Annotated in this window: 394 protein-coding genes, 4 tRNA genes and 8 pseudogenes (1 of these 406 cut by a window edge); 278 read left to right on the top strand and 128 right to left on the bottom strand. The window is 59.3% G+C overall.

The annotated features are described in order from the left end of the window. Nucleotides 1–106 precede the first annotated feature (106 nt). Nucleotides 107–919 (bottom strand): KAP family NTPase, encoded by an 813-nt coding sequence (locus HJB83_RS03825; protein WP_259671268.1) that lies wholly within the window; start codon nucleotides 917–919, stop codon nucleotides 107–109. A 206-nt stretch (nucleotides 920–1,125) separates the two neighbouring features. Here HJB83_RS03825 and HJB83_RS03820 point away from each other — a divergent pair, with 206 nt between their 5' ends. The 3 genes from HJB83_RS03820 to HJB83_RS33950 all read left to right on the top strand — a co-directional run bounded on the left by HJB83_RS03820 (nucleotide 1,126) and on the right by HJB83_RS33950 (nucleotide 4,669). Beyond that, nucleotides 1,126–2,430 carry a DUF6602 domain-containing protein gene (locus HJB83_RS03820; RefSeq protein ID WP_221159519.1) on the top strand — a complete coding sequence of 435 codons (1,305 nt, stop codon included), beginning with the start codon at nucleotides 1,126–1,128 and terminating at the stop codon, nucleotides 2,428–2,430. 453 nt (nucleotides 2,431–2,883) lie between these two features. Next, nucleotides 2,884–4,035 (top strand): hypothetical protein, encoded by a 1,152-nt coding sequence (locus HJB83_RS03815; protein WP_221159518.1) that lies wholly within the window; start codon nucleotides 2,884–2,886, stop codon nucleotides 4,033–4,035. Between the two features lie 451 nt (nucleotides 4,036–4,486). Next, complete coding sequence (locus tag HJB83_RS33950) at nucleotides 4,487–4,669, top strand: hypothetical protein (protein ID WP_259671267.1); 183 nt, start codon at nucleotides 4,487–4,489, stop codon at nucleotides 4,667–4,669. A gap of 266 nt (nucleotides 4,670–4,935) precedes the next feature. Here the strand turns inward: HJB83_RS33950 and HJB83_RS03810 are convergent, their stop codons facing one another. Continuing rightward, the gene (locus tag HJB83_RS03810) at nucleotides 4,936–5,508 is read right to left on the bottom strand and encodes a TetR/AcrR family transcriptional regulator (protein WP_221159517.1); all 573 of its coding nucleotides are present in this window, start codon (nucleotides 5,506–5,508) and stop codon (nucleotides 4,936–4,938) included. 106 nt (nucleotides 5,509–5,614) lie between these two features. Here HJB83_RS03810 and HJB83_RS03805 point away from each other — a divergent pair, with 106 nt between their 5' ends. Further along, nucleotides 5,615–6,301 (top strand): glutathione S-transferase family protein, encoded by a 687-nt coding sequence (locus tag HJB83_RS03805; RefSeq protein ID WP_221159516.1) that lies wholly within the window; start codon nucleotides 5,615–5,617, stop codon nucleotides 6,299–6,301. Nucleotides 6,302–6,397: 96 nt separating this feature from the next. Beyond that, complete coding sequence (locus tag HJB83_RS03800) at nucleotides 6,398–7,369, top strand: alpha/beta fold hydrolase (protein WP_221159515.1); 972 nt, start codon at nucleotides 6,398–6,400, stop codon at nucleotides 7,367–7,369. A 74-nt stretch (nucleotides 7,370–7,443) separates the two neighbouring features. On the opposite strand, the gene HJB83_RS03795 is transcribed toward HJB83_RS03800, so the two are convergent. Beyond that, nucleotides 7,444–7,848, bottom strand: coding sequence for a hypothetical protein (locus HJB83_RS03795; RefSeq protein ID WP_221159514.1), 405 nt, complete (start codon nucleotides 7,846–7,848; stop codon nucleotides 7,444–7,446). Nucleotides 7,849–8,046: 198 nt separating this feature from the next. Between HJB83_RS03795 and HJB83_RS03790 the strand changes: the two genes are divergently transcribed. The 4 genes from HJB83_RS03790 to HJB83_RS03775 all read left to right on the top strand — a co-directional run bounded on the left by HJB83_RS03790 (nucleotide 8,047) and on the right by HJB83_RS03775 (nucleotide 10,955). Then, nucleotides 8,047–8,472 (top strand): MarR family winged helix-turn-helix transcriptional regulator, encoded by a 426-nt coding sequence (locus HJB83_RS03790; RefSeq protein ID WP_221159513.1) that lies wholly within the window; start codon nucleotides 8,047–8,049, stop codon nucleotides 8,470–8,472. Nucleotides 8,473–8,536: 64 nt separating this feature from the next. Next, nucleotides 8,537–9,430 carry an NmrA family NAD(P)-binding protein gene (locus tag HJB83_RS03785; protein ID WP_221159512.1) on the top strand — a complete coding sequence of 298 codons (894 nt, stop codon included), beginning with the start codon at nucleotides 8,537–8,539 and terminating at the stop codon, nucleotides 9,428–9,430. 119 nt (nucleotides 9,431–9,549) lie between these two features. Then, a complete protein-coding gene (locus tag HJB83_RS03780) occupies nucleotides 9,550–10,326 on the top strand; it encodes an SDR family NAD(P)-dependent oxidoreductase (RefSeq protein ID WP_221159511.1) in 777 nt (258 codons plus the stop codon). A gap of 119 nt (nucleotides 10,327–10,445) precedes the next feature. Then, entirely contained in the window at nucleotides 10,446–10,955 is a 510-nt protein-coding gene (locus tag HJB83_RS03775) for a nuclear transport factor 2 family protein (protein ID WP_221159510.1), read from the top strand. A 1,231-nt stretch (nucleotides 10,956–12,186) separates the two neighbouring features. Here the strand turns inward: HJB83_RS03775 and HJB83_RS03770 are convergent. The 5 genes from HJB83_RS03770 to HJB83_RS03750 form a co-directional block, all read right to left on the bottom strand. Further along, nucleotides 12,187–13,689: a mechanosensitive ion channel family protein gene (locus HJB83_RS03770; RefSeq protein WP_221159509.1), complete on the bottom strand. Its 1,503-nt coding sequence runs from the start codon at nucleotides 13,687–13,689 to the stop codon at nucleotides 12,187–12,189. A gap of 461 nt (nucleotides 13,690–14,150) precedes the next feature. Then, nucleotides 14,151–17,414 carry an error-prone DNA polymerase gene (locus HJB83_RS03765; protein ID WP_221159536.1) on the bottom strand — a complete coding sequence of 1,088 codons (3,264 nt, stop codon included), beginning with the start codon at nucleotides 17,412–17,414 and terminating at the stop codon, nucleotides 14,151–14,153. Then, the gene (locus HJB83_RS03760; protein WP_221159508.1) at nucleotides 17,414–18,925 is read right to left on the bottom strand and encodes a DNA polymerase Y family protein; all 1,512 of its coding nucleotides are present in this window, start codon (nucleotides 18,923–18,925) and stop codon (nucleotides 17,414–17,416) included. Before HJB83_RS03760 ends, HJB83_RS03765 begins: the two co-directional genes overlap by 1 nt. Beyond that, on the bottom strand, nucleotides 18,846–19,601 hold the full coding sequence (locus tag HJB83_RS03755) for an ImuA family protein (RefSeq protein ID WP_221159507.1): 756 nt from the start codon (nucleotides 19,599–19,601) through the stop codon (nucleotides 18,846–18,848). Before HJB83_RS03755 ends, HJB83_RS03760 begins: the two co-directional genes overlap by 80 nt. 12 nt (nucleotides 19,602–19,613) lie before the next feature. Beyond that, nucleotides 19,614–20,042: a hypothetical protein gene (locus HJB83_RS03750; RefSeq protein WP_221159506.1), complete on the bottom strand. Its 429-nt coding sequence runs from the start codon at nucleotides 20,040–20,042 to the stop codon at nucleotides 19,614–19,616. Nucleotides 20,043–20,151: 109 nt separating this feature from the next. On the opposite strand from HJB83_RS03750, the gene HJB83_RS03745 reads away from it, so the two are divergent. Further along, complete coding sequence (locus HJB83_RS03745; RefSeq protein WP_221159505.1) at nucleotides 20,152–20,829, top strand: SOS response-associated peptidase; 678 nt, start codon at nucleotides 20,152–20,154, stop codon at nucleotides 20,827–20,829. 77 nt (nucleotides 20,830–20,906) lie between these two features. Further along, entirely contained in the window at nucleotides 20,907–21,989 is a 1,083-nt protein-coding gene (gene dinB, locus HJB83_RS03740; protein WP_221159504.1) for a DNA polymerase IV, read from the top strand. 362 nt (nucleotides 21,990–22,351) lie between these two features. Here dinB and HJB83_RS03735 read toward each other — a convergent pair whose 3' ends face one another. The 3 genes and pseudogenes from HJB83_RS03735 to HJB83_RS03725 all read right to left on the bottom strand — a co-directional run bounded on the left by HJB83_RS03735 (nucleotide 22,352) and on the right by HJB83_RS03725 (nucleotide 23,657). Then, complete coding sequence (locus HJB83_RS03735) at nucleotides 22,352–22,498, bottom strand: DUF1127 domain-containing protein (protein WP_221159503.1); 147 nt, start codon at nucleotides 22,496–22,498, stop codon at nucleotides 22,352–22,354. Between the two features lie 169 nt (nucleotides 22,499–22,667). Further along, a pseudogene (locus tag HJB83_RS33945) lies at nucleotides 22,668–23,048 on the bottom strand (3'-5' exonuclease); the annotation flags it as partial. A gap of 87 nt (nucleotides 23,049–23,135) precedes the next feature. Further along, nucleotides 23,136–23,657 (bottom strand): DUF309 domain-containing protein, encoded by a 522-nt coding sequence (locus HJB83_RS03725; RefSeq protein ID WP_221159535.1) that lies wholly within the window; start codon nucleotides 23,655–23,657, stop codon nucleotides 23,136–23,138. A gap of 304 nt (nucleotides 23,658–23,961) precedes the next feature. On the opposite strand from HJB83_RS03725, the gene HJB83_RS03720 reads away from it, so the two are divergent. The 3 genes from HJB83_RS03720 to HJB83_RS03710 all read left to right on the top strand — a co-directional run bounded on the left by HJB83_RS03720 (nucleotide 23,962) and on the right by HJB83_RS03710 (nucleotide 27,032). Beyond that, nucleotides 23,962–25,476: a gamma-glutamylcyclotransferase gene (locus tag HJB83_RS03720; protein WP_221159501.1), complete on the top strand. Its 1,515-nt coding sequence runs from the start codon at nucleotides 23,962–23,964 to the stop codon at nucleotides 25,474–25,476. A gap of 102 nt (nucleotides 25,477–25,578) precedes the next feature. After that, nucleotides 25,579–26,763: a DUF4263 domain-containing protein gene (locus HJB83_RS03715; protein WP_221159500.1), complete on the top strand. Its 1,185-nt coding sequence runs from the start codon at nucleotides 25,579–25,581 to the stop codon at nucleotides 26,761–26,763. Then, entirely contained in the window at nucleotides 26,760–27,032 is a 273-nt protein-coding gene (locus tag HJB83_RS03710) for a Shedu anti-phage system protein SduA domain-containing protein (protein ID WP_221159499.1), read from the top strand. Before HJB83_RS03715 ends, HJB83_RS03710 begins: the two co-directional genes overlap by 4 nt. Before the next feature lie 135 nt (nucleotides 27,033–27,167). On the opposite strand, the gene HJB83_RS03705 is transcribed toward HJB83_RS03710, so the two are convergent. Both HJB83_RS03705 and HJB83_RS03700 read right to left on the bottom strand, forming a co-directional pair. Continuing rightward, entirely contained in the window at nucleotides 27,168–27,863 is a 696-nt protein-coding gene (locus HJB83_RS03705) for a hypothetical protein (RefSeq protein ID WP_221159498.1), read from the bottom strand. A gap of 88 nt (nucleotides 27,864–27,951) precedes the next feature. Next, nucleotides 27,952–30,888 (bottom strand): hypothetical protein, encoded by a 2,937-nt coding sequence (locus tag HJB83_RS03700; protein ID WP_221159497.1) that lies wholly within the window; start codon nucleotides 30,886–30,888, stop codon nucleotides 27,952–27,954. 439 nt (nucleotides 30,889–31,327) lie between these two features. On the opposite strand from HJB83_RS03700, the gene HJB83_RS03695 reads away from it, so the two are divergent. The 7 genes and pseudogenes from HJB83_RS03695 (at nucleotide 31,328) to HJB83_RS03665 (ending at nucleotide 37,658) form a co-directional block, all read left to right on the top strand. Continuing rightward, nucleotides 31,328–32,992 (top strand): N-6 DNA methylase, encoded by a 1,665-nt coding sequence (locus HJB83_RS03695; protein ID WP_221159496.1) that lies wholly within the window; start codon nucleotides 31,328–31,330, stop codon nucleotides 32,990–32,992. Further along, nucleotides 32,982–34,013 carry a hypothetical protein gene (locus HJB83_RS03690; RefSeq protein ID WP_221159495.1) on the top strand — a complete coding sequence of 344 codons (1,032 nt, stop codon included), beginning with the start codon at nucleotides 32,982–32,984 and terminating at the stop codon, nucleotides 34,011–34,013. Before HJB83_RS03695 ends, HJB83_RS03690 begins: the two co-directional genes overlap by 11 nt. Nucleotides 34,014–34,364: 351 nt before the next feature. Next, entirely contained in the window at nucleotides 34,365–35,096 is a 732-nt protein-coding gene (locus HJB83_RS03685; RefSeq protein ID WP_221159494.1) for a hypothetical protein, read from the top strand. Nucleotides 35,097–35,142: 46 nt separating this feature from the next. Further along, nucleotides 35,143–35,229 (top strand): annotated as a pseudogene (locus tag HJB83_RS03680). A gap of 143 nt (nucleotides 35,230–35,372) precedes the next feature. Then, complete coding sequence (locus HJB83_RS33940) at nucleotides 35,373–35,639, top strand: hypothetical protein (RefSeq protein WP_259671265.1); 267 nt, start codon at nucleotides 35,373–35,375, stop codon at nucleotides 35,637–35,639. Between the two features lie 365 nt (nucleotides 35,640–36,004). Beyond that, nucleotides 36,005–37,126 carry a DUF3800 domain-containing protein gene (locus HJB83_RS03670; RefSeq protein ID WP_221159493.1) on the top strand — a complete coding sequence of 374 codons (1,122 nt, stop codon included), beginning with the start codon at nucleotides 36,005–36,007 and terminating at the stop codon, nucleotides 37,124–37,126. A gap of 163 nt (nucleotides 37,127–37,289) precedes the next feature. Beyond that, complete coding sequence (locus tag HJB83_RS03665) at nucleotides 37,290–37,658, top strand: hypothetical protein (RefSeq protein ID WP_221159492.1); 369 nt, start codon at nucleotides 37,290–37,292, stop codon at nucleotides 37,656–37,658. Nucleotides 37,659–37,711: 53 nt separating this feature from the next. Here HJB83_RS03665 and HJB83_RS03660 read toward each other — a convergent pair whose 3' ends face one another. Beyond that, nucleotides 37,712–38,314, bottom strand: a complete 603-nt coding sequence (locus tag HJB83_RS03660; RefSeq protein ID WP_259671264.1) for a hypothetical protein — start codon at nucleotides 38,312–38,314, stop codon at nucleotides 37,712–37,714. 26 nt (nucleotides 38,315–38,340) lie between these two features. Next, nucleotides 38,341–38,541, bottom strand: a complete 201-nt coding sequence (locus HJB83_RS33935; protein WP_259671263.1) for a hypothetical protein — start codon at nucleotides 38,539–38,541, stop codon at nucleotides 38,341–38,343. A gap of 415 nt (nucleotides 38,542–38,956) precedes the next feature. On the opposite strand from HJB83_RS33935, the gene HJB83_RS33930 reads away from it, so the two are divergent. Continuing rightward, nucleotides 38,957–39,397 carry a hypothetical protein gene (locus tag HJB83_RS33930; RefSeq protein ID WP_259671262.1) on the top strand — a complete coding sequence of 147 codons (441 nt, stop codon included), beginning with the start codon at nucleotides 38,957–38,959 and terminating at the stop codon, nucleotides 39,395–39,397. Nucleotides 39,398–39,458: 61 nt separating this feature from the next. On the opposite strand, the gene HJB83_RS03650 is transcribed toward HJB83_RS33930, so the two are convergent. Continuing rightward, nucleotides 39,459–39,935, bottom strand: a complete 477-nt coding sequence (locus tag HJB83_RS03650; RefSeq protein WP_221159491.1) for a hypothetical protein — start codon at nucleotides 39,933–39,935, stop codon at nucleotides 39,459–39,461. 131 nt (nucleotides 39,936–40,066) lie between these two features. Here HJB83_RS03650 and HJB83_RS03645 point away from each other — a divergent pair, with 131 nt between their 5' ends. The 4 genes from HJB83_RS03645 to HJB83_RS03630 all read left to right on the top strand — a co-directional run bounded on the left by HJB83_RS03645 (nucleotide 40,067) and on the right by HJB83_RS03630 (nucleotide 47,290). Continuing rightward, nucleotides 40,067–40,906 (top strand): HEPN domain-containing protein, encoded by an 840-nt coding sequence (locus tag HJB83_RS03645; RefSeq protein WP_221159490.1) that lies wholly within the window; start codon nucleotides 40,067–40,069, stop codon nucleotides 40,904–40,906. A gap of 251 nt (nucleotides 40,907–41,157) precedes the next feature. Beyond that, the gene (locus HJB83_RS03640; protein WP_221159489.1) at nucleotides 41,158–43,527 is read left to right on the top strand and encodes an ABC-three component system protein; all 2,370 of its coding nucleotides are present in this window, start codon (nucleotides 41,158–41,160) and stop codon (nucleotides 43,525–43,527) included. Continuing rightward, a complete protein-coding gene (locus HJB83_RS03635) occupies nucleotides 43,524–44,171 on the top strand; it encodes an ABC-three component system middle component 1 (protein ID WP_221159488.1) in 648 nt (215 codons plus the stop codon). Before HJB83_RS03640 ends, HJB83_RS03635 begins: the two co-directional genes overlap by 4 nt. Further along, nucleotides 44,168–47,290 carry an AAA family ATPase gene (locus tag HJB83_RS03630; RefSeq protein ID WP_221159487.1) on the top strand — a complete coding sequence of 1,041 codons (3,123 nt, stop codon included), beginning with the start codon at nucleotides 44,168–44,170 and terminating at the stop codon, nucleotides 47,288–47,290. Before HJB83_RS03635 ends, HJB83_RS03630 begins: the two co-directional genes overlap by 4 nt. Nucleotides 47,291–47,301: 11 nt before the next feature. Here the strand turns inward: HJB83_RS03630 and HJB83_RS03625 are convergent. The 3 genes and pseudogenes from HJB83_RS03625 to HJB83_RS03615 form a co-directional block, all read right to left on the bottom strand. After that, nucleotides 47,302–47,559: pseudogene (locus HJB83_RS03625) on the bottom strand (DUF5131 family protein); the annotation flags it as partial. A 514-nt stretch (nucleotides 47,560–48,073) separates the two neighbouring features. Continuing rightward, nucleotides 48,074–56,407 (bottom strand): RHS repeat domain-containing protein, encoded by an 8,334-nt coding sequence (locus HJB83_RS03620; protein ID WP_221159485.1) that lies wholly within the window; start codon nucleotides 56,405–56,407, stop codon nucleotides 48,074–48,076. A 427-nt stretch (nucleotides 56,408–56,834) separates the two neighbouring features. Continuing rightward, nucleotides 56,835–57,068, bottom strand: a pseudogene (locus HJB83_RS03615) (DUF1612 domain-containing protein); the annotation flags it as partial. Between the two features lie 420 nt (nucleotides 57,069–57,488). On the opposite strand from HJB83_RS03615, the gene HJB83_RS34555 reads away from it, so the two are divergent. Both HJB83_RS34555 and HJB83_RS03605 read left to right on the top strand, forming a co-directional pair. Further along, complete coding sequence (locus HJB83_RS34555) at nucleotides 57,489–58,226, top strand: potassium channel family protein (protein ID WP_221159484.1); 738 nt, start codon at nucleotides 57,489–57,491, stop codon at nucleotides 58,224–58,226. A 298-nt stretch (nucleotides 58,227–58,524) separates the two neighbouring features. After that, nucleotides 58,525–59,673 (top strand): site-specific integrase, encoded by a 1,149-nt coding sequence (locus HJB83_RS03605; protein ID WP_221159483.1) that lies wholly within the window; start codon nucleotides 58,525–58,527, stop codon nucleotides 59,671–59,673. Between the two features lie 176 nt (nucleotides 59,674–59,849). Here HJB83_RS03605 and HJB83_RS03600 read toward each other — a convergent pair whose 3' ends face one another. Next, the gene (locus tag HJB83_RS03600; protein WP_221159482.1) at nucleotides 59,850–60,584 is read right to left on the bottom strand and encodes an NYN domain-containing protein; all 735 of its coding nucleotides are present in this window, start codon (nucleotides 60,582–60,584) and stop codon (nucleotides 59,850–59,852) included. Between the two features lie 491 nt (nucleotides 60,585–61,075). On the opposite strand from HJB83_RS03600, the gene repA reads away from it, so the two are divergent. The 3 genes from repA (at nucleotide 61,076) to repC (ending at nucleotide 64,696) form a co-directional block, all read left to right on the top strand. After that, nucleotides 61,076–62,287 (top strand): plasmid partitioning protein RepA, encoded by a 1,212-nt coding sequence (gene repA, locus HJB83_RS03595; protein ID WP_207586079.1) that lies wholly within the window; start codon nucleotides 61,076–61,078, stop codon nucleotides 62,285–62,287. Next, nucleotides 62,284–63,327: a plasmid partitioning protein RepB gene (repB, locus tag HJB83_RS03590; protein ID WP_221159481.1), complete on the top strand. Its 1,044-nt coding sequence runs from the start codon at nucleotides 62,284–62,286 to the stop codon at nucleotides 63,325–63,327. Before repA ends, repB begins: the two co-directional genes overlap by 4 nt. A gap of 154 nt (nucleotides 63,328–63,481) precedes the next feature. Then, nucleotides 63,482–64,696: a plasmid replication protein RepC gene (repC, locus tag HJB83_RS03585; protein WP_221159480.1), complete on the top strand. Its 1,215-nt coding sequence runs from the start codon at nucleotides 63,482–63,484 to the stop codon at nucleotides 64,694–64,696. A 632-nt stretch (nucleotides 64,697–65,328) separates the two neighbouring features. On the opposite strand, the gene HJB83_RS03580 is transcribed toward repC, so the two are convergent. Beyond that, nucleotides 65,329–65,631 (bottom strand): hypothetical protein, encoded by a 303-nt coding sequence (locus HJB83_RS03580; RefSeq protein WP_221159479.1) that lies wholly within the window; start codon nucleotides 65,629–65,631, stop codon nucleotides 65,329–65,331. Between the two features lie 369 nt (nucleotides 65,632–66,000). Between HJB83_RS03580 and HJB83_RS03575 the strand changes: the two genes are divergently transcribed. Together HJB83_RS03575 and HJB83_RS03570 are read left to right on the top strand one after the other, a co-directional pair. After that, nucleotides 66,001–66,477, top strand: a complete 477-nt coding sequence (locus tag HJB83_RS03575) for a hypothetical protein (protein ID WP_221159478.1) — start codon at nucleotides 66,001–66,003, stop codon at nucleotides 66,475–66,477. A 55-nt stretch (nucleotides 66,478–66,532) separates the two neighbouring features. Beyond that, a complete protein-coding gene (locus tag HJB83_RS03570) occupies nucleotides 66,533–67,261 on the top strand; it encodes an SOS response-associated peptidase family protein (RefSeq protein ID WP_221159477.1) in 729 nt (242 codons plus the stop codon). A 327-nt stretch (nucleotides 67,262–67,588) separates the two neighbouring features. Here HJB83_RS03570 and HJB83_RS03565 read toward each other — a convergent pair whose 3' ends face one another. From HJB83_RS03565 to HJB83_RS03555, 3 genes are all read right to left on the bottom strand, one after another. Then, on the bottom strand, nucleotides 67,589–68,047 hold the full coding sequence (locus tag HJB83_RS03565; protein WP_221159476.1) for a hypothetical protein: 459 nt from the start codon (nucleotides 68,045–68,047) through the stop codon (nucleotides 67,589–67,591). Nucleotides 68,048–68,177: 130 nt separating this feature from the next. Continuing rightward, nucleotides 68,178–68,555 carry a VOC family protein gene (locus HJB83_RS03560; protein WP_221159475.1) on the bottom strand — a complete coding sequence of 126 codons (378 nt, stop codon included), beginning with the start codon at nucleotides 68,553–68,555 and terminating at the stop codon, nucleotides 68,178–68,180. 32 nt (nucleotides 68,556–68,587) lie between these two features. Beyond that, nucleotides 68,588–68,854 carry a DUF982 domain-containing protein gene (locus HJB83_RS03555; protein ID WP_207586070.1) on the bottom strand — a complete coding sequence of 89 codons (267 nt, stop codon included), beginning with the start codon at nucleotides 68,852–68,854 and terminating at the stop codon, nucleotides 68,588–68,590. Nucleotides 68,855–69,363: 509 nt separating this feature from the next. Here HJB83_RS03555 and HJB83_RS03550 point away from each other — a divergent pair. Next, nucleotides 69,364–69,614, top strand: a pseudogene (locus HJB83_RS03550) (DUF982 domain-containing protein); the annotation flags it as partial. 24 nt (nucleotides 69,615–69,638) lie between these two features. Here HJB83_RS03550 and HJB83_RS03545 read toward each other — a convergent pair. Next, the gene (locus HJB83_RS03545; RefSeq protein WP_221159539.1) at nucleotides 69,639–69,989 is read right to left on the bottom strand and encodes a hypothetical protein; all 351 of its coding nucleotides are present in this window, start codon (nucleotides 69,987–69,989) and stop codon (nucleotides 69,639–69,641) included. Nucleotides 69,990–70,312: 323 nt separating this feature from the next. On the opposite strand from HJB83_RS03545, the gene HJB83_RS03540 reads away from it, so the two are divergent. From HJB83_RS03540 to HJB83_RS03500, 9 genes are all read left to right on the top strand, one after another. After that, nucleotides 70,313–70,465, top strand: coding sequence for a hypothetical protein (locus HJB83_RS03540; protein ID WP_221159474.1), 153 nt, complete (start codon nucleotides 70,313–70,315; stop codon nucleotides 70,463–70,465). 176 nt (nucleotides 70,466–70,641) lie between these two features. Beyond that, nucleotides 70,642–70,791 carry a hypothetical protein gene (locus HJB83_RS03535; protein WP_221159538.1) on the top strand — a complete coding sequence of 50 codons (150 nt, stop codon included), beginning with the start codon at nucleotides 70,642–70,644 and terminating at the stop codon, nucleotides 70,789–70,791. 17 nt (nucleotides 70,792–70,808) lie between these two features. Further along, nucleotides 70,809–71,378 carry an alpha-ketoglutarate-dependent dioxygenase AlkB gene (locus HJB83_RS03530; protein ID WP_221159473.1) on the top strand — a complete coding sequence of 190 codons (570 nt, stop codon included), beginning with the start codon at nucleotides 70,809–70,811 and terminating at the stop codon, nucleotides 71,376–71,378. 557 nt (nucleotides 71,379–71,935) lie between these two features. After that, the gene (locus HJB83_RS03525) at nucleotides 71,936–72,394 is read left to right on the top strand and encodes a transposase (RefSeq protein ID WP_221159472.1); all 459 of its coding nucleotides are present in this window, start codon (nucleotides 71,936–71,938) and stop codon (nucleotides 72,392–72,394) included. A 74-nt stretch (nucleotides 72,395–72,468) separates the two neighbouring features. Further along, on the top strand, nucleotides 72,469–73,056 hold the full coding sequence (locus HJB83_RS03520) for a hypothetical protein (RefSeq protein WP_207586067.1): 588 nt from the start codon (nucleotides 72,469–72,471) through the stop codon (nucleotides 73,054–73,056). Nucleotides 73,057–73,281: 225 nt separating this feature from the next. Beyond that, nucleotides 73,282–74,031: a sulfite exporter TauE/SafE family protein gene (locus tag HJB83_RS03515; RefSeq protein ID WP_221159471.1), complete on the top strand. Its 750-nt coding sequence runs from the start codon at nucleotides 73,282–73,284 to the stop codon at nucleotides 74,029–74,031. A 451-nt stretch (nucleotides 74,032–74,482) separates the two neighbouring features. Further along, complete coding sequence (locus tag HJB83_RS03510; protein ID WP_221159470.1) at nucleotides 74,483–75,472, top strand: DUF3991 and toprim domain-containing protein; 990 nt, start codon at nucleotides 74,483–74,485, stop codon at nucleotides 75,470–75,472. A 64-nt stretch (nucleotides 75,473–75,536) separates the two neighbouring features. Continuing rightward, the gene (locus HJB83_RS03505; RefSeq protein WP_221159469.1) at nucleotides 75,537–76,154 is read left to right on the top strand and encodes a DUF1419 domain-containing protein; all 618 of its coding nucleotides are present in this window, start codon (nucleotides 75,537–75,539) and stop codon (nucleotides 76,152–76,154) included. Between the two features lie 91 nt (nucleotides 76,155–76,245). Next, nucleotides 76,246–81,324, top strand: coding sequence for a helicase-related protein (locus tag HJB83_RS03500; protein ID WP_221159468.1), 5,079 nt, complete (start codon nucleotides 76,246–76,248; stop codon nucleotides 81,322–81,324). Between the two features lie 177 nt (nucleotides 81,325–81,501). Here HJB83_RS03500 and ligD read toward each other — a convergent pair whose 3' ends face one another. Beyond that, complete coding sequence (ligD, locus tag HJB83_RS03495; RefSeq protein ID WP_221159467.1) at nucleotides 81,502–82,548, bottom strand: non-homologous end-joining DNA ligase; 1,047 nt, start codon at nucleotides 82,546–82,548, stop codon at nucleotides 81,502–81,504. 330 nt (nucleotides 82,549–82,878) lie between these two features. Here ligD and HJB83_RS03490 point away from each other — a divergent pair, with 330 nt between their 5' ends. The 7 genes from HJB83_RS03490 (at nucleotide 82,879) to HJB83_RS03460 (ending at nucleotide 89,480) form a co-directional block, all read left to right on the top strand. Then, nucleotides 82,879–84,579, top strand: a complete 1,701-nt coding sequence (locus HJB83_RS03490; protein WP_221159466.1) for a ParB/RepB/Spo0J family partition protein — start codon at nucleotides 82,879–82,881, stop codon at nucleotides 84,577–84,579. A gap of 79 nt (nucleotides 84,580–84,658) precedes the next feature. Continuing rightward, nucleotides 84,659–85,510, top strand: coding sequence for a DUF7007 domain-containing protein (locus HJB83_RS03485; RefSeq protein ID WP_221159465.1), 852 nt, complete (start codon nucleotides 84,659–84,661; stop codon nucleotides 85,508–85,510). Nucleotides 85,511–86,139: 629 nt separating this feature from the next. Beyond that, a complete protein-coding gene (locus HJB83_RS03480; RefSeq protein ID WP_221159464.1) occupies nucleotides 86,140–86,721 on the top strand; it encodes a hypothetical protein in 582 nt (193 codons plus the stop codon). A gap of 295 nt (nucleotides 86,722–87,016) precedes the next feature. Further along, nucleotides 87,017–87,949 carry an ArdC family protein gene (locus tag HJB83_RS03475; RefSeq protein WP_221159463.1) on the top strand — a complete coding sequence of 311 codons (933 nt, stop codon included), beginning with the start codon at nucleotides 87,017–87,019 and terminating at the stop codon, nucleotides 87,947–87,949. A 215-nt stretch (nucleotides 87,950–88,164) separates the two neighbouring features. Then, on the top strand, nucleotides 88,165–88,410 hold the full coding sequence (locus tag HJB83_RS03470; protein WP_221159462.1) for a type II toxin-antitoxin system Phd/YefM family antitoxin: 246 nt from the start codon (nucleotides 88,165–88,167) through the stop codon (nucleotides 88,408–88,410). Continuing rightward, a complete protein-coding gene (locus HJB83_RS03465; RefSeq protein ID WP_221159461.1) occupies nucleotides 88,403–88,798 on the top strand; it encodes a hypothetical protein in 396 nt (131 codons plus the stop codon). Before HJB83_RS03470 ends, HJB83_RS03465 begins: the two co-directional genes overlap by 8 nt. A 370-nt stretch (nucleotides 88,799–89,168) precedes the next feature. Further along, nucleotides 89,169–89,480, top strand: a complete 312-nt coding sequence (locus HJB83_RS03460; protein WP_077991631.1) for a DUF736 domain-containing protein — start codon at nucleotides 89,169–89,171, stop codon at nucleotides 89,478–89,480. Between the two features lie 47 nt (nucleotides 89,481–89,527). Here HJB83_RS03460 and HJB83_RS03455 read toward each other — a convergent pair whose 3' ends face one another. Beyond that, nucleotides 89,528–89,821 carry an HU family DNA-binding protein gene (locus HJB83_RS03455; RefSeq protein ID WP_259671260.1) on the bottom strand — a complete coding sequence of 98 codons (294 nt, stop codon included), beginning with the start codon at nucleotides 89,819–89,821 and terminating at the stop codon, nucleotides 89,528–89,530. Nucleotides 89,822–90,202: 381 nt separating this feature from the next. Here HJB83_RS03455 and HJB83_RS03450 point away from each other — a divergent pair, with 381 nt between their 5' ends. Then, nucleotides 90,203–90,367, top strand: a complete 165-nt coding sequence (locus HJB83_RS03450; protein WP_207586058.1) for a hypothetical protein — start codon at nucleotides 90,203–90,205, stop codon at nucleotides 90,365–90,367. A gap of 95 nt (nucleotides 90,368–90,462) precedes the next feature. Here HJB83_RS03450 and HJB83_RS03445 read toward each other — a convergent pair whose 3' ends face one another. Then, a complete protein-coding gene (locus HJB83_RS03445; protein WP_221159460.1) occupies nucleotides 90,463–90,732 on the bottom strand; it encodes a WGR domain-containing protein in 270 nt (89 codons plus the stop codon). Nucleotides 90,733–91,233: 501 nt separating this feature from the next. Here HJB83_RS03445 and HJB83_RS03440 point away from each other — a divergent pair. From HJB83_RS03440 to HJB83_RS03365, 16 genes are all read left to right on the top strand, one after another. Continuing rightward, entirely contained in the window at nucleotides 91,234–91,716 is a 483-nt protein-coding gene (locus tag HJB83_RS03440; protein WP_221159459.1) for a hypothetical protein, read from the top strand. Nucleotides 91,717–93,175: 1,459 nt separating this feature from the next. Then, complete coding sequence (locus HJB83_RS03435) at nucleotides 93,176–93,859, top strand: hypothetical protein (protein ID WP_259671259.1); 684 nt, start codon at nucleotides 93,176–93,178, stop codon at nucleotides 93,857–93,859. Between the two features lie 813 nt (nucleotides 93,860–94,672). Then, nucleotides 94,673–95,593: a transglycosylase SLT domain-containing protein gene (locus tag HJB83_RS34550; protein ID WP_311044485.1), complete on the top strand. Its 921-nt coding sequence runs from the start codon at nucleotides 94,673–94,675 to the stop codon at nucleotides 95,591–95,593. Beyond that, nucleotides 95,590–95,961, top strand: a complete 372-nt coding sequence (locus tag HJB83_RS03425) for a TrbC/VirB2 family protein (protein WP_221159456.1) — start codon at nucleotides 95,590–95,592, stop codon at nucleotides 95,959–95,961. The genes HJB83_RS34550 and HJB83_RS03425 overlap by 4 nt, the downstream gene beginning before the upstream one ends. 2 nt (nucleotides 95,962–95,963) lie before the next feature. After that, nucleotides 95,964–96,290, top strand: coding sequence for a VirB3 family type IV secretion system protein (locus tag HJB83_RS03420; protein ID WP_221159455.1), 327 nt, complete (start codon nucleotides 95,964–95,966; stop codon nucleotides 96,288–96,290). 3 nt (nucleotides 96,291–96,293) lie between these two features. Continuing rightward, nucleotides 96,294–98,813, top strand: coding sequence for a VirB4 family type IV secretion/conjugal transfer ATPase (locus tag HJB83_RS03415; protein ID WP_221159454.1), 2,520 nt, complete (start codon nucleotides 96,294–96,296; stop codon nucleotides 98,811–98,813). Beyond that, complete coding sequence (locus tag HJB83_RS03410; protein WP_207586050.1) at nucleotides 98,791–99,963, top strand: lytic transglycosylase domain-containing protein; 1,173 nt, start codon at nucleotides 98,791–98,793, stop codon at nucleotides 99,961–99,963. The genes HJB83_RS03415 and HJB83_RS03410 overlap by 23 nt, the downstream gene beginning before the upstream one ends. A 22-nt stretch (nucleotides 99,964–99,985) precedes the next feature. Further along, the gene (locus tag HJB83_RS03405) at nucleotides 99,986–100,777 is read left to right on the top strand and encodes a conjugal transfer protein (protein WP_221159453.1); all 792 of its coding nucleotides are present in this window, start codon (nucleotides 99,986–99,988) and stop codon (nucleotides 100,775–100,777) included. Beyond that, nucleotides 100,774–100,983: a hypothetical protein gene (locus tag HJB83_RS03400; RefSeq protein ID WP_207586048.1), complete on the top strand. Its 210-nt coding sequence runs from the start codon at nucleotides 100,774–100,776 to the stop codon at nucleotides 100,981–100,983. Before HJB83_RS03405 ends, HJB83_RS03400 begins: the two co-directional genes overlap by 4 nt. A gap of 21 nt (nucleotides 100,984–101,004) precedes the next feature. Further along, entirely contained in the window at nucleotides 101,005–102,078 is a 1,074-nt protein-coding gene (locus HJB83_RS03395; protein WP_207586047.1) for a type IV secretion system protein, read from the top strand. A gap of 59 nt (nucleotides 102,079–102,137) precedes the next feature. After that, nucleotides 102,138–102,872, top strand: a complete 735-nt coding sequence (locus tag HJB83_RS03390; protein ID WP_221159452.1) for a virB8 family protein — start codon at nucleotides 102,138–102,140, stop codon at nucleotides 102,870–102,872. Further along, nucleotides 102,869–103,702: a TrbG/VirB9 family P-type conjugative transfer protein gene (locus HJB83_RS03385; protein ID WP_221159451.1), complete on the top strand. Its 834-nt coding sequence runs from the start codon at nucleotides 102,869–102,871 to the stop codon at nucleotides 103,700–103,702. Before HJB83_RS03390 ends, HJB83_RS03385 begins: the two co-directional genes overlap by 4 nt. A 10-nt stretch (nucleotides 103,703–103,712) precedes the next feature. Then, nucleotides 103,713–105,047: a type IV secretion system protein VirB10 gene (gene virB10, locus HJB83_RS03380; RefSeq protein WP_221159450.1), complete on the top strand. Its 1,335-nt coding sequence runs from the start codon at nucleotides 103,713–103,715 to the stop codon at nucleotides 105,045–105,047. Continuing rightward, nucleotides 105,044–106,093 (top strand): P-type DNA transfer ATPase VirB11, encoded by a 1,050-nt coding sequence (gene virB11, locus HJB83_RS03375; RefSeq protein ID WP_221159449.1) that lies wholly within the window; start codon nucleotides 105,044–105,046, stop codon nucleotides 106,091–106,093. Before virB10 ends, virB11 begins: the two co-directional genes overlap by 4 nt. Further along, the gene (locus HJB83_RS03370) at nucleotides 106,062–108,767 is read left to right on the top strand and encodes a type IV secretory system conjugative DNA transfer family protein (protein WP_221159448.1); all 2,706 of its coding nucleotides are present in this window, start codon (nucleotides 106,062–106,064) and stop codon (nucleotides 108,765–108,767) included. Before virB11 ends, HJB83_RS03370 begins: the two co-directional genes overlap by 32 nt. Before the next feature lie 77 nt (nucleotides 108,768–108,844). Beyond that, a complete protein-coding gene (locus HJB83_RS03365; protein WP_221159447.1) occupies nucleotides 108,845–109,213 on the top strand; it encodes a hypothetical protein in 369 nt (122 codons plus the stop codon). On the opposite strand, the gene HJB83_RS03360 is transcribed toward HJB83_RS03365, so the two are convergent. The 3 genes from HJB83_RS03360 to HJB83_RS03350 form a co-directional block, all read right to left on the bottom strand. Then, nucleotides 109,214–110,599, bottom strand: coding sequence for a hypothetical protein (locus HJB83_RS03360; RefSeq protein WP_221159446.1), 1,386 nt, complete (start codon nucleotides 110,597–110,599; stop codon nucleotides 109,214–109,216). Nucleotides 110,600–110,608: 9 nt separating this feature from the next. Next, on the bottom strand, nucleotides 110,609–110,896 hold the full coding sequence (locus HJB83_RS03355; protein WP_221159445.1) for a hypothetical protein: 288 nt from the start codon (nucleotides 110,894–110,896) through the stop codon (nucleotides 110,609–110,611). A gap of 126 nt (nucleotides 110,897–111,022) precedes the next feature. Further along, nucleotides 111,023–111,259, bottom strand: coding sequence for a hypothetical protein (locus HJB83_RS03350; protein WP_221159444.1), 237 nt, complete (start codon nucleotides 111,257–111,259; stop codon nucleotides 111,023–111,025). Between the two features lie 60 nt (nucleotides 111,260–111,319). Between HJB83_RS03350 and HJB83_RS03345 the strand changes: the two genes are divergently transcribed. Then, nucleotides 111,320–111,634, top strand: coding sequence for a helix-turn-helix domain-containing protein (locus HJB83_RS03345; RefSeq protein ID WP_311044484.1), 315 nt, complete (start codon nucleotides 111,320–111,322; stop codon nucleotides 111,632–111,634). 33 nt (nucleotides 111,635–111,667) lie between these two features. Here HJB83_RS03345 and HJB83_RS03340 read toward each other — a convergent pair whose 3' ends face one another. The 5 genes from HJB83_RS03340 to HJB83_RS03320 all read right to left on the bottom strand — a co-directional run bounded on the left by HJB83_RS03340 (nucleotide 111,668) and on the right by HJB83_RS03320 (nucleotide 114,610). Next, the gene (locus tag HJB83_RS03340) at nucleotides 111,668–112,213 is read right to left on the bottom strand and encodes a hypothetical protein (RefSeq protein ID WP_221159442.1); all 546 of its coding nucleotides are present in this window, start codon (nucleotides 112,211–112,213) and stop codon (nucleotides 111,668–111,670) included. A 133-nt stretch (nucleotides 112,214–112,346) separates the two neighbouring features. Beyond that, nucleotides 112,347–112,661: a hypothetical protein gene (locus tag HJB83_RS03335; RefSeq protein ID WP_221159441.1), complete on the bottom strand. Its 315-nt coding sequence runs from the start codon at nucleotides 112,659–112,661 to the stop codon at nucleotides 112,347–112,349. Nucleotides 112,662–112,686: 25 nt separating this feature from the next. After that, nucleotides 112,687–113,283 carry a thermonuclease family protein gene (locus tag HJB83_RS03330; RefSeq protein WP_221159440.1) on the bottom strand — a complete coding sequence of 199 codons (597 nt, stop codon included), beginning with the start codon at nucleotides 113,281–113,283 and terminating at the stop codon, nucleotides 112,687–112,689. Continuing rightward, on the bottom strand, nucleotides 113,280–113,906 hold the full coding sequence (locus HJB83_RS03325) for a thermonuclease family protein (RefSeq protein WP_221159439.1): 627 nt from the start codon (nucleotides 113,904–113,906) through the stop codon (nucleotides 113,280–113,282). Before HJB83_RS03325 ends, HJB83_RS03330 begins: the two co-directional genes overlap by 4 nt. A 17-nt stretch (nucleotides 113,907–113,923) precedes the next feature. Beyond that, complete coding sequence (locus HJB83_RS03320; RefSeq protein WP_221159438.1) at nucleotides 113,924–114,610, bottom strand: thermonuclease family protein; 687 nt, start codon at nucleotides 114,608–114,610, stop codon at nucleotides 113,924–113,926. Between the two features lie 129 nt (nucleotides 114,611–114,739). Between HJB83_RS03320 and HJB83_RS03315 the strand changes: the two genes are divergently transcribed. The 5 genes from HJB83_RS03315 to HJB83_RS03295 all read left to right on the top strand — a co-directional run bounded on the left by HJB83_RS03315 (nucleotide 114,740) and on the right by HJB83_RS03295 (nucleotide 118,767). Beyond that, nucleotides 114,740–115,138, top strand: a complete 399-nt coding sequence (locus HJB83_RS03315) for a hypothetical protein (RefSeq protein ID WP_221159437.1) — start codon at nucleotides 114,740–114,742, stop codon at nucleotides 115,136–115,138. A gap of 111 nt (nucleotides 115,139–115,249) precedes the next feature. Next, the gene (locus HJB83_RS03310; RefSeq protein ID WP_246704667.1) at nucleotides 115,250–115,999 is read left to right on the top strand and encodes a ParA family protein; all 750 of its coding nucleotides are present in this window, start codon (nucleotides 115,250–115,252) and stop codon (nucleotides 115,997–115,999) included. Nucleotides 116,000–116,002: 3 nt separating this feature from the next. Beyond that, on the top strand, nucleotides 116,003–116,389 hold the full coding sequence (locus HJB83_RS03305; protein ID WP_221159435.1) for a hypothetical protein: 387 nt from the start codon (nucleotides 116,003–116,005) through the stop codon (nucleotides 116,387–116,389). A 4-nt stretch (nucleotides 116,390–116,393) separates the two neighbouring features. Further along, complete coding sequence (locus HJB83_RS03300) at nucleotides 116,394–116,786, top strand: hypothetical protein (protein WP_221159434.1); 393 nt, start codon at nucleotides 116,394–116,396, stop codon at nucleotides 116,784–116,786. Beyond that, the gene (locus HJB83_RS03295) at nucleotides 116,752–118,767 is read left to right on the top strand and encodes a relaxase/mobilization nuclease domain-containing protein (protein ID WP_221159433.1); all 2,016 of its coding nucleotides are present in this window, start codon (nucleotides 116,752–116,754) and stop codon (nucleotides 118,765–118,767) included. The genes HJB83_RS03300 and HJB83_RS03295 overlap by 35 nt, the downstream gene beginning before the upstream one ends. Before the next feature lie 59 nt (nucleotides 118,768–118,826). On the opposite strand, the gene HJB83_RS03290 is transcribed toward HJB83_RS03295, so the two are convergent. The 4 genes from HJB83_RS03290 to HJB83_RS03275 all read right to left on the bottom strand — a co-directional run bounded on the left by HJB83_RS03290 (nucleotide 118,827) and on the right by HJB83_RS03275 (nucleotide 123,386). Continuing rightward, a complete protein-coding gene (locus tag HJB83_RS03290; protein WP_221159432.1) occupies nucleotides 118,827–119,411 on the bottom strand; it encodes a hypothetical protein in 585 nt (194 codons plus the stop codon). Between the two features lie 301 nt (nucleotides 119,412–119,712). Continuing rightward, on the bottom strand, nucleotides 119,713–120,720 hold the full coding sequence (locus HJB83_RS03285; RefSeq protein ID WP_221159431.1) for an alpha/beta fold hydrolase: 1,008 nt from the start codon (nucleotides 120,718–120,720) through the stop codon (nucleotides 119,713–119,715). Then, nucleotides 120,710–122,323: an RcgA family putative transporter gene (locus HJB83_RS03280; protein ID WP_221159430.1), complete on the bottom strand. Its 1,614-nt coding sequence runs from the start codon at nucleotides 122,321–122,323 to the stop codon at nucleotides 120,710–120,712. The genes HJB83_RS03285 and HJB83_RS03280 overlap by 11 nt, the downstream gene beginning before the upstream one ends. Before the next feature lie 634 nt (nucleotides 122,324–122,957). Beyond that, nucleotides 122,958–123,386 carry a MaoC/PaaZ C-terminal domain-containing protein gene (locus tag HJB83_RS03275; RefSeq protein WP_221159429.1) on the bottom strand — a complete coding sequence of 143 codons (429 nt, stop codon included), beginning with the start codon at nucleotides 123,384–123,386 and terminating at the stop codon, nucleotides 122,958–122,960. Nucleotides 123,387–123,623: 237 nt separating this feature from the next. Here HJB83_RS03275 and HJB83_RS03270 point away from each other — a divergent pair, with 237 nt between their 5' ends. From HJB83_RS03270 to HJB83_RS03260, 3 genes are all read left to right on the top strand, one after another. Continuing rightward, nucleotides 123,624–125,150 (top strand): class I adenylate-forming enzyme family protein, encoded by a 1,527-nt coding sequence (locus HJB83_RS03270; RefSeq protein WP_221159428.1) that lies wholly within the window; start codon nucleotides 123,624–123,626, stop codon nucleotides 125,148–125,150. Between the two features lie 260 nt (nucleotides 125,151–125,410). Next, the gene (locus HJB83_RS03265) at nucleotides 125,411–127,045 is read left to right on the top strand and encodes a carboxylesterase/lipase family protein (protein ID WP_259671257.1); all 1,635 of its coding nucleotides are present in this window, start codon (nucleotides 125,411–125,413) and stop codon (nucleotides 127,043–127,045) included. A gap of 303 nt (nucleotides 127,046–127,348) precedes the next feature. Further along, complete coding sequence (locus tag HJB83_RS03260; protein WP_221159427.1) at nucleotides 127,349–128,890, top strand: ABC transporter substrate-binding protein; 1,542 nt, start codon at nucleotides 127,349–127,351, stop codon at nucleotides 128,888–128,890. 703 nt (nucleotides 128,891–129,593) lie between these two features. On the opposite strand, the gene HJB83_RS03255 is transcribed toward HJB83_RS03260, so the two are convergent. The 4 genes from HJB83_RS03255 to HJB83_RS03240 all read right to left on the bottom strand — a co-directional run bounded on the left by HJB83_RS03255 (nucleotide 129,594) and on the right by HJB83_RS03240 (nucleotide 134,251). Continuing rightward, on the bottom strand, nucleotides 129,594–131,024 hold the full coding sequence (locus HJB83_RS03255; protein ID WP_221159426.1) for an amidase: 1,431 nt from the start codon (nucleotides 131,022–131,024) through the stop codon (nucleotides 129,594–129,596). Between the two features lie 24 nt (nucleotides 131,025–131,048). Next, a complete protein-coding gene (locus HJB83_RS03250) occupies nucleotides 131,049–132,638 on the bottom strand; it encodes a class I adenylate-forming enzyme family protein (RefSeq protein WP_259671256.1) in 1,590 nt (529 codons plus the stop codon). After that, nucleotides 132,620–133,453 carry a polysaccharide deacetylase gene (locus HJB83_RS03245; protein ID WP_221159425.1) on the bottom strand — a complete coding sequence of 278 codons (834 nt, stop codon included), beginning with the start codon at nucleotides 133,451–133,453 and terminating at the stop codon, nucleotides 132,620–132,622. Before HJB83_RS03245 ends, HJB83_RS03250 begins: the two co-directional genes overlap by 19 nt. Before the next feature lie 411 nt (nucleotides 133,454–133,864). Further along, nucleotides 133,865–134,251 carry a RidA family protein gene (locus HJB83_RS03240; RefSeq protein WP_221159424.1) on the bottom strand — a complete coding sequence of 129 codons (387 nt, stop codon included), beginning with the start codon at nucleotides 134,249–134,251 and terminating at the stop codon, nucleotides 133,865–133,867. 217 nt (nucleotides 134,252–134,468) lie between these two features. Between HJB83_RS03240 and HJB83_RS03235 the strand changes: the two genes are divergently transcribed. From HJB83_RS03235 to HJB83_RS03205, 7 genes are all read left to right on the top strand, one after another. After that, entirely contained in the window at nucleotides 134,469–135,350 is an 882-nt protein-coding gene (locus HJB83_RS03235; protein WP_259671255.1) for a citryl-CoA lyase, read from the top strand. Nucleotides 135,351–135,506: 156 nt separating this feature from the next. Then, nucleotides 135,507–135,995: a MaoC/PaaZ C-terminal domain-containing protein gene (locus tag HJB83_RS03230; protein ID WP_221159423.1), complete on the top strand. Its 489-nt coding sequence runs from the start codon at nucleotides 135,507–135,509 to the stop codon at nucleotides 135,993–135,995. A 102-nt stretch (nucleotides 135,996–136,097) separates the two neighbouring features. After that, nucleotides 136,098–136,865, top strand: a complete 768-nt coding sequence (locus HJB83_RS03225; protein ID WP_221159422.1) for an electron transfer flavoprotein subunit beta/FixA family protein — start codon at nucleotides 136,098–136,100, stop codon at nucleotides 136,863–136,865. A gap of 10 nt (nucleotides 136,866–136,875) precedes the next feature. Then, on the top strand, nucleotides 136,876–137,829 hold the full coding sequence (locus tag HJB83_RS03220; protein ID WP_221159421.1) for an electron transfer flavoprotein subunit alpha/FixB family protein: 954 nt from the start codon (nucleotides 136,876–136,878) through the stop codon (nucleotides 137,827–137,829). A 78-nt stretch (nucleotides 137,830–137,907) separates the two neighbouring features. Further along, a complete protein-coding gene (locus HJB83_RS03215; protein ID WP_259671254.1) occupies nucleotides 137,908–139,383 on the top strand; it encodes an FAD-dependent oxidoreductase in 1,476 nt (491 codons plus the stop codon). 5 nt (nucleotides 139,384–139,388) lie between these two features. Beyond that, entirely contained in the window at nucleotides 139,389–140,552 is a 1,164-nt protein-coding gene (locus HJB83_RS03210) for an FAD-binding oxidoreductase (RefSeq protein WP_221159420.1), read from the top strand. 148 nt (nucleotides 140,553–140,700) lie between these two features. After that, nucleotides 140,701–141,348: a TetR/AcrR family transcriptional regulator gene (locus HJB83_RS03205; protein ID WP_221159419.1), complete on the top strand. Its 648-nt coding sequence runs from the start codon at nucleotides 140,701–140,703 to the stop codon at nucleotides 141,346–141,348. A 194-nt stretch (nucleotides 141,349–141,542) separates the two neighbouring features. Here HJB83_RS03205 and HJB83_RS03200 read toward each other — a convergent pair whose 3' ends face one another. After that, the gene (locus HJB83_RS03200; protein WP_259671253.1) at nucleotides 141,543–142,244 is read right to left on the bottom strand and encodes a nitroreductase; all 702 of its coding nucleotides are present in this window, start codon (nucleotides 142,242–142,244) and stop codon (nucleotides 141,543–141,545) included. 148 nt (nucleotides 142,245–142,392) lie between these two features. Next, entirely contained in the window at nucleotides 142,393–143,181 is a 789-nt protein-coding gene (locus tag HJB83_RS03195) for an SDR family NAD(P)-dependent oxidoreductase (protein WP_221159418.1), read from the bottom strand. Nucleotides 143,182–143,497: 316 nt separating this feature from the next. Between HJB83_RS03195 and HJB83_RS03190 the strand changes: the two genes are divergently transcribed. The 4 genes from HJB83_RS03190 to HJB83_RS03175 all read left to right on the top strand — a co-directional run bounded on the left by HJB83_RS03190 (nucleotide 143,498) and on the right by HJB83_RS03175 (nucleotide 149,172). Next, the gene (locus HJB83_RS03190; protein WP_311044483.1) at nucleotides 143,498–144,652 is read left to right on the top strand and encodes a nitronate monooxygenase; all 1,155 of its coding nucleotides are present in this window, start codon (nucleotides 143,498–143,500) and stop codon (nucleotides 144,650–144,652) included. Nucleotides 144,653–144,733: 81 nt separating this feature from the next. Next, on the top strand, nucleotides 144,734–146,383 hold the full coding sequence (locus HJB83_RS03185) for an electron transfer flavoprotein-ubiquinone oxidoreductase (protein ID WP_221159417.1): 1,650 nt from the start codon (nucleotides 144,734–144,736) through the stop codon (nucleotides 146,381–146,383). 26 nt (nucleotides 146,384–146,409) lie between these two features. Continuing rightward, nucleotides 146,410–147,690: a 4-aminobutyrate--2-oxoglutarate transaminase gene (locus tag HJB83_RS03180; RefSeq protein ID WP_221159416.1), complete on the top strand. Its 1,281-nt coding sequence runs from the start codon at nucleotides 146,410–146,412 to the stop codon at nucleotides 147,688–147,690. 3 nt (nucleotides 147,691–147,693) lie between these two features. After that, on the top strand, nucleotides 147,694–149,172 hold the full coding sequence (locus HJB83_RS03175) for an NAD-dependent succinate-semialdehyde dehydrogenase (protein WP_221159415.1): 1,479 nt from the start codon (nucleotides 147,694–147,696) through the stop codon (nucleotides 149,170–149,172). A 344-nt stretch (nucleotides 149,173–149,516) separates the two neighbouring features. On the opposite strand, the gene HJB83_RS03170 is transcribed toward HJB83_RS03175, so the two are convergent. Further along, nucleotides 149,517–150,326 carry an alpha/beta fold hydrolase gene (locus HJB83_RS03170; RefSeq protein WP_221159414.1) on the bottom strand — a complete coding sequence of 270 codons (810 nt, stop codon included), beginning with the start codon at nucleotides 150,324–150,326 and terminating at the stop codon, nucleotides 149,517–149,519. Between the two features lie 335 nt (nucleotides 150,327–150,661). Beyond that, a protein-coding gene (locus HJB83_RS03165) for an IS3 family transposase (RefSeq protein WP_207582029.1) occupies nucleotides 150,662–151,851 on the bottom strand; the annotation gives its coding sequence in 2 pieces (ribosomal slippage) (nucleotides 150,662–151,599 and nucleotides 151,599–151,851; 1,191 coding nt in all). Between the two features lie 52 nt (nucleotides 151,852–151,903). On the opposite strand from HJB83_RS03165, the gene HJB83_RS03160 reads away from it, so the two are divergent. After that, nucleotides 151,904–152,254: a hypothetical protein gene (locus HJB83_RS03160; RefSeq protein ID WP_221131289.1), complete on the top strand. Its 351-nt coding sequence runs from the start codon at nucleotides 151,904–151,906 to the stop codon at nucleotides 152,252–152,254. Between the two features lie 111 nt (nucleotides 152,255–152,365). On the opposite strand, the gene HJB83_RS03155 is transcribed toward HJB83_RS03160, so the two are convergent. The 15 genes from HJB83_RS03155 to HJB83_RS03085 form a co-directional block, all read right to left on the bottom strand. After that, entirely contained in the window at nucleotides 152,366–153,406 is a 1,041-nt protein-coding gene (locus HJB83_RS03155) for a tyrosine-type recombinase/integrase (protein WP_221159413.1), read from the bottom strand. A 168-nt stretch (nucleotides 153,407–153,574) separates the two neighbouring features. Then, nucleotides 153,575–154,009 carry a GIY-YIG nuclease family protein gene (locus tag HJB83_RS03150; protein WP_221159412.1) on the bottom strand — a complete coding sequence of 145 codons (435 nt, stop codon included), beginning with the start codon at nucleotides 154,007–154,009 and terminating at the stop codon, nucleotides 153,575–153,577. After that, nucleotides 154,006–154,545 carry a hypothetical protein gene (locus HJB83_RS03145; protein WP_221159411.1) on the bottom strand — a complete coding sequence of 180 codons (540 nt, stop codon included), beginning with the start codon at nucleotides 154,543–154,545 and terminating at the stop codon, nucleotides 154,006–154,008. Before HJB83_RS03145 ends, HJB83_RS03150 begins: the two co-directional genes overlap by 4 nt. 196 nt (nucleotides 154,546–154,741) lie before the next feature. Beyond that, the gene (locus HJB83_RS03140) at nucleotides 154,742–155,152 is read right to left on the bottom strand and encodes a hypothetical protein (RefSeq protein WP_221159410.1); all 411 of its coding nucleotides are present in this window, start codon (nucleotides 155,150–155,152) and stop codon (nucleotides 154,742–154,744) included. Next, nucleotides 155,139–155,354, bottom strand: a complete 216-nt coding sequence (locus HJB83_RS03135) for a hypothetical protein (RefSeq protein ID WP_221159409.1) — start codon at nucleotides 155,352–155,354, stop codon at nucleotides 155,139–155,141. Before HJB83_RS03135 ends, HJB83_RS03140 begins: the two co-directional genes overlap by 14 nt. Further along, a complete protein-coding gene (locus HJB83_RS03130; RefSeq protein ID WP_221159408.1) occupies nucleotides 155,351–155,767 on the bottom strand; it encodes a hypothetical protein in 417 nt (138 codons plus the stop codon). Before HJB83_RS03130 ends, HJB83_RS03135 begins: the two co-directional genes overlap by 4 nt. Nucleotides 155,768–155,769: 2 nt before the next feature. Beyond that, the gene (locus tag HJB83_RS03125; RefSeq protein WP_221159407.1) at nucleotides 155,770–156,507 is read right to left on the bottom strand and encodes a Rad52/Rad22 family DNA repair protein; all 738 of its coding nucleotides are present in this window, start codon (nucleotides 156,505–156,507) and stop codon (nucleotides 155,770–155,772) included. Further along, nucleotides 156,507–157,268: a hypothetical protein gene (locus tag HJB83_RS03120; RefSeq protein WP_221159406.1), complete on the bottom strand. Its 762-nt coding sequence runs from the start codon at nucleotides 157,266–157,268 to the stop codon at nucleotides 156,507–156,509. Before HJB83_RS03120 ends, HJB83_RS03125 begins: the two co-directional genes overlap by 1 nt. A gap of 1 nt (nucleotide 157,269) precedes the next feature. After that, the gene (locus HJB83_RS03115) at nucleotides 157,270–157,482 is read right to left on the bottom strand and encodes a hypothetical protein (protein ID WP_221159405.1); all 213 of its coding nucleotides are present in this window, start codon (nucleotides 157,480–157,482) and stop codon (nucleotides 157,270–157,272) included. Then, nucleotides 157,469–157,687, bottom strand: a complete 219-nt coding sequence (locus HJB83_RS03110) for a hypothetical protein (RefSeq protein ID WP_221159404.1) — start codon at nucleotides 157,685–157,687, stop codon at nucleotides 157,469–157,471. Before HJB83_RS03110 ends, HJB83_RS03115 begins: the two co-directional genes overlap by 14 nt. 244 nt (nucleotides 157,688–157,931) lie before the next feature. Beyond that, nucleotides 157,932–158,147 carry a hypothetical protein gene (locus HJB83_RS03105; RefSeq protein ID WP_221159403.1) on the bottom strand — a complete coding sequence of 72 codons (216 nt, stop codon included), beginning with the start codon at nucleotides 158,145–158,147 and terminating at the stop codon, nucleotides 157,932–157,934. Beyond that, nucleotides 158,144–158,344 (bottom strand): hypothetical protein, encoded by a 201-nt coding sequence (locus tag HJB83_RS03100; protein ID WP_221159402.1) that lies wholly within the window; start codon nucleotides 158,342–158,344, stop codon nucleotides 158,144–158,146. The genes HJB83_RS03105 and HJB83_RS03100 overlap by 4 nt, the downstream gene beginning before the upstream one ends. 5 nt (nucleotides 158,345–158,349) lie before the next feature. After that, on the bottom strand, nucleotides 158,350–158,586 hold the full coding sequence (locus tag HJB83_RS03095; protein WP_221159401.1) for a hypothetical protein: 237 nt from the start codon (nucleotides 158,584–158,586) through the stop codon (nucleotides 158,350–158,352). A gap of 40 nt (nucleotides 158,587–158,626) precedes the next feature. Further along, entirely contained in the window at nucleotides 158,627–158,914 is a 288-nt protein-coding gene (locus HJB83_RS03090) for a hypothetical protein (protein ID WP_221159400.1), read from the bottom strand. 126 nt (nucleotides 158,915–159,040) lie between these two features. After that, on the bottom strand, nucleotides 159,041–159,247 hold the full coding sequence (locus HJB83_RS03085) for a hypothetical protein (protein WP_221159399.1): 207 nt from the start codon (nucleotides 159,245–159,247) through the stop codon (nucleotides 159,041–159,043). 768 nt (nucleotides 159,248–160,015) lie between these two features. Here HJB83_RS03085 and HJB83_RS03080 point away from each other — a divergent pair. Continuing rightward, nucleotides 160,016–160,225: a hypothetical protein gene (locus tag HJB83_RS03080; protein WP_221159398.1), complete on the top strand. Its 210-nt coding sequence runs from the start codon at nucleotides 160,016–160,018 to the stop codon at nucleotides 160,223–160,225. Here HJB83_RS03080 and HJB83_RS03075 read toward each other — a convergent pair whose 3' ends face one another. Beyond that, a complete protein-coding gene (locus tag HJB83_RS03075) occupies nucleotides 160,226–160,549 on the bottom strand; it encodes a helix-turn-helix transcriptional regulator (RefSeq protein WP_221159397.1) in 324 nt (107 codons plus the stop codon). It lies immediately after the preceding gene. 51 nt (nucleotides 160,550–160,600) lie between these two features. Here HJB83_RS03075 and HJB83_RS03070 point away from each other — a divergent pair, with 51 nt between their 5' ends. From HJB83_RS03070 to HJB83_RS02885, 38 genes are all read left to right on the top strand, one after another. Next, entirely contained in the window at nucleotides 160,601–160,885 is a 285-nt protein-coding gene (locus HJB83_RS03070; RefSeq protein WP_259671252.1) for a helix-turn-helix transcriptional regulator, read from the top strand. Further along, a complete protein-coding gene (locus tag HJB83_RS03065; protein ID WP_221159396.1) occupies nucleotides 160,882–161,385 on the top strand; it encodes a GIY-YIG nuclease family protein in 504 nt (167 codons plus the stop codon). The genes HJB83_RS03070 and HJB83_RS03065 overlap by 4 nt, the downstream gene beginning before the upstream one ends. Then, complete coding sequence (locus HJB83_RS03060; protein WP_221159395.1) at nucleotides 161,382–161,549, top strand: hypothetical protein; 168 nt, start codon at nucleotides 161,382–161,384, stop codon at nucleotides 161,547–161,549. Before HJB83_RS03065 ends, HJB83_RS03060 begins: the two co-directional genes overlap by 4 nt. 306 nt (nucleotides 161,550–161,855) lie before the next feature. Next, entirely contained in the window at nucleotides 161,856–162,002 is a 147-nt protein-coding gene (locus HJB83_RS03055) for a hypothetical protein (protein ID WP_221159394.1), read from the top strand. Further along, nucleotides 161,999–162,157: a hypothetical protein gene (locus tag HJB83_RS03050; RefSeq protein WP_221159393.1), complete on the top strand. Its 159-nt coding sequence runs from the start codon at nucleotides 161,999–162,001 to the stop codon at nucleotides 162,155–162,157. The genes HJB83_RS03055 and HJB83_RS03050 overlap by 4 nt, the downstream gene beginning before the upstream one ends. Continuing rightward, the gene (locus tag HJB83_RS03045; protein ID WP_221159392.1) at nucleotides 162,150–162,479 is read left to right on the top strand and encodes a hypothetical protein; all 330 of its coding nucleotides are present in this window, start codon (nucleotides 162,150–162,152) and stop codon (nucleotides 162,477–162,479) included. The genes HJB83_RS03050 and HJB83_RS03045 overlap by 8 nt, the downstream gene beginning before the upstream one ends. A 322-nt stretch (nucleotides 162,480–162,801) precedes the next feature. Further along, entirely contained in the window at nucleotides 162,802–163,209 is a 408-nt protein-coding gene (locus HJB83_RS03040) for a hypothetical protein (RefSeq protein WP_259671251.1), read from the top strand. Between the two features lie 30 nt (nucleotides 163,210–163,239). Beyond that, a complete protein-coding gene (locus HJB83_RS03035; protein ID WP_221159391.1) occupies nucleotides 163,240–163,878 on the top strand; it encodes a hypothetical protein in 639 nt (212 codons plus the stop codon). Beyond that, the gene (locus tag HJB83_RS03030; protein WP_221159390.1) at nucleotides 163,875–164,072 is read left to right on the top strand and encodes a hypothetical protein; all 198 of its coding nucleotides are present in this window, start codon (nucleotides 163,875–163,877) and stop codon (nucleotides 164,070–164,072) included. Before HJB83_RS03035 ends, HJB83_RS03030 begins: the two co-directional genes overlap by 4 nt. 138 nt (nucleotides 164,073–164,210) lie before the next feature. After that, the gene (locus HJB83_RS03025; protein WP_221159389.1) at nucleotides 164,211–164,978 is read left to right on the top strand and encodes a DNA cytosine methyltransferase; all 768 of its coding nucleotides are present in this window, start codon (nucleotides 164,211–164,213) and stop codon (nucleotides 164,976–164,978) included. After that, nucleotides 164,975–165,352, top strand: a complete 378-nt coding sequence (locus HJB83_RS03020; protein ID WP_221159388.1) for a RusA family crossover junction endodeoxyribonuclease — start codon at nucleotides 164,975–164,977, stop codon at nucleotides 165,350–165,352. The genes HJB83_RS03025 and HJB83_RS03020 overlap by 4 nt, the downstream gene beginning before the upstream one ends. Beyond that, entirely contained in the window at nucleotides 165,349–165,681 is a 333-nt protein-coding gene (locus HJB83_RS03015; protein WP_221159387.1) for a hypothetical protein, read from the top strand. Before HJB83_RS03020 ends, HJB83_RS03015 begins: the two co-directional genes overlap by 4 nt. Continuing rightward, nucleotides 165,605–166,060: a hypothetical protein gene (locus HJB83_RS03010; RefSeq protein WP_259671250.1), complete on the top strand. Its 456-nt coding sequence runs from the start codon at nucleotides 165,605–165,607 to the stop codon at nucleotides 166,058–166,060. Before HJB83_RS03015 ends, HJB83_RS03010 begins: the two co-directional genes overlap by 77 nt. Then, a complete protein-coding gene (locus HJB83_RS03005) occupies nucleotides 166,057–166,656 on the top strand; it encodes a helix-turn-helix domain-containing protein (RefSeq protein WP_259671249.1) in 600 nt (199 codons plus the stop codon). The genes HJB83_RS03010 and HJB83_RS03005 overlap by 4 nt, the downstream gene beginning before the upstream one ends. 1 nt (nucleotide 166,657) lies before the next feature. Further along, nucleotides 166,658–166,861, top strand: coding sequence for a response regulator transcription factor (locus HJB83_RS03000; RefSeq protein ID WP_221159386.1), 204 nt, complete (start codon nucleotides 166,658–166,660; stop codon nucleotides 166,859–166,861). A gap of 10 nt (nucleotides 166,862–166,871) precedes the next feature. After that, nucleotides 166,872–167,504 (top strand): hypothetical protein, encoded by a 633-nt coding sequence (locus HJB83_RS02995; protein ID WP_221159385.1) that lies wholly within the window; start codon nucleotides 166,872–166,874, stop codon nucleotides 167,502–167,504. Then, nucleotides 167,486–167,557, top strand: a tRNA-Gly gene (locus HJB83_RS02990). The genes HJB83_RS02995 and HJB83_RS02990 overlap by 19 nt, the downstream gene beginning before the upstream one ends. Before the next feature lie 482 nt (nucleotides 167,558–168,039). Next, on the top strand, nucleotides 168,040–168,579 hold the full coding sequence (locus HJB83_RS02985) for a hypothetical protein (RefSeq protein ID WP_221159384.1): 540 nt from the start codon (nucleotides 168,040–168,042) through the stop codon (nucleotides 168,577–168,579). 51 nt (nucleotides 168,580–168,630) lie between these two features. Next, complete coding sequence (locus tag HJB83_RS02980; protein WP_221159383.1) at nucleotides 168,631–168,846, top strand: hypothetical protein; 216 nt, start codon at nucleotides 168,631–168,633, stop codon at nucleotides 168,844–168,846. Between the two features lie 168 nt (nucleotides 168,847–169,014). Beyond that, nucleotides 169,015–169,227, top strand: a complete 213-nt coding sequence (locus tag HJB83_RS02975) for a hypothetical protein (protein ID WP_221159382.1) — start codon at nucleotides 169,015–169,017, stop codon at nucleotides 169,225–169,227. Nucleotides 169,228–169,301: 74 nt separating this feature from the next. Then, on the top strand, nucleotides 169,302–169,448 hold the full coding sequence (locus HJB83_RS02970; protein WP_221159381.1) for a DUF3309 family protein: 147 nt from the start codon (nucleotides 169,302–169,304) through the stop codon (nucleotides 169,446–169,448). A 12-nt stretch (nucleotides 169,449–169,460) separates the two neighbouring features. Beyond that, the gene (locus HJB83_RS02965) at nucleotides 169,461–169,727 is read left to right on the top strand and encodes a hypothetical protein (RefSeq protein WP_221159380.1); all 267 of its coding nucleotides are present in this window, start codon (nucleotides 169,461–169,463) and stop codon (nucleotides 169,725–169,727) included. A 33-nt stretch (nucleotides 169,728–169,760) separates the two neighbouring features. Further along, a complete protein-coding gene (locus HJB83_RS02960) occupies nucleotides 169,761–170,189 on the top strand; it encodes a terminase small subunit protein (protein WP_259671248.1) in 429 nt (142 codons plus the stop codon). Then, nucleotides 170,167–171,672: a terminase gene (locus tag HJB83_RS02955; RefSeq protein WP_221159378.1), complete on the top strand. Its 1,506-nt coding sequence runs from the start codon at nucleotides 170,167–170,169 to the stop codon at nucleotides 171,670–171,672. Before HJB83_RS02960 ends, HJB83_RS02955 begins: the two co-directional genes overlap by 23 nt. Further along, nucleotides 171,673–173,775 carry a phage portal protein gene (locus HJB83_RS02950; RefSeq protein ID WP_221159377.1) on the top strand — a complete coding sequence of 701 codons (2,103 nt, stop codon included), beginning with the start codon at nucleotides 171,673–171,675 and terminating at the stop codon, nucleotides 173,773–173,775. Next, entirely contained in the window at nucleotides 173,772–174,008 is a 237-nt protein-coding gene (locus HJB83_RS02945) for a hypothetical protein (RefSeq protein ID WP_221159376.1), read from the top strand. The genes HJB83_RS02950 and HJB83_RS02945 overlap by 4 nt, the downstream gene beginning before the upstream one ends. Before the next feature lie 35 nt (nucleotides 174,009–174,043). Beyond that, a complete protein-coding gene (locus HJB83_RS02940) occupies nucleotides 174,044–175,021 on the top strand; it encodes a hypothetical protein (protein ID WP_221159375.1) in 978 nt (325 codons plus the stop codon). A 24-nt stretch (nucleotides 175,022–175,045) separates the two neighbouring features. Next, nucleotides 175,046–176,038 (top strand): DUF5309 domain-containing protein, encoded by a 993-nt coding sequence (locus tag HJB83_RS02935; protein ID WP_221159374.1) that lies wholly within the window; start codon nucleotides 175,046–175,048, stop codon nucleotides 176,036–176,038. Between the two features lie 12 nt (nucleotides 176,039–176,050). Then, the gene (locus HJB83_RS02930; protein WP_221159373.1) at nucleotides 176,051–176,479 is read left to right on the top strand and encodes a hypothetical protein; all 429 of its coding nucleotides are present in this window, start codon (nucleotides 176,051–176,053) and stop codon (nucleotides 176,477–176,479) included. A 60-nt stretch (nucleotides 176,480–176,539) separates the two neighbouring features. After that, nucleotides 176,540–176,902, top strand: coding sequence for a hypothetical protein (locus HJB83_RS02925; RefSeq protein WP_221159537.1), 363 nt, complete (start codon nucleotides 176,540–176,542; stop codon nucleotides 176,900–176,902). Nucleotides 176,903–176,904: 2 nt separating this feature from the next. Continuing rightward, on the top strand, nucleotides 176,905–177,225 hold the full coding sequence (locus tag HJB83_RS02920) for a hypothetical protein (protein ID WP_221159372.1): 321 nt from the start codon (nucleotides 176,905–176,907) through the stop codon (nucleotides 177,223–177,225). Further along, nucleotides 177,225–177,815 carry a hypothetical protein gene (locus tag HJB83_RS02915; RefSeq protein WP_221159371.1) on the top strand — a complete coding sequence of 197 codons (591 nt, stop codon included), beginning with the start codon at nucleotides 177,225–177,227 and terminating at the stop codon, nucleotides 177,813–177,815. The genes HJB83_RS02920 and HJB83_RS02915 overlap by 1 nt, the downstream gene beginning before the upstream one ends. Then, nucleotides 177,812–178,429 (top strand): hypothetical protein, encoded by a 618-nt coding sequence (locus tag HJB83_RS02910; protein WP_221159370.1) that lies wholly within the window; start codon nucleotides 177,812–177,814, stop codon nucleotides 178,427–178,429. The genes HJB83_RS02915 and HJB83_RS02910 overlap by 4 nt, the downstream gene beginning before the upstream one ends. Then, on the top strand, nucleotides 178,420–180,036 hold the full coding sequence (locus HJB83_RS02905) for a hypothetical protein (RefSeq protein ID WP_221159369.1): 1,617 nt from the start codon (nucleotides 178,420–178,422) through the stop codon (nucleotides 180,034–180,036). The genes HJB83_RS02910 and HJB83_RS02905 overlap by 10 nt, the downstream gene beginning before the upstream one ends. Further along, entirely contained in the window at nucleotides 180,036–180,494 is a 459-nt protein-coding gene (locus tag HJB83_RS02900) for a GNAT family N-acetyltransferase (RefSeq protein WP_221159523.1), read from the top strand. Before HJB83_RS02905 ends, HJB83_RS02900 begins: the two co-directional genes overlap by 1 nt. Further along, a complete protein-coding gene (locus HJB83_RS02895) occupies nucleotides 180,494–181,507 on the top strand; it encodes a tail fiber domain-containing protein (RefSeq protein ID WP_221159368.1) in 1,014 nt (337 codons plus the stop codon). The genes HJB83_RS02900 and HJB83_RS02895 overlap by 1 nt, the downstream gene beginning before the upstream one ends. A 3-nt stretch (nucleotides 181,508–181,510) precedes the next feature. Beyond that, on the top strand, nucleotides 181,511–183,751 hold the full coding sequence (locus tag HJB83_RS02890; RefSeq protein ID WP_221159367.1) for a hypothetical protein: 2,241 nt from the start codon (nucleotides 181,511–181,513) through the stop codon (nucleotides 183,749–183,751). Beyond that, complete coding sequence (locus HJB83_RS02885) at nucleotides 183,736–185,772, top strand: hypothetical protein (RefSeq protein WP_221159366.1); 2,037 nt, start codon at nucleotides 183,736–183,738, stop codon at nucleotides 185,770–185,772. The genes HJB83_RS02890 and HJB83_RS02885 overlap by 16 nt, the downstream gene beginning before the upstream one ends. Here HJB83_RS02885 and HJB83_RS02880 read toward each other — a convergent pair. Together HJB83_RS02880 and HJB83_RS02875 are read right to left on the bottom strand one after the other, a co-directional pair. Continuing rightward, a complete protein-coding gene (locus HJB83_RS02880) occupies nucleotides 185,769–185,939 on the bottom strand; it encodes a hypothetical protein (RefSeq protein WP_221159365.1) in 171 nt (56 codons plus the stop codon). The two genes, HJB83_RS02885 and HJB83_RS02880, sit on opposite strands and share 4 nt — an antisense overlap. Nucleotides 185,940–185,991: 52 nt before the next feature. Further along, a complete protein-coding gene (locus HJB83_RS02875) occupies nucleotides 185,992–186,576 on the bottom strand; it encodes a hypothetical protein (protein WP_221159364.1) in 585 nt (194 codons plus the stop codon). 171 nt (nucleotides 186,577–186,747) lie between these two features. On the opposite strand from HJB83_RS02875, the gene HJB83_RS02870 reads away from it, so the two are divergent. Beyond that, the gene (locus HJB83_RS02870) at nucleotides 186,748–187,875 is read left to right on the top strand and encodes a hypothetical protein (protein WP_221159363.1); all 1,128 of its coding nucleotides are present in this window, start codon (nucleotides 186,748–186,750) and stop codon (nucleotides 187,873–187,875) included. Nucleotides 187,876–187,936: 61 nt separating this feature from the next. After that, the gene (locus HJB83_RS02865; RefSeq protein WP_221159522.1) at nucleotides 187,937–188,206 is read left to right on the top strand and encodes a hypothetical protein; all 270 of its coding nucleotides are present in this window, start codon (nucleotides 187,937–187,939) and stop codon (nucleotides 188,204–188,206) included. On the opposite strand, the gene HJB83_RS02860 is transcribed toward HJB83_RS02865, so the two are convergent. Then, the gene (locus HJB83_RS02860; protein WP_221159362.1) at nucleotides 188,207–188,419 is read right to left on the bottom strand and encodes a hypothetical protein; all 213 of its coding nucleotides are present in this window, start codon (nucleotides 188,417–188,419) and stop codon (nucleotides 188,207–188,209) included. Nucleotides 188,420–188,480: 61 nt separating this feature from the next. Between HJB83_RS02860 and HJB83_RS02855 the strand changes: the two genes are divergently transcribed. The 4 genes from HJB83_RS02855 to HJB83_RS02840 all read left to right on the top strand — a co-directional run bounded on the left by HJB83_RS02855 (nucleotide 188,481) and on the right by HJB83_RS02840 (nucleotide 192,687). Beyond that, nucleotides 188,481–188,909 carry a hypothetical protein gene (locus HJB83_RS02855; RefSeq protein ID WP_221159361.1) on the top strand — a complete coding sequence of 143 codons (429 nt, stop codon included), beginning with the start codon at nucleotides 188,481–188,483 and terminating at the stop codon, nucleotides 188,907–188,909. A 26-nt stretch (nucleotides 188,910–188,935) separates the two neighbouring features. Further along, nucleotides 188,936–189,793 carry a glycoside hydrolase family 108 protein gene (locus HJB83_RS02850; protein ID WP_221159360.1) on the top strand — a complete coding sequence of 286 codons (858 nt, stop codon included), beginning with the start codon at nucleotides 188,936–188,938 and terminating at the stop codon, nucleotides 189,791–189,793. Continuing rightward, entirely contained in the window at nucleotides 189,774–190,055 is a 282-nt protein-coding gene (locus HJB83_RS02845) for a hypothetical protein (RefSeq protein ID WP_221159359.1), read from the top strand. The genes HJB83_RS02850 and HJB83_RS02845 overlap by 20 nt, the downstream gene beginning before the upstream one ends. Before the next feature lie 106 nt (nucleotides 190,056–190,161). After that, complete coding sequence (locus tag HJB83_RS02840) at nucleotides 190,162–192,687, top strand: FAD-dependent oxidoreductase (RefSeq protein ID WP_221159358.1); 2,526 nt, start codon at nucleotides 190,162–190,164, stop codon at nucleotides 192,685–192,687. On the opposite strand, the gene HJB83_RS02835 is transcribed toward HJB83_RS02840, so the two are convergent. Then, nucleotides 192,675–193,301 carry a hypothetical protein gene (locus HJB83_RS02835; RefSeq protein ID WP_221159357.1) on the bottom strand — a complete coding sequence of 209 codons (627 nt, stop codon included), beginning with the start codon at nucleotides 193,299–193,301 and terminating at the stop codon, nucleotides 192,675–192,677. The two genes, HJB83_RS02840 and HJB83_RS02835, sit on opposite strands and share 13 nt — an antisense overlap. A gap of 167 nt (nucleotides 193,302–193,468) precedes the next feature. On the opposite strand from HJB83_RS02835, the pseudogene HJB83_RS02830 reads away from it, so the two are divergent. The 3 genes and pseudogenes from HJB83_RS02830 to HJB83_RS02820 all read left to right on the top strand — a co-directional run bounded on the left by HJB83_RS02830 (nucleotide 193,469) and on the right by HJB83_RS02820 (nucleotide 194,818). Then, nucleotides 193,469–193,599, top strand: a pseudogene (locus tag HJB83_RS02830). 27 nt (nucleotides 193,600–193,626) lie between these two features. Then, nucleotides 193,627–193,959, top strand: coding sequence for a hypothetical protein (locus tag HJB83_RS02825; RefSeq protein ID WP_221159356.1), 333 nt, complete (start codon nucleotides 193,627–193,629; stop codon nucleotides 193,957–193,959). A 211-nt stretch (nucleotides 193,960–194,170) separates the two neighbouring features. Then, nucleotides 194,171–194,818 carry a hypothetical protein gene (locus HJB83_RS02820; RefSeq protein WP_221159355.1) on the top strand — a complete coding sequence of 216 codons (648 nt, stop codon included), beginning with the start codon at nucleotides 194,171–194,173 and terminating at the stop codon, nucleotides 194,816–194,818. A 226-nt stretch (nucleotides 194,819–195,044) separates the two neighbouring features. On the opposite strand, the gene HJB83_RS02815 is transcribed toward HJB83_RS02820, so the two are convergent. Continuing rightward, on the bottom strand, nucleotides 195,045–195,347 hold the full coding sequence (locus tag HJB83_RS02815) for a hypothetical protein (RefSeq protein WP_221159354.1): 303 nt from the start codon (nucleotides 195,345–195,347) through the stop codon (nucleotides 195,045–195,047). A gap of 235 nt (nucleotides 195,348–195,582) precedes the next feature. Continuing rightward, a tRNA-Thr gene (locus HJB83_RS02810) sits at nucleotides 195,583–195,657 on the bottom strand. Between the two features lie 156 nt (nucleotides 195,658–195,813). On the opposite strand from HJB83_RS02810, the gene HJB83_RS02805 reads away from it, so the two are divergent. From HJB83_RS02805 to HJB83_RS02760, 10 genes are all read left to right on the top strand, one after another. Next, nucleotides 195,814–196,008, top strand: coding sequence for a hypothetical protein (locus tag HJB83_RS02805; protein ID WP_221131282.1), 195 nt, complete (start codon nucleotides 195,814–195,816; stop codon nucleotides 196,006–196,008). Between the two features lie 106 nt (nucleotides 196,009–196,114). Then, nucleotides 196,115–197,407 (top strand): UDP-N-acetylglucosamine 1-carboxyvinyltransferase, encoded by a 1,293-nt coding sequence (murA, locus tag HJB83_RS02800; RefSeq protein WP_207582866.1) that lies wholly within the window; start codon nucleotides 196,115–196,117, stop codon nucleotides 197,405–197,407. A 94-nt stretch (nucleotides 197,408–197,501) separates the two neighbouring features. Beyond that, nucleotides 197,502–197,933, top strand: coding sequence for a DUF2948 family protein (locus HJB83_RS02795; RefSeq protein WP_221131281.1), 432 nt, complete (start codon nucleotides 197,502–197,504; stop codon nucleotides 197,931–197,933). 58 nt (nucleotides 197,934–197,991) lie between these two features. Then, nucleotides 197,992–199,290: a histidinol dehydrogenase gene (hisD, locus tag HJB83_RS02790; RefSeq protein WP_207582868.1), complete on the top strand. Its 1,299-nt coding sequence runs from the start codon at nucleotides 197,992–197,994 to the stop codon at nucleotides 199,288–199,290. Nucleotides 199,291–199,294: 4 nt separating this feature from the next. Beyond that, nucleotides 199,295–199,768: a UPF0262 family protein gene (locus tag HJB83_RS02785; protein WP_221116117.1), complete on the top strand. Its 474-nt coding sequence runs from the start codon at nucleotides 199,295–199,297 to the stop codon at nucleotides 199,766–199,768. Then, the gene (locus tag HJB83_RS02780; RefSeq protein WP_221116116.1) at nucleotides 199,765–200,250 is read left to right on the top strand and encodes a low molecular weight phosphatase family protein; all 486 of its coding nucleotides are present in this window, start codon (nucleotides 199,765–199,767) and stop codon (nucleotides 200,248–200,250) included. The genes HJB83_RS02785 and HJB83_RS02780 overlap by 4 nt, the downstream gene beginning before the upstream one ends. A 123-nt stretch (nucleotides 200,251–200,373) precedes the next feature. Continuing rightward, complete coding sequence (gene infA / locus HJB83_RS02775) at nucleotides 200,374–200,592, top strand: translation initiation factor IF-1 (protein ID WP_003545338.1); 219 nt, start codon at nucleotides 200,374–200,376, stop codon at nucleotides 200,590–200,592. A gap of 55 nt (nucleotides 200,593–200,647) precedes the next feature. Beyond that, the gene (locus HJB83_RS02770; protein ID WP_007633452.1) at nucleotides 200,648–201,268 is read left to right on the top strand and encodes a Maf-like protein; all 621 of its coding nucleotides are present in this window, start codon (nucleotides 200,648–200,650) and stop codon (nucleotides 201,266–201,268) included. A 37-nt stretch (nucleotides 201,269–201,305) separates the two neighbouring features. Next, a complete protein-coding gene (gene yacG / locus HJB83_RS02765) occupies nucleotides 201,306–201,518 on the top strand; it encodes a DNA gyrase inhibitor YacG (RefSeq protein ID WP_049732883.1) in 213 nt (70 codons plus the stop codon). Nucleotides 201,519–201,757: 239 nt separating this feature from the next. Beyond that, nucleotides 201,758–201,833 (top strand) — tRNA-Phe (locus tag HJB83_RS02760). A gap of 82 nt (nucleotides 201,834–201,915) precedes the next feature. Here HJB83_RS02760 and HJB83_RS02755 read toward each other — a convergent pair. The 4 genes from HJB83_RS02755 to HJB83_RS02740 form a co-directional block, all read right to left on the bottom strand. Further along, nucleotides 201,916–202,194 carry a transposase gene (locus HJB83_RS02755; protein WP_207582871.1) on the bottom strand — a complete coding sequence of 93 codons (279 nt, stop codon included), beginning with the start codon at nucleotides 202,192–202,194 and terminating at the stop codon, nucleotides 201,916–201,918. 7 nt (nucleotides 202,195–202,201) lie between these two features. Beyond that, on the bottom strand, nucleotides 202,202–203,647 hold the full coding sequence (locus HJB83_RS02750) for an HlyD family type I secretion periplasmic adaptor subunit (protein WP_221131280.1): 1,446 nt from the start codon (nucleotides 203,645–203,647) through the stop codon (nucleotides 202,202–202,204). A gap of 14 nt (nucleotides 203,648–203,661) precedes the next feature. Further along, entirely contained in the window at nucleotides 203,662–205,389 is a 1,728-nt protein-coding gene (locus HJB83_RS02745) for a type I secretion system permease/ATPase (protein ID WP_207584250.1), read from the bottom strand. 104 nt (nucleotides 205,390–205,493) lie between these two features. After that, complete coding sequence (locus HJB83_RS02740) at nucleotides 205,494–206,069, bottom strand: PE-PGRS family protein (RefSeq protein ID WP_207582873.1); 576 nt, start codon at nucleotides 206,067–206,069, stop codon at nucleotides 205,494–205,496. 605 nt (nucleotides 206,070–206,674) lie between these two features. On the opposite strand from HJB83_RS02740, the gene HJB83_RS02735 reads away from it, so the two are divergent. The 3 genes from HJB83_RS02735 (at nucleotide 206,675) to HJB83_RS02725 (ending at nucleotide 209,643) form a co-directional block, all read left to right on the top strand. Then, nucleotides 206,675–207,763, top strand: a complete 1,089-nt coding sequence (locus HJB83_RS02735) for a hypothetical protein (protein WP_221116114.1) — start codon at nucleotides 206,675–206,677, stop codon at nucleotides 207,761–207,763. Nucleotides 207,764–208,559: 796 nt separating this feature from the next. Further along, nucleotides 208,560–209,267 (top strand): response regulator transcription factor, encoded by a 708-nt coding sequence (locus HJB83_RS02730; RefSeq protein WP_221116146.1) that lies wholly within the window; start codon nucleotides 208,560–208,562, stop codon nucleotides 209,265–209,267. A 175-nt stretch (nucleotides 209,268–209,442) separates the two neighbouring features. Next, nucleotides 209,443–209,643: a hypothetical protein gene (locus HJB83_RS02725; protein WP_207582875.1), complete on the top strand. Its 201-nt coding sequence runs from the start codon at nucleotides 209,443–209,445 to the stop codon at nucleotides 209,641–209,643. A gap of 31 nt (nucleotides 209,644–209,674) precedes the next feature. On the opposite strand, the gene HJB83_RS02720 is transcribed toward HJB83_RS02725, so the two are convergent. From HJB83_RS02720 to HJB83_RS02695, 6 genes are all read right to left on the bottom strand, one after another. Next, on the bottom strand, nucleotides 209,675–210,400 hold the full coding sequence (locus HJB83_RS02720) for an SDR family oxidoreductase (RefSeq protein ID WP_221116113.1): 726 nt from the start codon (nucleotides 210,398–210,400) through the stop codon (nucleotides 209,675–209,677). An 11-nt stretch (nucleotides 210,401–210,411) separates the two neighbouring features. Continuing rightward, on the bottom strand, nucleotides 210,412–211,473 hold the full coding sequence (locus tag HJB83_RS02715; RefSeq protein ID WP_207582877.1) for an ABC transporter ATP-binding protein: 1,062 nt from the start codon (nucleotides 211,471–211,473) through the stop codon (nucleotides 210,412–210,414). Between the two features lie 55 nt (nucleotides 211,474–211,528). Beyond that, the gene (locus tag HJB83_RS02710) at nucleotides 211,529–211,735 is read right to left on the bottom strand and encodes a DUF2160 family membrane protein (protein ID WP_221116112.1); all 207 of its coding nucleotides are present in this window, start codon (nucleotides 211,733–211,735) and stop codon (nucleotides 211,529–211,531) included. 4 nt (nucleotides 211,736–211,739) lie between these two features. Next, nucleotides 211,740–212,576, bottom strand: a complete 837-nt coding sequence (locus HJB83_RS02705; protein WP_207582879.1) for a carbohydrate ABC transporter permease — start codon at nucleotides 212,574–212,576, stop codon at nucleotides 211,740–211,742. Nucleotides 212,577–212,580: 4 nt separating this feature from the next. Beyond that, entirely contained in the window at nucleotides 212,581–213,456 is an 876-nt protein-coding gene (locus tag HJB83_RS02700; RefSeq protein WP_007633420.1) for a carbohydrate ABC transporter permease, read from the bottom strand. A gap of 95 nt (nucleotides 213,457–213,551) precedes the next feature. Further along, a complete protein-coding gene (locus HJB83_RS02695; RefSeq protein WP_207582880.1) occupies nucleotides 213,552–214,985 on the bottom strand; it encodes an extracellular solute-binding protein in 1,434 nt (477 codons plus the stop codon). Between the two features lie 296 nt (nucleotides 214,986–215,281). Here HJB83_RS02695 and HJB83_RS02690 point away from each other — a divergent pair, with 296 nt between their 5' ends. The 12 genes from HJB83_RS02690 (at nucleotide 215,282) to HJB83_RS02635 (ending at nucleotide 227,154) form a co-directional block, all read left to right on the top strand. Beyond that, entirely contained in the window at nucleotides 215,282–216,166 is an 885-nt protein-coding gene (locus HJB83_RS02690) for a sugar phosphate isomerase/epimerase (protein ID WP_221116111.1), read from the top strand. Nucleotides 216,167–216,228: 62 nt separating this feature from the next. Then, a complete protein-coding gene (locus HJB83_RS02685) occupies nucleotides 216,229–217,443 on the top strand; it encodes an ROK family transcriptional regulator (RefSeq protein WP_207582882.1) in 1,215 nt (404 codons plus the stop codon). Between the two features lie 30 nt (nucleotides 217,444–217,473). Then, a complete protein-coding gene (locus HJB83_RS02680) occupies nucleotides 217,474–218,451 on the top strand; it encodes a sugar kinase (RefSeq protein WP_207582883.1) in 978 nt (325 codons plus the stop codon). After that, entirely contained in the window at nucleotides 218,451–219,728 is a 1,278-nt protein-coding gene (locus HJB83_RS02675) for a D-tagatose-bisphosphate aldolase, class II, non-catalytic subunit (protein ID WP_207582884.1), read from the top strand. The genes HJB83_RS02680 and HJB83_RS02675 overlap by 1 nt, the downstream gene beginning before the upstream one ends. 29 nt (nucleotides 219,729–219,757) lie before the next feature. Beyond that, nucleotides 219,758–220,483, top strand: a complete 726-nt coding sequence (locus HJB83_RS02670) for an SDR family oxidoreductase (protein ID WP_207582885.1) — start codon at nucleotides 219,758–219,760, stop codon at nucleotides 220,481–220,483. Between the two features lie 11 nt (nucleotides 220,484–220,494). Further along, entirely contained in the window at nucleotides 220,495–221,268 is a 774-nt protein-coding gene (locus tag HJB83_RS02665; protein ID WP_221159353.1) for an SDR family NAD(P)-dependent oxidoreductase, read from the top strand. Between the two features lie 157 nt (nucleotides 221,269–221,425). Beyond that, nucleotides 221,426–222,250, top strand: a complete 825-nt coding sequence (locus HJB83_RS02660; RefSeq protein WP_221131279.1) for a class I fructose-bisphosphate aldolase — start codon at nucleotides 221,426–221,428, stop codon at nucleotides 222,248–222,250. A 20-nt stretch (nucleotides 222,251–222,270) separates the two neighbouring features. Then, nucleotides 222,271–223,425 carry a Gfo/Idh/MocA family protein gene (locus tag HJB83_RS02655; protein ID WP_221131278.1) on the top strand — a complete coding sequence of 385 codons (1,155 nt, stop codon included), beginning with the start codon at nucleotides 222,271–222,273 and terminating at the stop codon, nucleotides 223,423–223,425. After that, a complete protein-coding gene (locus HJB83_RS02650) occupies nucleotides 223,425–224,096 on the top strand; it encodes a D-lyxose/D-mannose family sugar isomerase (protein WP_221131277.1) in 672 nt (223 codons plus the stop codon). Before HJB83_RS02655 ends, HJB83_RS02650 begins: the two co-directional genes overlap by 1 nt. Continuing rightward, the gene (locus tag HJB83_RS02645; RefSeq protein ID WP_221131276.1) at nucleotides 224,096–225,148 is read left to right on the top strand and encodes a carbohydrate kinase family protein; all 1,053 of its coding nucleotides are present in this window, start codon (nucleotides 224,096–224,098) and stop codon (nucleotides 225,146–225,148) included. Before HJB83_RS02650 ends, HJB83_RS02645 begins: the two co-directional genes overlap by 1 nt. Nucleotides 225,149–225,285: 137 nt before the next feature. Further along, nucleotides 225,286–226,074, top strand: a complete 789-nt coding sequence (locus HJB83_RS02640; RefSeq protein WP_221131275.1) for an L-iditol 2-dehydrogenase — start codon at nucleotides 225,286–225,288, stop codon at nucleotides 226,072–226,074. 69 nt (nucleotides 226,075–226,143) lie between these two features. Further along, nucleotides 226,144–227,154, top strand: a complete 1,011-nt coding sequence (locus HJB83_RS02635) for a zinc-dependent alcohol dehydrogenase family protein (protein ID WP_207582891.1) — start codon at nucleotides 226,144–226,146, stop codon at nucleotides 227,152–227,154. Here HJB83_RS02635 and HJB83_RS02630 read toward each other — a convergent pair. After that, entirely contained in the window at nucleotides 227,151–228,185 is a 1,035-nt protein-coding gene (locus tag HJB83_RS02630) for a LacI family DNA-binding transcriptional regulator (RefSeq protein ID WP_207582892.1), read from the bottom strand. The two genes, HJB83_RS02635 and HJB83_RS02630, sit on opposite strands and share 4 nt — an antisense overlap. 180 nt (nucleotides 228,186–228,365) lie before the next feature. Here HJB83_RS02630 and HJB83_RS33910 point away from each other — a divergent pair. Together HJB83_RS33910 and HJB83_RS02625 are read left to right on the top strand one after the other, a co-directional pair. Continuing rightward, nucleotides 228,366–228,479, top strand: a pseudogene (locus HJB83_RS33910) (lipase); the annotation flags it as partial. Between the two features lie 115 nt (nucleotides 228,480–228,594). Then, the gene (locus HJB83_RS02625) at nucleotides 228,595–229,740 is read left to right on the top strand and encodes a right-handed parallel beta-helix repeat-containing protein (protein ID WP_207582893.1); all 1,146 of its coding nucleotides are present in this window, start codon (nucleotides 228,595–228,597) and stop codon (nucleotides 229,738–229,740) included. Between the two features lie 96 nt (nucleotides 229,741–229,836). Here HJB83_RS02625 and HJB83_RS02620 read toward each other — a convergent pair whose 3' ends face one another. From HJB83_RS02620 to HJB83_RS02605, 4 genes and pseudogenes are all read right to left on the bottom strand, one after another. Then, the gene (locus tag HJB83_RS02620) at nucleotides 229,837–231,171 is read right to left on the bottom strand and encodes an O-antigen ligase (protein WP_221131274.1); all 1,335 of its coding nucleotides are present in this window, start codon (nucleotides 231,169–231,171) and stop codon (nucleotides 229,837–229,839) included. A gap of 379 nt (nucleotides 231,172–231,550) precedes the next feature. Continuing rightward, nucleotides 231,551–231,789, bottom strand: a pseudogene (locus HJB83_RS02615) (Ku protein); the annotation flags it as partial. 17 nt (nucleotides 231,790–231,806) lie between these two features. Then, nucleotides 231,807–232,040 carry a DUF2188 domain-containing protein gene (locus HJB83_RS02610; protein WP_207582895.1) on the bottom strand — a complete coding sequence of 78 codons (234 nt, stop codon included), beginning with the start codon at nucleotides 232,038–232,040 and terminating at the stop codon, nucleotides 231,807–231,809. 72 nt (nucleotides 232,041–232,112) lie between these two features. Then, nucleotides 232,113–232,373, bottom strand: a complete 261-nt coding sequence (locus tag HJB83_RS02605) for a hypothetical protein (protein WP_207582896.1) — start codon at nucleotides 232,371–232,373, stop codon at nucleotides 232,113–232,115. Between the two features lie 146 nt (nucleotides 232,374–232,519). On the opposite strand from HJB83_RS02605, the gene HJB83_RS02600 reads away from it, so the two are divergent. From HJB83_RS02600 to HJB83_RS02590, 3 genes are all read left to right on the top strand, one after another. Beyond that, a complete protein-coding gene (locus HJB83_RS02600) occupies nucleotides 232,520–232,948 on the top strand; it encodes an OsmC family protein (protein ID WP_221116102.1) in 429 nt (142 codons plus the stop codon). Between the two features lie 99 nt (nucleotides 232,949–233,047). Continuing rightward, a complete protein-coding gene (locus tag HJB83_RS02595) occupies nucleotides 233,048–234,484 on the top strand; it encodes an FAD/NAD(P)-binding protein (protein WP_221116101.1) in 1,437 nt (478 codons plus the stop codon). 113 nt (nucleotides 234,485–234,597) lie between these two features. Then, nucleotides 234,598–235,503 (top strand): DMT family transporter, encoded by a 906-nt coding sequence (locus HJB83_RS02590; RefSeq protein WP_221131273.1) that lies wholly within the window; start codon nucleotides 234,598–234,600, stop codon nucleotides 235,501–235,503. 19 nt (nucleotides 235,504–235,522) lie between these two features. Here HJB83_RS02590 and HJB83_RS02585 read toward each other — a convergent pair whose 3' ends face one another. The 4 genes from HJB83_RS02585 to HJB83_RS02570 are packed head-to-tail and all read right to left on the bottom strand — an operon-like array spanning nucleotide 235,523 to nucleotide 241,317. Next, the gene (locus HJB83_RS02585) at nucleotides 235,523–237,142 is read right to left on the bottom strand and encodes a VOC family protein (protein WP_221116099.1); all 1,620 of its coding nucleotides are present in this window, start codon (nucleotides 237,140–237,142) and stop codon (nucleotides 235,523–235,525) included. Between the two features lie 21 nt (nucleotides 237,143–237,163). After that, nucleotides 237,164–238,759: a response regulator gene (locus HJB83_RS02580; RefSeq protein ID WP_221131272.1), complete on the bottom strand. Its 1,596-nt coding sequence runs from the start codon at nucleotides 238,757–238,759 to the stop codon at nucleotides 237,164–237,166. 4 nt (nucleotides 238,760–238,763) lie between these two features. Then, nucleotides 238,764–239,189 carry a response regulator gene (locus HJB83_RS02575; RefSeq protein ID WP_007633372.1) on the bottom strand — a complete coding sequence of 142 codons (426 nt, stop codon included), beginning with the start codon at nucleotides 239,187–239,189 and terminating at the stop codon, nucleotides 238,764–238,766. After that, nucleotides 239,176–241,317 (bottom strand): PAS domain-containing sensor histidine kinase, encoded by a 2,142-nt coding sequence (locus tag HJB83_RS02570; protein ID WP_207582902.1) that lies wholly within the window; start codon nucleotides 241,315–241,317, stop codon nucleotides 239,176–239,178. Before HJB83_RS02570 ends, HJB83_RS02575 begins: the two co-directional genes overlap by 14 nt. Nucleotides 241,318–241,511: 194 nt before the next feature. On the opposite strand from HJB83_RS02570, the gene HJB83_RS02565 reads away from it, so the two are divergent. The 3 genes from HJB83_RS02565 (at nucleotide 241,512) to HJB83_RS02555 (ending at nucleotide 243,538) form a co-directional block, all read left to right on the top strand. Continuing rightward, nucleotides 241,512–241,889: a response regulator gene (locus HJB83_RS02565; protein WP_221116097.1), complete on the top strand. Its 378-nt coding sequence runs from the start codon at nucleotides 241,512–241,514 to the stop codon at nucleotides 241,887–241,889. Nucleotides 241,890–242,368: 479 nt separating this feature from the next. Next, entirely contained in the window at nucleotides 242,369–243,073 is a 705-nt protein-coding gene (locus tag HJB83_RS02560) for a LuxR C-terminal-related transcriptional regulator (RefSeq protein ID WP_207582904.1), read from the top strand. A gap of 27 nt (nucleotides 243,074–243,100) precedes the next feature. Further along, nucleotides 243,101–243,538: a response regulator gene (locus HJB83_RS02555; RefSeq protein WP_207582905.1), complete on the top strand. Its 438-nt coding sequence runs from the start codon at nucleotides 243,101–243,103 to the stop codon at nucleotides 243,536–243,538. Nucleotides 243,539–243,541: 3 nt separating this feature from the next. On the opposite strand, the gene HJB83_RS02550 is transcribed toward HJB83_RS02555, so the two are convergent. From HJB83_RS02550 to ybaL, 4 genes are all read right to left on the bottom strand, one after another. After that, nucleotides 243,542–244,258 (bottom strand): ATP-binding protein, encoded by a 717-nt coding sequence (locus tag HJB83_RS02550; protein WP_207582906.1) that lies wholly within the window; start codon nucleotides 244,256–244,258, stop codon nucleotides 243,542–243,544. Nucleotides 244,259–244,438: 180 nt separating this feature from the next. Next, on the bottom strand, nucleotides 244,439–246,985 hold the full coding sequence (gene secD, locus HJB83_RS02545; protein WP_207582907.1) for a protein translocase subunit SecD: 2,547 nt from the start codon (nucleotides 246,983–246,985) through the stop codon (nucleotides 244,439–244,441). An 84-nt stretch (nucleotides 246,986–247,069) separates the two neighbouring features. Then, complete coding sequence (locus HJB83_RS02540) at nucleotides 247,070–247,450, bottom strand: hypothetical protein (protein ID WP_207582908.1); 381 nt, start codon at nucleotides 247,448–247,450, stop codon at nucleotides 247,070–247,072. Between the two features lie 52 nt (nucleotides 247,451–247,502). Further along, nucleotides 247,503–249,320 carry a YbaL family putative K(+) efflux transporter gene (gene ybaL, locus HJB83_RS02535; RefSeq protein ID WP_221131271.1) on the bottom strand — a complete coding sequence of 606 codons (1,818 nt, stop codon included), beginning with the start codon at nucleotides 249,318–249,320 and terminating at the stop codon, nucleotides 247,503–247,505. 79 nt (nucleotides 249,321–249,399) lie between these two features. On the opposite strand from ybaL, the gene HJB83_RS02530 reads away from it, so the two are divergent. Then, a complete protein-coding gene (locus tag HJB83_RS02530; RefSeq protein ID WP_221131270.1) occupies nucleotides 249,400–249,654 on the top strand; it encodes a helix-turn-helix transcriptional regulator in 255 nt (84 codons plus the stop codon). A 24-nt stretch (nucleotides 249,655–249,678) separates the two neighbouring features. On the opposite strand, the gene HJB83_RS02525 is transcribed toward HJB83_RS02530, so the two are convergent. Continuing rightward, nucleotides 249,679–251,100 carry a glycosyltransferase family 39 protein gene (locus HJB83_RS02525; protein WP_221131269.1) on the bottom strand — a complete coding sequence of 474 codons (1,422 nt, stop codon included), beginning with the start codon at nucleotides 251,098–251,100 and terminating at the stop codon, nucleotides 249,679–249,681. 625 nt (nucleotides 251,101–251,725) lie between these two features. On the opposite strand from HJB83_RS02525, the gene HJB83_RS02520 reads away from it, so the two are divergent. The 13 genes from HJB83_RS02520 (at nucleotide 251,726) to visR (ending at nucleotide 264,049) form a co-directional block, all read left to right on the top strand. Then, nucleotides 251,726–253,354 (top strand): globin-coupled sensor protein, encoded by a 1,629-nt coding sequence (locus tag HJB83_RS02520; RefSeq protein ID WP_207582912.1) that lies wholly within the window; start codon nucleotides 251,726–251,728, stop codon nucleotides 253,352–253,354. A gap of 63 nt (nucleotides 253,355–253,417) precedes the next feature. Next, nucleotides 253,418–253,714 (top strand): STAS domain-containing protein, encoded by a 297-nt coding sequence (locus tag HJB83_RS02515; RefSeq protein ID WP_207582913.1) that lies wholly within the window; start codon nucleotides 253,418–253,420, stop codon nucleotides 253,712–253,714. Beyond that, complete coding sequence (cheY1, locus tag HJB83_RS02510; RefSeq protein WP_017958972.1) at nucleotides 253,711–254,076, top strand: chemotaxis response regulator CheY1; 366 nt, start codon at nucleotides 253,711–253,713, stop codon at nucleotides 254,074–254,076. The genes HJB83_RS02515 and cheY1 overlap by 4 nt, the downstream gene beginning before the upstream one ends. Before the next feature lie 17 nt (nucleotides 254,077–254,093). After that, nucleotides 254,094–256,403 (top strand): chemotaxis protein CheA, encoded by a 2,310-nt coding sequence (locus HJB83_RS02505; protein WP_221131268.1) that lies wholly within the window; start codon nucleotides 254,094–254,096, stop codon nucleotides 256,401–256,403. 4 nt (nucleotides 256,404–256,407) lie between these two features. After that, nucleotides 256,408–256,875 carry a chemotaxis protein CheW gene (locus tag HJB83_RS02500; RefSeq protein ID WP_207582915.1) on the top strand — a complete coding sequence of 156 codons (468 nt, stop codon included), beginning with the start codon at nucleotides 256,408–256,410 and terminating at the stop codon, nucleotides 256,873–256,875. Next, a complete protein-coding gene (gene cheR, locus HJB83_RS02495; protein ID WP_207582916.1) occupies nucleotides 256,872–257,780 on the top strand; it encodes a protein-glutamate O-methyltransferase CheR in 909 nt (302 codons plus the stop codon). Before HJB83_RS02500 ends, cheR begins: the two co-directional genes overlap by 4 nt. Beyond that, nucleotides 257,777–258,820 (top strand): protein-glutamate O-methylesterase CheB, encoded by a 1,044-nt coding sequence (gene cheB / locus HJB83_RS02490; RefSeq protein ID WP_164006523.1) that lies wholly within the window; start codon nucleotides 257,777–257,779, stop codon nucleotides 258,818–258,820. The genes cheR and cheB overlap by 4 nt, the downstream gene beginning before the upstream one ends. A gap of 1 nt (nucleotide 258,821) precedes the next feature. Continuing rightward, nucleotides 258,822–259,211 (top strand): response regulator, encoded by a 390-nt coding sequence (locus HJB83_RS02485; protein ID WP_003556488.1) that lies wholly within the window; start codon nucleotides 258,822–258,824, stop codon nucleotides 259,209–259,211. Further along, a complete protein-coding gene (cheD, locus tag HJB83_RS02480; protein ID WP_207582917.1) occupies nucleotides 259,208–259,762 on the top strand; it encodes a chemoreceptor glutamine deamidase CheD in 555 nt (184 codons plus the stop codon). Before HJB83_RS02485 ends, cheD begins: the two co-directional genes overlap by 4 nt. A gap of 16 nt (nucleotides 259,763–259,778) precedes the next feature. Continuing rightward, nucleotides 259,779–260,168 carry a hypothetical protein gene (locus tag HJB83_RS02475; protein ID WP_003584234.1) on the top strand — a complete coding sequence of 130 codons (390 nt, stop codon included), beginning with the start codon at nucleotides 259,779–259,781 and terminating at the stop codon, nucleotides 260,166–260,168. A 211-nt stretch (nucleotides 260,169–260,379) separates the two neighbouring features. Further along, complete coding sequence (fliF, locus tag HJB83_RS02470) at nucleotides 260,380–262,071, top strand: flagellar basal-body MS-ring/collar protein FliF (RefSeq protein WP_207582918.1); 1,692 nt, start codon at nucleotides 260,380–260,382, stop codon at nucleotides 262,069–262,071. 476 nt (nucleotides 262,072–262,547) lie between these two features. Then, nucleotides 262,548–263,294 carry a transcriptional regulator VisN gene (visN, locus tag HJB83_RS02465; RefSeq protein ID WP_207582919.1) on the top strand — a complete coding sequence of 249 codons (747 nt, stop codon included), beginning with the start codon at nucleotides 262,548–262,550 and terminating at the stop codon, nucleotides 263,292–263,294. Nucleotides 263,295–263,302: 8 nt separating this feature from the next. After that, the gene (visR, locus tag HJB83_RS02460) at nucleotides 263,303–264,049 is read left to right on the top strand and encodes a transcriptional regulator VisR (RefSeq protein ID WP_221131267.1); all 747 of its coding nucleotides are present in this window, start codon (nucleotides 263,303–263,305) and stop codon (nucleotides 264,047–264,049) included. Nucleotides 264,050–264,247: 198 nt separating this feature from the next. Here the strand turns inward: visR and HJB83_RS02455 are convergent, their stop codons facing one another. From HJB83_RS02455 to motA, 6 genes are all read right to left on the bottom strand, one after another. Continuing rightward, nucleotides 264,248–264,691 (bottom strand): hypothetical protein, encoded by a 444-nt coding sequence (locus HJB83_RS02455; RefSeq protein WP_207582921.1) that lies wholly within the window; start codon nucleotides 264,689–264,691, stop codon nucleotides 264,248–264,250. Nucleotides 264,692–264,696: 5 nt separating this feature from the next. Next, nucleotides 264,697–265,776 carry a flagellar biosynthesis protein FlhB gene (flhB, locus tag HJB83_RS02450; RefSeq protein ID WP_207582922.1) on the bottom strand — a complete coding sequence of 360 codons (1,080 nt, stop codon included), beginning with the start codon at nucleotides 265,774–265,776 and terminating at the stop codon, nucleotides 264,697–264,699. A 343-nt stretch (nucleotides 265,777–266,119) separates the two neighbouring features. Then, on the bottom strand, nucleotides 266,120–267,160 hold the full coding sequence (gene fliG / locus HJB83_RS02445; protein ID WP_207582923.1) for a flagellar motor switch protein FliG: 1,041 nt from the start codon (nucleotides 267,158–267,160) through the stop codon (nucleotides 266,120–266,122). A gap of 28 nt (nucleotides 267,161–267,188) precedes the next feature. Next, complete coding sequence (fliN, locus tag HJB83_RS02440) at nucleotides 267,189–267,776, bottom strand: flagellar motor switch protein FliN (protein ID WP_207582924.1); 588 nt, start codon at nucleotides 267,774–267,776, stop codon at nucleotides 267,189–267,191. Nucleotides 267,777–267,841: 65 nt separating this feature from the next. Beyond that, nucleotides 267,842–268,792, bottom strand: coding sequence for a FliM/FliN family flagellar motor switch protein (locus HJB83_RS02435; protein ID WP_207582925.1), 951 nt, complete (start codon nucleotides 268,790–268,792; stop codon nucleotides 267,842–267,844). Continuing rightward, on the bottom strand, nucleotides 268,793–269,665 hold the full coding sequence (gene motA, locus HJB83_RS02430) for a flagellar motor stator protein MotA (RefSeq protein ID WP_207582926.1): 873 nt from the start codon (nucleotides 269,663–269,665) through the stop codon (nucleotides 268,793–268,795). It abuts the gene before it with no gap. A gap of 253 nt (nucleotides 269,666–269,918) precedes the next feature. Between motA and flgF the strand changes: the two genes are divergently transcribed. From flgF to fliP, 13 genes are all read left to right on the top strand, one after another. Beyond that, nucleotides 269,919–270,653, top strand: a complete 735-nt coding sequence (flgF, locus tag HJB83_RS02425; RefSeq protein WP_207582927.1) for a flagellar basal-body rod protein FlgF — start codon at nucleotides 269,919–269,921, stop codon at nucleotides 270,651–270,653. Between the two features lie 2 nt (nucleotides 270,654–270,655). Next, nucleotides 270,656–272,053: a flagellar protein export ATPase FliI gene (gene fliI / locus HJB83_RS02420; RefSeq protein WP_207582928.1), complete on the top strand. Its 1,398-nt coding sequence runs from the start codon at nucleotides 270,656–270,658 to the stop codon at nucleotides 272,051–272,053. A 2-nt stretch (nucleotides 272,054–272,055) separates the two neighbouring features. Beyond that, nucleotides 272,056–272,598 (top strand): flagellar protein, encoded by a 543-nt coding sequence (locus tag HJB83_RS02415; RefSeq protein WP_221116093.1) that lies wholly within the window; start codon nucleotides 272,056–272,058, stop codon nucleotides 272,596–272,598. A 166-nt stretch (nucleotides 272,599–272,764) separates the two neighbouring features. Further along, nucleotides 272,765–273,157, top strand: a complete 393-nt coding sequence (gene flgB, locus HJB83_RS02410) for a flagellar basal body rod protein FlgB (protein ID WP_207582930.1) — start codon at nucleotides 272,765–272,767, stop codon at nucleotides 273,155–273,157. A gap of 6 nt (nucleotides 273,158–273,163) precedes the next feature. Then, nucleotides 273,164–273,580: a flagellar basal body rod protein FlgC gene (gene flgC, locus HJB83_RS02405; protein ID WP_007633309.1), complete on the top strand. Its 417-nt coding sequence runs from the start codon at nucleotides 273,164–273,166 to the stop codon at nucleotides 273,578–273,580. Between the two features lie 2 nt (nucleotides 273,581–273,582). After that, the gene (locus HJB83_RS02400) at nucleotides 273,583–273,924 is read left to right on the top strand and encodes a flagellar hook-basal body complex protein FliE (protein ID WP_207582931.1); all 342 of its coding nucleotides are present in this window, start codon (nucleotides 273,583–273,585) and stop codon (nucleotides 273,922–273,924) included. Between the two features lie 19 nt (nucleotides 273,925–273,943). Continuing rightward, nucleotides 273,944–274,732 carry a flagellar basal-body rod protein FlgG gene (flgG, locus tag HJB83_RS02395; protein WP_164006538.1) on the top strand — a complete coding sequence of 263 codons (789 nt, stop codon included), beginning with the start codon at nucleotides 273,944–273,946 and terminating at the stop codon, nucleotides 274,730–274,732. A 16-nt stretch (nucleotides 274,733–274,748) separates the two neighbouring features. Further along, entirely contained in the window at nucleotides 274,749–275,231 is a 483-nt protein-coding gene (gene flgA, locus HJB83_RS02390) for a flagellar basal body P-ring formation chaperone FlgA (protein WP_207582932.1), read from the top strand. Then, nucleotides 275,228–276,349, top strand: coding sequence for a flagellar basal body P-ring protein FlgI (locus HJB83_RS02385; RefSeq protein ID WP_207582933.1), 1,122 nt, complete (start codon nucleotides 275,228–275,230; stop codon nucleotides 276,347–276,349). Before flgA ends, HJB83_RS02385 begins: the two co-directional genes overlap by 4 nt. Continuing rightward, nucleotides 276,346–276,888: a MotE family protein gene (locus tag HJB83_RS02380; protein WP_207582934.1), complete on the top strand. Its 543-nt coding sequence runs from the start codon at nucleotides 276,346–276,348 to the stop codon at nucleotides 276,886–276,888. The genes HJB83_RS02385 and HJB83_RS02380 overlap by 4 nt, the downstream gene beginning before the upstream one ends. Beyond that, complete coding sequence (gene flgH / locus HJB83_RS02375) at nucleotides 276,885–277,601, top strand: flagellar basal body L-ring protein FlgH (protein WP_221131266.1); 717 nt, start codon at nucleotides 276,885–276,887, stop codon at nucleotides 277,599–277,601. Before HJB83_RS02380 ends, flgH begins: the two co-directional genes overlap by 4 nt. 12 nt (nucleotides 277,602–277,613) lie before the next feature. Next, nucleotides 277,614–278,120 carry a flagellar basal body-associated protein FliL gene (gene fliL / locus HJB83_RS02370; protein WP_207582935.1) on the top strand — a complete coding sequence of 169 codons (507 nt, stop codon included), beginning with the start codon at nucleotides 277,614–277,616 and terminating at the stop codon, nucleotides 278,118–278,120. Further along, on the top strand, nucleotides 278,117–278,854 hold the full coding sequence (gene fliP / locus HJB83_RS02365) for a flagellar type III secretion system pore protein FliP (protein WP_207582936.1): 738 nt from the start codon (nucleotides 278,117–278,119) through the stop codon (nucleotides 278,852–278,854). The genes fliL and fliP overlap by 4 nt, the downstream gene beginning before the upstream one ends. 79 nt (nucleotides 278,855–278,933) lie before the next feature. On the opposite strand, the gene HJB83_RS02360 is transcribed toward fliP, so the two are convergent. Beyond that, the gene (locus tag HJB83_RS02360; RefSeq protein WP_221131265.1) at nucleotides 278,934–280,850 is read right to left on the bottom strand and encodes a glycosyl transferase; all 1,917 of its coding nucleotides are present in this window, start codon (nucleotides 280,848–280,850) and stop codon (nucleotides 278,934–278,936) included. Nucleotides 280,851–281,283: 433 nt separating this feature from the next. On the opposite strand from HJB83_RS02360, the gene HJB83_RS02355 reads away from it, so the two are divergent. From HJB83_RS02355 to folD, 26 genes are all read left to right on the top strand, one after another. Further along, nucleotides 281,284–282,189: a flagellin gene (locus HJB83_RS02355; RefSeq protein WP_221116091.1), complete on the top strand. Its 906-nt coding sequence runs from the start codon at nucleotides 281,284–281,286 to the stop codon at nucleotides 282,187–282,189. Nucleotides 282,190–282,472: 283 nt separating this feature from the next. After that, entirely contained in the window at nucleotides 282,473–283,381 is a 909-nt protein-coding gene (locus HJB83_RS02350; protein ID WP_207582939.1) for a flagellin, read from the top strand. Between the two features lie 246 nt (nucleotides 283,382–283,627). Continuing rightward, nucleotides 283,628–284,539, top strand: a complete 912-nt coding sequence (locus HJB83_RS02345) for a flagellin (RefSeq protein ID WP_207582940.1) — start codon at nucleotides 283,628–283,630, stop codon at nucleotides 284,537–284,539. 300 nt (nucleotides 284,540–284,839) lie between these two features. Then, the gene (locus HJB83_RS02340) at nucleotides 284,840–285,802 is read left to right on the top strand and encodes a flagellin (protein ID WP_221116090.1); all 963 of its coding nucleotides are present in this window, start codon (nucleotides 284,840–284,842) and stop codon (nucleotides 285,800–285,802) included. 201 nt (nucleotides 285,803–286,003) lie between these two features. Beyond that, on the top strand, nucleotides 286,004–286,633 hold the full coding sequence (locus HJB83_RS02335) for a hypothetical protein (RefSeq protein ID WP_221116089.1): 630 nt from the start codon (nucleotides 286,004–286,006) through the stop codon (nucleotides 286,631–286,633). Then, nucleotides 286,630–287,967 carry a MotB family protein gene (locus HJB83_RS02330; RefSeq protein ID WP_207582943.1) on the top strand — a complete coding sequence of 446 codons (1,338 nt, stop codon included), beginning with the start codon at nucleotides 286,630–286,632 and terminating at the stop codon, nucleotides 287,965–287,967. Before HJB83_RS02335 ends, HJB83_RS02330 begins: the two co-directional genes overlap by 4 nt. A 4-nt stretch (nucleotides 287,968–287,971) precedes the next feature. Beyond that, nucleotides 287,972–289,267: a chemotaxis protein MotC gene (motC, locus tag HJB83_RS02325; RefSeq protein ID WP_221116088.1), complete on the top strand. Its 1,296-nt coding sequence runs from the start codon at nucleotides 287,972–287,974 to the stop codon at nucleotides 289,265–289,267. Beyond that, the gene (locus HJB83_RS02320) at nucleotides 289,264–290,712 is read left to right on the top strand and encodes a flagellar hook-length control protein FliK (protein WP_221131264.1); all 1,449 of its coding nucleotides are present in this window, start codon (nucleotides 289,264–289,266) and stop codon (nucleotides 290,710–290,712) included. The genes motC and HJB83_RS02320 overlap by 4 nt, the downstream gene beginning before the upstream one ends. Further along, nucleotides 290,660–291,217, top strand: coding sequence for a lytic transglycosylase domain-containing protein (locus HJB83_RS02315; protein WP_207582946.1), 558 nt, complete (start codon nucleotides 290,660–290,662; stop codon nucleotides 291,215–291,217). The genes HJB83_RS02320 and HJB83_RS02315 overlap by 53 nt, the downstream gene beginning before the upstream one ends. Before the next feature lie 280 nt (nucleotides 291,218–291,497). Beyond that, nucleotides 291,498–292,169, top strand: a complete 672-nt coding sequence (gene rem, locus HJB83_RS02310; protein WP_007633267.1) for a transcriptional activator Rem — start codon at nucleotides 291,498–291,500, stop codon at nucleotides 292,167–292,169. Between the two features lie 126 nt (nucleotides 292,170–292,295). Beyond that, nucleotides 292,296–293,597, top strand: a complete 1,302-nt coding sequence (locus HJB83_RS02305) for a flagellar hook protein FlgE (RefSeq protein WP_207582947.1) — start codon at nucleotides 292,296–292,298, stop codon at nucleotides 293,595–293,597. 19 nt (nucleotides 293,598–293,616) lie between these two features. Next, nucleotides 293,617–295,104, top strand: a complete 1,488-nt coding sequence (flgK, locus tag HJB83_RS02300; protein WP_207582948.1) for a flagellar hook-associated protein FlgK — start codon at nucleotides 293,617–293,619, stop codon at nucleotides 295,102–295,104. A 3-nt stretch (nucleotides 295,105–295,107) separates the two neighbouring features. Further along, nucleotides 295,108–296,160 carry a flagellar hook-associated family protein gene (locus HJB83_RS02295; protein WP_207582949.1) on the top strand — a complete coding sequence of 351 codons (1,053 nt, stop codon included), beginning with the start codon at nucleotides 295,108–295,110 and terminating at the stop codon, nucleotides 296,158–296,160. Nucleotides 296,161–296,196: 36 nt separating this feature from the next. Beyond that, a complete protein-coding gene (flaF, locus tag HJB83_RS02290; protein ID WP_164006557.1) occupies nucleotides 296,197–296,544 on the top strand; it encodes a flagellar biosynthesis regulator FlaF in 348 nt (115 codons plus the stop codon). Further along, nucleotides 296,541–296,990 (top strand): flagellar biosynthesis repressor FlbT, encoded by a 450-nt coding sequence (flbT, locus tag HJB83_RS02285; RefSeq protein ID WP_007633262.1) that lies wholly within the window; start codon nucleotides 296,541–296,543, stop codon nucleotides 296,988–296,990. The genes flaF and flbT overlap by 4 nt, the downstream gene beginning before the upstream one ends. Then, nucleotides 296,981–297,433, top strand: a complete 453-nt coding sequence (gene flgD / locus HJB83_RS02280) for a flagellar hook assembly protein FlgD (RefSeq protein WP_221131263.1) — start codon at nucleotides 296,981–296,983, stop codon at nucleotides 297,431–297,433. The genes flbT and flgD overlap by 10 nt, the downstream gene beginning before the upstream one ends. 89 nt (nucleotides 297,434–297,522) lie before the next feature. Continuing rightward, the gene (gene fliQ, locus HJB83_RS02275) at nucleotides 297,523–297,789 is read left to right on the top strand and encodes a flagellar biosynthesis protein FliQ (protein WP_009992823.1); all 267 of its coding nucleotides are present in this window, start codon (nucleotides 297,523–297,525) and stop codon (nucleotides 297,787–297,789) included. Nucleotides 297,790–297,877: 88 nt separating this feature from the next. Beyond that, nucleotides 297,878–299,965 (top strand): flagellar biosynthesis protein FlhA, encoded by a 2,088-nt coding sequence (flhA, locus tag HJB83_RS02270; protein WP_207582951.1) that lies wholly within the window; start codon nucleotides 297,878–297,880, stop codon nucleotides 299,963–299,965. After that, the gene (gene fliR, locus HJB83_RS02265; protein WP_221116086.1) at nucleotides 299,962–300,714 is read left to right on the top strand and encodes a flagellar biosynthetic protein FliR; all 753 of its coding nucleotides are present in this window, start codon (nucleotides 299,962–299,964) and stop codon (nucleotides 300,712–300,714) included. The genes flhA and fliR overlap by 4 nt, the downstream gene beginning before the upstream one ends. A 7-nt stretch (nucleotides 300,715–300,721) precedes the next feature. After that, nucleotides 300,722–301,135, top strand: coding sequence for a hypothetical protein (locus HJB83_RS02260; RefSeq protein ID WP_207582953.1), 414 nt, complete (start codon nucleotides 300,722–300,724; stop codon nucleotides 301,133–301,135). A gap of 31 nt (nucleotides 301,136–301,166) precedes the next feature. Further along, the gene (locus tag HJB83_RS02255; protein ID WP_207582954.1) at nucleotides 301,167–301,730 is read left to right on the top strand and encodes a rod-binding protein; all 564 of its coding nucleotides are present in this window, start codon (nucleotides 301,167–301,169) and stop codon (nucleotides 301,728–301,730) included. Nucleotides 301,731–301,853: 123 nt separating this feature from the next. Then, nucleotides 301,854–302,219 (top strand): hypothetical protein, encoded by a 366-nt coding sequence (locus HJB83_RS02250; RefSeq protein WP_207582955.1) that lies wholly within the window; start codon nucleotides 301,854–301,856, stop codon nucleotides 302,217–302,219. Next, entirely contained in the window at nucleotides 302,219–302,758 is a 540-nt protein-coding gene (locus HJB83_RS02245) for a hypothetical protein (protein ID WP_207582956.1), read from the top strand. The genes HJB83_RS02250 and HJB83_RS02245 overlap by 1 nt, the downstream gene beginning before the upstream one ends. A 290-nt stretch (nucleotides 302,759–303,048) precedes the next feature. Next, nucleotides 303,049–303,888 (top strand): WecB/TagA/CpsF family glycosyltransferase, encoded by an 840-nt coding sequence (locus HJB83_RS02240; RefSeq protein ID WP_221131262.1) that lies wholly within the window; start codon nucleotides 303,049–303,051, stop codon nucleotides 303,886–303,888. Nucleotides 303,889–304,080: 192 nt separating this feature from the next. Then, nucleotides 304,081–305,880 (top strand): succinoglycan biosynthesis protein exop, encoded by a 1,800-nt coding sequence (locus tag HJB83_RS02235; RefSeq protein ID WP_221131261.1) that lies wholly within the window; start codon nucleotides 304,081–304,083, stop codon nucleotides 305,878–305,880. A 120-nt stretch (nucleotides 305,881–306,000) separates the two neighbouring features. Next, the gene (gene folD, locus HJB83_RS02230; RefSeq protein ID WP_221131260.1) at nucleotides 306,001–306,900 is read left to right on the top strand and encodes a bifunctional methylenetetrahydrofolate dehydrogenase/methenyltetrahydrofolate cyclohydrolase FolD; all 900 of its coding nucleotides are present in this window, start codon (nucleotides 306,001–306,003) and stop codon (nucleotides 306,898–306,900) included. Here folD and HJB83_RS02225 read toward each other — a convergent pair whose 3' ends face one another. Next, on the bottom strand, nucleotides 306,901–307,929 hold the full coding sequence (locus HJB83_RS02225) for a LacI family DNA-binding transcriptional regulator (protein ID WP_207582960.1): 1,029 nt from the start codon (nucleotides 307,927–307,929) through the stop codon (nucleotides 306,901–306,903). 298 nt (nucleotides 307,930–308,227) lie between these two features. Here HJB83_RS02225 and HJB83_RS02220 point away from each other — a divergent pair, with 298 nt between their 5' ends. From HJB83_RS02220 to HJB83_RS02195, 6 genes are all read left to right on the top strand, one after another. Then, nucleotides 308,228–309,589, top strand: a complete 1,362-nt coding sequence (locus HJB83_RS02220) for an ABC transporter substrate-binding protein (protein WP_221131259.1) — start codon at nucleotides 308,228–308,230, stop codon at nucleotides 309,587–309,589. A gap of 187 nt (nucleotides 309,590–309,776) precedes the next feature. Next, the gene (locus HJB83_RS02215; protein WP_207582962.1) at nucleotides 309,777–310,790 is read left to right on the top strand and encodes a carbohydrate ABC transporter permease; all 1,014 of its coding nucleotides are present in this window, start codon (nucleotides 309,777–309,779) and stop codon (nucleotides 310,788–310,790) included. A gap of 1 nt (nucleotide 310,791) precedes the next feature. Beyond that, nucleotides 310,792–311,955: a carbohydrate ABC transporter permease gene (locus tag HJB83_RS02210; protein ID WP_221131258.1), complete on the top strand. Its 1,164-nt coding sequence runs from the start codon at nucleotides 310,792–310,794 to the stop codon at nucleotides 311,953–311,955. A 34-nt stretch (nucleotides 311,956–311,989) separates the two neighbouring features. After that, nucleotides 311,990–313,642 carry an alpha-glucosidase gene (locus HJB83_RS02205; protein WP_221131257.1) on the top strand — a complete coding sequence of 551 codons (1,653 nt, stop codon included), beginning with the start codon at nucleotides 311,990–311,992 and terminating at the stop codon, nucleotides 313,640–313,642. Nucleotides 313,643–313,660: 18 nt separating this feature from the next. Further along, a complete protein-coding gene (locus tag HJB83_RS02200; protein ID WP_221131256.1) occupies nucleotides 313,661–314,749 on the top strand; it encodes an ABC transporter ATP-binding protein in 1,089 nt (362 codons plus the stop codon). A 176-nt stretch (nucleotides 314,750–314,925) separates the two neighbouring features. Then, complete coding sequence (locus HJB83_RS02195; protein ID WP_221116081.1) at nucleotides 314,926–315,279, top strand: hypothetical protein; 354 nt, start codon at nucleotides 314,926–314,928, stop codon at nucleotides 315,277–315,279. A gap of 168 nt (nucleotides 315,280–315,447) precedes the next feature. Here the strand turns inward: HJB83_RS02195 and HJB83_RS02190 are convergent, their stop codons facing one another. From HJB83_RS02190 to HJB83_RS02165, 6 genes are all read right to left on the bottom strand, one after another. Continuing rightward, on the bottom strand, nucleotides 315,448–316,443 hold the full coding sequence (locus tag HJB83_RS02190; RefSeq protein ID WP_221116080.1) for an amidohydrolase family protein: 996 nt from the start codon (nucleotides 316,441–316,443) through the stop codon (nucleotides 315,448–315,450). A gap of 2 nt (nucleotides 316,444–316,445) precedes the next feature. Further along, nucleotides 316,446–316,907, bottom strand: coding sequence for a lipocalin-like domain-containing protein (locus HJB83_RS02185; RefSeq protein ID WP_221116079.1), 462 nt, complete (start codon nucleotides 316,905–316,907; stop codon nucleotides 316,446–316,448). A gap of 152 nt (nucleotides 316,908–317,059) precedes the next feature. Then, complete coding sequence (locus HJB83_RS02180; RefSeq protein WP_221116078.1) at nucleotides 317,060–317,749, bottom strand: type 1 glutamine amidotransferase domain-containing protein; 690 nt, start codon at nucleotides 317,747–317,749, stop codon at nucleotides 317,060–317,062. Between the two features lie 11 nt (nucleotides 317,750–317,760). Then, nucleotides 317,761–318,810, bottom strand: coding sequence for an NAD(P)-dependent alcohol dehydrogenase (locus HJB83_RS02175; protein WP_221116077.1), 1,050 nt, complete (start codon nucleotides 318,808–318,810; stop codon nucleotides 317,761–317,763). A gap of 116 nt (nucleotides 318,811–318,926) precedes the next feature. After that, complete coding sequence (locus HJB83_RS02170; RefSeq protein ID WP_221116076.1) at nucleotides 318,927–319,226, bottom strand: superoxide dismutase; 300 nt, start codon at nucleotides 319,224–319,226, stop codon at nucleotides 318,927–318,929. A 36-nt stretch (nucleotides 319,227–319,262) separates the two neighbouring features. Continuing rightward, on the bottom strand, nucleotides 319,263–319,832 hold the full coding sequence (locus HJB83_RS02165; RefSeq protein ID WP_221116075.1) for a flavodoxin family protein: 570 nt from the start codon (nucleotides 319,830–319,832) through the stop codon (nucleotides 319,263–319,265). A gap of 221 nt (nucleotides 319,833–320,053) precedes the next feature. Between HJB83_RS02165 and HJB83_RS02160 the strand changes: the two genes are divergently transcribed. Beyond that, the gene (locus HJB83_RS02160) at nucleotides 320,054–320,989 is read left to right on the top strand and encodes a LysR family transcriptional regulator (RefSeq protein ID WP_207584254.1); all 936 of its coding nucleotides are present in this window, start codon (nucleotides 320,054–320,056) and stop codon (nucleotides 320,987–320,989) included. 492 nt (nucleotides 320,990–321,481) lie between these two features. Further along, a complete protein-coding gene (locus HJB83_RS02155; protein WP_207582972.1) occupies nucleotides 321,482–322,384 on the top strand; it encodes an NADP-dependent oxidoreductase in 903 nt (300 codons plus the stop codon). 102 nt (nucleotides 322,385–322,486) lie between these two features. On the opposite strand, the gene HJB83_RS02150 is transcribed toward HJB83_RS02155, so the two are convergent. The 4 genes from HJB83_RS02150 to HJB83_RS02135 all read right to left on the bottom strand — a co-directional run bounded on the left by HJB83_RS02150 (nucleotide 322,487) and on the right by HJB83_RS02135 (nucleotide 325,273). After that, nucleotides 322,487–322,909 (bottom strand): helix-turn-helix domain-containing protein, encoded by a 423-nt coding sequence (locus HJB83_RS02150; RefSeq protein ID WP_221116072.1) that lies wholly within the window; start codon nucleotides 322,907–322,909, stop codon nucleotides 322,487–322,489. Nucleotides 322,910–322,995: 86 nt separating this feature from the next. After that, nucleotides 322,996–323,979 (bottom strand): aldo/keto reductase, encoded by a 984-nt coding sequence (locus HJB83_RS02145; RefSeq protein ID WP_221131255.1) that lies wholly within the window; start codon nucleotides 323,977–323,979, stop codon nucleotides 322,996–322,998. 91 nt (nucleotides 323,980–324,070) lie between these two features. Beyond that, a complete protein-coding gene (locus tag HJB83_RS02140) occupies nucleotides 324,071–324,790 on the bottom strand; it encodes a carboxymuconolactone decarboxylase family protein (RefSeq protein ID WP_221131254.1) in 720 nt (239 codons plus the stop codon). Nucleotides 324,791–324,892: 102 nt separating this feature from the next. Next, nucleotides 324,893–325,273: a DUF2255 family protein gene (locus HJB83_RS02135; protein ID WP_221131253.1), complete on the bottom strand. Its 381-nt coding sequence runs from the start codon at nucleotides 325,271–325,273 to the stop codon at nucleotides 324,893–324,895. Between the two features lie 130 nt (nucleotides 325,274–325,403). On the opposite strand from HJB83_RS02135, the gene HJB83_RS02130 reads away from it, so the two are divergent. Beyond that, on the top strand, nucleotides 325,404–326,303 hold the full coding sequence (locus HJB83_RS02130; RefSeq protein ID WP_221131252.1) for a LysR family transcriptional regulator: 900 nt from the start codon (nucleotides 325,404–325,406) through the stop codon (nucleotides 326,301–326,303). On the opposite strand, the gene edd is transcribed toward HJB83_RS02130, so the two are convergent. The 5 genes from edd to HJB83_RS02105 all read right to left on the bottom strand — a co-directional run bounded on the left by edd (nucleotide 326,304) and on the right by HJB83_RS02105 (nucleotide 333,268). Next, entirely contained in the window at nucleotides 326,304–328,127 is a 1,824-nt protein-coding gene (gene edd / locus HJB83_RS02125; RefSeq protein WP_221131251.1) for a phosphogluconate dehydratase, read from the bottom strand. It abuts the gene before it with no gap. Nucleotides 328,128–328,204: 77 nt separating this feature from the next. After that, on the bottom strand, nucleotides 328,205–328,903 hold the full coding sequence (pgl, locus tag HJB83_RS02120) for a 6-phosphogluconolactonase (protein WP_207582978.1): 699 nt from the start codon (nucleotides 328,901–328,903) through the stop codon (nucleotides 328,205–328,207). Nucleotides 328,904–328,913: 10 nt separating this feature from the next. Next, nucleotides 328,914–330,389: a glucose-6-phosphate dehydrogenase gene (zwf, locus tag HJB83_RS02115; RefSeq protein ID WP_007633233.1), complete on the bottom strand. Its 1,476-nt coding sequence runs from the start codon at nucleotides 330,387–330,389 to the stop codon at nucleotides 328,914–328,916. 134 nt (nucleotides 330,390–330,523) lie between these two features. Continuing rightward, nucleotides 330,524–331,822, bottom strand: coding sequence for an FAD-binding oxidoreductase (locus HJB83_RS02110; protein ID WP_207582979.1), 1,299 nt, complete (start codon nucleotides 331,820–331,822; stop codon nucleotides 330,524–330,526). A gap of 9 nt (nucleotides 331,823–331,831) precedes the next feature. Next, nucleotides 331,832–333,268, bottom strand: coding sequence for a glutamine synthetase family protein (locus HJB83_RS02105; RefSeq protein ID WP_207582980.1), 1,437 nt, complete (start codon nucleotides 333,266–333,268; stop codon nucleotides 331,832–331,834). A gap of 107 nt (nucleotides 333,269–333,375) precedes the next feature. Here HJB83_RS02105 and HJB83_RS02100 point away from each other — a divergent pair, with 107 nt between their 5' ends. From HJB83_RS02100 to HJB83_RS02085, 4 genes are all read left to right on the top strand, one after another. Continuing rightward, nucleotides 333,376–334,575, top strand: coding sequence for an NAD(P)/FAD-dependent oxidoreductase (locus tag HJB83_RS02100; RefSeq protein ID WP_221131250.1), 1,200 nt, complete (start codon nucleotides 333,376–333,378; stop codon nucleotides 334,573–334,575). A gap of 144 nt (nucleotides 334,576–334,719) precedes the next feature. Beyond that, nucleotides 334,720–334,863 (top strand): hypothetical protein, encoded by a 144-nt coding sequence (locus tag HJB83_RS02095; protein ID WP_209887692.1) that lies wholly within the window; start codon nucleotides 334,720–334,722, stop codon nucleotides 334,861–334,863. A 312-nt stretch (nucleotides 334,864–335,175) separates the two neighbouring features. After that, entirely contained in the window at nucleotides 335,176–337,707 is a 2,532-nt protein-coding gene (locus tag HJB83_RS02090) for a HAMP domain-containing methyl-accepting chemotaxis protein (protein ID WP_221131249.1), read from the top strand. A gap of 146 nt (nucleotides 337,708–337,853) precedes the next feature. Continuing rightward, complete coding sequence (locus HJB83_RS02085; protein WP_207582984.1) at nucleotides 337,854–339,695, top strand: methyl-accepting chemotaxis protein; 1,842 nt, start codon at nucleotides 337,854–337,856, stop codon at nucleotides 339,693–339,695. Here HJB83_RS02085 and HJB83_RS02080 read toward each other — a convergent pair. Continuing rightward, on the bottom strand, nucleotides 339,668–339,925 hold the full coding sequence (locus HJB83_RS02080; protein WP_207582985.1) for a hypothetical protein: 258 nt from the start codon (nucleotides 339,923–339,925) through the stop codon (nucleotides 339,668–339,670). The two genes, HJB83_RS02085 and HJB83_RS02080, sit on opposite strands and share 28 nt — an antisense overlap. A gap of 89 nt (nucleotides 339,926–340,014) precedes the next feature. On the opposite strand from HJB83_RS02080, the gene HJB83_RS02075 reads away from it, so the two are divergent. Further along, entirely contained in the window at nucleotides 340,015–340,884 is an 870-nt protein-coding gene (locus HJB83_RS02075) for a LysR family transcriptional regulator (protein ID WP_207582986.1), read from the top strand. A gap of 48 nt (nucleotides 340,885–340,932) precedes the next feature. On the opposite strand, the gene HJB83_RS02070 is transcribed toward HJB83_RS02075, so the two are convergent. After that, complete coding sequence (locus HJB83_RS02070; protein ID WP_003570242.1) at nucleotides 340,933–341,169, bottom strand: hypothetical protein; 237 nt, start codon at nucleotides 341,167–341,169, stop codon at nucleotides 340,933–340,935. A 21-nt stretch (nucleotides 341,170–341,190) separates the two neighbouring features. After that, complete coding sequence (aceA, locus tag HJB83_RS02065; RefSeq protein ID WP_207582987.1) at nucleotides 341,191–342,480, bottom strand: isocitrate lyase; 1,290 nt, start codon at nucleotides 342,478–342,480, stop codon at nucleotides 341,191–341,193. A gap of 190 nt (nucleotides 342,481–342,670) precedes the next feature. Here aceA and HJB83_RS02060 point away from each other — a divergent pair, with 190 nt between their 5' ends. The 5 genes from HJB83_RS02060 to HJB83_RS02040 all read left to right on the top strand — a co-directional run bounded on the left by HJB83_RS02060 (nucleotide 342,671) and on the right by HJB83_RS02040 (nucleotide 348,297). Then, nucleotides 342,671–344,080, top strand: a complete 1,410-nt coding sequence (locus HJB83_RS02060) for a short-chain fatty acyl-CoA regulator family protein (protein ID WP_221131248.1) — start codon at nucleotides 342,671–342,673, stop codon at nucleotides 344,078–344,080. A 126-nt stretch (nucleotides 344,081–344,206) separates the two neighbouring features. Beyond that, nucleotides 344,207–345,304 carry a polyamine ABC transporter substrate-binding protein gene (locus HJB83_RS02055; RefSeq protein WP_207582989.1) on the top strand — a complete coding sequence of 366 codons (1,098 nt, stop codon included), beginning with the start codon at nucleotides 344,207–344,209 and terminating at the stop codon, nucleotides 345,302–345,304. Between the two features lie 112 nt (nucleotides 345,305–345,416). Further along, the gene (locus tag HJB83_RS02050) at nucleotides 345,417–346,559 is read left to right on the top strand and encodes an ABC transporter ATP-binding protein (protein ID WP_207582990.1); all 1,143 of its coding nucleotides are present in this window, start codon (nucleotides 345,417–345,419) and stop codon (nucleotides 346,557–346,559) included. Between the two features lie 4 nt (nucleotides 346,560–346,563). Further along, entirely contained in the window at nucleotides 346,564–347,475 is a 912-nt protein-coding gene (locus HJB83_RS02045; protein WP_207582991.1) for an ABC transporter permease, read from the top strand. Nucleotides 347,476–347,478: 3 nt separating this feature from the next. Then, nucleotides 347,479–348,297, top strand: a complete 819-nt coding sequence (locus HJB83_RS02040) for an ABC transporter permease (RefSeq protein WP_207582992.1) — start codon at nucleotides 347,479–347,481, stop codon at nucleotides 348,295–348,297. A gap of 18 nt (nucleotides 348,298–348,315) precedes the next feature. Here HJB83_RS02040 and HJB83_RS02035 read toward each other — a convergent pair whose 3' ends face one another. Further along, nucleotides 348,316–350,208: an AsmA-like C-terminal region-containing protein gene (locus HJB83_RS02035; protein WP_221131247.1), complete on the bottom strand. Its 1,893-nt coding sequence runs from the start codon at nucleotides 350,206–350,208 to the stop codon at nucleotides 348,316–348,318. Nucleotides 350,209–350,447: 239 nt separating this feature from the next. On the opposite strand from HJB83_RS02035, the gene HJB83_RS02030 reads away from it, so the two are divergent. After that, on the top strand, nucleotides 350,448–352,400 hold the full coding sequence (locus HJB83_RS02030; RefSeq protein WP_221131246.1) for an acetoacetate--CoA ligase: 1,953 nt from the start codon (nucleotides 350,448–350,450) through the stop codon (nucleotides 352,398–352,400). A gap of 238 nt (nucleotides 352,401–352,638) precedes the next feature. Here HJB83_RS02030 and HJB83_RS02025 read toward each other — a convergent pair whose 3' ends face one another. Next, a complete protein-coding gene (locus HJB83_RS02025; protein ID WP_221131245.1) occupies nucleotides 352,639–356,517 on the bottom strand; it encodes a PAS domain-containing sensor histidine kinase in 3,879 nt (1,292 codons plus the stop codon). A gap of 214 nt (nucleotides 356,518–356,731) precedes the next feature. On the opposite strand from HJB83_RS02025, the gene HJB83_RS02020 reads away from it, so the two are divergent. The 4 genes from HJB83_RS02020 to HJB83_RS02005 all read left to right on the top strand — a co-directional run bounded on the left by HJB83_RS02020 (nucleotide 356,732) and on the right by HJB83_RS02005 (nucleotide 358,139). Further along, nucleotides 356,732–357,181, top strand: coding sequence for a phasin (locus HJB83_RS02020; protein ID WP_221131244.1), 450 nt, complete (start codon nucleotides 356,732–356,734; stop codon nucleotides 357,179–357,181). Between the two features lie 132 nt (nucleotides 357,182–357,313). Beyond that, a tRNA-His gene (locus tag HJB83_RS02015) sits at nucleotides 357,314–357,390 on the top strand. Between the two features lie 95 nt (nucleotides 357,391–357,485). After that, a complete protein-coding gene (locus tag HJB83_RS02010) occupies nucleotides 357,486–357,923 on the top strand; it encodes a DUF4174 domain-containing protein (protein ID WP_207582997.1) in 438 nt (145 codons plus the stop codon). Between the two features lie 48 nt (nucleotides 357,924–357,971). Next, a complete protein-coding gene (locus HJB83_RS02005; protein WP_207582998.1) occupies nucleotides 357,972–358,139 on the top strand; it encodes a hypothetical protein in 168 nt (55 codons plus the stop codon). On the opposite strand, the gene HJB83_RS02000 is transcribed toward HJB83_RS02005, so the two are convergent. Together HJB83_RS02000 and HJB83_RS01995 are read right to left on the bottom strand one after the other, a co-directional pair. After that, nucleotides 358,136–359,017 (bottom strand): LysR family transcriptional regulator, encoded by an 882-nt coding sequence (locus HJB83_RS02000; RefSeq protein ID WP_207582999.1) that lies wholly within the window; start codon nucleotides 359,015–359,017, stop codon nucleotides 358,136–358,138. The genes HJB83_RS02005 and HJB83_RS02000 overlap by 4 nt on opposite strands. Continuing rightward, entirely contained in the window at nucleotides 359,014–359,328 is a 315-nt protein-coding gene (locus HJB83_RS01995; protein WP_221131243.1) for a putative quinol monooxygenase, read from the bottom strand. Before HJB83_RS01995 ends, HJB83_RS02000 begins: the two co-directional genes overlap by 4 nt. 176 nt (nucleotides 359,329–359,504) lie before the next feature. On the opposite strand from HJB83_RS01995, the gene HJB83_RS01990 reads away from it, so the two are divergent. From HJB83_RS01990 to HJB83_RS01955, 8 genes are all read left to right on the top strand, one after another. Continuing rightward, on the top strand, nucleotides 359,505–361,001 hold the full coding sequence (locus tag HJB83_RS01990; protein ID WP_221131242.1) for a CoA-acylating methylmalonate-semialdehyde dehydrogenase: 1,497 nt from the start codon (nucleotides 359,505–359,507) through the stop codon (nucleotides 360,999–361,001). A gap of 213 nt (nucleotides 361,002–361,214) precedes the next feature. Beyond that, on the top strand, nucleotides 361,215–361,697 hold the full coding sequence (rirA, locus tag HJB83_RS01985; protein WP_207583002.1) for an iron-responsive transcriptional regulator RirA: 483 nt from the start codon (nucleotides 361,215–361,217) through the stop codon (nucleotides 361,695–361,697). A 360-nt stretch (nucleotides 361,698–362,057) separates the two neighbouring features. After that, entirely contained in the window at nucleotides 362,058–363,653 is a 1,596-nt protein-coding gene (locus HJB83_RS01980) for an ABC transporter substrate-binding protein (RefSeq protein WP_221131241.1), read from the top strand. 86 nt (nucleotides 363,654–363,739) lie between these two features. Next, a complete protein-coding gene (locus HJB83_RS01975; RefSeq protein ID WP_207583004.1) occupies nucleotides 363,740–364,744 on the top strand; it encodes an ABC transporter permease subunit in 1,005 nt (334 codons plus the stop codon). 9 nt (nucleotides 364,745–364,753) lie between these two features. After that, on the top strand, nucleotides 364,754–365,644 hold the full coding sequence (locus HJB83_RS01970; RefSeq protein WP_207583005.1) for an ABC transporter permease subunit: 891 nt from the start codon (nucleotides 364,754–364,756) through the stop codon (nucleotides 365,642–365,644). After that, nucleotides 365,644–366,660, top strand: coding sequence for an ABC transporter ATP-binding protein (locus tag HJB83_RS01965; protein WP_207583006.1), 1,017 nt, complete (start codon nucleotides 365,644–365,646; stop codon nucleotides 366,658–366,660). Before HJB83_RS01970 ends, HJB83_RS01965 begins: the two co-directional genes overlap by 1 nt. Next, entirely contained in the window at nucleotides 366,657–367,610 is a 954-nt protein-coding gene (locus tag HJB83_RS01960) for a peptide ABC transporter ATP-binding protein (protein ID WP_207583007.1), read from the top strand. The genes HJB83_RS01965 and HJB83_RS01960 overlap by 4 nt, the downstream gene beginning before the upstream one ends. Nucleotides 367,611–367,638: 28 nt before the next feature. After that, nucleotides 367,639–368,178, top strand: a complete 540-nt coding sequence (locus HJB83_RS01955; protein WP_207583008.1) for a gluconokinase — start codon at nucleotides 367,639–367,641, stop codon at nucleotides 368,176–368,178. On the opposite strand, the gene HJB83_RS01950 is transcribed toward HJB83_RS01955, so the two are convergent. The 3 genes from HJB83_RS01950 to HJB83_RS01940 all read right to left on the bottom strand — a co-directional run bounded on the left by HJB83_RS01950 (nucleotide 368,168) and on the right by HJB83_RS01940 (nucleotide 371,042). Beyond that, nucleotides 368,168–369,415 (bottom strand): FAD-binding oxidoreductase, encoded by a 1,248-nt coding sequence (locus tag HJB83_RS01950; protein ID WP_207583009.1) that lies wholly within the window; start codon nucleotides 369,413–369,415, stop codon nucleotides 368,168–368,170. The genes HJB83_RS01955 and HJB83_RS01950 overlap by 11 nt on opposite strands. A 74-nt stretch (nucleotides 369,416–369,489) precedes the next feature. Next, nucleotides 369,490–369,993, bottom strand: coding sequence for an isoprenylcysteine carboxyl methyltransferase family protein (locus tag HJB83_RS01945; RefSeq protein WP_207583010.1), 504 nt, complete (start codon nucleotides 369,991–369,993; stop codon nucleotides 369,490–369,492). Continuing rightward, nucleotides 369,990–371,042 carry a type III polyketide synthase gene (locus HJB83_RS01940; RefSeq protein WP_207583011.1) on the bottom strand — a complete coding sequence of 351 codons (1,053 nt, stop codon included), beginning with the start codon at nucleotides 371,040–371,042 and terminating at the stop codon, nucleotides 369,990–369,992. The genes HJB83_RS01945 and HJB83_RS01940 overlap by 4 nt, the downstream gene beginning before the upstream one ends. Before the next feature lie 169 nt (nucleotides 371,043–371,211). On the opposite strand from HJB83_RS01940, the gene HJB83_RS01935 reads away from it, so the two are divergent. From HJB83_RS01935 to HJB83_RS01925, 3 genes are read left to right on the top strand one after another with little or no spacing between them, the layout of a single operon-like run. Further along, nucleotides 371,212–371,748, top strand: a complete 537-nt coding sequence (locus HJB83_RS01935; RefSeq protein WP_207583012.1) for a tetratricopeptide repeat protein — start codon at nucleotides 371,212–371,214, stop codon at nucleotides 371,746–371,748. A gap of 45 nt (nucleotides 371,749–371,793) precedes the next feature. Next, a complete protein-coding gene (locus HJB83_RS01930; protein ID WP_207583013.1) occupies nucleotides 371,794–372,399 on the top strand; it encodes an RNA polymerase sigma factor in 606 nt (201 codons plus the stop codon). Continuing rightward, nucleotides 372,396–373,199 carry an anti-sigma factor gene (locus HJB83_RS01925; protein WP_221131240.1) on the top strand — a complete coding sequence of 268 codons (804 nt, stop codon included), beginning with the start codon at nucleotides 372,396–372,398 and terminating at the stop codon, nucleotides 373,197–373,199. The genes HJB83_RS01930 and HJB83_RS01925 overlap by 4 nt, the downstream gene beginning before the upstream one ends. A gap of 41 nt (nucleotides 373,200–373,240) precedes the next feature. Here the strand turns inward: HJB83_RS01925 and HJB83_RS01920 are convergent, their stop codons facing one another. After that, nucleotides 373,241–374,029, bottom strand: a complete 789-nt coding sequence (locus HJB83_RS01920) for a glycosyltransferase family 2 protein (RefSeq protein WP_221131239.1) — start codon at nucleotides 374,027–374,029, stop codon at nucleotides 373,241–373,243. A gap of 253 nt (nucleotides 374,030–374,282) precedes the next feature. Between HJB83_RS01920 and rfbA the strand changes: the two genes are divergently transcribed. The 21 genes from rfbA to HJB83_RS01815 form a co-directional block, all read left to right on the top strand. After that, nucleotides 374,283–375,194, top strand: a complete 912-nt coding sequence (gene rfbA / locus HJB83_RS01915) for a glucose-1-phosphate thymidylyltransferase RfbA (protein WP_221131238.1) — start codon at nucleotides 374,283–374,285, stop codon at nucleotides 375,192–375,194. A gap of 24 nt (nucleotides 375,195–375,218) precedes the next feature. After that, nucleotides 375,219–375,593 carry an FdtA/QdtA family cupin domain-containing protein gene (locus HJB83_RS01910; protein ID WP_221131237.1) on the top strand — a complete coding sequence of 125 codons (375 nt, stop codon included), beginning with the start codon at nucleotides 375,219–375,221 and terminating at the stop codon, nucleotides 375,591–375,593. 1 nt (nucleotide 375,594) lies between these two features. Further along, nucleotides 375,595–376,701, top strand: coding sequence for a DegT/DnrJ/EryC1/StrS aminotransferase family protein (locus HJB83_RS01905; protein ID WP_221131287.1), 1,107 nt, complete (start codon nucleotides 375,595–375,597; stop codon nucleotides 376,699–376,701). Next, nucleotides 376,698–377,576 (top strand): ABC transporter permease, encoded by an 879-nt coding sequence (locus tag HJB83_RS01900; protein WP_207583019.1) that lies wholly within the window; start codon nucleotides 376,698–376,700, stop codon nucleotides 377,574–377,576. Before HJB83_RS01905 ends, HJB83_RS01900 begins: the two co-directional genes overlap by 4 nt. Further along, nucleotides 377,576–378,895: an ABC transporter ATP-binding protein gene (locus tag HJB83_RS01895; protein WP_221131236.1), complete on the top strand. Its 1,320-nt coding sequence runs from the start codon at nucleotides 377,576–377,578 to the stop codon at nucleotides 378,893–378,895. Before HJB83_RS01900 ends, HJB83_RS01895 begins: the two co-directional genes overlap by 1 nt. Further along, nucleotides 378,892–379,872 carry an NAD-dependent 4,6-dehydratase LegB gene (locus HJB83_RS01890; protein ID WP_221131235.1) on the top strand — a complete coding sequence of 327 codons (981 nt, stop codon included), beginning with the start codon at nucleotides 378,892–378,894 and terminating at the stop codon, nucleotides 379,870–379,872. Before HJB83_RS01895 ends, HJB83_RS01890 begins: the two co-directional genes overlap by 4 nt. Next, nucleotides 379,865–380,578 (top strand): nucleotidyltransferase family protein, encoded by a 714-nt coding sequence (locus HJB83_RS01885; protein WP_221131234.1) that lies wholly within the window; start codon nucleotides 379,865–379,867, stop codon nucleotides 380,576–380,578. The genes HJB83_RS01890 and HJB83_RS01885 overlap by 8 nt, the downstream gene beginning before the upstream one ends. Beyond that, nucleotides 380,571–381,416 carry an NAD(P)-dependent oxidoreductase gene (locus HJB83_RS01880; RefSeq protein WP_221131233.1) on the top strand — a complete coding sequence of 282 codons (846 nt, stop codon included), beginning with the start codon at nucleotides 380,571–380,573 and terminating at the stop codon, nucleotides 381,414–381,416. Before HJB83_RS01885 ends, HJB83_RS01880 begins: the two co-directional genes overlap by 8 nt. Nucleotide 381,417: 1 nt before the next feature. Next, nucleotides 381,418–382,488 carry a radical SAM/SPASM domain-containing protein gene (locus HJB83_RS01875; protein ID WP_221131232.1) on the top strand — a complete coding sequence of 357 codons (1,071 nt, stop codon included), beginning with the start codon at nucleotides 381,418–381,420 and terminating at the stop codon, nucleotides 382,486–382,488. A gap of 102 nt (nucleotides 382,489–382,590) precedes the next feature. Further along, nucleotides 382,591–383,607, top strand: coding sequence for an N-acetylneuraminate synthase family protein (locus HJB83_RS01870; protein WP_221131231.1), 1,017 nt, complete (start codon nucleotides 382,591–382,593; stop codon nucleotides 383,605–383,607). Further along, nucleotides 383,604–384,281, top strand: a complete 678-nt coding sequence (locus HJB83_RS01865; RefSeq protein WP_221131230.1) for a cytidylyltransferase domain-containing protein — start codon at nucleotides 383,604–383,606, stop codon at nucleotides 384,279–384,281. The genes HJB83_RS01870 and HJB83_RS01865 overlap by 4 nt, the downstream gene beginning before the upstream one ends. Continuing rightward, nucleotides 384,263–385,228: a PseG/SpsG family protein gene (locus HJB83_RS01860; RefSeq protein ID WP_221131229.1), complete on the top strand. Its 966-nt coding sequence runs from the start codon at nucleotides 384,263–384,265 to the stop codon at nucleotides 385,226–385,228. Before HJB83_RS01865 ends, HJB83_RS01860 begins: the two co-directional genes overlap by 19 nt. Beyond that, nucleotides 385,225–385,926: a WbqC family protein gene (locus HJB83_RS01855; protein WP_221131228.1), complete on the top strand. Its 702-nt coding sequence runs from the start codon at nucleotides 385,225–385,227 to the stop codon at nucleotides 385,924–385,926. The genes HJB83_RS01860 and HJB83_RS01855 overlap by 4 nt, the downstream gene beginning before the upstream one ends. Then, nucleotides 385,923–386,555 (top strand): PIG-L deacetylase family protein, encoded by a 633-nt coding sequence (locus tag HJB83_RS01850; protein WP_221131227.1) that lies wholly within the window; start codon nucleotides 385,923–385,925, stop codon nucleotides 386,553–386,555. The genes HJB83_RS01855 and HJB83_RS01850 overlap by 4 nt, the downstream gene beginning before the upstream one ends. A gap of 92 nt (nucleotides 386,556–386,647) precedes the next feature. Then, complete coding sequence (locus HJB83_RS01845; RefSeq protein ID WP_259671245.1) at nucleotides 386,648–387,418, top strand: hypothetical protein; 771 nt, start codon at nucleotides 386,648–386,650, stop codon at nucleotides 387,416–387,418. Nucleotides 387,419–387,420: 2 nt separating this feature from the next. Further along, nucleotides 387,421–388,281, top strand: a complete 861-nt coding sequence (locus HJB83_RS01840) for a methyltransferase, TIGR04325 family (protein ID WP_207583030.1) — start codon at nucleotides 387,421–387,423, stop codon at nucleotides 388,279–388,281. A gap of 2 nt (nucleotides 388,282–388,283) precedes the next feature. After that, a complete protein-coding gene (locus HJB83_RS01835) occupies nucleotides 388,284–389,270 on the top strand; it encodes a bifunctional 2-polyprenyl-6-hydroxyphenol methylase/3-demethylubiquinol 3-O-methyltransferase UbiG (protein ID WP_207583031.1) in 987 nt (328 codons plus the stop codon). A gap of 14 nt (nucleotides 389,271–389,284) precedes the next feature. Then, nucleotides 389,285–390,163, top strand: coding sequence for a glycosyltransferase family 2 protein (locus HJB83_RS01830; protein ID WP_207583032.1), 879 nt, complete (start codon nucleotides 389,285–389,287; stop codon nucleotides 390,161–390,163). Continuing rightward, nucleotides 390,160–391,167, top strand: a complete 1,008-nt coding sequence (locus tag HJB83_RS01825) for a bifunctional 2-polyprenyl-6-hydroxyphenol methylase/3-demethylubiquinol 3-O-methyltransferase UbiG (protein WP_207583033.1) — start codon at nucleotides 390,160–390,162, stop codon at nucleotides 391,165–391,167. The genes HJB83_RS01830 and HJB83_RS01825 overlap by 4 nt, the downstream gene beginning before the upstream one ends. An 11-nt stretch (nucleotides 391,168–391,178) precedes the next feature. Further along, complete coding sequence (locus HJB83_RS01820) at nucleotides 391,179–392,312, top strand: glycosyltransferase (RefSeq protein WP_221131225.1); 1,134 nt, start codon at nucleotides 391,179–391,181, stop codon at nucleotides 392,310–392,312. Further along, on the top strand, nucleotides 392,312–392,473 hold the start of the coding sequence (locus HJB83_RS01815) for a class I SAM-dependent methyltransferase (protein ID WP_221131224.1). Its footprint extends 651 nt past the window's final position; 162 of the gene's 813 nt are visible here — the first part of the coding sequence; its start codon is at nucleotides 392,312–392,314; the stop codon falls past the right edge of the window. Before HJB83_RS01820 ends, HJB83_RS01815 begins: the two co-directional genes overlap by 1 nt.

The following is a 392,473-nucleotide window of genomic DNA, read 5'->3' as shown; positions in this document are numbered from 1 at the left end:
CATGATCCGCAAGGGCCAATTTTCACCCAGTGGCCAATCGCCATTTCAGCAATTCGCTTCACTCGCTGCGTAGGTGTGTCCAGCGTCAGCTGGTTCTGCGACCTTGCTAAAAATTTGCGACAGAACCTTCCGGTCGCGGTACCGCCACCTCGGTCTGGACTATTTTCTCCAGATAGGCTGTCCCGCTGGAAACGCCCGTGCCGCTTTCTATGGCATGCGCAAGCGTGAGCCCATCGTAACAAAGCAGATAGGAGACGTTCGGAAAATCCGCGACGGAGCGGACAAGCCGTAAAAGCTCGGCAACCTCTCCCGGTTCGAGGCGGTCGACATCGTCGATCGCAACCACAATCCGGCAATCGAGATCGAGCAGGGCAGAAGCCAATCTGTCTTTTTGGGCAACAAGCGACGGTCCGTCCGTCTGTTCGGATGCGGCCGCAGCAATCTTCTCCAGCATGTCGCCGGCGGCAGACGCTCCAGGAACGAACAATCCGGCGACACCCGCGAGCTTTCCGATTGGTCCTAGATGCCGCGCAAAGCTCCGCACCTGCTCAACGACGTCGCCAGCCGCTCGCTTGGTCGCCTCGCCTGTCTCGCCGCGGGCGCTCTGTAGCTCGGCGATCGCTTTGGCAAAATCGTCGAATAGCGCTGTCAGCAGTTGATCGCGATCACCAATAAGCCAAGGTCTGAATTCGATGGCTGCGACTTTTGCCGGGTTCATTTCCCGTAGCCGCGCCAAAGTTAGCGCAAGCAGACTGGATTTGCCGGATCCCCATTTGCCTTCGAGGCCAAAAACAAACCCTTTGTTCGCGGCTTGCGAGGTCAAAGATGCGGCAATGCGTTCAGCAAGTGTCGCGAAGCCGAACAGATCCTCATTTTGTGACTGGATCGGCCTATCGCCGTTGAAAGTTTTCGCGTCCATTCAACCACAATGGACGGGCTGCGGGCGAAAGGCGAGTATGCTGCATCAGTACCAACCGATTTCTGTCCGAACTCACCATGAAACAATGCGGTTCTGCCACAGAGTGCGATCAGCCACGGTCATTTTTGAAAGGACTAAGTGACTGGATTCACGGTTAATAATAACTAAATTGACCAAAGCGGCATGGCAGGGCAAGAGGACGTTCAATGATCAGGTCTATCGGTGAAATGCTGGAGGGACTTCGGCAAGCCGAAGCGGAACGGCTCCACAAAAGTGACATCCGCCACGCTCCAACGATCGGCGCAATGTACGAGGGTCTCACGAAGGACATCCTGGCAAGGGCAATTCCGAAAGAGCTCGATCTTAAAATCGTCAGCGGCTTCATAATCGATGGCAATGGCAACTCAAGCGGCCAGATCGACTGTATGCTCGTGCAGGGTGAAGGCATCCCTGTCCCCTACGTCGATGGTCTGTTCCAGTGGCATGTGAGCGACGTCCTCGTCGTGATTGAGGTCAAAAAGAACCTTTTCGCGTCCGACCTCTCCGACGCGCATGACCAACTCCTCGGCGTCTCGGACATATTCAGCTCGTGGATACAAACACCTGGCCTCGCGGGCAGCTTCGATCTGGGCGCGTCTCGGCGAATTTATTCTGAATGCACAGGGCTGGTCGCCCCGGAACGAAATGAATGGCGAGCGGACAACCGCGCGAACCACCTCATCTGGCACACCATTATGGCTGATCAGATCGCGCCCCTGCGTATAGCCCTCGGCTATGGCGGGTATTCTACGGAAAGGGGCTTGCGGAAGGGATTTCTGTCCTTTCTGGAAGGAAACCTGAACAAGAAGGGTTTCGGCCCGCCCTCCTTGCCGAACCTGATCGTTGGCGACGGTGTGTGCCTGCTGAAACTCAGCGGTCATCCGTGGTCCGCTCCGGTCGGCAAAGACGGTTTCTGGCCAATCATGGCGAGTTCCCACGTCAACCCGACGTTCCTGATACTTGAACTTATCTGGACCAGGGTCTCCTATAAGGAGCCTGTCGCTGCAATCTTTGGCGACGATCTCGAACTCGAGAGACTGGCGCCGCTCATCGACGGACGACCACAGCCTCGCGAACCCGGCTCAGATCAATGGGGTTGGAACTACCGCATAGAAAACCTTTCCGCCCGCCAGTTGAAAGGCGAACACTTCGATCAGTGGGAACCGGTCGAGATCGACCTTGATCAGAATGTGGTTATATCCATTCTCTGCAACGAAGATCAAAGTGTAACCGATCCGGAATTCCTGGATTTCCTTCGAGGCAAAGGGCACGATCCGGAAGCATTTATCGACGCACTTTGCCGAACAACGCTTGTCGCCCGCCACGGATATACGCTGCAACTCACGACCTCGCAATGTCAGGTCGTCGCGCTACCCGACGGCCGGTTCGTCGCGGCCGACAACAACACCGGTCGATTAACCCGTTGGCTCGACAAATACATGGCGAACCGCAAAGGCTCTGTAGGCGCCTGATGCGAAGTCCCGGATCTACGTCCCCGCGACGCAGGTTCGGGTCTCAAGCCAACCCTGTTGTGCGATCCGCGCGAGATACCACGGGCCGCGGAAGAGCCATAAGCATCGGTACGAGCGAGAATTCTCATCGCCGCGCCTTTTCGGTGAGGTGCTCTTGAAGGGATGCGAACCCGCGGCCCGCCGGCCACTTGAAACTAACGTATTGAAAATAAGGCGACGATGTCCTCACCGCTCCGCGGTTGCCGGCGTGCTGTGTGAAATCGCTGTGGGCAAATTTGCATCCGCTTGACCGACAACGCCCTGCCTGGCATACAAAGCCTGGCCCTACACGCGGGCCGGTGTGCCCGCCACGCAAAGCTATGTCAGCGTTTCATTTCTGAAGTGTCACTCCGTGCCAATAGGCATGGTCTGGCCATTAGCGGGCACATGGTCGGATCATTTCAGGATATGGATATGACCGAAGCGAACAAACTTAGTAGCCTCAAGCTTCTTGCTAAACGATACGCGCGGGCCAACAGGATTACGCTACACCAAGCTCTTGACTTGGTTGCGGTGAAATTGGGTTTTGCCAATTGGACAAAGCTGATTTCCGTCAGCAAGAATGATTGGATGCCTAATTCCGAACAGATGGCGAGCGTTGAATCCTTCGTGGCACATGCTCTTCCGGTGCCGGATTTTCAGACCGGAGATCCCGAAGCGATGACCCGCCGCTTCGCACTTCTGGAACAGGCCGAGCATGGCGTGATTGGAGGTCATGCATACCGCCTTCAAGTGGCTTTCCACGACGTCATCATGGCCGGAGATGGGTGGAGTATCACGGTGCCGGGGAACCCTGGCGCGTCACCGATCGTCCAGACATCTACCGAAAATGATGGGAAATGCCCTGTTTTTGATCCAAAATTTCTTCAGAAGGCGCTTAGCCTGGTCAGAGATCGGGCGGTCCAGGTTGGTGGTGAGATCTCTACCGATTGGCCCCGACGGTCCACAAAACCTGACATCGACGGGGTGGTTCGCCACCCGCTGTGGGGCCGAGACTCGGGAGTGTGGTTCTGCTTACATTGTAACGGAACGATTACCGGTACTCAGATCGCTCAAAACCTCTGGCATTGCCCCGGGTGTGGCGCATCTCCTCTCGACATCTTCGACACGGCCTTCTGGTGTGAAGATGAGGGCAAATCTCTCCCGCCCGTGAAAACTGACAGCACCGTGGACGGGGACAAGCCCCGTTTCCGGGTTGTAGATGACGGACCCAAACTCGAGCTGAATGAGGAGAAGATCACTCTCCTCATCCGAAGTGCTTTGCTTGATGACGCCACGAACATCAGCGAGAGGCTCGGCGCGCTTCAAGCTCGGATCAGTGTCGATGACGAGAATGACGTCTGGATATCGCTAGAGGACGACTTGTGGCCGCACGACAAAGAGCCGGTTCAGGCTTTGATTGTGGCGGCCCAGCTGGGTATCGAGGTTGAACTTGAATCGATGTGGTCCTCCATACCTTTCGCCTGGCCTGGACTGGGCGAGCTAACCTCCAGCACGAGTGAGTATACGCAGATGATGCTAGATGCGTACGCTCAGTACGATCACTCGCCCGATAAGCAACCATAGTCGATTGCGACCAATCTTCCTGCGCAGAAAGCTATTTTGATGAGCAGGTAGGTTGATCGCGTTCTAGTCTGACTCGTTATCGACGTTCAGTGCGGCTGAGGCGACCGTGAGAATCGCGCGGCGATCATTGAGGCATTGAGGGTCCAAATGAGAGCCGATACGAAGGGCCGCCTATGCGCGCCTTGATAAGATTCGAACCACCGACCCTCATTATTGAAACTTCTGAGCTAACCAAGGCCGTAGCACTTTGACATCGACAAGAATGTCCGCTTGGTAAGAACAATATCGGCCAGCCAGATGGTGCGCGTTCCATATCGGTTTACTTGAGTCTCATCTGCAACACCTGCCCAAGAGCTTTCGATCAAAAGACACAAACTGAGATTGTCTCTCGCCAAACAACGACGAAGCGGCCATCGTTGCTCAACGGATCGATCAGCTACCAGGAGATGCAATGAACCGAGATCATCTCATTGTGCAGGAAACACGTAAAAAGGTTTCAGACCCTTATGACGTAGCCTACTTCGCAAAGAAGCACGGGATAAGCATCGCGGATGCGGCTCGCATAATCAACCTCCATCGTTCCGATAGAGATTCGGCAGATCGGGCAGCATACCATCTGAAAAACACTCAGTGATGCACCTGTCTTCTCCGCCGCCGTCGCGGGGTGCCCGCGCGTCCAAGTGGCTGCATCTGAACAATTGCATCCGACCGAAACATACCCCGCTGGCCAGCAAACTTGATCTGCAGCGTCGCGCTACGGTCGGCTGCCATAGGGCAGTGTAACGGCGGCAGAAGTTGGATGTGTCCGCCAATCCCAGCTGCAAGACGGGTCTTTCTCGGCAGAGAGCCCGATCGTTTCAGCGTGTTAGGAACTCGGACAGAATATTCCATAGTGGCCAATCACGGAATAAGACCTGTTGCTCGGTAAGCTCGGATCGTCCGGTCGTAGATGCCGATGTCCCGGCAGCCGCGCGCGACCAGCTGGGCCCCCTCGATGGCTGCGAAGATCGCCATCGCGTGTTCCTGGAGGCCCTGGTCGCTTGCGGAAGGCCTGGCCCGCGAGAGCACCTTGGCTAGCCAATCGACGTTCATAGCGGCGAATTTATCGACCTCGGTCCGAACCTCCGTGGGAAGGTCGTCAAGTTCCGCGCTCATGATTCCGCACAGACACATGCGATTGTCGTTTGCCAGAGCCGAGCGAAATATCTCGGTATATTTGTCTATGCTGCGGGTCGCGTCCTCGGACGTCGCCACGAGATCAGCGAGATAGGCCGCCCCCTCCTCGGTATAGCGACGCGCCAACGCTGCGCCAAGGTCGCCCTTGGTCGGGAAGTGGTAGTGCACGCTGGCACTTTTGATCCCCACCTCTTTCGCGAGCTCGCGAAAGCTGAGCGCATTGTAGCCATGCGACTGCACCGTCGCTCTTGCGGCGACCATGACCGCCTCGCGCATATCCGTTTTGGTTTTAGCCATCGTCCACTCTCGCCTATCACTCGATAGATAGTTGTTGACGTCGTAAAAGGGAAGAGCTAACTGGAGGCGCAGTCTATCTATCGATAGACAGACAAAAGGAGTCACCATGAAAATCTTTGATCGCCCCGGCTTTCCCAATCCGGCCCGCATCCGCATCGTGCTCGCCGAAAAGGGGCTCGAACCCCAGGTCGAGTTCGTCTCCGTCGATCTCATCGGCGCCGAGCACAAACAGCCGGCTTTCCTCGAAAAGAATCCTTCGGGCGTGCTCCCGGTCCTTGAGCTCGAGGACGGCACCTACATCAGTGAGGCCACCGCCATCACCGAGTATCTCGACAATCTCGATGGCGATCCGCGGCTCACCGGCAAGACGCCGAAGGAAAAGGCCGTCATCCACATGATGCAGAAGCGGGCCGAGACCGAGCTGCTCGATGCGGTCGGCAACTACTTCCATCATGCGACGCCCGGCCTCGGCGCCGAGCTGCAAGTGTTCAAGAGCCCGGAATGGGCCGGCCGTCAGGACTGGGGCAACCGCCAGCGCGATAAGGCGCTAGCCGGAATGAGGTATTTCGACACGGTGCTGCAGGACCGTTCGTTCGTCGCCGGCGATGCATTCTCGATGGCCGACATCACGGTATTTGCCGGGCTGATGTTCGCGGACGCAGCCGGCATTGGCATCCCTGAAGATCATTCCGCGCTGAAGTCCTGGCGCGCAAAAGTCTCCGAACTGCCGAGCGTCAAAAACCGCAGCGGCCAGATGTTCGTCGCGGAGGATCTGCGCAGGCTCGGCTTCTGATCCACCCGCACGAAAGCCGTGCGAACACGGCACCGACGCCCAACCACATTCGCCAATCGCGCCGCACAGGCGGCATAATTCTCACGGAGTTTCCTCATGTCTACGATCTCAACACCCGACAGCACTTCCCGGCGCAACCTGCTGAAAGGGACCGCCATCGCCGGCGTCGGGCTGGCGGCGGCCGGTGTCAGCGCGAACTCGGCTGCGGCAAAAACACCCGCGTCAGTCCATGCCGGGAAGCCCACAGGCGACCGCTTGGTCACGAAAGACGGCACCAGCCTCTACTTCAAGGATTGGGGCACCGGTCCGGCCGTGGTGTTCAGCCACGGCTATCCGCTCTCGTCCGACGCCTGGGAAGACCAGATGTTCTTCCTGTTGCAGAACGGCTATCGCGTCATCGCCCATGACCGTCGGGGTTTTGGCCGGTCGAGCCAGCCGTCCAGCGGTTACGACTACGATATCTTCGCCGACGATCTGGCGCAACTGGTCGAGGCGCTCGATCTGCGCGTGGCAACCTTCGTCGGCCATTCGATGGGCGGTGGCGAGGTCGCACGCTATGTCGCGCGTCATGGTCAGAGCCGCGTCGCCAAGGTCGCCTTCGTCTCTTCTGTGACACCCTTCCTGCTGAAGACCGAGACCAATCCTCACGGTGCTCCCAAGGAGCTGTTCGATACGTTCCGCGCCGCCGTGCAGGCAAACCGGTCGCAGTGGAATCTCGACGTCACCATGCCGTACTACAGCTTCAATCGTCCGGGGGCGCATGTCTCGGAAGGCTTGCGGGAGAGCTACTGGCGCCAGGGACAGGCAACCGGCTTGCCTGCCGCCTACCATGCGCTCGGGGCGTTTTCGGAAACCGATTTCCGCAACGATCTGAAGAAGATCACCGTTCCCGCGCTGGTGGTCCACGGCAGCGACGACCAGATCGTGCCGCTGGAAATCTCCGCGAAGTTGACCGCGGGGCTCGTTCCACATGCCAAGCTCATTGTCTATGAAGGCGGCTCGCATGGGCTGCTGCACGTCGACAAGGACCGCTTGAATGCCGACCTGCTGGCGTTCCTTCGCGGCTGATGGCGTGCAAAGGCCGGGGGCCGGCCGTAGCCCGGCCCCCGGCCTTTGCGTACGATCGAATGTGGGTCTGGCAATCAGGACGCCGCGATCTCGTTCACCGACGCGTCGTAAAAGAGATCGTCACCAAACTCCTCCCCGACGATGCCGCCCAGTTCTGCCGACAGTGACACCGCGGCGTCCAAAGGCGCAAACGTCATCGTCACCCGCTGCACGAGCCCGGTCTCGTCGCGCTCGATGACCCCCACCGCTTCCAGATCGAGGCCGGTGCGAAGTGTTGCCTGATATTGCAGGAAATGGCGCTGATCGATCCCACCGTAGAAGGTGGGCTGCTGCGAGGCGTAAAGCGTGCCGACCGCTTCGACCAGGCGCTTGATATTGTCACGGCCCGAAACCGGACGGCGCAGGACCGTCCCTCTCAGTTCGGCGTCATCGGCAAGATCATCGAGGAATGGGTGTTTTTCTCCGTTGCTGCCCGTCATGTCGTTCTCCGGAAGGCGTGATTTCTGGGGTGGCGGGTGAGCGCGATCCAAACTCAACACCGACCTTGCGGAACATGGTGTGTAATTGCACTTAAAGCAATGAGCCTTGGAATCGGGATGTGGCGAGCCTACTACTTTGTCCGTCGAACGCCGAGGTTCGGACTTGACACTGTGCAATTGCACATTTAGATGTAGCCCATGCCGACACCCACTGGTCCCCATCTCTGTTACGCCCTCGCCGCCCGCCAGAACGCGCGGCATCTGAGCCGTCTCTACGACAATCACCTGGCGCCAGTCGGACTGTCGGTCTCGCAGTTCTCCATCCTGTCACTGCTGGAAGCATACCAGAGCCTCAAGATCACCAGTCTGGCTGAAATGCTGAGCATGGAGCGCACCACTCTGGTCCGCGCGCTGAAGCCGCTGCAGGCGGCCGGATGGGTTGTCGCCGGGAGAGCCGATAGCGGCCGCGCCTTTGATGTCACGCTCTCCCCCTCGGGCGTAGCAAAGGTGGCGGAGGCCGTTCCTCTCTGGGAAAACGCCCAGGCCGCGTTTGAGCGCGAGGTCGGACAGGACCGTGCCGTGCGCATGCGCGATGAAATTCTGGAGCTGAACCTCGGCGGGTAGCTCTCTTTTTTTAGCTTAAAATGTGTAACTGCACACTTTGCTCTCCAACCACAAGGAGATAGAAATGACTGACAAGTTCCTCGTTACCGGCGCGACCGGTGAGACTGGCCGCTACACCGTCCAACGTCTGCTCGAAAAGGGTCATGCCGTCAGGGCCATGGTCCACAGGCAAGACGAGCGGGCCGACGCGCTTCGCAGCGAAGGCGCCGAGGTCGTGGTTGGCGACCTCTTCGAGCATGACGACGTGATCCGCGCCGCTGCAGGCGCCACCGCCGCCTATTTCTGCTATCCCGTCCGTCCCGGCATCATCCAGACGACCGCATATTTCGCCGATGCGGCCAGGCGCGCCGGGCTGAAGGCCGTAATCAACATGTCGCAGATCTCCGCGCGCGAAGATTCCAAGAGCCATGCGGCGCGCGACCACTGGATCGCCGAGCGGATCTTCGATTGGTCGGGCGTTCCCACCATCCACCTGCGGCCAACCTTCTTCTCGCAATGGCTGCTCTACCCGTTTGCGCGCAAGACGATCGTCGAACAGAGCATCATCGATCTGCCCTATGGCGCTGGCCGTCATGCTCCCATCGCGGCCGAGGACCAGGCCCGCCTGATCGCAGCGCTGCTGGCCGATCCGACCGCCCATATCGGCAAGACCTACACGCTCCATGGGCCGACCGAGCTCGACCAGCCGGGCATCGCCGCAGCCATCAGCGAGGTTCTCGGCCGCGAGATCAGCTACCAGCCGCTGACCATCCCCGCCTATCGCGAGCGCCTGGAAAAGTTCGGCCTGCCGGAGTTTCTGATCCAGCATTTCTGCGCGATCGCCCTCGATTACCAGAACGGCATTTTCTCGGGCGCCGACAAGATCATCGCCGAAGTGACGGGCGTGCCGCCGATGACCGTTCAGGACTTCGTCGCGTCGCACCGGGCCGCTTTCAATACGTTGGATGCGGCGGCGTAAGCCGCTCCGGTACGGCCCGGTGGAACATCGCAATCACTGGGTCGGAGCACCGGCCCCGTCCAAGACGCTCGTGGCGGCGCGATGAACGCGCCGCCCGGCCAACTTCCAGGAGAAGCAAGTTGAACATCGACCTTTCAGGTAAAGTCGCCCTCGTCACAGGATCCACCGAAGGCATTGGATTTGCCATTGCCCGTGGGCTCCATGAGGCGGGCGCAGCAGTCATCATCAACGGCCGCACCCAGCAAAAGGTCGATGCAGCGGTGGCGCGCCTCGGCGGCCGTGCGCGCGGTCATGCGCTCGATCTCGCCAGTGCCGAGGGATGTGACGCCATGATCCGGGCCGAACCAGAGCCGGACATCGTCGTCAGCAACCTCGGCATTTTCCAGCCGTTGGATTTCTTCGAGACCGACGATGCAATCTGGGACCGCCACTGGCAGATCAACGTCATGGCAGGCGTGCGGCTGGCTCGCGCCTACCTTCCGAAAATGGCTGCGAAGTCGTGGGGGCGCTTCATCTTCCTCGGTTCGGAATCCGCCTTCAATATTCCCACCGAGATGATCCACTACGGCGTCAGCAAAACCGCCGACGTCGCTGTCGCGCGCGGTCTCGCCAAGCGTATGGCCGGCACGGGCGTGACGGTGAACTCGGTGCTGCCGGGCCCGACCATGTCCGAAGGCGCCGCCGAAATGCTCAAGGGGCATGTCACGGCCAAACGGTCGTTCGAACAAGTCGGCATCGACTTCGTCAAGACGCATCGTCCGACCTCCATCCTTCAGCGGCCGGCAACGGTCGAGGAAGTCGCGAACATGGTGGTGTATGTCGCCTCCCCCCTCGCATCCGCCACGACCGGTGCGGCGCTGAGGGTCGACGGCGGCGTGGTGGACTCGCTCGTCTAGCACTCCATCCAAAGGGAGCCGCCGTTTCTGCGGCCTTCAGAGAACATCATACCAGGTCCCTGATGCTCCGAAGCGGCCTGGCGACGGGCTGCCCCCAACCTCTGCGAAAGGAATGCTCCATGAGCACCAGCGCCATGCCACTCGCCCAACCAAAGCCGCGCATCGACGCCGACACCCGGTTCGAGGCCATTGATTTCGTGAACCGGGTCAATTTCCTGTTCGACCGCTGGCAACCGGAGGAACTGCTTGCCGCATTCTCGGACGATGTGATCGTCGATCATCCGCTGGGCCGAAGTGCCGGCAAGGAGGAATTGGCGTCATTCCTGAAGGCCTACGAGCCCATCACTCATGGCGTTCGACGGCACAACTGCAACCATGTGATCGACGCCGGACCGGGCGACGACATTCTCGTCACTTACTACATCCTGCTCATCCGCATCGCACCGTCGAGCGAGGCCGGCAAGCTCAAGACCGCGCCGATGGAGATCATGGAATATGACGAGCATCTGCCGAAGCTGATCTCCTACGCCATGGTGACGGACCGGCTCACCAGAACGGAAACCGGCGACTGGCGCGTCCGCTACAAGCGGGTCGAGAATGTCTCCGAGGACAAAGCGTTTCATTTCTAGAAACGTCATGATTCTCAAACCCAGTGATCTTCGGGCACGTGGGAGGAGGCTCTCCCATGAACAATCCGGCCGGGCGCGCGAGGCCCGACCGGAATTGACTGTGTTGATGTCCGTTCAGAATGCACCGCAGCAGCAGGTACCAGCGCCGACCTTCTCGATGGCGGCGACGAGTGCGGCTGGATCGGTCACGAAGGATGTATGGCCCGTGGGCATGGACTCGACCTCGCTGATATGGGCGGCGGCGATCGAAAAATCATAGAGGTTCGCGCGGGGTGTGAGGTCACACCTATCTGCTGATCTCTGCTGAAGAGCGCTCGTGCTCCCATTGGCGGCTTCGCTTTTGAAGTAGCTTGTTAATAGTTCTGCATCGGTAGCCGCCGCTCTGCTAACGTTTAGGGCTGTGGATCCGATGCAATCGAGCGCCAAAGCGGATGGAAGCTACGCCGCCTCGTCCCGGCGGAACGTCTCAGTTGAAATCGCTGGGCATCTGCTCCCGAACCATCATGACCCGATTTATCAGGCTGATCTGCTCTAATGAAACCAGCAATACCGGCTACGCTTCGTCAGTGCTCAAGCGTTTGCGCCTCCGTCAACGGTAGGAAGTATCGACCTTTCAGATCGCGTCCCTCGATGGGGTAGTGGATTTCCGTCCCATTTCGATTTATCGGAACTGAGAGGCTGTAGCGCTCCGCTGAGCGCGCGCTCGTCCACTTGCCATCGTAACTCCTTCCATCGGGCGATCCCGCTCGATTCGTTGCAGCGATAAGGCGAACGGTCTGCGCTGAAGCTTGCGACGGCCTGATAGGGTCGAGGACCGCCCCAGAAGGCCGAGAACCACAGGCGGTCAGCGCCATTGCGAATCCAGCGGTCGAAAGTACCGCCCTTGTAACATTGAAAACCGATGACCGCACGGGAGCTACTTTTCAAATGGGGGGATCTCTAGCGAAGGATCGAAGCTACACCGCGAAGCCTTGCAGACGAGGACTCTGCATCGGTCTACCGCATCCTTCAGCAAATGCGCCTTCTTGGCTAGACCAGTTTTTCGCTCAACGTCGTTGCCGAATGCGGAACGCAGGTGACAAATGTGGTCTCGCATGTAGATCGGATCGTCGCGACGAACACTGCTGCCCATACGCCCGGCACCTGTCGTTGAGCTTGTCGGCAAAGAGGCTCTGATCATCACCGGATTCGCTGAACGCAAAGGGCACCGCTTGCCGGTTGTGTAAGGCCGCTAGCGCCGGAAATTTCGCCGATGATCCTCATTTTCGGGGCTCTCCGAAATCTTGCGCAGGAAGCTGCGCAGCTTCGACAGAAACATTCCCGGCTCATCGAAGTGATCGCTTTGCAAGGCAACCACGTCCGTGCGCTGCATCTCTTGCCCCCTACGAGCCAACACTTCTAGGCTGGTAATGAGTTCCGGCCGGGCCTCCATGGCATCGCTGACGCCTTTCCTGTTTAGGCAATATGCGGAAACCGACGTCAACGCCGTCGCAGTAGCGGCATAGGGCGTGCCTGTAATCATGCCGACCGCCCCCAAACTGCTCCCCGGTCCCAATCTGATGATAACGCTGCTCGATGGCGGGGAATCGCTAGAAATATCGACCGTTCCCGAGGCGAGGATGAACAGCATCCGCGGGTCATCCCCCTGCTTCATCAACTTATCACCGGCTGCAAACCAAACCTCGATTAAATGCTCCGCCAAAAGATTTCGATCGGCCTCTGTGAGCACGCCGAACCAGTCCGATTCCTGCAGCAATGTTGCAGCAGTCGGTACTTCAGGGCGCTTCCGGATAGGCACGCCCGGCACGGCGAGGGCAATCCCCGCATGGCGCAAATGATTTTGGACATGCCCGAGCAGCTCAGTTCGGGCAGCAACCAGCACCTCGACGCTTGGGATCGAGAAGCTGATATCATATGCGACGCCATCGCCCTGTAGTTCGGTGCGGGCCACGCTTGGTGCCGGCGTATCGGACATCAGCATGCAGGTCTTGACCGCTGCCGTCAGCACCGCCATGCAACGATCCGGCCGTTCGTTGGCGGCAAGCCGGACGGTGATCGAGACGCCACGAACGGTCGTTGGCATGCTGTGATTGACGAGTCGCGCCTTCGCCATGACGCTGTTCGGCACAATGGCCACGTCGCGGTTCATCGTGGCGATGTGTGTGGAACGCCAGTTGACTTGGATCACCCGGCCCTCGATCCCCCCTTCGACCCAAACCAGGTCACCTGGACTATAGGGCCGCTCTATGCCGACGGCGATCCCCGAAAAGACATCGGAGAGGCTGCTCTGAAGTGCCAGGCCCAGCACGATAGCGATGACGCCGGATGTGGCAAGCAGTCCCCCGATCGGTACCGCGAAAACGAAGTTGATGACCGCGAACAGTGTCAGCAGATGAATGAGCCCGGCCAGCAGATCGGAGACGATCCGGGACTCACGTGGCTTGGTCTCGAAGACCACCAGCAGACGGGCAATACCGATGGCGCATTGGGCTGCCATCAGCCACCAGCCGATTTCAATGAGCTGTTCCCAGACTTGCTCGCCTGGCTGCTGCGTGTCAAACGATGGCGCAAACGGCGAGCCGATCGTTAGGAAAACCAAATATGTTAGGATGGCAAACACGGCCAGACGCCACGTGGCTCGCGCCCAGAGTGGCCACCGCCGGGTGATCCATGGAACGATCACTGCCGCAAGCAATAAAAGTGTCGCACTGATGTGGGCTGCCTCTTCGGTCATGGGATTCCTAGTGCGATACAGAAGTCGAGCGAGTGCATCGACCACGGCGGGCTCTCCCCGCACGAGATCATTACCAAAGCCTCAGCCACATCTCCATCTTGATCTGTTATCGGGTTTCGGGGCGTGTTTGCAGGCTGGCCACATGCAGCGCGCGTCCGACGTGACAAGCACTACATCCATTCGTACCGACAGGACAGGAACCCGAAACTGGTCATACAACGTCTGGTCGCCTTGATGGGATACGAACCGCGGTCCTCCACTCTTTCTGGGCTCGACTCAAACCCCTCGGAATGCTTCATTCCCGCTCGGAGGACTGAGCATGGCATATGAGTGGGACGAGGGCCGCGCACGAAAAATGCGCCTGATTAAGTTGGCATCTGTCTGGGCATTGACCGCGTCAGCGCTCAGTGTCCCTGTCGCCTTGCTTTTAACCGCATCTCCTTTGTAACTGCCCACTGCACTCACTGAAAATTCCGGCTTTTGACCTTCAGCGTATCAATATGCAGGTCGGGAATGTAAATTTCCCGCGCCTTGACGCCCATCGGCGGCCGGTCGCGACTGTCGGGGCTGCCCGGTGAACCATGCGCGAACTCGTCGCCCCGTCCTAACGGCAGCCGGAAACCATCCCGCTCGCCAAGGCTTGCGAGATCGCTGGTAAGATCGAACAGCCGTTGCGCCACCAGATGCACGACACCGCCTTCGCGCTGGATCTTGCCGTTGATCGCCATCATTGAGGATCCGAGCACGACGCGACGCTGCTTTTCGAACAGGCTTGGCCAGACGACGATATTTGCAACGCCTGTCTCATCCTCGATGGTCATGAACATGACCCCTTTGGCACTACCGGGCTTTTGCCGGACAAGGACAAGGCCTGATGTCATCAGCCAGCGACCGTCGCGGGCCGAGGTTGCCTCGGCGCAGGTGACAATATTTCGCCGATTGAGATCCTCGCGCAGGAAGCTGACCGGATGGGCGCGCAGAGTGACTCCCGTATGCCCGTAATCCTCGACCACATTCGCGCCTTCGGTCATCTGCCGAAGCACCACATCCGGCTCCTGCTGTTCGGCAATCACAGCCCGCTCGCGCTCGGCAGCCGCAGCGAACAGCGGAAGCGGTTCGTCGCGCAAGGCCTTGATCGCCCAGAGCGCATCACGTCGTTCAAGCTTGAGAGCCGGCCGGAACGCATCAGCTTCGGCAAGCTTTACGAGAGACGCCGACGACACGCCGGCGCGCCGCCACATGTCGTCGATCGAAACGAAGGGTTCGTCGCCACGCGCCACTGCGATTTTTGCCGCATCCTGTTCGGGCAGCCCCTTTGCCAAGCGCATACCGAGCCGCACGGCATGGTCATCGGTTCCGCTGATCGCTTCCAGCGTGCAATCCCACCGCGAACGATTGATGCAGACCGGCTGGATCACAACACCGTGGGCGCGGGCATCGGTGACGATCTGCGCCGGTGCGTAGAATCCCATCGGTTGCGCGTTGATGAGGGAGGCACAAAAGACATCCGGATAATGGCATTTCACATAGGAGGAGGCGTAGGCGATGAGCGCAAAGGAAGCGGCATGGCTCTCGGGAAAACCATAAGAGCCAAAACCCTCGAGTTGGGAGAAGGTCTTCTCGGCAAACTCCTCGGTGTAGCCGTTCTTCACCATCCCCTTGACGAGCTTGTCCTTGAACTTGCTGACGCCACCGGTGAACTTGAATGTCGCCATCGAACGCCTCAGCGCATCCGCCTCGCCGGCGGTAAAACCGGCACAGACGATCGCCACCTTCATCGCACTCTCCTGAAACAGCGGCACGCCCAACGTCTTGCCGAGCACTGCCTCCAGTTCGGGCTTGGGATAAACAACCGCCTCCTTGCCTTCACGCCGGCGAAGATAAGGATGCACCATGTCGCCCTGGATCGGCCCGGGGCGAACGATCGCCACTTGGATGACCAGGTCGTAATAGGTCTGGGGTTTCAGCCGCGGCAGCATCGACATCTGCGCGCGGGATTCGATCTGGAAGGTGCCGAGCGTGTCGGCCTTGCGGATCATCGCATAGGTCGCCGGATCCTCCGGCTCGATGGTGGCGAGATCGAGCGTTATACCCTTGTGCTCCTGCAAAAGGGCAAAGCCCTTGGCCATGCAGGTGAGCATTCCTAAGGCAAGCACGTCCACCTTCATGAACTTGAGCGCCTCGATGTCGTCCTTGTCCCATTCGATCGTTTGTCGATCCTCCATCCGGGCCTGCTCGATCGGCACCAGTTCGTCGAGGCGGTCATTGGTCAGGACAAAACCGCCCGGATGCTGGCCCAGATGACGCGGAGCCCCCATCAACTGCTGCGCCAGCTCCAATGTCAGCCGCAGGCGGCGGTCGGACATGTTCATGTTCAGTTCGTTGACCTGCTTTTCGCCGACGCCCTCCTTGCTCCAGCCCCAGACACCGGCCGACAGCGCTGTGATCATATCCTCGGGCAGGCCGAGCACCTTGCCGACATCGCGAAGCGCACCCTTGGCGCGGTAGCGGGTGACGGTCGCGCAAAGGGCAGCCTTCTGCCGGCCGTAGGTCTTGTAGATCCACTGGATGACCTCTTCGCGTCTGGCATGTTCGAAATCAACGTCGATGTCGGGCGGCTCGTTGCGCTCGGCTGAGATAAAGCGTTCGAACAGCAGATCGTTTGCGGCCGGATCGATCGCCGTGATCCCCAGCACATAACAGACGGCGGAATTGGCAGCACTTCCGCGACCCTGGCAGAGGATATCTTGAGATCGCGCAAAGCGGACGATGCTGTAGACCGTCAAAAAGTAAGGCGCGTAGTCGAGTTTGCGGATCAAATCGAGTTCGTGATTGATGGTTGTGACGACGTCGTCGGGCACCCCTTCGGGGTATCGATCCCGCACGCCCTCCCAGGTGAATTTTTCCAACGTCTGCTGCGGCGTCAGTCCGGGGATGATCGCTTCCTCGGGATATTGATAGGTCAGTTCGCTCATGTCGAAGCGACAGCGGTCGACAATTTCTCGGGTACGGGCGAGTGCCTCTGGATAGCGGCTGAACAGCCGGTGCATTTCCTCAGGCGGCTTCAAAAAACGATCGGCGTGGCGTTCGCGCAAGAAACCGGCCTGATCGATGGTCGTGCGATGGCGGATGCAGGTGACGACATCCTGCAATTGCCGTCTACCCGGCTCGTGAAACAGCACGTCATTGGTGACGACCGGCTGGACCTTGTGCCGGATCGCCAGGGTGTTGAGTTCGTGCAGGCGCAGTTGGTCGTTCGGCCGCCGGCGCAGCGTCAGTGCCAAATAGGCGCGGTCGCCAAATATCTCTCTCACCTTACGCAGCTTGACGGCGCATGCGTCATCGGCCTCGTCGGGGATTAGAATGGCGAGCAGACCCTCTGCATAAAGGGCCACATCCGTCAGATCGAGGATGCATTTGGCTTTGCCGCCGCGCTCCTTGCCGAGTGACAGCAACCGGCATAGCCTCGAATAGGCGGCCCGGTCCGTCGGATAGACCAGCACCGATATGCCATCTGTCAAATCGAGCCTGCAGCCGACGACCAACCGGACACCGGTTCCCTTGGCCGCTTCCCAGGCGCGCACGATCCCGGCCAGGCTGTTGCGATCGACGATGCCGAGCGCCTCGATGCCGATTGCCTGGGCGGTGGCGAACAGCTCATCGCAGCCGGAAGCGCCGCGCAGGAAGGAAAAATGACTGGTGACCTGGAGCTCGGCGTAGCGCATCAGCCATAGATCCCGTGCAGAAACCATTTGGCCGTTCCGGTCGCGGGATCCACACCGTCGCCGGAGCGATAGACCCAGAAGCGATTGCCGTCCTCGTCCTCGACGGAATAGTAGTCCCTGACAGCCTCCATCTCGGAGGAACGAACCCACCACTCGCCGAATACACGTTCCGGCCCATCACCACGCTTGATGCGCCGGCGCTTGCCGCGCCAGGTCATGGAGGCCGGCGGATGGTCGGGTGTGAGCGCAATCACTTCGATCCGTTCCGGGCGCGCCAACATGCGGCTTGGCCGGGGCCAGCGGGTCGGCCAGGCTTGACCGAGTTTTGCGGCAATGGGGGAGACGCGCCCGACATTGCGCTCGGGAACGTCGCTTTCGACCGGCGCCAGCCTGTACATGCGCTGGCCACGATTTCCAAAACTGTCGAGCAGAGGTGTCACATCAACGATGGTTTCTTCGACCAGCGAGGAGATGGACTGCTTTTCCTCGAACGGCTCGAACATCGTCGCGGCCAGGGACAGTTTCTCGATGCCGAACCCGGGATCGATTTTCTCGATGCTGGAACAGAGAAGTTTTGTCAGATGAGGAATATCGCGCACCGGCTTTGCCGTTCCGGCACGCACGGACTGCAATGTGTTGTCGACGCGGTAAACAATGAGATCCGCGCGGCGAACGCCCTGCCCTTGCGTCTCCAACGCGGCGCAGAGTTCGACCACGAGCTTGCCGATATATTTCGCGATGGTCTCAGAGGCCCCGATCGGTTCGGAAAAGGATCGGGCCACTTCAATCAGGTCCGCCGTGCGAATGGGGTCGATCGGTTCGACGAGGCGCCCGAACATCTGATCCAGCCTGCGGCCGACCTCCGGCCCAAAACGCAGAGCCAAAGGCGCCCGCGGCGTTGCCGAAAGCTCGCCGACGGTCCGGAACCCGAGCACGGCCAAGCCGCTGACGATGTCAGGCGACAGGCGAAGACTGGAAATTGGCAGGTTGACGACAGCTTTGGCTGTCTCGCCAACCGGCACAATAATCACCTCACGCCGCGTGGCGCGTGCAATCGCATGGGCGGCGCCCCAGGTGTCGGCAATGGCGCCGCGGGCTTGAAGACCATGTCCTCGCAGAGCGTTGACAAGACCAGTCAGCATCGGCAACTCGCCGCCGCGCAGATGGTCGGCGCCCTCGGTATCCATTACAATACCATCGCGACTGTCCATCGCTACCACCGGCGTATATTGGCGCAGCATCCACAGCGCCAGACGCTCGACCGCCAAGGCGTCACCGTTGGGGTCGGCATCGACGAGATGCAGGCCGGATATCATCGCCTGGGCTTTTGCGGCAGGCATGCCGATCCGGACGCCGGCCTTGAAGGCTGCGGCGTCGACTGCGGCCACGCTGCGTTTCGATCCACTGCGCGCAACGACCACGACCGGTGTTTCAGCCAAAATTCCGGGATCGGCGCGCCTGATCCTGTCCGTCGCGAGCGTGGGGAGAAAGACTGATACGACCCGTGGCATCGCAGGCACCTATTTCAAATTCTGCGGCTTCTCCCGCTCTTGCTCTGATCAATTCCGCCAGCCATCTCGCCCGCCCGATACCGGGCACGGGCAGCGGCTCGGAAGGCAGCACGCTGATGCGCCAGCGTGTCGTAGCGGCTGTCGGCTGCCCGAAATCAGCTGCCTCCGTCGGGCGACGCCATCGTCGAAGCGCAATGCCAATCGTTCCTGAAGCCTCGGCCGCCAGCTGCAGGCGTCGCGAGGCAGTCATGGGCAGGCGTACAAGCTCGGCAACGACGGCGCCAAGACCACCAAAACGCAGGCCTTCTTCGAAATTCGTGAGCACGTCCTCTTCCCGGTCGGCCTCGACATAAATCACTCGATCCTGATGGAGGCCCGCCTGCGCCAAGGCCGGCGCGAACAGATCCGGCCGCGTCAGGCACCAGAGGACGTCGCCTTTCGTTCGCGCGACGATGCCAGCGACGAACAGCGCGGCCGCTGCCCCGTGCACAGCATCGGCGCCACCTCCGGCCACCTCGTGCAAGGCGCCGCAGGCCAGCCCACCACCGGGTAGCTTGGCGTCGATCTCGGCTATTCCGAACGACAGCACCTCGCCCTTGCGCGCAGCTCCGCCTTCAAGCCGCCGGATGCGGTCTTGAAGCTCAGAAATGACGGGGTTGGCGGCAGTGATTGGCATCGGTTTCCAACGTCAAGAGTGCATTTGCATAGCCAAAAAAAGCTGATATGTTCTGTTTTTGTTCTTTAAACAGCGATGAGTCAACGGGCAAGAATCGGGTGGACTGCAGCCGGTATCACGAGACGGCTGTTGCTCAATCGATTCATCAAGCAGATTCAATTCGATGCGGAATGTGACGAAAAATATCGTAGATGAGAAAATAGAGATATGCCCGGCCTGCTGACGCTTAGAGATTTCAAGGGACCGGTGATTACCGTCCAATGCAAGCCGTGCGGGCAACAGGGCGAGCTTGATCGCAAGGCGCTGGTGAAGCAGTTTGGCGCCAGCATGCGTTTTGTTGATCTGCGCCGTCGCATGGCGATGGGTTGCGACAAGATGCACTGCTCTGACGGGCAGGATAGATGCGGGACGGGATTTCCCTGTTTGCTGGAGGTGGGCCATGGCTGTCGATCTGCAACGGCCCACATGATCGTTGGAGCTCTCAAACCTTGATTGCGATCCGAAAGGGTCGGAAACTTCGCCTTGACCCGCATTGGATGGGAGGACGGCAATGTGTAATCTCTATAACGTGACGACCACGCGCGACGCGGTTCTGCAATTTACAAAGGCGTTCCGGGATCGAGCCGGCTGGAATGAAGCCTCCTTCGATGTATATCCAGGCTATCTGGCGCCGATTGTCCGCGTCGCCGAGGACGGACAGCGCGAGATTGCCCGGGCGACCTGGGGGATGCCGTCGCCGCCAGCCTACGTGAAAAACTACGATCCCGGCGTCACCAATATTCGCAATGTGAGTTCGCCGCACTGGCGCCGGTGGCTCGGCCCAACCAGCCGCTGCGTCGTTCCGTTTACATCCTTTGCCGAGCCTGACCCCGCCAGCAAAGTCGAGGGTGGACGCGTTCCGAATGCCTGGTTCGCCGGCAACGAAGATCGGCCGCTGATGTTTTTCGCGGGCTTCTGGACGCCCTGGAAAGGCGTGCGGAAGGTCAGGGATGGCGAACAGGAATACGAACTCTTCGGATTTCTGACGACCTCCCCCAACGAAATCGTCTCGCCAATTCATCAAAAGGCCATGCCCGCCATCCTGACCACGCCTGAAGAAGTCGAGACCTGGCTGACAGCACCGTGGGATGAAGCCCGCCATCTACAGCGTCCGCTACCGGGCAACATGCTGGTGATCGTGCCGCCACAGGCCAAACCGCAGCCTAACGAGGAAGGTCTGTTGCTTTGATCGCGAGTACTCAGCACGACCTGAGCGGTCAGATGCCTGTCCACCAAATGCCGGCTTACCGTCTCGGACCTGACGGAATGGGTGGCGTGCAACCCGTGCGCAAAATCATCCATTTGGACATGGATGCATTTTTTGCGTCGGTCGAGCAGCGAGACAACCCGGAGCTACGTGGGCTACCATTGGCCGTCGGCGGATCGGCGGCGCGCGGTGTGGTGGCAGCGGCGAGTTATGAGGCCAGAGCCTTTGGCGTGCATTCCGCCATGCCGTCGGTCACCGCCAAGCGAAAATGCCCGGATCTGATCTTTGTACCGCCGCGCTTCGACGTCTATCGGCAGGTCTCGCAGCAGATCCGGGACATCTTTGCCGAGTACACTTCATTGATCGAGCCGTTGTCTTTGGACGAAGCCTATCTCGATGTTACCGAGAACCTGAAAAGAATGGAGATTGCCACCGAGATCGCGCTGGAAATCCGCGCTAAGATCAAGGCGGTTACCGGCCTCAACGCATCCGCCGGCATCTCCTACAACAAGTTTCTGGCCAAGATGGCGAGCGACCTGAACAAGCCGAATGGCCAAGCTGTCATCACGCCGAAGAACGGCCCAGGTTTTGTCGAAGCCCTCCCCGTCAAGAAATTCCATGGGGTGGGGCCGGCCACGGCCGAGCGGATGAAACGACATGGCATCGAAACCGGGCTTGACCTGAAATCGAAGTCGCTTGCCTTCCTTCAACAGCATTTTGGCAAGTCCGGTCCGTATTTCTACGGCATTGCCCGTGGGATCGACGAACGGCAGGTTAGACCTGATCGCATCCGCAAGTCCGTCGGCGCGGAGGACACCTTCGTTGAAGACATCGACAAATTCGATCTCGCCAAAGCCGAGCTGCGGCCATTAGCCGAGAAAGTCCGGCGCTACTGCGACGTGCACGACATCACGGGAAAGACCGTAACAGTCAAAATCAAATATTCGGATTTCACCCAAGCGACACGCAGCCAGACAGGGTCGGGAGCCGTCTCCGACGTCGACCAGATGCTGGAAATTGCGGAGACCCTGCTGGCCTCGGTGTTCCCGTTCAAACGTCCGGTGCGGCTCTTAGGGATCACCCTGTCGTCGCTCAACATCGAAGAGAGCGGGCAAGAACCGCAGCTCGATCTGGGACTTTGATGCAGCCGGGCCTGAAAACGAAAAAGCCTGCCGCGGGAGGAGGTGCGGCAGGCTTTCCGAAAAGAACCGAACAACGGCTGGGAGGAGGAGTGCCGCTGTTCCGACAGACGTCCCTTGGGAGGAGGAGTGGGCCGTCTGAAATCGAAGCTCTGCGGGAGGAGGTGCATCGCTTCGATGAAACCAAGATACCCATTCTCTCCGCACATTAAATAGACTTTGCTGCAGTGCAGCCATGCGGAAAATGCACGGCCTCTCGCTAACGAAAGAAATCTCCAACTCAGGGCTTCGTGGCAGGCCAGATACAGAAACGCCCGCGTCATCAGCGGGCGTAGTGTCAATCAGGTTGGCTTGGAAACAATCGCTTAGCGAGCGAGCGACTGACGAGCAACGCTGTGGATGTCGGCTCGATCGATACCAAGGTCCTGCAGTTCGCGCGAGCTCATGCGGCCGAGTTCGGTGACGGTCTGACGATACTTGCGCCAGTTATTGAAAGAGCGTGCTACGTCCATGATGATCCCCTTTCGTGAGGTCTCTTGACGCCAGCAACCATGCTTCGGTTCCAACGTCGTTTCGATGATTGGAATATAGGCCCTTGGACGCCCGTCGATAAGGCACAAGGTCTCAGGTCGGCCATGCGCTCAAAGCATGGGTTCAGTCAGAGATGGGCTGAAGGGGCTATCAGGCTCGGAACCGGTTGAAGGCGGTCAGCCGTTTGATCGGGGGATCTGCATCGGGATAGCGGTAGATTTCGGCTCGGAGATAGCGGAGCTCATCATCGAACGCTTCTTCGCCAACCTCGATCCACCAGGATTTGGGACGGCCGTCGATTCCGTCGGACCGGTGATAGCCTCGCGTCTTGAGGTGGTCCTTCATGTCGAAGCGGCTGTTCTCGGCAAATATCTGGACACGCGACCGCTGGCTTGCTTCATAGAGTTCGGCGAAAGCGGTGGAAGCCGACCCATCGACTTCCCGAGCGAGAACCGCCAAAAGCGCGAAACAATCATCGACAGCCCGATGACCATCCTGGAAGTAGCCCGCCTGCACGATGAGGTATCCGACGCACAACATGAAGCAGGTCATCACGATCGCAGCGATAAACTGGCTGCCGTTGAGCGCCGAAAATCCCGATGAGTCATTCGCAAATATCTACGCGTCTCCCAGAACGAAGTCGAAGACTGGTTCAGGCTGTCCCTGGGTCGTCATGCACGATGCCGGCATGGCCTCAGCTGTCGCTTCGGCGAGATCAGCAAGTAATCCAGGCGATATGCCTAGGGCGCTCGAGAAATGGTCATGCGGCGCCGTTGTCAGATCTCGCAACAGCGCGCCGGCGCGACTGGCGTGACGCATTGCCGGCGTCCGCTTGCCTTCCCGGATCTTCACCCCGGTTGCGGATAGCAAGATCAATCCCTTCAGAAAGTCGCGCAGCGGGCTTCCTCTGTTTGCAATCTGCCAAAGTCCTTCCCACGCCTCGTGGGCTTCCCAGTAGTACCCGTGATTGAAGAGATCCTGGCCCCACGCGAACTCCTCAGAGCCGAGAGACGCGCTAACCAAAACGGCCTGAACACGGTAGCTGTGACCTCCAGGATCACGGACAGGATGTGGACCCTTGCCCGGCAAGTAGGCGTAGCGGGGGAATGATCTATCCGGAAGTAACCGAGGACGTCCCATCGCCCCAAAGTCCTTATTATGAAGCTTCGAAATCAGGATGCTCTCAACCCGCCCGATGGACAACCCATCCTCTATGTTGACGGGGTTCGGAGCTACGCGCAAGCCACGCGCCTTCGGGATCGATGACATCACCGGAGTGGAGTTCATCGGCTGAAGCGGACATTTCAGCCCGGTGCGACTCACGGTGGCCCAACGCGGACATCCCGCGTTACCGCGCCGGTTTGAAAGCTCAGCGACATCGGTCTATTGATGGGGCTTTCGCAAGCAGCGGCGCGGTGCGACTAGCCCGTCGCGGGAGTAGACGATGTTGAAAGCTAGCCAAGACGAAGTGGAGGAAGTCCGGGAATATTTTGAATGGCAGGCGCCCGACCTTGAAGTGACTTTCATGCAGAAGGTCTACTCGGAGGCTGTTCTCAACACTCGCCATGACGTGTGGGACATCCACACCAACAAGGATCGCTGGTGGGTCATCACCGGCGGCACAAACCTCTACTCTCAGGAGCAATTCCCTAATATGGACCTTGCTCTGACCTTCCATATTGGGCTGATGCTCCGCATCCCGCGCACGGAAAAACAACAGGAAGGCGATCTGCGGGTCCTTCCGTTCGGTCCCGTCTTCGAGAAGATGGAAGCAGCTGGCACCGTCGTGACACAGGCGCAGAACCTCTCGGACTATCAGGCGGTCGGGGTTCGCTGCCGCGAGGCGCTACTTGAGCTGATCTGCGTCGCGCAGGACGCGGCAACGTGGACAGACACACCGCCACAGCGTGCCAACTTCCGCGCGTGGACTGAGATCATCTGCAACGATCTTCTACCGGGCGACACCAACAAGGAGCGTCGCGGGGCCCTCAAGAGTGCGCTCGAGTCCGCATGGACGTTTTCAAATTGGCTGACGCATTCAAAGTCGGCCACCTGGATTGATGCCGAGATGGCGCAATCGTTGATCCAACACGCCATCGGCATGGCGACATCATTGATCATTCGCGAGTTGCGCGGCGTGCCTCTCGAATGCCCGAACTGCGGCTCTCCGCATCTCGAACCCGAACATGGCGAAAATACTGAGGCACCCGATGTACTCTGGGAACGACCGCGCTGCGCCGACTGCGGATGGGCCGGCAGGCCGGTTCCTATCCTCGACCTCGAGGATGGACACCCCATCATTACACTCGAAGGGGAAGAAACCGACGAGTGCAGTATAATGACCGTACCGCTACGCATGATCCTGAAGCCGGGAAATGCCACGATCGAGCCACTGAGGAAGACAGAGACCGGGCCCCCGGAGCACGTCGTCTATTTTGCCTACGGGTCCAACATGTCGACCGCCCGGCTGCGGGAACGCATGCCGAGCTGCAAGCCACTCGGCATCGCTACCTTGCCGGGTCATTCGCTCCGTTTTCATAAGCGAAGTTCCGATAAATCCGGGAAGTGCAACGCATTTGCCAGTGAAAGCGATAGGGGCGTGATCGGGGTCCTGTTCAGCTTCGATCCTGCAGAGCGTGCCAAGCTGGATAAGGCCGAAGGTGTCGGCAACGGCTACGAGCACGCGACGGTCACGGTCATTAACGACAAAGGCCGCAGGCGCAAGGTCCTTACCTATCTCGCCACCCCTGACTACATCGACGACAGCCTCAAACCCTATGGCTGGTACAAGGACTTTGTGCTTGCAGGCGGCAGGGAACACGGTCTGCCGTCAGAGTATATTAGCGAATACATCGAGTCGGTTGAACCGATTGAAGATCCTGACAAGATCCGGGACAGTAAGCGGCGGGCCACGTTCGGAAGTCCCGGGGCCGGCAAGAGTCCGTCCGCTGCGGAATAGCGGCGCAAGAAGCTACCGTTCGAGTGTTAGTGAGGGGATTATTTTGAAATCCTTGTTGCGGTCGGGCATTTTGCTTCCAAGACTTGGGGTAGAGGTGAGCGCGTGCCAGAGATTTGGGAACTACAGGACAAGCCCGCATACGGCGGAACGATAGTGGATGCCGGTGTTCATCCTGAGGACGGGTCGTCCTTGGTGATCGAGCTCACTCCAGACGAGGGAACCCAATACCTGAGCTTTTACCTGAGCGAAAAGGCGTTCAGGCGGGCCAAGGCCTCAGGCGTCAACTTCGCTGACGATCACTGGCCTCTTCTGATTGCCGAGTACGATTTTCCCACGCGCTTGCTTACCACCTACCCGATGTGGCTTCGGTCCAATCACAGCAATTTCGCTAAAACGAAATACGGGGCTATTAAGCGGATATCTTTCGAGGACCAGCCGCCGATGGATTTTCAGGTCGGCTTCGGAATGTTTCTCGACCTGCCTACCGGTTTCCACCGCGGGCCGTTCGAAGGCTTCGGTGTCGATCCCAGGATCCGCTACATCATCAGTGCATTCGATGAAGTGGAAGGCGCGGCTGGGCTTACCATCTGCAGTGACGACAAGATCTCCATCGACGGACAGGAGATCCGGCTGCCGGAGCATATCTATCACGACGTACGGCTGGATATTAATCGCGCACATGACGCAGTTGTGAGGTTCGCCAACGGGGAAAAGGTGAGCTATCTCCGCAACCGCCTCTTGCCATCCGTCGTGCAGGATTTCGAGCCTGATGATTTCGAGCGACCAGCCCTAGACCTGCAAGACACGGTGCGGTCCGCCCTCGTCAAAAAGGGCACACCACGCTCCCGCAACTCCAACACTGCTGCAGCCGTCCGAACGGTGATCCGTGAGGTCGACAAGATCGCCAAGGACGACCCCGTGCAACTGTTTGAGTTGAGCGAGAAGATCGAACTCATCTCGCTGCAAGTCCTTATAGAGAGTATGTCAAAGGAACTTCTAAACCAAAGAAAGGAGAGATTTTGGCAGGATTATTTCGTCAAGAACCCCTTCGTGTTGAAGATGCTCTTCGGCCTGCCTGTGATTATGTACACTGACCAAGCCTCGGTCGGAGGTATGGGCCTGAAGCGTTCCGGCGAGAAATATGCCGACTACCTTGTAGAGGCGGGAATGCTAGGCAATCTGGGTATCGTCGAGATCAAAACGACCGAAACCCCGCTGCTGGCGAAAGACCCCCTTACCGCGCGCCGACACTTTTTGGCCCATCCACGGACTTGTCGGGTGGAGTGAATCAGCTCCTCGACCAGAAGCTTAGGCTGATCAAGGGTATCGCGGCAAAGAAGGAAGACGATGACCAGCCCCACATTCAGGCCTGGTCGGTTCCCTGTATCCTGATCATCGGCAGGTTGCCGGAAACGCGCGACTTGAAGAGGTCGTTCGAGATCTACCGCGGAAGCCAACGCGATGTGCTGATCATCACGTTTGACGAACTCTTGGCCAAGCTAAAAGCGTTGCACGAATTCCTGTCGACTAAACCGGACGAGCTTCTTGCGCCTTGAGAGGATCCGAACCCACGACATGCTGATCGCTGCTGATAAATCTCTGATTTTCTTTAAAAAATTTAGTCGTCACAGCCCAGAAGCACATAGGCGACATTCAGCGGCAATCGAGAGCTAGATTCGATGCACTTGCGATCAATTGAAATATTTCCTCGCGGCATGCCACGCGAGCCCGAAGGAGAGCAGAACAAGGCCAAGCTCGATCCAGCTTTGCAAAGGCGCGTAGACGTAGGGCAACGATGCCATAAGGTTGGAAGCTTGCTCCAGAGCGTGATCTGGAAGGATCGGCCGGATTTCCCAGCTTTTGGTGGTGAAAAACAGCGAGCCGATGCGGTCCCAGAAGCCGCCGTCCTTCGCGCTTTCGGACGGTACGAAATCACAATAGCGCAGCAGCTCTACCAAGGCGGCCGCTGGCGGTATGACAAAATAGTAGAACCCGCGCCACAACCGGTTGACCCACACGGAGACGCGGTCACTGCCTGGGGCCTCATAATTGGCGAGTGCAAGTTTGTCGCCAGGTGAAAGATGCGCGCTGTTGCCGGAGGTTCCTGTGACGGCGTCTTTCAGCGTGCCGCGTCGGTGGAGGAGAGAGATCAAGACAGCCAGCGACACGACAGCGATCAACGGCCCGAAAACGATGGCGTAACCGACGTTGAAACCGGCAATGCCAAGACCCACGGCGGATCCGGGATTGATCTGCAGACCCGATGTCCGCACCCAGATTGCTAGGAACAGGTTGACGAAGCCGAGCAGCAGTGCCGTCTTCTCGAAACTCGCCGTCGCCTCGTCGAACCGCTTGAGATCCCGCTCGACCGCCTTTGCCTTCTCCATTCGTTCCTCTTCAACTGACTCCTGTGGCATAGCGGCTCCAATAACTTGGCTTAAAGACGGGCAGCGCGCAAGTCAGCGTCCTGCCGGATCATTTCGTAGACGCTCCGGTCGAGACAAGCCGGAAATTGTCGTTGGCGATAGAGGGCTTGAAGCGATATTCCGTGCCGAAGATGTCGAGGCTCTCCTGTTTGATTTTAACGGGGATGATCTGTTCCTCCACAGGAATGCTGAAGCTGCCACCAAACAGCACGCCCATCCCGGCTTTGACGTCGTCATTGGCGTTGACAAATAGCGAAACGGCGAGGCTGGGCGTCGGTCCCGCCAGTGCCTTGGCAAGATCGTTTTCCGAGATTGCCCGAAACGATCCACCCATGACCAGTCCTGGCACCAGCAAGGAGCTTGCTACCGGGCAGGTGACTGCGATTTGGGGGTTTTGCGCATAGAGCGCGTTAAGCAGGCCGTGATCGAGCGTGACCGGAATTCTGAACCCAGCGATCTTGACCGCCAAATCCACGGTCAATGGGTCCTCGTCGGCGGGGACTTGGCCCTCACCAAGGATTGACAGCGTCACCGGCCTCGCCGGGTTTTGGAAATGCGCCGTGTCCTCAACGAAGATCTTGCCACGAACAGGGCAGACCAGAAGGTGGCCGGCGATGTCATAGGGTGTCCAGTCGAGCCCGATATTTCCGGTAACGCTGCCTGTGATCGTTGAATTAAGGACACCGCCCGGCTTGGCGGTGTCGAGCTGCAGGCCGGCCGCGTCGATCTGCGCCGTCGCGCGGATTCGGGAGTCGCCGCCGATGGCGCCGACCCCGCTGATCTCCGCTAATCCGTTCGTCAGCAGTTTTTTGGCACCGCACAGCGCCATCTCTGTCTCGGCCCCAGCATTGCAGGCCAGCAGGTCAGCGTTCGACTTGATGTCACAGGCGGCTTTGTCTGCGACCGCCGAGGCGTCGCATCCGGCCTTCTCCGCGTTTGCGCCGGCCTGGCAGCTTCCGTAAGCGATGTCGGCGGCCGTATTGCACGCTTGGCGTCTGATCACACAGCCCGGCTCCTCGACTGACCCGACCCAGAGGTTGACCGAAGGACATGAAGGATTGCATCCATTTCTGCTGCAGCCCGAAAAAGAGCAGCTTCTCTGCTCGCAACGGGCCTGCTCGCAGTGCTTGCGATGGCATTCGAAGCGGGCATAATCCATCAGGTTGATGCGTTGCGTTTCCATCGGTTGCGTGCCGGTGTCGAAGGTCAACCCGGCTTGCGGGTGCAAGCGCGCCCAGTCCGCGTTGAAGATCTCGGCAAAGCGGCCCCAGGACACGAACCCGAAGATAGGTTCAGTGGGGCTGGGGCCATAACGATCCCCGACCAGCTTGACGGCGGCCTTTTCGATATCCTGCGGCGTCGTTTGTTCAGGGATTGGCATTGACACGCGGTTCGGACGTGTGTCGCCGGTTGCGGTGTTCGACACATCGCCCAGCAGCCAAAATCCACGAGGACCGATCGATGCGACCACGCGATCGACGGTGATGGCCGACGGCGAGAATCTTTCCGGCGTGAACCGGACTTGAAGGCCATCGGCATCGCTGGGCTTGAGCTCCACCTCCTGGGGTGCAAGCACCGGCAGGTTTACAGGGATCGCGGGCAGAACCGAGTTGACGGTATTCTTGAGCGTATCGGCGACCTGGTTCACCAGTGGCACGAGTTGCGCCACGTCTAGCGTGTTGTCGCCGATATCGATCGTCAGGAGTTGCACGGCGCCAATGCGTGGCACGATGCGGATTTCCTTCTTGCCGGGCACGGCATTGGGAACCGCGACGACAACGACCCGCCAGCTGGAGACAAGCGTACGGCCATCCCCTATAGGGATGCGGGCGTCGGCAATTGCCTCGACCTGGATAGCGCCGTCAATAAGCTTCGGCTTGACGTCCTTCCAAGTCACCTCGCCAGCCGGTTGTTTCTTTAACGCAGACGCGAGCGCGTCGCCGGCTGTCTTGACGAACTGATCTCCTGAAAGAAAAACGACGACATCCGGACCCCTGACGTCGTTCAGCACCTGTGAGTTTGCTGCGGCCGCGGCATTAACGACCGGCTCGACATCGGCCGGCGCCCTGTAGCCTCCCAGAATCCCGTCCAGCAGGCGGTCGGCAAAATGGAGCCCTGTTGTTTTCGTGACCGGGGCGGGAAACTGCGGTTCAATCCGTTTCAGGAACATTCTCCGGTACGCCTCGAAAGCGAGATCGCCGGTATCACCACTCGGCGCATCAGCCTTTTCCGATGGCAGCAGCTGGGACACAGCAACGATGCCGTCGGTGGCGATCAGCACTGCGGGGGTGGTCGGGACGATTGCTGGGATGACAATGTCGACGTCACCGACCCGAACCGTTTTCGCTTCCGTGGCCGGTGGCAGGAATTTGACCGTCTGCGGCGGCAACGCACCATTGATCCTAGCAAGCATTTGAGCGATCGCCGGATTGGCAATGCCGACGATCTGGCCGGGAAGCCAGTTCCACCCTGGGACTTTGATGGTGTTAAGCGTGATGCGGTCGAAGGCCGGCTGCAACAGCAGGTCGCCGTCCACGAATGACAGGGTGGCGGCGCCGTTGACCGTGCCGGTCAGTTCCGTGCCGTCGTCCAGACGACCATCGACCTTGGCGGCAATGCCGATTACCTGGTTGTCCGGACCCACCGTCAAGCCGGTCAGCTTGACCGGAATAGTCTTGTCCGCAACGGAGATGCTGGCATCGACGAGCCTCTGCAGATCGTCAGCCTGCAGCCGGAGCAGCGTGTCGGGTTGCGGCATCGTCGATAACGACGTGACACCGGCAGCAATCGCGCCACGACGTATGTCTTCGACAGTCCGCTCGATGCCCGCCTTGTTCAGCTCCTTGAGAGCCATATTGAGAATGACAGCCGGCAAGATCAAAAACGCCAGTCCCACGACAACAATTGCCGCGCCGGTGTAACCCCACCAGGGTATGCGCTTAAAAAAAGAAGTTTTGCTGGTCACTCGAACGTTTTCGTCAGACATGGCAGCCCCCCGGCCAGAAAGTCAGCGTCGTATTGGTGAAGACATACTATAACGCGAATATACTCGTATAACGAGCATTTACAATGGCAGCTGTATAATAGTTTTATTTCACGATGGAGTGTCTCCACGCGCCAGAGTTCGAGGCCTTAATATCTTTCACCTCCGCCTTGCCGAGCTCTGAAAATGGTTGGAAATGACAAGGATACGAACCATCAACCCGCGGTGCGCTAAACGCCTGATTCAATGCGATAGGATGCACCGACCATAGGCGCACGATAGTTCTGAATGGAGTAGGCCATTGCTTCACTATGGCTTGCCGCAATTTTCCCCTGGATCGGAAGATTGAAAATAAGAACAAAGAGTAGACAGAAATTCATCTCTATAGGATAGGTAAGCGGCAAGACAGCGAACCCATGCGTGCACGATTCGGGAGATAGCCGTGACCTTCGTTACCCATCGCGACCCTATCGACACTCCCGTCCTCCGCAAGGAGAGAGGCGCGTTCTTCACGCCTTCAGCGATTACCCATTTCATTTCCAAATGGGCCATTCGCGCGCCTGATAATCGTGTGCTCGAGCCTGCTGCTGGCGACGCTGCATTCCTGGTTTCCGCGGTCGAGCGCCTTCGTGACCTCGCTCCACGCACGCGCTCGCGCCCGATGGTTCATGGCGTGGAGATACACGCCCACAGCGCACATATTGCCCGCAAGCGGGTCGCTGACTCTGGGGGCGAGGCCGATATCCAACTGTCCGACTTCTTTGCCGTCACACCTGATCCGGCGTTCGACGCCGTCATCGGAAATCCTCCCTTTATCCGATATCAGGACTTTACGGGGGAAGCCCGTGCCCGTGCCCGGGAGGCGGCCATCAGGGGCGGCATTTCCCTCACGGGGCTCGCATCCAGTTGGGCTGCGTTCACCGTGCACTCGGCGTTGTTCCTTAAGAAAGGCGGCCGGCTGGCCTTCGTCTTGCCCGCCGAACTGCTCTCGGTGAACTATGCCGCTCCCGTCCGCAAGTTCCTGTTCAGTCGATTCCGCGACGTGCAGCTTGTATTATTCGATGAGCAAGTGTTCCCGGAGGCGGAAGCGGATGTCGTACTTCTCCTCGCTGATGGCTACCTTGAGGGGCCGACGGATTTCGCAACGATCCGCCAAACCAAGAACGCTGCAACGCTCGACACTTTAGGCCCGGGACTGAGCTGGACACCGGCCGACCCAGCGGGCAAGTGGACCAGCAGTCTCGTCGATATCGACGCAGTGCATCTTTTGCAGGCTCTCTCGGCAGCAGGCCTCTACACCGACCTGGAAACCTGGGGCGACACAACGCTCGGAATGGTAACTGGAAACAACAAATACTTCACACTCTCCCCCCAACGCGTAGCCGAGCTTGGACTTCGCCCAGACGAGTTGCTCAGCCTTTCGCCACCCGGAAGTTCGCATTTGCGGGGCCTCTCGCTTTCGAGTGCCCAGCTGAAGAAACTCGGTGAAGAGGGCAACGCGATCCACCTGTTTTATCCAAACGAACCGCCTTCCAGGGCTGCTGCGGCATATATTGCCGACGGCCACAGGACAGGCGTCGACACCGCCTATAAATGTCGGGTCCGCAAGACCTGGTACCGGGTGCCGCTCGTTTCACCCGCGGACCTTTTACTGACCTGTATGAATGCGGACACCCCCCGGATTACGGAAAACTCGGCCAAGGCTCGTCACCTTAACTCGGTGCATGGGGTTTACCTGAACGAGGCATATACGGCCTTGGGCAGCGAGCTCCTTCCGGTCGCCAGCTTGAACTCAATCACCTTGTTGCATGCCGAAATGGTCGGACGCGCGTATGGTGGCGGGATCCTGAAGATCGAGCCAAAGGAGGCCGACGTGTGGGCCATGCCTTCGCCGACTCTGGTTGCCGCTCGCGCCGATGAGCTTCGCAAGATCAAGCGTAGCGTTGGAAAGCTTCTGGACAAAGGGCGGCTGCTCGATGCCGTCAAACTGGTTGACGAGGTACTGTTGGTCGACGGCGAGGTTTCGGCAACACAAATGGCAGCCGTCCGGAATGCACGCGCGGAACTGGCGAACCGTCGCAATGTGAGGTCAGCAAGTGGCCGCTAAACCAAGTTCGAAAGCAGAAGCGTGGGAAATATTCGATCATATCGTCGAAGCTGCCGCACTTAGCGGGAAACACAACGATCCATGGATTCTTGGAACTGACGGCCAGCCGTTCATCAATCCCGATTACGACACCCTTGCGCTTCTGCTCGGTGTTCCGCTGCACCTGAAAGTCGGGACGCAAACAGGGGTGCCTGCCCTCGCCCTCGATGTCTGGCTCAGCTATGAACTTCGAAGGGCTGGCTTCGGGACGGACCAGGTTTGGCCAAGGCCTGCTAATCCGCGGGTTCTTCCCGCGCCTGTCTCGGCTTTCGTCAAGTCGCTTCCCACAGCGATACGGGCCAAGGCCCAATCCCATTTGACTTCGAACTCGTCCATTCCCGGCGTGACTTCCTCCTCTGCTTCAATTTTGGGTAAAAACTATCTGAAGCAAGTCGATGTCATCATCACGGATTGGGTAACCGGCCCAGAATTGCTGATATCTACGAAGCGAATGGACTCCTCATATGGAAAAAATGCGCCGAACCGAATCGAGGAGTCCTACGGCGACGCCAAGAATCTTCGCTTGCGCCATCCCCTTGCGGCACTAGGTTTCTTGTTCGGTCTGCGGTCTGATATTTTGGAAAAGGAACCCAAGACGGCAGAATGGTTGTTTGACCTGTTGTCCAAGCTTGGCCGTGAGGACGATGCGTACCACTCCACCTGCCTGGTGTTGATGGAATACTCCACTGATCCGGTACAGCCGGCGGTCGATGAAGAAGAACCCACCGACGGCATATTAGAGCCGGGCCCACAGCCGATAACGGATCCGACCGAGGGTGAAATCGCGCACCTCGCCAAAAGCACAGTCGAGGCCGTCGTCAAGGCCCTGCCAAAGGTATCGATTCTCGCAGAACGAACTCCAGATGACCTCTCACCGGCCCGTTTTCTGACGTCCCTGATTACGCGCGTTCTTGCGGCTACGCCCGTCAACATGCATGAGGAGGCGAGGAGGCGTCGCAGTTCCATCTTACCAAGGAAATAAATGTGCTCCTCAAGCTGTCTGCACATATGACGACGGCTCGCCCTCAGCCTAGGCGGCAGACTGTATATGCGGGACGATCCGCGCTGCGATCAATTCGGCCTCTCGCAGGTCAAAGGGTGGCGGCATCTCGGCGATCGAAAGCTGTTGTAGCTGATGACCGCGAGCAATCCGCACGGTTCTCCGTAGCGGACGATCTATAGGGCGCACTTTTGTTGAAGAGGGCCTAGCTCGAACCTGGTAAGGCAGCAGAATGCCCCTGGTGTCGTTATTGGCACTAATACAAGATTGATTATCCCGTTGAAATCAAGTCGATTCACGCACATTCAAAGCAAAGCAAAGGATGGCGCCTGGATGGACTATGCCAAGTTGTTAACGAACGGAGTAGGTGCGTGGTTGAACTTTGAAGCAGCATGCAGTCGAACGAGCCTGTTTAGCGAAAAGTACATGGCGCATCCTATCGGCCAGATCCTGAATGCCGCGAGCCGTGGGCGGACAGTGGCAGAGTTCAAGCATCGAGTCTTAGCACAGCAAATGACGTCCAGGGGACGTCGTCCTGAAGTGGACTTCGTGGTCCTCGATGCCGATAACCAGGTCACGCTCGCTGTCGAATCGAAATGGATCGGGCGAACGATGCCATCGGTAGAAAAAATCTTTTGGGATCTCATCCGCCTTGAGATGCTAGCCAACCTTGAGATCCGTTGTTTGTTCGTGCTCGGCGGAAAACGAAAGGACCTGGAGAAGCTTTTCAAGCATCCGGCATTTGATGCAAAAGATAATCGCGGATTGCGAAGCCCGCTTTTGCGATGGGATAACAACGTCCACCACAGCACAACGCTGGGGCCGACGGTCGAGGCAAGACGACTGATTCTTCGGAAGATGTTTAAAGATTTTCAGACGTTTCAGTTTCCGCATGCGGTTATCAGTCGAAGGAGCGCGCCCTTTCCTTCCGATCCGAAGTCATCGACGTTTCAAGTTTATTCCTGGGAGATTGAATCCCCGGCAAATCGGATGCCATTCCAACCTCGTAATTCAGCTCAGTATCACCAGATGGTGGAGCCACTCGAGGAGGAGGTCCCGATTTGATCCTGCCTCTTGCTTAGCCGCGCAGCTTGGATAATGGTGAATTGCCGGAGGAAGGTGGTGGGTGCCACCAGTTTGGCGTCAAGCCATACTGAGCCGTAACAGGCTTCCGGTTCGAGTCCGGACTCCTCCACCACCACAATTCAATGCTATTGCGCGACACCCTCCTGCGCTGCGCCGCCGCCGGACTCTTTCAAATCCACTGGTCATCCAAGATTCTCGAGGAGATGCCAAGCAATCTAGCGAGATTACGGCTAGCCGGCTGAGGCAGCCGATGCATTGCGCCACATTATGGATGAAGCGTTTCCCGAGGCAACGGTCGATGGCTGGGAGCAGCTTGAACCAGCGATGCGCAACGACAGCAAAGACCGGCATGTGATGGCGGCCGCCGCTGCGTCGGGCGCGGTTGCGATCATCGCTGCAAATACTCGGGACTTCTATGATCCCCCAGCCGGTATCGACGCGGCGCATACCGATCAATTTCTAAGCGCATTATTCGAACCAACGCCGTCAAAAAGTGAGCGACGTGCCGCACAGGCAAGCTAGCGACCATCGGAGGCCGACTCTGATCACGGCCGAGTTGCTTGCAAGGCTTGCCGTCGCTACGCCCAACTTCGCGCGGACCGTTCTTACTATCTGACGAACAGGGTTGAGGAGCGCTCATACAGACCATGGCCGATTACTGAAGTCCGCCGCTCTTGCGTTGTCGGCAATCTGTCGCAACGAGAGCTGGCGAAGACGCGCTTTCCTTCACGATCAAACGGGATGAATCCGAGAACTCGTTCTCCATCCAATGCGCTCGCCAAGCTCGCGTCGTGCCGTTTTGTGTCAGCGATGTCGGCGCCAACAGTACCGGCCCTTAAACGCCTCTAGACAACCAAACCTTTGGAAGTAGTGTTGCAAAAGAACTGATGCGCAACCGCCGGGTTATTTTGACCAATAATTTCTTCTTAGACGAGAGCGGAAATACAGGCGACCTTGTGAAAGCAGGCGCAAATCTTGGCTTTGGCGATCAATCGATATTCGTCTTGGTCGCCGTCGGAATCGACAATGAAGCGGCGCTTGCCGCCGAGTTCTCACGCCTGCGCACGATTCACCGCATACAAGGCTCAGAGCTGAAATCAAAGCGGCTGGTCGGAAAGCCTGGGGTCGCAGCCGACATTGCGAAGTACCTTCAACATCGAAGATTGCCAGTCTTTGTCGAGGTGGTAGACAAGCGGTTCTTCATCTGCGCGACGATGGTGAATCACTTTGTCATTCCCCCAGTCTCGCAAGAATTCGACGGCCGCCGCGATGTCATGGAAATGAAGAACCATGTCGCGGAATATCTCCATGCTCTGGCCCCATTGCCAGTGCTTCAGTCATACATAAACGCCTGTTCAGCGCCTTCTATCTCCGCGACGCGAACGGCTTTCGTGGAGATGGCCGGCTGGCTTGATGGTCGAGCCGCCACTGACAGCAATGCCGAATTTATCTTGAAGTTCGTCCGCGATACGATTGACGAATTCGAACAGGGAGCTCGGTCGCCGGATGGCGAGGTCAATCTTTACCTTCCCGACCCTGATCTTAGTAAGGCATCAAACCCCTTTTGGATGCTGCCCAACCTGTCCTCGCTCACAAACATCTACGGCCGAATAAATCTCTTTCGTCAGCGAAAAATGGCCGATGTAACGTTGGTTCACGACGAGCAGCTTCAGTTCGGTCACATTCTCCAGAGTGGCAAAAAGACGATGGAGGAACTGGCTCAAGCGGGAAAAGATTGGTCGATCCGTAATGCCGACTACCGCGTCTTGGAGCGAGCAGAGATGCGATTTCTTCGCTCTGAGGAGTCTGTAGGTATTCAGGCTGCGGACGTGCTCGCAGGTTTTATCATGCGCTTCGTACAACAGGTGCAGGGATCAGAGATGCCAGCGCGAGAATTCACTGAAGCCTACCGTGCATTCGCTGACTTCACCAATCCCGGTCGCGGCACAGGGATAAACTACGTGCTCCCAACTAGGATTGTAAACTTGCTAAACCTGTTCTGGCTCTGAACTGCAAGGCAGGACTCGCGGCGTCATTTGGATGGTCCACTCCAAAATCGCAGAGGCGTCTGGCTCGCTCGTTGTTGATTGTCGTTTAATAATTCAAATGATGCCGAAGCGAGCGTTAATGTAGGCGATATCGGGGTTTGATTCGCGAAGAGGTCACCGTCACATGGCAGCGCTCAAGTTAAAGGAACGTTTCGAGTTTGACGTGCTCAAGACCGTCGAAGATCGGCTGGCTTACGCCGTTGTGCAGTCGCTCGCCAATAACGGCCATGGCGATATCGGAAGCTGCGGTGTTGCCGAATTCGATTTGATCGACTTTGCGGAGGCGCTCGATACGCCTCCCGGTGAGACCCTCCGGCGACTAAAGGCGCTCGCCGCTCCTATAAATGCCATGTGCGTCGAGCACGAGAACATAGTCTTGTTCGCACTGGCGGGTGCCGATCAGGCCGGTTTCGCGCATCTCTACAAGAGCCGTGGCTTCGAAGGTCTTCCCCCAAACTTGCCGAAGGTCGCCCCACGCTATTGGCGGATCTAAGAACGCGAATGCCCAGGGCCCTCGTCGGCACTTTCACGGCAACTCCGGCCCCGCTAAATTCTTCCTTCACGAAGCCGACGGAGAAACATTCGCGCTGTGACAAGCGCAACGTGCAGCCGGAAAGTGCAGTTATCTTCGGTCGAAAGCCCTGGATGCGATCCATCGGTATGCAGCATCTTGAACAGTCCGTGGATGAAGCTTTTACCGTCCGGCGACCACTCATTGCGCTTCACGCCTAGAAATCCGATGTCGTTGCCAGCAAGCATTGCCCTACGGTTCTCCGAAGATCCCAAGCTCTGGGCTTTGCTTGGCGCGACGGAAAAAGCGATTTCGTCCAAAAGTCCTTCGAGAAATGTGCGGATCTGACTGTTCGCGGCAGCCCAGTCACCACGCGTATGTGCCTCGACCGCTTGATCCAGATGACTGAGCGACGTCGTAAATGCGAAGTGCTTTAGCAAGAGATGGACCTCGTCATCGGCGGCGGGCAGGTCGATCTCGCCCGGCAGTGCCATCCGCAACGAATTGGGCTGCCGGCCGTCGGTCCAGATAACGACGTAACCGTCTCGCGCCAGACCCCGGAGAAGAGCTTCCTGCTGCCATTCACTTGAGTGCTCAGATGCGTGTTCGACAACTTGGCGAACGAAGGCTTCGACCATTGTTACCTTCCCCTCGCTCGTCTCAATCACCTCGCGGGATCGAGCCAGAACAAGGCGGCCGAGGAGATCGACTTTTTCTCGATTCCAAGCGTACTGCCCGCGGCCACCTCCTCTTCAAGACCAAGCCGCAGCACGATCTTATTGACTTGCGTGTGTGTGCTCAGGGCGAAACCGAGAAACTCGTTTGCGGCGATCACCGTCGGCCGGGTGAAGGGGATATCTCTCAAATCGACTCCGTCTAATTTGCAATCTTTAAGGTTGAACATAGACTAGAATGCAACGATTAATCTATTGCTGAAAGTATAATTTGCCTAGAGTTCCTGCAACAGCTCGGTGCTGGTTGGGCAGCAGACGCCTTGAAGGATGTGTTCATGAAGTGCTTCCGAATTGACGAGAGCGGCTACACCGGCTTCGACTTATTGAACGCGGATCAGCGTTTTCAAGGCGCATCTGCGATCGCGATAGAGGATGACGAAGCTGCCAGGCTCATTTGCAACTACTTCCCGCGACTACAGGCCGGCGAACTGAAATACCGGTCTATTTCGCGACGACCTGGAAACCACGAGCGCCTGCTTGGGTTGCTGCGCGATATTCACGCGCACCGACGCCGCCTGGATCGTGCTCCAATCTCTCATTTCGCGCATGGAAGCGATGACCGACGGAGCGTACAGAGTCGAACACGACCAGTCCAAAAACCTACTTGCCTACAACGCCATGATCAGCAAATTTATCGACCATAGCGAAGAGATCGAATTTCGGACTGCCGAAATCGCGAGCCTGAAATTCCCTCTCAAATTGTCTGAGGTGACGCAGGTGGATTCCAAGCGCAGCCCAGCCGTGCAACTCGCGGATTTGATGATCGGCGCTGCAATTGAAGGTGCGAACACGATGGCTGGATTGCGCACAGGCGGCTTGGATCCAGAAGAAATTTCCAAGATCTATGCCGAGGACCAATTCATTCACATGAGTCCGATGATCGATTTCGAAGAAAACCGTCGTTTTCGCAAGGGCTGGCGATCATCCGAAATGATTGATTATTTTACCGAACACCTCTCCGATCGGGGCAAAGCTCCGGGTGCTTAGCTTATGCAATGTTGCGGCCATGACTGAACATGTCCGCGCTGGTCCACAGATCTTTGTTTGATCACCTAAACGCAATCGGGCCGTCCCAATCACTGCGATTGAAGATCGCCTGCCCTACGAAATCCATAAGTTCGTGGCCCGCAGCTATGAACTGGCGAGTTCTTTCGTTGGTAAAGGCGGCGGGCATCAAGGCCTTGTTGCCGTGCGCGATATTGTTCCGCAGTTGCGCAAAACTCCTCGTAAACAACCTGTCCCACGAGTCGATAACTACGTCGTCACTATCCCATTTCAAGCCACCATGGTGGGACTTTACAAGAAACTGGGGTGCCGTCTCCTTGAACATCCGGATGGGAGGATGGTCGAAATCGAACTGTGCGAATGGGTAGTAATTTTCGACAAGCTGGGCGACGCGTGTCCAGTTCACGCCCATTATGGCTTGGTTCGCACCATCGACGTGCGCGAGATTGATATCCATGCTCACCAAGAAAAACTCGAATTTTCCCATCCGCAACATGTAATGCGAAATCTGTTCTTCCATTACCATCCTCCCCTTATTCCGACACGATAGCAAAGTGACCTCCTGCGCACCATCACGTCCGGAAAACGACCTATTTGCTGGCAAGCTATTCTCAAATTGGCTAGCATTGCCCAGAAATGCGAGGGATTTTTATGGTCAGCGTAGAGGCAGGAGCAGGAACTTATGTTCGCATCGTGGGTCATGGGCTGACGGTGGCGAACGATTTTCCGCTTGGTTCTGGTATAGCTATTTCTCCGCTCACGCCTAGGCAGGAGCTTTCGATTGCGACAACCATGGGAGAGCTGCACGCGAGTACGAGCATCCTTCTGATGGAGCGCATTGCGAGTTTTTCTCTGATCATCGAAGATCCGGCAGGCGGAGAAGCGCTCGCTCGGAAGGCGTGGAATGCGCTTTGGCTTTTCAGTCTCCTCGCGCTAGCAAGTCGGTCGCCGTGCATATCATTATATAGCGTCAACGCTGACCGGAGGTTCACCTTGGCAAATCGCAACATGGTAATCCGGCCATTCACTCAGTTAAACGCAATAAAAGAGGATCAGCTGCTGTGGGCTGCCTCAAACATAGAACGATTTGACCGTTTGCTTGCAGATAAGCGTTTTCAGACGTCGATGCGCTATTACAATAACGCTCACTACCTCTTCGATGACGACGCTAAAATCATGCTGCTTTGGGCGGGAATCGAAGGGTTGTTGAGTGTCGAAGCGGAGCTTAGCCGTCGCATCGCGCTCCATGCAGCTATTTTGTATGATGGCGACAGTTCCGGGAAATCAGCTCATTTTGCTGACGTTAAAAAGGCCTACAATATCAGGTCGAAAGTCGTTCATGGAACGGGTGCGGACTCCACGGCGCTTTCGGAAGCATATAGTTTTGCGAGCGGCTTGCTGATTGGACTGCTGCGCAAGATGGTCGATCTGGGTCGGGTTCCCTCAGCTTCCGAACTCGATCAGCTCGCAGCTGCTGGCTCTGTCTCCTGAATCCTCACCGCGCAACTCGCCTGGATGCCGCCGACGCGATCGATGTCGCGAAGCGATGCGTCGAAGAAGCCTTCAGGCCAACGATTTGCGGTCTTGTCCGCTACCAACCGAGGTTCGGTTCTCCGGAGATTGCATCCCGGCCAATTTACTGCCAAGACATTCATGAAACTTCGAGTTGCGTCGAAGAATAATGGCGGGGAGCGGCGTCTTTAATGCGCGTACGCTTTCATTTAACTTGAACCAGTGCGCGCATGAACTTGGCTGAAGACAATCTCAATAACTGGATGACATCCGCGACGATACCCGGAGTAGAGGGCTTCTATTTCGTCGGTACGTTTGACCGCCGTATCACTTTTTATTCGCAACAAGTTCGTGCTCTGCAACTGGTCAGAGCGATGCACGAGAGCGGTAAGGTGGACACAAACGGGTCTGTTGCAGTTATCGGGGCGGGCGCGGCGGGCGTCACCTGTGCTTTGGCGCTGGCGTTGCTCGATTGCCGTGTGACCTTGTTCGATCCCGCCGACGAGGTGTTTCAGCTGCAAAGCGATTCGCCACGGCTTCTCCACCCTCACATCTACGAATGGCCGTCCCTCGGATCACTAGAACGAGACGCCGCCCTCCCCTTCCTTAATTGGGAGCTGGATACTGGTGGTGCTGTCGCTGCCAAGCTTGTCCAGGAATTTCACGGTCACAGGGCGCGACTGCAGCAAAAACTTTTCTGGAAAGAGCGGCACAGACTTACGAGCCTCGCCCCGGAGGGATCAGAGTGGAGGCTGAACTTCGATAACGGCTCAAGTTATGTCGTAAAGCACGTCATTCTGGCCATGGGCTTCGGCGAGGAAAAGAAAGCCGGGGCTGCCGATGTCTATGACTATTGGAAGCAGAGAGGCGTTGGTACGGCGGCGGTAGAGCCCAACGCTCCTGCCAGCTATCTCGTGAGCGGCAATGGCGATGGAGCACTGACGGACATTCTCAATCTGATGATAAAAGGGTTTGAGCATGTGCAATTCACGGAGACCTTTCTGAACTATTTTGGTCAGGGCGGTCTGAGGACAACCGTGCTGGCCGCACATGAAGACCGGGATCCGGAAGCCGACCTTGAACCTGTATATGAGGGCGAACTCCACCAAGTACTGCTTGAGCGCGGAATCCTTGATAGTCTGACGCCTCTCCTTCGGCGCGACCGTCTGCTGACCATCAATACGAGCGGGCCACTCCTCTCTCTTGGCCGCGCAGCGCAACTCAATCAATGTATGGTCTTTGCGGTGCTGGCTGCTGCTCGACAGGCAGGTATCAGCGTGCGCCGCAGCATCGGGAAAATTTCGGACGTTATAACGCACGATGACGGATTAGAAGCGGTTGGGATATCGATTGGCGGCACGCCACTTTCAGAACGGTTCAACCACGTTATCCTGCGTCATGGCCCCGACAAGAAGGCACGATATCTCCCAGCCGAAAAGCTGTTCGAGGCGTTTGAGGCGGCGTCCCTTGAAAGGTTTAAGACGCATCCTGGCCTCCTCGTGCCTCCGACGCTGAACGCAGAGACCTACACATTCTTCTACGAGCGGCATCTCGAAAAGCTGGCGGATGGTGCGGTAAAGCAACAGCTCGCTGGCCAGACTGCTCATGAAGCATCAACAATCATCATCGGCTGGGATAGGGCGACACAGAGTTTGGTGGAGCGTGGCAAGGTCGCACTTCGAGAACTCGTCGAGCAGTGCGAAACCGCGCCGGTGTCGATCACGATCCAAATGGATGCGCCGATGGATCGGGTTAAGGCCGATGACTTTGTCAGATTGAGCAAAGCAAGCGATGGAAAAATATCGCTGAGCGTCGGCGCCCCCGTGAAATCGAGCTGGCAGGCAAAGCTGCCGTTTGCGCCTGTCGCCCACTCCAGTTCGTCACGTTATCCCTATTGCGAGGTTGGCCGTTTTTGCATCAGCGAGTCCATTGATGCATCCCTTGTCCGCCAGCTGGATGTTACGCTCTCAAAAACCAAGGTAGCCGGCAAATGTTTCGGGCTTGGGCACATCGCTCAGGATGTCCTGCAAGCAACGCTTGCTACGTGGAATGATTGGCGCGCGACTCTCGACGCATCACCTGCTCTTCGCCGCGACTTCTTGGCTTGGCTGGGAAGCATCGGCACCATCAAAGCTGATCCTTGGGATGGAGACGCCAGCACCGCGGAGCGAATGGCAAGCGCTTTGATCCTTATCCTCGCTACACATCTCGGCGAGCCTCTGAAGCCGGCGGGGGTTCAAAGGGGGAATTTGACCTTCGACGTGGACGGGCTAGCTTTGGGATCGGCGGCCACGGAAATCCTTGGCGGAGACTTATTGACGGATTGGAGCCGACCCGAACAATGGGATGTCGACGCACTGATTTTGTCCGGAAGCGCCGAGGTGCAGGTCACCGAGCCGGATGATACAGTGTTGAATGCGGGCGACCCAGGCATAAGCCTTAGCGTTGCCCGCCGAATAAGGCCGGCCATCGTGCGCAACGATCTTAATTGGCGATCTGCATTGAACACAGATCTTTCGACATGGCGAAAAGCTATCGAGGAAGAATTCGGCCAATGGCGAAAGCGCCAGGACGACGACCGCGAAAGGGTGCTTGCATGACACCTGAAATACTAAATTCGCTCCTGGTTGAGGCTGCCCAAGCGCTACACTGGCGAGCCGACCAGGTTGCCGATTTCACCTCACCGAACTTCCGCAGCCGCCCAGCCCAGCCCAATGTCGAGCGGCTCGACGGTTTGTTCGGACTTCGGCTCGGAGACTATCCTGTTGTCATCGCCCCGATAGCGCTCGACTCCGCCGACCAAGTAAAGCTGGTGCTGAAGAAGCTCCATGCACAGATGGTCGTAGCGCGATCATTCATGTTGGAACGCGAGGTGATCAACGCTCATCTGTTCCTCTGTGCGACATCGCCGACACCATCAGGCGACTGGAAGCGCCTGGTCGATCTTCTCGAACGAGATGAGACTGTCTGCCGGAAGGTCGTTTGGATCTCGAAAAAGACTGATGTGCAGGGGTCCTTCAACACCTTCCTTGCCAGAACTTTCCTGGCAATGCCATGGGCGAATGTCGGCTCCGTCAGTGACGCCCCCCTTGATGAGACCTACGAGCTGGCAGAGCGCATTCTCGAAAAGCATGGGCTGGAAAAGAAGGTCGCTCAGCAATGGGTGATCAAGGCGGACCAGCTGAAGGATGACGCCAAAAGCCTAGTCACCGAGCTCGTTCAAGCCAGGGAGGCGTCCAAATGAGCAGCGTTTATCTCAACCGCATTCGGCTTGAACAGTACCGGACGTTCAAGAGCCTGGACATCGGTCTTCCGGACGGACCTGGCGTGCTCGTCGTTCACGGCAGCAATGGTATCGGTAAGTCGTCGATGTTCGACGGCCTCGAATGGGCGCTGACCGACAAGATCGACCATTTTCGGGATGCAGATGGGGTTAAGAAGGTCGGCAGCTACTTGTGCCGCTGGCGCGAGGGCGCTCCAGGTCCGACCAGCGTCTCGCTAGACTTCACGGGCGGCAACAGCCTCTCGCGCACTTTGTCGTCTTCGAGAGCAACAAAGTCTACCGTTGCCGGCACGATCCCGGATATCGCTGAATTCCTGCGGGATCAAGGTTGGGATCGCAACATTTCCGAACTGTCGAGCTATTTGCTGCTGACACACTTTCTCGGACAATCGACGAAGTCGCGTTTGACCAACCGAGAACCAGGGGAACGCTTTGATATCCTCAAGGAGGCCGCTCAGAGCAAACAGGTCGAAGAGATAGCCAAGGCGCTGCACGGAAAGGGAAATACCAAAGCCAGCCGCGCATTTTCCGACCGCATCGACGAACTCAACAAAGAGGTGTCCGCTCTTCGCAACCTCCTCGATACGGAGGCAAGCCTGTGGTCGGGTCTCACGAGCGTCGGCGCCCTCAATGACGAGGCGTCAACGCAACTGGCACAGGCTATCTCCCAGTTGTTGGAGGAAGCTACTGGAACTAGACCAGCGTCGCTGATCGCGGCTTTCGATGACGGGACGATCGGAAGCCTTGAGACCCGACTCAACGGGCTACGCGATGAAGCTCGAATCCTGGCGACCAACATTATGTCCGGAAAGGAGGCGCTCGCTGCCTGGGAGGACGCGTCCCGCCAATGTTCGGAATTGGAGGTAGCCGCCGCAGCCATCGACGCTCAGATTACCTCCCTTGCGGCGAAGCGCCAAGACCTTGAGGCAGCGCTTTCCCAGGCAAGTGATGGCGAAAATGCCAGCCAGCTGGCTGCGAAGAATGCTCGGGACCTGCGTGACCGTCTCAAAGGTTTGAAGGACGCACTCCAGTCTGCCGCTCTGCTTGGTCAGAGAAAGGACACGGCGGACGCTGACGTTGTAAATGCTCGCTCCAAGTTGGAGGGCGAGACAAGGGAACTATCGTCGCTTGAACGCCGCCTGCAGATTGTGCGCCGCATCGAGGGTGATGTCGGCCGACTGGATGAGCGTGTCAAACTTGCGCAATCCGAGCGGGAGAATGTTCTCGCTTGGATGACACGGGATGCGAGGATTGCCGAGCTACGGTCGTCTATTGAAGCGCTGGAAGCTTCTAGCCCGAATCTCAATGACGATATCGCGCGGGCCAATGGCGAGTTGACATCATTCGATGAGCTTGTCGAAGGGCAAGAGAAGATTCTCGCCGAACTCAGAACGACTGTGACTGCGATGTCGAGCGCTGTTGCGAGCGTGGCGGCAAACTTGACGCACGAGTCCTGTGATTGCCCTGTTTGCGCAACCCATTTCGACATCGAAGGAGAACTGAAGCGCCGCGCGGCTGGGGCCGCTGAACGGCTGGCACCGCTTGTGCTTGCGCAGGAATCGCAGGTGATCGGTCTGACGCGGCAACGGGATTTGGCGAAGGGTAAGCTCGGCGAACTTCGCGCGCTCGAACTGCGGCGCAACGATCTGCACGACGAGCGTCGTTTGGAGGAGCAGGCAAACATAGACCTCGGGGCCAGGGTGTTTGACGCAGGTTTGACCGCCGACACCGTCACGGCAAAGCTCCGTCATGACCAGCTCGCGAAAAGCGCCACGGATATTGCGTGGCTGAGACAGCGTAAGTGGTATTGGCGAAACAAACTATCCGGCACCCTATTTGCATCTGGAGGAGCCCACGCGGCTGCTGTTCGGCGCCGCGATCAGGCGCAGGCCGAGCTTACAACCGCCACCCATAACCAGGATGTTGCGGCCAAGGCGCTTGAGACAATCTCTAAGTCCGTCGCTCAATATGATCAGGTCTTCGGTGCGGGCTCACCACGTGGAGATCAGCTTGAGGACGCATTGGGTCGCGCGGAAGCGAGTTTTTTGGCCAAGGAAGCAGCGAGCGAGCAAGCGTCATCGGCCCGCGAGTCCGTTGAGCAGGACCTTGCTTCTCTGGACGTTGCGGCGACTGCGGCGACCGTTCGCAAACAGCAAGGCGCCGATTTGATCAGTGCAGCGTCCCAACGGAAAAACGACGCGATCGAAGCATGGCGTAAGTTGAATTTCAAAGGCTCCGACGAACCTGACGCCGACCGATTGACGTCACTGACGATAAGTTCCACGGCGACGCGGGCGAAAGTGAGTGAAGCAGAAGATCTTCTGAAACGGTTGCGCGACGGAAGAACGGCGAAAAGCCTTGTCGAGAATCACATTATAGCTCTGGAAAACCTCCGTGCAGCGGTCAGCGGGGCGCCCAATAGCGACCGACCACAGCTTCGCGCCGAGGTACAGGCCGCGATCGATACAAAATCGCGGCTTGCGGACGCTACACAGGAAGCGAAAGACATCGCTCAAGTCGCGAGTTCGGAGATCCTCGACGAGGTCGCCGAATTCAATGCAAATTATATGAAGCCGCTTGCCAATCTCATGAAATCGGTCAGCCGGGCAATTCTTTGCGACCCCAGGGTCGGCATCGACCAGCATGTCCGAAATCGTCGTGTCGAACAGAGCGCTACCAAGGATGGAGAAGTTCCGACCGAAGTTGGGCAGATCGATCCCGTACTGGTGCATAGCGAAGGACAGATGGCGGCGCTTTCAGTAAGTATGCTGTGCGCTGCCAGCCTGACATATCCTTGGTCGCGCTGGCGCGGCTTGGTTCTCGACGATCCGCTGCAGCACAATGACGCAATTCATGCTGCCGCCTTCGCGGATTTCATCTGCAACCTTGTGGCTGACCGTGGATACCAAGTCTTTCTTTCCACGCATGATCGTGCGCAAGCCGAATTTCTGCGCCGAAAGGTCGCGTCGCGAAACCTGCCTTGTGGCATTTTGAGCTTGCAAGGATTGGGGCAGGAAGGCGTAGAATGGAACTACCGTCCGGCCGACGGCGTCGTGCCCCTGGCTGCGGTTTCTGGGTAACGCGTAACCACGTAGATTTCGTCGATCCAATCTTCGCGGATTGGGCGTGCAGAGCGGCCGCTTTCCCCACCAACTATGGCCCAGTGGATATCGCTGAGATCCACCGTCCCAACTGAACCGATAAGAGGCTCAAACGAGATGAATCGAATTGCCGCGGGAACGATCCTTAGCGCAGCTATTCTGTCCACAACATCGGCGTTTTCGACGCTGGTTCCGAGCCAAACGTTCGGGAGAACGTCATCGTTGAGCGAGAGCAAAAACGACGCCATCTGTCGTTTGGCATTTAATCGTAAGATTCCACTCCTAACAATTTCAACAAGATAGCCGGGCACTTAATTTGAGACTTGGCATTTAATTCGAGATGCTGGCTTAAATCTTGGCACTTAATGTGAGATTCACCGCCGTGAAAAAGATGGCTAACTACGGCCAAGCTTCATCTAAAAAGGCCAAATATCACAAAAGGTTATGGTCAGATCGGAGGGCCTCAAGCGCCGAAAATCGCACCGAAAAATCTCAAATTAGGTGCCATCGCCTGCCGGAACAGGGGCATTCTTACGATTAAATACCAAACGACACTGGGCTCGAAACCCCCCTTGTAGGAATAAAAGATGCCCCGCATCGGGACGTGATCAATCCATTCGTCCATTTTTGGCGCCCCTAGGTTCATGTGATGTCGGACAGTCCCATTATTCGATCAGGAAAGCATGGAAAAACGGAGACGTATTCGGAAGCGGGCAACGGGCGCCCAAGATTAGAGACGGTGTTTCCGCGGCGTCGCGATTGTCATTGCCATGGCCAGCGCGTTCCCTGTCCAGGTCCGGTTTCCATGAATGCGCTCGATCCGTGCGTATCGCCATTGACGATCAAACCGGCACCCATACTCAAGACGTTCGCCGGGAGGTAAAGAGGTCCAAGCATTTCCGATTGGTAGGAATGCTGTACCTCGTGCCATCCGGAACTCAGCGGAGATGCGCCCGAGCCTTCCCCTCCTGCATAGATCTCGACGTTGCCGAGGGTGATGGCGCCTCCGAGGAACATGGATGCGTTGTCCGTGAACTGGATGCTGTTGCGACCAAATGAGATGTCCGGTGCATTCTCCTGAAGGTCGAGGGCATAACCCAGGTATGAAACGGCATATCCTGCGCCGCCGACGGCCAAACCGATTACCGTATTAGGAAGTGCCCAGATCTTTCCAAGGATCGACCCCCGGCCACTGTTGGCATTCTGAACTGAAGTCCGGAAAGATTCAGAGAAAGCCCCCAGTATGGCGCCGTTGACAAATTTGTCGCCAGAGAGAGCGGACGTGGTTCCTCCAACCAATCCGGCTCGGACGGTCCTTGCAGCCTCGCTGGTAAACTGTGGACCATAGGCGGAACCCGCAGCGCTTGCAGCAGACCCTGCAAAACCGGTCCAGAATTTACCGCCTTCCATTGCCGATCTCGCACCGCCGACAACTCCATGGGCAGCAACAGAGCCGACCTGAGAAGCTGTGCTCAGCTGCTGGCCCGGCGGAACTTGGAAATATTGGCCGATGCCAGCCGAGGCAGCGCCGGAGATCCCTCCTATCACAGCACCCTTTATCGCGCCGGCGAGTACGTCATTGAAATCACCGCCGTAGAGCGCAGCGCCCAGACCTCCTCCCACTGCGCCCGCGGCCATGCCTCCTAATATCCCAGCAGCCAGTGGACCCATCGCCGGTGTCGCTGCGCCGACGGTCACGACTTCCACGATGATCACGACAGCGATAATGACGACCGTGCGCCAGTTCTCTGAAAGCCATTTACCTGCCTCGCTGGCAAAATGACCGATTCCCCGGCCAATCGCGCCAATCGCATCGCCTGCCGCCCGGAAAGGCGACGTTACTGCGTGCCATGCATCCCCAAGCCAGCTTGCCCCGAAGGGGTCGGTCAATCTCAGTGGATTGCCGCGCGCATAGAGGTAGCCGTTGCCCGTTTGAGTGTCGGTGACCATTTGGTTCAGGGAATCGACACCGAGAAATGCAGCGAGCGTCGGGTTGAAGACCCGTCCGTTCATATGCACGAGCTCAAAGTCGTCGACATGTTCGTGCCCGGAGAAACCCCGGTTCCAGGAATTGCCCAGCTTCTGGCCACCGGACGGCGCGTTCGCGTCCGTTATCTTTGCCTCACGCTTTCCCCAAGGATCGTACCAGAATTTTGCGCGTGATCTGCCAGTTTGATCAGTGATGCGTAGGATCGAACCGAGCGGGTCGGCATGAAGATACCAGGTCTCCTGCGTGCTTGTGGTCCCCGCCGTTAGCGGAGCGTCAAACACGGTGTGCGCATACCGGTTGTCGGTCTCGACGACGGCGAATACGCCGGCACCGTTCGAGAGGTAATTTCGATATCGAACGGTACGAGCATGGCCGGCGGCCGCTGTGGGATTGAAGTAGTCATCAATGAACGGCTGGGAATAGTCGACTACTCTCTCAAAGCCCGGCAGATAGAGCGTTTCAATTGTCTGGTCGCCGCGAGTCGAAAGCTGTCTGAAACGTGCACCATTCGGCGAGTAATCAAACCGGCTCCAGAATTTGTCGTTCCGGTAGGCGAGTTTCAGTTCATTGCTCGCCGTGTATTCGAAACTGCCGTCGATGGACCTGATCATATTTCCGTTGAGGTCGTAGGCGTATCTGTGCGTAATTCCGTGGTTCCTGGTTTCCAGCACGCCATGGAACGGTTTGGCCGTTAGGCCGTCTGTTTGTCGCTGGCCCGCCACGTATGTGTAGGTACCGACATCTGTTTTGTCCGTCATGCGGCCGGACGGATCAAAGTGATAGGTAAAGGCACGACCACCGGTTCGAACAAATCGCTTGATCCGATCAAGCTCGTCATATTCAAAAGACTCGTTTTTCCCTTCGACTTTATCGGCGCGTGTTTTGACATTGCCTACGATGTCGTAAGTCAGGTTCAAGTCCAGGACACTGGCACCACCAGCAAAGGTAGATCGGTAGCGCAATGGCTTCAAACTTTTCGCGTCGAACGTTCGAACCGTCGTGACGCGGTTGCCATAAGTCTCAGCGGTGACCCGACCAAATATATCGATTGCGTTTGCGGTCCAGTAAGGCCTGCCTGTTCGGAGATCCGAGACGCCGATTAGGAAGCTTTTGGCATCGTAGTGATTTTCGACCGCGAGAGAGCTTGGATAGACCAGCTTCGACACGCGGCCCAGATTGTCATATTCAGTGGTCGTAACGAATTGTTCGCTGCCGATTTTCACGATGTCGCGGTACGGCCTGCCGAGCGCATCGAATTCAAACGTCTCTTCGTACCCGTTGGAGCTTTTGATTGTCGCCGGCTGACCAATGCCATGCGGCAGCGAGTCATATTCCCATTCTGTTGTTACGTCAGGCAGAACCCGCCGCAGCGGTCGGTCGGCCACATCATAGATTACTGTGGAGATCTGAGATTTGGCGTCGATCTGGCTGCGGATTCGACCGAACGCGTCATAGTCGTAGCGCCAGACACCTAGATCGGGATCGTCCACCATGACCCGATTGCCCAGCTCGTCATAAGCGTAAGTGGTCTTCGCTCCGGTCGGTCCGATCATGGTCCTGATGCGGTCGCCGGAATCATAGGTGTAATTTACAGAACCCTTTGCGTCGGATGCCTGAACAATCAGTTTGCTCATATTCAAAAGGGAGGATGTGCGATGGCCCTGGGCACCTTTGCGATAGGCGCTGCTCGAAAATGGGTGACCGCAGGAAAGCAGAGCGCTTGTGTCATCCACATTGCTCATCAATGCCAGCTGCGCTTTTGGATCAGCGACGACGTCAACTCTTGCTCCCCCCTGTTTCAAACCTCTGTAGAGGGTTTCCGTGCGCAGTCCATCCGGAGCAACGGTGAGGCAAACGCGATTGAGCTGATCATATTCCGTAAACCCCCACGTCGGTGTGGATCCGACCTCGTATGGAAGAGATACCTTTGTCGCATTGCCCATCAGGTCATAGATCGTGTCAGAAAAGACATATCGGGGCGTGCTTCCGGCCGTGGAGAAGGCGTCGGTCACAGCTCTGATCAATTTGCCTTTCCTGTCAAAAATTGCAAAGGACGGCGGGTGGCCCGAACGCTCGGTCTTTATCGCGTAGCCGAAATCAGCAGCGATGTCGGACGCGATGCTGGCGCCGCTGGAAATCGTAGGAAGCTGATCCACCCTGCCGATAAAGACGCTCTGCATTGTCGACATGTCGGGAGAAACCTGACGTACCAGCCGACCAAACGGGTCATAGGCAAACGATGTCGACAAGTAGTTGGCGTCAGTCGATACAAGTGGCTGGCCGGTCACCAGATCGTTCGAGAATGACGTGCTATGTCCGAGCACGTCAACACTTGCTTCAACGAACCTGCCGAGAGAATCAAATTGAACCGTCGTTGCTCGGGTAGGTTCCCCATTCGCGGTGGTGATTTTGCGGGTCAGATTTCCGAATTTGTCTCTTTCGTAGTTGGTTGTGACGGACCGGGCATTTCCGCAGTTTTGCGTTTCCGAGGACAAGAGCCCCGAGCTCGCACTGTAAGTAAACGATGAACACCGAACTTCCTCTGTCCCGCCCGAGTCCGGCCGCGATTTCGTTACCAAGGTTCGCGAAAGACGGCCAAGAAACCATAGATCCGGAAGATCCGCGTACAGGTTGTCGGTTCTAATATAGGAACCGTCCGCAAGACGGTTCTCTGTCCTTTTTACGTTTGCTGATCTCAGGAGGATATTGCCGGCGGGATCGTATTCAAGACTTGTCACGCTTGAGGAAATGGTAAGGCCGTCAAGTTCGTATGTCGTGGTAAACGCCTTGCTCAGACTGGTTTGCCGGATTGTCGGTCCGGCGACCGAATCGTGTTGAAGCGTTTCTCCGCACTCCGACGTCTCAGGAAACGCGGTCTCCGTTATAGGAGGTGAAGGGCTTCCCTCGAAGACCGTCCAGCAGTTTCGCGTTTCGCTGACCTTCCGACCCCAGGCGGTTTTAATCGACGGATCTTCCGGGCAGAGATCCAGGGGAAAATCTTTGTCTTTCGGCCACGCAGCCAGCAGAACGGGATCGACAATGCATGTCGATTGACGTCGAATAGCTGACGAAATTCGGGAGTCCTGGATGAATTCAGTTCTATCGAGAGATTTGCTGACCGTATTCAGGCTTTCGCGCCATTTAAAGCCAAGTGGCCGCAACAAAGCGGGATCGATACGATACCCGCCGTAACGGTAGTAGAAGGGCACAATCTTCCCGTCGCCCTGGTCGACCTCAGCTTTTCTGACAACGTACATTGACGGAGTTGCTGATATAAGACCTGGGTCAGCTGATGCCGGTTCGTAGGCGGAGCGTCCAAGGGGTCCACCTTCCGTTATTCCCGACCGGTCATCTGCGCCGTCCGGCTCCAGCAGAGTCTGATAGAAGACTTTTGTCTTGATTCCATAACCATCCAAGACGGTGTCGACGACATCTGTCCGGCGCGAGTTATTGAGATAAACACGAGGCTGCGCGCCGGCGAAAGCCTGTACAATGTCCGTCAAACCCTTGCCGGTGACACTGAGGAGCCTCGCACCTTGGTCGATGCCGTCCTTGCTTGTGAAGGCAAATTCCGGAACGGCTGCAGCGGGGCCAATGGTGGAAAAGTCAGTGCCATTGTTTAGCAGCAGACCTTTTTCGATCAGCCCATCCGTTCTGGTGCGGGCATAGAGTATGTCAGGATACCCGTCCCCTTTCGTGTCGACTATACGAAATCCCGGATCGCCATCCTGAGCTGAGATTGCGGCCGCGGGCACTTTCCACTGCGCACGCTCGACCCAGCCGGCGCCTGTGCCAAGCCAGGTTTTTGAACAATCGGGGCAATCGCCTTTTGTCATCACGAGATCTGGAATACCGTCGCCATTCAGTTCGGTGAATTGGACGATGGTTTTGGGCTCGCGCATTGCAGCGTCGAGCGCATAGGGTAGCGTGATGCTGTTGTTGGAATCCCATCCCTTTCCGAAGTTGCGCCATACCTTGTTCGTCGTAGCGGGGTCGTGCGGCCATGGGAGGGCATCGATTATGGGATCAGTGAAGTTTGACACGAGACCGGGGAGCGTGTCGCCGGCGATATCCAGGATCTGAACTGACAGATCGATCGAGCGGCCCTGGGGCGTATCGTACTGGGTCACAAATGGGATGGGGGGATCATATCTGCTGTCGCGGGTCCAGTTTTTCCCGTCAAGGACATAGGCTAAGCTCTTTAGCTGGCCGGGAGCGATTGCGCAGCCATAGTCCACCCCGGTCTCCTGATCCGAGTGACATTCCTGCTGTCCTGCAGCGCGGAAGCCGACGAGCACTCCCACACGGTTTTTATCAAGCTTTGTGAACCGCACCCCCATGTCCCCGATGCCGTAGCTCGCCAACGGCATGACTTCGGCAGGAGGCATCAAAGATCGAAGGTCTGGATGTTCGGTCTCAATATCGCTCCAGCGCCGTTTATTCTGCCCATCGGCAACATTCAGATACGCGTGATATGTCAAGACCCCGGCTTTGTCTCGATAGCTGTAGATCATGTCCGACCAGCCATCGTTATCGAGATCGAGGAATTGGACGGGATTTCCCGTGATATCGTCGCCTGCGAAGGGCAGTGGAGGGCATAGGCCGGTTGGATGATTTGGGTCGAGCTGAGCCGCATTGGTGCAATCGCCTGGCTCGCCCGTCCAGCCGGTACCGGTATTGTTGTAGGCACCGCTCAGGATTGTCGGCTGGCCGTTCACCACTGTGCTGCGGCTGAAAATAACGTCAGGGAGGCCCTTGTCATGTAAGCTAACAAACCTGACGCCTAAATCCTGTTTGTCATTACGTGCAAAGGCTAGCGGAGGTGTCAGATCCAGATGGGTTGAAAAGCCAGTCCCAGTGGCGGTGAAAACCTGTCCCCGTTTCCATGCAGGCGTATTCGGAAGTTGAGTGGTCTCGGAAACGAAGACCATATCGGCTCCCCTCACCTCATCCAGGTCACCTACGAAAAACACCGGCGAACGTTGAGCAGCATCCACGATCATCGGCGGCGGGATGAAGCCAGGGGCGCTCACCCAGCCGTTGTTCTGCCACAAATAAGCGTAACGTACCGCACTACCATCAGCGAATACGCGATTTGCGAGAATATCCGACGATTCATCTCCATCAACGTCGCCGACAACCGCGCCTGCGGAACGGCCGGACGAATCCACAATGTCGAATCCGGGTGGTGCGCGGCTCGTCCAGCCATCAGTCCCGGCTACCAGTGTGTCGTGTACGCCCCCGTTCCGAGACGTCGCGATCAACAACCCGTCACATGAGCCCGACGAAGTCTCTATCTGAATGTCTCTGACCGCTTCCGGATCGGTGTCTGCGGCAAAAGGAGGTTTGAACTTTGCGTCGCTTTCTTCTTCCCAGCCATTTGATCCCATGCGGTAGACCGCCCATTCAGGCGCGCCGTTGACGCCAGGTCGCGTTCCAACCAGTGCCGGCTTGCCTTGACCGCAGGAGAAGTCGACTAAATGAAGTGATTTGTTGATCGCGATCGGAGGCTTGTAAGCTGCTCCTAGAGGTTCCCAGCCAACGCCAGGCCCATCGTTTCGCAGGAAGCCGCTTATGCCTTCCGATTCAAAAATCAAATCTGATCCGTTCCCACCCGTCCAGTTTCCGAAACGGTACGAGGCCACGATTTTGCCGTCCCGACTGACGACAAAGGGCAACTTGTATGAGGGATCCGCCACGAATTTGGTGGCGTCGGCGACATAAGAAGAACTTTCCGTCACTCCGCCGACGCTTGAATTTTGCAGGAGATCCGCTCTGCCGTCCCCATTTACATCCCTTACTATTACGCCAAGATCATTACCAAGGTCATCGACGAAAGGAATGGGTGGAGCAAAGCTTGGCGCCGGCGTCCAAAGCGAATTTGACGAGCCGCCTAAACCGTCGTTCTTAAAAGCAAAAGACTTGATACCCGCTTCAGAGCGGTATGAGAACAGAATGTCATTGCCTCGGCTCGCCGGATTTCGAAAATGGGTGAACCGATACGCCTCAGCGACGACACGCTCTGCAAGCACAGCGGATTTCGGAAATGTGTCGCTGACAGTTGTCCAACCATATGAAGGCCGCTCGTAAGTAAATTGGGTCGGCGCCAGTTCGGTCTGATCATCTTGACCGAAAAGGCGAACGCGACTGAGGGTGAAGCGGTTTGCAGAAGCAGTGTCCGAATACTCTAGTATGTAATGAGCTGTCTGTTTCTGGGCGTTCGGCGAACCGTCGAAGGTCGCGACGCATCGTTGGCCCTTCGGAATTCCTGAAGATCCGACGCATGAACGGATGTCGGTCAGTATGTGGTCTCTAACAAGGGATCGCCCGCCCGTGAACACTTCGAGGGGACGCACATTTTTATAGTCGAACGTTACGGATGCATAAGGACGCTGGTCGTCTCGCAAGACGTCATTATCCGCAAGCGATCCATGCCCGGTATAGTTGATGTGGGAGACGTTATACTGACCCTTTCCATTTTGATCGTAATTGAATTCTATAAAGTTTCCTGCGGTGTCGATCGCCAGACTTTCTGCAAAGGCTACGATGGTTCCGTCTGGGAAGCGTACAACGCTGTCGTCGGGCGCCCCGTTCTTGTTCTCGGCATTTCCAAGGAGGATGGTTAATCCCCCTTTTGTTTGTACCTTGAAGTAGGAGTGCTGGAGGTCAGGTCCAATTTGAAAAATTCGGGTTTGGTCGTCGAGTGTCTTCCGAAATTCCACGCGACGGTCCGCTCCCGCCCCTGCGACTGCGACCACGATGATCCGCTGGCCATCGAGATAGAGCGCGTCGTCTTCATCAAACTCCACTCCCCCGCTCTCTCCATCAATGGATTGCTGTTTTGGGCCGCGCGTAATCGATGAGAGTCCGGTCAGGAACCATCCAGCGCCCACGGGACCGGCCGGGGCTTGACTATCATAAGACAGTTGGACTTTGGGTTCGGTTCCGGCGGAACCCGGGGCAATCTTAATTGGAATCGAATAGGCGGCGCTTCCAGAAAGTGTTATATCAAAAGATCCATCAATTGATCCAACCATTTGTGACGCTTCCGCGCAGCAAGAAAGTAGCATGGAAATAATCCAAATATAAAAAACGATTTTTCCCATTTAACAATCCAACCTATAGCTAGGCACAACTGTGCATTTCCTCGCGTTGAGAGGCTTTGAATCTAATGGTATAGTTGACAGGCAATCTTGATAGGCGACAACGCATCGACTCGGAGCGCGCGAACAGGTAAAGCAAGCACGCCAGTATTCCCATTGAAATTTACTACAACTTTACCGAAAGTAAAGATGTTGTTTAAACAATCACATCCATGCGCCCCTGCGTAGGGCGATCATTTCTACACTGGTACGTTTCTTGCGTATTTTTTTGCATTCAACTGCAAGACTCCGGATGTGTTGATTTCAACAAGAAAGCGCGGCACCTAATTTGAGATTTGGCAATTAATTCGGGATATTGGCTTCGATTTTGGCGCTTAACGTGAAATTTGCCGCGGAAGAGAACATGGCTGCCTACAGCCGATCTTCAAGGCTCATTCCAGGCATTAGGGGCGACGATCGCCCGAAGCACCGCCGGCAGGCTTTCAGCGTGGCGCAGCACACCGCGCCACTCGTCCAGCCTTTCGTCCTCGCCCCAGTTGAGATTGTAGATTATCGGATCGGCCGGAGTCCGGCCGCGCTTCCCAGCTCGCGCGATCGCAGCATCCGAGCGATCATGCACCGCATCGATCGCCGCAAGGGCGACCTCGAATAGGTTGGCAACGTCAACACTGCTCACATCTGAGCAACTGACCAGCCTTTTAGGGGCGACGTACGATTGAGATCAATTTCAAGAAATTGTCAGACGACTGGCAATATTGCTGATGACAATCCCAGGTATAGCGATAGTCTAAATAATCGAAATCGAGGGCACCGCGTGAGCTCGCCTGGAAAAAAACAGGAAAAAAAGACGGGACTGCTAGCATGGCTTAGCAGTGTGTATCCCCTTTGCTACCTTGCGATCTACTTTTGCCTTATTCCCGGCTTTGCTGGCCTGTATTATCTGATATCCCCAGATGGGTTCTATGCACCATACGCTCCGAAGGAGGCCAGTTGGTCGGACCGACAAGACGAAGCTACTCTCGTTTTAGGCAAAGTTATATTTCTTCGTGTTCGCGCGAATCTCTGCGATCCTCCCGGACCGTTTGTGAATATCGGCACCACCTGGAAACTTCACCAAGCTCTCGATTCCAAGCCGTTTTGGGCTTTGCCTGCTCATTCGCTCTTCTCGAGGTACTACGCCAACTGCGAATCGTTGGGGCTGAGCCGGCCGATTACCGACGGGCAGACGATACGCGTCACCATTGGAATCGAAATGAAAGAATACCAGCGGACCAGATTATCTCACAATAGGACGGACGCCCCGCTCAGCTATTTTCGTTTCGACGCCGAATGCAATTACACGGAGCGCACTCACCCGCGCAGGGGAGTCTTAGATTGTGCGCTTATTGGTGAGAAAGATACCGACCTTTTAAAGCCGGAGTTTCGTAGTGCGAACCAAGCCCGGAAGTGGGTTGCTGCCGCGGTTTCCGGCAAATTTGTAGTATGGGGCGATGACGTATCAACGCTAACAGACTTCCAAAACGAGTTTGTGGGGACCTCCATGGCTATTGGAAAAGACCGTGGGCGCATGCTCTATCTGAGCGTCGTGATCCTTACGACCCTCGGTCTCGGCGACATCGTTCCTGTAGCGAATGCCTCGCGTCTCTTGGTAGGCTTGGAGGCCACCTCCGGGATATTTATTGCGGGCCTATTTCTCAATGCACTGGCTTGGCGAGCGTCCCAGAAAGCCGATCAGGATGAGGACTCGAAGTGCCCTCATGCCGCGAACCCGCAACCCCAACCAGATGAGGGCCAGCCTCCACCAAATTTGAAGCCCCCCTGACGATGAAGGTCCGAAATGAAAACCTGCCGCGCAGGCCAGGATCTACGCTGATCGTTCCGCCGAGGAGAGACCGTCAACTTCCTGTTAACCACAACATATTGAAACGAAATTCTAAAAGGTGTTAACTGGAAGCAATATCATCATTTACTTCCACTAGTTGGTTCGGCTGATGACTGGTCTCTTAACCATCGATAAGTACTGCTTATCGGAGGTGATTGATCTGGAGGCGCAAATCTGCAAGAATCGATGCGAAGCACGGCCTCAGCGCCGTTGAAAACCGTCGATTCGGAGCGTCGTCATGCCAAAGCCGTCCAGCTCGAAAAATCCTGTCGATCTGCGCGTCGACGCACTCGAAACCATTGCCGCCGTGCTGCCATTGGAGCGCCGCGACGAGCTGGCGGAACTGCTGACCGACCAGGACGTCGAAACACTGCGGCATCTGGTCAACGAAGGCATGGGCGAAAACACGCTTCGCGCTCTGACATCTGACCTTGCCTATTTGCAGGCCTGGTCGCTGGCAGCGACCGGCACGTCCCTCCCCTGGCCGGCTCCAGAAGCGATGCTGCTGAAATTCGTCGCGCACCACCTATGGGATCCGGCAAAGCGTGCCGCCGATCCGCACCACGGCATTCCGGCAGATGTCGACAGCAGCCTACGCGACCAAGGATTTCTGAAAACTGTTGGCCCGCATGCACCCGACACAGTGCGCCGACGTTTGGCAACCTGGTCGACGCTGACCAAGTGGCGCGGCATGACCGGCAACTTCTCCTCCCCTGCCCTCAAGTCCGCCGTCCGGCTTGCCGCGCGGGCCGCGCCGCGACAACGTAGCCGCAAGAGTGCCAAGGCGGTCACCGGCGACGTGCTGGCGAAGATGCTGGCGACCTGCGCATCCGGCAGCCTGCGCGATTTACGCGACCGGGCGATCCTGATGGTTGCCTTCGCCTCCGGCGGTCGCCGGCGCAGCGAGATCGCCGGACTGCGCGTCGAGCAGCTGAGCGTAGAACCGCCAATCACCGTGCCCGACGGCCCTCCCCTCCCCTCTCTCGCTATTCATCTCGGCCGCACAAAAACATCGGGCGCCGATCATGACGAGGTCGTGTATCTCACCGGGCGTCCGGTGGAGGCGCTCAATGCCTGGCTTGAGGCTGCCAAGATCGACAGCGCTGTTGTGTTCCGCAAGGTCGATCGGTGGGGAAATGTTTCGAAGCGGGCGCTGGAGCCGAGCGCTGTCAATGCGGTGGTCAAGCAACGGGCGGCGTTAGCCGGTTTAGAGGCCCGGGAGTTTTCGGCGCACGGGCTTCGGTCAGGCTATCTGACCGAAGCTGCCAATCGCGGCATTCCTCTGCCTGAGGCGATGGAACAGTCTCGCCATAGATCGGTTCAGCAGGCATCTGGCTATTACAACAACGCTACGCGTCGAAGCGGAAAGGCGGCACGAATGTTATAATGTGATTTGAAAGTGTCTGCCGCTCCCCACACGGCGACTTTCATTTATCAATGGCAAGTCCGCGGCGCGGTATGGGCGATCAAGGGAGTATGTCCCAAGAAGCCAACCGCGACCCAATCAACGGGTACCATTTCATAGTCCGTTTGTGCAGGCTTGCCTTTATCAGAATACGCACCTCACTTGTTCCTCGACCGCTTAGCGCGAATCTTAAATCCAGCGCCCTCCCCCTGTTGAATGTCAAACTGGTTCGTCTTCCGAACGAGATCGCTGAGTTTCTTGAAGCCGAAGGTTCTCGGATCGAAATCTGGTGCCAAGTTTAGCAATTGTTTTCCGACAGTGCCGAGATTGACCCAGCCATCATCGGCATCCTCCTGCGACAGCACCTTCTTGATCAACGGAACTGCCGCGCTCGGCGGCTGCAAGGGCTTGTCGGTCGAAGCCGCATCGCCTTCGTCTTTGGCCTTTCCCGGCAGCAAATTCTCTGTGTAGACGAACCGGCGGCACGCCTGGCGGAAACTCTCCGGCGTCTTCTGCTCGCCAAACCCGAAGACATCTATCCCCTGTTCCCTGATGCGGGCCGCCAACCGGGTAAAATCACTGTCTGAGGAAACAAGGCAGAAGCCATCGAACCGGCCGCTATGCAACAGATCCATCGCATCGATTACCAAAGTGATGTCCGAGGCATTTTTGCCCGTCGTGTAAGCGAACTGTTGCTGCGGAATGATGGCATGTTTTGACAGGACGTCGGCCCAGCCCTTAGATTTAGTGCCCGAGAAATCTCCGTATATCCGACGCACACTTGCCTCACCGATCTTGGCGACTTCCTCAAACAATCCATCGGCGATCTTGGACGAGGCGTTGTCGGCATCTATCAAGACCGCCAGTCGCGGTGACCGGATTTCAGCTGGCATTTCGGTCTCCTTTTCAGCAGCGGTTGGACGTTATCAGCAGGATCGTGTGCACGCAGTCAAGCCGGCTCGTCACGGATGGGGCTGATCCACTATGAGCGGACCCCGTTCGACAGAGTGGCCTCTGCGATACGGCGAGCATGGAACCATGCCGCGCGCGAAATCGCAGTAGGAGGTGATTCTCGCGATTGAACCGTCGGGTTTGTGAGGATGAGACACATGTCGGGCCACGGCCAGCCCAAAATGGGTCCAGGGCCCCTTTTGGTTGAAAGAATCCAGTGTACGGCCGAAATCCACGGTCGGCGACGTGGCGTCGATAACCGCTTGTTCTCGAAGAACAATATGAGGATCTCCTGGCGCAAGCGACCAGCAGCGTTAAGGATTTGTTAACCCTAAATAGCTTGCCAGCCTGTTAGAATCGATGCTTATTGTCAGCAGCGGAGTGATTAGGAAATTCCGTTCAGAAGCGCTATTTCAAGAAATCAGGTCCGGGGATGCCCAAAATCGCTGCACAATTACCGCCAAAAGAAGAAGACCTGATGGGCTTGATTGAACGCCATTCTCGTTCCTTGTCGGCGCAACTGCAAGAGCATCAGCTCGCGACTTTTCCCCCCACGGCGGAAAAAGGCATCCGCACCTTTCAGCCGGCAGAGGCGGCAAAACTGGTCGGCGTGAAAGAAGTATATCTCCGTCAGCTCGCAAACGAGCTAGAGGGTCTTGAGGTCAGCACCAGTCCGACCGGCCGCCGGTCATATTCTGTCGAGGACATGCACAAGATCCGCAAGCATCTCGACCAGGTGGGCCGTGGCAATCGCCGCTATCTCCCACACCGTCGCGACGATGAAGCGTTGCAGGTTATCTCGGTCATGAATTTCAAAGGCGGTTCCGGAAAGACGACAACTGCCGCTCACCTCGCTCAATATCTTGCTCTGCGAGGCTACCGCGTACTCGCCATCGATCTTGACCCCCAGGCTAGCCTGTCGACTCTCTTTGGCAACCAACCCGAGACAGATGTCGGTGCAAACGAGACGCTCTACGGTGCGATACGCTACGACGACGCCCGTCCAATGGGCGAAATCGTCCGCGCCACCTATATTCCCGATCTTCATCTGATCCCAGGCAATCTCGAGCTGATGGAGTTCGAACACGATACGCCGCGCGCGCTGATGAAGCGGAAGGTCGGCGATACGATGTTCTTCCACCGGATCAGCGAAGTGCTCGACCAGGTGGCGCCGAATTACGACGTCGTCGTGATCGATTGCCCGCCGCAGCTCGGCTATCTCACGCTATCAGCCCTGACCGCGGCAACGTCTGTTTTGATCACCGTGCATCCACAGATGCTCGACGTGATGTCGATGAACCAGTTCTTGTCGATGACCTCGGACCTGCTTCGGGAGATCTCCTCCCACGGCGCGCGCTTCGATTATAACTGGATGCGCTATCTCGTGACGCGTTTCGAGCCGAGTGACGGGCCACAGAACCAGATGGTCGGCTATTTGCGGGCTATTTTCGGGGAAAATGTCCTGAATTTCCCGATGCTGAAGACGACGGCCGTCTCGGATGCGGGACTGACGAACCAGACCCTTTTCGAAGTTGAAAGAGGCCAATTCACCCGCGCCACCTACGATCGCGCGTTGGAGGCGATGAACAACGTCAACGATGAGATCGAATCGCTGATCAAGAAAGCATGGGGAAGAAAACCATGAGCAGGAAGGATATCCTCCGGGCCCCGATACCATCAGGTGCCGTCGCAGCGCCGGTTGAAAGACCAGTTAAGAGCCGAAGCATTCTCCCACTGCTCGGCACAGCCCCAACCGAAGGGGCAACGCCGGCATCGTCTCGTCTCACCAGCCAGGTTGGAGGCGCTTTCGCAGAGGGCAAGGCGCGTTTTGAGCGTGCCGAAGAAATTGAAAGGCGCCTGGCTGAAGGCCAAACCATCATCGAGCTCGACACCGATACGATCGATCCGTCTTTCGTTCAGGACCGTATGCCGGGCGAAATTGATGGCCTTGTTGAAGCAATCCGTGAACAAGGCCAGCAGATACCAATCCTCGTGCGCCCGCATCCGGAAACGCCGGGGCGGTACCAAGTCGCATTCGGACACCGTCGACTGCGTGCGGTCACGGAACTAAACCGTCCCGTCAGGGCGATCGTCAGGGACTTGACCGACGAGCAACTCGTTATTGCCCAGGGCCAGGAAAATAATGAGCGCCAAGACCTCACATTCATCGAAAAGGCCCGCTTCGCCTCTCGGCTGAACGAGCAATTTTCGAGAGATGTCGTGATGGCGGCTTTGTCCATTTACAAAAGCGATCTGTCGAACATGCTGTCGGTCGTGGCCCGCATTCCCACGGATATTATCGATGCCATCGGCTCGGCGCCCGGGATCGGGCTGAAAAGTTGGGTGGGTCTCGCCGATCTTGTGGGGCGCGACAGTGACCTTGAGCAGGCCTCGACCTTCTTGCGATCGGCGGAGGCGAAAGCCCTGCCCTCACCCGACCGGTTCAAGTCGCTTGTCGCCCACCTTAAACCGGCACTAGCAAAGCGAGGCCTTCCAGACCTTTTGACGACGCCCGCGGGCGTGCGTCTGGCGCAGGTGACGAAGAGCAAAACAAAGTTGGACCTCTCGATCGATCGACGCGAGATGCCTGATTTCGCAACCTTCGTCCTTGAACGATTGCCCGCACTTTTTGAGGAGCATCGCTCCAAGAGCGACGCTACAGACCAGTTGAACAACGGAGATTAAGCGGAAAAAGAAAAAGGCCCCCAAAACGTCGCCGTCGTGGAAACCTCTTTCAGATCTAAGCACCCTGAGAATCGCACTTCCACGAATATTCGTCAAGAGTCTTGGCGCCGATTTGGTGAGCCGATTTCTTTTGCCTTTTGAAAGGTGAAAGACGATGCAGACTGGAAGTGTGACGACGCCCTTTGGGCGGCGGCCGATGACGCTCGCTCTTGTGAAGCGGCAGCTTGCCACAAACGAGATTAAGGCCGGCAAATCGGTCGAGAAGTGGAAGGTTTTCCGGGACGCTTCCGAAGCACGGGAAGAGCTTGGTCTGCAGTCCAACAGCCTCGCTGTTCTTGACGCGCTGCTGAGTTTCTACCCGGAAAACGAATTGCGCCAGGACGCACAATTGGTCGTGTTTCCTTCAAACGCACAATTGATTCTTCGCGCCCACGGCATGGCCGGGGCGACACTTCGTCGCCATCTTGCATTGCTCGTGGAATGCGGACTGATCGTCCGGAAAGACAGCGCCAACGGCAAACGTTACGCTCGGAAGAATGGCGCTGGCGAGATCGAGAACGCGTTCGGGTTCGACCTGTCGCCAATCCTTGCCCGATCGGAAGAGTTGGCCCTCGTCGCGCAGAAAGTCGTCGCGGCGCGTTCGGCCTTCAGGAAAGCCAAGGAGAACCTGACTATTTGCCGCAGGGACGTTCGAAAGCTTATTTCGGCGGCAATGGAGGAGGGCGCCGACGGCAACTGGGCCGCTGTTGAAGCAATGTACGTAGAGCTTGTCGGCCGCATTCCGCGCTCTCCAACCATGACAGACGTAACAGATATTCTCGACGAGATGGAGATCCTTCGCGAAGAGGTCCTTAATCAATTGGATAATCAGTCGAATTCACATTTTAATAGCACCAATGCTGCTCATGTTGAGCAGCACATACAGAATTCAAATCCCGAATCCTTCAATGAACTTGAACCTAGCTCTGAAAAAGAGCAGGGCGCAAAGCCGAGCAAGTCCGGCAGGGCAGGTGTTGAACCGCTAAAAGCTTTCCCGCTTGGTATTGTGCTGAAGGCCTGCCAGCAGATGGCCGACTACGGGCCCAGCGGAGCAGTGGGAAGCTGGCGAGACCTCATGTCGGCCGCCGTAGTGGTCAGATCAATGCTGGGGATCAGCCCGTCCGCCTATCAAGATGCCTGCGAGGTCATGGGACCGGAAAACGCAGCGGTCGCCGTTGGTTGTATTCTTGAGCGCGCAAGTCTGATCAATTCGCCAGGCGGTTATCTGCGGGACCTGACGCGGCGAGCGGGGAGGGGTGAGTTTTCTCTCGGCCCGGTTGTCATGGCATTACTTCGTAACAACGGCGAGAAGGCCCTGCATGCGGTGTAATTCGTGTTAGTTGCGACTAACCGGCCTAAGCATTTGAAAAGTCGGGAATATTAGCTGATAGCGATGGCGATCCACGACTACGGCAGATAATGCCACCTGTGCAGGGCGAGACGTGCCTTATTATAGCGCGTGCGGGGCAATTTCAATCCGACGTATGAGGACAAAATCCGCATAAGGGCGTCTCTTTTTAATGGACGGGTTCTCTATTCTGAAGTGCTGTTCCGGTGAACCGCTGTTAGTTGCGACTAACCACGTCAAGATACTGAAAATTCGGAGTTTTTGGGTACCTGGCCTTGGCCCCGGAGGATTTCTCACCAACAGCGCGCCGCCGTGGCCGTCGTCGACCGGCGGGCTCTTCGGACGCAACCACCAACTTTGTTCATACGGTTAAAGACGACAGAGACGGCATTGAATTCCCAATAGCGAATACCCAGCGCTGGGCGCGGGTTATCGGATGTGGTGCGAATAGGCGCACTTGTGGCGAACTGTGTGTGACCCCGCGGGCAAAGCATCGTCCGACTGCTCCGCGAAGCCCAGCATGTACACGGGGACTACGCGCAAGTAAGCCCTCGCCCGATCCGTTCCTAATTGCGACGAAGAGACTTGGAGTAAATCCCGCCCTATGCCTCGCGTTAGAAGATTCCTTCATTTCCCAGTTCTTCAAAAAAGCGTGCCGGGTGCGATCCCGGAACATGGCGGAACGTGACGTGGGACTCGCTTTGGAATTCGATGACGAATTTTGTTTGGCTGTCGCCTTCGCCATATGAGGCCATCAAGGCGAGGACATCGGCGTCCAAATTACTGGGGAACTGAGCTACCCCGAAAGAAAGCGGCTTGGGAATGCTGTCACCGTCGGGAGCAGGATTCTCTGCGCAAGCTCCGCCAGGCAGTGCAGCGCCAGCCAAGACGATCAAAGCGGAGCGTCGTGTAATCATTCCATTCTCCGAAAAGAGAGCGTGTCGCGCTTCTCAGGGGCGATTAATTTGCGGCTGGCATGACATCGCAGAAATCGACCATTTCCCGATAGATGAATTCGTCGTTTGTTTCATGAAAATGTTTTCAGCAAGTTAAATCCCTCTTGGAATTCACCGCTCTCGTCGCCCGCGCCATCGGCCGGTTGGCGTGCTGACGGGATGCTGACGAATATCGAGTTGGCCGACAATAACGCGGATTCTCGCCGCCAATGCCGATCTCACAGCCGTCCTTACACTCTCGACAGAAAGGGCTCTTGACTCCTTCTTCGAAAAGAACAAAATGGAAACATCCCTGAGGCGGTCGATACATGCGAACACGGAGGATTCCGCGTGCCTACGATTTTGTTCAGAAACGATCAGCACGTCTCGCCGAACGATGTCATGAAAATCGCGGTCTACGCGGAGCACGTCGGCAGGCAGTGCTATGACGTTTTCGTGGAAGACGGTTCGAGGTCTCGGTCGGAAGCTCTGTCGCGTCAAGCGCGAGATGTATCCGATGCGCTCGATTTCGGTGACAAGCCGTACTTCTCGCCGGAGACGACGAAGAAGATTCTTGAGCTTCGCGATGCAGTCTGGGGCATGTGCTTCGACTATTTCGGCGAGCGCGGCCACATGGGCAAATCAACCGATCTGCTCAGAATGGACCAGGACGTGGAAGAAGTCCTGGACAAGCTCGTTGTCTACCACCTGTCTCCCAACGAGATCGAAGAGGCTGAGGCTGATTGGGCGCATGAAGCGGAGTTCTTTGCAAACGAAGGAACTGACCCTGGCATCGGCGACGACACGAGGCCTCAGGGGAGCATTTGACGTCTCGTCAGGAATGCATAGGCTATCCCGAACGCGAAGGGGAGGTCGTTGCCCGATGTGCAATCTCTACCGCATGGAAGACAAGGATTGGGTCAGCAAATGGGCTCAAGACGTCGAGAGCCTGATCAACCTGATGCCCGCTTATCAAATGAACCCGGACCAGATGGGACCAATCGTCCGCAACACAGCCGATGGCCGCAAGCAGCTTGTGCACGCGCGGTGGGGATTGCCATCGCCGTTTTTCGCGATCAAGCAGACGGCTGAAGCCCGAGCCGAAAAATTGCGGCAGAAGGCCAAGCCGGTCGATATGGAGATGCTCATCCGGATGGAGCCGGATAAGGGCACCACAAATATCCGAAATCTCAATCTGCCGCACTGGAAGAAGTGGTTCGGTGTCCAGAGCCGTTGCATCGTGCCGGTGACCAGCTTCGCCGAGCCGGACCCGGCCAGCAAAGAGGACGGCGGAAACACGCCGAACGCCTGGTTTGCTCGCGATGAAAACGGGCCGCTGATGTTCTTCGCTGGTATTCACGTTCCGCAATGGCAAAGCGTCCGGAAGGTCAAGGACGGCCTGACGAGCGACGACCTCTACGCCTTCCTAACGACCGACCCGAATGACGTGCCCGTGTTGCGGTTGACGAAAGAGGAAACGGAGGTCTGGTTGCGAGCGCCATGGGACGAAGCGAAAGCGCTCGCCCGGCCGCTTGCGAACGACCGAATCCAAGTCGGGGGAGTTGTTGCCGCAGGCCGACGACGTTTGACGACTTGTAGACACGATAAATAACGCGGATAAGACTTCTGCCGGCCCGAACTTCCGTTCGCGAGGCAGTATTTGAAGAAAGATGTGTTGCGCCAACTCGGTTTAATCATGATGCTGGTTGGTTTGACTGGAACCTTGATCGGTTTCCTGGGTTCCTTCTCCCCATGGGCCTTGGATTTTAACTCTGGCTTTTTCCCTATTCCTCGTGGAAGGCACTTATCTTGAATTGTTATTTGTGTACTTGCTTGTGCTGTCTTTCTTGCTTTGGTTCTTCGGGGCCTTGATTCGAAACTCTCGGCCGTCGCGGCCGAGTGAACGTGAGTTTTAACGGGGCTGCCATTAACTGAGCATTCAAAACCACTGACCAGAATCGCAATCGAAGGTCCAACAGGTGCCGACCAGGCAACGTACCTCAGGCTCCACAAAACCGACGAGATTGGTGATCAAGCCCGGATCATCCTGCATGCCCCACGACAGTTCAACACGCTGATTGCAGAGCGCAATTGCGCTGCTATCGGGGTGAGGGAATTGTGCTGCTATCTCTTGAGATTCCGCCAACACATGGCTTGCGATGGTCAATCGAATGTCCAATTCAGCCGGTGCCCCGATTTTCAAGTGATGCGAACTGATCTGCTGACGGGGTTCCTGATATTTGGTCAGTGCCGTCCGAAGTAGGGCCAGATCGTCAAAGCCGTCACGAAAAAGGATCATCCAGGAGAAACGTGGCATCGAAATCACGCCAAAAGGGGCCACGGTGTCTTTGATTGTTGCTGGCACGCTCTTGCGTTTTAGGAAGTCGAATAGTTGCATGCCGCCCTCTTTTCCGGAATCCTTCGGTGACCGTGTTCCTGAGCGTATCCCGGTTTTAGACAACAAAGCGTTGTGTCGTCGAGCGACCGCAGAACTGAGGCAAAGGCTCGCACCGTCGCCGCATATGCAATCAGTTCGCATGCCGACTGGTCACCCTGACATAGTAGCCGTCGGGATCGGAAAGGCGAAAATCGAGAAGTCCCCATGGCTGTTGCGCAGGGTCGGAAACTGGCCAGCCACTCTCCTTCGCCGTTCGATAGGCTTCTTCGATATCAGCGACGCTCAGGACGATCTCGATGCCGAGCCCCGCTTTCTCGCCGGTTTCGAGCCGCAACGGATGATCATTCGAAAGGGCGCTTCGCGAATTGATCGCGATCACGGCTTCACCGTTTGTCAGCAGGGTGTATCCCGTGCTTGCCGAGCCCTGCACGTCGAAGCCCAAAACCCGCCGATAGAAATCGACCGATGTCTCAGGCGCTTCGACAAATAGTTCCAATCTCAGCTGCAATCGGTGCCTTTTTGTCGCTTCCTCCCCAGTTGTCATCGGTGAACGACAGTTAGCGCGGCGATTCCCGCCTCATCAGCGGCACGCAAAAACGCGTCCCAAAATTGCTCCGGGGCGATCTGACCACTGATCGCGTCGACGCAAGCCTTTACCGCAGTCACATATTCTTCGCCATCATCGGAAGGCCAGTCCTTGATCAGGACATACGCTGCGTCGCCAAGCGTGCGTATGATCTTGTGCGCTGGCTGACCGCGTAGAGCAAGTCCAACGGGCGTGAAAGCCGACGATGTGTCCCAGTTCATTGTCCTCGACCCCCCAGGCAGGGATGGCAAACCAGAAGGGCAATATACGCGTGTATTCAAAATTCGTAATTGACGATTGGTTACCCGGCGTGACCGTGTGTGAAGGTATTCTGCCGGAGGAGTGGGCGCACTTCGATTTCGTATCGGAGCGCCCTAAGCCGCATCGGCCTTTGTTGCGATGATGGCCGACGGCAGGACGACCGAATGACGAGGTTCTGGTCAGATTGCATCTGCGGCCTCATGGCCAGCACATCGATTCACTGTCATCTGTTTGAAATCCAAGGAGCATTGAGGCCGAGACCGCGTCGGACACGGTCGTCGCAACAGTATCGGACGCACCGCGCCGTATATCGACGCCCGCATTGAACGGGCGCTCGATGCGTAACGTGCGGGACGCGAGGTTGGCCTCCCCTTTGTTTTCTGGCTGAATTCCCCCGGTAGTTTCGAACGCGGGTTACGGCTCGTTACATCGTTGAGCGGCATTTCTTCCTAGAGCATCGTAGGCGCCTGTGAAGGTACGCTCCAAGCCGCATTGCAGCTGGATCGTCACCGGGCGGGTCCATGAGATCGATTTCCTGGAAAACGAATGGCCTTTGCGGCATGGCGAGCGCCACGAGCGCGCAGTGAAGACACCTGCCGTGGCGCATTGATTGGAGTCGTGCCCACTGTCATAGCCCGCGAGGCGTTCATCGCCGCTTGTTTCGAGGTCGGGATGCCAACGGTCATGACGCCGAAGAAGACGATGCCGAAGCCGCGGCCAATGCCAGCCGCGGGCGGTGTCGATCTAGACGTCAGCCTCTTGGGCTCGAGATGGGCGATCGGCAGCGTCGTCCAAGACGCCAGCGGTCTTAACTTCATCGATGGGTGGCAAATCGATGCTCGCGTCAGCGGCATTGTGTGACACCGGAACCGGCTTAAAACTTTGTCCGAAAGAGGAATTCCCTCGTCGTGCTTTTCGATCCGCCGATCGGTGGGCAAGGAGTTCGTTATAGCGTTGACGCATGTCCTGGATGTCGATCTCGCCTTCGATCCAGAGCTCAACCAGGGTCATGTACTCCACGTCGTCGTCAATTGGCATCCCGCGCTCACGAGCGCGAGCGATGGTGCGCTCCGCAATTGACCTTCGCGACTGCATGAAAATCCTCTCCTCGGTTCCGAGCCATCTATTACTCATGGCTGATTAGCAAGCTGTTGATTCGCTCACCACTTGAAAACGACATATCCACGCTTCGGTTGGCCACACTTCCCCTATCCATGGCTTTCTCAAGATGGGTTGAGTGCCCGTTCCATTTCCTGGGTTTCCTGCTCGTCGAGCCGTTTCTTGTAATGCTCCCTGCGACTCCCTATCTTTAAGACATCACTCACATAATCATACAGCAACGGCGCACGTTCCCCCGAACGTCGACAAGCCCTCGCGTTATCGCGCACTTTCCCGCCGTGGCCGAAGAAGGACTGCAATTGAACAAAGTAAATACTGCCGCCGCGCCGGCGGCGCTGGAGCCGCGCGACCGCGGCGAAGCTATCGACCGGCCGGACAAGAACTGGAGACCCTATCCCTGCCTGCTCACCCGCGCGGAACTGAAAGCCATCATCGCCGAGCAATTAGGCTAAAGCTGACAACAAGAAAAGGCAGAACATGCAGTCATCGTCAGAGACAACACATTCGAACAGGCAAAGCCGACACTGAAAGGAAGATGCAGCGCGAGGGGCTTCTGGCCTTCTCAGGTCACAGAGCACGAGCTCGATAAATCATTGCCGACAATCGTCCGCACTCTTGGAAAGGGTAGATGATGGAAGAATTGCACAGCATCACGGTCTCGGACAAGCGGCTCGAAGATTGTCGCGACGTTGTTGAGCCCGACCCGCACCACTTGATTCGCACGACGGTTGCCTCCGGGTTCTTCACCGCGGTCGTCAAAGTACCGAGTGTCCATTAAGACCTGAAAGCGCTCTCATGAATCATTTGGAACAAGGCGACCTGTTTGCTGCAGCCGCACCGGCCCTGCCGGAGGGTTTTCGCTACGAGCCCGAAATCGTTCCCGCGGCCATGCAGACGAATCTGCTGCAGCAGATACCGCTACTGCCGTTGAAGCCATTTGATTTTCATGGCTTCGAGGGCAAGCGAAGGGTCATCTCCTATGGCTGGAAGTATGATTTTGACACCCAGCGGGTAAACCGTATCGCCGATATCCCGCCGTTCCTCCTACCGGTGCGCAGCATTGCAGCAGCATTTGCCGGCATTGAGCCTGAGCAACTCCAGCAGGCTCTCGTCACCGAATATGCGCCTGGTTCGCCGATCGGCTGGCACCGGGACAAGAAGGTGTACGGCAGGGTGGTCGGCATCTCGCTGCTGTCGCCCTGCACCTTCAGACTGAGGCGCCGTGCTGGCGAGAAATGGCAGCGCGCTGCCGTTATCGCCGAACCTGGTTCCGCCTATGTATTGTCGGGTCCTGCCCGCAGCGAATGGGAGCATTCCGTTCCGCCGCAGCTTCGTTATTCGGTCACATTCCGGGAAATCGGCTGACGGGAATTATCCTCGCAATGAAGCGTCTCAAATCGGCGGCCGACGCTGATGTCGCTTCTGCGGGCGAAAACAGCGGTTGCGCGGCGAACAGCCTATCGAAAGTGTGGCGCGCGCGCTGAAATACCGAAGCGTGGCCGTCACGTTGGCCGGTTTAGTTTTCCTCGACCAGCTTGTGTTTTTTCCAGGTTCTCGGGTTCCATTCGACCAGCATATGATGGCCTGAGTCTGGACCGCCCGTTTCAAGGTGCAGAGCGCGCATTTCGACCGATCCATCGAAGCAAAAGCCTGTGCGGACGGCGCCCGGTCCGGTTTCAGTGAGGTTCTTCTTATGTGGGCCTCGTATTCTGTCGTTGGGAATACCGTCGCGCCGCGCCGTTGAAATCGGTCGTAAGACCGGCGTGTTATCGTCAGCTGTCCTGCCACCCTCGAGGTTCGTAGTCTCGGCATTCAACGGTCACTGTCGTAAGCATCTCATTCGGAGTTAAAGGCCGTGGATCAGACGACATTGACTCTTGCGCTCGCCTGGCTGAAAACGTGTACAGCGATACGAGGATCACATGATCGAAGACGACCTCCCGACACGATCGGATAGCACCGAGACCAAACCCGAAATCGAGAAGATGACGGTGGCTGCGCGCGGCAAACGGTCGAGCCCCAAAAAGGCGGCGGCCGGCAAGGTTGCAAGCATGGTTCAAGAGAGCGACAAGCCGAGGCTACGCCGCTTGAGCGACGCGGAAAAGCTTGAGAAGATCAGGCAGGTTGAGGCAGCCGTCGCCGGTGGGGCAACCCTGAAAGATGCCGTGGGGGCGGCCTCGATATCCGACCAAACCTATTACACATGGAAGAAAGCCGTCGCTTTACCGGCGGCTGGAACGTCGTCCAGCCCAGTTGCTGTTGACGACGAATTTGCCGAATTCATTCAGCTCGAGGAAGAAAATCGCCGGCTGCGCAAGCTGCTTGGCGAAAAACTTCGCACCGAAAACGCCGAACTGCGCAAGCGGCTCGGGATCACCTGATCAACCTCTTTTGACGATGACGCAGGGCGGGGCACGATTTAGTGCGCCGCCGCTGTCGATGAAATTGACGAGATATGAAAACACAACAACGCCCCTTCGTCGTCGAATACAAGGCGAACAGGCGGCAAACCCAGACACGACCCTCTTCCATTTGGGGCAGTCTTGATCTGCAGGCCGTGGCCCGACAGGTCGAGGCCGACGGGATTTTGCCTGAAACCGGACATCCGGGTGCGAGGCCGACGATCGACGACCCGAAACCGGCTGAAACATTCCTCCCGTCGCCGGATCTCCCTGCTGCACCCGAACATAGTCGCCAGGGACCTCCTGCTGGCATCCTGCCCGACGGAATTGGTGCGGCGAAACAGGAGCTTTCATCAGAGGCTGCGGCAACCGGGAAGTCTGTCGCGCCGACGCCTCGGCATCGGCGCGCTCCTGCTGCGTCGAGGCTGACCGCCGTTGCCTCGGTGCAAACTGAGCCCGCCTCGATCCCGGCGATGACCCCTGTCAACGATCACCAGACAAGGCTGCAACCAGACAACCACATGGATGACCTCAGCGCACTCGACGCAGAAAACCGCCGCCTGAAGCGTCTCCTGATTGCCAAGCTTCGTGACGAAAACCGGGCTCTTCAGACGATGTTGCGCCGGTTCGATACCGAATGACGAAGGCGGTGGACGAAAGCGGTTTCCTCGCCATTTGTGTGAGGTTCGTCGGCGCGTCTCAGGCAGGCTTCTCGACGTCTCCTGTCATGAGGCATCGCATTCATCCGTGCATCGGCTGTTCTTGCGGGCGCGGCACCGATCTGATTAGAAGGTGATCCATACGATCGCCGCCTTTGCCTCGAAGACGGAGGCGGATGGTCGCGTCGCCCGGGGTTTTTTCCGACCATGCTCGATCTTTTGCTGCTTTTCGTGGCTGGCTTCCTTGCCGGCAGTATGAACGCGCTCGCTGGTGGCGGTTCGTTCGTGTCGCTGCCCGCCTTGATCTCCGTTGGCGTTCCGTCCGTGGTCGCAAACGCGACCAGTACCTTCGCCCTCTTTCCAGGAGGCGTAGCAAGCTCCTGGGTCTATCGTGAGGGCGTAAGAGACGTATGCGGTGTCGGGGTCAAGCCGATTGCAGTCGCCACCGTCACAGGCGGTGTCATCGGCAGTATCCTTTTGCTTTTGACGCCTACGACGACATTCGACGTCATGCTGCCATGGCTCTTGCTCGTCGCCACTTCCATGCTCATTCTTGGACCCAAGCTCGGCATTCGGCTGCAACGGGTAAAACGCTCGCAGACCGCGGTTGTCTTGCCGATTCAATTGCTGCTTGGCATCTATGGCGGTTATTTCGGCGGGGCGGTGGGACTGATGATGCTTGCCGCGTGGAGCCTGCGTGGCGGCGGTGATATCAAAAGTCTCAATCCGACCCGCATGGTCATGGTGACCGCTGCTAATGCGGTCGCTGTGATCGTCTTTGTGCTGGCCGGGGCGATCGCTTGGCAGCAATGCCTGCCGATGATTGCGGGTGCCTTTGCGGGTGGCTGGGGCGGAGCCCATCTCGGGCGCAGGCTGCCGGCGCCGATTGTCCGGGCTATCACCGTCGTGGTGGCCCTGCTGACCACCGTCATTTTCTTTGCAAGAGCCTACCTCTAGTCGGCCGAAGGGCAGATTTTAGACGCGGCTGAGAATTAATCGAATGACGGTCGTTTTCAACGCGTTTAGAAAGGCCTGCGGTTGGCCGGAATCCGATCCACCTGCAAGCAGGCCTTTAAGACCGGGTGCTCTGCGTTCAAGACAGCGCATGAGTCTTTCAAACGAGCAGCCAGTTTCAAAAAAGTCGAGGATTTCGGGCAACCAGTCGCGTGCGTCGCCTACGGCTCGGGCTCTCGGCATAGCACAAGCCTGGCGGTGCCAGTCTTGCCCCTGTCGGGCTTTGATCCCTGACGCGGTGCCGCTTGCGCCTCTGCCGCCGCAAGGGAGGCTTCGCCGCGGACAAAACCATTCCGATCCTGTTTGTAACCGCGCCCTTGCAGCGTCAGGCCTTCGCGCCGGGCAGAAAGCTGTGGCCCTCTCGTATCGAACGGCCAGAAACAGGGAGAAGACAATGGACAGGCAGAAGATCGAAGAACTGCGCGAGCGGGTGTCTTGCGGGGCCGTATTGGTGGATGCGGGGTTCGCCCTCGACGCCCGCGAGAGTTCCCTCCGCGCCGTGAAATTCCGCCGGGGCGGCGAAATCGTCATCGTCACCCATGGCGGGGCCGGCTGGTTTGATCCTCTTTCGGATGAAAAGGGAGACGTGTTTTCGCTTGCGGTCTTCTTGGAGAAGATTCCGTTCAATGCGTCGATCGCGCGTGTTGGCCGCCTCGCAGGAGTGGACCTCATGCCGGCCCCAAGACGGATCGGGGCACGCCCGGCCGTGCTATCCGTCGGGGATACATGGGAACGGCGGCCAAGGCTCTTCCGGCTGTCACCGGCCTGGCGCTATCTGCACGATACGCGCGCGCTGCCATTGCAGCTGCTGCGGCGCGTTGCCGAAACGGGCATCGTCAGGCAGGGCCCGCAGGGCAGTGCCTGGTTTGCCCACCACGACGAAGCAGGCACGCTATCCGGTTGGGAGGAACGCGGGCCGCAATGGCGCGGCTTTTCAACCGGTGGATCAAAGACTCTGTTTCGCCTCGGCGGTAAGGTTGCGACCCGCGTGTGCATTACCGAGGCGGCCATCGATGCCCTCAGTCTAGCCGCCCTTGAGGATATCCGACCCGACACGCTCTATGCCAGCACCGGGGGAGGGTGGTCGCCATCGACCGCCCGGGCCATCGAAACGATTGCGCTAAGAGCGATGCTGGTTGCCGCCACTGACGCCGACCCGCAAGGCGAGGCCTACGCCGATCGTTTAAGGCAGATCGCTGATCGCCTCGGCGGCGATTTCGTCCGGCTGAGACCAAACGCGATCGATTGGAACGAGGAACTGAAGGAAAGACGTCAGGAGGAAGACCTGCCGCATGCGCGCGCTGCCGGGTCAAGGGTAAAGCTGCGCCCGCCGTACGGCGGCCCCGGACACGGCGCCCGCGAGGCGGCGAGCGGGGAGGGGTGATCAAAGGACTGAAGAGGAGGTCGATTGGCGTCCTTTCAGCCGCAACCCTCAAAAGGAGCAGCTCATGTCTCATCTTCAAAATATTTCGTCCGAACCGCGCAAGGTCCTCGAAGGCGTCGCCACGCGCCAGCAGATGTACTCCCTCTTTAACCGCCATGCCCAGGCGCCTGCCGACGGACACCGCGCGACCGGCGGCCGCTACATCGGCGAATGGTTCGAGGTCAGCGAGGGCGACCACGACCGTATGTTCGAAATCCTGCCGCCGCTCTTTTATCGCGGCGACACTTTCGCCATGCGCGAGTTCGTCGCCGCCCGCGTCGCTAGCGTCTTTTTTGCCTTGCGGCTGAACGGCGGTTTGCGGCACTTCCACGGCTATTGCGATCTTGCGGACCCATCATCGATCAACCAGATGCGCGCGGCGATCATCGCGCGGGAAAACGCGCGCACCCGATGCATGAGCCGCACCGAAAGGCTCGACCATATCTGGAGCACTGTTGGCACAGAGTTCCGCGCTTATGCAGATCTCCGCTTCACGCCGGCCTTTCTCGGCCGCCGGATCGTCATCGTCTATTCCGCGACGCAGGGAAAAATCTGGAAGCTGCTCGACGACCTGACCGATCTTGAGGTCGCCGCAAAGCTGCCCGTCCAGTTCCGGCACCTGCCTGAGATCGCGGCAGCCTGAACCTCTCCCAAGCCCTCATTTCATCCTCGCTCGAGCAGCTTTCCGGACAAGCCGGCTGTTCGGACGCGCCTTTCCGACACAGGAGCTTCCCATGGCACATGACGACCCCTTCACCCTTGACCTCTTTGGCAAAACATCGCTGTCTTCCGGTTTCGACATTGCCGGATCGGCCTTCTCGCCAGCCGTGGGTGGTGGCGAGGGCGCTGCAGAACCCACATGCCACCCACCAGCAAAGCCGGCGGCCACGCCAGAACAAGCCAAGGCCATCACGCGACCTAACGTCAATTTCCGGCTCCAAGGATCGCGCGGCCTCGCCAAGACCTGGCGGGAGCGGGCCCGCGACAATATCGCCGCCATCCGGCTTGCCAACGAGATCGAGCGCTCCAGCTTGCCGGCGCGTCCCGATCAGCAGGCAAGGCTGATCCGATTTACCGGCTTCGGTGCCTCCGATTTGGCCAACGGCATATTCCGGCGCCCGGGTGCTGCAACTTTCCGCGCCGGATGGGAGCAGCTTGGTGAAAGCCTGGAAGCCTCGGTCAATGCGGCCGACTATGCATCGCTTGCCCGCTGCACCCAATATGCACATTTCACGCCGGAATTCATTGTGCGGGCTATCTGGGCCGGGCTTGCGAAGTTGGGTTTTGACGGCGGCCGCATCCTCGAACCCGGAATCGGCACAGGGCTGTTTCCGGCGCTGATGCCGGAGGCAATCTCGGCGCGCAGCCACGTCACCGGGGTAGAGCTCGATCCAGTCACTGCCCGGATCGTGGGCCTGCTGCAGCCGCAGGCCAGAATACTCAACGGCGATTTCGCACAGACCGAGTTGCCAGCGTCTTTCGATCTGGCGATTGGCAATCCGCCGTTTTCGGATCGGACAGTGAGGAGTGATCCGGACTTCCGGTCCCTCGGTCTCCGGCTGCATGACTATTTCATAGCCAAGGCGATGGATCGGCTGAAGCCCGGAGGACTTGCTGCCTTAGTCACCTCGTCGGGCACGATGGACAAGGCAGCCGCCCGCGCTCGCGAATACATTGCCGGTATGGCCAATCTTGTCGGAGCATTTCGCCTGCCCGAGGGCAGTTTTCGGGCTGACGCCGGCACGGATGTGGTCGTTGATATCCTCTTCTTCCGAAAGCGTCATGCCGATGAGCAGGCCGGCAATGACAGCTGGATTGATCTTGCGGATGTTGGACTGGAGGGCGAGGGCGGTAGCGTCCGTATCAACAGATGGTTCGTCGATCATCCCGACATGGTGCTGGGGCGCCATGCGATCACCTCGGGACCTTTCGGCGAGACCTACACATGCCGGCCGATAGGTGGCGATCTCGAAACGATCTTGAACGATGCCATCGAAGGGCTTCCTGCGGACATCTATGACGGCGAGCCGTCCACCTTCGATTCCGAACTTGAGGATGAGGTGGCGGAAGCGATGGCCGAGCGGGCCGCCGACAGACAAGTTCGCGAAGGCAGCTATTTCATCGGTAAGGCGACAGCCTTGATGCAGGTCGTGGACGGCGTCGCTGTTCCGGTTAATGTCAGAAAGGGCAAGAGCACCGATGGCATTTTTGCCAAGCATGCACTCATTATCCGCAAGCTGATCCCGATCCGCGATGCGGTCCGGCTCATCCTCAAGCTTCAGGAACGCGACCGGCCATGGACCCAGGCGCAGGTCACGCTGCGCATCGCTTGGTCGAGCTTTGTGCGCGAGTTCGGGCCAATCAACTTTACCTCCGTCTCGACATCGGAGGACCCGGAAACCGGTGAGATCAGGGAGATCCATCGCCGGCCGAATCTTGCGCCTTTCCTCGACGATCCCGATTGCTGGCTGGTTGCCTCGATCGAAGACTATGATCTGGAGACCAATACCGCCAAGCCCGGGCCGATCTTTACCGAGCGGGTGATTGCGCCGCCGCCGACACCAGTGATCACCTCGGCGCTCGACGCCCTTGCCGTGGTGCTGAACGAGCGCGGTCACGTCGATCCAGACCATACAGCCGAACTGATGCATCGCGATGTCGAGGACGAAGAACTCGGGGAGGCGATCTTCCGCGACCCGGCCGACGGCTCCTGGCAGACGGCCGATGCCTACCTGTCGGGCGCTGTCCGGTCGAAGCTCACAGTCGCTCGGGCGGCCGCTGCCCTCGATCCCGCATTCGCGCGAAATGTTGCGGCGCTGAAGCACGTCCAGCCCGCCGATCTCAGGCCCTCGGATATCACCGCACGCCTCGGCGCACCGTGGATCCCGGCCAATGATGTCGTCGCCTTCGTCAAACAGGTGATGGACGCCGAGATCTCAATCCACCATCTACCGGAACTGGCGACCTGGACGGTCAATGCCCGGCAGCTGGAATGGTCGGCATTAGGCACTACGGAATGGGGCACCCATCGCCGCCATGCTGGCCAGCTTCTGTCCGACGCTCTCAACTCGTCCGTACCGCAGATCTTCGACACGATCCGCGACGGCGAGATCGAGCGCCGGGTGCTGAACACGGCGGAGACGGAAGCCGCAAAGGAAAAGCTTGCCAAGATTAAAATGGCCTTCCAGTCGTGGATCTGGTCTGATCTGGATCGCACTGACCGTCTCGCGCGCGTCTACAACGACACTTTCAACAACATTGCGCCGCGAGCCTTCGACGGCGATCATCTCCAACTTCCCGGCGCCTCTGGCGCCTTTTCTTTGTACGGTCATCAGAAGCGCGGCATCTGGAGGATCATCTCTGCAGGCACCACCTATCTCGCCCACGCCGTCGGTGCCGGAAAGACCCTGACCATGGCTGCCGCCATTATGGAACAGCGCCGGCTTGGCCTTATCAACAAGGCGATGCTGGTCGTGCCCGGCCATTGCCTGGCGCAGGCCGCCCGCGAGTTTCTGGCGCTTTATCCCAACGCACGGTTCCTGGTTGCCGAGGAGACCAACTTCATCAGGGAAAAGCGCCAGCGCTTCCTGTCACGGGCGGCGACCGCCAATTGGGACGCCATCATCATCACCCATTCGGCGTTTCGTTTCATCGCGGTGCCATCGGCCTTCGAGGCGCAGCTGATCCAGGACGAGTTGGAGCTCTACGAGGATCTGCTCACCAAGGTCGAGCGCGACGACCGGCTGTCGCGCAAGCGCATCGAACGCATGAAGGAAGGTCACAAAGAACGGCTTGAAGCGATGGCGACCCGCAAGGACGACCTGCTGACCATCTCGGAGCTCGGGATCGACCAGATCATCGTCGACGAGGCGCAGGAGTTCCGCAAGCTGTCCTTCGCCACCAACATGTCGACGTTGCGCGGTGTGGATCCGAATGGTTCGCAGCGCGCCTGGGACCTGTTCGTCAAATCCCGCTTCATTGAAACCAAGAACCCGGGCAGGGCGCTGGTGCTGGCGTCGGGCACGCCGATCACCAACACGCTCGGCGAGATCTTCTCGGTGCAGCGGATGATGGATCCAAGGGCATTGTCGGAACGTGGTCTGCACGAGTTCGATGCCTGGGCCTCGACCTTCGGCGATACCTCGACCGAACTCGAATTGCAGCCGTCGGGCAAATACAAGCCGGTCACGCGCTTCAGCCAGTTCGTGAACGTGCCGGAACTGATTGCCTTGTTCCGGTCGTTCGCCGACGTCGTGCTGCCGGCCGATCTGAAAACATATGTGAAAGTGCCGGAGGTCTCCGGCGGCAAGCGCCAGATCGTCACCGCCGAGCCGACGCCGGCGTTCAAAGCCTATCAGAAGCGGCTAGATGCCCGGATCAAGGCAATCGAGATGCGCGATGGGCCGGCAAAACCCGGCGACGACATTTTGCTCTCGGTCATCACCGATGGCCGGCACGCCGCGATCGATCTGCGGCTTGTCGATCAGGCCATGGGCAACGAGGCCGCCAACAAGCTGAACGCTCTGGTCGCGAACACCTACCGGATCTGGGAGGAGACGGGGCAGGTGGAATATCGGCGCAAGGACGGCAAGACGTTCGACCGGCCGGGCGCCGGCCAGTTGATCTTCTCCGATCTCGGCACGATCTCGGTCGAGGCCACGCGTGGATTTTCTGCCTATCGCTGGATCCGCGATGAATTGGTTAGGCTCGGCATCCCCGCATCCGAAGTGGCCTTCATGCAGGACTACAAAAAATCGGATGCCAAGCAGCGGCTGTTCAACGACTTCAATGCCGGCAAGGTCCGCGTGCTGATCGGCTCGTCCGAAACCATGGGAACTGGCGTCAATGTGCAGGTCCGGCTGAAAGCCCTGCATCACCTTGATGTTCCTTGGTTGCCATCGCAGATCGAGCAGCGAGAAGGCCGTATCATCCGCCAGGGCAACCAGCACGAGGAGGTCGACGTCTTCGCCTACGCAACCCTCGGGAGCCTCGACGCCACCATGTGGCAGAACAACGAGCGCAAGGCTCGGTTCATTGCGGCGGCCCTGTCCGGCGACATCAGCGTTCGACGGCTTGAGGACATGGGCGAGGGGCAGGCAAACCAGTTCGCCATGGCCAAGGCAATCGCGTCCGGCGACGAGCGACTGATGCAGAAGGCGGGGCTTGAGGCCGAGATCGCCCGTCTCGACCGCTTGCAGGCCGCGCATATCGACGATCAGCATGCGATCCGCCGGCAGATCCGGGACGCAGAGCGTGATATCGAGGTTTCCAGTCGCCGGATCGAGGATGTAGGCAAGGACATTGAACGTCTGACCCCGACAGCAGGCGATTCATTTATGATGCGGGTCGGAAACGCGGAATTCGACGAGCGCAAACTCGTCGGCCGCGCGCTAATGAAGGAGATCCTGACGCTGGTTCAGCTACAGGAGGAGAAAGAGGTGATCATCGCCAATATCGGCGGCTTCGATCTCGCCTATCATGGCGAGCGGTTCGGCAAGGACGGTTATCGCTATGACACCCTGCTTCAACGAACAGGTGGCGACTACGAGATCGACCTGGCTGTGACCACGACGCCGATCGGCGCCATCTCCCGGCTCGAACATGCGCTTGGCGGGTTTGAACATGAGCGCGAGAGCCACCGCACTCGTCTTGTTGACGCCAAACGTCGGCTTGCCTCCTACACACCGCGTCTGGGTGAAAGCTTCTCATTCGGGGCCGAGCTCGAACTCAAGCTGGGCCAACTGGAGAAGATCGAAAGGGATCTGGCGGCAAACGCCGATGAACCAGAGGAGGATCGCCAGGAAGCCGCGTGAACAGCGGCATATCCATCGTCACTTGAAACCGGGTCGGGCGATACACACCTATCGGTCATCACCCGTTTCGATGGTTTGCCTCACAGTGGCGATTGCCGCGCGTTTGAAACTGTCCGGGTTGGAAGGGCGCTCCCCGAAAGGGTCGAGCGCCCTTTCGTTTTCGGTCCTCTCAGACTGCTATTTTCCGAGCTTGTAGATCGCCGCGTTGTCCTGCAGCTCCCGCAGGCCCTTATACGAGGCATTCCGTAGCTTGCCATCGTCGGTCCATGCGCGGTATTCGATCTCGGCAATCAATGTCGGTTGGACGAAGACGACTCCCTTCTTGTCGACCGCAACAGGAGCGTGCTTGGTCTTCAGCGTGTCCAGCATCCGGCGCAGTTCGAGTGCATCTCTCTCTTTGAAGCCAGTCCCGACCGAACCGACATAGACGAACGTGTCGCCTTGGTAAGCCGCCAGCAACAGGCTGCCGATCCCGCCGCGTGCTAGAGCGGACGGCTCGTATCCGATAATCACAAAGCTTTCGCTCTGAATGCATTTGACCTTCAGCCAGTCGCCGAGCCGACCCGAGCGATAGGTGCTGTCGCGGTGCTTGGCGATGATGCCCTCCAGCCCATGCGCGCAGGCCGCAGCCAGCAGCGCGTCTCCATCGGCTTCGACTTCCTGCGACAGGCGGATCGGCCCGTCGCCTTCTTTGATCAGATCTTCCAGCAGGTGCCGCCGCCCGGACAGCTCCATGCGGGTGAGGTCGTGACCGTCGAAATACAACAAGTCAAATGCGTAGAGGATCGCCTCGCCGGAGGCTTGTTTGCCGCCCCGACCTCCGAGCGAGCGCTGTAGCGCGCCGAAATCGGAACGGCCCTGCGCATCCAGAACCACGGCTTCTCCATCAAGGATGGCCGTGCCGATACTGATCGTGCGGGCCGCATCCGCGATCGCCGGAAACCGATCGGTCCAATCGTGTCCGCCGCGGGTGATGATCCGGACATCGTTCGGCCTGATATGGACCGCCACCCGGTATCCGTCCCATTTGACCTCGAAAAGCCAATCCGGCCCGCGCGGTGGTTTCGCCTTCAGGAGTGCCAGGCATGGTTCGATGCGATCGGGCATCGGGTCGAACGGCAATTGCGGCTGGGCCGGATCGCGCGGTCTGCGCGGGCGCGACCGGACCGGCGCTTCGGTTTTCCGCAAGAGCGGCTGGGATGGCTGGCGTGGCGGCTTTGTCATGCCTCGAGTTCACCAGCAATTGCTTAAAATGAGGTGACCCGGCCTCGTGGATGGATGAGGGGCGGCTGTCGGGGCAGGGAAGGGAAGGGAAGGGGAAGGGGCCACCACTCGCAGGACCGGCCCGTGGCTGACGGTTCCCTCAATCGCCCCGGTCGCCAGACCGGGCCCGCTCTCCGCGCAAGGCAGGGTGCCTCGCTTGTCCGCAAGCCGGGTCTGCTCCGGCGCAGTTGCAGCCGCAGGTCGGTCCCGCGGTTCGGGGGATGTCTTCGAGAAGAAGACGAGAGGGTAAGGACAGTCCGTCCGCCCGCCAACCGACAAAGGACATTTCCCATGGAACTGATGACAGTCGATCCGCGCAGCCTGAAGGACAATCCCGACAAAGCGCGCCAATCGAAATCCTCTCCGCAGTCCGATGCGCTGCTTTGCGCCTCGATCAGAGCGATCGGCGTGGTGCAGCCACCCGTCGTCAAGCTCCATCCTGATGGCGGCAACAGCTACATCATCCTCTTCGGCCACCGTCGCGCGGCCCAGGCCGTTGCCGCCGAGCTTGCCGAAATCCCGGTCCTGGTTGCTGATCCCGGTGACGATCTCGGCGCGATGCAGTCGTTCGCGGAAAACATCGCCCGTGAACCGCTGAACCCCGTCGATCAATGGCGCGCCATCGAGCGCCTGGTTGCTCTTGGCTGGACCGAAGAGTCCATCGCGCTTGCTCTGGCTCTGCCGGCGCGACAGATCCGCAAGCTGCGGCTGCTTGCCAATATCCTGCCCGCCATGCTCGACCAGATGGCGCACGGCGATATGCCGAACGAGCAGCAGCTGCGCACCATCGCCGCCGCCGGCCAGGACGAGCAGGCTGAGGTCTGGAAGAAGTACAAGCCGAAGAAACAGGACCCGCACGTTTCCTGGTGGGAAGTTGCTCGCGCGCTCACCAGAACCAGAATGCTCGCCAAGCACGCAAGTTTCGGCAACGACCTTGCACAGGCCTATGGCATCACCTGGGTCGAGGACCTCTTTGCGCCGGCCGATGAGGACAGCCGCTATACCACGGATGTTGAGGCCTTCCTCGGTGCCCAGCAGGAGTGGCTCTCCAACAACCTGCCCAAGCGCGGTGCAATCATCGAGGCCAATGAATACGGCCAGGCCAAGCTGCCGGCCAAGGCGCAACAGGTCTATGGCAAGCCCGGTAAGGGCGATCTGACTGGCTGGTACATCAATGCCCGCGACGGGTCGGTGCAATCCGTCGCCTATCGCATGCCTGAAGCCAAGAAGCCGAAGGTGGTCAAGGATGCCGATGGCGTCGCGACGGTCGTTGAGGAGTTCGAAACGCCGAAGGCCCGTCCCGACGTCACCCAGAAGGGGTTCGATATGATCGGCGACTTGCGTACGGATGCCCTTCATGAGGCGCTTGCGCGTGCACCGATCGAGGACGACACGCTGACGGCACTGCTCGTCCTTGCTCTGACCGGCCAGAACGTCACGATCGCCAGCGGCGCATCCGACAATCCCTACGGTCATGCCAAATGCGCCCCGCATGCGGTGCGGCTGATCGATGAGGACGGCAAGCTCTCCTTTGATCGCGAAACGCTTGGTCAGGTCGTACGCTCTGTGCTGATCGAAGTTCTGTCGCTTCGCTGCAACAGGTCCGACAGCGGACTGGCTGCCCGCATCGCCGGCGATGCCATCGGCGCCGACCAGTTCTTGCCCAACATGGCGAGCGACGAGTTCCTCTCATGCCTGTCGCGCACGGCACTGGAAGCCGTCGCGGAAACCGCAGGTGTTCCAGGCCGCGTCAAGGTCAAGGACACCCGCGCCGCCGTGGTCGAACACTTCGCCGATGGACGCCTGGTCCTGCCGGCAGCAGCGATCGCACCAGACGCTGCCGAGGTCCGAGCCTGGGTGAGCCGGTTCGCTCCCGCGACATCTGACCTCGAGAAGGATGAAGAGACAGCCCCGGTGACAGAGGACGAGGTTTCGCCGTCTGACCTCAGCGAAGGTGATGGCGCCGACGATTTCCGCGAGGCGGCCGAATAGCACCACCACCCAGTTTTCCATCCTCCGCCGCCGGCTTGCCGGCGGCGTTTTCGTTTCCAGACATGGACAGGAGCAGACAATGTCCGCAACATCTCCGCTTTACGGAACAACCCGCGACGGTCTTTTCGCGGCTCTGGTTGGTGACCAGGCCTTCGCCATGGTCTCGTCTGAGGCCGGCTATCACCTCGTCAAGGCCTGGGGCCTGAAACGACCGATCGAGGATTGGACGATCGCCGATTTTCACGACCGGCGAACCGATCCCGTCGACGAGGCCGGCTTCCGGCGCACAGTCGAGGAATGGGCGACCCATGTCGCTCAGCTGGCTGATCTCAATCGCCGGACAGTCTCGGTTCGGACTTCGACGCCGTGGGGCCAATCGCAACACGCGGTGCTTTATGCTCCCGGCATCGTCGCCCACACCACCGCAAGCCACGGCGGATTTGCGCTCTCGCCAGACCGTAACAGGCTCATTGCGCCGGGTTTGCGCACCGATGACGGTTTCTATGAGGAGGATTGCGCCTGGGTTGCTGTGGCGGCCACTTATCCCAACCTCTCTACCGATTTCGAGAAGCGCCAGGCCGACGACATCTTGCGCGATGTTTACCCGGAGGCATGGGAAGCAAGACACGGTCAGGTTCTCCAACCCGGCCAGTCCCGCGCCAAGGACCGCAGCCGCTTCGACCGCGACAACGCCAACCGATGGGTGGTGGTCTCGGCCATCCAGTCCAGGCAACATCCTGGCTTCGTTGAATGCATCGCCATGCTCGGTGGCAGGCGGTCGACCGGTTGCCGCGCACCGGCGGACGAACAACGGCGCTACCTGGTCGACGAGGCGCTCTACGACATCGGCGCGTTCGGCTTCGTCATCGACGAGGCGCGTGACCGGCGATATGCCGGACCGTCGAGCTTCATCGGCTGGACCGAGGCGTGAGATGCCGAGGCGAACCGCAAAGGGCGCTCGGCCTGCCAGGACCGGCCAACGCCTGAGGCCGACGCAGATGAGAGCCGGCGACCGATGGAAGCGTCGGCTCCAGACGATGCTGGTTCAGGGCCGATTTGTCTTCCGAAGATCTTCATGCGTTGCGGCGGCGATAGCCTGGACCATGAAGCGCGTTTTGCAGGACGAGCCGGTCGAACCGCACTGAGATCTCGACCTGTGCGTAGAGAAACCGTCGGCGGACCGATCGTCTGCCGGTTGTTCGTGGACGCGGTCGAAAGCGTGGTGGCGGACATGCGCGACGCCGTGCGGTGTTTGGCCAAGAGGTCGAGCAGCTTCCGGCTCAGTCCTCGGGTTTGCTGCGGTCTGAACCGGTCGCGACCTGGTCAAAGGCCGCGTTCCGCGCCGCGTGGCGGCAGGAGCGACGCGCTCTTCTCAAGGCGGAGCCGCGTTTGCTGCAGCCCGCGCTGCGGCCCGCATCCCCCGCAACCCCACCCTGCTCGATCGCATCGCCCTGACCTTGGGCCAGGCCGCTTGCCCGGTTTGTGTCGACCGCACCCGAGGGGAAGTGCCGGAAAGCGGCAGACCCGGGCTTCGCTCAACCACGCACAAGGACATCGATCATGACATCGCTCAACCGCTCCTCCAAGACCCGCCCCGCCGCACAACGCGCCACCACCCTCGAAATGGTCCGCCATGCCTGCCCCGACGCACCCCAGGCGAGCCGCATCTGCGAAAGCTTCGGCCTTGTCATCGTCGACAGCGACGGCATCCGCGAGCTTCACCGCAGCCAGCTCATCGACAGCGCCGACGCGCTGAAGGAAGGTCTCGCCGAAAAGGCCATGCAGATCCACATGCAGCGCATCGTCGGCTCCTTCGTCGGCTCGGCTTACGGCGCCGGGCAGTTCTACAGCCGGGCGGTCACCGAGGCGCGGGACCTGACCACCAAGCTCTCCAACGACGATCGCAACGAGGATCTCGACGGTCCCGTCGGCTTCGACAGCCGGGCGCAGCGCAAGCGTGAGTTCGCCGCCGACATGGGTCTGCAGGCCCACGTGCTGCGCATGGCAGCTGAGGGTGCCGTCTCGGCCTACGAAGACATCACCGGCGAAACCTGGAAACCCTATGAACGCACCGGTTCCACGGTCACGGCGCCGTCGATCGACCAGAAGGTCGCCTCGCTGCAGATGTCGGCTTTCGATTGAACCGAAGGGGCGTGAGCCCCTTCTTTCGTCCGAGAAGAGCCGGCGCGTTGTTACGCGCCGGCTCTTCTCGTTTTGAAAGGCAGGCGCGCCGATCGCGCTTCGTCCCGGTGAGCGGTCTAGCGTCGCCGGAGATGGACGTCGCAACGGCCAAGCCGTCCTTCACTTCGTTTCGGCCCGTCCGCAAAGGTTCCAACAGTCAATCTTGTCTGTCAGCGGGTGCGCCGCCTCCTACCGCCGCTTTTTCGACCGCCGTGACGAACCGCGATTGGCGCGGTTGCCAAAAAGTGAGGACAGGATGATGAAGAAGGATAAAGGGACCAGCGAGCAGCGGGTGGATGTCTATACGCGCATCACCGACAAGATGATTGCAGCATTGGACCAGGGCGTACGGCCCTGGGTGCAGCCGTGGAACAGCAAATATCTTAACGGTCGGGTGTCCCGGCCGTTGCGCCACAGCGGCGAACCCTATTCCGGGATCAATGTGCTGCTTCTCTGGTCTGAAGCCATGGCTCGTGGCTATGCCTCGCCGACCTGGATGACGTTTCGTCAGGCGCAAGAACTCGGCGCGTGCGTCAGAAAGGGCGAGACGAGCTCGATGGTGGTTTATGCTAACCGCATCAGCAAGACCGAAACCAATGGAGAGGGACATGAGGTCGAGCGCGACATCCCATTTTTGAAGGCTTACAGCGTGTTCAACATTGAGCAGATCGACGGTCTCGGAGACCGATACGGGGATGGCTCTGGCGGTGCGATTGTTCAACGGATCGACAGAATCGCCCATGCGGATGCCTTCTTCGCCGCCACTGGTGCCGTCATCCGTCATGGAGGCGACAAGGCCTTTTATGCGCCCGGCCCTGATCTGATCCAGATGCCGCCAATCGAGACGTTTCGGGACGTCGAGAGCTACTACGCGACACTGGCGCATGAAAGTGTGCATTGGGCCGGCGCCACCCATCGGCTCAACCGCGATCTGTCCAAATATGCGAAAGACCGGACGGAGCGTGCCCGGGAAGAGTTGATCGCCGAACTCGGCGCCGCTTTTCTCGCTGCTGATCTCGGTGTGGTGCCGGAACTGGAGCCGCGCCCCGACCATGCTTGCTATCTCGCATCGTGGCTCTCTGTGCTCGAGAACGACAAGCGTTTCATTGTCCAAGCTGCCGCTCAGGCGCAGCGATCCGTGGCGTTCCTACATGAGCTGCAGTCAGCGTTACATCGCGATGCTGCCTAGTCATCATTGCCATCAATCACCGGGCGTGACACTGGCGGAAACGGATCTGATGGATCCGATCAACATACAGGCTCCCGGCTGACAAAAATCATCTGTCGCAGGGAGGCACGTCTGTTTCTCCTCCCCGCGGCCCGACAATCCGGGACGACACCCAATCCAATTGCGTGAACCGCATAGAATACGTATTATAGGTAATTGACCACGGAGACCTGACGATGAAGCAGTTTACCTTTTCAGACATGAACCGTGCTTCGGGCGAAATCCTCGAGGCGGCCCTTATCGAACCGGTGAGCCTGACAAAGCGCGGCAAGGACAAGCTGGTCATCCTGACGGCCGAGCAGTATCGAAAGCTTATCGGTCGTTCGCACACGCAGGCATATGGCCTGCTCGAAGCGCCGGAGGACATTCATCGGGAGTTGATGACCGGCCTGGACGATATCATTGGGACCGACAATGCTTGAGCCCGGGCAAATCGTCCGGTTTTTCTATCTGTGGAACCGCGAGGCGGCGGCTGGAGAAGAGTCAGGTCGCAAGGCAAGGCCCACTTGCGTCGTCGTTCGCACGCTCGCTGTGCCAGGCGTTGTGTTTCTCTTTCCCATTACGTCACAAATGCCCGGAACAGACCGGGTGTCCCTTGCCATCAGCCAGATGGAGTGTCGTCGCGCCGGGCTCGATTTCCCCTGCTGGATCATTCTCGACGAGTATAATCGGGTAGAGCTCGACAAGGCATTCGACTTCGAAACGACCACGCCGATTGGAAGCTTTAGCCCGGCCTTTCTCAAGACCATCGCCAGCACCGTCAAACAGGCGGCCGCGGCCCGAAAACTCGCAGGCGTCGCGCGCTCGTAACGTCAATCTTCATGCTTTGAGCGAGCAAGGGATCAGTGGGGGCGCCATTGTCGCTGGCGGAGTAACGCCTGGTGTCGCCATCGCCTTTCCTTTCGACGTGGGCATGCCACGTCCACCGCGGTCTCGATGGGGCATGTCTGACCGAAGGCCGCCTCAGGCTGTTCGGCTCGATCGGCATCCGCAACGGCCGGCTCGTTTTCTTCCCCTGGCGGCTGCACCGCCATTCCTCGCGAAACAAGAAAGCCTCGGCCCATGGCCGTCCTTCACTTCGTTTCGGCCCTTGCAGGTGCGGGCCGATCGCCCCCGGTCTGATCGACAGCCATCGAGGCCGCGATGGACGCGGCCCGAGCAACTGAAAAGGATCACGACAATGGCAACCATCGGCTCTTTCACCGCTTCCGAAAACGGCTTTTCCGGCACCATCAAGACCCTCAACCTCAACGTCAAGGCCAAGATCGTCCGCGTCGAACGGTCCTCCGACGACGCACCGGATTTCAGGGTGCTGGCCGGCAATGTCGAATTCGGCGCCGGCTGGCAGAAGCAGGCCCGCGAGAGCGAGCGCGACTACATCTCGGTCAAGCTCGACGACCCGAGCTTCCCCGCCCCGATCTACGCGACGTTGACCGAGGTTCAGGGTCAGGAAGGCCTGCAGCTCATCTGGTCGCGCAGCACTCGCCGCTGATCGTCTAACCAGAAGCCCCGCTCGATCAGAGCGGGGCTTTCGTCCTGTTACTTGTTAAGCGCATCCTTCAGTGCCTTGGCCGGCTGGAAGCTGAGCTTCTTCGCCGCCGCAACCTTGATGGCCGCGCCGGTCGACGGGTTACGCGCCTCGCGCTCCGGCGTTTCTTTGACTTTGAACTTGCCGAAGCCGGGGAGGGAGGTCTCGTTGCCGGCCACCGCCGCCGCGGTGATCGAGGCGATGACCGCCTCGACGATGGCTTTTCCCTGAACCTTTGTAAGGCCGTGCTCGCCTGCAATCTTGTCGGCGATTTCATTGGTGGTGGTCATTTTACGTCTCCGCATTGTGTTTGACCCGGAATCCCTGCCATTGCCGACCGGAACTGTCATCGACACGCTGCTCCAAATGGCCCGGAAACTCCGGGATCTCCACAGTTATTCACCTGCGACATGTCAGATAACCCGAAGACAGGCATCGAGCCCGCCTTCGGTTTCGGGTGCGATACGGAGAGGAAATGTCTGCTCAGTCCGTCTGAGGGTGTCATGGGTGCATGACGGCCTCAAGGACGAGCGGTGCCCCCAATTTTGCCTCCGCTCCGGTTCCCTGCGCTCCAACAAAATCGGCTCCCCCACGCGCCGGCTCCGCCGGTCGCTGGCGCGATCCTTGACCCCGCCACGCCCCCATGACCGCGACGGTCGTCTTTCACAAACGTCAAGGAGACGACGATGCTTCTGGAACAACACATTGAAGAGCTTCGGCTGGAACTGCGCGAAGCAATCGACCTAGTGGAGCGCCGCGAGATCGAATCCGAGCTGGAGCTAGCACGCGCCGAACTGGCCGTGATCACCGCAGAGCAGGAAGGCGCAATCGACGCCGAGCCACCCTTCTGAGGGTGGCTTTTGCCATGTCGCCTGGCCTGACGCGCCGGGTCGACCGGCGCGTCACGCCCGAAGCATCGCTTGGCCGTCCTTTCATCCGCCATCGATCAAGCAATCACCTCTCGCGGCAAACGTGATCTCGGACCGTAGCCGCGCCTCCGCTTCTGCCGCAGGAGTCGGAGGAAGAGTCCAACCGCTTCCTCTTCCGTCTCGAAATGATGGATCAGTCTTTGGCCTTTGGCACCGATGCGGCCCCATCGGCGGATCAGACAGGCTTCGCCGAACAGGTTGGGCTCGATCGACATCGCATAGTAGCGCGCCATGTTCTTCCTTGCGTCCGTGCGTTCGACATAAAGCTGGTAGGGCTGCGCGATCATGGAACACAGAATCGGACACGGAAGTCTTTGCGTCCAACGACATATTTGAATCGGCCGGTGTTGATTGATTCACGGCGATGATGATTGGTGCATGACCGGGGCGAGCCGCTTGCGGCGGACGGTGCTATTCACTTTCGCTCACGGAGCCCGCAGGCGGTCTCCGCCCATTCAGGTCACGCCCCTCTCGCGGTTTCCGCGCCGTAGCGTGATTGTCGGGCGTCAGGGGAAGCGGAAAGGCTGCAGGGCCGGCTGCGCTCGGCAAACGGTCACGGCGCCTGCCGGCGCCGTGGTCTATCTCTCTCTGACTTCCTATTGTCGCATTCGCCCCGGCGGCCTCAAGGACATCGCGGCCCCTCCAATTTTTCCGCCGCGCCGCTGACGCGACACAACGAAAAAAGTCGGTTCCTCCGCTCGCCGCCGCTGGCGGTCGCTTTCGCGATCCCTGACCCCTTGGGTCGCCAATGCGGGCTCCTTCTCGTCAGAACGAAAAGGAGGCTTCTTATGTCTGATTTCAACTTTCACATGTTCTATGCCAAGCTCGCTGGCTTCAAGCTTCTCGTGAGCGCAAACCGTATCGGTTGCGAGGATGAATTCTCAAAGACGGTCCACGACCGGCTGCTCACCGGCCTCGATGGAGCGATCCACGCGACACGCCACATTATGGATCTGCAGCGTGAACTGCTTACTGCGGACGATCCAGAGGGCACGCTGTCGTGCCAGCTTCAGGGTGAGGCGGAAAACCTTACTAGCCGCACGTTTGTTCTGCTGGATGAGCTGGAGATCGATTTCGACACCCACGAATATCGGGTCGACGGCGGCGAGTGGCACAACGCACTGTCGGCAGACTGCGACGGCATCGAGATCAACTATCCGACAACGGTCCCTCTCAGCGACGCCGAACTCGGTCCCCTCGCTGCGATCATCCGCGATATTACGCGGGAAACAGGCATCGCCATCATCGTCGCGCGCGTCGTCTACGATTGAGGTGTGGGGCAGGACGAGAGGCGGCGTTTGCCGCCTCTCGTCTTTCGTCTTTTGCCTTGGCTTGACCGCTTGCAGGCATCGAGCCTGCGCACGGTCTTGAGGAGAAAGACTTGCCGCCTCTCCCCTCAAACTCCCCTCTCCCTGTGGTGCGGGTCGAGACCCGCCCGGCCTTTCGGGCCGGTGGGCGGACGCTGCCGCGACTTCCCCAAACAAGACGGAGAGGACGAGTACCTTGCGCTACGCCCTCATGTTTCGGGCATCCGCTCCAGGTGCTTGTCCTCTCCTGCGGGGCGCTCGCCGTCTCATCGTTCGGATGTCGTCGATACCCGTCACCTCCGGTGCCGGTTCTCTCGACTGCTCACGACGACGGCTCGCTTCAGCATCTCTAACCAATCGGCTTGGCCACCGTGCTGTTCCTCCGGCGCGGATCACAGGCTCGAGCCAGTGATCGCTGTTGCTTTGTCAAACGACTCGCAACAGCATCGGCGCCTCGGGCACGGTGGCCAAGCCGATTGGTTAGAGATGGCAGGATAGGCTATTGGTATACCAATAGCCTATTTCGCCCGAGGGGCGATTGTCGCTAGCGCGAGCGGGCGACGGTGGCATCGTCCAATTCCCCGTCGATCCAGAGACAAGACAGCACAGCGAAGAGGCGCCGGCCACGGGAAGGTGGGAGCAGGCGACCCCTTGGGTTATCGACCGCCGGACGCGATCGGGAACAACAGATTTTCAGCGAATTGGTGAATGCGCGAATGAGCGAATAACCGAAATGCCGATCCGCCGATTGAGCAATTAGGTGGATGGGCGGATTGCCGATTCAGCGAACAGGGGTCTGAGCGCATCGGTCTTTGAGCGAATAAGCCGCTCGGCGAATCAGCGCATGTGTGAATCGGCGAATAGGTGTTTGCGCAAGCTGGCGAATAGGTGCCGCGCCGATCCACCGAATGACGAATTAGATAACTGGGTAAATCGGCCTATGAGCGAACAAGCGTATGAGCGTGTCGGCGGATGAGTGAATGGGCGGTTCGGCGACTGAGTGCATGCGTGACTCGGCGAATAGGTGATTGTGCGAATGAACGAATAGGGGAATTGCCGATCTGCCGGATGGGTTTTTAGGCAATTGGCATCGGGGATGAAATCTACCCACGTCCCGCCAACAAACGCACCTTTCACGAGTCATGAGAGCGACTCTACTGCACGACGGATTCGAGCAAAGCGTCAGGGTTCAGGCTCGGCCGGTTGCAAATAATTACACTGAAGTATAAGTTCAGGCGACGTTAGCTTATGCCCTTTATCCGGCCGTTCCGGCTGCCATACCCCGTTTGATGAACGCACGGTTTCGATGACACACAGCCGATCTCTTCTGACCAAGGAATGGTACAAGGTCCCGCTTTGCGTCGACTGCCCGAGCTGCGGCGCGCAAACGAGATCTGCCGGCATCGTTGTGGGTCCGTCGAGCTTGATCGGAGATCCCGCCGACTCCGCCAAACACGATATCCTGACGAGGCCCCCGGCTTCGCTGGACGGGTTTGCATTTGTCGAAACGCTGAGCGGTCGAACTCAAAATATCGAGCGGTTCGTCGTCAACCGCTTCCATAGCATGTTCGCTTTCAGGAACGATTGCCTGATGCCGATTTGTGAGCATTGCACCGAGGGTCTCCCGCCGTCCACAATCCGGTCTTCAGTGATGAATGGTTTCGTCCGTTTGGGGCAGAGGCGGCTGCTCGTGAACGAACGGCTGCTGATTGTCGCGTCGAACGCGGTCCTGACAGAGTTTCACGGCGGCACATCGATCGAGGAAACCGACTTCCCTTATCCCGACTACGCGGTTGTGCTCGTCTGCGACACGGAGAGCCCAGGTGGCGATACCGGTACACTCGAATTGTGGCATAGCATCGCGCGCAACGACTACGTCGTTCTTGTCAGGGGACATGACGGTCGCGAGGTGCTTCGCGACGCCATTAACGACGATTTGGCCAGTGCGGTGGCAACCGTCTCCGATCTTGGATTGGTGCTGACACAGCTTCATCTCGCGCAGGTGTCGTCACCATACTGCGCGCTTGCCCGCGATCTCTTTCTCAAAGCGCTCGGCGATGCCGGGTATCAGCAGGAACATCAGGAGGCGGATCATGCAGGTCTCTAGATCACTATCGCAACTTCTAGCCATTCCGCTCGTTCTTTCGGGATGCGCGCAATTACCGCCACCAGCCCGGCCGTCGCCAGCACCACCATTTGCATATCTGAGCCTCAACGCCTGCCGAGACTATCGAAGCAATATTGTCGAGTGCCAGCTGGAATATGGCACGAAGTTTGGGCGGCATCGCCTTGGCCCGGTGCAAGAGGTTGCGCTAGCCCTGGCCAGCGATCGCGACGATGTTCGGTATCAGGTATCGTCGTGCTTTCCCGCTCCGAGAGTCCAGCGGGAGCTGCCAAATTTCGTGTGCCGAATCTATGGGGCTCAATCAGGAGCTGACGCCGGCTCTGTGTTGATCAAGGGCGGCACCGCGGTTCGCCTCGCGCGAATTCTTGGCGATCGGGAACAATTTGAATACCGGTGGACCCCCGATCCGTGGTCGCGGCTAAAATATTGAAGTCGCTTATGAATTTGGTGGCGAAGAGGGCGAATCTCTCGGCGAATTATACTCAAGTGCAATTTTTCGGTTGATTTTCAGGCCGGGATACAGTTCAAACTATTATACCGAAGTATAAGTTATGGACTGGTTTGGCCATGGATCGCAGCCCGCTTTCTCCCCTCCAGAGACCGCAAATCGAATGGTCGCGACACGTTTTTTGGCCTGCACTGACATCCGTTCTTCTCCTGACCTCTTTCACCGCCAGTACCGGGAAGGGCGGTCAGTTTATCGTAGCCGCGCCACCGCCTCAGCGGGGCGATCGGCTGCGCTCTGTTGACAATTTCAGATCAGGCTTCGCGGCAACGCAGCCGAGTTTGGCCGTCGTGGCCGCGACGACCACGGAGAGCGCAGCCTCGTCGCCGGCAATCAATTGGAGCAATTTCTCACAGCGGATCGGTGAACCCGACACTGCCGATAAGATGACGGCCACCCTGTCTCCACTTGGAACAGATGTGGTCGACACGATGGAAAGCAGCCTTGACCCGCGAGGCACGGCGTCGAGCGGAGGTGCCGGAGCCAAACTAGGCGTGTATTCGTCGATCGGCGTTTTTTCTGCTGATGATCAGCCGGTGACCGCGGCCGTCAACCAGGCAGGCGAGCCTCGCAGGAGCAGCGCGACGGCCGGAGCGCGACCTGACCTCATCGCCCAAATGCCCCAGGAGTATACCGCGCTCGCCATAAAGATCGCCGTCGAAGAGGGCGTCGATCCGAACTGGGTGCTGTCGATCATGCGAGCCGAGAATGGCGATTTCGATCCCGAACTGGTCAGTGCCGCTGGCGCCATCGGCCTGATGCAGGTTATGCCAAAGATTGGGAAGGCTTTCGGCGCTGCCGACCTTACGGATCCCGGGCAGAATATCCGTGCCGGTACCCGCTTCCTGCGCCTCCTCATCGATAAGTATCGCAATCCGGTTCTCGTCGCCTCCGCCTACAATGCCGGGGAACCCCGCGTCGACGCGCGTCATTCCTTGCCGCTGATTCAGGAGACTGCCGACTATGTGACGCGGGTCGTTGGCTACTACACGGGTGCATCGTCACCTTCATCAGCTTCGAGCACTACCAACGCAACTCCGTCCGTCCCGGCCCCTGGTCGTCCTACAGGTCGCGCTGATCGGGCTAGATCCCCAATGCTTGTCTTTTCCATTTCAGGCACGCCCGTGGCGGCACGCCGCAGCCAAGAGGAGGCCGCTGAAATCCCATTCGGCGGTCCAGTAAAAATCGTCAAGGAAGAGGTGCACCCATGAATCGTTCCGAATTTGCAATCTACGTCCTCGTCGTCTACGGGCGCGCGGTCTGGTACTCGCTGATGAGACAGAAGTGGATCGGCAATGCCGCCATCATCCTCACCGCCAGCCTAATCCTCCTCATCAGTCAATTTGAGCCAGCCGCTGCGCAAAATCTCGATGCGTTGCAGAACGCCGCCGACCGGCTGGTACAATTCTTTACCGGACCCTTCGGCCGCTCGGTCGGGGCGATCGCCTTTATCGGGATGTTTCTGGCGGCGGCCTTCGGGTACTGGTCCTGGGGAGCGCTGCTTCGTGTCGGAGGAAGCCTTGCCGGCATGTTTGCCGCCGCCGAACTCGTTGACTTCCTGGCTGGCGGCGGATCCTGATCATGGCAGGGTCTCAAAGCACTGCTGACGGTGGCGACGACTATATCGAGTGCCATCCCGTCATTCTCGCGCTCACCCGGCCGCCGACCGTGATGGGCATACCCTACACCTATTTTCTAGCGGAATGCTTTGTCTCGCTGATGGTGTTCATGATCTTGGGCTCGATCCTCTGGTTTCCGGTCTCCTTCGTCATCCTGCACACCATCCTCTACGTGCTCACAGTCAAGCTTGACCTGTGGTTCTTCGATATCGTCGGGAGGCTCAGCCTGTGCGGCATCAACCCGCTCGGCCGTCGGCTCGGCGGCGGCATCCGAACCTACGGAGCTTGACCGATGAGCACGATGGCGAGATCGCTGAAAGGAACCTTGTCGAAGGGGTGGGAGATATTTGCCGACCGCAGTATTTCGACCCATGTCCCGTTCCACGCGCCGATCGAAAACGGCATTATCCGGCTTAAGAATGATTGCCTGGTCTCGACCATTAAGTTGACCGGCTTCTCGTTTGAGACAGCTGATATCGAGACGATCAACATGCTGCAGCGCCAACGCAACTCGGCGTTTCGAGCGATTTCGTCTATCGGTAATTTCGCGCTCTACACCCATGTCATCAGGCGCAAGGTGGCGCCGTCGCTGCCGTCCGGCTTTTCCGACCCCTTCATGCGGCGCCTCGACGACGTCTATCAATCGAGCATTTCCAAGAACGAAATGTTCGTCAACGACACCTACGTGTCGCTGGTCGTCCGGCCCTTGTTCAGGAAGGGATCGGCGCTGTCCCGGATCATGGGCGTCGGCGGCAATGTCGTACGCAGGGAGCAGTTTCGGGCTATGCGCGATAAATTGATCGAGGCGACACGCGCGCTTGAGAAGTCCCTTGCTGTCTATGGCCCCAAGGTTCTGCGCGATATGCAACGCGTCGAAGCCGATCTTGGGAACGGAAGGAAGATCTATCGCGACATCTCCGAAGACATGCTGGTCGAGGAGGGCATGCGGAAGATCTGGTTCTCGGAACAGTGTGAATTCTTCTACACGCTCCTGAACGGTGGGCGCGTCCGGCCAATCCGGCTTGGCAATATCCCGATCGACCAAATGCTTCCCGCACGTCGAACGTCGATCGGCAACCGGGTCATCTATTTGCAGGGCGATACGCAGGACGATGATCGATATGCCGCGATGGTATCGCTGAAGGAGTACCCGCCCGAAACCGGGGCCGGCATGCTCGACTATGTTCTCAAGCTGCCATTCGAGATCGTGCTGACCCAGTCGATGTCATTCATCGACGACATGGCGGCGCGCAGCCGGATCGAGAGGCTCGACCGGCAGATGTCGAAAGCCGACGAGGGTGGTTCTAGCGTCCAGGCCAATCTCGACATTGCCCGTGACGAACTGGCTCGCAAGCGCGTCGCCTTCACGGAGCACCATCTCACCGTCATGCCCGTCGCCAAGTCGACGGCCCAGCTGGACGACGCGGTGGCCCTCATCGGCAATGAATTGGGAGCGCTCGGCGCCTCTTACGTTCGCGAAGACCTGAATGCCGAGCCGGCCTATTGGGCACAGCTTCCCGGCAACCAAGCCTACATTGCCCGCCGAGCTTTGATCTCGACCCTAAATTGCGCAGGTTTAAGCAGCTTCCACGCCTATCCCTATGGCAAGCCGGACGGCAACCATTGGGGGCCGGCGATCACCATTTTCGAGACCACATCTGGCACACCCTTCTTCTTCAATTTCCATCAGGGCGATGTCGGGCACACCACAGTCTTCGGCCCGACCGGATCGGGCAAGACCGTGATCATGGCTTTTCTGATCCTCCAAGCCTACAGGGTCAGCCCGCGCCTGAAGACGATCGTCTTCGACAAGGACCGCGGCCTCGACATCATGGTACGCGCGGCAGGCGGCACCTACATGGCGCTGGAGCCCGGTGAACCGTCCGGCTGGAATCCGCTCCTTCTCGATGACACCGAAGAGAACCGGGTTTTTCTCTACGGCCTTCTGAGCTTCATGTTGAAGCCGTCGAAGGAAGGCGAGAACCTGACGCCAAAGGAAGAGGCGATTATTCGCAACGCCATCAAGTCGGTCCTGAAAACGAAGGACAGGTCCTATCGCCGTCTGTCGTCGCTACGCGCTCTTCTCGCCGGCAGCGAGAGAACCGAGGGGAGCCTGATCGCGAGGCTCGATAGGTGGGTCGGTCATGGCCCATATGCGTGGCTGTTCGACAATGCCGACGACAATCTCGACATTTCCAGGCCGATGATCGGCTTCGACATGACGTCGATCCTTGACGATCCGACGGTGCGCACCGCAGCGCTTCTGTACATGTTTCATCGGCTCGACGCGATCTATGACGGCAAGGCGCCGATCATCAACCTGATGGACGAAGCCTGGAAGCTGCTCGATGACGACGAATTCAAGCGCACGATGAAAGACTATTTCAAGACGATCCGCAAACGGAACGGTCTTGTGATCTTTGGCACGCAGTCCGCCGACGATGTGGTTCAATCGAGCGTCAGCCGGACGATCATTGAGCAGACGTCGACCAACATTTTTTTCGCCAATCCGAAGGCCGACGAGAACTCCTATATGGATCATTTCCGGCTCTCCAGGGCCGAATTTGACTGGGTCAAGAATGGCGACCCAAGTTCGCGCTTCATGCTGATCAAGCAAGCCAAGAGCAGCGTCATCGCGCGCGTCGACATGTCCCACATGCCGGAATTCATCAAGGTGCTTTCGGGGAGGGAAGAGACCGTGCGCGAAGTCGGGCTGCTGCTCGACGAATACGGCGACGATCCAAAAGGCTGGCTTTCGAAGTTCTGCAACTGGGAGGGAGGCGCGTCCGATGAAGACCGCAAGGCTTTCTGAGCTGGCGACCGTCAGCCTCCTGGTGCTCGCCGCTGTGACAACCCCGACCGCCTACGCACAGGTGCCCGTTATAGACAACGCTCGTCTGAAGATCCAGCAGGAGACGTTGAACTGGTACAAGAGCTATGAGGCGGACACTCAAGGGGTAAAGGGCGCCACGGGCGGAACGACCGACAGCGTAGCACCCGGCCAAGGCTCCGGCGCACCGGCCGATTGTTCGGCGGAAGGCATGGCAGGAAACACAGCGTCCGCCGCACCATCGAAGCGGACCCCGAGCCAAGAGGAGGTCGCTCGCATGGTCGAAGACGAGGCGCTGCGCCAGGGCGTCGATCCAAACTTTGCCATGGCTATTGCCGAACAGGAATCGCGCTTCCGGCAATCCGCGCGTTCCGCCGTTGGCGCGACCGGCGTCATGCAGCTGATGCCGGGAACCGCGGCAGGTCTCGGCGTCAATCCCTATGACACGCGCGACAACATTCGCGGCGGCGTCAAATATATCAAGCAACTCCAAGGGATGTTCGGCAACCGCTACGACCTGATTGCCGCCGGCTATAATGCGGGGCCGTATCGCCAGTCCCTGCAGAATGGACAGATCCCCAACATCCCCGAGACGCAGGATTACGTCAAAAAGGTTTCGGCCCATTACAGCCGCAACACGGCGCAGAATGGCGACCACACTCCTCCATCTGGCACCGAAGCCGAGCCGGAAACCGTCAGCGATAGCGGGGGTTGCGGCGAGCAGTTGAAGAAGGCCGTCGATCGCAACACAGCGGCACGGATCGAGCGCGGAAACGTGTGGAACGCGTTTGTCGAGAAGTCGACGGAAGCGAACCAGCAATATCTGCAGCGTCTTCAGGCCGGCCTGCAATCGTCGTCGGCGAACCTGCGGGGCGCTGGCGGCGGCAATGCGAGGGATCACGACGGTTCGCTTGTCATGGCGCAGATCCAGTGCCCGACGACGATCGCCGATACCGGCAGCACCCGCTGCTTTGCCGTGCCGCCGACGGCTACGACCGAGCAGATCCAGCGCTGGCTTGAGGACCTGCAGGAACAGGCACGCGCCAACGGCGATGTCGCCACCTTCTCGGTGATGCAGGATCCGGCACTGGGTCTGGTGACGGTTGTCGACGCCAGGCCGACAGCAAACTGAACGAGCAAGAGAGGTTAGGCACATGAAGACATTCATTATCGCGGCGGCTCTTGGTATCATCGCCGCCTCGCCCGCTTACGCGCAGGTGCCGGTCAAGGACTCGGAGAACATATCTCTGAGCGAGGAGATCAAGCGGCTATCGTCGCAGATCCAGCAGGACACGTCAGTCGTCAAGGACAATACGACGAAGACGCTGCAGGCGATCACCGGCGATCGCACCCGGGATGCCAGCCAATTTGCCAAGCTTGCGACTGGCAACGGTTTCAGCATGGGGCAGGCGCCGGATTTCAACAGCATCTTGTCCGGCAACCAAGCTGTTTTTGGCGGTATCGGCGGCCAGTTCCAGAATACGGCCGCCAAGCTGATCAACGGCTTGAATCTTGTGAAGATGATCGCCGACACGGTCAAGGGGGGCGAGCTCTCCGGTGCCAACCAGGCTTACTCGCAAGGCATAAACGCCCTGACGACCATGACGGCGCTCACCGACGCGATGAACAGCGCCACCAAGGATAGACAGAATTCCTTCATGCAGGCGACACAGCAGATCGGCACCGCGCAGGATCTGAAGGGAGCGCTGGAGCAGAATACCCAGATGGTGCTGCAGGGCAACCAGACCGCCAACGAGGCCGTCGGCTCGCTCAACAATCAGGTCATGCTGTTGAACCAACAATACAAGGCCGCGCTCGCGACGTCGTCTCAGAACCTCAAGACCTTCGCGACGCTCCCCGACAGCGTCATGCGTGATGACGGTGCCGGTCAGCAAGGTGTCTCCGTACGGGATCAATTGAAGGCGTTCGAGGAGCAGTCACAGTGAGGTTGACCCTCGTCATTGTCCTCGGCTGCGTGGCGCTTTCCGGCTGCGCCGGCAAACAGGAACAGCTGGCGAAGTGCTCCGTCGACGAGAACCCGGTGCCGGCACTTGGCTTTGATAAGGAGCAGAAGCCTGGACCCGCTGAACAGGCACTGGCGGCAGCCGTCGTGAACGATTGCGGTCCGATGCGGCCCGTCAATCAATTCTAGAAGCCACTCACAGGATGCGACATGGATCCGGTCAGCTACGCGATCAATTTCTATGGCGATGCCTTGCGTTACTTCGACAAGATCAACGAAGCGTCGCTGGAACGAGCCTGGGGTCTGTTTGCCGAAAACGGCAATCTCGTCTCCGGGATCCTGGCGATCTTCCTAATCCTGTATTTTCTCTGGGGCGCGCTCGGTTTTTCCAGCGTGTCGTTACAGGATATGGCCGTCACGGCATTCAAGCTCGCGCTCGCATACGCTCTGATCATGTCCTGGGCCACATTCTACGACAATGTCGGCCAGTTCGTGCTGTCGACGCCACAGGATCTCGGCTCGGCGATTTCCTCGGCAATGGGTGGGCAATCGGCGGGATCGGATCTCGCCAGCCAGGTCGCGTCGATGGCGCGCAAAGTCTACGACTTTGCCATGCAGCTCTTCAATTCCTACGAGTCCGGCTGGCTGCCGAATGTCACCGGCGCTGTCGTCGTCTTCATCGTGCTGGTCTTCGGACTGCTACCGATGCTCTTGATCCTCACCGGCGTGACGCTGTTTGCCAAGATGATTACCGCGGTCATGCTGGCGATCGGGCCGATCGCCATCCTTTGCTATTTCTTCGGTATCACGCGGTTCGTCTTCGACGCCTGGGTAAGGGGCGTCGCCTACGGCATGTTCATGCTTCTCTTCACGTACATCATGGCCGGGCTGTCTTTCGGGTTTCTGATCGGCATGATGGACACCATCAACGGGGATATGGCGACCAAGGAGAACGCTCTCGCGATCGTGCTGGCCATGGTTCTGTACCTGGCACTGATCTCCTACTTCATTTTTCAGGTCCCTGATTTTGCCCGCACCTTCGCTTACGGCGCTGCCATATCCGGGGTGCCGGGCGGGGGTGGCGTCGACGCGGCATATGGATCGGCACGAAGGGGACTGTCGACCAGCAATTCGAGAGCCGGGCAAGCCGCAGCGGTTGCTCTTGGCATGTTGGCAGGCCCCAGAGGCGCGGTGACAGCGGCCGCGCTCGCCGGCCGCGGCGGCATGGCAGGTGCCGGCGCACTCGGCCGCATGCTGACCAATCGGCGCCGCAACGGCGAATGACGATCAGGCGACAGAGATGTTTCCACGATTTTGACGCCCACGAATTCGAGGTTTGAAACTTGGCATTGTTCAAAAAGCAATTGAGGGCCGCCCCGGCCGATCATGTCCCTGGTCCGCAGGATATCTACGATCAGCATTTGTCTTGGGGAGAAAAGAACCGTTCGCTCAGGACCCTGATTGGTCTCATCCTCTTGGCCTTCGCCATTGCCGGCTGGGTCGTCGCCGGCGTGCTTTCTTTTTCGGTGGCCCAGCTTTTCCCCCTTGTCCGCACCGAAGTCGTTCCTCTCGTCGTCGACAAGAACACGGGATACATGGAAACCGTGACGTCGCTCGACAAGGATCGGTCTAACGTCTCGGAAATGCAGGCCGTTCGGGCCTCCTTCGTCGGCAATTACGTCATACGGCGGGAGACCTACGATCCGCGTTATCTGTCGGACAATTTCGACATGATCGCGCTTTGGTCGGAGCCGAACTCGGAAGCTTTCAAGGACTACGAGGAATGGGTGAACCCGTCCAACCCACGAGGGCCTGTGAAAACCATGGGCGCCACCGGTGACATCCGTCCGGAGATCCTCTCGGTCAATCCGCTCAATGCCTCGACCATGGCCGTCCGGTTCGAGACACGGGAACGCCAACGTGGCGGTGACGTCGTCAATCGATGGTCTGCAACGGTACGCTTTCGCCAGATCAATCTTCCAGCCAGCAACCGGGTTCGGCTTTACAATCCGCTCGGCTTTGTCGTTACCGAATATGTGAAGGTCCCAGAGACAATGCCTTCGGGGCTTGCTCCATGAAGAGATGCGCCGCCGCATTTTCCCTCGTTCTGCTCATGACCCCAACAGTCGTTCATGGCGAGCTCCTGGCACGGCCGGGCCGGCTTGACCCGCGCGTCCGGTCACTTCCGTATTCTGCCGAGCAGGTATTTCTCGTCACCGGCACCTATGGGCTGGTCACGACCATCCTCTTCGGTACTGACGAGGAGATCACACAGGTCGTCGCGGGCGACACCGTCTCTTGGCAGATCCTCACCTCGGCAGACAGGCGTTTGTTGACATTGAAGCCGATGGAGAAGGACGCGGCGACCAATTTGTCGGTCGTGACCACGAAGCGGACCTATTCCTTCGATCTGCGCGTCAACGACAGCAAGGCGATGCAGAACCAGACCTTCAAGCTGACATTCACCTATCCGGAAGATGCCGGCCTGAAAGGAACTGCCGAGCTCTGGAAACAGGCCCAGGATGCCGAGCGCAATCCGAACATCAAGAACATTCGTCGCGACAAGGTCAATTACGACTATGGCTTCAAGGGCAACGATGCCGCCAAGCCCCTGTGGGTCTTCGACGATGGGGTGAAGACCTTCATGAAGTTCACCGGCGACATCCCGGCAATCTTCATCGTCGACCCCAAGCGGCGCGAGAGCCTCGTGAACTATCGTCGGGAGGCCGATTACATCGTCATCGACAAGGTCTCGCGGCAGTGGTCCCTGCGATATGGGACCGAGGAGGAGACATGCCTGTTCAATCTCCGGACTTCTGCCGCCGACACCCCGGCGCCCATCGAAGGCGCAGTCGCTCCAAAGCGGATTGGAGCCGGAGCCGCCAACCAGCAACCCCAATCACGATAGGAGGTGCGCCATGTCAGATCCCAGCTACCACTCGATCGACAACGATACCGCCATCGGCGGACCGGTCAGACGTTCTGGTATCGGCATGATGCGGCCGATCGCGGTCGTTGCGGCGATCGCGGGCGTGGGCGCGGTCTTGTATTTCCTCCTCGCGGGCGGAGAGAGGGAGCCGGCGATCGACACGTCGCCGCGCGAAGAGTTTCGCCCGGCGCAGGTGCAGCGCAATGAAGGCTTCAGGACGCCAGCGCCTCCGCCGTTGCCAACGGTCGTAGTCCCAGAGGCTCCGCCGCCACCACCTCCGCCACCGCCCGCACCGGTCGTTCCTGCCGCTGCTCCTGTAGCACCCCCGGCGGAAGTCGATTGCACGCGAGGCAAGAACCCTGATAACCCGCGCTGCATCGAACTCGCGCGGGAGGCAAAGCTTCTGGAGCGCGTACGTTCGTCGGCCATGGTCTTCGACCAATCGAATAGGACGACCGGCGCGGCCCCAGCGTCCGCCGATAGCGCGAGTGCCGGACCGTTCGGGTCAGGGGTTGGATCGGGGGCGCAGCCGAGCGCGGCCACTGATGGCAATGCTGTCGATAGTGACCGCGCGTTCTTGAAGGCGATGGGCGGGCAAGGCGTCGAAGTCTCTGTCGCCGCCCAGAACCGCCGCACCGACGCCTGGATCCCTCAGGGTACGATGATCCGGGGAACGCTGGAGACAGCGATCAATTCCGACCTCGCCGGCATGGTCAAAGGGATTGTCCGCGAAGACGTCTATTCCTTTGACGGCCGTCGAATTCTTATCCCGGCCGGTTCCTCGCTGATCGGCGACTACAAGTCCGGTGTCGAACGGGGACAGGAGCGTATCCTGATCGTCTGGACCCGCATGATCCGCGGTGACGGTGTCTCGGTGCAGCTTGGCTCCTACGGCACCGACCGGCTTGGCCGCTCGGGCATGACGGGTGTCGTCGACCGGAAATATTGGGAACGGTTCGGACCGCCGGCTCTGATGACGCTGATCGGCGGAGCCACGCAATACATCGCCCAGCTTGGCCAGAAGCCTGACCGGAATATCACCATCATCAACGACAGTGGCAGCGTCACCCGCATCCCGCAGGACAATGGCGACACGTCACAGGATCGCGCCCGGCAAATCGCCGCCGAGACCATCGCTTCCGGCATTCAACAGCTTGGCACGGAAGCCTTCCAGGACAGCCGCAACATCCGGCCGACTATCCACATCCCGCAGGGCTCCGACATCAACGTCTTCGTTACACGCGACCTCGACTTCGCAGACGTTTATCCTGATCCGGTTCGCGAGCGGTTCGACAGCTTGCGCAAGCAGAGATACGGCAAATGAACGCACGCCCTGCAATCTCCGCCGAACGGCATTTCCTGGCCGAGGCGCTAGAACCCATCCGGGCCTTTCTCGACGATCCCGCCGTCGTCGAGATTTCCTGCCAGCGCAGCAACGAGATCTGGCTAGAGAAGATCGGCCAGCTCAGCATGGTCAGCCAACAGGTCGACGGCCTGGACCAGGACGCAATCCGCCACATGGCGTCTCGCGCGGCGTCTTTTACCAAGCAGACCGTCAACGCTGAGAACCCGCTGTTGTCGGCGACACTGACGGGCGGCGAGCGCGTGCAGTTCGTCCTTAGTCCGACATCGGCGACGGGGCATGCTTTCTCGATCCGCAAGCAATTCATTCGTCGCTTCGACCTCGACGACTACGAGAAGGCCGGTGCGTTTCGCTTCACTAAGGTGACTGGCGACGACTATATCGATGACGTGGATGTCGAGCTTTCAAGGCTGCTCCGCGGCGCCAAGATTCGCGCTTTCCTGGAACTCGCGGCCGTCAATCACCGCAGTATGCTGATCTCCGGTGGGACATCTACCGGCAAGACGACGTTTCTCAACACCATGCTGACTTCCATTCCAAACCAGGAACGCTTCATCCTGATGCAGGATACGGAGGAACTTGAGCCGCGACAGGAAAATGTCGTGTCGCTGCTGGTCTCGAAGGGCGGCCAAGGGGAGGCCAGGGTCACCATGACTGATCTGCTGGCCACGGCGCTGCGGCTCAGGCCGGACAGGATCTTCATGGGCGAGCTGCGCGGCGACGAGGCTTTTGATTTCCTGAACGCGATCAACACCGGCCATCCGGGATCGATGTCGACCATCCATGCGAACTCGCCACACCATGCGTTCAACCGTCTGTCGACGCTGGTGCTCAACAGCAATGTCCGCATGGAGCGCCCCGATATCATTCGATATATCCGTTCGATCATCCCGATCGTGGTGCAGTTGAAGAAGAGCGATGCCGCCGGCGGCCGCGGCGTCAGCGAGATCTACTTTGCCGATGAGGTGGACCAGGATGGCAAGCGTATTCACGTCAGCGGAGACTGACCGCCCAAAATGGACCGTTCTGCAACGTGCCTCGCTGTTCACCCTGCCGGTCGCGCTGTTTTGCGCCGTTATGCTTTGGCTTCTTTTCTTTACGCTGATCTACGATGCCTATATCTCCTCCTTTGGACCGACCTCCTACTTCGACTATGTCGGGCAGGTGGGCTTCGTCGACGCTCTCCGCTATACCTGGTCGATCATTCACACTCGCAACACCGCCGGATTGTCGCTGCTGGCTTTCGCGCTTGCGGCGCCATTCCTGTTTCTCCTGCTGTCCCTCTGGATGCTGAAGGGAGGCAGGGCGCTGTCGCGCAAGATCCTCTACCTGCTGCATGTCCGTTCGATGTTTAGCCTGATCGCGAATACGGCTCTGGTCTTCGCGGCCGCCTATGCCGGCGTGATCGTCTATGGCGTGGCCTTTTATCTCGTGGCCACCAAAGCCGGCGAACACGCCGAGATCGCCGGCTACTACGGCAATCATCTGGCCGCGATGTATCAGGCACCTTTCGGCGCGTCCGACACGGCCGGGACCTATCAGAAGCCTTCCCGGCAAACGGTGCTCGCCGCACTTGGCGGTCTTGCCGCCGCCGGCGCTCTGGTAGGATTTCCGATCGGTGCGGCTATCCAGCGTCGCCAGCGGATGATCATGGGAAAGGCGCGTCTGGCGACCCTGAAGGATGCGGCCGATTTTCGTCTGCGCGACAAGCGCGGCATCGTCCTCGGTCTGAAGCAAGGGCTTTTGCTGCGCAACGACGGCGACCAGCACGTCATGGTCATCGGCTCGCCGGGGCAAGGCAAGTCGCGAGGCTTCGTCATCCCGACGATGATGAGTTTTGAAGGGTCGCAGATGGTCCTCGATATGAGTGGAGAACTCTTCGAGGAAACGTCGGGATACCTGAAGGATAAAGGCTACGAGGTATTTCTTCTGGCGCCAGGCTCGAAATTCACCGACGGCTATAACCCGCTCGATCTGATCAGCACCGAGCCGAACCAGCGGATCACCGACCTGCAGAAGCTGACGCAGATGCTGCTGCCGGAACGCCTGCGGTCCGACTCTTCCGACTTCTGGGAGGAGAGCGCCCGGATCCTGCTGACGGCGATGCTGGGGTTTGTGCTCGAGTGCCCGGACACGCGCAAGTCCCTTAGCGAACTTTACCGCATCCTCAATTCCATGTCCGACGAGCGCAAGGCGATCGTGCAATTGCTGGAAAACTACGAGGCGGTCCTTTCAGACCAGACCCGTATGCAACTGACCAAATTCGCCGGCCGCCACGAAAAGCTCGGGGAGGGGATTGCCGCCGAGATCGTCGCCAAGCTCAACTTCCTGCAGAACCCGCTGGTCGAAGCGCTTACCTCGATCACGTCGATCCCAATCGACACAATCAGAAAGCGGAAGATGGTGGTGTATATCCAGGCGGACTGGAACGCCATGCAGATCTACGAGCGGCTGATCTCGATGTTCATCCAGCAGATGGCCGACAAGCTTGTACAGATGGGTCCGTTGCGCAACGGCGAACACGAAGTCCTGATGATGCTCGACGAGTTCGGCAATGGCGGCCGGATCGATACGGTGCTGACGCTTGCGCCGCTGATCCGCAAGAACGGCGTGCGTTTCGTGTTCATTCTCCAGGATGGTGCCCAGCTCGAACGCCTGTACCAGCGTTCCGGCCAGAAGATCCTCATGGGGGCATCGACGATCAAGCTGTTTATGAACTTCCAGAACCAGGAGGACGCGACAGCGGTCTCGATGGCTGCCGGCAAGACGACGGAATGGGTCGAGCAATCTTCCTATTCCCACCGCCATGGACGCCGCCAAAGATCGATTTCGAAAGTGCCGGTCTCGGTCGACCTGCTTCCCGTCAACACGCTGATGATGATGAAGCCCGAGGAGGCAATCCTGCAGGTCACCGGCATGCCGCTGATGCGGATCATGAAGCTCGATTCTGGCGGCGAGCGGATGTTCGCTAAAGTGCGCAAATTCGGGCCAGTGTCCCGGCCGTGCATGGAACCGATCGAATCGACAATCGGCCATCGCGACCGCGCAACCGGCACGCGGTCGTGGCAAGCCAACGACGAACGCTTCATCGTCGAAGACGGTGTTCGCCACGTCTATATCTCCTCCCTCGATGAGCTTCGCGATCGGCTCGACCTGGACGAAACGCGCGAGGTTGGGGGCGGCGACGATGATCTTACCGCCGCGGAGCAGAAGCGACGAAAGGAGGCGGTCACAGAAACTGTCGGAGGGAATCGGGAGCACCGCGCGCCGAACCGGCATGGTCCCGACCGTGACCCCGGCGTTGGTCTGAAAATCGACGAGCGGAGACTTGCGGACAATGTCTATTCGGGATCTCTGGCTCGCAACGGCCGTCGACGCCAAGCTGCCGACCATTTTACGGATCATGCCGCCTCGCACCCTGCGGAGCCAGGCGTTCTCAAGCGGCAGGAGGTCAGGGAGGCGTTCGGAAGCGACTTGCGGACCTTGAACGACGCGATCTTCGAACAAGTCGACGAGCTCGCACTCCAACCAACCGACCTCAATTCGGATGTCGACCTCCTGATCGGGACCTTATCGAACCGCCTGACGGAGACGAGTTCACTGGATTACCTGCATCAGTTCGCGAGGGTGGCGCGCGATCCGTTGGGCGAGGACGTCGAGCAACTCGATGAGCCGGGCTGATAGGCGCGTCTCCATCACCAGCAATTCAAACCGGCGAGGCAAGAAGCGCCGCGCCTTTTTTTGAGGAGAGCAATATCATGGGCGAGATCAAACACTTTTCGAAAGTGGATTTTTCAGATCCTCGGTATCCAGCAGATCGTCTCCGCGGCAAGGCTGATCCAGGTTTCTGGTTGATGGTGAAAGAGCGCGAGATGGAGAGGCGAACGCTTGCCGTTAACGCGCTCACCACTGTGAGAAGCGAGGTGGGCAGCACCGCTGCGGAAAGCCTGACGCCGTCGATCGCCGTTCTCGCCGAGGAACTGGTCTCGCGCATTTTTGGAACTTGTTCAACCGCGACGCTAGCGAACATTCAAGAGGCCTTGCTCGAAGCAGTGGGTGCCGAACTGCGGGATGCTCAATTACAAAACGCTGGAGATAGCTCCAGTTCCGACGCCGATGACCGATAGCTACGACGCATGTCCACCGCTAGATAGGCTGGAAAGATTTCCGCCGTGTTGCAACTGATCGATGACCCACGACTGCAGACGCCGGGCAGTCTCCGCCGCGTGCGCCGCAGCTAGGTCGTTCGGAAAAATTCCAAAAAGCGGTCCAAGATACTTAACTCGCGGCAACATCACCTCCTTCGCCTGACGATACTCGTCACTCTCCATTCCAAAGGCTTCGACGATAAGGTTTACGGAATGGGTTGCTCCATCGCTGACGTTCAAGATGAAGTCTGGCCGGCATGGACCAATGGGTGTGTCAGAAGCGAAGAGTGGTTTGGTGATCTCGATACGAAGTTCTGGTGCGGCCTCAAATAGTGACTGTTGCAGCCAGAACAGCAGATGGGTTACATCCCGCTCGAATCCCGATTCCACCGGAAACAGCGTGTCGCCATTGTAGACGGGTTGTGCATAGGCTTGGACCGCTCGGGCCGGCCCATCGTCGTCGTCTCCAAAATCCACATTCAACAGTGTCAGGAATGGTCCGCGGCTGGTAGGATCGCCACGAAGCGGCTGGCGGACTTTCGCCAGGATATCGATCTTGCGCGCCGAGGATGCCGGCATGATTGTCTGTGTCGAAACGCTTGTCGCAAACAGTGCCATGAAGCCGGTTCGACGTACAGTCTCGGGCCATTCTGGGCGCGAGGTTGCGAGCAACCGCTGCCAACGGCTGTCTGGATCACGGTAGTCGGCCGCCCATGTCGACATCAACGCGTTAAGCGTCCAGGTGCGCAGCACCCGAAATTCACTCGCTGCGGAGCGTAGCCTTGCAAGCTGATCTCCGAGGCTGAAATCCCGCTCGTCCTGCAAGGGCGGAATGACATTGGTGCCGGCTTTGTCGAGCACCCTCCAGAGGATTGATCCAAGCCGGGAGGGCCGATCGTTCCGCTCGACCGATCGGATCCGGTCTGAGGCGGAGACGTCAGCAAGTCGGTCGGGAATGGCGGGGAGCGCATCGATGTAGCTTCGTTCCGACTTGGGCAACGGTCGAAGATGATAGCCGCGATCGAAGCGAGAGGGCGCGGCATCCTTGTCGACATGAAACGGGCAGGCATGTGCATGGTTTGGGCGCTCTTCATGCCGGCCGGGATCTTCGTCTTTCGGCAGCAGGCGCCGTAGGGTGTATGTGTGTTCCTGCTGAATCGGGGCAAGAAGGGGCTGGTATCGGCCGGGCAGGCAGTCGCATTCGATCCAACCGTCCATCAACCGAGAGCGCTTGATGACGGATAGGGCGATGGCCTCGTCTTCACTGGAAGCAGCGTTGCCATACCAGGCTCGCAACGCAACTGCCTCGCGTTCTTCGAGTGTGGCGAGACCGTGGGCAGGGCTATTGCGAACAACGATCCGCATGCCGACGTCTCAGTACCCTGATATCCAGAGTTGGTAGCCTGTATATCCGCAAGCTGCTGCGGCGCTTAAAGCTGCCAGTGTCTCAGCCCACGCATGGACGCGGCTGTGTTTTACGAGCCGCGCGTCCTCGAGAACGGCCGACAGAAAAACGTACGCCGGGATCACCATAACGTAACCAACTGTCAGGCTGTCGCCGATCGACACGCAGGCCGCGGTGAAAATCAGTCCAAGGATCAGAAGCGCGACGGAGAGCCGCGTCAGGTCAAACCGATAGCTGGACGTCGTGAACGATGCCATCCAAATCCTCCGATCAAGCATAACGAATAGACTTTAACTGCAGTATAATTAATCGGCAATGCAATTGTTGTCAGAAGTGCAAGCCATGTCGTCGGACAACATCGCGACGACGATCAAAGGGCGCAGTTAGAAGCCGTCTGCAATCCAGGACCGCTTGCTGCGATGTTGACTGACGGTGTAGAGAGGTAACGAGCTTGTGAAGGTCTCGATAACAACGATGGGCAACAAAGAGTTATAGGCATGGTTAGGTTGATCATCTGTCGCCGTCGGATCCGCAATGATTGATTTATTCTTGAACATTTTGATAAGCAGGCGCCGGAGCGACGACGCTTTTCCAAGGGATGGCGTGTCCTGTCCAGGCATGTCGCTTTCAACCGAACGCGGGAAATTCGTCCAATGCCACGTGTGAAGGTCGATGCCGACGTGGAACTGGACAAGTCGATCCTCACATCGCTGTCGTTTCAGGAAAGACTGGCCGTCGGTATTGGCCGTCTGAAAGCTAGCCGTCGCGTCACCAACAAGGATTTGGCCGAGCAGCTCGGCGTATCGGAAGCCTACATGTCGCAAGTCACACGCTGCATGCGTGACGTGAAACTTTCGACCCTCGACAAGATGCAGCGCGAATGGAAAGTCGCGATGGAGGATTTGCTTAAGGTCACCGAAGACGATCTTCCTCGCGTCGCGGCGTTGAAATCGCGGCGGGGAAAGAAAAAGAGGACAGCAGAGCCCGCCGCCTGACCTTGGCCGTCCGGGCAGATCGAAAACGCGCGGCTAATGATTCAGGTTGAACCAGAACCGCTCCTTGATGCCCGTGTCGTTGGGTATGTCGAAGAAGTAGGGGTCAGCGCGTCGCGGGCGCGGGGTGGCAATCTGCTGGACGCAGCCGGTGTCGTCGTTTCCGAAGCTGCGGTGAGTGGTTTGACCTGGTAGCCGCATCGCCTCAGAACGCAAGTTCGGCGAGCGGCAGACATCGACTGTCTTGATGCACTGGTCCGGCTCACCTCGCCATCCATTGTCGCCCTGTGAGCTGTAGCCGACTGTCGTGCCGGCCGGGCATTCCTCGAAATCCTCGCGCCCCGGCTTGCCCGAATTGGCTTCGTGGCAGATAGGCCAATCAAATCCGGGTTTCTTCATGGCGGCAATCAGCCTCGTCATGGGCGGAACGCAATAGGGGACGCCATGCCATGAGGGATTCTGCGATGCTGCACATAGGAGCACCTGACAACCCCATGAGGCGTCTTCGGCCTTCGCATCAGGGCTCCACACGGTGAAGCTCCCAGCCGCCAACGCCGCGACCACGATTGAAAATCGTCTCATTACTTCGCCTCCATCTAATTCTTGAATTTGCGTCCAGGTGTCACCGATCCTTGAAGGAAAGGGCCGGCCGTCCCGACGAGGGAGGCCATTTCGGCCATGGCGACGACATTGTCCGACTTGCTCATCGGCAATCTCAATATCCTTCAATTCCCAGGCGCTTCAGAATGATTGTAGGATCGGTTTGGCAGTCTTTTTTCCATTCCGGATGACGCGCGCAGGCGTAGGCGTACTGGCTAAGCTCTGCCGACGACAGGTCGGCAAGCCTGTTGCCAACAGCCTTCCATTGCTGCACGTCCGCCGGATCACATCCGGCGCCGCCGACACCGCAGTGATCGGGGTCTCGCTGCTCGACCTGGTTAGGCGAACCAGCATTTTGCGCGCTGGCTGCAACCGGAACAAAGGCAAGCAAGGCCATTGCTACGGCAAGGGTTTCGAGAACACGTTTCATTCAGCCTCCAGGCAGGTCCTTCAACTCAGCGCGTTGTTTGATTGACGGGCGGCGGCAAGGGCAGTCCCGGTTCGGATTGCGGCAGCCTGCTGTCGGACGTGTCCGCCTTCGCCACCGAAGCATCGTATAGCCAGGGCGGAAGCAGGTCCTGCGACGACCAGACTCCGTACCCCAGACCCCTGGCTTTTCTTTCGATGTCGAAATAGGCAGGCACCTGAGGCTCGCCCGGGTAGTTGAACGCATAGCCGATGCCTTCGGCAATTGCTGTCGCTGCCAGATTGGTCTCTCCGACGAAGCAGTGGGCGACCAACACCTGCTTGGCGTCGCGCCCGATCGGCCCGCAGTTGACGTTTTGGCCAAGCGTCCGAAGGATCATCCATGCACGTGACACCTGACCGGCAGGCCATCCCACCCCAGCGCTTGTCGCGGTCTGCTCCAAGCGGGGCGCCTCGTAGCCAGCCAGACGGACGACCTGTCGGCTCTTGACGAATTCGAACGTCGTTGCATCAACCACCTGGACCATGCCGTAGATCTGGCGCGGCACATCGGCCGGCCGGCTTTGTGCGAGCGACGCCGCTGGTATCGCCATGAACAGCATCATCGAAACGGTCACGACCTTCATCGTTGGGTCCTCGCCTGCTGCGTGAGCAACGAAACCGGATGCGGCATGTCAGGATAGGCCCAAAGCCCGGCGCCTGCAGATCGCGCCGCCTCCTCAGCCGTCCTATATCCAGGGACGATCAAACGGCCCGCCCCGTCGACTGCGGCAAATCCCCATCCCTGAGCGATCATATAGGTTGCCAGATCGTAGCGGTGTTGGCCGGTGGTTGTCTGGCACGCCACGACCGCATTGTTCTGGTCGAGATCTTTAATGGTGGCGCAGACAGGTCGGGTGTCTCGGATCAATGCTTGCACCATGATGAGGTCGAGCTCGCCGCAGTCGCGCACGACGCCAGCAGACACCGTGATAGTGGTCCCTCGAAGGCACGATTGCAGGCCATAGAGGCGGTACCGCCGGCCGCCGGAAATCCAGGTGTCGCCGGTTTCGAATTGCGCCTCTGATGGAAAGGGACGGAATTTGGACTGGTCGTCATCTCGGGTGCCTGTGGCGGGCACGTCTTGGTCAGAGGCCTGAACTCGGACGACCGGAGCGGAGGGTGTCCGCGTCATGTCGCCTTGTATAAGCATCGGCATGATGGTCATCGCAGCTGAGAGGCCGGACACTGTGATCGTGGAAATCAGCATGAGTGATCTCACCCGCATCAGTTCGTTGATAGATTGGCACGAAAGCGAGCACCGTAGGGATGGACGAAATAGGCGTTCGCCCAAATCCCCGTCTTGTCCCGGCGAGCCTGCCCCTCGGCTTTTGCGTATTCCGGAAAAACAGGACGCCCGGCACCATCACGGGCAGCAAACGCTAGTCCTCTGCTGATGAGCGTTTCCGAAAGCGATCGGACCCCGCCATCTTCGACGAAGAAGCACTCGGCATAGTGGACCGTGGGCGATCCGGGCGCATTTCCGAAGATATGACAGGGAAATGCGTTGCCCGCACCTACCTCTGCCTCATCGAGGATTGCTGTCATTCCCGCAAGCGAGACCATCGCGCATGTCGTCCGCACCCCAGTGAACTCTACTGCTTCTGTCGAAAGGCAGCCCTGAGCGCCGGCTAGTTTGACAATCGTCCCATCGAGCGCGACGAACCCAGTGCCGGTAAGGGCACTTTGAGGTCTGATGGTCTGCAGATCGAGCCGCGTTGCTATCGAGGACGTGTCGAGCGGCGGGATTGGCCCTGGTATCAGATCGCGCCCCTGCGCGTAGGCACGTTGGTAGTGCTGGACGAAATCCACAGCGGTATCGGTATCGGCCGCAGCAGCCGGGGGCAGCGCGATGAGGATGTTGACGAGGGTGTAGGAGAGGAGGCGATCGAGCCGCCATGCGCCATTCTTCATGTCCGCATCCGTCTTGTTTTGACTTTTTCGACCATGCACGAAATTATACTGCAGTGCAAGTCTGGAAAAGGCATGCGGATTGGAGTATGTCTTGTCCAGGCTCTGAAAATCGCACGTGGAGAAAAGCGGATGTCAGCGTTCAGGCAGTTACTTAAGATCGTTGTCTTGCCGTTTCGAGCGGCCTCGTTCGTCGTGTTGAGCGCTAATTTTATCATTGTGTCGGCTGTGGGCCTGTTTTTTGCGTCGTTCGTCGCATACGGCGTCGCGCTCGTATTTTCATATGCGTTTCTCCCCACGGAGTGGACGCAAGCGCTGTGGCAGTGGGCAGCTGACCTCTACGCTCATTCGTCCTGGTTCAAAGCGGCCACGATCACATTCTTCGCGCTGGTGTTTTTACCAATCCTTCGCTGTTGGCCGGGGAGGGATCCGGTTGCGGATTCAACTCGTGAACGCGAAATGACACGGCTGAACGAGGATTTGATCGCCGCTCGGCGGCAGGAAGAGCTACGAGCCAAACTTCGGGCATGACGAGGGCAGCTTGGTCCAGAGCGTGGCGGAGATGTCCGCAATCTTTGGCCCCCACAATCGAACTCCCTTCCTCCCAACAGTAATAGTCGATGCAAGATGGTGACGAAGCCTATGGCAGTTAAACCCCTTTCCCTCGCGATCTCGACGTTCAAGGGCGGTGCCGGCAAATCAACCCTGAACGTCAATCTCGCAGCCGAGTTCGCGCAGCAGGGACATCGAACGCTCCTAATTGATTGCGACGAGCAGGAGTCATCGACGCGCTGGTACAATGTCTCGATGAAGCGCGGGCTGCTCCCGACAGACGGCACGTTGCTGCATCTGCGCGTCGCACCTGGCGACAGGTTTCGCGACCGCCTGGCCGACGCACCTGAAGCGGATATCCGTATCTATGACGTCGGCGGCTACGTGCATCAACGGGCTATCGAGGTTTATCACGAGTGCGATGCGGTCCTCATTCCGATCATCCCGGAGCCGACCGCTGCCACGTCAGCAATCAAGGTGGCGACGATCCTGAAAGAGATATCGAAAAAACGCGCTGCGGGGCCGATCCCGTATGCGGCCATTTGGAATTACGTCGACATGATCGCGCTCAAGCACAACAGGTCACTTCCCGAGGTTCATGCGATCCTGACGAGCGGCCGGATTCCGATGGTGGAGACGGTAATCCGGAAGAGCAACCATTTCAGCGATGTCGGAGCCGGTTTCGGCTCGCTCTATTCCAAACTGGCAAGTATCGAGAACAATTCCTCGCTCACCCCATCGGCAAAGCGGCGGGCATCCGAGAGCGTGCTCGATGCGATTGATCTCGTGAAGAAGATCAACAACGAATTCATCGGCCTGCTGCAGGCGGAAGCGGCCTAACGCATGTCGAGGGAACGGACGCCTGCCGGCAATATTCTTGCCCTTGCACGGTCCAGGGAGGACCAGGCGAAGGAGGTGGAAGAGAGTGCCACGTCTTACATGCCGACGGATATCGACCTTGAGACGCTGATGCCAGATGAGGCTCTGGACGCAGAAGCCGAGAGCCGCGAGCCTCAGGCGCGGCGGCAACCAGCCAAGACCCGAAATCCCGGTCCACTGCCCCCGCAAGCGATCGCCACGGACGCTGAAACAAAGCGCAAGCGTATCTCTCTCTATCTCGACGACGACGTGCTGACCAAGATATTCCGAGTGTCGCTGGAGCGGCATGAACAGCTCTCTTCTGCGACACACCGGCTGATTTTAGAGGCGCTAAAGGCGAGGGGGCTGTAATCAGATGCGTGAGCCCGCGGTGATGTTCCGCCTCCCCGTTCACATTCTGAGCAATCTCGAGGCCGTGTCTCGCAGGCTTGATGTCTCTGTGAACATCCTCGCCAAGCTCATCGTCACCAGAGAGGTGATGCACATCCCTGCGATGCTCGAGGAACATGACCGTCAGTTGGCAAACATCCACCAGTTCCTTCGAGAACTTGCTTTTCGAAACGAGCAGTTCCTTTCCGAAGGAGACGTTCGTGCTGCAAGCGCAAAAGCGATAGCGCAGCAGCTCGAGAACGTCATAGGTGCGCTCGATGCTATCAGAGACGCGGCCTACGTCCGGCCCTCCACCTTTATCGCCGATTTGATCAGGAACCATGATGACCGACATGTCCAAAAGTCGCTTCGCATCTAGGTCTGAGGGGCGCCGACTGCCGAGCTACTTCGAGCTTATAGAAGACGAACTCCGGCGACGAGGCGGCGGTGGAGGCGGCGCCGCAAAGCGGCCATCGCCGGCCAAGGCGGTTCCGCGCGCCGGCAGACATCCCGGCGCTGCCTCGGCTTTCAGTCGTGCTTCCGGCAACAATGCGGTTGTCGTCAAAGTCCTGTCTTATGGGGCGGGCGCTGCTTCAGCGCGCAACGTGCTCGCCTATCAGAGCAAGGAAGAGAAAGCGCACGACCAGGATGGCTGCGAGGTTACCGATCTGCGAGACGCTGTGCGCTCCTGGGAGCGGGAGTTCGGCAACCGAAAAGGCAGTCAGGATATTCTTCGCCTGACCTACGAACTGGAGAACGCCAACCGCGACGATATCGCTCGTGGTCTTGCTTCTCTCGCGGAAGATGGTTTCCGCCAGCCCGCGGACACAGATCGGACCTACGCGTTCAGCGTCAGCGAAGGCCTGAAGGGAGGAACCCGTCTGCATTTTGCCTTGGTCATCGCTCACGAGAAGAAGGACAGGTCGGATCGCAGCAGCGCGAACCGGGTTCCTGCGGGGATAGAGAATGTTCGTGCGATCGACGATCGATTGGACAGGGCTCTGCGGCACGCTGGGATCACTCCGACCTCGCGCTATCCGGCGCAGTTTTCCTCTGGGCCCAAAGGCCTGACGGCAACCCTGCATGCGATGCAACGGGCAGGAGCGGAGATCACCATTTCTACAAAGGTACGCATCGAGGAGCGGCCCGGCAGCAGTGGTCGTTATGAACTCGGCGAGGTTCGGCGCGAAGTCACGACCAGGGACCACAAGGAACTGACCGCCGAGGGCAGGACGGTTGGGGTTCTCATGCAAACCCGCCAACCGCGGGATTTCATGCACCTTTTGCTCTCAGGACCAGCCAATGTGGATCGCGACCGGTTCATCCTCGCTGGCCGCGATTTCCTGCGAGAGCAATTCGCGGGGCATCGTTATGCCTATGCTGTCCACAATCGTCACGATCTTGAAAAGCACCCACACTTGCATGTGATCGTCGCACTACGCAATGCCAACGGAAGGGCGCTCAACCCCAACATCCGCGACTTCACTGAATGGCGTGTCCGCTTTGCCGAAAAGGCGCGAGAGCGCGGTATCCCGATCGATCGTCAGAAGCGCATCGAGCGCGCCGGTCCACCACCGGTGAAACGATGGGAATGGGAGATGTTCCGGCGGATGGGCGCAACAGCTCCGGGCAACGTCGTTGATAAGGTCATGGCAAGGGTGCGTGACACTCCGACCGCACCAAAGCGCCAGGATGCTCGGATCCGGCTCGAACAGAGTCATCGGTCCGTCGGACATGTCATCGAGATGCTGGAGAAAATTGCGAAAGATCGATCGGCCCCCAGCACCGCACGCGATCTTAGTCACGATCTGTACGTGGGGCTTCGTCGCGAATACCAACGGCTCGAAACAGCGGTTCGAGAAGGCCGCGATCCCATACGAGAGAAAGGCGAAGAGCACATGCTACGATCCACCCCCATTAGTGCCGCGCAGGCGAGGGCGGCGAAGGAAACACTCGCGAACACCGCTTTGAGCGTTGCTGCCAAGATCGCCAACCCGTCTGATCGGTTAATATTCGAGCAAGCGACAAAGATCATCGGCAAGGTGGTTGGGCTGCAGCTCGATTCCCGCGTCGCGAAAAATCGGGATCGGGCGGAGATTGGCAAGGATAAGCGCACGTCGGATAGCCTGGAGACGAAGTCGGCGACCGGGCGCGACCATGTTGCGGAGCAGGGCGTCGTCAACAAGAGTTCGAGCAACCGTGCTGTTGATCAGTCGCGCATAGCCCGTTCGAATGCCGAGCATGATATCCCTGAAAAAGTTCGGCCAGACCGCCAGAGAAACCAACAGCGCGATCGCGAGATACCGAAATCGATCAAGCTGCGCCCGCCGCAGGAAAAGGATCGGGACCGCGGTCGGTAACCGAAAAAAGCGAAACGGCATCAACGAGAAAGGCTTCACCAAACTTCATCTCGACTACCTTACTCTAAATCTAAGGCATGTTTGATCATCGTCTTAAGCCAACCGACTGTCGCCCGCCGGCTGGTATTGGAGGGCGCGCGAGCGCTTAATCCTGGATAAAAAATTTCCTTGAGACCCGGCGTGTCTGAGCTGACTCGGGGTGCCTCTGCTTTCCGCACCAAGACCGTCCTGTTGAGATCGGCTTCGTACCATCCCGTCAGTTTCGTTATCAGATCGAATTCAGATCTGCTGTGCGAACGCTGGCGCTGTCCTAGGTCCGATGTACAGGCTGCGTCTATCCAGAAGTCGGGCAGGGCGCGCGATACCTTCAGAAGATCGTCTAGCAGCCGTGTCAGCGTCGCGCTATCGATACGGACACGCGTGTCGGATGGGGGAGCTGAATGATTGGAAATAAATCCAAAACGAACATCGAGGTCACGCATGTCCTGAAGCATTGCCACGAAATCAGCATCGATATCGCCGAGTGTCTGGTTTTCGAACTGTGGCTTGTGCCTCAGGAGGATGTCGTCACGCTCGAAAATGACCAAGCCGGTTGAACCCACTTGCCTTCGGATGCAATGCACGTCGAATACGTCAGAATCCATAGCTGCTCTCAAAGCTGAAATAGCTTCCCCTTGCGCTGTCGATTGCGATGTGTGTCCGTTCAGAATAAGCGCTAAGCTCTACTTTCCATGGAGCGGCGCCTTGCTGAAAATTGACATTTGGTAACCACGGTGCTTACCGCAGATTGCGTGAGGGAATGCGAATCCTAGCGAAACCAAACGAAACGCATGGCGCAAAGTATTGATTTAGAACAAAGAGTTTTTTTATGGACGCGTGAGCGAGGAGAGCGAGAGGCCCGCTCTGCTTGTCGGCCATTAGGGGATTCCTGGCGGTCCTCGTACTTTAGCCTCGTCGCGACAGAAAACGCTTCAGGCTCCAACCTGCGAGCAAAATGTACGGGGGCATCGCGAGGGAATAATGGCCGCAGTTTAGCTCCAGGACGTTTGGCCTCGCCCCGACTTCGTGTAGTTTTTCGATGAAGTGTTTCGATAGCTCGGGTAACACCACCTTGTCTCTGGTCGCGATCACCGCGTGAAGCGCAAGATCGGGTCGCGCCAGTTTATGCGCGTAGTTCTCCAAATCCAGCGGCCCCCACGCCCTACGAAGATCGGTGATCTCGATCGCACGCTCCAGGCCATCACGTATCGCCCGGGTCGCACGGCCTGTCCAAACCATGTCAGCGAGGCTACCCGCCGTCAAAAACAAGGACGCCTTTCTTACGGCCGGTTCATGTGCGGCGATCAATCCCGCAACCCAGGAGCCAAGGCTCATGCCGAGAACCGAGACCTCTCGATAGCCTTCGCTTTTCAGCCAGCGGACGAGTTTTCGCCCGTCCCAAACGGCCTGCCTTACAGACTGGATCGTTCGGCCGAGATTCGCGCTGAGCATGTCCTCGGCATAGAGCGAGCCAGGACGGCTTCGCTCGAAGTGATAGGGCATAGCAATCTCGACGGTCGTAATCCCACGCCGCGAAAAGAACTTGGCGATCTGATGATTTCGGCGGGTGGCATTCCAGTGATGGAAGATCACCAATGCCTGATTGCGCGAGCCGCTTTCGGTTACTTTTGCCCAAACAAAGTTATTCTCTTCGACGTCCGTTGGAATGTCCGAAGGAAATTTCAACCACCCATTTTGTATCTCAAAGCCGTCATCGCTCTCGCTCGGTTCGTCATAAAAGCTTGAATCAGCCAGAGCTTGGTCGGCAAGGGCACAAAACTCCTCGATAGTTCCTACCGTCTTCTCTCCCGGGAAAGCGAGGCAGCTGTCGAGAACGAAAGCTGTCGTTTTCTTCGCTTCCTCACCACGCCGCGCTCGCTGCTCGTCCCAATGATCAAGCCATTTATGATACACTCTGATTGCCTTCCAATTCAGCATTTCGCCGTTGCCCGAACTCTGGATCAAAGAGGCCGTATACGGCGGGTAGAACACTAACGCCGAGGAAGATCGAAAAGCCGTCAAAGGCATCGATCAACAGATAGCTGGCAAAGAGCAGGCCTACGACCGCTGCCATCTTCCACAAAATCACACGGAACCTCTTTTCGAGAGGCAAACGAAGAAAACCGTATACGAAAACGACACAGGCCGAAATGGCGACAAGCAGGCTACTGTAATGTGTCGGCATTCGATAGCCCAAGCTTTCCCTACCATCGGGGTGGCCGTCGAGGACCGAGGACATATCGTGGATCAGCCAGGTCACGACGTCTTCTCCATTCGAACTCAAGTATGCACTTTGGATCTTCATGGACACGGCGACGAGAACACCAAGGACGGTGCAGCGGAAAATTCCCCGCATGATCCTAAGGCGAATTTCTGCTCGTTCGCGCCGATGCGCTACGTCTGGCTGCGCCTTTACGTCTCCTTCGATTTTCCAAAGATCATGGACAATCGTATGAAGCAAAATCAGGCCCGCGAAAAAGAGATAAAAGCAAATGCTCATGTAAAGATAGGAAAGCGCGGTGAACACGATCTCCAATGGCACCGATATGAGATCAGGTTGCACAATCGCTATCGTGCCCCAGCTGATCGCGTAATCGCCACTACCCTCCAGCAGGGGGACGAGACACACGCCGATCCATTGAAGAACGCCAGCGACCAGGATGCAGATCAGGAAAACTGCCCAATACGAATATGAATAAGCGCGAACATTGCTCGCCCACGCTTTGGTGCTTTCTGAGCTATTGGCATGTACTACCAGGCGTAAGCGTGCGTCCTGTTTCCAAAAGGCCAGCAGCTCAATCACGACTGCGAAAAATAGCGGCAGGAGTACCATGAAGAGTAGGGTCCAGTTTGGCGCCCATAGAAAACCGACTTCCTTAACGACGCCGTCCGGCCGCCCATAGGTGATGCTGGCGATCCCGACGATGTACGACAAAAACCCAAGGGCGGAAGCACCGGCGAATATCGATGCCGGAAGGTTCAAGGGGGATCCATGACTGAAAAGCGCTTCCGATCTTTCCGCTAAGCTGAAGCGTTGCCTTTTTCGGGTTACTTCACTGTCTTGTGCGATACCGGCTGCAGGCCGGGTTTCATCATCAGCTGTCACAGATGGCGGCGCCTCTGAAACGATCGATACCGTGCTTCTTACCGCTTTCTTTGAATCTCGCCTTTTGGAGATTAGCCGCGATTGCGCTGCGATGAGCTCCATGAGCCATTCGCTCGTCGCTTCCGGATCGTCGCAACCGAAGATTCGTGCCAGCCAGCGAATGTTGGAAGGACTAATCCCCTTATCATTTTCTTGAAACCAGAGCTGTACTGTTCGCAAATCAACGCCAAGCCGGTTGGAGTCAATCTGTGATATCGCCTCAGCTAACAAATCCGGCGTCCATGGGCCTTGCGGAAACCCGTCACGACCCAGAGGCCGGCCCGCTCCAACGGCGGCTAACTGCTTGAACAGTTCTTTAAAATCGCGCCCGTCCTTCGGAGGGGGGACAAAAATCTTCCCGTTCTTTTCCAATGGCTCAAATGCTCAAATTTAGTTTCGCTTTATTGACCCGAGAGGTCGCATCCCGCTGCGACCTGGGCGCAGGCAATCTACCTGAAGTATATCTATCTGCTTCGGATTGGTAAAGAATTAAAGCCTTCGTTCAAAGGGAAAGGCCGAGTTTTTTTTCGTATTTGCAATGGTTTGGTAGTTTCGGAAAAACGGCGGCGCGCTCCATTCACTCGCATCAGTGAGGAGAAGGCCACCATTAATGCGACAATCCTAGATAGCGAAAATCGCATAACGCTTTTTATGGAACCCCAAAGGCTATGCAATCGCTCTATGTTGCTCCTGTTCGTCTTTGCGGGCGCGTTGATCCACATCCTTGTTTCGCAAGGTCGGGCGAACCTCCAACTGCCGCCTACGCGATTTCCCCGCCCGGCTTCGTAGCAGGGGGACGAAGCGCCGTGACGCTCCCCACCGCCGGTTCCTTGTTTCAGCTCGCGGCTCTCCCGATGCAGGCGGACATCACAAATATTTGAGGTTCCTGAATCGACGCAGGCCTTAACGGCAGCCACATATTCCGCGCCGTCGATCTCGTGCATACGGACTTACAGGGGCGGAACAGTAAGCCCAATTGAAATCGCCCTACCCTGTTCTGCATTGATTACATCTCCGCAGCATTTGAATATAGGTTTACGAGGTCCGCGGTGACGATTGCCGGACCGTTTTCTTCGTAAAGACCTGCGGCGATGGTTGCTATGATGCGTGAGGGGTTTTTGGACGACGGGCGTGCGCTCTTCGCCAAAAATTCAGCGTAAACGCGGGCCAAGGGCTTTAAGGGCGAACGAAAACGCAGGTTCTCGATCGCCAATCCGGCGATGGCACCTTTGGTCAGAAAACCAGCTTCAACGCCGAGCTTTACCATTACGCAAAGAGATTGAAGGCCGCTTCCAACCAAGCCGCCGAACGGCGTCTGCTTGGCTACCTCGTCAGACAGGTGGAACGGCTGAGGGTCCCATAGTTTCGCGAATGCCATAATTTCATCGCTCGAGATCACGAGCGCTTCAGTTTTCAGATAGTCACCTGCCCTCATCGTCGTCCTCTCAAGACTATCGTCGCGTCGTCGCCGCGTTCTGAAGCGGCCCCAGATGCACTCATCGGTATGTTATTGTTCCTTCGAGAATTCTGTCAACGTTCGAGCTGCCAAAACACGGCCGTTCAATCAACTTCCACGTTTTCGCTTGTCGACTGGTCGTTTCCGATCTATACCTTTCGGTATGTTTACACACCTATGCGTATCTTATCCCCTTCGATCGGCTAGGGAAACTGCGTGCTCACCTCAGAGAACAACAACACAATCTACCTGGCAATCCAAGCTGTATGCCAACGTCAACCGGACAAAGTCGCAATCATCTTCGGCGAGCAGACGCTGACCTTTGCCCAACTGCTTCACCGTATTGACGGAGTTGCACTGAGACTTTCGGAACTGGGAATTTCGAAAGGGGGTGTGGTTGCTGTTTTCAGTCAAAATCGTCCGGAATTCCTCTTCTGTTACTTCGCAACCGCAAAACTAGGTGGCGTTTTCGTGCCGTTGAATTTCAACCTTACGCAAGCGGAAGTCGAATTTGTCCTCGACCACAGCGATGTGAAGGTTCTCTTTCATGACGATCTCGTCGCCGATCTGAAGGAGCTTTCCTTCGGCGGCGGCACTCGACACTCTATTGCTGAGCTCAATAGCCTTTCCGACAACACAGCGGCCGTCGGCCTGGCCGCTGTGGATGTTGATGAGGATTTGCTCATCGCCTACACTTCGGGATCGACCGGAATGCCAAAAGCGGTGGTTTTGAGCAACAGAGCCCAGTTGAATGCTGCGGCCTCGTTCAAAGAGCTATTTGCGCTGTCGGCGGATGACACCACCGTTTTGGGAGCGCCGCTCGGCTTTCTACTCGGCCTCTCCACGATCTCGATGGTTTCATTGCTGGCCGGCGCGAAAGTGGTGATTAATCGCCGCTTCCATCCCGGGGAAATCCTCGAGGCCCTGGTAAAGAATGAAGCAACGATTTTCCATGGCGTGCCGACCATGTTTTCGATGATGCTGGAGTATGCCGAGCAGCAGAATGCGTCATACGATCTTTCAAAAATGAGGGCTTTGATCTGTTCCGGGTCACCACTGCTCGACGAGTTACAGAACCGCTTCCGCAGCCGCTTCCGCAAGGATCTCCAGAACTACTTCGGCATGACGGAATGCTACCCGGTCTTCGGGAGGAATTGGGCTGACGCTCGGGAGCCCCCCAGAGGCTCGGTAGGTAAGGTGGTACCAGGAGCTGCTGTGTTGGTTATTGACGAGCAAGGTGATGAACACCCAATTGGATCACATGGTGAACTGCTGATCAAAGCACCGTCAATGGTAAAGCGCTATCACAAAGACCCGGCGCAGACCGAGGCGGCGTACCGCGACGGTTGGTTCAAGACGGGTGACATCGGTTATCAAGACGAAAGCGGGTACGTGTACATAACCGGACGCATCAAAGACCTAATCCGACGAGGTGGCGCGAACGTCGCCCCGGTAGAAATCGAAAACGTCCTGCTTAGACACCCCGCTGTCAGCGGCGCGGCTGTGATCGGCGTTCCTGACCGCATCTTTGCGGAAGTCCCGGTTGCCTACGTTGTGAAAAAGCCTGGATCGACGCTTTCTGGCGAAGAGCTAGTCGCGTTCGCTTCGCAGTCATTGGCCAAGTTCAAGCTGCCGTCTGGCGTCTACTTCACCTCCGAGCTACCGCTAGGGAAGACAGGAAAAGTGGACAAAAAAGCCTTGAGAGCTGCCTGGGATCGAACTGTCAATCTGGGAAGCGCTTGACGGGAACGGCTGGGCACTGTTCTCGCTCCTGGGCCATTCCTCCGATGACCGCTCCCGGCCTCGCGGCGTCATCTGATGATCGCGCCGCGTTCCACTCCACGGCTCAAGCCCTTTTTCGATGTGCCGCTACTTGCGTACTCATATCGATAATATCATACTGGAGGGTGTGCAACGCTAGGAACCTAGTCCGACCGCCGCCTACCGCGACTGGACTCGCGATGCCGACGGGATGCAACTTTATGGCTCATAGGGAGATTCAAATGACGAGCGGACATAGCGACAATCCCCGCCCAAGCGAAGGTCTCACCAAGAGCAGAAACGGTCAGAGCGATGCACGCGGAACCAGCGCGTGTCATCCACGTAGCACACGGATAGTCGAGACAGCAGATGGAAAGCTGCAAGGCGTGCTCGTAGACGGTATCGTTACATTCAAGGGCGTGGGTTACGCGGACTCTACCGCCGGACACAATCGCTTCCTCCCTCCGCAAAAGCTGAAGCCGTGGGTGGGGGTTAGGGACGCGACGGAGCTTGGCCATCCCTGCGTCCAGGAAAACGAGGATTTGCCGGTGTGGCTTGATCCCATGCCGGGTAGCGAAGACTGTCTGGTTCTCAACATCTGGTCCCCGGAAGCCGCCCTCTCCACCTCGAAGCTTCCCGTTATGGTATGGATCCACGGCGGTGGCTACACCTTCGGGTCAGGTGGAGCTCCGATGTACGACGGCAGGATGGTCGCAGCCACAGGAAACGTTGTTTGTATCAGCCTCAATCACCGGCTTCAGGCATTCGGCTTTACCGATCTAAGTGCGTCAGGCGACGAGCGCTTCGTGGGATCCGGCAATGCCGGCATGCTTGATATCGTCGCGGCACTACAATGGGTACATACCAATATCGAGGCATTCGGCGGCGACCCCCACAACGTAACGCTATTTGGTCAGTCGGGAGGCGGAGCAAAGATAGGCACGCTCATGGCAATGCCCGTCGCGTCCGGGTTGTTTCATCGCGCCATCATCCAGAGCGGGTCAGTGTTTCGATATCGTGGCCTGGCCGAAGCGGAAGCGATGTCCCACCGCATGTTCTCCATTCTAAGTATCTCGCCCAACGACATTTCGGCACTCCAAAACGTGCCCGCGGACGTTCTACTTCGGTGTGGCAACCAGATAATGCGCGAGGGCTCTGGCACGGGACATCCCGCGATCAAATATGCCCCGATAGTCGATGGTCGTGTTATTCCCGTCGCGCCGTGGAGAACAGGCGCCCCCGAAGGAGCTTTCAATATTCCAATGATACTGGGGAGCACGATCGACGAAACTGTCGTCTACTCGCCTCTCGAAAAGCTCGACGACGCATCACTAGCGGAGGCCGTTGCGAACTCTGCAACAGTCTATACTCCAGATTTGGCGCGGATCACGGAACTCGCTCCAGCCTATCGCAGGGCATTTCCACATTTGTCAAACTCCGAACTGGTGGTCAGGATTTCCACGGATATTGGCTTTTGGAAGAATGCGATCCACCAGGCGGAGATGCAATCGAAGACCGGCGCTCCGGTCTATATGTATAGGTGCGACTGGAAAACACCGTGCTTCGGAGGGATGTGGGGGCCTCATGGCATGGAGCTGCCGTTCGTTATTGGGCACGGAGGTTATGGCACCGCTTGGGATGGAAAAGATACCGAAGCTGCGCGCAGCGAAGCTGATCCCGATAACGCACGCTTCGAACTTGGAGATCAAATGCTGGCGGCTTGGATCAATTTCGCTCGGTGTGGGAATCCATCGATACCTGATCTTCCGTGGCCTCAATATGATCTCACAACGCGCTCGACTGTGATTTTCAATACCAAGACGACTGTTGAAGCGGACCCGTCCGGCTACTTCCGTATGCTCGTTTCGACGATCTGAACGAAACGGACGGATAATCATCCTAGATCTGTATGGAGGTTCCCTGCTGCGGGGTCCTTCGATTTCTGCTGCAGAAAAAGTGTCCATTAGGAGTTGGGAATGGCGACGCGACTTCCGAGTTGGAATCGCATTCGAGGCCAATACCTTCGCTTGAACCAGAAAAAATTCAACACGTCTAACCAGTTGCGGTATTTCACGCAAAAAGTGGGTCAAGCGTCATTGACGTTTGTCCATGTCAACATATACTGCTTCGTATAAAAAAGAACTACTGAGAATTCACGTAGCTAAAAAGGGGATCGAAACATGATCAACATCTCACGTAGAACGCTTCTGCAGGGGACCGGGGCGGCTGTCGTCACGGCTGCGCTTTCGGGAAAGGCGTATGCGTCCCCTAAGCGGGGCGGTAACCTGCGCATTGGCATCGCCGGAGGAACCTCGGCGGATAGTCTTGATCCGACGGCAACACCCGTCGACTCCGGCTTCCTAACTTTGAATACAATGCGAAGCACACTGGTCGGAATGGATGGGAAGGGAGAGGCTACGCCAAACCTCGCCGAAAGCTGGGAACCCTCGAAGGACCTGACCCAATGGGTTTTCAACCTCCGTAAAGGAGCGACTTTCCATAGCGGGAAGACGGTTACCGCAGAAGACGTTGTCGCATCGCTCAACTTGCACCGCGGCGACAAGACGTCGTCGCCTGCAAAGGCTCTACTGGATCCGGTCACGAAAATCGAAGCTGATGGCGCTAACCAAGTGGTGATCACCCTCAACGGTCCAAATATCGAGTTCGCCAGCCTTCTCAAGACGGACTTCCTTGTCATTCTTCCTTCGAAGGATGGCGAGATTGACAGGGCGGGCAAGGACGGTACGGGTCCATACAAGCTCGAGAGTTTCGAGCCTGGCCAACACATGCGCTTCACCCGCAACCCTAATTACTGGGATCTCGACAACTACGCCTTCCTCGACTCTGCCGAAGTTGTCGTCATCGCAGACCCGGCCGCGCGCATGAATGCCCTGCGCTCTGGACGCGTGGACCTCGTCAATTCGGTCGACCTGAAAACGGCCGCGATGCTCAAGCGCGTGTCGGGTATCAGGTTGGATGACGTCCCGAGCGGGCTGTACTACGGCATGCCGATGCTCACTGATGTAGCGCCTTTCAATGATAACAATGTCCGGCTTGCTCTGAAGTACGCGATCAACCGCCAGGAGATCGTAGACAAAGTCCTCCTCGGTCACGGCACCGTTGGCAATGATCATCCGATCTTCAAGAACGTGAAGTTCAGCGCGACCGATATCCCGCAGCGGGAATATGATCCCGAAAAGGCGCGCCACTACCTGAAGCAGGCCGGTCTCGACTCGGTCGATATTCCGCTGAACGTCGCGGAAATCGGCTTCCCAGGGGCCACTGCCGTCGGTCAGCTCTTCGCGGCGTCGGCTAAGGCTGCCGGTATCAATCTTAACGTCACTCGTGAACCCGACGATGGTTACTTCGATCGCGTTTGGCTGAAGCAACCATTTACCACCGCTTACTGGCATCAGGCGATCACGGCTGACGCGCGGTTCACCGAGGCGTTCCTCCCGACCGCCCCCTGGAATGAGACCCATTTCAACAACGCGCGCTTCAATGAGCTCGTTGTGACGGCGCGTAAGACAGCCGACGAGAACACTCGAGCCGGGATGTACCACGAAATGCAGAAAATCATTCACGACGAAGGCGGGCTGTTAAATCCTGTGTTCGCCAACTACGTATGGGCAATGAAGGACAACGTACATCGCCCTGACGATGTAACTTCGCTCGGCGATCTCGATTCATTTCAGTGTATCGCTCGGTGGTGGATGACGTAGGCTCGACCGTTGCGGAGTTAGGCCATAACGAAGAGTTCTTATTTCAACGCGCGGCAGACGTTCAGCCGCGCGTTTTTCGCGGAATATCCGACCTCAATTCCGCCCTATCATGCATCAGACCAGGTCAGAGCCCACACCGTCGCGCATTGCAGCTTAGCCAAGCGGCATGCCAGCGTCTTTAGGGCTACGTGTTGATTCTGGCCTATTCCGCCTCATTGGCGAACCACGGAAGCGCCTCCAGAGAGTTCGGCGTGATCGGGATCAGGTGTGGGCAGCCGCTTTTAAAGTATGCGCTGATGTCGCCGGCTAGTTCTTCGCGAGCCCCAGTCTAAGCTGTGCCCAAAATCGTTTGCTTCGCCGGATTCCGGCATCGGAGATCCAATTGGTTTGCGGCCAGTGCTGGATACAGTCGTAAGGGCAGAGCCTCTGGACGATTGTTTCGCTTCATTGAACGAGCGAAGAGGTCAGGAGGAAAAGTCGAGTTGATCCGTACCTGGATGTCGAGGAGGACGCGCCGAAGCTTCCTCCGACGTTGTGGCCTCAGAAACAAAGTTCGCCTCTGACTTCGATAACCCACGAGGCTCTGGCCAAACCATGACACACCCGCCACCAATCGCGGCTGTGAAAAACTTCTCATCTTCGCGAGGGTCCGCGTCCAGTAGCTCGGAGTAAATCTTGTAAAATCGACGAATGGTGCCCCACATTAGATTTCCGGCGTCCTGTTGAACCAAGGCTGTGCTTCTTCCAAACGAGCGGACATCCGGAGCAAATCGGCTTCACCTCCGAACGGAGCAATTATCTGAACGCCGATTGGTAGTCCGTGCCTGGACCAGTGCAGCGGAATACTTGCCGCAGGCTGGCCCGACGCATTGATGATCGCGAGGAAGGTGGCATATCGGCTGATCTTGGTACGGAACCCGAAGAAATCGTCGTTTGTGGTGATGACGCCGAGCTCGACCGGGGGCCGCATTAGCGTCGGCGTGAGAATGAAGTCGTAGTCACGTATATAGACCTCCATCTGTCGCCCGATCGTGTGGAAACGAGTAATAGCGAGCGCGTACATCTCGGCACTGAGGGTTTTACCTTGTTGGTATGCGTCGAGAATGGCCGGTTCAAGCTTCTGCTCCCAACCTGAAGAGAGGTCGTTTCGGACCTTGCCGTTGACCGAAACTGTAACGTTTGCGGCCATCACATTGATCTGGGCCTCGACGAACTTTGCGAAGTGGATGGGCGGAAGGGGGGCATCCACGACTTCGTGGCCCATTTTCTCAAGCAGGCCTTTCGCGGTTTGCAGCGCAATCTGGCATTCCGGATCGATCGGGATGTCATCGAAGCCCGCAGTCCACATGGCTATTCGCCTCGGCCTGTTGAAAGGCTTATTTAGTACGAAAGTGTATGCTCCCAATTTCGGGGGCGCGGCGTACGGTGCGCCTACCTCCATTCCCGCGACCCCATCAAGGGCGGCGGCGGTATCGCGAACAGATCGCGAGAGTACACCGTCCGTGGCAAGCCCCCCCCACCCCTCGCCTCTCGCAGGACCCGCCGGAATAAGGCCTCTTGAGGGCTTCAGACCATAGATGCCGCAGCACGATGCGGGGATTCGAATTGATCCGCCACCGTCGCTGCCATGTGCCAAGGGTATGATTCCAGAGGCTACTGCCGCGCCAGCCCCTCCGCTGGAGCCACCCGGAGAGCGGGACCGGTCCCACGGATTGCGCGTCGGTCCGCCGTTCTGCACGGCTTCGGTGGTCGGGGCCATGCTGAATTCCGGAACAGTCGTTCGCCCGAAGGGAAGCATTCCGTCTCCGATAAACCTTTCGGTCAACGTGGAGATCAAGCCGATGTTCATGCCTGCGAAAAGGCGAGAGCCTAGCGAGTTGGACAGAGGCGGATATCCCAGACCAGAATCCTTTAAGAGAAACGGAAGCGCTCCGAAGCGACCTTTCAATGAGGCTGATCGGGCTATTTCCCGGCCGTGCTCAAAATTCATGTTGCACAGAGCGTTGACCTTGACGTTCACATTTTCGGCGCGCTCGATCGCGATATCCATGAGCTCGAGAGGCGTCAGCTCTTTGTTGTAGAGCATGCGCGAAAGATCGATTGCATCCCGCCGTCTATACTCTGTCCATTTCATCAGCATATCTCTCGTCGTCGAATGCTATACCGCAGCCGCTTGTTCTTCAGCGCGGATTTTCAGCAACTTTTTGTCAATCTTCCCCGTCTTCCCCTGCGGAAGCTCCGCAACGAAATGGACTGTCCGCGGAACTTTAAAGTCGGAGACCTGCCCCTCGATGAAGCTGATCAGCTCGTCTTGGGACACCGATGCGTCCAAGCGCAAAACCACAAAAGCTACGGGCACTTCGCCGAAAATCCGGTCGGCAATACCCACCACGGCCGCGTCCTGGACCGCGGGGTGGCGTAGCGTTGCCTTCTCGACCTCAGCGGGAGAAATATTATGGCCGCCGCGAATGATGATCTCTTTGATCCTGCCTACGATGTAGTAGAAACCATCCTTGTCGCGGCTGACCAAATCACCCGATCGGAACAGGCCATCTTTGAGGGACGCAGCTGTAAGCTCCTCGTCCTTCGCGTAGCGCTTCAACGTTGCGGCTCCGCGAACGAGCGCTTCGCCCGGTTCATCGGTTCCGCACTCCGAACCGTCAGGGCGTTTAATTTCGATCACGGCTCCGGGTGCCGCCTTTCCGATCGCCCCGGCAGGAAGCTCCGCTGGATCATCGTAATAACAGCCGAAGACCGGAGCGACCTCGGTCATTGCGTAATAGTTTTGGAGAGGTTTTCCGAATTTTTCGACGAACCTGGCCGCGATCTCTTCCGGAAGCGGAGCGCCGGAGCAAATCAACTGGCGAACCTTGGAAAGATCGAAGCGCAACCCACGTTGCTCGCAGTATTCCATCATCATCGTGAACATCGTCGGGACGCCATGGTAAACGGTGACGGGGTACTCCTCGAACGTTGCTAGGACGTCCCTGGGATGGAATCGACGAAGAATTATTACGGTGCCGCCCACTGACAGGCCTGTCGCAGCTGCGGTCGAAAATCCGTACAGGTATCCAAGGGGGAGCGCGACCAACGTCGTATCACGTTCGCTTATTCCCCACATCCTTACGAGCGACGCTGCCACCGCCATCTGTGCGCGCTGATCGAGGACGATCGCCTTCTGGTTCCCCGTCGTACCAGACGAATAGGTGATTATGAAGTCGTCATCGAGATCGATGGCACCTTGACATTCGCCGGCCTCCGCACTGGCTTCCGTGAGGCTAGAGATATGGAACAGTTTCGCGGACGGGACCGCTTGCCTTGCAGTTTCTTCGACGTGGTCGTCGAAAAAAAGTACCTTCGCTTCGCTATGGCGGAAATTGTAGTCGACCTCACCGGCCGTCAAGTTGGGATTGACGGGGACAAACACTGCTCCCATTCGCGACGCCGCATAATAGCAGAAAAGATGTTCGGGATGGTTCTGCCCAAAGATAGCAAATGCGTCGCCCCTGCCAACTCCGAGTAACTTCAGACGCCGTATGACCTGCTCGATACGAACCAACAGCGTCCCAAAATTGATCGTCTGGCCCTCGTAGACGATCGCGGCTTTGTCCATCCTGGACTGAGCCGCTTCGAGCAGGGTGTTGTAGACTGAACTGGTTTTCGAAGGATGATGTCCCATAATGGCTTCCTGGTAGGCTTTTGTTTCGCGTCGATGACTTAAGGGCGGCTCTATTTCACCTGGAGCCATTCCGATTGTTCCACCGCGACTTCGGCCATCGTCATGAAATGAACGTCGGGCTGCGACCGCATATGGTCGATCAAGCGGGACAGCATCGCGATCCTCGGACCGCGGCCAATGACTTGGGGATGCATGGTGAGCGTAAACACGCCGTTGCCGAGCGAATGGCAGAAGTCGAATTCTTCCACCCAAAGATCGAAAACCTCGGCGGGGGTTCGCATGCCTAGATACATCGGTTTGTTTAGGAAAACGAAATGCGGGAAATCGTCGAGTTCCCAGGCAACAGGGATTTCCACAACACGACTAGGCTCGCCCCGTTCGTAGTCGTCTTCATCCGCCGAGAAGCGCTTGCGGGCGCGATAGGGCCGATAGTCGTCACCCATCATACTGGAGTCATAGAGCAGCCCGCGCTCCTCCAGCAGATCGATCGAGTTCGCACTGAGGTCCCAGGCCGGAGAGCGATACCCCTTGGGTGCGTAATCTCTTCCCAGAACGGATCGCATTTTCTCGATCGAGCGGTCGAGAAGGTCCGATTCCTGTTCCCGCGTCAACCCGATTGGGGTTTCGTGACAATATCCATGCAAGGCAATTTCATGCCCTTGATCTCTTATCCCAGTCACGCCGTCTGGAAACGCGCCTGCACTGTGCGCCGGGACAAAAAACGTCGCCGAGACCTCCTTGTCGGTGAGAAGGTCGAGCACCCTTGGAAGACCTACGAGCGCCCCGAACTCACCTCGTGAAAGCGGTGTCGCGGTCGTCTGCTTCATCGTGCTGATCCATAGCGATACCGCGTCAAAATCGAAAGTCAGGCAAACCGTGGTCATCGCAGAAACCTCGTGCGCAAACTCGGGTGGGTTCGCAAAATGTACCCGCCGGTATCTCAATGTGCATAAGCGTATGTTTATACGGCTTGGCCGGGAGAATGCAAGCACAACATGCGAGATAGTCGCATTTGCATTCTCTTTCGCACTCTGCAGATACTTCTGCGTATCCACCAAAGAGCTTGTAATGAGGGCGATGGTTATTCCCATGTAACCTGGTGCGCGGCGTTGACGCCCGAGGATCTGGGAGAGAGGCAGTTGCAGAGAACCAATTGAACGCGACTTTCATCGTGACATCGAAAATCGGGTCCGGTCGCAACTTCGGGCGCACCTCGACACGCTCAGTAGCGACCGGACTTCAGACAATTCTTTGACCGACCTGGCACTCGCCTTGACCACGTGCCACTGCCGCAGTCACGGAACGCCTGCGATAACTTCGATTTCCGCGAAAAGCTTAGGATCGTAAAGGCCAACTTGGACCATCACGCTCGCGGGCGGACAAGCGGAGTTATAGTAGCGGGCACGAACCTCCTTGATCGTCTTCAAGAGCTCAGGAGAAAACTCCCGGACAAAGCACGTGGTACGCGCCACGTGTTCGAAACCCAGTCCCGCCTGGGCCAAAGTCCGCTTCAGCCCGTCGAACATAGCGACGATCTGATCTTCCATCGAGGTCGTTACCGGGTCGCCCGACGCGTCCAGCCCGCAATGGCCGCCACTTACAAAGAACCCGCGTCCCTTGATAAGCATCCCCTGCGAGAGGCCCGGCCAGGTGGTTTCGGGTGGATTGACTTCCTTCAGCATTCCTTCACTCCTCTGAAATTGACGGCGGCCCGCGATCGGAACCACGTAAATACTAATAACGCTTTTTTACATACTTTAAAGTACAAAAAAATCGGGGTGGGGGGGATTTTGATGCCCAGCGTGCACCTGAAAAATTTCTAGAGTTCCAAATGTACTCTTGAGTATGTTTTTCATATTCTCTAGTATCATGTCGGGTTGCGGTCCTCGGCACCCTTCCATGAAGGGCGCGCAAGTAAGTTTCGCAAGCGGCAATTTGTCGGGTTTGATAATTTTGGATGAGGATTACATGACAAACGGGACACCATCGCATTGGGTGACAGGGGTCAGCGAGATCGCTGCCGAGGAGATCTACATCCGCGGATACGCGATGAGTGACCTCGTAGGAGTCATCCCGTTCCCAGGTATCGCTTACCTCCTGGTGCGAGGCGAACTGCCGACACCCGGCCAAGCACGCATGATGGATGTTCTCTTTAGTTCGATCCTCGACTATGGCCTGCAAAAATCCGGCACCGTAGCCGCGCGCGCCGTGGTGTCAGTTAACCCTGCGATGACAGCCGGCCTGGGAGCCGCCGTGCTTGCCGCGGGGGAATACGCACTCTCTCCGGAAGATACCGGGCGTTTCATTTCCGATACCTTCGCCCAGTGGAAGGCAACCGGCAAGCCGGTGGAGCAGGCCGCGTCGGACCTGGTTAGTGAGCTCCGCGCAGCGAAGCGCCGCGTGCCCGGATTTGGTCATCAAGTCTTCCGCTATGTCGATCCACGATCGGAGAAGCTTAAGAAGATCGCCCAGGAGCAGGGAGTGTGGGGAGAAGCTAATGAATGGTATGAAGCTGTGCATCGGGCTTTTCAAGCGGCCAGCAACAAGCCTGACCTAGTTCTGAATGACGTCGGCATGCTTGCTTCGATCATGGTGCAGATGGGTTTCACACCCGCGGAAATGTGCGGGTTGGCGATAATATCCACTATGCCTGGCCTCGTCGCGCATATCTCCGAAGAACTTCAATCCGGCGTGCGCAACCGGTTGGTACCTGAGTCCCATACCGAGTACACGGCGGCGAGGCGCGATCTGGGGCCGGAGCTTCGCAAGGCCGGGTGGTGACAAAGGCACGAGCAGGGGTTTCCGTTGCCTTTACATACTGCTCGCTTGACACCCTGAACTTGCTGGTAGACAATACATTCTCATGAGTATGTCGAATGAGATCGAGATGATGCGATGGGGTTGAATCGTCATCCGAGCTCGTAAGGAGAGAAATAAATGGACGTTAAGACCGACCAAAAGGCGCTCATTGTCGGAAAGAGTGCGATGTTTTTCGACGATTTCAAAGTCGGTCAGGAGTGGCTGACACCAAGGCGGACGATTACGGAAACTGACATCGTGATGTTCGCAGCGCTGACAGGCGACCATAACCCGGTTCACACCGACGAAACCTTTGCCAAGTCGACGCCCTTCGGCACTCGTATCTTGCACGGACCCGCGGTCTTCGCGATCACAACTGGTCTCGAGTTCCGTCTTGGTATCAAGGAAGGGACGGCAATCGCGTTCCTTGGCATGACGTGGGACCTTAAAGCCCCCGTGAAAATGGGAGACACAATCCATGTCTACCAGCGTGTGGAGGAAGTCCGCCTCACCTCCAATCCAGCACGCGGAATTGTGAACTTCTGGCTCGAAGTCCGCAACCAGAATGGCGAGGTATGTCAGCAAGGTGTGTGGAAGGTAATGTTCCACACACGCATCGCTGGTTGATTAAAAGTGGTGCGTGTTCCAGCGCGCCCACTTCACCGTCAGGCAGGGAGTTAACCCTGCCGTCGATTCTGACTTCCAATCGGTAGGAGCGATGTCGTGGGAATGGAAATCGTTGTTCTCATCAAAAAAGTACCGGACCCCAACCTGCCCGAGCAACTGGTTTCGATCTCTGATTCCCAGGAGGAGATCATCCTGCATGCTTCGGCACAGTATTCGATCAATCTTTATGATCTCAACGCCGCGGAAGCCGCGATTTCATTGAAAGAGGCGCACGGCGGCAGCGTCACCGTCCTCACCGCCGATAACGCCACGGCCGACCAGTATCTCCGCCGGATTCTGGCAATGGGGGCGGACCGGGCAGTGAGGGTCGAATTGGACCCCGCTGCCCGTCGCGATTCATTCCAGACCGCGCGCGCAATCTCGGCAGCAATCAAGCAGGTGTGCTCCCCTTCCGTCGTTATTGCCGGCCGTCAGTCATCCGACACAGACGCCGGCTTCGTACCTTTCATTGTCGCTCGCGACTTGGGTGCGTCGGCGATTTCTCCAGTCGTCTCGATCAAAACGATCGGTAATGAAGCGATCACAGTTGGCAAGCTCGCAGACTTAAGCATCGATGAGTACGAACTAAAATTCCCAGCGATGATCGTCGTCTCTAACGAGATCAATAAGCCGAGAACGCCCGGTTTGAAGGGCGTGATGGCGGCCAAGAAAGCAACTATCGAAGTCGTGACTGAAGCAGGATCCGGGCCCTCGTCAGTGCAGGCGAAGTTCGCGCCTAAGAAGGCCCAGCGGCAAGTTCAGGCGATCCAGTTCATCGAAGGCTCCGACGAAGACAAAGCGGCAGCCCTCCTAGCCACACTCGGAAAGTAGGCAGGTCGCCATGAAAAACGCAATCTTTGTTCTCCATTCGACGTCCGAAACAAGAGCATTGGAATTCGCCACGCTCGCGGCCATTGCGGAAAGACTCGGCAACGCCGGTTACACGTCGGATCTTCTAATCGTCGCAGCTCCCGGGGAATCTGGCGTTGACGTGCCCTACGGAAGCATGTTCCGCACCGTCACTGCTGTCTCCCCGACCAAGCCCGTTGGCGACGGTGCTGATTTCATTCTGCATATGGCCTCCAAGGCCGTGTCAGACGCCGGCGCATCCGTCGTGGTCGGATTCGGAAACCTGGCGAATCGCAACTGGGCACCGCAACTCGCAGCGGCGATAGATGCCGAATTCGTAACCTCCTGCGAGACGCTGAGCATCGAGCAAGACTCCATTCTTGTGAGTGCCCCGGCCATGGGCGGAATGGTAATGAAAATCCTCGCCCTCGGCAACCGCCCATCCGTGCTACTTTATAGCGGCGAAGCCCTCCCCGCACCGGAAGCTAACGAGGTGAGCGTTCCGACATCTGCCGTCGAGGTGGAAAACAATACCGTTCGGTTCATATCGTCCGAAGCATTGCCCGACAGCGGCGGCCTGCCTCTTCGTGGAGCGACCAAGGTCGTTTCCGGTGGTCTCGGTATTGGCTCCAGCGAAAAGTGGCGGGTCATTGAGGAGTTCGCCGCGAAGGTCGGGGCTTCCGTAGGCGCAAGTCGTGCGGCAGTTGAGATGGGATGGGTACCCTCATCTCGTCAGGTGGGCTTTAGTGGACAGAAAGTTAGTCCGGAGGTCTACGTCGCAGTCGGCATTTCCGGAGCCGTGCATCATCTTGCAGGAATCGGAGGCGCGAAGAAGATCGTCGCCGTCAACAAAGATCCAGAGGCGGCCATTTTCAAAATCGCGGATGTCGGCATCGTGGGCGACTACGAGCAGATATTGGCTGCAGCAATGCAAAAACTTGGATGACAAAGCTGTGCGCCACGGCAGTTCATCACCGTAGCTTCGTACCGGAGTGGAGTCCCATTCCGTTTCGAAGATCGCAGAATGAAGGGAACAAACAGCATGGGCGGCAAACGTATCACTGTCGTGGGAGCGAGCGAGCTCGGTTGCGAGTTCGCATTAGCCGCGCAGCAAGCTGGGTTCGAAGTCACCCTCGTCGACGAACATCCACAGGCGCTCAAGAACATGTCTTTCGACGCGCCGTACTTCTATGGGTCGGGGCTACCGCCGTCCCTGAGCGACGAGACGGCGGTATTCGACAACGTCCTTGGCTCGAACGAACTTATGCTTGAATGCGTCGAGAACGAAGTCGATGTCAAAATCGGTGTCGTTGCGTGGGGCGCCTTCCACAACACCGCCAATTCAATTCACATCGGAGTTCCAAAAGTCGGGCTCGTTTCGCGTGAGGGAAATGAGCTTGTGGAATACGACCATCTCGTGCTCGCAACAGGTTCCAGGGACTTCGTTCCCTCGTTTAAAGGGTGGGAGCTTCCGGGCGTTTTGGGCGGCAAGGCTGGTCTGAAACTGCTCAATGCATATCAGTGTTTTAGTGGAACGAAGTGTCTCGTTCTCGGCACTACAACGCTTGCTGTTGAGTTTGCGAAGGCAGCCCTAGCGCACGGTATCGCCATTGCGGGTTTCGTCGAGCCTACAACCGGATTCAAGGCAGGCGCCGAGAGCCTCAAATGGGCGACCACGCAAAACATCCCGGTCTTCTATGATTGCGTGATCCTGGAAGCGGACGGCACTGACAGGGTCACTTCCGCCACGATCACATCGCTAGTGCGTTCCAAGAACACCGAAATCGACTGCGATACCATTTGCGTCGCGATCGGAGCACTCCCCAATATTGAGCTACCAGCAGCGATGGGCTGCGCCCTGAGTTTCGCACAGGATCTGCCGGCTTGGGTGCCGTCAGTGGACGGGAGGCTTCTCACATCGGTTCCGAATGTCTACTGGCTTTCGGGATTCACAGAAACCGAAAATCAGGTGTCCAAGATTCTCTCCGCTGTCGGCGGTGGAGAGGATGAACAGGCGAGCGCCGCCGCCGGACACGGTTCTGCGAAACAGGCAGACTATATAGACCTTTGGGTGGCCAAGCTGGTCGAACGCGGTGGGACCGATGTGGTGCTTTGTCAGTGCGAGACGGTCACACGCGGCGAGTTCCTCGATCTCAAGCCGCCCCGTTACCTGGGCGCTGGATTGCGAGCTCCGCATGGTGCGGTCACCGGCGGCGAAACGGGTCCAAAGATCAACCAGGATCTGACGAAAAGAATGACCCGAGTGGGAATGGGCCACTGCCAGGGCAAGCGTTGCCGCGACGAAGCGGCTATCCTGCTCTCTCAGCGCTATGGGGTCCCGTTGGAAGACATCAGGCCTGGCAGCTACCGCTTCCCGGTACGGCCCATCGATATGTCACTCATCGCAGCGGAAGATGACGACTACCACACGCGCGAGAAGTGGCCACATTGGATGCATGAAGAGGTCGTTCCCGAGGGCGCTGCGGGCGACAAGAGGTAGAATAAATGGACAATTACGATGTGATAGTCGTCGGTTCGGGCCTCCTCGGCCTGTCAACGGCCTACAACGCTCAGAAGGCCGGCGCTCGCGTCGCGGTGATAGACCGCGGGCCGATTGCCTACGAAGCGTCGTCGCGCGCTACCGGATATCTTAGCCTTCGCGCCGACGATCCAGACGAAGCGCCCTTGGCAGAGATGGCCGAAAAGCTCTGGGATTCTCTGGACGAGGAGCTTGGTTACCCCACTGAATGGACTCAGAAGGGACGCCTCTGGGTGGCCTTCTCCGATAAACAGGTCGATGAGCTGCGGGAAACCCTTAAAGCCTTCCAGCGCGCGGACTTCGGCTTCGAGATGATCGATGCGGATGCATGTCGTAAGCTGATACCCATTCTATCGAATGAAACCCGGGCGGGCATCTACACACCTCGATCCGGGCACGCCAACCCGCAGCGCGTTTCACAGGCTTATGCGTGGGCTTTCCAGGACGTCGGCGGTACCATTTTCGAACACATGCCGGTTTACGCAGTGGTCGAAGAAGCCGGTAAGGTCAAGGGCGTCAAGACAGCGAACGGAGAGATTTTCGCCGAACGGGTCGTACTCTGCGCAGGCGGATACAATGCAAACTTACTGCAACCGTTCGGGGTACAGTTCCCCGTTGCCTCGGTTCGCCTCGAGGCCTTGGTCACCACCCCCCTGCCCCCCATGTATGAAGTCGGTTTCATCGGGTTGAATGGTCTTTCGATCCGTCAGACAAAGCGCGGAAATCTCCATGCCAACGGAGGACCGCATGAGTGGGTGGACGTCGAGGCTGATCACGAGCCTGCGAAACCGAATACGCCCATCGTACGGAATCTGGTCCGCCGCATGATCGAGGCATTCCCGGTCGCGGCAGGCACTCAGCTTCTACGGACATGGGCAGGTGTTCTCGATTTCACCCGAGACCAGAAGACGATCATTCACAGGTTCGATAATCCGGAAGGGCTTTTGGTTGCCGCTGGCGCTGGGCATGGCTTCGGGATGGCTCCCGCAGTTGGCATCGCGATGGCAGAGCTTGCTCTCAAAGGTACGACCAGCGCACCGGTCGGCCGACTGAGCCTTGAGCGATTCGCAGACATTTCGCCTAACTGGAAGACCGAGAAGCAGTGGAACGCCGGATCATACAATACGTAGCCATCGTGTCCCGGCACTAGGATACGACAGGGAAAACAGGGCCTTACATAACGCTGCAGTCAAATTCATCCGTCGGTTAATTTCTGCGTGGCTTGCCTTTCAAATTTTTATACCGTAAAGAACGAAAACATACTGAGAAAGGTACCCTATGGACATGGAAACGCCGCGGGAGACTCCAAAGCCTAATATTCGGGGCAGGATCAAGCAGCAGAAGACAGAGTTGATCCAGGAAGAAATCCTAGACGCGGCTTCGCGCCTAATCGCCGCTCGCGGCTTCCGAGCAGTAACGGTGGACGACATCAGCGCGGAAATGGGCTTCACGAAATCGATCGTCTACTACTACATGAAAAACAAAAATGAGATCCTCTGGAGGATCTTCGAGAAAATTGACGAAACCTATGCCAGCGGGCTTGAGGCCGCACTAAAGGCAGGTGGTTCTCCGACGGAGGCCCTAGCGCGGGTTGTTAAGATGCACGCGCACAATGTGATGACGCATCAGGAATGGTCGATGATTTACAACCGCGATGAGAACGAGCTCACCGAAGAACAGCGAGCAACGGTCACGGCCAATCGTCGCAAATATAACAAGCAGATCCAGGACCTTTACGCTACCGGCATCAAAGCTGGAGAATTCCGCGACGGCGACCCGTTCCTAGCAGTGTCCTGCTTGATCGGCGCTTGCAACTGGCCTTACACCTGGTTCCGTAGAACGTCTTCGAAATACAGCGCCGAAGACGTAGCTTCGGCTTTTGCGGACCAGCTTATCCAAGGGGTCGCCAAAGTGCGTGAGAGCTAGCCTCCTCACGCTTTTTCCCGAATTGCGTAGTCAATGCAACCAGGTCAGTTTCTCGTTCGGATTGCCAGTCCCGGGGCGTCGGTGCAGGCTGCGTTTGCACGGCCTGATGCAATTCTTGACGGCTCGTCTTTTGGTTCCGGCTAAGTCCGCCGAGCGCAAAACCGATTCTTGTGGTGTCAAGAACGCGTTTCCAGTCATTCCACGAACACGACGGTGTCATTTAGGTCCACGCGGCCAGTTCTGAAGTTATTTGCAGAGTGGTCCTTCCACTCGTAACCGAGCGACACGCCGCATATCACCTGCAGATCGGTCGAGATCGGCGCATATTTCCGGATAACGTCCGCGTAGTGGGCAATCGCACCCTGAGCCACGGCCGCCACACCCATTGCCTGCGCGCCTAGCAGGAAGTATCCGAGATAGATTCCTGTGTCGAAAAGCCCTCGCTCCGCAAGGTCCTTGTGGGCCGTGACAACCGCAAGGTGTGGCGCCCCGAAAAACCGAAAATTCTCGAGAGCTTGGCGCGCGGAACCGTCACGGTCTCCGCGTTCGACGCCGACCGCGTTGTAAAGCGCCCAGCCACATTCACGGCGCCGTTCCTGGAACACGCCCCTGTAGGCTCCGATCGGAGGAATGTCGGACGTCCGCTTGATGCCAGTCGCCGCGGCTTCGTAAATTTCAGATCTCAGACCCTCGAGGGCCGGGCCACTAATTATGAAAACACTGGCTGGCTGAGTATTACAGTCCGAAGGAGCCGTGCGCGCGATTTCGAGGATCCGCTGAATGTCATCCCTGGCAACTGGTCGCCCTTCGAACGCCCGACAAGAATAACGGGATTTTGCTAAGGTAAGGAGGGTTTCGTACGAGTTGGCTTCTGTGTAAATCACTTCCTGGTCCATTAATCTCGCTCATCTTGAGTAAAGACGTTGACCGCATTGGCACTGCCGGCACGGCACCGGCTGAGTCCGAACCATGGAGCTTGACCTATGGCCTTGGCTTCGACGGCTGTCGAAGCCAAGTTTATTTCAGATCCCCAAGAGGTATTCGTTACTGAACAGTCCAGCCCCCGTCGATGACGAGCGAATGGCCGGCCAAATAGGCTGCGTACGGCGAGGCGGCGAACATGATCGCGTTGGCGATATCGAGTGGCACGCCCTTCTTGCCGGCAGGGACGCGTTTGAGCGCATCCGGGTTCACACCCACGCCGCGTGCCATATCGGGGGCATCATTGCCGAGGATGCGAGCCGAATTGCCACGCATATCGGTCTGGATCATGCCAGGACATACGGCGTTGATTCCGACGCCGGTCTTAGTAAGCTCGACGGCCATCTGCCGGGTGAGGCCAATAACGCCGAATTTCGATGCCGTGTATGCAAGACCATCGGCCCCGCCGAGGATACCACCCACTGATGCGACATTCACGATGCGACCATCCCCACGCGCGACCATGTCCTTGAGTACGGCGCGGCAGAAGTAAAAGGTGCCGCGAAGATTGGTGTTAATGACCCGATCCCAGAGCGTGTTCGAAGTCTCTAAAACACCCGCAAAGCCGTCGAAGATCGAGGCGTTGTTGACCAATACGTCGATACGGCCGTGTTTGCCGATGACCTTGGAGACCACGTTGTCGATAGAGCTTTCCTGTTGGACGTCAGTCTGGACGAAATCGACTGCGAAGCCCTCCGAGGCGAGAGACTGAACGACCTCGGCGGCCTTGTCTTCGAGATAGCCTGCGAGGGTCACATCCGCGCCGGCACGCGCGAAAGCTTCGACGGTCGCCCTCCCGATTCCGGTCTCGCCACCGGTGATAACGACAACTTTTCCCTTAAAGTCGAACATGCATAAATCCCTTCAGCTGCAGTTGATTGTATCTGGTCCGCTTCGCCCACGGACCGAAAAGAGCTCTGTGCGATGACAAGCTTTTCCAAAAGACACGCCAGGCCTATTGCATTCCATGACATACTAATCCGTATAATACAGTACTATAAAGATTGCGCAACGGCCTCATTGGGACGACTGCCGATTTCTTCCCTTATCACGAGGTTTCGAAGAAAGATCGGTCAGCACCTCTTTACAAACATACCCATAATAATGTTTATTATACGCGCCAGTAGGCAAATGAGCGCGGCAGTGAGGCGGGCACGTTAATCCAACGGTGCAAGCCTTTGCCAGAGTGCCGGAGGGTCTAACTTTGCAGACAGATTTAACGAAAACGCTTGGAATCGAACTTCCTATATTCGCATTCTCACACTGCCGTGACGTTGTCGCGGCCGTGACCAAAGCTGGTGGAATGGGCTCGCTCGGCGCGGCCTGGATGACCCCTGAAGAACTCGAAATGTCGCTTGACTGGATCGAGCAGCGTGTCGATGGGAAGTCGTTTTCAGTGGACTTGGTCTTTCCCGGGACCGGCGGCGAGGATGTCGAGAAGTCGCCGGATGAATACCGAAAGCTTATACCGGCGGACCATCTTAATTTCGTGAAGCGTCTTCTCGATAACGCTGGAATAGCCGACATTTCCGAAGCCGACCGCGACGCCTATCTTGCGGAGTATGCTGAGAAAATGGCGATGACCAACAAGAAGAGCCGCGAACAGCTCGAAGTCGTTCTCAGCCGCAAATCGGTAAACCTTGTCGTCGGCGCTCTCGGCGTGACTCCGGAATGGGTCGTCAAGGAAGCCCACGCAAAAGGCGTGAAAGTCGGCGCGCTCGTCGGCAGCGGGAAACACGCTGCCAAACAGCGCGCCGCAGGCGTTGACGTGCTGGTAGCACAGGGTACCGAAGCCGGCGGGAGCGTCGGCAACATCGCTTCGATGGTACTGTGGCCGCAGGTTGTCGGGGCCGCGGAAGGTATCCCTGTTCTCGCAGCAGGTGGAATATCGCGCGGTTCGCACATTCTGGCCGCCCTCGCACTTGGTTGCCAGGGCGTCTGGATGGGTTCCCTCTGGCTGGGAACGGCAGAGAGCGATCTCAGTATGGAGATGCGCGAAAAGCTTTTTGCCGCCGTGTCCGAAGATGCGCGATTGTCGAAGGCCATGACGGGCAAGCAGGGCCGCATGCTTTACACGAAGTACGTCGACGCTTGGCACCGCCCCGACGCTCCCAAGCCATTGGATTGGCCTATGCAGTCAATCATGAATGGCTATCCGTTCAAGCGTGCTGAGCGCGGGCGCAACCTCGACTACTGGACCTATTCAGTCGGTCAGGTGGTCGGCGATATGAATGAGCACACGACTGTCAAGTCAGAAATCGAGCGCATGCTGAATGAATATGTCGAGGCGCTAGATAGGCTGCAGGGCGTGACGTCCTACTAACGCAGGCCCGTGAGCACTGTCGTGTCGGCGGGGCCTGTGGCCCCGCCGTAAGTTTTCACATCTAAAATTGGTATCAAACGAATGACCCCCGAACGCGAAAGCATGGAATTCGACGTGGTGATCGTCGGCGCAGGTCCGGCCGGTCTCTCAGCGGCGATCCGGCTGAAGCAGGTCAATCCGGAGCTTTCGGTCGTCGTGCTGGAGAAGGGCTCGGAAGTCGGCGCCCACATCCTGTCCGGCGCTGTCGTCGATCCGATCGGCATCGACCGGCTGCTGCCCGGCTGGCGCAAGGAGGCCGACCATCCCTTCAAGACCGAGGTGAAGGACGACCACTTCCTGCTGCTCGGTCCCGCCGGCTCGATCCGCCTGCCGAATGTGCTGATGCCGCCGCTGATGAACAATCACGGCAACTACATCGTCTCGCTCGGCCTCGTCTGTCGCTGGCTGGCTGGCAAGGCCGAAGAACTCGGCGTCGAGATCTATCCAGGCTTTGCCGCAACCGAAGTGCTCTACAATGACGAGGGTGCGGTGATCGGCGTTGCCACCGGTGACATGGGGATCGAGAAGAACGGTGAGCCCGGCCCGAACTATACCCGCGGCATGGAACTGCTTGGCAAATATACCCTGATCGGCGAGGGCGTGCGCGGCTCGCTCGCAAAGCAGCTGATCGCCAAATTCGATCTGCAAAAGGAACGCGAACCGCAAAAGTTCGGCATCGGCATCAAGGAACTCTGGCAGGTCAAGCCGGAGAACCACCGTCTCGGCTTGGTGCAGCATTCCTTCGGCTGGCCGCTCGGCATGAAGACCGGCGGCGGCTCTTTCCTCTATCACTTCGAGGACAATCTGGTCGCCGTCGGTTTCGTCGTCCATCTCAATTACAAGAACCCCTATCTCTATCCCTTCGAGGAATTCCAGCGCTTCAAGACCCATCCGGCGATCCGCACCACCTTCGAGGGCGGCAAGCGGCTGTCCTATGGCGCGCGGGCCATCACCGAGGGCGGTTATCAGTCGGTGCCGAAGCTCTCCTTCCCCGGCGGGGCGCTGATAGGCTGTTCGGCCGGTCTCGTCAACGTTCCCCGCATCAAGGGCAGCCACAATGCGGTTCTGTCGGGCATGCTGGCAGCCGAGAAGGTCGCCGAGGCGATTACAGCCGGCCGCAGCCATGACGAGGTCACCGAGATCGAAACCGAATGGCGCAAGGGCGACATCGGCAAGGATTTGAAACGCGTCCGCAACGTCAAGCCGCTGTGGTCGAAGTTCGGCACGGCGCTTGGTGTGGCGCTCGGCGGCTTCGACATGTGGACCAACACGCTGTTCGGCCTTTCCGTCTTCGGCACGCTGAAGCATGGCAAGACCGATGCGCAGTCGCTCGAGCCGGCCGCGCAGCACAAGCCGATCGCCTATCCGAAGCCGGATGGTGTCTTGACCTTCGACCGGCTGTCCTCGGTGTTTCTGTCGAACACCAATCACGAGGAGGACCAGCCGGTGCATCTGCAGGTCAAGGACATGGGCCTGCAGAAGCGTTCGGAGCACGATATCTATGCCGGTCCGTCGACGCGCTACTGTCCGGCCGGGGTCTATGAGTGGGTGGAGAAGGACGGTGAGGAAATCTTCGTCATCAACGCCCAGAACTGCGTGCACTGCAAGACCTGCGACATCAAGGACCCCAACCAGAATATCAACTGGGTGCCGCCGCAGGGCGGCGAGGGGCCGGTCTATCCGAATATGTGATCACCCACCACTGTCAGGAGTTTCCAATGCTGAATGCCGAAGTCGCCAACCGCCGGTCCGACGCCGTATCGAGAGGCGTCGGGGTTACCACCCAAGTCTATGCCGAGCGCGCCGAAAACGCCGAAATTTGGGATGTCGAGGGTCGGCGCTACATCGATTTCGCCGCAGGCATCGCGGTCGTAAATACCGGACACCGCCATCCCAGAGTCATCAATGCCGTAAAGTCCCAACTCGACCGCTTCACCCATACATGCCATCAGGTCGTCCCGTACGAAAATTACGTACGCCTGGCAGAACGTCTCAATGACCTTGTCCCAGGCAACTTCAAAAAGAAGACTATCTTCGTGACAACGGGAGCGGAAGCCGTCGAAAATGCCGTCAAGATCGCACGGGCAGCCACCAACCGCTCGGCAATCATTGCATTCACCGGGGCGTTTCACGGCAGAACGTTTATGGGCATGGCTCTCACGGGCAAGGTTGTCCCGTACAAGACTGGCTTCGGCGCGATGATGCCGGACGTATTCCACGTCCCCTTCCCCGTTGAGCTCCATGGAACGTCGGTCGAAGACTCGCTCTCCGTTCTCGACAAACTGTTCAAGGCAGACGTCGATCCGAACAGGGTCGCGGCATTCATCATCGAGCCGGTCCAGGGCGAAGGAGGCTTTTACGAAGTGCCGCGCGCATTCATGCACAGGCTCCGCGAACTGGCAGACGAGCATGGCATCCTGCTGATCGCCGACGAAGTGCAGACAGGGTTTTCGCGCACGGGCAGACATTTCGCCATGGAGCATTACGGCATTGCTGCCGACCTTACCACTATGGCAAAGGGGCTAGGCGGCGGTTTCCCCATCGCAGCGGTGACCGGACGGGCGGAGATCATGGACGCTCCTAGTCCCGGCGGCCTCGGAGGCACATACGGTGGCAACCCCATCGGCATCGCCGCTGGGAACGCTGTCCTGGACGTGATCGAGGAAGAGGGCCTCAACGACCGCGCCGAGCAGTTGGGAAATCGGCTCAAGCAGCGTCTTCAGTCTATGCGAGATGCCATTCCCCAGATCGCAGACGTGCGTGGACCGGGTTTTATGAACGCCGTTGAATTCAACGTGCCGGGTTCAAAAACACCGCATCCTGATTTTGCAAACAAGGTGAGGTTGAAGGCACTGGATAAGGGCCTGATCCTTCTAACCTGCGGTGTCTACGGCAACGTAATCCGGTTCCTGGCACCGATTACGATCCAGGATAACGTTCTCGCGGAAGCGCTCGATATGCTTGAACAGGCACTTCACGAAGCGGCACAGGAGGACTGATCAATGGCAATTTCACAGGCTCTGGCATCAAAGCTGAAGGACCCGACCCTCGCGGCCGATAAGGCGCTTATCGCAGGAGAATGGGTTAGTACCGCCGACAGCGGCAAGACCTTCGAGGTGACCAACCCGTCGACGGGCGAGGTTCTAGCCACGCTTCCCGATATGAACCGCGGAGAGGCAAGACGCGCAATCGACGCTGCCTATAAGGCGCAGAAGGCTTGGGCCAAAAAGACGGGCAAGGAACGCGCAGCGGTGCTCCGAAAACTTTTCGACCTGATGGTTCAGAACGCCGACGACCTCGGAACCATCCTTACCGCGGAAATGGGGAAGCCCTTCTCCGAGGCGAGAGGCGAAATCCTTTACGGCGCGTCCTATGTCGAATGGTTCGGCGAAGAAGCCAAACGTCTTTACGGAGACGTCATTCCCAGCCACCTTCCTGACAAGCGCATCATGGTTATCAAGCAGCCCGTCGGTGTCGTTGCGGCCATTACGCCGTGGAACTTCCCCAATGCCATGCTGGCTCGCAAAATGGCCCCGGCGATCGCCGCAGGCTGCGCTATGATATCGAAGCCGGCGCGCGAAACCCCTCTATCCGCTCTCGCGCTCGGCGTGCTTGCCGACCGCGCTGGCGTCCCAGCCGGCATTTTCAATGTCATCCCGTCGAAGGATTCGCCGGCGATGGGACTGGAGTTCACCGAGAATCCGAAGGTCCGTAAACTGACCTTCACCGGTTCAACCGAAGTCGGTCGGATCCTGGCGCGCCAAGGCGCAGAACAGATTCTCAAGCTCGGCCTGGAACTGGGCGGCAACGCGCCGTTCATCGTTTTTGACGACGCGGACCTGGATGCGGCCGTCGAAGGGGCCATGGTGTCCAAATACCGAAACAATGGCCAAACCTGCGTGTGCGCCAACCGCCTCTATGTGCAGTCCGGCGTGTACGACGACTTCGCTCGGAAATTGGCGGAGCGCGTATCAGCCATGAAGGTCGGCGATGGTTTCGAACAGGGTGTGAACGCTGGTCCGCTTATAGACGAAAAGGCGCTCGCTAAGGTCGAGGAACACATTAAAGACGCGCTCTCCAAAGGTGCTCGGATTGAGGTGGGGGGCAAGCAGCATGAAAAGGGCGGGCTGTTCTTCCAGCCGACGGTCCTAACCGGAGTTACGACTGAAATGAAGGTTGCAAGGGAAGAGACATTCGGACCTGTGGCCCCCCTGTTCAGGTTCGAGACCGAAGAAGAGGTCATCGAATTGGCCAACAATACCGAATTCGGTTTGGCCTCGTATTTCTACTCGAAAGACGTCTCCAAGATCTTCCGTGTGGCCGAGGAGCTCGAGTACGGCATGGTTGGCATCAATACCGGCTTGATTTCGACCGAGGTCGCACCGTTCGGGGGCATCAAACAATCCGGACAGGGCCGCGAAGGGTCGAAATACGGTCTGGATGACTACACCGAGATCAAGTACCTCTGCCTGAGCGTTTGACGAGGTTGCGGGAAGCCCAGGATTGATGGGCTTCCCGTTCAAGCCTAACCCAAGCCCGCCTTTACGAGGGCTTGACGAGGCTCAAGCGCATGAGTTTTGATTTGCGCCCACGTTCCGAACAGACGGGCCTGGTCAAAATGCCAGAAGGCCGCAGTCGACAGGCAAGATCGCGCCGTTTGCCCGCTGCATGGCGTATGGTTTGACATCCGCACCGGTGAGGTCAAGCGGGACTACGCTGCTTAATGTGCTGATCTAGCCTACTTATCTCGAACATGAAGTTCAGTTTGGTCAAAGTTATCAATTCGCATGTGCCGATGACCTGCACGTGCGCATTACCGGCCACACTATTGAGATTTCTGCATGAAAAGTAAAAGGTCACGGTTGAAGGCTTCCGGTTCAAACCAGACCGGATCGTGCCCACTCTGTTCAAAGCACGTTAATGACGCCTGCGAAAATTGCGTCGCCATCCACTCCATTCCTTCATAAAGGTAATACGGGGTTTTACGTCCAGTCACGACCCATACGGGGATGGTTACGAGAGGCAAGACGTCTCGCCAGTCGCTGACAAGATGATTAAGCAGCAATTGGGTGGCGGACGAGTGATCAAAGCCGTCGAAAGAATCCCCTTCTCCGTCGCCGAAGATCTCTCGCACAGGAGCAGGCCGAGCGGGATCCCTTCCCTCTCCGAATGGGCGTATGAAATTGGCCTGGTCCCAGACGCTTTCCCAGTGAACGTTTCTGATACCCCAGTTCCAACTGTTGTCGTTTACGAGCCGAGGCGATTGGTCGATCGCTACAAATTTCGACACATCCTTGGTACCGAAAAGACTAAACATGGATAGGCAGACGTTCGCACCCAACGAATGGCCGACAAGGGCAATGTCAGTGAGCCGCAAGGAGTCGATCAGCTCACGAAGGTCCATCCCCAGCCTTGACATCCTCTGCCCGAATGCCGGTTTGTCCGAACGGCCATGCATGCGCTGATCCAGCGCAATGACGCGGTAGCCGCTGGCCACCAGAAAATCAGTCTGGAAATACCAGTAGTTGGCGTCCGTACTGTAGCCATGAACAAGAACGACTGGCGGTCCGGAGCCTTGATCGTCATAGACTAACCGAACATTATCCGATGTTTTCAACACTTCGTTTTTTGCCATTCGTATCCTCCACTCCCAATTGTTCCGGCTTTGAGCCGGAAACTACAGCTACGCATTTGATCCTTTTAGACAAAGCACCCGAGAGTGATGCGAAGCGCGATACCGACCAGTCCAGCCGCGATCGCCGGCGGGGTCGAGCGTGCAATTTTCGGGCCTGCTGATAGAAGAATTACTACCGAGACAAGGTTCAGCGAGTGAACAAGAAACCCCATCGCGGCATCGCTTGCCAGAGGTGAGGTCGCGAGCGCGCTCGCTCCGAGCTTTTCGTAGAAGCCAACCAGGGCGGTGGTGCCTGCAATGTACGCGACAAAGGAAGGTGACCTGCCACTGAACTTTCATCCAGCTGCGATTAGAGCCTCGGGGGTTTTGAATACGCCAAGTGGCGCGGTGTGAGCAACCGGCGGAAACGCGAAGCTTTCATCTTGCGCAGCGTTGGAGCCGGTTGCGGCGATGGTTTCGGCATAGCTTGCCGGGGTCTGGTATCCGAGCGATGAGTGTGGCCGGAAATGATTGTAATCGTCGGCCCATTCAGCGATGGCACTGCGGGCATGATCGAGGCCGAAGAACAGGCTTTCGTTGAGCAGCTCGTCGCGCATCCGGCCGTTGAAGCTCTCGACATAACCGTTTTGCATTGGCTTTCCCGGCGCGATGTAGTGCCACTCGACCTTGTGATCCTTCGACCAGGCAAGGATGGCATTCGAGGTGAATTCCGTGCCGTTGTCGGAGACGATCATTCCCGGTTTGCCGCGCCGTTCGATGAGGGTCGTCAGTTCGCGAGCGACGCGACGACCGGAGATCGAGGTGTCCGGGATCGCCGCCAGGCATTCGCGCGTCACATCATCGACGACATTGAGGATGCGAAAGCGTCTGCCGCAAGCAAACTGGTCATGCACGAAGTCCAGCGACCAGCGGGCATTGGCCTTCGCTTCGACCAGGATCGGTGCACGCGTGCCGACAGCACGCCGCCTGGCTTTGCGCTTGCGAACGGAAAGTCCTTCCTCGCGGTAGAGCCGGTAGATGCGATTGACCCCGGACGGTTCTCCGTCCCGCCGAAGCAGGACGAACAGTCGCCGATAGCCGAAACGCCGCCGCTCATTGGCGAGGTCGCGCAGCTTCGCCCGCAATTCTACCTCCGGCGGTCGACTTGACCGATAACGCACCGACTTACGGTCGGCGGATATGATCTGGCAGGCCCGCCGCTCCGAAAGACCCATGACGGCCTTCAGATGCATGACGCCTTCACGCTTGGCGGCAGGCCCTACCATTTTTTTGCAAGAAGCTCGCGGAGCGCGGCTGCATCAAGCATCTGTTCGGCCAGTAGCTTCTTCAGCCTGGCGTTCTCGTCCTCAAGCGCCTTCAGCCGCTTCGCCTCGGACACCTCCATGCCGCCGTATTTGGCCTTCCAATTATAAAACGTCGCTTCTGAAATTCCGTGTCTGCGGCAGAGGTCAGCCGCCTTTGCGCCAGCCTCCTGCTCACGCAGCACACCGATGATCTGCTCTTCTGTAAATCTCTGCTTCTTCATTCGTCCGTCCTTCGTAAGGCCGGACTCTAATCAATTCTGGAAGAAATTCGCAGTGGCAGGTCAAGAGGTGTCTGCTGAAGACGCTCTCCTGACGCGTCTCTCCATTGAAACCGTCCCAAGACTCCAGCGGGAATATTTGCGGGCTACCCTGACACCCCAGGATGAAGGCACGGCGATAGATGTTGCTGCCTATGTTTGGTCTAAGGCTTTTGATCGGTGGGATGTCGAAGGTATATTCGATGGAACTTTTTCGTGGCTTCACGCGCCAATTAAGGACGAAGTGACAGTCACCAGAGAACTGATTGAACTGTGGCAGTTTTCGCCGTTTATACCTTACTATCTCGAGGTAACCGAGATTCCCGACTGCGCAAACAAAAGCGTGCTGCTTCCCAGCTGTTACTAGCTTTGCCGAGGGGCGCAAAGGGAGGTCATGTTCTTACCGAAAAACTGGTGCTGCCGAGTGGGATTGAACCACCGACCTCACCCTTACCAAGGTAAGCAGACGATCCATAATTTAGCCTTTCTTTCCAAAGCGATAGCCCTTGCGCTTTTCGGGCTGTGCCAGAATATTGCCAATTTTCCCACTTTGACGATCAAATTTCTCTGCCAGCGCCCTGCCGGCATCCTTGCTGTGGACATAGGTTTCCAAGAACAGCTTGGCCGATTTCCAGCCACCCGCATCCATCGCAGCCTTGATGTCAGCTCCCTCGACTGACATGGCATTTGTCCCGAACGAATGACGGCCGGCCGAGTGCGTCGATCGCCTCGTTATCCCGGCGCGCTCACAGACCTTCGCCATACGGCGATTGACCGAAGCCCTTTCGGTATAGCTGAATACCCTCTCCCCCTCCTGCAGCCCAAGTCCTACGATCCTGGCGACGAGTTCGCTTGTCAGGTGGCGGACTGACCATTCTTCCGTCTTCGTCTTTGCCAGAACCGCAATGCGCTCTCCAAGATCGACATGCTCGCCCAGAAGGTTAATAGCCTCAGAAACGCGCGCGGCTGTCTGGTGCATAAACAGAACGCAAGCCGCAAGATGCGGTAAGCCGTCCTTGTCGGCCTGCGCCAGAAATGCATCGAGCCAAACGCGATCCACCGGCTTATGCTTGTTTGATTTCGGGACATCGAACATCTTCACTTTCAGCGGGCCGCACCAACCTAGGTCGTGCGCGTGGTTGACGACGGCGCGGGCCGGGATCACAGCCTGGCGGTTCCTTGTCGCAGCTGAATGCCTCGGATAGATCGATAGAGCCATGTTGCGGATCTCGGCCGGCTTTATCGTGCCGATCGCGCGACCCTTGAAATATTTGATGATGGGCGCAAGATAACGCGCCTCGCCGCCCTGCTTCATGTAGCTGGTCGCGGCCTCTTCGAAGAGCCTTACGGCTTCCTCGCCATAGGTATGACGTTTCCACGCCTTTGCCTGGAGGTGCGCGAGGAGTTCACTGGCGGTTTTCTTGTCGCGAGTGCCAAGGCTTCGGCGTATGCGCTTTCCTCCGATACTGCCATAGGCATACCAGATGCCGTCGCGTTCTTTGAGTTCGAGGTCGGACATGACAGGGATTCTCTCAGAAGAGCTATATGCTCGGGGTAGAAGACTTTCCGCGCGCCGCGCCGCTCATAGTGCTTGTGCAGCTTGAGAACGTCAACGAGGTAGCGACGGGAGACGCCGAGTAGCATAGCGGCTCCATCCATATCCACAGGGGCGATCTTCTGCGCCCACTCAGGCAACTTTGCCACGGCTAGCGCCCCTTCCATAGGAATTTGCCCAATCGTTCAGAACGAACTCGATATCTTCTGCTGTCAGGGGTCGTTCGAAATCATCTGTCTCGTCGATGAAATCTTCGAAGCATTCGATAAGTTCATCGACTTCGTCAGCATGGGTGAACCACTCGTTGCGGATTCGGTGCTTCCGAAGCAACCGGTGCAATATCCGCTCGGCCTGCGGCGTCGATCTGAAGCCGGAATAGGCCAGCAGATGAACATGATTGCCGGTCTGCAGAACTTCCATCCTGCGGCCGAGGTGTTTGGTAAAGCCGATTTTCACGGTTTCTTGATCTGGGTTGGTGACAAAATATACCGTGCCGAACTTCTTGGCGCGGTGTTCCGCCTCCATGGTGGCGATCTCTACGGATTTGACGATTGCTGAACGCGTCATGTCCCGCCCTCCCGTTCCGTGGTGACGGGTGAGGCGAGGGCGGCGCGCTGCTGGCGGGCAGCCGCAAGCGCAGTGCCCATGTCAGGGAAATGACGAATTCTCGTGTCATAGCTGACGGTGAATTCCTCGATGCCCACAGCAAATACTGGCACACCCGACGCCAGCGCAGCGCCAAGCTCGACCCAGCCGCCCTTCAGAACGTCCTCTGGCTCGCGGTATAGGATAAGCACCTGCGCCGCCGAGGCCTCCGCGATGCACCGCCGCCACAGATCCGCCAAGTCGCTGCTTTCGCCGGCACCGGCCTCATCGATCCATGTCGATATGATCGGTTCACCGAGGTGACGCAGGATACGCCATCTCTCAGCGTGCTTTGTCTTGCTGGCGATGTAGATCCCCTGCCTGTCAGATCCAATCTCCCTAAGATAAGCCCCTATCGCCTTCCTCAGGACAGCCGGAGTGATATTGCCATCCCAGGCGCTGCATTCTCTCCATGCTGCGGAGAGGGCTCGTTCGTGGGCGTCGGTGGGTGTGGTCATGATCTTGCCCTTCCACCGTTTTCCAGAGCCCTCAGGACATCATCCACCAGACGAGTGCACATGCCTCGCTGGCGTGGTGACAGACTATCCCAGAAGTCGATGGACCCGCCGCGCTGGGCTGCGTATTCGTCTGCCCACAGCGCCATTGCCAAGCGGGCCTCGGCATGAGGGTTAAGGTTCTGCTCCCGATTATCCTTCATGCCTTATTCTCCATGTCTGGACATTCGCCGGATTTGGACACAGCTTCGCCGGTCCTCGTATCGATCACGGTACCGTCGAATTTGCGCCGGAAACGCTTATTGAAGCCGCAGGACGGTTTCTTGATCCCGAGATAATTCTTCTCGACGCGCTTGGCCTTGGCGATGCGCTTGACATCGATGGCTGTCTTCGGAGTGTGGCAGCATTCGACCCCGAGGAGCTTGCCGTCGTCTACCGTGAGCTTGGCGCTCTTGTCGATCTGCAGGCCGTCCGGTATCGTATGATCGACATGCCAAGGTTTCTTGCCGAGGACGAGACCGCAGCCTTCGCAGACGAAGCCGAGCCTCATGTCGAAGGCGCGCTTGACGATGCCGTTATAGACCTCGTTGGTGAATTCACGTCGAGCCATTGGCATTCCCCCTCAGCGCCTGCGTCATAAACGCCTGCCTCGCCTTCCTGATTTCATTCACCCGGGAATGGCGGCGGGAGGCTTCCTCCTCTGCCATGTCGAAGGATCTCATTTCGGGGAGGGCCTGATATATCTTGCGTCTGGTCTTCCAGGACTGGTATTCGCGGAATACGCGGCGGATGAGGCGGTCGAAGCTGGTCATGCTGCATCTCCAAACACTTGCTCGGGAGCGATCCCGTAATTCGTTGCGATGAAGCGCAGCCCATGATCGAGGAACGTCGAAAACTCCTCTTCGGTCATGCTGGCGAACGATATGCTGCGAGGCACCATCACTGTCATGCCCTTGATGCTGACGGGCGACGTGTAGCCGGTGCAAAGCTTCACCGTCTCGTGAAGAGCTTCCGCGGTTGGGGCGGCTTCCGTCGCCTTCACGACCTCATGCAGGAACGACCACCAGAACCGCAGCCGCTTCGGGCTCCTGCCGGTGCTGAGCGTCACCTTGATGCGTTCGCCGGCCGGGAACTCGGCTATCCGGTCCCGATCGAGCTGCATCTCTCCGATCAGCTTATCGCCCGAGCGTAGCAAATAAATCGGGGGTGCTTCGGTCTTCGCCATCGTCAGCCCGCCGCCATAGAGGACTGCATGGCCTCGCGATCGGATACGGAGCCGGGAAACGAATCCCCTTCAGCTGGCGGCGGTGCAAACTTCGCCTTCAGCTCATCCTTCTTGTCGATGAAGCGCTTCTTGTTGCCGTCGTCGAAGACGAGAATGGTTCTGGCGTTGTCCTTCCAGAACAGTTCAAGGCCGCGACCGGAAGAGATGGCTTCCATCTCGCTCCATAGGCTTTCCATCGCGGGGCTCGGAGGAACAGGAGCGGCTGGCTGCTTCTGAGGGGCAGGGCGCGGGCTGCGGACGAGCGACCACGGATCGACCGTCCAGCCCTTCCAGTGCTTCTTGCCGTTGGACTCGTATGTCTCGCAGGGAACCCACGGCGATACGATGCTGTAGAGGTATCGGCCGATACCCCACTTGACGGCGGCGCGCTTCAGAGCATCGGAAATAGCGCCCTTCTCGGCCTCAACATCGCTGTCGCCAGCGCCGTCAGCCTTCGTCACCCATTCGCCGTCGATCCGGATGGAGAGATAGCAAATCGTGCGGGTGCCATGGAACTCGTAACGGTCCTGCCAGTTCTCGGAGCCGCAAACGTCGTCAAGCCGGTCCATAACGTCACGGGCGTCGATGTAGGCGAGCGCCATAGCTTTGGCGCCGTCCTTCGTCATCGACTGCGCACGCCAGCTTATGGCGTCACGCGGGAACTCGGCAAACAACTGCTTCAGTTCTTCGGTTGTAGGCATCAGATCACCCTTTCCTCGATTACTTCAAAACCGGCGATCGAGCGGACGCCGCTACGGACTGCCTTGTCGGCCTGGTCTTGGATCCACGTCATCAGCTCTTCGTTGCGATCGAGCCAAACCCATTTCGCTGCAAGCTGACGATCAACCATGACGGCGCGATGCACAGTCCGGAGTCCGGTTGCCCGCCCGTCGCCCTTGGCGTGAGCGCGGACCTTCTCAGCGGCGGTAGCAGCGGCCTCGGCCTGCTTGGCCTCCAGCACCAGGCGCTCGGCTTCCTCACGGCTTTGGAGATTGGCGGCGTCTCTGGCGCGCATGGCGGCAAGAGCTTCCTCCTGCTTGCGTGCGGCCTCCTCTCGGGCTATCCGAGCGGCTTCCTGCTGCTGCCGATCCAGTTCGACCAGATACGGCTTCAGAGCGGCGTTGCAGGCTTCCTCGGCTTTGAGAGCAATGCCGGTGACAGACTTGTTGTTGCCGATCAGCTCATTGTAGCGAGCCTGGATCTCGTCAATCTTCTGCTTGTGAGGCGTGCTTTCGAGTACACGCTGCGTTTCGGCCGCCTTGATCGAATCCTTGATTCGTGCCTTCAGCGTGTTCAGCGCGTCGGCCTGTTCCTGCGTCTTGACCGGTTCGCCGTCGAGCCACAGACGGGCCTCGTCATACAGATCGGTGATGTTGATCTTGACGGCTTCGAAGGCGGTCAACTCGACTGGTGGCGCATTGTTTCCGATGACGGCGCGCGGATTTTCTGCTAGACTTGCCATCTTATGCGGCCTCCTGCTTCGGCGCGTGACGGCGCTGGTAATCTTCGTTGATGAGGGCTCGGCTTGCGTAAAAGGCGGCATCTTCGTCTCGGCTTCCTGCCCATTTCAAAAGCATCTTCCGGCGCTCAGGATTGGACATGCGAGCTTCGCGCCGGTAGTCGCGGGCGTCTTTCTTGGCCGTCAGAGCAAGGGCGCCATATTCAGCGGGAGACATGAACGTTCTCTTGATTTACGAGGGCCTGAGTTCTGAGCTGTTCGTTCCAAGCCCCCATGGACGCGAGTGTCAGCAATCCGAAGACTGCCACGGCGAGGATGAGAGTGACCGCCTTGTTGAGGGCTCCGATCAGTCGGGTGTGCTCGGTCAAGGCTACGGCTTCGCTGCGCTTGTGATCGGCTATGCGGGTGGAGAGGTCTGTCATGACCGGCCCTCAGCCTTGGCGATGGCCGCCCGAGCTTCTTCGACCCACCCGCTAGGCTCAATAAGTGAGTGCTTAAGAGCAGCAAGAAGATCAGGAGCGGCGGCGATCAGTCGGGCATCAGCTTCATTTCTGACGCTGGTAACGGTCCACGAAACCTTCGCGAACCACATGCCATCCCCAACAAACGAATGAGTTTTCGTAAGTCTGTTGTAGGACGATTTCCACGGCCCCGGCGTGTGCCCGCTCATACCCGTTCCCCCATGTCAGCGCCTCTCACGAGAGCGGATGCAAGCGCAGGAACCTCGCCGCGATAGTCAGGAGCCGTCTCGCTCTTGAGATCTGCGATTGCCCGCCCCCAGTAGGCTGTTTCCCGCTGGGCCTTGATGAGGGTGGATCTGGCGATGGCCAGCTTTTCCTCGTATGCATCGAGAAGGAATTGATCGCGTTCTCTGGTGGTCATGCTGCATCCTCAATCTGTTCGTCGATCGCGGCCTTTGCCTCTTCCAGAGAGGCGGATGATCCGCAGCGGTTGTCGTTGCCGTCAGGGGCGCCGTCGTAGTCGTCGTGCCACCAGTCCCAATCGACGCCGCATGAGGCCGGGATGGGCTTGGGATTGAAGCTGATCCAGTAGCCACGGTGTGAGATCCGATCGGTCATTGCCGTTACTCCGCCGCCAACTGGAAATGCGCCTCAAGGCGGGCGCGCTCGTTGTGGCCGGGTGCCCAGCGCTGGAACCTGAAGACCTCGCCGCCGTGCTTGTCGGCGTCCTCGTTGGCCTCGTCCTCGCAATCGTAGGCAAAGGCTGCTTCCGCATCGGTCGTCCACTCGCAGCGGATATCGAGGTAAAGCGCCGTGCCGTGCGATACGTTCTGGACGTTGAAGCGTGTTTCGATTGCCATCGTCTCGTCCTCTTCAGGCCGTGGGTGGTGGGTGGGTTGATCAGGCTGCTATCGGGCCGCCGCCGTCTTCCTTGGACTTGCCGTCAACCACGCTCTCAATGGTGCTGGCGACCGACTCCATGACGGCGCGGACGAAATGAACCTGCCCGCGTTCGTTGGCCGGATAGGCTTCAGGAAGCCATATGCGGATCATGCGTGCCGCCAAGCGAAGTTCTTCGTCGGTGTCGGTGGTGAACTCGGCTCGCGGCATAAGGCGCTGCGCCAGATCGAAAGCCTCGTCTCTGGTGAGGCTGATCGTTGCCTGCGTGCTGCCGTCGTTGACGAACATGCAGATCCAATCGCCATCGGACCAAACTCGTGTTTCCTTCGTCATCGTCTCGTCCCTCGTTGTGCTTGTGTGAAGCGGTGAACTGCTTTTGAAATCGCCTCGACGGGGAGGCGATGCCGAAGGCGTTCAGCGCTCCCAGTAAGGTTGGGTGAGGCAGTCGGTGTCAGCGGGCGTATCGATGTCCCGATAGAACTCCGTTTCCTCGGCGATCCAGTCGTCGATGCTCACCCGGCAACGAGCGGCGCTTTCGAAATATCCGTCCTTCCGCCAGAAGAAGCCGTCTTCGTCGCGTTCGATCTTTTCGCCTTTGTACTTTTCAACCAGCGTTGCCATTTCCTTGCTCCTCTGCCGGCGGGGCTTCTTCGTTCGCCGTTTCGTTAAGGCAGATCCCGTTTCTCTGAGCCGGTTTGGCTAGTCAGTCGTGATCTGCTTACCGGCTTAATGTTGCATATCTTGCAACTGACTTCAACCCCTCGGTCAAAGAAAAGTTGAAGATCTTGCAACTCGGCTGTTGCACGTAAGGGGGAGACAGGCGTATAAACGCGAAAACCCAGCCGGATCAGGGCTGGGCTTCAGAGGTCTGGTTAAGTGAAGTCGGCGGCGGGCCTCGCCACGTGAGTGTGGTAAATGTATACCGTTGGGTGCGCAGAATTACAACCCCCACTCCGAACGACCGAAGGGGGTGCGCCGTGGCTCTACCAGGAGCGACGAAAAAGTGCGGTCAAGGTCTGTCGCTGGTGTCGAGCAGATCGGAAGGGGTGACGGGCGGCTCCGGCGGTCAAGATCACTACCGGCATAGGGGCTAACCTCGCTTTTCATTAGCGGGGCTTAGTCCTCCTATGTTCGGAGTTCGGGGCTCACCATCGGTCATGACCTACCTAAAAGATAAATCTCTATAAAGCTTTGAAGCTAAAAAGATCTGACCAGCGTGCAAAATCGCGTCATACACCTGTCACAAAAGAGGCCATGACGCAGTGCAAAAGCCTTAAGCTTTGGTGAGCCATCAATCAAAAAATCCGCGAATCCAAGCATGGAGGACGCTAAAACGAATGTGCGATACGGTACGTTTGAAGCTGAAATCCAACTAAAGGAAAGAAAAAGATGCTCAGGCGGGATTTTTTGGCGGGCGTTTCATCAACTTCTTTGCTGGCGAGACCTCAAAGGCCGGCGCATTCTGTCAAAGAGGCAATCGCCATTTTGGAGGGGGCAGTTCGCCGCGAGATTTCGGACATCGAGGAAGTCCGCGTTCGCTTCGAAGCACAGGGCCAGATCCCGTTTCTATTCGCGGTCGTCCGCAAAAAGCTGACCTGATCAGCCAGTCCTGAAAAACATTTCCAACAGCTCGACAGCTTTGCGCCGCTCCTCGGCCGTCTTGTCGCGGAAGAACCTCGCCAGCCAGTCGTCGTCGGGGTGGCGGTATAGGCCGCCTTCATCAGCACCAAAAAGCGCCTCAAGCTTCGGCCGCCATTCCTTGCCGGGGTTCGTGCCGCTGAACCACCTCGATACGAGACTCTTATCGGCACCGATCTCGCGAACGATATCCGCCTGGCTGAGCTGACGCTTCTCGGCCCATTCCACGATATAGTGGATGCGCTTGTTCTCTTTCCCGGCATGAATTTCGGTGACGTTGTTCATGTCGCAACTATATTCAATTCGGAATTTTGGGGCGTTAGCGGAAAATGCAAGATGCCCCCTTGTATCGAGTTGCAAGATATGCAACTATCGGACATGGCAAAATCACCGATCACCAAATACCGCGCCAATAACGGCAAAATGTCGCTGGAAGACTTCGGCAAGCTGTTCCGGCCTGCCGTGGACAAATCAACCGTATCCAGATGGGAACGCGGGCAGCTTCCTGTGCGGAGAGTTTTGGAGATCGAGAAGGTGACCGGCATCGACCGGCGGCAGCTCGCCCCGAAGATGTTCAAGGGGCTTGAGGCTGCTGTCGCAGGAACCGGTGACGCGGCATGATCTACTTCATCGAAACCCAAGGGCTGGTGAAGATCGGCTATTCGAACGACCCGCGCCGTCGCTTCCACAATCTGTCGATCGGCTGCCCAACTGTTTGCACGCTGATCGGCGTCACCGAAGGCGGCAAGGCTGAGGAGAGGGCGCTGCATCAGCGCTTCACAGAACTGAAGGTCCGCGGCGAATGGTTCAAATTCACTGCCGAGGTAAATTCCTTCATCCGGGAGAACGCGATCTCGCTCGAAAAGCCTGTTGAAGTTCCCAGCATTAATCACCCGATCACCCGCTATCTCGCCTCGGTCGGCATGAGCGTCTCGGACTTCTGCGTAAAGGTCGGCATTAGCCGTGCGCATCTGTACCGCATCATGGCCGGTCAGAACACCACAACGCGCCAACTGAAATCAATCAGCGCGGCAACGAATTGGGTGATTTCATTGGAAGAATTGCTCCTTCCCGAGACCACCACACCCCACACTACCGAAGGCGGGAGGGCCGCAGCGTGAGCGCGATCGAAGCATCTTTTTTCTCCATCGGCGCATTTGTCGGCATGATCATAGCCGCCTTTGTGGTTTGCGGCTTGTACGACACCAGGGACGCCAACCGTATCAAGCTCGGGTTCATGTCAACCTCGCAGGGCCTCTACAAGCTCACGGAGATCAAGCCATGACCGCGCTCCCCACCGAACCCGACTGGCTCGAATCCTTCAACCATCATTTTCCAAAGCATCCCAAAGACGAACAACCCCGCAAAGCCGTAGAGGCGGGAACCAACAGACAGCAGGTAGCGCGGCCGAGGAGAGGGGAATGAACAGCATGACATGGGAAAATATCAAATCCATGGGCGTTCAGATTGGATTGCTTGCATTCCAATTCTCGCTCTACTGGCTGGAGCCGTCTGACGTTGTCGCATTCTGTGTGGGCGTATCATTCGCTAGCACCGTCCTCTCAGCAGTGGCGTTGTGCAGGAGGGACGCATGACCTTTCTCGGCTCTCTCCTCCTCGCCCTTCTGGTCGGCGGCCTGTTCCTCATAGCCGTCGAGACGTTCGTATCCTGGGCTCGTCAGTACGACCGTGAACCCCAGCTCGATACCCTCGACTTCGACAAGGATGAACGTCAATGACAGCTCTCCTCATCTTCCTCCCGGCCTATCTCCTCGGCTGCTACGCGCTCTACCGCGAGGCTATGAACGCGCCGTTCGCCGACGAGAACGAATACATCATCATTCCAAAGCCATCTGACGACCGTCGCGCTTTCGGGGAGCGGGCAAATGGGTGAGATCCCAGACGACATCATGAAGGCAGCCTGTGTCTGCGTCAGCGAGCTTCCGATCATCCCTGACGGATGGGATGAATTCGAAGTCGCGAAGCTGATCGCCAAAGCCATCCTTGCCGAGCGCCAGCGCATCGCTTCCGATCTTTTCAACCGACCCGGCTTCATGACCAACAACAGCGTGGACGGTAAGCATTGGATCGAAATCAGCTTCAAGACCGGTGAAGAGACATTTGGCCTCTACAACGCGCTTGTCAGGCTGTCTCAGTGGAAAGACCTTCCAAAGCCCCCTGAACAAGATCCCTCAGAAGCCCCTCCCGCTTCATGAGGCAGGACGCAGACGGTTACGCCCCCTCGGCCGTCTGCGTCCTAAGCACACAAGTCGGCTTCCGAAACGAAGCGACCAATCGAACAGCCAGCTCGCCGATAGTAGGCGGAACTTCCCAATCGGGCGAGCTGGCATCTTCAGCGCAAGACGGGCGGCGGCGTGCGCTGAATACTGAAATTACTTGGTTCCCGGCGGCGGGTGCCTGAGCACGACGAGGCGGAAACGCCTGCAAGCATTCTGCCTCGTCGTTCATGAACAAAGTGCCTTGGTTCATCTGAATGCTCCTTCAACAAGAGCAAAGATGCACCAAAGGAGAGACAAGTTGGCGACGAACGGCAACAAGCGCCTGTCGAACAACGACAAGGGCAATCAAGACAGGAAGAAGGGCATGAGTGACGTCTGTTTAGCCCAAAATCTGATGAGGGATGCTTTCCCAGCGCGGCGCTACGGGAAGGTCGAGGCTTCGTTCTTCGAAGCTCATCGCTTCATTAGCCGGCGGGTCAGCAAGGAGTTCACACTCCGGCGGGTCCGTTCCATTTGGGAAGGAACGGCGCGTCGGATCGATAGCGAGGAAATGGACGCCCTAAGGGCGGCTCTAGTCGAGGAGAGCAAACGTGAACAAAGAGAAATTACCGCCCGTCTGGCTACGTTGGATGAAAAAATTGCCGCTTTTGAGGCGGCTGCGCATCGCGAAGCGCTGGCGAGATCGGTCGCGCAAGTGGGCCGATAGGGCTGAATGGATCATGGGTGAGGACGAGCAATGATCGCGGCCCTCTACGTAGAGAAAGACGGATCATATTGGGATTTGCCCAACGTCGACCCGTGGGATGAAGCTCGGGACGCCAGAAAGTATGATGGCCCGTATCCGGTTGTCGCTCATCCGCCCTGCCAGCGCTGGGGAAGATTTTGGCACGGCTCTACCAGGAAGCCTCACCAGTTCCGCCTTGGAGCTGACCACGGATGCTTTGCCGCCGCTTTGACAGCGGTGCGCAATTTCGGAGGTGTGCTGGAGCATCCAAAGGATTCTGTCGCCTGGCCATACTTTGGGTTGACGCGCCCGCCTACTGGCGGCGGCTGGATGCAGGCTGACGGCTTTGGCGGTTGGACCTGCTGTGTAGACCAAGGTTATTACGGTCATTTCGCCAATAAACGCACATGGCTCTATGCGGTTGGCTGCGAATTGCCATCCCTCCTGTGGGGCCGCGGAAAGCAGAAGCTTCACCCGATCGCATTGGAGCGACACGGATACGAAAAAGCGCGCCGCATCGGCATGATGGCCATGGTTGGCGGCAAGGATAAGACGCGCATCCGTAATTCGACGCCGGATGGATTTCGCGACCTGCTCATCTCCATTGCTGCGACAGCCGGCAGGCAAGAACATCTGGAGGCGGCAGAATGACCGATCCCCAGGAGATGCTGCAGTGGCTCGACAGACGCATCGCCAGCGCCATGACCTGGCTGGACGATCACGGGAGCACGTCTCGCAAGCCCCGTCCTGACCACGAGATCGAAACGAAGCTCGACGACGTCGCCAAGCTCGAAGAGATCAAGGGGGCTTATGTCAAGGCCGCGACGGCGAGGGGGTTGATATGACCTGGCCGGAAGTTTTCTAATACGCGGTTGTCGTGGCCTACCTCGCCTTCCTCGTTGCGATCCTATCCCGATGACACCCCCGGAGGCGATCTCTCCTTCGCCTCCCCAACTCCACCCTTTCAGACGCGAGGCGGCGTGATGACGGCATACTACAACGAAATCGATCCATACGCCGCTCAATGGCTGAGAAACCTGATCGCCGCCGGCCATATCGCGCCTGGCGAGGTCGATGAACGCTCAATCGTGGATGTCCATGCAGATGACCTCAAAGGCTATACGCAGTGCCACTTTTTCGCAGGGATTGGCGGGTGGAGCTACGCCGCCCGCATCGCAGGGTGGTCTGATGGTCGAGCAATGTGGACTGGCTCCTGCCCATGTCAGCCGCTTTCGAGCGCTGGACTCAGAAAAGGCCATGCCGACGAACGACACCTCTGGCCCGCTTTTTACCGCCTTATCTCCGAGTGCAGACCTCCAGTGGTCCTTGGAGAGCAAGCTGCGAACAAGGATGGAAGGGAATGGCTCTCCGCTGTACGTGCTGACATGGAAAGTCTGGGACATGCCTTCGGGGCCGCCGATCTGTGCGCTGCGGGCGTCGGCCGTCCGCACATCAGACAGCGCCTTTTCTGGTTGGCCCACGCCGAACGCTGGGGATTACAAGGCCGGAATTTCAGACGCTCCCAACAGACAGCAGTCGAGCTTGCCTCGATCGGTAGCGAAGCGTCTGGGGTTCACGGGTGGAGCGAGGAAGGTGGTGAGCCCGAATTGGCTTTCGTGGCTCATGGGCTTCCCTCCGGAGTGGCAGCGGTGCGCGCCTACGGCAATGCCATCGTCCCGCAAGTCGCGGCCGAAATAATCGGCGCCTACATGGATATCGCCATCCTCGAAGCAGAGAGGGCGTCAGCATGACGAACACAATCCAAATTTCGCCGCTGCGTTACCATCTTCCATACCCGCCGAGCGGATGGGAGTTGTATAACGGCTGGGGCAAAACACGTCATCTGTCATCAACTTACAAGAAGTGGCGCACTGACGCCGGCTATTTCATCAAGCCGCCGGCCGCGCCTATCTCCGTGCCGTTCTCCCTGCATATCGCGCTCAAGCGACAGAACGTCCGCCAGGATATCGACAATCGATCGAAAGCAATTCTCGACTGCCTACAGCACTACGGCGTCATCAAGAACGACAATCTCTGCGAACGCCTGACCATGATCTGGTCTCAGGAGATCCCTGCCGATTGTGTCGTTCTTCTCCAAATCGCAGAAGAAGGGCTTGCAGCATGACGACATTCACAGACTTTTACGTCCAGTTTCCCCGCAAGAAGGCCCGCGGCGATGCCGAGAAGGCATGGGCTCAGGCCTTGAAGAAGGGTTACACGCCCGAAACCATCATGGCCGGCCTGATGCGTAACCTCGCCGATCTTCAGCGCCGTGAACCGCAGTTCATCCCGTATCCGGCGACCTGGCTTCGTTCCGAGGCGTTCTTCGACGAACCTGATCCAATCCGCAGCAACACAGGCAGGAGGACAAGCGCCGATGCCGCAAGAGATTTTAACGCCCGCTTCGCTCATCTCGATGCTTCTTTCGGGCTTCCCCAGCTCAGCAAGCACTGACCCGGACATGCAGATGGGCGCCTATCTCATCGCGATCGAAGGAACGAGCCTGGAGGCGGTCTATCAGGCCGTGAAGGCATACCTGCAGCGGAAGGTGAAGCGCGACAGTCATGAGTTCGCGCCATCGTCGGCAGACTTCGGGGAGCAATGCCGGCAGCAGCAATCGCTTATGGAGTCTGCCGCCCGCCCGCGGATCGCGCCACCACCGCCGAAGGATGAAGGCCCGCGCGTTTCGCCTGAGAAAGTCCGCCTGCTCGCCCGCCACCTTCAAGGCGACAGGACAGCAACAGCGGAACTCAAGCGCCTCTTCCCGGCAAACGAGATCATCGCAATGGCGGATACGCCAGTTCAGCACGAGAGCAAGGACGCAGCAGAATGACCATGCATGTATCAGCGTTGAGAGAGCAGCACGCATCCCACGAACAAGTGAAGGCACGTCTGTTCGGAAAGGTCTCAAAGACCACGCCGGATCCGGCGGCTCCCGATCTCAACATCATCAACATCTCCGCGATAAAGGCGCTCGAAACGCAAGTGGCAAGGCTCACGACCAAGCTTGCGACAGCGACATCGATCAATCGCACCTATGCCGACATAGCGAAACGCCTCAAGGCATCGGAAGCCAAGGTAGAGAAGCTGGAGCTTGATCTGAGCGATGCCAGGGCGCGCATCCTGTCTCAGGCGGCAATGCTGAAGTTGCCGGTCGATGGCGACTTCCCCGAGGCGAGCGACCAGCGGCGGAGCGTCGAGGCGATTGTTCGGGGCATTCTGCGGGATTTCCCAGGCGTCACATGGGAGGACGTCAAAGGCATCCGCAGAACCAGGCATCTGGTGGTCCCTCGCCACGCCTGCATGAAGGCCGTCTACGAAGAGCGCAAGGATCTATCTCTGCCGGCGCTGGGCCGCATCTTCGGCGGCCGCGATCACACGACAATCCTCAACGCCGTTAAGAAGAGCAAGACTGCGCTGGAGGGCTGAAATGGGGGATGTGCATATCACGCCTCGGGAGATGGAAATAATCCAGAGGCTGAGCGACGGCAAGACGGCAAAGGAAATTGGGCAAATCATCGGTTGCGCCAGAGCAACGGTGGAAACTCACAAGCAGCACATCATGAACAAGTTCGGCGCGGCGAATGTAACATCAATGGTCGCGATGGCGTTCAGAGCAGGCATTATCACATAGCGAGGAACACATGGCATCCAAGGCGGCGAAACTGAGACTGAAGCGATCCAAGGGCGGGCGCCCACGGAAAGAGGGTCTCGAGAGATATCCAAGCGGCGATATCAAACGCACCGAAACACAAAAGGAAACCATGAGTGTGGCGATCGAAGCAAGGGGCCGCATCCATGGCCTCGAAACCAAAGACCCCCGCGCCGGCTACCTTCTCGGCCGCATGGAGCTGGACGGCAACATCACCGAGGCGCAGCGCCAGGCCGGCGATGAATATGCGCAGATCATGTCGAGCTACTACGCCTTGACAGGGTACGCCGCCCCATCAGCTCGGGCGCAATCGCTGTTCAGTGTCAAAGGCCACGACGGGGAGGTGACGGAAACGCTCACCAACCGCGCCCGCGCCGCCAGCAATCGCATGATGGAGGTCGAAGGCATCTTGCTTCAGTGCGTCGATGGCCCGCAGGTCAAGCGCACGGTCTATAACGTTTCGGTTATGGATCTGGATCACCTTCGCGGAATGGCGCCGCAACAATTGCTGTGGCTTCGTAGGGGGTTGACGGCTTTGGCAGATCGAAAGCAGTTGCGCGTCGGCGCCAAATCAGTTATCGGTTGGGATATTCAATCATCAGAGATGCGTGCTTCCTCCGGGTGAGGCAACGGCCTTCCAAGCCGCCAAGGCGAGTTCAAGTCTCGCAGCCCGCTCCATTTCACAGATCGCGTAGGCGATAGGGCGCCTGATCAGCGCTATCAATGAGGGACCTTCGGGTGGTTAAGCTCCCAGCCTCGAGAAATAAATGGGAGTGGCACACCGGCTCTGCCTCACTAGAAACCGGATCCAACCCGAGGCAATAGCCTCAACAGAGATCGGAGCCACTGCCAGGAGTAGTGTTGCACGATGTAGGTAGCCACAGACCGAATAGCGGTGGCGTCGTGCTGACGACGGAAAGAGAAACCCAGATCCAAGGCAAAGACCTGAATTTAGGTGCGGCGCGTTCTCATCAGCATTTTCCGAGGCAATAGCCTCAAATGATATCGGGAAGGCCAGCCTAAGTAGGCGAACGACGGCACGATAAAGAGCAGCGCCAAGCTCTGCCTTCCCGACCACCATCATCAAAATAAAAATGGGCCTCAAACGGTGCTTGCAACACCGCGAGGCCCTGACCGCAACGACCTTACAGGAGGCCGGTATGGCTGAAGGAATTATTAAACGCAAAGCGACCTTTTGTGAATGCGGTGATCATTGTTTTGTCAACCTCACAAAATGGGCTGTTACCATGGTATCGCCCCAGGATGCGTCGCTTTTACAGGAGCACAATTGGCATCTAGTAGCAGGCTCCAGTGAAATTCAGTCATACGCTGCTTCTGCAAAACAGGGACGCCTGCATAGGAAAATCATTGGCAGTCGTTCCAGCGAGCTCGTCGACCACGAGAACCACAACGGCTTAGATAACCGCCGCCCAAATCTGCGTGTTGCTACACCGACCACCAATCAATTCAATAAGCGCAAACAGCGCGGGAAATGCTCAAAGTTCAAGGGTGTTCGGCTCCATAGCAGAACAATCGCGGGAGAGCCGTATTGGCGTGCCGCGATTGGGATAAACGGCAAAGAGACGATACTTGGACACTTCAGAGACGAAGTGTCCGCGGCCAAGATGTACGATGAGGCTGCAACCAGATTGTTTGGCGAGTTTGCTGCCACCAATTTATCATTGGGACTATTAGTGTAGCCCACAGCCCGCCCGGTTCTCCGAGGCGGGTTTTCCATTCAGGAGAGCGAGATGACTGAAGATCAGGTCAAGCATATGGTAAATCGCTTCCTCGCTTGGAAACTGCCAGCAGACTTCAACCCTGATGGCGGCATCACGCTCGATAAGGCCTATCTGAACAGCCTGCCAGCAAGCTATCCCGGCCCGTCTGGCACAAACCTTTTCAGCGCTTCGCAAGCTGAAGAGATGGTGCGGTACATGCTCGAAGGCAATCGACCGAGCCCATGACCTTCCTCACCCGCTACAGACGCGGCCTAATATGGCTCGCTGTCGTCATCCTTGCTTTCGCTGCGGCTTATGTGCTGTCGGGGTGCGCGACGTATCAGCCTCCTGGTGAGGATTTGTGGAAGGCGCTGTGATGTTGATTTGTGGTTGGCATTGTGGGAATTTCTTCTGATGCAGATCACGATCAAGCACGAAGAGTTTCAGCCAAGCCCAATCCTGACCCTTATCAAGGCGTTGCAGGCGAAGGATGCTGCACTGTTCCATAAGCTTAGGCAGCTGCATCCTTCGGCATTCTGGTTCGAATGGAAGAAAGTCTATCCAGAGGACTTTCCGCATGGCGGCCAATCGCCAGCCGACCCGAGTTCTATCGTTCCAAAGGCATAACTACAACCTGCTAGGTTGTGGCACTGGGCTATAAATGGTCCGGTGCGCGGGTCTGATACCAATCGGAGATTGAAATGATGAACATTTTGCTCCTCATCATCCTCATTTTACTCCTCGGCGGCGCATTTCACTTCTCCCCCACATGGGGACCATACCCTGCATCCGGCCTGGGGCTGGTGCTGGTCATCGTTCTAATCCTCCTGCTTCTCGGCAAACTCTGAAGGAGCCTTGATATGGCTGCGATAGATCTCTCCAACAGATCGAACAACGTCGTTGACCCCGGTTCTAACGCAGCCGTCGTCACGCCGAATGACAGCACGGATCTCGGCTTCACCTCCAGAGCCCTTTTCGTCGGGGGCGCCGGCAACATCGCAGTCACCATGGCGGGTGGGCAGTCGCTCACGTTCACTGGCGTTGTCGCTGGTGCAGTTCTGCCGATCCGCGTGTCTCGCATTCTCGTCACCGGCACGACGGCAACCAACATTGTTGCGGTGTGGTGACAAGTGGCTGGTGTCTCTACCTACACAGAGGAAATGGCCGACGCCATCTGTGAGCGCATAGCTGATGGGGAAAGCCTCAAAGGGATTTGCGAAGATCCCGAGATGCCTTCAAAGGCGACTGTATTCAAATGGCTGAGCGAAAGAGATTCATTCTCTGACAAATACGCGCGCGCTCGGGAAGAGCAGGCAGACGCGATCTTCGATGAAATCCTCTTGATCGCCGACGATGGCCGGAACGATTGGATGGAGCGCCGCGGCGAAGAAGACGCTGGTTGGACAACGAACGGTGAGAACATCCAACGCTCAAAGCTCAGGATCGACGCAAGGAAGTGGATGGCCGGCAAACTGCGCCCGAAGAAGTATGGCGAGAAGCTGGAGATTGACCAGACGACCAAGCATGAGCTTGGGGATTCAGTCAGCGCACTCATGAGCGAGATCAATGGGCGCACCCGCTCTAAGTAAGGAGATGGTCGACCAGTGGGCCGATCGTCGCTGGCGCCTGAACAACCTCTACTACATCCAGGACAAGCGCGGCAATGTCGTGCTGTTCCAACTGAACGATGCACAATCGAAGCTGCTCGATGAGCTTCACTTCCTGAACATCATCCTGAAAGCGCGCCAGATGGGGTTTTCGACCTTCATCCTGATCCTGGCGCTGGACTGCTGCATCTTCAATGACCATTTCGCCGCCGGTCTCGTGGCCGACACGATCGACAACGCCAAGGGCCTGCTGAAGCGCATCAAGTTCGCCTATGAGCGCATGCCGTCCCCAATCAAGGCTGTCGTGCCGATCAAGACTGACAACGCCTATGAGATCGAATTCCTGAACGGCTCCGGCGTCGAAGTAGGCGTGTCGCTTCGATCTGGAACGAAGAACCTCGTTCACATCTCGGAATATGGAAAGATCTGTGCCAAGCACCCGGACAAGGCGAAGGAAATCAAATCCGGTACGCTGAATACCATCGCCTCTCAGCAGCTCGTATTCATCGAAAGCACTGCAGAAGGGCGATCTGGCGACTTCTACGATAAGACCAATCAGTCGCGAGCCATAGCAGACTCTGGCAGGGAGTTGGGGGAACTGGATTACCGGTTCCACTTCTTCCCATGGTGGCAGGACCAATCGTATCGGGTGGCGAGCCCGCATCTGATCACCGAAGAGGACGCGAAGTATTTCGCCTCGCTGGCATCTGAGCATGGCATCATCATCGACGATCAGCAGAAGTGGTGGTACGCGGCCAAGAAGGTCGAGCAGGGCGACGACATGTGGAAGGAATATCCATCCACGCCCGACGAAGCCTTCAAGGCCGCCAAGGAAGGCGCCTACTTCGGCAAGGATATCCGCAATCTGCGCCAGTTGGGCAAGATCGGCGTTTTCCCGTTCGTGCCAGGCATCGCGGTCAATACCTTCTGGGATTTCGGCCTCGGAGACACGCAGACGATCTGGCTGCATCAGCTCATTGCCGGCGAACATCGCTTCGTAGGCTATTTCGAAGACAGCGGCATGGGCCTCGGCCATTACTTCGGCTGGCTCGACAAGTGGGCAGCCCAACGCAACGCACGCTGGGGCGTCCACTATGCCCCTCACGACGTTGACCACAGGCGGCAGACGGCAACATCAGGCAAGGCCGAGACGATCAAGACCATGTCGGCGTCCCTCGGCTATCTCTTCACCACGGTTGAGCGCAACCCGGACAAGATCAACTCCATTCAGGGCGTTCGCCAGAAGCTTCCGGCCTGCTGCTTCGATGAGGCGGCATGTTCGGCCGGCATCGTGCATCTCGAAAGCTACAGCCGTGATTGGGACGAGAAGCTTGGCGTCTGGCGCAATCATCCGAGGCACGACGAGCATTCGCATGGGGCTGATGGGTTCATGACGTTCAGCGATGGCTTCAAGCCACCCGCCAACACTGGCGACTGGAATTTCAAGGCTCGGAAGGTCGTATAAATGGCAGAAATGACCAACGAGCGCCTTGTCAATCTGGTAGGCCAGATGATCAAGGATTGCGAGAACTACCGCGACCAGCTTGCCGTCGACCGCATCAAGGCCATGGAATACTACGATGGCGAGATGAAGGATGTTCCGGTCGAGGACAACCGCTCTCGCGTCGTCTCGAAAGATGTGCAATCCGCCATCAAGAAGGTTCTGCCCTCGGTCACGCGCATTCTGCTCGGCAATGACAAGGTCGTCGAGTACGAGCCGGTCGGAGAGGGCGACGAAGAGAAGGCAGAGCAGGCCAGCGACTACATCAACTATGTCGTATTCCCGGAAAGCGATGGATACGACGCGGTGCAGGACGCGATCCACGACGCTCTGAAGCTCCGCAACGGCATTATCCGCTGGTGGTATGACAAGCGCATTCAGGTGCAGGTGTCCAGCCATTCCGGCCTCGATGAGGCGGCAATGGTACAGCTCGTCAAGGACGACGATGTCGAGGTGCTGGAGCAGGGCAGCGAGGAAAAGCAGGTCGATGGGCCTGATGGGCCAACGCTTGAGACGTTTTACGACCTCAAGATCCGCCGCCGCGCGGAACTCTGCCGTACGCGCCTTGCCGCCGTACCCCTTGAGGAATTCTTGATCCACCCGGATGCCCTCGACATCGAGGAAAGCCCGATCACCGGGATCAACCAGCGCCTTCGCCGGTCGGATCTCGTCGCCATGGGGTACGATCGCAAGAAGATCGACGCCATGCCGGTCTCAGGCAGCGATGACGACAAGGAAGTCGAGGAATTCACCCGTCGCCGCGATGTCCTCGACGAGGATGACTCGACGCAGCGTGCCCTGCAGGAGATCGAATATTACGAACTCTACGTGCGTGTCGACTTCGATGACGATGGCATTGCAGAGCTGCGCAGGCTGGTCTTTGCTGGTGGCTACAAGGCCAAGAACCTGCTTGAGAACGAAGAATGGGATGAAGTTCCATTCGCCGATATCATCGCAGAGCGTCGGCCGCATCAACGCGAAGGCAATTCCGTCACCGACGACATGAAGGAAATCCAGAAGATCAAGACCGTCCTGCTTCGGCAGACGCTTGATAACCTGTACTGGCAGAACATGCCGCAGCCGATCGTCCAGGAAGGCACGATTTCCAATCCCGAGGCGGTGCTGAACCCGAAATTCGGCCTTCCCATCCGTGTCACGCAGGGAACGGACGTAAGGCAGGCGCTTGGTTTCAACTCCGTGCCGTTCGTCGCCAAGGACTCCTTCGCGATGCTGGAATACATGGATGCTGAAGCATCCGACCGGACTGGCATCAATGATGCATCCGGTGGATTGCCGCCAGACGCGCTACAGAACATGACGGCGACGGCAAGCGCCATGATCGAGCAGGCCGGCATTGGCCAGACAGAGCTTATGGTCAGGACGATCGCCCGCGGGCTGAAGCGGGTCTTCCAGGGCCTTCTGCGGCTGACTGTGAAGCACCAGGACAAGCCGCGCACCGTTCGCCTCCGCGACAAATGGGTCACCTTCGACCCGCGCGAATGGAACGCGGAGATGGACGCCACGGTCAACACCGGCCTCGGTGCCGGCACACGCGAGCGCGACATGATGATGATGCAGCTCATCATTCAGACGCAGGAAAAGCTGCTTGCCGGCCTTGGCCCTGACAATCCGTTCGTCAAGCCAGACAACGTCTACAACGCGGTGGCCAAGCTGACGGAGTCGGCCGGTGCCCGCTCTCCGGAGCTTTATTTCACCAAGCCAGACCCGGCAGAAATCCAGCAGAAACTAGCTGCCCAGGCCAACCAGCCAAATCCGGATGTGATCAAGGTACAGGCGCAGGCCGAAGCGCAGAAGCAGAAGGCCGCGCTCGATGCCCAAATCAAGCAGGAGCAGAACCAGACTGACGCTCAGCTTGAGATGGAGCGCCTGAACCGCGAATTCGCGCTCAAGCAGGAGCAGTTGAACCGCGAGCTTGAACTGAAGCGCCAGCAGCTCATCGCCGAATTGAACCTCAAGCGGCAGCAGAGCGAGGCCCAGATCGTGATGAACGCTCAGGTGACTAATGCCCGCACGTCGCAAGTCGAAGTCGGAGGCGAACCAGGATGACGCCGGCAGAGAAAACCGCTCAGGCCCGTTCGCTGCTCGACACGCCGCTCTTCCACGCCTTGTGGGATGAGATGGAAGCGGCGGCGATCAATGCCTGCATCTACGCAGATCCGAAAGACGATGAAAAGCGCGGCGCCTACGCGGCCGAAGCACGCGCGATCCGGAATTTCCGCAGTAAGCTCAACGCTCTTGTGAGTGAAGCCAATACTCAGCGGAATGGAGCCCCAGCATAGGGCGGGGCTTTCTCACCCTGAAAAGGTAAACTACCATGACTATAGGCGAAAGTGCCAACCTGCCATCTGATGGCGGGAGCAAAACCGCTGAACTCTCAACCGATATCAACAACCCTGAAAACCTGAACTTCCTGGATTCTGACGACGAAGATCAGAACAACCAGCAGCCAGGCAACACCGGGATTGAAGGTGAGCCGGATGAGGCCTCGGAAGATGGCCAAGAGACCGACGATACCGCAGACGCGGCCCAAACCACCGAGGAAGACGGCGATGCGCCGGAAGCCGCGGATGGTGAAGAGCCCGTCGTCGTTACCCTGAAAGGCGGCGAGCAGGTTCCTCTTGAGGAGCTGAAGAACGGGTATATGCGGGATCGCGACTACCGCCACAAAACGCAGGAGGTTGCCAACCGCGGCAAGTCTCTTGACGAAATGACAGCCCGCGTCAACCGCACGGTTGACGCCTTTGCATCCCATCTCGCCGGCATGTTGCCGGAAGAACCGCAGCCTGCGTTGGCCATCCAGAACCCGAACGAGTACACCCGCCAGAAGGCGATTTACGACTCGGCCCTGGCCCAGGTCAACAAGATCATCCAACTCGCGAACGAACCGAAGGATGTGGCGAACAAGCTTACCGGGGAACAGCAGTCGGCGCAGCTCGCGACCGAAAACGCCAAGTTGCTCGAAGCATTCCCACAGACGGCCAAGCCCGAAGGACGCAAGAAGTTCTTCGACGAGGCTTTCCAGACGGCTCGCGACCTCGGCTATTCAGACGAGGAACTGCGCGATGTGATCGATCACAGGCATTTCAAGCTTGCTCACTACGCCCGTCTCGGACTGGAGGCTGAAAAGGCCAAGAGCAAGGCCCTGACCAAAGTGGCAAACGCTCCTCCTGCCGTCGCGAACGGCAAATCGAAGGGGCCGGCGGCACAGCAGGCCAGGGCAAATCAGGATGCGATGAAGAAGCTGTCGAGGACCGGGTCGATCAAGGACGCAATGTCGATCGACTTCGATTAACCATCTTCGAAGGACCATTCCATCATGGCAGTCGTAACCAATACCTTCCTGACGACCAACGCGGTCGGCAATCGCGAAGAGCTGTCCGACGTGGTATCCCGTATCACGCCGGAAGACACCCCGATCTATTCGATGATCGAAAAGGGCAAGTGCGTCTCCGTTCACCCCGAATGGGAAACGGACGATCTTGCCGCACCTGGCACGAACGTCGTTCCTGAAGGCGCCGAATATGACTTCGACGCCATCACGCCGCCGACCCGCCTCGGTGACTATACGCAGATCGTCCGCAAAAGCTGGGCTATCTCCGGCACGCAGGAAGTCGTTTCCGAAGCTGGCAACGTCCAGAAGCGGAAATACCAGAAGCTGAAGAAGGGCGTCGAACTCCGCAAGGATATCGAATTCGCCATCGTGTCGCCTCAGCCTTCGGTTGGCGGCAACATCCGTCAGCTCGGCGGCCTCCCGACCTGGATCGTCACCAACGCCTCGCGCGGTGCTGGCGGTGCAAACGGCGGCTTCAACTCTGGTACTGGCCTCACGGTTGCTCCGACCAACGGCACGCAGCGCGCGTTCACCAAGGCGTTGCTCGATACCGGCATGTCGCAGGGCTTTACCAACGGTGCGAATTTCAAGCACATCGTTGCGTCGCCCTACATCAAGTCGGTCTTCGTCACCTTCATGTCGGACGCCAACGTCGCTCCCTTCCGCTATGCGGTGTCCAAGGGCGGCGAGCGCAACACCATCGTCGCGACGGCAGACTACTACGAAGGCCCGTTCGGCACGGTGATGATCCAGCCGGATCGCGTCATGGCGACAACCGCCCTGGCTCGCAACGCCTTCCTGATCGACACCGATTTCCTGCAGTTCGACTGGCTCCGCAAGATCCAGGAAGACAAGGATCTCGCCAAGACCGGGGATGCCGACAAGGGCGTCATCATCGGCGAAGGTACGCTGGTGGTGAAGAACGAAAAGGGCCTTGGGGTCATTGCCGACGTGTTCGGTATGACTGCCTCGTCTTAAGGAGAGAAGAACATGTCCTACTATCCGATCTCCGTCACGGCGGCCACTCTCACCCTCAACAAGCCGACGCATGAAGGCGTTGTCGTCGTCGCAAACCGCGCCGCCGGCATTACCTTCACGCTCCCGGCATCGTCCGGTTCCGGCTGCAAGTATACCGTCGTCGTCGGCACCACGATCACCTCCAACAACCTGATAATTCAGGTTGCAAACAGCACCGACATCATGGCTGGCGTTGCACTCCAGGCAGCAGATGGCGGCTCTACGGTCAACGGCTGGGAAACCGGCGCGACCGACGACACGATCACCATGGACGGCTCCACCAAGGGCGGCGTCAAGGGCGATCGCATCGAACTGGAGGATTACGCCTCCGGTGTCTGGCACGTCCGCATCCTCGGTGCGGCAACAGGCACGGAAGTGACACCCTTCAGTTCCGCCGTATAGCACCCATGACGGGCGGCTTCCGGGTCGCCCGTCTCCACCTTCTCTACAAAGGAAAACGTCATGACAGACCTCGAAAAACAGGCTGCCGAACTCGGCATCAAGGTTGACAAGCGCTGGAGCGACGAACGCCTTCAGCAGGAAATCGACAAGACGCTTGCAGCACCGGCCGCCGGCCAGGAAAACCCGCAGGAAATGAAGCCGGCCTATCCGGTCAACCCGGCGCAGCCCGTCAACGAGCCGGCGCACGATATCGGCATGGACAAGAAGGAAAAGACGACCCCCGTCAAACTCCTCTACGACACCTGGCTTGAAGCCGATGTCCGCACCCCTGCCGGCGAAGTCGTCGACCTCCCGCTGTCGAAGGCCAAGGAGATGATCTCCCAGGGCAAGGCAGCCCGCGCCGACAAGTTTCCGGGTGAATAAGCATGATCAGGGACGGCGATTTCACGCTCGTTGACTACGATTACCGCACCGGGCGCTCTGTCTGGCACTATTTCGACGGGGAAAAGACCGTCGTCCGGACAGATTATCCCGTCGATACCCTGATCAAGCACAATCAGTTCACCCGGAACGAGACTTCCGGCAACAAGATGGGGGATTGGGTCAAAGTTGCCTCAATCCCCCTCAACGTCGCCTACGACGCCGGCCTCGTCAAAGCCCAGGCAGAGGGCGACGAGAAGTTCGTGAAGCGTTTCCTCAATGATGGCGACAACCGCGCCTGGCGGTCATTCGACGGGAATATCTGATGGCCGCTTTCAACGACTACCTCGATCTTCGCGTTGCTGTTGCTGAACACGTCGGCAATCGGAACATCTCCGATGTCATGAGCCGTCTTACACAGTCGGCGGAAGCGACATTGAACCAGAAGCTTCGCCACCGGGAACAGATCACGCGCGCCACGCTCACCTTCACCGCTGGTGAAACGCCACTCCCTGCCGACTTCCTGGAGATGATCAGCGTCTTCGGCGCCTACGGCTACAACATGCAGTCCGGATCGCTGGCTGATGTCAACTACGTTGGATCGCAATATTACCGGTACGCCATCAACGGAAGCGATATCCTGATCAACGGCGTGACCGGCGACAGGGACATCATCTATTTCGCCAAGATCCCGACGATCACGACAAGCGTTTCATCGACCAACTGGCTGCTCGCCCAATATCCGCAGGTCTACCTGTATGCGGTCGGGCTCGAAGCGGCGAAATTCCTTCGCGACTCCGAGCTGACGCAGGTCACCCAATCGCTGCTCGATCGCGCCCTGCAGGACATGAAGGTTGACGACGAGCGGTCCCGCTGGTCGAACGGCACGGTACGGCCGCAGATGGTGATGCCATGAACATTCTGGAAATCACCCAAGCGGTCTGCAAGAACGTCGGCCTTGATGTGCCTGACAATGCCGTGGCGAACACCGATCGTGAATATGTCGAGCTTGTCCAGTTCGCCAAGGAAACCGGTGACGAATGCGCCCGTCGCGTCGATTGGGCAGCACTCCGGGCAACGGCGACGATAACAGGCACCGGTTCCAATGACGATTTCGCGCTCCCCGCCGGGTTTGCACGGCTGACGATCGGCAATGCCGTTTCTGTCGCCGGGGCTCCGGTAAGAGGCGGCATCAGCCAAGACGAGTGGTTCTCTCTCACGCCAATTCAAGGAACGCCACGCTATTGCCGGATCAATGGCACGGCGTCGATCTCGTTCTACCCATACCCGGCGCTCGGGCAAGCCGTTTCGCTCTCCTATGTCACCAAGAACTGGTGCAGCAACGGTACGGCGCTCTGGAACAGCGACAGTGATACGCCACTCGTTCCCGATGATCTGATCACCAAGGGCACGATCTGGCGCTTCAAGCGCAAGTCCGGCCAGGATTTCAGCGATTATCTGGCGGAATTCGAGGCGGTTCTGACGGACTTAGCCGGCACAGACATGCGGGAACGTTCACCATGGCAATAAAGCCGGCCCGCGGTCAGGTCAGGCAAACGGCGCAGCCTAACCCGCAAGCGCCGCGCATGCAGCATAAGACATTCCCGGCGCCGACGCGCGGCTGGGTCGTCAACGAGAACCTTGCTCTTGCCCAGCCTGGCGGCGCCAGCATGCTCGACAACTGGTTTCCGACTGCGACCGGGATCAGATTGCGCGGTGGGTCGCTGAAATACGCGACGATCTCGTCTGGACCGGTTCTGCGCATGTGGACATACAAAAGCGGGCAGGTTGAGGAGTTTTTCGCCTCAGATGCCGCGAATATCTTCAACATTACCACTGTTGCCGACGCTTCCGTTATCCCCACAGCCGCTGTTACCGGGCAAACCAGCGGGTATTATTCGACGGCGCAGATCGGCACGGCCGGCGGCACGAATTATCTCTATGCGGTCAACGGCACGGACTCAGCCAGGCTTTACGACGGGTCGACATGGACGGCGATCACAGGCGTATCGACCCCGGCTATCACTGGCGTGACGACTTCCACCCTGTCATTCGTCTGGCTGTATGCGAGCCGCCTGTATTTCGTCAAGAAAGACACGATGTCGGCATGGTATCTGCCTGTCGACAGTATCGGCGGCGCTGCGGCGGAATTCTCGCTTGCCGGCATTTTCCAGGAGGGCGGCTATCTGCTCTTCGGCGGAAAATGGTCGCTGGATTCCGGCGATGGCCTCGACGACAAATGCGTATTCGTCTCCTCCGAGGGAGAAGTCGCGGTCTATCAGGGCCTTTATCCTGGTGACTCCGGCTGGCAGAAGGTCGGCGTCTACAAGATTGCTCCTCCATTGGGGCCAAACGCGACAATGCAGGCTGGTGGCGATCTTCTCATCGCCACCGAAGCCGGGATCGTTCCTATTTCCGATGCGGTTCGCAAAGACGTTGCGGCGCTGGATCTGTCGGCTGTCAGCCGGAATATCGACACGGAATGGCGCGCAGAGGTCAGCCGGCGCCGCTCTATGCCGTGGGAAATCATCAAATGGCCGACGCGCAACATGATGGTGGTGTCTCTCCCGGTCACGGATAGCTCGGTCAACGCCTATTGTTTCGCCGCCAACCTCCAGACCGGAGCATGGGCCGGCCGCTTCACAGGGTGGAATACCCGCTGCATCGGGCACTATGCCGATAATGGGTATTTCGGAACGAATACGGGCACAATCCACCGAATGGATACGACGGGTTCGGACGACGGCGCAACCTATGTCTCAACCTACGTCGGTCTTCCTGATCATCTCGATAGCCCAGGGCTGACGAAAACTGTCCACCAGGCGCGCGCGGTCTTCAAGTCGAATGTGCCGTTCCTCCCGAAGATAAGCGCATCCACGGATTACCAGATCGACCTCCCAACGCCGCCATCGTCGGTTACCAACTTCACTGTCGACGTTTGGGATAGCGGCCTCTGGGATGTGGCCAAGTGGGATGCAGGCAGCATCTCGCAGACATCGACGCAATGGGTGTCGATCGGCAAGACCGGCTTTTCCGTGAGCCCGCAGGTTCAGATCACATGCGGGGTCACCCCGACCCCGACGACTGAGCTTGTGACCTTCGACATGCTGTTTGAAAACGGCTCGGTGATGACGTGATGCAGGTCGTTTGGGGCGGCTCATCGGCTCCGGATCTTAATCAGGCCATCAAGGGCTGGATCGAGCGGCATATATGGGAAAACGGTCGCGAATTGCCGGAAGCGGTGACTATGGGTGTGTTCGAGAACGGGCAGATCCAGGCCGGCGTCGCCTTCCACGACTGGAACCCTGATGCTGGCGTGATCGAAATATCGGCCGCGAGTAAAAGCAAGCGCTGGCTGACCCGGAACGTGCTGAAAGAGCTATTCGGGTATGCGTTTCAGCATGTTCGTTGCCAGATGGTCGTCGCTCGGATCGACCCTTCAGACGAGCCCTTGACGCGGATTTTTAAGGCTTATGGGTTCGTCGAACATAGAATTCCGCGCCTTCTCGGCCGCGACAGAGACCAACTGATTATGACGCTCACCGACGACGATTGGCGGGCGAATAAGTTCAATCGAAAGAATGAGGTGATCTGATGGGCAAGCCAAAATCTCCCAAGGCGCCAGATCCGAAAGAGACGGCTGCAGCCCAGACCGGAACCAATGTCACAACCGCGCTCGCGAATGCGCAGCTCGGCAACGTCAACCAGTACGGCCCGGACGGGAGCGTCACCTATTCAACCAACGGCAGCCGGTCATTCACCGATCCGACCAGCGGTGCGACGTACAACATCCCGCAGTATACCCAGACGACGACCCTTTCGCCGCAACAGCAAGCGATCAAGGCACAGGGCGATGCGGCAAGCCTCAATCTAGGCACGATCGCCAACCAGCAATCCAACTTCCTCAAGGACTATCTGGCAAAGCCCGTCAACCTCGATACCAACGCCACCGAAGCGCGGACTATGGAGCTTGCCAATCAGCGCCTCTCGCCTCTCGTTGCCCAGCGTGACGAGGATCTGCGCACTCGGCTCGCCAATCAGGGCATCAAGGCCGGATCGGACGCCTACGGCAAGGAACTGAACACCTTCAACCAAGGCACCAACGACGCCTATAACCAGCTTATCCTGAACGGCCACCAGCAAGCGGTTCAGGATATCCTGACGCAGCGGAATCAGCCGCTGAACGAGATTTCTGCTCTGATGTCCGGATCTCAGGTCGGATTGCCGCAGTTCGGCGCGGGCACCAACCAGCCAAGCTTGCCGACCGTCGACTATTCCGGCCTCGTCGAGCAGAACTATCAGAACCAGTTGGGCGCCTACAACACGCAGATGCAGCAGTCGAACGGCATCATCGGCGGCCTCTTTGGTCTTGGCGGCAAGCTTATTGGCCTGTCCGACGAGCGCGCCAAGAAGGACATTAAGAAGGTCGGCGAGATGAAAGGGCACGGCCTTTACTCGTACACCTATAAGAAAGGCAAGGGCGACGGAAAGCACCATGTGGGCGTCATTGCCCAGGAAGTGCAGAAAACTCGCCCAGACGCCGTTTCTCGCCGCCCCGATGGCCTGATGCAGGTTGACTACGGCAAACTCTTCTCGGCAGGAGCCTGATCCATGGCGCTTGGATTTCTCTACGGCGGCAATACGAACGAAACGCCCGAATCCATCAAGCGAAAGCGCGATCTGGTGCGGGCTATCATGGGAGCTTCGAATGCCCCGAGGAACATCGGCGAAGGCCTGAACGCTCTCGGCGACGGCATTGTCGCCAACGTCCTCGATCGCCGCGCCAATGCGGCAGAGAAGACGGGAACGGATACGGCAACCAGCCTGTTCAACAGCATCATCGGCACACCGTCTGCCACTCCGGGAGCAACTGGCGGCGCAATGCCTACGGTTTCGTCGGCTGGCAACATCGCCCCTGTCTCGTCTCAACCGGGGGAGGTCTACAGCCCCTTCATCGACACAGTAAAGACCGGCGTCACCAATCCGTTCGGCCTTGCGGCCGTCGCGGCGACAGGTCAGGCCGAAAGCGGATTTTCCCCAGGTAACGCCAACCGCACATGGGCAGATGGCAAAAACTCAGCCGGCGGCGTGATGTCGTGGAACGGCCCAAGATTGCAGGCGCTGCAAGCCGCCAACGGAGGCAGCAACGGTACTCCGCAGCAGCAGGCGCAGTTCTTTCTTCAGGAGAACCCACAGTTGATTTCGCGGCTGAACAACGCCAAGAGCGTCGACGAAGCCCAGAACCTCATGAACAACGCATGGGCGTTCAAAGGATACAACCAGCCCGGAAACCCCAACGCTGCCCATCGTCTCGCGCTTGCAAATGGCTTTCTGCCAAAGTTTCAGGGGCAGGGCGGCGGGCAGGAGGTTGCGAGCCTAGACCCCGGCGCCGGCATGCCTACCTCTGGCCCACAGAATCAGCCACTCAATGATCTCCCAACGCTAGCCTCTGCTTCGCCAGTTGGTAAGCCGCAGTTTGTTGACCCGCAGGAAACGACTCCCCGAGCGCCGATGCAGGGGCCGACGCAAGCCGCTCCGGCTCTCCCTCCTCCGACGACCATCCCCAACTCGCCGCAGATCGCCGCCGTGCCGCCTGCCGCTCCCCCGCAACAGGTCGCGCAGGCTGCGCCCTCGATGGCACCGCAAGGCCAGTTCGGCGGCGTTGACCCGCGGCTTATCCAGGCCATGTCGAACCCGTTCCTGAACGAAGGCCAGCGCGCAGCCGTGCAGTTGCTTATCCAGCAGCAAATGCAGGCCTCGCAGCAGCAGCAGGAGCAGCAGACGTGGCAGTCTCGCCAAAACTACGAGCAGGCACAACGCCAGAACGACCCGGCATATAAACTCGGGATCGAGGAGTCGCGCCTTAAGGTCGACCAGTTGAGGAACGACCCCGGCGAGATCAAGGTCGTTGACAAGCGACTCGTCCGTACATTCCGCGATGGTCGTGTCGAGGACATCACTCCAAAAGACCCGTCGAACCCGTCCGGTAAGTTCCGTTTCGACGGGCGATCGGTCGAAGGCCAGGCTCTCAACGGCTTGATCGACAGCGGACAATTGACTGAAGAACAAGCCCAGCAGCTCGGGGCAGGGAAGACGATCACTGATCCCTCAACCGGCGCTATGTCCTTCATGACGCCACAGAGCGTCTTCGCAGGTCAGCAGCCCCAATCGCAACAGCCGCCAATTGACCTTTTCGGCGATAATGCCCCGCGTTCACCGGGCGTGGATCTGTTCGGGGATCAGGGCCAACAGCCTCGTCAACCGGTATCGCCGCCGCCTGCGGCCGCCGCGCCGGGTCAGGCGCCAGTTGCTCCAGCTGCCAGCAATGGTCTCATTCCTCTGACGGCGGGGAAGCCCAGCAAACAATTGTCGGAGAGCGAGAGGAAAAACCAGTCCCTGTCTTCTGTCATCGAACCGGAACTGAAGGTCGTCGAGGATAACTATGACGCCCTTTCAGACTCGAAAAACCAAGCTTACTCGCGCCTCCCGTTCAGCGAATTCGTTACCACGCCTGAATATCAGAAGGCGGCGAATTCCCTTCAAACGATCGTATCGTCGTATCTCTATAGCGTATCGGGCGCGACGGCCACGCCTGAAGAAGTGAGGAAGCAGACAGACATTCTGACGCCTCGTCCTGGCGAGTCGAAGGATTCGATCGCCAACAAGAAGGCGCGCGTTCGAACGATGGTAGATGCTGTCAGGCAGGCTGGCAGTTTGCCAGCTCTGGAAGCGCCGGCTTCTCCTCCTGCGGCAAGTGATGATGTCACCAACATGCCAGTCCCTGAAGGCATGGACGCTAATGTCTGGAAATTTGTCCCCCCTGAGGATCGGCGCCTATGGCTGAAGCACTGACCGTCGAACAGCAGCAGGCGCTGGCTCTTGCCAAGGCAAGGGCGATGGCTGCGGCATCACAATCTGCGCCTTCCGCTCCGCAGACCGGCGAAGAACTGCGAGCCCGCGTCTATTCAGACCTTCAGGCCCAGCGCGAAGCCGCGAAGCCGAAATCGCACGCGCCGCGCGATACGGGTAACCAGAATGTGGATTTCCCGACAGTCTACACCGACGAGATGCTCTTCGGTCTGCCAGGAAAAGCCGGGGCTGGCATTCAAGCGCTCTCGCAGGCTGGTCTCGCCGCTCTTCCCGGTGAAACCCCGTGGGAAGACAAGAGCATCGGTGACCTGTACGGCAAGAACCGTGAGCAGTACCTAAACGCCCGCAAAGACTATGCCGAAGAACACCCCGACGCTAACACTATGGCGTCTGTCGGTGGCTCAATCCACGGAGGGGCAGCAACTGGTCGCGCTCTGGGCATGGTTGGGGAAGCTGTTGCCCCCGCTGTCACAGCCAGGCTCGGCAACAGCTATGTCGGACGTATGCTTGCGAACGTCATCAGCGGCGGCGTTCAGGGCGGGGTGTCTGCCTATGGCCACGATCAAGACCTTGGCTGGGGATCTGGCATCGGTGCTGTTGTCGGGGGCGCTGCCTTACCGGTTACGTCCGCTGTCGGCGGCACTGCCAGTGCGATCGGCTCGATGGTGGGGTTGGGGAACGAGGGGCGAGCGCAGAATGCTATCGCAGAGGCTATCCGGCGCTCCGGTCGCGCCCCTGACGATATCGCCGATGAAATTGCACGAGCAGGGCAGCAGGGGCAGCCGGAATATATGGTGGCCGATGCGCTTGGAAATTCTGGTCAGCGCATGCTGACAGGTGTTGCCAGATCTCCGGGGGATATGCGGCAGCAGATTGCCGAACAGCTTCAGCGCCGCCAGGCTGGGCAGACTGATCGCCTCGTCAATGCGTTGTCGGAAGGCTTCGACGCGCCTCAGACGGCAGCACAGACGCGCACGGCGATGACTACCGCACGCGATACAGCCGCAGATGCCAACTACGGCGCAGCTCGGCAAGCAGCGGGAACTGTTGACCCATCGGCAGCCATTCAAGCCGCCGACAACTTCTTGCAGCCAGGCGCATCAGGTGTGATGAACCCAGGGAATAATATCGCCGACGACAGTATCGAAAGCGCTGTTCGCAGGGCGCGCGCGTATCTTACAGACGGAAACTCAATCCTTTCTGACTTCAATGCCGCCTTCAGGGCAAAGCAGGAACTGGATTCGATGATCGATGGTGCTTTGCCGAAGGTACAGCGCCAGCTTATCCCGATCCGCAACGCTCTCGACGACTCCCTCGCCTCCGCGTCGCAACCCTATGCCGCAGCACGAGACCAGTTCCGCCTCGAAAGCCAGAACATCAACGCGATTGATCAAGGCGCCGCCGCGTCTTCCGCCAGAACTAGAGCCGCTGACAATATCGACGGGTTCAACCAATTGACGCCTGAGCAGCAGCAGCCGTTCCGCGTTGGCTACGTCGACCCGCTGATTGCTCGCACCGAAGCCGCGTCCATGTCGCCGACCACGAACAAGGCGCGCCCGTTGATCACCGGCAAGACCGAACAGGAATTCCCGGCATTTGCAGCCCCCGGACGCGGCGATGTAATGGGCGAGCGTATTGCCCGTGAGCAGCGCATGTTCGAAACCGCCAATCAGGCCCTTGGCGGCTCGCGGACGGCCGACAACCTCTCTGACGCCACAGAGATGATGGGTTTCGACCCGACCATGTTGGGTATCGCCGGCAATGCGCTAACTGGAAACCTACGGTCTGCCGGTATGCAGGCGCTTCAACGCGGCGTCAACCTCGCCAGTGGCCGCAATCAGGGGACGCGAGACATGATTGCCCGAATGCTCCTGCAGTCGTCGCCTACCCAAGCGCGGGCAGATCTCGCTGCTGCCGTGCAGCGAGGCGCAAACCTGACGCAGGCGCAACAGAGGATCGTCAACGCTATCATCGGCGTCGGCAGCACAGCCTATTCGCGCTAGTAGCCTCTCCAGAGGAACATGGCGATGGCCACAGCGGCAATCGGCAGAAGGTAATAGATAAGGTCGGCGGGTGTAGGGTTCTCTCCGAACTTCTTCTTCGCCCATTGGCGATCCCCGTAGTCGGGGAATTTGCGGTGTTCATCCGGGTCGTGGTCGATCTGCTTCATTTGGTCTCCAACAATGATTGCTGGAGGCAGACTATAGAGGAAACAGATAAGGTCAGGAAGAGGCCTTTAAGCGCCGCATCTTAGCATTGTGGCATTGGCGGCACAGGCGCCATCCTTGTTTGGTTGTGTAGGTGTTTGATACGGTAAGCTCGTGGCCTTCTTTACAGTGGGTCTTTTGTGCGGCGGCTCTTTTTTTGCCAGCAACTGCTGCAGAGGTATCTTGGCTGTACAGCTTCTCTCTGCTCGTAACCGACTCATATGACAAACCGCGCGCCGCGCGCTCCATGATGATTTCTGTTTTGTGCCCACTGGCTTCAGCAAGTTCTATCGCTCGGTAGCGAATTCCTTCAACAGTCACGTAAACGGCCCGTCGCTGGTTCCTCTGTTGCTGTTTCCGGCTCGCCCAACGGCAGTTTGATGGATCGTAGTTCCCTTCGTTATCAATCCGGTCAATGGAATAGCCGTGGGGCCTATCCCCCATGTCGGCTTCAAATGTCCTGTAGTCACTTCTCCATCGATCACAAACCACTATCCCCCGACCGCCATAGTCTTTGAATTGTATATTGTTCTGGTTGTAGCAGCGGTCCTTCATCGACGCCCAAACGTAATAGTACTTCGGGACAACTTTGAACGGCATTTTACCATCTCCTCTGATGGTTTCTTATGCCACAAGGTGCCAAGAAACGCAACAGGAGAATGCAAAATGCCCCGAAATGGTGCCGGTGTATACTCGAAGCCAGCAAACACGACGGCTGTACCAAACACAACTATTGAGAGCGCAAAATACAATTCGACAATCGACGATCTGGTGACAGACGCTAACACCGCTCGACCAGTAGTTGCCGGCGGCACAGGCGCCACGAGCGTCACGGCGGCACAGACAGCACTTTCTCTGGACGGAAAGGTCATCTACGCCGCCAAGGCCACCAACTACACCGCCCTCCTTGCCGACAACAACGCCGTCATCCGCTTTACCGCAGCCGCAACCCTGTCGCTCACTGCCGTCGCCACCCTCGGCGCCAACTGGCATGTCACAGTCATTGCCGATGGTGGAGACGTGACGATTGATCCGAACGCATCAGAGACGATTGATGGGGCAACGACGCTCCTCCTGGCGAACGGCTCTGCAACGCGCATCATCAGCAACGGCTCGGCCTTCTTCACGGAAAAGCAACTGAGCGCGGTCCAGCCTTTCGCCACCATCGCCAGCGCCGGGACCACGGATCTCAGCACGGTTGGCAGCCAGAACGTCACCGTCACCGGCACGACGACCATCACGGCATTCGGCACGGCCCCGGCCGGCACGCTCCGCCGTCTGGTCTTCTCTGGCATCCTGACTCTAACGCACAATGCAACGTCGCTGATCCTGCCTCAGGGCGGGAATGTCGTCACCGCAGTCGGGGATAGCCTGCAGGCTGTCTCTCTGGGCTCGGGCAACTGGCGGGTGACGAGCTATCAGAAAGTGAGCGCAGGCTCTGGCCTGATCTCTGGAACTGTGGCGGCGGCATCCGGTACGGCTGTGGATTTCACCGGTATCCCCTCCTGGGTGAAGCGCATCACGGTTTCGGTCGAAAGCCTGTCAACGAATGGAACGACCGGTATTTCGCTACAACTTGGCGATAGCGGCGGCGTCGAGGTGACAGGGTATGTTTGCGCCACAGGCAACGCGGGATCGTCTACAGCCGAATTCCCGCTAACTGGCGGGTCTAGTGCCAACACTGCGGTCTACCAGGGAATTACCATCCTCACCCTTCTCAATTCAGCCACGAACACCTGGGTCGTCTCTTCACAGTTCGCGAGAACAGATGCGTCCCAGGGCATCCTCACTGTAGCCGGGTCCAAATCCACGTCTGCCATTCTGGATAGGGTCCGCCTCAAAACCGGCAACGGTACAGACACCTTCGACGCCGGTTCCATCAACATCCTTTACGAGTGAGGGGGCCGATATGCAGAGAATAGAGGTCAATTGCATTTCCGGCACAGTGACCGTCATCGAAATGACGGTCGAAGAGATCGCAGCAATTCCACCATATGATCCGTCCCCGTCGTCTGTATCGGCGCGTCAGTTCAAGCTTCAACTGCTTGCCGCAGGGCTTATCGATGCCGTCGATGCATGGGTGGCGCAGCAGTCGCGAGACGTCCGGATCGCCTACGAGTATTCGGGAACCTTCGTGAAGGACAGCCCCATGATGGTGGGTGGGTTCCAGGCCATGGGGTTCACGACACAGCAGTTAGACGCGTTCTTCGAGGCGGCGGCGAAGCTGTGATCACTTTATCTCGAATATTGATACCGGGGGTTCCCCTCTATCGAGGCGGATATTGGCCCACACGGCGAATGCGGCCATAGTCGCGATATAAACTCCAGCGACAGAAATCACGGCAGGGATAACAGCGAATATACCGATCACATCCCAGAGCAGCGCGAGAACGACAACAAAAGCCAATGCGCCGGCAGGCTTCCAAAGCTTCTCAAGCATCATTTTGAACTCCATCCAAACTAATTCGGCTCTCTGAATACCACGCTTCACCTACGGGGCAAAGATGATCCTTCGATACTTCGCCTATCTGCCCGCAAACCTGCTTCTCGTTGGCTGCGCCTATGTCCTGTCACCGTTCCTCGCCGCCTGGTCGATGAAGCACGGCCCAGTTCTTCCCGGCCGCTGGCGGTGGTTCTCCACGCTGAACGCCGATCTGGACGGCTATATCCCGCAGCGTGTCGCAGGGTTCGATCCAGCCGCCAAGGGTTTCAAACTCTGGTGGCAGCGGACGCGCTGGACGTGGCGAAATCCATGCAATGGGTGGCAGTCCGAAGTGCTGGGCGTCGAGGACATCAATAACGCCTTCACCGTCAAACGCGATATCCCGCTGGCATTCGGCTGGCATCTCAAGTGCTGGCTTGGCTGGAACCCGGTCAAGCGCGGCGGCGATTACTACCCCTACATGCTGCAGGTCTCGCCTAAGCGGTCCTAAGCCTTTCACATCATCGGAGACACCCCATGACAGAGTTTGAACGTGCCTTGGCGCGAGTGCTAACGCATGAAGGCGGCTATGTGAATGATCCGCGCGATCCTGGCGGTGCGACCAACCGCGGAATTACCCAGCGCGTCTATGACGCCTACCGGGATCGCCTCGGCCTGCAGCGCGTCCCGGTCCGCAACATCTCCTCTTCCGAGGTCGAAGGAATTTACCGCTCGAACTATTGGGATCTCGCCAAGTGCGACATGCTCCCGGCCGGCGTCTCCTATGTGGTCTTCGATGGAGCGGTCAATTCTGGTGTTGCGCAGTCCGTCAAATGGCTCCAGCGCGCGCTTGGCGTGACACCTGACGGCGTGATCGGCAATGCCACGCTTGCCGCGGTCCAGAACTATGGCAACCTCGATCGCCTCGTCGATGCCATCTGCGACCGCCGTCTGGCCTTCCTGAAGGCGCTAAAGACGTGGAAGGCATTCGGCAAGGGTTGGGCCTCTCGCGTTGCCGCCGTGCGCGCTACGGGCAAGGCGTGGGCAACTGGTGGCGTCGAGGCGCAACCGCTCGGGCTCGCCTCTGGTGCATCCGTAAAGGCTCTCATCTCCGACGCCAAGCCGGCTCCCGCTCTCGCCGTGGCTGACGCATCGACCGGCGGCGGTATCGGCTCCGGTGGCCTCGCTGCGACCCTCCAGCAGGTGCAGGACCAGCTTTCGCCACTCAGCTACTCCAGCGAGCTTATCGGCAAGGTGGTGGCCGGCCTGATCGTCGTCAGCGCTGCGCTCATGATCGGCGGCCTTGCCTATCGCTGGTATGCCGCCCGTCGCCGCAAGGAACGTGCCGACGCTCTCGATTTGCAGGTGACGGCCAATGCTCAACCTGCTGCCTGATTTCATCAAGCTCCCGGCCGTCGCTCTCCTGGCGATTGCTCTCGCCTTCTATCCGATCCTCTGGCTTGGCCGATCCGAAGGCCGCCAGCAGTCGGCTACGGCCGCGCTGGAGTCCGCCGTCAAACGCTTCGCCGAGAAAGGAAAGATCAATGGTGAGGTCTCTTCTCTTGATGCTGCTGCTCTCTGCAATGATTTCGGGCTGCCAGACGCCGACAAAGCCGATTGCATGCGCCGGGTTCGAGAAGCTTCAGCCCAGCCTTGAAACGTCCATCACGATCATTCAACGCGACCGGCCATTCGCCAATCAAGTCGCATCCCACAACAGATTTGGCGCCTCTCAGGGCTGCTGGAAATAACGGAGCGCGCCGATGAGCATGGGTTTGGGTATCGGGCTGGGCCTCGCTTTCGGCGGGAATGGGGGAGGAGGCGCGGCCGCACTTCCGGACTTCACGTTCCAAACCGAGACGCTGACGCTGGAGACGGCTCGGGCTGGGCAGGGCATCACCATGACGCGCCGGGATAAACTGGCCTTTGACAGGCTGATCGTCCGCGTCAAGGGCGCTGGCGCCAGCATGTCGGACTTCCTCGCCTGCTATGTCCCATCGACGCCGACCGAGATCAACAGCCGGTTGAACATAGTCCATCCAGGCACGAACAACCTCACTCTGACCGGTGCTGGCGTGCCGACCTATACGGCAAACGATCGGTGGGGAAGTTGGCTATCGACGGCCAAATACAATACCGGCATCGGGCTTCAGACTTTCGCTCAAGGCCAGTTCACGATCTTCTATTACTCACGAACTGCGACAGGAGGCAGCAGCGGCGAGTTCGGAGCGCAAACAGCCGGCGGCGATGGTATCGCGGCAAACGTCAGAGATGCTTCGAACAAATTCAATGCCCGTCTTCAGGCCGCCAACTATGTATCGACCTCGACGACGATCACCCCCGGTCAAGGCATGCACAGTATCCGGCCCAACAGCCTCGATACCTTCGGCATCACCCGCGAAGCGCCAGCGCCGACCTATGTCTCTCCAGCAACCAATCCGACTATTCATCTGGGCGGAATAAACGGTGGAGCCTTATCGACGAAAGACTGTGGCCTCTTCGCCATCTTCAAGGTGACGCTGACCGATGCGCAGACTCGCGAGATCAGCGCCGCGCTGCTCGACTACTATTACAAGATCCGCTTCGGCATGGTCGACACCTACGCCGCCGGTTATGCGCCGACGACGGCAGATTATGACGTTCTTGTCTACGGCGCCAGTTGGACCGCTGTCTGCGCCGCCTATGCCGCCAAGCAGGAAGGCAAGACGGTCGCGATTGTCCTCGACGATATAGCCAAGACGGATTGGGATATCGGCGGCATGCCGGCGTCTGGTCTCGCCTATGTCGACTGCTACAACTTCACGGCGCTCAAGGGGCTTTACCGAGACCTGGCGCAATGGGCCAACGCCACCATCATCAACAGGGCCGACACGAACACGCAGACGGGGAATTCTCTGGAAAGCTGGCAGTTCGTCCAGGGTGTCCGGCGCATGCTCGACCCCACCAGGACAAACGGCACGCTCATCCTCGGGCAGGACATCCCGGTCTACTTCTCCACCGGGATCGCGTCTATCACGTCGGTCGGCCTGAAAGACACTGCGTTGACGACGAACGACGGTCGGACCTTCACGGCTCGGCTGTTCATCGCTGCTGACTACGATGGCGAGTATCTCCACAAATCTGCCGGCATCCCGACGACCACCGGGAGCGAGGCGGCTGGCTCCGGTTCGGAAGCGAACAACGGCTATAAGGGTTCCGGCTCCATATCCAAGCCATACGGGTCGGACATTGATCCTTACGTCACGGCTGGCAATTCCGGCTCCGGTCTTCTGCCGGACATTCAAGGCACGCTCCCGCTTCCCGGCCTGACCGTTGATGGCGTAGACCCGTCGATCGAGAGCATGAACTACCGCCTCGCCATGACGACCGACCCGGCGCGGCTTGTTCCTGTCACGACGATGGACCCGCACCGGAACTATAACTCCATGCGCTACGAGACGGCTGGCCGCGCGTATGTCCTCAATCCGGGCGTCACGATCGGCAACCCCGCCATTACCACAACCATCCTGCAGTTCGCAGTCGGCGGCTCGACCAACAAGATGGACGTGAACAACGGCTCCGGCGGCCTTTCCACCGATCTGCCAGGCAGCGGCTACCGGTATGCGATCGCGGCAAATCGCGCCGCCCAGTTGGCGGTCATCGACGATCTGCGTGATTATCAGCTCGGCTGGTTCTGGTGGCACGCCAATTCCGGTGATAGCCGCATCCCGTCGACGCTGGTCACGCAGTTCCAAGGGTTCGGCCTCGACGCCGGCACCTTCCTTGATCCCGGCCCCGGCGGTCTGCTGTTCTGGCCCAACCGCCCATATCAGCGCGACCCGATCTGGCGCCTGAAAAACACCGGCTACGTCTCGACGGCGCAGGACTATTGCAAGACGGACGGCTCGGCGCTGCGTTCCGACAAGACCGTTGCCGTCACCTCCTACGACTGCGACAAGCATCCGCCGTGGAAGGTCGTATCCGGCGGCCTGCTCTACACGCAGGGCAGCGTTCCCGGTAGCCTTGTTGCTGGCGCTGACAAGATGGCCCCCGTCCCGCTTGAGGAGATCGTTCCTGACGTTGCCACCAAGACCAACGTCATCGTGCCGTGGGCGTCTTCGCAGACAATCCTTTGCTGGTACATGGGGCGGCTGGAGCCCACTGGCGGCCTGAAGGGCGAGGCGGCCGGCGTCATAGCTTCAATGGCGATCGACGGCAATGTCGAGGTTCAGAACGTCGACTATTCGACGTTGAGAACGAAACTACTAGCCCGAGATATCAACCATCCGGTGCTCCCTCAAGTTGCATGATCTGTTGTCACCCACGCCCAGTTTTTGCCGGTATGTATGCTGGAAACAGTCATCCGCGCTACGCCGAACCGCTTAGCAAGATCGCGTTGCTTCTCTATGCCCTTCAGGGCGATGATTTCGCGAACGTCATCCTCACTTAGCTTTGATCTGCCTTGGCGAGTGCCACGATTGTGTGTGCCGTGCTCTAGCCTGTCGGCCTGGTTCTCTGTGCGCGTCTTCCATGACACGTGGTTCTGGTTCACGCAGCCATTGTTGCCATTGCCGCAAGAGTGGGCAGCTTCATGATCTTGCGTAGGAGGCGCGCCATGCGCGAGTTCGCAGACGTAGCGATGGGCGCCAATTCTCTTGCCATCGGCCTTGAGCACTCCATAGCCATGACCATCCGTCCCGAATGGCCAAGCTAAGCACTCATCGCCGGTGTGGTGCATGGCCACATCATGGATCCACCGCAGGAGTTCGCCGCGGGGTGTTCCGCCACCAAGAGGGTCACCGTGAACACGGAGACGAAAGTAATGTGCAGCGCAATATCCCTTCGCCGCCCCACCACCATGGGCGGCCCAGTGAGCATTCCCATTGCAGTCTGCAATCAAACATGGTTTGAAATTATCAGCCATTTCGACCTCCTTGTAAGGTTGGCTTGGTTAGAACCCGTCGCAGCGCTCGAACGCTCGGCGGGTTCGCTATTTGTACTTATAAAATGGTGGGAACACAATGCGGGGTTCAGTCCTGTACCCAATCTTGCCTCAGGTGGCGTAACCTGATAGATTTCTACCGCTATCCTCGGTGTGTGGCTGAGTCAGGTCTAAAGCTGAAGCGTGAAACAATAAGCGCCTTGACCGTCTATGCTGCAGGGACTTTGGGACGGATACCGAGATAGTTCGTGCAACGGGGGTTCGAATCCCTCCGCGCCGGGGATAGCAGCAACTCAAGGGGAACCGAATGAAGGCGATCTGGAATGGCGATGAAAAGATACTGCCGACCGGAGTGGAGGTGACTATCCTCGCCACTGATCCCACGGATCCCGATGCTCAGTTTGGCCGTGAAGCATGCTGGATTAAATGGCTGATGGATGGTTTTGAGGCCCCCATGTATCGTTCATGCAACATGGATGATCTTGCCTTCATCTACGATGTCGCTGGCGGCCTTTCTCTGGCTTCATCGGGGCCGCCCGTAGTGGTGAAGCACTCCAATCCACGACCGATGTCCCCCGAGGGGATGGGCCCGGACGATCTGGTTAACCCGGCTCCGCGGTTGGCCAAGTCCATCGTCTAGCTAGACCCAATCAGTACCTGCGTTCAATCCCAGCCGCCTCCGGGCGGCTTTTCCATATCCAAATCATAGCGGCTACGCCACCTGCTCGTAACAGATGGCGCAGCCTGACCAAACACGATCCACCGGGATCGCGAAGGCTGGACGCATAGTACCGGCAGAAGCTTTCTCACACATTAAGGCATGCAGGGCATAAGGGCAGGGCTAAAGCAGGATGGCAGAGGTTACCGATATGAATGGCAACGGCAACGGAACATCGTTTGACCCGGCCGCCAATTGGGGAAGGCTCTCAGAAAGAGTCGAGAACCAGGGCAAAGACCTCACGGATTTGCGCAGCAATATGAACACCGGGTTTCAGCAGGTCAACGCGAACCTGAATGCCCTGTCGAACGAGCTGCGCACGAACGGACGGACTCAATGGCCGGTCATCTGGTCGGCTATCGCCGTTGGCGTCGGCATTCTTTCCGGGCTCGGCTTCATGGCGTTGCAGCCTATCAAGGACAACGTGGCGCAGGTCAGGGAGGACGCAAAAGCGGAAGCGACGGCTACAAGTTTGTCGATCGCATCTGTCGTCGACAAGATGGTCACACAGAAGGAAATGGAGTGGCGCACTGCCCGCGGCGCCGAAGATCGTAAGCGCCAGGACGACGCCCTTTCGGATCTGCGCGACAAGAGCGTTCCTCGGGAGGAGCTAAGCCGCGTCTGGCTTGGCTACGATCAGCGCTTCACTGATCTCCAGCGCCAGATTGACGAAAGCAATAACCGGTTCGGGAACACCTACACGCTCTCCGATTACATCAAGCGTCTTACGGATCGGATCGACCAAATCGAACAACGGCAGACTGCCACCGCGAGGCCCTAATCGTTCCACGCCCCAACCGCCCTCCACGTCTCATGCTCTCGCTGGCTGGCGGGATCACGGAAAAACGGCGGAGTCTCGACGGTGATCCCCTTGCCGCAGTTCGCGCATGAGATAGTCGATACCGGGCCGTAGTGAGCTTCAGGCTTTCCGCCGCAGCGGCATCGGTTGAGGTGGGGTATGGTGTCGGCGGTCAAGACGGGGTGGTGTCGTCCACAACAAGCCCGCGCTAGCGTAAGCGTTCCCTGCGGTATTTCTCGTCAGGTTCATGATATCTGACGGCGCCGGTATTCTCATGGCGCATGAACGTTACCTTTCGGCCGTCAGCACTCACCCGATAGGAATGCGTGTAGGCAGAGCCGACAATATTCCCAAGAACGCGGTCGGCCGGATTGAAGGTAGACTGGTTGTGCTCGAATGATGGAATATCCATCAGCTCTTCGCGCATCAAATCAAGACATTCCCCCGGCTTCATGCGATCGACCACCGAGCATATAAGGCCGAGCTTCGAATGTGGGTCTGCTGTAATCATGCTGTCTCTCCTTTGCGGCCATCGCTCAAAACAAACCCGCCAGCGCCTTTATCCCCTCCCAAGACAGAACGACAGCAGCAATGGCGAGGAATATGAGGGTGTGGGGAGTGTAGCGGTTGAACATCGGAACGACTCTAGAACATCCTGTGCCAAATCTGTGCCACATGGCTATGCGCAGTCATGCACGCGGATGCGTTTTGTTCTGGTTGGGAATGGGCTGAAAGCCTAGTAAAACTGGTGCTGCCGAGTGGGATTGAACCACCGACCTCACCCTTACCAAGGGTGTGCTCTACCACTGAGCTACGGCAGCAGGACCAGGACCCGTGCGAGCCGTGTGGCTCACATCGCGGGAACGGGGCGGCTATTGCCACAGCTTGGCGGCAAGCGCAAGCAGCAAATTCCAACTTTGCGTGGATTGGGATGTAAGGGCCTTTTGGATCGGAGCGAATTCGGCTAATCCTGTCACATGAATGAAAAGACCGAAACCGGCCAGCAGAGCCGCAAAGAGGCGATCGAGGCACAGGCGAAACTGCGCCGCGAGCGTGCCGCCGAAAAACTCCGGGAAAATCTTTCGAAACGCAAACAGCAGGTGCGCGCCCGCCGTTCCGGGCAAGCTGACGAAACAAATGGACTGCCTGCCGCAAAAATGGACGAATCGTAATGTTCCGTCCGCGGCGAATTGAAGCGTCGCCAAAAATCCCTTAAACACCCCACTCCTATTCCAAGGCAGTACTTTCAGGAAAGGCGGGCGCGGCCCGTAAGCGCACATGGATCGTATCAGAATCGTCGGCGGTAATGAGCTGAATGGCATCATTCCGATTTCCGGCGCCAAGAATGCCGCACTGCCGCTGATGATCGCCTCGCTTTTGACCAGCGATACGCTGACGCTTGAAAACGTGCCGCATCTGGCCGATGTCGAACTGCTGATGCGCATCCTCGGCAATCATGGTGTCGATGTCGCGGTCAATGGCCGCCGTGAACGCCAGGAAGATTCCTATTCGCGCACCATCCATTTCACCTGCCGCACCATCGTCGATACCACAGCCTCCTATGAGCTGGTCTCGAAGATGCGCGCCTCCTTCTGGGTCATCGGCCCGCTGCTGGCGCGCGAAGGCCATTGCCGCGTATCGCTGCCGGGCGGCTGTGCCATCGGCACGCGCCCCGTCGATCTTTTCATCGACGGCCTGACGGCGCTCGGCGCCACCATGGAGATCGAAGCCGGTTATATCAACGCCAAGGCGCCGAATGGCGGCCTGATCGGCGCGCGCTACACCTTCCCGAAGGTCTCCGTCGGCGCCACCCATGTGATGATGATGGCGGCAACGCTTGCCCGCGGCACCACGGTGATCGGCAATGCCGCCCGCGAGCCTGAGGTCGTCGATCTCGCCAACTGCCTGAACGCCATGGGCGCCAAGATCTCGGGCGCGGGGACTGCGACGATCACCATCGAAGGCGTCACCTCGCTCTCCGGCGCCCGCCACCGGGTGCTGCCGGATCGTATCGAGACCGGCACCTATGCCATGGCCGTCGCCATGGCCGGCGGTGATGTCGTGCTCGAGAATACCGATATGGCGCTGCTCGAAACCGCGCTGGAAACGCTGCGCCGCGCCGGCGCGGACATCTCTGAAACCAACAACGGCATGCGCATCAAGCGCAACGGCGCCGGCATCAGGCCGGTCGATATCGTCACCGATCCGTTCCCGGGTTTCCCGACCGATCTGCAGGCGCAGTTCATGGCGCTGATGACCCGCTCGTCCGGCATCTCGCACGTCACCGAGACCATCTTCGAAAACCGCTTCATGCATGTGCAGGAGCTTGCCCGCCTCGGCGCCAGGATCACGCTGTCTGGGCAGACGGCGAAGATCGAGGGTGTCCAACGCCTGCGCGGTGCGCCCGTCATGGCGACCGATCTGCGCGCCTCCGTCTCGCTCGTCATCGCCGGCCTTGCCGCCGAGGGCGAAACCACGGTCTCCCGCGTTTATCACCTCGACCGCGGTTTCGAGCGACTCGAGGAGAAGCTGACCCGCTGCGGCGCCGTCGTCGAGCGCATCAGCGAGTAAGCAGCATTCATCCCGGTTGCGTAATTGGCCGCAGCATCTTATTTCCCTTGTCTACGCATTGCCATTCCGGCGGTGCCTGCTGGGGTAAGACTGAATGACCGATCTGAAGCTTGTTGCGCTCGATGACGAGGACCTCGCGATCATCTCCGCGCATATGCAGGACAGCGTCTTCAAGGTCGGCGACATCGACTGGTCGCCGCGCGACGCGCAGTTCGCCCTGGCCGTCAATCGTTTCGTTTGGGAAGGCGCCGAACGCAAGCGCAGGGGTTTCGAGCGCCGCCGGGCCGCCCTGGTCTTCAAGCGCGTGCTGGCCGTGCGGTCGCTCGGCATCGATCGTGGCAAACGGGACGAGGTGCTGTCATTGCTGGCGCTGCGATTCGATAAGAAGGGCGACGGACCGGAAGGTACGATCGAGCTGTCGCTGTCCGGCACCGCCTCGATTGCGCTCGATGTCGAATGCATCGAGGTGCAGCTCGCCGATATCGGCGGTGCCTGGGAGGCCTCCTCCAAGCCTCGCCATCGCTGACGCCGCTGACGCTTGACGTTTGAACATCGCAGTTTCGAGTTGAGAAGGAAAATCGGCCTTGGCAATCTGGCTGGATCAGGCATCGGAAGGTTTCGAGCAGCATTTTGCCGCCTTTCTGACGACGAAGCGTGAAGTTTCCGAGGATGTGAACACCGTCGTTCGCGCCATCATCGATGATGTCAGGGCCCGCGGCGATGTGGCGCTTGCCGAATATTCGCTGAAGTTCGACGGCATCGATTTCGCCACCGTACCGATGCGTGTCACGCCGGAAGAGTTCGACGCCGCCGTTGAGGCGGTGCCGTCGGAAGTGCTGGGTGCGCTGAAGCTCGCGGCACTGCGCATCGAGAGCCATCATCGCCGGCAGCTGCCGAAGGACGATATCTACGAGGACGACCTCGGCGTCGGTCTCGGCTCGCGCTGGACGGCGATCGAAGCGGTCGGGCTCTATGTTCCGGGCGGCACCGCGAGTTATCCGAGCTCGGTGCTGATGAATGCCGTGCCGGCCAAGGTCGCCGGCGTCGATCGCATCGTGATCGCCGTTCCGGCCACCGGCGGCACGGTCAATCCGGCGGTGCTTGCCGCCGCCAAGCTTGTCGGTGTGACCGAGGTTTATCGTGTCGGCGGCGCCCAGGCGATCGCGGCTCTGGCCTATGGCACTGAGACCATTGCCCCGGTCGCCAAGATCACCGGCCCCGGCAATGCCTATGTCGCTGCCGCCAAGCGCCATGTCTTCGGCACCGTCGGGATCGATATGATTGCCGGCCCCTCCGAGGTGCTGGTGATTGCCGACAAGGACAATAATCCGGATTGGATCGCCGCCGACCTCCTGGCGCAGGCCGAGCACGATGTCAGCGCCCAGGCGATCCTGATCACCGACAATGCCGACTTCGGCAAGGCGGTGGAGCAGGCGGTCGAACGCCAGCTGATGACGCTGAACCGCGCCGAGACGGCGGCGGCAAGCTGGCGCGATTTCGGCGCGGTCATCCTCGTTGCCGATCTGAAACTGGCTATTCCCTTGGCGAACCGCATCGCTGCCGAGCATCTCGAACTCGCCGTCGCCGATCCGGACCGGCTGCTCGACGGCATCCGCAATGCCGGCGCGATCTTCATCGGCGCCCATACGCCCGAGGTGATCGGCGATTATGTCGGCGGTTCGAACCATGTGCTGCCGACGGCGCGCTCGGCGCGCTTCTCATCCGGTCTTTCGGTGCTCGATTTCGTCAAGCGCACCTCGATCCTGCGCCTCGGCCCGCAGCAGCTGCGCACCCTCGGCCCAGCGGCGATCGCCCTTGCCGTCTCCGAAGGCCTCGATGCCCATGCGCGATCGGTCGCGATCCGCCTGAACCTCGAAAGGTGAGGGCATGGCGAAGGGCGATTTCCGGCTTTGCGACGTCGTCCTTGACGATACGATCGGCCGTTCGACGCCCGATGTCGAGCATGAACGCGCCGTCGCCATCTTCGATCTGATCGAGGAGAACAGTTTTGCGCCGCTCGGCCATTCCGGCGGGCCCTACCGGCTGAAGATCTCGCTGGTCGATTCGAAACTGGTTTTCGCCGTCACCACCGAAGAGGGCGGCGACGTCGCCACCCATATCCTGTCGCTCACACCCTTCCGGCGGATCGTCAAGGATTACTTCATGATCTGCGAGAGCTATTACGAAGCGATCCGTTCATCGACGCCGAGCCGCATCGAGGCGATCGACATGGGCCGGCGCGGCATCCACAATGAAGGTTCGCAGACGCTGAAGGATAGGCTGACCGGCAAGATAGAGGTCGATTTCGACACCGCCCGGCGCCTGTTCACCCTGGTCTGTGTGCTCTACTGGCGCGGATGACGGCAATGGATCGCGCCGCCGACATCGAGGAGGGAAAGAGGCCGGGCGCCATCCTTTTCATGTGCGGGATGAATTCCATCCGCTCGCCAATGGCCGAAGCGATCGCCCGTAGTATTCTGCCTGGTAATACCTATATCAGGTCGGCCGGCGTACGCGCCGGCGAGCGCGATCCTTTCGTCGATGTCGTGCTCGATGAGATCGGGCTTTCCCTCGGGCGCCGCCTGCCGCAGACGCTGGAAGAGCTCGAGGACGATTATTTCGATCTGATCATCACGCTGTCGCCGCCGGCCCATCATGCCGCACTCGAGCTGACGCGATCGAATGCAATCGACGTCATCTACTGGCCGACCATGGATCCGACGGTTGTCAGCGGAACACGCGAGCAGATTCTGGAGAGTTATCGCGAGGTCCGCGATCACCTGGCTGGCCTCATCGAAAGCCGGCTACTCAAACGAAATGGCATTGCCGCGCAAACGGCATGAAAACAAATAAAGGAAAGGCCGTTCAACAAGGTTCACAAACCTGCGTTGATTGTGTAGTTTCCGCGCAAATTTTAAAGGCGCGCGCTGCGCTGCCTATTCAACCCACAGGAAGAAAACACTTATATGCCGAAAGAAGAAGTCCTCGAATTCCCCGGTATCGTCACCGAACTTCTGCCGAATGCGACGTTCCGCGTGAAGCTCGAAAACGAACACGAGATCATCGCCCACACCGCCGGCCGCATGCGCAAGAACCGCATCCGCGTTCTCGCCGGCGACAAGGTGCTTGTGGAAATGACGCCCTACGATCTGACCAAGGGCCGCATCACCTACCGTTTCAAGTAAATTTGACAAAGGTCTTGCAAGGGGTGTTCCCCCGCCTGCCGATGGTCGAGGTTCCATGGCGCTGAAATACAAGCTCATTCTGGCCTCGGGCTCGCCCCGTCGCGTCGACCTGCTCAACCAGGCCGGCATCGAGCCTGCACGCCTGATGCCGATGGATATCGACGAGGCGCCGAAGAAGTCGGAGCATCCGCGTTCGCTCGCCCGCAGGCTTTCGGCCGAGAAGGCCGAGGCAGCGCTCGCCGCCATTAAGGGCGATATCACCTGGAAGGGCAGCTATATCCTCGCCGCCGATACGGTGGTCGCCGTCGGCCGGCGCATTCTCGGCAAGGCCGAATTTGCCGACGAGGCGTTGAGTTCGCTGCATCTGCTGTCGGGACGCAACCATCTCGTCTACACCGGCGTTTGTCTGGTGACGCCGGATCGCAAGATCCGCCAGAAGATCGTCGAGACCAAGGTGCGCTTCAAGCGCCTCTCCGGTTTCGAGATCGAGAACTACCTGGCCTCCGGCCAGTGGCGCGGTAAGGCAGGCGCCTACGGCATCCAGGGCCTTGCCGGCACCTTCGTGCAGAAGATGGTGGGCTCCTACACCAATGTCGTCGGCCTGCCGCTTTATGAAACCATTGTGCTTCTGACCGGCGAAGGCTTCGATGTGCATAGCCGGTGGCCCGAGGGTTGAAGCCCGCGGCCAATTCCTGAATTAGGACGGACCGATTATGCCTGAAGACAAAAAAGCCGCCGCCAAGGTCGAACCGCTGCGCAAGGCGCGCCCTTGCCCCGAATGCGGCAAGCCCTCTCACCGCGAACATTACCCCTTCTGCTCCAACCGCTGCCGCGAGGTCGATCTCTCTCGCTGGCTGACCGGCGCCTATGCGATTCCCGTTGCCGACGACGAGACCAAGGCCGAATATCCGGATGAGGAAAACTGAAGCATGTCATCAGGGAGTGTGCAGCGGTTCCGGGAGTACGACATGCATAAAACAACGAGCTAAAGCGCCCGCGAAGCTCTTATTTTTCCTCATGAATCCGCAAAATCGGCAAGACCGTCAAAAAAGAGTCATTTGACCGCTTGCCATGGCCGAGCAAGATGCTATAACCCCGCTCGCTTCCGGGGCGCACCAAGGCCCCGCGGTTCTTTTTCTGAAAAAGGTCCATCGGAAGCTGGTTAGCCCAGGTAGCTCAGTTGGTAGAGCAGCGGATTGAAAATCCGCGTGTCACTGGTTCGATTCCGGTCCTGGGCACCACACCATTTCCCTAAACTAATCATATGCATAGTATCGGATAGCCTGAGCCAGAAGGCGGCCAACAAACCCCTCTGCTGAGAGTTTAGTTTCGCCCTTTCGATGTCTTCGCCAGCATCTCGCTCAGCGTTGCCGCCGAGAGCATGGATTCGGCCAAAAGCTTCTTGAGCTTCTGGTTTTCTTCCTCCAGGGCTCTCACCCTTCTGACATGAAGACCGACATTTCCGAACTGCAGGGATTGCCACCGATAGAAGGTCGGCTCGCTGATGCCGTACCTGTGGCAAACATCTGCCACCGTCACCCCGGCTTGGTGCTCCTTCAGAATGCCCGTAATCTGGTCGTCGTCGAATTTTCTCTTGCCCATCACCGCTTTAGTCCTCACGAAATGCTCTGTTGAAACTGTCGAGAAGAGGTCTGAGTGCATAGAGTGCCACGCTGCTTTTGCCGGTCTCGATCAGTGTCTGTGCGGGCATGCCGGCGACCATTTCGACATCCTTCATTTTCGCCAACCGCTCGTCCGTTACGCGGATTGTCGCGGCATAGTAGGGTTGGCCGCTTGCCGTATCGGTGAGACGGTCCGCCGATACATACTCGACCCGACCTTTCAGGAGTGGAACGCGCCGCTGATTGTATGGAAGGAGGTGAACCTGTGCCGCGAGCCCGGCACGAACGACATTGATATCTTCCGGCCTGACGTGGACAGACACGACAAGGCGATCGGAGCGCGGCAGAAGATCGACGAGCGGTTCGCCCGCGCCGACTACCCCACCGGCTGTGTGGATGCGCAGGTTCATGATTGTTCCATCTTCGGGCGCACGGATATCGGTCCTTGAAAGCTGGTCGTCGATCGCCCGCAAGCGCTCGCGCAATTGCATGATCTGGCTTTCCGTAGCACGCATGCCCTGGGCGACTTCGCTCAACCGGTCGCTCTCAAGCTTTGCGAGATCGGCCTGTGACTCGCTGATCACCTGGTAGGCGCGAGAGATCTGTGCCTCTACTTGACCCTGCTGGCCGTCAAGGTCTGCTTTTTCCCGCTGGAGGTTGAGAAGCCTGCTCCTTGTTTCCAGTCCCTTGGCGTTGAGGGCCGTAACCTGATCCAGTTCTTGGCTCGAGATTGCGGCTCTGTCGGCCAATGCTGCCTTTTGCGCGCCAAGTCCGACGATTTCCTGCCGCACCTGCGCGATTTTTTCATTGGCGATCTGAATTTCCGCCTGCATGACCCGGCGACGGGCTTCGAAGATTTTCTGTTGACCGATTAGAATCGCGCTGACCGAAGGATATTTGTCGATTGCTGCCCTGAGATCCTCAGGATAGGCGACATGGTCGTCGCCCGTCTGCTCCGCAAGCAGGCGGGCGCGGCTTCCTTCGGCGTCCCAAAGTTGCCCTTGGATGCTGTCGCGCTCCGAGCGAGACTTCGTGTCGTCGAGTTCTATCACGATTTGCCCGGCCATGACCGCATCGCCGTTTCTGACGAGGATCCGTCGCACAATTCCGCCTTCCAGATGCTGAATGGTCTTGCGGCTGGACTCCGGTTCGATAACGCCCGATGCGATCGCAGCGCTTTTCAGCGGCGCCAGAACCGACCAGATTCCCAATCCGACGATGAAAACCAGGATCAACAGGTTACCCGTCCAAACAACGCCTCTCAGCCCCGGCATGGGCGAAGACGGGGCCGGTCCGCGCTGTTTCTGTTCGATCACCGGCGAATAGACCGTCTGTTGCCTGGCTGTCGCTGTCGATCGTTGAGCGAACCGCTGGTCCGTCCTTGGCGAATTTGAAACTCTCGCCGGCGTTGCGTCCAGTTGAACAAGGGTCATGGCGGCGTCCCTCCCTACGTTCCTGTTCGAGACGGTGGTTGAAGATAGGTTTCATAAATCCGCTCACTGTCGCCGATGGCAGCCACAGTCCCGTTACGCATGATGGCAATCTTGTTGGTGACTGGCAGGATCCCCATCCGGTGCGTTATGATAACGACGGTCATCCCCCTGGATTTCATGCGCTCGATTGCAGTGAACAGCATCCGTTCGCCGTCATAATCCAGGCTCGAGTTCGGATCGTCGAGAACGATCAGAGATGGATTTCCATAAGCCGCGCGTGCCAGTCCCAGCTGTTGACGCTGAGCTCGAAGGAGCAGGTTCCCACCCTCACCGATATCGGTCTCGTAGCCCTGGGGCAGCCGCATGATCGCGTCGTGCAATCCAACCAGCTTCGCGGCGTCGATTGCTTTGCCGGGATCTCCTCCGTCCAGCCGGCCGATCACATCCTTGATCGCTCCTCCGAAAAGTTCGATGTCTTGCGGCAGGTATCCGACGTGGCGGGTCCCCCCGCAAAGGCGCAGAGCCGTGATATCGACCCCGCCGAGAAGAGCACAGCCGCTCGTTGCTTGCACAACGCCTGCCATGACGCGACCGAGAGTCGATTTCCCCGATCCCGACGGACCGATGAGCGCTATGCAGTCGCCGGGCGCGAGGCGCAACGTGACGCCTGTCAATATCGGCCGATCGGCGAATGGCTGGATGTAGCTGACGTCATCGAGAACGAGGCCGTTACGTTCCGGTACCGGCACCATTCGGGCATCCTGGTTCGATGCAACGGCGATCAGCATTCTGTTCAAGCGATTGAAAGCATTGCGTGCAAAGGTAAAGGAGCGCCATGCACCTATTGCGCCCTCGATCGGTGCAAGCCCGCGCCCGAGCAGCAAGCTCGCAACGAAGATGATTCCGGGACTGCCGTTGTTTACGAGCACCAGCCATGTAGCAGATCCCATCATGAGGATCTGCGCGAGTGTGCGGATCGATTTGGAGAATCCAAGAATGATCTCCGTGCGATGCATCGCGATGTCCTGCGTTCTTCTCGCCATTTCCGCCTCGCGATAGACCATCATCGCTGCGCCATCCTGCATGCCCATTGCCCGGATCACCTCGATGTTTTTGAGGGCGGTCGCAAATCGGAAATAGCTCCTCGAAAGGGCAAGGTTGGCGTGGGCAAGCGGCTCTCGCGTCGCCAGTTCCGTCAGGAACGCGAACAGCAGAAGTGCAAATGCGCATAGAAGACCGATGGTCCCAAGCAGCGGGTGAACAAGAAACAGCAGGAGCAGGAATACTGGCGCCCAGGGAACGTCAAAAAAAAGGGCGCTAGCCGGTGAATCGAGGAATTGGCGTAGTGCGGCCAGGTCCCTGTAACACTCCGTGGCGGCTCCCGCATCGGCGAGCGCGGCATATTCGAATGATGCGGTCAGCACCATGGGCCGGAGCCTGTGGTCCAGCCAGCTACCGATGCGCGAAAGAGCTGCCCTGCGCACGATGTCCAGCATGGACCCGACCAACACTGCTATGGCGATGATCATCGTCAGCATCAGCAGCGTGTCGGCACTTCGGCTCGACAGGACCCTGTCATAGATCTGCAGGAGATAGATGGAAGGCGTCAGAAGAAAGAGGTTATAGCCGCAGCTATAGAGGAAGACCAACCCGAAGGCTCCGGCACAAGCCCGGAGCGCCGCAACGAGGTGTGTCTGCGGCCGCGATGGCTTTATCGATGGCTTTATCGAAATCGTTGTCATCGTCAGATCTCGCTGCACTGGATACTGACAAGAAGAGGCTGCGGGCTGGTTCAGTAAGCCTGAGGGTCGCCAGTCGAAACGAGCGACCCTCAAGGGAGATGAGTTCATGAGCCAAGATGGCTGACATCGATATGGCCGAAGGCGTTTATGAAATGATCGAGATCATTGTGCACCGTCGTCGTTTCTGGATTGGTGTGAACCAATGCTGACGAGATGTCGCCGCCCAGAGCGTAGTTCCCGTTGCCGCCGTTACCGCCGACGCCTGCGAGAATGGTGGCATGCTGATCGGCCACGAGCTGCGTATATTGTGTCGCGGTCGTAGCCGCAGCCACCGCAGCCGTGTCGTGGCCGCTTGAGTTTCCTTGACTGCCGTTGGAGTCGGAATCTCCCCCCGCGCCGCCGGCGCCGCTGTTTGAGATTGCCGCCAGGAAGCCGTTCTGGGCCTGGGTAAAGCCACCGGGTCCGCCATTGCCGGCGTCCCAATCTGCCGTCTGCCAAACGTGATCGCCGTTGTGCAGATGGGTAGATGCCCCGTCGACCGTTTGCACGGGGTCTACATATGCAACCGGGTTGTAGTCAATATTCCCATTATTGTGGCCATCACCGCCGTTGCCGGCATTCGCGTCACCTGCATCTGGGTGATTAAGGTGAATCGTGTCAGATATTTGTGGGATAGGCATTTCAGTCACTCCTTCTACTTTGGTTCGTCCGTTTTAATTCTACGGCGTTCCCCCTACGGCGTGGGTATTAGTATGTCACCGCCAGACAATACAGCCGCAGGCGAATATTGCCCGCGATTCAATCTGCGTACTATCTAGATATTCGGCGACATTCCTTCGGGCGTATGCTTGGAGGTGGCGGAGCGTTATTTTGGATTGGTATTTGGTGATCTTGCGCCGGATGGGATGAGCATGATCATGTCTGCGGCCTCGTCGAAGCGACGTCGTTTTTCCCAAACGGCCGCCGAAGCGAACCGGCCGTATTCCGAGGTCCTGACCAGGCTGCGCTTGGCGGAGGAGATTCTGTTTGGGGCGAGAAAAATCAACCCGCCACGAAAACGGAGGCCAATGCAGGACTCTAGCCCGAAGGCGGGTTGAGTGCTGTCAAACCTGCACAACGGGGCGTTACGGCCATGATAGCCAAATGGCTATAGACCTAGCCGACGGGATGTAGACGAATTGCAGGCTCTGCTTTTCTTAACTTCAGAGGCACAATGGCTGAATAATTCAGGCTACATGCGCGACACGCTTGGCGGACGTGCGGTTGACCGCGGATGGAGACGGCAATGACGGAAATTCGTCCCTTCTTGGAAGATTCGCCCAAAGCGGGCACCGATCAAAACCTCGCCTCCAGTCTGGCCGCGGGGCATCTGGCGCTGGTGCCGACCTGGCTTCCATTGGATGTTGCTTCCGGTTCGAGCTCCAATTCAGCCGGCAGCGGCGGTGACGGGATAAGCGAAGGCGTGATCAGCAGCAACGCATTGGCCGTCTTCATGCCGTCCAATGCCGCTATTGCGGGACCTCATTCGAGCGCCGACGCTTTCCAGGGCAACGATGCGCTCATCAATCAGCATCCCACCGAAATGGCCGGGATAGGCGGGAATGGCGGAAGCGGCAATGTTGCCGTGGGCAGCGGCGATGGCGCCAATCATGCCGGCACTGGGGGAGATGGCGTCTTCTACGGTGGACTCGTAAGCACCGAAGTCGCGCTGTTTGCCCCCGTGAATACCGCTGTGGCTGCGGGCCCTGGCGCGGAGGCGCACGCCGAGCAATCGAACAATGCTTTGTTTCTGCAGGGCGCAACCCAGATCGGCGGCATGGGCGGCTCGGGCGGAGACCATAACGTCGCGAGCCATGGCTCGTCGATGAGCCCGGGAACGGCGCTGACATTGACCGGCGACTTTTATGCGGGCCACGGCGGCGATGGATATTTCGTCGGCAGCATGGTCGACATAAGTATAGCCATCTTCTCGCCGATCAACATCGCCATCGGCGCCGCAGGCGGCTCGGCGGAGGCTCATCAGACAAACAATGTCATTTTCGATCAGGGCACTGTGCAGATCGCCGGCATCGGCGGCAACGGCGGTGGCTTCAACCTGTCGTCGGACACGATCTTCACCGGCAACCATGCGGGTGGCGGTGGCGGCGACGGATCGTCAACCGGCAGCATGGTCGACGTCAATGTCGGCTATTTCCATCCCATCAACATTGCCGTTCCCGCCGGTGGGACGGCGGACGCCCAACAGATCGATCATGTTCTCTATGATCAGCATGCGCTTCAATTGGCCGGCATCGCAGGCCACGGCGGAGACGGTAACCTCACCGACGCCCATTCCGCTCTGGTAGACGACATTCTGAGCTTCATGCATGGCTAGAGCGCCGCGATCTTTCAGTTTCGCTCCTCGCGCTTGAGGTCGTTGGTTTTACGCATGTCGTTATCGCAAAACTTTTTGCGCGACATGCTCGCTAGCGGATAGCTCCCCACCTGCATCCGACATGACCCCCGAACGGCCGGCTCACTGGGATGCCGAACAATCCACCATGATCGCATCCGCATTGTCGCCGATTCGGCCGTCAGAGGCCGTGACCTCTGTCCGGCATCTGGCTGGTGCCGGCGCGATGCTGCCTAAGTGAAAACAATGCCCAACTGGATAATAATGCATCGATAGAGCCGAATCATTTAGTAATCATAATGGGTAGTCGGTGATCTTGTCCGTCTGTTGCTTTTCGCGTTTGCTGTTTTGCTGTCGGGTCTGCGACAATTTTGAATTGAGATATGGTAACAAAGCCAAGATGATCGGAATCTATTTATATCAAGTAGATCTTTTCTGAATTGATCTTCATTATATACGTTGCCTTTTCAGTGCCTTTGAAAGCTCTGTTGACCTGCTTGCCGTACGTGAACTCGGAGAAGACCGGTAAGTCTGAAGCGACAAGTCGAATCTGCATGTCATCATGAACAAGCTCTTCAATGTGCTCTGCAGGGCCCAGTCATCTCTCGCTGAAACCTTAGCTATAAGAATTATCATGAGAGATCTGACTATCGATATCGACAATAGACTCTCTTTTTATCATGACATGTAGTGAGAACAGGCATAGTATGGATGCCTGTTGGTTGCAAATATTCTGGGGAGCACGCAAGTGTCCGACAGTGCTGGAATTAAGCGCCGTATGGGGCGCAATGCACCAACTGTGATCATCGTTGGGCATTCTACACTGGCGCGCACGACCGTAGTGAAGCTTCTTGAGCGTGAACTCGCCGGCTGGAACTTTATCGATTTGATCTCGACCGAGAGTCTCGATCGAGCACTTGGAGCCGAGGTGCGTTTGATTGCATTGGATCTGGCCGGAAGAGGTGTTGAGAGCTCCAGCCTGCGTGATGACCTCGCGGCGATTACGGCACGTTTTCCTGAGGCTCCTATCACGTTGCTCTCAGGTACGGATGACGCCATCATAGCGCGTCAAGCGCTCAAGGTGGGCATCCGCGGCTTTTTCTCGACTTCACTTCCCGTTGACATTGCCCTTGCCGGTCTTGGTCTCGTTCTGGCAGGAGGAACCTTTTTCCCGCAGCTTTTGGGAGCGGTCACAAACGGCTCAAACGAACATAGTCCGGCCAGAAACGAGGCTGAAAAAAGATTGGATGATAGGACGCAGTACTTGGCGATTGCCGATTTCACTCCTCGCGAAGCGGATGTCCTCGCAGAGTTGCAATGTGGATGCTCAAATAAGGTAATTGCAGGAAAACTCAATTTGTCGGGGCATACGGTAAAGATGCATGTGCAACACATCATGCGCAAGCTGCAGGCGCAGAACCGCACTGAAGTGGTTGCCCGTTTGGTTCAAAGAGCCGCCGACGGGCGTGACGCCTTGCCGAATTAGGCAGTGTCGCCAGTACCGGGAGCTGTCTCAACGAAAGCGTCTACACCAGGGAAACACCACCGCCCGCGCGGCGGCCGTGGTGTATGCGAGCGTTCGTTTCACCCGGTCTTATATCGTGAATCCCTAATGGGAACTGCGAGTCCGGCCATCCGTTATCCATTGAGCAACGGAGGACATGAATATGCGCAAGAAGAAAGCCATCGTCGAGGCGGCGCTCGAGTCCGAGTATGAGCGCCAGCCGCTCGGGATTATGAATACGGAGCAAGCCCTGGAGCTTGAGGATTCCGACGGTCTTGTTTTCAGTCATCCGGATAAAGAGGCCGGCGTGACAGATCATTTTGTTGATCAGGACCAGTTGCGCCGATTGGTGCAGTAGATCCCTGAAAAGACGCGCGGCGCCGTCGACGTCACGCAATCATGAAGCCGCCGTCCACCGGCATCGATATCCCGTTCACCATCGCAGCCTGATCTGAGAGCAGGAAAAGAACGACGTCGGCAATATCGCTCGGCTCGGCGAAGCGGCCGACGGGAATTCGCTGCTTCATCCCGGCGGCCTTGTCGGGATCGCTCCATGCCTTCACCGCCATTGGCGTCAGCGTCACCGTTGGGTGGACGCCGTTCGCGCGTATGCCGTGCGGCCCAAGTTCCTTTGCCATGACACGCGTCAAGCCGTCCAATCCACCCTTCGACGCACAATATGCAGCGTGGTCGGGGATGCCGATAAACGACGCGATCGATGAGACATTGACGATGGCGCCCTTGCGGCCCTCCTTAATCAGCGAACGAGCATATTCCTGCGCCACGATCATCGGAGCACGCGTGTTGACCGCAACAAGACGGTCGAATGCTTCGACTGTCGTATCCAGGAAAGGCTGCAGTTCGGTTGTGCCGGCGCAGTTGACGAGGAAATCTGCCGGAAGGGCCGCGATCGCCGCCTCCCTGGTCGCATCGGCGTCCGCGAGATCGACCTGTATGGCGCGGCAGCCGGGTTCCTCTCGCAGCAGGTCGACGTCGCTCGCACTGCGGGTCAGAGCGACGACCTCAGCACCACGCTCGATGAGCATCCTCGCAATTTCGCGTCCGATGCCTTTTCCGGCACCGGTAACGATGACGGTTTTTCCTTTGAAGTCCATGGTGGTCTCCCTCACAGTCTCTGGCCCGTTTCCCGATCGAAGATATGTGCACGTCGGGGATCGATGTGGAAGTACATCGTCCGTCCGGGATCTACCTCGATGCGCTCGCGGATCAACGCGTCGATGGGCACGCCTCCGACGCGGCCGAAGATCAATGTCTCCGAACCCGTGGGCTCGAACACCGATACCTCTACCGGAACGCCGTCGTCGCCGATGGTGATATGCTCCGGTCGGATGCCGTAGGTCACGGCCCTTCCTTCATCCACCTTGGTGTTTTCCATGGGAAGGGCGACACCTTGGTCGGTGACGACAAACTTCCTGCCGTCGCGGGTGGCGACGCGGCCCTGAAGAAGATTCATCGATGGGCTGCCGATGAAGCCGGCGACGAAGAGGTTGACCGGGAAGTCGTAAAGATCGAGCGGCTTGCCGATCTGCTCGACCCTGCCGTCGCGCATCACCACGATCTTGTTGGCCATCGTCATCGCCTCGATCTGATCGTGGGTGACGTAGACGGTGGTGGTCTTCAGCCGCTGGTGAAGCTCCTTGATCTCGACGCGCATGGTGACGCGAAGTTTGGCGTCGAGGTTCGACAACGGCTCGTCGAACAGGAAGACCTTCGGATCGCGGACGATGGCCCGGCCCATCGCCACGCGTTGACGCTGCCCACCCGACAATTGCTTCGGATAGCGGTCGAGATAACGCGTCAGGTCGAGGATCTCGGCCGCCCTGCCGACCTTCTCGTCGATCTCCGCCTTGGGGCGCTTGGCCATCTTCAGCGGAAAGCCCATGTTCTCGGCGACGGTCTTATGGGGGTAGAGCGCGTAGCTCTGGAAGACCATCGCGATGTCGCGCTCCTTCGGAGGAGCGTTGGTGACGACACGGCCGCCGATCCGGATGTCACCGCTGCTGACGGTCTCGAGACCGGCGATCATCCGCAGCAGGGTAGACTTGCCGCATCCGGAGGGCCCGACCAGCACGACGAATTCGCCGTCCTCGATGTCGACGCTGACGCCGTGCATGACCTGAAGCGCGCCATACTTTTTGGTGACGTCGCTAACCTGTACGTTTGCCAATGTCGTTCCTCCCTAAAGCAGCGCGGCTTGTGTCTCTGTGGTGTTACTCATCGGCTCATCCCTTCCAGACGACGTAGACGCCGAGGACTGCCGCGATTGCCGCCGCGAACCATACCGAAAGCCCGAACGGCTCGATGAACCGCATCCAGAACAGCGAGAGCGCGACCCAGAGCACCACCGAGATGAAGAGCCGGTCGAACCAGTTCGTTTCGATCGGCAGAAATCCCGGCTTGCGTTCGTTATTTCCTGATTGAGACGTCATTGCTTCATCCTTTCACTGCGCCGAAGGTCAGGCCGGCAACGATGTGACGTTGCACCACCGAAAAGACGATGAGCGCCGGAACCAGTGTCAGCATTGAGATCGCGGCCATGATGCCCCAGGCCGTCCCCGTGGTCGTCACGTATTCCGACAGGCCGGTGGTCAGTGTCCGCGCATTGAAGTTGGTGAGCGTCGCAGCGAGCAGGTATTCGTTCCACGCAAATACCCAGGTCAGGATCAGCGTCACTGCAAGTCCGGGCCGCGCCAAAGGAAAGACGATGTCGTAGAGGACGGTCCATGGGCTGGCGCCATCCATATAGGCCGCCTCGTCCAACTCCTTCGGAATTCCCTCTACGGTCGGGCGTAGCGTCCAGATGGCGAAGGGAAGGTTGAAGGAGCAGTAGACCAGGATCATGCCCAGCCGGGAATCGGCGAGCGAGAAGTCGCCGATCCTGTAGACCTGCGTCAACAGCAGGAAAAGTGGCAGGAGGAAGACCGCCGGAGGCGCCATGCGGTTGGTGATCGTCCAGAAGAAGATGCTCTCCTTGCCGGCGAGGTCGAAGCGTGTCAGCGCGTAGCAGGCAAAAAAGCCGAGCGTCGTGACGAGCAGCGCGTTGCCTGACGAAATGATCATCGAGTTCAGCATGTATCCGCGCAAGGTCGGATTTGTGAGCACGTCCTGGTAGTTCTTCCAGAAGAAGCTGCGGAGAATAACATCGGGCGTCGAGAACAGATCGAAGGGCTGTTTCACCGATATGACGAACAGCCAGTAGATCGGGAAAAGGGTCGCTAGGCTTATCAAAGTCCAAAGTACGACCGGAAGCCAGGGGTTCTGGGTCTTCATCGCGTCAACCTCTCTTCACGCGGGGCGCAATCAAGCCGACGTAGAGCAGCCAGCAGACGACGATCGTCAGGTATAGGACGATGACGGAGATCGCCGAACCGTAGCCGTAATTCGTCTTGGGGAAGACTTCCTTGAAGATATGGACACCGATGTAGCGTGTCGATGAACCCGGGCCGCCTCCGGTCAGCATCAGCACTTCGTCGACGGTGCGTAGCGCGTCCATCAGCCTGATGAACACCGTGGCGAGCAGGGCCGGGCGGATCAAGGGGAGCGTTATGTGCCAGAAGATCTGGCTCTTGCCCGCGCCGTCAATCTGCGCCTGCTCGAACGGGTCTGACGGAAGCGAGACCAGTGCGGCGATCAGCGAGAGGGTGACGAGCGGCGTCCAGTGCCAGATGTCCATGATCACCGTGACGGTGAAGGCCGCGGCAGCACTCTGGCCGATGTTCAGATCGTAGCCGAACCAACTCCTGAGAAGATAGGGAATGATGCCGATGGACGGTGTGGTCATCAGCTTCCAGACGGAACCGACGATGATCGGCGCCATGATCAGCGGCAGGGTGTGGATCGTGCGAAACACCGCTTTCCCAGGAAAGTCCTTCAGCAGCGCCTGGGCGAGGATGTAGCCAAGGACCAGCTCCGACACGACCGCGAAGAAGACGAATGTGAGGGTGATGCCGAGCGAGGCCAGGAATTGGGGATCGAAGACGAGCCGCCGATAGTTGTCAGCCCAGTTGAAGACCATGCCCGGGTTGGCTGCGAACGGGTTCCATGCATGGAACGAGACCCAGAGGACGTAGATGAACGGAAAGATCCCGAACAGCCCCAGGATCACGATGGTCGGTGACAGCAACAGCCACCCGAGCTTCTGTGAATGCATCGCCTATCCCCCATGAACGTTGTGTCGACGTCCGCCCCATCCCGGAGCGAAAGATGACGGGTCGTAGGACACGACCCGTCAGTTGGGGAGGATGTTTATTTGCGATAGCCGAGCGATGTCAGTTCCTCTTCGGCCTTGGCCGCCATCTGGTCGAGGCCTTCATCGGGAGCGATCTTGCCGGTCAGGATGTCGTAGAAGATCGGAGCGGTCGCTTCACGCACCTGCGCATGGAAGGGGTAGGGAGGAGCGCCGGCGAAGAGTTTGCCCTCGTCCTTCAGCATCGTGTAGAAGCCGCCGAGCTTGATATCCATCTCCTTCACCTTCGGATCGTCGAACGTCGCCTTGTTGGTGATGCGTGGTGCGGCGATGGCCCAGTCGGGCTGCACTTCGTTCTGGCCGATGAATTCGAGGAACAGCAGCGATGCTTCCTTGTTCTTCGACGTGATCGGCACGCCGAAGGCGCCGCCATCGTAGTAGCCGATGTAGCCCTTTCCGGCTTTCGCATCGTCCAACACGCCTGGCTCGAGCGGCGGCAGAGCGAATCCGACCTGTCCCACAACCTTCGACTGCGCGGGATCGCTTGCAATCCACGCAGCATTCTCACCGTAGATGAGCCCCTGGGCGACACGGCCGGCGGCGAAGGTCGTTGCGGTTTCCGTCCAGGTCGACTGCGTCGATTCAGGCGGAGCGATGTCGCGCAGGTGCAGCCAATACTTCAACGCGGCCTTCGCCTTGTCGCCGTTCATCGTGCCGCCGTGTTCGACCGTCGCCGCATAGTTGTTCTTGGCGTCGATGCCCCAATTGTAGACGCCGAACGTCGGTACGATGGACTCGAAGAATTCATACCACGACGCCGGATGGCCCGTATGGGCTTGAGCGGTCGTGCCCCAGAGCTCCATGCCATTGTCCTTGCCGTACTTCGTGAAGAATTCGGCGATCTGAGTGTATTCCTCGTGTGTGGTCGCCGGCTTCAGGTCCTTGCCGGTTTCCTTCTTGAAGGCCTCCTTGATCTTCGGATCGTCGAAAAGGTCCTTGCGATAGAGATATGTCTTCAGAAAAGCTTCCATCGGAGTGCCGAAGAGATCGCCACTCGCATCCTTGAAGTAGTCGGAGAAGCTGGTGAAATTCGAGTCGTCGTAGGTCGGCGCCTTCAGATCCGGCTGATCCTTCAGCGTCTTGGTGATGTCGACGAGGAAATTCCTGGCCAGATAGGAGTAGATGATGTCCTGCTCGATATAGACCATGTCATAGATGCCGGTCTTGGCTTCCATGTCCTTGATGGCCTTGTCGTACATCTGATCCCAGGACGTCGTCTCGATTTCGACCTTGATGCCGGTCTTCTTTTCGAATTCCGGAGCGAGCACGTTCTTGATGTAGTTCGATGGCGGGGTGCTTTCGGTGACGCCGTGCAGTGTCACACCCTTGAATTTTGCGCCGGCGTCGGACCAGAAGTCAGCCCAGGCCGGCGAAGCGGTCGTCGCGAGGCCGAGCGTCAGCGCAAGCGCGCTAGCCTTCAAAGCATAGTGCATTTCCAATCCTCCCAGATAGCAGCGAGATCATTTCGCCGGTGCTTTGTGTAGGCCAAAAAAACTGACAGCGCAACATTTGTTGTCTAACCATGCAAATAGATGGTCTATCCCATTGATTTTCGCAGGAACAAATTTCCCCAGCGAATGTGAGGCGATGGCAATGGGCATAAAATGCTGCATTGCAAAGTAATTTTGCGAGGCAATAAAAGGAGCGTGTCGAAATTTATTTGTTGTCTTGCCAAACTAAATGGCATAGCACTGGGCGAAATCACTGGCATATCGTGGAGGAAAAACCTATGCGTCGATTGGGTATCCATTCATTTGTATGGACAGGCGGCCAAACGCAGGAAGGCCTGGAAATGGCCCTCAACAAGACGGCGGAACACGGATATCGCACCATCGAATTTGCCTATCTGCGCCCCGAGAAATTCAATCTCGATCGACTGGCAAAGCTTGCACAATCTCTCGATCTGGAGATTGGCGTGACCATGGGCCTGCCGCTCGACAAAGACGTATCGAGCGAGGATGCTTCTGCGGTGTCCGCCGGCAAGCAGACGCTGGCCGACGCCGTTCGTGCGGTCCGCGATATCGGCGGCAACAAGCTCGGCGGGATTCTTTATTCCGCGCACACCAAGTACAATCGCCAGCCGACGAAGAAGGGCTGGGACAACAGCGTCGCCGCGATCGCCGCGACCGGCGAAGTCGCCAGGCAGGCGAACGTCGACCTGGTGCTGGAGGTAGTCAACCGGTTCGAGACGAACCTGCTGAATACCACGGCGCAAGGGCTCAAGTTCATCTCCGAGACTGGATCGCAGCATGTCCGTCTCCATCTCGACACGTTCCACATGAACATCGAAGAAGCCAATCCGGCCGCCGCGATCCGTCTTGCCGGCGATAAGATCGGTTACTTCCACATCGGCGAAAGCAATCGCGGCTATCTCGGAGACGGCGTCATCAACTTCGATCTGATCTTCGACGCGCTGCTCGACATCGGTTACAACGGCGACGTCGTGTTCGAGAGCTTCTCGACGACGGTTGTCGATGAAGGCCTGTCGCTCGCCTGCGCGATCTGGCGCGATACCTGGGAGGATAATGATTTGCTTGCGGCGCACGCGAAGCGCTACATCGAGCTGAAATATGACGAGGCCAAGCGTCGCCGCGCCACAAGCGCGCGGCCCTGAATATCCTTCTGACAGCCTGTTCCAGTCGTGTAAGGGTTGGGCGACTTGGAGGGAACTGAAATATGAACGACACCGTCTCCATCGGAAGTTCGCCGCGCAGGATCCGGCAGAACAATATCGTCGCCGCCTTGCAGACGATTTACGCCCACCGAAGCCTCAGCCGGGCCGACCTCGCCCGCAAGCTCGGCATGAACCGCTCATCCTCGGGAGAGATCGTCGCCGAACTGACGGAGGGCGGATTCGTTCAGGAGTCGGAGGAGAGCGGCAAGCAGCGCCTGGAGCATTCCCGTGCCGGTCGTCCCGGTATCATGCTCGAACTGGTTCCGGATGCTGCATTCTTCGTCGGGATCGAGATCGGCGTCGAACATATATCGGCTGTGGTTGTCGACCTCTCCGCCGAGGTTCGGGCATGTCGGAAAATGGCGTTCGACACACCGTCTTCGACGGTGGAGGAGGCCGTGGCGCAGGGTATCGAACTGATTATCGGCGCAATGGCTAAGAGGATGATCGACAGGTGCAAAGGCTTGGGCCTATCGACGCCGTCCCACGTCCGTCCGGATGGGTTTGTCACGCTGGCGCCGATCATCGGCTGGCGAGACGTGCCGTTGAAAGAGATTGCCCGGTCAGCCTTCCCGGCCGCCGTGCCGATCGCGGTCGAAAACGATGCCAATGCGTTTGCGATCGGCGACAGCTATCGTCACGGCGTCGCAGGGGTGACCCTGTTTCTGCTGATGGAAACGGGCGTCGGCGGCGGCATCATGATCGATGGCAAGCTGTTTCGTGGCGGCCACGGTCTGGCGGGAGAAATCGGCCACACCCTGGTGCCGGGAAGCGGCGGTCAGAAGCTTGAACAACTGATCGGTCGCGAGGTGCTCATCAAGCAGTATCGCGAGGCTATTGGACGCGACGACGCGGATCTGCAGGATTTCCTTGGCGGCGTTCGTGATCGCGTCCCGGCCGCGGTCAATATCGCCGAAACCTGGTCGCGCCATCTCGCATATGCATTGCTGCAGGCCTGTCGTCTGCTCGACCCGGACAGGATCGTACTCGGCGGCTCCGTTGCATCCCTCTACCCGATGGTGGCTGCCCGCGTAGCGGTCCATATGTCGGAAGGCCAGAACATCGCTTTCCCCACGCCGGAGATCGTCGTGGACGATGATGCGGAGTTTCGTTCGGCCTTCGGGGCGGCATGCATGTTGCACCGGCGCTTTCTGTCGCTGGAAAGCGAGGAGTTCGGCAGCGAGGACGGTGTGCCGGTCCCATCGGCGATGAGTTAACGACAACAGGGATCGAAAGCAGGATTGCAAATGGCTTCAATACTGGCTCCGGACGCGCTTGGTCCCACGGTTTGCGTGGGGGAGATCCTCGTGGAGATCGTCGCCACGACGGTTGGAGACGGGTTCCTCGAAGCCCAGCCGCTCGTCGGTCCGTTTGCGAGCGGAGCGCCGGCGATCTTCATTTCGCAGTGCGGCCGCCTCGGCGGTAAGGCGGCAATGGTGGGCGCCGTCGGCGATGACGATTTCGGCTGCGTCAATACCGATCGCCTCAAACGCGACGGCGTCGATGTTTCGGCGATCTCGATTGATCCGGACTATCCGACGGGAAGCGCCTTCGTTCGTTACCGGAAGGATGGCTCCAGAGATTTCGTCTACAACATCGCCACCTCGGCCGCCGCGCGCTTCGGCTGGTCTGAATTGGTCGGCAATCTCATTGACCGGAGCGGACATCTTCACGTGATGGGCTCCGCCCTGTCGGTTCCGAGTGCGCGCGCGGTGATCGACAAGGCGGTCGACATCGTCAAGGCGCGCGGGGGAACGCTGTCGGTGGATCCGAACCTTCGCAAAGAGCTGAAGCTGGACGAGGACACCGAGCGCCGGTTTTCCAAGCTTGTCGCCGCCGCCGATCTGCTTCTGCCTTCCGGAGAGGAGCTCGAGCGTGCCGCAGGTGTCGAAGGCGAGGCAGAAGCGATCGGGCGCCTGTTCGAGATTGGCGTCAAGGAGATCGTGCTGAAGCGCGGAGCCGACGGCGCGACCTACTTCGGCAGCCAGGGAGACCGCGTCGATGCTCCGGCCTTTGTCGTTCGGGAGGTCGACCCTACGGGCGCCGGCGACTGCTTCGGCGGTGCCTATCTCACCTGCCGGCGGCTCGGAATGTCTCCGCAGCAGGCTCTGACCTATGCCTCGGCCGCCGGCGCCCGCAACGTCATGGTGCTGGGTCCGATGGAAGGCGCCGGCAGCCGCTCAGAACTCGATGCGTTTATCGCTTCAACGGAAAGGCGGCGGTAATGCAGGTGCATCTCAACGAACTGGCCAGGCAGAGGATCGAAGGCCACCCGAGAGGCGTGACCTCCGTGTGCTCCGCCCATCCGATCGTGCTTCGAGCTGCGCTCCGACACGGGCGGCAACAGGAGAGCACCGTGCTGATCGAAGCGACCTGCAACCAGGTCAATCATCTCGGCGGCTATACCGGGATGACGCCAAGCGACTTCGCGTCCCTCGTCATGACGATCGCGGCGGAGGAGGGTTGCCCCGAAAAACTGATCGTTCTCGGTGGCGATCACCTCGGCCCCAATCCCTGGCGCGACCGCCCGGCGGAAGAGGCCATGGCCGAGGCGGAGAAGATGGTTGCCGCCTATGTCGACGCCGGATTCCGCAAAATTCACCTCGACGCCTCGATGGGCTGCAAGGGCGAGCCGACGGCGCTTGACGACGAAACCACCGCCCATCGCGCCGCCCGGCTTGCCGCGGTCGCCGAGGCTTCGGCCAAAAACACCGGCGGCGCAATGCCGGTTTACGTCATCGGCACCGAAGTGCCGCCGCCAGGCGGGGCCGACCATGCCCTGACGACGATCGAGCCGACGGCCGCCGCGGCGGCGCTGAAGACGATCGAAGTCCACCGCCGGATCTTTGCCGAGGCTGGCCTCGGGCAAGCGTTTGGACGGGCGATCGGGCTGGTCGTTCAGCCGGGCGTCGAGTTCGGCAATCAGAATGTCATCTTCTACGACCGCAGCAAGATAGACGGCCTGAAATCGGTGCTCATCGACGAGCCGCAATTTGTGTTCGAGGCCCACTCGACGGATTATCAGCGGACTAGGCCGTTGACCGCGCTGGTGAAGGACGGGTTCCCCATTCTGAAGGTCGGTCCCGAGTTGACCTTCGTCCTGCGTGAAGCGCTCTACGCGCTCGACGCGATCGCTTCGGACCTCTTGCCCGACTACGGCCAGCGTCCGCTCTATGCGGCGATGGAAGCGCTGATGCTCGATCAGCCGGGCAATTGGAGCCGCCATTACCACGGGACAAAAGCCGAGATGTGTTGGTTGCGGCATTACTCGCTGTCTGACCGCATCCGCTATTATTGGGCGTCGGCTGAAGCGCAAGATGCCGTCCGGCGCCTGTGCAGGGCCCTTCGAGGGCAATCCGTCCCGCTGCCATTGTTTTGGCAGTATATGCCGGCCGCGCAGGATTTTGCAGACGCGCCGCTCGATCCGGATGAGGTTCTGATCTGGAGAGTGATGAACAGTCTCGCCGACTATCACGCCGCCTGCGGCGTCGGGAAGAATTAGCAATCAGGATCAAGCAGGAGGAGAAATCGATGCAGGAATTGAACGGGAAGATCGCGGCGGTCACGGGCGCAGCGTCCGGCATAGGATTGGCCTCGACGGAGGCGATGCTCGCCGCAGGCGCGACGGTCGTGTTGGTGGACCGGGATGAGAAGGCCCTTGAGACGGTTTGCAGCCGGCTTGGCGAGCGCGCTATTCCGCTCGTGATCAATCTGCTGAATCCGAACGAGTGTGCGGGACTGCTCGAGGGTGTCCTGTCGAAGACGGGCAAACTCGATATTCTGCATGCCAATGCAGGGACCTATATCGGCGGAGACCTGACCGAAACTGACCTCGACACCATAGATCGGATGCTCAATCTCAATGTGAATGTCGTCATCAAGAACGTTCACAATGTCATTCCTCACATGATCGAACGGGGCACTGGCGACATTGTCATCACCAGCTCCGTCGCTGGACATTCGGCTATCCCATGGGAACCGGTATATTCGTCATCGAAGTGGGCGATGACCTGCTTCGTCCAGACGATGCGACGCCAGCTTCTGAAAAATGGCATTCGCGTGGGGTCGGTGTCTCCCGGGCCGGTGATCAGCGCTTTGCTCGCGGATTGGCCGGAGGAAAATCTTCGCAAGGCCAAGGAGGCCGGAGCTTTGATCGAACCCAAGGAGGTCGCCGACGCGATCATCTTCATGCTGACCCGGCCGCGCAACGTCACCATCCGCGATATCGTGGTACTTCCAAGCGCATTCGACATCTGAAGGAGCCTGATATGAGCTACCAGGAGAAATTTCGCCTCGACGGTGAACGTGCGGTGGTCACGGGGGGAGGGCGTGCGATCGGGCTGTGCTGCACCGAGGCGCTGGCGGAGGCAGGCGCCGCTGTCGTCGTCATCGAACGCAGCGAGGCCGACGCCCAGCAAGCGCTTGCGTTGCGCGATAAGGGGTACGATATCGAAGTCCGGGTGGGCGACGTCACCGACGCCGGCCGAATGGATGTAATCGCCAATGAGCTTGCCGGCGGAGCCCGGCCGGCGACGATCCTCGTCAACAATGCCGGGATCGGTCAGAACGGCATCGCGGCGGAGGATCTCACCGATGCCGATTGGCTGCGCATGATGGACGTCAATCTCAACGGCGTCTTCTGGTGCTCGCGCGCCTTCGGTCGTCACATGATCTCGATGAAGCGGGGCGCCATCGTCAACCTCGGCTCGATGTCGGGGCACATCTGCAACCGGCCGCAGCCGCAGACGGCCTACAACGTCTCCAAGGCGGCAGTCCATCACCTCACGCGCTCGTTGGCCGCCGAATGGGCGCAGCATGGCATCAGGGTAAACGCCGTCGCGCCCACCTACATCGAGACACCGATGGTGGTGGCCGTCGAAGCCAATCGCGAGCGGATTCCAATCTGGCTCGCCGACACGCCGATGGACAGGATGGGAACGCCGGAGGAGGTCGCAAGCGCGGTCCTCTTCCTCGCCTCAGGCGCTGCCAGCCTGATGACCGGCGCCATCGTCAACGTCGATGCTGGGTTCACCTGCTGGTAGCGCTTTCGGGACGAGGTGCGAGCAGCGCCTCGTCCGAATTGGAAAACTGCCTGGCGCGATAATCAGCGGGTATGGAAACGTTACCACATCTTGTTGACTCGCATTCCTGCCCGATTTATTTGAATGTGGAAACGTTGCCATATCAGGGAGGAGCTTGATGAAGTCCGCACGGTTGAACCGACTTCTCGGCGTGTCCGGAAATTGTTTTGACGTCGCTATCGATCACGGCATGTTCAATGAACGAACATTCCTTGCCGGCATCGAGAATATGAAGACAGCCATCGAGGTGATCGCGCAGGCGGCGCCGGATGCCATTCAGCTTCCGCCGGGGACCGCACCCATTCTGCAGGCCATTCCCGGCAAGCATCGCCCGGCGCTGGTGCTGCGCACCGACATCGCAAATATCTATGGCAATCCCCTGCCATCTCAATTGTTTTCCGAAATGATCGACAGGCCGGTGGAACAGGGCGTTGCCTTGGATGCTGCCTGTGTCGTCGTCAATCTTTTGATGCTGCCGGACCAGCCGGAAGTCTATCGTGCCTGTGTGCGCAATGTGAACAGCTTGAAGCGCCAATGTGAGATCTACGGCATGCCGCTGATGGTCGAGCCGCTCGTCATGCAGGACAATTCCAAGGGCGCCTATATGGTCGATGGTGCGATCGACAAGATCCTGCCGCTTGTGCGCCAGGCGGCCGAACTCGGCGCTGATATCATCAAGGCCGACCCATGCGACAATGTCGAGGAATATCACCGTGTGGTCGAGATCGCCCAGGGCCTGCCGGTGCTGGTGCGCGGCGGCGGCCGCGTTACGGATCAGGAAATCCTGACCCGCACCAAGCAGTTGATGGAGCAGGGCGCCCGTGGCATCGTCTATGGCCGCAACGTCATTCAACACAAGAATCCCGGCGGCATGACGCAGGCCTTGATGGCGATCGTCCATGACAAGGCTTCCGCCGAGCAAGCCTCGCTGCATCTTGGCTGACGCGTCTGGGAGGACATGTCATGACGAAAATATTCCGCTTCGGCGTCATCGGCTGCGGTCTGATGGGGCGCGAGTTCGCCAGCGCCGCGGCGCGCTGGCTGCATCTGGCCGATGTGAAGGCGCGACCGGAAATTGTCGCCGTCTGCGATACCAATGCGACGCTGCTCGACTGGTTCAGGGATCATGTGCCGACCGTTCGCCAGGTCACCGCCGACTATAAAGAGCTTCTGGCCAATCCCGAGGTCGATGCAGTCTATTGTGCTGTGCCGCATGTGCTGCACCAGCAATTCTATGTCGACGTGCTGAAGGCCGGAAAGCATCTTCTCGGCGAAAAGCCCTTCGGCATGGACGCGGCTCAGAACCGGGAGATCATGGCGGTTCCCGCCCAGCACCCCGAACTCCTGGTCCGCTGTTCGTCGGAAATGCCGTTCTTTCCCGGCGCACAGAAGGTCATCGCCCTCGCAAAGAGCGGCGAGATGGGGGACATAATCGAAGTCGAGGCAGGTTTCCTGCACTCTTCGGATATCGACCGGCAAAAGCCGATCAATTGGAAGCGCATGGCCGAGATCAACGGCGACTATGGCTGCATGGGTGATCTCGGCATGCATGTGCTGCACGTACCTTTGCGTCTCGGCTGGCGACCGACGACCCTGCATGCGCAATTGGTCAAAAAGGTCACCGAACGTCCCGACGGCAAGGGCGGCATGCTGCCCTGCACCACCTGGGACAATGCGACGATCAGCAGCCGCGTGCGCACCGGAGATCAGGATTTCCCGATGGTGCTGAAAACCTGGCGCATCGCGCCCGGCGAATCCAACACCTGGTACATCCGCGTTCTCGGCATGAAGAAAAGCGCATTCTTCAGCACGAAGTCGCCACGCCAGTGGCAGTGGATGGATTATAATGGCGGTGCGCAGGCTTGGAGCACCGAGGATCTCGGCTATGGCTCGCTGTTTCCGGCCATTACAGGCAAGATCTTCGAATTCGGTTTTGCCGACGCCATACAGCAGATGTGGGCGGCCTTCGTCGATGAGCTTGCCGGAGGCAATGCGAACGGGTTCGGTTGCGCGACGCCGGCGGAGGCGCAGGCGCATCATGCGGTTCTGACGGCAGCGCTCAAATCCGGGCGCGAGGACGTCGTCGTGCCGGTCGAGTATGAGGGGGCGTCCCTCTGATGCAGCGCTCCGAGATCAATGCCGCGTTGCAGCGAGCAAGCGCGACCCTTAAACGTTGGCACTGGTCCTTGCCGGCATGGGGCTATTGGACGTCGGCGGATTTTGCCCTTCATCCCGAGGCATCGGCCTATTTGCGCGCCCATCAACTCGGGTGGGATGTCACCGATTTCGGCTCGAACCGATTTGCCGAATGCGGCCTCGTGCTGTTTTGCCTGCGCAATGGCATCGTTGATGTCGAGGGTGAACGGACCTATGCCGAAAAGCTGCTCTTCGTCGAGGAAGGGCAGCTCACGCCGACACACCGTCATGCAGCCAAGATGGAAGACATCATCAATCGCGCCGGCGGCGATCTTGTCATCGAATTCGCCGCCACCGATACCGATGGCCATGTGCTGAAGGATGATGTGACGGTTCCGGTCGACGGGCTGCCGCGCCGGCTCGCTGCATGGGAGCCGCTGGTTCTTCGACCTGGCCAGAGCGTGACCATCCGCACCGGGCTTTACCACCGCTTTTACGGCAGGAAAGGCGGCGGACCTGTCCTTGTCGGCGAGGTCAGCCAGGTCAACGACGACAACAGCGATAATTTCTTTTTGGAGCCGATCGGGCGCTTTGCCGCGATCGAGGAAGACGAGCCGCCGCTCAGGCCCTTGTGGAACGAAGGCGTCTGCTGATGCGAACCGGGGAGGAGGTTCACCAGCGCGACAGTCGCAAGCAGGGAGGCATCGTTTGCGCCGGAAATTTCATTGTCGATCGCGTCCACACCCTGTCCTATTGGCCCGAACAGGGCAATCTCGCGCATATCCTGCACCAGGATCTGGGCGTCGGGGGCGGGGCTGCCAATGTCGTCACCGATCTTGCCTCGCTTGGATTTCCCGGAAGACTGGCGGCGGCGGGATGCATCGGCGCCGATCCGGACGGAGAGATCGTCAAATCCAGGCTCGCAGTGGCCGGCGTCGATGTCGATGGTCTCACAGCGCTTGCCGACCGGGTGACGGCGCATACGCATGTGATGAATGTGCCCGGTCAGAACCGGACCTTTTTTTATCATGGCGGCGCCAACGATGCCGTCACGGACAAGCGCATCTCACCCGCGACCTTCGCCAAGGCCGGCTATCGGCTGTTCTATCTCGGTTATCTCATGCTGTTGCCGGGTCTCGACCGAATTGGCCCCGACGGTCTTTCCGGAGCCTCGCGCCTGCTCGAAGCCGCGCGTCGCGCCGGGCTTACGACTTGCGTCGATTTCGTCTCGAGTGAAGACCCGGAATTTGCGGCCAAGGTCGGCGTCGCTCTGCCCTTCTGCGACTTCCTGATCATCAACGAGATGGAGGCGGGTCGGGCAACCGGCGTCATCGTTCGCGATGCGAACGGAGATTTGATCGAGGTGGGGCTTTTGAAGGCGGGCGAGCGCCTGCTTGCCGCGGGCGTCACGAAGGGAGCGATCATCCACGCGCCGGAAATCTGTCTCTGGTTCGCGCCCGGCGCCTCCCCGATCATGACGCGTTCACGACCCGTCGATCCCAATGACATCGTCAGTACTGTCGGCGCGGGAGACGCCTTCTGTGCCGCCGTGCTCTACGGCCTGCATGAGAACTGGCCTGTCGAGCATATCTGCGCCGTCGCCCATGCTGCTGCTGCGCGTTGCCTGACGGGTGCGACGGCCACCGACGGTATCCCCGACATGTCTGTTCTGCTGCGGGAGGCGAAGGAGCCTAACCCGGCCTAGCCGATAGGCGTCGCCTCGGCAGAGGGCGGCTCCGACGAGCGTCCAGTCAAAAAGGGAGGAGCAAACATGAAGCGATGCATAATGGCCGCCGTGCATGGCGACTTTGCCGGTTTAGCGACGATCGGGGAGGCAGCGCGATGACATATACAGAAAACGCGCGGCTCTCCGGCAAGGTGGCATTGGTCACCGGAGGCGCCAGCGGTATTGGCAAAGCGGTATGCGAACGCTTCGCCGCTGACGGCGCCAAGGTTGTCGTCGCGGATCTCGACGGTGGACGCTGCGCGCGGGTGGCCGAGACGATCGGCGCTGATGCCTGGGGTTTAGCACTTGATGTGACCAGCCAGGACAGCATCGAAGAAGCCCTGCGCTTTTCCATCGCCGCCGCCGGCAAGATCGACATCCTGGTCAACGCCGCAGGCATTTACGACGTCGAGTCTATTCTGGAAATAACCCGGGAGCGAACCGCGAAGGTGTTTCAGGTCAATATCGAAGGCCTGATTTTCATGACACAGGCCGTTGCCCGGCACATGGTGGAGAGAGGAGAAGGTGGGCGCATCATCAACTTCTCCTCCCAGGCCGGACGTCGGGGCGAAGGACCGGCGGTGGCTTACTGCGCTTCCAAGGCGGCGGTCATCAGCATCACGCAAAGCTGCGGCCTGGAGCTGATCCGTTACGGGATCAACGTCAACGCCATCGCTCCCGGCGTCGTCGATACGCCGATGTGGGACGTGGTTGATGCAAAACTCGGCAGCCGGGAAGGTTTGAAACCCGGCGAGGTGAAGGGCCGCGTGGCCGCCGCCGTCCCCGCCGGACGATTTGGCACCGCTGAAGAACAAGCTGCCATGGCGGCCTTCCTGGCCGGGCCCGATGCAGCATACATCGTGGCGCAATGCTACAATGTCGATGGCGGCAACGTCATGAGCTGAGCGCTTGAGCCGTGCCGGGGATGGCTTGGTCACTGCGAAGCAATCGAAGTTGAGGTCTGGAGGAGTGGAATGAGGGCTGTACGCTTGGAGTCGATCGGGTCTTTGACCATGCGCAGCGTTGACAAACCGGTTGCCGGACCTGGCGAGCTGCTGGTCCGGGTCGCGGCGGCAGGCATATGCGGTTCCGACCGACACATGTACAAGGGCGAATACCCGACTTCTATCCCCGTCACCATGGGCCACGAATTTTGCGGCATAGTCGAAGAGATTGGCAATGAAGTCGCCCGGTTTACTGGCGGCGAGTTGGTGACGGTCGACCCGAATATCGCCTGCGGCACCTGTCCGGCTTGTGCGCAAGCGCGGCCGAACCTGTGCGAGAGCTTGACCGCCATCGGCGTGACACGGGATGGCGGCTTTGCGGAATACGTGGCGGTGCCGCACGCGCAGGCATTCCTGTTGCCGGCCGGCCTCGATCCCGTTCACGGCGCCTTCTGCGAACCGCTGGCCTGCTGTATCCACGCCATCGACAAGGCAAGGATCCGTCCCGGCGACAGCGTCGCTATCCTCGGCGGGGGCGTGATTGGCCTCTTGATGGTGCAACTGGCTCGCATGGCTGGGTCAGGCAAGGTCATTTTGATCACGCGCCAACAAACGAGACGCCAAACCGCTCTGCGCCTGGGGGCCACCCACGCCTTCGACCCGACCTCTTCGGACACAATCGCTTGTGTTCGGGAGATCACCAAAGTCGGCGCAGACGTGGTCATCGAGTGCGCCGGCGTGAGCGAAACTCTGCAAAGCGGCCTGAGGATGGCGCGGCGCGGTGGTACCTTTGTGCTTTTCGGGGTGACGCCGACAGGTGTCGAGGTGCCGGTTCTGCCCTTCGATCTTCTGATCAATGAAGTCGACATAAGGCCGGCCTACCTCAACCCCTTCACCCATTCGCGCGCAGCGGCACTGGTGGCAAGCGGGGCATTGGAACTGGATGCATTGGTCACCAAAACCATAGGTCTCGAGGAGGTCGCCGACGTGGTGGGCAACGCGCCATTGCCAGGCGAGATCAAGGTCATCGTCCGGCCCTAAAGCTGGTTTTTTCCGCTGCGGACGGGGCCGGTGGAATCGCGCGCGATCAGCGTGACCGGCACTTTGACGATCGCCCCCTGTCGAGATCCGCCCCCTGTTTGCTGGTCCCCGATCAGCGCTTCCAGCAGCCGTGCTGCCTGCTGCCCGACATTGCGGATCGGCTGCGCGACCGTTGTCAGCCGTGGAAAGACGTAGGCCGCCTCTGGCAGGTCGTCGAAACCGACGACCGAATAATCGTTCGGAACGGAAAATCCGCGATCCTGGATCGCATGAATTGCGGCAATCGCGGAAACGTCGGTGGTGCCGATGATCGCGGTGACCTCCGGTCGAGACGCCAGCAATTCTCGCGCCAGCCGGTAGGTCTCGGCAAAGCTGTGCTCTTCCGCCATCGCCACGGCGGCAGGCGTGATGCCGTCTTTCGCCATTTCCGCCGTGATGCCTTGAAGGCGCAGCTGGATCGGCTGGCTGTGTGCCGGCGCCCCGACGATGGCGATCGCCCGGTGGCCGTGGCCGATGAGATGGCGCGCCATCAGCCGCCCGCCGTCCTCATGATCGGCCATCACCGCGTCGTCGGCGATGCCCTTCAGCTCGCGGTCAATGGCGATGATCGGGATGCGCGCGTCCCGCAGCGCCCCGAAATGCTCGATGCTGCCGAATGCGCTTGCGACGATGACGCCATCGACGCGCTGGGCGAGCAGCATCGAAATATAGCGTGCCTCGTGATTGATATTTTCCGCCGTGCTGCAGATCAGCGTCTGATAGCCGTGCTCAAACAATTCCTGTTCGATGGCATGGGCGAGGATGCCGAAGAACGGCACGTCAATCGACGGCAGCATCAGTCCGATCATCCGGCTTGGTGCACCGCGCAGCATACGGGCACCCTTGCTGGGTGTGTAGTTCAGTGTTCGGATTGCCGCCTCGACGCGGTCCCTGAGCTCGGGCGAGGCGTAACCGCTGTTGTTGAGCACACGCGAGACCGACGAGACTGACGTTCCTGCGAGTTTAGCGATATGTCTGATGCTGGTCGTCACGTGCTCGCATTTCTCTTTCTCGACAGCGCAAACGTCTTTTCATATGCTGTAGCACTTTGAATGCCGCACAACTTATCCTTAAATCGACTCCGATTTAAGGAATTCGTACGCCACAACGAAGCCATTCGAATTTATGGCTATTCGGCATTGATCGACAGCGGCCGGTTTAGCGGACAGATGATGAACGACACAGCCATCCTTTTTCACGGGATTGCCCGGACGAAGAAAAGGATGGAGAAGCTCGCCGTCTTCCTGTCCGGAAACGGTTATCGCGTCGTGAATGTCGTTTCTCCGGGATGGGCGCTTCGTAAGCTGACACAGGATGTGATCGGGAGTAGATGATTTCCGAATATTCAAACATACCTCATCTGCTTAAATCCCCGCTGCACCGCTATCGAAGGGAAATGCCATGCCCGCCATCCTGCGAAAGAAAATTCACGGCGCCGCGACAAGGGGACAGGTCATCGACGGGGCTGACGATATCGGCGTCGCCTATCAGGTGTTTTCCGATACGGTGGTGGAGGACGTGATCGTCAAGAATTCGCCTCGCGGCTTCAAATTTCACAACGGTCAAAATCTCACCGTCAGGCGATGCGAAACGGAGAATGTCAGGGGCGACGGCATCTATCTCACGAAGACGGCGCATGTGTTGCTGGAGAACAACCGCATGGGCGAGGCGCCGGGCGAGGGCGCAGATTGTTGCCAGTTTGCCTATCAAAACAGCGACGACAATATCAGCTCCGATGTCACGATCCGCGGCAACCTCTTCCTTCAGTCGCCGACGAGCACATCCAACAAGGGTGCACTGGTCTGCGACAAAACAAGACGATACCTTGTCGAATATAACTTCATCGGCGGCAAGAATTTTTCCTTTTCGTCGATCGGCGACGAAGCCGTCGTCCGCAGCAACATCATGCGCGACGGCAGGATGAATGACTATTCCTTCGGCTACGGCATCGGCGACAAGGCCGACCACGCCGGCCACCACGTCTATGACAACTGGATCGAGAACACCAATCGCGGCGTCAGCCTGAGCGGTTTTTCGGATCAGGAACAGGCATTTCGCAAAGACATTGATATCCACGACAACGTCATCAGCCAATGCGACATCGCATTCTTCGCCAACCGTCCGTGGTCCGGGAGCTTCCGGCGCAACATATTCCTGCGCTGCGAGCAGGATATCGTTTTGAAGGGAAAGGGCAAAGCGACTGCGGGTGATATCGATGGCAATTATTTCAATGACGGCAGTTTCCTGAACGTCACCCCGCCGCCGCTTGCCTTCAAGCCCGACGGAAAAGCGTCCGTTTCGTCTGGCCAATGGTCATCCGAGCCCGATGAGATCCGCATCCAGTGGCGGGACAAGGGGATCGATATTCCAGGCGCCAACCGGCCTTCCGTCACCGTTGCGCCTGGCATGGAATTGTCCTGCGTGCTGCTGGCCCGCAAGGCGCAGAATTGGATGCTGGCGATCGCCGAGACGGCCTATGACGACTTCACGCCGCGCGCATGGCAGGAGCATAGGCTGCCTTGGCAGAAGCGCTATCTCTCGATCTAGATCGACCTATCGCTGGCAGCGCTGGAACTGGGGCGCGTGCCAACGCCATACAAGCCATCCGGGAGGCGCGCCAGACGTCGAGCCCTTCCCTCAGGCTCAGGGCTGGTGTAGATTCCGGTTTGTCCGCAACCTGGGACGCAGTTCGGAGAGCGCCATGACCATGTGGGGCCAGAGAATGAACGGTGCCAGCATCATGCCTGCCTCGGTCATGGCTCCAAGCATGATGAGGATGATGATGGCAATCTCCTTTCGCCTGGCGCCGGATTCGGCCGGATCGGCGTCGACGATGGTCATCTTCCTGAACAGGCGGGTCAGCAAAAACAAACTCCATGCGGCAATGCCTGGAATGCCGATATTCAGCGCTAACTCAAGATAGGTGTTGTGGGTCGAGCGGGCATCGAAGGTAACCTTGACATATTGCTCCATGACCTCGGGCTGACGAAACATCGCAAAGCCATAACCGGTTAGGGGCTTATCCCATATCAATGGCAATAGCTGTTCCCAGATGTTGGTGCGGCCTGAGAAAGTAATGTCTTTGCCGAATGCTTCTGCAACTGCCGAGGCCACCCCGAGATAAACGAAGCTGGCGCCGAAGCCGACGATCACGAACAACAGGAAAACGACGAAGGAACGAAAAAGACGGTTCGGGTAGATGTGAATAATGCGAACGCCGTACAGCATCATGCTGCCGAACATCGTCAAGACGACTGCTGTCGAGGACTTCGTTGCAACAATCAAGGCAAGAAGGCAAAGCATCGCAGCCCAGCGTATCAGGGTGCTGTAACGAAGCCGGCCGAGCTTTTCCGTCGATAACAGGCAGACAAAGCTGACCGAGCAAAACTGTCCCAACGTGTTCTTATGATAAAAAGCACCTTTGACCATGCCCGCATAGCTGCCACGCATGATGGCGAATTGTGGGAAAGCGACTGTGTAGAGAACGTTGATAAATGCCGCCGCTATCGCAAAACGCCCGAGTATCCGGAACGCTTCGACGTTGCCGTAGCGCGCACGGTACAGAAGAGGTGGGATTGCGAGAACGATGACCGCGGCCAATCCTTTTAAGGACGCGGCCTTGTCGATGGAGAAGACTATTGATGTCAGGCACGAAATGCCAACAACGACGATGAACGGTGAAATCCTTGAAAAGACCCGCAGGAACTGCTTTTGCTCCAACAGAAAATACAAGCCCGACAAAGGAATAAGGCTGTAGAGCAAGAGCTTCATCGGAAGTGGATCGACAAATGCGCCGTCTTCGAAGTTTGCGGGCAGGCCGTACCACATGCTTGTGGCCCGCCAAAGAGCAGCATAAAATGCTATTGTAAGAACAAGTTTTGCCAGCACATCGCGTCTGACCCGCCACCGGGGCACAGACTGCCGGTGGTAGCCCGCCGGATAGTGGTGTCTTGCTAAAGCTGCATCTTCTATCGTCATCAAAGGCTCACATAGATCAATCTGGAAAACTCCGGCTGTTCGCCACGATCAAGGCATGCCGGTATTCGATTGAACGGAGCCAGGAACTGATTTTCTGCATTCCTCGGCTTCCGCTCGCGAAGAACGAATTCGTTTGGGCGTTTCGATAACGTCGTCCTAGTTTCGCAAACTGCCCGTTCCGGCGGGCGATACAGCCAGGGCAAACCTGCCCAGTGGCCCAAGCCTGTTGAAGCGGCACGTCTCACTTCGCTATGCGGCGCGACTTTAAGCGAACTCATTCCGCGAATCCAGCCGATAAAATCACGTCATGATGTCGCGTCGTTTGACTGTCCATTCAGTAGCCAAAGAGAAATTGTCTCGCGACGGGTTTAAGGCACGCGTCGCCCTCGATGACGATGTAATCGCCATTCTCCGGCGGATAGCCCTTGACCTGTTCGTCGCGCTCGACCGGTTTGCCGGTCTCGCCGTCGACGAATTGCCGCTCCACCCGATGGCCGGTCCTGCGGTTGATGATGTTGAAGGAGACGCGGTCGGAGGAGAAATGGCGGTGTAAAGCCCGACGGCACAGGCAAGGTCACCCACTTTCAGATGACCTTTCCAGCCTGCCCGCGCGGCCATTCCATCCTCGCTGCAAATCAGAGCCGACTGTTGCTCTTATCGGTTTCGATTTCCTGAAATGCCCAGCCGCCGCCATCGGCCGCGGGATAGGCGAGCAGCGCGTCGCCATCGCCGATCTTCTGGCGTGACGCGGCGTCTTTGGCATGGACTATCGCCTCATCGGCCGTTGCATAGGTTTCCGAAAGCGTGTCTCCGAGCTTATAGGCCCAGCCATTGTCGTGCGGCACGACCTGATAGGTGATATCGGCCATTTCGGATCTCCTCTCTTTTCGTTTTCACGCAATTCCGAATGCAAACCACTGCACACTTTGCTGGAATTGCGCCTAGTTCCGATTTGGTTTGCGCCGCTCGTCGAGGGCGATGATCTTCTCCAGCGAAGCGATATCCTCGCTGGTGACGACAGGAACCGGATCGGCAGCGATCGCTTCAAGCACTTCCTTCGAGACGGCGCCGTTGCGGATCGCCCATTCCAGCGTTTCGCGCGTTTCCCGCTCGGCTTTCAGCTGCGCATAGAGCGCAACGATCAGCCGATCGCGCGCGTCCATGCGCCCGCTTTGACGGTCCACGCTACGGACATCAGGCATCGCAATTCACCTTTGTCGCTGATTTCGTTCAGGTGTAATCAACTGATAGGGAATGCAAAGGTTCCGAAACCGCCGGGCGGCCCTTGCCCGTTGCGGCGCCGGGCGGAAATTGCCATCTGCAGACAGTTCGTCAAAAGGATTTCATTATGGTCGATCTCAAGGCCCGTCCCCGCCCGACCGGTGCCACCGCCGTTCTCGGCCGCACGGGTTTTCCGCATGTCACCTCCGCCACCGGGGGTGAGATCGATATCGTCACCTCGCCGTCGCAGCCGGGCTTCAATCCGCTCGATCTGCTCTATGCCTCGCTCTCGGCCTGCCTCGTGCTCAGCGCCCGCATGGCCGCCAGCCAGATGGGTGTTCTCGACAAGATCGGCGAGATCACTGCCGAGGTCACCGGCGAGAAGGCGACGGAAGGTCTTTCGCGTGTTGCCAGGTTCAATATCGCCTTCTCGATCAAGGGCGACATCGACGAGGAAACCCGGCAGAAGATCGTCCATGCAGCCGAGGATGAAATCTGCACGGTGAGCAACACGATCCGCGGCAACCCCGATTTTTCGATGACGATATCGGCATAGATTGAATCTACACAATATTTATAGACAATTGCCGGGGAGGATTGCGCGACCCATGCCCGGCTTCTATGCTTGGGCATCGAAAGCGATGATCCGGCCACCATGCAGTCTAAGCCTTTCCCGAAGTCCGAACGGCCCGTCGTCGCTATCATCGGTGGCGGCGTCTCCGGCGCCGGCGTCGCCTATCACCTCGCCCGGGCGAACTACGGCGAGCCTCCCGTCATCCTGGTCTTCGAGCCGCGCGCCGAACTCGGCCGCGGCCTTGCCTACGACACGGCCGATCCCGCCCACCGCATCAATGTCCCGGCCGCCAAGATGAGCCTGCAGCCCGACGACCAGGGCGAATTCCAGGCCTGGATCGAAGCCCGCGACGCCGTCGCCGGCGACCCTCAGGCCAGACAGCCCGATGGGTCGCTCTTCCCGCGGCGCCGGCTGTTCGGAGATTATGTCGCCTCCCTGCTGAAGCCGCTCGTGAAAGACGGTCGCGTGCGGCATTGCCAGGCGGCGGTGACCGGTGTCGAGCGCCGTGCCGGCCGCTGGACCATCCGCGATGATAAGGGCGGCGTGACCGAGGCCGATATCGTCGCGATCGCCACCAGCCATCCGCCGCCCGCAGCCCCCGGCCGGCTGGCGAGCCGGCTTGCGGCCCATCCCCGTTTCGTCGCCGATACCACGAAGCCGGGCGCGCTCGAGGTGATCCGCCCGCATGACCGGGTACTGGTCATCGGCAACGGCCTGACGGCCGCCGATGTCATCGCCTCGCTTGCTGAGCGCGGACATGACGGTCCGGTGTCCGCGATCTCGCGCCGCGGTCTGCGTTCGCGCGGGCACGCGCCGGTGCCGCAGCCGCTCTTTGGCGACTTCGTCGTGGATGCGGCACATTCTTCCGGCTCGCTGCTGGCAAGGATCCGCGCCGCCATAAAAGCGGCGAAGGCTGAGGGCATTAGTTGGCACGGCGTGATCGATCAGGTGCGGGCGCAGGGACACGATCTCTGGCAGGCGCTGCCGGACACTGAGCGACGCCGTCTCGTCCGCCATCTGCGTCCCTATTGGGATGTGCACCGTTTCCGCATCGCGCCGCAGGTCGAGGCTGTGCTCGACGCCGCGATTGCCGCGGGCCGCCTCGACATCCTGGCCGGTTCGGTCGCGGATGCACGCATCGAAGGCCAACTCATTCTGTGCGCCCTGCAGCCGCGTCATCAGCGCCTGCCGCTGGAGCGGTGCTATGACGCCGTCATCGTCACCACCGGCCCGGCCCATGGCGGCATCCTTGACACCCAGCCTTGGCTTGCAGCCCTTGCGACAAGCGGCCACCTGTCGCTCGATCCGACCGGCCTCGGCCTTGCCTGCACCGAGCGTTCTGAGGCAATCGGCCCGTCGGGAACGGCCGATCCTTCGCTGCTGATCTCCGGCCCGCTGGCGCGGGGTACATTCGGCGAGTTGATGGGCCTGCCGCAGGTGACCGAGCATGCCTTCTTCGTCGCGTCCGAGATCGCCGTCAAGCTGCGGGCAACCTCTAAAAATATCCATCCGCTCTGATTTTCGATCGATCTGTCGCTCCTCGGCTGTCGCCGACGACCGACTTCTGATAGTTCCTCGCGGTATTGTCCCGCCGCCGGGCATCCGGGTGGCTTAGAAGAAGCATCAAGATCATGTCGCAGGCTGCCTCCACCCTTTCCGAAGCCTCGCCTTCCAATCGCCTCGCCCTCGCCGCCCTCATTCTGGGCGGGGCAGCGATCGGCGGCTCGCCGATCTTCGTCCGGCTGTCCGAAGTCGGACCGATGGCCACGGCCTTCTGGCGCGTAGCGCTGGCGCTGATCGCGATCTTCATCGTTTCGCTCATGAAAAAGGATGCAGGCCCGAAGCCGCAGAGCCTTTCCGATTACGGCATGCTGATCCTTCCGGGCGCCATGCTGTCGCTCGACCTCGCCGCCTGGCACCTTTCGCTCACCATGACCTCGGTTGCCAATGCGACGCTGCTGGCCAACCTCGCACCGGTCTTCGTCACGGTGATCGCCTTCGTCTTTTTCGGGGCGAGGATCAGCGGCGTTTTCCTGTTCGGGCTTGCCCTGGCGCTGGCAGGCGTCGTCGTTCTGAAGGGCGGACCGGCAGCCATCGGCAATGGCGATCTCAGCGGCGATGGCATCGCGATGATCGCTGCCTTCTTCTACGCCTGCTACATCCTGGCGATCGGCAGGCTGCGGAGCCGGTTCGATACGATCAGAATCATGCTGTGGAGCACGGCGTCCGCTGCCATTTTCATCTTCCCGATCGGCTTCTTTTACGAAGGTCAGATGCTGCCCTCGACCGTCTATGGCTGGTCGATCCTCTTCGGTCTTGCCTTTATCAGCCACGCCGGCGGACAGGTGGCGATCACCTACGCGCTGGCCTATCTGCCGCCGGCCTTTTCCTCTTTGACGCTGCTGTTGCAGCCGGTCGTCGCGGCAATCCTTGCCTGGGCACTGTTGAACGAGGCAATCGGGACGATGCAGGCGCTCGGCGCTGCCGTCGTGCTCGCCGGCATCATGGTTGCCCGCGCTTCTCGCGTTCAGGTTTAGCCGTTTTCGGAAACGACGCTCAGCGATTCTCCTGCAGCAGCCATTTCTGGATGATCGGCACGTCGGCATCGCCGAGATCGTGGCCGCCGGGAATGACGTCGGAATCGACGGTGGCGCCCGAACTCTTCAGCCGCGCTTCCAACTCGCTGGCATATTTGCCGTAGGCATCGGTCTTGCCGCTGATGACGAGCAGGTCGGTGCCTTTGAGATCGGCATGCGGATAGTCGCTGAGAACCGGCATGGAGCGCAGCAGCACTGCCTTGTGAACCAGGTTCGGGTGCAGGTAGAGCAGCGAATTCAATAGGTTGGCGCCATTGGAATAGCCGACATAGACGACTTTCTGAGGATCGAGCCCGTAGGATTTGACGGCACCCTCGATAAAGGCAGCGAAGGCCTCCGCCTCGGTCTTGATGTCGTTCTGATCGAAGGAGAAGGGGGTAAGGCGCTTGTACCAGCGCGGAAAGCCTTCCTCCGTCGCGCGGCCGCGCACGCCAAGCAGCGTCGCACGCGGTGCCGCCTTGTTCAACAGTGGCATCAGCGTCGTCTCATTGCCGCCGGAGCCGTGCAGCAGCACGAAGACGCTGCCGTCGGGGTCCGGCGGCGTATAGAAGCGATGGACGAATGGCAATTCGCGGTAATTGATGCGCGGTTGGCCGGGCATGGCAAATTGCGGCAGCATGACCTTCAGGTCGTGGAGATTGGTGATCGCTTCGGGCGGCGCGAACAGCTTCGACCCAAGGGCGGCCTGCTGTTCGTCAACGGTCATGCCCGGCTTGTCGGTCGCCAGTTCTATCAGCGTGCCGCCGGGCTCGCGGGCATAAAGCGAGCGGAAATACTTGCGGTCGTGCATGCTGGTCGGCGAGGCGTCGGTCGCCTCGAGTGCCTTGCGGACGGAAAGCACCGTCTCCTCGTCCGCGGCGCGGAAGGCGACGTGATCGACCGTGCCGGTGCCCGGCGCGCCGGACCAGAAGCCACGCGCATCGCGCACGTCGATGACGTCGCCGGATTGCGAAATCAGCCTGTCGATCGTGCCGCGGCTCGCCTGGAAGCGGTAACCGAAATGGCTTTCGAGAAAGCTGCGGCTTTCGGCAGGCTTCTCGGTCAGCATGGTTACCCCGCGCACGCGCTGGACGGCATGTTCGACCGGGATCGATGCGCCGTCCCAGGCAGCCGGCGACACCAGGGTCTTTGCGCCCGCGAGCTTGAGGATGATGTTGTCCGGATCCTTCAGCCGCAGCACAGGCTCGCCGAATTCAGCGGCCGGCCCTTCCGAGCGCAGGCCGAAACTCATGGCTCGCGTCAGCCAGTAGCCGATGCTGGCGGGGTCGATCGACAGTGATATTTCACTGATCTGGCCGAAGCCCGCCCGGCCTGGCGCGCCATCTTCCCAGGCGAGGAAGGTGAGGAGCGAACCCGGCGTTCCTGCCGCGTCGCCGTAGAAGAGATGAAGTTGTGTCGCGTCCTCGTAGCCGGCCGTCTGCTTGACGAGCCGCATGCCGAGAAAACCGACGTAAAAGTCCACGTTCGCCTGCACCTTTCGGGTGACGGCCGTCACGTGATGTATACCTGATACCATCGGAAGCAGTCCTGATTGAAGCGGTGTCGTCAGGAGCGCGAGTATGAGAGCTGCGAAGGTCATACCGTTGCCAATGACCACCGCTTAGTTTTGTTCCGCACAAAGCGCAAGCGAATCGCCGCGCTGCAGCAACTCCAAATGTTCGACATCTTCGAGTGCCTCTTCGAGTTGCTGCAGGGTCGGCGGCTTGACCATATAGGCGCGCGCGCCGAGATTTCTGGCCCGCTGTCGGTCGCTCTCATCGCCTGACGTGCTGAGAATGCAGACGGGAATCTGGTTGAGGCGGATATCGGCGGAAAGCGCACGCAGCACCTCGAAGCCATCCATGATCGGCATGTTGATGTCGAGCAGCATCAGGTCGATTTGCGGCACATCGGCGCTACCGGCGCGTTCTTCGAGCAGCCGCATCGCCTCGCGTCCGTTGGTGGCGACATGCAGGTGGAAATCCACCTTCTCCCGCCGCATCAGCTTGATCTTCAGAAGTTGGATGTCGGCCGGGCTGTCCTCCACTAGCAGCACTTCGGCGAGCCGGCCTGCACCTTCGCCTGGCTGCTCCGCCGGCTTGCTGTTGTGCGGGATGGCCGAAACAGCAGGCGGCGCGGGCCTCGTCTCGGAGAGCGGCACGTCGAGAATGAAGGTGGCGCCCGGCCCATTTTCCGCCTCGCACCAGATCGAGCCGCCGTGCAGCTGTGCGATGCGGCGGCAGATGGCAAGGCCGAGCCCGGTGCCCTCGATGCCGCGGCCGACGAGGCGCTTGAATGGCTGGAAGATCAGTTCGCGATGCTGAGGATCGATGCCCGGCCCGTTGTCACGCACGGTGAGGCGACAGAAATCGCCATGCGCTTCGCCCGAGATCGTGACCTCCGGAACCTTCTGCTCGCAGTAGCGGATGGCGTTCGACACGAGATTCTGCAGCAGCTGGGTCAGCAGCGTCGCATCGCCCATAACCTCCGGCAGCGCCCCGCGGATGATGACGGCGCCGCGGCTTTCGGTCTGCTGGCGCAGATTGTTCTCCACCCGATCGAGCACATCAGAGAGTGAGACCGGCGTCAGCACTGGCCCGCCGGAGGCCTCGAGTCTGGTGAAACCCGACACCTTGACGATCAGATCTTCCATATGGTCGGCGGCGCTGAGCACGTAATCGAGCAGTTCCCGGTCTTCAGCCGGAAGCGCTGCAGAACCGTGCAGGATGCGGCTGAAGGATTTGATCGTCCGGAGCGGCTCCTTCAGATCATGGGCCATGGCGCGCGTGAAGATCTCGAGCGATTGCCGCTTCTGCTCCAGCCGTGCTTCCAGCATGCCGTGCATGATGGCGTTCTGGATGCAGCGATGCAGTGTTTCCGGCGACAGCGAATCCTTCGTCAGATAGTCGCGCGCGCCGCTCTTCATCACCTCGACGGCAACGGTTTCGTTGCCCTGGCCGGTCAGCATGATGACGTTGGCGGCGGGATCGTTCTCCAGGATATCGGCAAGAACGCCGAGCCCATTGCGCCCCGGCAGCGAATAGTCGAGCAGGATGCAGTTCGGCCGTTTCCGGCCGTTCAGCGCAAGGCCCTCCTCACCCGTTTCCGCTTCCAGGACGGAATAGGCGGTACTGGAGACGCGGCCCAATATGCGGCGATACGCCTCGCGATCGTCGATATTGTCGTCGATGATGAGAATGCTGCAGTTTTCCGCCAATCTGTCAGTCCTCAAGCGGCAGGATGGCGATTTCGAACCAGTATTCCTTCAGCCGCTGGATCGCCCCGAAGAGCCCGTCGAGATCGACCGGCTTCTGCACATAGGTATTGGCGCCGAGCGCATAGCAACCTTCGATATCGCGTTCGTCGTCGGAGGTGGTGAGGATCACCACCGGGATCTTGCGCCAGCCGGCGTTCGACTTGATCGCCTCCAGCGTCTTGCGGCCGTCAAGCCCCGGCATGTTGAGATCAAGCAGGATCAGCCCCGGTTTCGGCACCATCGCGCCGAGCATGTCGAGCGCTTCCTGGCCGGAGGCCGCCCAGCGGATCGAGTTGCGCAGGTTGGTGCGTTTGAAGGCGCGCATCGTCGCTTCGAAATCGTCTTCGCTGTCCTCGACGATCAGGATGGGTTGCGTGTCACGCTGCTGCATTCTGCCCCTCGCGCTTTTTTCCCAGAGTAAAATAGAATGTCGTGCCGGCGCCGACCTCGGATTCCAGCCAGATATCGCCGTTGTGCCGCGCGATGATCTTGCGGACGAAGGTGAGGCCTGCTCCGGTTCCGTCGTCGGAATCCTGCGACTTTTCCAGCCGTTTGAAAATGCGAAAAATGTCCTCATGGAATTCCTGGGGTATGCCCTTGCCGTTATCCCTGACGAAAAAAACGTTGCGGGCAACGGTACCGTCCTCGCCTACGAACCGATCGAGATAGCCGATCGAAACGAGCGGTGCCGACTTGTCATTGTATTTGATCGCATTGGTGATGAGATTGCGGAACACCTCGGTCAACCGCGGCGCGTCGCAGACCACATCAGGCAACTGGCCGTCGATAATGACCTTGGCATGCCGCTCCTCCAGCAGGAGTTCCATCGTCGCAACGACATCCTTGACGATCAGACCGATATCGGTGCGTTTGACCGCCAGCTGCTGCCGTCCGAGCCGGGAGAAATAAAGCAGGTCGTTGACGAGTTTTTCCATGCGCTGGCTGAGGCGCACCAGCCGGTTCAGTCGGCGCACGCCATCGTCGTCGAGCTTGTCCTCATAGTCTTCGAGGAGAAAACGCGAGTGGTTGTGCAGGCCGCGCAGCGGTTCCTTGAGATCATGCGAGGCAATATAGGCGAATTCGTCGAGGTCGTGGTTGCTGCGCTCGAGTTCGGCCGTATAGGCCTCGAGCTGGGCAAGTGTCGTTTTCATCCGCTCTTCCTGCCGGGAGCGCTCGCTGATGTCACGCACGATGCCGACGAAGATCTTCGTATCGCCGGTGGCGACGGCGCTGATGGAAACGTCGATCGGAAAGACGATGCCGCTGTTGCGCCGTCCAGAGACCATGCGCGTCTTGCCGATGATACGCTCCTCGCCGGTCCGCCGGTAATGGGCGAGATAGCCGTCATGCTCGGAATGGTAGGGTTCGGGCATCAGCATCTTGATATTCCGGCCGATCGTCTCCTGCGGGGAGTAACCAAACATGCTTTCAGCCGCCGGGTTGAAGCTCCTGATCGCTCCACTCTCGTCGATGACGATGACGGCATCGGGCGTGCCGCGAACCAGCGCGCCGAAACGGACCCGCTCGGTTTCGAGGTTGTGATTGTTGCGCATGAAATAAAAGATGAGGATCGCGATCAGCCACAGCGTCGCGGCCGTGATCGTGCGGTTGGCGATCTCCTGCCAGAATGCTGCCTCGTCGTGCTTGACGGCGAAAAAGCCGAGCATCAGCAGCACGGTGCAGGCAAAGGCGAAGAAAAGCGGCGCGTTCCGGTTACCGAACCAGAGCGCCGTCAGCACCAGCGGCACATAGAGAATGCCGTTCGCAACACCGAGCGGCGTATAAAGATCGACGAGAAGGCCGGTGAAGCAAACCGCAGCTGGGATCCAGAGCGGGATCTGCGCTCGGTTTGCCGGCAGCAACCACCAGGAACGGGCGAGAAGCCCCGAGCCGAAGATCACGATGCCGACCGCCGTATGCACCGCCATCGCCGCGTAAGGCCCCCAGCGGTAACCCTGTTCGGCATCGGTGATATAGCTGGCCAGGGCGATCATGCCGAGGGTGATGACGACGTAGCTCGTCAGTTCCTGCACCACCTGGCTTTTCCTCACCGCGTGGAGAGAGAGCAGCAGCGAAAGATTGGCGATCAGGAAGACCAACGCCGTGTTCGGCCCCATGCCGCCGCCGATCTGCGCTATGAAATCGGGCGGGATGACGAAGCGGGCGATCAGCAGGTCGACATTGTGGAAGGTCCGGCCGAGCGTCGCGATTTCGACGAGCCGGGCCGCGGCGATTGCCGCCGCAAACCCTGCCATGATCGTTGCCGCGATCCGAAAACGACGGACAGCCAGCGTCGAGGCGGCAAGTCCCACGCCGGAAAGCACGAAGCAGAGCGCGGTGTTGAAGGCCATCGATGGAAAGCCGGGAACGAGCGAAATGATCACCGTGATCTGCAGCAGCCAACCGGCAACGGCGCTCATTCCGAGCAGGACCATCAGGCCGCCAACCGCAATCGCGAAGCCACGGTAGCGCCACCGCCTCCGTTGGTCCTGCAGGTCCACGTTGGACTTATCCTGCACTCGTCGTGTCCTCCTCGGTTCGCGCGGCCATTTTTTCCGAAATCGAGGAATACTCAATAGGCAGGGGAGGGCGGTGCTGCGCTTTTTGCGAAATGATTTTTCGATAAGATGGATCGAATTTTCGTGAAACCGCGATATCGTGACGTTGAAGGACAGCGAAGTTCATTCGAACAATATCCAAATCATGGTGCTGAATGCCTACCATAATTTACGTCGATGACAGCAGGGATGATCTCTTCTATCTCGACTATATCCGCAGGAAGCAGCAGATAGAGGTTGATCTATTCTGTTTTTCGACCGCCGAGACGGCGCTGGCGGCGCTGGAACAGCGTGCGGCGGAAGGCTGGGCCCTGCCGGAGCTGCTGGTCGCCGATCTCTACATGCCGCTCGACAGCGGCATTGCCTTGGTGAGCACGCTGCGTCGGGACGATCGTTTCAAAGCGATGCGGCTTGCCGTCTGCAGCGGCTCGGATGCTGCCGAGGATCGTGCGCGCTCACTTAAGGCCGGCGCCGATGCCTATCTGGAAAAGCCGCTTGACCTCGCCAGGATTCTTCTCAATCTTGAGATGTAGGAAACGGCGAGCGCCCGGTAACCCATACTCCATTCTTTGTCCAAGCCATATGACGAACCGCAATTGACAAGGTCGAGGACGCATCACAAGATGCAACCGACGCGAAGGAAATGGTACGCAAAATAAGCGTTGAGAGAACCGATCAACCCGCGTTCGCCGCCACGAACATCAGCCAACCCCTTAGCTGAATGGGCCTGTCGGCTCTCTCGCGCTTACGTCTGGCACTGCCTTCTCGCATTCATGGATGTTGAATGCAGGAAGAATACGATACCCAGGTAAGAACTACTGCCCTCAGTAAAATCTGCCCGTGCATCACTTGTCGTTGAGATAATTGATGATTTCCGCCTTAGATATCGAAAGCCCCCGTTTTCGATATTCGTCATCAACCGTCTCGCAATTTTTGTAGCTCTTCGCGTTAAAGACGTATATCCCAAGATTTCGGGATTGGAGGTATTGGCGGGAGGAGAGGAAGAGTGGGAATGAATAATGCCCCGGCAATTCCCTTTCACGCCGGACCGGAACTGAGCCGGGCGATCAATCGCACCGATTTTTTCCGGCTGCTGAAGTCGGCGGCGCAGCACTACAACTTCGATCATTTCGCGCTGGCCCGCATCTCCGAGGCTTCGGCCCCTTTCGCTGAACGCGATGTCGTCATCACCAATGTCGCCGAGCGGCGTGTCGGCCTTTTCATCACGACGTTGAAGGAAGCGCTGGGGACCGTCCGGGCAAAGTCCGCCCAGTTTCTGGCAACCCCGGTTCATGGCAGAAGCGCACAGCCGGAAGACTATCGCTCCGATCTCGTTTTCAACGAGTTCCGGAGTGGCGTCTTTTTGTTCATCCCGCTGTTTACGCCGGAAGGGCGGCGCTATTGCCTCGTGCTCAGCGGCGAGCGCCAGGAGCCGGATCAGAGCGAAGTCGCCGACATGCTTCTCGACGCCATGCGCATTTTCGACAAGCTTTATGAGGAAATCTTGACGCAGGAAATGTCCGGACGGCTGACCCAGCGCGAGCAGGAAATTGTCAAATGGACGAGCGAAGGCAAGACGTCGGCTGAGATCGCCATCATTCTCGGTCTTTCCGAACACACGGTCAATTCGCACATCACCGCGGCCGCACGCAAACTTGACGCTGTCAACCGCGTTCACATGGTGGCGATCGCCTTGAGGAATGGTTTGGTTTCGTGACGGTGGTTTCGGGATTGGGGAAATGAGATGATCACCGAAACGGGCCGAAGGAACGCCGTAAAAGTTCTCTTTGTCGACGACGAATTCATCGAATTCCGTGCGCTCAAGAAGAAGATCGCCGATCTCTCCGAGCCGGCCGTCGAGGTTGAATATTCGCCATCGATCGGTGACGCCCTGGAAAAGATCCGCTTGGAGCGTTTCGATCTGATCCTGCTCGACAACCGCCTCCTGCCGAACGCCGATTTCCGCGAAACGGTACCGGAATTGCGCGGCATCGGTTACACCGGCCCGATCGGCGTCGTCTCGACCGATATATCGGGCGGCTATTTCCAGGAATTCCCGAATTACGGCGTCGATTTCCGCATCGGCAAGGATGAAATCGATGCCCAGACACTGCAGCACATCATCCGCGAATATGTGACCTACGACGTCCCGGATTTTTGGAAGGACGACTACAGTATCTAACGATCAAGCGATGGGAAGGCGGATGACGAAGCGGCTGCCGCTTGCATCCGAATGTTCAAGGCTGATATCGCCGCCAAGCGCTGTTAGAAATTCCCGCGCCGTCGTCAATCCGAGACCGGCGCCCTGGACCGCTCCCTCCTTGGGCAATTTCCAGAACGGCTCGAATATCCGCTCCCGATAAGCCGGATCGATGCCCATCCCATTGTCGGAAATCCGGATCAACCAATCGGTCCCCTCTCGCTCCGCCGCAATGCCCACATGCGGGGGCGCTTCGCTGCGATAGATGAGGGCATTGGTCAGCAGATGCCTCAGCGCCAGGCCGAGCAGGGCAGGGTCGGTGCGGATGGAGGGCAGGCCTTGGCTCTCAAGCGTCGCGTCGTGGGTCGCCGTCTCGTCGGTCAGTTCGCCCCAGACATTTTCGGCCAGCGCCTGCAGATCGACCTCTTCAGGCGTCACCTGAGGTGTTCCGCCGGCAAGGCTCATCAATGCCTTGGTGAGGCGCTGCGCGACTTGCGCCTTTTCCATGATCATCCTGAGGCTCTGAAGCTGTTCGCCGTCCAGCGTCTCCTCGAGATCGTCGAGCAGCAGCTCGGCATACATGGCGATATGACGGAGCGGCGATTGCAGGTCGTGCGAGGCGGTTGCGAGAAAACGCTTGATGCGCTCCTCGCTATCGCCGGCAACGTTGGTTTCCTGCGGTCTCGTCGGGTTGGATGACATTGGCGCTTCCCCGATCTTTTGGCGGAGAATTCCGAAACCGGAATCCGGATCTAACTTATTGAAGTTGAGCATGATGCCGAAAACGCTCACATTTTTCGCCATCGCGCTTTGGTCGACAATAGAAAGAGGGCGCCGGTTCTGCAACCGGCGCCCTCTTCAAGATGCGTTTACACGCGGATTTTAGCTCGCTGACTTGCGCGGGCGACCCTGTTCCGGCGGGATGATTTCGACTGCGCCGTCGGTTGCCGGTGCCTTCGCATGGCGGCGGCGCCAGTCGCCGAGGAAGAGCAGGATCGGTGCCGCGATGAAGATCGAAGAGGCGCCGGCCACGAGAATGCCGAAGACCATCGGGATCGCGAAGCTTGAGACGGCGCTGCCGCCCCAGATCGCCATCGGCACCAGCGCGAGGAAGGCCGTCGCATTGGTGTAGAGGCTTCGCGCCAGGGTCTCGTTGATCGACTTGTCGATGATCTCGCGCAACGGCATCGACTTATAGAGCCGCATGTTTTCGCGCATGCGGTCGTAGACGACAACCTTGTCGTTCACTGAGTATCCGACGAGCGTCAGGATGGCGGCGATGGCTGTCAGGTTGAAGTCGAGGCCGGTGATCGCGAAGAAGCCGATCGCCTTGGTGACGTCGAGCACCAGCGTGACGATGGCGCCGACGGCAAACGGCCATTCGAACCGCACCCAGATGTAGATGAGCATCGCGAAGCTGGCGATCACCACCGACAGGATGCCGGCCCAGGCAAGCTCGCCGCTGACCTTCGGACCGATGACGTCTGTGCCTTCGACGGTGGCGCCCGGATCAATCTTGGCGACTTCGGCCTTCAGTTTGGTCACCGCTGCCGTCTGCGCCTCTTCGCCGCCTTCCTGCCGTTGGGCACGCACAAGAATGCTGTTTTTGTCGCCGAAGGACTGCAATGTGATTTCGCCGAGCCCGAGAGTGTTCAGGCCATCGCGAAATGTGCCGAGATCGGCCGGGCCGCTGGTCTTGACGGACATCTGGATGCCGCCGCGGAAATCGACGCCGTAGTTCAGACCCGGATGGATGAACAGCAGGACCGAAGCGATCGAAAGCAGCGCCGAAACGGTGACCCCGAAGAAGCGCGCCTTCATGAACTGAATGTGCTTGTCATAGGGGCTGAACGGGATCAGCGGCCGGATGTTCAGCACCTTGAGCTTGCTGCGGCGGGTGATCTCGATCATCGCGACGCGCACGAAGGCGACCGAGGTGAACATCGAGATGATCAGGCCGAGCGCCATGGTCACGGCGAAGCCGCGAACCGGCCCGGAGCCGAAATAAAACAGGATGGCCGCAGCGATCAGGGCCGTCATGTTGCCGTCGATGATGGTCGAATAGGCACGGCGGAAGCCGGTATCGATGGCGGCGAAGGCACTCTTGCCCTTGCGTGTTTCCTCTCGGATGCGCTCATTGATCAGAACGTTGGCGTCGACCGCAAGACCGATGCCGAGCACGACACCGGCAATGCCTGGCAGCGTCAGCGTCGCACCCACCAGCGTCAGGGCCGAGAAGGTCAGGATCGTGTGGATCAGGAGCGCGATATTCGCCAGAACGCCCCAAGTGCCATAGAGAACGAAGATGAACAGTGCGACGAGCGCAAAGCCGACGAGGCCGGAATAAATACCCATCTTGATGGCGTCGGCGCCGAGGTCGGCGCCGACGGTGCGTTCCTCGATGACCGTCAGCTTGGCGGGCAGGGCGCCGGCGCGCAGCATGGCGGCAAGCGTCGTTGCGCTGTCGGCCGAGAAGCTGCCAGAGATCTGGCCGGAACCGCCGGTGATCGGCTCGCGGATAACAGGCGCGCTTAGCACCTTGTCGTCGAGGACGATGGCGAACGGATTGCCGACGTTCTGACGGGTGATTTCGGCAAAGCGGGTGGCGCCGGCGCTGTCGAAGCGGAAGCTGACGACCGGCTCATGCGTGTTCGGATCGAAGCTGACGCGGGCGTCCGAAAGCCGGTCGCCGGAGATTTCGACGCGGTCGAGGACCGGATAGGACCTGCCTTCCTCGTCCTTCAGCATGGTCACGCCAGGTCCCGCCTCGTTGTTCGGCGCCAGCATGTGGAACGACATCTTGGCGGTGGAGCCGAGAAGCTCTCGCAGGCGCGACGGATCCTGGGCGCCCGGTAGCTGGACGAGCACGCGGTTGGCGCCGACGCGCTGGATGGTCGGCTCGGAGACGCCGACCTGGTCGACGCGCTGACGGATGACTTCAAGGCTCTGCTGGACGGCATTATCGACATTGGTCGAGATGCCGGCCGGCGAGAAGCCGATGGTGATCGTGGCGCCGTTCGCGGTGACATCAAGATCCGTCTGGCCGGCGCTGATGCCGGTGCTGATCGGATTGGCGAGCGTCTTGAGGTCGGTGACGGCGGCATCGCTCTGCGCGGCATCGGCGAGCGTCACGACGATCTGGTTCTGGCTGCGGACGACGGCCTTCGGCTGGATGCCCTTTTCGCGCAGCACGCGGCGTGCGTCCTGAAGCAGCGATTGCAGCCGCTCCTTGGTCAGGTCCGCTTCGTCGACTTCCAGAACGAGATGCGAGCCGCCGCGAAGGTCGAGGCCGAGTGACACCTGTTCATGCGGCAGCCATGCTGGCACGCGCTGAAGGACGGATTGCGGCAGGACGTTCGGCAGGGCGATCAATAGGCCGAGAAAGATGATCACGGTATAGGTGAACACCAGCCATGGTGAAGTACGCATGTTGTATTCCTTAGATAATCGGGGGGCCGGCGCTCGGGCGCTGGCGGCATGTCGTCAGATGTCGGAAGCGCCTCGGCGCAAACGTCAGGCAGCAGCCGGCGGTGCGCGCGGCTGATGGGTCCTGGAGACCACGGCATGAAGCAGAGCTTCGGATGCCGGAAAAGCGGCCGATATGTTCCATCCGGCGAAATCGACAACCGGGGCAGCGACAAGGGCGGGCGATCCGGCATCATGAGCTGCCTGCTTCGGCGCAAGCTTGCGCTCGGTGGCGAGCAACCCGCGCACGGCATCGCGCGCAGTCAGCTGCGGCGGTTGCGGATCACGGCCGGAGGAGGAAAGCGTATTGACGGCAGCGGCCGGCGAGATGACCAGATTGCCGCCGAAAAGCAGGCCGAGATAGGCAAGGATGGCGACGAGGAGAGAAGCGGCGACACGGTTGGTCAGACGGTGCTGGTCCAGCTCCATCTTCTCCGTCCCGGCGATGTCACTCCCGTATCGGCTCAAAAGCGCGCCAATCTCATTCTCTTTGCGGCGGAGCGTCATCCGCCGGGATAATTGTATCAGGCCCACGCTCGTCTTCATAGGGCACACTCTCATGATGCACTTGGGCGAGCCGGTCAACCATACCCAGCGCGATTTCACGCTCGCCCATGATGACGGTGTCGGCGCCATAGTGCTTCAATTCATCGACCTCGGCGTCGGAATGGGCGCGGGCGACGATGAGGATCGACGGATTGACGCTGCGCGCCTGCTCGGCGATGCGGCAGGCCTCGAAGGCGTTCGGGATGGCGATGGCAAGGCTGCGGGCGGCGGAAAGGTTGGCGAGGTCGAGCGTTTCCCGCATCACCGCATTGCCCATCAGGGTTTCGATACCCTGAGCTTTCAGCTCGCCGATGCGCTTGTCGGAATCCTCGATGACGAGGAAAGGTGTGGCTGACGATTTGAGATTCTGCCCGACGATGCTGCCAACCCGCCCGTAGCCGACGAGAATGGCGTGGCCGCTGAGAGCGGTCGGGTGCACCTCGTCGTCTTCGGGCAAAACCTCCTCCTGGGCGGCGATCGCAGCTGCCGCGAGAGGGGCCGCCACCACCTCTTCCCGCTTTGCCCCGTCCAGCAGCGGCCGCACGCGGTCGCAGAGGAAGAACAGCAGCGGATTGAGGATGATCGAGATGATGGCGCCGGCAAGGATCAGATCGCGGCCTTCCTCCGGCAGCAGCCCGAGTTCGACGCCGAGGGCGGCGAGGATGAAGGAGAATTCGCCGATCTGGCCGAGGCTGGCCGAAATCGTCAGCGCCGTGCTAAGTGGCTTCTTGAAGGCGAGCATGATCAGCAGGGCGGCGACGGATTTGCCGATGACGATGATGAAGATGGTGGCGAGGATCGGCAGCGGCTTGTCGATCAGGATGTTCGGATCGAACAGCATGCCGACCGAGACGAAGAAGAGTACGGCAAAGGCGTCGCGCAGCGGCAGGCTTTCCTGTGCGGCGCGATGGCTGAGTTCGCTTTCTGCAAGCACCATGCCGGCAAAGAAGGCGCCGAGCGCCAGCGACACGCCGAAGAGCTTTGCCGCTCCGAAAGCGACGCCGAGCGCAATCGCCAGTACGCCGAGCCGGAACAGCTCGCGCGACCCGGTATGGGCGATGCGGTGCATCGTCCATGGAATGAGCTTGCGGCCGAAGACCAGCATCAGCGCCACGAACAGCGCCACCTTCACCAGCGTCATGGCGATCATGCCGCCGATGCCGAGATCGAGGCCCAACAGGCGGTTCAGCCCGGCCGAGAGCGGCTCGACAGGCGCGTGACCGTCACCGCCGATGCTGGCTGCGGCCGGGATGAGCACCAGCGCCAGCACCATGGCGAGATCCTCGACGATCAGCCAGCCGACGGCGATCCTGCCGCGCTCCGTTTCGACCAGGCGCCGCTCCTGCAGCGCTTTCAACAGCACCACGGTTGAAGCGACCGAAAGCGCCAGGCCAAAGACCAGGCTGCCGCCGGTCGGCCAGCCCATGAAGGCGCCGAGCCCCCAGCCGAGCAGCGTCGCGAAGGCGATCTGCGCGATCGCGCCTGGCACGGCGATGCCGCGCACCGACAGCAGGTCTTTCAGCGAAAAGTGCAGGCCGACGCCGAACATCAGCAGGATGACGCCGATTTCGGCAAGTTCCGGCGCCAGGCTCTGATCCGCCACATAACCCGGCGTGTGTGGTCCGACCAGCACGCCGGCTATGAGATAACCGACGAGCGGCGGCATCCGCAGCCGATGGGCAAGCGCGCCGAAGACGAAAGCCAGCACGAGGCCGCCGACGATTGTCGAAATCAAGGGCGTATCGTGTGGCATTGCTGTCTCCCGATCTGGAAATCCCGTTCGTAATATGACATATATGGTCTATATCGACCAATATGGGTAAGTTGAAATTATGGGTCAAGGCGCAAGGGAAACAATTCTCACTCCCGCACTCTGCCGCGCGGCGCGCGGATTGCTCGATTGGACCCAGACCGATCTTGCCGACAGGGCCGCCGTCTCGCGCAGCACCATCCGCGATTATGAGGGTCGCCTCCACGACATCCACCGCGCGACGGAGGCGCAGCTGCGCCTCGCCTTCGAGGAAGGCGGGGTCCAATTCGTCGAGATCGATGGGGCGGGTACCGGCCTCTGCCTGTCCACGGCATAATTCCTCAAATCGGAATCGATCGACTCAGGGCGCCAGGCAGGTGGCGGAGACCCTGTAGACGGAGAGCGACTTACCCCTGTAATAGCCCTCCGTCGGCTGCCAGTTCTTCAGAACCTCGGGCGTCTCCGCGGCGCAGGTCAGGGACCCATCCGTCAGGAAAAGCACTTTGCCGGTGATGTCGGCAGGTAGAGCGAATTCCTGTTCGTAATAGCTCTCCGGAAGGCCGGCCGGCGCCCGCGCATAGATCCGGTAGGATGCATCGCGCAGCGTATAGAAAAGATCGGCGACCATGTCGCGATTGTCGGTGACGATGATGTCGGTGCCGGCCTGAGCCGCGAGTGCGGCGGCCTCGCGGCTGACCTCGGCGCGGCCGAGATAGCGCTTCATCAGTTCGTCGCCGTTCGGCAGCAGCAACTGCTGCGGAAAGACCGTCGCCAGCGGAAACAGCAGGCTGGCGATGCCGTTGATGGTGAGCGACAGTCTCAGGCCCCTCGGCCACATCCGATAAAGCAGCCAGACGGCAAGGATGGTCCCGGCGATATAGGCGGTCACCGCCCAGTTCGCATAGGCCTTGGCGACCGTTGCCTGTAGCGTGATCAGCACCACCACCGGCATCGACAGCCAGACCAGCATCTTTTCCCGATCGTCGCTCCTGCCCTTGATCATGCGATAGACTGCCCAGAGCATCGCAAAGAAGATGATCGGCCCGACGACGCCGAATTGGGCGGAGAAGAATTCAAACCCGCGACGGAGATTGATGCCGAGTTCGCTCCAGTGGGCGATGTCCTGCGTATGCCGCACCGTCGTATTATTGTGCTGCAGGTTCCACCAAAGGTTCGGCAAGGCAACCACCGTCGCGATCGCGACCGCAATGATGAAATCCCGGATGGCGATGCGCGCCGCCGGAATGAAGAGGAGAGCAAGCGCGCCGCCCGGAACGACGAACAGCACGGCGTATTTCGTCATGAAGGCGAGGCCGACGCCGAGGCCCATGACGAGCGCGAGCCCCACCGAGCGACGCTGCGTCAAGCCGAAATAGGCAAACAAGCTGATCGCGATGAAGAACAGCAGGATCACGTCGGTCGAGAAGAATACCGAGGAAAGTGCGACGCCCGGGAGGGTAATGTAGGTGGCGCCTGTCCACCCTTCGATCTCCGGGCCGACGAAACGCTTTGCAACCTTCATCAGAACCAGTGCCGCCGCCATGTGGATCAGTGGTCCGGAGAGCCGGATCCAGTAGATGGCGGTGGAGCCGGAAAGCTCGGTCATCGCCCGGATCACCCAAGCGATCATCGGCGGTTTGGAATAATAGCCGAGATCGAGATTCTGCGCCCAGAACCAGTACTGCGCCTCGTCGACGAACAGGTCCGTCTGATCGAAATGCAGCGTAACGACGCGCCAGAGCGTGAAGCCAAGAACGATGAGGAGACCAGATCTGGGGGACATAAGCGAGTGTTCCGCTGACATGAAAGGCGCCAGTGCGATACACCAAAGGTGCCGGACTGCCAACGGGGATGGATGGGTTTTAGAACACCCGAAGCGCGCGGATATCGCGGCTTGCGGCGAGAAAATCGAGGCGGGCGACGGCGGCGAGCAGCGTCATTGCAATCAAGCAGGAACCCAATCCGAGAACAATCATTGCTCTGTCCTTGTCGACGTCATGTCTTGGTTATCGACCGGCGTATATCACGGAGCTTGCGTGTGCCTTGTAGCAGCCGTGCAACTCCGCAGCAGTATTTGCTGTGAACGGCCTTGAATTGCTTCAAAAGCCGGTGCTGCCAAAGGCTTATTAACCTTCAAGCAAGGAATTAACCATAAACATTGGTTTACACGTCGGAATGGGAAGATTCACTCGTTCCCACCAGGCATGACGCCGTCCCGCCGTACCGGGTTGATCCGGTATCCATCTCTTCAGACAGCTCCGAAACATAGCTGATCAAGGGGCTTCGATCCGCCGGTTGTAACCGGTTGGTGAGGACCGTCTCCAGACCTGCGTTTCGACGGATGCTGCAAAAGTTTTTGGCCGGGCTTTCGCTCGGAATGTGGTCGGGGACAGGCGTTGAGGCAGGATATGCCATCAGATCAGGCTCGTGGAGCGCAGGCAGGCAGCTTGCGCGACCGCCTGCGCTTTGTCGGTCTCGATGCCGACCAGTGCGAGCTGGTGCGCCGCAATCGACCGGCCCTCGAAGCGCATTTGAAGGCAGGTCTCAGAGATCTCTTCCACAGGTTCCAGTCATTCCCCGACGCCGCGCGTAATTTCGAGAGCGAGCGCCAAGTCGAGCGCCTGCATGATCTGCAGTCCTCGCACTGGGATGTGCTGACCGATGCGCGGTTCGACAGTCTCTATGCCGAGCGCGTCAAGGTTCTCTCCGATACCGAAAGCAAGATCGGCCTCGATCCGCGCTGGCACGTGGCTGGCCATGGCGTCGTGCTGGAGCATGTTGTTTCCGGTCTCGCCGAGCAGATCGCCGGCCGATCGTTGCTGCCGTCCGCCAAGCGTCGCACCCGCGAAATCTCCGATCTGATGACAGCGATCATCCGCATCGTCATGGTCGATGTGGAAATCGCCGTCTCGCTCCGCTTCAACGCGCAGCGCGCCGCTGAACAGCGCGCGCTTGCCGATCAGCGCGCCGATAACGAGGCCGAGATCGTCAGGATCTTCGGCGATGTCATCGAAGGCCTGTCGGCACGCGACTTGACGCGGCGCGCGCCGGTCGATGGAGCCCATGCCGCGATCGCCGCCGCGCTGAACGGCGCATTGGATGGCCTCCAGGCCGAGTTCACCGCCATCACCGAGCGCACGCTCAAGGCCGAAGCGGCGACAGGCTCGCTTGCCGGCCTGTCCAGGCAGTTCGCCGGCACGGCTTCGGACCAGGCCGACCGGCTGCAGCTTTCTGCCGCTGCCCTTGCCGGTATCGCCGGCAGTGTCCGCGACGGTGCTGCCGACAGCCGCACTGCCGAACAGGCCGCCGCCTCGACGCGCGCCGCCGTCGAACAAAGCGGCGAGGTCGTCGGCCGCGCGATCAGCGCCATGGCCGACATCGAGCAGTCAGCCGAAAAGATCGGCCAGATCATCGGCGCGATCGACGAGATCGCCTTTCAGACCAATCTTCTGGCGCTGAACGCCGGCATCGAGGCCGCTCGCGCCGGCGATTCCGGCCGCGGTTTTGCCGTCGTCGCCCAGGAGGTCCGCGCGCTGGCCCAGCGCTCGGCCGAAGCCGCCCGCGAGATCAAGACGCTGGTGACGACGACCAAGGCCCAGGTCGACGCAGGCGTGCAGATGGTCGGCCGCACACAGGATTCGATCGGCAGCATCGTGCGTCAGGTCACCGACATCAATGCCGCCATCGCGGGCATCGCCACCCGAACCGGCGAACATGCCGCAAGCCTCGACATCGTGACTTCAGACATCAAGGGCCTGGGTAGCGAGGTGGCGGACAGCGCCGGCCTTGCGGAGCGTTCCGCCGAAGGCGCCGACCACCTTCATACCGTCATTCTCGAACTCGGTCAGACGATTCGCGAATTCCGCATCGCCCGGGAAAACGCCAATGCCGGACGCCCGGCGCCGGTTCGTGTGACGTCGCCGCGCGCCATCGAAGCCGCCGCCCGTCCGGCTGTGGCCGAAGACGAATACGAAAATGATGATTTTAGCCTTCCGCGGCCGTTCGCAAGCGTCGGAGGTGGGCGGAATGTTTACTAACCTATCGGATGATTGCCTCAGCTCGTCTTCTCGGGCCGGGGACAAGGGGACAAGGAAAAGCTGATGGCAGCAAAGAAGAGTGGCAAGACGCTGGATTTGACAGCGGTGCTCGACCTCAACGAGGCTTCCGCCTTGCGCGACAAACTTCTCTCCCTCAGGGGTAGCGGCCTGTCAATAGACGCTTCCGGCGTCGAACGGATCGGTGCTCTTTGTGCCCAGGTTCTGATGTCCGCCGAGAAGACCTGGGTGCAGGACAAGCAGCCATTCACCTTCTCCAAGGTGTCCGACGCATTTCAGAAAACCATGCAGCTGGCGGGCGTCAATATTGATCACCTGCTTGCCAAGGAGATTCGGCAATGAAGAAAAAAGTTCTTACCGTGGATGATTCCCGCACCATCCGAAACATGCTTCTCGTGACGCTGAACAATGCCGGCTTCGAGACGATTCAGGCGGAAGACGGCATCGAGGGTCTCGAGATTCTCGAAGAGTCCAATCCTGACGTCATCGTGACCGACATCAACATGCCGCGCCTCGATGGTTTCGGCTTCATCGAAGGTGTCCGCCGCAACGAAAAATATCGGGCGATCCCGATCCTGGTCCTGACCACCGAAAGCGACGCGGAAAAGAAGAACCGCGCCCGCCAGGCCGGTGCCACGGGCTGGATCGTCAAGCCTTTCGATCCGGCCAAACTGATCGATGCCATTGAGCGTGTAACCGCTTAAACCCAGGATTTGCACCGATGGATATGAACGAAATCAAAGAGATCTTTTTCCAGGAGTGCGAGGAACAGCTCGCCGAGCTGGAATCCGGTCTTCTGAAATTGAATGATGGCGATCGCGATCCGGAAACCGTCAATGCGGTGTTTCGTGCCGTGCATTCGATCAAGGGTGGCGCCGGCGCCTTCGGCCTTGATGATCTGGTCGCCTTCGCCCATGTTTTCGAGACCACTCTCGATTGCGTTCGATCCAACAAGCTCGAGCCGACCCAGGACGTCCTGAAGGTGATGCTGAAGTCGGCCGACGTGCTCGCCGACCTGACGAATGCTGCGCGTGACGGCGGCAGCGTCGATGAAAGCCGCAGCCGAAGCCTGGTCAAGGAGCTCGAGGCGCTGGCCAACGGTGAGTTGCCATCTCCCTCGGCATTGGCCGAGGCGCCGGCCCCGAAGGGCGCAGCAAAGCCCGTGGCCAAGGCCGTTCCGGCCGCTGCGGCGCCGACAGTCAAGCCCACCGACGACAGCGGCTTCCAGCCGGTCCCCTTTTCCTTCGACGATTTTGGCGGCGAGGGCGGTGCGGACTCCGGCATGCCGGCCTATGAAGTCATCTTCAAGCCGCGCTACGAACTCTATTCCAAGGGCAATGATGCAACGTTGCTGCTGCGCGACCTCTCGCGCCTCGGCGAAATGACCATCTATTGCAATACCGACGACCTGCCGGGCCTGGAGGAACTCGATCCGGAAGGCGCTTATTTCTTCTGGAACGTCACGATCAAGACGGACAAGGGCGAGGACGCCATTCGTACCGTCTTCGAATTTGCTGAGTGGGATTGCGAACTGACGGTGAAGCCGGTCGAGGAAGCAAGGGCCGACGCGACCAGCAACGACGAACTGCCGATGGTGCCGGTTCCCTTCGATCTGTCGATCCTGGATGAGAGCGGCGCAACGGAAGAAGTTTCCGCCGCCAACGCAAGGGCCGAGGAGACGGCCGCCGCCGTTGCCGCCGCCGAGACCGCCTCCAACATCACGCAGATGGCTTCAGCCGCCGCCCGTGTCGAGAAGAAGGAATCGGCCGCCGCCGCAGCAGCCGCTGCAAGTGCTGCCGCCCAGAACAACGCCGCCGCCGGCGCCGGCCAGACGATCCGCGTCGATCTCGACCGTGTCGACCGCCTCATCAACCTCGTCGGCGAACTGGTCATCAACCAGGCGATGCTGTCGCAGAGCGTCATCGAGAACGACACGACCGGTACCTCCTCGATCAACATGGGTCTCGAGGAGTTGCAGCAGCTCACCCGCGAGATCCAGGACTCGGTCATGGCGATTCGCGCCCAGCCGGTGAAGCCGGTGTTCCAGCGCATGTCGCGTATCGTCCGCGAAATCGCCGACATGACCGGCAAATCGATCCGCCTCATCACCGAAGGTGAAAATACCGAAGTCGACAAGACGGTCATCGACAAGCTTGCCGAGCCGCTGACCCACATGATCCGCAATGCCGTCGACCACGGCATCGAAACGCCTGAAAAGCGTGCAGCCGCCGGCAAGAACACCGAAGGCACGGTCCGCCTGACCGCCAAGCATCGTTCAGGACGCATCCTGATCGAGCTTGCCGATGACGGCGCCGGCATCAACCGCGAGAAGGTCCGCCAGAAGGCGATCGACAACGACCTCATCCCGGCCGATTCCAACCTGTCGGACGAAGAAATCGACAACCTGATCTTCCTGCCGGGCTTCTCGACGGCCGACAAGATCTCGGACATCTCCGGCCGTGGCGTCGGCATGGACGTCGTCAAGCGTTCGATCCAGGCGCTCGGCGGCCGTATCAACATCACCTCCAAGCCGGGCCACGGCTCGGTCTTCACCATGAGCCTGCCGTTGACGCTCGCCGTCCTCGACGGCATGGTGGTCACCGTCGCCGGCCAGACCTTGGTGGTGCCGCTGACTGCGATCGTCGAAACCCTGCAGCCGGAAGCGGCCGCGATCCACTCCTTCGGTGCAAACCACCGGCTGATCTCGATCCGCAACAGCTTCTGCCCACTGGTCGATGTCGGTCGCATCCTGAACTTCCGCGCCACCCAGGCCAACCCGGTCGAGGGCGTGGCGCTTCTGGTGGAATCCGAAGGCGGCGGCCAGCGCGCCCTGATGGTCGACGCCATCCAGGGTCAGCGCCAGGTGGTCATCAAGAGCCTGGAAGCGAACTATACCCATGTGCCGGGCATTGCCGCCGCGACCATTCTCGGTGACGGGCGCGTCGCTCTCATCCTCGATGTCGACGCGGTCGTCGGCGCCTCGCGCGGCCAGTCGCTCAAAGCGGAAATGTCGTTAGCAGCGGTAGGGTAAGGCAATGTCGTACGCCGTAAAAAATCTGAACGAGGGGGATCGCGAGCTGATCGCGTTCCGCATCGGGGATCAGGAATTTTGCGTGAACATCATGTCGGTTCGTGAGATCCGGGGCTGGACCCCGGCGACCGCGATGCCGCACTCGCCTGCCTATATGCTCGGTGTCATCAACCTGCGCGGCGCGGTGCTGCCGATCATCGACCTTGCTGCCCGGCTTGGCATGAAGCCGGCCGATCCGACTGCCCGTCATGTCATCATCGTCGCCCAGGTCCGGCGCAAGGTCGTCGGCCTGCTGGTCGATGCCGTCTCCGATATCCTGACGGTGACCGACGAGACCGTCCAGCCGACGCCCGAGATCTCCTCCGAGCTCGAGCGTCAATTTGCCCGCGGCATTCTTGCCATCGACAAGCGCATGATCTGCCTGATCGAACTCGAATCCCTCTTTCCCGAGACCGAAAGCGAAGCCGCATGAACGCAATGGGCGCAAAAGATCAGAGGCAGGGATCCGACGAGGTGCTGGCGAGCGGTGAATATCCGCTGACACGCCGCGACCTCACGGAGATTGCCGCGATGATCTATTCGGATGCCGGCATCTTCCTCAACGAGACGAAGGCGTCGCTCGTCTATTCGCGCCTGTCGAAACATATCCGTAATCTCGGTCTGTCCGGCTTCCGGGAATATTGCGACCTCGTCGCTTCGCCGGCGGGAGCTGCGCCGCGCCGCGAGATGCTCTCGCATCTGACGACCAATTTTACCCGCTTCTTCCGCGAAAACCATCATTTCGACCACCTGCGCGACCATGTCCTGCCGGAACTTCTGCAAAGGGCGAGATCGGGCGGCAGGGTGCGCATCTGGTCGGCCGCTTCCTCCGACGGGCAGGAACCCTATTCGATCGCGCTCACGGTGCTCTCGCTGATGCCGAATGTCGCCGATTACGACTTCAAGATCCTGGCAACCGACATCGACCCGAAGATCCTGGCGATCGCCCGGGCCGGCGCCTATGACGAAAGCGCGCTCGAAACCGTTTCGCCCGCCATGCGCAAGCAATGGTTCAGCGAAGTCGAGATCCAGGGCCGCAGGAAGTTCCAGGTCGACGACCGGGTCAAGCGGCTGATCACCTACAACGAGCTGAACCTGATGGCGCAATGGCCGTTCAAGGGCAAGTTCGACGTCATCTTCTGCCGCAACGTCGTCATCTATTTCGACGAGCCGACGCAGATGAAGATCTGGCAGCGTTTCGCCGGCCTGCTGCCGGAGGGCGGGCATCTCTATATCGGCCATTCCGAGCGTGTGTCGGGCGAGGCAAAACACGTCTTCGACAATATCGGCATCACGACCTATCGCTATACGGCCAAAGGTCTCGGGAGGAAGGCATGAGCGCGCCGGCAAGGGTTCTCGTTGTTGACGACTCCCCGACGATGCGGGGTCTGATCACCGCCGTCTTGAGTTCGGACCCCGAGGTCAACGTCATCGGCCAGGCCGGCGACGCGCTGGAAGCGCGCGAGGCGATCAAGCGGCTGAACCCCGACGTGGTGACGCTCGACATCGAGATGCCGAACATGAACGGTCTCGATTTCCTCGAAAAGATCATGACGCTGCGTCCGATGCCTGTCATCATGGTCTCGACAATGACCCACCGCGGCGCCGAGGCGACGCTTGCGGCACTTGAGATCGGTGCGTTCGACTGCGTCGGCAAGCCGGGGCCGGGCGAACTCCGGCCCTTCGGCGACCTCGCCGAGAAGGTCAAGGCTGCCGCGCGCACGCAGCGCCAGTTCTCCCATCCGGTTGCCCCCGCAGCACCCCCGCCCTCCGTCGCCGATTTCCGCGTCGGCCGCAAGATCGTCGCGATCGGCTCGTCGACCGGCGGCGTCGAGGCGCTGATCGCCGTGCTGCAGAAGTTTCCGGCCAATTGCCCGCCGACGGTCATCACCCAGCATATGCCGCCGACCTTTACCAAGAGCTTCGCCGAACGCCTGAACCGCCTCTGTGCGCCGGTGGTGCAGGAAGCAACCGACGGTGCCCGGCTCGAAATCGGCAAGATCTATCTGGCGCCCGGCGGCGAGCGCCATCTCCAGGTCAGCAGTGCCTCGGCGCCGTGCTGCCGTCTCGTTGACCGCGCGCCGGTCAACGGTCACCGGCCATCGGTCGACGTGCTGTTCGATTCGGTTGCGGAGTTGGCGGGCCGCAACGCCGTCGGCGTGATTTTGACCGGAATGGGCCGCGATGGTGCCGCCGGATTGTTGAAAATGCGTCACGCCGGCGCCAGAACACTTGGCCAGAACGAAAAAACCTGTGTCGTTTACGGAATGCCAAGGGTTGCCCATGAACTTGGCGCCGTTGAGCAGCAGTTGCCCCTGTCTGCCATCGGGGAAGAAATATTGAAAATGACAGCCGCCCGAAAGGAAGGGACCGAATAAAATGTCGATCGCGGAGAAAATCAAAGTTCTGATCGTCGACGATCAGGTAACGAGCCGGTTGCTGCTCAGTGACGCGCTGACCCAGCTCGGTTTCAAGCAGATCACGTCCGCAGGCGACGGCGAGCAGGGCATGAAAATCATGGCCGAGCAGCCGCACCACCTGGTGATCTCGGACTTCAACATGCCGAAGATGGATGGCATCGGCTTCCTTCAGGCCGTGCGCACCAATCCGAACACCAAGAAGGCAGCCTTCATCATCCTCACCGCCCAGGGCGACCGAGCACTGGTGCAGAAGGCAGCCCAGCTCGGGGCCAACAACGTGCTCGCCAAGCCGTTCACGATCGAGAAGATGAAAGCGGCCATCGAAGCTGTGTTTGGAGCCCTGAAATGATCACTGAGGGGGCAGCCCGCCGCGTGCACATCATTCAGGGCGAGTACAAGGTTCTGAACGATCCGAATGCGGTCCTCTCGACCATTCTCGGTTCCTGCGTGGCTGCGTGCCTCCGAGACCCTATCGCCGGCATCGGCGGCATGAACCACTTCTTGCTGCCCGGTTCGGCGACGTCGCCGACCTCAGGCGGCGATGCCACCCGTTACGGCGTGCATCTGATGGAACTGCTGATCAACGGTCTCCTGAAACAGGGCGCCCGGCGCGACAGGCTGGAGGCCAAGATCTTCGGCGGCGCCAAGACGATCTCGACATTCTCCAATGTCGGTGAGCAGAACGCGGCCTTCGCCATGCAGTTCCTGAAGGATGAAGGCATTCCGGTGGTCGGTTCCTCCACAGGCGGAGACCACGGACGCAAGCTTGAATTTTGGCCCGTCTCCGGTCGTGCCCGGCAATACCCCCTGACCGGCGCCGAAACGCAGAGAACCGTCGCTCTCGAGCAGCGCCCTGCCGCTCCGCCGAAGCCCGTCGAAACCAGTATCGAATTTTTTTGATGTCGAGGATTTTCATATGACATTTAACCCGGTGATGGAGCCGCCTGCGCCTGTCGAGGCGTTGAGCGACATCCTGATGCGCATCGTTTCCGAACTGCACGATGTCGCCTATCTCATCGAGCGCATCGAGCCGCAGCTTCTCGATCTCGGCGGCGCCGAAATTCTGAATTCACCGGATGCCATGAAGGTCATGCAGGGCATCGACCTCGCCGTGCAGAAATCGCGTGGCCTTGCCGAGTTCATCGACACCATCACCGGCGAAATCCCGCACGGCTGGGCAGTCGACGTCGCCACCGCGCTCAGCCTCGTCAAGCTGGCAGAAATGCAGAAGGCATTGGGCGGCGCCACACGCCACGGCCATTCCCAGCCATTGAGCAAGGCAGCCGGCGACTTCGACTTCTTCTAAGGCGCATCGCTTCAAGCCGGATTCATGCGGCGCTCCAAGTCTTGATTTATGCATGTCGTTTCCCAAAACCGCTGCGAAGTTTTGGGGCGCATTCATTCGGCCTTTTTTGCTCCCGCCGGCGCTTCACGAAACGCTCGCACAAGTTTCGCCGATTATTCGTCAGATGAGGCAATAAGCCTGCTTTGTCTTTGACGAATCGTGCGAGAACAGAATGAATCTGTTAAATCAATTAGTTCAGATCTTTAAGAACTTCAGTTCCCTTGGCCGAACACGCCTGATGATTCTCGGAGGCGTCGGCGCCGTCTCTATCGCAATCGTCCTTGCGGCCGCTCTTTTCGTCAACAAGCCGGCACAGGAAACGCTGTATGTCGGTCTGGATGCGCCGGATCTCAACCAGATCAGCATGGCGCTTGCCGAAGCCAACGTCGATTTCCAGGTCGGTACGGACGGCACCAGTATCAGCGTCCCCGCAGGGATGACGGGCAAAGCCCGGCTGTTGCTTGCCGAGCGCGGCCTGCCGAACAGCGCCAATGCCGGTTACGAACTCTTCGACAATGTCGGCTCCCTCGGCCTGACCTCCTTCATGCAGGAGGTGACGCGGGTTCGAGCGCTGGAAGGCGAAATCGCCCGCACCATCCAGTCGATCTCCGGGATCACCGCCGCGCGCGTGCATATCGTCATGCCGGAGGTTGGAAACTTCCGAAAGGCGGAGCAGAAGCCGACCGCCTCCGTCATGATTCGTGCCAGCGCCACCACCGGGCGCAGTGCCGCGACCTCGATCCGCCACCTCGTCGCCTCGGCCGTGCCGGGGCTTGACGTCGATGACGTGACGATCCTCGATTCCGCCGGTCAACTGCTCGCTTCCGGCGACGAAGCGAGCAACAGCTCGCTGAACCGCTCGCTCACCATCGTCCAGAACGTCCAGCAGGAAGTCGAATCCAACATCGACAAGGCGCTGGCACCCTTCCTCGGCATGGACAACTTCCGTTCCAGCGTGACCGCCGATCTCAACACGGACGCCCAGCAGATCCAGGAAACGACCTACGATCCCGAGTCCAAGGTCGAACGCTCGGTCCGCTCGACCAAGGAAGCCCAGCAGTCGCAGCAGAAACAGTCGGACAGCGCGACGACGGTCGAGCAGAATATTCCGCAGGCGGCTCCCGAGGCCGGCGGCTCCGCCGGGCCCGAATCGCAGGACAAGTCCGACAAGCGCGAAGAGCAGACCAACTACGAAATCAACAGCCGGACGACGGCGACGACCCGCAACAGCTACAAGGTCGAGAAGCTGTCGATTGCGGTGGTGGTCAACAAGGGCCGCATCGCCAAGATGGTCGGCGAGCCCGCCGACCAGGCCAAGATCGATGCCTATCTTGCCGAAATGCAGAAGATCGTCGCTTCGGCGTCCGGCATCGACGCCAAGCGTGGCGACGTCGTCACCGTTACGGCGATGGATTTCCTCGAGAACCAGCTGCTCGAAGACGCCACCGGTGGTGTGCGCGTCATGGATATGCTGAGCCGCAACCTCGCCGGCATTATCAACTCTCTCGCCTTCGTCGCGGTCGCCTTCGTGGTGGTCTGGATGGGCCTGCGGCCTCTAGTGCGCAGCGTCAGCGGCAATGGCAGCTCGTCGGTCCTCGGCGACGCCACGCCGGAGGCGGCCGGCCTCGAGCTTCCGGACTTCGCGCCTTCCGCAGGCGCGCCCGGAGGAGCCCTCATGGACGGCTTCGGCTCCGACTTCGGCTTCGACAGTACCGAGGATCTGCTCAGCCTCGGCGACGACGACGGAAACTTCAATCGTCGCGTCAAGGAAGGCCCGGAGCGCAAGCTCTCCCGCATGGTCGAGATCAACGAGGAACGCGCCGCGAAAATCCTCCGGAAATGGGCGATCGACGAGGCAGCGTAAGAAAAAAGGCCGGGCAACCGGCCTTTTTCATGTCGGTACCACGCTTGATTTCCTGTAACGGGATCGTTGTCAGTTCCCGCAAACAAATGACGAACCGCTCTGGAAGCAGTGACGGTAAATGTCGGGCATTCGGCATGAAGACCAGGAACAGATCCGACCGCACCAGCGCATGATGCCGAAAAGTGTCGCTGTCGAGAAATTTAATAAGGCGAACTCGCGTAAAACGCGAATGAAGTTGCGATACCCCCAGAATCACCTTAGCCTCCCCTATATCTTGAGGGGTGGAATTGATCATCGAATCAGCGCATGGGCGACAGCGAAAGTAAATCCCTAGAAGTCGGAGATGGTGATTTGCATCGGCTGGCTTACCCTTGGGTGATTCGAAATGGGATTCGAGCGGAACTTGAATTGAATCCCTTACAGAAAAATTGCTGTTGCACCGAGTTCGATCGTTTCTCAGCCGCAGGACATTGCCAATGGATATGAACGTAATTCAGGCGAGCAAAGGCGAGAGGCAGATGGCGAATTTCGCGAGCGCGGTGATGCCGGATCTGTTGCCGCGCGATCAACTCCTCCAGCGCCTGCACGGCGTCGCCAACACTGGCAGGTTGCAGTCCGGTCTGCGGGCGCTGACCGAGTATGTGGGTGCTTCGCACTACCTTCTGGCGCGCTGCGATCTCCTTCAGGAAAGCGGTCTCGATTTCATTGTTTCGTCGGATTGGCCCTTTGACCTGGTCAGGGATATCGCCAATGATCTGGTTCGCGGCTATGCCCGTTCGACGGAGCTGGAAAAATGCATGCAGGTCTTCCAGCCGAATTTTGCTCTTATGCCTGATACTGCCGACGTGCCCGACGGCGCCAGCCGTCAATATTGTTCTCTCACCTTCAATGTCGGCCGGTCGCGGCTGGCCCTGATGTTCCTGTTCGGCGAGGGGTTCATCCTTTCGCCTGAGCGCCTGCGAGATGTGGGCCTGCTTGCAGGTTATGTCGCGAGTTTCCTCCGCTGCGGTGGTACGAGGGTCGACCGCGATTTCGAATTGACGGACCGCGAGCTGGAATGCCTCTTCTGGATCGCCGAGGGCAAGACCAGCGACGAGATCGCCATGATCCTCGGAATCTCCCGCAATACCATCAACAACTACATCACCAGCGTGATGCGCAAGACGGCGACCAAGACCCGGTCCGAGGCGATTGCCTTCGCCGTCCGCAATAATCTCGTATAGGGGGATCTATGGGGCATCCATCAGCCAGGACGATGAGCAGCGCCGAACAGCTGCGCATGGTGCGTGTGAACAGGATTTCCAGCCGGTCCGATCTTTTCCCGCGGCTGATTGCGATGCAGAAGCTCGCCGATGCTCAAGGGTTTGCGATCTTCCGCGTCAGCGGCTCGGGTCTTCCGGCAAAGCAGCGCCTTGTCTGCGAACTCGAGAACTGGGGGTCTTCCAATGCCGGCTTCGGCAAGGCCTTCACAGATGCCTATGGCGATATCCTTCTCGACCATATCGAGAAGTCTTTGTTGCCGCTCTCATGGGCCGGCGGTTACGACCGTGCGGCACCTGGTCCTGCGGACTTCGCCCCGTTCATGACGCGGCTGCAGGACGGTATTGTGCCTTTTTCCGGCCTTGCCTTTCCAGTGCGGCTCGGCACGGTCGGCAACGGTTTCATCCTTTTCACCGGCGATGAGATTGATCCCTCGAGCGATACGATCGTCGAGCTGCACGGTCGCTGCTGCCATATTATGATGGATCTGCTCTCGCTCGACGAACGCCGCACGGCCACCGCCGAGGCGCTCAGCGAACGCGAGATCGCCTGTCTCCAGCTCGCCGGCGACGGCCGCATCAGCGAAGAGATCGCCGACAAGCTCGGCCTGTCCGTGCACACCGTGAACGCCTATCTCGGCTCGGCGACCATCAAACTCGATTCCGTCAATCGCATCCAGGCGATCGCCAAGGCGATCCGGCTCGGCTACATCAGCTGAGGCCCTGCGGGCCGGGCTCTTTCATTTTAAGATTGCGTTTGATGCGTGTCGCCCGGAACTGTGCAGTGGTTCCGGGCCTACGACACGCATCGTCGCATGAATCAAGTTTGATGCGACGCGCTTGAGTCAAAACCGTTTCCGATTGTGGGGCGATGCGCTGTCGAAGGACGGATGAAAGCGCGATTGTCCTGAGAGATGTCAGCCCGCCAGCGACCGGGGCGACTGATTGACGTTGTAGCGCGCTTCCCGGAGGCTCTTTTCGAGGAAGACGGTGTTTTCGTCGGGATCGGCCGAGGGATCCTGGAAAGCGATATGATTGATCTCGATGCCGGCGTGATCTTCGGCGAGAGTCAGCTGTGCATAAACGGTGACGCCGCGCGGCTTGATTTCCAGATCGAGAACGACTTCGGGCTTGCCGCCCCATTCCAGCGTATAGTTGCCGCCCAGGCCGAAATTCACCGTGCCCGGATGAAAGAAAAGCTCTGCCGCCGAAGCGACGAGATCGGAAAGGTTGCCGTAATACTCGAAGCGCAGCAGTGAAATAAGGTCAGAAGCATCCAGAAGGCGCAGTTCCGTGGCGACCGGGCTGATCGCAACTGCGAGGATCTTTTCACGCTGGGTAGAGTGAGGGCATTTTTTCATTCGGCTTATCTTACCCGTTTGTTCTTGGCATCTGCGGCGTAGACCCGGTGGATGAGCTCCGCAACGGCCTTATAGAAGACTGACGGTATGACACTATCGATCGAGACTTGCGCAAACATGGAGCGCGCAAGTGGCGGATCCTCGAACACCGGGATGCCGTTTTTTTCGGCAATCTCCCTGATTTTGAGCGCAATAAGGTCCTGGCCCTTGGCCAGCACCACCGGCGCGTCGTTTTCTTCGCGGGCATAGCGTAGCGCCACCGCATAGTGCGTCGGGTTGGCGATGACGAGCGTCGCCCGGTCCACATTGGCGATCATACGCCGGCGCGCGCGGTCGCGCATCAGCGAGCGCTGCCGCCCCTTGACGAAGGGGTCTCCCTGTGCCTGCTTGTTTTCTTCCTTGATTTCGTGCCGCGTCATCTTCAGCTCGGTGAACCAGTGATGGCGCGTCCAAAAGACATCGACGATCGCCACGATCGCGGTGGCGATCAGCACGACGATGATGATCTTGCGCATCGCCGTCGAGATCCGCACCAGGATCGTCTGCGGATCGGAGAACATCGCGTCGATCGAGCTAAAATATTCGCTTCTGAGCACAAAAAACAGGATCACCCCGACGACGACGACCTTGAACAGCGATTTTCCGAACTCGACGAGGCCCGGCAGGCTGAAGAGCCGTTCCCAGCCTTTGGCGGGAGAGATGCGCGAGGCCTGCGGCCGGATGCGTTCGAGCACCGGCGTCGGCAGGTTCTGGAAGACGGAGGAGGCGATGCCGAACACCATGAACAGGATGAAGGCCGGCGCCAGCAGCGCCGCACATGCCCAGCCGAGCTTGACGAACAGCGAAAGGACGTCGGGACCCGTCTCGATCTTCCACTGGTCGGGTTGCTCAAAGATGTCGCGCAGGGTTTCAGTCATGCGGCCGACGCTGTCGGGGAGGAAGAACACCAGATAGATATAGGTGGCAAGGATGGTCGCAAAGATCGACAGCTCGCGCGAAAACGGCACGTTGCCTTTCTCAGCCGCGTCGGTTTGCTTTTTCGCGGTCGGGGCTTCTGTTTTGCTGTCCTTGTCATCGTCTGCCAAGTCGCGGCCCTCCGTCGAAGAAATAGGCAGCAGCTACTGCATGTCGCCCAAAAGTGTGCAGCGGTTCTGGAATGACGACATGCATCAAAACAAAGAACTAAAGCGCGCCGCGGAAACCGGGTTCCCTGCGGCGCGCTTTAGAGCGCGGCCTGTATTGGAAGGGTAGTCGCCTGTCGCATGGCGATCAACAGCCGCTTTGCAGGCGGCTGGATTTGTCAACAGTCTCGGAGTGCTATGTATGTCGCTCGGAAGCGGGAAGCGGGCAGCGGTATCCGGGATACCGATACGCATAAACCTGGAACGAAAACGGGTCGCACGAATGAAGGTCAATGCGCGCCCCGCTTTAGGCGGCTGCCGAAGCGTCGCCTTCCTTCTCCTTGAGCTCGATCTGGCCTGAGTTGGCCAGGCGAATCGCTTCCTGCGCCACGGCGCGCCGGGCAATGGCAATCTCGCGCGGATTGACGCCGCCCATGCCGCTCTGCAGATCCGATTCGATCATGCGGCGCTGGCGAGGGCTGATGGCGGAGAGAACCGATTCGCGGATCTCTGGCGGCGAACCGCGCAACGCGACGGTGAGCACATCCGTCGAGATGTCGTTGAGCAGCATGACGCGGCTGCGCTGCGGCATGTACATGAGGTCCTCGAACAGGAAGATTTTCGGACGGACCTTGTTGACGGATTCGCGGCTGATCGATTCCAGCGAGGTGAGCAGCGTGTCGACCTGCGGCTTGTCGAGTTCGTTCATGAGATCGGCGACCTTCGTCGAGCCGGCGGCATTGCGCTCTGCCTCTACCTCGGCAAGCAGCGTCATGACCTGGTTCTCGATGATCTGCGCAGCCTTCGGGCTGACGGCCTTCATGTTGACCGTTCGGTTCATGATGTCAGCACGGCGGTTGTCTGGGAGCTGCAGCAGCACCTTGGCGCCGAAGTTGGAAGGCATCATCGAAAGAATATAGGCGACGGTCTGCGGATGTTCGCGCAGCAGGAACTGTGCCACGAAGGTCGGCTCGGCCTCGCTGAGACGATCCCAGATCGAGGTTTCGTAGGCCTGGAATGCCGTGCGGCGGCCGAGCAGGCTGTCGACCTCGTCGGGCGTCAGGCCTTCTTCCAGAATGGCCTCGATCGCCTTGGCATTGTCCATCAGTCCGGCGCCCTCGGTGAAGAGGTCTTCGAATTCGCCGACGAGCATCAAGAGTTCGTCCGGCGGGATGGCGCGCAGCGACTGAGCGGATGAGATAATGGTCTGCAGTTCGGCCTGGGTGAAATATTTCAACAGCCGGCCGGCGACTCCCTTTCCCATAGCGAGAAGAACAGCCGCCGCCTTTTCAGCCTGGGTCAACGGTTTCCCGGCTAGCGCGCCGCCGAAATCGTCAAAGTCCATCATGGTCTAACCTCTCCGTCCCACACAGGGATCAGGCTTTTTTCGTACTCAAAACTTCTATCAGTTTCACACCGAATCGCGTGTCGTCATTATCAAGCACCGTAATCTCGCCGCGCGCAATCCTGCGGCCATTCACCATGATCTCGACCGGTTCGCCGATCTTCTTGTCGAGGGCGATCGTCGCCCCTTCATTGAGGTTCATCAGGCCGGAGACCTGCATGCGGCTGGTGCCGAGCATGATCTGGACGTCGATCGGGATGTCCATGATCAGGTCGAAGTTCGAATTCAGCGCGCTGCCGAGCGGAGCCGGCGATGCGTCGAAAGAGGGGCTGTCGCCGAAATCCATGCCGGCGGCCGGGCTGGCATTGCCGGCGCCGAAATCGCCGCCGAAATCGTCGCCGCCAAACGGGGTGTCCGACATCTCGCCGCCGAAGGCCGCCAGATCGGTTCCTGCTGCGAAGGCGTCGTTCTGCAGGTCGTCGCCAAACTGCGGCAGGTCGCCATCGGCATCCTGCTTCAGCACGCCGCGCAGATCGTCGATCGCTTGGTCGAGATCCGCTTCGCTGCCCGGAAGATCCAGGGAGAGGTCGCTGTTCTGCTGTGTTTTCTTCGTAGCCATGAAATCACTATTCCAGTTGAAACTTGCCTCAAACTGCCTTTGCAGCCCAAAAGCCAGAGAACCGATTAATTCATTAAATGACGGATGAGTTCGTCATCCGAGTTCATCGTATCCCGGACGCGGACCATGTAGTTTTCGCCTGAACGCCCGAACTCGCACACATACAATTCCTTGCTGTTGGCGCTGACCTCGACGCGCACGTCACCGCTGTCGCGGAACGGAATGACGTCGCCGACCATCAGCTTCGATATCGTGCGCAGCGTCAGGTCCTGCAGCCTGATCTTGGCCTCGAGTGTGACATGCGAGCGGCGGACCTGGTCGCCCAGCTGTTCGGTCCACTCCGCCGACTTGCCGGTCGCCTGGCGCTTCGGCTTCGGCGGCGTCACCTTGGTCTTGAGCAGCGCGGTCTGCGGAACCATCAACGAAAATTCCGAAACGATGCCGGCAAGCGTGATCGACATATTGATGGCGGCGGCGAATTCGTCCGGGCGGTCCTCCGGCGGCCGGGCGCGCATCTCGAGCGCGTGCGGGGCCGAAAGGCTCGGTTCGAAACCGCCGGGCGCGTTGACGGCCGAGCGCAGCACCTTGGCGATCTTGTCAAAAACCATCACCGCCAGGTCGATTTCGATGACCGACAGCAGCCGGTCGGCCGGCTCCTCGATCGTATCGGCGGTGGCGCCGAGCAGGTGCTCCATCAGCGTGATGACGAAACCGTTGCCGCAGGCAAGCGTGATGTTCTGCGACCAGTTGCGCAGTGTCACGTCGACGAGGGTGACGTTCGCGTTCAGGTCGTCGATCAGGTGGTTCTTATAGCCGATCTCGCAGCCGAGATAGTTGACCGTCACGTCGAGGCCGGTCTCGCTCTTGATGACGTCGGGAAAGAATTCGCTGTAGACTTCCCCGAAGGAACTGCAGATCTTGGCGACCCTGCCTCTATCGCCAAGCCCGCCTGTCAGCTTGGCGAGAAGGGCAGGATCCATTGCCGGTTTGTCATGCGAAGCATTGCTCATAGTCATTTAAGCCGCCTTGTTTTCGCCGCCTGGGTTCATCATTTCCTGTTCGACCGCGTCGATGGACGGACGCTCGTAAGCCGAGATCGTCTTGCGGCCGTATTCGAGAGCGACCTGCGGCACCGAGCCGTTCATGTAAGCAAGCAGCGTCTGCTTGACGATGACGTAGAGTCGGTGCTGCTTGTTGCGCACGATCTTGATCTGGGAGACCAGCGGCGAGCAGACGCAATAGGACAAGATAATGCCGAGGAAGGTGCCGACGAGCGCCGAGCCGATCAGGTGCCCGAGCACCTCAGGTGAATCGTTGATGTGAGCCATCGCCTTGATGACGCCGAGAACCGCGGCGACGATACCGATCGCCGGGAAGGAATCGCCCATGATCTGGATCGCGTGGTAAGGCTTCATCTTGTCATGCATGATGGTGTTGAGTTCTTCGTCCATCAGCGCCTCGATCTCGTGGCTGCGGGCATTGCCGATGATGATCAGACGCACGTAGTCGCAGATGAACGCCGTCAGTTCCTTGTTCTTCAGAACTGTCGGAGCCTGTTGGAAGATCGTCGATTCGACCGGATTGTCGATATGGGCTTCGATTTCGTTTCGCGACTTGGTGCGCAGGTCGCGCATCAGCGAATAGAGCACGCCGAGCGTGTCGAGATAATTGCGTTCTTTCGGCACAGCGTGCTTGAAGGCTTCGCCGAGCGCTTTGCCGGAATCCTTCACCACTTTCATTGGGTTCGCCATGATGAAGCTGCCGAGGCCGGCGCCGCCGATGATGAGGAATTCGAAGGGCTGGAACAGCGCGTTCACTTCGCCGCCCATCGCCATGAAGCTGCCGACGATGCAGCCGCAGACAACAATAAATCCGATAATAATATTCATCGTCAGCCCAATCTGAACGTTGCTTTTCTCTGAGACGGATAGGATTTCTGCCTTGCGTGAGGCTGATGAAAGGGCTGGTCGCGGGGCATTTCCGCGTGCCAGCTTCGCGCAAGCATCTGCCGTCAGGCTAAAGGAGACGAATGGGTGTCCGCACCCGTTTCTGAGATGCCGCCTCAGCGAAATCCCGGCCGAATCACAAAGACGACGCCCGGCTTTTCGTTCCGTTCATCGCCAATGCTTGGAGCTTACCGACATGCAATCCGGTCTTTATGTTTCACTGTCGTCGCAGATGGCGCTCGAAAAGCGCCTGACCACCATCGCAGACAACATGGCGAACGTGAACACGACCGGCTTTCGCGCCACCGAGGTGAAGTTCGACGAGATGGTGGCGAACTCCAAGAACAAGCTCAACACCAAGGTCGCCTTCGTTTCCCAGGGCAACGACTATCTGAACGAGGGAAATGGCGAATTGCAGCACACCGGCAACATGCTCGATTTCGCCGTCAAAGGTGATGCCTGGTTCTCGCTCGATACGCCGGCAGGCCGCGTCCTGACGAGGGACGGCCGCTTCACGCTCAAGGATACCGGCGAACTCGTGTCGATCCGCGGATATCCCGTTCTCGACGCCGGCGGCGCGCCCATCCAGCTCAACTCGAAGGGCGGCGAGCCGGCCGTCGGCACCGACGGCATCATCTACCAGGGCGACCGCCAGGTCGCCTCGCTCGGGCTGTTCGAGGCCGATGTCAGCAAGGGATACCTACGCTACGAAAACAGCGGCATCATGACCACTGACCAGCCGCGCGCCGTCGTCGACCGCTTCAATGTCGGCGTCGAGCAGGGTTATCTCGAAAACTCCAACGTCAACGCCATGCGCGAGATCACCCAGTTGATCGAAGTCAACCGCGCCTTCGAAAGCGTCTCGTCGCTGATGCGCGACAGCGAGGATTCCTTCAAGGAAGCCGTGCAGACGCTCGGGGGTAGCCGCTAAGCATGAGCACCACACTACTGTCCGAGGACGGTCTTTCCCCAAAATTGGCGCATCTGGCAGATCTCGTCGACCGATACGCATCGCCGGAGTTCGCGGTTGCCCATGGCGGTCGCGTGCAGACCATCGCCGCAGGCCACTACACGGTTCGCGGTCTCTCCCGCCATGTTCGCCTCGGTGAGTTTGTCGCCCATAAATCGGCGACCGGCGTCCATCTGGGTGAGGTCGTTCGCGTCGAGCCGGACCTGATTTATGTCTGCCCGATCGAACCAGGCGAGCCGATCGGCATCAACGATACGGTCATCCGCAAGGGCGCGTTTCGTATCTCACCGTCTGACAGCTGGTGCGGGCGCACCGTCAACTCGCTCTGCGAACCGATCGACGGGCTGGGTCCGATCACCGAGGGCCTCGATCGCCGCTCGATCGCCAATACCGCGCCGCCCTCGATGACCCGCAAGCGTGTCCAGACCGGCTTCAAGACCGGCGTACGCGCGATCGACATCTTCTCGCCGCTCTGCCTCGGGCAGCGCCTCGGCATCTTCGCCGGTTCCGGTGTCGGCAAGTCGACGCTTTTGTCCATGCTCGCCCGCGCCGACGCCTTCGACAAGGTCGTCATTGCGCTTGTCGGCGAACGCGGCCGCGAGGTGCGTGAATTCATCGAGGATACGCTCGGCAGCAATATGAAGAAGGCTATCGCCGTCGTTGCAACCAGCGATGAGAGCCCGATGCTGCGCAAGATGGCGCCGCTGACGGCCGTCACCATCGCCGAACATTTCCGCGACAAGGGCGAGAATGTTCTCTTCATCGTCGACAGCGTCACGCGTTTCGCCCATGCGATCCGCGAGGTGGCGACTGCCTCCGGCGAGCCGCCGATCGCACGCGGTTACCCGGCTTCCGTGTTCACCGAGCTGCCGCGCCTGCTGGAGCGCGCTGGTCCCGGCCCCGAGGGCGCCGGCACCATCACGGCGATCATCTCGATTCTCGTCGACGGCGACAACCACAACGACCCGATCGCTGATTCGACGCGCGGCATCCTCGACGGTCATATCGTCCTGCAACGCAGCCTCGCCGAAGAAGGGCGTTACCCACCGATCGATCCGCTAGCCTCGATTTCGCGTCTTGCCCGCAAGGCCTGGACGCCGGACCAGGAAAAGCTGGTCTCGCGGCTGAAGGTGCTGATCCATCGCTTCGAGGAAACACGCGACCTGCGCCTAATCGGCGGTTACCGCCAGGGTGCCGATCCCGATCTCGATATGGCGGTCAAGCAGGTACCGATCATTTACGACGTCCTGAAACAGTCGCCGGGCGACCGCGACTCGGCCGATGCCTTCGCCGATCTCGCCGGCGCGCTCAAAGCTGCAGCCGGTATGGGCAATCAGGGCGCACCCATTCAGAGGAGATAGACGTGGCTGAATTCGACGACGAACGCATCGCTTCTCTGAAGCAGCGCCGGAAGACCGTCATCCTGGATCGGCTTCTGACTTTCACCGGCCTGGCGCTTGCCGGCGCTTCCGCCTTCTTTCCGTGGTATGTATTTTTCAACGAAGATAAGTTCGGCATCAACGTCGCCGCCAGCGACAATTCGCGCGAATTGCCGGATTGGCCGGCCCGCAACGTCTTCAGCGTCTCGCCGCTTGCCATGATCAACAAGAACGAGCCGGACAAAAAGGCCCCGCCGATCGATCCGCTGACGACGGCAACGGTTTCCGACCTCGGCAAGGAACGCAATGGCCGCCCCATACCCGAGGATCAGCCTTTCCCTGGCAAGTCTTCCTTCCGCCTGCTGCACGTTTCCAACGGCCGGGCGCTGATCGAGGATCCCTCGGGTATGTATGTGGTGCGCATCGGTTCGATCCTGCCCGACGAGAGCCGCCTAGCGACACTCGAGCAGCGCGACGGCAAATGGGTGATCGTTACCTCCAAGGGCGATACCTACCAGAATAATTGAACCTGTCGGCCAACGCCGAAGGCAACAGGGGCTCCGCCGCGAACCGGCCGGAGCCCCTGTTTTTTTGAGCGCAGCGCTGCCCGAAAAGCGCCTTGAAACCTGAATTCCCGTAAGTCCCACGCAAGATTACCGCACTAGGTTCGGGACAGTAAAAACGGAGAGTCTCATGCAACCGATCCAACTTTTCGACTTGGCTTCGCGACAGGCGGAATGGCTGACGATCCGTCAGCAGGTTGTTGCCGGCAACATCGCGAATGCCAACACCCCGAAGTTCCACGCCAAGGACGTCACGCCCTTCGACGCCGTGCTGGACAAGTCCGACATCACCATGACGCGCACCAATCCGGCCCATCTCAGCGGCAATGATTTCAGCGCCAGCGGCGATATCGACGTCAAGGACGCCGCACTCGACCAGGAAATCGGCGTCCAGGAATCAGGCAATACCGTCGGTGTGGCCGAAGAGCTCTCCAAGTCGGGCGATATCAAGCGCCAGTACGATCTGAACACCTCGCTGGTCAGTTCTTTCAACCGCATGATGTTGATGACCGTCAGGAAGTAAAAATTCATGGATCCGCTTTCAGCAGCAATGAAAATCGCCGGTTCCGGGCTCGAGGCGCAGTCGACGCGCCTGCGCATCGTTTCGGAAAACATCGCTAACGCTCGCTCGACCGGCGACACGCCTGGAGCCGACCCCTATCGCCGTAAGACGATCACCTTCGGCCAGCAGATGGATCGCGCCAGCGGCGTCGAGACGGTCGATGTCAAGAAGGTCGGCGTCGACGAAGGCGACTTCAGCACCGAATTCGACCCCAGCAATCCGGCCGCGGATCAGAAGGGCGTCGTCAAACTGCCGAACGTCAACATCCTCGTCGAGATGGCCGACATGCGCGAAGCCAACCGCTCGTATGACGCCAATCTGCAGACCATCAAGCAGACCCGCGATCTCATCTCCTCCACGATCGACCTCCTGAAGAGCCAATAATAATGATCAGCAGCGTCCAGAATGTCAGCAACCTTTCGATGACCCGAGCGCTTGGCGCCGTCGACACCGAAAATTCCGCCTCGTCGTCTGCCGCCACCATGCCGGGCACCGCAGGTGCGGCCAACGGCATGAGCTTTGCCTCCGTCATGGGCAACATGGCAACCGACGCGGTCACCAGCCTGAAGGGTGCGGAAAGCATGTCCTTTGCCGGCATCAAGGGCACGGCGACGACGCGTGAAGTCGTCGATTCCATGCTCCAGGCCGAGCAGACGCTGCAGACCGCGATCGCCATCCGTGACAAGGTCGTCTCGGCCTTTCTCGAAGTCACCAAGATGCAGATGTAACTGAATTGAGGACGAACACATGAGAGCGCTCGCCATCGCAGCAACGGGCATGGATGCCCAGCAGACCAATCTGGAAGTCATCGCGAACAATATCGCCAACATCAATACGACGGGTTTCAAGCGCGCTCGCGCCGAATTCTCCGATCTTCTCTACCAGACCGAACGCGCCAAGGGTGTCGCCAACCGCGCCAACCAGGCCGTCGTCCCGGAAGGCGCCAATATCGGCCTCGGCGTCCAGACCTCGGCGGTGCGCAACCTGCATCTCCAGGGCGAACTGACCCAGACCGGCAACGACCTCGACGTGGCGCTGATCGGCAAGGGCTTCTTTCAGATCCAATCGACCGACGGTACGACGCTCTACAGCCGTGCCGGCGCCTTCAACAAGAACGAGCAGGGCCAGCTCGTCACCATCGACGGCTACGAGGTCCTTCCCGGCATCACCATTCCGACGGGCTCGACCGAGCTGACGATCAGCCGCTCGGGCCAGGTTTCGGCCAAGCTGCCCGGCGCGACGACCGCGACCACGCTTGGCCAGCTGACGCTTGCCGATTTCGTCAATGAGGCCGGCCTCCAGCCGATCGGCGACAATCTCTTCCAGGAAACGGCTGCCTCCGGCGAAGCCGTCGTCGGCAATCCCGACGAGGAAGGTTTCGCCTACATGAAGCAAGGCTATCTGGAATCCTCGAACGTCGACCCGGTGAAGGAAATTACCGAGCTGATCTCGGCCCAGCGCGCTTACGAAATGAATTCCAAGGTGATCACCACCGCTGACGAAATGGCCACCGTCGTCAGCAAGAACCTGAAGTAGAGGGAAGGGCCGAAACATGATGTTTTGCCGGGCAGGACACATCTCAGGATGGGTGGCGGCAGCCACGATCGCAGTCGCGGGCATTTTCTTGCCCGCGGACGCGGGTGCCGGCATGGGTTATGCCGTCGTCCCGACGACGATCATCTACCCCGGCGACACACTGTCGGCCAGCCAGCTTCAGGAGGTCGAGGTCACCAACCCCAACCTCGCCGGCGATTTTGCCAAATCCATTTCCCAGGTCGAAGGCATGGTCTCCAAGCGCACGTTGCTGCCGGGCCGCACGATTTCGGTTTCGGGTCTGCGCGAAGCCTATACGGTGACCCGCGGCTCGTCGATCCGCCTGGTCTTTTCGCTTGGCGCGATGACGATCTCGGCTGCCGGCTCGCCGCTCGAAGACGGCTCGACCGGGCAGGTCGTGCGCGCACGCAATATGGATTCCGGGGTTATCGTCAGCGGCACGGTGCTTGCGGACGGCACGGTCCATGTGAGGGCAAAATGAAATTGTTCTTCCGTTTCTTGACCCTTGTCGCGGTCTTCGCCATGAGCCTGGCCGACGTCGCGCCCGCCTGGGCGCTGACCTCCCGCATCAAGGATATCGCTTCGCTTCAGGCCGGCCGTGACAACCAGCTGATCGGTTATGGCCTGATCGTCGGTCTGCAGGGAACCGGCGACGGCTTCCGTGCCTCGCCTTTCACCGAGCAGTCGATGCGGGCGATGCTGCAGAATCTCGGCATCTCGACTCAGGGCGGCCAGTCCAACGCCAAGAACACGGCGGCCGTCATGGTCACCGCCAACCTGCCGCCCTTCGCTAGCCCCGGCAGCCGCATCGACGTGACGGTGAGTTCGCTCGGCGATGCGACGTCGCTGCGCGGCGGCACGCTCGTCATGACCTCGCTTTCCGGCGCCGACGGCCAGATCTATGCCGTCGCGCAGGGCGCCGCCATCGTTTCCGGATTTCAGGCGCAGGGCCAGGCCGCAACGGTGACCGAAGGCGTGACGACCGCCGGCCGCGTGCCCGGCGGCGCGATCATCGAACGCGAACTTCCGTCGCGCTTCAAGGACTCGGTCAATCTCGTCCTGCAGCTGCGCAACCCCGACTTCTCGACGGCAATCCGCATCGCCGACATCGTCAACGGTTATGCCTCGGCACGCTTCGGCGGCCCGGTCGCCGAAGCCAAGGATTCGCAGGAAGTGGTGATCCAGAAGCCGCGCACGGCCGATCTCACCCGGCTGATGGCCGACCTCGAAAATCTCATCGTCGAAACCGATACGCCGGCCAAGGTGGTCATCAACGAGCGCACCGGAACGATCGTCATCGGCTCGGACGTCCGCGTTTCGCCGGTTGCAGTCAGCTACGGCACACTGACGGTTCAGGTTACCGAGACGCCGCAGATCATCCAGCCCGAACCTTTCTCGCAGGGCCGGACCGCCGTCCAGCCGCAGACCGATATCGCGGCTGAGCAGACCGGCGGGCGCGTCGCCATCATCGACGGTCCCGACCTCAGGACCCTCGTCGCCGGTCTCAACAATATCGGCGTGAAGCCGGATGGCATCATCGCCATTCTCCAGGGCATCAAGTCGGCAGGCGCCCTGCAGGCGGAGCTTGTGCTGCAATGATAAAGTTCATCAACCCTGACATGACGGTCCTGCAATTGCTGCGCCGGCTGGCGCTGCCCGCAGCAGGCCTCGTCCTTCTGTCGATCCCGGGCGCCTTCGCGCAGGAGCATGCGCCGGCGGGAGACATCATCTCCCAGGACGAGGTCAAGCAGTTCTGCACCAACATCGCCGACCCCGCCCGCGACCAGCGTTACCTCCTGCAGAAGCAGGAGCTGGAAAAGCTTCGCGCCGACATCGACGCCCGCATGGCGGAAATGGATAAACGCAAGGCCGAATACCAGGACTGGCTGAAGCGGCGCGACGATTTCCTGAAGCAGGCTGAAGCCGGCCTCACTGAGATCTATAAGAAGATGAAGCCGGATGTGGCCGCACTCCAGCTGCAGGATATGAAGATCGAGGTGGCCTCCGCCGTGATCATGCGGCTCGGACCGCGTCAGTCGAGCCTCATCCTCAACGAGATGGACGCGAAGAAGGCCGCGGCCATCGCCAGCGTCATCGCCAGTGCGTCCGATCCCAATACGTCGAAGGATCCTTCATGAATATGCGTCTCCCGGCCGCGATTGCCGCCCTCGCACTCCTTGCGGGTTGCCAGTCTCCGACGGCAGTCAGCGAGATCGGCCGTGCGCCCGCCATGAGCCCGATCGGCAGCGGCCTTGCCTACGGCCAGACGCCGCAGATGGCGCTTTATCCGAAGCAGCCGCGCGCTGTGGCGCAGGGTTATTCGCTGTGGAGCGATTCACAGGCGGCGCTCTTCAAGGATGCACGCGCGCTCAACGTCGGCGACATCCTGACCGTCGACATTCAGATCAACGACAAGGGTTCTTTCGACAACGAGACCAACCGCAGCCGCAAGAATTCGAGCGGCATGAACTGGGACGTCAACGCCCAGATCTTCGGCTGGACGCCTCAGTCCAAGACCGACCTGACCTATGGCTCCGACACCAGCACCGACGGCAAGGGCAAGATCGAGCGCACCGACAAGCTGACGTTGCTGGTCGCCGCCGTCGTCACCGGCATTCTCGAAAACGGCAACCTCGTCATATCGGGCTCGCAGGAAGTCCGATTGAACCAGGAACTGCGTATCCTGAACGTCGCCGGTATCGTTCGTCCGCAGGACGTCAATGCCGAAAACCAGATCTCCTACGACAAGATCGCCGAAGCCCGCATCTCCTACGGTGGCCGCGGCCGCCTGATGGAAGTGCAGCAGCCTCCGCGCGGCCAGCAGGCCGTCGATCTTTTCTCGCCGCTTTGAGGCTGAACGACGATGGCAGAGCCAGACGCAAGCGCAGATCAATCAAAGAAGAAATCCGGCACGCTGATGACGATCATCGGCGTCGCCGTCCTGACGCTGCTCGGCGCCGGTGGCGGCTGGGCGGTCGGCACGATCGTCGCGCCCAACATCAAGGGCGCCAAGGAGGCCGAGCAGGCCAAGGACGCCGAAGCGAAGAAAAAGGGTGAGGAAGGCCTGGCCCACATCTCCACCGAGGCCAACAACGTCGTCCAGCTCGAGCCGATCACGTCGAATCTCGCTTACCCCTCCGAAAACTGGGTCCGACTTGAGGTCGCGCTGCTCTTCAACGGGCCGCCGGATGTCAAGGTTTCCGAGGATATTCATCAGGATATCCTCGCATATATCAGGACCGTTTCCCTGCAGCAGATCGAGGGGCCGCGGGGCTTTCAATATCTCAAGGATGACATACAGGAACGTGTTGACCTTCGCTCGCAAGGGCGCGTATCGAAGGTCATGTTCAGGACATTTGTCATCGAATGATTCGTCTCATAGTTTTCCTTGCCGCCATGATAGCGGTACCGGAACTGGCGGTGGCACAGCAGCTGCCGACTAACCTGTTGAACGTGCCGGTCGATGGCTCCGTCGCCGCCTGGATCATCCGCACCTTCGGCCTGCTGACCATTCTTTCGGTCGCGCCGGGCATCCTGATCATGGTGACGAGCTTCCCGCGCTTCATCATCGCCTTCTCGATCCTGCGCTCAGGCATGGGCCTCTCCTCCACGCCCTCCAACATGATCCTTCTGTCGCTGTCGCTGTTCATGACCTTCTACGTCATGTCGCCGACCTTCGATCAGGCCTGGCAGAACGGCGTGCAGCCGCTGCTTGCCAATCAGATCAACGAAACCGAGGCGGTCCAGCGGATCGCCGAACCGTTCCGCACCTTCATGTCGGCCAATACCCGCGACAAGGATCTGGCGCTCTTCGTCGATCTGGCGCGTGAACGCGGACAAAATATCCAGACGACCGATCCGATCGACTACCGTGTGCTGATCCCGGCCTTCATGATTTCCGAGATTCGCCGCGGCTTCGAGATCGGCTTCCTCGTCGTCCTGCCGTTCCTCGTCATCGACCTGATCGTCGCTACCATCACCATGGCGATGGGCATGATGATGCTGCCGCCGACCTCGATCTCGCTGCCGTTCAAAATTCTCTTCTTCGTGCTGATCGACGGCTGGAACCTGCTTGTCGGCAGCCTGGTGCGCTCATTCAACTGACAGGCTGCGGCCTCTTCCTTTTCCAAACGTGAAAACCCGCCGGATTGCCCCGGCGGGTTCTTTCGTGGCGTTAAAAGCCTCACTCCGCGGCGAACGGCGCGGTGCGCGGCGGCAGCGCCGCAATGTCCATGTGGTCGGGTGCGAGACCCTGCTTGGCGCGCGCGGCCATGATTTCGTAGGCCTGCTCCAGATGGTCGCAGAACCGTTCGGCATCGAAGAGCGGCGCAATATAGCGCTTCTCCTTGAGGTGTGCCTTGTATCTGGCGATCCGCCCGGGATTCTCGGCCAGTTCCACGGCCATATCCTCGTAGTCCTGCAGGTCGCTTGCGACGAGGTCGGGTAGGCCGATGGCCCGCAGCAGGCTCTCGCTGACGCGTGAGGCGAAGTTGGTGCCCTTGACGGTTAGGACCGGCAGGCCGCCCCAGAGCTGCTCCGAGGTGGTCGTGTGGCCGTTGACGGGGAAGGTGTCGATGCCGAGGTCCGCCGCCTGCTGACGGTCGATGTGCTGTTCGTAGGGAGCGCGCGGGCAGAAGATGATCCGCTTGGGCGAAATGCCTGCCGCCTGGAACTGCTTCAAGAGGTTTGCCTGGTTGCGCGGCGTACTCGCCATCAGCCAGAGCAAGCTGTTCGGCGCGCGCTTGAGAATGCGGCACCAGCTGTCGACGACCTCAGGCGTAATCTTGCGGTTGCCGTTGAAGGAGGCGAAGATGAAGGCATCTTCCGGCAGGCCGAGCTGCTCACGGGTGACGGCGCGCGGCTTCGGACGATGCATCGGATCGTTCGGCTGATAGCTTTCCGGCAGCCGGCAGAATTTCTCGTGATAGAAAGGCTTGGCCACCTCGGGCAATACCGAATGGTCGCCGATGACATAGTCCAGGTCGATGTTGACGGTGCTGCCGGGGAAGCCGAGCCAGCCGACATGCACCGGTGCAAGTGGCATGTTGAAGGCCGTCGCGCGGCTGCCTGATGTATGACCCTTCAGGTCGACCATGATGTCGATATTGTGCGTGCGCACCGTTTCCAGCATTGCCTGGTCGGAGAAGCCGTGAACGGTGACGATCCTGCCCCAGCGGCTGCGATCGGTGTCGTTGTGCTTCAAGTATTCCGGGCCTGTATGGCAAAAGAGCGTCACCTCGAACCGATCCTTGTCGTGCAGTTCGAGGATGCGTTGCAGCAGCTTCATCGTCGCGTGGCGATCCCAGAAGTCCGACGACATGTAGCCGATGCGGATCTTGTCCGACCAGACGTGTGGCTGGTTACGGCGGAAGGTCACCCGTTCCTGGTTGAGGGGCGTGGTGCCGATTGTCGCATAGCGGTTGAAGTCTTCGTTGCCGCACCAGTGCAGGTGATAGAACGGGTTGTCCTTGCGTAGGATCTCGGTATCGCCCTTTGCAAGGGCTGCGTCGATCACCGCCTGATGCTTGGCTGCCTCTTCGAATTCGTTGAATTCGCGGGCGAAAACGAGGTGGAGAAAGCGGAAGGCGTGATTGCCTGGAAAACGCTTGAAGAGGTTGCGCGCCAGCTTCTGGTTGGTTGCGTCGTTGAGATCGTCGCTGAGCAGCAGGGCCGCCAGGCGCATGTGATCGGGATTCATGCTTTCCGACAGCACGGTCTTGAACGGACGGATGATATCGCGCTGCTGGCGTTTCAGATAGATCGCGGTGATGATGAAGGCGAGTTCCGCATCTTCCTGCGCCTTGGCGAGATTTCGCATGGCGATCAGCAGCGCGTCGTCCTCGTTGCCGGTCTCATAGTGCAGCTTGGCAGCTTGCTTCTGATATTCGTAGGCGTTCGGTCCTTCGCAGTTGCCGGCCAGACCATAGGCTTTCGCGGCATCGGTTTTGAAGCCGAGCTGCACGAGGTTCTTGGCCAGCAGCGCATAGGTCTTGGCGTCCTGCTGGATATCCATCAGCTGGTTGAGCGTTGCCAGGGACTGTGTGTAGCGGCCCAGCTGGTAATCCTTGGATGCCGCAGAGAACGAAACTTTGCTGTTCAAAACCCAACTCCGTGAAGGAAATGTTCTGGCATGGCTGTCGATCGCCCGGCGCACACACGCTCAGTCCTCCCCGAAAAGGGTGGATCGGTCTGATGGTGCTATCCCGGCGCCTGTCACATTGCCATGCGAACCTTGCTTGAAACCGGTGCGCCTCATGAAACGCTTCGTTCCCTGAGAGAAAACGGTTTCTTTCTCGGTACGTTAGCATGCGAAGCAATAGATTCAGCCCGCATTAACTATACGAGGTAAGGAGCCGGCACGGACCCTCTGTTTTTAAGAAGTTGGCAAGCATTGGCTGCGAGATTGCCCTGGACATGACGGGTTTGGGCCAAACAAAAAAAAGGCGCCGAGTAGCATGAAGCTGGTCCGTCATCGCCGGTACTACAGTCCGGTATGTCCTCCTTTTTGTATCTAGTTTCCAGGGGACAGATTTATGACAAGCATTAACACGAACACTTCCGCACAGGCCGCTCTGCAGACGCTGCGCAACGTCAACCAGGGTCTCCAGTCAACCCAGGCTCACGTTTCGTCCGGTTATCGCGTCGGCAAGGCATCCGACAACGCGGCTTACTGGTCGATCGCAACGACCATGCGCTCGGACAACAAGGCGCTTTCTGCGGTTTCCGACGCTCTCGGCATGGGTGCTGCGAAGGTCGACACCGCCTACACCGCCATGGACAGCGCCATCGACGTCGTCGGCGACATCAAGGCCAAGCTGGTTGCCGCCACTGAAAACGGCGTCGACAAGGCGAAGGTCCAGGAAGAAATCGGCCAGCTGCAGCAGCAGCTGATGAGCGTCGCTCAGTCGGCTTCCTTCAACGGCGAAAACTGGGTGGCCGGCGCTTCCGGCACCAAGAGCGTCGTTTCCTCCTTCGTTCGCGACGGCTCCAACGCCGTTTCGGTCACCACGACCGACTACGTTCTCGACAGTGGCTCTGCGGGCAACGTTCTGTTCGGCATGAGCGGCGGTTCGGTCGAAACCTCCACGGGTATCCTCGGTACGTCGAATGGCGCGACCGGTTCTATCTACGCGATGGACATCACCAGCTTCACCGCCGGCCAGATCCAATCGGCTCTGAGCAACGTTGAATCGGCTCTGAAGTCCATGACCAGCGCCGGTGCTGCTCTCGGCTCGCTTTCCAAGCGTATCGACAACCAGGACACCTTCGTCAGCGCCCTCAGCGACTCGATCGACTCCGGTATCGGCCGTCTCGTCGACGCCAACATGGAAGAAGAATCCTCCAAGCTCAGCGCCTTGCAGACCCAGCAGCAGCTGGCGATCCAGTCGCTGTCGATCGCGAATTCCTCTTCGCAGAACATCCTGTCGCTGTTCCGCTAAGACCGGTCGGCACAAGGTTTCCAAGTTTCGCGGCCGGGTCATCCCCGGCCGCGAAATGTTTTAACATAAGGTTAATGAAAACTCTTCTAAGTATCAGATATTTTTAAGTAATTTCCAGTTTTGATTTAGCTTTCCTTAACCATCTTGGTGTTTTCTAGGCCCATCGAAACGGCGAGTTAACCTTAACAAAAAATGGTTAGCAGGCATGATGCTGATCGCTGTGGGCCGGCCGAAAATCCGGAATGTCCCTTCTTAAAATCTGCCAACAAGGGGCAATTAAACTATGACGAGCATCAACACCAATAACGCTGCAATGGCAGCCCTCCAGACTCTCCGTGGCATCAACCAGGGTCTCCAGACAACCCAGGCTCACGTGTCGTCCGGCTATCGCGTCGGCAAGGCTTCCGACAACGCTGCTTACTGGTCCATCGCAACGACGATGCGTTCGGACAACAAAGCTCTCTCGGCTGTTTCCGACGCTCTCGGCCTCGGCGCCGCTAAGGTCGACACCGCTTATTCCGCCATGGACAGCGCCATCGACGTCGTCGGCGACATCAAGGCCAAACTGGTTGCCGCCACTGAAAACGGCGTCGACAAGGCCAAGGTCCAGGAAGAAATCAGCCAGCTGCAGCAGCAGCTGATGAGCGTCGCTCAGTCGGCTTCCTTCTCGGGTGAAAACTGGGTGGCCGGCGCTTCCGGCACCAAGAATGTCGTTGCCTCCTTCGTCCGTGACGGCTCCAACGCCGTGTCGGTCGTGATGACCGACTATGTGCTCGACGATAGCAGCGTGGGCAACGTTCTGTTCGGCATGAGCGGCGGGGCAGTCGAAACCTCCACGGGTATTCTCGGCACGTCGAATGGCGCGACCGGTTCTGTCTACGCGATGGACATCACCAACTTCACCCTCGGCGAGATCCAGTCGGCTCTGACGAACGTTGAATCGGCTCTGAAGTCCATGACCAGCGCCGGCGCTGCTCTCGGCTCGGTCTCCAAGCGCATCGAACTGCAGGAAAACTTCGTGTCCGCACTCAGCGACTCGATCGACTCCGGTGTCGGCCGCCTCGTCGACGCCGACATGGAAGAAGAATCCTCCAAGCTCAGCGCTCTGCAGACCCAGCAGCAGCTGGCCGTGCAATCGCTGTCGATCGCGAACTCCTCTTCGCAGACGATCCTCACGCTGTTCCGCGGCTAATAACCGCAGAAAACATCGGCCCGCCGGTCTCCGGCGAGCCCCCAGCAACGAGCCGCGCTTCTATGGAGCGCGGTTTTTTTAATGTCCGTTAACGATCGATTAACCATAATGCTGTTTTCTCAGGTCAACGAGACGGTGGGTTAACCAAATCTAAGAATCGGTTAACAGGCATGAGGCTGGTCCCCGTTCCCGGTAGCGTTCCGGAATGTCCCTTTTTTCCATCTGCCGACAAGGGGCAATCATTTCATGACCAGCATTTTGACCAACGTCGCGGCCATGGCCGCGCTTCAGACACTCCGCGGAATCAATGACGGCCTTGAGGCTACGCAGAATCGCGTATCATCGGGCTACCGCGTCGAAAAGGCAGCCGACAACGCGGCTTACTGGTCGATCGCAACGACGATGCGTTCGGACAACAAGGCACTCTCCGCCGTCTCCGACGCCCTCGGCCTCGGCGCCGCCAAGGTCGACACCGCTTACTCTGCCATGGACAGCGCCATCGACATCATCAGCGAAATCAAGGCGAAGATCGTCGCCGCGACCGAAAAGGGCGTCGACAAGACCAAGGTCCAGGAAGAAATCGGCCAGCTGCAACAGCAGCTCCTGAGCATCGCGCAGTCGGCTTCCTTCTCCGGTGAAAACTGGGTTGCTGGTGCTGACGGCACCAAGAGCGTCGTTTCTACTTTCGTGCGCGATGGCAGCGGCAATGTCTCAGTCAAGACGACCGATTACATCCTGGACACGAGCTCCATGGGCAACGTTCTCTTCGGCATGACCTCGACTGGCACGATCGACACGAGCTCCGGCATTATCGGCACATCATACGGCACTATCGGCTCGATCTACTCGATGGACATCAGCACCTTCGGTTCGCCTGAGATTTCCATGGCCCTGACCTCGATCGAGGCTGGCCTGGATGCCATGACCAAGGCTGCCTCGCAGCTCGGCTCTATTTCCACGCGCATCGAACTGCAGGAAAACTTCGTTGGAGCACTCAGTGATTCGATTGACTCGGGCGTCGGCCGCCTCGTTGACGCCAATATGGAAGAGGAATCGAGCAAGCTGACGGCCTTGCAAACGCAGCAGCAACTGGCTATCCAGTCGCTGTCGATCGCCAACTCCAGCGCGCAGAACATCCTCACGCTGTTCCGCAGCTGAGCGAGGCGCTGAAGCTGGACCGAATCTTGCGCCATCGTTCGGCAGCAAGCAGAAAGCCTCCCGGACCGCGCCCGAAACGGCGCGGCTTTTTCTTTTATATCAATAGCTTGCCTGCCGCCGTGATCGGCGCGGCGAGTTCAGCGCCGCGCTCTTGCCGAACAGGTTGATATCGAGTTAACCTCGCTTTGAGTTGATTTGCTTTTGCGACACGCCGGTAGAAACGCTGCCGGAGGCATGACGCCACTTTAGTCGCCGCCGGCAATCCGGCCTGCCCTTTTACCTTACTCCGAGAGCCTGTCGATGACCGTTAAGATTACCAGCGCGGCCGCGGTGAATGCGCTTGCGGTGCTGCGCAGCATCAACAAAGAAGCCGGCCAGACCCAGCAGCAAGTGTCCTCGGGATATCGTATCGAGACGGCCGCCGACGATGCGTCCTACTGGTCGGTTGCGACCGTCATGCGCTCGGACAGCACCAATCTCGGGACGATCGGGGATGCGCTCGGTCTCGGCGCGGCCAAGGTGGACGCGACCTACACGGCGATGAATTCGGCGATCGATCTCATGGGCCAGATTCGTGCCAAGCTTGTGTCGGCGAAAGAGCCGGGCACCGACAAGGACAAGATCAACGCCGAGATCAGCGAATACAAACAGCAACTGCAGACGGTCGTTGAATCGACCTCGTTTGCGGGCGAGAACTGGCTGCTGAACGGCAATACCACGGCGCCCCCGACATGGTCGGTCATCTCAAGCTTCGTGCGCGCTCCGACCGGCGAATATCAGGCCCGGACCATCGATTTCCCGTCGTCGCAGACCATCCTCATCGACGAGAACAATGCGAGCGGTGGCCTGTTCACCAAGGCGGTCGACGCCAATGCGATCAACAACAACGGCGCGACGGCGCGCAACTACTATCTGCTGAACGCCAACTCGGCCACGCCGACGACAGGGACGGAAATTGCGATCGGCCAGAATACGACCGATGCGCAACTCACCGATATGCTTGATGTGACCGACTCGCTGCTCTCCTCGCTGACGACGACGGCTGCTTCGATCGGCGTGATGAAGACGCGTATCGACGATCAGAGAGATTACACTGCCGATCTCGCCGATTCGATCGACAAGAGCGTCGGTGCGCTCGTCGATACCGACATGGACGAGGCTTCGATCCGGCAGAAGGCGATCGAAACCCAGAAGCAGATGGCTGTCGAAGCAATCTCGATCCTCAACACGGCTTCGAGCAAGATTCTGATTCTGCTGGAATAAAGGTGAGCGCGATCGCGGATGGCGGCGCCATTCATCCTCGCGCAAGTTTGACTTCCTAGTTTCCGGCACGAAGGCATCGTCCGAATCCGTGCCGGCGCAAGGTGAAGCCCTTGCCCGTTTCGAAGCGACATGCCGGCGCGCAAGGTCGTTTTGAGCGGGGGTGGATATGCTGCATGCCTCCCGAATGCTGGATGGTTTTTTATGAGCATTACGCTTTCCCGGTATTTGAAGGACTTCGGTGAACCGGAACCGTCAGCGCCGATCATCGACATCGACGATTTCGGCGGCGACGGTTTTCCCGAAATGCCAAGCGAACCGCCAATCGACGTCGAGGCGGAGCGCCGCGAAGCCTATGCGCAAGGTCATGCCGCAGCCACCGCTGATTTGACCGAGAAATTCCAAGCCGAGGCGCGGGCGCTGGCCGAGGTCCATGCGCGTGAGTTCGAGGAGCTGAAGCTTCGCTACGAAGTCGAGGCGGCGGCGGTCATTGGCTCCCGCATTCGCGATATCGCCGAAGAGGTCGCACAGCTGGTCAGCGCCGGCGCCGCCGTCGCCTTAGCACCTGTGATGACCGAAGCGCTGGCCGCCAAGGCTGCCGAAAGCCTCGCCGTCCTGCTGCGTGACGCGATCCTCGAGGGTGCCGCCGGCCCGATTGTCGTGCGCGGGCCGACCCGGCTTTTCGAACTCCTAACGGCCGAACTCGGCGAACATGCCGGGGCGGTTCGACACGTTGAGACTGACGATATCGATCTTGCCGTCGAAATCGGTGAATCCGTCATCGTCACCCGTATGTCCGCCTGGGCGGCCAGCTTGAAGAAAGTTCTCGAATGAGCGAAGGCGAAAACCACCACCACGGCAAGAACGAGATCATCATCGTCAAGAGACATGGCGGCGGTGATCACGATGGCGCCCATGGCGGTGCGTGGAAAATTGCCTATGCCGACTTCATGACGGCGATGATGGCGTTCTTCCTGGTCATGTGGCTGGTCAATGCCGCCAATGAGGAGACCAAGGCCTCGGTCGCGACCTATTTCAATCCGATCAAGCTCTCCGACGAAAAGCCGACCGAAAAGGGACTGAAGAAGCCCGTCGACAACGCCGAAGGCGAGGAGAAGCAGGAAAAGTCGAAACAGAAGGAAGAAAACCCGAACGACGGCAAATCGGCGGCGGATGGTGACGATCAGACATCGACATCAGGTGACCAGACCAATTATTCCGAGGCCGATTTCTTCGAAAATCCTTATTCGGTTCTCGCCGAAATCGCGCAGGAAGTCGGCCAGCAGGCCAATGTCAGCGCCAAGGGCGATGGCGGTGCCGCCGATTCCGGCCCGGCCACCGGCGCCGATGGCGGCGAGGCCTATCGTGATCCCTTCGATCCAGATTTTTGGACGAAGCAGGTCGAGGTCACGACAGCCGGCAAGTCCACCCCTCCGGGCAAGAACGACGAGCAGGCGGCCGAGAGCGGGACAACCGAGATCGCCAAGGTCGAGGATATGAAGCCGATGCCGCTGACCACCGATCAGAAGGCCACCGGTCAGGAACCCAAGGAAACCAAGACCGCGGCCGAGACCAAGGACGGCAAGGCGCCGGGTGACAAAAAGTCCGGCGACAAGAAGGCTGGCGATAAGAAGGCCGAAGCGCAAAAGGACGCCGATCATCGGAAGGATGCCGACAAGAGCGCGGCAGAGACCGAGCAGCAGCAGAAGGAAGCCGAGCAGCTGCAGGAGCAGATCGCCCAGCAGATCGGCGGCGTTGCCGGCAAGCTTGCCGAAGGCCTGACCGTGACGGCATCCGAAGGCGGATTGCTGGTCAGCATCTCCGACCAGAACGACGATTCGATGTTCAATATCGGTTCTGCGGTTCCACGCCAGGAGATGGTGCTCGCCATGGAAAAGATTGGCGCAATCCTGAAGGAGAGGGGTGGCGCGGTCGCCATCCGCGGCCACACGGACGGGCGCCCGTACAAGGGCGGGCAGAATGAGAACTGGCGGCTTTCGATGGACCGCGCCCAGAGCGCCTATTACATGCTCGTGCGCGGCGGGTTCGACGAGAAGCGCATCTCCCAGGTCTCGGGCTTCGCCGACCGTCGGCTGAAGCTGCCGTCCGACCCGTTCAACGCGACCAACCGCCGGATTGAGATTCTGGTGCAGGCGGATCAAGGATAACAGGATGGCGCGTCGGCAGTATCGCTATGTCGGATTTGTGGCCCTCGGCCTGGCGTTGCTTTCGTCGGCCGCAGGCAGGGCGCAGGATCCGGACGATCTCGAGCCGTACAAGATGATGCGGTCGCTGCAGTTCGTGCAGGATTCCGTGGTCTCCGGCGATCATTCGGCCGGTGAGATGCAGCGCTTCATGCTGGGCACGATCGACGAGCGGCTGCGCAGCGTCGATACGTCGGTCTTCGATGACGACCGCAATGTCGACGCAGCGCTGATCTACGCGATGAGCGGCGGCAATCCGCAGACGCTGGAATATCTGATCGCCCACGACGTCAACGGCTATTTCGACAACCGTGTTACCGATGTGCTCAGAAAATATCTGAGCGGCAAGGGGCTGCTCGTCGCCAAGACGCTGGAGGAGACCGCCAGGGAATACCGCGACAAGAAGATCGGCCCTTACCTTGCATTGATCGGCGGCAACGTGCTGATCGCGACGAAGCCGGCAGACGCACTCGATCTCTACGACCAGGCGCGCCTTGCGGCGCCGGGCACGATCGTCGAGGAAGCGGCGCTGCGCCGCTCGGTCGCCATCTGCGTCGACAAGGGGATGCTCGACCGGGGAATGGCCTATTCGCAGCGTTATATCAGGCGCTTCCTGCATTCGCCCTATGCCAGCCAGTTCGCCGATCTTTTCGTCACGCTCGTCGTCGGCCACGATCACGACGTGAAGCCGCAGGATGTCATCGACATCCTGTCCTTCATGGACGCGCCGCGCCAACGCGAGGTCTATCTGCGCATCGCCCGCGCTGCCGCGATCGCGGGTAAGCCGGAGCTGGCCCACATGGCGGTCGAGCGTGTGCAGTCGCTTGGCGGCGGCACCGACAATGCCTTCGGTCCGCTGGCGAATTTCTATGGCGGCATGGCCGGCCTTCCCACCGAGGATATCGACCGGGCGGCGAAGAATGTCAGCGACATCGCTGGCAACACGCTTTCACCGCGCGATCAGGCGCTGCAGGAGGCGGCGCGATCGATTGCCGAGCAGATCCTGCGCGCTCCCGATCCGGCAAGCCTGACACAAGCCTCGAACCCTAACACTTCTAATCAAGAAATCACTTCTGAAAAGGCTGCGGCTATAGCGACGCAACCGGGAGCGCCAGGCGCGCTTCCCGAGCCTGTTCCGGGAGGTGTGGCATCGACTGGCCAGAGCCAGGGTACCGACCCCTCATTCAACGCATTTGTGACGACCAATCGGTCCAAGCTCGACGAGATCGACGGTCTTCTGGCGCAGGAAGGCAACGAACAATGATGGATATGAGCGTCTCCGGCGGAGCCGCCGGTGCGGAGTCCGCCGCGATTACGAAATCTGCGCGACCGGCCGGTAAAGACGATACGGCCGGCCAAAAGAATGGCTTCTCCGACGCACTTGCCAAGGCAAGTGGTGGTACCGCCAATGACGACGCCGACGATGCGCAGCCGGATCAGGGTGCGGTTGCTGATGGCAGCGCCGAGAAAGTGGCGCGGACGATCCGCGGCCGCAACGGCGCAAAACCGTTGATCGATCTCGGCGACGCCGCGCTGAAGGCACAGGCTGAGGTGCAGCCGGAAACGATCGCCAATGCCGAAAAGGTCGCGGCAAAGCCTGGAAAGGCCGCGGTCAAAATGCCGGCGGATCTTGCCTTCGGCAAGCTCGACCCAAAGGACCGCTCGGCAGACGAGGTCGTTCAGGCGGCTAAAGGCGGCAAACACGCCAGGGCCGACGCATTGGAAACCGACACCGACAACGACGGCGACGTTGATGACGGCGGCATTTCCGATGTCCTCGGCCTGCTGAAGCAGGAACCGACCGACGGCGCGGTCGCTTTATCGGCGGCAGCAGGCGCGCATCACACTTCCGCCAAAGCCGATGAAGTCAAACCTGACGGCAAGAAACTCGATGGTATCGACGCCAAGGCAGGCGGCCATGCGTCGGACGCCCTGGCGGTCGTCAGCGGCAACGTCGACAGCGGCAAGGCGGATGACGTCAAGGTTCCCGGATCGGAGAATGCCGAATCCGCCGACGGCAGGACGTTCAGGATCAGCCGCGCCGATGGCCGTGGTGTCTCTATGGATGTTCACCTCGGCACCGATCAGGCCGGGCCGAAGGACGGCTCGAAGAAGGCCGATGTCGAAAATGTTTCGGTCCTTGAATCGCGCCGCTATATCGGCCTGACGCAGAATTCGAATTCCGCCTCCGTCACTGCCGCTCTCTCCGGCGATTCCGAATGGGCGCGCGCCATGGAGCCGAGCTCGGCACTCTCCAACGCGGCGGAATGGACGAGCACCGGCAAGGTGGTCAATACGCTGAAGATCCAGATGAACCCGCTCGATCTCGGCTTGGTGACGGCGACTATGCGCCTGTCCGGCGACGCCCTGAACATCGACCTCAAGGTCGAAACCGGCGCGGCGTACCGTCAGATGAAGGAAGATCACGGCAAGATTCTCGAAGCTCTGCGCAGCCAGGGCTACGCCGTCGACAACGTCACCATCAGCATGGCGCCGGTCGAGCGCAGCGACGCCGGCAACCAGGCCGGCAGCCAAAGCCAGGCCTCTCAGCAGCAGTCGCTCCCCCAGCAGGGGCAGGGCGGCGAGGCGCGCGAGCGCCACAATCAGACGGCACAGCGGACGGATGGGGGCTTCAATGGCGCAGGCGAGACCGGTATTGAAGACGTTTCTGCTGGCCGCAGCAGCGGCATTGGCGGCGTTTACCTCTGAGGCGATCGCTTCCACCGGCGCCTGCGAGCGTGAGATCCAGTCGGCAGCTGCCAAATACGGCATCCCGGAAGGCATCCTCTATTCGGTCGGCCTGACGGAGACTGGCCGCAAGGGCTCGCTTTATCCCTACGCCATGAACGTCGAAGGCAGGGCGGTCTTTCCGCCCTCGGAGCAGGACGCGATGAGACAGTTCGATGTCGCCCGCAGCAGCGGCGCCAAGCTTATCGACATCGGCTGCATGCAGATCAACCACTACTATCATGGCGAAAACTTCGGCTCGGCCGAAGATATGTTCGACCCGCATCGCAATGTGGAGTATGCGGCAAAATTCCTCCGCAACCTGCATGACCGTCACGAGACATGGACGATGGCGGTAGCCAGATACCATGCGGGTCCTAACAATGACCCCGCGCAGAAGCAATATGTCTGCCGCGTCATCGCCAATCTGGTCGCCACGGGCTACGGCAAGTGGACTCCCAATGCGAGTAACTTTTGTCGAAATTGATTCAACCAAAGATGGAGTAGGCATATTGTGACGAAACTGTGTCACAATATGGCGGGAATCCGGCGTGAATCACCTGCGCAAGTCATAATTAAGAGACCGTTAACTTTTCCACGAAATTTTGGTGTGCATAAACAATAGTACCCACTAGATATAGATCAAATCGCCACAAGGATCTTAATCAATTATTAGTTTCTGCCATTAACTTTAACGAGTTGTCGCCGATTCCTGCGATTCGTACCCATAGATCATCGAAGTGCCACACTGATTCGGAGGCGGACGAATGATCGTCGTGGTTGATGAGCGTGAGCTCGTAAAAGATGGATACACATCTCTGTTTGGCCGTGAGGGCATTCCCTCCACCGGCTTTGATCCGACGGAATTTGGCGAGTGGGTACAGACCGCTGCCGATTCCGATATAGCGGCAGTCGAGGCCTTCCTGATCGGTCAGGGTCAGCGTAACTACGAATTGCCCCGGGCGATCCGGGACCGGTCAATGGCGCCGGTGATTGCAGTCAGCGACCAGCACTCGTTGGAAAACACCCTTGCACTGTTCGATTGCGGCGTCGACGACGTAGTGCGCAAACCGGTGCATCCCCGCGAAATTCTCGCAAGGGCGGCCGCGATCCGGCGCCGGCTGAAGGCGATCTCCAACTACACCGAGATCGGCGGGATCCGTGTTTTCTCGGATGGCCGCGACCCCGAGATCAACGGCGAAGTCTTCGCGCTTCCCCGGCGCGAGCGCCGCATCCTCGAATATTTGATCGCCAATCGCGGTCGCAGGGTCACCAAGACCCAGATCTTCAACGCCATCTACGGAATCTTCGATGAAGAGGTCGAGGAGAACGTCGTCGAAAGCCACATCTCGAAGCTGCGCAAGAAGCTGCGCAAGAAGCTCGGCGTCGATCCGGTCGATTCCAAGCGCTTCCTTGGCTACTGCATCGATTGGGCCTGATTTTTCCGGCCGGGCGGCGGCGCCCGGCTGAACCTCGATATTGGCCTCGCAGCTCGCCCTGACAGACAGCTTCACGCAAGGCCCGACAAATACTCTCGAGCTTAACAGGTAAAACGAGGTTTTCAGATGAGCATTTTCGGCAGCATGAAGACGGCAGTATCGGGGATGAACGCACAGGCGAACCGCCTCAGCACCGTTGCCGATAACATCGCCAACGTGAACACCACCGGTTACAAGGCCGTGTCGACGAGCTTCTCGTCGCTGGTCCTGCCTTCCTCGGGCGGCAATTACAATTCCGGCGGCGTCCAGACCTCGGTCCGCCAGGCCGTCTCCGACCAGGGCGACATTTCCTACACCACCTCGGGCACCGACCTCGCGATTTCGGGCGACGGCTTCTTCATCGTCCAGGGCGCTGACGGCACGCCGGTTCTGACCCGCGCCGGCGACTTCACCAAGGACGACGAAGGCAACCTCGTCAATGCCGCCGGCTTTCAGCTGATGGGCTATTCCTACGACTCCGGCGCCCCCGCCGTCGTCGTCAACGGCTTCGACGGTCTCGTTCCGGTCAACGTCAACCAGGATGGCCTGACCGCCATCGCTTCGACCTCAGGCATCTTCAAGGGCAACCTCGATTCCAATGCGAAGATCGCTCCGGTCGCTCCCGCGACGGCTCCGAGCGCCAACCTTGCCACAACGACGGCCGACACCAAGAAGGTCTCGATGGTCGCCTACGACCGTCTCGGCAACAAGGTGATGTACGACTTCTACTTCACGAAGAGCTCGGTCGTGACGCCGCCACCGGCATCTCCCGCTACTGCAGCCACTTGGGAAGTGGCGATGTTCCGCAACGCCAATGCGGCGGTCGGCGGCACGACCTCCTTCCCCTATAGCGCCGGTGGTTCTGTCGGCACGGGAACGCTCACCTTCGACGCCAACGGCAAGATGACCTCAACCGGCGCCGTCACGATCGCCGATACGGTGACCGGCCAGTCGATCGCCATGGACCTCTCCGGCTTCACCCAGCTCGGCGCCGACTTCTCCGGCACCGGTACGCCGAACGGCCAGGCGGCGACCCCGGTCAAAGACGTCACGATCGATGGCGACGGCATTGTCTACGCTAAGTATGAAGACGGCAGCACGAAGCCCCTCTACCGTATTCCCCTTGCCAATGTCGCAAGCCCGGACAAATTGACCCTGATGAGCGGCAACGTCTACAGCGCCAACGGCCAGTCGGGTGTCACCGTCACCGGTTTCCCGCAGACCAACGGTCTCGGCACGATCAAATCGGGCGCTCTCGAAGGTTCGAATGTCGACCTCGCCGGCGAGCTGACCGAGATGATCGAATCGCAACGCAGCTATACCGCCAATTCCAAGGTCTTCCAGACGGGTTCCGACATCATGGACGTCCTCGTCAACCTCAAGAGATAAGCAGGGTAACGGGTAAGCCATGTCGCTCACATCCGCACTTAATACCGCGCAGAACATATTCAACAATACCGGCACGCAGAGCAGTGTCGTATCGAACAATATCTCGAATGCGGGCAACAAAGATTACGTGCGCCGACAGGCGATGCTCACCACGTCCTTGAACGGCGCGCAGGTCGTCAAGATCGACCGGGCACAGGAAGATGCCCTGCTGCGCCAATATCTGAAGACATCCTCGCAGGACAGCGCCCAGCAGGCATTGCTGGGCGGTCTCGAGGACCTGAAGTCGATCATGGGTGGCAACGACTACGAAACGTCGCCATCCACCTATCTCGGTGTTTTCCAGCAGAAGCTTCAGGCCTTCCGCACGACGCCGGGCAGCACCGTCGCCGCTCAGGGCGCCATCACTGCCGCCCAGGATGTCGCCAACTCGCTGAACAATGCCTCGCAATCCGTTCAGGACGTCCGCGCCACCGCCGACAAGCAGATCGCCACCGACGTCGATAAGCTGAATACGCTCCTCAGTGACTTCGAGAAAGCCAACAATGCGGTGAAGACCGCCACGGCCTCGGGTGCGGATGCCTCAGGCGCTCTCGATGAACGCGAGAAGGCTCTCAAGCAGATTTCGCAGATCGTCGGTGTCAATACGACGACGCGCGACAATAACGACATGGTGCTGAGCACATCTGACGGGACGATCCTCTTCGAGACGATCCCGCGCAAGGTGACGTTCAAGTCTCAGGATGTCTACAACGCTACCATCGCCGGCAATTCGGTTTATATCGACGGTGTCGCACTTGCGCGCGGCAGCGGATCGACGGCAACGGGGCAGGGCAGCCTCCAGTCGCTCCTCCAGGTCCGTGACGAGATCGCCCCTAATTTCCAGAAGCAGCTCGATGAAGTCGCCCGCGGTCTGGTCTCGCTCTTCAAGGAGCAGAACACGGCAGCCGGCCCGGCCTATGTGCCCGGCCTCTTCACCTGGAGCGGCGGCACGGTCGATACCGGCGCCACCGCGGTCGCGGGCATGGCGGCGACCATCACCGTCAGCAGCCGCGTCATCACCGCGCAGGGCGGCGATCCGATGCGCCTGCGCGATGGCGGCGTCAACGCTACAGGCCTTGTCCTCAATCCCACCGGCGTCAGCGGTTATACGACGGAACTCGATCGCCTCTATACGGCACTGGGCTCCGACATCGATTTCGACCCGGCAGCGGGACCAGCGGTCGGTTTCGACGCCACAACGGGCATCGATTCGAACGTCAGCATCATGGAATTCGCCACCAATTCCCTCGGCTGGCTCGAACAATACCGCAGCAACGCCACGACGGCGGCGGAAAACACCTCGGCGGCGCTGTCACGCTCCGATGAGGCCTATTCCAATGAGACCGGCGTCAACCTCGACGAGGAACTGACGCTGCTCCTCGACATAGAGCAGTCCTACAAGGCGGCGACCAAGATCCTCAACGCCGTCGACGAAATGCTGAAGTCATTGCTGGATATTGCGAGTTAAGCCATGAAGAGCTCATTTATTTCAAGTTCGGCCATTCAGAATGCGATGCGGTTGACGATCCGTCAGGCGCAGAACCAGATGACTAAGGCGACGATGGAAGCAACGACGGGAGTCTATGCGGATATCGGCATCTCGCTCGGCGGCAATGCCGCGAGAAGCGTCGATTTCAGCCGCGAAGTCGACAGGATCGACTCGATCAAAGCAAGCAATTCCCTGGTCACCGCCCGGATGGAATCCTCGCAGCTCGGCCTTTCCAAAATGAAGGACGTCGGCGACGGCCTCGTTTCGAAGCTGACAGCGCTCCAGGGCAGCCATGATCCCGGCAGCATCACCGTCGCCATCCAGTCGGCAACCAGCGCATTGTCCACCATGATGGACACGGCCAATACCATGGTGAACGGTGAATATCTGTTCTCGGGCATCAACACCGATGTGCAGCCGCTGACCGACAAGACGACCGCGACGAGTGCCGCCATCGTTACGGCACTGAACAGCTATGCAGCCGCTCTCGCCCCGCCGAAGGCGGTCAGCGACCTCACCGGCACCGAGATGAGCACCTTCATCACGACGACGGTGGAGCCGATGTTCAGCGAAACTGCCTGGACCGACCCGACGACCGGCTGGTCGCAGGCATCCAGCCAGAACATGACGAGCCGCATCAGCAATTCCGAAGTGATCGAATCCTCGACCAACGCCAATTCCGAAGGCATGCGCTACATGGCGCTCGCCTCGGTGATGACCTCGGCGCTGCTCGGCCAGAACCTCAGCAGCGATGCGATGAGCACGGTGTCCAAGCAGGCGATCACCTACACGACGAAGGCGACCAGCGGCCTCGTGACGCAGGCAAGCCAGCTCGGCCTTTCCCAGGAGCGCGTCAAGAAGTCCAACGACGCTCTCGACGCCCAGTCGAATATCATCAAGAACAAGCTGGTCGATCTTCAGGGCGTTGATCCCTACGAAGCCTCGACCCTGGTCAAGACTTTGGAAACACAGCTTGAAACGGCTTACACGATCGTCTCGAAGATCCAGCAGTTGAGTCTCGTAAACTACCTTTGATGAGCAAAGGCGCGCAGTATAAAGAAGGATGCATGAATGTATCAGTTCTCATATGCCGAAGTCATGCAGGACTCGGTGGCCGACGCGAAAGAGCGGGAATGGCAGGTTCTTGACCGGTCCATAGACCTGCTGTCGTTGGCGCGCGAAAAGGAAAAATACGGCCGGGAAGCCATCGAAGCCCTGTTTTATACGCGCAGGGTGTGGATCAGCTTCATCGAGGATCTGAAACATCCCGACAATCAGCTGGAGATCCAGCTCAGGGCCAACCTCATCTCGATCGCGATCTGGATATTGAAGGAATGCGACAGGATACGAAAGCGTCTGTCGAATAACTACCAGGGCATCATCGACGTTACCACCATCATCAGGGATGGACTTAAATGAAAAGTACACTTCGCATTTCTCTGAAAGCCGGAGAAAGAATCTTCATCAACGGCGCCGTCCTGCGCGTCGACCGCAAGGTCGCGCTGGAATTCCTGAATGACGTGACGTTCCTTCTCGAAAACCACGTCCTCCAGCCGGAAGCGGCCACCACGCCCCTGCGTCAGCTCTATTTCATCGCGCAGATGATCCTCATCAATCCCGAGGGCAAGGACCACTCGACGGCGATGTTCCGCAAGTCGATCACCATGCTGCTCAGCTGCTTCAAAAACGAGGAAATCCTCGCGGAACTGAAGCGCATCGATGCGCTCGTCTCGACCGGCCGCGCTTTTGATGCGTTGAAGGCGATCCGCGGCCTCTATGCGATCGAAGACAATATCCTCAACAACCACGAAATGCCGCCGACGATGGTCGAGCAGATTCGCAGGGAGATTGCACCATGGCGGTAGATGCAACATCAAGCGTGACCAACACGAGCACGACGAGCACGACGAATTCGGCCCAGCAAAAAGCGACGCTGAACTACGACAATTTCCTTCAGCTGCTGATCGCGCAGATGAAGAATCAGGATCCGACCGACCCGGTCGATGCCAGCGAGCAGATGTCGCAGCTGGCAAGCTTCTCGCAGGTCGAGCAGACGATCCAGACCAACACCAAGCTGGACACGCTGCTGTCCAGCTCCAGCCTTACCCAGGCCAGCAGCTACGTCGGCAAATACATGGAAAGCGCCGACGGCACCGTCAAAGGCATCATCGATTCCGTCAAAGTTTATTCCGACGGCGTGATTGCGACGACCAAGGATGGGGGTAAGATACTCGTGCAGGCGGGAATCACTGTTGCCAGCCAGGCGCCGGCCACGACGACCACGACCAGCGACAGCACTGATACCTGATACCGCGGCGAAGACGCGTCGGGTGATACCAACCAAAAGCGGCCCGGCAATGGCGGGGCTGCTTCGAGGCGATATGAGGTTGCCTTCAGATGAATGAAGCTGATGCATTGGATCTGTTCCAGGCGGCGATCTGGACCGTGCTGATTGCCGCCGGTCCCGCGGTCATCGCCGCGATGGTGGTGGGTCTCGTCATCGCCCTGATCCAGGCACTGACACAGGTGCAGGAAGCGACGCTGACCTTCGTGCCGAAAATCGTCGCGGTGCTGATCACCGTCGGCGTCACAGCACCCTTCGTCGGCTCGCAGATCTCGATTTTCACCAATCTGGTCTTCTCGCGCATCCAGTCCGGCTTTTGAGCCACCTTCGCGCAAGCTTCGCCATTTAACTCTCGATCCGAATTGGGTGGACCGAGTCCGCCTCCTCTCATGAAGAGACGGAACTGTTATGGCGCAACCACCAGCACTCCCCCTTCCGAAAGTCGCCCCGAGCCTGCGCGATGTCGGTTTTGCCCTCGGCATCATCGGCATCATCTGCATTCTCTTCCTGCCGATTCCGCCATTCCTGATCGATATGGGACTTGCCTTCTCGATCGCCTTCTCGGTGCTGATCCTGATGGTCGCGTTGTGGATTCAGAAACCGCTCGATTTCTCGTCTTTCCCGACCATTCTGTTGATCGCAACGATGACCCGGCTGGCGCTGAACATCGCGACGACGCGCGTCATCCTGTCCCACGGCAATGAAGGCCACGATGCGGCGGGCGGCGTCATCGCCGGTTTCGCAAGCCTGGTGATGTCCGGCGATTTCGTCATCGGTCTGATCGTCTTCCTGATCCTCATCACCATCAACTTCATCGTCATCACCAAGGGTGCCACGCGCATCGCCGAAGTCGGCGCGCGTTTCACGCTCGATGCCATTCCCGGCAAGCAGATGTCGATCGACGCCGATCTTTCGGCCGGCATCATCGACGAGAAGGAAGCCCAGCGCCGGCGCAGAGAACTCGAAGAGGAAAGCTCCTTCTTCGGTGCGATGGACGGTGCCTCGAAATTCGTGCGTGGCGATGCCGTCGCCGGCCTCATCATCACCGCCATTAACGTCTTCGGCGGCATCATCATCGGCTATTTCCGCCACGGCATGCCGATCGGCGAAGCGGCCGACGTCTTCGTCAAGCTCTCCGTCGGCGACGGCCTCGTCTCGCAGATGCCGGCCCTGATCGTCTCGCTCGCCGCCGGCCTTCTCGTTTCTCGCGGCGGCACCACCGGCTCCACCGACCAGGCGGTCGTCAATCAGCTCAGCGGTTACCCCCGTGCGCTTTCCGTCTCGGCCGTGCTGATGTTCATCCTGGCGCTGATGCCGGGCCTGCCGTTTGTCCCTTTCACGATCCTCGGCGGTCTTCTCGCCTTCGGCGCCTGGTTCATACCGCGTAAGGTCGAGGCTGAAAACAAGCTTCGCCGCGAGCAGGAGGAAAATAAGGTCGTCCAAAGCAAGGAACTGGAAAAGGATTCGGTCAAGGCGGTACTGCGCACCTCGGAGATCGAGCTCGCACTCGGTAAGATGGTCTCGACGCGCCTGCTCGGCGCCCACCAGGAACTCGCCTTCCGCGTTGGCAAGATGCGCAAGAAGTTCGCCACGCAATACGGTTTCGTCGTGCCCGAAATCAAGGTCACCGACGATATCGCCATCGCCGAGAAATCCTACCAGATCCGCATTCACGGCACGACGGTCGCCTCCAACCTGCTGCGCGTCGGCGAAGTCCTCGTCGTCACCGGTGCCGGCCGCCGGCCAAGCATCCCCGGCGATGAAATCCGCGAACCCGCCTTCGGCATGCCTGCCGTCTCGATCCTCGAAAACTTCACCGACGATCTGAAACGCGAGGGCTTCCAGCCGATCGACAACGTCTCTGTCGTGCTGACCCATATGAGCGAGGTCATCCGCAACAACCTGCCGCAGCTTCTGTCCTACAAGGACGTCAAGGTGCTGATCGACCGGCTCGATCCCGAATACAAGAAGCTCGCCGACGAGATCTGCTCGTCGCACATGTCCTATTCGGGCCTGCAGGCGGTGCTCAAGCTTCTGCTTGCCGAACGCGTGTCGATCCGCAACCTGCACCTCATTCTCGAAGCGGTGGCCGAGCTCGCTCCGCATGTCAGAAAGACCGAGCAGATCGTCGAGCATGTCCGCATTCGCATGGCCCAGCAGCTTTGCGGCGACCTCGCCGACAACGGCGTGCTGCGCGTCCTCAGGTTGGGTAGCAAATGGGATCTCGCTTTCCACCAGGCATTGAAGCGCGACGCCAAGGGCGAAGTGATCGAATTCGACATCGATCCGCGCAGCCTCGAGGAGTTCAGCGAGCAAGCCACCAAAGTTATCCGTGAGTTCATGGATCGCGGCCTGCCATTCGTACTTGTCACGTCGCCGGAAACACGCTCCTATGTGCGCATGATCATCGAACGGCTGTTTGCCACGCTGCCGGTCCTGTCGCATGTCGAACTGGCCAAGGGCATCGAGATAAAGATTTTGGGCTCCATTTCATGATAACAGACCCGCAAGGGACCGTTCTCGCGCTGTTTCTGGTTTTCTGCCGAATCGGTGGGTGTGTGCTGGCTCTTCCGGGTTTTTCCTCGGCGCGCGTGCCCGACCAACTGCGCGTCTTCATCGCAGGCGCGCTCTCGATCGCCGTCATGCCGCTGCTCTGGGACACTGTCTATCCGGCCGTTCACACCGGTTCCGGAACATATATCGGCCTGATCGTCAGCGAATCGCTGATCGGCGTGATGTACGGCATGCTGGCGAGGATCTACACGCTCGGCATGCAGTTCGCCGCCTCGATCCTCGCCATGATGGTCGGCTACTCCCAGCCGGGCTCCGCCGACATCCTCGAAGATACGCCGGAGACCAGCCTTTCCGCTTTCGTCACCTTTGCCGGCATCATGATCCTGTTCATCATGGATTTTCATCACATCGTCTTCCGCGCACTGATCGATTCCTACACGACCATGCCGTTCGGCGGTCTGATGCAGATGCGCGCGACGCTGATCTCCTTTACCGACACGCTGGAGCAGACCACCTACATCATGTTGCGGCTGTCGAGCCCGTTCTTGATCTACGGCCTGATCTTCAATGTCTCGATCGGCTTCATCAACAAGCTGGCGCCGCAGATACCGGTTTACTTCATCTCGACGCCCTATCTGCTGATGGGCGGGCTCTTCCTGATCTATTTCTCGATTGCGGCGATGGTCAGCCAGTTCGGCCAGTCCTTCGGCTCGATCTATATCGGGCGATGAGGCTGCCATGATCGAAAAGAACCGCTCCCAGAAGCTCAAGCGATTGCTCTCGGTGCAGCGGCATATCGAAAGGATGGCCGAGAACGATCTGGCCGAAACCAGCCGCCAGCGCGTCGAGGTCAATGCGGCGATGGACGACGTCATCCTCGCGCTCGGCTCGATGGACCCGGTCCACCACGCCTTCTCGCAGAATTACGCCGATCGATTCGGCAGGCTCAGCATCAAGGACCAGCAGCTGACCGGCATGCAGCAGGTCCACGAGATGCGGCTGGCGCGCGAACGCGCCAAGGGGGATCGTTTCGAAGAAGGCATGAAAGAGGCCCTTGAGGCCGAGCGCCGCGAGGCCGATGACAATGCCGTCTACGATGTCATCGATCAGCAATTCGCAACGCCAGCCTCCAGCAAGCTTCGAAATCCATAGTCGTTACGATCTTAATTTAGAGGATTGTAACGTGGCTATTTCGCCCCCCAGTGATCTGGTCCTGGATGTTGTCAAAGCTGCCGACCCCATGGAGGTTCAGGCAGCCCAGGAAAAATTGAAGGCAAATCGTGCGGCCTTTGCTGCAACGAGCCTCGCCGAGAACGGCAAGGGCTTCGCCAATACGGTCGATATTCTCGACCATATCGGCCAGAAGAGCGGCGTCAACAATATCCAGAACCGCACCAAGGCTGAGGAAGTGCCGGAAAGCTACCGGAAATTCGAGGCCATGGTTCTGCAGAATTTCGTCAAGAACATGCTGCCGAGCGAAAGCGACGACGTCTACGGTAAGGGTGCGACCGGCGATATCTGGAAAGGCATGATGGCCGAGCAGCTCGGCAACGTCATGGCCAAGGGTGACGGCATCGGCATCGCCAAGCAGATGTACAGCGAGCAGCTGCGCCGTCAGGAAGGCAAGATCGTCAATGCTTCGACCGATAAGGATGACCGCAACATTGCGCTCAGCATGATCGACGACTTCCAGCGCAAGACATTTGGCACGCCGACCGCCGAAGCCAAGACCGATAAAACAGGATGAATTTAGGCCCATTGACCTAAAATGTGAATCCTGTTCTCAATCAGATAGTTAGAGCATGATATCGTCCGAAAACCGCGCACACTTTTCGGCGTAATCTCTAAACGACGCATAACCGGGGGTACCATGGAAATAGTTTCGAACGAATATAGGATCAAATCCGTTCTCGGACGCCTCGAAATGATCATCGACAATGAGAACACCCGGATCGGCAACGACCCGCAGTTTGATCTCAAGGTCTCCAATGCGCATAAGAGCCGCTGCCTTTACGAGTTGTCGATGCTGTTCCGCGACACCGATCCGGCCGAGCTCGCCGCTGCCCATCTCGATCAGTTGCACGGCTTGAAGAAGAAGCTGGTTCTCAATGCCCGTCGTGTCGAGGCGCACCTCGAAGCGGTTCGCGCCGTCGCCGACCTCCTGAAGAACGCCGTTCAGGACGCCGATGCCGACGGCACCTATTCCCAGGAACAATTCGCCGTGCGTGGAAACTGATGATCAAGCTCGTCCTCACCGGTGTCTGGGTTTGCGCCATTACCTTGGCATCGGTCTATTTCTCGGTGTACCTGGCGACCGCGCCGGCGCCCGCGGCAACGGACTCCAAGCAGAGCGCGCTCGAACTGGTGAAGGGTGAAACGATCACGGTGCCGATCATCGGTAACGGCGCGGTGACCGGCTACTTTCTTGGCCGCGTTTCCTTCATGATGAACAAGGAGATGCTGAAGGGCGTGACGCTGCCGCTGGCCGAGATGACGACGGACGAGCTTTTCAGCCTGCTCGTCGGCAACAAGACGGTCGATATCGCCCACATCAAATCCTTCGATCCGAAGGCCTTCCGCGAAGAGATCAAGAAGGGCATGAACGAGCGCCTCGGCGGCGAGTATGTCGCCGACGTGATGCTGGAGCAGCTCGACTATCTCTCCAAGGAAGATGTCAAGCAAAGCTCCGCCGGGCAGCCGAAGAAGATGGGCGCACCTATCAAGATCGTCGAGACCGCACCGGCCGGCGAAGCGCCGGCGGCAGCCGCCCACTAAGCGTTATATTGTCGTCGACGAAAAACAGCGCCGCAAGGCGCCGTTTTTCGTTGGCGCACGTGGTTAATAAACCACTTATACGCGCATAAAAATTCAAGGAATTTTCCTAAGGGTTGTTTGAAACCGTCCTGTTATATCAGGTGTCACAGCTTGGCGTATGCTGCCTCCCAAAATCGGGGCAGCGCCGTCCGGGCTGGACGCGGCCGGTCCTTTCGAGACCTCCGGTGCGGAATTATGGGCTTGTTTTCCGGGATGTCGGGCGCATGCAGCACCCTCGGCAGGAGGTAGGAATGAATCTGATTGCAAACTTCGCGGTGCTCGCATCGCGGCGGACGATCTTCGATCTGCCGGTCTGCGATCTCGGTTGGGACGACGCCCTCGTTTTCATCAACGAGCTGGCCTCCATTCCCGTCGGCCAGACCGTGGTTTGCTTCGTCAACGCCCACAACATGCTGACCGCGCTTCACGACGACGAATATTACCGGATCATGTCGCACAATCTGGTGCTGCCGGACGGCATCGGCCTCAACATTGCATCGCAGATCGCCCATGGTGCGCCGTTTCCCGCCAATCTGAACGGCACCGATTTCGTCCCGGCCTTCCTCACCTTTATGGAGGCCCCGCGCCGCATCGGCCTCATCGGCGGCACACGTTCGGTCGTCGAGGCGGCGGCGGAAAATTTCCGCCGGCATACACCCTGGCATGACTTCGTCGTTGTTTCCGACGGTTACTTCGACACGGTCGATTCCGCTGTCGTTACCGACGAGCTTGAGCGCCAGAAGCTCGATATTTTGATTGTCGGCATGGGAACGCCGCTGCAGGAGAAATGGGTCCACGACAATATCCGTGCCGATCATGCGCGCCTGGTGCTGACGGTCGGCGCTCTGTTCGACTTCGTCTCCGGCGCCGTCCCGCGCGCGCCGAAGACGGTGCGGATGATGCGAATGGAATGGGCTTATCGCCTGCTGCAGGAGCCGACGCGCCTTTGGCGCCGCTACATCGTCGGCATCCCGATCTTTCTTTTCCATGTCCTGCGCTACCGCTTCCGCCGGCGCGAAAGGATACTCAGCCATCCGGAAGAGGTCGTGACCACGCTGCAGCCGCGGTCAGACCACAAGAAAGCGAGCTGACGCTACAGCGCCGCGCGTCTTTTAAGGCGCGCAAATTTTATCCTTAGATCGATTCCGATTTAAGGAAATGATGCATAATTCTTACACGCTGCGGTTAACCATTTCTTTGCCATGATTATTTAGACTGGTTTAATCATCTGCATCCGTGCGGATGAGCGAATTCGGCCATCATGTGCATGAGATGTGGCGCAAATGTACGATATCAGGGCCAGAAGCAGTTTTCACGATCGCGCAGCCGCCCGGCCGGCGGCGCCCGCACTGGCGCGCGCCCATGACGGTCCCTATGGATCGCCCCGGGGAGCGCCCCCGTCGAACCGGCCCGATATCGCGCCGCCCGAGGCCGAACTGCTGCGCGCCATCGGCCGCGCGCTGGAAGAACAGCGCGCAAAAGCGGCGGCCCCGGCGCCGCTGGTTGATCGCATCGAGACCATCCTCGGCAATCGCCTGCGAGCCGCCAACGACGTCGGCCATGCGCTTCCTCAGGAACAGGCGCGCCGTGAAGAACCGGCTGCTCCGGCCAGCGAGCCGATGATCTCGCTCGAACCGCTGACCGCGATCATTAAGAAACCGGCCGAGCCTCGCCCGGTAGTGCCACGGCGGCGCGTCGGCGGCATTGGTGTTGCAATGATGCTGGCCGCGGCGACGACGATCGGCGCGGGCCTGCCGGCACTGATGCCGGCTTCGCCAACCCTCTACCGCGCCGAAGCGACGCTTGCGGTGAAGACCGATCCCGCAAGCCGGGCCGCCTTCACAGAGGTCGCGGCGAAAGGGCTGATGTCGGCGCGGGTGGTTGCTTCGACGGTCGCCGCCCTGAAACTCGATCACGATCCCGAATTTGCCGGCCCCAGAGCCAATGCGTTTGGCGTTGCGCTCGATCTCCTCTCTGCGACCGGGGCTGCTGCCGATCCGACCTCGCGCGCCGAGGCGACGTTGAAGCATGCGGTCGAGATACTGCCCGATGCCGCCGCCGGGACGATCCTCGTGAGGGTGACGACCGGCGACAGCGGCAAATCCATGCGCATTGCCGCAAGGCTTGCCGAAGCGGTTTCCCCGCCGGACGGATCCGGCGGCAACGCCGCAACCGACGCCGCCTTGCGCAAGGCCTATGACGAGGCGAAAGCGGAACTGACAGCCTTCACGGCTAAGAGCGGCGAGGGTAACGTCAAGGTGGCGGTCGATCTTCGCCGTCAGATCGACGGGCTCGATGCCGATCTGAAAGAGGCCGACCAGACTATCCTGGACGCCAAGGCGCAGGCCGACCGGCTCAAGGCCGCAAAACTTGCCGGGGTGCTCGACGGTTCATTCCCCTCCGATATGCTCTCGCCGGCGCTGCAGGACTGGCGCGACAAATATGCGGTCGCCAAGACAGCGCTTGCGCAGCTTTCGGCCGAGCTCGGCCCGCGCCATCCGCGCCTCTTGCAGCAGCAGGCCGAAACCGATGGTCTGAAGGAGAATATGGGCAAGGAGCTGACCCGTCTTGCCCAGACCGCCAACGTCGCTGCCAAGGCCGCCGTCGATGCGCGCAAGGCCTTGAACGACCGCCGCAACACGCTGATCGCTCAAAGCCGGGATACCGGTGTCGATCTTTCCCGGCTGACCGAGCTCAGCGACAAGGCGGCGGCCGCGCGTTCTCGCCTGGATGATTCGGCTTCCGCGTCGGCGGGGACGGTCACCGACGGTCATATCACTCTCATGAAGCCGGCGCTGGCAACGGCGGTATCGGCGCCCGATGGCCTGACCGGCGGCTCGCTGGCCGGCGCTGCCGCGGGTCTCGTCGCCGGTCTTGCTGCGGCTTTCCTATTGCGCCTCCGCAAATCCATTGCGGCATCCGAAGAGGAAATGTCGGCATCCTCACCGCTGTCTTCCGCGCCGCCGGCACTGCAAGCGGTCCCGACCACGGTCGACGAGATGGAGGTGCTGCGCTCGGAGATCTCCGGCCTGCGCGACCGGCTTCGTGTTCATACGTTCGAAGCGCGGCAGCCGCTGCGCTGAACGAACACTTCCTTGCATTTTTGATATTGCATTGCTGCTTTCCGACAGGATAGGGCGTTAGCGGGCATTTAACGCTCGCCGACTATCCATAGATTGACGCTAAACAGGGCGGAGAGACGCGTGGCGACAGTAATCGACGGCAAGAACGTAGCTGCATCGGTCATTCAGACGGTCAAGAGCGCGACGGCAGCGCTGGAAAAGAGCAGCGGCGTCACCGCCGGCCTTGCGGTCGTCATCGTCGGCGACGATCCGGCAAGCCACGCCTATGTCGGCTCGAAGGGCCGCATGGCCAAGGAATGCGGCTTCAAATCAGTCCAGCACACGCTGCCGGCCGAAACCACCCAGGAGGAGCTGGCAGCCCTCGTCGCCACCCTCAACGCCGATCCGTCGATCCACGGCATCCTGGTGCAATTGCCCCTGCCGAAACCGCTCGACAGTGAGTCGATCATTCAGGCGATCCTGCCGGAAAAGGATGTCGATGGCCTCAGTATCGCCAATGCCGGCAAGCTCGCCATCGGCGACCTGAAGACCGGACTGGTTTCCTGCACGCCGGCCGGCGCCATGGTCTTCGTCCGCCGCACCCACGGCGAGGACCTCTCCGGCCTCAACGCCGTCGTCATCGGCCGCTCCAACCTGTTCGGCAAGCCGATGGCGCAATTGCTGCTCAACGCCAATGCGACGGTGACGATCGCGCACTCAAGAACCAAGAACCTCGCCGAGGTCTGCCGCAATGCCGACATCCTGGTGGCCGCCGTCGGCCGGCCGGAGATGGTCAGGGCCGATTGGGTCAAGCCGGGTGCGACGGTCATCGACGTCGGCATCAACCGCGTGGCAGCCCCCGAAAGAGGCGAGGGCAAGACCAGGCTCGTCGGCGACGTCGCCTTCGAGGAGGTCTCTGCGGTCGCCAGCACCATCACCCCGGTTCCGGGCGGCGTCGGGCCGATGACCATCGCCATGCTGATGGCCAATACCGTCATCGCCGCCCATCGCGCTGCAGGACAGACCCCGCCGCAGTTCTGATTATGGCTGCTGCGGGGCAGGGCCGGTGGAGGCTCTGACGATCAGTTCCGTCTTCCAGAGCTCCTGATCGGGGAAGGGGCCTGCCTGCTTCACCGTGCCGATCAGCCGCTGCGCGATGCGAACGCCGGCGGCCCTGAGCGAGGAGCGCGTCGTCGTCAGCGGCACGGAGAAGTTTTCCGGCTTCAACAGCGGCAGCACGTCGTCATGGGCGATCAGCGAGATATCCTCGCCGAGCCGCAATCCCGCCTGGTTGACCGCGCGGATGGCGCCGAGCGCCAGCACCGTGCTGGAGCAGAGGATGGCCGTTGGCCGCTCCGGCAGCTGCAGGAAGTGTTCCATCGCCAGCAGACCTTGCTCGTCCGTCATCAGCGCATGGCTGACGCAATCCTCGTCGAGCGTCAGCCCGCGCTCGGCAAGCGCTGATATGATGCCGTTCTTCCTGCGGATGGCGAAATCGAGATGTATTGGCCCGTTCATTAGCGCAAAGCGCGTATGGCCGAGCTGCAGCAAGAGCCGCGTCGCATCGTAGAAGGCGCCCTCATTGTCGATGTCGAGATAGGGATAGTCGGGCTCCGAGCCGAAGGATCGGCCGTGCACGACATAGGGCATGGAGAGCGATTTCAGCATGGCGAGCCGCGGGTCGTGGCCGCGCATATAGGCGACGAACAGCGCATCGACATTGCCGCTGATCGCAAGGCGCCTGAGCGCCGCAACCTCGTCGTCCGGGTCGGCCGGCATGATGACGAAGTGGAAGTCGTGGCGCACGGCCTCTTCGCCGAGCCCGGCCAGGAATTCACCGAAATGCACGTCGGACTGGTGGCCGGGCGCCGTCGGCATGACGAGGCCGATCGAGCCGGCCTTGCCGGTCGCAAGCCTCTGCGCCGCCTTGTTCGGCCGGTATCCGGTTTCCTTGACAGCTTGAAGCACGCGCTCCCGGGTCGCCTCGTTGACCTCGGGATAGCCGTTGAGCGCTCGGCTCACCGTCGTCTGCGACAGCCCCAGCAATTCCGATAGCTGTTTGAGATTCACCTGCTATGCTTCCTCCCGGCCCGCCCGTCGGCCGTCTTCAAAAGGCCTGCCGCCTCCCAGTGGCATCCAAAGCGCTTTCAATTATGTAGCATTTGGTGCGATTGACTCAAGAAAAATCGCTCCATATTTCCCGATAACCGCCGTTGCGCCACCGTACAGGCGCGTTCACGGCGGGGTTCTCGTGAAATGACTTGACTCCATTCCACCGAAAGTGGAATGAGTTAGGTGTCAAAGCGCTTTGAAATTTCCTTTTAAAGGGAATTCGGCGCGGTTGGGATTGTGATGGGAGGTTGATCACATGAAAAAGTCATTTTTGATGGGCGTTGCCGTGGCAGCGCTTTTTGCCGGTGCTGCGTCCGCGGCCGATCTGAAATTTGCCCCGGGACAGGATTCCAAGTTCAACTGGAAGAGCTATGACGAATTCAAGGCCGCTCATGCCGATTTGAAGGGGCAGCCCCTGACGATCTTCGGGCCGTGGCGCGGCGAGGACGAGGCGTTCTTCATGAGCGTTCTTGCCTATTTCACCGAAGCGACCGGCATCGAAGCCAAATACTCCTCTTCCGAAAACTACGAACAGCAGATCGTCATCGACACGCAGGCAGGCTCACCACCGAACATCGCCGTTCTGCCGCAGCCCGGCCTCCTCGCCGACCTCGCCAGCAAGGGCTACCTGACGCCGCTCGGCGACGACAACTCCAAGTGGATCAAGGACAATTACGGCGCCGGCGACAGCTGGGTCGGTTACGGCACCTATAAGGGCAAGGACGGCAAGGAAGCCTTCTACGCCTTCCCTTATAAGGCCGACGTGAAGTCGCTGGTCTGGTACGTTCCGGAGAACTTCGAGGAAGCCGGCTACAAGATCCCGACGACCATGGAAGAGCTGCATGCCCTGACCGACCAGATCGTCAAGGATGGCGGCGTTCCCTGGTGCATCGGTCTTGGCTCAGGCGGCGCCACTGGCTGGCCGGCCACAGACTGGGTCGAGGACATCATGCTGCGCACCCAGCCGCCGGAAGCCTATGACAAGTGGACGACCAACGAGCTGAAGTTCACCGATCCGGCCGTTATTGCCGCGATCGACGAGTTCGGCAAGTTTGCCAAGAACGAGAAATACGTCGATGGCGGCGTCGCGGCTGTGGCCTCGACCGATTTCCGCGATAGCCCGAAGGGCCTCTTCGCGGTTCCGCCGAAATGCTACATGCACCATCAGGCCTCGTTCATCCCATCCTTCTTCCCCGAGGGCACGAAGCTCGGCCAGGATGCCGACTTCTTCTACATGCCGACCTTTGCTTCCCACCCAGAACTCGGCAAGCCGGTTCTCGGCGCCGGCACGCTCGTTTCGATCACCAAGGATTCGAAGGCGGCTCGTGCTTTCATCGACTTCCTGAAGACCCCGATCGCGCATGAGGTCTGGATGGCGCAGTCGAGCTTCTTGACGCCGTACAAGGGTGTCGGCACCGAGGCCTATGCCAACCCGCAAATGAAGAAGGAAGGCGAGATCCTGACCTCCGCCACCACCTTCCGTTTCGACGGTTCAGACCTGATGCCGGGCAAGATCGGCGCCGGCGCCTTCTGGACGGGCATGGTCGATTTCGTCGGCGGCAAGTCGGCTCAAGATGCTGCTGGCGAAATCCAGAGCGCCTGGGACGGCATCAAGTAATCCTCAAAAATTATGCCGCCGGCTTGCCGGCGGCATCGCTTGCATGACTGGCCGGGTTCGCAAAGACCCCGGCCATCGCAGGATTTATTGTGATTGGGCAATACAAACAGATTGACGATGACCGGCGTTGACCCGTCAGAACAACAACCGGTCGAAATAAGATCAGGGGAAGCAGGGGAGGGACGAAATGCTGTCGCAGATAGTGTCCGCTTTGGCCGTCGTGGTCGTCGCCGTTTTCGCGTGCTCGGCCTATTTCTATTTTTCGAACAAGATCCTGGATCTCGCTCTGCCGGTGAAGGATGGCGACATCCGCGCCGCATCGCGCAATCTCAACCGCCGTGCGCTCGTGCGCCCGTGGTTGTTCGTCGGCCCGGCGCTATTCCTGCTCATTGTCTATCTCGTCTATCCGGTCGTTGCGACCTTCATCCTCTCCTTCTACGACCGCGCCGGCGAGCAATTCGTCGGCGTCGCCAACTACAAATGGGCACTCGGCGACCGCGAATTCCGCCAGTCGATCTTCAACAACATCCTCTGGCTTGCCGTTGTACCGGCCGCCTGTACCTTCTTCGGCCTCGTCATCGCCGTGATGACCGATCGCATCTGGTGGGGCAATATCGCCAAAAGCATCGTCTTCATGCCGATGGCGATCTCCTTCGTCGGCGCCTCGGTCATCTGGAAGTTCATCTATGAATATCGCGGCGGCAACGACGTCCAGATCGGCCTCTTGAACGCCATCGTCCAGACGTTCGGCGGCACTCCCGAGGTATGGATCTCGGTTCCCTTCTGGAACAATTTCTTCCTGATGGTCATCCTGATCTGGATCCAGACCGGTTTTGCCATGGTCATCTTGTCGGCCGCCCTTCGCGGCATTCCCGAGGAGACGATCGAGGCCGCCGTCATCGACGGCGCCAATGGCTGGCAGATCTTCTGGCGCATCATGGTGCCGCAAGTCTGGGGCTCGATCGCGGTTGTCTGGACGACGATCACCATCCTCGTCCTCAAGGTCTTCGATATCGTGCTGACCATGACCAACGGCCAGTGGCAGTCGATGGTGCTGGCCAACCTGATGTTCAACTGGCTGTTCCGCGGCGGCGGCGATTCCGGCCGAAGCGCCGTCATCGCCATCATCATCATGCTCGCCGTCACGCCGATCATGGTCTGGAACGTGCGACGCGCCAATCGCGAACTGAAGGGCCACTGAGATGACCGCTGTCGGAAGCTACTTCAAGATCGGCCCCGCCCGCCTCTTCGTTCACGCCGCCGTTCTGCTGATCGTCATCGTCTGGCTGATCCCGACGCTCGGGATCTTCGTCAGCGCGCTGCGCGACAAGGACCAGATCGTCGTCTCCGGCTGGTGGACATCCTTCGTCGGCTCGACGCAGACCGTCGCCGTTCGCCTGGGCACACCGGACCAGCAGCAGCAGGAAGGCGCAACCTACGTCATCACAGGCAATGTGCTGGAAGGTCAGACCGGCCGTTCGGTAAAAGCCTTCGGCAACCGCGTGCAGCAGCCCGCCGCCTTCAAGGCCGGCGAGACCGTCGATCTCGGCGACGGCGAAACCCTGCAGATCAACAGCGACGGCAGCTACCGTTACATGAAGAACGCCGCCTTTTCGCCCGACGAACGCCCGCGGCGCATCTATGCATCCGTCTCCGCGCCGCCGGAATTCACCATGCAGAACTACAAGACAGTTCTGACCGGCGAGGGCATCGGCCAGTCCTTCATCAATTCACTGACTGTGACGATCCCGGCGACGATCATTCCGATCCTGATTGCGGCTTTCGCCGCCTATGCGCTCAGCTGGATGGAATTTCCCGGCCGCGGGCTGCTGATCGCGCTCGTCGTCGGCCTCATTGTCGTGCCGCTGCAGATGTCGCTGATCCCGCTGCTGCGTCTCTATAACGAGATCGGCACCATGCTCGGCCAACCGTCCAAGACCTATCCCGGCATCTGGTTGGCCCATACCGCCTTCGGCATGCCGCTCGCCATCTACCTCCTGCGGGCCTATATCGCCGGCCTGCCGAAAGAGATTATCGAATCCGCCCGCGTCGACGGCGCCAGCGACTTCGAGATCTTCGTCCGCATCGTATTGCCTCTGTCCTTCCCGGCACTCGCCTCCTTCGCCATCTTTCAGTTCCTGTGGGTGTGGAACGACTTGCTCGTCGCCATGGTCTTCCTCGGCACCGACAAGGACCACCTCGTGCTGACCGGCAGCCTCAACGCGCTGCTTGGCTCACGCGGCGGCAATTGGGAGATTTTGACGGCGTCGGCCTTCGTCACCATCATCGTGCCGCTGCTCGTCTTCTTCGGGCTGCAGCGTTATCTGGTGCGTGGCCTGCTGGCGGGTTCGGTCAAGGGAGGCTGACCATTTTCGACCGTGACTTCAAACAGGATATTCAATGAACGTGGCTCCCCAATCGATCTCGACCCCCGACAAGGATTGGTGGCGCGGCGCGGTGATCTATCAGATCTACCCGCGCTCCTACCAGGATTCGAACGGTGACGGCATCGGCGACCTGAAGGGCATCGCCGCCCGCCTGCCGCATGTGGCAAGCCTTGGCGTCGATGCCATCTGGATCTCGCCCTTCTTCACCTCGCCGATGCGCGATTTCGGTTATGACGTTTCCGACTACGAGAATGTCGATTCGATCTTTGGCACGCTGGTGGATTTCGACACGCTGATCGCCCAAGCCCATCGCCTCGGCATCCGGGTGATGATCGACCTCGTCATCTCCCACAGCTCGGATCAGCATCCCTGGTTCGTGCAGAGCCGCTCCAGCAAGACCAACGCCAAGGCCGACTGGTATGTCTGGGCCGACGCCAAGCCGGACGGCACGCCGCCGAACAACTGGCTGTCGATCTTCGGCGGCTCGGCATGGGCGTGGGATCCGACGCGCATGCAATATTACATGCACAATTTCCTGACCTCGCAGCCGGATATGAATCTGCATAATCCTGAGGTGCAGGACCGCCTGCTCGATGTCGTCCGCTTCTGGCTCAACCGCGGCGTCGACGGCTTTCGCCTCGACACCATCAACTTCTATTTCCACGACACGCAACTGCGCGACAATCCGGCCCTTGCGCCCGAGCGCCGCAACGCCTCGACGGCGCCGGCGGTCAATCCCTATAATTTCCAGGAGCATGTCTACGACAAGAACCGCCCTGAGAACATTGCCTTCCTGAAGCGCTTCCGCGCCGTTCTGGAAGAATTCCCGGCGATTGCCGCTGTCGGCGAGGTCGGCGACAGCCAGCGCGGCCTCGAAATCGTCGGCGAATACACCTCCGGCGACGACAAGATGCATATGTGTTATGCCTTTGAATTCCTGGCGCCCGATCCGCTGACGGCGGAGCGCGTCGAAGAGGTTATGCAGGATTTCGAAGCCGCAGCACCGGATGGCTGGGCCTGCTGGGCCTTCTCCAATCACGACGTCATGCGCCATGTCAGCCGCTGGGGTGGGCTGGTCGCCGATCACGACGCCTTCGCCAAGCTCTATTCGTCGCTGCTGATGACGCTGCGCGGCTCCGTCTGCCTCTATCAGGGTGAGGAGCTGGCGGTGACCGAGGCCGATCTCGCCTATCAGGATCTGCAGGACCCTTATGGCATCCAGTTCTGGCCGGAATTCAAGGGCCGCGACGGCTGCCGCACACCGATGGTCTGGGACAGCCAGGTCGCCCAGGGCGGTTTCTCGACGGTCAAGCCCTGGCTGCCGGTGCCGGTCGAGCACATCCTGCGCGCCGTCAGCGTCCAGCAGGGCGACGAGGCTTCGGTGCTGGAGCATTATCGCCGCTTCATCGCCTTCCGCAAGCTGCACCCGGCTTTTGCCAAGGGCGAGATCGAATTCGAGGAGCCGCAGGGCGATACCCTGGTCTTTACCCGCAAATACGGCAATGAGAAGCTGCTCTGCATCTTCAACATGAGCCCGGCCGAAACAGGCGTCACCCTGCCGGCGGGAGAATGGCAGGCGTTGACGGGACACGGCTTTATCAGCAACAACTATGGCGACAAGATCGATATTCCGGCCTGGGGGGCGTATTTCGCCCGTCTTGCTTAAGGAACAGGGGAGAGAGACATGACTGGACTGACGCTGAAGGATATCCGCAAATCCTACGGTTCCGTGGACGTTCTCCACGGGATCGACCTCGATATCAAGCAGGGCGAATTCATCGTCTTCGTCGGCCCGTCCGGCTGCGGCAAGTCCACGCTTCTGCGCATGATCGCCGGTCTGGAGGCGATCACCGGCGGCGAGATGTATATTGACGGCCATCTCGTCAATGACGTGCCGCCTTCCAAGCGCGGCATCGCCATGGTCTTCCAGTCCTATGCGCTCTACCCGCACATGACCGTCTACGACAATATGGCTTTCGGCATGAAGATCGCCGGCGAAAGCAAGCAGGAGATCGAACGCCGCGTCCTGGCGGCGGCCGAGAGCCTGCAGCTGACCGCATATCTCGAGCGCCTGCCGAAGGCGCTTTCCGGCGGCCAGCGCCAGCGCGTGGCGATCGGCCGCGCCATCTGCCGCGATCCGAAGGTCTTCCTGTTCGACGAGCCGCTCTCCAACCTCGATGCCGCGCTCCGCGTCGCCACCCGCATCGAGATCGCCCGCCTGAACGAACAGATGGCCGATACGACGATGATCTACGTGACCCACGACCAGGTCGAGGCGATGACGCTTGCCGACCGCATCGTCGTTCTCTCCGCCGGCAATATCGAGCAGGTCGGCGCGCCGCTGGATCTCTACGAGCGCCCGGCCAACCTCTTCGTCGCCAAATTCATCGGCTCGCCGGCGATGAACATCATCCCGGCGACAGTCGCCGGGACCGGAAGCCAGACGACCGTGACGTTGACCGGCGGCATGTCGGTGACGCTCGATGTGGCGACCGACGCGGCCGAAATGGGCAAGCAGGCCAGCTTCGGCGTTCGCCCGGAGGATCTGCGGGTTGCCGAGGGCGCCGATTATCTATTCGAGGGCGAGGTGTCGATCGTCGAAGCCCTCGGCGAAGTCACGCTGCTCTATATCGAAGGCCTGGTCCCGGGCGAACCGATCGTCGTCAAGCTGCCCGGCATCTACGATGTGAAGAAGGGCCAGAGGATGCGGTTTGCCGCCGACAGGCAGAAGTTGCATCTGTTTGACGCGACCGGCCATACCTACCGGAAATGAGGCGGCCATTTTTGGGGTGATGATCTGAGGAATTGTGCCTGACGGGCCGAATTCTCACTTTCTGTTAAAGATCGGCTGCTACCTTTTCCTCATCGATTTAAGAGGGGGATAAGCAGGTGGCCGCTTCCAATCCGTCACAGCCAAAATCTCATTTCCTGAGCAAGGAAGAATCCTTCATGTATGACCGCGAGCAGCGGTTCAAAATGGAGGACACCATGAATGCCGCGCGCATCGAATATACGGAAAAGGGCGTCATGCACGCGGCTTCGCGCCGTTGCGATATCGTCCGGATTTCGATGAGCAGCGCGACGCTGGCGATCCTCACTCAGTTCAACCTGCCGAAGCAGTTCTATCTGGACATTCCGGATGCCCGCATCACCAAGGTCGGGTGCCTGCTGATGAAGGTCAACGCCAACAATACCATCGACGTCCGCTTCCTCCGTCTGCTGACGCAAAAGGAGCTGAACAAGATCTTCGTCTACAGCACCCATCCGGCGCATCGCGACTACGTGCTCGATATCCGCGCCTGACGGTATAGGACCTGATATCGAAAACCCGCGGGGTGCTTCGCGCGCGCCGCGGGTTTTTGTTTGTCTCCGGTAACCAAGCTTAGAGCGCCGATCGGTTTTCTTATGACATCATCCTCTAACTCTTTAATCTAGAACAGGATTCAGATTCTAGGCCGACCCGGCCTAAAATCATCCTGTTCTAAGATTCCCGCTGCCACCTCCGGTCAAGCGCTCCCAATTCCGATAAGCAAATTTCGATTTGCTGACATCGTCGATCTCCAGAGCGTCTACGAAACGCCGCGCATCGCCTCCGGGGCGGTATTGATAGGGGTAGTCTGTCGAGAACAGGATACGGTCAATCTCGACGGCATTGACCGCCTGCTGCAGATAGGCCGGGCTGAACATGCCGCTGGCGGTCAGAAAGAGATTGTTGCGGACATAATCGATGAATGGCCGCTGCAGCCCGGACACCCGATCAAGCATGGCCAACCGCTCAAGGTAGAAAAGCACCAGTTCGCCCCAGTGGCCAAGGATCACCTGAAGGTTCGGATAGCGGTCGAAGACGCCCCCGAGTATCAGGCGTACGAACTGGATACCCGCCTCGAAATGCCATCCGAGGGCGAATGTGGAAAAGGCAAGATCGATCGGCGCGCCAAAGCCAGAATAGTAGGCGTCACGAACGCTTGTCTGGGGGATCTGGGGGTGAATGAGGAGCGGGACTCCGAGCTCCGCCGCGCAGGCGAATGTCGGCTCGAAGAGCGCGTCGTCCAGATTCCTGTCGCCGACCCGGCCGAACAGGACGGCACCCTTGCAGCCGAGTTCCGTGACTGCGCGACGCAATTCGTTCGCCGCCCCGTCGGCCTGCGCGAAGGAAAGAGCCGCCATGGCCTGAAAACGCGAAGGGTTTGCCGAAACGGCACTGGCCAGAAGATCGTTGGCGCGGCGCGCCAGATCAATGCCGTGGTGACCAAGGTTGTTGAGGCCCGGTGTCGTCAAGGAGAGAACCTGAACATCGACGCCCGTTTCATCCATCAGAGCCAGCCGTTTCTCGCCAAGATCGGCAAGCCGCTCGCCGATGACGCCCGGATTGAGCCCCAGCGTGCCGTCATCGGCGTCGGGAATGGTGCCCCATGCCTGTTTGATTTCATCAGGAAGGAAATGCTCTTCGATCGCGATGATCTTCATCCTTAAAATCCTCCAGCTTGTGGCTTCAGGCCGTCATTGTCGCTGCGGCGCCAGACGACTCGCCATTCTTCATCAGCACGTGTGGACGTGAGGATGAGCAGATCGTCTGCAAGGCTATAGGACCGCGGCAAATCCTGGTCTACTAAGGCTTGAACCAATGCACCTTCAACATGATAGATGAAGGTGCTGTTGGCGGAATCGAGTGTGATTGTTCCATAGCTCGCCTCGTAACCACCGCTGCTATAGGGGTTATCGACGTCGAACGACTCCATGTTGCGGACCTGGATCGCCATATGCCCGTCGGGCGTAAGGACGAGGAGACCGGCCACTTTCAGCGCACCCATCGCGCCGTTGGCATCCGGCTGCTCAATCGCCGCGAGGTGCCACGGCCCGGCGAGCCGTGCCATAACCTCAGAATCAATACCGGCTTGTTGAGAGCTGTTTGTACCAGCAATTGTTTCCATCGACAGTTCTCCGGGATTTTGGACGCAACCGGTTCCCGGAGCGCTGTTGCCGACTTGACGACGGGGCGCTCTGTTTTCGCGAGGCGCCCCTTCTGTGTTTTGCTGCTGTACGCCGAACCGTGTTGCGGGCTGCAGGCGCGCGACCGTTGTTGTCAGGCTTTTTGCGTGAGTTGGTCGAGGATGGCTTTTCCGACGCCATGCGCGGAAGCCGGGTTCTGGCCAGTGACGAGCCGCCCATCGACCACGACGTTTTCCGACCAGTTCGGCGCCGGTTGGTGCAGCGCACCCCGCTCCTTGAGCGTGGTGGCGAGCAGATAGGGCACGACCTTGGTGTATTTAACTTCTGCCTCTTCCTCGTCGGTGAAGGCGGCAAGCTTCTTGCCGGCGACGAGATAGCTGCCGTCAGACAAAGTGGCGTTCACCAGGGCTGCGGGGCCATGGCAGACCGCGGAAACGATGCCGCCTGCCTCCCAGATCTCGCGAATGACCTTCTGTACCGCCGCATTGTCGGCGAAGTCCCACATCGTACCGTGGCCGCCGGCGAAGAAAACCGCCGAGTAGCGCGAGGGGTCGAGATCCGCAAGGATCTTGGATTGGGCGAGTTCGGCGCGGAATTCCTTGTCCTTCCAGAATTTATCGTTGACCGGATCGGAAAGGTCGAAGAAATCGATCGGCGGATGGCCGCCACGGATCGAGGCGATCTCGACTGGAATGCCGGCCGCTTCGAACACTTCGAGCGGATGGGTGAGTTCGACCATCGCGAAACCGGTCGGCTCGCCGCTGTCGCCGCGGATCGGGTGACTGGTGACCACGCAAAGGATGGGCTTGATGTTGTCTGCCATGTTCATGCTCCTCAGGGTTTGAGCGAGGCCATGTCGATGACGAAGCGATACTTCACGTCGCTCTTCAACATGCGCTCATAGGCTTCGTTGATCTGTTGGATGGGAATGATTTCTACGTCGGAGACGATGCCGTGGGCCCCGCAGAAATCGAGCATCTGCTGGGTTTCGGCCACGCCGCCGATGAACGATCCGGAGATTGCCCGGCGACCGCGCACGATCCCGCCGGCATTCACCGGCGTGCCGAGCGGCCCCATGTAGCCGACAAGCACAAGAACACCCTCCAGTGCCAGCGTCGGCATGTAGGGGTTGACGTCATGATCGTAGGGGACGGTGTCGATGATGACGTCGAAGCGCGCGGCGACAGCCTTCATCTGCTCCGGATCGCCCGAGAGCACGACGTGGTCGGCGCCGAGGCGGAAAGCATCCTCCTCCTTGCCGGCCGAGCGCGTGAACAGCGTGACGTCGGCGCCGAGCGCCTTGGCGAGCTTCAGCGCCATGTGGCCGAGACCGCCGAGGCCGATCACGGCGACCTTGCTGTCCTTACCGACATTCCAGCGGTGCAGCGGCGACCAGGTGGTGACGCCCGCGCACAAGAGCGGCGCGGCACCGGCCGGATCGAGCCCGTCGGGCATCGATAGCACGAACTTGTCGCGCACGACGACGGAATTGGAATAGCCGCCATAGGTGACGCTGCCGTCCTGCCGGTCGGCGCTATTGTAGGTGTAGGTCGAGCCCTCGACGCAATCCTGTTCCCAGCCCTTCAGGCACGGCTTGCAGTGCTGGCAGGAGTCGACCATGCAGCCGACGCCGACCATGTCGCCGGCCTTGAAGCGGGAAACGTCGGTCCCGACCTCGCGCACGCGGCCGATGATTTCGTGACCCGGGACGATCGGATAGGTGGTGAAGCCGCCATGGTTGCGGGCAAGGTGCAGGTCCGTGTGGCAGACACCGCAGAAGAGGATGTCGATGACAACGTCGTCCGGGCGCGGTGGGCGCCGTTCGAACGCGAACTGTTCGAGCGGGCCGGTGGCCGATCGAGCAGCGAAGCCCATTGCTGTCATGGTTTGTACCCTTATTCCAGCGCCTGGCGCCTTTGGTTTGGCCTGCTGGACCCGACCGCGCCTCTCAAGCGCAGCCGGGAGCCGGTTTGGCGAACCCCAGCCTCAGGCGTTTAGCCTCAAGCGTTTCCAGGGGCGAACAGCGTTTCCCAATTCAGGAAGGGACCGAGCGGAATAACGTCCCAGTCAATGAGCCCGGCCTTGGCGAGGGGAAATTCGGCGAGCGCCTTCTTGGCGGCCTCGATGGACTCGGCCTCGGCGATGATGGCGACGCCAGGGCGGTCCTGTCGGAAATAGATGTCGCGGATGATGCCGCCCTTGTACATCTGCCAGGCGTGGCGGGCTTCATCCTGCATATGCGGCTGGTACTGTTCGATCGTGGCGCCGGGCTGCGGGACGTCGAGGCAAAGCAGTTTCATGGGTCTAGCTCCTTGGTGGGGATTGTAAGGCTGAGTTTACGCGAGCTGAAACCGGCCTGTGGTCTCCGCCACACGACGGCCCAGGTAAGTGGCCGTCATGAGGTCACTCTGGATAGGCGTGATCTCGGCTGCCTGATCGTTGTTCGACTGGGTCATGACGCCGAGCCAGCTTCCATGACGGTTGAGATCATCAACGCTGCCGGTGCTGCTGGCGTTACCAGGCATAATGTCGAGACCAACCCAGATCATCCCGTGCTGGGCCGCAAACAACGCCATTGAGACGAGTGAGTTGAGCTTGTCACCGTGCTGTGCGCCCGAATTGGTGAAGCCGGCAGCGATCTTGTTGCGCCACTTCTGTTCAAACCACGCCGTTTTCGTGGAATTCTCGCAGAACTGCTTGAACCTTGCGCTGATCATGCCGCTGTAGGTCGGCGACCCGAAGATGATCGCGTCGCTCTTTTCTAGCGCCGTCCAATCTACCGGACCTTCGGCGACGGCGACGATGTTCACTTCAGCCCCCTGGACTTCCCGAACGCCTTCGGCGACGGCTTCCGCTACACGCGCGGTATGGCCATAACCGCTGTCATATACGATCGATATTAGCATTCTCACGCCCTTCCATTTGACCCAGATTCGCGCACGACGGGAGGATGATGCTGATCCAAAGTCAGCGATGACCACTTGGATTGGGATCGTCTCGAAAATATCGTTTGCTTCGCAGCGGTTGTATCGTAGAATACCCAAGGCCATTAGAAATAAGTTTTCTCTTCTTTGGTTCCTGTGATTCTACAATCAATGGATTTGCTATTCTGGAGGCCCTGCCCGGCATGCGTGACAGATTCGATGGTGTGCAGATCTTCGTTGAGGCGGTCGAAGCGGGTGGCTTTGCAAAAGCGGCTGACCGGCTGAAGCTGACACGCTCCGCCGTCGGCAAGGCTATTGCGCGCCTGGAAGAGCGCCTTTCAGTTCGGCTGTTTCACAGGACGACCCGCACACAAAGCCTGACGGAGGATGGCCAGCAATATTACGAGCGTTGCATTCGTGCCATCGACGAACTGCGCGCCGGCGAGTCTCTCCTGGAATCTGGCCGGCGCGAGGTCGCCGGCAGGCTGCGCGTCTCGCTTCCGGTTCTATTCGGCCGCTACTGCGCGGCGCCGATTTTACGCAGCTATGCTCGCCAGTACCCGAAGCTTGAACTTGAACTCAGCTTCAACGACCGTCAGATCGATCTGATCGCCGACGGCTTCGATCTTGCCGTGCGCAACGGTTCCCTTGGCAACGGAACCTCGCTGCACGCCCGACGGCTGGTCAGCCAGCGCAAGGTGCTGTGCGCCTCACCTGCTTATCTCATTGCACGCGGGGAACCTCGCTCCGTTGCAGATCTCGCCGAGCATGACCTGCTTGTTTACTGGCGGGGCGATCATGGCCTCGCATGGCAACTGCCCGACACGAGCGGGGCTCTCATCGATATCTCCGTTACATCCCGGCTGCGTTTCGACGACCTTGAAGTCATCGCGGATGCCGCGATCGATGGAATGGGGCTTGCCTGGCTTCCCCACTGGTTGGTGCGGGATCGGATGCGAGCAGGGGATCTCATCGAACTGTGGGGAGACCGCCCGAGCGCCACGATGGAATGCTATGCGGTCTGGCCGAGCACCCAGTATCTGCCGCTGCGGTCACGACTGGCGATCGATGCACTTGCTGTAGAATTGCCAAAGCGATTCGGTCCCGATACGCCGGACTTGCACAACGCACGGCCTTAGATCGCTTGCTGTGAAGCTAAGACCATCAGCCGCCTGCGAAAATGATCCGTCTTGAGCGCCCGACTCTCTCCGCCTTGTTCGTGGCACCTCGCCCTGACGCCCTCTATTGAACATGACGCGGTTGGGAACCATCCTCTCTGAGGCTCAAACGACGCTGATTAGAAGCCCAGTTGGCCCACGCAGCGCGGAGCGGTTACTGCGCCGTCACCTGGTTGGGAAATACTGCCTCCTTCACGCCCTCTGCGGTCTCGTCTAGATATCTCGAACGGCAGTTAGCCGAAGAGGAATGGTCATGGCGACAACTAGCAACGTGAGTTTTCATGATCGGAATGAACCGGCCGGCAAGCGACCGCCGCTTCGACCATGACCCGGCTCAGATCTGCCAATGCGGCGTCTTGAAAAGCAGACAACACGGTTGGTCATCGTGCCGATCCCTTTGCCTGTTGATGCCTTCCTGCCAACGCTTTTAACAATATGACAAGGAGCACTCAGATGAGGGCTGTACGTTTTCATGAATATGGTGGCCCGGACGTTTTGACGGTCGATGAGGTCGAAATACCCGAACCGGGGGCAGGTCAAGTGCGCATCGCCGTCAAGGCCGCGGGCGTCAATGCCATCGATTGGAAGCTCCGGGCAGGCTACATGCACGAGCACATGCCGCTCACGCTCCCCGCCGGGACCGGTTTGGAAGCGTCAGGCGTGGTCGATGCCATCGGTGAGGGCGTGACCGGCGTGTCGGTCGGCGATGCCGTGTTCGGCAAGGGCCATGACACGATGGCCGATTTCGCGATCCTGCACGAATGGACGCGCAAGCCGGATGGCCTCTCGTTCGAGGAGGCGGCAGGGTTCCCGATTTCAGTCGAGACGGCGTCGCGGATCATCGACGAGGTCGGCGTGAAGCCCGGTGAGACGCTGCTGGTCAGCGGCGCCGCAGGAGGGGTTGGATCTGCGGCGATCCAGTTGGCCGCCAGCGCCGGCATCCCCACGATCGGCACGGCGAGCGGGCCGAAGCATGGTTATCTACGTTCGTTGGGCGCTGTGCCGACGACCTATGGTCCCGGCCTGCGCGAGCGGGTGGCTGCGCTTGCACCTGATGGCGTGCAGGGTGCGCTCGACATCGTGGCCTCCGGTGCCATTCCGGACCTGGTGGCGATCACCGGTGACCCTTCCAAGGTCATATCGATCGCCGACTTCGCGGCCGCGGAACATGGCGTCAGAAACTCGTTCGATCCAAGGGACGCGGTGCCCGCCCTGGAACGTGCCGTAGCACTGTTTGAGGCGGGACACTTCCGCTTGCCGGTTGAACGGACATTTCCGCTCGACCAAGTCGGCGCCGCGCAGGAACTAAGCGCCAAGGGGCACGTCACGGGACGCCTTATCATCACGGTCGCTTGACTGTAATCGCGAGGCGCTCTGCGCCTCGCTTTACGATCTTTGGCTGGGACGACTATCCTGCGTTCATGCTGGCAAATTGACGCTCTTGCCACACAATCGCTATTAGGGCGAAGTGTCGTATCGATCTCGCGCCATACCGATCACTTCCTGGCTCCGCTCCACCCAGCGCACCAGCATCGTGAGCGGTTCGAAGATGGTGCGGCCGAGCTCCGTGAGCTCATACTCAACACTCGGGGGATTGGTTGGGAAGACTGTGCGCAGAACCAGCCCATCCCGCTCGAGCGTCCGCAGGGTCTGCGACAACATCCGCTTCGAGATATCGGGAACTGCGCGGTTCACATCGCTGAATCGGCGGGCACGTTCGGCCAGTGCAATCAGCACCAGCATCGTCCATTTGTCTCCCACGCGATCAAGAATATCCCTGACCGCGCAGGTGGGTGGCTCGTGGGTCGTTCCAGAACGCTCCGCAAACATCCGCGCGAGTTGCAGATGATGCGGAGTAAGCGCCGTGTCAGCGTGTGCCATGTCACTTTCTCTTCGTCGGCCTGTTGGCGATACATGTAGCAAACCTGCAAAGCCTATAACAGAAACCGACAAGCGTGGCACGTGGATCAGAGGCCGACCCGGCTGAGATGTTCCTCGGGATAACGTGCTCCTTCGATATGAATGTCTGCGGACCGGATCTCGCCGAGGTCCTCGGCCGTCAGTTGCACCTTGAGTGCGCCGACATTTTCCTCGAAGCGCTCCAGCTTTCGAGTGCCGAAGAGCGGGACGATCCAGGGCTTCTGTGCAAGCAACCAGGCCAGCGCCACCTGCGCCGGAGTTGCGCCGTGCCTGTCGCCGATGGCCCTGATGAGATCGACGAGCCGCTGATTGGCTTTGCGGGCCTCCGGCGAGAAGCGCGGAATAGAGTTGCGCATGTCCGATGTGTCTAGCGTGGTGTCCGCGGCGATCTTGCCGGTAAGGAAGCCCTTGCCGAGCGGGCTGAAGGGCACGAGGCCGATGCCGAGTTCTTCGAGTGTCGGCAGGATTTCCGCCTCTGGCTCGCGTGTCCAGAGCGAATATTCACTTTGCAGCGCCGCCACCGGCTGGACCGCATGGGCACGACGGATCGACGACGGCCCGGCTTCCGACAGGCCGAACCAGCCGACTTTGCCCTCGCCGATCAAATCCTTCACCACGCCTGCCACGTCCTCCATCGGCACTTCCGGATCGACGCGGTGCTGGTAGAGAAGATCGATGTGGTCAGTGCGCAGGCGCTTGAGGCTGCCTTCCACAGCCCGGCGAATATGGTCGGGCTTGCTATTGACACCACCGTGATGAACCCCGGTATCGGGATCGACATCCCAGCCGAACTTGGTCGCGATCTTGACTTTGCCGCGAACCGGCTGGAGCGCCTCGCCGACCATCTCCTCGTTGGTGAATGGGCCATAGACTTCCGCCGTGTCGAAGAAGTCCATGCCGCGTTCGACGGCGGCCCTGATCAGAGCGATCATGTCCGCCCTGTCCGGCAGTTCACGGGCTTTGCCGTATCCCATTGCACCGAGCGATAGCGCCGAGACTTGCAGCCCTTGGCCTAGTTTACGTTTCTGCATAAAAATATCCTCCAAGTGCATGATTCAAGTTCAATGGAGAGCGGATGCAAGTCGGTCCGCGGCGGGACTTCATGCTGGGCATCCTCTCGGTCTATTTGTCCCGACTTGCAAACACATCTTTGACAACGGGCATCGCCGAAAAAACGCAAGGCCAGCCAGTATAAAAGGCCAGATGCGCGAGTACTTCCGATGCCTGCGCCCTGGTCAGCCCGTTATCCATCGCGCGATTGAGATGGTAGGTGATTTGCGCCACCTGACCGGATGCCACCAGCGCGCATACTGTGACGAGGCTGCGGTCGCGCGGCGCGAGTCCAGGTCGAAGCCAGAGATCCGTGAATAAAAGTTGTTCGGTGAAATCTACGACACCTTGCGAGACGTCGCCGAAATTGGCTTGGACGGCCTCGGCGCGCCTGGCTTCCGACGCTTGGTCAAGCGGAAGGAGGGTGACAGGCTCCTGCGGCAGTTGCCCTTCTCCTACGCCGCGCTCGGCGAAGATGTCCTTCATGATTTCCACCGCAAAGAATGCGTTCGGCCAGCCACTGTAGAAGGCGAGATGCGTCATGATCTCCGAGAGCTCGGTCGGTGTGACGCCGTTCTCCAGAGCCAGGTTGAAGTAGTGCGTCATACCAATCGTCTGGGCGCGGGCGATTAAAGCCGAGACCGTTACGATGCTCCGGTCTCTTGAAGATAGGCCCGGGCGTTTCCAGAGGTCGCCGACGATGGCGTTTCGGGTATAGTTTGCCAACGCTGGTGAAACGGTGCGGACGTCGTCGTTGGTCAATGCGGTGCGAAGGGTCGTCGAGGGTGACATTGTTATTCCAATCGATGTTATAAGATGGATCCAAGGCCAGGCCTAAAGCTTCTCGCTTTCGCCGATTCACGGCCGTCTCTGTCGAGGCAATGTCGGGCGGGATCAGACCTGGTGTTCGAATGGGATGATCCGAATAGTGGCTGATCTGGCACGTTCGCCAATCATCGAGCCGAGGTACGAACTCGTCGCGTATTTGCTCCGATACGCATCATCGATCGCCGCGTTGATCGCACCCTCGACGGACTCGAATACGACGTTTCTGGTTTTTCCGGCGGCAATGATCCGTCCGGTCTTCTGCTTGACCGCTGCCTGATACCATCGTGACCGTTGGCCATGATAGGCGCGGACGTAGAGCTGTCGATCCACAGTGACAGACCAAATCCAGGTCGGAGTGCCACAGGTCCTCCCGTCGTCGCGCAAGGGAGAGATGTGCAGGTCGTCGCTCTCAGCGATCTGTGCAAGCTCGAATTCTAACCAGGCCATTCGTTCGCCCTTGAATATAAGCCCTCGAATAAGCGGCTGCGTTCATGCCGCATCTAAAAACAATATAGTGCGTGCCATTTCCTTCGATTAGACGCTAAAATAATATTGAACTTATATCGGAGATCAATAAATGCGACGCGAAGAACTAGGCGACCTGATGGCCTTTCTGGTCGTGGCCGAGGAGAAGAGCTTTACCAAGGCGGCCGCGCGTCTTGGAACGTCGCAATCATCACTCAGCCTGATCATCAAGCGTCTGGAGGAGCGGTTGGGGATCCGTTTGCTGACCCGAACCACGCGCAGCCTGGCGCCGACTGCGGCGGGGGAAGGGCTGCTTTCTACCCTTGCACCCGCATTCGGCAATATCGAAGCCCAGCTCTCAGCCCTCACTGAGTTCCGTGACACGCCGGCCGGAAGTTTCCGGATCACTGCCGGCCAGCATGCAATCGACACCATCCTTTGGCCAAAGCTATCCAGGTTCCTTGCCGATTATCCCGACATCAAAGTTGAGTTGAATGCCGAGTCGGCCTTGACCGATATCGTCTCGGAACGTTTCGATGCTGGCGTGCGACTGGGGGACCAGGTTGAAAAAGATATGATTGCGATCCGGATCGGGCCGCTGGCGAGGATGATCGTCGTCGGCGCGCCATCCTGCTTTCATGATCGATCCCATCCCAAGACGCCACACGAACTGTCCCTCCACCGCTGCATCAACCTTCGCCTGCCAAGTTATGGCGGCTTCTATGCCTGGGAATTCGGGCGTGAGGGGCAAGAAATGCGGGTCAGGGTCGGTGGACAGGTGGCTTTCAATACCGTGCCGCAGCTGATCAAGGCTGCGCTGGATGGATTTGGTCTTGCCTATATTCACGAGGACGTTGTGCGTCGGTATCTGGATGACAAACGCCTCGTTCAGGTCCTGGATGATTGGTCACCACCGTTCCCCGGCTATCATTTGTATTACCCGTCTCGCCGACACCCCTCTCCAGCATTTATCTTGCTGGTGGAGGCGCTGCGGCATCACGACGCCAACTAGCTAGTGGTGGAAGAGCACGCTGGCGCCCTGATCCGAAGGTCCGACGGCGCGGCGGAACGGCGCGAAGAGTTCGCGGCCCATGCCGAATTCATTGTCGGAGAGATCGACGGTCACCGGTTCGCGCTCGGCCATATCGGCCGCATCGACGAGCAGCTCGAGCGTGCCTTTGATCGCGTCCAGGCGGATGATGTCGCCGTCACGGATACGGGCGATCGGGCCGCCGTCGACTGCCTCAGGCGTGACGTGGATCGCGGCCGGCACCTTGCCTGAGGCACCGGACATGCGCCCGTCGGTCAACAGCGCCACGCGAAAACCGCGGTCCTGCAGCACGCCGAGCGGCGGCGTCAGCTTGTGCAGTTCCGGCATGCCGTTCGCCTTCGGCCCCTGGAAGCGCACGACGGCGATGAAATCGCGGTTGAGCTTGCCTTCCTTGAAGGCGTCCTGCAGCGCCTGCTGGCTGTGGAAGATGATCGCCGGCGCCTCGATGATGTGGCGCTCCGGCTTGACGGCGGAGATCTTGATCACCGCCTTGCCGAGATTGCCGCGCAGCATCTTCAGCCCGCCATTCGCCTGGAACGGCGTCTCGATGCTGGAGAGAACCTTCGGATCGACGCTTTTGTCAGGCGACGGCTCGCGCCGCACGGCACCGTTTTCACCGAGACGGGCGTCGACCGTATAGGCTTGGAGACCCTGGCCGAAGACGGTGCGGACGTCGTCGTGCACCAGTCCGTGCTTCAGGAGTTCCTTGATCAGGAAACCCATGCCGCCGGCCGCCTGGAAATGGTTCACGTCGGCAAGCCCGTTCGGATAGACGCGGGCCAGCAGCGGGACGATTTCCGAAAGCTCGGCAATATCCTGCCAGGTGAGCTGGATGCCGGCTGCCCGCGCCATGGCAACGAGGTGCAGCGTGTGGTTGGTCGAGCCGCCGGTGGCATGCAGGCCGACGACGCCATTGACGACCGAGCGCTCGTCGATCATTTCGCCGGCCGGCGTGAATTCATTGCCGAGCGCGGTGATCGCCAGCGCCCGCTTGGCGGCTTCGCGCGTCAGCGCCTCGCGCAGCGGCGTGCCGGGATTGATGAAGGAGGAGCCGGGCATGTGGAAGCCCATGATCTCCATCAGCATCTGGTTGGAATTGGCGGTGCCGTAAAAGGTGCAGGTGCCGGGGCCGTGATAGGACTTCGATTCCGCTTCCAGCAGCTCGGCGCGCCCGACCTTGCCCTCGGCGAAGAGCTGGCGCACGCGCGACTTCTCGTCGTTCGGCAGGCCGGTCGTCATCGGGCCGGCCGGAACGAAGATCGACGGCAGATGCCCGAAGGACAGCGCCGCAATGACGAGGCCCGGCACGATCTTGTCACAGACCCCGAGGAAGAGGGCGGCATCGAACATATTGTGCGACAGGCCGACGCCCGCCGACATGGCGATCAGGTCGCGCGAAAACAGCGAAAGCTCCATGCCCGGCTGTCCCTGGGTGACACCGTCGCACATGGCCGGCACGCCGCCTGCCACCTGCGCCACGCCGCCTGCCTCTGCGGCCGCCTCGCGGATAATCGCCGGATAGGTCTCGAACGGCTGGTGGGCCGAGAGCATGTCGTTATAGGCGGTGATGATGCCGAGATTGGGGATGCGATCACCGGCGAGCGCATCCTTGTCGGCGGGGGAACAGACCGCAAAGCCATGGGCAAGGTTGGCGCAGCCCAGCACCGAACGCGCGACACCCTTGGAGGCGGCGGCGCGCAGGCGTTCCAGGTAGCGCTCGCGGGTTGGTTTCGAGCGTTCGACAATGCGATCGGTGATCGCAGAAATGCGTGCGTGGGCGGACATGGAAGATCCCTGCCTTGTTCGTTGTCTTATCTGTTTCGGCGGCTCTGGCCTGAATGTCGATCCGGATTGACGGCCGATCAGGGAGCCCAGTAGATCTCGACCGGGGAAGTGGCCCGGCGCAGAACGGCGCGGATCGGCATGTCTGCCTCTTCACCTTTGCCCTCTGCTTTGGCGAGAACGTCTTTTTTGCCTTCGCCCTCAATATGGAGAACCAGGAGTGCGGCATCCTCAAGACTGGAGAAGGTGAAGGTCAGGCGCGGCTCGCCGGCCCCTTCCGCTTCCATGGTGATGATGCCGCGCGGCGTCGATGCATCGAGCGCCTTGGCAAGATTGCTGCCGCCGGGAAAGAACGAGGCTGTGTGGCCGTCGCCACCCATGCCGAGGATGACGATGTCGAAGGGGGAACTGATTGCCCTGGTCTTCTCGGTCGCAAGCCTTGCGGCCTCCTCCGCGGAGGCCGTGTCCTGATAGAGAGGCAGGAAACGCGCCGCCTTGGCTTTGTTCTGTAGGAGATTGGCATCGACCAGCAGATGGTTCGAGCGCGCATTGTCGGCCGGCACGAAACGCTCGTCGACAAGTGTGATCGTCACCTTGTCCCAGGCGATATCGCGCGTCGACAGTGCCTGGAAGAACAGCTTCGGGGTCGAGCCGCCGGAAACGGCGATGGACGCCGTTGCGCGGGCGGCGATCGCCGCCGAAAGCGTATCGGCGACCTTGTCGGCGAGACTGCCGGCGAGATCTGCGGGGCTGGCGAAGGAATGCAGGGTCGATGCCATCGGTTTCGTCCTAGATATCGTCATGCCAGGTGCGGCCGTCGCGCTCGATCAGCGCGATGGCCTGGCTCGGACCCCAGGTGCCGGCCGTATAGCCCTGCACCTGCTGGCCGGTGGTTTCCCAACCCTTGAGGATCGGATCCACCCATTTCCATGCGGCTTCGACTTCGTCGCGGCGCATGAACAATGTCTGGTTGGAGCGGATCACATCCATCAGCAGACGCTCGTATGCGTCGGGATTGCGCACGTTGAACGCCTGGGCGAAGCTCATGTCGAGCGAGACGTTGCGCAGGCGCATGCCGCCCGGGCCCGGATCCTTGATCATCAGCGACTGCTTGACGCCTTCATCCGGCTGCAGCCGGATAATCAGCTGGTTGGCAACGATGCGTCCGGCCGCCTGGTCGAAGATCGCATGCGGGATCGGCTTGAAGGTGATGACGATCTCGGACATGCGTCCGGTCAGGCGCTTGCCGGTTCTGATGTAGAAGGGAACGCCCGCCCAGCGCCAATTGTTGATCTCCGCCTTGATGGCGACGAAGGTCTCGGTGTTCGAGACGCCGCCTTCGAGCTCTTCGAGATAGCCCTTGACCGGGCCGCTGCCCGATGCGCCGGCGCGATACTGGCCGCGGACCGTCGCCTGCTCGACATTGGAGGCATTGAGCGGCTTCAGCGCGCGCAGCACCTTCAGCTTTTCGTCGCGAACGGCTTCCGAATCCATCGACGATGGCACTTCCATCGCCGTCAGGCAGAGCAGCTGCAGGATGTGGTTCTGCACCATGTCGCGCAATGCGCCTGCCGTATCGTAATAGCCGGCGCGGCCCTCAAGGCCGACTGCTTCAGCCACGGTGATCTGGATGTGATCGATGTAGTTGGCATTCCACAGCGGCTCGTACAGCGCGTTGGCGAAACGCAGCGCCATCAGGTTCTGCACGGTCTCCTTGCCGAGATAGTGGTCGATGCGGAAGATCTGTTCTTCCTTGAAGGCACGGCCGATCGTGTCGTTGAGCTGCAGCGCCGAGGCGAGATCGCGGCCGATCGGCTTCTCGACGACGATGCGGGTCGACTTGGTGATCAGTTTGTGGTCGTGGATCTTCTGCGAAATGTCGCCGAAGATACCGGGCGCGACCGCGAGGTAAAAGGCGCGCACTCGATCCTTGCCCTCGTCGAGCAGCTTCTTCAGCTGATCCCAGCCGGTATCCGTGCGGGCGTCGACCGAGACGTAGTAGAGGCGGGCACAGAATTTCTCCACCTCCGCTTCGTCGTATTCACCCTTCTTCAGGTGCTCGTTCAGCGCGTCTTTGGCGAATTTGCGGTATTCCTCGTGCGTCAACGGGCTGCGCGAGGCGCCGATCACGCGGGTCGGTTCCGTAAACTGGCCTTCGATTTGGCGATGATACAGCGCGGGCAGAAGCTTGCGTTCGGCAAGGTCGCCGCTGCCGCCGAAGACGACATAATCAAAAGGCTCAACGGGAATGATCTGGCTGCTCATGAGCTTGTCTCTCAATCAGGCTGGTTGGCGGCTCTTTTAATCTAATCGATTTAAAAAAGCCAGTGTGCGGTGCAACGAATCTCTCAGGCGCCGGTTTTAGAGCGAATTTCCGGAAGAGGAAATCCGCAATTGGACTAAAATTTGTCGCGAAGCGCAAACCACGACAAGGCGAGGAAAAGCAACGGCGCCCGCATGCCGGCGCCGCCGGGAAAGGCAGGAATATCGAGCGATGTGAAGAGGTCGAGATCACCGGATTTTCCAAGCACCGTTTCCGCGTAGAGCTTGCCACAGTAGTTTGACAGCATGACGCCATGGCCGGAATAACCGCCGATCGAGATGACGCCGGGCATGACCTCGCGCACGAATGGCTGGCGCGGCATGGTGATGCCGACGCTGCCGCCCCAGGCATGGGTGATCTCGATATCCTTCAGGGCGGGATAGATCTCGGCGATCTGTCGGCGGATGTGCTCGGAAATGTCCTTCGGATTGTCCGACGTATAGGCTTCGCGTCCGCCAAACAGCAGCCGGCCGTCGCCGAATTTGCGGAAGTAGCGCACGACGAAGCGCGAATCGGCCACGGCCTCGCCGCCCGGCAGGACATCGGGATGCCCGTCGAGCGGGGCTGTGGCGCCGATGAAAGAGCGGATTGGCATAACATGTCTTGCGGTCACCGGTTCGAGGCCGTCGATATGGCCATCGCAGGCAATCAGCGCCCGATCGGCGGTGATCGTTCCCCTTTCGGTTTCGATCGTCACCTTGCCGCCACCCTGGCGGATCGCCTTTGCCGCGGTCATCTCGAAGATCGCAGCACCGGCATTGGCGGCGACCCGGGCCAGCCCCACCAGCAGCTTCAGCGGATGGATGTGGCCGGTGCCGACATCGCGCACGCCGCAATGAAACCGCTTCGAACCGAGCCGCTCCTGCGTTTCCTTCTCATCCATGAAACTGATGTGCGGATAGTCGTAACGCAGCGCGGCGATCTGGGCATTTTCGTAATAGGCGCGTTTGTAGCTCGCCTTGTGCGCGACGTTGAGCTGGCCGGGCACATAGTCGATCTCGATCTGGTGCTCGCGGGCGAAATCGATGAGATGGCGCTTGGCCGCCTCGGCAAGATTAAACAGCGCCTTCGAGCGTTCGTAGCCGATCTTCTCCTCGAGTTCTTCCGGCCACCATCGCTGGCCGGTGCCAAGTTGGCCGCCATTGCGCCCGGACGCCCCGTCACCGAAGCGGCAGGCTTCGATCAGCACCACCGAGACGCCTGCCTTGGCAAGATTATAGGCGGCCTGCAGGCCGGTATAGCCGCCGCCGATGATGGCGACGTCTACTGTTCTCGAGCCGTCGAGGGCGGCATAAGTGGGCCGCTCCCCGATGGTTGCCTGATACCAGGATAGTCCCGGCGAGATCGGGCTCTGCCACATCTCCTGCGATGCCATGACGGTCCCTCACACGTTGAGCAGAAGGAATTCCCGCTCCCAGGGGCTGATCACCTGCATGAAGGTCTCGAACTCGCCGCGCTTGACGCCGGTATAGAGGCCGATGAACTGCTTGCCGAAAATCTCCTCGAAGGCGGGCTCGTCCTCGAGCAGCGCCACGGCTTCCAGCAGGCCACGCGGCAGGTCGATCGAGCCTTCATTGGCCGAATCCTCCGTCGGCGCCGTCGGCTCAATCTGCTTCATGATGCCGAGCAGGCCGGCGGCGAGCGAGGCGGCAAGCGCCAGATAGGGATTGGCGTCCGAGCTCGGGAGCCGGTTTTCGACGCGCCGCGCCTGCGGATCGGAAACCGGAACGCGGAAGGCCGTCGTCCGGTTGTCGTAACCCCAGGCATTGTTGACCGGGCAGGACATATCAGGCTGCAGGCGCCGATAGGAATTCACGTAGGGCGCAAGCATCGCCATCGTGCTCGGCACGAATTTCTGCATGCCGCCGATGAAATGGAAGAATTCCTTCGAAGCCGATCCGTCCGCATTGGAGAATACGTTTTTACCCGTCTCGATATTGACCACCGATTGATGGATATGCATCGCCGAACCCGGCTGGGCCTGCATCGGCTTGGCCATGAAGGTCGCATAGATGTCGTGCTTCAGCGCCGCCTCACGGATCGTGCGCTTAAACAGGAACACCTGGTCGGCAAGTTCGATCGGATTGCCGTGGCGCAGGTTGATCTCGAGCTGCGCCGGTCCCTCTTCGTGGATCAGCGTATCGATCTCGAGCCCCTGCTTCTCCGAGAAATGGTAGATGTCGTCGATCAACTCGTCGAATTCGTTGATCCCGGCGATCGAATAGCCCTGGCCGCCGAGGATCGAGCGGCCGGACCTGCCCTTCGGCGGGTGCAGCGGATAGTCGGGGTCGACATTCTTGGCGACCAGGTAGAATTCGATCTCGGGCGCCACGATCGGCTTCCAGCCGCGGTCGTGATAGAGGCTCAGGATCCGTTTCAGCACGTTGCGCGGCGTATAGGGCACTTCGCCGCCGTCGGAATCGACGATGTCGCAGATCACCTGCGCCGTCGGGTCGGTCTCCCAGGGCACGACCGAAAGCGTCGAAAGGTCGGGCATCAGCTTCAGGTCGCTGTCGCGCGGCTCGTAGCGGAAGCTCTCCGTCTCCTCCGGGTACTCGCCCGAAATCGTATGCCGGTAGATCGCCGAAGGCAGCGCCAGCGAGGTGTTCGAGGTGAATTTCGAGCTCGGCATCATCTTGCCGCGCGGAACGCCGGCAAGGTCCGGCGTGATGCATTCGATGTCTTCGATGCCCCTGTCCCTCAGCCACCGCGCTGCTTCCTTCCAGTTCGCAACGCCGCGCAGGGATCCGGGGTCCGGAGGAGTTTTCTTCGAGGCGGGTACGTTTCTGGCAGGCTTCAGCGTCGTCTTTTTTGGGGACATGACACACCGGTCTGGTTGATCGTGGCGCCATCATAACCGGACTTTGCCAATTGGCGAGAGGTTGAGAACGTTGACTTTCGCCCTTTGATGGAAAAGAAGACGCTGTCTTGATCGAGGAAACGGATTTGCAGCGCAAAAGCGACGTCATCGTCATCGGCGCCGGGGCGGCGGGCATGATGGCGGCTATCCGGGCCGGAAAACGCGGCCGCTCGGTCGCGATCCTCGACCATGCAAGGGCGCCCGGCGAGAAGATCCGCATATCGGGCGGCGGCCGCTGCAATTTCACCAATATCCACGCCGGACCGAAGAATTTCCTCTCCGCCAACCCACATTTCTGCAAGTCGGCGCTCGCTCGATTCACGCCCGCCGATTTCATCGCCATGGTCGACCGGCACGGCATTGCCTGGCACGAAAAGACCCTGGGCCAGCTCTTCTGCGACGATAGCGCCAAAGACGTCATCCGCATGCTGCTCGCTGAGATGCGCAGCACCGGCGTGCAGCTGGATCTCGGCACCGAGATATCAGCCGTCGAAAAGGTGGAGGCGGGTTTTCGCGTCAAGACCGGTGACGATAGTTTTGAAGCATCGTCGCTGATCGTCGCGACTGGCGGCAAGTCGATCCCGAAGATGGGCGCCACCGGCTTTGCCTATCGCCTCGCCGAACAGTTCGGTCTTCCGGTGCTTGAAACCCGCCCCGGCCTCGTGCCGCTGACGCTCGATCCCGGCTTGCTCGAGGCCATCGCCCCGCTCGCCGGCATTTCCGCCCCGGCCGAAATCCGCCATGACAGGACCGCCTTCCGCGAAGCGCTGCTGTTCACCCATCGGGGCCTCAGCGGACCCGCCATCCTGCAGATTTCCTCCTACTGGCGCGAAGGCGACGAGGTCGTCGTTTCGATCGAGCCGGATATCGACATTGCAACACATCTGAAGACGGCAAAGCAGCGTAATGGCCGCCAGTCGCCGCAGACGGCGCTTGCCGAGATCTTGCCGAAACGGCTGGCGCAATTTCTCGTCGAGCGTGAGAAAATCGCCGGCAATATGGCCGACCTTCCCGACAAGGCGCTGCTGCGCCTTGCTGCTGGAGCCCAGAACTTTGCGGTCAAGCCGTCCGGCTCGGAAGGCTATCGCACCGCCGAAGTGACGCTCGGCGGTATCGATACGGCAGCGCTTGATTCCCGCAGCATGGAGGCCAAGGCCGTACCCGGGCTTTACTTCATCGGCGAATGCGTCGACGTCACCGGCTGGCTCGGCGGCTACAATTTCCAATGGGCCTGGGCCTCCGGATTTGCCGCCGGCGAATATGCATAAATGTAGGTAATACCGATTCAAGACTTCTTAAGAGAGGTGCGCCATCCTGTCTCAATTGGCGATCTGCAAAGCTCTTCCTAAATAAGCTTTACCAGCAAGCCGTTTTGTTGGATTGTTGTGTCAGACAGAAGTGAGGTTTCCAGCATGACCAGAAACACACGACGCGCCCGCGCCATCGCAATTGCCCAGGCGAAGCCGAACGCCCGGATGGTCACCCTGCGTTATCTGATGCTGGCAGCCGGCGCTACCGCCGCCAGTCTCGCGCTGCTCTCCTCGCACTTCATCTGATCCTGTCTTCAGGCCTGCAACGAACGTCGTGGCACGGGTGTTGCCGCCCCACGGCGCCGCGGCTTACAAAATTTCAACTATTTCACCGCCTTGGCTTAATCCGCCGCAACCGCTTATCCGAAAATTAATATCTAATCTGACACAATTGCCCGCGATTATTTGGGCATTTCCAAGTTGTTTGGACATGAACCGGCAATGACTGCCGCCTGGCTTTCCGGGTTCCCGATGTAACTAAGAACAGCTCGATGTGTACTCGGCTGGCGCCAAATGGCCGCCTGCGGGAGGAGTGGTGCATGAAAGGCCCGGAACGCCATGTTGATTGACAAGATTCTTTCCCGCTTCAGGATCAAGACGAAGGTTCTGATCTTCGTTCTGCCTTTCGTCGTCACCATTTCGGCGGTGGGCCTGACGGGCCTTTACGCTTCGGGGCTGCTTCAGGGCCGCATGGAAATATCCAACAGCGTGCTGCAGTCGCTGAGCGGCTTCAAGGATCTCTACGGTTCGATGGACGATTTCCTGCGCGTCACCAGCCAGCAGGCACGCGACAAGCTGCTTGCGGATCTGACGACCCAGCAGGGCGTGCTCGATGCGACGTTGAACCAGGTCGGTGAAGAGGCCGCCGGCCGCGATAGCCTGGCCGAAGCGTCGCGCCGCACCAAGGACATATCAGGCGTGGTGGGCAAGCTCTGGGGCCTGCATGAGCAGGAGCAGGCACTGCATGAGCAGATCGACGCAGCGCAAAAAAGCCTGATCAGCACCCGCTTCACGGTTTCCTACCAGGCCGAGGAATTGCAGACCGCGCTTCAGAACGACGAGGGTGCCGCCACCATCACCTTGCGCACCGCCGACCGCCTGCTGAAGGGCGGCGACTTCCTCGGCACCGTTGCCAGCGGCTACAGCAAGCCGCAGACGCCGCAGGAGAAGATCGCCTACATCAACGAACAGATGCCTGCGATCATCAAATCCCAGCGCCTGATCGCCATTTCGGTTCCGACCAACCAGAAGAACGTCATCGACGCACTGGCAGCAACCATCGATAGCATCAAGGCGATCGCGGCGATGCCCGCTCCGACCGACGAGAACATCGCCGAACTCGGTCGTCTCGTGTCGCGCTTCCGCCAGACCTCGACCTATACGCAGCTGACCGCGACGCAGAAGATGCGCGAAGCGACACAGCGTTTCGCCGAGCTCGAGGGCCGCATCGGCCAGACCAACTCCGTCCTCCAGGATACAAGGCGCCTCGAAAATTCCGTCTATGCGCTGCAGATCGTGCTTTCCGATTTCCTCGCCACCTCGAGCAAGGATAATCTCGTTCGTCTGCAGCAGCAGGCCGGCACGCTCGGCAAGGACATGCAGGTGCTGATCACCAGCGCCAAGGGCATGGGCTTTGCCGAAGGCATATCGGGCGCAATCCAGCCGGCACTCGACGCCATCTCCGGCGGCGGCTCGAAGATCGTCGATACGATCGGCGAGCGCGTCACCGCCTATGCCGCCGCCCGCCAGGAGCTCGACCATATCTGGACGAAGCTAACCGATTTCGCCGAGCTGCAGAAGCAGACGGCCGGTACCGAGCGCACCCAGGCAAACGGCATCTCCGTCTTGACCACCGGTTTCGGCATCCTCCTGTCGATCCTCGGCGGCATCGCCCTGGTTCTGACGCTGCAGCGCCCGATCAGCCAGATCACCGCCGCCATGCGCCGTATCGCCGAAGGGGCGCTGGAGACCAGCATCTCCGGCGAACAGCGTCACGATGAAATCGGCGACATGGCCCGCGCGCTCGGCATCTTCAAGGAAAATGCCATCTCGAAGATCCGCATCGAAGAGCAGAGTGACGAGGAACGCGCCGCTGCCGAACATGAGCGCCAGCGCAACGACGCCGACAAGCGCGAGATGGATCGCCAGATCGAATTCGCCGTCAACGCGCTCGCTGCCGGCCTCGAACGCATGTCGCAGGGCGATATATCGACGACGATCGAGACGCCCTTCATCGGCCGTCTCGAACAGCTGCGCCAGGATTTCAACGGTTCGATGATGCGCCTGCAGGCGACGATGAGCCAGATCCGCGACAATGTCGAACTGATCCAGGGCAACGGCAACCAGATGGCCCAGTCGGCCGAGGATCTCTCCAAGCGCACCGAACAGCAGGCTGCCTCGCTCGAAGAGACCGCAGCCGCCGTCGACGAGATCACCGTTACGGTCCGCTCCTCTGCCGAACGCGCCAAGGATGCCGACCAGATCGTTCGCCAGGCCAAACGCAGCGCCGACGATTCCGCCGTCGTCGTCAGCAATGCGATCGATGCGATGGGCCGCATCGAGGATGCCTCGCGCCAGATCGAACAGATCATCGGCGTCATCGACGAGATCGCCTTCCAGACCAACCTGCTGGCGCTGAATGCCGGCATCGAGGCGGCCCGCGCCGGTGAAGCCGGCAAGGGCTTTGCAGTCGTCGCGATGGAAGTCCGTGAATTGGCCCAGCGCTCCGCTGCCGCGGCGCAGGAGATCAAGGGCCTGATCAACAAGTCGACCAACGAGGTCAGCTCCGGCTCACAATTCGTGCAGGAGACCGGCACGGTGCTCGCCAAGATCAGCGCCCAGATCGTTACGATCAGCCAGCATGTCGAGATGATCGCCCGCGCCAGCCACGATCAGTCCAATGCACTGCAGAGCGTCAACGCGACGGTCAATCAGATGGACCAGATGACGCAGCAAAACGCCGCCATGGTGGAAGAGACGACAGCCGCCAGCCGCGAACTGGCCGACGAGGCGGGTTCGCTGCGGCGTCTCATCCAGCAGTTCAAGATCGATGGCGGGGCGGGTGAGACGCAGGTCTACCGCGCCGCCTGATCGTCGATCCCATCATCACGAGAACGGCCCTGGCTTCCGGGGCCGTTTCGCGTTTCGTATAGGGGCATGCTGTGGCCCTGATTTACAGAAAATTTTCCTTAACGCTTTTCGTCTACTTTAGCCCCGGTCTTCTGCCGGGGGTTTTGATGCTGCGCCTTTTCTCTACGTCGATCGTCCGCCAGATCGTCGCGATCACACTGTTTCTGCTGGCGATCAGCACCGCCGCCATTGTCGGCGTGACCTATTACAATCTGAGCCGTTATGTCATGGACGGCGCCGTCGCCGATGCCAGGGATGCCACCCGCGCCATGGCCGTGCTCTACGGCGCGGCCGATCAGGGCGCCAGGGTCGAGCTGAAGGATGACCGGCTCTCGACAGTCACGGAAGACGCCATTCCGGCCCTCGCCGATCACTCGCTGGTCGACCGGACCGCGCAGTCGATCGCCGGCGTTGCCACGATCTTCCAGAAGCAGGGTGGCGACTACGTCCGCATCTCCACCAACGTCAAGAAGGAAAACGGCGACCGCGCCGTCGGCACCAAGCTCGTTGCCGAGCATCCCGCTCAGCCCGTGCTCGCCAGGGGCGAGGCCTATTACGGCCAGGCGGAGCTATTTGGCCGCAAATTCATGACCGGCTATTTCCCGATCAAGAACACGTCGAACGCCAATGTCGGCATTCTCTTCATCGGCATTCCGATGGAGGTCTATTACCAGCGTATGTATGAGCTGCAGATGCTGGTTCTCGGCGTCGGCGCCATTGTCATGCTCATTGTCGGTGTTCTCGCCTTCTATGCCATCCGCCTGTCGGTGAAGCCTTTGCAGGCGCTGACCGCGAGCGTTCACGCAATCTCCTCCGGCGATCTCGATGGAGCGATCCCTTGTGTCGGCAAGAAGAACGAGTTCGGCGACATCGGCCGGGCCCTGGCGCTTTTCCGCGATAGCGCCCGCGCCAGGCGCGACCTGGAAACGCAGGCTGCCGAACAGCGTGCCTTGAGCGATGCCGAACGCGCCAGGAACGACGCCGACAAGCGCTCGCTCGACGGCCAGATCGACTTTGCCGTCAACCAGCTTGCCGCCGGCCTCGGACGCCTGTCGCAGGGCGATGTCTCGCAAACGATCGGCACGCCCTTCGTCGGCCGGTTGGAGCAGTTGCGCGTCGATTTCAACGCCTCCCTCCTGCGGCTGCAGGACACACTGTCCGGTATCCGCGACAGCGCCTCGACCATCCAGCGTAACAGTGGCGCCGTCTCGGCCTCCGCCGGCGAGCTTTCGAAACGCACCGAAGCGCAGGCGGCAAACCTCGAGGAGACCGCCGCGGCTGTCGAGGAGATCACCGTCACGGTTCGCTCGTCCGCCGAGCGTGCCCGCGAAGCCAATAATGTCGTCGCCGCGACCAAGAAGACGGCCGACAATTCCGGCGCCGTCGTCGGCGATGCCGTCGCCGCCATGGACCGCATCGAAGAGGCCTCCCAGCGCATCGAGCAAATCATCGAGGTGATCGACGATATCGCCTTCCAGACCAACCTGCTGGCGCTCAATGCCGGCATCGAGGCGGCCCGGGCCGGTGAGGCAGGCAAGGGTTTTGCCGTCGTCGCCCAGGAGGTCCGCGAACTTGCCCAGCGTTCGGCCGACGCGGCGCGCGAGATCAAGTCGCTGATCGAAACATCCAGCCGGGAAGTGACGGTCGGCTCCGAACTAGTCCAGAAGACCGGCAGCGTCCTTGCCTCGATCAGCCAGGAGATCATCGCGATCAGCGGCCATGTCGAGACCATCGCCACTGCAAGCCGCGATCAGTCGGCCGCCTTGCAGGAGGTCAACGGTTCCGTCAACGCCATGGACCAGATGACCCAGAAGAACGCCTCGATGGTGGCCGAGACCACCCAGGCAAGCCGCCTGCTTGCCGGCGAGGCCGATACGCTGATGGCGCTGATCGACCGCTTCCGCATCATCGCAGAGCCCGCTCACCTGGGGACAAGGAAAGTCGCCTGAGAAACGTGGCGGCAGCCGCCGCCGGATTGCGCCGCAGCTTTCCGCCGCCGCCCTACTTTTGATACGACGCGCTTTGGGCTGATGTCGAGCGAGGTCAACCAGGCGCCGAAGCGAATGAGGCTGTTGTCTCCGAACTCGGCGTAGAATTGATCTTCGTCCGCCCTGCCGCCGCCTGGCCTGCGGATGTGCCGATATCCCTGGATGCCTGCGATGGTGATCAAGTCGATCATGGCGATGTCCTTTCTGTAGAAGACATCTCCTGATTTAGGCATCGAATATCTCTTCATAAACAGGGAAAATCCCGCTATGTTTTTCATCGATGAAAAACGCGAGTTGGGATTCCTATCAGCTTTTCCTGCAGGTCGCCCGGCTCGGCGGCCTGACGGGGGCAAGCACGGCAAGCGGGCTCAGCCCTGCGACCGTCGGCCGGCGCATGCTCGATCTCGAGCAGGAGGTCGGCCGCGCTTTATTTTCGCGCAGCCAGACCGGCTACCGCCTGACCCAGGATGGCCAGGCGCTGCTCGATCACCTTCAGGAGATGGAGGCCGCCGCCCGCAAGGTGGAAGCCTGGCGGCAATCCGGCGAGGGAGGCACGACCGTGAGGATCGCCGCCGGCACCTGGGTCGCCTGGCTGCTGACGGAGAATTTCGCCGCCATCCGCATACCGGGTGATGGCTTTGCGATTTCGCTCACCATCGGTGAGGCGCGGGCGAGCCTTGCCTATCGCGAGAGCGATATCGGCATTCGCGCCTTCGAGCCGGAGGAGGCCAATCTTGCCGCCCGCCGGCTCGGCGAGGTGGCCTATGCCATCTATATCAGACGCAACGCCGCCGAGATCGATGAACGCTGGATTGCCGTTGCCGAGGAGGAGGCGATATCGGCCTACCTGCGCTGGCCGCACGCCAATGCCACAGCCGGGATCGTCGCCACCGTCAACCGGCCGCGTTCGCTGCCGGATCTGGTGCGCGCCGGCGCCGGCAAGGCCGTGCTTCCCTGTTTCGTCGGCGATCTCGACCCTGAATTGCAGCGCCAGGGCGGCGAGTTACCGGAACTGCGCCACGCCCAATGGATCGTCATGAACGCCGAGGATCGCCATCGCCCGGAGATCCGCACAGTCGCCGACCGCATGACCAAGCTGATCAGAAGTTATGCCGATCTCTTCGCCGGAAAACGTCCGAGCCGCGGCTGACGTACTTTGAAGCGCCCGCGCCCTTTCCAGGATGCGCGGGCGTTCTCCTCAATGACGGTTGGTGACAACGACGGGAATGAGCAGATCGCCCCAGTTGCCGTCGCCGCCATGATGGCGGGCCGAGCGCACCAGCTCGACCGAGACGCCGGCCTCGACGGCTTTCATGACCGATTGGTTCAGCCGATGCAGGTCGTTGGCGAGCATGCGGATCGTCGTCTGCTGGTCCTCGCTCATGCTGGTCGCCTGTTCCTCGGCCCGTTCCCGGACGCGTGAAATGGATGCCATGATCTTCTCCTCCTCGTTGGGTTATTCCGCAGCCGGTTTGAATTGCGCGTGTTCGGTCGAGCCGTGCATCGCCGTGGTCGACGACCGGCCGCCGGTGATGGCGAGCGACACGGCGTCGAAATAGCCGGTGCCGACCTCGCGCTGATGTTTGGTGGCGGTATAGCCGTTGACCTCGGCGGCGAATTCCGCCTGCTGCAGCTCGGAATAGGCCGACATCTGCCGCTGCCTGTAGCCGCGCGCCAGCTCGTACATGCCGAAGTTCAGCTGGTGGAAGCCGGCGAGCGTAATGAACTGGAACTTGTAGCCCATCGCCCCGAGTTCGCGCTGGAACTTTGCGATCGTCGCGTCGTCGAGGTTCTTCTTCCAGTTGAAGGACGGCGAGCAATTATAGGCGAGCAGCTTGCCGGGATGGACCTTGTGCAGGCTTTCGGCAAATCGCCGTGCCTGATCGAGGTCCGGCTTCGAGGTCTCGCACCAGATGAGATCGCAATGCGGCGCATAGGCCACAGCCCGGGCGATGCAGGGCTCGATGCCGTTTCTGACCTGATAAAAGCCTTCGACGGTGCGCCCGGCATCATAGTCGACGAAGGGCTGGTCGCGCTCGTCGATATCGGAGGTCAAAAGCTTTGCCGCTTCCGCATCGGTGCGGGCGATGACGAGCGTCGCCACGCCCATGACGTCGGCGGCAAGCCTGGCGGCGTCAAGATTGCGGATATGGGCGGCGGTCGGGATCAGCACCTTGCCGCCGAGATGGCCGCATTTCTTCTCCGAGGCGAGCTGGTCCTCGAAGTGAACGCCGGCAGCACCCGCCTCGATATAGGCCTTCATGATTTCGAAAGCGTTGAGTGGTCCGCCGAAGCCGGCTTCCGCATCGGCAACGATCGGCGCGAACCAGGTCTCGACCGAAAGCCCCTGGGCTTCTGCGGTCTCGATCTGATCGGCGCGCTGCAGCGTGCGGTTGATGCGTTTGGCAAGCTCCGGCCCGGCATTGGCCGGATAGAGCGACTGATCCGGATACATCGCCGATGCCGTGTTGGCGTCGGCCGCCACCTGCCAGCCGGAGAGATAGATCGCCTTCAGCCCGGCACGCACCATCTGCATGGCCTGATTGCCGGAAAGCGCGCCAAGGGCATTGACGAAATCCTCCTGGTGCAGGAGCCGCCACAACCGGTCCGCCCCCAATTCGGCTAGCGTATGGCGGAGCGCCACCGAACCTCTGAGCCGCTGCACGTCATCGGCCGAATAGGGCCTTTCGATGCCGTCGAAGCGGCCTGCCGATGAATTTGGAACAAGCTTGTAAAAATCCGTCATGCTGCTCTCCTCACTAAAAACCCGACAAAAGGGTGCTGATGACAAGATTGACAACGGAACGCAATATAGCCAGAAAAACCTTTGATTTCCTGGACGGAAAGAGGTTAAGATGACGAGGATTGACAGAGCGGCGCTGTGAATTTGTAAAAGATTGTAAATAAAGCGCCCCTCCCTTGTCAAAGGGTGTGCCATGGCGGAACGGAAGATATTCGCAGGCCCGAAAGTCAGGCGCATCCGCAATGCGCTGGCGCTGACCCAGACCGCCATGGCCGAAGCCCTTGAAATATCGCCGTCCTATCTGAACCTGATCGAGCGCAACCAGCGGCCGCTGACGGTGCAGCTCCTTCTCAAGCTTGCAAGCGTCTATAGGGTCGACCTGGAGGAGTTGCGCGGGCAGACCGGCGGCAGTCTCGGCCAGCTCAAGGAAGTCTTTGCCGATCCGCTGCTTTCGGGCGAATTGCCCGGCGACCAGGAATTGGTCGAGGTGGCCGAGGCTGCACCCAATGCCGCAAGCGGCATGATCAAGCTTTACCGCGCCTATCGCGAGCAGGCGGCAAGGCTGTCGGACCTGACGGCGCTGATGGCCGCCGAAGGCCATGCGCCTGTCGCTGCCGGCCGGTTGCCGCTCGACGAGGTGCGCGAGACGCTGGAGCGCAGGTCTGCCTATTTCGGGCGGATCGAGACGGCGGCGGAAGCCTTTGCCGCGACGCTCCCCGGTGGCCTCGATCTTGCCGCCGGCCTCAAGGATTGGCTGCGCGCCGAGCGCGGCATCGCGGTGCGTGTCCTGCCCGTCCACGTCATGCCGGATCTGCGCCGCCGTTTCGATCGCCACTCGATGCGGCTTTTCATCTCGGAACGCCTGTCACCGGCCGACCGCGCGCACGAGATCGCCGTTGAGGCCGCCACCCTCGCTTTGCTGCCGGCCATCGATGCCGAACTCGACGATCTCTCTCTCTCCTCGGCCGAGGCCCGCCGCATCGCCCGTTTCGAGCTTGCCCGCATTGCGGCCTTAGCACTCGCAATGCCCTACGAAGCCTTTCTGTCTGCGGGGAAGGCAACGCGCTGCGATATCGATATTCTCAGGGCGCGCTTCGGCGTCTCCTTCGGCCATGCCGCCGCCCGCCTGACGATGCTGCAGCGGCCCGGCGCGGCCGCCACCCCCTTCTTCCTGATCGAGATCGATGCCGCGGGCCACAGGCTGCGGCGGGCGGGCGCCCAGGGCTTTCCGCAGGCCCGTTTCGGCGGCGGCTGTCCGAAGCTCAACATCCACGCTGCCTTCCTGCAGCCGGGCCAGATTCTGGCCGAAACGGTGGTCATGCCTGACGGCGCATCCTTCCTGACGGTCGCCCGCACCCTGGAGGGGCCGAGCGTCGAATTCGGCGAAAGGCTGCGGCGCACGGCGATCCTGATCGGCTGCGACGCCGCCCTTGGCGAGGCTCTGGTTTATGGCCAGGCGACGGCGCTCGATGCGGTTGAGATCGGTCCGGCCTGTCGCCTTTGCGAGCGGCGCGGCTGCCTTTCCCGCGCCGAACCGCCGGTGACGCGGCCGCTCGGGCTCGACGAGATGGTGGCGGGGCTCAGCGCCTTCGATTTCCAGTGATTGTGAAATCATTGAGCGCACAGGATTTTGCGCTTGTGAGCTGTGAAATTCCTTCTTAGTCTGCAGCCAAAACCAGAGGGAAAAGACGTCCGGGGGTGCGGGCGCTTTGAACAAACAGGAGAAATCATGAGGTCAATCATTCCAAGCGTGACGGCCGCCGCCGTTGCCGCGCTCCTTGCCGCCGCGCCGGCCCTTGCGCAGGAGCGTGTGGTCAACGTCTACAACTGGTCGGACTATATCGACAGTTCCATCCTTGAGGATTTCACCAAGGAAACCGGCATCAAGGTCGTCTACGACACCTTCGATTCCAACGAGACGCTGGAAACCAAGCTGCTGGCCGGCGGTTCGGGTTACGACGTCGTCGTTCCCACGGTCTCCTTCATGCAGCGCCAGATCGCCGCCGGCGTCTACCAGAAGCTCGACAAGTCGAAGCTGCCGAACCTGGTCAACATGTGGGACGTCATCATGAAGGGTGTCGCGTCCTTCGATCCCGGCAACGAATACAGCGTCGACTACATGTGGGGCACGACCGGCATCGGCTACAATGTCGACAAGGTCAAGGCTGCCCTCGGCACCGACGAAAAGCCCAATTGGGATGCGTTGTTCGACCCGGCGAAGGCGGCCAAACTGAAGGATTGCGGCATCTATATGCTGGATTCCCCGACGGATGTCGTGCCCTCCGTGCTCGCCTATCTCGGACGCAATCCCAATAGCACCGATCCCGCGGATCTGAAGAAGGCGCAGGAGGTTCTCGTTGCGGTTCGTCCCTTCGTGCGCAAGTTCCATTCCTCGGAATATATCAGCGCCCTGGCGAACGGCGATATCTGCATAGCACTCGGTTATTCCGGCGACATGTTCCAGGCCCGCGACCGCGCTAAGGAAGCCAATGCCGGCGTCAAGGTGGATTATTCGGTCCCGTCGCAGGGCGCGCAGATCTTCTTTGACGTCTTCGGCATTCCGAAGGATGCGCCGCACGTCGCCGAAGCCCATGAATTCATCAACTACATGATGAAGCCGGAGGTGATCGCCAAGGCCTCGAACTTCGTCTTCTACGCCAACGGTAACAAGGCGTCGCAGCAGTTCCTCGACAAGGAGGTCCTCGACGATACGGCGATCTACCCGACGCCGGAGGTGATGGCGAAGCTCTTCACCGTTCCGCCGCTCGATCCGAAGACACAGCGACTCGTGACGCGGCTATGGACCACCGTGGTCACCGGCCAATGATCTGATCGCGGCCCGGACGGAAACGTCCGGGCCTTTTTTGACGATCCCGGCTGGGCGAATCCGGGAACAAAAGCCGAGAACAAAAGCAAAGAATGTATTTCCGGGGAACAATATGAAGTCTTTAGGCAATATTCGCCGCTCTTTCGCACCTTGGACCGATCCGTCCGCCAAGCCCTTCATTTCCATCAAGAATGTCACCAAGCGTTTCGGCGATTTCACCGCCGTCGATAACCTGTCGCTTGATATCTATCACCGCGAGTTCTTTGCACTGCTCGGCGCCTCCGGCTGCGGCAAGTCGACGCTTCTGCGCATGCTTGCCGGTTTCGAGCAACCGACCTCGGGCGAAATCGTGCTCGACGGCACTGACATGGCAGGCACGCCGCCCTATCGCCGCCCGGTCAACATGATGTTCCAGTCCTATGCGCTTTTCCCGCACATGACGGTCGAGAAGAACATCGCCTTCGGCCTCAGGCAGGACGGCATGGCGAAGGACGAGATATCAGAGCGCGTCTCGCAGATGCTGAAGCTCGTCAAGCTCGAGCAGTTCGCCTCCCGCAAGCCGAACCAGCTTTCCGGCGGCCAGCGCCAGCGCGTGGCGCTGGCCCGTTCGCTTGCCAAGCGCCCGAAGGTGCTGCTGCTCGACGAACCGCTCGGCGCGCTCGATAAGAAGCTGCGCGAGGAAACCCAGTTCGAACTGATGGACCTGCAGCAGAGCCTCGGCCTCACCTTCGTCGTCGTCACCCACGACCAGGAAGAGGCGATGACCATGGCCGATCGTATCGCCGTCATGAGCCACGGCAAGGTCGTGCAGGTGGCGACGCCGGCGGAGATCTACGAGGCGCCGAATTGCCGTTTCGTCGCGGATTTCATTGGCGACGTGAACATCTTCGACGGAAAAGTTGCCTCATCGGGCAACGGCACCGTCGAGATTGCCGTCGATAGCGGCTTCAGCGTGCGTGTCGCCGCTTCCGAAACACCCTCGGCGGGCAGCGCCGCCGGCTTCGCCATCCGGCCGGAAAAAATGCGGGTCGGGCGGACGCCTCCCATCAACGCTTCGGTCAACGCCGCCAGAGGCGAACTCTGGGATATCGCGTATCTCGGCGACATGACCGTCTTCCATGTGAAATTGCAGAGCGGCAACATCGTCAAGGCCTCATCCCTCAATGCGCAGCGCTCCGTCGACGACCCCTTCACCTACGATCAGGACGTCTGGGTCTCCTTCGACGAGAATGCCGGCGTCCTGCTGAAGGATTGACATCATGGGCAAGCTCACGTCCGGCCTCTACAATCGCCTGGTCATCGTCATCCCTTATGCTTGGCTGCTGCTCTTCTTTCTGGCGCCCTTCTTCATCGTCTTCCGTATTTCGGTATCGGCGACGGCGATCGCCATGCCGCCCTATGAGCCCGTCTTCTCTTTCACCGAGGGCTGGGCCGGCCTCTGGAGCAAAATCGGCGATCTCTCCTTCGACAATTACAGCTACCTCACCGACGACCCGCTCTATTTCAACGCCTATGTCTCGAGCGTGGTGATCGCCGGGATTTCTACCTTCCTGACGCTGCTGATCGCCTATCCGATCGCCTACGGCATGGCGCAGGCGCCCCGCGGCCTGCGCCCGACCCTGGTGATGCTGGTCATCCTGCCCTTCTGGACGAGCTTCCTGATCCGCGTCTACGCCTGGATAGCCATCCTGAAGCCGGAAGGCCTGCTCAACCAGCTCTTGCAGTCGCTGCACATAATCGACACGCCGCTGATCATCCTCAACACCAACACCGCCGTCTATATCGGCATCGTCTATTCCTATCTGCCCTTCATGGTGCTGCCGCTCTATTCAGCTTTGGAAAAGATGGACGATACGCTGATCGAGGCTGCCCAGGATCTTGGGTGCACGCCGATCCGGGCTTTCTGGCGCGTCACCTTCCCCCTGTCGCTTCCCGGCGTGGTGGCGGGCTGCATGCTGGTCTTCATCCCGGCCGTCGGCGAATTCGTCATTCCCGACCTGCTCGGCGGATCGCAGACGCTGATGATCGGCAAGACGCTATGGAGCGAGTTCAACTCGAACCGCGACTGGCCGGTCTCCTCGGCGGTGGCGACCATCCTTCTGCTGATCCTGGTGATCCCGATCGTCTTCTTCCAGAATGTCCAGGCCAAGGCCGAAGAGCGGGGGAAATAAGCCATGCTGAAATGGACCCGGTTCAACATCGCCTCCGTCACACTCGGTTTCGCCTTCCTCTATCTGCCGATCGTGCTTCTCGTCGTTTTCTCCTTCAACGAGTCGAAGCTCGTGACCGTCTGGGGCGGCTTCTCGACGAAATGGTATGCATCGCTGCTGACCAACGAGGCGCTGCTCGACGCCGCCTGGGTGACGCTTCGCGTCGCCCTGCTGTCGGCGACCTTCGCGACCATCCTCGGCACGATGGCGGCGCTGACGCTGGTGCGCTATACGCGCTTTCGCGGCCGCATGCTGTTTTCTGGCATGATCTACGCGCCGCTTGTCATGCCCGACGTCATCACCGGCCTGTCGCTGCTGCTGCTCTTCGTCGCGATCGGCTTCGACCGCGGCTTCTGGACGATCACGCTGGCCCATACGACGCTGACCATGTGCTTCGTCGCCGTCGTCGTGCAGTCGCGCCTCTTGAGTTTCGATCATTCGATCGAGGAAGCGGCGCAGGATCTCGGCGCGCCGCCGGTGCGCACCTTTTTCGAGATCACCTTGCCGATCATCGCGCCGGCGGTGCTCTCCGGCTGGATCCTTGCCTTCACCCTGTCGCTCGACGATCTGGTGATCGCAAGTTTCACCTCGGGGCCGGGCGCCACCACGCTGCCGATGCGAATCTACAGCCAGGTCCGCCTCGGCGTGACGCCGGAGATCAACGCTGTGTGCACGATCCTGATCGCCATCGTCGCGGTCGGCGTCATCTGCGCCTCGATCGTCACCAAGCGCCGGGAAATCCAGCGCCAGCGGGACGAGCGTGCGGCGGCTGCCGGCGCCTGATGATTCGAAGAAAACGGATTATTGCGCGTGCGGTGTGGCGCCGAGAAGCGGAACCGGCGAGATCACCGGGTTCGGCCATGAGCCGCCAATGAAGAACGGCAGAAGCGGCAGCTCTGCCGCCTTGGCCGGATCGGTCGAATCAAGCGATCCGGAAAGCGCCAGCCCATTCGACTGATAGGTGATGACCCCGGAAAGCGTCAGCGTCTCGGCCGTGCCGGCGATATAGACGTCGTGCATCTCGGCGGAGCCGTTGGCGAAATCGGCCTGAAGGTTCAGCTGGTTGAAAGCGAAGGCGCCGCCTGCTGCCGCGCTCAGCGGGAAGAACGGTTTTTCGGCTGCCTGCGTCCTCAGCGCTGCGGAATCGATGCCGGGTATCGTGCCTTCCTTTGTCCAGAAGTGCAACCTGCCGGTGACGTCGGCTAGGCCGGTCGTCCAGATCGCCTTCGGCGACTGCAGGTCGAGATCGAGCGATCCTGTCGCCAGCGGCAGCGGCCCCTTCAGCTGCAGGCGCTCGGCAAGGGCTGCGAAGTCGGCATCGCGGATCGACAGCTGCAGCTTGCCGCCACCGTCGAAGTCGCGCTGGGTCGCTTCGAGATGCGCGGTCATCTCGCCGCCTTCGAACCGGCTGTCGCCGATATCGAATTTCGCTTCGCCGCCGGCAACGATCATGCTGGCGCCGACATCGGAAAGCTCGAAGAGACCCATCTGCGCACGCCGCGCCGAAAGCCTGACGTCGACATCGAGCAGCCGCAGCGGCCCGCTTATGCCGGCGGAGATTTCCTCCGCCTCGCCAGCGGCGAGCCTGAGCGCGAAGGCGTCGAGGAACGGCTTGAGGTTCATCTGGTCGAAGGCGAGCGTGCCGCCGATCTTCGGTCGTTTGCCGGGTTGGGTGAAAAGGTCCATCACCCCGGTGGCACTCGCTTCGTTGAGCGACAGGCTGAGATTGTTGAAGCGCAGCCCGTTGCCCGACGACATGATGTCGGATTCCAGCGAGGCGCTCTTCAGCGTTGCGATGCCGGGGATCGATTTGCCCGACCATGCCAGAAGCGCGGGCATATCGGGAATGCTGGCGGTGATATTGCCGGAAAGCGCCGAAAGGCTGGCGATGCTGGCAATCCCCTGGAAGTGCGCCGTCAGCAGGTTTGATGTGAGCGACGTCCGTGTCTCGGCATTCCTGCCAGCAAAGGCGAGCAGCGGCTGGCGCGAAGCGAAATCGACCTTCAGGTCCTCGCCATTGATGCGAGCGATGACGACCGCCGAGATGGCGCCGGATAGCCTCGGCCAGGCGATATCTGCGGTGACGCTGTCGAAATGATAGGCCTTGGCGGTCTTGATGTCGGTGACCGTGAGCGTGCCGTCTTCGACCGTTACCGCGCCGATCTCGGCATCGAGATCCGGATCGAGCACCTCAGCGCCGTTTTCGGTGCGCACGCCGCTGATTGCGCGGGCGAGCAGGCCGGCATAACTCCAGTCGATCAGCCCATTCTCGTCGCGCGTCAACGCCAGGTTGGGGCGCAACAGGTGGAATTCGTGAAAGCTCGTCCGACCTCTCAGCGCATCGATGAGGCTGAAATCGGCCGACAGGCTGTCAATGCTGCCGAGCAGCTTGTCGCCGCTTTTGCGCGGCTGGCGGATGGTGATCTGGTTGAGGGTGATGCGCGGCGTCGGCCAGAATTCCAGAACCGGACTACCTTTGATCTCGGCATGATAACCCGTCCATTTCGACAGCGCGTCCTCGATGCCCGAGCGCACGAAACCGGTCGAAATGAGATAGGGTGCGGCGACCCTCAACGCCACGAACAGCGCAAGCGCGATCAGCAGGAAGACTGTCGACAAACGGGCGAAGGCCGGAAGCCAGCGCGAAACGGGTCCGATCTTCCTGCGCCACCTGCGATGTCTTGACGTGCTCATGATCTCCGCCGGCAATTCAGCCGGTCATCCCGTTATGCGCTGATTTCGCGGATATAGGAAATATCAGGCATATGCAAATGCCCTACAGCGCCGCGCGTCTTTTCAGACGTGCAAAGGACGCTGTTGCACTTTGAGGCGACGCATCGTTCTTCTGCATGCATAGGCGGGGATCGCGTTGGTTCCGCACTTTATAATGCAATGCAGCATGATATAAGACGGCATTGGGGAGGAGGAATTGAATGCAGGATAATAGACCACTTTGGGTGCCCTCGGAGGATGCCGTTGCAAGAAGCCCGATCCATGCCTTCATGGAGCGCTGCAACGCCGATTTCGGGCTTTCGCTTTCCGGCTTTGAGGATCTGCATGCCTGGTCGGTGGCCGAGCGGGAGAATTTCTGGTCGACCGTCTGGGATTTCTGCGGCGTCAAGGGCGAACGCGGCGCAGAGGTGCTGGCCAATGGCGACCGCATGCTGGAGGCCCGCTTCTTTCCCAATGCGACGCTGAACTTCGCCGAGAACCTGCTGGCCGGCCGCGGCGAGGGCGACGCCATCGTCTTCCGCGGCGAAGACAAGGCCGAGGACCGCTGGTCGTGGGATCGGCTGCGCGCGCTGGTCTCGAAGCTGCAGCAGGCCTTTGCAGCACTTGGTATCGATAAAGGCGATCGCATCGCCGCGATGATGCCGAACATGCCGGAGACCGTCGCCGCCATGCTTGCCGCCGCCTCGATCGGCGCCATCTGGTCGTCGTGCTCTCCTGATTTCGGCGAGCAGGGTGTGCTCGACCGCTTCGGCCAGATCGGCCCCAGGCTGTTCATCGCCTGCGATGCCTATTGGTATTCCGGCAAGCTGCAGGACGTCGGCGCCAAGGTCGCCACGGTCGCCAAAAGCTTGGGCGTGCCCACGGTCGTCGTCCACTATGCCGGTGATGCCGAGGCGGTGACCCTCAAAACGCCCGGTGCCTCGACGCTGGAAGCCTTTGTCGCGCCCTATGAGGCAAGGGAGGTCGAGTTCACGCCGCTTGCCTTTTCCCATCCGCTCTACATCCTGTTTTCCTCAGGCACCACAGGCGTGCCGAAATGCATCGTGCATTCGGCCGGCGGCACGCTGTTGCAGCACCTCAAGGAGCAGCGGCTGCACTGCGGCCTGGAGGCCGGCGAGAAGCTTTTCTACTTCACCACCTGCGGCTGGATGATGTGGAACTGGCTGGTCAGCGGCCTTGCCAGCGGCGCCACGCTCTGCCTGTTCGACGGCTCGCCGTTTTCGCCCGATGGCAACGTGCTGTTCGACTATGCCGAGGCCGAAAAATTCGTCATCTTCGGCACCTCGGCGAAATATATCGATGCGGTGCGCAAAAGCGGGCTGACGCCGCGCAAAAGCCACGACCTCTCCAGCCTGCGGCTGATGACCTCCACCGGTTCGCCGCTGTCGCCTGAGGGATTCACCTTCGTCTACGAGGGCATCAAGGAGGATGTGCAGCTTGCCTCGATCTCCGGCGGCACCGATATCGTCTCCTGCTTCGTGCTCGGCAATCCGCTGCAGCCGGTCTGGCGCGGCGAGATCCAGGGGGCCGGCCTCGGCCTTGCGGTCGATGTCTGGAACGATGATGGCAGACCGGTACGCGGCGAGAAGGGGGAGCTCGTCTGCACCAAAGCCTTCCCGTCGATGCCGGTGATGTTCTGGAACGACCCCGACGGCGCCAAGTATCGCGCCGCCTATTTCGAGCGGTTCGACAATGTCTGGTGCCACGGTGATTTTGCCGAATGGACGGAGCATGGCGGCCTGATCATCCATGGCCGTTCGGATGCGACGCTCAATCCCGGCGGCGTGCGCATCGGCACCGCCGAGATCTACAATCAGGTTGAGCAGATGGACGAGGTGGCCGAGGCGCTCTGCATCGGCCAGGAGTGGGACGACGATGTGCGCGTCATCCTCTTCGTTCGCCTTGCCACCGGTGTGGCGCTGACCGAGGATCTGGTCAAGGCGATCAAGACGCGTATTCGCACCGGAGCCTCGCCGCGGCACGTGCCGGCGAAGATCATCGCGGTCGCCGATATTCCCCGCACCAAATCCGGCAAGATCGTCGAGCTTGCGGTGCGCGAGGTCGTCCACAACAGGCCGGTGAAAAACCAGGAAGCGCTCGCCAATCCCGAGACGTTGCAGCTCTTCGCGGGGTTGGAGGAACTCAAGGATTGATGGCGGATCGGAAGTTACAAGCTTTTGTCACTTATCCATGCACTGTCATGGAAACCTTTCGTTAAGAAAGGTTTGTCAAATCTAAAAGCCAACTTGGGGGCCGTAAATGAACGAGGCGGCCTGGAGCCTTCCGGCTTTCGATGATGGTGATCGACTGAGCTCTTGTTGAACAGCACCAAATTCAAAGGCAGCCCTCGGCTGCCTTTTCTTTATGCCGAGCGCTTCCTCTTTATCGCGATCAACCTGCCAGCACGCGCTGCGACGGGAAGGTGATTTCGACGAGCGTGCCCTCGTTCGGCGCCGAATTGATCGAGAACACCGCCCGGTTGGCATCGACCATCGCCTTGGTCAGCGGCAGGCCGAGCCCGGTGCCGTCTCCGCGATGGCGCGATTGAGTCGAGGAAACCTGCCGGAACGGCTTCATCGCCTGGTCGAGTTCGCTGCGCGTCATGCCGATGCCGGTATCGCGGACTCTGAGCACGACGCTGCCATTGGCCTCATAGGATGTGGAAACGACGATCTGCCCGCCTGATGGGGTGAAGCGGATGGCGTTCGACAGGATGTTGAGCGCGATCTGCTTAATCGAGCGCAGATCCGCCACGACCTCTGGCACCGCATGCGACAGCGCCGTGCGGATGATGACACGCTGGCCGTTTGCCTGCGGCTGGACCAGCGCCACGGCCTCGGCGACCGCCTCGTTGAGGCCGACGGCGGCAAAATCGAGATCCATCTCGCCCGCCTCGATCTTCGAAATGTCGAGCAGGTCATTGACGATATCGAGAACGTGCCGGCCGGAACGGCCGATGTCGTTGGCATATTCGATATAGCGCGGATGGCCGATCGGCCCGAAGCGCTCGCCGGCCATCATGTCGGAAAAGCCGATGATGGCGTTGAGCGGCGTGCGGATCTCGTGGCTGACGCGGGCAAGGAAATCGGTCTTGTGGGCGTTGGCGGTTTCGGCCGCACCCTTGGCGTTGCGCAGCTCGTCCTCGGTGCGCTTCCACTGGGTGATGTCGCGGATGACGGCGCAATAGCCGTTGGAGGAGGTGAGCTGGCCCATCGTCATGAACAACGGCACGAAGCCGCCGGCGGCCTCGCGGCCGATCACTTCGCGCCCGTCGTTCAACACACTGGCGACGCCATGGCCGGAGAGTCCATGGAGATAGTCGAGCACTGCCTTCTGGCTCTCATGGGCAAACAGCATAACGAAGGGTTTGCCGCGCGTCTCCTGCTCATCGTAATTGAAGAGCGCGCTCGCCGACCGGTTCATCGAGCGGATATCGCCCTCCGTGCCGATGACGACGACGCCGTCGGTCGCCGTTTCCAGGATCGAGCGCAGTTCCTCTACCTCGACCTGAAGCTTGGCGACCTTTTCGACCATCCGCTCGGGACGCGCTTCGGACCGGGCTTCGGATCGGCCCTCGGAGCGATTTGTCTCGCTGCGGCTATCATCCTTGCCTTCCACCGGCATCAGCGCCAGCATCAGGGCATTGGCGTCTTCCCAGCGCACCGATTGCAGCCGCGCCGTCACCGGAACCAGGCTGTCGTCGGCCTTGACCAGCATCATTGTGCCGGAGCCTGCGGCCTTTTCCTCGAGTTCGCGGCGCTGCAGCAGGGCTTCGATGCCGCCAACCTCGCGCAATGCGTCGAGCGTCGCATAGCCGGTCAGCCGCATGAATTCCGGATTGGCATGGATCAGCGCATCGCCGACATGGATGAGCACGGCAACCGGCAGCTGGTCGACCGTTCCCAGCGAAAGCCCGTCGGTCATCTTGATGCGCGGCGGGATGAAGCTCGTCAGGACCTCGATCTGGCTGACCGTCTCCTCCAGCCCTTCCGTCGCCTCGTCCTCGGTTAAGACTTCAGGCTCCTCGGCGGCGCCGTCGTCGTCGCCCTCCGCGTCGTCGGCATTCTCGAAAATCGCTTCCTGCGGCGCGATCTCCTCGACCGAAGGCACTTCCGTCTCGTTGGCAACGGGTGTTTCGGCCGTGAGGTCTTCCGGTCCGGAAGCCTCTTCGAAGCTGGCCGTTTCCGTGACGGGTTCGATCGGTGCCGGCGCAGCAGCTTCATCCTTGCTGGCGCCGAAGGCCTCGAGACGCTTGGCGATCTCGCGGAAATTGGCCTGCTCGGCGGCCGTCAGTCCGGCGCTGCTGTTATGAAGCTGAACGATCTTGTCGGAGAAACGGCGATTGGGCGTTTCCGAAATGCGAAGCGCCGGCGGCTCGTCCGATGTTTCCGCTGCCGGTTCGGCGGCGGAGATATCACGGGCATCGGCACTATCGCCTGCTGCTTGCGAAACACTTTCCTGGAAAACCTGCTCGCCAGATGCCTGCTCGCCTGACTCCTGCTCAATGGACGCCTGCTCGGTGGCAATCTCTTCCGGCGCGGGCTCAGTCTCCGTCTCCGGCTCGGTTGCCGCAAACGCCTGGTCCTCGACCTCATCCGTCAGGACCGGTTCGATTACGGCCTCTTCCTGCACTGCCGGCACTGCGTGTTCCACCTCGGCAATGGTCTCGGACACCGGGCCGAGGCTTGCCGCATCATGGCCGATACCGTCTGGGCCGAGCGTCAGGCCGAGTGCCAGCGGATCTTCCTGCGCATCGGAAAGCCGGACGACGCCGAAGCCGCGGAAACCGTCGAAGTCGCGGTTGCGGGTATAGGTCGGCAACGCCGCCAGATCGACCGGAACAACGAGGCTGGTGCCTTCGACCGGCCAGAGGATCGTTTTGCCTGACCATGTGTCGCGGCGGGCGAGCGCCTCTGCAAGCTTGCCATCGGGATCGAGATTGAAGAGGGCGGCGACATCGCCGAAGGCAGAACCGATAATGTCGGATGCATGCGGACCGACGGCATCGGCAAATTCGTGGCTGACCTCGTTGAAACGGCCCTCTGCATCGATCTTCCAGACGAAGCGCGTGGCGCGGCTGTTCGGCCTGAAAACGAAGCCGGGTTCAGCTGCAAGCTCGGGGACGGGGGAGGGGGCCACAGGCATTGCAATGACGGGCTCTTCGTGAACCGCTTCCGGCCCCTCTCCGACAGGCGCTTCGATGTCTTCGACAGGCGCTTCCGCCGTTGCCGCTGTTTCCACCGTCTCCGTGACGGAGGCCAGGTCGTCCTCGATGATGGAGGCAGGCTCGTTGGCTTCATCCGCGCTGCTGTCGATCACGCCGCCGTCGCACTCCGGCTCCGCATGCCCGGCGAGATCGGTCTCCTCAACCACCTCGTCTGCGGATGCCGCTGCGGTCTCTGCCGGCAGATCATTTTCACCGGTGATTTCCTCGAGCGTTTCCTCGACTTCCTCAATCCCCGACACCGCCTCGATGATTTCGGTAAAGCCTGCGGCGGCAACCGGCTCGTCACGGAGCTGTTCGGCCGGTGACACGCTATCTTCCTGCGCCGGCGCATCGATCGGTTCGGGCGCCGCGGGTGTGTCGATTGGGTCGAGATGGCCGATCGCGGTCTCCACCGCAAAGAGCAGATTGAGCGCCGGCTCGTCGCTGAGCTTGCCGACTGCTGCCGGAAGATTGCCTCTGCCTGTGGCGACGGGTCGCTTCACCAGCCGGTCGGGATGCGCGCCGGCAAGGTTAATCAAGGTCTTTGCCGTCTGCTCGGAAATCCCGAGCGAGGCAAAACCTGGCGAGGCGGCGATGACGTCGCCGTTGGCGCCGATCACCGCCATATGCGTGTCGGGATCATCAAGCCCCTGCAGCATCTGGGCCGCCGAGGCGCTGGCTGCGAGCGGCTTTGCCGAGACCGGCACCGAAAACAGCATGGCCTTTTCGCCTGAGGAAAGCCGGATCAGTTCGGCCGCCGCCTGCACCTGCACGCGCTGGAAGCCCTTGGCAACGCGGATCATCAGGCTTCTGGAGTCACCGATATCGGCAAGTTGGCGCGCGGCCGTTTCCAGCTGGCGGAAGGTAATGTCGGTGCGGTCGACGCCCTGGTCGAGCAGATCATAGACGGCCGAATGGCCGAATAGTTCGGCGCCGGCACCGTTCGCCCAGAGCAGGCGGGCAAGATCGGCCGAAAACAGCACCATCGCCTCGCCGCGTGAAAATCGTTCCCGCACCCGCGCATGCACGGCGATATCGATGAACGGATATTGGACTGCGGGCATGATCAAACCTTGTCGCTGTCGGCCTTCTTAAATTAACGGCTTATTAATAACTGCGGGGCGCATGCGGGTCCAGAAGAGGAGGGGGTTTTCGGCCGGCAAGGTTAACGTCTTGTGCATTGCACAATAAATGTTGCAATGCACAATGGAATGTCTTATATAAGCATCATCCCAACTATTGCAGGCAGCGACTGCCTCAGCCCAAAGGATGCGACCCATGGCTACCATAAAGACCGACGACGTTTTTTCAATCGCTTCTTTCGACCCGTCCAAGTTCTCGGAATCCTTCCGTGAATTCGCCGAAAAGGGCGCTCAGCAGTCGAAGGACGCCTATGCCAAGCTGAAGACCGCTGGCGAAGAAGCCGGCAAGACGCTCGAAGCCACCGTACAGACCGCGCAGGCCGGCACCGTCGAGATCGGCCTGAAGGCGATCGACATCCTGCGCGTCAATTCCGAGAACTCGCTGTCGCACTTCGAAGCGCTGCTCGGCGTCAAGTCTCCCGCTGAATTCTTCGAGCTGCAGACCTCGTTCATCCGCAAGCAGGCTGAGCTGACCGTCGAGCAGGCGAAGTCGATCCAGGAAACCACCAAGCAGGTTGCCGAAAAGCTCGCAAAGCCCTCCAAGGAAGCCGCCGAAAAGGCCATGGCCTCCTTCAAGGTCGCCTAATCGGTCTTTTGACCGCTGAGTGACAAAAGGCTGGACCTCGCGTCCAGCCTTTTTGTATATTGACGAGGAATGGGGCTTGAATTCATCGCCAAGTCCTCGTATGTGACCCCCGTCGCGCCAAGCGCGATATATGCGGTTGTAGCTCAGTTGGTTAGAGCGCAGGTTTGTGGCACCTGAGGTCGGAGGTTCGAGACCCCCCAACCGTACCATCTCCCCACACGATCAGAACGAAAACCCAGTTCCCGCCGTTTCGATGGAACCCATCCCATCTCGCGCCGTTCTCCAAGTTAACGGGAGAATATGCATGTCGAAAACCCTTCTCTACGGCGCGACCAAAATCGACGAGACCAACAGCGCTTATGCGCCGGTCGAAAGCCTTGCTGCCTTCCAGTGGAAGAACCGCGTCTTCGTTGTTTTCGCCGACAAGGGCAATGCCCGCGCCGCCCGCCAGGAAAACCAGTTGTTGGCCGACCGCTCAGCCCTCGACGAGCGGGATCTGGTGGTGCTCAAGATATCCGGCGCGGGTGTCCGGCCGCTCTTCGGTGACGCGGATGGTCTTGAAGGCGAAGCGATCCGCCGCGATTTCGAGGTGGCGGAGATCGGGGAATTCGCCGCCTTCCTTGTCGGCAAGGACGGCACCGTGAAGCTCAAGCTCAGCGAGCCGATCACCGCCGGCGAGCTTTTCGCCATCATCGACAGCATGCCGATGCGCGCTGCCGAATCGCTGAAGCCGGACAGATAACCCGGCCGAACGTCAGCTTAATCGAACATTATGAAAAGGGAGGCGGTCATGTCCGTGCCCAACGAACCCATTCCTGATCAGCCGCCGATGCCGGCACCCGGCTGGAAGCCGATGCCGCCGATCACCGAGCCCGAGCCGGACAGGCTTCCCGACGAGGCACCCGTTCCCAATCCCGATGAGAACGACGAGCCGGCAAAGCACGTTGGCGGTCTTTAAAGAAAGATCTGCCGTTCGGCGCTGACCAGTTCCTGCAGGAAGTCGACGACGCTCCTGACGCGTACGAGGTCGCGCGCCGTTTCGTGATAGGTCGTCCAATAGGCGCGCCGGATCGAAACGTCCGGCAGGATGCGCTGCAGCTCCGGATACTGCCGGGCAATATAATCGTGCAGGATGCCGATGCCGGCGCCGGATCGCACCGCCTCCGTCTGCCCGATCGCCGTCGAGATTTCGAAGCTCGCATCCCAGCTTCGCATCACCTCGCCGGAGAAATTCAGCGAGGCGGTGAAGATCAGATCTTCGACGTAACCGATGCGCGGATGCGCCTTCAGCGCGTCGATATCACCGGGCGTGCCCCTGGAGGCGAGATAGTCGCGCGAGGCATAGAGGCCGAGCGTGTAGTCGGTGAGCTTGGAGGAGACGAGCCGCCCCTGTTCGGGCCGTTCCAGCGTTATCGCGATATCGGCCTCGCGCTGAGACAGCGAAAAGGAGCGCGGCACCGGCACCAGCTGGATCTTCAGCGCCGGATGCCGTTCGATCAGCCGGCCCATGCGCGGCGCAAGAAAGGAAACACCGAACCCATCAGGCGCGCCGACGCGCACCGTCCCGGCAATCGCCGTATCGGTGTGGCCAAGCTTGGCCTGCGCTGCGAGCATTTCCGTTTCCATCCGCTCTGCCGATGCCAGGAACACTTCGCCTTCGGCCGTCAGCTCGCAGCCATTGGTGCGGCGGATGAAAAGCCGTGTCTTCAGCGCCTCTTCGAGCGACGTCAGTCGACGTGAGAGTGTGGCGTGATTGAGCCCCAGCCGCTTCGAGGCGGCAAGGATCTGTCCGGTGCGGGCGACCGCGAGGAAAATCCGGACATCGTCCCAGTTCATGGCTTGGCACGCATTGCGATCGGATCGACCTCGATCAGCGTCAGCGATGTCACCATGCCGGCCGTCTCGCTCTTGTATTTGAGGAAATGCGGTGTCCGCAGATGGGCCTCGTATGCCTGCTGGTCGGCATAGACTTCGAGAATACGGATCAGGTTTGGATTGCCTCTGATGGAAACAGCGCTGAGCGAAATGACGCCGTCTTCCAGCGCGACGGAGGCCTCGATTTCTTCGGTGAGCAATACGCGGTAGGCTTCCAGCATGTCCGGATCGATCTCCAGCTCTGCCATTCTGACGACAGGTTCCCGGCGCATCGGTTTTGTCCTCCCCTCGGGTTTGACTTGTCCGCACACCGTTCCAAGTTCGGAGCAGCAGCGTCGCACATAACGGCAGAGCTATAATATACGCACAACGGTTACTTATATCAGCGCATTGATTTGTGCAAATTGAAGTGCGATTGTGGGTCATCCAAAAACAGGAGGAACATCCTATGCGTGAGATCGGTCATTTCATCGGCGGCAAGCAGGTTGCCGGCACCAGCGGCCGCGTCAGCAATGTCTACAATCCGGCAACGGGCGAAGTGCAGGCGACGGTCGCACTCGCAAGCGCCGAGGAATTGCGCGCCGCCGTCGAAAACGCCAAGGCTGCGCAGCCGAAATGGGCCGCCACCAATCCGCAGCGCCGCGCCCGCGTCTTCTTCAAGTTCGTCGAACTCCTGAACAAACACATGGACGAGCTTGCCGAAATGCTCTCCAGGGAGCACGGCAAAACGATCGAGGATGCTAAGGGCGACGTCATCCGCGGCCTCGAAGTCTGCGAATTCGTCTGCGGCATTCCGCATCTCTCCAAGGGTGAGTTCACTGAGGGTGCCGGGCCGGCGATCGACATGTATTCGATCCGCCAGCCGGTCGGCATCGGCGCCGGCATCACCCCCTTCAATTTCCCCGGCATGATCCCGATGTGGATGTTCGCGCCGGCGATTGCCTGCGGCAACGCCTTCATCCTGAAGCCCTCCGAGCGTGATCCTTCCCTGCCGATCCGTCTTGCCGAACTGATGATCGAGGCCGGCCTGCCGGCCGGCATCCTCAATGTCGTCAATGGCGACAAGGGTGCCGTCGATGCGATCCTCAGCGATCCGGATATCGGCGCCGTCTCCTTCGTCGGCTCGACGCCGATTGCCCGCTACGTCTACGGAACGGCGGCGATGAACGGCAAGCGCGCCCAGTGCTTCGGCGGCGCCAAGAACCACATGATCATCATGCCGGACGCCGATATGGATCAGGCGGTCAACGCGCTGATGGGCGCAGGCTACGGCTCGGCCGGCGAGCGCTGCATGGCGATCTCGGTTGCCGTTCCGGTCGGCGAGGACACCGCCAACCGCCTCGTCGAAAAGCTGATCCCGAAGATCGAATCGCTGCGCATCGGCCCCTACACCGACGACCAGGCCGACTTGGGCCCGCTCGTCACCAAGGACGCTTATAACCGTGTTCGCGGCCTTATCGACCGCGGCGTCGAGGAAGGCGCAAAGCTCCTCGTCGACGGCCGCGATTTCAAGCTCCAGGGTTATGAAGACGGCTATTTCGTCGGCGGCTGCCTATTCGATCACGTCACGCCCGAGATGGACATTTACAAGACCGAGATTTTTGGACCGGTTCTCTCCGTCGTTCGCGCCCAGAACTACGAGGAGGCGCTGTCGCTGCCGATGAAGCACGAATACGGCAACGGCGTCGCGATCTACACCCGTGACGGCGATGCCGCCCGCGATTTCGCCTCGCGCATCAATATCGGCATGATCGGTATCAACGTTCCGATCCCGGTTCCGCTCGCCTATCACTCCTTCGGCGGCTGGAAGGCCTCGAGCTTCGGCGACCTCAACCAGCACGGCACGGATTCGATCAAGTTCTGGACAAAGACCAAGACCGTCACCGCCCGCTGGCCCTCCGGCATCAAGAGCGGCGCCGAATTCGTCATGCCGACGATGAAGTGACCTTACCGATAGATCGATCTGCAATTCGGGGGCCTTTTTGGCCCCCGTTTTGTTCGATCTGTTGGGATTGAAAGTTGGCACCCCAATCCGGAGCAGGATTCGACGTCGCGGCAAATGGCCTCATAAGCTGAATGCAAATTTCATATTTTGGAATTGTTCAAAACTACCAAACCGCCTATATAGGTCCCAACAGGCACGAGTCAGGAGATCGGCATGCGGTTGACGAAGCAGACCAACTATGCGGTTCGCATGTTGATGTATTGTGCTGCCAATGACGGGCACCTAAGCCGGATTCCAGAAATCGCCAGGGCTTACGGCGTTTCCGAACTGTTTCTTTTCAAGATCCTCCAGCCGCTGAACAAGGCGGGCCTGGTCGAAACCGTGCGCGGTCGCAATGGCGGCGTGCGCCTGGGCAAGCCGGCGGCCGACATTACGCTCTTCGACGTCGTTCGGGTGACGGAAGACAGTTTCGCCATGGCCGAATGCTTCGAGGATGACGGTGTTGTCGAATGCCCGCTGGTCGACAGCTGCGGCCTGAATTCGGCGCTGCGCAAGGCGCTCAATGCCTTCTTCGCCGTGCTTTCGGAATATTCCATCGATGACCTCGTCAAGGCGCGTCCGCAGATCAATTTCCTGCTCGGAATTACCGGCGAGCGGCCATATCGCAAACCTGCGATCATTGCACCCGCCGCCTGAATTTAAAGAGCAGGACAGAGTTGTGAAACCGCGGTTGCCCCGGCAATCGCGGTTTTTCATTTGGTGCGTCGCACCGGCTCGCAAGAGATAAACATCCCTCGCGTGGCGAGCGAATCCGATCGATCGCGACACGCTTAAGAGGCGCAATTATCCAAAATACGACGAAATTTGGGACATTTTTATCCGAATATTTCCGAATGAGGCTGATTTTAGACGGAAAATTTCTAAAATTGTCCAACTGGAAAAATTTTCTCCGTAGCCCGTTGCTTTCAGTAGATAAATGTCGTTCCATCGACCGTCGACCGGGATGCCAATCTGCGGTCTCCAGACATCAAAAAAGAACAACCGGGAAACAATATTATGAAAAAGATCTCTGTCATGCTGGCAGCGACGGCCCTGATTTCGGTCATGGCGACGTCGGCCTGGTCCAAGACCCTTGTTTATTGCTCCGAGGGCTCGCCGGAAGGCTTCGACCCGAGCCTCTATACGGCAGGCACGACCTTCGACGCGTCGTCGCGCACGGTCTATAGCCGCCTCGTCGAATTCAAGCATGGCGGTACAGAGATCGAGCCCGGCCTGGCTGACAGCTGGAGCGTTTCGGCCGACGGCACGCAATACACCTTCAAGCTTCATCCCGGCGTCAAGTACCAGACCACCGACTTCTTCACGCCGACCCGCGATTTCAACGCCGACGACGTCGTGTTCTCCTTCGAGCGCCAGCTGAAATCCGACAATCCGTGGAACAAGTATGTCGAAGGCGGTTCCTACGAATACGCAGCCGGCATGGGCTTCCCGGATCTGATCAAGTCCGTCGAGAAGGTCGATGACCTCACCGTCAAGTTCACGCTCAACCATCCCGAGGCGCCGTTCCTCGCCGATCTTGCCATGGACTTCGCCTCGATCGTTTCCAAGGAATATGCCGACAAGCTCGCAGCCGACGGCAAGATGGCGCAGCTCAACCAGCAGCCGCTCGGCACCGGTCCGTTCACCTTCGTCGCCTACCAGCCGGATGCCGTCATCCGCTACAAGGCCAACGAAACCTATTTTAAGGGCAAGGAAAAGATCGACGATCTGGTTTTCGCCATCACCTCCGACGCGGCTGTCCGCGCCCAGAAGCTGAAGGCCGGCGAATGCCAGCTGATCCCCTATCCGAATGCAGCCGACGTTCCCGAACTGAAGAAGGATGACAAACTGACGGTGATGGAACAGGCCGGTCTCAATGTCGGCTTCCTCGCCTACAACACGCAGATGGCCCCGTTCGACAAGCCGGAAGTTCGCCGCGCGCTGAACATGGCGATCAACAAGCAGGCGATCATCGATGCCGTCTTCCAGGGTGCCGCGGCCGTTGCCAAGAACCCGATCCCGCCGACGATGTGGTCCTATAACGACGCTGTTCAGGACGACAAGTATGATCCGGACGCTGCCAAGAAGGCTCTTGCCGATGCCGGCGTCAAGGATCTCAGCATGAAGATCTGGGCGATGCCGGTTTCGCGTCCCTACATGCTGAATGCGCGCCGTGCCGCTGAACTGATGCAGGCTGATTTCGCCAAGGCCGGCGTCAAGGTCGAGATCGTCACCCATGAATGGGCCGAATATCTGAAACTCTCCTCCGACGTGAAGCGCGACGGCGCCGTCATCCTCGGCTGGACCGGCGACAACGGCGACCCGGATAACTTCATGGATACGCTGCTTGGCTGCGACGCCGTCGGCGGCAACAACCGCGCTCAGTGGTGCAACAAGGAATACGACGACCTGATGACCAAGGCCAAGCTGACCGCCGATGTCGGCGAGCGCACCAAGGCCTATGAGCAGGCGCAGCTGATCTTCAAGAAGGAAGCTCCCTGGGCGACCCTCGATCACTCGCTCGTCTTCGTTCCGATGAGCAAGAAGGTCTCCGGCTTCTTCATGGATCCGCTCGGCATTCACCGCTTCGACGGCGTCGACGTTTCCGAATAACCAGAATAATGTAAGAATGCCCGGCAGAGCTGGGCGCAGCCGGCGGTCAGGATCTCCTGACCGCCGGAAACTATTGGACATCTGCCATGTTGCGTTTTTTCATCGGCCGCCTTGCGGTGCTGATCCCGACATTCCTCGGCGTTTCCCTCATTGCCTTCTCCTTCATCCGCATGCTTCCCGGCGACCCCGTCATGCTTCTGTCGGGTGAGCGCGTCATGGCGCCGGAGCGTCATGCCCAGATCATGCATGATCTCGGCTTCGACCGGCCTGTGTATGTGCAGTATTTCGATTATCTCGGAAAACTGCTGCATGGCGATCTCGGCACCTCGATCGTCACCAAGCGGCCCGTTCTCGGTGAATTCCTGACGCTGTTTCCGGCGACGCTGGAACTTTCGCTCTGCGCCATCATCCTCGCCGTCTGTCTTGGCGTGCCCGCCGGTATCTTTGCCGCCGTGAAGCGAGGCACGTGGTTCGATCAGAGTGTGATGGGTGTTGCCCTGATCGGCTATTCCATGCCGATTTTCTGGTGGGGTCTGCTGCTCATCATCTTCTTCTCCGGCTATCTCGGCTGGACGCCCGTTTCCGGCCGCATTTCGCTGATGTATTTCTTCAAGCCGGTCACCGGCTTCATGCTTGTCGACAGCCTGCTGTCAGGCCAGAAAGGGGCGTTTTCCTCCGCCGTCAGCTACCTCATTCTGCCGACCATCGTGCTGGCGACCATTCCGCTTGCCGTCATCGCCCGCCAGACGCGCTCGGCGATGCTCGAGGTTCTGGGTGAGGACTATGTCCGCACCGCGCGTTCGAAGGGACTGAAGCCGCTGCGCGTCGTCGGCGTGCACGCGCTGCGCAATGCGATGATCCCGGTCATCACCACCATCGGTCTGCAGATCGGCGTTCTCCTTGCTGGCGCCATCCTCACCGAAACGATCTTCTCCTGGCCGGGCATCGGCAAATGGATGGTCGATTCCGTCTTCAAGCGCGATTACGCCGTGGTCCAGGGCGGCCTTCTTTTGATCGCCGGCGTTATCATGATGGTCAATCTGATTGTTGATGTCCTCTACGGATTCATCAATCCGCGCATTCGTCATTAGGAGCGGTTCATGAGCACCGTCACCATCAAAACCGGCCAGCCATCCGCTCTCGCGGAATTCTGGCACTATTTCTCCCGCAATAAGGGCGCCGTCATCGGCCTCGTGGTTTTTACCATCATCCTGGTCGTCGCCGTCCTCGCGCCGCTCTTTGCACCACATGAACCGAATGAGCAGAACCGTCAGGTGCTGCTGGCCGTGCCATCCTGGATGGAGGGCGGCAGCATCTCCTTCCCGCTCGGAACGGATGCCGTCGGCCGCGATATTTTGTCGCGACTGATCTACGGCGCGCGCTTCTCGCTCTTCATCGGCGTCGTCGTCGTCACGCTTTCGGTCATTTCAGGCGTGCTGATCGGCCTCGTCGCCGGATATTTCCGCGGCAAGGTCGATACGGCGATCATGCGCCTGATGGATATCATCCTGGCCTTCCCGTCGCTGCTGCTCGCCCTCGTGTTGGTTGCCGTGCTCGGGCCTGGACTTACCAATGCGATGATCGCGATTTCGCTGGTCAACCAGCCGCATTTCGTGCGGCTGACGCGCGCCTCGGTCATATCGGAGCGCGAGAAGGAATATGTGATCGCCTCGCGTGTCGCCGGGGCCGGCACCTTCCGCCTGATGTTCAAGACCATCCTGCCGAACTGTCTCGGGCCGCTGATCGTCCAGGCGACGCTCGCCTTCTCGGCGGCGATCCTTGATGCCGCCGCCCTCGGCTTTCTCGGCATGGGCGCCCAGCCGCCGACACCCGAATGGGGCACGATGCTGGCCGAATCCCGCGAGTTCATCTCGCGCGCCTGGTGGGTGGTAACATTCCCGGGTCTTGCCATCCTCATCACCGTTCTCGCCATCAATCTGATGGGTGACGGCCTGCGCGATGCGCTTGACCCCAAGCTGAAGAGGTCGTGATGCCGCTCCTCGAGATTGAAAATCTGACCGTCGAATTCCAGACGTCGTCCGGTCTCTTCCGCGCCGTCGACCGCGTATCGCTTGCCTGCGACAAGGGCGAGATCCTGTCGGTCGTCGGTGAATCCGGCTCGGGCAAATCTGTCGCCATGCTCGCGCTGATGGGGCTTCTGCCCTGGACGGCGAAGATTACCGCCGACCGCATGCAGTTCGACGGCCAGGATCTGCGCGGTATTTCCGGCCGCCAGCGCCGCAGGATCGTCGGCAAGGACATGGCGATGATCTTCCAGGAGCCGATGTCGAGCCTCAATCCGTGCTTCACGGTCGGATTCCAGCTCGGCGAGACCCTGCGCGTTCACATGGGCCTCAACCGCAAGGAGCGCCGCGAACGCTCGATCGAACTCCTGAACCTGGTCGGAATTCCGGCGCCGGAAGACCGGCTGTCGAACTTCCCGCATCAGATGTCGGGCGGCATGAGCCAGCGCGTCATGATCGCCATGGCACTCGCCTGCAATCCGAAGCTTCTGATCGCCGACGAGCCGACAACCGCGCTCGACGTGACGATCCAGGCGCAAATCCTCGATCTGCTCGTGCGTCTACAGAAAGAGCAGGGCATGGCGTTGGTGCTGATCACCCACGACATGGGTGTCGTTGCCGAAACCGCCGAGCGTGTGCAGGTGCAATATGCCGGCCAGAAGGTCGAGGAGCAGCCGGTGAAGGCGCTGTTCCGCGATCCGCATCATCCGTATACCGCGGCCCTGCTCGCCGCCCTGCCGGAACGCGCAGAAGTCGGCCAGCGTCTTCCCTCGATCGCCGGTGTCGTTCCCGGTCAGCACGGCCGCCCGACCGGCTGTCTTTTCGCGCCGCGCTGCGGCTACGCCACGGTCGAATGTGACCGCGGTGTCGTCCGTCAGGGGCCGGAGCTTGGGCTGGCGCTGTGCAATTATCCTTTGAAGGACGGCAAGCCGCTCGGGCATCCCGGCATCATGGCCGTTGAAACTGCAGGAGATCTCGTATGACGGGCGCTGTTCTCGAGGGCAGGGATCTCGCCCGCTTCTACACCGTCAATCGCGGGCTCTTCAAAGCCGATGCCACCGTCAGGGCGCTGAACGGCGTCAGCTTCAGCCTCCATTCCGGCAAGACGCTAGCCGTCGTCGGCGAATCCGGCTGTGGCAAGTCGACGCTCGCTCGCCTGGTCACCATGATCGAGAACCCGACGTCGGGCGAATTGCTGATTGACGGCAAGCCCGCCCATGTCGGCGACCGCAGCCTGCGCAGCCAGGTTCAAATCGTCTTCCAGAATCCTTACGGCTCGCTCAATCCGCGCCAGAAGGTTGGCTCGATCCTCGAAGAGCCGCTGAAGATCAACACCGATCTCAACGCCGCCGCGCGCCGCCGCAAGGTGGAGGAGATGATGGCCCGCGTCGGCTTGCGTCCCGAGCATCACGGCCGCTATCCCCATATGTTCTCGGGCGGCCAGCGCCAACGCATCGCCATTGCCCGCGCTTTGATGCTACGGCCGAAGGTGCTGGTGCTCGACGAACCGGTATCGGCGCTTGACCTCTCGATCCAGGCGCAGGTGCTGAACCTGCTGATGGATCTGCAGAAGGAGATGGGACTTGCCTATCTCTTTATCTCGCACGGCCTCTCCGTCGTCCATCATATCGCCGACGAGGTGATGGTGATGTATCTCGGCCGGCCGGTGGAAACCGGTCCCGCCGCCGAGGTCTTCGCCAGGCCGCGCCATCCCTATACGGCAGCCTTGCTATCGGCGACACCGATCGCCGACCCCGACCGCGCCAAGAACCGCATCCGCCTGCAGGGCGAACTGCCTTCGCCGCTGAAACCTCCGTCGGGCTGCCACTTCAATCCACGCTGCTGGAAGGCGCAGGATTATTGCCGCCAGGTCTCGCCTGAACTAAGCGGCGAGGGTGCACAACAATATGCCTGTCACTTCCCGCTCGATTGAGTGGCAAAGTCAAGTTTTAGGAGGAAACATGCCGGGTGAGCAGACGAGCAGGCCCCATGCAATCATCGTCATGGGGGTCAGCGGCTGCGGCAAATCCTCCGTCGGCGAAAAGCTCGCGGGAGCCTTGCACCTGGCCTTCGTCGAAGGCGATGCGCTGCATCCCGCCGCCAATGTCGAGAAGATGTCGAAGGGCATTCCGCTGACCGACGAGGACCGGATGCCCTGGCTCGACCGCATCGGCGAAGACATGAAGGCCTCGCTTGAGAAAGGCGAGGGCATCATCGTCTCCTGCTCGGCGCTGAAACGCATCTATCGCGACAGGCTGCGAGCTGCTGCCGGCGGCAATCTCTTCTTCGTCTATCTCGAAGGCTCCAGGCAATTGCTGACGAAACGGATGGGCGAGCGCAAGGGCCATTTCATGCCGGTGTCGCTGCTCGAAAGCCAGCTGGCGACGCTCGAAGCGCCGACCGGCGAGCATGGCGTCGTCACCGTCGATATCGACGACACGATCGACGGCATCTCGGCCACGGCCCTCGAAGGTCTTGCAGCCCTCGGTATCACGGCTTGAAGCGCTGCGGCGAATAGGCGGCAATATCAATGAACGGCGCCTCGCCGGTAATGAGTTCGGCAAGCACGCGGCCGGTCACCGGTCCGAGCGTCAGCCCGTGATGGGCATGGCCGAAGGCGAACCACAGTCCCTGATGGCGCGGCGCCTTGCCGATGATCGGCATCATATCCGGCGTGCAGGGGCGGGCACCCATCCAGGGTTCGGGATCGAGCCTCTCTCCGAGCGGGAAAATCGTGCGGGCCACGGCCTCGGCCCGGTCGAGCTGGACCGGCGTCTTTGGCGCATCGAGCGTTGCGAACTCCGCGCCCGTCGTCAGACGGATGCCGCGGCGCATCGGCGCCATGAGATAGCCGCGTTCGGCATCGAGCATCCAGTTGTTGAGAACGGCATTGCCCTTGGTGGCATAATGCATGTGATAGCCGCGTTTGACGCCGAGCGGCAAGGAATAGCCGAGCCGGCGCGTCGCAACCGCCGCCCAGGGACCAAGCGCCAGAACTGCATCGTCGGCTTCGAGGGGGCCTTCCGCAGTCATGATCTTCCAGCCGGAGCCGAACTGGCCGAGCGAGGCGGCGTCGCCTTTGACGAACCGGCCGCCGAGGCTTTCGAAATAGCGGCGATAGGCCGATGTCAGCGCATGCGGGTCGAGCACCGACCAGGGGTCGCGCCAGTGGATGCCGCCGGCGAAATCGCCTGTTATATCCGGTTCCATGCGGGCGATATCGGCCGAGGTCAGGCTGTCATATTCCACCCCGAATTCATTCTGCCAAAGTGCGGCCTCCGCCAGGGCCTGGTCACGCTTGGCCTCAGTCCGGAAGATCTTCATCCAGCCGTCCTTGCGGATCAGCGCTTCGGCCTGCGCCGCCTCGACCAGATCCTTATGTTCGGCAATTGAATTTTCGATCAGCGGCGCATAGGCCCGGGTGATGACCGCGTGGCGCCGCGCATTGGAATTCCACCAGTAGCGGGCGAGAAAGCCGACCTGGCTCGGCAGCGTGCGCAGGTGATAATGCGCGTCGGTGCGGTTATTCAGTGCATAACGCAGCAGAAGCCCGAGCTGCTGGGGAAAGCCGTAAGGCATGACGCCTTCGCGCTGGATCAGGCCGGCATTGCCGAAGGAGGTCTCGCTGCCCGGATCCTTGCGGTCGATCAGCGTCACCTGCCGGCCGCGCCGCTGAAGATGGATGGCCGCCGACACCCCGACGATGCCGGCGCCGAGCACGATTGCGTTCTTCGTCATTTCCCCTGCATTCCGCTTTGTTTATCGGGTGAAAATGCCCGTGCGGATACCGCCGCGCAAACGAAAAATCGCATTCATTTCAAAATCATTGCGCTTTTCAGTGCGGCATTTTCAGCCTTCACGCGGATATAGAGGACAAGGGCGTTGAGAAGCGAAAAGCCGATCGCGTAAAACGGCAGTCCGAAGGCCAGCGGAAGGGCGGCGATCTCGCCGACGACGATCGCGTAGTTCGGATGCTGAAAGAAGCGATAGGGTCCCGATGTTATGAGCGGCGCGCCGGGCAGGACGATAATGCGCGTCGTCCAGCGGCCCTTCAGCGTTGCCAGCACCCAGAGCCGCAGCGCCTGCAGCGCCATGAACACGGCAAACCAGAAGGGCTCGACCGGCCTGCCTGAAGCAAGCAGCCAGAGCCCGACAATCCAGGCTGTATGCAGCGCCACCATGACGGGATAGTGCTCCGCCGCGACCTCTCTGGCGCCCTTGGCGAGCAGGGCGGCGGTGTTGCGCCGGGCGAGCGCGAGCTCCGCCAGCCGCTGCAGCGTCACGAAGGTAAGCAGCGCGATCGACGGCCACATCATGCCGTCCTCCTGAGCGTCACGCAGCTGGCCGAAAAGCCTGGGCCCATGGCAATCATCGCCGCGCGCGCCGGCAACCCGGCACGGATCGCCCGTTCCAGCACGAACAGGATGGTCGGCGACGACATGTTGCCGTAGTCGGCAAGCACCGCACGCTCGTGATCGAGCGAGCCGGGCGCCAGCGAAAGCGCGCTCTCCATCGCTGCCAGCACTTTCGTTCCGCCGGGATGGCATATGAAGCGGTCGATATCTGCCGGTTTCAGCCCGTTTCGCGCCAGAATGGCGCTCACCGCCGGACCAAGCTCGCGCTCGGCAAAGGGTGGCAGCGATTGCGCCAGCACGATGCCGAAGCCACCGTCGTCGATCTTCCAGCCCATGATGTCGAGCGTATCGGGGAAGAGGTGTTCGCCGGTCGATTCCACTTCCGCCATCCCGCCTCCGCCCGACCGCAGCACGCAGGCGGCAGCGCCGTCGCCGAACAGCGCTGTCGCGATGATGTTCGGCCGGGTCAGTTCGTCCAGCCGGAAGGCAAGCGTGCAAAGCTCGATCGAGACGAACAGCACGACGGCGCCCGGCCGGCTCCGCGCCTGCCGCGAGGCGATCGCAAAGCCCGACACGCCGGCAGCACAGCCGAGCCCGAAGACCGGCACGCGCTCGATATCGGCCCTGAAGCCCATCCGGCGGGCCATCTGCGCGTCGAGGCTCGGCGTCGTAAAACCGGTGGAGGAGACCGTAACCACACAGTCGACATCCCTGGCCGTCAGCCCGGCCCGATGCAGTGCCGAGCTGGCGGCCTCAACGAAGAGCCCGCCCGCCACCTCCGCATAGGCCTCCATCCGATCCTGCCAGCCATGCGGTTCGTCGAACCAGGCAAGCGGACGTGCCGCATGGCGCTTCTGAATACCGGCGCTGTCGAAGACGCGGGCAAGATGGCGAAAATCCTCGAAACGGTCGGCAAACAGCCGGCCGGAGGCTTCGACCGCCTCTTTCTGGAAAATGACATGTTCGGGTGCGGCGACGGCGAGGCTGACGAGTTTTACGGTATCGGTCACTAAATTCTCCTTGTCGTTCCCGGCGTAACGCTGAGAACACGCGGTTTCGACGATTTATTCGGCCTCGGTGGCTTCACGAAGCCGTGATGGAGAAAATAGAGAGGCTGCCGAATAAAGCTCGGGGCAGCGGTGTTTTCTCCTCGCAACGTCACTTTCGAGGAGTTTTCCCATGACGATCATGACAGTCCGTACTGCTTCCCTCATTCTCGGCGGCTGCCTTGCCGCTTCCGTTTTCTCCGGCCCGGTCTTTGCAGCCGGCAATGACAGCAGCACGATGCCAACCTGCAAGAAGGGTGAGATCTACGACCAGAAGACCAAGAAATGCGTCAAGCAGCAGAGCGCCAACGTCTCGGACGAGAACCGCACCGACTACGCCTATTCGCTGGCCAAGACTGGCCGCTATGAGGAGGCGCTTGCCATGCTCGACACGGTCAAGGACCAGAACACGGCCGAGGTGCTGAACTATCGCGGTTATGCCACCCGCAAGCTCGGCCGCACCGACGAGGGCATCTCCTACTACCTCAAGTCGGTGAAGATGGACCCGCAATACGCCAAGGTCCGCGAATATCTCGGCGAAGCCTATGTCATCAAGGGTCAGCTCGACCTCGCCAAGGATCAGTTGAGCACCATCAAGGCGATCTGCGGCACCGCTTGTGAGGAATATCAGGATCTGAACGCCGCCATCATCGACCCGTCGAAGATCTGATTGGCAGGCACCGGCGGGAAACGGAACAGAGAAAGGCATGTGAGAATGTCTGTCGCGCCTACCTCATTTCCTGCCTATAGTCGCGCGAGAATGGAATCGCCGGTTCGTCCGGCGGTTCCGAAAAATGCAGGATCGGCGGAGGCGGCCATCGCCAGCGAAGCGGATATCAGGAGCGGCCTGACGGAAAATCTGGCAAGGCTCTGGCGTTATGGTCTTGTTCTCTCGCATCAGCGTGATGTCGCCGACGACCTGGTGCAGGCGACCTGTGTTCGCGCGCTGGAACGCGCCGATCAGTTCGTCCCCGGCACCCGTCTCGACCGCTGGCTGTTTTCGATCCTGCATTCGATCTGGCTGAACGAGATCCGTTCCCGCAGGGTGCGCCAGGGCCAGGGTTTCGTCGATGCCCGGGAGACGCTGACCTTCGACGGCGCACATGCCACCGAAACGCAGGTGATGGCCGGTCAGGTGCTGAAACGGGTCAATGCCCTGCCCGAAGCACAGAGGACGGTGGTTTTCCTCGCCTATGTCGAAGGGCTTTCCTATCGCGAGGTGGCAAGCATATTGGATATTCCGATCGGAACAGTGATGAGCCGGCTGGCGGCTGCCCGCGCCAAGCTCTCAGGCGATGGCCTGGAAGGGGGACGGCAATGAACACGAAGCAAATCATTCCCTCTGACGAGGAGCTGACCGCCTTCATCGACGGCGAATTGACGGCCGAAGAGGCCGCGCGCATCGAAACCCTGGTGAATGAAGACGAGAGCGTCGCCGAACGGCTGGAATTCCTGGCGCGCGCCAGCCTGCCCTTCGAGCGGGCCTTTGCCCCACTGCTGTCGCGGGCCCCGCGCCAGAAACTGGAGACGATGCTCGCCGCCATCCCCGTGCAAGAGCGCGCAAAATCCGGCTCCGCACCCATATTCGCCACCCGTCGCCACTTCCTCGGCGCGCTTGCCGCCTCGCTGATTGCCGGCATCGCCATCGACCGCGCTTTCATCGGCATCGGCAAAGGCTTTTCGGCAAGGGACGAAAACAGCGAATGGCGCGCCGTGGTCGCCGACTATATCTCCCTCTATACGCCGGAAACGCTGGCTGGCCCCGTTCCCGCCAGAGACGTCCAGACCGCCCAACTCGGATCCCTCGACGAAAAGCTCGGCCTGTCGCTGTCTCCCGAAGCCGTCTCGCTTCCGGGCATCGACTTCAAACGCGCTTTGCTGCTGCAATATGACGGCAAACCGCTCGCCCAGATCGCCTATCTCGACCCGGAAACCGGCCCGATGGCACTCTGCATCGTCAGATCAGATGCAGGCCTCAAGGCGCCGGACCTCGAAAACCGCAAGGGCATGAATGTCGTCTACTGGTCGAACGAAACGCACGCCTTCATGCTGATCGGACATGCGGCGGCGGATCGGATGACGGCGATTGCGGAGGGGGTGCGGGGGAGGGTTACGGTCTGACCGCGATTGGCCCGGCCTGATATTGGACGTGATAAATCCTGCTATCGATTTCGTGTGAGGAACTGGCCGAGGCGGTTCACTAGCTTCGATGCCCAGAACATTGGAGTCGAGACACTGAAGCCGTGGTCAGCAAGGGCACGCAGCACTTCCTTGTTCTGACGCGATATGTTTTGGACGTTTTTGTTAGTGGCGCCCCCCAAGCGCATCCTGACCAACACGCGGGGGATATAAATGGTTTTGATGCGCGCGACTTCCAGAAATCGCATCATCAGCTCGACGTCGGCTGCCAGCCGATAACGCAGATCGAACGTCCCAAACCGGTCATAGATGTGACGTCGAACATAGAATGTCGGATGCGGCGGACACCAGCCGCGTCCAAAAGAACCGGGTTCAAACGGACAGGATTTCCAATAACGGACTGTGCGATCGGTATGCTGGTTGGAAACATAGATGAGATCGCCATAGCAGCCGTCATAGGCTTCATCGTCCAGCGTGGCCGCCACGGTTTCGAGGGAGTCGCTGCTCTCGAAAGTGTCATCCGCATTCAAGAATCCGATGATGTCGCCGCTCGCAAGGCCAATCCCCTTGTTCATGGCCTCATAGATACCCCCGTCCCGTCCCGAAAGTACGCGGCGGTTGTCCGCCGGCGCCGAAGCAATGATGGCGAGCGTGGAATCGCTTGAGCCACCGTCGACGATGACGTGCTCGAAATCGCGGTAGGTTTGCATGTCGATGGACCGCAACGTATCGGCAATGGTCTGCTCGGCGTTCCAGCAAACAGTGATAAGGCTTATCCGGGGAGTGCGTGGATCGGCAGTGTCAGCAGCCATTTTAACGGGTGTCTTGCTCACATTCTGAGGGGCGAAATCTGGCCAACCCGTAGCAGATAGAAAGGCGGCGTCGCAATCCGGTACCGCACATTATCCTCGATCAATGCTGGATTGATCAGCGATTGGGCTACTTCCCGTCTCGGTAAGTGCATTGCATGCTGATCGATCTATCTGTAGTGAGCAGTGTCGAACAGCGATCGTCATCACGACAGGCTCGTGAATGCGCGCAGATTACCAAATTGCAGGAGGTCTCTTGTCTTCGAAGAAAAAGCTGCGCAAGGGCATCTTGCTCGCCGGGGGCTCGGGCACTCGGCTCCATCCCGCGACCCTCGCTATTTCGAAGCAACTTCTTCCGGTTTTTGACAAACCGATGATCTACTATCCCCTATCAACGCTGATGCTTGCAGGTATCCGGGATATCCTGATTATCTCTACGCCGCAGGACACGCCGCGTTTTGAACAGCTGCTGGGGGACGGCGCCCAATGGGGATTGAATCTTCAATATGCCGTGCAGGCCGCGCCGGAAGGCATTCCCCAGGCGTTCTCGATCGGCAGGGAATTCATCGGGCGAGAGGCAACCGCCCTCGTGCTCGGAGACAATATCTTTTACGGCAACCTCCTGACGCATGATTTATCCGCGGCTTCCGAGAGGTCGGACGAAGCGACGATCTTCGCGTATAAAGTCCACGATCCCGAACGGTATGGGGTGGTGGAATTTGACGGTCAGGGCAAAGTCCTCACCTTGGAGGAAAAGCCGTCCAGGCCCCGCTCATCTTATGCGGTGACGGGTTTATATTTCTACGACAATGACGTGGTCGACATTGCTGCCGGCTTGAAACCCTCGCCACGCGGCGAAACCGAGATTACCGATATCAATCGGCATTATTTGTCGGCCGGCAGGCTCAATGTTGCCGTCCTAGGGAGGGGGCATGCCTGGCTTGATACGGGCACGCACGATTCACTCCTTGAAGCCAGTCAGTTCATTGCCACCATCGAGCGGCGCCAGGGGCTGAAGATTGCCTGCCCCGAAGAAATCGCCTTTCATTTGGAATACATAGATGCCGAGCAACTGCTAAGGCTGGCGGCTCCACTTGAAAAGAGCTCTTACGGTCGATACCTCATCAGCTTGGTGAGGGAACCAGCTCCACATTTCCCAACCGGCTGAACCGGCAAAACTGGAAAACCAATCTTGTCTGCTTTTACCCTGCTTACGTTGAAGACGATGTCCGACGGACGAGGCGCGCTGACCGTCATGGACGGAATACTGCCATTTCCGGTCGCCCGGAGCTTCTGGATCTATGGAGCCGACGGATATACACGCGGCGGCCATCGTCATCACCAGACTCGACAGGCGTTGGTGGCGCTTTCGGGAAGCGTGATGATTTTGATGGACGATGGAAAGGCCCGGGAAGAGATCGTCTTGTCGTCACCGGACCAGTGCCTGCTTGTAGAGCCAAGGGACTGGCACGAAATGACCTTCGGTCCCGGTTCAATCCTGCTCGTTTTTGCCTCTCGCGGATATGATAAGGATGATTACATCGACACTCCCTATGAACGGCTCTGAGATGATTGAGTATGAAAGTCTTGCGCAGGCCAACCGCGCGCTGATGGAAGAGTTGGAAGCGGTTGCTTCCCGTGTGATTCGTTCCGGGTGGTACATACTTGGGAATGAGGTTTCCTCATTCGAAGCTGAATTCGCCGCCTTTGCGGAAAGCAAACATTGCATCAGCGTGGCCAATGGTCTAGATGCGCTGATCCTGTCGATCGAAGCGCTCGATCTGCCGAAAGGCAGCGAGATCATGGTTGCCTCCAATACCTATATCGCCACGATTCTGGCAATTCTTCGCGCCGGCCACAAACCCGTTCTGGTGGAGCCCGAACGCGAAACGTTCAATATCGATCCGGAGCGCTTGCCCGCGGCGCTCACTCGCCACACGAAGGCAATCTGTGTGACGCATCTTTTCGGCAAAGCCTGCCGGATGACCGAGATCGCCGCGTTTGCAAACGAACATGGTCTCAAGGTGATCGAGGATTGCGCGCAGTCTCATGGTGCACGCTATGACGGCAAGCTGACCGGCACCTTTGGAATCGCCGGCTGCTTCAGCTTCTATCCGACCAAGAATCTTGGAGCTCTCGGAGATGCGGGCGCGATCGTCACGGATGATGACGAATTTGCAGATCGCCTCAGACACATGCGCAATTACGGCTCGAAGAAAAAATATGAGAACGTCTATATCGGTGTAAATTCCAGGCTTGATGAGATGCAGGCGGCATTCCTGCGGGTCAAACTGCGTCACCTCGATGAGGTGACTGAACATAAACGGGCCCTGGCCGGTATCTATTTTGCCAATCTGCCCAAATGGCTCGCGCAGCCGCTTCGTCGACCTGCCGAGTATGACGTATTTCATATCTTCGGGATACGGCACCCCGCCCGCGACGAATTGCGTCAGTGGCTGCTCGATAACGGTGTCAAGACCGAGATACATTATCCGATTGCACCGCATAGGCAGAAGGCAATGCAAGGCATTCTTTCCGGCGATTATCCCATTGCCGATGAGCTGCATGCCACCGAGCTGAGCCTGCCTATTTCCGCCGGGCATAGCAGCGATGAGATCGAGCGTGTCTGCAGCCTTCTCGCTGCGCTCCCGGAAAAGCTGAAGTTGGCGGCATGACAGAGCACCTGAAAGGACCGGCCTCGGCACGTGCGGATGACGATTGGGATATCGTTATCAAGCCTTCCAAGGGCAATAGGCCGGATCTCGGCCTTGTCTGGCGATATCGCGATCTCGTCTGGATGTTTTTCAAGCGGGATTTCACCACATTTTACAAACAGACCATTCTCGGACCCATCTGGTACATCATCCAACCGTCGCTGACGGCGATGACCTATTATGTTGTGTTTGGAAAAATCGCTAATCTTTCCACGGATGGCCTTCCGCCCTTTCTGTTTTACATGTCGGGCACGATCATCTGGAGTTATTTTTCTGCCTGTCTGACCAACAACTCTGAAGTCTTCTCGAAGAACGCCAATCTGTTCGGCAAGGTTTATTTTCCGAGGCTTGTGGTGCCGCTATCCGTTGCGATGAGCGGCCTTGTCGCCTTTGCGATCCAGTTCCTCCTCTTGTTGACGGTTTCCATTGTCCTGAAAATTGCCAATCCCGATCTGGCCCTGAACTATTGGTTCCTGTTTCTGACGCCGCTGGTGCTTCTCTATATCGCCGTGCTGGGCATTGGTGCCGGGCTTGTGGTTTCTGCTCTCACGGTCCGTTTTCGCGATCTCGTCTACGCCGTCGGGTTCATGACGCAACTCTGGATGTATGGTACGCCGATTGTGTACCCCTTCAGCCAGATCCCGGAACGGTATCATTGGTTCTATTACCTCAATCCAATGACGACGCCGGTTCAAACCTTCCGCTGGGCGCTATTCGACGCTCCCGCCTTGCCCGTCGGTCTTTGTCTCGCCAATCTCGCAGTGACTATCGCAATCACTCTATGCGGGCTGGCACTTTTCTCGCGGGCGGAAGCCAACGCGATGGATACCGTCTGATGCACGATATCGTTATTCGAGCGGAGCACGTCAGCAAGCTGTATCGTCTCGGCGTGATCAATCACGGCACCCTCTATCGCGACCTTCAGAGCTGGTGGGCGAAGTGGCGCAACCTTCCGGATCCGAACGTTTCCCTATCCGACCATACGTCCGACCGCGGCGCGCAGTCGCGACTCAAGGGAGACATCTTCCACGCGTTGGATGATGTCTCTTTCGAGGTCGGGCACGGCGAGATCGTCGGGATTATCGGCAGGAACGGAGCCGGAAAATCCACACTGTTGAAGGTGATGTCGCGTATCACCATGCCGAATTCGGGCTTCATCGGTATACGAGGCAGAATTGCCAGCCTCCTTGAAGTAGGTACGGGATTTCATCCGGAACTCACCGGTCGGGAGAACGTCTATCTGAATGGCGCCATCCTCGGGATGAGCCGTGCCGAGGTTAGGTCGAAATTCGACGAAATTGTCGAGTTTGCGGAGATCGGCGAATTCATCGACACGCCGGTGAAGCGGTATTCGTCCGGCATGTATGTCCGCCTGGCCTTCTCCGTCGCGGCGCATCTCGAGCCGGAAATACTCTTGGTCGACGAGGTATTGGCCGTCGGCGACGTCAACTTCCAGAACAAATGCATGGGACGCATGCAGGAGGTCACCAAGGCCGGCCGAACGATTATCTTCGTCAGCCACAACATGACAGCGATCAGCAGCATCTGCCCGAAATCGATTCTGATGGCTGATGGAAAAGTTGCTGCGATGGGCGATACCGCGGATGTGATAAAGGCCTATCTCGATCGCCCGGAATTCGGGGGCACGGCAAGTTACTCGGTCAATCCCGAGGACGTCGACGGAAAGGCAGTCATTTGCCGTGTTTCGGTGTTGAATTCTCAAGGCGAGCTTTCCGGAACGTTGGAGCTATCGAAGGATTTCTCTGTCGAGGTCGAATACGAGTTGAGGGAGCCGCTCTCTGGCCTCTCGGTCGGAATGCAGATCATGATGGAGGACGGCTATACCCCCCTCATCAGCCTTTCCGATCCCGAGCTCGACGTCGGGCGCCTGGATACCCGGCCAGCCGGCTATTACAAAGCTCGCGTCAGATTTCCCGGATATCTCCTCAACACGGGCACCTTTTACGTGCGATTGGGCATATCGAGCCGGTTCTCGATCTATTCCGTCGCCGAGGGTATCCGGTTCGACGTGGAGGACAATGTCGGAATTATCCAGATGCTGGGCCAGCAACGAAAGCCGTCGATTTCGGCGATCCAATTGCCCTGGGAGATAGAAAAGCTCTTCCTGCGCAATTCTGAAGGTGTTTTGAAATGAAGAGAGCGCTTGTCACTGGGGCGGATGGATTTATCGGCTCTCATCTTATCGAGACGCTGGTCAGGTCGGGCGTCGAAGTTCGCGCCCTTTGCCAGTACAACTCGTTTTCCAGCTGGGGTTGGCTTGACCAGTCTGAATACCGCGGCCAATTCGAGGTGATCCTTGGAGACGTCCGCGATCCGGCGCAGATGCGCTCCGTCGCCAAAGGCGTCGACACGATCTTCCATCTTGCCGCCCTAATCGCTATTCCCTACTCTTATCAGGCTCCATCAAGCTATATCGACACCAATGTGCATGGGACGCTGAACGTTCTTCAAGGCGCTCTCGACGCCGGTGTCGGAAGGGTAATCCAGACCTCGACGAGTGAAGTCTACGGGACGGCGCGTTTTGTGCCGATCAGCGAAAGCCATCCCCTTCAGGCGCAGTCGCCGTATTCGGCTTCCAAGATCGGCGCCGACGCGATCGCCTACAGCTATCATTCGAGCTTTGACCTGCCGGTGACGATCGCACGGCCGTTCAACACTTTCGGCCCTAGACAATCGGCAAGGGCAGTTATTCCGACTGTGATTTCGCAGCTTCTGAGCGGGCGGACGACGCTGAAGCTTGGTGCGCTTTCGCCCACGCGGGACTTCAATTTCGTGCAGGATACATGCGACGGCTTTCTGGCGCTGGCGGCCAGCGACGAAGCCGTCGGCCAGACGGTCAACGTCGGCTCCGGGAGCGAGATCTCGATCGGCGATACCGTTCAGTTGATCGCCGACATCATTGGCGTCAGCGTAGAGATCGAATGCGACGAACAGCGTTTGCGTCCGGCAAACAGTGAAGTGGAACGCTTGTGCTGTGACAACAGCCTGATCAAGTCTCTGACGGGATTTTCGCCGCGTTACAGCTTGGAAGACGGTTTGAAGGCAACGATAGAATGGCTGCGTCAGCCGCAGAATCTGGCGCGGTATAAGGCGGATATTTTCAATGTCTAGGCGCGCAGTCATTCTGGCGGGGGGAATGGGAACGCGGTTGCGGCCCTACACCGTCGTCCTTCCAAAACCTCTGATGCCAATCGGCGATTATCCTATTCTTGAGGTCATCATTCGTCAGCTGATATCAGGCGGGTTTGAGCACATAACGCTCGCCGTCAACCATCAGGCCGAATTGATCAAGGCGTTTTTCCAGGACGGCGACAAGTGGGGCGTGCGCATCGATTATTCGCTCGAGGATCAGCCGCTCGGCACTATGGGGCCGCTACGATTGATCAAGGATCTACCGGAGAATTTTCTGGTGATGAACGGAGACATCCTGACGGACCTCAACTATGCCGATTTTCATGATGCTCACGTCCGCGACGGCAACATATTCACCATCTCGTCAAAGACACGTGAGCATCGCATAGACTACGGCGTTCTTGATACCAACGAGGCAGGACGCCTGACCGGTTTCCGGGAGAAGCCGACGGCCGAGTATAAAGTCAGCATGGGCGTCTACATGGTGTCTTCGGGGGCCGTCGACCACATACCGCAACGCGGCGCTTACGGCTTCGACCAGCTGATGCTCGATCTCCTTGCGGCGGGCAAGTCGGCCACAGTGCGTGATTTTCAAGGCTACTGGCTCGATATCGGACGCCCCGACGATTACGCATTGGCGATCGAGCAGTTCGAAACCATGAAATCCAGGTTCTTGAATGGTTGATGCCATCGTCACCGGTGCGGGCGGCTTTCTCGGCAAGCGTCTGGTAGAGCGGCTTGAACAGGCCGGCGTTGATGTGCTTGCGCTTGACCGAACACATGGCGACATAAGCGAAGAGGGAATGTGGCAGAAGCTTCCCGCAGCAGGCACGCTGTTTCATCTTGCCGGCAGGACGTTTGTCCCGGACAGCTGGTCACAAGGCCCGAGTTTCATGGCCGCCAATGTTCTTGGTACACAGCACGCGTTGAACTGGTGCAAGCGACACAAGGCGAGGCTCGTATTCGCAAGCGCCTATGTTTACGGAGTGCCGGAGCGCCTGCCGATCCATGAAAGCGATCCGGCCAGGCCGAACAATCCCTACGCTCTTTCCAAACTCCTTGCCGAACAACTCTGTGAGTTTGCTGCCACACACGAGCAGATACCAGTGGTGGTATTGCGCCTTTTCAATATATATGGCGCTGGGCAGCGGCCCGAATTTCTGATCCCGATGCTTCTGGAGCAGATAAGGGCGAAGCAGGAAATAAAGGTTCTGGATCTGAGCCCGCGGCGTGACTATGTATTCGTTGACGATGTGCTGAGCGCCTTTGCCAAGGCGATGGACGTTTCGGAAGGCTATCATTGCATCAATATTGGCTCCGGCACATCGCATTCGGTGCAGGAAATCATCGATATCTTGCAGGAGTGCGCCGGCACTCATCTACCGGTGGTGTCGTCTTGCGCTGTTCGGCGGAATGAAATACCTGACGTGCGGGCCGATATTGCGCGGGCTCGTGCCATTCTTGGATGGTGGCCGGAATGGGATCTGCCGGCCGGGATCCGCGCGATGATGAAGGAGTCGTAAATTGAACGAGCGTTACGTTCCGATCAACAAGGGCAACTACTCGATGGACACGGACGAGCGCGAAGCCGCGTTCGACAGATTCCGTGGCGAGGGATGGGAAGCCGAATACGCGGATTACCGTCGCAAGTGGTCGGAATATGCCCTGAACCAGCAGGTGTCGGATTACCCGCTGTTGGTCGATCTCGAGCTTGCTTCGATTTGCAATCTGCGTTGCCCAATGTGCTACACGATCAGCGACGAGTTCAAGAAGAGCGTCAATACGACCCGCATGGACTGGGATCTCTACTGCCGCATCATCGATGAGATCGGCGGCAAGGTCCCTGCGATCCGTCTGTCGCTGCGCGGCGAGGCAACGCTGCACAAGCGTTTCGCCGACTGTGTGCGCTACGCCAAGGACCACGGGATCAAGGAAGTCTCGACCCTCACGCATGGCTTCAAGCTCAACAGAGACTATTTCGCTCAGCTCGTCGATGCCGGCATCGACTGGATCACCGTTTCGATTGATGGCACCGGTGAGACCTACGAGAAGATACGCAAGCCAATCAAGTTCCAGGCCCTGCTCGACAAGATCAAGGACATCAAGAAGTACAAAGAGGAGCGCGGGCTTCACCGTCCGGTCATCAAGGTGCAAGGCATCTGGCCGGCGATCAGGGAGAATCCCGATCTTTATTACGAGACCTTCGCGCCTCATGTCGATCTTGTCGCCTTCAATCCGCTGATCGACTATCTTGGGAACGATTCGGACGTTCAATATCTCGATAACTTCACCTGCCCACAGCAATATCAGCGCCTCGTTATTGGCGCCGACGGGCTTGTGATGAAGTGCTCGAACGACGAGGAAAATCGTGAGGTCATCGGCGACGCCAATGCCGAGACGGTCCATCAGATTTGGCACGGCGAAAAAATGAATGCAGTCCGCGCCTTGCACAAAGAACCACAGGGCTTCTTGAAAAGCGAAGTATGCCGCCGATGCTACCTGCCTCGCCTGACGGATGATGAGCCGACCGAAATCTGTGGCCGGAAAGTGATCGTCCGAAATTACGTCGACCGGGCTCAGGAAATCGGAAAATAGAGAAGCGGCCGGATTTGGTGCGGGATGACGTCGCACAGAGCCGACCGAGCTGCGCAACCGCGAATGGAATGCCGGCTGCATAGTGAATTGCAGGAGTAGCAGATGTTCCGGAACTACCGACCTGACCGGTGTTACATCATCGCCGAGATCGGCGGGAATTTTACGACTTTTGATCAGGCAAGACAGCTGATCGACGAGGCAAAGTCGTCCGGCGTGGATGCGGTGAAGCTTCAGACTTACAAGGCTGAAACGCTTTCAAGCCGGCATGCTATGTTCGATATGGAAAATACTGGGGTGACCTCCCAGTTCGAACTCTTCCGCAAATATGAGATCGGACACGAGTTACATGAAGCTGTCTTCCGTTATGCCGAGAGCCACGGACTGGACTGGTTTTCATCGCCATCCCATGAAAGCGACGTGGATTTGCTGGAGAAGTGTGGCGTCGGTGCTCACAAGGTCGGATCCGACGACGCGGTAAACCTTCCCTTTCTCCGCTATTTGGCTAAGACGGGGAAGCCAATCCTGCTGTCGACCGGAATGAGCACTCTCGACGAGGTCCGCGAATCCGTCGAGACGATCAAGGCGGCGGGTAACGATAAACTTATTCTGCTGCATGCCATTACCAGCTATCCCACACATCCCGAGAATGTGAATCTGCTGGCAATGCAGACTATGATGCAGGCCTTTCCCGATCTGGACGTCGGTTATTCCGACCATACGTTGACGCCGGTCGCCAGCCTTTGCGCTGCTGCGATGGGCGCACGGGTGATAGAACGCCACTTCACCTACGATAAGAACGCCGATGGTCCCGACCACATGCTTTCCGCCGATCCAGCGGAGATGAAGTGGCTGGTCGAGGCAATCAGGGCTTTCGAAATCATGCGTGGCAGCGGACGCAAGGAGCCGGCCGCAAGCGAAGCAACGACAAGACTCAACAACCGCAAGAGTGTCGTTCTGCAGCGCCCGTTAAAGGCCGGCGACATCATTTCGGCCGGCGATATTGCCGTGAAACGTCCCGGTAGAGGCATTGAACCCAAACATTTTGAAGGCCTTGTCGGACGGACGGTCGCTCGAGACCTTGAGGTCGACTCGCTGCTGCAGTGGAGCGATCTGGCGTGACGCTTGGGATAATTGTCCAGGCACGAATGGGCTCGACCCGGTTGCCGGGAAAGGTGCTTCGCGACATTTCCGGCAGGCCGCTTCTTGGGCATGTCCTGGGCAGGCTTCAGATGTTGAAGCGGCCGGCCAGGGTTATCGTGGCGACATCGTCGGCCGTTGAGAACGATGTGATTGAAGCCTGGTGCCTTGAGCACAGCGTAAGCTGCTTTCGCGGCGACGAAACCGACGTCCTCGACCGCTATTTCCAGTGCGCGAAATCATTTGGACTGTCCGATATCGTTCGATTGACCGCAGATAATCCTTTCACGGATATCGAGGAACTCGAAAGGCTTATCGATCTGCATCAGAGGCGGGGATACGACTATACGCATGCGTTCGGGCAGCTGCCGATTGGCGTGGGCGCCGAGATATTTACGCTCGAAGCGCTGTCACGCAGTCATCGCGAGGGAACGTTGCCGCACCATCGCGAGCACGTGAACGAGTACTTCACCGACCGACCGGAGTTGTTCAAGATTGGCCAACTCGATGTTCCCCCAACCAAAACATCTCCGAATCTGCGTCTGACGGTGGATACAGAGGAGGATTGGAACCGCGCTTGTGCGCTCGCCGCGTTGGCGAACGAGGGTTGGCTTGGCACGGAAGAAGCGATCAGGCTATGTTCGTCTTCTGCATAGAAAGCTCACATACACGCGGTATGGGCCATTTGTTCCGGTCTTTGACGCTCGCAGCCGAACTGCGCGCGCGCGGTCGTCCGGTCCGATTTCTGGCGAACGATCATCCGAACTCGCTGAGGATCATCCGCGAGCGCGGCTTTGACGTAGCGCTTTACGATCTCGCCTCGGTGACAGGATGGGAGAGCAGCTTCCTCGAACCCGCCGCATCGACTCCGGTCTGGATCAACGACCGCCTCAATACGCAGCGATCCCACAGCGAGGCGATCAAGCGTTTGGGCGTCAGGCTCGTGACCTTCGACGACCGTGGTGAAGGCGCAGAACTTGCCGACGTCAACATCTGCGCTCTGATGTTTGAAAAGACCGAATATCTCAAGGGCAAGGATGTTCGGCTGGGATTGGAGTACATGATACTCAATCCTGAAATCGCGGCGTTTCGCAGACTTCGGCAAAGCCTCGCATCGATACTCGTGACGCTCGGAGGCGCCGATACCTACGGCGTGACCGCCCGTGTCGCCAAATGGCTGAGGGACAAGCCGTTTTCCGTCACCATCGTCACGGGGCCGAGCTTCCAGCACATGATGGAGCTTGAAGAGGTCATCTCGGCCGCTTTGCCGGGCCGGTTCACGTTGCTGAACCAGGTGCCGTCGCTGGCCGCGGAGATGCATCGACATGATTTGGCGATTACCGGTGGCGGCATTACCCCATTCGAGGCCTGCGCGGCTGGGCTGCCCTGTGTGGTGATCGCCAACGAGCCTTTTGAAATCCCCGTCGGACATGCGCTTGAGAAGCTGGGAGCGGCGTTTTTTGCCGGGCATCACTCGGCATTCGATCTCGGTATTCTGGAAACGGCAATTCCCATCAGGGCCATGAGCGAGATCGCCATGACCAAGGTTGGTCTTGGCGGGGTCGGGCGTGTTGCCGATTTGCTGGAGAGATTGGCTGCATGACCATCACGGCGGTTATTCATCAACCGGATTTTGCTTCATATCTCGGCTTTTTTCAGCGTTTCCTGAACGCCAACCTCTATATCGTTCTGGATCACGTGCAATTCGTCCATGGTACGAGCAAAAGCTGGACGCATCGTGACAAGATAAAGACGGCGCAAGGCGATCGGTGGCTCACCGTCGGCATCAGAAAGCCGAGTTTGGGCACTGCAATCAATGCGGTGGAACTGGCGCCCGGCACCGGATGGATAGACCAGAACCTTTCGCTGCTTCGCGAAAATTATCGGAAGTCCGCCGGCTGGAGCGACGTCTTTCCCCGCATCGAAGCCCTCTACGGCACGCGCTTCGACCTCTTGGCCGATTTCAACATGCATTTCCTGGACGGTATTCTGGATATGCTTGAAATCACGATGCCGAGGGTGCGATCGAGTACATTAAGTCCGGAAGGACATAAGAATGAGTTGCTTGTCGAACTGCTGCGCAAAGTGGGAGCAACACGTTACCTTTCAGGCCTGGGCGCACGCGACTATATGCGGCCGGAAGTGTTCGAGGCGGCCGGAATAGAAATCGAATGGCAACATTTCGTCCATCCGGTCTATCCACAGCCGTTTGGTGAGTTCATGCCTTATCTCAGCATCCTCGACACACTGCTGAATTGTGGTATTGCAGGCACGCGTGACCTGCTCTGGAGTTGCAAATGAATATTCTCGCGATCGGTGCCCATTTTGACGACGTGGAACTGGGCTGTGGCGGCGCATTGGCGCGCCATGCAGCCAACGGCGACACGGTCTATGTCTATGTTGCAACCGTATCCGGCTTTTCCAACCAATATGACCAGTCCGTCCGCAGCAGCCAGGTCGCCAGGGCGGAAGCGGATGCTGCGATGGAGATCCTCGGCGTCCACAAGATGTTCTGCGGCGAGTTCAAAACGCTCCAGATCGAATTCGTCGACCCGCTGAATATCGAGATCCTCAAGCTCGTGCAGGATCTGAAGATCGACATGGTCTACACCCACTGGGTCGGCGACATCCACCATGACCATCTTGCCTTGTCGCGCGCATCGCTGCACAGCTGCCGCCATGTGCCCCGCCTTCTGATGTACCGCAGCAACTGGTATCATTCGACGGTCGATTTCAGGGGAAATTTCTACGTCGACATCACCTCCCATTGGGATCAGAAGGAAAACGCAATCCTTGCCCATGAATCAGAGATGGAGCGCACAGGGCGGAAATGGGTGAGCTTCTTCCGCAATGAAGCCGAAAACGCCGGCCAGCGCATCGGTGTAAAATACGCCGAAGTCTTCGAGGTCGTGAAGTGGCTGCAGCCGTGAGGAAAATAATGACTCTCGCCTCTATGCTGCTTCCATACGGTGTGCATGAATTGAGGCGGAGGCACAGACAGCGGGTTCAGCTCTCGAAACCGATGCTGGAGGCCTTGAGAGCCAACGAAGAACTAGCGGGATGCCATCAAGGCCGGCGCTGTTTCATATTGGCCAATGGTCCGAGCGTGAAATCTCTGGATCTGACGGTGCTTGAGGGTGAAACCGTTATAAGCGTGTCAAATGGCTATCTTCATGGCCATTTTATGCGCTTCGCACCGAAATATCACATCGTTCCACAGATTACATATGGCACCATGACTGAAGATCAGGTCGCGCGCTGGTTCACTGAGATGCATGAAAATATTGGTGAGGCAGAACTGTTTCTCAATGAGACTGAAGCTGGCATCGTCGCCGAGCGCAATCTTTTTGCCGGCCGGAAAGTGCGTTACGTGGCCCTTCGCACGAATATTGACGAAGTCACCGACACATCCATCATCGATATCGCGAAGCCGATCCCCCGAATCGATTCGGTGCCAGTGTTGGCTTTGATGATCGCCTTGCATATGGGCTTCAAGAATATCATCCTGCTTGGCGTCGATCACGACAGTTGGAGGAGCGGATATTATACCTATGCCTTCGATTTGAAGGCACAGGCCGACATGGATTACTCGGTGACATCAGATGGAAAGATCCTGTCTCCCAACTACGACACATTCCAAAGCCTTGCCCGCCTCTGGCGCCAATATCGCAGGCTGGGGATGATTGCCTCCGCCAATGGCGTCCGGATAATAAATGGAGGCATAGGTGGCGAGCTCGATGAATTCGAAAGGATTCCGCTGAAACTGCTGCTCTCGCCAGACAAGGTGCAGTGATAATGCGCGCTCGTCTTTCTTCGCTGGTGCGCCGGTTTCTTAAGCATCGACGTCCATCTGGCCTTCAAACCCAAACTGGGTACATCGGTGAGTTCACCACCTGGGAAGAAGCAGAGGCGGGCTTGGCTGGCTATTCGGATCCGAACATCGCCCAAAGAGTTGCTTATGGCACGACCGAAGTCTTGAACGGACGCAAGGCTTACGAACGCGATTCGATTACGTTCGAGACCAGACAATATGCCTTCCCGATCGCAACTGCCCTATTATGGGCCTCACGTGCGCGCGCGGCGCTTAACGTTCTTGATTTCGGGGGTGGCCTCGGGACGACTTATTTCCAAAACCGGCCCTTCCTGCAGGCCGTGTCTCAGGTGAGCTGGGTGATCGTTGAGCAACAGACATTTGTTGAACAAGGAAAACATCTATTCCGAGATAGCCAAGTCAGCTTCTGTTCTGATATGCGCGAAGCCTTGGCGACGGAGATCCCGGATGTAGTCCTTTTCTCTAGTTCCCTTCAATACGTCGAGAGGCCTTACGATATGCTGGAGGCCATAAAAGCCTCAAAGGTTCCGATGGTCGTATTTGACAGAACGCTGTTTTCAGGCCGCTTAAACGACGTCCTCACGCGCCAATATGTTTCGGCCGATATATTCTCGGCCGTCATACCGACATGGATTTTCAGTGAATCCAAGTTTTTGAATTACATGGCGTCGAACTACACGCTAGTTTCAAAATTTCCGGCGTCCTGTTCCACGGTCGAAAATGATCGAGAAAATCGGAGCCTGCAGGAGTCCGGTTATTTGTTCGTCCTGACCGGTTCGCAATACGATATTGCCCTGCAGTCGCCCATAATCAGCGAGAATTAACTATGAGTTCGTTGCAAAAGCATTCCCAATCCTGCCCATTGTGTGCGGGAAAGCAAATCGGCTTGCATCGCTGGTTCGACGTGGACGCGTTGAAAGCCGATTGGCAGAAGGGGTTTGGCTTTGAACCGTTCAGTCGGCTTGGCATTGAGGGCGTAGCGCATCAGTTTCGGTGTTTCGACTGTGACCTTAGATTTTTCGATCCGGCGACGACGCTGGCCGGAGACGGTGAGTTTTATAATGAACTTTCGAGCCGTTTTTCCTGGTACTACGAGAAGGACAAATGGGAGTTTGACGTCGCGGCACAAATTCTCGCCGGCCTAGACGGGATAAAGAGCGTGTTGGAGGTCGGCTGCGGTCAGGGCCATTTCCTCGTTCGAATCAAGAATCGCTACGAGGTGAAGGGCCTGGAATTCAACCCGCAGGCGATTGCCGATTGCAAAGCCATCGGCCTGGACGTTACGAGCGAGGAGATGGCGACGCTGGGTGAAGGCAGTTTCGACGTTGTTTCGGCTTTCGAGGTCCTGGAGCATTTGCCTGCGCCACGTGAATTCATTGAACAGTCTCTGCGGCTTTTAAGGCCGGGTGGCTACCTGTTGTTCGCAGTGCCTGATCCGGAAGGATATTTCACAGAGGCCGAAAAAGTCCTCCTCGATATGCCCCCACACCATGTAATGGGGTTTTCGAAGAAAGCGTTCAAGAAGATGGAAGCCCTCTTCTCTCTCCAGTTGGAGCAGGTCCATCAAGAGCCTCTTCGCTTTGCGCATTATAGATCCTATTTAGGCAATTTCCTTGCTCCTCCGCCTCCGCCGCGGAAGCCGAGTTTTCTCGATCGCGTCCTTTATCGATTGTTTGGCTATCAGAATGAGCGTGATGTCGAATTAAAGAGGCTCGGCGAGAAGATCACGGAAATGCAAATGGCAACGTCCTTTCAGAGTGCCAAAGACAAGCTGGTCGGTCAAACGCATCTTGTCCTGTTTCAAAAGCAATAGGTACTCACGCTGAAATGATCGTGTATGTCCTGATCCCGGTTTTCAATCGTCTCGAACACACAAGGCGTGTCCTTGCTTCTCTGCGTGCTCAAGGCATTGCAGCGAAATTGAGGATCATAGTCGTCAACGACGGTTCGACCGATGGAACCGCAGAATACCTGCAATCGCAGAGGGATGTGACCGAAATTCGAGGGGACGGTAATCTCTGGTGGGGCGGCGCCATGGAGGAAGGACTGAAACATGTGCTTCCCGCCTGCCAACCGGCTGACTACATCCTGTTTCTGAACAACGATACCTGGTTTGACGACAATTTCGTCGAAACCCTGGTGCAAGTGTCCAAAGAAAATGGCGGGGCTGCAGTCGGAAGTGTCATCCATGAAGAGGGGCTGGATCCGCCCCTTGTCAGTATTGGGGCGAAGGTCAACATCAATCGGCTTGCCGTCTGGGATCTGCTTTCGGAATTGAGCGAAACGGAAAAACGGTCGCCTGACAGCCAATATCGCGTCGATGCATTGAGCGGCCGAGGAACGCTTTACCCGGCGCTCCTGTTTCGGAGACATGGCCGCATGCGTCCGCACCTTCTGCCGCATTACATGGCTGACTACGAAATCGCTATGCGCTTCGCGCGTGCCGGAGTGCCGTTGGTTGTCAGCAGCAGAGCAATCGTCTATTCGCCTCCGGTATATGGAAACGACGCGTCCAGCCTTTCATGGCGAAAGCGGTTGTTTGGCAGGCGTTCGGCTCACAACGTGGTTCAGCGTCTTATTTTTTACTCGCTTGTCGGGTCACCGGTGCAACGCATGACTGCGCCGATCCGTATGGCGCATTTCTCGTGCAGCCGCGCGTTTTCGACGTGGAGGTCATTGGCGAAACGAAAGGAAGGAACGATATGAGCGGCGGCCAGCATCAGCAGTGCATCGCGTGCGGATCGAAAATGCAAACCTTTATCGAGCACATCAGCGATGATCGATACGGCTGCCCAGGCGTCTACTCGATAGACCGATGCGTTTCGTGCGGTCACATGTCGACTGCGCCACGGCTGACGGAAGAAGATCTCCCTGCGCTTTACAGCAATTATTATCCCCGTCGGGAGATCGATTTTGATGCGCTGGAAAAAGAGGCTGCGCTCGTCGAAAGACCGCTCGCCGGATTTCGTCGATGGATAGCCGGTACCGACAACCAGGGACATTATGTTGCCAAGCGGGGGCAAAAGGTGCTGGATATCGGCTGCGGCTCGTGTCTCTCTCTTCTGGAGATGCGCACGCTCGGCGTCGAATGCTGGGGGGTCGAGGCTGATCCGAACGTTCGGACGATCGCCGACAAATATGCCTTACGCGTTCATATCGGCAACATCTATGACGTGCCGTTCCCCGATGAGAAGTTCGATCTCATCGTGCTGAACCAAGTCATCGAACATGTGCCTGATCCGCTCGCGATGCTTGCGGCTCTGAAGGATCGTCTCAACATCGGTGGACGCGTCATACTGGCTTTCCCGAACACGGGTTCCTTTCACCGCAAATTGTGGAAGGAGCGGTGGATCAACTGGCACATTCCCTACCACCAGAACCATTTCAATCGAACTTCTTTTGCTCTACTTGCCCGGAAATCCGGTTACGATGTCGGGCGTATCAGGACGATCACCCCCAATCTCTGGTCGGTGCTTCAGCTCAGGACCTCCGGAGAGCAGCGACAGGAAGGAAAGGCGTCCAATACCTGGTCGGAAAGTGGCAATTCTCAGAAGCCACCGAGCTTTATTCAAAAGGTTCGCAACGTTGCTGTTTCGCGCGGTGCACGCCTTGCCGGTGTCATGATGGGCTTTGGAAACCGGGCTCTGGACGCAATGGGGCAGGGCGATAGTCTCTTGGTCGAACTCCGACTTTCCGCGGCAAAGAACTAGGATTTAGCGTCATGCGGATTGCCGTGTTCGATACCTACTATTCCCGATTTCTGAGGACGCACTATCGTCGCAATCGGGATTTGAGGTCGGCTTCCTCCCAGAGGCAGACGGAGTCTCTGCTCGAGGCAGCGTTCGGCACGTCCGATTTCTATTCCCGTCACCTGAAGGCCCAGGGTTGCGATGTCCTCGATATCATCGGCAATTGTGTTCCGCTTCAATCGGCCTGGGCGCAAGAGAACAACGAACCATTCAGCCCATGGGCGATGAAACTGCCCCACCGGTTTTTCAGATTGCCCTATATCGGTGCACGGCTGGCGGCGCTTCCTGGCCTGTTGGAGGTTGCGATGGCGCGGGTGCGCGCATTCAAGCCCGATGTGCTTTATTGTCAGGATCTCAGCTTTTTTCCGCCTCACGCATTGATGGAGCTGAAAAAGACCGTGCCACTCATCGTCGGCCAGATCGCCTGTCCGTTGCCGCCGGACGGCTTTCTGCGTCCCTATGATCTCATTCTGACGTCCTTTCCCCATTTCGTGCCCCGTTTCCGCGAGATGGGCATAAGATCTGAATACTTTCGGATCGGCTTCGACACCCGGGTGCTCGATATCCTCGGGAATGTCCCACGCGACGTGCCAGTGAGTTTCGTCGGCGGCATAAGCCGTCATCATGGCAAAGCGATCCCGCTGCTCGAACATCTTGCGGATACCACGCCGATACAGTTTTTCGGCTACGGCGCCAGGACGCTTCCGCGCTCATCTGCAATTCGGAAACGTCATAACGGTGAAGTGTGGGGTCCGGACATGTATCGCGCGCTGGCCCGCAGCCGGATCACGGTCAACCGGCATATCAACGTTGCCGAAAACAATGCCAATAACATGCGGCTTTACGAGGCGACGGGGGTCGGATCGCTGCTTATAACCGACAGGAAAGACAACCTTGGTGAGATTTTCGAGATCGGCAAGGAAGTCGTCGCCTATTCCAGCCCCGAGGAAGCCGCGGAACTCATACGCTATTATATAAAGCACCCCGACGAGGCTGATCTTATCGCGAAGGCCGGTCAGGCTAGGACACTGAAGGACCACACTTACAAGACGAGAATGAACGAGTTGATGCCGATCCTCGAGAGACATTTGGAGGAGCGGGGCTGATGTCATTTATTCATACGACTCTCAACCGCTTTCCGGTGTTGAAGCGCCGGTTGAAGCGATTGCGTGAACAGCTGCTGCCAGCGGCATCGGTGTCCTCGCACTACATCGAGATCGATTCAGCTCGGCGAGACAGCGAAAGCTCGCGCCTTGCCGCATCCTGG

Source organism: Rhizobium sp. NZLR11, from assembly GCF_019685115.1.
Classification (GTDB): domain Bacteria; phylum Pseudomonadota; class Alphaproteobacteria; order Rhizobiales; family Rhizobiaceae; genus Rhizobium.
This window is presented reverse-complemented; position numbering and strand designations above follow the sequence as displayed.

What these genes read in the sequence shown, in the direction of transcription:
- HJB83_RS03825 (WP_259671268.1), bottom strand. Translation starts at nt 919, where the DNA reads ATGGACGCGAAAACTTTCAACGGCGATAGGCCGATCCAGTCACAAAAT.
- HJB83_RS03820 (WP_221159519.1), top strand. Translation starts at nt 1,126, where the DNA reads ATGATCAGGTCTATCGGTGAAATGCTGGAGGGACTTCGGCAAGCCGAA.
- HJB83_RS03815 (WP_221159518.1), top strand. Translation starts at nt 2,884, where the DNA reads ATGACCGAAGCGAACAAACTTAGTAGCCTCAAGCTTCTTGCTAAACGA.
- HJB83_RS33950 (WP_259671267.1), top strand. Translation starts at nt 4,487, where the DNA reads ATGAACCGAGATCATCTCATTGTGCAGGAAACACGTAAAAAGGTTTCA.
- HJB83_RS03810 (WP_221159517.1), bottom strand. Translation starts at nt 5,508, where the DNA reads ATGGCTAAAACCAAAACGGATATGCGCGAGGCGGTCATGGTCGCCGCA.
- HJB83_RS03805 (WP_221159516.1), top strand. Translation starts at nt 5,615, where the DNA reads ATGAAAATCTTTGATCGCCCCGGCTTTCCCAATCCGGCCCGCATCCGC.
- HJB83_RS03800 (WP_221159515.1), top strand. Translation starts at nt 6,398, where the DNA reads ATGTCTACGATCTCAACACCCGACAGCACTTCCCGGCGCAACCTGCTG.
- HJB83_RS03795 (WP_221159514.1), bottom strand. Translation starts at nt 7,848, where the DNA reads ATGACGGGCAGCAACGGAGAAAAACACCCATTCCTCGATGATCTTGCC.
- HJB83_RS03790 (WP_221159513.1), top strand. Translation starts at nt 8,047, where the DNA reads ATGCCGACACCCACTGGTCCCCATCTCTGTTACGCCCTCGCCGCCCGC.
- HJB83_RS03785 (WP_221159512.1), top strand. Translation starts at nt 8,537, where the DNA reads ATGACTGACAAGTTCCTCGTTACCGGCGCGACCGGTGAGACTGGCCGC.
- HJB83_RS03775 (WP_221159510.1), top strand. Translation starts at nt 10,446, where the DNA reads ATGAGCACCAGCGCCATGCCACTCGCCCAACCAAAGCCGCGCATCGAC.
- HJB83_RS03770 (WP_221159509.1), bottom strand. Translation starts at nt 13,689, where the DNA reads ATGACCGAAGAGGCAGCCCACATCAGTGCGACACTTTTATTGCTTGCG.
- HJB83_RS03765 (WP_221159536.1), bottom strand. Translation starts at nt 17,414, where the DNA reads ATGCGCTACGCCGAGCTCCAGGTCACCAGTCATTTTTCCTTCCTGCGC.
- HJB83_RS03760 (WP_221159508.1), bottom strand. Translation starts at nt 18,925, where the DNA reads ATGCCACGGGTCGTATCAGTCTTTCTCCCCACGCTCGCGACGGACAGG.
- HJB83_RS03755 (WP_221159507.1), bottom strand. Translation starts at nt 19,601, where the DNA reads ATGCCAATCACTGCCGCCAACCCCGTCATTTCTGAGCTTCAAGACCGC.
- HJB83_RS03750 (WP_221159506.1), bottom strand. Translation starts at nt 20,042, where the DNA reads ATGGCCCACCTCCAGCAAACAGGGAAATCCCGTCCCGCATCTATCCTG.
- HJB83_RS03745 (WP_221159505.1), top strand. Translation starts at nt 20,152, where the DNA reads ATGTGTAATCTCTATAACGTGACGACCACGCGCGACGCGGTTCTGCAA.
- dinB (WP_221159504.1), top strand. Translation starts at nt 20,907, where the DNA reads ATGGGTGGCGTGCAACCCGTGCGCAAAATCATCCATTTGGACATGGAT.
- HJB83_RS03735 (WP_221159503.1), bottom strand. Translation starts at nt 22,498, where the DNA reads ATGGACGTAGCACGCTCTTTCAATAACTGGCGCAAGTATCGTCAGACC.
- HJB83_RS03725 (WP_221159535.1), bottom strand. Translation starts at nt 23,657, where the DNA reads ATGGGACGTCCTCGGTTACTTCCGGATAGATCATTCCCCCGCTACGCC.
- HJB83_RS03720 (WP_221159501.1), top strand. Translation starts at nt 23,962, where the DNA reads ATGTTGAAAGCTAGCCAAGACGAAGTGGAGGAAGTCCGGGAATATTTT.
- HJB83_RS03705 (WP_221159498.1), bottom strand. Translation starts at nt 27,863, where the DNA reads ATGGAGAAGGCAAAGGCGGTCGAGCGGGATCTCAAGCGGTTCGACGAG.
- HJB83_RS03700 (WP_221159497.1), bottom strand. Translation starts at nt 30,888, where the DNA reads ATGTCTGACGAAAACGTTCGAGTGACCAGCAAAACTTCTTTTTTTAAG.
- HJB83_RS03685 (WP_221159494.1), top strand. Translation starts at nt 34,365, where the DNA reads ATGGACTATGCCAAGTTGTTAACGAACGGAGTAGGTGCGTGGTTGAAC.
- HJB83_RS03670 (WP_221159493.1), top strand. Translation starts at nt 36,005, where the DNA reads ATGCGCAACCGCCGGGTTATTTTGACCAATAATTTCTTCTTAGACGAG.
- HJB83_RS03665 (WP_221159492.1), top strand. Translation starts at nt 37,290, where the DNA reads ATGGCAGCGCTCAAGTTAAAGGAACGTTTCGAGTTTGACGTGCTCAAG.
- HJB83_RS03660 (WP_259671264.1), bottom strand. Translation starts at nt 38,314, where the DNA reads ATGGTCGAAGCCTTCGTTCGCCAAGTTGTCGAACACGCATCTGAGCAC.
- HJB83_RS33930 (WP_259671262.1), top strand. Translation starts at nt 38,957, where the DNA reads ATGGAAGCGATGACCGACGGAGCGTACAGAGTCGAACACGACCAGTCC.
- HJB83_RS03650 (WP_221159491.1), bottom strand. Translation starts at nt 39,935, where the DNA reads ATGGAAGAACAGATTTCGCATTACATGTTGCGGATGGGAAAATTCGAG.
- HJB83_RS03645 (WP_221159490.1), top strand. Translation starts at nt 40,067, where the DNA reads ATGGTCAGCGTAGAGGCAGGAGCAGGAACTTATGTTCGCATCGTGGGT.
- HJB83_RS03640 (WP_221159489.1), top strand. Translation starts at nt 41,158, where the DNA reads ATGAACTTGGCTGAAGACAATCTCAATAACTGGATGACATCCGCGACG.
- HJB83_RS03635 (WP_221159488.1), top strand. Translation starts at nt 43,524, where the DNA reads ATGACACCTGAAATACTAAATTCGCTCCTGGTTGAGGCTGCCCAAGCG.
- HJB83_RS03630 (WP_221159487.1), top strand. Translation starts at nt 44,168, where the DNA reads ATGAGCAGCGTTTATCTCAACCGCATTCGGCTTGAACAGTACCGGACG.
- HJB83_RS03620 (WP_221159485.1), bottom strand. Translation starts at nt 56,407, where the DNA reads ATGGGAAAAATCGTTTTTTATATTTGGATTATTTCCATGCTACTTTCT.
- HJB83_RS03605 (WP_221159483.1), top strand. Translation starts at nt 58,525, where the DNA reads ATGCCAAAGCCGTCCAGCTCGAAAAATCCTGTCGATCTGCGCGTCGAC.
- HJB83_RS03600 (WP_221159482.1), bottom strand. Translation starts at nt 60,584, where the DNA reads ATGCCAGCTGAAATCCGGTCACCGCGACTGGCGGTCTTGATAGATGCC.
- repA (WP_207586079.1), top strand. Translation starts at nt 61,076, where the DNA reads ATGCCCAAAATCGCTGCACAATTACCGCCAAAAGAAGAAGACCTGATG.
- repB (WP_221159481.1), top strand. Translation starts at nt 62,284, where the DNA reads ATGAGCAGGAAGGATATCCTCCGGGCCCCGATACCATCAGGTGCCGTC.
- repC (WP_221159480.1), top strand. Translation starts at nt 63,482, where the DNA reads ATGCAGACTGGAAGTGTGACGACGCCCTTTGGGCGGCGGCCGATGACG.
- HJB83_RS03580 (WP_221159479.1), bottom strand. Translation starts at nt 65,631, where the DNA reads ATGATTACACGACGCTCCGCTTTGATCGTCTTGGCTGGCGCTGCACTG.
- HJB83_RS03570 (WP_221159477.1), top strand. Translation starts at nt 66,533, where the DNA reads ATGTGCAATCTCTACCGCATGGAAGACAAGGATTGGGTCAGCAAATGG.
- HJB83_RS03565 (WP_221159476.1), bottom strand. Translation starts at nt 68,047, where the DNA reads ATGCAACTATTCGACTTCCTAAAACGCAAGAGCGTGCCAGCAACAATC.
- HJB83_RS03555 (WP_207586070.1), bottom strand. Translation starts at nt 68,854, where the DNA reads ATGAACTGGGACACATCGTCGGCTTTCACGCCCGTTGGACTTGCTCTA.
- HJB83_RS03545 (WP_221159539.1), bottom strand. Translation starts at nt 69,989, where the DNA reads ATGCAGTCGCGAAGGTCAATTGCGGAGCGCACCATCGCTCGCGCTCGT.
- HJB83_RS03535 (WP_221159538.1), top strand. Translation starts at nt 70,642, where the DNA reads ATGATGGAAGAATTGCACAGCATCACGGTCTCGGACAAGCGGCTCGAA.
- HJB83_RS03530 (WP_221159473.1), top strand. Translation starts at nt 70,809, where the DNA reads ATGAATCATTTGGAACAAGGCGACCTGTTTGCTGCAGCCGCACCGGCC.
- HJB83_RS03525 (WP_221159472.1), top strand. Translation starts at nt 71,936, where the DNA reads ATGATCGAAGACGACCTCCCGACACGATCGGATAGCACCGAGACCAAA.
- HJB83_RS03520 (WP_207586067.1), top strand. Translation starts at nt 72,469, where the DNA reads ATGAAAACACAACAACGCCCCTTCGTCGTCGAATACAAGGCGAACAGG.
- HJB83_RS03515 (WP_221159471.1), top strand. Translation starts at nt 73,282, where the DNA reads ATGCTCGATCTTTTGCTGCTTTTCGTGGCTGGCTTCCTTGCCGGCAGT.
- HJB83_RS03510 (WP_221159470.1), top strand. Translation starts at nt 74,483, where the DNA reads ATGGACAGGCAGAAGATCGAAGAACTGCGCGAGCGGGTGTCTTGCGGG.
- HJB83_RS03505 (WP_221159469.1), top strand. Translation starts at nt 75,537, where the DNA reads ATGTCTCATCTTCAAAATATTTCGTCCGAACCGCGCAAGGTCCTCGAA.
- HJB83_RS03500 (WP_221159468.1), top strand. Translation starts at nt 76,246, where the DNA reads ATGGCACATGACGACCCCTTCACCCTTGACCTCTTTGGCAAAACATCG.
- ligD (WP_221159467.1), bottom strand. Translation starts at nt 82,548, where the DNA reads ATGACAAAGCCGCCACGCCAGCCATCCCAGCCGCTCTTGCGGAAAACC.
- HJB83_RS03490 (WP_221159466.1), top strand. Translation starts at nt 82,879, where the DNA reads ATGGAACTGATGACAGTCGATCCGCGCAGCCTGAAGGACAATCCCGAC.
- HJB83_RS03485 (WP_221159465.1), top strand. Translation starts at nt 84,659, where the DNA reads ATGTCCGCAACATCTCCGCTTTACGGAACAACCCGCGACGGTCTTTTC.
- HJB83_RS03480 (WP_221159464.1), top strand. Translation starts at nt 86,140, where the DNA reads ATGACATCGCTCAACCGCTCCTCCAAGACCCGCCCCGCCGCACAACGC.
- HJB83_RS03475 (WP_221159463.1), top strand. Translation starts at nt 87,017, where the DNA reads ATGATGAAGAAGGATAAAGGGACCAGCGAGCAGCGGGTGGATGTCTAT.
- HJB83_RS03470 (WP_221159462.1), top strand. Translation starts at nt 88,165, where the DNA reads ATGAAGCAGTTTACCTTTTCAGACATGAACCGTGCTTCGGGCGAAATC.
- HJB83_RS03465 (WP_221159461.1), top strand. Translation starts at nt 88,403, where the DNA reads ATGCTTGAGCCCGGGCAAATCGTCCGGTTTTTCTATCTGTGGAACCGC.
- HJB83_RS03460 (WP_077991631.1), top strand. Translation starts at nt 89,169, where the DNA reads ATGGCAACCATCGGCTCTTTCACCGCTTCCGAAAACGGCTTTTCCGGC.
- HJB83_RS03455 (WP_259671260.1), bottom strand. Translation starts at nt 89,821, where the DNA reads ATGCGGAGACGTAAAATGACCACCACCAATGAAATCGCCGACAAGATT.
- HJB83_RS03450 (WP_207586058.1), top strand. Translation starts at nt 90,203, where the DNA reads ATGCTTCTGGAACAACACATTGAAGAGCTTCGGCTGGAACTGCGCGAA.
- HJB83_RS03445 (WP_221159460.1), bottom strand. Translation starts at nt 90,732, where the DNA reads ATGATCGCGCAGCCCTACCAGCTTTATGTCGAACGCACGGACGCAAGG.
- HJB83_RS03440 (WP_221159459.1), top strand. Translation starts at nt 91,234, where the DNA reads ATGTCTGATTTCAACTTTCACATGTTCTATGCCAAGCTCGCTGGCTTC.
- HJB83_RS03425 (WP_221159456.1), top strand. Translation starts at nt 95,590, where the DNA reads ATGAATCGTTCCGAATTTGCAATCTACGTCCTCGTCGTCTACGGGCGC.
- HJB83_RS03420 (WP_221159455.1), top strand. Translation starts at nt 95,964, where the DNA reads ATGGCAGGGTCTCAAAGCACTGCTGACGGTGGCGACGACTATATCGAG.
- HJB83_RS03415 (WP_221159454.1), top strand. Translation starts at nt 96,294, where the DNA reads ATGAGCACGATGGCGAGATCGCTGAAAGGAACCTTGTCGAAGGGGTGG.
- HJB83_RS03410 (WP_207586050.1), top strand. Translation starts at nt 98,791, where the DNA reads ATGAAGACCGCAAGGCTTTCTGAGCTGGCGACCGTCAGCCTCCTGGTG.
- HJB83_RS03405 (WP_221159453.1), top strand. Translation starts at nt 99,986, where the DNA reads ATGAAGACATTCATTATCGCGGCGGCTCTTGGTATCATCGCCGCCTCG.
- HJB83_RS03395 (WP_207586047.1), top strand. Translation starts at nt 101,005, where the DNA reads ATGGATCCGGTCAGCTACGCGATCAATTTCTATGGCGATGCCTTGCGT.
- HJB83_RS03385 (WP_221159451.1), top strand. Translation starts at nt 102,869, where the DNA reads ATGAAGAGATGCGCCGCCGCATTTTCCCTCGTTCTGCTCATGACCCCA.
- virB10 (WP_221159450.1), top strand. Translation starts at nt 103,713, where the DNA reads ATGTCAGATCCCAGCTACCACTCGATCGACAACGATACCGCCATCGGC.
- virB11 (WP_221159449.1), top strand. Translation starts at nt 105,044, where the DNA reads ATGAACGCACGCCCTGCAATCTCCGCCGAACGGCATTTCCTGGCCGAG.
- HJB83_RS03370 (WP_221159448.1), top strand. Translation starts at nt 106,062, where the DNA reads ATGGCAAGCGTATTCACGTCAGCGGAGACTGACCGCCCAAAATGGACC.
- HJB83_RS03365 (WP_221159447.1), top strand. Translation starts at nt 108,845, where the DNA reads ATGGGCGAGATCAAACACTTTTCGAAAGTGGATTTTTCAGATCCTCGG.
- HJB83_RS03360 (WP_221159446.1), bottom strand. Translation starts at nt 110,599, where the DNA reads ATGCGGATCGTTGTTCGCAATAGCCCTGCCCACGGTCTCGCCACACTC.
- HJB83_RS03355 (WP_221159445.1), bottom strand. Translation starts at nt 110,896, where the DNA reads ATGGCATCGTTCACGACGTCCAGCTATCGGTTTGACCTGACGCGGCTC.
- HJB83_RS03350 (WP_221159444.1), bottom strand. Translation starts at nt 111,259, where the DNA reads ATGCCTGGACAGGACACGCCATCCCTTGGAAAAGCGTCGTCGCTCCGG.
- HJB83_RS03340 (WP_221159442.1), bottom strand. Translation starts at nt 112,213, where the DNA reads ATGAGACGATTTTCAATCGTGGTCGCGGCGTTGGCGGCTGGGAGCTTC.
- HJB83_RS03335 (WP_221159441.1), bottom strand. Translation starts at nt 112,661, where the DNA reads ATGAAACGTGTTCTCGAAACCCTTGCCGTAGCAATGGCCTTGCTTGCC.
- HJB83_RS03330 (WP_221159440.1), bottom strand. Translation starts at nt 113,283, where the DNA reads ATGAAGGTCGTGACCGTTTCGATGATGCTGTTCATGGCGATACCAGCG.
- HJB83_RS03325 (WP_221159439.1), bottom strand. Translation starts at nt 113,906, where the DNA reads ATGCTGATTTCCACGATCACAGTGTCCGGCCTCTCAGCTGCGATGACC.
- HJB83_RS03320 (WP_221159438.1), bottom strand. Translation starts at nt 114,610, where the DNA reads ATGAAGAATGGCGCATGGCGGCTCGATCGCCTCCTCTCCTACACCCTC.
- HJB83_RS03315 (WP_221159437.1), top strand. Translation starts at nt 114,740, where the DNA reads ATGTCAGCGTTCAGGCAGTTACTTAAGATCGTTGTCTTGCCGTTTCGA.
- HJB83_RS03310 (WP_246704667.1), top strand. Translation starts at nt 115,250, where the DNA reads ATGGCAGTTAAACCCCTTTCCCTCGCGATCTCGACGTTCAAGGGCGGT.
- HJB83_RS03305 (WP_221159435.1), top strand. Translation starts at nt 116,003, where the DNA reads ATGTCGAGGGAACGGACGCCTGCCGGCAATATTCTTGCCCTTGCACGG.
- HJB83_RS03300 (WP_221159434.1), top strand. Translation starts at nt 116,394, where the DNA reads ATGCGTGAGCCCGCGGTGATGTTCCGCCTCCCCGTTCACATTCTGAGC.
- HJB83_RS03295 (WP_221159433.1), top strand. Translation starts at nt 116,752, where the DNA reads ATGACCGACATGTCCAAAAGTCGCTTCGCATCTAGGTCTGAGGGGCGC.
- HJB83_RS03290 (WP_221159432.1), bottom strand. Translation starts at nt 119,411, where the DNA reads ATGGATTCTGACGTATTCGACGTGCATTGCATCCGAAGGCAAGTGGGT.
- HJB83_RS03275 (WP_221159429.1), bottom strand. Translation starts at nt 123,386, where the DNA reads ATGAGGGCAGGTGACTATCTGAAAACTGAAGCGCTCGTGATCTCGAGC.
- HJB83_RS03265 (WP_259671257.1), top strand. Translation starts at nt 125,411, where the DNA reads ATGACGAGCGGACATAGCGACAATCCCCGCCCAAGCGAAGGTCTCACC.
- HJB83_RS03260 (WP_221159427.1), top strand. Translation starts at nt 127,349, where the DNA reads ATGATCAACATCTCACGTAGAACGCTTCTGCAGGGGACCGGGGCGGCT.
- HJB83_RS03255 (WP_221159426.1), bottom strand. Translation starts at nt 131,024, where the DNA reads ATGAAATGGACAGAGTATAGACGGCGGGATGCAATCGATCTTTCGCGC.
- HJB83_RS03250 (WP_259671256.1), bottom strand. Translation starts at nt 132,638, where the DNA reads ATGGCTCCAGGTGAAATAGAGCCGCCCTTAAGTCATCGACGCGAAACA.
- HJB83_RS03245 (WP_221159425.1), bottom strand. Translation starts at nt 133,453, where the DNA reads ATGACCACGGTTTGCCTGACTTTCGATTTTGACGCGGTATCGCTATGG.
- HJB83_RS03240 (WP_221159424.1), bottom strand. Translation starts at nt 134,251, where the DNA reads ATGCTGAAGGAAGTCAATCCACCCGAAACCACCTGGCCGGGCCTCTCG.
- HJB83_RS03235 (WP_259671255.1), top strand. Translation starts at nt 134,469, where the DNA reads ATGAAGGGCGCGCAAGTAAGTTTCGCAAGCGGCAATTTGTCGGGTTTG.
- HJB83_RS03230 (WP_221159423.1), top strand. Translation starts at nt 135,507, where the DNA reads ATGGACGTTAAGACCGACCAAAAGGCGCTCATTGTCGGAAAGAGTGCG.
- HJB83_RS03225 (WP_221159422.1), top strand. Translation starts at nt 136,098, where the DNA reads ATGGAAATCGTTGTTCTCATCAAAAAAGTACCGGACCCCAACCTGCCC.
- HJB83_RS03220 (WP_221159421.1), top strand. Translation starts at nt 136,876, where the DNA reads ATGAAAAACGCAATCTTTGTTCTCCATTCGACGTCCGAAACAAGAGCA.
- HJB83_RS03215 (WP_259671254.1), top strand. Translation starts at nt 137,908, where the DNA reads ATGAAGGGAACAAACAGCATGGGCGGCAAACGTATCACTGTCGTGGGA.
- HJB83_RS03210 (WP_221159420.1), top strand. Translation starts at nt 139,389, where the DNA reads ATGGACAATTACGATGTGATAGTCGTCGGTTCGGGCCTCCTCGGCCTG.
- HJB83_RS03205 (WP_221159419.1), top strand. Translation starts at nt 140,701, where the DNA reads ATGGACATGGAAACGCCGCGGGAGACTCCAAAGCCTAATATTCGGGGC.
- HJB83_RS03200 (WP_259671253.1), bottom strand. Translation starts at nt 142,244, where the DNA reads ATGGACCAGGAAGTGATTTACACAGAAGCCAACTCGTACGAAACCCTC.
- HJB83_RS03195 (WP_221159418.1), bottom strand. Translation starts at nt 143,181, where the DNA reads ATGTTCGACTTTAAGGGAAAAGTTGTCGTTATCACCGGTGGCGAGACC.
- HJB83_RS03185 (WP_221159417.1), top strand. Translation starts at nt 144,734, where the DNA reads ATGACCCCCGAACGCGAAAGCATGGAATTCGACGTGGTGATCGTCGGC.
- HJB83_RS03180 (WP_221159416.1), top strand. Translation starts at nt 146,410, where the DNA reads ATGCTGAATGCCGAAGTCGCCAACCGCCGGTCCGACGCCGTATCGAGA.
- HJB83_RS03175 (WP_221159415.1), top strand. Translation starts at nt 147,694, where the DNA reads ATGGCAATTTCACAGGCTCTGGCATCAAAGCTGAAGGACCCGACCCTC.
- HJB83_RS03170 (WP_221159414.1), bottom strand. Translation starts at nt 150,326, where the DNA reads ATGGCAAAAAACGAAGTGTTGAAAACATCGGATAATGTTCGGTTAGTC.
- HJB83_RS03155 (WP_221159413.1), bottom strand. Translation starts at nt 153,406, where the DNA reads ATGTCCGACCTCGAACTCAAAGAACGCGACGGCATCTGGTATGCCTAT.
- HJB83_RS03150 (WP_221159412.1), bottom strand. Translation starts at nt 154,009, where the DNA reads ATGACGCGTTCAGCAATCGTCAAATCCGTAGAGATCGCCACCATGGAG.
- HJB83_RS03145 (WP_221159411.1), bottom strand. Translation starts at nt 154,545, where the DNA reads ATGACCACACCCACCGACGCCCACGAACGAGCCCTCTCCGCAGCATGG.
- HJB83_RS03140 (WP_221159410.1), bottom strand. Translation starts at nt 155,152, where the DNA reads ATGGCTCGACGTGAATTCACCAACGAGGTCTATAACGGCATCGTCAAG.
- HJB83_RS03135 (WP_221159409.1), bottom strand. Translation starts at nt 155,354, where the DNA reads ATGACCAGCTTCGACCGCCTCATCCGCCGCGTATTCCGCGAATACCAG.
- HJB83_RS03130 (WP_221159408.1), bottom strand. Translation starts at nt 155,767, where the DNA reads ATGGCGAAGACCGAAGCACCCCCGATTTATTTGCTACGCTCGGGCGAT.
- HJB83_RS03125 (WP_221159407.1), bottom strand. Translation starts at nt 156,507, where the DNA reads ATGCCTACAACCGAAGAACTGAAGCAGTTGTTTGCCGAGTTCCCGCGT.
- HJB83_RS03120 (WP_221159406.1), bottom strand. Translation starts at nt 157,268, where the DNA reads ATGGCAAGTCTAGCAGAAAATCCGCGCGCCGTCATCGGAAACAATGCG.
- HJB83_RS03115 (WP_221159405.1), bottom strand. Translation starts at nt 157,482, where the DNA reads ATGTCTCCCGCTGAATATGGCGCCCTTGCTCTGACGGCCAAGAAAGAC.
- HJB83_RS03110 (WP_221159404.1), bottom strand. Translation starts at nt 157,687, where the DNA reads ATGACAGACCTCTCCACCCGCATAGCCGATCACAAGCGCAGCGAAGCC.
- HJB83_RS03105 (WP_221159403.1), bottom strand. Translation starts at nt 158,147, where the DNA reads ATGACCACCAGAGAACGCGATCAATTCCTTCTCGATGCATACGAGGAA.
- HJB83_RS03100 (WP_221159402.1), bottom strand. Translation starts at nt 158,344, where the DNA reads ATGACCGATCGGATCTCACACCGTGGCTACTGGATCAGCTTCAATCCC.
- HJB83_RS03095 (WP_221159401.1), bottom strand. Translation starts at nt 158,586, where the DNA reads ATGGCAATCGAAACACGCTTCAACGTCCAGAACGTATCGCACGGCACG.
- HJB83_RS03090 (WP_221159400.1), bottom strand. Translation starts at nt 158,914, where the DNA reads ATGTTCGTCAACGACGGCAGCACGCAGGCAACGATCAGCCTCACCAGA.
- HJB83_RS03085 (WP_221159399.1), bottom strand. Translation starts at nt 159,247, where the DNA reads ATGGCAACGCTGGTTGAAAAGTACAAAGGCGAAAAGATCGAACGCGAC.
- HJB83_RS03080 (WP_221159398.1), top strand. Translation starts at nt 160,016, where the DNA reads ATGCTCAGGCGGGATTTTTTGGCGGGCGTTTCATCAACTTCTTTGCTG.
- HJB83_RS03075 (WP_221159397.1), bottom strand. Translation starts at nt 160,549, where the DNA reads ATGAACAACGTCACCGAAATTCATGCCGGGAAAGAGAACAAGCGCATC.
- HJB83_RS03070 (WP_259671252.1), top strand. Translation starts at nt 160,601, where the DNA reads ATGCCCCCTTGTATCGAGTTGCAAGATATGCAACTATCGGACATGGCA.
- HJB83_RS03065 (WP_221159396.1), top strand. Translation starts at nt 160,882, where the DNA reads ATGATCTACTTCATCGAAACCCAAGGGCTGGTGAAGATCGGCTATTCG.
- HJB83_RS03055 (WP_221159394.1), top strand. Translation starts at nt 161,856, where the DNA reads ATGACCTTTCTCGGCTCTCTCCTCCTCGCCCTTCTGGTCGGCGGCCTG.
- HJB83_RS03050 (WP_221159393.1), top strand. Translation starts at nt 161,999, where the DNA reads ATGACAGCTCTCCTCATCTTCCTCCCGGCCTATCTCCTCGGCTGCTAC.
- HJB83_RS03045 (WP_221159392.1), top strand. Translation starts at nt 162,150, where the DNA reads ATGGGTGAGATCCCAGACGACATCATGAAGGCAGCCTGTGTCTGCGTC.
- HJB83_RS03035 (WP_221159391.1), top strand. Translation starts at nt 163,240, where the DNA reads ATGATCGCGGCCCTCTACGTAGAGAAAGACGGATCATATTGGGATTTG.
- HJB83_RS03030 (WP_221159390.1), top strand. Translation starts at nt 163,875, where the DNA reads ATGACCGATCCCCAGGAGATGCTGCAGTGGCTCGACAGACGCATCGCC.
- HJB83_RS03025 (WP_221159389.1), top strand. Translation starts at nt 164,211, where the DNA reads ATGACGGCATACTACAACGAAATCGATCCATACGCCGCTCAATGGCTG.
- HJB83_RS03020 (WP_221159388.1), top strand. Translation starts at nt 164,975, where the DNA reads ATGACGAACACAATCCAAATTTCGCCGCTGCGTTACCATCTTCCATAC.
- HJB83_RS03015 (WP_221159387.1), top strand. Translation starts at nt 165,349, where the DNA reads ATGACGACATTCACAGACTTTTACGTCCAGTTTCCCCGCAAGAAGGCC.
- HJB83_RS03010 (WP_259671250.1), top strand. Translation starts at nt 165,605, where the DNA reads ATGCCGCAAGAGATTTTAACGCCCGCTTCGCTCATCTCGATGCTTCTT.
- HJB83_RS03005 (WP_259671249.1), top strand. Translation starts at nt 166,057, where the DNA reads ATGACCATGCATGTATCAGCGTTGAGAGAGCAGCACGCATCCCACGAA.
- HJB83_RS03000 (WP_221159386.1), top strand. Translation starts at nt 166,658, where the DNA reads ATGGGGGATGTGCATATCACGCCTCGGGAGATGGAAATAATCCAGAGG.
- HJB83_RS02995 (WP_221159385.1), top strand. Translation starts at nt 166,872, where the DNA reads ATGGCATCCAAGGCGGCGAAACTGAGACTGAAGCGATCCAAGGGCGGG.
- HJB83_RS02985 (WP_221159384.1), top strand. Translation starts at nt 168,040, where the DNA reads ATGGCTGAAGGAATTATTAAACGCAAAGCGACCTTTTGTGAATGCGGT.
- HJB83_RS02980 (WP_221159383.1), top strand. Translation starts at nt 168,631, where the DNA reads ATGACTGAAGATCAGGTCAAGCATATGGTAAATCGCTTCCTCGCTTGG.
- HJB83_RS02975 (WP_221159382.1), top strand. Translation starts at nt 169,015, where the DNA reads ATGCAGATCACGATCAAGCACGAAGAGTTTCAGCCAAGCCCAATCCTG.
- HJB83_RS02970 (WP_221159381.1), top strand. Translation starts at nt 169,302, where the DNA reads ATGATGAACATTTTGCTCCTCATCATCCTCATTTTACTCCTCGGCGGC.
- HJB83_RS02965 (WP_221159380.1), top strand. Translation starts at nt 169,461, where the DNA reads ATGGCTGCGATAGATCTCTCCAACAGATCGAACAACGTCGTTGACCCC.
- HJB83_RS02960 (WP_259671248.1), top strand. Translation starts at nt 169,761, where the DNA reads ATGGCCGACGCCATCTGTGAGCGCATAGCTGATGGGGAAAGCCTCAAA.
- HJB83_RS02955 (WP_221159378.1), top strand. Translation starts at nt 170,167, where the DNA reads ATGGGCGCACCCGCTCTAAGTAAGGAGATGGTCGACCAGTGGGCCGAT.
- HJB83_RS02950 (WP_221159377.1), top strand. Translation starts at nt 171,673, where the DNA reads ATGGCAGAAATGACCAACGAGCGCCTTGTCAATCTGGTAGGCCAGATG.
- HJB83_RS02945 (WP_221159376.1), top strand. Translation starts at nt 173,772, where the DNA reads ATGACGCCGGCAGAGAAAACCGCTCAGGCCCGTTCGCTGCTCGACACG.
- HJB83_RS02940 (WP_221159375.1), top strand. Translation starts at nt 174,044, where the DNA reads ATGACTATAGGCGAAAGTGCCAACCTGCCATCTGATGGCGGGAGCAAA.
- HJB83_RS02935 (WP_221159374.1), top strand. Translation starts at nt 175,046, where the DNA reads ATGGCAGTCGTAACCAATACCTTCCTGACGACCAACGCGGTCGGCAAT.
- HJB83_RS02930 (WP_221159373.1), top strand. Translation starts at nt 176,051, where the DNA reads ATGTCCTACTATCCGATCTCCGTCACGGCGGCCACTCTCACCCTCAAC.
- HJB83_RS02925 (WP_221159537.1), top strand. Translation starts at nt 176,540, where the DNA reads ATGACAGACCTCGAAAAACAGGCTGCCGAACTCGGCATCAAGGTTGAC.
- HJB83_RS02920 (WP_221159372.1), top strand. Translation starts at nt 176,905, where the DNA reads ATGATCAGGGACGGCGATTTCACGCTCGTTGACTACGATTACCGCACC.
- HJB83_RS02915 (WP_221159371.1), top strand. Translation starts at nt 177,225, where the DNA reads ATGGCCGCTTTCAACGACTACCTCGATCTTCGCGTTGCTGTTGCTGAA.
- HJB83_RS02910 (WP_221159370.1), top strand. Translation starts at nt 177,812, where the DNA reads ATGAACATTCTGGAAATCACCCAAGCGGTCTGCAAGAACGTCGGCCTT.
- HJB83_RS02905 (WP_221159369.1), top strand. Translation starts at nt 178,420, where the DNA reads ATGGCAATAAAGCCGGCCCGCGGTCAGGTCAGGCAAACGGCGCAGCCT.
- HJB83_RS02900 (WP_221159523.1), top strand. Translation starts at nt 180,036, where the DNA reads ATGCAGGTCGTTTGGGGCGGCTCATCGGCTCCGGATCTTAATCAGGCC.
- HJB83_RS02895 (WP_221159368.1), top strand. Translation starts at nt 180,494, where the DNA reads ATGGGCAAGCCAAAATCTCCCAAGGCGCCAGATCCGAAAGAGACGGCT.
- HJB83_RS02890 (WP_221159367.1), top strand. Translation starts at nt 181,511, where the DNA reads ATGGCGCTTGGATTTCTCTACGGCGGCAATACGAACGAAACGCCCGAA.
- HJB83_RS02885 (WP_221159366.1), top strand. Translation starts at nt 183,736, where the DNA reads ATGGCTGAAGCACTGACCGTCGAACAGCAGCAGGCGCTGGCTCTTGCC.
- HJB83_RS02880 (WP_221159365.1), bottom strand. Translation starts at nt 185,939, where the DNA reads ATGAAGCAGATCGACCACGACCCGGATGAACACCGCAAATTCCCCGAC.
- HJB83_RS02875 (WP_221159364.1), bottom strand. Translation starts at nt 186,576, where the DNA reads ATGCCGTTCAAAGTTGTCCCGAAGTACTATTACGTTTGGGCGTCGATG.
- HJB83_RS02865 (WP_221159522.1), top strand. Translation starts at nt 187,937, where the DNA reads ATGACGGTCGAAGAGATCGCAGCAATTCCACCATATGATCCGTCCCCG.
- HJB83_RS02860 (WP_221159362.1), bottom strand. Translation starts at nt 188,419, where the DNA reads ATGATGCTTGAGAAGCTTTGGAAGCCTGCCGGCGCATTGGCTTTTGTT.
- HJB83_RS02855 (WP_221159361.1), top strand. Translation starts at nt 188,481, where the DNA reads ATGATCCTTCGATACTTCGCCTATCTGCCCGCAAACCTGCTTCTCGTT.
- HJB83_RS02850 (WP_221159360.1), top strand. Translation starts at nt 188,936, where the DNA reads ATGACAGAGTTTGAACGTGCCTTGGCGCGAGTGCTAACGCATGAAGGC.
- HJB83_RS02845 (WP_221159359.1), top strand. Translation starts at nt 189,774, where the DNA reads ATGCTCAACCTGCTGCCTGATTTCATCAAGCTCCCGGCCGTCGCTCTC.
- HJB83_RS02840 (WP_221159358.1), top strand. Translation starts at nt 190,162, where the DNA reads ATGAGCATGGGTTTGGGTATCGGGCTGGGCCTCGCTTTCGGCGGGAAT.
- HJB83_RS02835 (WP_221159357.1), bottom strand. Translation starts at nt 193,301, where the DNA reads ATGGCTGATAATTTCAAACCATGTTTGATTGCAGACTGCAATGGGAAT.
- HJB83_RS02825 (WP_221159356.1), top strand. Translation starts at nt 193,627, where the DNA reads ATGAAGGCGATCTGGAATGGCGATGAAAAGATACTGCCGACCGGAGTG.
- HJB83_RS02820 (WP_221159355.1), top strand. Translation starts at nt 194,171, where the DNA reads ATGGCAGAGGTTACCGATATGAATGGCAACGGCAACGGAACATCGTTT.
- HJB83_RS02815 (WP_221159354.1), bottom strand. Translation starts at nt 195,347, where the DNA reads ATGATTACAGCAGACCCACATTCGAAGCTCGGCCTTATATGCTCGGTG.
- HJB83_RS02805 (WP_221131282.1), top strand. Translation starts at nt 195,814, where the DNA reads ATGAATGAAAAGACCGAAACCGGCCAGCAGAGCCGCAAAGAGGCGATC.
- murA (WP_207582866.1), top strand. Translation starts at nt 196,115, where the DNA reads ATGGATCGTATCAGAATCGTCGGCGGTAATGAGCTGAATGGCATCATT.
- HJB83_RS02795 (WP_221131281.1), top strand. Translation starts at nt 197,502, where the DNA reads ATGACCGATCTGAAGCTTGTTGCGCTCGATGACGAGGACCTCGCGATC.
- HJB83_RS02785 (WP_221116117.1), top strand. Translation starts at nt 199,295, where the DNA reads ATGGCGAAGGGCGATTTCCGGCTTTGCGACGTCGTCCTTGACGATACG.
- HJB83_RS02780 (WP_221116116.1), top strand. Translation starts at nt 199,765, where the DNA reads ATGACGGCAATGGATCGCGCCGCCGACATCGAGGAGGGAAAGAGGCCG.
- infA (WP_003545338.1), top strand. Translation starts at nt 200,374, where the DNA reads ATGCCGAAAGAAGAAGTCCTCGAATTCCCCGGTATCGTCACCGAACTT.
- HJB83_RS02770 (WP_007633452.1), top strand. Translation starts at nt 200,648, where the DNA reads ATGGCGCTGAAATACAAGCTCATTCTGGCCTCGGGCTCGCCCCGTCGC.
- yacG (WP_049732883.1), top strand. Translation starts at nt 201,306, where the DNA reads ATGCCTGAAGACAAAAAAGCCGCCGCCAAGGTCGAACCGCTGCGCAAG.
- HJB83_RS02755 (WP_207582871.1), bottom strand. Translation starts at nt 202,194, where the DNA reads ATGGGCAAGAGAAAATTCGACGACGACCAGATTACGGGCATTCTGAAG.
- HJB83_RS02750 (WP_221131280.1), bottom strand. Translation starts at nt 203,647, where the DNA reads ATGACCCTTGTTCAACTGGACGCAACGCCGGCGAGAGTTTCAAATTCG.
- HJB83_RS02745 (WP_207584250.1), bottom strand. Translation starts at nt 205,389, where the DNA reads ATGACAACGATTTCGATAAAGCCATCGATAAAGCCATCGCGGCCGCAG.
- HJB83_RS02740 (WP_207582873.1), bottom strand. Translation starts at nt 206,069, where the DNA reads ATGCCTATCCCACAAATATCTGACACGATTCACCTTAATCACCCAGAT.
- HJB83_RS02735 (WP_221116114.1), top strand. Translation starts at nt 206,675, where the DNA reads ATGACGGAAATTCGTCCCTTCTTGGAAGATTCGCCCAAAGCGGGCACC.
- HJB83_RS02730 (WP_221116146.1), top strand. Translation starts at nt 208,560, where the DNA reads ATGGGGCGCAATGCACCAACTGTGATCATCGTTGGGCATTCTACACTG.
- HJB83_RS02725 (WP_207582875.1), top strand. Translation starts at nt 209,443, where the DNA reads ATGAATATGCGCAAGAAGAAAGCCATCGTCGAGGCGGCGCTCGAGTCC.
- HJB83_RS02720 (WP_221116113.1), bottom strand. Translation starts at nt 210,400, where the DNA reads ATGGACTTCAAAGGAAAAACCGTCATCGTTACCGGTGCCGGAAAAGGC.
- HJB83_RS02710 (WP_221116112.1), bottom strand. Translation starts at nt 211,735, where the DNA reads ATGACGTCTCAATCAGGAAATAACGAACGCAAGCCGGGATTTCTGCCG.
- HJB83_RS02705 (WP_207582879.1), bottom strand. Translation starts at nt 212,576, where the DNA reads ATGAAGACCCAGAACCCCTGGCTTCCGGTCGTACTTTGGACTTTGATA.
- HJB83_RS02700 (WP_007633420.1), bottom strand. Translation starts at nt 213,456, where the DNA reads ATGCATTCACAGAAGCTCGGGTGGCTGTTGCTGTCACCGACCATCGTG.
- HJB83_RS02695 (WP_207582880.1), bottom strand. Translation starts at nt 214,985, where the DNA reads ATGCACTATGCTTTGAAGGCTAGCGCGCTTGCGCTGACGCTCGGCCTC.
- HJB83_RS02690 (WP_221116111.1), top strand. Translation starts at nt 215,282, where the DNA reads ATGCGTCGATTGGGTATCCATTCATTTGTATGGACAGGCGGCCAAACG.
- HJB83_RS02685 (WP_207582882.1), top strand. Translation starts at nt 216,229, where the DNA reads ATGAACGACACCGTCTCCATCGGAAGTTCGCCGCGCAGGATCCGGCAG.
- HJB83_RS02680 (WP_207582883.1), top strand. Translation starts at nt 217,474, where the DNA reads ATGGCTTCAATACTGGCTCCGGACGCGCTTGGTCCCACGGTTTGCGTG.
- HJB83_RS02675 (WP_207582884.1), top strand. Translation starts at nt 218,451, where the DNA reads ATGCAGGTGCATCTCAACGAACTGGCCAGGCAGAGGATCGAAGGCCAC.
- HJB83_RS02670 (WP_207582885.1), top strand. Translation starts at nt 219,758, where the DNA reads ATGCAGGAATTGAACGGGAAGATCGCGGCGGTCACGGGCGCAGCGTCC.
- HJB83_RS02665 (WP_221159353.1), top strand. Translation starts at nt 220,495, where the DNA reads ATGAGCTACCAGGAGAAATTTCGCCTCGACGGTGAACGTGCGGTGGTC.
- HJB83_RS02660 (WP_221131279.1), top strand. Translation starts at nt 221,426, where the DNA reads ATGAAGTCCGCACGGTTGAACCGACTTCTCGGCGTGTCCGGAAATTGT.
- HJB83_RS02655 (WP_221131278.1), top strand. Translation starts at nt 222,271, where the DNA reads ATGACGAAAATATTCCGCTTCGGCGTCATCGGCTGCGGTCTGATGGGG.
- HJB83_RS02650 (WP_221131277.1), top strand. Translation starts at nt 223,425, where the DNA reads ATGCAGCGCTCCGAGATCAATGCCGCGTTGCAGCGAGCAAGCGCGACC.
- HJB83_RS02645 (WP_221131276.1), top strand. Translation starts at nt 224,096, where the DNA reads ATGCGAACCGGGGAGGAGGTTCACCAGCGCGACAGTCGCAAGCAGGGA.
- HJB83_RS02640 (WP_221131275.1), top strand. Translation starts at nt 225,286, where the DNA reads ATGACATATACAGAAAACGCGCGGCTCTCCGGCAAGGTGGCATTGGTC.
- HJB83_RS02635 (WP_207582891.1), top strand. Translation starts at nt 226,144, where the DNA reads ATGAGGGCTGTACGCTTGGAGTCGATCGGGTCTTTGACCATGCGCAGC.
- HJB83_RS02625 (WP_207582893.1), top strand. Translation starts at nt 228,595, where the DNA reads ATGCCCGCCATCCTGCGAAAGAAAATTCACGGCGCCGCGACAAGGGGA.
- HJB83_RS02620 (WP_221131274.1), bottom strand. Translation starts at nt 231,171, where the DNA reads ATGACGATAGAAGATGCAGCTTTAGCAAGACACCACTATCCGGCGGGC.
- HJB83_RS02610 (WP_207582895.1), bottom strand. Translation starts at nt 232,040, where the DNA reads ATGGCCGATATCACCTATCAGGTCGTGCCGCACGACAATGGCTGGGCC.
- HJB83_RS02605 (WP_207582896.1), bottom strand. Translation starts at nt 232,373, where the DNA reads ATGCCTGATGTCCGTAGCGTGGACCGTCAAAGCGGGCGCATGGACGCG.
- HJB83_RS02600 (WP_221116102.1), top strand. Translation starts at nt 232,520, where the DNA reads ATGGTCGATCTCAAGGCCCGTCCCCGCCCGACCGGTGCCACCGCCGTT.
- HJB83_RS02595 (WP_221116101.1), top strand. Translation starts at nt 233,048, where the DNA reads ATGCAGTCTAAGCCTTTCCCGAAGTCCGAACGGCCCGTCGTCGCTATC.
- HJB83_RS02590 (WP_221131273.1), top strand. Translation starts at nt 234,598, where the DNA reads ATGTCGCAGGCTGCCTCCACCCTTTCCGAAGCCTCGCCTTCCAATCGC.
- HJB83_RS02585 (WP_221116099.1), bottom strand. Translation starts at nt 237,142, where the DNA reads ATGACCTTCGCAGCTCTCATACTCGCGCTCCTGACGACACCGCTTCAA.
- HJB83_RS02575 (WP_007633372.1), bottom strand. Translation starts at nt 239,189, where the DNA reads ATGCAGCAGCGTGACACGCAACCCATCCTGATCGTCGAGGACAGCGAA.
- HJB83_RS02565 (WP_221116097.1), top strand. Translation starts at nt 241,512, where the DNA reads ATGCCTACCATAATTTACGTCGATGACAGCAGGGATGATCTCTTCTAT.
- HJB83_RS02560 (WP_207582904.1), top strand. Translation starts at nt 242,369, where the DNA reads ATGAATAATGCCCCGGCAATTCCCTTTCACGCCGGACCGGAACTGAGC.
- HJB83_RS02555 (WP_207582905.1), top strand. Translation starts at nt 243,101, where the DNA reads ATGATCACCGAAACGGGCCGAAGGAACGCCGTAAAAGTTCTCTTTGTC.
- HJB83_RS02550 (WP_207582906.1), bottom strand. Translation starts at nt 244,258, where the DNA reads ATGTCATCCAACCCGACGAGACCGCAGGAAACCAACGTTGCCGGCGAT.
- secD (WP_207582907.1), bottom strand. Translation starts at nt 246,985, where the DNA reads ATGCGTACTTCACCATGGCTGGTGTTCACCTATACCGTGATCATCTTT.
- HJB83_RS02540 (WP_207582908.1), bottom strand. Translation starts at nt 247,450, where the DNA reads ATGGAGCTGGACCAGCACCGTCTGACCAACCGTGTCGCCGCTTCTCTC.
- ybaL (WP_221131271.1), bottom strand. Translation starts at nt 249,320, where the DNA reads ATGCCACACGATACGCCCTTGATTTCGACAATCGTCGGCGGCCTCGTG.
- HJB83_RS02530 (WP_221131270.1), top strand. Translation starts at nt 249,400, where the DNA reads ATGGGTCAAGGCGCAAGGGAAACAATTCTCACTCCCGCACTCTGCCGC.
- HJB83_RS02525 (WP_221131269.1), bottom strand. Translation starts at nt 251,100, where the DNA reads ATGTCCCCCAGATCTGGTCTCCTCATCGTTCTTGGCTTCACGCTCTGG.
- HJB83_RS02520 (WP_207582912.1), top strand. Translation starts at nt 251,726, where the DNA reads ATGCCATCAGATCAGGCTCGTGGAGCGCAGGCAGGCAGCTTGCGCGAC.
- HJB83_RS02515 (WP_207582913.1), top strand. Translation starts at nt 253,418, where the DNA reads ATGGCAGCAAAGAAGAGTGGCAAGACGCTGGATTTGACAGCGGTGCTC.
- cheY1 (WP_017958972.1), top strand. Translation starts at nt 253,711, where the DNA reads ATGAAGAAAAAAGTTCTTACCGTGGATGATTCCCGCACCATCCGAAAC.
- HJB83_RS02505 (WP_221131268.1), top strand. Translation starts at nt 254,094, where the DNA reads ATGGATATGAACGAAATCAAAGAGATCTTTTTCCAGGAGTGCGAGGAA.
- HJB83_RS02500 (WP_207582915.1), top strand. Translation starts at nt 256,408, where the DNA reads ATGTCGTACGCCGTAAAAAATCTGAACGAGGGGGATCGCGAGCTGATC.
- cheR (WP_207582916.1), top strand. Translation starts at nt 256,872, where the DNA reads ATGAACGCAATGGGCGCAAAAGATCAGAGGCAGGGATCCGACGAGGTG.
- cheB (WP_164006523.1), top strand. Translation starts at nt 257,777, where the DNA reads ATGAGCGCGCCGGCAAGGGTTCTCGTTGTTGACGACTCCCCGACGATG.
- HJB83_RS02485 (WP_003556488.1), top strand. Translation starts at nt 258,822, where the DNA reads ATGTCGATCGCGGAGAAAATCAAAGTTCTGATCGTCGACGATCAGGTA.
- cheD (WP_207582917.1), top strand. Translation starts at nt 259,208, where the DNA reads ATGATCACTGAGGGGGCAGCCCGCCGCGTGCACATCATTCAGGGCGAG.
- HJB83_RS02475 (WP_003584234.1), top strand. Translation starts at nt 259,779, where the DNA reads ATGACATTTAACCCGGTGATGGAGCCGCCTGCGCCTGTCGAGGCGTTG.
- fliF (WP_207582918.1), top strand. Translation starts at nt 260,380, where the DNA reads ATGAATCTGTTAAATCAATTAGTTCAGATCTTTAAGAACTTCAGTTCC.
- visN (WP_207582919.1), top strand. Translation starts at nt 262,548, where the DNA reads ATGGATATGAACGTAATTCAGGCGAGCAAAGGCGAGAGGCAGATGGCG.
- visR (WP_221131267.1), top strand. Translation starts at nt 263,303, where the DNA reads ATGGGGCATCCATCAGCCAGGACGATGAGCAGCGCCGAACAGCTGCGC.
- HJB83_RS02455 (WP_207582921.1), bottom strand. Translation starts at nt 264,691, where the DNA reads ATGAAAAAATGCCCTCACTCTACCCAGCGTGAAAAGATCCTCGCAGTT.
- fliG (WP_207582923.1), bottom strand. Translation starts at nt 267,160, where the DNA reads ATGATGGACTTTGACGATTTCGGCGGCGCGCTAGCCGGGAAACCGTTG.
- fliN (WP_207582924.1), bottom strand. Translation starts at nt 267,776, where the DNA reads ATGGCTACGAAGAAAACACAGCAGAACAGCGACCTCTCCCTGGATCTT.
- HJB83_RS02435 (WP_207582925.1), bottom strand. Translation starts at nt 268,792, where the DNA reads ATGACTATGAGCAATGCTTCGCATGACAAACCGGCAATGGATCCTGCC.
- motA (WP_207582926.1), bottom strand. Translation starts at nt 269,665, where the DNA reads ATGAATATTATTATCGGATTTATTGTTGTCTGCGGCTGCATCGTCGGC.
- flgF (WP_207582927.1), top strand. Translation starts at nt 269,919, where the DNA reads ATGCAATCCGGTCTTTATGTTTCACTGTCGTCGCAGATGGCGCTCGAA.
- fliI (WP_207582928.1), top strand. Translation starts at nt 270,656, where the DNA reads ATGAGCACCACACTACTGTCCGAGGACGGTCTTTCCCCAAAATTGGCG.
- flgB (WP_207582930.1), top strand. Translation starts at nt 272,765, where the DNA reads ATGCAACCGATCCAACTTTTCGACTTGGCTTCGCGACAGGCGGAATGG.
- flgC (WP_007633309.1), top strand. Translation starts at nt 273,164, where the DNA reads ATGGATCCGCTTTCAGCAGCAATGAAAATCGCCGGTTCCGGGCTCGAG.
- HJB83_RS02400 (WP_207582931.1), top strand. Translation starts at nt 273,583, where the DNA reads ATGATCAGCAGCGTCCAGAATGTCAGCAACCTTTCGATGACCCGAGCG.
- flgG (WP_164006538.1), top strand. Translation starts at nt 273,944, where the DNA reads ATGAGAGCGCTCGCCATCGCAGCAACGGGCATGGATGCCCAGCAGACC.
- flgA (WP_207582932.1), top strand. Translation starts at nt 274,749, where the DNA reads ATGATGTTTTGCCGGGCAGGACACATCTCAGGATGGGTGGCGGCAGCC.
- HJB83_RS02385 (WP_207582933.1), top strand. Translation starts at nt 275,228, where the DNA reads ATGAAATTGTTCTTCCGTTTCTTGACCCTTGTCGCGGTCTTCGCCATG.
- HJB83_RS02380 (WP_207582934.1), top strand. Translation starts at nt 276,346, where the DNA reads ATGATAAAGTTCATCAACCCTGACATGACGGTCCTGCAATTGCTGCGC.
- flgH (WP_221131266.1), top strand. Translation starts at nt 276,885, where the DNA reads ATGAATATGCGTCTCCCGGCCGCGATTGCCGCCCTCGCACTCCTTGCG.
- fliL (WP_207582935.1), top strand. Translation starts at nt 277,614, where the DNA reads ATGGCAGAGCCAGACGCAAGCGCAGATCAATCAAAGAAGAAATCCGGC.
- fliP (WP_207582936.1), top strand. Translation starts at nt 278,117, where the DNA reads ATGATTCGTCTCATAGTTTTCCTTGCCGCCATGATAGCGGTACCGGAA.
- HJB83_RS02355 (WP_221116091.1), top strand. Translation starts at nt 281,284, where the DNA reads ATGACAAGCATTAACACGAACACTTCCGCACAGGCCGCTCTGCAGACG.
- HJB83_RS02350 (WP_207582939.1), top strand. Translation starts at nt 282,473, where the DNA reads ATGACGAGCATCAACACCAATAACGCTGCAATGGCAGCCCTCCAGACT.
- HJB83_RS02345 (WP_207582940.1), top strand. Translation starts at nt 283,628, where the DNA reads ATGACCAGCATTTTGACCAACGTCGCGGCCATGGCCGCGCTTCAGACA.
- HJB83_RS02340 (WP_221116090.1), top strand. Translation starts at nt 284,840, where the DNA reads ATGACCGTTAAGATTACCAGCGCGGCCGCGGTGAATGCGCTTGCGGTG.
- HJB83_RS02335 (WP_221116089.1), top strand. Translation starts at nt 286,004, where the DNA reads ATGAGCATTACGCTTTCCCGGTATTTGAAGGACTTCGGTGAACCGGAA.
- HJB83_RS02330 (WP_207582943.1), top strand. Translation starts at nt 286,630, where the DNA reads ATGAGCGAAGGCGAAAACCACCACCACGGCAAGAACGAGATCATCATC.
- motC (WP_221116088.1), top strand. Translation starts at nt 287,972, where the DNA reads ATGGCGCGTCGGCAGTATCGCTATGTCGGATTTGTGGCCCTCGGCCTG.
- HJB83_RS02320 (WP_221131264.1), top strand. Translation starts at nt 289,264, where the DNA reads ATGATGGATATGAGCGTCTCCGGCGGAGCCGCCGGTGCGGAGTCCGCC.
- rem (WP_007633267.1), top strand. Translation starts at nt 291,498, where the DNA reads ATGATCGTCGTGGTTGATGAGCGTGAGCTCGTAAAAGATGGATACACA.
- HJB83_RS02305 (WP_207582947.1), top strand. Translation starts at nt 292,296, where the DNA reads ATGAGCATTTTCGGCAGCATGAAGACGGCAGTATCGGGGATGAACGCA.
- flgK (WP_207582948.1), top strand. Translation starts at nt 293,617, where the DNA reads ATGTCGCTCACATCCGCACTTAATACCGCGCAGAACATATTCAACAAT.
- HJB83_RS02295 (WP_207582949.1), top strand. Translation starts at nt 295,108, where the DNA reads ATGAAGAGCTCATTTATTTCAAGTTCGGCCATTCAGAATGCGATGCGG.
- flaF (WP_164006557.1), top strand. Translation starts at nt 296,197, where the DNA reads ATGTATCAGTTCTCATATGCCGAAGTCATGCAGGACTCGGTGGCCGAC.
- flbT (WP_007633262.1), top strand. Translation starts at nt 296,541, where the DNA reads ATGAAAAGTACACTTCGCATTTCTCTGAAAGCCGGAGAAAGAATCTTC.
- flgD (WP_221131263.1), top strand. Translation starts at nt 296,981, where the DNA reads ATGGCGGTAGATGCAACATCAAGCGTGACCAACACGAGCACGACGAGC.
- fliQ (WP_009992823.1), top strand. Translation starts at nt 297,523, where the DNA reads ATGAATGAAGCTGATGCATTGGATCTGTTCCAGGCGGCGATCTGGACC.
- flhA (WP_207582951.1), top strand. Translation starts at nt 297,878, where the DNA reads ATGGCGCAACCACCAGCACTCCCCCTTCCGAAAGTCGCCCCGAGCCTG.
- fliR (WP_221116086.1), top strand. Translation starts at nt 299,962, where the DNA reads ATGATAACAGACCCGCAAGGGACCGTTCTCGCGCTGTTTCTGGTTTTC.
- HJB83_RS02260 (WP_207582953.1), top strand. Translation starts at nt 300,722, where the DNA reads ATGATCGAAAAGAACCGCTCCCAGAAGCTCAAGCGATTGCTCTCGGTG.
- HJB83_RS02250 (WP_207582955.1), top strand. Translation starts at nt 301,854, where the DNA reads ATGGAAATAGTTTCGAACGAATATAGGATCAAATCCGTTCTCGGACGC.
- HJB83_RS02245 (WP_207582956.1), top strand. Translation starts at nt 302,219, where the DNA reads ATGATCAAGCTCGTCCTCACCGGTGTCTGGGTTTGCGCCATTACCTTG.
- HJB83_RS02240 (WP_221131262.1), top strand. Translation starts at nt 303,049, where the DNA reads ATGAATCTGATTGCAAACTTCGCGGTGCTCGCATCGCGGCGGACGATC.
- HJB83_RS02235 (WP_221131261.1), top strand. Translation starts at nt 304,081, where the DNA reads ATGTACGATATCAGGGCCAGAAGCAGTTTTCACGATCGCGCAGCCGCC.
- HJB83_RS02220 (WP_221131259.1), top strand. Translation starts at nt 308,228, where the DNA reads ATGAAAAAGTCATTTTTGATGGGCGTTGCCGTGGCAGCGCTTTTTGCC.
- HJB83_RS02215 (WP_207582962.1), top strand. Translation starts at nt 309,777, where the DNA reads ATGCTGTCGCAGATAGTGTCCGCTTTGGCCGTCGTGGTCGTCGCCGTT.
- HJB83_RS02210 (WP_221131258.1), top strand. Translation starts at nt 310,792, where the DNA reads ATGACCGCTGTCGGAAGCTACTTCAAGATCGGCCCCGCCCGCCTCTTC.
- HJB83_RS02205 (WP_221131257.1), top strand. Translation starts at nt 311,990, where the DNA reads ATGAACGTGGCTCCCCAATCGATCTCGACCCCCGACAAGGATTGGTGG.
- HJB83_RS02200 (WP_221131256.1), top strand. Translation starts at nt 313,661, where the DNA reads ATGACTGGACTGACGCTGAAGGATATCCGCAAATCCTACGGTTCCGTG.
- HJB83_RS02195 (WP_221116081.1), top strand. Translation starts at nt 314,926, where the DNA reads ATGTATGACCGCGAGCAGCGGTTCAAAATGGAGGACACCATGAATGCC.
- HJB83_RS02190 (WP_221116080.1), bottom strand. Translation starts at nt 316,443, where the DNA reads ATGAAGATCATCGCGATCGAAGAGCATTTCCTTCCTGATGAAATCAAA.
- HJB83_RS02185 (WP_221116079.1), bottom strand. Translation starts at nt 316,907, where the DNA reads ATGGAAACAATTGCTGGTACAAACAGCTCTCAACAAGCCGGTATTGAT.
- HJB83_RS02180 (WP_221116078.1), bottom strand. Translation starts at nt 317,749, where the DNA reads ATGGCAGACAACATCAAGCCCATCCTTTGCGTGGTCACCAGTCACCCG.
- HJB83_RS02175 (WP_221116077.1), bottom strand. Translation starts at nt 318,810, where the DNA reads ATGACAGCAATGGGCTTCGCTGCTCGATCGGCCACCGGCCCGCTCGAA.
- HJB83_RS02170 (WP_221116076.1), bottom strand. Translation starts at nt 319,226, where the DNA reads ATGAAACTGCTTTGCCTCGACGTCCCGCAGCCCGGCGCCACGATCGAA.
- HJB83_RS02165 (WP_221116075.1), bottom strand. Translation starts at nt 319,832, where the DNA reads ATGCTAATATCGATCGTATATGACAGCGGTTATGGCCATACCGCGCGT.
- HJB83_RS02160 (WP_207584254.1), top strand. Translation starts at nt 320,054, where the DNA reads ATGCGTGACAGATTCGATGGTGTGCAGATCTTCGTTGAGGCGGTCGAA.
- HJB83_RS02155 (WP_207582972.1), top strand. Translation starts at nt 321,482, where the DNA reads ATGAGGGCTGTACGTTTTCATGAATATGGTGGCCCGGACGTTTTGACG.
- HJB83_RS02150 (WP_221116072.1), bottom strand. Translation starts at nt 322,909, where the DNA reads ATGGCACACGCTGACACGGCGCTTACTCCGCATCATCTGCAACTCGCG.
- HJB83_RS02145 (WP_221131255.1), bottom strand. Translation starts at nt 323,979, where the DNA reads ATGCAGAAACGTAAACTAGGCCAAGGGCTGCAAGTCTCGGCGCTATCG.
- HJB83_RS02140 (WP_221131254.1), bottom strand. Translation starts at nt 324,790, where the DNA reads ATGTCACCCTCGACGACCCTTCGCACCGCATTGACCAACGACGACGTC.
- HJB83_RS02135 (WP_221131253.1), bottom strand. Translation starts at nt 325,273, where the DNA reads ATGGCCTGGTTAGAATTCGAGCTTGCACAGATCGCTGAGAGCGACGAC.
- HJB83_RS02130 (WP_221131252.1), top strand. Translation starts at nt 325,404, where the DNA reads ATGCGACGCGAAGAACTAGGCGACCTGATGGCCTTTCTGGTCGTGGCC.
- edd (WP_221131251.1), bottom strand. Translation starts at nt 328,127, where the DNA reads ATGTCCGCCCACGCACGCATTTCTGCGATCACCGATCGCATTGTCGAA.
- pgl (WP_207582978.1), bottom strand. Translation starts at nt 328,903, where the DNA reads ATGGCATCGACCCTGCATTCCTTCGCCAGCCCCGCAGATCTCGCCGGC.
- zwf (WP_007633233.1), bottom strand. Translation starts at nt 330,389, where the DNA reads ATGAGCAGCCAGATCATTCCCGTTGAGCCTTTTGATTATGTCGTCTTC.
- HJB83_RS02110 (WP_207582979.1), bottom strand. Translation starts at nt 331,822, where the DNA reads ATGGCATCGCAGGAGATGTGGCAGAGCCCGATCTCGCCGGGACTATCC.
- HJB83_RS02105 (WP_207582980.1), bottom strand. Translation starts at nt 333,268, where the DNA reads ATGTCCCCAAAAAAGACGACGCTGAAGCCTGCCAGAAACGTACCCGCC.
- HJB83_RS02095 (WP_209887692.1), top strand. Translation starts at nt 334,720, where the DNA reads ATGACCAGAAACACACGACGCGCCCGCGCCATCGCAATTGCCCAGGCG.
- HJB83_RS02090 (WP_221131249.1), top strand. Translation starts at nt 335,176, where the DNA reads ATGTTGATTGACAAGATTCTTTCCCGCTTCAGGATCAAGACGAAGGTT.
- HJB83_RS02085 (WP_207582984.1), top strand. Translation starts at nt 337,854, where the DNA reads ATGCTGCGCCTTTTCTCTACGTCGATCGTCCGCCAGATCGTCGCGATC.
- HJB83_RS02080 (WP_207582985.1), bottom strand. Translation starts at nt 339,925, where the DNA reads ATGATCGACTTGATCACCATCGCAGGCATCCAGGGATATCGGCACATC.
- HJB83_RS02075 (WP_207582986.1), top strand. Translation starts at nt 340,015, where the DNA reads ATGAAAAACGCGAGTTGGGATTCCTATCAGCTTTTCCTGCAGGTCGCC.
- HJB83_RS02070 (WP_003570242.1), bottom strand. Translation starts at nt 341,169, where the DNA reads ATGGCATCCATTTCACGCGTCCGGGAACGGGCCGAGGAACAGGCGACC.
- aceA (WP_207582987.1), bottom strand. Translation starts at nt 342,480, where the DNA reads ATGACGGATTTTTACAAGCTTGTTCCAAATTCATCGGCAGGCCGCTTC.
- HJB83_RS02060 (WP_221131248.1), top strand. Translation starts at nt 342,671, where the DNA reads ATGGCGGAACGGAAGATATTCGCAGGCCCGAAAGTCAGGCGCATCCGC.
- HJB83_RS02055 (WP_207582989.1), top strand. Translation starts at nt 344,207, where the DNA reads ATGAGGTCAATCATTCCAAGCGTGACGGCCGCCGCCGTTGCCGCGCTC.
- HJB83_RS02050 (WP_207582990.1), top strand. Translation starts at nt 345,417, where the DNA reads ATGAAGTCTTTAGGCAATATTCGCCGCTCTTTCGCACCTTGGACCGAT.
- HJB83_RS02045 (WP_207582991.1), top strand. Translation starts at nt 346,564, where the DNA reads ATGGGCAAGCTCACGTCCGGCCTCTACAATCGCCTGGTCATCGTCATC.
- HJB83_RS02040 (WP_207582992.1), top strand. Translation starts at nt 347,479, where the DNA reads ATGCTGAAATGGACCCGGTTCAACATCGCCTCCGTCACACTCGGTTTC.
- HJB83_RS02035 (WP_221131247.1), bottom strand. Translation starts at nt 350,208, where the DNA reads ATGAGCACGTCAAGACATCGCAGGTGGCGCAGGAAGATCGGACCCGTT.
- HJB83_RS02030 (WP_221131246.1), top strand. Translation starts at nt 350,448, where the DNA reads ATGCAGGATAATAGACCACTTTGGGTGCCCTCGGAGGATGCCGTTGCA.
- HJB83_RS02025 (WP_221131245.1), bottom strand. Translation starts at nt 356,517, where the DNA reads ATGCCCGCAGTCCAATATCCGTTCATCGATATCGCCGTGCATGCGCGG.
- HJB83_RS02020 (WP_221131244.1), top strand. Translation starts at nt 356,732, where the DNA reads ATGGCTACCATAAAGACCGACGACGTTTTTTCAATCGCTTCTTTCGAC.
- HJB83_RS02010 (WP_207582997.1), top strand. Translation starts at nt 357,486, where the DNA reads ATGTCGAAAACCCTTCTCTACGGCGCGACCAAAATCGACGAGACCAAC.
- HJB83_RS02005 (WP_207582998.1), top strand. Translation starts at nt 357,972, where the DNA reads ATGTCCGTGCCCAACGAACCCATTCCTGATCAGCCGCCGATGCCGGCA.
- HJB83_RS02000 (WP_207582999.1), bottom strand. Translation starts at nt 359,017, where the DNA reads ATGAACTGGGACGATGTCCGGATTTTCCTCGCGGTCGCCCGCACCGGA.
- HJB83_RS01995 (WP_221131243.1), bottom strand. Translation starts at nt 359,328, where the DNA reads ATGCGCCGGGAACCTGTCGTCAGAATGGCAGAGCTGGAGATCGATCCG.
- HJB83_RS01990 (WP_221131242.1), top strand. Translation starts at nt 359,505, where the DNA reads ATGCGTGAGATCGGTCATTTCATCGGCGGCAAGCAGGTTGCCGGCACC.
- rirA (WP_207583002.1), top strand. Translation starts at nt 361,215, where the DNA reads ATGCGGTTGACGAAGCAGACCAACTATGCGGTTCGCATGTTGATGTAT.
- HJB83_RS01980 (WP_221131241.1), top strand. Translation starts at nt 362,058, where the DNA reads ATGAAAAAGATCTCTGTCATGCTGGCAGCGACGGCCCTGATTTCGGTC.
- HJB83_RS01975 (WP_207583004.1), top strand. Translation starts at nt 363,740, where the DNA reads ATGTTGCGTTTTTTCATCGGCCGCCTTGCGGTGCTGATCCCGACATTC.
- HJB83_RS01970 (WP_207583005.1), top strand. Translation starts at nt 364,754, where the DNA reads ATGAGCACCGTCACCATCAAAACCGGCCAGCCATCCGCTCTCGCGGAA.
- HJB83_RS01965 (WP_207583006.1), top strand. Translation starts at nt 365,644, where the DNA reads ATGCCGCTCCTCGAGATTGAAAATCTGACCGTCGAATTCCAGACGTCG.
- HJB83_RS01960 (WP_207583007.1), top strand. Translation starts at nt 366,657, where the DNA reads ATGACGGGCGCTGTTCTCGAGGGCAGGGATCTCGCCCGCTTCTACACC.
- HJB83_RS01955 (WP_207583008.1), top strand. Translation starts at nt 367,639, where the DNA reads ATGCCGGGTGAGCAGACGAGCAGGCCCCATGCAATCATCGTCATGGGG.
- HJB83_RS01950 (WP_207583009.1), bottom strand. Translation starts at nt 369,415, where the DNA reads ATGACGAAGAACGCAATCGTGCTCGGCGCCGGCATCGTCGGGGTGTCG.
- HJB83_RS01945 (WP_207583010.1), bottom strand. Translation starts at nt 369,993, where the DNA reads ATGATGTGGCCGTCGATCGCGCTGCTTACCTTCGTGACGCTGCAGCGG.
- HJB83_RS01935 (WP_207583012.1), top strand. Translation starts at nt 371,212, where the DNA reads ATGACGATCATGACAGTCCGTACTGCTTCCCTCATTCTCGGCGGCTGC.
- HJB83_RS01930 (WP_207583013.1), top strand. Translation starts at nt 371,794, where the DNA reads ATGTCTGTCGCGCCTACCTCATTTCCTGCCTATAGTCGCGCGAGAATG.
- HJB83_RS01925 (WP_221131240.1), top strand. Translation starts at nt 372,396, where the DNA reads ATGAACACGAAGCAAATCATTCCCTCTGACGAGGAGCTGACCGCCTTC.
- HJB83_RS01920 (WP_221131239.1), bottom strand. Translation starts at nt 374,029, where the DNA reads ATGGCTGCTGACACTGCCGATCCACGCACTCCCCGGATAAGCCTTATC.
- HJB83_RS01905 (WP_221131287.1), top strand. Translation starts at nt 375,595, where the DNA reads ATGATTGAGTATGAAAGTCTTGCGCAGGCCAACCGCGCGCTGATGGAA.
- HJB83_RS01900 (WP_207583019.1), top strand. Translation starts at nt 376,698, where the DNA reads ATGACAGAGCACCTGAAAGGACCGGCCTCGGCACGTGCGGATGACGAT.
- HJB83_RS01895 (WP_221131236.1), top strand. Translation starts at nt 377,576, where the DNA reads ATGCACGATATCGTTATTCGAGCGGAGCACGTCAGCAAGCTGTATCGT.
- HJB83_RS01890 (WP_221131235.1), top strand. Translation starts at nt 378,892, where the DNA reads ATGAAGAGAGCGCTTGTCACTGGGGCGGATGGATTTATCGGCTCTCAT.
- HJB83_RS01885 (WP_221131234.1), top strand. Translation starts at nt 379,865, where the DNA reads ATGTCTAGGCGCGCAGTCATTCTGGCGGGGGGAATGGGAACGCGGTTG.
- HJB83_RS01880 (WP_221131233.1), top strand. Translation starts at nt 380,571, where the DNA reads ATGGTTGATGCCATCGTCACCGGTGCGGGCGGCTTTCTCGGCAAGCGT.
- HJB83_RS01870 (WP_221131231.1), top strand. Translation starts at nt 382,591, where the DNA reads ATGTTCCGGAACTACCGACCTGACCGGTGTTACATCATCGCCGAGATC.
- HJB83_RS01860 (WP_221131229.1), top strand. Translation starts at nt 384,263, where the DNA reads ATGTTCGTCTTCTGCATAGAAAGCTCACATACACGCGGTATGGGCCAT.
- HJB83_RS01855 (WP_221131228.1), top strand. Translation starts at nt 385,225, where the DNA reads ATGACCATCACGGCGGTTATTCATCAACCGGATTTTGCTTCATATCTC.
- HJB83_RS01850 (WP_221131227.1), top strand. Translation starts at nt 385,923, where the DNA reads ATGAATATTCTCGCGATCGGTGCCCATTTTGACGACGTGGAACTGGGC.
- HJB83_RS01845 (WP_259671245.1), top strand. Translation starts at nt 386,648, where the DNA reads ATGCTGGAGGCCTTGAGAGCCAACGAAGAACTAGCGGGATGCCATCAA.
- HJB83_RS01840 (WP_207583030.1), top strand. Translation starts at nt 387,421, where the DNA reads ATGCGCGCTCGTCTTTCTTCGCTGGTGCGCCGGTTTCTTAAGCATCGA.
- HJB83_RS01835 (WP_207583031.1), top strand. Translation starts at nt 388,284, where the DNA reads ATGAGTTCGTTGCAAAAGCATTCCCAATCCTGCCCATTGTGTGCGGGA.
- HJB83_RS01830 (WP_207583032.1), top strand. Translation starts at nt 389,285, where the DNA reads ATGATCGTGTATGTCCTGATCCCGGTTTTCAATCGTCTCGAACACACA.
- HJB83_RS01825 (WP_207583033.1), top strand. Translation starts at nt 390,160, where the DNA reads ATGAGCGGCGGCCAGCATCAGCAGTGCATCGCGTGCGGATCGAAAATG.
- HJB83_RS01820 (WP_221131225.1), top strand. Translation starts at nt 391,179, where the DNA reads ATGCGGATTGCCGTGTTCGATACCTACTATTCCCGATTTCTGAGGACG.